426 protein-coding genes, 9 tRNA genes, 3 other RNA genes, 9 pseudogenes and 2 riboswitches (2 of these 449 running past the window's edge) are annotated in these 461,373 nt (G+C 54.7%); of the genes and pseudogenes, 181 read left to right on the top strand and 266 right to left on the bottom strand.

Annotated features, from left to right (window positions below):
- The 5 genes in view from cobB to lolC are tightly spaced (at most 54 nt apart) and all read right to left on the bottom strand, a layout consistent with a single transcriptional unit that may run on beyond the window.
- A protein-coding gene (gene cobB, locus HV340_RS08540; RefSeq protein ID WP_014169599.1) for a Sir2 family NAD+-dependent deacetylase crosses the window boundary here: on the bottom strand, positions 1–724 show its 5' portion. The gene continues 98 nt to the left of window position 1, outside the view; the window shows 724 of its 822 coding nt (coding positions 1–724); it begins with the start codon at positions 722–724; the stop codon falls past the left edge of the window.
- A 14-nt stretch (positions 725–738) separates the two neighbouring features.
- On the bottom strand, positions 739–1,650 hold the full coding sequence (gene nagK, locus HV340_RS08535; RefSeq protein ID WP_025204444.1) for an N-acetylglucosamine kinase: 912 nt from the start codon (positions 1,648–1,650) through the stop codon (positions 739–741).
- 54 nt (positions 1,651–1,704) lie between these two features.
- A complete protein-coding gene (lolE, locus tag HV340_RS08530) occupies positions 1,705–2,949 on the bottom strand; it encodes a lipoprotein-releasing ABC transporter permease subunit LolE (protein WP_014169597.1) in 1,245 nt (414 codons plus the stop codon).
- The gene (lolD, locus tag HV340_RS08525; RefSeq protein WP_025204445.1) at positions 2,949–3,650 is read right to left on the bottom strand and encodes a lipoprotein-releasing ABC transporter ATP-binding protein LolD; all 702 of its coding nucleotides are present in this window, start codon (positions 3,648–3,650) and stop codon (positions 2,949–2,951) included. The genes lolE and lolD overlap by 1 nt, the downstream gene beginning before the upstream one ends.
- Positions 3,643–4,842, bottom strand: coding sequence for a lipoprotein-releasing ABC transporter permease subunit LolC (lolC, locus tag HV340_RS08520; RefSeq protein ID WP_025204446.1), 1,200 nt, complete (start codon positions 4,840–4,842; stop codon positions 3,643–3,645). Before lolC ends, lolD begins: the two co-directional genes overlap by 8 nt.
- A 256-nt stretch (positions 4,843–5,098) precedes the next feature.
- Here lolC and HV340_RS08515 point away from each other — a divergent pair, with 256 nt between their 5' ends.
- The 3 genes from HV340_RS08515 to HV340_RS08505 all read left to right on the top strand — a co-directional run bounded on the left by HV340_RS08515 (position 5,099) and on the right by HV340_RS08505 (position 10,883).
- Positions 5,099–6,172 carry an acyltransferase family protein gene (locus tag HV340_RS08515; RefSeq protein WP_063925085.1) on the top strand — a complete coding sequence of 358 codons (1,074 nt, stop codon included), beginning with the start codon at positions 5,099–5,101 and terminating at the stop codon, positions 6,170–6,172.
- 148 nt (positions 6,173–6,320) lie between these two features.
- Complete coding sequence (mfd, locus tag HV340_RS08510; protein ID WP_025204447.1) at positions 6,321–9,767, top strand: transcription-repair coupling factor; 3,447 nt, start codon at positions 6,321–6,323, stop codon at positions 9,765–9,767.
- 150 nt (positions 9,768–9,917) lie between these two features.
- A complete protein-coding gene (locus HV340_RS08505; RefSeq protein WP_063925086.1) occupies positions 9,918–10,883 on the top strand; it encodes a L,D-transpeptidase family protein in 966 nt (321 codons plus the stop codon).
- A gap of 79 nt (positions 10,884–10,962) precedes the next feature.
- Here the strand turns inward: HV340_RS08505 and bhsA are convergent, their stop codons facing one another.
- Positions 10,963–11,220, bottom strand: coding sequence for a multiple stress resistance protein BhsA (gene bhsA, locus HV340_RS08500; protein ID WP_013097102.1), 258 nt, complete (start codon positions 11,218–11,220; stop codon positions 10,963–10,965).
- Positions 11,221–11,464: 244 nt separating this feature from the next.
- On the opposite strand from bhsA, the gene comR reads away from it, so the two are divergent.
- Entirely contained in the window at positions 11,465–12,100 is a 636-nt protein-coding gene (comR, locus tag HV340_RS08495; RefSeq protein WP_014169591.1) for a TetR family copper-responsive transcriptional repressor ComR, read from the top strand.
- Positions 12,101–12,160: 60 nt separating this feature from the next.
- On the opposite strand, the gene HV340_RS08490 is transcribed toward comR, so the two are convergent.
- From HV340_RS08490 to hinT, 8 genes are all read right to left on the bottom strand, one after another.
- Complete coding sequence (locus tag HV340_RS08490) at positions 12,161–12,700, bottom strand: glycine zipper 2TM domain-containing protein (RefSeq protein WP_008500779.1); 540 nt, start codon at positions 12,698–12,700, stop codon at positions 12,161–12,163.
- A 192-nt stretch (positions 12,701–12,892) separates the two neighbouring features.
- Positions 12,893–14,197 (bottom strand): NAD(P)/FAD-dependent oxidoreductase, encoded by a 1,305-nt coding sequence (locus HV340_RS08485; RefSeq protein WP_025204449.1) that lies wholly within the window; start codon positions 14,195–14,197, stop codon positions 12,893–12,895.
- Positions 14,198–14,435: 238 nt separating this feature from the next.
- The gene (ycfP, locus tag HV340_RS08480; protein ID WP_013097106.1) at positions 14,436–14,978 is read right to left on the bottom strand and encodes an alpha/beta hydrolase YcfP; all 543 of its coding nucleotides are present in this window, start codon (positions 14,976–14,978) and stop codon (positions 14,436–14,438) included.
- Between the two features lie 34 nt (positions 14,979–15,012).
- A complete protein-coding gene (gene nagZ / locus HV340_RS08475) occupies positions 15,013–16,038 on the bottom strand; it encodes a beta-N-acetylhexosaminidase (RefSeq protein ID WP_020884661.1) in 1,026 nt (341 codons plus the stop codon).
- Positions 16,039–16,049: 11 nt separating this feature from the next.
- Complete coding sequence (thiK, locus tag HV340_RS08470) at positions 16,050–16,874, bottom strand: thiamine kinase (RefSeq protein ID WP_063925087.1); 825 nt, start codon at positions 16,872–16,874, stop codon at positions 16,050–16,052.
- A complete protein-coding gene (gene lpoB / locus HV340_RS08465; protein WP_014169586.1) occupies positions 16,855–17,502 on the bottom strand; it encodes a penicillin-binding protein activator LpoB in 648 nt (215 codons plus the stop codon). The genes thiK and lpoB overlap by 20 nt, the downstream gene beginning before the upstream one ends.
- 10 nt (positions 17,503–17,512) lie before the next feature.
- Positions 17,513–17,887 carry a YcfL family protein gene (locus HV340_RS08460; RefSeq protein ID WP_014169585.1) on the bottom strand — a complete coding sequence of 125 codons (375 nt, stop codon included), beginning with the start codon at positions 17,885–17,887 and terminating at the stop codon, positions 17,513–17,515.
- A gap of 1 nt (position 17,888) precedes the next feature.
- Complete coding sequence (gene hinT, locus HV340_RS08455) at positions 17,889–18,248, bottom strand: purine nucleoside phosphoramidase (RefSeq protein WP_006809243.1); 360 nt, start codon at positions 18,246–18,248, stop codon at positions 17,889–17,891.
- Positions 18,249–18,598: 350 nt separating this feature from the next.
- Between hinT and fhuE the strand changes: the two genes are divergently transcribed.
- Positions 18,599–20,788: a ferric-rhodotorulic acid/ferric-coprogen receptor FhuE gene (gene fhuE / locus HV340_RS08450; protein ID WP_181216438.1), complete on the top strand. Its 2,190-nt coding sequence runs from the start codon at positions 18,599–18,601 to the stop codon at positions 20,786–20,788.
- Positions 20,789–20,845: 57 nt separating this feature from the next.
- On the opposite strand, the gene ptsG is transcribed toward fhuE, so the two are convergent.
- The 14 genes from ptsG to yceD form a co-directional block, all read right to left on the bottom strand.
- Positions 20,846–22,279 (bottom strand): PTS glucose transporter subunit IIBC, encoded by a 1,434-nt coding sequence (ptsG, locus tag HV340_RS08445; RefSeq protein WP_014169582.1) that lies wholly within the window; start codon positions 22,277–22,279, stop codon positions 20,846–20,848.
- Between the two features lie 297 nt (positions 22,280–22,576).
- A complete protein-coding gene (locus HV340_RS08440; RefSeq protein WP_181216437.1) occupies positions 22,577–23,371 on the bottom strand; it encodes a metal-dependent hydrolase in 795 nt (264 codons plus the stop codon).
- A 10-nt stretch (positions 23,372–23,381) separates the two neighbouring features.
- Positions 23,382–24,386 carry a DNA polymerase III subunit delta' gene (gene holB / locus HV340_RS08435; RefSeq protein ID WP_047744340.1) on the bottom strand — a complete coding sequence of 335 codons (1,005 nt, stop codon included), beginning with the start codon at positions 24,384–24,386 and terminating at the stop codon, positions 23,382–23,384.
- Positions 24,383–25,024 carry a dTMP kinase gene (gene tmk, locus HV340_RS08430; protein WP_014169579.1) on the bottom strand — a complete coding sequence of 214 codons (642 nt, stop codon included), beginning with the start codon at positions 25,022–25,024 and terminating at the stop codon, positions 24,383–24,385. Before tmk ends, holB begins: the two co-directional genes overlap by 4 nt.
- Entirely contained in the window at positions 25,014–26,036 is a 1,023-nt protein-coding gene (gene yceG, locus HV340_RS08425) for a cell division protein YceG (protein WP_014169578.1), read from the bottom strand. The genes tmk and yceG overlap by 11 nt, the downstream gene beginning before the upstream one ends.
- Positions 26,037–26,038: 2 nt before the next feature.
- Positions 26,039–26,848: an aminodeoxychorismate lyase gene (pabC, locus tag HV340_RS08420; RefSeq protein WP_181216436.1), complete on the bottom strand. Its 810-nt coding sequence runs from the start codon at positions 26,846–26,848 to the stop codon at positions 26,039–26,041.
- 121 nt (positions 26,849–26,969) lie between these two features.
- On the bottom strand, positions 26,970–28,211 hold the full coding sequence (gene fabF / locus HV340_RS08415) for a beta-ketoacyl-ACP synthase II (RefSeq protein WP_014169576.1): 1,242 nt from the start codon (positions 28,209–28,211) through the stop codon (positions 26,970–26,972).
- An 89-nt stretch (positions 28,212–28,300) separates the two neighbouring features.
- On the bottom strand, positions 28,301–28,537 hold the full coding sequence (acpP, locus tag HV340_RS08410) for an acyl carrier protein (RefSeq protein WP_003857954.1): 237 nt from the start codon (positions 28,535–28,537) through the stop codon (positions 28,301–28,303).
- Positions 28,538–28,691: 154 nt separating this feature from the next.
- On the bottom strand, positions 28,692–29,426 hold the full coding sequence (fabG, locus tag HV340_RS08405; protein ID WP_014169575.1) for a 3-oxoacyl-ACP reductase FabG: 735 nt from the start codon (positions 29,424–29,426) through the stop codon (positions 28,692–28,694).
- A gap of 12 nt (positions 29,427–29,438) precedes the next feature.
- Entirely contained in the window at positions 29,439–30,368 is a 930-nt protein-coding gene (gene fabD, locus HV340_RS08400) for an ACP S-malonyltransferase (protein WP_181216435.1), read from the bottom strand.
- Positions 30,369–30,383: 15 nt separating this feature from the next.
- Complete coding sequence (locus HV340_RS08395; protein WP_014169572.1) at positions 30,384–31,337, bottom strand: beta-ketoacyl-ACP synthase III; 954 nt, start codon at positions 31,335–31,337, stop codon at positions 30,384–30,386.
- A gap of 6 nt (positions 31,338–31,343) precedes the next feature.
- Complete coding sequence (gene plsX, locus HV340_RS08390) at positions 31,344–32,378, bottom strand: phosphate acyltransferase PlsX (protein ID WP_014169571.1); 1,035 nt, start codon at positions 32,376–32,378, stop codon at positions 31,344–31,346.
- A gap of 80 nt (positions 32,379–32,458) precedes the next feature.
- Positions 32,459–32,632 (bottom strand): 50S ribosomal protein L32, encoded by a 174-nt coding sequence (rpmF, locus tag HV340_RS08385; protein ID WP_003857964.1) that lies wholly within the window; start codon positions 32,630–32,632, stop codon positions 32,459–32,461.
- A 16-nt stretch (positions 32,633–32,648) separates the two neighbouring features.
- Entirely contained in the window at positions 32,649–33,170 is a 522-nt protein-coding gene (gene yceD / locus HV340_RS08380) for a 23S rRNA accumulation protein YceD (RefSeq protein ID WP_014169570.1), read from the bottom strand.
- A 140-nt stretch (positions 33,171–33,310) separates the two neighbouring features.
- Between yceD and HV340_RS08375 the strand changes: the two genes are divergently transcribed.
- Positions 33,311–33,895: a nucleoside triphosphate pyrophosphatase gene (locus HV340_RS08375; protein WP_032677877.1), complete on the top strand. Its 585-nt coding sequence runs from the start codon at positions 33,311–33,313 to the stop codon at positions 33,893–33,895.
- A 63-nt stretch (positions 33,896–33,958) separates the two neighbouring features.
- On the opposite strand, the gene rluC is transcribed toward HV340_RS08375, so the two are convergent.
- Complete coding sequence (rluC, locus tag HV340_RS08370; protein WP_014169568.1) at positions 33,959–34,906, bottom strand: 23S rRNA pseudouridine(955/2504/2580) synthase RluC; 948 nt, start codon at positions 34,904–34,906, stop codon at positions 33,959–33,961.
- 572 nt (positions 34,907–35,478) lie between these two features.
- On the opposite strand from rluC, the gene rne reads away from it, so the two are divergent.
- On the top strand, positions 35,479–38,589 hold the full coding sequence (gene rne, locus HV340_RS08365) for a ribonuclease E (RefSeq protein ID WP_032681255.1): 3,111 nt from the start codon (positions 35,479–35,481) through the stop codon (positions 38,587–38,589).
- A 40-nt stretch (positions 38,590–38,629) separates the two neighbouring features.
- On the opposite strand, the gene HV340_RS08360 is transcribed toward rne, so the two are convergent.
- The gene (locus HV340_RS08360; protein WP_063925091.1) at positions 38,630–39,565 is read right to left on the bottom strand and encodes a LysR family transcriptional regulator; all 936 of its coding nucleotides are present in this window, start codon (positions 39,563–39,565) and stop codon (positions 38,630–38,632) included.
- Positions 39,566–39,674: 109 nt separating this feature from the next.
- Here HV340_RS08360 and HV340_RS08355 point away from each other — a divergent pair, with 109 nt between their 5' ends.
- Entirely contained in the window at positions 39,675–40,889 is a 1,215-nt protein-coding gene (locus HV340_RS08355; protein WP_063925092.1) for an MFS transporter, read from the top strand.
- 75 nt (positions 40,890–40,964) lie between these two features.
- On the opposite strand, the gene flgL is transcribed toward HV340_RS08355, so the two are convergent.
- The 11 genes from flgL to flgB form a co-directional block, all read right to left on the bottom strand.
- Positions 40,965–41,918 carry a flagellar hook-associated protein FlgL gene (flgL, locus tag HV340_RS08350; RefSeq protein ID WP_063925093.1) on the bottom strand — a complete coding sequence of 318 codons (954 nt, stop codon included), beginning with the start codon at positions 41,916–41,918 and terminating at the stop codon, positions 40,965–40,967.
- A 14-nt stretch (positions 41,919–41,932) separates the two neighbouring features.
- Positions 41,933–43,576, bottom strand: a complete 1,644-nt coding sequence (flgK, locus tag HV340_RS08345) for a flagellar hook-associated protein FlgK (protein WP_059305444.1) — start codon at positions 43,574–43,576, stop codon at positions 41,933–41,935.
- A 75-nt stretch (positions 43,577–43,651) separates the two neighbouring features.
- Positions 43,652–44,605, bottom strand: a complete 954-nt coding sequence (gene flgJ / locus HV340_RS08340; RefSeq protein WP_014169562.1) for a flagellar assembly peptidoglycan hydrolase FlgJ — start codon at positions 44,603–44,605, stop codon at positions 43,652–43,654.
- Positions 44,605–45,702 (bottom strand): flagellar basal body P-ring protein FlgI, encoded by a 1,098-nt coding sequence (locus tag HV340_RS08335; protein ID WP_014169561.1) that lies wholly within the window; start codon positions 45,700–45,702, stop codon positions 44,605–44,607. Before HV340_RS08335 ends, flgJ begins: the two co-directional genes overlap by 1 nt.
- A 12-nt stretch (positions 45,703–45,714) precedes the next feature.
- On the bottom strand, positions 45,715–46,413 hold the full coding sequence (flgH, locus tag HV340_RS08330; protein ID WP_023311139.1) for a flagellar basal body L-ring protein FlgH: 699 nt from the start codon (positions 46,411–46,413) through the stop codon (positions 45,715–45,717).
- A gap of 57 nt (positions 46,414–46,470) precedes the next feature.
- Positions 46,471–47,253 carry a flagellar basal-body rod protein FlgG gene (flgG, locus tag HV340_RS08325; RefSeq protein WP_008500810.1) on the bottom strand — a complete coding sequence of 261 codons (783 nt, stop codon included), beginning with the start codon at positions 47,251–47,253 and terminating at the stop codon, positions 46,471–46,473.
- Between the two features lie 11 nt (positions 47,254–47,264).
- Positions 47,265–48,020 carry a flagellar basal body rod protein FlgF gene (locus HV340_RS08320; protein WP_014169559.1) on the bottom strand — a complete coding sequence of 252 codons (756 nt, stop codon included), beginning with the start codon at positions 48,018–48,020 and terminating at the stop codon, positions 47,265–47,267.
- 20 nt (positions 48,021–48,040) lie between these two features.
- On the bottom strand, positions 48,041–49,249 hold the full coding sequence (gene flgE, locus HV340_RS08315) for a flagellar hook protein FlgE (RefSeq protein WP_014169558.1): 1,209 nt from the start codon (positions 49,247–49,249) through the stop codon (positions 48,041–48,043).
- 26 nt (positions 49,250–49,275) lie between these two features.
- Positions 49,276–49,986, bottom strand: a complete 711-nt coding sequence (gene flgD, locus HV340_RS08310; protein ID WP_020884678.1) for a flagellar hook assembly protein FlgD — start codon at positions 49,984–49,986, stop codon at positions 49,276–49,278.
- An 11-nt stretch (positions 49,987–49,997) separates the two neighbouring features.
- Positions 49,998–50,402 carry a flagellar basal body rod protein FlgC gene (gene flgC, locus HV340_RS08305; protein WP_013097138.1) on the bottom strand — a complete coding sequence of 135 codons (405 nt, stop codon included), beginning with the start codon at positions 50,400–50,402 and terminating at the stop codon, positions 49,998–50,000.
- Positions 50,403–50,405: 3 nt separating this feature from the next.
- Positions 50,406–50,822 carry a flagellar basal body rod protein FlgB gene (gene flgB, locus HV340_RS08300; protein WP_014169556.1) on the bottom strand — a complete coding sequence of 139 codons (417 nt, stop codon included), beginning with the start codon at positions 50,820–50,822 and terminating at the stop codon, positions 50,406–50,408.
- A gap of 157 nt (positions 50,823–50,979) precedes the next feature.
- On the opposite strand from flgB, the gene flgA reads away from it, so the two are divergent.
- The 3 genes from flgA to flgN all read left to right on the top strand — a co-directional run bounded on the left by flgA (position 50,980) and on the right by flgN (position 52,456).
- Entirely contained in the window at positions 50,980–51,639 is a 660-nt protein-coding gene (gene flgA / locus HV340_RS08295; protein WP_032677870.1) for a flagellar basal body P-ring formation chaperone FlgA, read from the top strand.
- Positions 51,640–51,732: 93 nt separating this feature from the next.
- Entirely contained in the window at positions 51,733–52,026 is a 294-nt protein-coding gene (gene flgM, locus HV340_RS08290) for a flagellar biosynthesis anti-sigma factor FlgM (protein WP_014169554.1), read from the top strand.
- A 4-nt stretch (positions 52,027–52,030) separates the two neighbouring features.
- Entirely contained in the window at positions 52,031–52,456 is a 426-nt protein-coding gene (gene flgN, locus HV340_RS08285) for a flagella biosynthesis chaperone FlgN (protein ID WP_025204463.1), read from the top strand.
- A gap of 59 nt (positions 52,457–52,515) precedes the next feature.
- Here the strand turns inward: flgN and murJ are convergent, their stop codons facing one another.
- The 4 genes from murJ to rimJ all read right to left on the bottom strand — a co-directional run bounded on the left by murJ (position 52,516) and on the right by rimJ (position 56,413).
- Positions 52,516–54,051 (bottom strand): murein biosynthesis integral membrane protein MurJ, encoded by a 1,536-nt coding sequence (gene murJ / locus HV340_RS08280; protein WP_020884681.1) that lies wholly within the window; start codon positions 54,049–54,051, stop codon positions 52,516–52,518.
- A gap of 191 nt (positions 54,052–54,242) precedes the next feature.
- On the bottom strand, positions 54,243–55,166 hold the full coding sequence (locus HV340_RS08275) for a Gfo/Idh/MocA family oxidoreductase (RefSeq protein WP_181216434.1): 924 nt from the start codon (positions 55,164–55,166) through the stop codon (positions 54,243–54,245).
- Positions 55,167–55,168: 2 nt separating this feature from the next.
- Positions 55,169–55,819, bottom strand: coding sequence for a YceH family protein (locus HV340_RS08270; RefSeq protein WP_020884684.1), 651 nt, complete (start codon positions 55,817–55,819; stop codon positions 55,169–55,171).
- Positions 55,820–55,828: 9 nt separating this feature from the next.
- Complete coding sequence (gene rimJ / locus HV340_RS08265; protein WP_013097146.1) at positions 55,829–56,413, bottom strand: ribosomal protein S5-alanine N-acetyltransferase; 585 nt, start codon at positions 56,411–56,413, stop codon at positions 55,829–55,831.
- Positions 56,414–56,649: 236 nt separating this feature from the next.
- On the opposite strand from rimJ, the gene mdtH reads away from it, so the two are divergent.
- From mdtH to HV340_RS08220, 9 genes are all read left to right on the top strand, one after another.
- Positions 56,650–57,858, top strand: a complete 1,209-nt coding sequence (gene mdtH, locus HV340_RS08260; protein WP_014169547.1) for a multidrug efflux MFS transporter MdtH — start codon at positions 56,650–56,652, stop codon at positions 57,856–57,858.
- 124 nt (positions 57,859–57,982) lie between these two features.
- Entirely contained in the window at positions 57,983–58,543 is a 561-nt protein-coding gene (locus HV340_RS08255; RefSeq protein WP_020884685.1) for a lipoprotein, read from the top strand.
- Between the two features lie 126 nt (positions 58,544–58,669).
- Positions 58,670–59,716 carry a dihydroorotase gene (gene pyrC / locus HV340_RS08250; RefSeq protein ID WP_020884686.1) on the top strand — a complete coding sequence of 349 codons (1,047 nt, stop codon included), beginning with the start codon at positions 58,670–58,672 and terminating at the stop codon, positions 59,714–59,716.
- Between the two features lie 74 nt (positions 59,717–59,790).
- A complete protein-coding gene (dinI, locus tag HV340_RS08245; RefSeq protein WP_020884687.1) occupies positions 59,791–60,036 on the top strand; it encodes a DNA damage-inducible protein I in 246 nt (81 codons plus the stop codon).
- A gap of 272 nt (positions 60,037–60,308) precedes the next feature.
- On the top strand, positions 60,309–60,563 hold the full coding sequence (gene bssS / locus HV340_RS08240; protein WP_008500827.1) for a biofilm formation regulator BssS: 255 nt from the start codon (positions 60,309–60,311) through the stop codon (positions 60,561–60,563).
- A gap of 116 nt (positions 60,564–60,679) precedes the next feature.
- On the top strand, positions 60,680–61,798 hold the full coding sequence (gene solA, locus HV340_RS08235) for an N-methyl-L-tryptophan oxidase (RefSeq protein ID WP_181216433.1): 1,119 nt from the start codon (positions 60,680–60,682) through the stop codon (positions 61,796–61,798).
- 59 nt (positions 61,799–61,857) lie between these two features.
- Positions 61,858–61,971: a DUF2770 family protein gene (locus tag HV340_RS08230; protein WP_032670549.1), complete on the top strand. Its 114-nt coding sequence runs from the start codon at positions 61,858–61,860 to the stop codon at positions 61,969–61,971.
- 228 nt (positions 61,972–62,199) lie between these two features.
- A complete protein-coding gene (locus tag HV340_RS08225) occupies positions 62,200–62,766 on the top strand; it encodes a cytochrome b (RefSeq protein WP_032670551.1) in 567 nt (188 codons plus the stop codon).
- Between the two features lies 1 nt (position 62,767).
- A complete protein-coding gene (locus HV340_RS08220) occupies positions 62,768–63,346 on the top strand; it encodes a YceI family protein (RefSeq protein WP_181216432.1) in 579 nt (192 codons plus the stop codon).
- 41 nt (positions 63,347–63,387) lie between these two features.
- Here HV340_RS08220 and HV340_RS08215 read toward each other — a convergent pair whose 3' ends face one another.
- Positions 63,388–64,437: a rhodanese-related sulfurtransferase gene (locus HV340_RS08215; RefSeq protein ID WP_181216431.1), complete on the bottom strand. Its 1,050-nt coding sequence runs from the start codon at positions 64,435–64,437 to the stop codon at positions 63,388–63,390.
- Positions 64,438–64,659: 222 nt separating this feature from the next.
- On the opposite strand from HV340_RS08215, the gene HV340_RS08210 reads away from it, so the two are divergent.
- The 3 genes from HV340_RS08210 to HV340_RS08200 all read left to right on the top strand — a co-directional run bounded on the left by HV340_RS08210 (position 64,660) and on the right by HV340_RS08200 (position 67,416).
- Positions 64,660–65,586 (top strand): Kdo(2)-lipid IV(A) acyltransferase, encoded by a 927-nt coding sequence (locus HV340_RS08210; protein WP_014169534.1) that lies wholly within the window; start codon positions 64,660–64,662, stop codon positions 65,584–65,586.
- A 141-nt stretch (positions 65,587–65,727) separates the two neighbouring features.
- Positions 65,728–66,957 carry a multidrug efflux MFS transporter MdtG gene (mdtG, locus tag HV340_RS08205; protein WP_181216430.1) on the top strand — a complete coding sequence of 410 codons (1,230 nt, stop codon included), beginning with the start codon at positions 65,728–65,730 and terminating at the stop codon, positions 66,955–66,957.
- Between the two features lie 84 nt (positions 66,958–67,041).
- On the top strand, positions 67,042–67,416 hold the full coding sequence (locus HV340_RS08200) for a MysB family protein (RefSeq protein ID WP_020884694.1): 375 nt from the start codon (positions 67,042–67,044) through the stop codon (positions 67,414–67,416).
- A 6-nt stretch (positions 67,417–67,422) separates the two neighbouring features.
- Here HV340_RS08200 and HV340_RS08195 read toward each other — a convergent pair whose 3' ends face one another.
- The 3 genes from HV340_RS08195 to mdoG form a co-directional block, all read right to left on the bottom strand.
- On the bottom strand, positions 67,423–67,650 hold the full coding sequence (locus HV340_RS08195) for a YceK/YidQ family lipoprotein (protein WP_020884695.1): 228 nt from the start codon (positions 67,648–67,650) through the stop codon (positions 67,423–67,425).
- Positions 67,651–67,731: 81 nt separating this feature from the next.
- The gene (mdoH, locus tag HV340_RS08190) at positions 67,732–70,260 is read right to left on the bottom strand and encodes a glucans biosynthesis glucosyltransferase MdoH (protein ID WP_181216429.1); all 2,529 of its coding nucleotides are present in this window, start codon (positions 70,258–70,260) and stop codon (positions 67,732–67,734) included.
- The gene (gene mdoG / locus HV340_RS08185) at positions 70,253–71,806 is read right to left on the bottom strand and encodes a glucans biosynthesis protein MdoG (protein ID WP_181216428.1); all 1,554 of its coding nucleotides are present in this window, start codon (positions 71,804–71,806) and stop codon (positions 70,253–70,255) included. The genes mdoH and mdoG overlap by 8 nt, the downstream gene beginning before the upstream one ends.
- A gap of 255 nt (positions 71,807–72,061) precedes the next feature.
- On the opposite strand from mdoG, the gene mdoC reads away from it, so the two are divergent.
- The gene (gene mdoC, locus HV340_RS08180) at positions 72,062–73,201 is read left to right on the top strand and encodes a glucans biosynthesis protein MdoC (protein ID WP_014169528.1); all 1,140 of its coding nucleotides are present in this window, start codon (positions 72,062–72,064) and stop codon (positions 73,199–73,201) included.
- A gap of 34 nt (positions 73,202–73,235) precedes the next feature.
- Here mdoC and ymdB read toward each other — a convergent pair whose 3' ends face one another.
- The 5 genes from ymdB to csgB form a co-directional block, all read right to left on the bottom strand.
- Positions 73,236–73,778 (bottom strand): O-acetyl-ADP-ribose deacetylase, encoded by a 543-nt coding sequence (ymdB, locus tag HV340_RS08175; protein ID WP_014169527.1) that lies wholly within the window; start codon positions 73,776–73,778, stop codon positions 73,236–73,238.
- Between the two features lie 106 nt (positions 73,779–73,884).
- Positions 73,885–74,205 (bottom strand): hypothetical protein, encoded by a 321-nt coding sequence (locus HV340_RS08170; protein ID WP_014169526.1) that lies wholly within the window; start codon positions 74,203–74,205, stop codon positions 73,885–73,887.
- 159 nt (positions 74,206–74,364) lie between these two features.
- Positions 74,365–74,697 (bottom strand): curli assembly chaperone CsgC, encoded by a 333-nt coding sequence (csgC, locus tag HV340_RS08165; protein WP_014169525.1) that lies wholly within the window; start codon positions 74,695–74,697, stop codon positions 74,365–74,367.
- A gap of 59 nt (positions 74,698–74,756) precedes the next feature.
- Positions 74,757–75,212, bottom strand: coding sequence for a curli major subunit CsgA (csgA, locus tag HV340_RS08160; protein WP_014169524.1), 456 nt, complete (start codon positions 75,210–75,212; stop codon positions 74,757–74,759).
- Positions 75,213–75,253: 41 nt separating this feature from the next.
- Positions 75,254–75,709: a curli minor subunit CsgB gene (gene csgB, locus HV340_RS08155; RefSeq protein WP_020884698.1), complete on the bottom strand. Its 456-nt coding sequence runs from the start codon at positions 75,707–75,709 to the stop codon at positions 75,254–75,256.
- Positions 75,710–76,475: 766 nt separating this feature from the next.
- Between csgB and csgD the strand changes: the two genes are divergently transcribed.
- The 4 genes from csgD to csgG are packed head-to-tail and all read left to right on the top strand — an operon-like array spanning position 76,476 to position 78,817.
- Entirely contained in the window at positions 76,476–77,126 is a 651-nt protein-coding gene (gene csgD / locus HV340_RS08150; RefSeq protein ID WP_020884699.1) for a biofilm master transcriptional regulator CsgD, read from the top strand.
- A gap of 4 nt (positions 77,127–77,130) precedes the next feature.
- Positions 77,131–77,520: a curli production assembly/transport protein CsgE gene (gene csgE, locus HV340_RS08145; RefSeq protein WP_181216427.1), complete on the top strand. Its 390-nt coding sequence runs from the start codon at positions 77,131–77,133 to the stop codon at positions 77,518–77,520.
- 23 nt (positions 77,521–77,543) lie between these two features.
- Entirely contained in the window at positions 77,544–77,957 is a 414-nt protein-coding gene (gene csgF / locus HV340_RS08140; protein WP_020884701.1) for a curli production assembly/transport protein CsgF, read from the top strand.
- 26 nt (positions 77,958–77,983) lie between these two features.
- Entirely contained in the window at positions 77,984–78,817 is an 834-nt protein-coding gene (csgG, locus tag HV340_RS08135) for a curli production assembly/transport protein CsgG (protein WP_181216426.1), read from the top strand.
- Positions 78,818–78,860: 43 nt separating this feature from the next.
- Here csgG and HV340_RS08130 read toward each other — a convergent pair whose 3' ends face one another.
- From HV340_RS08130 to ghrA, 4 genes are all read right to left on the bottom strand, one after another.
- Positions 78,861–79,343 (bottom strand): DUF1097 domain-containing protein, encoded by a 483-nt coding sequence (locus HV340_RS08130; protein ID WP_074176885.1) that lies wholly within the window; start codon positions 79,341–79,343, stop codon positions 78,861–78,863.
- A 96-nt stretch (positions 79,344–79,439) separates the two neighbouring features.
- Positions 79,440–79,994 carry a molecular chaperone gene (locus HV340_RS08125; protein ID WP_020884703.1) on the bottom strand — a complete coding sequence of 185 codons (555 nt, stop codon included), beginning with the start codon at positions 79,992–79,994 and terminating at the stop codon, positions 79,440–79,442.
- 20 nt (positions 79,995–80,014) lie between these two features.
- Complete coding sequence (locus tag HV340_RS08120; protein WP_063925095.1) at positions 80,015–80,752, bottom strand: phosphatase; 738 nt, start codon at positions 80,750–80,752, stop codon at positions 80,015–80,017.
- 84 nt (positions 80,753–80,836) lie between these two features.
- Positions 80,837–81,775: a glyoxylate/hydroxypyruvate reductase GhrA gene (ghrA, locus tag HV340_RS08115; protein WP_063925096.1), complete on the bottom strand. Its 939-nt coding sequence runs from the start codon at positions 81,773–81,775 to the stop codon at positions 80,837–80,839.
- Between the two features lie 232 nt (positions 81,776–82,007).
- On the opposite strand from ghrA, the gene HV340_RS08110 reads away from it, so the two are divergent.
- Both HV340_RS08110 and HV340_RS08105 read left to right on the top strand, forming a co-directional pair.
- Positions 82,008–82,095 (top strand) — tRNA-Ser (locus HV340_RS08110).
- A 44-nt stretch (positions 82,096–82,139) separates the two neighbouring features.
- Positions 82,140–82,277: non-coding RNA, RtT sRNA (locus HV340_RS08105), on the top strand.
- Positions 82,278–82,578: 301 nt separating this feature from the next.
- Here HV340_RS08105 and HV340_RS08100 read toward each other — a convergent pair.
- A complete protein-coding gene (locus HV340_RS08100) occupies positions 82,579–83,484 on the bottom strand; it encodes a LysR family transcriptional regulator (RefSeq protein WP_014169514.1) in 906 nt (301 codons plus the stop codon).
- Positions 83,485–83,593: 109 nt separating this feature from the next.
- On the opposite strand from HV340_RS08100, the gene HV340_RS08095 reads away from it, so the two are divergent.
- From HV340_RS08095 to HV340_RS08075, 5 genes are all read left to right on the top strand, one after another.
- Positions 83,594–84,454, top strand: a complete 861-nt coding sequence (locus tag HV340_RS08095) for a pirin family protein (protein ID WP_063925097.1) — start codon at positions 83,594–83,596, stop codon at positions 84,452–84,454.
- A 20-nt stretch (positions 84,455–84,474) separates the two neighbouring features.
- Complete coding sequence (locus HV340_RS08090; protein WP_040017121.1) at positions 84,475–85,152, top strand: isochorismatase family protein; 678 nt, start codon at positions 84,475–84,477, stop codon at positions 85,150–85,152.
- A 147-nt stretch (positions 85,153–85,299) separates the two neighbouring features.
- A tRNA-Ser gene (locus tag HV340_RS08085) sits at positions 85,300–85,387 on the top strand.
- Between the two features lie 44 nt (positions 85,388–85,431).
- A non-coding RNA gene (locus tag HV340_RS08080) (RtT sRNA) lies at positions 85,432–85,569 on the top strand.
- Positions 85,570–85,614: 45 nt separating this feature from the next.
- Positions 85,615–85,752: non-coding RNA, RtT sRNA (locus HV340_RS08075), on the top strand.
- A gap of 116 nt (positions 85,753–85,868) precedes the next feature.
- Here the strand turns inward: HV340_RS08075 and phoH are convergent.
- The 4 genes from phoH to efeU all read right to left on the bottom strand — a co-directional run bounded on the left by phoH (position 85,869) and on the right by efeU (position 90,449).
- Positions 85,869–86,657, bottom strand: coding sequence for a phosphate starvation-inducible protein PhoH (phoH, locus tag HV340_RS08070; RefSeq protein ID WP_024908976.1), 789 nt, complete (start codon positions 86,655–86,657; stop codon positions 85,869–85,871).
- A 499-nt stretch (positions 86,658–87,156) separates the two neighbouring features.
- Positions 87,157–88,440 carry an iron uptake transporter deferrochelatase/peroxidase subunit gene (gene efeB, locus HV340_RS08065; protein WP_063925098.1) on the bottom strand — a complete coding sequence of 428 codons (1,284 nt, stop codon included), beginning with the start codon at positions 88,438–88,440 and terminating at the stop codon, positions 87,157–87,159.
- A gap of 5 nt (positions 88,441–88,445) precedes the next feature.
- A complete protein-coding gene (gene efeO, locus HV340_RS08060) occupies positions 88,446–89,573 on the bottom strand; it encodes an iron uptake system protein EfeO (RefSeq protein ID WP_181216425.1) in 1,128 nt (375 codons plus the stop codon).
- A 42-nt stretch (positions 89,574–89,615) separates the two neighbouring features.
- The gene (gene efeU / locus HV340_RS08055; protein WP_104440236.1) at positions 89,616–90,449 is read right to left on the bottom strand and encodes an iron uptake transporter permease EfeU; all 834 of its coding nucleotides are present in this window, start codon (positions 90,447–90,449) and stop codon (positions 89,616–89,618) included.
- Positions 90,450–90,700: 251 nt separating this feature from the next.
- Between efeU and HV340_RS08050 the strand changes: the two genes are divergently transcribed.
- Positions 90,701–91,885: a nucleoside transporter C-terminal domain-containing protein gene (locus HV340_RS08050; protein ID WP_014169507.1), complete on the top strand. Its 1,185-nt coding sequence runs from the start codon at positions 90,701–90,703 to the stop codon at positions 91,883–91,885.
- 32 nt (positions 91,886–91,917) lie between these two features.
- On the opposite strand, the gene HV340_RS08045 is transcribed toward HV340_RS08050, so the two are convergent.
- Together HV340_RS08045 and putP are read right to left on the bottom strand one after the other, a co-directional pair.
- Complete coding sequence (locus HV340_RS08045; RefSeq protein ID WP_014169506.1) at positions 91,918–92,337, bottom strand: DUF3574 domain-containing protein; 420 nt, start codon at positions 92,335–92,337, stop codon at positions 91,918–91,920.
- 115 nt (positions 92,338–92,452) lie between these two features.
- Positions 92,453–93,961, bottom strand: a complete 1,509-nt coding sequence (gene putP, locus HV340_RS08040; RefSeq protein WP_020884712.1) for a sodium/proline symporter PutP — start codon at positions 93,959–93,961, stop codon at positions 92,453–92,455.
- A gap of 423 nt (positions 93,962–94,384) precedes the next feature.
- Here putP and putA point away from each other — a divergent pair, with 423 nt between their 5' ends.
- Positions 94,385–98,347 carry a trifunctional transcriptional regulator/proline dehydrogenase/L-glutamate gamma-semialdehyde dehydrogenase gene (gene putA, locus HV340_RS08035; protein ID WP_040017118.1) on the top strand — a complete coding sequence of 1,321 codons (3,963 nt, stop codon included), beginning with the start codon at positions 94,385–94,387 and terminating at the stop codon, positions 98,345–98,347.
- A gap of 101 nt (positions 98,348–98,448) precedes the next feature.
- Complete coding sequence (locus tag HV340_RS08030) at positions 98,449–98,844, top strand: lysozyme inhibitor LprI family protein (RefSeq protein WP_020884714.1); 396 nt, start codon at positions 98,449–98,451, stop codon at positions 98,842–98,844.
- Here the strand turns inward: HV340_RS08030 and rutR are convergent.
- Positions 98,841–99,479, bottom strand: coding sequence for an HTH-type transcriptional regulator RutR (gene rutR, locus HV340_RS08025; protein WP_020884715.1), 639 nt, complete (start codon positions 99,477–99,479; stop codon positions 98,841–98,843). The genes HV340_RS08030 and rutR overlap by 4 nt on opposite strands.
- Before the next feature lie 243 nt (positions 99,480–99,722).
- On the opposite strand from rutR, the gene rutA reads away from it, so the two are divergent.
- From rutA to rutG, 7 genes are read left to right on the top strand one after another with little or no spacing between them, the layout of a single operon-like run.
- Positions 99,723–100,814 carry a pyrimidine utilization protein A gene (gene rutA, locus HV340_RS08020; RefSeq protein WP_025204484.1) on the top strand — a complete coding sequence of 364 codons (1,092 nt, stop codon included), beginning with the start codon at positions 99,723–99,725 and terminating at the stop codon, positions 100,812–100,814.
- Positions 100,814–101,503, top strand: a complete 690-nt coding sequence (gene rutB / locus HV340_RS08015) for a pyrimidine utilization protein B (RefSeq protein ID WP_020884717.1) — start codon at positions 100,814–100,816, stop codon at positions 101,501–101,503. The genes rutA and rutB overlap by 1 nt, the downstream gene beginning before the upstream one ends.
- Before the next feature lie 11 nt (positions 101,504–101,514).
- Positions 101,515–101,901, top strand: a complete 387-nt coding sequence (gene rutC, locus HV340_RS08010; protein ID WP_020884718.1) for a pyrimidine utilization protein C — start codon at positions 101,515–101,517, stop codon at positions 101,899–101,901.
- A gap of 7 nt (positions 101,902–101,908) precedes the next feature.
- Complete coding sequence (gene rutD / locus HV340_RS08005) at positions 101,909–102,709, top strand: pyrimidine utilization protein D (protein ID WP_063925103.1); 801 nt, start codon at positions 101,909–101,911, stop codon at positions 102,707–102,709.
- 9 nt (positions 102,710–102,718) lie between these two features.
- On the top strand, positions 102,719–103,309 hold the full coding sequence (locus HV340_RS08000) for a malonic semialdehyde reductase (protein ID WP_025204485.1): 591 nt from the start codon (positions 102,719–102,721) through the stop codon (positions 103,307–103,309).
- A 9-nt stretch (positions 103,310–103,318) separates the two neighbouring features.
- Complete coding sequence (rutF, locus tag HV340_RS07995; protein WP_063925104.1) at positions 103,319–103,813, top strand: NADH-dependent FMN reductase RutF; 495 nt, start codon at positions 103,319–103,321, stop codon at positions 103,811–103,813.
- A gap of 21 nt (positions 103,814–103,834) precedes the next feature.
- Entirely contained in the window at positions 103,835–105,163 is a 1,329-nt protein-coding gene (rutG, locus tag HV340_RS07990) for a pyrimidine utilization transport protein G (protein ID WP_181216424.1), read from the top strand.
- Here rutG and HV340_RS07985 read toward each other — a convergent pair.
- On the bottom strand, positions 105,151–106,074 hold the full coding sequence (locus HV340_RS07985; protein ID WP_041162529.1) for a DMT family transporter: 924 nt from the start codon (positions 106,072–106,074) through the stop codon (positions 105,151–105,153). The two genes, rutG and HV340_RS07985, sit on opposite strands and share 13 nt — an antisense overlap.
- 117 nt (positions 106,075–106,191) lie before the next feature.
- The gene (locus tag HV340_RS07980; protein WP_001273664.1) at positions 106,192–106,362 is read right to left on the bottom strand and encodes a general stress protein; all 171 of its coding nucleotides are present in this window, start codon (positions 106,360–106,362) and stop codon (positions 106,192–106,194) included.
- A gap of 391 nt (positions 106,363–106,753) precedes the next feature.
- Here HV340_RS07980 and wrbA point away from each other — a divergent pair, with 391 nt between their 5' ends.
- Positions 106,754–107,350: an NAD(P)H:quinone oxidoreductase gene (gene wrbA / locus HV340_RS07975; RefSeq protein ID WP_014169491.1), complete on the top strand. Its 597-nt coding sequence runs from the start codon at positions 106,754–106,756 to the stop codon at positions 107,348–107,350.
- A gap of 18 nt (positions 107,351–107,368) precedes the next feature.
- Complete coding sequence (locus HV340_RS07970; protein WP_014169490.1) at positions 107,369–107,596, top strand: YccJ family protein; 228 nt, start codon at positions 107,369–107,371, stop codon at positions 107,594–107,596.
- Positions 107,597–107,628: 32 nt separating this feature from the next.
- On the opposite strand, the gene agp is transcribed toward HV340_RS07970, so the two are convergent.
- Together agp and HV340_RS07960 are read right to left on the bottom strand one after the other, a co-directional pair.
- Positions 107,629–108,870 carry a bifunctional glucose-1-phosphatase/inositol phosphatase gene (agp, locus tag HV340_RS07965; RefSeq protein WP_047366235.1) on the bottom strand — a complete coding sequence of 414 codons (1,242 nt, stop codon included), beginning with the start codon at positions 108,868–108,870 and terminating at the stop codon, positions 107,629–107,631.
- A gap of 86 nt (positions 108,871–108,956) precedes the next feature.
- On the bottom strand, positions 108,957–109,316 hold the full coding sequence (locus HV340_RS07960; RefSeq protein ID WP_014169488.1) for a helix-turn-helix domain-containing protein: 360 nt from the start codon (positions 109,314–109,316) through the stop codon (positions 108,957–108,959).
- Between the two features lie 100 nt (positions 109,317–109,416).
- Here HV340_RS07960 and HV340_RS07955 point away from each other — a divergent pair, with 100 nt between their 5' ends.
- Positions 109,417–110,166, top strand: a complete 750-nt coding sequence (locus HV340_RS07955) for an SDR family oxidoreductase (RefSeq protein WP_181216423.1) — start codon at positions 109,417–109,419, stop codon at positions 110,164–110,166.
- 1 nt (position 110,167) lies between these two features.
- Here HV340_RS07955 and HV340_RS07950 read toward each other — a convergent pair whose 3' ends face one another.
- Entirely contained in the window at positions 110,168–110,671 is a 504-nt protein-coding gene (locus HV340_RS07950; RefSeq protein WP_025204489.1) for a DedA family protein, read from the bottom strand.
- 290 nt (positions 110,672–110,961) lie between these two features.
- Positions 110,962–111,131: riboswitch (M-box (ykoK) riboswitch) on the top strand.
- A gap of 60 nt (positions 111,132–111,191) precedes the next feature.
- On the opposite strand from HV340_RS07950, the gene HV340_RS07945 reads away from it, so the two are divergent.
- A complete protein-coding gene (locus tag HV340_RS07945) occupies positions 111,192–112,193 on the top strand; it encodes a magnesium transporter (RefSeq protein ID WP_020884727.1) in 1,002 nt (333 codons plus the stop codon).
- Positions 112,194–112,234: 41 nt separating this feature from the next.
- Here the strand turns inward: HV340_RS07945 and HV340_RS07940 are convergent, their stop codons facing one another.
- Complete coding sequence (locus HV340_RS07940; RefSeq protein WP_041162527.1) at positions 112,235–113,311, bottom strand: LacI family DNA-binding transcriptional regulator; 1,077 nt, start codon at positions 113,309–113,311, stop codon at positions 112,235–112,237.
- Positions 113,312–113,580: 269 nt separating this feature from the next.
- On the opposite strand from HV340_RS07940, the gene HV340_RS07935 reads away from it, so the two are divergent.
- Positions 113,581–114,846 (top strand): maltoporin, encoded by a 1,266-nt coding sequence (locus tag HV340_RS07935; RefSeq protein WP_032681282.1) that lies wholly within the window; start codon positions 113,581–113,583, stop codon positions 114,844–114,846.
- A gap of 104 nt (positions 114,847–114,950) precedes the next feature.
- Here the strand turns inward: HV340_RS07935 and HV340_RS07930 are convergent, their stop codons facing one another.
- The 6 genes from HV340_RS07930 to HV340_RS07905 all read right to left on the bottom strand — a co-directional run bounded on the left by HV340_RS07930 (position 114,951) and on the right by HV340_RS07905 (position 122,025).
- Positions 114,951–115,193 carry a glucose PTS transporter subunit EIIB gene (locus HV340_RS07930; protein ID WP_181216422.1) on the bottom strand — a complete coding sequence of 81 codons (243 nt, stop codon included), beginning with the start codon at positions 115,191–115,193 and terminating at the stop codon, positions 114,951–114,953.
- A gap of 99 nt (positions 115,194–115,292) precedes the next feature.
- On the bottom strand, positions 115,293–117,350 hold the full coding sequence (locus HV340_RS07925) for a beta-galactosidase (protein ID WP_063925107.1): 2,058 nt from the start codon (positions 117,348–117,350) through the stop codon (positions 115,293–115,295).
- Between the two features lie 30 nt (positions 117,351–117,380).
- Positions 117,381–118,583 (bottom strand): arabinogalactan endo-beta-1,4-galactanase, encoded by a 1,203-nt coding sequence (locus tag HV340_RS07920; RefSeq protein WP_181216421.1) that lies wholly within the window; start codon positions 118,581–118,583, stop codon positions 117,381–117,383.
- 2 nt (positions 118,584–118,585) lie between these two features.
- Positions 118,586–119,437, bottom strand: coding sequence for a sugar ABC transporter permease (locus HV340_RS07915; protein ID WP_014169479.1), 852 nt, complete (start codon positions 119,435–119,437; stop codon positions 118,586–118,588).
- Positions 119,438–119,448: 11 nt separating this feature from the next.
- The gene (locus HV340_RS07910; RefSeq protein WP_020884733.1) at positions 119,449–120,753 is read right to left on the bottom strand and encodes a sugar ABC transporter permease; all 1,305 of its coding nucleotides are present in this window, start codon (positions 120,751–120,753) and stop codon (positions 119,449–119,451) included.
- A 57-nt stretch (positions 120,754–120,810) separates the two neighbouring features.
- Positions 120,811–122,025 (bottom strand): extracellular solute-binding protein, encoded by a 1,215-nt coding sequence (locus HV340_RS07905; RefSeq protein WP_181216420.1) that lies wholly within the window; start codon positions 122,023–122,025, stop codon positions 120,811–120,813.
- A gap of 321 nt (positions 122,026–122,346) precedes the next feature.
- Here HV340_RS07905 and HV340_RS07900 point away from each other — a divergent pair, with 321 nt between their 5' ends.
- Entirely contained in the window at positions 122,347–123,462 is a 1,116-nt protein-coding gene (locus HV340_RS07900) for an ABC transporter ATP-binding protein (protein WP_020884735.1), read from the top strand.
- On the opposite strand, the gene hpxK is transcribed toward HV340_RS07900, so the two are convergent.
- From hpxK to hpxU, 7 genes are all read right to left on the bottom strand, one after another.
- Positions 123,459–124,700 (bottom strand): allantoate amidohydrolase, encoded by a 1,242-nt coding sequence (hpxK, locus tag HV340_RS07895; RefSeq protein WP_181216419.1) that lies wholly within the window; start codon positions 124,698–124,700, stop codon positions 123,459–123,461. The genes HV340_RS07900 and hpxK overlap by 4 nt on opposite strands.
- Positions 124,697–125,938 (bottom strand): alanine--glyoxylate aminotransferase family protein, encoded by a 1,242-nt coding sequence (locus HV340_RS07890; RefSeq protein WP_014169474.1) that lies wholly within the window; start codon positions 125,936–125,938, stop codon positions 124,697–124,699. The genes hpxK and HV340_RS07890 overlap by 4 nt, the downstream gene beginning before the upstream one ends.
- Positions 125,939–125,952: 14 nt before the next feature.
- A complete protein-coding gene (locus HV340_RS07885; RefSeq protein WP_032677837.1) occupies positions 125,953–126,690 on the bottom strand; it encodes an amino acid ABC transporter ATP-binding protein in 738 nt (245 codons plus the stop codon).
- Positions 126,671–127,327: an amino acid ABC transporter permease gene (locus HV340_RS07880; RefSeq protein ID WP_025204495.1), complete on the bottom strand. Its 657-nt coding sequence runs from the start codon at positions 127,325–127,327 to the stop codon at positions 126,671–126,673. The genes HV340_RS07885 and HV340_RS07880 overlap by 20 nt, the downstream gene beginning before the upstream one ends.
- Positions 127,327–127,992 (bottom strand): amino acid ABC transporter permease, encoded by a 666-nt coding sequence (locus HV340_RS07875; protein WP_014169471.1) that lies wholly within the window; start codon positions 127,990–127,992, stop codon positions 127,327–127,329. Before HV340_RS07875 ends, HV340_RS07880 begins: the two co-directional genes overlap by 1 nt.
- A gap of 4 nt (positions 127,993–127,996) precedes the next feature.
- Positions 127,997–128,779, bottom strand: a complete 783-nt coding sequence (locus HV340_RS07870) for a transporter substrate-binding domain-containing protein (protein ID WP_020884739.1) — start codon at positions 128,777–128,779, stop codon at positions 127,997–127,999.
- 192 nt (positions 128,780–128,971) lie between these two features.
- Positions 128,972–129,811 carry a MurR/RpiR family transcriptional regulator HpxU gene (gene hpxU / locus HV340_RS07865; protein WP_020884740.1) on the bottom strand — a complete coding sequence of 280 codons (840 nt, stop codon included), beginning with the start codon at positions 129,809–129,811 and terminating at the stop codon, positions 128,972–128,974.
- Positions 129,812–129,964: 153 nt separating this feature from the next.
- Between hpxU and hpxW the strand changes: the two genes are divergently transcribed.
- From hpxW to hpxZ, 4 genes are read left to right on the top strand one after another with little or no spacing between them, the layout of a single operon-like run.
- A complete protein-coding gene (gene hpxW / locus HV340_RS07860) occupies positions 129,965–131,548 on the top strand; it encodes an oxamate amidohydrolase (protein WP_063925112.1) in 1,584 nt (527 codons plus the stop codon).
- A gap of 10 nt (positions 131,549–131,558) precedes the next feature.
- Positions 131,559–131,747, top strand: coding sequence for an oxalurate catabolism protein HpxX (hpxX, locus tag HV340_RS07855; protein ID WP_063925113.1), 189 nt, complete (start codon positions 131,559–131,561; stop codon positions 131,745–131,747).
- Positions 131,744–133,141: an AtzE family amidohydrolase gene (locus HV340_RS07850; RefSeq protein ID WP_050736610.1), complete on the top strand. Its 1,398-nt coding sequence runs from the start codon at positions 131,744–131,746 to the stop codon at positions 133,139–133,141. Before hpxX ends, HV340_RS07850 begins: the two co-directional genes overlap by 4 nt.
- The gene (hpxZ, locus tag HV340_RS07845; RefSeq protein WP_032677834.1) at positions 133,138–133,524 is read left to right on the top strand and encodes an oxalurate catabolism protein HpxZ; all 387 of its coding nucleotides are present in this window, start codon (positions 133,138–133,140) and stop codon (positions 133,522–133,524) included. Before HV340_RS07850 ends, hpxZ begins: the two co-directional genes overlap by 4 nt.
- 90 nt (positions 133,525–133,614) lie before the next feature.
- Here the strand turns inward: hpxZ and puuE are convergent, their stop codons facing one another.
- From puuE to HV340_RS07830, 3 genes and pseudogenes are all read right to left on the bottom strand, one after another.
- Positions 133,615–134,547 carry an allantoinase PuuE gene (puuE, locus tag HV340_RS07840; RefSeq protein WP_181216418.1) on the bottom strand — a complete coding sequence of 311 codons (933 nt, stop codon included), beginning with the start codon at positions 134,545–134,547 and terminating at the stop codon, positions 133,615–133,617.
- A gap of 15 nt (positions 134,548–134,562) precedes the next feature.
- Positions 134,563–135,305 (bottom strand): annotated as a pseudogene (locus HV340_RS07835) (aspartate/glutamate racemase family protein); the annotation flags it as partial.
- Entirely contained in the window at positions 135,305–136,021 is a 717-nt protein-coding gene (locus HV340_RS07830) for a GntR family transcriptional regulator (protein ID WP_020884746.1), read from the bottom strand. The gene HV340_RS07830 and the pseudogene HV340_RS07835, both read right to left, overlap by 1 nt.
- Positions 136,022–136,165: 144 nt before the next feature.
- Between HV340_RS07830 and HV340_RS07825 the strand changes: the two genes are divergently transcribed.
- A complete protein-coding gene (locus HV340_RS07825; protein ID WP_163387433.1) occupies positions 136,166–137,662 on the top strand; it encodes an NCS1 family nucleobase:cation symporter-1 in 1,497 nt (498 codons plus the stop codon).
- A gap of 99 nt (positions 137,663–137,761) precedes the next feature.
- Positions 137,762–139,081 (top strand): guanine deaminase, encoded by a 1,320-nt coding sequence (gene guaD / locus HV340_RS07820; RefSeq protein WP_063925114.1) that lies wholly within the window; start codon positions 137,762–137,764, stop codon positions 139,079–139,081.
- Here guaD and uraH read toward each other — a convergent pair.
- Both uraH and uraD read right to left on the bottom strand, forming a co-directional pair.
- Entirely contained in the window at positions 139,061–139,384 is a 324-nt protein-coding gene (uraH, locus tag HV340_RS07815) for a hydroxyisourate hydrolase (protein WP_014169459.1), read from the bottom strand. The two genes, guaD and uraH, sit on opposite strands and share 21 nt — an antisense overlap.
- The gene (uraD, locus tag HV340_RS07810; RefSeq protein WP_063925115.1) at positions 139,381–139,881 is read right to left on the bottom strand and encodes a 2-oxo-4-hydroxy-4-carboxy-5-ureidoimidazoline decarboxylase; all 501 of its coding nucleotides are present in this window, start codon (positions 139,879–139,881) and stop codon (positions 139,381–139,383) included. The genes uraH and uraD overlap by 4 nt, the downstream gene beginning before the upstream one ends.
- Positions 139,882–140,123: 242 nt before the next feature.
- Between uraD and hpxO the strand changes: the two genes are divergently transcribed.
- The 3 genes from hpxO to HV340_RS07795 are packed head-to-tail and all read left to right on the top strand — an operon-like array spanning position 140,124 to position 143,293.
- A complete protein-coding gene (hpxO, locus tag HV340_RS07805; RefSeq protein ID WP_063925116.1) occupies positions 140,124–141,278 on the top strand; it encodes an FAD-dependent urate hydroxylase HpxO in 1,155 nt (384 codons plus the stop codon).
- A gap of 17 nt (positions 141,279–141,295) precedes the next feature.
- Complete coding sequence (hpxD, locus tag HV340_RS07800) at positions 141,296–142,330, top strand: molybdenum cofactor-independent xanthine hydroxylase subunit HpxD (protein WP_032677828.1); 1,035 nt, start codon at positions 141,296–141,298, stop codon at positions 142,328–142,330.
- A 12-nt stretch (positions 142,331–142,342) separates the two neighbouring features.
- A complete protein-coding gene (locus HV340_RS07795; protein WP_181216417.1) occupies positions 142,343–143,293 on the top strand; it encodes a PDR/VanB family oxidoreductase in 951 nt (316 codons plus the stop codon).
- A gap of 262 nt (positions 143,294–143,555) precedes the next feature.
- Here the strand turns inward: HV340_RS07795 and HV340_RS07790 are convergent, their stop codons facing one another.
- The 12 genes and pseudogenes from HV340_RS07790 to tssB form a co-directional block, all read right to left on the bottom strand.
- Positions 143,556–144,947: a VasL domain-containing protein gene (locus tag HV340_RS07790; protein ID WP_063925118.1), complete on the bottom strand. Its 1,392-nt coding sequence runs from the start codon at positions 144,945–144,947 to the stop codon at positions 143,556–143,558.
- An 87-nt stretch (positions 144,948–145,034) separates the two neighbouring features.
- On the bottom strand, positions 145,035–145,379 hold the full coding sequence (locus tag HV340_RS07785) for a hypothetical protein (protein ID WP_226876144.1): 345 nt from the start codon (positions 145,377–145,379) through the stop codon (positions 145,035–145,037).
- A gap of 89 nt (positions 145,380–145,468) precedes the next feature.
- Entirely contained in the window at positions 145,469–145,918 is a 450-nt protein-coding gene (gene tssE / locus HV340_RS07780) for a type VI secretion system baseplate subunit TssE (RefSeq protein ID WP_020884756.1), read from the bottom strand.
- A 398-nt stretch (positions 145,919–146,316) separates the two neighbouring features.
- On the bottom strand, positions 146,317–146,451 hold the full coding sequence (locus HV340_RS24595) for a hypothetical protein (RefSeq protein WP_260454391.1): 135 nt from the start codon (positions 146,449–146,451) through the stop codon (positions 146,317–146,319).
- Positions 146,452–146,639: 188 nt separating this feature from the next.
- Positions 146,640–147,851 (bottom strand): annotated as a pseudogene (gene vgrG, locus HV340_RS07775) (type VI secretion system tip protein VgrG); the annotation flags it as partial.
- On the bottom strand, positions 147,848–148,978 hold the full coding sequence (locus HV340_RS07770; RefSeq protein ID WP_059306080.1) for an Imm72 family immunity protein: 1,131 nt from the start codon (positions 148,976–148,978) through the stop codon (positions 147,848–147,850). The pseudogene vgrG and the gene HV340_RS07770, both read right to left, overlap by 4 nt.
- A complete protein-coding gene (locus HV340_RS07765; protein WP_063925958.1) occupies positions 148,975–150,519 on the bottom strand; it encodes a hypothetical protein in 1,545 nt (514 codons plus the stop codon). Before HV340_RS07765 ends, HV340_RS07770 begins: the two co-directional genes overlap by 4 nt.
- Positions 150,516–151,055 (bottom strand): DUF2345 domain-containing protein, encoded by a 540-nt coding sequence (locus HV340_RS24430; RefSeq protein WP_345944387.1) that lies wholly within the window; start codon positions 151,053–151,055, stop codon positions 150,516–150,518. The genes HV340_RS07765 and HV340_RS24430 overlap by 4 nt, the downstream gene beginning before the upstream one ends.
- Positions 151,055–151,777: pseudogene (locus tag HV340_RS24625) on the bottom strand (type VI secretion system ImpA family N-terminal domain-containing protein); the annotation flags it as partial. The pseudogene HV340_RS24625 and the gene HV340_RS24430, both read right to left, overlap by 1 nt.
- Before the next feature lie 399 nt (positions 151,778–152,176).
- A complete protein-coding gene (gene tssK, locus HV340_RS07750; RefSeq protein WP_181216416.1) occupies positions 152,177–155,776 on the bottom strand; it encodes a type VI secretion system baseplate subunit TssK in 3,600 nt (1,199 codons plus the stop codon).
- A gap of 13 nt (positions 155,777–155,789) precedes the next feature.
- Positions 155,790–157,337, bottom strand: a complete 1,548-nt coding sequence (gene tssC, locus HV340_RS07745; RefSeq protein ID WP_063925131.1) for a type VI secretion system contractile sheath large subunit — start codon at positions 157,335–157,337, stop codon at positions 155,790–155,792.
- Between the two features lie 33 nt (positions 157,338–157,370).
- Positions 157,371–157,871, bottom strand: a complete 501-nt coding sequence (gene tssB / locus HV340_RS07740; RefSeq protein WP_025204527.1) for a type VI secretion system contractile sheath small subunit — start codon at positions 157,869–157,871, stop codon at positions 157,371–157,373.
- 727 nt (positions 157,872–158,598) lie between these two features.
- Here tssB and HV340_RS07735 point away from each other — a divergent pair.
- Positions 158,599–158,850 carry a DUF4942 domain-containing protein gene (locus HV340_RS07735; RefSeq protein ID WP_311382247.1) on the top strand — a complete coding sequence of 84 codons (252 nt, stop codon included), beginning with the start codon at positions 158,599–158,601 and terminating at the stop codon, positions 158,848–158,850.
- Positions 158,851–158,959: 109 nt separating this feature from the next.
- Here the strand turns inward: HV340_RS07735 and HV340_RS07730 are convergent.
- The 3 genes from HV340_RS07730 to HV340_RS07720 all read right to left on the bottom strand — a co-directional run bounded on the left by HV340_RS07730 (position 158,960) and on the right by HV340_RS07720 (position 161,042).
- Positions 158,960–159,047: transfer RNA gene (locus HV340_RS07730), tRNA-Ser, on the bottom strand.
- A 134-nt stretch (positions 159,048–159,181) separates the two neighbouring features.
- Positions 159,182–159,269, bottom strand: a tRNA-Ser gene (locus HV340_RS07725).
- A gap of 144 nt (positions 159,270–159,413) precedes the next feature.
- The gene (locus HV340_RS07720; RefSeq protein ID WP_040017086.1) at positions 159,414–161,042 is read right to left on the bottom strand and encodes an ABC transporter substrate-binding protein; all 1,629 of its coding nucleotides are present in this window, start codon (positions 161,040–161,042) and stop codon (positions 159,414–159,416) included.
- 269 nt (positions 161,043–161,311) lie between these two features.
- Between HV340_RS07720 and yccA the strand changes: the two genes are divergently transcribed.
- Both yccA and tusE read left to right on the top strand, forming a co-directional pair.
- Entirely contained in the window at positions 161,312–161,971 is a 660-nt protein-coding gene (gene yccA, locus HV340_RS07715) for an FtsH protease modulator YccA (RefSeq protein ID WP_014169445.1), read from the top strand.
- 88 nt (positions 161,972–162,059) lie between these two features.
- A complete protein-coding gene (tusE, locus tag HV340_RS07710; RefSeq protein ID WP_020884782.1) occupies positions 162,060–162,389 on the top strand; it encodes a sulfurtransferase TusE in 330 nt (109 codons plus the stop codon).
- Here tusE and yccX read toward each other — a convergent pair.
- The 3 genes from yccX to HV340_RS07695 are packed head-to-tail and all read right to left on the bottom strand — an operon-like array spanning position 162,386 to position 164,035.
- A complete protein-coding gene (gene yccX / locus HV340_RS07705; RefSeq protein ID WP_020884783.1) occupies positions 162,386–162,667 on the bottom strand; it encodes an acylphosphatase in 282 nt (93 codons plus the stop codon). The genes tusE and yccX overlap by 4 nt on opposite strands.
- Before the next feature lie 11 nt (positions 162,668–162,678).
- Positions 162,679–163,467, bottom strand: coding sequence for an AraC family transcriptional regulator (locus HV340_RS07700; RefSeq protein ID WP_078775024.1), 789 nt, complete (start codon positions 163,465–163,467; stop codon positions 162,679–162,681).
- Between the two features lie 10 nt (positions 163,468–163,477).
- The gene (locus HV340_RS07695; RefSeq protein WP_059306083.1) at positions 163,478–164,035 is read right to left on the bottom strand and encodes a kinase inhibitor; all 558 of its coding nucleotides are present in this window, start codon (positions 164,033–164,035) and stop codon (positions 163,478–163,480) included.
- 175 nt (positions 164,036–164,210) lie between these two features.
- Here HV340_RS07695 and rlmI point away from each other — a divergent pair, with 175 nt between their 5' ends.
- Together rlmI and hspQ are read left to right on the top strand one after the other, a co-directional pair.
- Entirely contained in the window at positions 164,211–165,401 is a 1,191-nt protein-coding gene (gene rlmI, locus HV340_RS07690) for a 23S rRNA (cytosine(1962)-C(5))-methyltransferase RlmI (protein WP_181216415.1), read from the top strand.
- Positions 165,402–165,461: 60 nt separating this feature from the next.
- Entirely contained in the window at positions 165,462–165,779 is a 318-nt protein-coding gene (gene hspQ, locus HV340_RS07685) for a heat shock protein HspQ (RefSeq protein WP_013097248.1), read from the top strand.
- Positions 165,780–165,813: 34 nt separating this feature from the next.
- Here hspQ and HV340_RS07680 read toward each other — a convergent pair whose 3' ends face one another.
- The gene (locus tag HV340_RS07680; RefSeq protein WP_181216414.1) at positions 165,814–166,230 is read right to left on the bottom strand and encodes a CoA-binding protein; all 417 of its coding nucleotides are present in this window, start codon (positions 166,228–166,230) and stop codon (positions 165,814–165,816) included.
- A 172-nt stretch (positions 166,231–166,402) separates the two neighbouring features.
- Here HV340_RS07680 and HV340_RS07675 point away from each other — a divergent pair, with 172 nt between their 5' ends.
- Entirely contained in the window at positions 166,403–167,065 is a 663-nt protein-coding gene (locus HV340_RS07675; protein WP_032679662.1) for a DUF2057 family protein, read from the top strand.
- Between the two features lie 80 nt (positions 167,066–167,145).
- Positions 167,146–167,604: a methylglyoxal synthase gene (mgsA, locus tag HV340_RS07670; RefSeq protein ID WP_020884788.1), complete on the top strand. Its 459-nt coding sequence runs from the start codon at positions 167,146–167,148 to the stop codon at positions 167,602–167,604.
- 59 nt (positions 167,605–167,663) lie between these two features.
- Here the strand turns inward: mgsA and helD are convergent, their stop codons facing one another.
- The gene (gene helD / locus HV340_RS07665) at positions 167,664–169,718 is read right to left on the bottom strand and encodes a DNA helicase IV (protein WP_063925134.1); all 2,055 of its coding nucleotides are present in this window, start codon (positions 169,716–169,718) and stop codon (positions 167,664–167,666) included.
- Positions 169,719–169,841: 123 nt separating this feature from the next.
- Here helD and HV340_RS07660 point away from each other — a divergent pair, with 123 nt between their 5' ends.
- Together HV340_RS07660 and yccS are read left to right on the top strand one after the other, a co-directional pair.
- The gene (locus HV340_RS07660) at positions 169,842–170,288 is read left to right on the top strand and encodes a YccF domain-containing protein (protein WP_014169434.1); all 447 of its coding nucleotides are present in this window, start codon (positions 169,842–169,844) and stop codon (positions 170,286–170,288) included.
- A 19-nt stretch (positions 170,289–170,307) separates the two neighbouring features.
- On the top strand, positions 170,308–172,470 hold the full coding sequence (yccS, locus tag HV340_RS07655; RefSeq protein WP_063925135.1) for a YccS family putative transporter: 2,163 nt from the start codon (positions 170,308–170,310) through the stop codon (positions 172,468–172,470).
- Here yccS and HV340_RS07650 read toward each other — a convergent pair.
- Entirely contained in the window at positions 172,427–173,053 is a 627-nt protein-coding gene (locus HV340_RS07650) for a TfoX/Sxy family DNA transformation protein (RefSeq protein WP_181216413.1), read from the bottom strand. The genes yccS and HV340_RS07650 overlap by 44 nt on opposite strands.
- A 217-nt stretch (positions 173,054–173,270) precedes the next feature.
- Here HV340_RS07650 and sulA point away from each other — a divergent pair, with 217 nt between their 5' ends.
- The gene (gene sulA, locus HV340_RS07645; RefSeq protein ID WP_032677816.1) at positions 173,271–173,780 is read left to right on the top strand and encodes an SOS-induced cell division inhibitor SulA; all 510 of its coding nucleotides are present in this window, start codon (positions 173,271–173,273) and stop codon (positions 173,778–173,780) included.
- A gap of 354 nt (positions 173,781–174,134) precedes the next feature.
- Positions 174,135–175,190 carry a porin OmpA gene (ompA, locus tag HV340_RS07640; RefSeq protein ID WP_020884794.1) on the top strand — a complete coding sequence of 352 codons (1,056 nt, stop codon included), beginning with the start codon at positions 174,135–174,137 and terminating at the stop codon, positions 175,188–175,190.
- A gap of 69 nt (positions 175,191–175,259) precedes the next feature.
- Here the strand turns inward: ompA and matP are convergent, their stop codons facing one another.
- Positions 175,260–175,712, bottom strand: a complete 453-nt coding sequence (gene matP / locus HV340_RS07635; RefSeq protein ID WP_014169429.1) for a macrodomain Ter protein MatP — start codon at positions 175,710–175,712, stop codon at positions 175,260–175,262.
- 186 nt (positions 175,713–175,898) lie between these two features.
- Between matP and HV340_RS07630 the strand changes: the two genes are divergently transcribed.
- The gene (locus tag HV340_RS07630) at positions 175,899–177,659 is read left to right on the top strand and encodes a Lon protease family protein (RefSeq protein ID WP_063925136.1); all 1,761 of its coding nucleotides are present in this window, start codon (positions 175,899–175,901) and stop codon (positions 177,657–177,659) included.
- A 68-nt stretch (positions 177,660–177,727) separates the two neighbouring features.
- Complete coding sequence (gene fabA / locus HV340_RS07625; RefSeq protein ID WP_014169427.1) at positions 177,728–178,246, top strand: bifunctional 3-hydroxydecanoyl-ACP dehydratase/trans-2-decenoyl-ACP isomerase; 519 nt, start codon at positions 177,728–177,730, stop codon at positions 178,244–178,246.
- Between the two features lie 72 nt (positions 178,247–178,318).
- Here fabA and rmf read toward each other — a convergent pair whose 3' ends face one another.
- From rmf to rlmKL, 6 genes are all read right to left on the bottom strand, one after another.
- A complete protein-coding gene (gene rmf, locus HV340_RS07620; protein WP_013097261.1) occupies positions 178,319–178,486 on the bottom strand; it encodes a ribosome modulation factor in 168 nt (55 codons plus the stop codon).
- Between the two features lie 256 nt (positions 178,487–178,742).
- Positions 178,743–179,309 carry a membrane integrity-associated transporter subunit PqiC gene (pqiC, locus tag HV340_RS07615; protein WP_025204538.1) on the bottom strand — a complete coding sequence of 189 codons (567 nt, stop codon included), beginning with the start codon at positions 179,307–179,309 and terminating at the stop codon, positions 178,743–178,745.
- The gene (pqiB, locus tag HV340_RS07610; protein ID WP_020884796.1) at positions 179,306–180,946 is read right to left on the bottom strand and encodes an intermembrane transport protein PqiB; all 1,641 of its coding nucleotides are present in this window, start codon (positions 180,944–180,946) and stop codon (positions 179,306–179,308) included. The genes pqiC and pqiB overlap by 4 nt, the downstream gene beginning before the upstream one ends.
- A 4-nt stretch (positions 180,947–180,950) precedes the next feature.
- On the bottom strand, positions 180,951–182,204 hold the full coding sequence (gene pqiA, locus HV340_RS07605) for a membrane integrity-associated transporter subunit PqiA (protein WP_063925137.1): 1,254 nt from the start codon (positions 182,202–182,204) through the stop codon (positions 180,951–180,953).
- Positions 182,205–182,217: 13 nt separating this feature from the next.
- Positions 182,218–184,125, bottom strand: coding sequence for an ABC transporter ATP-binding protein (locus HV340_RS07600; protein ID WP_063925138.1), 1,908 nt, complete (start codon positions 184,123–184,125; stop codon positions 182,218–182,220).
- Between the two features lie 12 nt (positions 184,126–184,137).
- A complete protein-coding gene (rlmKL, locus tag HV340_RS07595) occupies positions 184,138–186,246 on the bottom strand; it encodes a bifunctional 23S rRNA (guanine(2069)-N(7))-methyltransferase RlmK/23S rRNA (guanine(2445)-N(2))-methyltransferase RlmL (protein ID WP_032677814.1) in 2,109 nt (702 codons plus the stop codon).
- A 98-nt stretch (positions 186,247–186,344) separates the two neighbouring features.
- Between rlmKL and HV340_RS07590 the strand changes: the two genes are divergently transcribed.
- Complete coding sequence (locus HV340_RS07590; RefSeq protein ID WP_025204540.1) at positions 186,345–187,454, top strand: YcbX family protein; 1,110 nt, start codon at positions 186,345–186,347, stop codon at positions 187,452–187,454.
- Here the strand turns inward: HV340_RS07590 and zapC are convergent.
- Together zapC and pyrD are read right to left on the bottom strand one after the other, a co-directional pair.
- Positions 187,451–187,993, bottom strand: a complete 543-nt coding sequence (gene zapC / locus HV340_RS07585) for a cell division protein ZapC (protein ID WP_014169420.1) — start codon at positions 187,991–187,993, stop codon at positions 187,451–187,453. The genes HV340_RS07590 and zapC overlap by 4 nt on opposite strands.
- A gap of 165 nt (positions 187,994–188,158) precedes the next feature.
- Complete coding sequence (gene pyrD / locus HV340_RS07580) at positions 188,159–189,169, bottom strand: quinone-dependent dihydroorotate dehydrogenase (protein WP_020884800.1); 1,011 nt, start codon at positions 189,167–189,169, stop codon at positions 188,159–188,161.
- Positions 189,170–189,417: 248 nt separating this feature from the next.
- Between pyrD and ssuE the strand changes: the two genes are divergently transcribed.
- The 5 genes from ssuE to ssuB are packed head-to-tail and all read left to right on the top strand — an operon-like array spanning position 189,418 to position 193,658.
- Complete coding sequence (gene ssuE, locus HV340_RS07575) at positions 189,418–189,993, top strand: NADPH-dependent FMN reductase (RefSeq protein WP_032681324.1); 576 nt, start codon at positions 189,418–189,420, stop codon at positions 189,991–189,993.
- Positions 189,986–190,948, top strand: coding sequence for a sulfonate ABC transporter substrate-binding protein (locus HV340_RS07570; RefSeq protein ID WP_020884802.1), 963 nt, complete (start codon positions 189,986–189,988; stop codon positions 190,946–190,948). Before ssuE ends, HV340_RS07570 begins: the two co-directional genes overlap by 8 nt.
- Entirely contained in the window at positions 190,945–192,090 is a 1,146-nt protein-coding gene (ssuD, locus tag HV340_RS07565) for an FMNH2-dependent alkanesulfonate monooxygenase (RefSeq protein ID WP_113656735.1), read from the top strand. The genes HV340_RS07570 and ssuD overlap by 4 nt, the downstream gene beginning before the upstream one ends.
- 9 nt (positions 192,091–192,099) lie before the next feature.
- Positions 192,100–192,891 (top strand): aliphatic sulfonate ABC transporter permease SsuC, encoded by a 792-nt coding sequence (gene ssuC, locus HV340_RS07560; protein WP_044866350.1) that lies wholly within the window; start codon positions 192,100–192,102, stop codon positions 192,889–192,891.
- Entirely contained in the window at positions 192,888–193,658 is a 771-nt protein-coding gene (gene ssuB / locus HV340_RS07555; RefSeq protein WP_181216412.1) for an aliphatic sulfonates ABC transporter ATP-binding protein, read from the top strand. Before ssuC ends, ssuB begins: the two co-directional genes overlap by 4 nt.
- 43 nt (positions 193,659–193,701) lie before the next feature.
- Here ssuB and pepN read toward each other — a convergent pair whose 3' ends face one another.
- The 5 genes and pseudogenes from pepN to HV340_RS07535 all read right to left on the bottom strand — a co-directional run bounded on the left by pepN (position 193,702) and on the right by HV340_RS07535 (position 198,825).
- On the bottom strand, positions 193,702–196,314 hold the full coding sequence (gene pepN / locus HV340_RS07550; protein WP_181216411.1) for an aminopeptidase N: 2,613 nt from the start codon (positions 196,312–196,314) through the stop codon (positions 193,702–193,704).
- A gap of 268 nt (positions 196,315–196,582) precedes the next feature.
- Positions 196,583–196,971 (bottom strand): annotated as a pseudogene (locus HV340_RS24330) (S24 family peptidase).
- A gap of 207 nt (positions 196,972–197,178) precedes the next feature.
- Positions 197,179–197,901, bottom strand: a pseudogene (locus HV340_RS24620) (ORF6N domain-containing protein).
- A gap of 68 nt (positions 197,902–197,969) precedes the next feature.
- A pseudogene (locus HV340_RS07540) lies at positions 197,970–198,535 on the bottom strand (P22AR C-terminal domain-containing protein).
- Between the two features lie 123 nt (positions 198,536–198,658).
- A pseudogene (locus tag HV340_RS07535) lies at positions 198,659–198,825 on the bottom strand (Arc family DNA binding domain-containing protein).
- Between the two features lie 125 nt (positions 198,826–198,950).
- Between HV340_RS07535 and HV340_RS07530 the strand changes: the two are divergent.
- On the top strand, positions 198,951–199,382 hold the full coding sequence (locus tag HV340_RS07530; protein ID WP_181216410.1) for an Arc family DNA-binding protein: 432 nt from the start codon (positions 198,951–198,953) through the stop codon (positions 199,380–199,382).
- Between the two features lie 242 nt (positions 199,383–199,624).
- Positions 199,625–200,662, top strand: a complete 1,038-nt coding sequence (locus tag HV340_RS07525) for an acyltransferase (protein ID WP_181216409.1) — start codon at positions 199,625–199,627, stop codon at positions 200,660–200,662.
- A 39-nt stretch (positions 200,663–200,701) separates the two neighbouring features.
- On the opposite strand, the gene HV340_RS07520 is transcribed toward HV340_RS07525, so the two are convergent.
- The gene (locus HV340_RS07520) at positions 200,702–201,472 is read right to left on the bottom strand and encodes a hypothetical protein (RefSeq protein ID WP_181216408.1); all 771 of its coding nucleotides are present in this window, start codon (positions 201,470–201,472) and stop codon (positions 200,702–200,704) included.
- A gap of 433 nt (positions 201,473–201,905) precedes the next feature.
- Between HV340_RS07520 and HV340_RS07515 the strand changes: the two are divergent.
- From HV340_RS07515 to aspC, 5 genes and pseudogenes are all read left to right on the top strand, one after another.
- Positions 201,906–202,889 (top strand): annotated as a pseudogene (locus tag HV340_RS07515) (site-specific integrase); the annotation flags it as partial.
- Positions 202,890–203,073: 184 nt separating this feature from the next.
- Positions 203,074–204,276 carry a nicotinate phosphoribosyltransferase gene (pncB, locus tag HV340_RS07510; RefSeq protein WP_020884806.1) on the top strand — a complete coding sequence of 401 codons (1,203 nt, stop codon included), beginning with the start codon at positions 203,074–203,076 and terminating at the stop codon, positions 204,274–204,276.
- A 169-nt stretch (positions 204,277–204,445) separates the two neighbouring features.
- Entirely contained in the window at positions 204,446–205,846 is a 1,401-nt protein-coding gene (gene asnS, locus HV340_RS07505; protein ID WP_032677806.1) for an asparagine--tRNA ligase, read from the top strand.
- Between the two features lie 605 nt (positions 205,847–206,451).
- Entirely contained in the window at positions 206,452–207,558 is a 1,107-nt protein-coding gene (locus tag HV340_RS07500) for a porin (RefSeq protein ID WP_050736580.1), read from the top strand.
- A 185-nt stretch (positions 207,559–207,743) separates the two neighbouring features.
- Positions 207,744–208,934: an aspartate transaminase gene (aspC, locus tag HV340_RS07495; protein WP_020884809.1), complete on the top strand. Its 1,191-nt coding sequence runs from the start codon at positions 207,744–207,746 to the stop codon at positions 208,932–208,934.
- A 50-nt stretch (positions 208,935–208,984) separates the two neighbouring features.
- On the opposite strand, the gene HV340_RS07490 is transcribed toward aspC, so the two are convergent.
- The 7 genes from HV340_RS07490 to cmoM form a co-directional block, all read right to left on the bottom strand.
- Complete coding sequence (locus HV340_RS07490) at positions 208,985–209,632, bottom strand: MBL fold metallo-hydrolase (RefSeq protein ID WP_020884810.1); 648 nt, start codon at positions 209,630–209,632, stop codon at positions 208,985–208,987.
- A 20-nt stretch (positions 209,633–209,652) separates the two neighbouring features.
- A complete protein-coding gene (locus HV340_RS07485; protein ID WP_014169403.1) occupies positions 209,653–210,204 on the bottom strand; it encodes a YcbK family protein in 552 nt (183 codons plus the stop codon).
- A gap of 176 nt (positions 210,205–210,380) precedes the next feature.
- Entirely contained in the window at positions 210,381–212,204 is a 1,824-nt protein-coding gene (gene ldtD / locus HV340_RS07480) for a L,D-transpeptidase (protein WP_014169402.1), read from the bottom strand.
- A gap of 177 nt (positions 212,205–212,381) precedes the next feature.
- Positions 212,382–216,833: a chromosome partition protein MukB gene (gene mukB / locus HV340_RS07475; RefSeq protein ID WP_126547673.1), complete on the bottom strand. Its 4,452-nt coding sequence runs from the start codon at positions 216,831–216,833 to the stop codon at positions 212,382–212,384.
- Positions 216,833–217,537 carry a chromosome partition protein MukE gene (gene mukE / locus HV340_RS07470; RefSeq protein ID WP_014169400.1) on the bottom strand — a complete coding sequence of 235 codons (705 nt, stop codon included), beginning with the start codon at positions 217,535–217,537 and terminating at the stop codon, positions 216,833–216,835. The genes mukB and mukE overlap by 1 nt, the downstream gene beginning before the upstream one ends.
- Complete coding sequence (mukF, locus tag HV340_RS07465) at positions 217,518–218,840, bottom strand: chromosome partition protein MukF (RefSeq protein WP_014169399.1); 1,323 nt, start codon at positions 218,838–218,840, stop codon at positions 217,518–217,520. The genes mukE and mukF overlap by 20 nt, the downstream gene beginning before the upstream one ends.
- Before the next feature lie 3 nt (positions 218,841–218,843).
- Entirely contained in the window at positions 218,844–219,623 is a 780-nt protein-coding gene (cmoM, locus tag HV340_RS07460; protein WP_032677804.1) for a tRNA uridine 5-oxyacetic acid(34) methyltransferase CmoM, read from the bottom strand.
- 124 nt (positions 219,624–219,747) lie between these two features.
- Here cmoM and elyC point away from each other — a divergent pair, with 124 nt between their 5' ends.
- Positions 219,748–220,527, top strand: coding sequence for an envelope biogenesis factor ElyC (gene elyC / locus HV340_RS07455; protein ID WP_059306074.1), 780 nt, complete (start codon positions 219,748–219,750; stop codon positions 220,525–220,527).
- Here the strand turns inward: elyC and HV340_RS07450 are convergent.
- The 13 genes from HV340_RS07450 to HV340_RS07390 form a co-directional block, all read right to left on the bottom strand.
- On the bottom strand, positions 220,504–221,397 hold the full coding sequence (locus HV340_RS07450) for a YcbJ family phosphotransferase (protein ID WP_014169395.1): 894 nt from the start codon (positions 221,395–221,397) through the stop codon (positions 220,504–220,506). The genes elyC and HV340_RS07450 overlap by 24 nt on opposite strands.
- Positions 221,398–221,538: 141 nt before the next feature.
- A complete protein-coding gene (gene kdsB / locus HV340_RS07445) occupies positions 221,539–222,285 on the bottom strand; it encodes a 3-deoxy-manno-octulosonate cytidylyltransferase (RefSeq protein WP_014169394.1) in 747 nt (248 codons plus the stop codon).
- Positions 222,282–222,464 carry a protein YcaR gene (gene ycaR, locus HV340_RS07440; protein ID WP_006174474.1) on the bottom strand — a complete coding sequence of 61 codons (183 nt, stop codon included), beginning with the start codon at positions 222,462–222,464 and terminating at the stop codon, positions 222,282–222,284. Before ycaR ends, kdsB begins: the two co-directional genes overlap by 4 nt.
- 45 nt (positions 222,465–222,509) lie before the next feature.
- Positions 222,510–223,739, bottom strand: a complete 1,230-nt coding sequence (locus HV340_RS07435; RefSeq protein WP_181216407.1) for a winged helix-turn-helix domain-containing protein — start codon at positions 223,737–223,739, stop codon at positions 222,510–222,512.
- A gap of 44 nt (positions 223,740–223,783) precedes the next feature.
- Positions 223,784–224,761, bottom strand: coding sequence for a tetraacyldisaccharide 4'-kinase (lpxK, locus tag HV340_RS07430; RefSeq protein ID WP_181216406.1), 978 nt, complete (start codon positions 224,759–224,761; stop codon positions 223,784–223,786).
- A complete protein-coding gene (gene msbA, locus HV340_RS07425; protein WP_020884816.1) occupies positions 224,758–226,506 on the bottom strand; it encodes a lipid A ABC transporter ATP-binding protein/permease MsbA in 1,749 nt (582 codons plus the stop codon). Before msbA ends, lpxK begins: the two co-directional genes overlap by 4 nt.
- Positions 226,507–226,542: 36 nt before the next feature.
- Complete coding sequence (locus HV340_RS07420) at positions 226,543–228,807, bottom strand: ComEC family protein (RefSeq protein ID WP_181216405.1); 2,265 nt, start codon at positions 228,805–228,807, stop codon at positions 226,543–226,545.
- 215 nt (positions 228,808–229,022) lie between these two features.
- Entirely contained in the window at positions 229,023–229,310 is a 288-nt protein-coding gene (ihfB, locus tag HV340_RS07415; protein ID WP_008499965.1) for an integration host factor subunit beta, read from the bottom strand.
- Positions 229,311–229,481: 171 nt separating this feature from the next.
- Positions 229,482–231,155, bottom strand: coding sequence for a 30S ribosomal protein S1 (rpsA, locus tag HV340_RS07410; protein ID WP_063925193.1), 1,674 nt, complete (start codon positions 231,153–231,155; stop codon positions 229,482–229,484).
- Between the two features lie 110 nt (positions 231,156–231,265).
- Positions 231,266–231,949 carry a (d)CMP kinase gene (cmk, locus tag HV340_RS07405; protein ID WP_014169386.1) on the bottom strand — a complete coding sequence of 228 codons (684 nt, stop codon included), beginning with the start codon at positions 231,947–231,949 and terminating at the stop codon, positions 231,266–231,268.
- A gap of 253 nt (positions 231,950–232,202) precedes the next feature.
- On the bottom strand, positions 232,203–233,486 hold the full coding sequence (gene aroA / locus HV340_RS07400) for a 3-phosphoshikimate 1-carboxyvinyltransferase (protein WP_063925194.1): 1,284 nt from the start codon (positions 233,484–233,486) through the stop codon (positions 232,203–232,205).
- 69 nt (positions 233,487–233,555) lie between these two features.
- A complete protein-coding gene (gene serC / locus HV340_RS07395; protein WP_025204554.1) occupies positions 233,556–234,644 on the bottom strand; it encodes a 3-phosphoserine/phosphohydroxythreonine transaminase in 1,089 nt (362 codons plus the stop codon).
- A 162-nt stretch (positions 234,645–234,806) separates the two neighbouring features.
- Positions 234,807–235,499, bottom strand: coding sequence for a DUF421 domain-containing protein (locus HV340_RS07390; RefSeq protein ID WP_063925195.1), 693 nt, complete (start codon positions 235,497–235,499; stop codon positions 234,807–234,809).
- A gap of 127 nt (positions 235,500–235,626) precedes the next feature.
- On the opposite strand from HV340_RS07390, the gene ycaO reads away from it, so the two are divergent.
- From ycaO to pflA, 4 genes are all read left to right on the top strand, one after another.
- The gene (ycaO, locus tag HV340_RS07385; protein WP_181216404.1) at positions 235,627–237,387 is read left to right on the top strand and encodes a 30S ribosomal protein S12 methylthiotransferase accessory factor YcaO; all 1,761 of its coding nucleotides are present in this window, start codon (positions 235,627–235,629) and stop codon (positions 237,385–237,387) included.
- Positions 237,388–237,793: 406 nt separating this feature from the next.
- Positions 237,794–238,651, top strand: a complete 858-nt coding sequence (gene focA, locus HV340_RS07380; RefSeq protein WP_025204555.1) for a formate transporter FocA — start codon at positions 237,794–237,796, stop codon at positions 238,649–238,651.
- Positions 238,652–238,702: 51 nt separating this feature from the next.
- A complete protein-coding gene (gene pflB, locus HV340_RS07375; RefSeq protein ID WP_014169380.1) occupies positions 238,703–240,985 on the top strand; it encodes a formate C-acetyltransferase in 2,283 nt (760 codons plus the stop codon).
- Positions 240,986–241,189: 204 nt separating this feature from the next.
- On the top strand, positions 241,190–241,930 hold the full coding sequence (pflA, locus tag HV340_RS07370) for a pyruvate formate lyase 1-activating protein (RefSeq protein WP_020884823.1): 741 nt from the start codon (positions 241,190–241,192) through the stop codon (positions 241,928–241,930).
- Positions 241,931–241,964: 34 nt separating this feature from the next.
- On the opposite strand, the gene HV340_RS07365 is transcribed toward pflA, so the two are convergent.
- From HV340_RS07365 to lrp, 10 genes are all read right to left on the bottom strand, one after another.
- Positions 241,965–242,486 carry an anti-virulence regulator CigR family protein gene (locus HV340_RS07365; protein WP_020884824.1) on the bottom strand — a complete coding sequence of 174 codons (522 nt, stop codon included), beginning with the start codon at positions 242,484–242,486 and terminating at the stop codon, positions 241,965–241,967.
- Between the two features lie 123 nt (positions 242,487–242,609).
- Positions 242,610–243,758, bottom strand: coding sequence for an MFS transporter (locus HV340_RS07360; protein ID WP_063925197.1), 1,149 nt, complete (start codon positions 243,756–243,758; stop codon positions 242,610–242,612).
- A gap of 274 nt (positions 243,759–244,032) precedes the next feature.
- Entirely contained in the window at positions 244,033–244,896 is an 864-nt protein-coding gene (locus HV340_RS07355; protein WP_014169375.1) for a dimethyl sulfoxide reductase anchor subunit family protein, read from the bottom strand.
- 1 nt (position 244,897) lies between these two features.
- Entirely contained in the window at positions 244,898–245,515 is a 618-nt protein-coding gene (locus HV340_RS07350; protein ID WP_014169373.1) for a DMSO/selenate family reductase complex B subunit, read from the bottom strand.
- Between the two features lie 10 nt (positions 245,516–245,525).
- The gene (dmsA, locus tag HV340_RS07345; protein ID WP_040017048.1) at positions 245,526–247,967 is read right to left on the bottom strand and encodes a dimethylsulfoxide reductase subunit A; all 2,442 of its coding nucleotides are present in this window, start codon (positions 247,965–247,967) and stop codon (positions 245,526–245,528) included.
- Positions 247,968–248,178: 211 nt separating this feature from the next.
- Complete coding sequence (serS, locus tag HV340_RS07340) at positions 248,179–249,471, bottom strand: serine--tRNA ligase (protein WP_008499983.1); 1,293 nt, start codon at positions 249,469–249,471, stop codon at positions 248,179–248,181.
- 92 nt (positions 249,472–249,563) lie between these two features.
- A complete protein-coding gene (rarA, locus tag HV340_RS07335) occupies positions 249,564–250,907 on the bottom strand; it encodes a replication-associated recombination protein RarA (protein ID WP_020884828.1) in 1,344 nt (447 codons plus the stop codon).
- Between the two features lie 9 nt (positions 250,908–250,916).
- Positions 250,917–251,531, bottom strand: a complete 615-nt coding sequence (gene lolA / locus HV340_RS07330; protein ID WP_014169368.1) for an outer membrane lipoprotein chaperone LolA — start codon at positions 251,529–251,531, stop codon at positions 250,917–250,919.
- Between the two features lie 127 nt (positions 251,532–251,658).
- Positions 251,659–255,522: a DNA translocase FtsK gene (gene ftsK, locus HV340_RS07325; protein WP_181216403.1), complete on the bottom strand. Its 3,864-nt coding sequence runs from the start codon at positions 255,520–255,522 to the stop codon at positions 251,659–251,661.
- 135 nt (positions 255,523–255,657) lie between these two features.
- Entirely contained in the window at positions 255,658–256,152 is a 495-nt protein-coding gene (gene lrp / locus HV340_RS07320) for a leucine-responsive transcriptional regulator Lrp (RefSeq protein WP_000228469.1), read from the bottom strand.
- Positions 256,153–256,696: 544 nt separating this feature from the next.
- On the opposite strand from lrp, the gene trxB reads away from it, so the two are divergent.
- The 5 genes from trxB to infA all read left to right on the top strand — a co-directional run bounded on the left by trxB (position 256,697) and on the right by infA (position 262,521).
- Positions 256,697–257,665 carry a thioredoxin-disulfide reductase gene (gene trxB / locus HV340_RS07315; protein WP_181216402.1) on the top strand — a complete coding sequence of 323 codons (969 nt, stop codon included), beginning with the start codon at positions 256,697–256,699 and terminating at the stop codon, positions 257,663–257,665.
- A 114-nt stretch (positions 257,666–257,779) separates the two neighbouring features.
- A complete protein-coding gene (gene cydD, locus HV340_RS07310; RefSeq protein WP_181216401.1) occupies positions 257,780–259,546 on the top strand; it encodes a cysteine/glutathione ABC transporter permease/ATP-binding protein CydD in 1,767 nt (588 codons plus the stop codon).
- The gene (gene cydC, locus HV340_RS07305; RefSeq protein WP_181216400.1) at positions 259,546–261,267 is read left to right on the top strand and encodes a cysteine/glutathione ABC transporter ATP-binding protein/permease CydC; all 1,722 of its coding nucleotides are present in this window, start codon (positions 259,546–259,548) and stop codon (positions 261,265–261,267) included. The genes cydD and cydC overlap by 1 nt, the downstream gene beginning before the upstream one ends.
- Before the next feature lie 46 nt (positions 261,268–261,313).
- On the top strand, positions 261,314–262,018 hold the full coding sequence (gene aat, locus HV340_RS07300; protein ID WP_014169362.1) for a leucyl/phenylalanyl-tRNA--protein transferase: 705 nt from the start codon (positions 261,314–261,316) through the stop codon (positions 262,016–262,018).
- A 284-nt stretch (positions 262,019–262,302) separates the two neighbouring features.
- A complete protein-coding gene (gene infA, locus HV340_RS07295) occupies positions 262,303–262,521 on the top strand; it encodes a translation initiation factor IF-1 (protein ID WP_002211347.1) in 219 nt (72 codons plus the stop codon).
- A 70-nt stretch (positions 262,522–262,591) separates the two neighbouring features.
- Here infA and HV340_RS07290 read toward each other — a convergent pair whose 3' ends face one another.
- The 3 genes from HV340_RS07290 to clpS form a co-directional block, all read right to left on the bottom strand.
- The gene (locus HV340_RS07290) at positions 262,592–263,038 is read right to left on the bottom strand and encodes a hypothetical protein (RefSeq protein WP_047955297.1); all 447 of its coding nucleotides are present in this window, start codon (positions 263,036–263,038) and stop codon (positions 262,592–262,594) included.
- A gap of 375 nt (positions 263,039–263,413) precedes the next feature.
- Complete coding sequence (gene clpA / locus HV340_RS07285; protein WP_020884836.1) at positions 263,414–265,693, bottom strand: ATP-dependent Clp protease ATP-binding subunit ClpA; 2,280 nt, start codon at positions 265,691–265,693, stop codon at positions 263,414–263,416.
- Positions 265,694–265,721: 28 nt separating this feature from the next.
- Positions 265,722–266,042, bottom strand: a complete 321-nt coding sequence (gene clpS / locus HV340_RS07280) for an ATP-dependent Clp protease adapter ClpS (protein WP_006174393.1) — start codon at positions 266,040–266,042, stop codon at positions 265,722–265,724.
- A 267-nt stretch (positions 266,043–266,309) separates the two neighbouring features.
- On the opposite strand from clpS, the gene cspD reads away from it, so the two are divergent.
- The gene (cspD, locus tag HV340_RS07275; RefSeq protein WP_008499993.1) at positions 266,310–266,531 is read left to right on the top strand and encodes a cold shock-like protein CspD; all 222 of its coding nucleotides are present in this window, start codon (positions 266,310–266,312) and stop codon (positions 266,529–266,531) included.
- Between the two features lie 70 nt (positions 266,532–266,601).
- On the opposite strand, the gene macB is transcribed toward cspD, so the two are convergent.
- Both macB and macA read right to left on the bottom strand, forming a co-directional pair.
- Positions 266,602–268,542, bottom strand: a complete 1,941-nt coding sequence (gene macB, locus HV340_RS07270; RefSeq protein ID WP_020884837.1) for a macrolide ABC transporter ATP-binding protein/permease MacB — start codon at positions 268,540–268,542, stop codon at positions 266,602–266,604.
- Positions 268,539–269,654: a macrolide transporter subunit MacA gene (macA, locus tag HV340_RS07265; RefSeq protein WP_020884838.1), complete on the bottom strand. Its 1,116-nt coding sequence runs from the start codon at positions 269,652–269,654 to the stop codon at positions 268,539–268,541. The genes macB and macA overlap by 4 nt, the downstream gene beginning before the upstream one ends.
- Before the next feature lie 159 nt (positions 269,655–269,813).
- Here macA and HV340_RS07260 point away from each other — a divergent pair, with 159 nt between their 5' ends.
- Positions 269,814–270,770 (top strand): VirK/YbjX family protein, encoded by a 957-nt coding sequence (locus HV340_RS07260; RefSeq protein ID WP_181216399.1) that lies wholly within the window; start codon positions 269,814–269,816, stop codon positions 270,768–270,770.
- Here HV340_RS07260 and HV340_RS07255 read toward each other — a convergent pair.
- Positions 270,767–272,425, bottom strand: coding sequence for an ATP-dependent endonuclease (locus tag HV340_RS07255; protein WP_014169354.1), 1,659 nt, complete (start codon positions 272,423–272,425; stop codon positions 270,767–270,769). The genes HV340_RS07260 and HV340_RS07255 overlap by 4 nt on opposite strands.
- A 289-nt stretch (positions 272,426–272,714) precedes the next feature.
- On the opposite strand from HV340_RS07255, the gene aqpZ reads away from it, so the two are divergent.
- The 4 genes from aqpZ (at position 272,715) to hcr (ending at position 277,252) form a co-directional block, all read left to right on the top strand.
- Positions 272,715–273,410 carry an aquaporin Z gene (gene aqpZ / locus HV340_RS07250; protein WP_025204573.1) on the top strand — a complete coding sequence of 232 codons (696 nt, stop codon included), beginning with the start codon at positions 272,715–272,717 and terminating at the stop codon, positions 273,408–273,410.
- A gap of 166 nt (positions 273,411–273,576) precedes the next feature.
- The gene (locus tag HV340_RS07245) at positions 273,577–274,476 is read left to right on the top strand and encodes a lysine exporter LysO family protein (protein WP_020884841.1); all 900 of its coding nucleotides are present in this window, start codon (positions 273,577–273,579) and stop codon (positions 274,474–274,476) included.
- 144 nt (positions 274,477–274,620) lie between these two features.
- Complete coding sequence (gene hcp / locus HV340_RS07240) at positions 274,621–276,273, top strand: hydroxylamine reductase (RefSeq protein ID WP_032677785.1); 1,653 nt, start codon at positions 274,621–274,623, stop codon at positions 276,271–276,273.
- Between the two features lie 10 nt (positions 276,274–276,283).
- Positions 276,284–277,252, top strand: a complete 969-nt coding sequence (gene hcr, locus HV340_RS07235; RefSeq protein ID WP_181216398.1) for an NADH oxidoreductase — start codon at positions 276,284–276,286, stop codon at positions 277,250–277,252.
- A gap of 58 nt (positions 277,253–277,310) precedes the next feature.
- On the opposite strand, the gene HV340_RS07230 is transcribed toward hcr, so the two are convergent.
- Positions 277,311–277,745: a DoxX family protein gene (locus HV340_RS07230; protein ID WP_032677784.1), complete on the bottom strand. Its 435-nt coding sequence runs from the start codon at positions 277,743–277,745 to the stop codon at positions 277,311–277,313.
- Positions 277,746–277,896: 151 nt separating this feature from the next.
- Here HV340_RS07230 and poxB point away from each other — a divergent pair, with 151 nt between their 5' ends.
- From poxB to HV340_RS07210, 4 genes are all read left to right on the top strand, one after another.
- Complete coding sequence (gene poxB / locus HV340_RS07225; protein ID WP_014169348.1) at positions 277,897–279,615, top strand: ubiquinone-dependent pyruvate dehydrogenase; 1,719 nt, start codon at positions 277,897–277,899, stop codon at positions 279,613–279,615.
- 38 nt (positions 279,616–279,653) lie between these two features.
- A complete protein-coding gene (ltaE, locus tag HV340_RS07220) occupies positions 279,654–280,655 on the top strand; it encodes a low-specificity L-threonine aldolase (RefSeq protein ID WP_181216397.1) in 1,002 nt (333 codons plus the stop codon).
- Between the two features lie 10 nt (positions 280,656–280,665).
- Positions 280,666–282,105: an SDR family oxidoreductase gene (locus tag HV340_RS07215; RefSeq protein ID WP_181216396.1), complete on the top strand. Its 1,440-nt coding sequence runs from the start codon at positions 280,666–280,668 to the stop codon at positions 282,103–282,105.
- A gap of 89 nt (positions 282,106–282,194) precedes the next feature.
- Positions 282,195–283,208 carry an NAD(P)-dependent oxidoreductase gene (locus HV340_RS07210; protein WP_020884845.1) on the top strand — a complete coding sequence of 338 codons (1,014 nt, stop codon included), beginning with the start codon at positions 282,195–282,197 and terminating at the stop codon, positions 283,206–283,208.
- Positions 283,209–283,270: 62 nt separating this feature from the next.
- Here the strand turns inward: HV340_RS07210 and HV340_RS07205 are convergent, their stop codons facing one another.
- From HV340_RS07205 to gspC, 15 genes are all read right to left on the bottom strand, one after another.
- Positions 283,271–285,100, bottom strand: a complete 1,830-nt coding sequence (locus HV340_RS07205; RefSeq protein WP_181216395.1) for a chitinase — start codon at positions 285,098–285,100, stop codon at positions 283,271–283,273.
- A gap of 144 nt (positions 285,101–285,244) precedes the next feature.
- Positions 285,245–285,685 carry a type III secretion system invasion protein IagB gene (gene iagB, locus HV340_RS07200; protein ID WP_014169343.1) on the bottom strand — a complete coding sequence of 147 codons (441 nt, stop codon included), beginning with the start codon at positions 285,683–285,685 and terminating at the stop codon, positions 285,245–285,247.
- A 137-nt stretch (positions 285,686–285,822) separates the two neighbouring features.
- Positions 285,823–288,516, bottom strand: coding sequence for a glycosyl hydrolase family 18 protein (locus HV340_RS07195; RefSeq protein WP_181216394.1), 2,694 nt, complete (start codon positions 288,514–288,516; stop codon positions 285,823–285,825).
- Positions 288,517–288,776: 260 nt separating this feature from the next.
- On the bottom strand, positions 288,777–289,574 hold the full coding sequence (locus HV340_RS07190; RefSeq protein ID WP_181216393.1) for an A24 family peptidase: 798 nt from the start codon (positions 289,572–289,574) through the stop codon (positions 288,777–288,779).
- Positions 289,571–290,056: a type II secretion system protein GspM gene (gene gspM / locus HV340_RS07185; protein ID WP_108648526.1), complete on the bottom strand. Its 486-nt coding sequence runs from the start codon at positions 290,054–290,056 to the stop codon at positions 289,571–289,573. Before gspM ends, HV340_RS07190 begins: the two co-directional genes overlap by 4 nt.
- On the bottom strand, positions 290,053–291,186 hold the full coding sequence (gene gspL, locus HV340_RS07180) for a type II secretion system protein GspL (RefSeq protein WP_181216392.1): 1,134 nt from the start codon (positions 291,184–291,186) through the stop codon (positions 290,053–290,055). The genes gspM and gspL overlap by 4 nt, the downstream gene beginning before the upstream one ends.
- A 15-nt stretch (positions 291,187–291,201) precedes the next feature.
- Positions 291,202–292,212, bottom strand: a complete 1,011-nt coding sequence (gene gspK, locus HV340_RS07175) for a type II secretion system minor pseudopilin GspK (RefSeq protein ID WP_181216391.1) — start codon at positions 292,210–292,212, stop codon at positions 291,202–291,204.
- Positions 292,209–292,832, bottom strand: coding sequence for a type II secretion system minor pseudopilin GspJ (gene gspJ / locus HV340_RS07170; RefSeq protein ID WP_047355708.1), 624 nt, complete (start codon positions 292,830–292,832; stop codon positions 292,209–292,211). Before gspJ ends, gspK begins: the two co-directional genes overlap by 4 nt.
- On the bottom strand, positions 292,829–293,209 hold the full coding sequence (gspI, locus tag HV340_RS07165) for a type II secretion system minor pseudopilin GspI (RefSeq protein ID WP_044868487.1): 381 nt from the start codon (positions 293,207–293,209) through the stop codon (positions 292,829–292,831). The genes gspJ and gspI overlap by 4 nt, the downstream gene beginning before the upstream one ends.
- On the bottom strand, positions 293,202–293,687 hold the full coding sequence (gene gspH / locus HV340_RS07160) for a type II secretion system minor pseudopilin GspH (RefSeq protein WP_014169335.1): 486 nt from the start codon (positions 293,685–293,687) through the stop codon (positions 293,202–293,204). Before gspH ends, gspI begins: the two co-directional genes overlap by 8 nt.
- On the bottom strand, positions 293,687–294,136 hold the full coding sequence (gspG, locus tag HV340_RS07155; RefSeq protein WP_014169334.1) for a type II secretion system major pseudopilin GspG: 450 nt from the start codon (positions 294,134–294,136) through the stop codon (positions 293,687–293,689). Before gspG ends, gspH begins: the two co-directional genes overlap by 1 nt.
- 3 nt (positions 294,137–294,139) lie before the next feature.
- Complete coding sequence (gspF, locus tag HV340_RS07150; protein ID WP_181216390.1) at positions 294,140–295,348, bottom strand: type II secretion system inner membrane protein GspF; 1,209 nt, start codon at positions 295,346–295,348, stop codon at positions 294,140–294,142.
- Entirely contained in the window at positions 295,348–296,826 is a 1,479-nt protein-coding gene (gene gspE / locus HV340_RS07145) for a type II secretion system ATPase GspE (protein WP_014169332.1), read from the bottom strand. Before gspE ends, gspF begins: the two co-directional genes overlap by 1 nt.
- Before the next feature lie 14 nt (positions 296,827–296,840).
- Complete coding sequence (gene gspD, locus HV340_RS07140) at positions 296,841–298,757, bottom strand: type II secretion system secretin GspD (protein WP_032677771.1); 1,917 nt, start codon at positions 298,755–298,757, stop codon at positions 296,841–296,843.
- Positions 298,758–298,770: 13 nt separating this feature from the next.
- Positions 298,771–299,502, bottom strand: coding sequence for a type II secretion system protein GspC (gene gspC, locus HV340_RS07135; protein ID WP_181216545.1), 732 nt, complete (start codon positions 299,500–299,502; stop codon positions 298,771–298,773).
- A 300-nt stretch (positions 299,503–299,802) separates the two neighbouring features.
- Between gspC and HV340_RS07130 the strand changes: the two genes are divergently transcribed.
- Positions 299,803–301,365, top strand: coding sequence for an ExeA family protein (locus tag HV340_RS07130; protein WP_104440268.1), 1,563 nt, complete (start codon positions 299,803–299,805; stop codon positions 301,363–301,365).
- Positions 301,365–301,961: a hypothetical protein gene (locus tag HV340_RS07125; RefSeq protein WP_059306517.1), complete on the top strand. Its 597-nt coding sequence runs from the start codon at positions 301,365–301,367 to the stop codon at positions 301,959–301,961. The genes HV340_RS07130 and HV340_RS07125 overlap by 1 nt, the downstream gene beginning before the upstream one ends.
- Here HV340_RS07125 and HV340_RS07120 read toward each other — a convergent pair whose 3' ends face one another.
- The 3 genes from HV340_RS07120 to HV340_RS07110 all read right to left on the bottom strand — a co-directional run bounded on the left by HV340_RS07120 (position 301,962) and on the right by HV340_RS07110 (position 304,004).
- A complete protein-coding gene (locus HV340_RS07120) occupies positions 301,962–302,585 on the bottom strand; it encodes a helix-turn-helix domain-containing protein (RefSeq protein ID WP_020884862.1) in 624 nt (207 codons plus the stop codon).
- Positions 302,586–302,853: 268 nt separating this feature from the next.
- Positions 302,854–303,684, bottom strand: coding sequence for an N-acetylmuramoyl-L-alanine amidase (locus tag HV340_RS07115; protein WP_020884863.1), 831 nt, complete (start codon positions 303,682–303,684; stop codon positions 302,854–302,856).
- A complete protein-coding gene (locus HV340_RS07110; RefSeq protein WP_006174327.1) occupies positions 303,681–304,004 on the bottom strand; it encodes a heavy metal-binding domain-containing protein in 324 nt (107 codons plus the stop codon). Before HV340_RS07110 ends, HV340_RS07115 begins: the two co-directional genes overlap by 4 nt.
- A gap of 97 nt (positions 304,005–304,101) precedes the next feature.
- Between HV340_RS07110 and HV340_RS07105 the strand changes: the two genes are divergently transcribed.
- The 6 genes from HV340_RS07105 (at position 304,102) to artJ (ending at position 308,627) form a co-directional block, all read left to right on the top strand.
- Positions 304,102–304,620 carry a lipoprotein gene (locus tag HV340_RS07105; protein WP_014169325.1) on the top strand — a complete coding sequence of 173 codons (519 nt, stop codon included), beginning with the start codon at positions 304,102–304,104 and terminating at the stop codon, positions 304,618–304,620.
- A 226-nt stretch (positions 304,621–304,846) separates the two neighbouring features.
- Positions 304,847–305,575, top strand: coding sequence for an arginine ABC transporter ATP-binding protein ArtP (gene artP, locus HV340_RS07100; RefSeq protein WP_014169324.1), 729 nt, complete (start codon positions 304,847–304,849; stop codon positions 305,573–305,575).
- Between the two features lie 20 nt (positions 305,576–305,595).
- Complete coding sequence (artI, locus tag HV340_RS07095) at positions 305,596–306,327, top strand: arginine ABC transporter substrate-binding protein ArtI (RefSeq protein ID WP_020884864.1); 732 nt, start codon at positions 305,596–305,598, stop codon at positions 306,325–306,327.
- A 6-nt stretch (positions 306,328–306,333) separates the two neighbouring features.
- On the top strand, positions 306,334–307,050 hold the full coding sequence (artQ, locus tag HV340_RS07090; RefSeq protein WP_014169322.1) for an arginine ABC transporter permease ArtQ: 717 nt from the start codon (positions 306,334–306,336) through the stop codon (positions 307,048–307,050).
- Complete coding sequence (gene artM / locus HV340_RS07085) at positions 307,050–307,718, top strand: arginine ABC transporter permease ArtM (protein WP_025204592.1); 669 nt, start codon at positions 307,050–307,052, stop codon at positions 307,716–307,718. Before artQ ends, artM begins: the two co-directional genes overlap by 1 nt.
- 177 nt (positions 307,719–307,895) lie before the next feature.
- The gene (artJ, locus tag HV340_RS07080; protein WP_020884865.1) at positions 307,896–308,627 is read left to right on the top strand and encodes an arginine ABC transporter substrate-binding protein ArtJ; all 732 of its coding nucleotides are present in this window, start codon (positions 307,896–307,898) and stop codon (positions 308,625–308,627) included.
- A gap of 62 nt (positions 308,628–308,689) precedes the next feature.
- Here the strand turns inward: artJ and HV340_RS07075 are convergent, their stop codons facing one another.
- From HV340_RS07075 to nfsA, 11 genes are all read right to left on the bottom strand, one after another.
- Positions 308,690–310,156, bottom strand: a complete 1,467-nt coding sequence (locus tag HV340_RS07075; RefSeq protein ID WP_020884866.1) for an ATP-binding protein — start codon at positions 310,154–310,156, stop codon at positions 308,690–308,692.
- Positions 310,143–310,847, bottom strand: a complete 705-nt coding sequence (locus HV340_RS07070) for a response regulator transcription factor (RefSeq protein ID WP_181216389.1) — start codon at positions 310,845–310,847, stop codon at positions 310,143–310,145. Before HV340_RS07070 ends, HV340_RS07075 begins: the two co-directional genes overlap by 14 nt.
- A 71-nt stretch (positions 310,848–310,918) precedes the next feature.
- Complete coding sequence (gene rlmC / locus HV340_RS07065) at positions 310,919–312,046, bottom strand: 23S rRNA (uracil(747)-C(5))-methyltransferase RlmC (protein WP_181216388.1); 1,128 nt, start codon at positions 312,044–312,046, stop codon at positions 310,919–310,921.
- 40 nt (positions 312,047–312,086) lie between these two features.
- Positions 312,087–312,560 (bottom strand): YbjO family protein, encoded by a 474-nt coding sequence (locus HV340_RS07060; RefSeq protein WP_014169315.1) that lies wholly within the window; start codon positions 312,558–312,560, stop codon positions 312,087–312,089.
- A gap of 65 nt (positions 312,561–312,625) precedes the next feature.
- The gene (gene potI, locus HV340_RS07055; protein WP_020884869.1) at positions 312,626–313,471 is read right to left on the bottom strand and encodes a putrescine ABC transporter permease PotI; all 846 of its coding nucleotides are present in this window, start codon (positions 313,469–313,471) and stop codon (positions 312,626–312,628) included.
- Positions 313,468–314,421, bottom strand: coding sequence for a putrescine ABC transporter permease PotH (potH, locus tag HV340_RS07050; RefSeq protein ID WP_014169313.1), 954 nt, complete (start codon positions 314,419–314,421; stop codon positions 313,468–313,470). Before potH ends, potI begins: the two co-directional genes overlap by 4 nt.
- A 10-nt stretch (positions 314,422–314,431) precedes the next feature.
- Complete coding sequence (potG, locus tag HV340_RS07045) at positions 314,432–315,565, bottom strand: putrescine ABC transporter ATP-binding subunit PotG (RefSeq protein ID WP_041162516.1); 1,134 nt, start codon at positions 315,563–315,565, stop codon at positions 314,432–314,434.
- A 143-nt stretch (positions 315,566–315,708) separates the two neighbouring features.
- Positions 315,709–316,821, bottom strand: a complete 1,113-nt coding sequence (gene potF, locus HV340_RS07040; protein WP_014169310.1) for a spermidine/putrescine ABC transporter substrate-binding protein PotF — start codon at positions 316,819–316,821, stop codon at positions 315,709–315,711.
- A gap of 351 nt (positions 316,822–317,172) precedes the next feature.
- Positions 317,173–317,649, bottom strand: a complete 477-nt coding sequence (locus tag HV340_RS07035; RefSeq protein ID WP_014169308.1) for a YbjN domain-containing protein — start codon at positions 317,647–317,649, stop codon at positions 317,173–317,175.
- 63 nt (positions 317,650–317,712) lie between these two features.
- Positions 317,713–318,615, bottom strand: coding sequence for a 30S ribosomal protein S6--L-glutamate ligase (gene rimK / locus HV340_RS07030; RefSeq protein WP_020884872.1), 903 nt, complete (start codon positions 318,613–318,615; stop codon positions 317,713–317,715).
- A 69-nt stretch (positions 318,616–318,684) separates the two neighbouring features.
- Positions 318,685–319,407, bottom strand: coding sequence for a nitroreductase NfsA (gene nfsA / locus HV340_RS07025; protein ID WP_025204598.1), 723 nt, complete (start codon positions 319,405–319,407; stop codon positions 318,685–318,687).
- Between the two features lie 182 nt (positions 319,408–319,589).
- Here nfsA and HV340_RS07020 point away from each other — a divergent pair, with 182 nt between their 5' ends.
- Complete coding sequence (locus tag HV340_RS07020; protein WP_014169305.1) at positions 319,590–319,859, top strand: GrxA family glutaredoxin; 270 nt, start codon at positions 319,590–319,592, stop codon at positions 319,857–319,859.
- A gap of 30 nt (positions 319,860–319,889) precedes the next feature.
- Here the strand turns inward: HV340_RS07020 and HV340_RS07015 are convergent, their stop codons facing one another.
- Positions 319,890–320,264, bottom strand: a complete 375-nt coding sequence (locus HV340_RS07015) for an inner membrane protein YbjM (RefSeq protein ID WP_020884874.1) — start codon at positions 320,262–320,264, stop codon at positions 319,890–319,892.
- A 273-nt stretch (positions 320,265–320,537) separates the two neighbouring features.
- On the opposite strand from HV340_RS07015, the gene HV340_RS07010 reads away from it, so the two are divergent.
- The 5 genes from HV340_RS07010 (at position 320,538) to HV340_RS06990 (ending at position 325,456) form a co-directional block, all read left to right on the top strand.
- Positions 320,538–322,223 (top strand): aspartate:alanine antiporter, encoded by a 1,686-nt coding sequence (locus tag HV340_RS07010; RefSeq protein ID WP_014169303.1) that lies wholly within the window; start codon positions 320,538–320,540, stop codon positions 322,221–322,223.
- Between the two features lie 248 nt (positions 322,224–322,471).
- Positions 322,472–322,792, top strand: coding sequence for a metalloregulator ArsR/SmtB family transcription factor (locus HV340_RS07005; protein WP_032677759.1), 321 nt, complete (start codon positions 322,472–322,474; stop codon positions 322,790–322,792).
- A gap of 36 nt (positions 322,793–322,828) precedes the next feature.
- Positions 322,829–324,118 (top strand): arsenic transporter, encoded by a 1,290-nt coding sequence (locus tag HV340_RS07000; protein WP_063925221.1) that lies wholly within the window; start codon positions 322,829–322,831, stop codon positions 324,116–324,118.
- Positions 324,119–324,130: 12 nt separating this feature from the next.
- The gene (gene arsC, locus HV340_RS06995; RefSeq protein WP_063925222.1) at positions 324,131–324,562 is read left to right on the top strand and encodes a glutaredoxin-dependent arsenate reductase; all 432 of its coding nucleotides are present in this window, start codon (positions 324,131–324,133) and stop codon (positions 324,560–324,562) included.
- 117 nt (positions 324,563–324,679) lie between these two features.
- Positions 324,680–325,456, top strand: a complete 777-nt coding sequence (locus HV340_RS06990; RefSeq protein ID WP_063925223.1) for an SDR family oxidoreductase — start codon at positions 324,680–324,682, stop codon at positions 325,454–325,456.
- On the opposite strand, the gene HV340_RS06985 is transcribed toward HV340_RS06990, so the two are convergent.
- Positions 325,453–326,004: a TetR family transcriptional regulator gene (locus HV340_RS06985; RefSeq protein ID WP_063925224.1), complete on the bottom strand. Its 552-nt coding sequence runs from the start codon at positions 326,002–326,004 to the stop codon at positions 325,453–325,455. The genes HV340_RS06990 and HV340_RS06985 overlap by 4 nt on opposite strands.
- Positions 326,005–326,086: 82 nt before the next feature.
- Here HV340_RS06985 and HV340_RS06980 point away from each other — a divergent pair, with 82 nt between their 5' ends.
- On the top strand, positions 326,087–327,301 hold the full coding sequence (locus tag HV340_RS06980; RefSeq protein ID WP_032677755.1) for an MFS transporter: 1,215 nt from the start codon (positions 326,087–326,089) through the stop codon (positions 327,299–327,301).
- Complete coding sequence (locus HV340_RS06975) at positions 327,291–328,103, top strand: Cof-type HAD-IIB family hydrolase (RefSeq protein ID WP_059305488.1); 813 nt, start codon at positions 327,291–327,293, stop codon at positions 328,101–328,103. The genes HV340_RS06980 and HV340_RS06975 overlap by 11 nt, the downstream gene beginning before the upstream one ends.
- 40 nt (positions 328,104–328,143) lie before the next feature.
- Here HV340_RS06975 and HV340_RS06970 read toward each other — a convergent pair whose 3' ends face one another.
- Positions 328,144–329,376, bottom strand: a complete 1,233-nt coding sequence (locus tag HV340_RS06970) for an MFS transporter (RefSeq protein WP_014169295.1) — start codon at positions 329,374–329,376, stop codon at positions 328,144–328,146.
- Positions 329,377–329,544: 168 nt separating this feature from the next.
- On the opposite strand from HV340_RS06970, the gene HV340_RS06965 reads away from it, so the two are divergent.
- The 3 genes from HV340_RS06965 (at position 329,545) to deoR (ending at position 331,715) form a co-directional block, all read left to right on the top strand.
- On the top strand, positions 329,545–330,273 hold the full coding sequence (locus HV340_RS06965; protein WP_014169294.1) for a phosphatase PAP2 family protein: 729 nt from the start codon (positions 329,545–329,547) through the stop codon (positions 330,271–330,273).
- A gap of 7 nt (positions 330,274–330,280) precedes the next feature.
- Positions 330,281–330,889 (top strand): undecaprenyl-diphosphate phosphatase, encoded by a 609-nt coding sequence (gene ybjG / locus HV340_RS06960; RefSeq protein WP_040017009.1) that lies wholly within the window; start codon positions 330,281–330,283, stop codon positions 330,887–330,889.
- Positions 330,890–330,956: 67 nt separating this feature from the next.
- Positions 330,957–331,715, top strand: a complete 759-nt coding sequence (gene deoR, locus HV340_RS06955; protein ID WP_063925226.1) for a DNA-binding transcriptional repressor DeoR — start codon at positions 330,957–330,959, stop codon at positions 331,713–331,715.
- A gap of 52 nt (positions 331,716–331,767) precedes the next feature.
- Here deoR and dacC read toward each other — a convergent pair whose 3' ends face one another.
- Positions 331,768–332,973 (bottom strand): serine-type D-Ala-D-Ala carboxypeptidase, encoded by a 1,206-nt coding sequence (dacC, locus tag HV340_RS06950; protein WP_020884884.1) that lies wholly within the window; start codon positions 332,971–332,973, stop codon positions 331,768–331,770.
- 256 nt (positions 332,974–333,229) lie between these two features.
- Here dacC and HV340_RS06945 point away from each other — a divergent pair, with 256 nt between their 5' ends.
- A complete protein-coding gene (locus tag HV340_RS06945) occupies positions 333,230–333,856 on the top strand; it encodes a glutathione S-transferase family protein (protein WP_063925227.1) in 627 nt (208 codons plus the stop codon).
- On the opposite strand, the gene HV340_RS06940 is transcribed toward HV340_RS06945, so the two are convergent.
- Positions 333,857–334,975, bottom strand: a complete 1,119-nt coding sequence (locus HV340_RS06940; RefSeq protein ID WP_014169289.1) for a PQQ-dependent sugar dehydrogenase — start codon at positions 334,973–334,975, stop codon at positions 333,857–333,859.
- Between the two features lie 106 nt (positions 334,976–335,081).
- A complete protein-coding gene (gene bssR / locus HV340_RS06935) occupies positions 335,082–335,465 on the bottom strand; it encodes a biofilm formation regulator BssR (RefSeq protein ID WP_020884887.1) in 384 nt (127 codons plus the stop codon).
- Between the two features lie 216 nt (positions 335,466–335,681).
- Here bssR and rimO point away from each other — a divergent pair, with 216 nt between their 5' ends.
- Complete coding sequence (gene rimO, locus HV340_RS06930) at positions 335,682–337,007, top strand: 30S ribosomal protein S12 methylthiotransferase RimO (protein ID WP_014169287.1); 1,326 nt, start codon at positions 335,682–335,684, stop codon at positions 337,005–337,007.
- Between the two features lie 50 nt (positions 337,008–337,057).
- Here rimO and gsiD read toward each other — a convergent pair whose 3' ends face one another.
- Genes gsiD through iaaA form a run of 5 tightly spaced genes read right to left on the bottom strand, consistent with a single transcriptional unit; the run spans position 337,058 to position 343,320 of the window.
- Positions 337,058–337,969 carry a glutathione ABC transporter permease GsiD gene (gene gsiD, locus HV340_RS06925; RefSeq protein ID WP_020884888.1) on the bottom strand — a complete coding sequence of 304 codons (912 nt, stop codon included), beginning with the start codon at positions 337,967–337,969 and terminating at the stop codon, positions 337,058–337,060.
- 1 nt (position 337,970) lies between these two features.
- Complete coding sequence (gene gsiC, locus HV340_RS06920; protein WP_020884889.1) at positions 337,971–338,891, bottom strand: glutathione ABC transporter permease GsiC; 921 nt, start codon at positions 338,889–338,891, stop codon at positions 337,971–337,973.
- A gap of 45 nt (positions 338,892–338,936) precedes the next feature.
- On the bottom strand, positions 338,937–340,475 hold the full coding sequence (gsiB, locus tag HV340_RS06915; RefSeq protein WP_014169284.1) for a glutathione ABC transporter substrate-binding protein GsiB: 1,539 nt from the start codon (positions 340,473–340,475) through the stop codon (positions 338,937–338,939).
- 23 nt (positions 340,476–340,498) lie between these two features.
- Positions 340,499–342,370 carry a glutathione ABC transporter ATP-binding protein GsiA gene (gene gsiA, locus HV340_RS06910; protein ID WP_014169283.1) on the bottom strand — a complete coding sequence of 624 codons (1,872 nt, stop codon included), beginning with the start codon at positions 342,368–342,370 and terminating at the stop codon, positions 340,499–340,501.
- A gap of 11 nt (positions 342,371–342,381) precedes the next feature.
- A complete protein-coding gene (gene iaaA / locus HV340_RS06905; RefSeq protein WP_032679658.1) occupies positions 342,382–343,320 on the bottom strand; it encodes a beta-aspartyl-peptidase in 939 nt (312 codons plus the stop codon).
- Between the two features lie 188 nt (positions 343,321–343,508).
- Here iaaA and moeA point away from each other — a divergent pair, with 188 nt between their 5' ends.
- On the top strand, positions 343,509–344,741 hold the full coding sequence (moeA, locus tag HV340_RS06900; protein ID WP_181216387.1) for a molybdopterin molybdotransferase MoeA: 1,233 nt from the start codon (positions 343,509–343,511) through the stop codon (positions 344,739–344,741).
- A 1-nt stretch (position 344,742) separates the two neighbouring features.
- A complete protein-coding gene (moeB, locus tag HV340_RS06895) occupies positions 344,743–345,495 on the top strand; it encodes a molybdopterin-synthase adenylyltransferase MoeB (protein WP_181216386.1) in 753 nt (250 codons plus the stop codon).
- Between the two features lie 40 nt (positions 345,496–345,535).
- On the opposite strand, the gene fsa is transcribed toward moeB, so the two are convergent.
- Positions 345,536–346,198 carry a fructose-6-phosphate aldolase gene (fsa, locus tag HV340_RS06890; protein WP_020884894.1) on the bottom strand — a complete coding sequence of 221 codons (663 nt, stop codon included), beginning with the start codon at positions 346,196–346,198 and terminating at the stop codon, positions 345,536–345,538.
- Positions 346,199–346,326: 128 nt separating this feature from the next.
- Here fsa and HV340_RS06885 point away from each other — a divergent pair, with 128 nt between their 5' ends.
- The 4 genes from HV340_RS06885 (at position 346,327) to HV340_RS06870 (ending at position 352,046) form a co-directional block, all read left to right on the top strand.
- Positions 346,327–347,226 carry a glycyl-radical enzyme activating protein gene (locus HV340_RS06885; RefSeq protein ID WP_063925231.1) on the top strand — a complete coding sequence of 300 codons (900 nt, stop codon included), beginning with the start codon at positions 346,327–346,329 and terminating at the stop codon, positions 347,224–347,226.
- Positions 347,227–347,230: 4 nt separating this feature from the next.
- Positions 347,231–349,663, top strand: a complete 2,433-nt coding sequence (locus tag HV340_RS06880; protein WP_063925232.1) for a formate C-acetyltransferase/glycerol dehydratase family glycyl radical enzyme — start codon at positions 347,231–347,233, stop codon at positions 349,661–349,663.
- A 161-nt stretch (positions 349,664–349,824) separates the two neighbouring features.
- Entirely contained in the window at positions 349,825–350,640 is an 816-nt protein-coding gene (locus tag HV340_RS06875) for a Cof-type HAD-IIB family hydrolase (protein ID WP_025204614.1), read from the top strand.
- 149 nt (positions 350,641–350,789) lie between these two features.
- Positions 350,790–352,046: a DUF1479 domain-containing protein gene (locus tag HV340_RS06870; RefSeq protein WP_014169275.1), complete on the top strand. Its 1,257-nt coding sequence runs from the start codon at positions 350,790–350,792 to the stop codon at positions 352,044–352,046.
- Here HV340_RS06870 and HV340_RS06865 read toward each other — a convergent pair.
- On the bottom strand, positions 352,043–353,116 hold the full coding sequence (locus tag HV340_RS06865; protein ID WP_047366374.1) for a LacI family DNA-binding transcriptional regulator: 1,074 nt from the start codon (positions 353,114–353,116) through the stop codon (positions 352,043–352,045). The genes HV340_RS06870 and HV340_RS06865 overlap by 4 nt on opposite strands.
- 287 nt (positions 353,117–353,403) lie before the next feature.
- Here HV340_RS06865 and HV340_RS06860 point away from each other — a divergent pair, with 287 nt between their 5' ends.
- Both HV340_RS06860 and HV340_RS06855 read left to right on the top strand, forming a co-directional pair.
- Complete coding sequence (locus HV340_RS06860; RefSeq protein ID WP_020884899.1) at positions 353,404–354,705, top strand: MFS transporter; 1,302 nt, start codon at positions 353,404–353,406, stop codon at positions 354,703–354,705.
- A gap of 17 nt (positions 354,706–354,722) precedes the next feature.
- Positions 354,723–357,086 carry a glycoside hydrolase family 31 protein gene (locus HV340_RS06855; RefSeq protein WP_063925233.1) on the top strand — a complete coding sequence of 788 codons (2,364 nt, stop codon included), beginning with the start codon at positions 354,723–354,725 and terminating at the stop codon, positions 357,084–357,086.
- A 78-nt stretch (positions 357,087–357,164) separates the two neighbouring features.
- On the opposite strand, the gene HV340_RS06850 is transcribed toward HV340_RS06855, so the two are convergent.
- A complete protein-coding gene (locus HV340_RS06850) occupies positions 357,165–358,760 on the bottom strand; it encodes an ABC-F family ATPase (protein ID WP_047357146.1) in 1,596 nt (531 codons plus the stop codon).
- Positions 358,761–358,794: 34 nt separating this feature from the next.
- On the opposite strand from HV340_RS06850, the gene HV340_RS06845 reads away from it, so the two are divergent.
- The 4 genes from HV340_RS06845 (at position 358,795) to HV340_RS06830 (ending at position 362,500) form a co-directional block, all read left to right on the top strand.
- On the top strand, positions 358,795–360,282 hold the full coding sequence (locus tag HV340_RS06845) for a recombinase family protein (RefSeq protein WP_033145010.1): 1,488 nt from the start codon (positions 358,795–358,797) through the stop codon (positions 360,280–360,282).
- A 518-nt stretch (positions 360,283–360,800) separates the two neighbouring features.
- Positions 360,801–361,562, top strand: coding sequence for a lysozyme inhibitor LprI family protein (locus HV340_RS06840; protein ID WP_172421297.1), 762 nt, complete (start codon positions 360,801–360,803; stop codon positions 361,560–361,562).
- Positions 361,552–361,920, top strand: a complete 369-nt coding sequence (locus HV340_RS06835) for a hypothetical protein (RefSeq protein ID WP_029464058.1) — start codon at positions 361,552–361,554, stop codon at positions 361,918–361,920. Before HV340_RS06840 ends, HV340_RS06835 begins: the two co-directional genes overlap by 11 nt.
- Positions 361,904–362,500, top strand: a complete 597-nt coding sequence (locus tag HV340_RS06830; protein ID WP_016537359.1) for a hypothetical protein — start codon at positions 361,904–361,906, stop codon at positions 362,498–362,500. The genes HV340_RS06835 and HV340_RS06830 overlap by 17 nt, the downstream gene beginning before the upstream one ends.
- A 157-nt stretch (positions 362,501–362,657) precedes the next feature.
- Here HV340_RS06830 and HV340_RS06825 read toward each other — a convergent pair whose 3' ends face one another.
- From HV340_RS06825 to HV340_RS06805, 5 genes are all read right to left on the bottom strand, one after another.
- Positions 362,658–363,347, bottom strand: coding sequence for a VIT family protein (locus tag HV340_RS06825; RefSeq protein ID WP_000549951.1), 690 nt, complete (start codon positions 363,345–363,347; stop codon positions 362,658–362,660).
- A gap of 134 nt (positions 363,348–363,481) precedes the next feature.
- Positions 363,482–364,063 carry a cytochrome b/b6 domain-containing protein gene (locus tag HV340_RS06820; RefSeq protein ID WP_181216385.1) on the bottom strand — a complete coding sequence of 194 codons (582 nt, stop codon included), beginning with the start codon at positions 364,061–364,063 and terminating at the stop codon, positions 363,482–363,484.
- Between the two features lie 126 nt (positions 364,064–364,189).
- Positions 364,190–365,310 (bottom strand): IS3-like element ISSen4 family transposase gene (locus tag HV340_RS06815; RefSeq protein WP_085950818.1). Its coding sequence is split into 2 segments (ribosomal slippage): positions 364,190–365,052 and positions 365,052–365,310, totalling 1,122 coding nucleotides; the frame shifts between segments, so codons are not numbered across the junction.
- A gap of 371 nt (positions 365,311–365,681) precedes the next feature.
- On the bottom strand, positions 365,682–366,056 hold the full coding sequence (locus HV340_RS06810) for a cytochrome b562 (RefSeq protein ID WP_013096889.1): 375 nt from the start codon (positions 366,054–366,056) through the stop codon (positions 365,682–365,684).
- Between the two features lie 117 nt (positions 366,057–366,173).
- Positions 366,174–367,112: a cation diffusion facilitator family transporter gene (locus HV340_RS06805; RefSeq protein WP_033145009.1), complete on the bottom strand. Its 939-nt coding sequence runs from the start codon at positions 367,110–367,112 to the stop codon at positions 366,174–366,176.
- A gap of 240 nt (positions 367,113–367,352) precedes the next feature.
- Here HV340_RS06805 and HV340_RS24410 point away from each other — a divergent pair.
- Positions 367,353–367,457 (top strand): annotated as a pseudogene (locus HV340_RS24410) (reverse transcriptase); the annotation flags it as partial.
- A 351-nt stretch (positions 367,458–367,808) separates the two neighbouring features.
- Positions 367,809–368,423 (top strand): recombinase family protein, encoded by a 615-nt coding sequence (locus HV340_RS06800; protein ID WP_032730990.1) that lies wholly within the window; start codon positions 367,809–367,811, stop codon positions 368,421–368,423.
- Positions 368,424–368,621: 198 nt separating this feature from the next.
- Here the strand turns inward: HV340_RS06800 and HV340_RS06795 are convergent, their stop codons facing one another.
- Together HV340_RS06795 and HV340_RS06790 are read right to left on the bottom strand one after the other, a co-directional pair.
- Positions 368,622–369,602: an IS5-like element IS5 family transposase gene (locus tag HV340_RS06795; RefSeq protein ID WP_059346264.1), complete on the bottom strand. Its 981-nt coding sequence runs from the start codon at positions 369,600–369,602 to the stop codon at positions 368,622–368,624.
- Positions 369,603–370,294: 692 nt separating this feature from the next.
- A complete protein-coding gene (locus tag HV340_RS06790; protein ID WP_057057595.1) occupies positions 370,295–371,017 on the bottom strand; it encodes an inovirus-type Gp2 protein in 723 nt (240 codons plus the stop codon).
- A gap of 666 nt (positions 371,018–371,683) precedes the next feature.
- On the opposite strand from HV340_RS06790, the gene ldtB reads away from it, so the two are divergent.
- A complete protein-coding gene (gene ldtB / locus HV340_RS06785) occupies positions 371,684–372,604 on the top strand; it encodes a L,D-transpeptidase (protein WP_025204618.1) in 921 nt (306 codons plus the stop codon).
- 70 nt (positions 372,605–372,674) lie between these two features.
- Here ldtB and HV340_RS06780 read toward each other — a convergent pair whose 3' ends face one another.
- The 9 genes from HV340_RS06780 to mntR form a co-directional block, all read right to left on the bottom strand.
- A complete protein-coding gene (locus tag HV340_RS06780) occupies positions 372,675–373,391 on the bottom strand; it encodes a GntR family transcriptional regulator (protein WP_014169269.1) in 717 nt (238 codons plus the stop codon).
- Between the two features lie 15 nt (positions 373,392–373,406).
- Entirely contained in the window at positions 373,407–374,729 is a 1,323-nt protein-coding gene (locus tag HV340_RS06775) for a PTS transporter subunit EIIC (protein ID WP_032677738.1), read from the bottom strand.
- A gap of 51 nt (positions 374,730–374,780) precedes the next feature.
- The gene (locus tag HV340_RS06770) at positions 374,781–376,157 is read right to left on the bottom strand and encodes a glycoside hydrolase family 1 protein (protein WP_063925234.1); all 1,377 of its coding nucleotides are present in this window, start codon (positions 376,155–376,157) and stop codon (positions 374,781–374,783) included.
- Between the two features lie 146 nt (positions 376,158–376,303).
- Positions 376,304–377,344, bottom strand: a complete 1,041-nt coding sequence (locus HV340_RS06765; protein ID WP_014169266.1) for an aldo/keto reductase — start codon at positions 377,342–377,344, stop codon at positions 376,304–376,306.
- A gap of 106 nt (positions 377,345–377,450) precedes the next feature.
- Positions 377,451–378,971: an efflux transporter outer membrane subunit gene (locus HV340_RS06760; RefSeq protein WP_063925235.1), complete on the bottom strand. Its 1,521-nt coding sequence runs from the start codon at positions 378,969–378,971 to the stop codon at positions 377,451–377,453.
- Positions 378,971–380,542: a DHA2 family efflux MFS transporter permease subunit gene (locus HV340_RS06755; protein ID WP_047357135.1), complete on the bottom strand. Its 1,572-nt coding sequence runs from the start codon at positions 380,540–380,542 to the stop codon at positions 378,971–378,973. Before HV340_RS06755 ends, HV340_RS06760 begins: the two co-directional genes overlap by 1 nt.
- Complete coding sequence (locus HV340_RS06750; RefSeq protein WP_020884906.1) at positions 380,539–381,633, bottom strand: HlyD family secretion protein; 1,095 nt, start codon at positions 381,631–381,633, stop codon at positions 380,539–380,541. Before HV340_RS06750 ends, HV340_RS06755 begins: the two co-directional genes overlap by 4 nt.
- 101 nt (positions 381,634–381,734) lie before the next feature.
- On the bottom strand, positions 381,735–382,844 hold the full coding sequence (locus HV340_RS06745; protein ID WP_040016987.1) for an anion transporter: 1,110 nt from the start codon (positions 382,842–382,844) through the stop codon (positions 381,735–381,737).
- Complete coding sequence (gene mntR, locus HV340_RS06740) at positions 382,841–383,314, bottom strand: manganese-binding transcriptional regulator MntR (protein WP_014169260.1); 474 nt, start codon at positions 383,312–383,314, stop codon at positions 382,841–382,843. The genes HV340_RS06745 and mntR overlap by 4 nt, the downstream gene beginning before the upstream one ends.
- A gap of 183 nt (positions 383,315–383,497) precedes the next feature.
- Between mntR and mntS the strand changes: the two genes are divergently transcribed.
- A complete protein-coding gene (gene mntS / locus HV340_RS06735) occupies positions 383,498–383,629 on the top strand; it encodes a manganase accumulation protein MntS (protein WP_020884908.1) in 132 nt (43 codons plus the stop codon).
- A gap of 283 nt (positions 383,630–383,912) precedes the next feature.
- On the top strand, positions 383,913–385,496 hold the full coding sequence (locus HV340_RS06730; protein WP_025204621.1) for a phosphoethanolamine transferase: 1,584 nt from the start codon (positions 383,913–383,915) through the stop codon (positions 385,494–385,496).
- 96 nt (positions 385,497–385,592) lie between these two features.
- Here the strand turns inward: HV340_RS06730 and ompX are convergent, their stop codons facing one another.
- Complete coding sequence (gene ompX, locus HV340_RS06725; protein WP_020884910.1) at positions 385,593–386,111, bottom strand: outer membrane protein OmpX; 519 nt, start codon at positions 386,109–386,111, stop codon at positions 385,593–385,595.
- Between the two features lie 354 nt (positions 386,112–386,465).
- Between ompX and rhtA the strand changes: the two genes are divergently transcribed.
- From rhtA to ybiO, 6 genes are all read left to right on the top strand, one after another.
- On the top strand, positions 386,466–387,353 hold the full coding sequence (rhtA, locus tag HV340_RS06720) for a threonine/homoserine exporter RhtA (RefSeq protein WP_020884911.1): 888 nt from the start codon (positions 386,466–386,468) through the stop codon (positions 387,351–387,353).
- 299 nt (positions 387,354–387,652) lie between these two features.
- Complete coding sequence (gene dps, locus HV340_RS06715) at positions 387,653–388,156, top strand: DNA starvation/stationary phase protection protein Dps (protein ID WP_010428924.1); 504 nt, start codon at positions 387,653–387,655, stop codon at positions 388,154–388,156.
- 362 nt (positions 388,157–388,518) lie between these two features.
- Positions 388,519–389,262 carry a glutamine ABC transporter substrate-binding protein GlnH gene (glnH, locus tag HV340_RS06710; RefSeq protein WP_014883108.1) on the top strand — a complete coding sequence of 248 codons (744 nt, stop codon included), beginning with the start codon at positions 388,519–388,521 and terminating at the stop codon, positions 389,260–389,262.
- Positions 389,263–389,346: 84 nt separating this feature from the next.
- Positions 389,347–390,006: a glutamine ABC transporter permease GlnP gene (glnP, locus tag HV340_RS06705; protein ID WP_014169254.1), complete on the top strand. Its 660-nt coding sequence runs from the start codon at positions 389,347–389,349 to the stop codon at positions 390,004–390,006.
- Positions 390,003–390,725, top strand: a complete 723-nt coding sequence (gene glnQ / locus HV340_RS06700) for a glutamine ABC transporter ATP-binding protein GlnQ (protein ID WP_014169252.1) — start codon at positions 390,003–390,005, stop codon at positions 390,723–390,725. Before glnP ends, glnQ begins: the two co-directional genes overlap by 4 nt.
- Before the next feature lie 131 nt (positions 390,726–390,856).
- Positions 390,857–393,067 (top strand): mechanosensitive channel protein, encoded by a 2,211-nt coding sequence (gene ybiO, locus HV340_RS06695; RefSeq protein WP_063925236.1) that lies wholly within the window; start codon positions 390,857–390,859, stop codon positions 393,065–393,067.
- A gap of 46 nt (positions 393,068–393,113) precedes the next feature.
- On the opposite strand, the gene rlmF is transcribed toward ybiO, so the two are convergent.
- On the bottom strand, positions 393,114–394,025 hold the full coding sequence (rlmF, locus tag HV340_RS06690; protein ID WP_044866819.1) for a 23S rRNA (adenine(1618)-N(6))-methyltransferase RlmF: 912 nt from the start codon (positions 394,023–394,025) through the stop codon (positions 393,114–393,116).
- Positions 394,026–394,268: 243 nt separating this feature from the next.
- On the opposite strand from rlmF, the gene mcbA reads away from it, so the two are divergent.
- From mcbA to ybiJ, 3 genes are all read left to right on the top strand, one after another.
- A complete protein-coding gene (mcbA, locus tag HV340_RS06685; RefSeq protein ID WP_032677729.1) occupies positions 394,269–394,535 on the top strand; it encodes a DUF1471 family periplasmic protein McbA in 267 nt (88 codons plus the stop codon).
- A 117-nt stretch (positions 394,536–394,652) separates the two neighbouring features.
- Positions 394,653–394,919 (top strand): DksA/TraR family C4-type zinc finger protein, encoded by a 267-nt coding sequence (locus HV340_RS06680; RefSeq protein WP_014169247.1) that lies wholly within the window; start codon positions 394,653–394,655, stop codon positions 394,917–394,919.
- Positions 394,920–395,204: 285 nt separating this feature from the next.
- Positions 395,205–395,465 (top strand): DUF1471 family protein YbiJ, encoded by a 261-nt coding sequence (gene ybiJ, locus HV340_RS06675; RefSeq protein WP_020884917.1) that lies wholly within the window; start codon positions 395,205–395,207, stop codon positions 395,463–395,465.
- A 115-nt stretch (positions 395,466–395,580) separates the two neighbouring features.
- Here the strand turns inward: ybiJ and ybiB are convergent, their stop codons facing one another.
- Positions 395,581–396,543 carry a DNA-binding protein YbiB gene (ybiB, locus tag HV340_RS06670; RefSeq protein WP_040016981.1) on the bottom strand — a complete coding sequence of 321 codons (963 nt, stop codon included), beginning with the start codon at positions 396,541–396,543 and terminating at the stop codon, positions 395,581–395,583.
- A 256-nt stretch (positions 396,544–396,799) separates the two neighbouring features.
- On the opposite strand from ybiB, the gene HV340_RS06665 reads away from it, so the two are divergent.
- From HV340_RS06665 to HV340_RS06645, 5 genes are all read left to right on the top strand, one after another.
- On the top strand, positions 396,800–397,336 hold the full coding sequence (locus HV340_RS06665; RefSeq protein ID WP_063925238.1) for a fimbrial protein: 537 nt from the start codon (positions 396,800–396,802) through the stop codon (positions 397,334–397,336).
- A gap of 68 nt (positions 397,337–397,404) precedes the next feature.
- The gene (locus HV340_RS06660) at positions 397,405–398,079 is read left to right on the top strand and encodes a molecular chaperone (RefSeq protein WP_059305587.1); all 675 of its coding nucleotides are present in this window, start codon (positions 397,405–397,407) and stop codon (positions 398,077–398,079) included.
- A gap of 26 nt (positions 398,080–398,105) precedes the next feature.
- Complete coding sequence (locus HV340_RS06655; RefSeq protein ID WP_181216384.1) at positions 398,106–400,649, top strand: fimbria/pilus outer membrane usher protein; 2,544 nt, start codon at positions 398,106–398,108, stop codon at positions 400,647–400,649.
- Positions 400,650–400,671: 22 nt separating this feature from the next.
- Positions 400,672–401,661, top strand: a complete 990-nt coding sequence (locus HV340_RS06650; RefSeq protein WP_063925239.1) for a fimbrial protein — start codon at positions 400,672–400,674, stop codon at positions 401,659–401,661.
- Positions 401,662–401,666: 5 nt separating this feature from the next.
- A complete protein-coding gene (locus HV340_RS06645; protein ID WP_025204629.1) occupies positions 401,667–402,170 on the top strand; it encodes a fimbrial protein in 504 nt (167 codons plus the stop codon).
- On the opposite strand, the gene dinG is transcribed toward HV340_RS06645, so the two are convergent.
- Together dinG and rhlE are read right to left on the bottom strand one after the other, a co-directional pair.
- Positions 402,157–404,334, bottom strand: a complete 2,178-nt coding sequence (gene dinG, locus HV340_RS06640; protein ID WP_181216383.1) for an ATP-dependent DNA helicase DinG — start codon at positions 404,332–404,334, stop codon at positions 402,157–402,159. The two genes, HV340_RS06645 and dinG, sit on opposite strands and share 14 nt — an antisense overlap.
- Positions 404,335–404,430: 96 nt before the next feature.
- The gene (rhlE, locus tag HV340_RS06635) at positions 404,431–405,819 is read right to left on the bottom strand and encodes an ATP-dependent RNA helicase RhlE (protein ID WP_020884924.1); all 1,389 of its coding nucleotides are present in this window, start codon (positions 405,817–405,819) and stop codon (positions 404,431–404,433) included.
- Positions 405,820–406,056: 237 nt separating this feature from the next.
- On the opposite strand from rhlE, the gene cecR reads away from it, so the two are divergent.
- From cecR to HV340_RS06610, 5 genes are read left to right on the top strand one after another with little or no spacing between them, the layout of a single operon-like run.
- Positions 406,057–406,734 (top strand): transcriptional regulator CecR, encoded by a 678-nt coding sequence (cecR, locus tag HV340_RS06630; protein WP_014169235.1) that lies wholly within the window; start codon positions 406,057–406,059, stop codon positions 406,732–406,734.
- Positions 406,731–407,726, top strand: a complete 996-nt coding sequence (gene hlyD / locus HV340_RS06625; protein ID WP_059305588.1) for a secretion protein HlyD — start codon at positions 406,731–406,733, stop codon at positions 407,724–407,726. The genes cecR and hlyD overlap by 4 nt, the downstream gene beginning before the upstream one ends.
- Positions 407,719–409,458, top strand: a complete 1,740-nt coding sequence (locus HV340_RS06620; RefSeq protein WP_063925240.1) for an ATP-binding cassette domain-containing protein — start codon at positions 407,719–407,721, stop codon at positions 409,456–409,458. Before hlyD ends, HV340_RS06620 begins: the two co-directional genes overlap by 8 nt.
- The gene (locus tag HV340_RS06615; protein ID WP_020884927.1) at positions 409,448–410,581 is read left to right on the top strand and encodes an ABC transporter permease; all 1,134 of its coding nucleotides are present in this window, start codon (positions 409,448–409,450) and stop codon (positions 410,579–410,581) included. The genes HV340_RS06620 and HV340_RS06615 overlap by 11 nt, the downstream gene beginning before the upstream one ends.
- A gap of 9 nt (positions 410,582–410,590) precedes the next feature.
- A complete protein-coding gene (locus HV340_RS06610) occupies positions 410,591–411,697 on the top strand; it encodes an ABC transporter permease (protein ID WP_014169231.1) in 1,107 nt (368 codons plus the stop codon).
- Here the strand turns inward: HV340_RS06610 and HV340_RS06605 are convergent.
- Positions 411,659–412,069, bottom strand: coding sequence for a YbhQ family protein (locus HV340_RS06605; RefSeq protein WP_014169230.1), 411 nt, complete (start codon positions 412,067–412,069; stop codon positions 411,659–411,661). The two genes, HV340_RS06610 and HV340_RS06605, sit on opposite strands and share 39 nt — an antisense overlap.
- Positions 412,070–412,202: 133 nt before the next feature.
- Between HV340_RS06605 and HV340_RS06600 the strand changes: the two genes are divergently transcribed.
- From HV340_RS06600 to HV340_RS06590, 3 genes are read left to right on the top strand one after another with little or no spacing between them, the layout of a single operon-like run.
- Positions 412,203–412,964 (top strand): endonuclease/exonuclease/phosphatase family protein, encoded by a 762-nt coding sequence (locus tag HV340_RS06600; RefSeq protein ID WP_014169229.1) that lies wholly within the window; start codon positions 412,203–412,205, stop codon positions 412,962–412,964.
- A complete protein-coding gene (gene clsB, locus HV340_RS06595; RefSeq protein ID WP_014169228.1) occupies positions 412,961–414,202 on the top strand; it encodes a cardiolipin synthase ClsB in 1,242 nt (413 codons plus the stop codon). The genes HV340_RS06600 and clsB overlap by 4 nt, the downstream gene beginning before the upstream one ends.
- The gene (locus tag HV340_RS06590; RefSeq protein ID WP_014169227.1) at positions 414,202–415,164 is read left to right on the top strand and encodes a YbhN family protein; all 963 of its coding nucleotides are present in this window, start codon (positions 414,202–414,204) and stop codon (positions 415,162–415,164) included. The genes clsB and HV340_RS06590 overlap by 1 nt, the downstream gene beginning before the upstream one ends.
- A 58-nt stretch (positions 415,165–415,222) precedes the next feature.
- Here HV340_RS06590 and HV340_RS06585 read toward each other — a convergent pair whose 3' ends face one another.
- The 6 genes from HV340_RS06585 to moaA all read right to left on the bottom strand — a co-directional run bounded on the left by HV340_RS06585 (position 415,223) and on the right by moaA (position 418,696).
- Positions 415,223–415,930 (bottom strand): Bax inhibitor-1/YccA family protein, encoded by a 708-nt coding sequence (locus HV340_RS06585; protein WP_014169226.1) that lies wholly within the window; start codon positions 415,928–415,930, stop codon positions 415,223–415,225.
- Positions 415,931–415,988: 58 nt separating this feature from the next.
- A complete protein-coding gene (gene moaE, locus HV340_RS06580; protein WP_014169225.1) occupies positions 415,989–416,441 on the bottom strand; it encodes a molybdopterin synthase catalytic subunit MoaE in 453 nt (150 codons plus the stop codon).
- A gap of 1 nt (position 416,442) precedes the next feature.
- Positions 416,443–416,688 carry a molybdopterin synthase sulfur carrier subunit gene (gene moaD, locus HV340_RS06575; RefSeq protein ID WP_020884929.1) on the bottom strand — a complete coding sequence of 82 codons (246 nt, stop codon included), beginning with the start codon at positions 416,686–416,688 and terminating at the stop codon, positions 416,443–416,445.
- On the bottom strand, positions 416,681–417,166 hold the full coding sequence (gene moaC / locus HV340_RS06570) for a cyclic pyranopterin monophosphate synthase MoaC (protein WP_008501142.1): 486 nt from the start codon (positions 417,164–417,166) through the stop codon (positions 416,681–416,683). Before moaC ends, moaD begins: the two co-directional genes overlap by 8 nt.
- 3 nt (positions 417,167–417,169) lie before the next feature.
- A complete protein-coding gene (moaB, locus tag HV340_RS06565) occupies positions 417,170–417,682 on the bottom strand; it encodes a molybdenum cofactor biosynthesis protein B (protein WP_020884931.1) in 513 nt (170 codons plus the stop codon).
- A 24-nt stretch (positions 417,683–417,706) separates the two neighbouring features.
- Positions 417,707–418,696 carry a GTP 3',8-cyclase MoaA gene (moaA, locus tag HV340_RS06560; protein WP_063925241.1) on the bottom strand — a complete coding sequence of 330 codons (990 nt, stop codon included), beginning with the start codon at positions 418,694–418,696 and terminating at the stop codon, positions 417,707–417,709.
- Positions 418,684–418,818, bottom strand: a riboswitch (molybdenum cofactor riboswitch). (Overlaps the previous gene by 13 nt.)
- A 226-nt stretch (positions 418,819–419,044) precedes the next feature.
- Between moaA and yvcK the strand changes: the two genes are divergently transcribed.
- Entirely contained in the window at positions 419,045–419,953 is a 909-nt protein-coding gene (yvcK, locus tag HV340_RS06555; protein WP_020884933.1) for a uridine diphosphate-N-acetylglucosamine-binding protein YvcK, read from the top strand.
- 86 nt (positions 419,954–420,039) lie between these two features.
- Here the strand turns inward: yvcK and uvrB are convergent, their stop codons facing one another.
- Entirely contained in the window at positions 420,040–422,055 is a 2,016-nt protein-coding gene (gene uvrB / locus HV340_RS06550; protein ID WP_063925242.1) for an excinuclease ABC subunit UvrB, read from the bottom strand.
- A 752-nt stretch (positions 422,056–422,807) separates the two neighbouring features.
- Here uvrB and HV340_RS06545 point away from each other — a divergent pair.
- Positions 422,808–423,530: an ATP-binding cassette domain-containing protein gene (locus HV340_RS06545; protein ID WP_014169219.1), complete on the top strand. Its 723-nt coding sequence runs from the start codon at positions 422,808–422,810 to the stop codon at positions 423,528–423,530.
- Here HV340_RS06545 and bioD read toward each other — a convergent pair.
- The 4 genes from bioD to bioB are packed head-to-tail and all read right to left on the bottom strand — an operon-like array spanning position 423,493 to position 427,120.
- Entirely contained in the window at positions 423,493–424,194 is a 702-nt protein-coding gene (bioD, locus tag HV340_RS06540) for a dethiobiotin synthase (RefSeq protein WP_063925243.1), read from the bottom strand. The two genes, HV340_RS06545 and bioD, sit on opposite strands and share 38 nt — an antisense overlap.
- On the bottom strand, positions 424,187–424,942 hold the full coding sequence (gene bioC, locus HV340_RS06535; RefSeq protein ID WP_063925244.1) for a malonyl-ACP O-methyltransferase BioC: 756 nt from the start codon (positions 424,940–424,942) through the stop codon (positions 424,187–424,189). Before bioC ends, bioD begins: the two co-directional genes overlap by 8 nt.
- Positions 424,926–426,083, bottom strand: coding sequence for an 8-amino-7-oxononanoate synthase (bioF, locus tag HV340_RS06530; protein WP_181216382.1), 1,158 nt, complete (start codon positions 426,081–426,083; stop codon positions 424,926–424,928). The genes bioC and bioF overlap by 17 nt, the downstream gene beginning before the upstream one ends.
- Positions 426,080–427,120, bottom strand: a complete 1,041-nt coding sequence (gene bioB / locus HV340_RS06525; RefSeq protein ID WP_181216381.1) for a biotin synthase BioB — start codon at positions 427,118–427,120, stop codon at positions 426,080–426,082. The genes bioF and bioB overlap by 4 nt, the downstream gene beginning before the upstream one ends.
- Positions 427,121–427,188: 68 nt before the next feature.
- Between bioB and bioA the strand changes: the two genes are divergently transcribed.
- Together bioA and HV340_RS06515 are read left to right on the top strand one after the other, a co-directional pair.
- A complete protein-coding gene (gene bioA / locus HV340_RS06520; RefSeq protein WP_063925245.1) occupies positions 427,189–428,496 on the top strand; it encodes an adenosylmethionine--8-amino-7-oxononanoate transaminase in 1,308 nt (435 codons plus the stop codon).
- A 72-nt stretch (positions 428,497–428,568) separates the two neighbouring features.
- Positions 428,569–429,045, top strand: a complete 477-nt coding sequence (locus HV340_RS06515) for a kinase inhibitor (RefSeq protein ID WP_014169213.1) — start codon at positions 428,569–428,571, stop codon at positions 429,043–429,045.
- 42 nt (positions 429,046–429,087) lie between these two features.
- Here HV340_RS06515 and hutH read toward each other — a convergent pair whose 3' ends face one another.
- The 5 genes from hutH to hutI all read right to left on the bottom strand — a co-directional run bounded on the left by hutH (position 429,088) and on the right by hutI (position 435,342).
- Positions 429,088–430,608, bottom strand: coding sequence for a histidine ammonia-lyase (hutH, locus tag HV340_RS06510; RefSeq protein WP_020884939.1), 1,521 nt, complete (start codon positions 430,606–430,608; stop codon positions 429,088–429,090).
- Positions 430,608–432,293 carry a urocanate hydratase gene (gene hutU, locus HV340_RS06505; protein WP_063925246.1) on the bottom strand — a complete coding sequence of 562 codons (1,686 nt, stop codon included), beginning with the start codon at positions 432,291–432,293 and terminating at the stop codon, positions 430,608–430,610. Before hutU ends, hutH begins: the two co-directional genes overlap by 1 nt.
- A 136-nt stretch (positions 432,294–432,429) precedes the next feature.
- A complete protein-coding gene (locus HV340_RS06500; protein WP_063925247.1) occupies positions 432,430–433,164 on the bottom strand; it encodes a histidine utilization repressor in 735 nt (244 codons plus the stop codon).
- Positions 433,165–433,183: 19 nt separating this feature from the next.
- Positions 433,184–434,122, bottom strand: coding sequence for a formimidoylglutamase (gene hutG / locus HV340_RS06495; protein WP_063925248.1), 939 nt, complete (start codon positions 434,120–434,122; stop codon positions 433,184–433,186).
- The gene (gene hutI, locus HV340_RS06490) at positions 434,119–435,342 is read right to left on the bottom strand and encodes an imidazolonepropionase (protein ID WP_181216380.1); all 1,224 of its coding nucleotides are present in this window, start codon (positions 435,340–435,342) and stop codon (positions 434,119–434,121) included. Before hutI ends, hutG begins: the two co-directional genes overlap by 4 nt.
- Positions 435,343–435,566: 224 nt before the next feature.
- On the opposite strand from hutI, the gene HV340_RS06485 reads away from it, so the two are divergent.
- Complete coding sequence (locus HV340_RS06485; RefSeq protein ID WP_014169207.1) at positions 435,567–436,850, top strand: putative acyl-CoA thioester hydrolase; 1,284 nt, start codon at positions 435,567–435,569, stop codon at positions 436,848–436,850.
- Between the two features lie 91 nt (positions 436,851–436,941).
- Here HV340_RS06485 and pgl read toward each other — a convergent pair whose 3' ends face one another.
- The gene (pgl, locus tag HV340_RS06480; RefSeq protein WP_049021857.1) at positions 436,942–437,937 is read right to left on the bottom strand and encodes a 6-phosphogluconolactonase; all 996 of its coding nucleotides are present in this window, start codon (positions 437,935–437,937) and stop codon (positions 436,942–436,944) included.
- 140 nt (positions 437,938–438,077) lie between these two features.
- On the opposite strand from pgl, the gene HV340_RS06475 reads away from it, so the two are divergent.
- Positions 438,078–438,896: a pyridoxal phosphatase gene (locus tag HV340_RS06475; protein ID WP_025204641.1), complete on the top strand. Its 819-nt coding sequence runs from the start codon at positions 438,078–438,080 to the stop codon at positions 438,894–438,896.
- Here HV340_RS06475 and modC read toward each other — a convergent pair whose 3' ends face one another.
- The 4 genes from modC to HV340_RS06455 form a co-directional block, all read right to left on the bottom strand.
- Positions 438,897–439,955: a molybdenum ABC transporter ATP-binding protein ModC gene (modC, locus tag HV340_RS06470; RefSeq protein WP_040016958.1), complete on the bottom strand. Its 1,059-nt coding sequence runs from the start codon at positions 439,953–439,955 to the stop codon at positions 438,897–438,899.
- 2 nt (positions 439,956–439,957) lie between these two features.
- The gene (gene modB, locus HV340_RS06465) at positions 439,958–440,647 is read right to left on the bottom strand and encodes a molybdate ABC transporter permease subunit (protein WP_014169203.1); all 690 of its coding nucleotides are present in this window, start codon (positions 440,645–440,647) and stop codon (positions 439,958–439,960) included.
- The gene (modA, locus tag HV340_RS06460) at positions 440,647–441,420 is read right to left on the bottom strand and encodes a molybdate ABC transporter substrate-binding protein (protein WP_063925289.1); all 774 of its coding nucleotides are present in this window, start codon (positions 441,418–441,420) and stop codon (positions 440,647–440,649) included. The genes modB and modA overlap by 1 nt, the downstream gene beginning before the upstream one ends.
- A gap of 179 nt (positions 441,421–441,599) precedes the next feature.
- On the bottom strand, positions 441,600–441,749 hold the full coding sequence (locus HV340_RS06455; RefSeq protein WP_020884948.1) for an AcrZ family multidrug efflux pump-associated protein: 150 nt from the start codon (positions 441,747–441,749) through the stop codon (positions 441,600–441,602).
- A gap of 127 nt (positions 441,750–441,876) precedes the next feature.
- Between HV340_RS06455 and modE the strand changes: the two genes are divergently transcribed.
- The 7 genes from modE (at position 441,877) to gpmA (ending at position 449,627) form a co-directional block, all read left to right on the top strand.
- Entirely contained in the window at positions 441,877–442,665 is a 789-nt protein-coding gene (gene modE / locus HV340_RS06450; RefSeq protein ID WP_025204643.1) for a molybdenum-dependent transcriptional regulator, read from the top strand.
- A gap of 67 nt (positions 442,666–442,732) precedes the next feature.
- Complete coding sequence (gene modF / locus HV340_RS06445) at positions 442,733–444,205, top strand: molybdate ABC transporter ATP-binding protein ModF (protein ID WP_032677710.1); 1,473 nt, start codon at positions 442,733–442,735, stop codon at positions 444,203–444,205.
- Positions 444,206–444,406: 201 nt separating this feature from the next.
- On the top strand, positions 444,407–445,423 hold the full coding sequence (gene galE, locus HV340_RS06440; protein WP_020884951.1) for a UDP-glucose 4-epimerase GalE: 1,017 nt from the start codon (positions 444,407–444,409) through the stop codon (positions 445,421–445,423).
- A gap of 9 nt (positions 445,424–445,432) precedes the next feature.
- On the top strand, positions 445,433–446,479 hold the full coding sequence (galT, locus tag HV340_RS06435; RefSeq protein ID WP_020884952.1) for a galactose-1-phosphate uridylyltransferase: 1,047 nt from the start codon (positions 445,433–445,435) through the stop codon (positions 446,477–446,479).
- 3 nt (positions 446,480–446,482) lie between these two features.
- Positions 446,483–447,631, top strand: coding sequence for a galactokinase (gene galK, locus HV340_RS06430; RefSeq protein WP_025204645.1), 1,149 nt, complete (start codon positions 446,483–446,485; stop codon positions 447,629–447,631).
- On the top strand, positions 447,625–448,668 hold the full coding sequence (gene galM / locus HV340_RS06425) for a galactose-1-epimerase (protein WP_032677707.1): 1,044 nt from the start codon (positions 447,625–447,627) through the stop codon (positions 448,666–448,668). The genes galK and galM overlap by 7 nt, the downstream gene beginning before the upstream one ends.
- Before the next feature lie 206 nt (positions 448,669–448,874).
- Complete coding sequence (gene gpmA, locus HV340_RS06420) at positions 448,875–449,627, top strand: 2,3-diphosphoglycerate-dependent phosphoglycerate mutase (protein WP_020884954.1); 753 nt, start codon at positions 448,875–448,877, stop codon at positions 449,625–449,627.
- A 61-nt stretch (positions 449,628–449,688) separates the two neighbouring features.
- Here gpmA and aroG read toward each other — a convergent pair whose 3' ends face one another.
- Entirely contained in the window at positions 449,689–450,741 is a 1,053-nt protein-coding gene (gene aroG, locus HV340_RS06415; protein ID WP_014169194.1) for a 3-deoxy-7-phosphoheptulonate synthase AroG, read from the bottom strand.
- Positions 450,742–451,045: 304 nt separating this feature from the next.
- On the opposite strand from aroG, the gene HV340_RS06410 reads away from it, so the two are divergent.
- Positions 451,046–451,426, top strand: coding sequence for a YbgS-like family protein (locus tag HV340_RS06410; protein WP_025204646.1), 381 nt, complete (start codon positions 451,046–451,048; stop codon positions 451,424–451,426).
- Between the two features lie 106 nt (positions 451,427–451,532).
- Positions 451,533–452,471, top strand: coding sequence for a CDF family zinc transporter ZitB (gene zitB / locus HV340_RS06405; RefSeq protein WP_059305883.1), 939 nt, complete (start codon positions 451,533–451,535; stop codon positions 452,469–452,471).
- On the opposite strand, the gene pnuC is transcribed toward zitB, so the two are convergent.
- The 16 genes from pnuC to cydX all read right to left on the bottom strand — a co-directional run.
- The gene (gene pnuC / locus HV340_RS06400) at positions 452,468–453,187 is read right to left on the bottom strand and encodes a nicotinamide riboside transporter PnuC (RefSeq protein WP_020884957.1); all 720 of its coding nucleotides are present in this window, start codon (positions 453,185–453,187) and stop codon (positions 452,468–452,470) included. The genes zitB and pnuC overlap by 4 nt on opposite strands.
- A gap of 22 nt (positions 453,188–453,209) precedes the next feature.
- Entirely contained in the window at positions 453,210–454,253 is a 1,044-nt protein-coding gene (gene nadA, locus HV340_RS06395; RefSeq protein ID WP_050737376.1) for a quinolinate synthase NadA, read from the bottom strand.
- A gap of 235 nt (positions 454,254–454,488) precedes the next feature.
- Positions 454,489–454,564 (bottom strand) — tRNA-Lys (locus tag HV340_RS06390).
- 31 nt (positions 454,565–454,595) lie between these two features.
- Positions 454,596–454,671: transfer RNA gene (locus HV340_RS06385), tRNA-Lys, on the bottom strand.
- Positions 454,672–454,810: 139 nt separating this feature from the next.
- Positions 454,811–454,886 (bottom strand) — tRNA-Lys (locus tag HV340_RS06380).
- A 4-nt stretch (positions 454,887–454,890) separates the two neighbouring features.
- Positions 454,891–454,966 (bottom strand) — tRNA-Val (locus HV340_RS06375).
- A gap of 27 nt (positions 454,967–454,993) precedes the next feature.
- Positions 454,994–455,069, bottom strand: a tRNA-Lys gene (locus HV340_RS06370).
- Between the two features lie 161 nt (positions 455,070–455,230).
- Positions 455,231–456,025: a cell division protein CpoB gene (cpoB, locus tag HV340_RS06365; protein ID WP_040016950.1), complete on the bottom strand. Its 795-nt coding sequence runs from the start codon at positions 456,023–456,025 to the stop codon at positions 455,231–455,233.
- Between the two features lie 9 nt (positions 456,026–456,034).
- Positions 456,035–456,556, bottom strand: coding sequence for a peptidoglycan-associated lipoprotein Pal (gene pal, locus HV340_RS06360; RefSeq protein WP_003858578.1), 522 nt, complete (start codon positions 456,554–456,556; stop codon positions 456,035–456,037).
- 35 nt (positions 456,557–456,591) lie between these two features.
- Entirely contained in the window at positions 456,592–457,884 is a 1,293-nt protein-coding gene (gene tolB, locus HV340_RS06355; protein WP_025204648.1) for a Tol-Pal system beta propeller repeat protein TolB, read from the bottom strand.
- A gap of 130 nt (positions 457,885–458,014) precedes the next feature.
- The gene (gene tolA / locus HV340_RS06350) at positions 458,015–459,304 is read right to left on the bottom strand and encodes a cell envelope integrity protein TolA (protein ID WP_047955237.1); all 1,290 of its coding nucleotides are present in this window, start codon (positions 459,302–459,304) and stop codon (positions 458,015–458,017) included.
- Between the two features lie 28 nt (positions 459,305–459,332).
- Positions 459,333–459,761: a colicin uptake protein TolR gene (tolR, locus tag HV340_RS06345; RefSeq protein ID WP_014169185.1), complete on the bottom strand. Its 429-nt coding sequence runs from the start codon at positions 459,759–459,761 to the stop codon at positions 459,333–459,335.
- A 3-nt stretch (positions 459,762–459,764) separates the two neighbouring features.
- Positions 459,765–460,457 (bottom strand): Tol-Pal system protein TolQ, encoded by a 693-nt coding sequence (tolQ, locus tag HV340_RS06340; RefSeq protein ID WP_014169184.1) that lies wholly within the window; start codon positions 460,455–460,457, stop codon positions 459,765–459,767.
- The gene (gene ybgC / locus HV340_RS06335; protein ID WP_014169183.1) at positions 460,454–460,858 is read right to left on the bottom strand and encodes a tol-pal system-associated acyl-CoA thioesterase; all 405 of its coding nucleotides are present in this window, start codon (positions 460,856–460,858) and stop codon (positions 460,454–460,456) included. The genes tolQ and ybgC overlap by 4 nt, the downstream gene beginning before the upstream one ends.
- 148 nt (positions 460,859–461,006) lie before the next feature.
- On the bottom strand, positions 461,007–461,297 hold the full coding sequence (gene ybgE / locus HV340_RS06330; protein ID WP_020884961.1) for a cyd operon protein YbgE: 291 nt from the start codon (positions 461,295–461,297) through the stop codon (positions 461,007–461,009).
- Positions 461,297–461,373 carry the 3' portion of a cytochrome bd-I oxidase subunit CydX gene (gene cydX, locus HV340_RS06325; RefSeq protein ID WP_014169181.1) on the bottom strand. 37 nt of this gene lie beyond the right edge of the window, so only the last 77 of its 114 coding nucleotides appear in the window; its start codon lies beyond the right edge, outside the window; it ends in the stop codon at positions 461,297–461,299. Before cydX ends, ybgE begins: the two co-directional genes overlap by 1 nt.

The following is a 461,373-nucleotide window of genomic DNA, read 5'->3' as shown; positions in this document are numbered from 1 at the left end:
CAAGATTCAGCTCAACCGTATGCGCACCGTGCAGCCGCGCTTCGTGAACAAAGCCGGCCGCCGGATAGACATGGCCAGACGTGCCAATGGCGATAAAGACATCCGCCATGGCCAGCGCGCTGTAGATGTCATCCATACCAAGCGGCATTTCACCAAACCAGACCACATGCGGACGCAGGCGCGACGGAAACTGGCAGCAGTGGCACTTATCTTCAGGCAGCACGTCCTCTTTCCAGTCCAGCACCTGACCGCTCCAGGCGCAGCGAACTTTCAGCAGTTCACCGTGCATATGGATGATGTTTTTGTTACCGGCCCGTTCATGCAGATTGTCGATATTCTGCGTAACCAGCAAAAAACGATCGCCAAGCGCCTCTTCCAGCTTCGCCAGCGCCAGATGCGCCGGGTTAGGCACAACCTCTGGCTGCTGCAGCTGACGACGGCGGGCGTTATAAAACGCCTGCACAAGATCCGGATCGCGGGCAAAGCCTTCCGGCGTCGCCACATCCTCAACACGGTGCTCTTCCCATAACCCGTCCGCAGCGCGGAAAGTGCGAATACCTGACTCTGCGGAGATCCCCGCCCCAGTCAGCACCACCACTCTGGGTTTATCCATCGCTTCTGGCATCATTCTGTCTCTGAAAAAGATCCGCTGGCGCAAGCGCTCACGTAAGCGGCGTTTATTTTTGCGAAAACGGCTGAGTCGACCTAAGCGACGCGACAGCATAAAAACCTCGTAAACTAATCGGTGAGATGAAGGAATGCGGCTCCGCGCATTCCTCCTGCGTCCCCGTGTCGCGCACGTTCAATACGCGGCACGCGGGCAACCGGCAATAAATGTCGGGGCAAACGCCCGGACAGCTGTTCCGTTAACGCGCTAAAGTTTGAAAGCCCTCCCCCAATCACCAGCAGATCCGGGTCGACGATGGTGAGAATATTTCCCAGACACACCGCCAGCAGATCCAGATAGCGCTCAACGTGCTCTCGCGCCTGCGCATCCCCCTGCTCCCACAAGGTAATGATTTGAGGGGCTTCAAGTTTCTGATGATAGAAGTGTTCGTAAAGCCATGCAAACCCACGTCCGGAGAGGTAGTTCTCAATACAGCCATGCTGACCGCAACCGCAGCGGGTCAGCGGGAAGTCGCGCCCGACGACCGCCAGGGCATCAACCGGCAGTCGGATATGGCCGAACTCTCCCGTAATGTAACTGCGCCCGGTAATCGGCTTACCGTTGATGACGATCCCTCCCCCTACGCCCGTGCCGAGGATCAGCCCCATCACCAGCGGATAGCGCTGAAACTCATCGTCCCAGGCTTCGGAGAGCGCAAAACAGTTGGCATCATTATCTAAACGCACGTCGCGTTCAAGCAGAGCGGAGAGATCGGCGCGCAGCGGTTTACCGCTGGCAGCAGGAACGTTGGCCGCATACAGCGTACCATCGTCAGTTTCGGGCATTCCCGGAATACCAATGCCGACGCTGCCTTTCACGCCAAAGCGTGAATCAGCTTGCGCCACCAGTGCGGCAATGGCAGTTAAAAATTCATCGTAGCTTTCGCGTGGCGTGGGAACGCGGGTTTCCCACTGCAGTTTGAGGTTTTTATCAAACACGCCCAGCGCAATTTTGGTGCCGCCAATATCAAATCCATAATACATCATGCATTCCTCTTTTTGATTTGGCGGCCTGACGACCGCTAAATCATGACGTAATTACTGGCCACTTAGTACCCTCGCCGGATCAATTCGGCTTGCGCGACGCGCCGGATACCAGCTTGCCAGCAGACTCAGTAAAAGTGCCGTTACCAGCACATAAAAAACGTCCAGCCAGTGCAATTCAGACGGCAGGAAGTCAATAAAATAGATATCACCCGACAGGAACTGGTGGCCAATAAGCGCCTCAATGCCATTGATAATTGGCGTCAGCTGCAGAGAAACCACCACGCCAATCACCACGCCGCAGAGGCTCCCGAACAGCCCAGCCAGCAGACCGTACCAGACAAAGATGGCGCGAATAAGACCGTCTTTTGCCCCCAGGGTACGCAGGACGGCGATGTCGCCGCTCTTGTCTTTGACCGCCATCACCAGCGTCGAAACGATATTAAAGCACGCGACCCCAATCACCAGCACCATCGCCAGATACATAATGGCGCGGATCATCTGGATATCACGGTACATATAACCGTAAGTGCCAATCCAGCTTTTGATGTAGACATAGTTATTGGTCACGCTACCGGCATCACGCACCAGCTTATTGGCGTTGAAGACGTCGTTGACCTTAATGGCAATACCCGTCACGCTGTCGGCCATGTCGAGATACTGGCGCGCATCTTCCATCGGCACCATCGCAAAGCTGTGATCGAGCTGGCCGCTTAACTGAAGAATACCGGTGACGTGCAGACGTACGCGTTTAGGCTGCTGCAGCTTGTGGTCGGCACTGGCGTTCGGGATCATGATAGAGACCCAATCGCCCTGCTTAACCTTCAGGGCCTCGGCAACGCCTTTGCCCATAATAATTTGCTGTTCACCGGCCTTAAAGTTTGCCCACGCGCCGTTTTGAACATATTTCGGCAACGCGCTGAGGCGCTCTTCCTGCACCGGGTTCACCCCTTTTACCTGAATGGCGCGCAGGTTAACGCCGCTCTCGACCAGCCCGGTAAAGTTAATGTAAGGCGCGGCCGCCACGATGCCTGGCACTTTTTCGATTTTGCTCAGGGCATCGCTCCAGTGCGTCCACGGCTGATTCACCGGTTCGATTTCACCGTGCGGGACCACCGCCAGGATGCGGTTATTCAGTTCACGCTCAAAGCCGTTCATGGCGCTAAGGCCCACGATCAGCACCGCCACTCCCAGCGCAATACCGATGGTGGAGATCACCGAGATCAGTGACACCATGCCGCCGCGACGACGTCCGCGGCTAAAACGCAACCCTATGAGTAACGATAACGGTGAAGCCATTACTCCGCCCCCATCAGGGTCAGTTCTGGGTTCAGATGACCGTCGCGCATCTCAAGCTGACGTCCCATCCGTTTTGCCAGCTGGAGATCGTGGGTTACCACCAGAAACGCGGTTCCCTGCGAGGCATTCAACTCCCCCAGCAGCTGGAAAATACTGTCCGCGTTGCGGGCGTCCAGGTTACCCGTTGGCTCATCCGCCAGTACCAGACGCGGATTGTTGACCAGCGCACGCGCAATGGCCACACGCTGGCGTTCACCGCCGGAAAGTTCAGAAGGACGATGGTTACCGCGATGCCCAAGCCCAACCGCTTTCAGCATATCGCTGGCGCGGGTAGTAATTTCTGCGGGTTTCTTTTTACCAATCAGCAGCGGCATCGCCACGTTTTCCAGCGCCGTGAAATCCGGCAGCAGGTGGTGGAACTGGTAGATAAAGCCCAGCTCGCGGTTACGCAGCTCCGCTTTTGCCGCAGATGACATTTTGCTCATCGGCTGGCCGGAGAAAATCACGTCACCGCTGGTGGGTGTATCCAGCCCACCGAGCAGGTGTAATAACGTACTTTTGCCGGAGCCGGAACTGCCCACAATCGCCATCATCTCACCTTCGCCCACGCTGAAGCTCACATTGTGCAATACGTCAGTCTGCACAGTGCCTTCCTGATAGCGTTTGGACAGGTTGTCGCATTGCAACAGGATCTTATTCATAACGTAAAGCCTCAGCGGGTTGAGTGGCGGCAGCGCGCCAGGAAGGATAAAGCGTAGAAAGCAGCGCAATGGCCATCGCAGCCAGCGCAATTCCAATCACCTGTAACGGTTCGATAGCCACGGGCAGCGCCGCACCATCAAGCAGAGCGCCGATGATCGGCATTAAATTGTTAAGCTGGCTGGCGAGCAGCGCCCCCAGCACCGCACCGAGTAGCGCACCGATAATCCCGGCACTGGCACCCTGCACCATAAATACCGCCATGATCTGGCGCGGCGTTAGCCCCTGAGTCTGCAGAATGGCGACCTCACCCTGCTTTTCCATCACCATCAACCCCAGTGAGGTGATGATGTTGAAGGCCGCGACCGCCACGATCAGGCTCAGCAGCAGCCCCATCATATTTTTTTCCATCCGCACGGCCTGGAACAGCTCGCCCTTGCGTTCACGCCAGTCCTGCCATTTGGTCCCTTCCGGCAACGTTTGCTGGCTGAGGGTATCCACTTTTAGCGGGGCGTCGAGCCACAGGCGCCAGCCGGTGATATTCCCCGCCGGATAGCGCATCAGACGTGACGCGTCCTGAATATTCACCAGCATCTGATAACCATCGACTTCGCTGTTGGCGGCAAACGTGCCAACCACCGTGAACAAGCGCTGGCTTGGCAAACGTCCCATCGGCGTAAACTGACTGGCCGACGGTACCATTACGCGCAGCTGGTCGCCACGGTTGACGCCAAGCTGCCCGGCCAGTTGCTCGCCGAGGATCACGTTATATTTGCCAGCTTCCAGGTCGGTCTGCTTCACGTTCACGAGGAATGGCGTCAGTGGGTCGTTTTGCGCCGGGTCAATGCCCAGCATCACGCCGACCGCCACGCTACGGGCGCTTTGCAGCACCACATCGCCCGTGGTTAACGGCGCAACGCGCGTGACACCCTGTAACTTCGCCGCGCTTTCCGGGAGCTGTTGTGGGTTAACGGAACCGTTGGTTGAGGAGAGGATAGCCTGCGGCATCAGCCCCAGGATGTTGTTTTGCAGCTCGCGCTCAAAGCCGTTCATGACGGAAAGAACCGTCACCAGAGCCATTACGCCAAGCGTAATGCCAATAGTCGAAAGCCAGGAGACAAAACGACCGAAGCGGTCCGCGGCGCGCCCACGCATGTAACGTAAGCCTATGAAGAGTGCGACAGGTTGGTACATGAAATCCGTCTGTTTGCTGATAGCAGACCCACGAGTATATAAGCGAATCCCTTAAGCGTAAATGACTGAAACCGTAAGCTTTGGTAATCATTTTTCTGAAAAATTCAGATAAATCAGGGTACTACTCTCTGAAACCTCACTGTACAGCCTCCACCTTTTCCGAAAAACCTCCTGATACAGACTGTTACCCGTTACATCACGGTTTTGTTTAACAACAATTGTTCGTTCGTTTATGGCAAAAAGGTAGTCGCGAACAATGAAGCAAAAAGCATTATGGATTAACCAGATAAAAGGGCTGTGTATTTGCCTGGTGGTTATCTACCATTCAGTCATCACCTTTTATCCCCATCTCAATGGGTTACAACATCCGTTATCCGGTCTTCTCGCCAAATGTTGGGTCTATTTTAATCTCTATCTTGCTCCCTTCCGCATGCCGGTGTTTTTCTTCATTTCCGGCTATCTGATTCGACGTTACATTGATGAGGTGGACTGGCGTACCAGTCTCGATAAACGGATCTGGAGCATTGTCTGGGTTCTGGCGCTGTGGGGCGTTCTGCAATGGCAGGCGCTGAGCCACCTCAACGCCTGGCTTGCTCCCGAGCGTGAACTGGCCACTTCCTCCAATGCGGCCTATGCCGATTCCCTTTCCGGGTTTGTGAAGGGAATGCTCACCGCCAGCACCAGTCTCTGGTATCTGTATGCCCTTGTGGTCTATTTCACGCTGTGTAAACTGCTGAGCCGCTGGAAGCTGCCGGTACTGGGGCTGCTGGCACTGGCGAGCGCCGCGATAAACTTCCTGCCGCTGCCGTGGTGGGGAATGAACAGCGTGGTGCGCAACATGATCTACTACAGCCTCGGCGCGTGGTATGGCGCTGAGCTGATGGCGTGGATGAAAGGGTTCAATCTGCGTCGCGCCTGGCTGGCGTTAGCCGCGTTCGCTGCCATTTCTGTGGTGCTGTGGTTTGCTAACGTCCCGCTGCTGCTCTCCCTGCTGTCGATTGTGTTGATCATGAAGCTTTTCTACAGCATTGAGCAACGTTATGCCGTCCATCCTAATAATCTGCTTAACGTGATCGGTTCTAATACCATCGCGATTTATACCACCCATCGCATCCTGATTGAGGCCTTTAGCCTGTTCCTGATTGGTGAGATGAATGCCGCATACTGGCCGGTCTGGGCGGAGCTGACGTTGATTCTGGTCTACCCGTTTGCCAGCCTGTTGCTCTGCACCGTTGCCGGGCTTGGGGTGCGTAAGGTCTCCACCGCACTGTTTGGTGATGTGTTCTTCTCCCCGCCTTCCACGCTTTCTCCGTCATCGGCCAGCCGCTGATGCGCTTTTCGCCCCCTTTTGGGGGCGAATTTCCTCCCTGTGCGGTTCCGGTTTGATTATGTAAAACGATCGAGGATAATAAAGACATTGCGTATCAGTGATATGCCCCAATACTGTTGGTATATCCCCAAGAGACTCTGACATAGCCATGCCTGAACACTATCGATATTCCTTGCCTGTCAAAGCGGGCGATCAGCGCCAACTGGGCGAACTTACTGGCGCGGCGTGCGCCACGCTGGTGGCAGAAATCGCTGAGCGGCACCCGGGTCCGGTGGTACTGGTTGCCCCGGATATGCAAAATGCCCTGCGTCTGCATGATGAAATCCGCCAGTTCACTGACAATCTGGTGTTCAGTCTGGCCGACTGGGAAACGCTGCCGTATGACAGTTTCTCGCCGCACCAGGAGATCATCTCCTCTCGTCTGTCGACCCTGTATCAGTTACCGACGATGCAGCGCGGCGTGCTGATCGTCCCCGTAAACACCCTGATGCAGCGCGTCTGTCCGCACAGCTATCTTCATGGCCATGCGCTGGTGATGAAAAAAGGCCAGCGCCTGTCCCGGGACGCCCTGCGCGCGCAGCTCGACAGCGCCGGTTATCGCCATGTCGATCAGGTGATGGAGCACGGGGAATATGCCACGCGTGGTGCACTGCTCGATCTTTACCCGATGGGCAGCGACCAGCCGTATCGTCTGGATTTCTTCGATGATGAAATTGACAGCCTGCGCGTATTCGACGCCGACACGCAGCGCACGCTGGAAGAAGTGGACTCCATCAATTTACTGCCCGCACATGAGTTCCCGACAGACAAAACCGCAATTGAGCTGTTCCGCAGCCAGTGGCGCGACAGATTCGACGTCAAACGCGATGCCGAACATATCTACCAGCAGGTCAGCAAAGGGACGCTGCCGGCGGGTATTGAATACTGGCAGCCGCTGTTCTTTAACGAGCCTCTGCCCGCGCTGTTCAGCTATTTCCCGGCCAATACGCTGATTGTTAACACCGGTGATATCGACGCCAGCGCCAGCCGTTTTGAGAGCGAAACTCGCGCCCGCTTTGAAAACCGGGGCGTGGACCCGATGCGTCCGCTGTTGCCACCGGAGGTGCTGTGGCTGCGCACCGACGAGCTGAACGCCGAGCTGAAACGCTGGCCGCGTATGCAGCTAAAAACCGATTCGCTCGCCGACAAGGCCGCCAATACCAACCTCGCCTTCCGCACGCTACCGGATTTATCCGTTCAGGCGCAGCAGAAGTCGCCGCTGGATAATCTGCGCAAGTTCCTCGAGTCCTTTACCGGGCCGGTCGTGTTCTCCGTTGAAAGCGAAGGCCGCCGGGAAGCGCTGGGTGAACTGCTGGGGCGGATCAAAATCGCGCCGAAACGTATTTTGCGCCTGAGTGAAGCCACCGGTAATGGCCGTTATCTGATGATTGGCTCCGCCGAGCACGGGTTTGTGGATACCCTCAACAATCTGGCGCTGATTTGCGAAAGCGACCTGCTGGGGGAACGCGTGGCGCGCCGCCGTCAGGACAGCCGTCGCACCATTAATCCGGACACGTTGATCCGTAACCTCGCCGAACTGCACCCCGGCCAGCCGATTGTTCACCTCGAGCACGGGGTGGGCCGTTATCAGGGCATGACGACGCTGGAAGCCGGTGGCATCAAGGGCGAATACCTGATGCTGACCTACGCCAATGACGCCAAACTCTATGTGCCGGTCTCCTCCCTGCATCTCATCAGCCGCTATGCCGGCGGTGCAGAAGATCATGCGCCATTACATAAACTGGGCGGCGACGCCTGGGCGCGCGCGCGGCAGAAAGCCGCGGAAAAAGTGCGTGATGTGGCGGCAGAACTGCTGGATATCTACGCCCAACGCGCGGCCAAAGAAGGCTTTGCCTTCAGGCATGATAAACAACAGTACCAGATGTTCTGCGATAGCTTCCCGTTTGAAACCACGCCGGATCAGGCCCAGGCCATTAATGCTGTGCTGAGCGACATGTGCCAGCCGCTGGCGATGGACAGGCTGGTTTGCGGCGATGTCGGCTTCGGCAAAACCGAAGTGGCGATGCGCGCCGCCTTCCTCGCGGTAGAAAACAACAAACAGGTCGCGGTGCTGGTGCCTACCACCCTGCTCGCCCAACAGCATTTTGACAACTTCCGCGACCGTTTCGCCAACTGGCCGGTTCGTATTGAGATGCTGTCGCGTTTTCGCAGTACCAAAGAGCAGACGCAGATTCTGGAACAGGCCAGCGAGGGTAAGATCGATATTCTGATCGGCACCCACAAGCTGCTGCAGAGTGATGTGAAGTGGAAAGATCTGGGGCTATTGATCGTCGATGAAGAACACCGCTTCGGGGTCCGTCATAAAGAGCGTATTAAAGCGATGCGTGCCGACGTCGATATCCTCACCCTGACCGCCACACCGATTCCGCGAACGCTGAATATGGCGATGAGCGGCATGCGCGACCTGTCGATTATCGCCACGCCGCCGGCACGTCGTCTGGCGGTAAAAACCTTTGTTCGTGAGTACGACAACCTGGTCGTCCGCGAGGCTATTCTGCGTGAAGTACTGCGCGGGGGTCAGGTCTATTATCTCTATAACGACGTGGAAAATATCCAGAAAGCGGCGGACAGGCTGGCCGAACTGGTGCCGGAAGCGCGCATCGCTATCGGTCACGGTCAAATGCGCGAGCGCGAGCTGGAGCGGGTGATGAACGATTTCCACCACCAGCGCTTTAACGTCCTGGTGTGTACCACCATCATTGAGACCGGGATCGATATTCCGACGGCCAATACCATCATTATTGAGCGCGCAGATCACTTTGGACTGGCGCAGCTTCACCAGCTGCGTGGCCGCGTTGGCCGCTCACACCATCAGGCCTACGCCTGGCTGCTGACCCCGCATCCGAAAGCGATGACCACCGATGCACAAAAACGTCTGGAGGCTATCGCGTCGCTGGAAGATCTGGGCGCGGGCTTCGCGCTGGCGACACACGACCTTGAGATCCGCGGTGCAGGTGAACTTCTGGGCGAAGACCAGAGCGGCTCGATGGAAACCATCGGCTTCTCGCTCTATATGGAGCTGCTGGAAAATGCGGTCGATGCCCTGAAGGCCGGACGTGAGCCATCGCTGGAAGATCTGACCAGCCAGCAAACTGAGGTGGAACTGCGCATGCCTTCCCTGCTACCGGATGATTTTATTCCGGATGTCAACACACGTCTGTCGTTCTACAAACGTATCGCCAGTGCGAAAAATGAGAACGAACTGGATGAAATTAAGGTAGAGCTGATCGATCGCTTTGGCCTGTTGCCGGATGCCGCGAGAAACCTGCTGGATATTGCGAGGCTGCGCCAGCAGGCACAGAAGCTGGGCATTCGTAAGCTCGAAGGCAATGAAAAAGGTGGCGTGATTGAATTTGCCGAGAAGAATCACGTTAATCCGATGTGGCTAATCGGTCTGCTCCAGAAACAGCCGCAGCATTTCCGTCTGGATGGTCCAACGCGTCTGAAATTTACGCAGGAGCTGACGGATCGTAAAAACCGGATGGAGTGGGTTCGTCACTTTATGCGTCAGCTGGAAGAGAACGCTGTTGCATAATTCCCCCTTCCCCCCGTTGGCGCAATGCTTACGGGGGGACAATTTACAAACTCTTTGCACTTCACCTGGATTTCCCGACATACCCATTCGCCATAATTATCGTTAACGCCTTATAAAACAATAACCTTATTATTTATATGGATTATGGTGATGATGACCTCTTCGCGTTTTACCCGCTGGATAACCGTGTTTGCGCTGGCAGCAACGGTCGCTGTTGCGCTTCCTGCACGCGCAAATACCTGGCCTCTTCCCCCTGCTGGCAGCAAGCTCGTGGGCGAAAACCGTTTTCATGTGGTTGAAAATAATGGGGGATCGCTCGAAGCGATTGCCAAAAAATATAACGTAGGCTTTCTGGCTCTGCTGCAGGCTAACCCTGGCGTCGACCCCTATGTGCCACGTGCTGGCAGCGTCCTGACCATCCCGTTGCAGACCATTCTCCCGGATGTCGCGCGCGAAGGGATCGTGATAAACCTTGCCGAGCTGCGTCTTTACTATTACCCACCGGGTAAAAATGAAGTCACCGTTTATCCAATCGGTATTGGCCAGTTGGGCGGCGACACGCTGACCCCAACAATGGTCACCACCGTATCGGATAAACGTGCCAACCCAACCTGGACGCCAACGGCTAATATTCGTGCTCGCTATAAAGCACAGGGGATTGATTTGCCGGCTGTGGTGCCAGCGGGTCCGGAGAATCCGATGGGTCACCACGCGATCCGTCTTGCGGCCTATGGTGGAGTTTACCTTCTGCATGGAACAAATGCGGATTTCGGTATCGGGATGCGCGTCAGTTCCGGCTGTATTCGTCTGCGCGATGATGATATCAAGACGCTCTATAGCGTGATCACGCCTGGTACCCGAGTGAATATTATTAATACGCCCATTAAGGTTTCTGAGGAGCCGGGTGGCGTAAGACTGGTTGAAATTCACCAGCCGTTATCGAAAAACATTGGCGACGATCCGCAGACACTGCCAATTAATCTGAATGCCGCGATGGTGAGCTTTAAAACGAATGCCCGCACGGATGGCATCGTGATGGAGCGTGCGATGGAGGCGCGTTCCGGGATGCCCACCGATGTCACCCGGCATCAGGATGTCACCCAGCAGTCGATGTGATCCCCAATAAAAAAAGCCCTGCTGAGCAGGGCTTTTTTTCAGTGGCATCGCAGTGGCATAAATGAGGGTTTAGCCAGGCTTATTTGTAGATAACAGCGGTGCCGTGCAGGGTGTTAGGACCGGTCACTGAGGTGATGCGGAAAGATTTTGCACCCATCTCGTCAGCTTTCTGCGCCAGCTGATCTTCCAGTGAGCCCAGGTTAGTCCCAGCAGAAGCAGAGATAGTCCCGACTTTATGCTGGTCAGCAGGGGTTGATTGCACTTCAACAGCAGCGAAGCTTGCGAAAGAAAGTGAACTCAGAACAGCAGCAGCGATGAGGGTTTTTACGTTTTTCATGATTTTTACCTTTGGGCAGATGATTTGGAGGTCGTTAGCTATTTAGTTAACGATCGATAGGTAAATCATAAATGTGATCCAGCTCACGCGTCAACATATTTTTATAACGAACATTAATTAAATTTTAAATTCTTTATTTTTCATACCCATATGATTAATTTATTTTTCTCTCATCAGTGCTGGTGGTCACCCGCGATTATTTTTATAATGATTATTCAACAAACAAACAGAGGACCAACGGCAAATGACAACCGACGTGACGAGTTGCGCGAAGAAAAGCCGTGGCCGACCAAAAGTGTTCGACAGGGATGCAGCGCTTGATAAGGCCATGACTCTCTTCTGGCAACATGGGTATGAAGCGACCTCGCTTTCCGATCTGGTGGAAGCTACCGGTGCCAAAGCACCCACGCTGTATGCTGAATTCACCAATAAAGAGGGGCTGTTCAGGGCAGTGCTGGACAGATACATTTCGCGCTTTGCGGCGAAACACGAAGCCCAGCTGTTTTGTGAAGAGAAAAGCGTCGAACAGGCGCTACGGGACTATTTCACCACCGTCGCGACCTGCTTCACCAGTAAAGATACCCCTGCGGGCTGCTTTATGATTAACACCTCTGCCACCCTTGCGGCCTCCTCAAAAGAGATTGCCAACACGGTGAAATCGCGCCATGCCATGCAGGAAGAGACGCTAAGCGCGTTCCTGTCTCAGCGCCAACAACGAGGTGAAATTCCTGCGCATTGCAATCCACAGATGCTGGCGCAATACCTGAACTGTATTTTGCAGGGTATGTCGATAAGCGCCCGTGAAGGGGCTACGCTGGAAAAACTGCAAACCATTACCGCGACCACGCTGAAACTGTGGCCTGAACTGCTTAAAATCTGACGTAAAAAAAAAGCTCCTCAGCCTGAGCGCTTGAGGAGCTAAGTTCAGAGAACATCTTTTTTACACTTTGTTATTCAGTACCAGCTGGCCGTTTCCATCCAGCGGAATTTGAGTGCCCGGGTCTTTATCCATGCGGATCTTGCCCTGCTGATCGCCAATTTTGTACGTCACGTCGTAACCCAGCATTTTCTCCGACTTGTCATAGACGGTTTTGCAGCGCTGCTGAGTCGTCGTGTACGTGTCGTTATCCTGCATAGCGCCCTGCACCTGGTTACCGGCATAGCCGCCGCCCAGCGCGCCGACCACGGTCGCCACATCTTTACCACGACCACCACCAAACTGATGGCCAATCACACCACCGGCAACCGCACCCAGTACTGAACCGGCGATACGGTTTTCATCCTGTACCGGACGGCGATGGGTCACGGAGACGTTGCGGCACTCCTGACGAGGCGTTTTCACGGTTTCTTTAATGGGGGTAGCAGACACGACCTGTGCGTATTGTGGGCCGCGATCCAGTACGTTGAGACTGGCAACGGCAGCCACACCTAACGCAGCAGCGACGCCAATCCCTATACCCGCCAACATTGATTTATTCACGGGACTTCCTCCTTTGTTGCTATTGGTAACAATTTTGCAATGCAGGTCGCGCTTCGCCAATAAGACAAAGGATCAAAAAGTGGACGTGGAGGAGAGATATATCGTGTTTAGGAGAACTCTTAAGCACTCAATGTACGTTGAGCAGCATGATATGCTAAAAATTCCCTCCGGAGGCCCCGGAGGGAGAGAATATTAGTGCAGCTTCAGGCGTGGTCGAATAACGCGGTTGATTCGTCCCACCAGCATCATCAGCCCGGTTTTGAAGTAACCGTGCAGGGCAATCTGGTGCATACGATAGAGCGAGATATAGACAAAGCGTGCAATACGTCCTTCCACCATCATAGAGCCGCGCATCAGGTTACCCATCAGGCTGCCGACGGTAGAGAAGTTCGAGAGCGATACCAGAGAACCATGGTCTTTATAGACATAGGCTTTCATCGGCTTACCTTTGTACTGCGCCAGAATATTGTGCAGTACCAGGCTTGCCATCTGGTGCGCTGCCTGAGCACGCGGAGGCACAAAACCGCCCTCCGGACGCGCGCAGGAAGCACAGTCGCCGATGGCGAAAATGTCCGGATCGCGTGTGGTTTGCAGGGTCGGCTCGGTCACCAGCTGGTTAATACGGTTCGTTTCCAGCCCGCCAATCTCTTTCATAAAATCAGGCGCTTTGATGCCAGCAGCCCAGACCATCAGGTCTGCTTTGATGTACTCGCCATCTTTGGTATGCAGGCCGCCGTCGTCAGCGCTGGTCACCATGGTTTGGGTCAGAACCCGCACGCCCAGCTTGGTCAGTTCATTATGCGCCGCACCGGAAATGCGCGGAGGCAGCGCCGGCAGGATACGTTCACCCGCTTCAACCAGCGTCACGTTCAGCGCGTCATTGGTTAAGCCTTTATAACCGTAGCTGTGCAGCTGTTTCACCGCGTTGTGCAGCTCAGCAGAAAGCTCGACGCCCGTCGCCCCCCCACCAACAATCGCGATATTAACCTTCCCGTTCGCACCCATATTGCTGGTGTACTTCAGGAACAGGTTCAGCATTTCCTGGTGGAAACGACGTGCCTGATGTGGGTTATCGAGGAAGATACAGTGCTCTTTTACACCTGGTGTGTTGAAGTCATTGGAGGTACTGCCCAGCGCCATGACCAGCGTGTCATACGGCAGTTTGCGCTCAGGAACCAGCAGTTCCCCTTTTTCATCGCGCAGCTCTGCCAGGGTAATGGTTTTGCTCTCACGATTGATATCCACCACGGAGCCCAGCTGGAACTGGAAATGGTGATTGCGCGCATGTGCCAGATAGCTCAGCGCGTCCACGCCCTCATCCAGTGAACCGGTCGCCACTTCGTGCAACAGCGGTTTCCACAGATGGCTATGGTTACGATCCACCAGTGTAATTTTGGCTTTTTTGCCGCGACCGAGCTTCTTGCCTAACTGTGTAGCCAGCTCCAGCCCGCCAGCACCACCGCCGACAATCACTATCTTTTTCAATGGCGTAGTCAACGTGACCCCCTCAAATTATTAACCAATTGTTAATTAAAAGTTATAAAAATAACCCTTAATTAACAACAGGTTACAGCACTGAAACCATTCAGGTGCATTGAGAATACCACGTCAGGCGCATTGGTCATACCAAAATTGATATGCATCAAGTTTTGATGGCTTAAAAGTAGACAATTCTGGACAAAAAGAAAGCCCGGCGCGCTTTCGCGGCCGGGCCTGGCAGGTCGTACGCAGTGGATTAGCCCAGGGTTTTGAAGGCTTTGATCCGCTGCAAATGCGGGGAGATGTTCTTGAATTTGTGGGTCTGTTCTTCATCCCAGACAATTTCATAGTAATGATGCAGCAGCTCAGCCGCACGGTGGCTGTTAAGGGCTTCATCATTACGCGACAGGATCACCAGACAACGGTCGCGGTTTTTCTCCCGAAAATTACTGACGCACTTGGTGGCAATATCGACATACTCTTCAGGGCGGTCAATTTTACCTTCCATGTTCTCATTCGGGAAAAGATTAGGATTGAACACCACCTGGCGGATATCGCACAAGAATCCAATTCGCTCTGCCCAGTAGCCACCTAATCCCACGCCACAAATCAGCGGACGGTCATCGATGTTGAGCTGCAACATCTTGTCCACCTCTTTGAGCAGGTGCTGCATATCATGCTTTGGATGGCGTGTGCTGTAACTGATCAGCCGGACATCCGGATCGATAAACTGCAGCTGCAGGACCTTCTCATGATTACCAGGACTGTTTGAGTCAAAACCGTGTAAATAGATGATCATTGTCTTCTCACCACGCTACGCCTTCCGGGAGGATTTACAGGCTGGCTTTATGTGCCTGCCAGCGTTCATTCAGGGCTTCAAGCTGCGCGTTGACCGTCTTCCAGCGCGCCGAGTCCATCAGCTCCTGACGGCTAAATGAACCTTTATGATACAATTGTGTAACACGCTGTGCATTGATCGGCGACAGGTTATCCAGCACGCTGACGGCACCTTTACGATTATTGCAGACGAGGATCATATCGCAACCTGCGTCCAGCGACGCCTGACCGCGCTCCGCGTAGCTGCCCATAATCGCCGCCCCTTCCATCGATAAATCGTCAGAGAAAATCACGCCATTAAACCCCAGTTCCTGACGCAAAACGGTTTTAAGCCAGTGCGCGGACCCGCTTGCAGGACGCGGGTCGACGTCGCTGTAAATCACGTGCGCTGGCATGATGGCGTCCAGCTTGTTATCGGTGATCAGGGAGCGGAACACCGACATATCTTTGGCACGAATATCAGCTTCCGGACGCGGATCGCGCGGCGTCTCTTTGTGCGAGTCGGCGGTCACCGCACCGTGCCCCGGGAAATGTTTCCCGGTGGTTTTCATTCCCGCGTCGTGCATACCGTCAATGAAACAGCTCGCTATCGCCAGCGCAATACGCGGATCTTCATGGTATGAGCGTTCGCCAATGGCGGCGCTGATATGCCCCACGTCCAGAACCGGCGCAAAACTGATGTCGATATCCATGGCAATCATCTCGCTGGCCATCAGCCAGCCGGCCTCTTGCGCCAGTTTGCCCCCCTCTTCCGTGCCCAGTAATGCCGCAAAAGATTGGGCGGCAGGCAGGCGAGTAAAGCCTTCGCGGAAACGCTGTACGCGTCCGCCTTCCTGATCGACGGCCACCACCAGATGATTGCGCGATGCAGCACGGATTTGGCGCACCAGTTCTCGCAGCTGCGCCGGATCGTGATAGTTGCGGGTGAACAGGATCAAGCCTCCCACCAGCGGGTGCGCCAGTATTTCACGCTCCTCCGCATCCAGTTCAAACCCTTCTACATCCAACATGACTGGACCCACACCAACCTCTCTTATCCTTTAGTTTGTAACTGACGCCAGGCATCATCTGCCAGCGCAATAAATTGTTTGTCTCGGGATTGCTGAAAGCGCATTTCAAACCAGCCAGCCATCAGCATGACGACCCACGGTCGCCAGCGCCTCACCTGACGCCTCAGGGCGTCGGCATTCATGTGCGCTATCCGGGCGTAGTCGGTGATGAGCCGCTGCCGCGCAGTATCATCTTCCGACCAGACGGCCGCCAGCTCCAGCGCCACGTCTCCGTCACCGGCATACTCCCAGTCGATAAGCCTCGCACCGAGGGACGTATGAACAATATTTCCGGCATGAACATCCATATGCAGCGGCGAGAGCCGAAGCGGCTGCGGTTCGCCCGTTTTACGCAGCCGTTTTAGCTGTGCCAGCCAGAATGGGGTTCGCCTGTCGGCTGAAGCCTGCTGCCAGTATTGATCAAGCAACGGCAGCAGCGTCACCCGCCACCCCAGACGCGGTTGCCGATGCAGATGACAGAGCATAGCTGCAAGCACTGCCGTTTCCGGTAGCGTGTTGCCGATCTCCCCTGCCAGATACTCCACGGCCATCCAGCCCTGGCGGTAAAAACGGGGCCTTGGCACCAGATCCGCCGGAAGGCGTTTCAGTGCCCGAAACTGACGGCGGAAATGGGATGCAGACGCTGAGGGATCGTGATTCTGCCGCAATACCAGACGTTGCTCGCCCTGCTCTATAATGCAACTCGCGCCGCCAAGCCCGGAAGGGGCCTGCGGCGCGATAAGGCGATACTGTGGAAAATAACGCGTCAGGATCTCTTCACGCGTACAGTCAGAGTTGCGTAACGGCACCTTTACCTGACCAGATAATCTCACCTGTCTGAACCAGCATCAGCTGCATCTGCAGGGCTGGCGTATTTACGTTACCGGTGGCACTGGAGTAAAGCACATACTGCGCACCGACGTTACGGGCAATCCCAATCGCCTTGCTGCGTGAACCGAGGCTGTCCTGCGGTGACAGGCCCAACTGCTGCTTGGCTACCGCGAGCTGCTGTGCCGAGACCAGCGTAAACTTACCGTTATTGGCCAGGGCATTGCGCAGGGTTTCTGTCGCTTCGCCCGCGTTCAGCGAACCGTTGGTACGGTTATTCACGCTATCAACCAGCAATACGCTGCCCGCGGTCACACCCTGAGCCTGTAGCATTTTGCCGACCATCGGTTGCATCGCACCGTTCCAGTCATAATGACGAACGCGCGGCGCAGGCTGCGATGTCTGATCCGGATGTTCAATTGGACCAGGCTGCGACGGAATAGACGGCACAGTCGGTACGGTTGGCGGCGGCTGCGTGGGCTGTGTCGGCTGCTCGGTACCCGGTTTGGCCTCTTCCACAGGCGCAGGCTCTTCAGTTCGGGTCACACACCCTGCGAGGAACAGAGCGAAAGCAGTCACGAGCGCATAACGGCTCAAATTTTTAATCAAGGTTCACCCCTTACAGATAAAGATAAAGTCTCACCTTATGTGCACCCAGATAGTTGGCGCTGCCATAGAGCGTTACCGACGATCTTGCCGGAATAGTGACGCTGCGCGGCGCTTCCAGCGGATGCATTTCAAGACCTCGTACGTCATACCAGAAAAAACGGTAGTGCACCGTCACTGGTTCTTGTCTTTCATTAAAGAGCGTAGAGGAAGCAGAAGAGTTGATTTCACTGATCGACAACGCAGGTTGTTGCGCCGTGATGCCCGCAGCAAGTACGGAGGATTCCATCACCAGCGTCTGTTCATCGCTGACGGGGATCGCCGGACGCGTGCTGCACCCTACGATCAACATCGTCATTACCAGCGCTGCAATACGCCCTTTAAGCATGTCAAAGACCTTTATGTGCCAGCATCGGCCCCAGAGGACGTCCACCCAGCAGATGCATGTGAATATGATAAACTTCCTGACCACCGTGGCGATTACAGTTCATGATGAGACGGTAACCGTCTTCAGCAATCCCTTCCTGCTCAGCAATTTTTGCGGCCACTGTCAGCATACGACCTAACGCTACTTCATGCTCGGTTTTTACGTCGTTTACGGTCGGAATCAGAATATTAGGAATAATAAGGATATGTGTCGGAGCCTGAGGAGAAATGTCCCGGAAAGCCGTCACCAGCTCATCCTGATAAACGATATCCGAAGGGATTTCGCGGCGGATAATTTTACTAAAAATCGTTTCTTCAGCCATGACCTTTTCCTTTTTTGTTTAATCTGGCGTAGTGCGCCGCCATTAACACATTCTCAGTATTACTGTGTGACACAACACAAGAGTATGAGCGAGATTCTCCTGTCCTTTCAACCTTCTCCACCGATTTCTTTCCTGAATGTCCTCCAGCTGCCTGGAGAGTGAGCGCTGACGCGTCGCGATCGCCTGAAACATTATTTCAGTTCCTTTTGACACATCTGTTTACACCGTTAATCTCAATGCGTATATTTCGCATTTGCATTTTCATGCGCATTTTCAACATAGAAAACGACATCAGCCCGCACACGCGGGACTGATGCAGACCACCTTCACCATTCATTAAGGGTTTGATGATGTCTTTCATTACTCATACCAGGGATGGGCAACGCCAGCCTGTCGCAACACCTTCGTTGCTGGCAGCCTGTATTGCTATGGCATTGATGCCAACCGTCAGTTTTGCCGCCTCCACGACCGAAGATACGGTAGTTGTGGAGGGTGGCTTTGATAACGCACAGGATCCCTCCAGCGGACAGGATCAGGACTACAGCGTAAAAACCACCACCACCGGGACCAAACTGTTACTTGTTCCCCGCGATATCCCCCAGTCCGTCAGCGTGATTAGCCAGCAGCGCATGGCAGATCAGAACCTGCAGTCAGTCGGCCAGGTGTTAACCAACACCACCGGCGTAACGGCCCAGGTGCAGGACAGCGACCGCACCGTATTTTACTCGCGCGGATTCTTCGTCAGTAACTATGCGTTCGATGACCTGCCGACCTCCATCAGCGAAGTATGGAACTTCGGCGACACCGCCGCCGACACCGCCATTTATGACCGTATAGAGGTGGTTCGCGGCGCTACTGGGCTGATGTCCGGCACCGGTAACCCATCCGCCTACGTCAATATGGTACGCAAGCACGCAGACAGTAACGTATTCAAAGGGAACGTCTCCGCCAGCTACGGCAGCTGGGACAAGCAGCGCTATGTGCTGGATTTACAGGCCCCGCTGGTAGAATCCGGCAAGGTGCGCGGTCGTCTGATCACCGGTTACCAGGACAACGACAGCGCTGTGGATAACTACCACTACCGTAAAAAATTCCTCTATGGCGTGGTGGATGCCGACGTCACCGACAGCACGACCCTCTCCGTAGGCTATGAATACCAGGAAAGTCACACCGCCGATCCCACCTGGGGCGGGCTGCCAACCTGGTATAGCGATGGAAGCAAAACCCATTACGACCGCAGCCAGACCGTTGCGCCTGACTGGGCTTACTCGGATAAAGACAACACCCGTATCTTTGCCAACCTGACCCAACGTTTTGACAACGGCTGGGAAGCGCACATCAACGGCATGCATGCGGAAACCCATTTCGACAGCAAACTGATGTATATGTCCGGCTATCCGGATAAAGAGACCGGGGCGGGCATGGTCGGCTACGGCGGCTGGAACCGCGGTGAACGTAAGCAGGATGCCATCGACGCCTTCCTGCGTGGCGATTTCAGCCTTTTTGGTCGTCAGCATGAGATGATGTTTGGCGGGAGCTTCAGCCGCCAGCGTAACCATTACGATAACAGCATGCCGGATGCGTTATACGGTATGGTGGATGTGGGTAATTTTAAAAACTGGAATGGCACTATCGCCGACCCGCAGTGGACACCGTGGAAGCTCTATAGCCAGGACGACATTCGCCAGTCATCGGCGTATACCTCGGCCCGATTCTCGCTGGCCGACCCGCTGCACCTGATCCTTGGCGCGCGTTACACCAACTATAACATTCGTTACAACCCGGCAGGCTCCCCGGATACCCGTCTGGAAAGTTCCAAAGATGACGTAACGCCTTATGCAGGACTGGTTTATGACATCAATGAAGACTGGTCGACCTATGTCAGCTACACCTCTATTTTCCAGCCACAGGACAAGCGTGACGCGAGCGGTCGTTACCTCGACCCTACGACCGGTAAGAGCTACGAAGCGGGGGTGAAAGCGGACTGGTTCAACACCCGCCTGACCACCTCACTGGCCGTTTTTCGTATTGAACAGGATAACGTGGCGAGCAATACCTACACCTATATGCCGAGCGGTGAATCTATTTATGAATCACTGGATGGCGTGGTCAGCAAAGGGATTGAATTTGAGCTAAACGGTGCACTGACCGACAACTGGCAGTTAACCTTCGGGGCGACACGGTTTATTGCAGAAGATAAGCGCGGGAATGCCATCAGTTCCGATCAGCCACGCACGACCATGAAGCTGTTTACCCGTTATCAATTGCCTATGCTGCCAGAACTGGCGGTGGGCGGCGGGGTGAACTGGCAGAATAAAGTGTGGACGGATGTGGAGGGTGGCCCGGTAGGCCAGTCACGTGCAGAACAGGGCAGCTATGCGCTGGTGAATCTCTTCAGCCGTTATCAGGTCACCAGGGACCTGGCCTTGCAGGCCAACGTTAACAACCTGTTTGATAAAAAATACTACGACTACGTCGGGTCATACGTTGTCTATGGCGCGCCGCTGAACGTCTCCGTCAGCGCCAATTACTCTTTTTAAGTTTCTACCCATAAAAAAGGCAGCCATTCGGCTGCCTTAGTCTCCCCAGGTCACAGCTTAGCTGTTGCGGATGTACTCATCCATTTCGGTTTTCAGGTTATCGGATTTAGTCCCGAAGATTGCCTGAACGCCCGAACCAGCAACAACAACCCCTGCTGCACCCAGTTTTTTCAGACCCGGCTGGTCTACTTTCGCGACGTCGGCAACGCTAACACGCAGACGAGTAATGCACGCGTCCAGGTTAGTGATGTTTTCTTTCCCGCCGAATGCGGCAACCAGAGCCGGAGCCATTTCGCTTGTCGCGGTGGCTTTGCTGTCTTCTGACGCATCTTCACGACCTGGTGTTTTCAGGTCCAGTGCTTTGATCAGCACGCGGAAGATGGTGTAGTAAACAACGGCATAGCACGCACCAACGATTGGGAACAGCCACAGTTTGCTGCTGTTACCGGACAGAACGATGAAGTCGATCAGGCCGTGAGAGAAGGACGTACCGTCACGCATACCCAGCAGGATACAGATTGGGAACGCCAGACCCGCCAAAACCGCGTGAATGATGTACAGGATCGGCGCAACGAACATGAAGGAGAACTCGATCGGCTCGGTGATACCGGTCAGGAACGAGGTCAACGCTGCGGAGATCATGATACCGCCCACTTTTGCACGGTTCTCTGGTTTAGCAGAGTGCCAGATAGCAATTGCCGCTGCCGGCAGACCGTACATTTTGAACAGGAAGCCACCAGACAGTTTACCTGCAGTTGGGTCACCCGCCATGTAACGTGGGATATCACCGTGGAATACCTGACCTGCAGCGTTGGTGAATTCACCAATCTGCATCTGGAATGGAACGTTCCAGATGTGGTGCAGACCAAATGGTACCAGGCAACGCTCGATGAAGCCGTAGATACCAAACGCCACAACCGGGTTCTGATAAGCAGCCCACTGAGAGAAGGTCTGGATAGCGGAACCGATTGGTGGCCAGATGAAGGACAGGATCACGCCAGTGAAAATCGCTGCCAGACCAGAAATAATCGGAACAAAACGCTTGCCCGCGAAGAAGCCCAGATACTCAGGCAGCTTGATGCGATAGAAGCGGTTGAACATGTACGCTGCAATCGCACCGGAGATGATACCGCCCAGAACACCGGTGTCTGCCAGGTGTTTCGCAGCGATCTCTTCTGCCGGTAAATGCAGAACCAGTGGCGCAACCACTGCCATGGTTTTCACCATGATGCCGTAGGCAACAACTGCAGCCAGCGCAGAAACGCCGTCGTTATTGGTGAAGCCCAGCGCCACACCGATAGCGAAGATCAGAGGCATGTTAGCAAAGACGGAACCGCCTGCTTCGGCCATCACGTGGGAAACTACGGCTGGCAGCCAGCTGAAGTTAGCAGAACCGACACCCAGCAGGATACCTGCGATAGGCAGTACGGATACTGGCAGCATCAGCGATTTACCGACCTTTTGCAGGTTAGCAAATGCATTCTTAAACATAATTGAGAGTGCTCCTGAGTATTTGTGCTTTTTTTACGCTTTCACGCATTGGCCCGGGGGGAGTACCGTGCCGTGGACAGGACATCTAAGCGCCCTTTATTTATTACACAGAGTAAAATAATTCCCTCTGAGTTTGTTTGACGGCTATCACGTTTCAGCTTAAGACGGTCGAAAAACTTTCAGTTATTTACAAAAAGCGTTTCTGGATGTGTCTAAATATACCTTCACCGCCCCAAATGAGGCGGTGAACTTTACTCGTTTTATGTATTAATTACGAGCCTAAAAAAAACAGGCGTATCAAACAGATTGCAGGCGGGCGGGGTCGATATGGAACAGCGTAGAGAAGTTGTCCGTCGTGACGCGGGCCAGCTCTTCAATGCTGACGCCTTTAAGCACGGCCATGTACTCGGCTACGTCTCTCGTCATGGCTGGCTGATTTTCTTTACCGCGATGCGGCACCGGTGCCAGATACGGAGAGTCTGTTTCCACGAGGATGCGATCGAGCGGAACATAGCGCGCAGCTTCGCGGAGTTGCTCAGCGTTACGGAACGTCACGATCCCCGAAAACGAGATATAAAACCCTAAATCAAGCAGTTTACCCGCTGTTTCTCTGTCTTCTGTGAAACAGTGTAGTACGCCACCGCAATCCGTCACCTTTTCTTCCTTCAGGATCGCCAGCGTATCGGCGCGCGCATCACGGGTATGGACAATCACCGGCTTGTTGAGCTCGCGACCAATGCGAATATGATGGCGGAAGGACGCTTGCTGGCGCGGTTTCGTTTCCGGCGTGTAGTAGTAATCCAGCCCGGTTTCCCCCATCGCCACGACGCCCTCTTCCGTGGCCAGCCGGCGCAGTTCCTCAACGTCATACTCTTCATCCTGATTGAGCGGATGCACGCCACAGGAGAAAACAACGTTCTCGCGCTCGCCCACCAGCTCACGCATGCCGCGATACCCCGGTAACGTTGTCGCCACGGCAAGGCAAAACTTCACATCACGGGCAGCGGCTTTGGCCAGCACGTCGTCCACGTTTTTATGCAGGGATTGATAATCCAGGCCATCAAGATGGCAGTGTGAGTCGACTAAAAACATAATGTCTCTCTCAGAGATGGGAAACAGGCGGTGTCACGCCTGGTTGCAGGTAATGTTCGATACGCAGCAACTGGTCGGTCAGTAAAAGCTCGCGATTAAGACCGGTCACTGTTAAAAGCTGTTCACGACTCTGACAGATATCGTGAAGGATAGCGTGTAATGATGCGCCTGACAGGCTGTTCGCCAGCGTGTTAACCAGCGGCCAGACGTCCGGGTTGGTCAGTAGCGTTGCCCCTTGCTGGAGTTTGAGCGCATCCAGAAGTAAGGAAGCCAGCCAGTGCAGACGTTCCGCGGCCTGCTCGCCGTTAAGCACAGGCAATAAACTTAGCCAGTCGCGGCTGGTGATGGAAGACTCAACGGCCCGGCAGAGCGCGTCTCGCTGTGACCAGACCTCTGGCTGCAGTAATGCCAGCGCCGCCGCGGGCGCACCGCTGCTCAGGCGCAACGCAGAGAGCGCCCCTTCCTGTGACGTTGTCACTTCTCGTTCAAGCCAGCTCAACGCCCATGATTCCTGAGGCACCGCGAGGTGATGAAGACGACAACGGCTGCGCAGCGTTGCCAGCAAACGCCCCGGGTCACGACAGGAGAGAAGGAACCACGTTTTCTCCGGCGGTTCTTCCAGCGTTTTAAGCAGCGCATTCGCCGCCGCCTCGGTAAGCTGTGCTGCGTCTTTGAGCCAGACGACTTTTGCGCCGCTGAGCCGCGCATGTTCGTACAATTTTTCACTGACTTCACGCACGGCATCAATACCGAGCGCGCTTTTGCCCTTCTCAGGCTCGAGCGTGTAATAGTCAGGGTGCGTGCCCGCCTGCATTAACTGGCAGCCACGGCATTTACCACAGCTTTTGTGCCCTTCCGGCTGCTGACACATCAGGAAGCGGGTGATGGCGTAAATCAATGCATCATCCCCCATTCCCGGCAGTGCCTGAATCAGTAACGCATGATGCCCCCGACCAGCCTGATAGCTTTCGATCAGCTTTTCAAAATGCGGGCGCAACCATGGGTACCATTTCATGCCTGTTGCTCCTGTAGCCACTGCGTAACCGTCTTCTGAATAGCGCGGGTGACCTCTTCCAGGGATTGCGTCGCATCAATGGTGCGAATACTGCCATCCTGATCCGCCAGTTCCAGATAGCGCGCGCGGGTACGGTTAAAGAAATCAAGGGACTCCTGCTCAATGCGGTCCAGCTCACCGCGAGCACGGGCGCGCTTGAGACCCACTTCCGGCGTCACATCCAGATAGAGCGTCAGGTCAGGGCGAAAATCACCCAGCACCGCATCGCGCAGCGTGGCCAGCATCGTCTGGTCAATACCACGCCCACCGCCCTGATAAGCCTGGGTCGACAGGTCATGACGATCGCCAATTACCCACTTGCCATTAGCCAGGGCCGGTTTAATGACCGTCTCCACCAGCTGCACGCGCGCCGCGTAGAACATCAGTACTTCGGCTTTATCTGTGATGACCTCGTCACCTACGGATTTGATATCCAGCACCAGGCTTCGCAGCTTTTCGGCCAGTTGCGTACCGCCGGGCTCGCGGGTAAATACCATGTCCGCAACGCCAAGCGATTTGAGCGTATCCACCACCACGTTGCGGGCCGTGGTTTTACCCGCCCCTTCGAGTCCCTCAATGACAATGTATTTACTGCGCATTTTTTTCCTTAAGTGCCTTCAGATAGTCCTGAACGGAGCGATTATGGCTGGCAAGGTTGGTGTTAAAGGTATGCCCCCCTTTTCCATCAGCCACAAAATAGAGATACGGTGTTTTAGCAGGATGCGCAGCCGCACGCAGGGAAGCCTCGCTCGGCGTGGCAATCGGGCCCGGCGGCAGACCGCTAATCACGTAGGTATTATACGCCGTTGGCGTCTCCAGATCTTTTCTTGAAATCTTACCGGTATAACTCTCGCCCATTCCGTAGATGACGGTGGGGTCCGTTTGCAGACGCATGCCGATACGCAGGCGGTTAATGAAGACCGATGCCACCTGATCGCGTTCGGCGGCGACGGCCGTCTCTTTCTCAATAATTGAGGCCATCGTGACAAACTGGTTTTGATCTTTGTATGGCAGACCGTCCATGCGCCCTTCCCAGGCGGAATCGACGGCTGCAACCATCTTTTTATGCGCCCGCTTAAGGATAGCCACATCGGTCGTGCCTGCGGTGTACATCCAGGTGTCTGGCCAGAACCAGCCTTCCACCCACTCAGGGTGTTCAAATTTCAGTACCTCGGCCACCGTCTGATAGCGGTCATCTTTCAGAGTATGCTTAATGTACGGAGCATCGCGCAGCTGTTCGAGATAATCGCTCAGGCGCATCCCCTCAACAAAACGCAGCGGGAACTGCGCTTCTTTACCGCTTTCCAGCAGCTGAAGCATCTCTTTGACGGTCATCCCCGGCGTAAAGCGATAGGTACCGGCTTTGAAATGAGACAGTTCAGGCTCGATACGTAACAGCCACTGAAACACGCGCGGACGGTTAATGATCTTGTCGCCATAAAGCTGTTCGCCAAGCGCCAGGCGGCCCGTCCCCGCTTTCAGGGTAAAAATCGTCTCGTCTTTAATCAGGATCTTACTGTTCGCCAGCTGACGAACTTTCCACACTCCCGCTCCGCCGGCAACACCCAGCGCAACGATAAGGAGGAGGACAAAGCGCAACATTTTCTTCATGACTATCGGGTTTGCTCACATATCGGGGCTAAAAACTGAAACAGCTCGCGCGAGGACAAGCTGTATTGACCATACGCGCGGACGGGTACAACCGGCATCAGCGCATTACAGATGATAATTTCATCAGCCTGGTGCAGCGCCTCTTCTCTCGCGCTCACTTCGACAACGCGAAAGCCAGAGTGTGCCAGCTGCTGCAAACAAAACTGACGCATAATCCCGTTGACGCCGGCCTGCTCGAGCGACGGCGTATAAACATCGCTCCCCTGCCGCCAGAGTAAATTAGCCGCACAGCATTCCGTAATAAACCCTTCGCTGTCAAGAACCAGCGCCTCATCAGCGTCCGTCTGTTCAAGATGAGTGCGAATCAGTACCTGTTCAAGGCGGTTGAGGTGTTTTATACCGGCAAGCATGGGGTTTCGCCCCAGACGTACCGGGCTGAGCGTCAGCGTAACGCCCTCTTCACGCCAGCGCAGATAATGAGCAGGACAGGCAGACACCGAAAGGATCCGCGTTGGGTGCTGGCAAGCTGTACCGCTGTATCCCCGGCCACCGCTGCCGCGGCTGATAATCACCTTCAAAACACCGCTTTGCTTCCCGGCAGCCAGATGGCACATCTCCTGACGCAATGTGTCCCAGTGCGTGAAGGGGATCATCAAGGCTTCACAACCCTGCTGAAGACGACGAAGGTGCGCCTCGAGCAGGCAGACATTGCCGTCGAGAATGCGCGCTGTCGTAAAGCAGCCATCACCAAACTGAGTTGCCCTGTCACTAGCAGGCAGCGTGTTTTGCTCAAGGCCATTGATTAAAAACATGGTGGCTCCTTATGCGTGGGCATTTAGTCTGGCAGGATGCCATGCAGCCGACAAGAAGATTAGGCTTAATAAAAAAGGCCCGACAAGCGGACCTTTTTTAATCGCCATGATGCAGTCAGGCTCAGATCTTTTTGAAGATCAGTGAACCGTTAGTACCACCAAAGCCGAAGGAGTTACACAAAGTGTACTCCATACCACTTACCTGACGCGCTTCGTGAGGAACGAAGTCCAGGTCACAACCTTCATCCGGATTATCCAGGTTGATGGTTGGCGGAACAGCCTGATCGCGCAGCGCAAGGATAGAGTAGATAGACTCTACTGCACCCGCCGCACCCAACAGGTGACCGGTCATGGATTTCGTGGAGCTCACCAGCACGCGGCTGGCGTATTCGCCGAAGATAGACTTAACAGCCTGAGCTTCTGCTTTATCGCCTGCAGGCGTAGAAGTACCGTGCGCGTTAACGTAACCGATGTGCTCCGGGGTAAGACCCGCGTCGCGAATCGCGTTGGCCATTGCCTGCGCGGCACCCGCACCATTTTCTGGTGGTGACGTCATATGGTATGCATCGCTGCTCATCCCGAATCCGACAACTTCAGCATAAATCTTCGCGCCACGTTTTTTAGCATGTTCGTACTCTTCAAGTACGATCATACCCGCACCGTCACCCAGCACAAAACCATCACGGTCTTTGTCCCACGGACGGCTTGCCGCCTGCGGGTTATCGTTGCGGGTAGACAGCGCACGCGCTGCACCAAAGCCACCCACTCCCAGCGGAGTACTGGCTTTTTCCGCACCGCCCGCAACCATAGCATCTGCATCGCCGTACGCAATCATGCGCGCGGCCTGGCCGATGTTATGCACGCCAGAGGTACATGCGGTAGCGATAGAAATGCTTGGCCCACGCAGGCCGAACATGATGGTCAGATGACCTGCCACCATATTAACAATCGTGGACGGAACGAAGAACGGGCTGATTTTACGCGGGCCGCCATTCATCAGAGATGTATGGTTTTCCTCGATCAGACCCAGACCGCCAATCCCGGAACCGATAGCGGCACCGATACGGGTTGCGTTCTCTTCCGTAATTTCAAGGCCAGAATCCTGCATGGCCTGAACGCCAGCGACAATTCCATATTGAATGAAGGCATCCATCTTGCGCTGTTCTTTGCGCGAGATGATCTCTTCACAGTTAAAATCCTTTACTAAGCCAGCAAATTTCGTTGCATAGGCGCTAGTATCGAAATGGTCGATTAGGCTGATGCCGCTCTGACCGGCAAGGAGAGCTTTCCAGGTGGACTCTACGGTATTGCCGACAGGAGACAACATGCCAAGTCCGGTCACAACTACACGACGCTTAGACACGTTTGTCCTCCAGGGAGGGATAAAAAAGGGATTCGTGGGACAAAAAAGATAAAACTCAGGCGGTCGAATGACCGCCTGGAGATGTTCACTTACGCCTGGTGACCGTTGATGTAATCAATGGCAGCCTGAACGGTGGTGATCTTCTCAGCTTCTTCGTCCGGAATCTCAGTATCAAACTCTTCTTCCAGAGCCATTACCAGCTCAACGGTGTCAAGAGAATCTGCGCCCAGGTCTTCAACGAAGGAAGCGGAGTTCACAACTTCTTCCTGCTTAACGCCCAGCTGTTCGCCGATAATTTTCTTAACGCGTTCTTCGATAGTGCTCATACTCTTAAATTTCCTATCAAAACTCGCTTTCGCGATGGTTTTCGTAGTGTATAAAATGTTGAAAAATTTGCAACTAAATCCCGGCAGTTCTTACCACGATTTTACGTTATTTTGAGGCCATTCGCCCTAATAACGCAAATATTTTTCATCGTGATTAAACCATGTACATCCCGCCGTTGACGTGGAGGGTCTCACCAGTGATGTAACCCGCTTCGTCAGAGGCTAAAAATGCAACCGCGCTGGCAATTTCTTTAGGGTCGCCTAAGCGGCCCGCTGGAACAGCTGCCAGCGTACCCGCACGCTGCTCATCAGTTAGCGCACGCGTCATGTCCGTTTCAATAAAGCCCGGAGCAACAACGTTTACAGTAATACCGCGGGACGCAACTTCACGTGCCAGCGACTTACTGAAACCGATCAGACCTGCTTTCGCCGCAGCGTAGTTAGCCTGACCAGCATTTCCCATGGTACCAACCACAGAACCGACAGTGATAATACGACCATGACGCTTTTTCATCATAGCGCGCATTACCGCTTTTGACAGACGGAATACAGATGACAGGTTGGTTTCGATGATATCGTTCCACTCGTCGTCTTTCATTCGCATTAACAGGTTATCACGAGTGATCCCGGCATTATTTACCAGAATATCCACTTCGCCAAATTCTGCGCGAATATTTTCCAGAACAGATTCGATAGATGCAGGTTCGGTCACATTCAGAACCAGACCTTTACCGTTCGCACCCAGATACTCGCTGATGGCCTTAGCGCCATTCTCGCTGGTTGCTGTACCAATCACTTTCGCGCCGCGCGCAACCAGTGTTTCAGCAATTGCACGCCCGATACCGCGGCTTGCGCCAGTGACCAGGGCAATTTTTCCTTCAAAACTCATGGTATTCCTCTTTTATTGCGAGAGTGCCGCTGACATCGCGTCCGGCTCGTTAATTGCCGAAACAGTCAGGGTGTCAACAATACGTTTTGTCAGACCGGTGAGGACTTTACCTGGGCCGACTTCATACAGATGCTCAACGCCCTGAGAGGCCATAAACTCAACGGTTTTGGTCCACTGTACCGGACTGTAGAGCTGGCGAACCAGCGCATCACGGATAGCGTCCGGCGAGGTTTCGCATTTCACATCGACGTTGTTCACAACGGAAATTGTCGGTGTGTTAAAAGTAATTTTTTCAAGCTCAACGGCCAGTTTATCGGCAGCAGGTTTCATCAGTGCGCAGTGGGACGGTACGCTGACGGGCAGCGGCAGAGCGCGTTTCGCCCCTGCAGCTTTACAGGCTGCACCAGCACGTTCAACCGCGTCTTTATGACCGGCGATAACCACCTGGCCTGGCGAGTTGAAGTTAACGGGAGACACCACCTGACCTTCAGCGGATTCTTCACACGCTTTTGCAATCGCAGCATCATCGAGGCCGATGATAGCAGACATGCCACCGGTGCCTTCAGGTACTGCTTCCTGCATGAACTTACCGCGCAGTTCAACCAGACGCACCGCGTCAGCAAACGCGATAACACCGGCACACACCAGCGCAGAGTATTCACCCAGGCTATGGCCCGCGAGCAGCGCTGGCGCTTTACCGCCCTGCTGCTGCCAGACACGCCACAGCGCAACGGATGCCGTCAACAGCGCTGGCTGAGTCTGCCAGGTTTTGTTCAGCTCTTCGGCTGGTCCCTGTTGGGTCAGCGCCCACAAATCATAACCCAGCGCAGCGGAAGCTTCACGGAAAGTCTCTTCGATAACCGGATACTTTGCTGCCATTTCAGACAACATCCCAACGGCCTGAGAACCCTGGCCCGGGAACACAAAAGCAAATTGCGTCATTATTTAATCCTTATACTAGAAACGAACCAGCGCGGAACCCCAGGTGAACCCGCCACCAAAGGCTTCAAGCAAGACCAACTGGCCCCGTTTGATTCGTCCGTCACGTACCGCTTCATCAAATGCGCACGGTACTGACGCCGCAGAGGTATTGCCGTGACGATCCAGCGTCACCACAACGTTATCCATCGACATGCCCAGCTTTTTAGCGGTCGCGCTGATGATACGCAGGTTTGCCTGATGTGGCACCAGCCAGTCGAGTGCGGAGCGGTCAAGGTTATTCGCTTCCAGCGTTTCATCGACAATGTGCGCAAGCTCAGTCACCGCCACCTTGAACACCTCATTACCCGCCATCGTCAGGTAAATAGCGTTATCCGGATTAACGCGATCGGCGTTAGGCAGGGTCAGTAATTCGCCATAGCTGCCATCGGCATGCAGATGCGTAGAGATGATGCCCGGCTCTTCGGACTGACCGAGCAGTACCGCGCCCGCACCATCACCAAAAATAATGATCGTCCCACGATCGGTTGGATCGCAGGTACGTGCCAGCACGTCAGCACCGATGACCAGCGCATATTTCACGGCACCGGATTTAACATACTGATCGGCAACGCTCAGCGCATAGGTGAACCCAGCGCACGCTGCGGCAACATCAAATGCCGGGCAGCCTTTAATGCCGAGCATGTTTTGCACCTGGCACGCTGCGCTTGGGAAGGCATGCGTGGCAGAGGTCGTGGCAACCACGATCAAGCCAATCTGATCTTTATCAATGCCCGCCATTTCGATAGCACGCTGCGCGGCTTCGTAACCCATGGTCGAAACGGTTTCGTCTGGCGCGGCAATACGACGTTCACGGATACCTGTGCGCGTGACAATCCACTCGTCAGACGTATCTACCATTTTTTCAAGATCGGCGTTGGTACGCACGTGTTTTGGCAGGTAGCTGCCGGTACCTAAAATCTTCGTATACATGTACGCTCAGTCACTTTTAGCTAATACAGATTCCAGGCGAGCGGCAATCCGCTGAGGGACTTGTCGCTGCACCGCCTGCACTGCCTGTTCAATGGCGACAGTAAATGCTCGCTGATTGGCGGCACCATGACTCTTAATCACAATGCCGCGCAATCCTAACAGACAGGCGCCATTATACTGGTCGGGGTTGAGGTGACTGAATCGCCGCGTCAGGCTTTTTTGTAACCAACGCTTTAATAAAATCAACCACCAGGCGCTTTTTTTGCCTTCTCCCTGCGATTTAAGCAGTGAAAGAAACATTCGCACGACCCCTTCCATGGTCTTCAACGTTACGTTCCCGGTGAAGCCATCACACACCAGAACATCCGTTTTCCCCGTCAGCAACTCATTGGCTTCGAGATAACCAATATAGTTGATGGAGGGAACCTGTTTGAGCAATTCGGCAGCTTCGCGAATACTGTCCAGGCCTTTGGTCTCTTCTTCACCGATGTTCAATAACGCAACACGGGGATTGTTTATCCCGACCACTTCTTCTGCCAGCACCGACCCCATCACGGCAAACTGAGCCAGCATTGTACTATCACAATCGACGTTAGCACCCAAATCGAGCACCACGGTCTTGCCCTTCTGCTGATGCGGTAATACCGTCACCAGCGCCGGACGCTCAATACCTTCAATAGGTTTGAGCAACAATTTCGACAGCCCCATCAGCGCGCCGGTATTTCCCGCACTGACGCAAGCCTCCGCGCGTCCTTCCTTCACCAGCTCCAGCGCCATTCGCATAGAACTGCCCCGGCTATTGCGAATCGCCTGCGATGGACGTGCATCACTGGCAATAACTGACTGCGCAGGAATAATCTGCAGACGCGAACGTTGTTCGAAGTCAGCTTTTGCAAGTAATGGCGTGATTGTGTCGGGATTGCCGACTAAAAGAAGTGTGAGTTGCGAATTAGAATTCAGTGCCTGCAAAGCTGCAGGCACTGTCACGGAAGGGCCAAAATCCCCTCCCATGACATCTAACGCCAGGGTTAGACGTGTCAAGGTATCGTCACAGCCTGGTTCGGTAAATTCCCCGTTTGCACGGGGAAATCCTCACTAAGCCTAATCACGCTGACGCGTGATTACTTAGTGATAACCTTGCGGCCGCGGTAGAAACCGTCAGCGGTGATGTGGTGACGCAGGTGTTTCTCACCAGAAGTCTTGTCTACAGACAGGCTGGTAACTGCAGTCAGCGCGTCATGGGAACGACGCATGCCACGTTTGGAACGGGTTGGTTTATTCTGTTGTACGGCCATGGACCTTACTCCTCAATTACTTACGCTTTAAGCTGGCTAATACGGCAAATGGGTTTGGTTTTTGCGCTTCATCAGGCAGTTCCCCAAAGACCATGTCCGCCTCGGACACTTCACAGTGTTCAGATTCATGCACCGGAACGACTGGCAAGGAGAGGATGATTTCATCTTCAACCAGAGCCAGAAGATCGATTTCACCGAATTCATTAACTTCAATCGGTTCATACGCTTCCGGGAGTGCTTCAGCCTGTTCGTCAGAACGGACCGGACTGAAACAATACGTTGTGTGAACATGCTGTACAAACGGTTTCCCGCAACGCTGACATTCGAGGGTTACCGTCACCTTTGCATCACCGGTTAAAACGGCGAGACGCTGGTTATCGATAGCGAACGACATGGAGCATTCTACATCACTGTCCACACTGACTACGGATTCGGCGACACGCTCAGCCTGATCGGAAGTATAAATACCTTCGTAATCGAGGCGTTTTTGAGCCGTGCGAACCGGATCAAGAGTCAGGGGTAATTTTACCTTTTGCATAGGGCGCGCATATTAACTTTGTAACGTCATATAGTCAAAGAAAAAGGCAACCACAGCTGCCTTTTGCCAATTATTCGCACACATTGCGGCCTGTAGTTTAAAATGGCTGGCATCGATACGCTATATCTGGTGATAAAAATATGCCAAATCTCGTTCTTGCCTCCACCTCACCCTACCGCCGAATGTTGCTGGAAAAGCTCGGGATCCCGTTTGAATGCGCGGCGCCGGAAGTTGACGAGACGCCGCAGCCGGGCGAATCACCGCGTCACCTGGTCACCCGTCTTGCGAAGGAGAAAGCGCAATCACTTGCCGCACGCTACCCTTCGCATTTGATTATAGGCTCCGATCAGGTTTGTGTGCTGGACGGTGTTATCACCGGAAAGCCGCACACTGAAGCGAATGCCTGTCAGCAGCTTATGCAAGCGCGGGGCAATATCGTCACCTTTTATACGGGTCTGGCACTCTACAACTCCGCCTCGGGTCACCTGCAAACCGAATGCGAACCTTTCGACGTCCATTTTCGCCATCTTAGTGAGCAGGAAATCGCCGACTATGTGCGTCGGGAGCGACCGCTCAATTGCGCCGGAAGCTTCAAAAGTGAAGGTCTGGGGATTGCCCTGTTCGACAAGCTGGACGGACGTGACCCAAACACGCTGGTTGGGTTGCCGTTGATAGCATTGTGCCAGATGCTCAGACGCGAGGAGTGTAATCCGCTGAAGATGTGAGTATTACGATTGATGCATCACTCACCGGCCTGAGAGACCTCAGGTCGGTAAGTGCCAGCCAAATCAGCCGCGCAGCACCTTCAGGCAGCGTTTTAACTGCTCATCAAGGGGGGCTTCAATGCGAATTGTTTCGCCGGTATTCGGGTGAGTGAACGTCAGTGCCGCCGCATGCAGGAACAGGCGTGACAACCCGGTGCCCGCCAGTTGCTTATCAAACTCCCTGTCGCCATAGCGGTCATCAAATGCGATCGGATGACCGGCATACTGCGTATGTACGCGGATCTGGTGGGTACGGCCGGTTACCGGGCTGCAGCGCACCAGCGTGGCGAACGCATAGCGCTCTTCCACTTTGAAACGCGTCTCAGACGGCTTCCCTTCCTGATTCACACGTACAATGCGCTCACCGCTTTGCAAAATATTCTTCAGCAAAGGTGCCTGCACTGCCTTAACGTGGGACTGCCAGTGGCCGCGAACCAGCGCCAGATAATCCTTCTGCATCCCTTTTTCACGCAGCTGCTCATGCAGGGAACGCAGGGCAGAACGTTTTTTTGCGACCAGCAACACGCCGGAGGTATCGCGATCGAGACGGTGAACCAGTTCAAGGAAACGGGCTTCAGGGCGCAGCGCACGCAGGCCTTCAATCACGCCAAAGCTGAGACCACTCCCGCCATGGACAGCGGTACCTGACGGTTTATTCAGCACCAGGATATGATCATCCTCATAAAGGATAACGTCACTCAGGGCGGCCACTTTCTGCAACCTGGGTGAAACGACCTCTTCTTCGCGTTCCGCAACACGGACCGGCGGGATACGCACTTCATCACCGGCTTCGAGTTTGTACTCAGGCTTCACGCGTTTTTTGTTAACCCGCACTTCACCCTTGCGCAGGATGCGGTAAATCATGCTCTTTGGCACGCCTTTGAGTTGGGTGCGCAAAAAGTTATCGATACGTTGCCCCGCGTCGTCTTCCGCGATGGCAACCATTTTTACGGCTGGAGTCTCTGTTTTCATGGTTGGCGATTCTAAATATCGTCAGCCATTAGCGCCACTCATTTTTCTATGCTTATATTTACTTTTATCCGGCCTGTCCCCTGTTTCACGCAATCGATTTGGTGGTTATTAAACCAATCACCACCTTGAAGTGAAGAAACTGTGAGTAACCGGGTGATAATTGGTAAAAGTCATCTTGCTATAACCCGGCGAGCAGTGGAATAATGAACTCGTTTTCCGTGTTAAATCCTGGTTAAGTAAGGATCTCGACGGAATGACCAATTTTGTCTGACCGATCATCCACGCAGCAATGGCGTAAGACGTATTGATCTTTCAGGCAGTTAGCGGGCTGCGGGTTGCAGTACTTCCCGGTATAAGGATTGTTCTCTGGAGAGTTCTACCCAGGCAATTCCCCTGATAATTGCGCTGTGTTTCCGTATGAAATACAGGCAACCGACACTCTGCGCCTCTTAAGCGAGCGACAACCGTGAGGTTGGCGACGTGAATAGACACGAGGCCATCGGTTCATACCCCGGAAAGCGTCACCTTGCCCGCAGCTTTGTCGTCAATGTAAGAATAACGAGTAAGTTACGATGAAAAGAATGTTAATCAACGCAACTCAGCAAGAAGAGTTGCGTGTCGCCCTTGTGGATGGGCAGCGCCTGTACGATCTGGATATCGAAAGTCCTGGACACGAACAGAAAAAAGCGAACATTTACAAAGGTAAAATCACCCGCATTGAACCAAGCCTTGAAGCTGCATTTGTCGATTACGGTGCTGAGCGTCACGGTTTCCTCCCTCTGAAAGAAATCGCCCGCGAATATTTCCCTGCAAACTATAACTCCCATGGCCGCCCAAACATCAAAGATGTGCTGCGTGAAGGTCAGGAAGTCATTGTTCAGATTGATAAAGAAGAGCGTGGCAACAAAGGTGCCGCACTGACCACCTTTATCAGTCTTGCGGGAAGTTACCTGGTTCTGATGCCAAACAACCCGCGCGCCGGTGGTATCTCTCGCCGCATCGAAGGTGATGACCGTACCGAGCTGAAAGAAGCGCTGGCAAGTCTTGAGCTGCCTGACGGCATGGGGCTTATCGTGCGTACCGCAGGCGTCGGCAAATCTGCCGAAGCGCTGCAGTGGGACTTAAGCTTCCGTCTGAAGCACTGGGAAGCAATCCAGAAAGCGGCAGAAAGCCGCGCAGCGCCGTTCCTGATTCACCAGGAAAGCAACGTGATTGTGCGTGCCTTCCGTGACTACCTGCGTCAGGACATCGGTGAGATTCTGATCGATAACCCGAAAGTGCTTGAGCTGGCGCGCCAGCACATTGCTGCGCTGGGTCGTCCGGATTTCACCAGCAAAATCAAACTGTACACCGGTGAAATCCCGCTGTTCAGCCACTATCAGATCGAATCGCAGATTGAATCCGCTTTCCAGCGAGAAGTGCGTCTGCCATCCGGTGGTTCTATCGTTATTGATACGACCGAAGCGCTGACCGCCATCGACATCAACTCCGCACGTGCTACGCGCGGCGGTGATATCGAAGAGACCGCCTTCAACACCAACCTTGAAGCCGCTGATGAAATCGCCCGCCAGCTCCGCCTGCGTGACCTGGGTGGTCTGATTGTTATCGACTTTATCGACATGACCCCTGTTCGCCATCAGCGTGCGGTTGAAAACCGTCTGCGCGAAGCGGTACGTCAGGATCGTGCTCGTATCCAGATTAGCCATATCTCACGCTTCGGCTTGCTGGAGATGTCCCGTCAGCGTCTGAGCCCTTCACTCGGTGAATCCAGCCATCACGTCTGTCCGCGCTGCTCCGGTACCGGTACCGTTCGTGATAACGAATCTCTGTCCCTCTCTATTCTGCGTCTGATTGAAGAAGAAGCGCTGAAAGAGAACACCAAAGAGGTTCATGCCATTGTTCCCGTGCCAATTGCGTCCTACCTGCTGAACGAAAAACGTGCGGCCGTCAGCGCAATTGAATCACGCCAGGGCGATGTTCGCTGCATCATCGTGCCTAACGATCAGATGGAAACTCCGCACTACCACGTGCTGCGTGTCCGTAAGGGTGAAGAGACCAGCACGCTCAGCTATCTGCTGCCTAAGCTGCATGAAGAAGAGATGGCGCTGCCTTCCGATGAAGAACCTGCCGAGCGCAAACTGCCAGAGCAGCCAGCCTTAGCGACCTTCATCATGCCTGAAGCTCCGCCAGAAACGGCACTGGAAAAACCCGTGACCAAACCGGTTGCGCAAAAACCAGAAGCCGTTGCGGTCAAAGCCCAGCCAGAACAACCGGGTCTGCTGAGCCGCCTCTTCGGTGCGCTGAAGAAGATGTTTGCAGGCGAAGAAGTCCAGCAGCCTGAGCAACCGAAAGAAGCACCGAAAGAAGCGAAACCTGAACGTCAGCAGGACCGTCGTAAACGTCAGAACAACCGCCGTGACCGTAACGATCGTAATGACCGTAACGAACGCCGTGACAACCGTTCGGACAATAATGAGGGTCGTGAGCAACGCGAAGACAACCGTCGCAACCGTCGCGAGAAGCAACCACAGAATGTTGAAGATCGTGAAATTCGCCAGCAGGCGGGCGATGAGTCTGAGAAGAGCAAACAGCGCGACGAGCAGCAGCCACGCCGTGAGCGTAGCCGTCGTCGTAACGACGAGAAGCGCCAGGCGCAGCAGGAAGTCAAAAACCTGAACCGCGAAGAGCCTGTTGAACAACAGGAAAGCGAGCAGGAAGAACGTACTCAGGTTATGCCGCGTCGTAAGCAGCGCCAGCTTTCACAGAAAGTGCGTGTAGGCGCCCTGCCGGTGGAAGAGACCGTCATCGTCCCTGCAGAAGCAAGTGACACTGCACCGGGCACCCAACTGGCGAAAGTGGATCTGCCGGCCGTCGTCGAAAACAACGCTGAGCAAGACGATAACGGTGAAGGCCGTGATAACGCGGGTATGCCACGTCGTTCACGCCGCTCTCCGCGTCACCTGCGCGTCAGCGGTCAACGTCGTCGTCGTTATCGCGACGAGCGTTATCCGACACAGTCGCCAATGCCATTAACCGTGGCGTGCGCGTCTCCTGAAATGGCTTCCGGTAAAGTCTGGATCCGCTACCCGGTTGCTCGTCAGGAGCAGGTTGTGGAAGAACAGGCTGTCACCGAAGAGGTGATTGCCCCGGTAGCCGCAACTGAAGAAGCGGTAAATGAAGCCGCTATCGTGGTTGAGCCACAGGCCGTTGAGTCAGAAGCGCCTCATGCAGTAGACGTTGAAACCACGCACCCTGAAGTGATTGCCGCGCCGGTTGACGCCGCACCGCAGCTTATTGCTGAAGAAGACACCGTGGTCGCTGAAGACGTTGTTGCTGAGGTTCAGCCAGCAGCAGCGGTAGAAGAGACCCCGGACGTGGTTGTTGAAACCGTGACTGAAGACGTGGTTCAGGACGTTGAAATTGACGTCGAACCGGTGCGTGAAGCCGCGAAAGCAGAAGAGCCAGAAGTGAAAGCCGAGCCGGTAATCACAGCGCCGGCCCCTGCTCACGTTGCGACAGCCCCGATGACTCGCGCACCAGCGCCGGAATATGTGCCGGAAGCGCCGCGTCACAGTGACTGGGTCCGCCCTGCGTTCAACTTTGACGGTAAAGGCTCTGCCGGTGGCCACAGTGCAACGCATCAGGCGACGGCACCGGCTACCCGTCCGCAGTCTGTTGAGTAACGACACATAGCGTAAAAAGCCGACCTTCGGGTCGGCTTTTTTATTGCTCGCGTGCCGGCTTTCTCATACCCGCAATGTCCGGCATTACCCTCTTCATCATCTCCAGAAAACGGCGTAAACGCGCCGGATAATAACGCGACCACGGATAAACCAGATGAACCGGGAGCGCGGCGGGCTGCCACTGTGGAAGCAAATGCACTAAGCGCCCTTCCTGGATATCCTCCTTGACCGTCCAGCTTGAAACCATCGCCACCCCTAACCCTGTCAGGGCGGTATTGCGCGCAACATGCAGGCTATCCGCGCTTAGCCGTGGCGCAATGGAGATGCGTTTTACCTGCGCAAGATCATCCCACAACTCCACATGTCGCTGATAGAACGTGCTGATGGCAATCCAGGGCAGCGCCTGCAGATCCTCCGGTGTGTGAACCGGCGCAAACTGGTCCAGCAGCGCAGGCGAAGCCACCACACAGCGTGGCACTTCCGCCAGCAGCACGGAGACGGTTGCCGGATCCACCTCTGCGCCAACTCGAATAGCACAATCCAGATTGTCGCTCAGAAAATCCACCGACTTATCGTTGAGCATCCACTCCACCGACAGCTGAGGATAACGCTGCAAAAACTCCGTTAACGGCCTCAGAAGCTGATCCTGCCCAAAGGCGTGCGGTGCACGTACCCGTAACACCCCGACCGGCTCGTCCTCTGTCTGACCGATTTCATCTTCCAGTGCCAGCCAGCTATCAATGACCCGCCGGGCATGTTGATAGCAGCGCTCGCCGTCATCGGTAAGTTTTGTTGCATGGGTGGTTCGCAATAAAAGCCGTACCCCCAGCAGCGTTTCCAGAGACTGAAGACGGCGGCTCACCGTGGCCTGGCTCGTCGCAAGCAGTCTTGCCGCCCCGGATAGCGATCCGCTTTCCACAATACGAACAAATGTGCGCATGAGTTCAACCCTGTCTATACGCTCAACTCGCTTCATCATTTTCCCTGCTATACGCCAAACGTATAAGCGTTTTACCACCAGGCCCTCTACCGTCGCAAGGCGTAGTGATAAAAAATAGCGGCACATTATGAGTGAGGAACGTCTTATGAACACAACAACTGCTCCCCATGCCGCCAGTCGCTGGGTGATTTTTATGCTGGCTCTGGGGGCTGGCTTTAGCGTCGCATCCATTTACTACGCGCAACCGCTGCTGCCGCTGATAGGCGCCGACCTTCATCTTAGTATTGAAGGGATGGGGCTGGTCCCGACGCTGACCCAGGCAGGCTACGCGCTCGGTATTCTTTTTCTGTTGCCACTTGGCGATCGTCACGACCGCAGGACGTTAATCCTGATAAAAAGCGCCGCCCTGGCACTGTTTCTGCTGGGCTGCAGCCTGACCGGGCAGCAGCACTCACTGCTGCTGGCAAGCCTGCTGATTGGCATGGCCGCGACCATGGCACAAGATATCGTTCCCGCAGCGGCTATCCTCGCCCCCGAAGGGAAACAGGGAAAAACCGTGGGAACCGTGATGACAGGGTTGCTGATGGGTATCTTGCTGTCGCGAACCGTCAGCGGTGTGGTGGGCGAAGCTTTTGGCTGGCGCGTCATGTATCAGTTGGCCGCTGTAAGCATCGCATTTATTGGGGCGGTGATGTGGCGGGTACTCCCGCGTTTTGCCATTCACTCCACGCTGAGTTATCCCGCCCTGATGCGCTCAATGGAACATCTGTGGCGTCGTTATTCGGCTCTGCGTCGTGCAGCACTGGCACAGGGTTTTCTGTCGATTGCCTTTAGCGCCTTCTGGTCAACGCTGGCGGTCATGCTGCTGGAGCGCTATCACCTGGGGAGCGCCGTCGCGGGTGGTTATGGTATTGCCGGGGCCGCGGGGGCCTTAGCCGCCCCGCTGGCGGGAGGTCTGGCGGACAAGCTGGGCGCCGGAAAAGTCACGCAGCTTGGCGCGGCACTGGTTACCGTCTCGTTTGCCCTGATGTTCCTGATGCCCGCGCTGGGTCTTCATGGACAACTGATTCTGATTGCTGTCTCAGCCATCGGGTTTGATCTGGGGCTGCAGTCCAGTCTGGTGGCGCACCAGAATCTGGTCTATAGCCTTGAGCCTCAGGCCAGGGGGCGTCTTAACGCCCTGCTCTTTACGGTGGTCTTTATCGGCATGGCGCTGGGTTCGGCTGCGGGGAGTAAAATCTACACGCTGGCTGGCTGGACGGGCGTGGTTGCCCTGGCAACGGTATGCGGTGTCATTGCGCTGGCAATACGTCTGATTGAAAGTGCACGCGTCGCCTCCGCACCGGCAGAAATCGCGTAAAAAAAATGCCCAATCCACACGGATTGGGCAGTAAAACATGCCCAGTTTCAAGACATGTTCCAAGAGGTCAAGATGTTATCTGTTCAGCTGGAACAGGGACATGCCCTGCATATCGCTAAACGCTTTATAAGATGCCTGCAGCGCGGCCTGCTGCATGGTGTAAGAGGAGATCGCTGCGTTCCAGTCCACATCAATCAGGTCGCTCATCTGCTGAGTTTGTCCAAGCGCGCGGTTATCGCCAAGTTCATCAAGCTTGTCCAGTTCAGTCAATTTGGTTCCCAGGTCGGCACGTACTGTCAAAACATTATCCAGCGAATTGCTTAGACCTCGATTCGCTTTATTGACACTATCCGTAAGTGCATCAACCTTCGTTGTATCACCCTCGGTAGGCGTATTAAGTGCTGTAATAGCATTATCCAGTATTTTAAACAGATTGGTTTCAGGTGTGCTGCCATCAGGTTCTGGCTTAGCATTGCTGGTAAAAGTATCAAAGACTTCAGTCCCTGTATGGCTAATCTGCATGTTACGTGCAGAATCAACCTGCTGAGAGATCGGTACTGCGCCGCCATTGTAATCACCATTGGTTAGATCAAATGGCACATTGTCAGTTTTGTAACCGGCAAAAATATAACGTCCATTGCCGTCAGTGCTATTTGCAAGATTCATCAGCTGATCGCGAATCCCTTTTAAATCTGTTGCCACTGACGCGCGGTCGGTATCACTTAATGAGCCATTACCTGCATAAACAATCTTCTCTTGTGCAGCCTGAATAGCCGTGGTGACCTGTCCAAGTACATTCTCTTCAAGAGAAACTTTCTGCGTAGCAAAAGTGCGCGCCAGAGCATACTGGCTGTTCTGTGACTGTGCCTGAGAAAGTACAATCGCCTGAGAAGCGGCAATAGGATCGTCTGAAGGCCGATTTACACGTTTCCCCGTGGACATCTGTTCACCAAATCCTAACCAGCGACTCTGGGAGTCCGTGATCCCTCGCATATTTTGCTCATACATCATCTGGGTGCTAATACGCATTGTTTACCTCGTCTTTAGCGAATATTAATTAACGCATCAAAGAGCGTATTGGCCGTTTGCAATACCTGGGCGTTTGCAAGGTAATACTGTTGATAACGCTGCAGGTTGCCATACTCCTCGTCGAGGTTTACCCCAGAAATGGACTGCTGCTGGTTACTGAGTTGTGTGACAACATTATTTTTGGTCGCACTACTCGTTTTCAATGATGCAGTGGTGCTACCCACAGTACTGACCAGTGAGGCATAGGCATCGTTGAAGGTCTTATTCCCGCCAACCACTTTGCTGTTTTGTAACTCGACCAGAGCCTTGCCGTTACGATTATCACTTTCACCACCGTTAGCCTCTGAAGCCATGGCAAGTTTAGACTCATCTGAAATCGCCACGCTCATATTCACGATAGCATTCGCCACTGGCTTAACAATAAAGCTGTCTTTGTTAGTAGCCGTTCCGCTTACGTTAATAGTCAAACCGTCAAAGGACATTTTGCCGTTTGTATCTGGCGCCGCTGTAAAAGATGTTTTGTCAGAAAGTCGGGTAACCGTCCAGTCAGTGCCGTTATATTCTACTTTGTAGTCTGTAGCTTGCACTTGAGAGCTGTCTGCAATGCTGGCAGAAATAGAGGCACCCGGAACGCTGTTTTTGCTATTACTTACCACCGCCGGAGAGCCGATGTTAAACAGCGCACCACCAGCATTACCTTCAGCGTCAAAGCCTGCCTCATGCTGAGTATTCATTGCATCGGCAAATGCCAGTGCGAGTTGGTTCAGCGTATTACGCGCTTTATCAAGGTCTTCAGAGCGAAACGTCAATAAACCGCCCAATGAACCTGTGTTGAGCAGTTTCTCAGGAATTTCAACATTACCCGCGACCTCATCCACATATGCAACGGTAGTGCGCGTTGGATCTGCGCTGGATTTCACAGCCGCCAGCTGATTGGCTTTGCTACCCTGAACAAGACTGTAGCCATTACCAAATGAGACGTTATAGGTGCCACCGTCCTGGACGGAAACTTCTACACCTACGATCTTATTAAGCTCGCTAACCAACTGGTCACGCTGGTCGAGCAGATTATTTGGCGATGCCCCTGCGCCCACACCGGTCAAACGGGAAATCTGATCGTTGAGGTTAGCTATTTGCTTCGCATAGTTATTGATCTGATCAACATTGGTCGCAATCGCGGTATTCACCTGAGAATCCTGATCGCGAAGATACTGATCGTTGGTTTTAAACTGATTGACCAGGCCATCCGCTTTGCCCAGCACCGTCTGGCGCGCAGCCGGATCTTCCGCGTTGCTCACCAGCGTCTGCAGACTTTTGAAGAAGTCCTGCAGCGTGGTAGAGAGCGAGTTGGTGGTATCCGAGAGCACATCGTCGATTTTTGACATCTGCTGATAGCGCGTAGTCAGGCCGCTGCTCTGGGTCTGCGCGGCGCGCAGCTGGTTGGTAATGAATGCATCATACTCACGCTGGACACCGGAGACATAAACCCCGTTACCTACCCAGCCACCGCCGGTCAGCGTGCTGTTCGACGCGCCCAGCACTGTCGTCTGGCGGGTATAACCTGCCACGTTATAGCTTGAAATATTATTACTGACGGTATTGAGTGCCGACTGCGCAGCACTGAGGCCACTCATGGCACTGTTAATCAAACTGGACATGGGGGTTCCTTTTATACGTTCAGACACGAGTCCTGATGAAGGTTATCGGCAGCCTCCACCGGGACTTGAGAACTTTCAGAACAGATTTTCGATATCTGTGCTATAGGCTTTACTGACCTTCTCGCCCATCGATTTCAGCTGCTGAATCATGCTGGTGAGCTTACGCGCATAGTTCGGATCGGTGGCGTAGCCCGCGTTCTGCAGTGCCTGAGCGCCCTGCTCCGCGGTTGCCGCCTGTGTAACGGCGGTGTAACGCGGATTTCGGCTCAACAGGCCCACATAGTCGGATAAGGCTTCCAGATAGGAGCTATAGACGCGGAATTTGGCTTTAACCTTCACCGCCGCACCGTTTTCATATTCAGTGGTGGTGATCTCGGTGGTCGGCCCCTTCCAGCTCGACGTGGCCTTCACGCCGAAGATGTTAAAGCTCGGATCGCCGTTTTCTTTACGGATCTGCCGCTGACCCCAGCCGGACTCCAGCGCCGCCTGCGCGAGGATCAGGTGGTGAGGCACGCCGCTCTGTTCACTGGCAAGACGTGCCGGCAGCGAGAGCTGCGCCAGGAAGTCTTTGCTGTCGCCAGAAAGTGGCTCATCGCTGGTACTCGTGGCCTTCGGTACGGCTTTGCGCACCATCTGCGTCAGGGCCTGATTCTGATAACTGGTCACCGTTTGCAGGTCGAACTTCATCGGCACCTGCTGTGGCTTATCATCCGGCTGGATGCCCTGCGCGGCTTCGGTCTGTTTGACAATCATATCAGCCAGACCGAGTCCTTTCCCGGCGGTCATCTGCTGCGCAATCTGCTGGTCATACATGCTGGTGTAAAGACGGGTTGAATCACTGCTGAACATCCCGTCTTTCGGCAGGGTTTCACGCATGCTTTTCAGCATCATCTGTACAAACATCCCTTCCACCTGGCGGGCGACCGGGCGGATATTCGCCGCCGGGTCCTTACCTGCTTTGGTTTTCAGTTCGTTGAGCGACTGGGCATCCCAGGCAGCACCGGTCAACAGCTTGCTATCGGTCAGCATCAGATGATTTCCAGTTTGGCGCGCAGACAGCCCGCGCTTTGCATGGATTGCAGAATCGACATCAGATCCATCGGCGTCGCCCCCAGGGCATTCAGGGCCCGAACCACGCTATTGAGGTTCGCGCTGGAGCGTACGCTCTGCAGCGATCCACCGCTCTGGCGCAAATCAATCTGCGTTTGTGGCGTCACCACGGTCTGGCCACCCCCGAACGGGGTATCAGGCTGACTGACGTTGGCGGAGCGGTTGACCGTCACGGAGAGGTTACCCTGCGCCACGGCACAGCTGTCGAGCGACACTTCGCGGTTCATTACGACCGAACCGGTGCGCGAGTTGATAATCACTTTGGCATCCTGAACCGGAACATTCACTTCCATATTCTGGATATCAGCCAGCATACGGACCTGGTTGCTGCTGCCGGTAGAGGTGCGGATCTGCACGGTACGGGCATCCAGTGCCGTGGCGCTGCCGTAGCCGCGGCTACGGTTGATGGTGTCGGCAATCTGCTGCGCCATCGTGAAGTCTTCATTATTCAGCTGCAGGTTAATGGTGTTGCCTGCGCCAAACTGGGTCGGCAGTTCACGCTCAATGATCGCACCATTGGTGATACGCCCGCCGTTCAGCTGGTTCACCTGCACACTGCTGCCGCCCGCAGACGCGCCGGCACCGCCGACCAGAATGTTCCCCTGCGCCAGCGCATAAACCTGGCTGTCGACCCCTTTCAGCGGAGTCATCAGCAGCGTGCCGCCACGCAGGCTTTTGGCGTTACCCATTGACGAGACCACGACATCAATCGTCTGACCCTGGCGCGCGAACGCCGGGTAGGAGGCGGTGACCATGACCGCGGCCACGTTTTTCAGCTGCATGTTGGTTCCCGCCGGGACGGTAATACCGAGCTGGGAAAGCATGTTGTTCAAACTTTGAGTCGTGAATGGCGTCTGGGTGGTCTGGTCGCCCGTTCCGTCCAGACCCACCACCAGGCCATAGCCAATCAGCGAGTTTTCGCGCACGCCCTGAACGCTGGTGAGATCGCGAATACGGTCAGCCTGGGCAAACGTTGCCACCAGCGCCAGCGCCACGGCGAAGATCGATTTAAACATGGGTCACCTCGCTTACATCGGCGATAAGTTAAGGAAGAAACGCTGCAGCCAACCCATATTTTGCGCTTCATTGATGTAGCCGTTACCGACGTACTCGATGCGCGCATCCGCCACCTGGGTGGACGGAACGGTGTTGGTGCCGCTGATGGTGCGAGGATTAACCACGCCCGAGAAACGAATGAACTCAGTGCCCTGATTGATGGCGATCTGTTTTTCACCCACAACGTGTAAATTGCCGTTAACCAGGACCTGGTCAACCGTCACCGTCAGCGTGCCGCTAAAGGTATTGCTGGCATTCGCGCCACCTTTACCGTTAAAGGTATTGCCGCCAGAGGCCTCGACATCAGCACGCGCATTGCCGAACAGGCCCTGCAGATAGCGTGGAACGGTATCGAAACCGAAATTGGTTTTGCCATCGCGGCTGGCATTCGCCGACGAGCTCTTGCTCGCGCTGACGTTTTCCTGCAGCACAATGGTCAACGTATCGCCGACATTACGCGGGCGGCGATCTTCAAACAGCGGTTGATAGCCATAATTGATTGGCTGCGCGGTCTGGAAAATGGAGCCGTTCACCACTGGCGCCGGGCCAGGAACGGGTTGGGCGGTAGTCGCACCCTGCACTAAAGGTTTAGACGGGATCAAGGCACACCCGCTGAGGGTGACAGCCAGAACAGTCAGTATCGGATAACGAAACGCCGCGTTTTTTTGCATTGCCTTCATCTTCGAAAACAGGGAGCCGGCGCGGCGTTGACCGCACCGGGCTACACCTTAGAGTTGCGTTAGTTTCTGCAGCATCTGGTCGGTCGTCGACACTGCTTTACTGTTAATTTCATACGCGCGCTGGACCTGGATCATATTCACCAGCTCTTCCGCAACGTTCACGTTCGAGGTTTCCACATAACCCTGATACAACAGACCCGCACCGTTGAGGCCCGGGGTGCTTTCATTTGGCGTACCGGAGGATTGCGTTTCGGTGTAGAGGTTCTCACCAATGCTTTCCAGACCGGTGTCGTTCATGAAGGTGGTTAGGTTCAGCTGTCCAACCTGAACAGGTGCGGCCTGCCCCTGCTGCGTCACACTCACCACGCCGTCACGCCCGATAGTAATACTCAGGGCATTCGCCGGGATGGTAATCGCAGGCTGAACCTGGAAACCACCCGCCGTCACCAGCTGACCATTCTGATCGACCTGGAACGATCCGTCGCGGGTATAGGCAGAAGTACCGTCAGGCAACTGCACCTGGAAGAACCCCTGGCCTTTGATTGCCACGTCTTTGCTGTTGTTGGTCTGAGACAGGTTGCCCTGGCTATGCAGACGCTCGGTGGCTACCGGACGAACACCGGTACCAATCTGCAGGCCGGATGGCAGCGTCGTTTGTTCAGAAGACTGCGCTCCCGGCTGGCGGATGGTTTGATAAAGCAAATCTTCGAAAACGGCACGCTGACGCTTGAAACCATTGGTGCTGACGTTTGCCAGGTTGTTGGCAATCACATCCATGTTGGTTTGCTGCGCGTCCAGGCCAGTTTTCGCGATCCATAAAGAACTGATCATAAGGAGTCCTGTTAACTCATAGCCAGAAGTTGGTTAGCCTTGCCCGCGTTCTCATCAACGCTGCTGATAATCTTCATCTGCATTTCAAAACGACGGGCACTGGCGATCATGTCGGTCATCGCTTCGACCGGCTTGACGTTACTGCCTTCCAGAACGCCGGACATCACGCGGATGCTCGGATCGGCCTGTAACGTGGCCCCCCGAGTGGCCTGGGTCGCCTGGGTCAGACGGAACATCCCGTCATCGCCACGCTGCACCTCTTTGCCTTCCGCCTTCACCAGCTTCAGACGCCCTACGGGCGCAACGGTATTGGCCGGATCGCCCGGGTTCAATGCCGAAATGGTCCCGTCGGCCGCGATAGTCAGCTCAGACCCTTCCGGCACCGTCAGCGGACCCGCTTCACCCATTACCGGATGACCCTGAATCGTCAGCTGGCCCGTGGCACTCACCTGGATGTTACCGTTACGGGTATATCCTTCACCGCCGTCAGCGGTCTGCACCGCCAGCCAGCCGTCCTGTTGCAGGGCAACGTCCAGCGGGCGTGAGGTGTAATCCATCTGCCCTGGCGTCATATCCGCACCCGGCGTAGAGGCCGTGACCAGCGTACGCGTCGGCAGGGAGAGCCCTTCCACCGGGACCGCACGCAGCGCATTAAGCTGCGCACGAAAGCCCGGTGTAGAGGCGTTTGCCAGGTTGCTGGCAGTAACAGCCTGCTGATTGAGCGTCTGGCTTGCCGCGCCCATCGCGGTATATATTGCGTGATCCATTGCGCTTTCCTGTCAGCCGCTTAACGCAGGTTAACCAGCGTGTTGAGGATCTGATCCTGGGTTTTGATGGTCTGCGCGTTCGACTGATAGTTACGTTGCGCGACGATCATGTTCACCAGCTCTTTACTCAGATCCACGTTAGACGCTTCCAGCGCACCGTTGGTCAGCGTACCGAAGTTACCGGAGCCCGCGGTACCCAGCAGCGCCACGCCAGAAGACTGGGTGGCAGACCAGACGTTATCGCCTTCAGACTTCAGACCTTCGTTGTTAGCGAAGTTAGCCAGCACGATCTGGCCCAGGGCCTGGGTCTGTTCGTTGGAGTAGTTACCCACCACGGTGCCGTCGTCGTTGATCTGGTAGCTCACCAGGTCACCCGGTTTGTAACCGTTCTGGTTGGTTGCCACGATGTTATTGGCGCCGGTGTTCTGCTGCATGGAATTGGCGAAGCTCATCGCAAACGTGGCTGGCGTTGCACCTGGAACGGTGCCGGTAGTGATATTGATGCTGCCGCCGCCGGTCAGTACGCCGCTGGTGTTGAAGGTCAGCGTGGTCGCCAGGGATGGCGTGCTTCCTGCAACGCTGCCGTCCTGGGCATAGACTTTCCAGGAGTTTGCCGGAGTCGCGTCTTTAACGTAAAACAGGTTCATGTTGTGCGCATTACCCTGGCTGTCAAAGACCGTCACCGTCCCTTTTTTGTTGTAGCTGTCAGGGTTGGTCGGATCAAAGGCCGTGGTTGGCGCGGTGTCAGTGGAGTTCAGGTTGATCTGCTGGGACGCGGTGGTGGTGGATTTCGCCGCCATCAAGGTCGTTGGGATATTGATCGCCTGCGGGTTAGCGCCGGTCTGAACCGTTGGCGGGGTACCCGCAACAGGATAACCGGTTAATTGCAGACCCTGCATGTTCACCAGGTTACGGTTTTCGTCCAGTTTGAACTGACCGTTACGGCTGTAGAACACAGAGCCGTTGGAATCGACCATACGGAAGAAACCGTTCTGGCTGATGGCAACGTCCAGACCACGACCAGTGTTGGTCGTCGTACCGTCGGTAAAGTCCTGAGTGATGCCCGCAACTTTCACGCCCAGACCCACTTTGGAACCGGCAAACATATCTGCAAATGAGGCAGAACCGGATTTAAAACCATAGGTCGCGGAGTTGGCGATGTTGTTGCCAATGACATCCAGGTTGGTGGCCGCAGCATTCAGGCCGCTGACCGCTTGAGAAAAGGCCATGACTTACTCCTGATAAGTGTTAAGGCTTAGATAATCTGCCGAACTTCGTCGAGCGTGGTGGTACCCGAGGTACCCAAATCCAGTTTGTTACCGCCGGCGCCTTTAATCACGCCCTGAACCAGCGCGAACTGCAGCGGCTGCGCCACCAGTTGGGTGGTTCCGTTGCTGGCGCTGATCGCCACTTTGTAAGAACCGTTTGGTGCTTTCGTGCCGTCGGTCAGGCTGCCGTCCCAGGTAAAGGTGTGTACGCCTGCCTTCAGCTCACCAATGTCAATGGTGCGTACCACTGCCCCGCTCGCATCGCTGATCGTCGCAGTCACTTTGTCAGCCGGCTGCTGCAGCTCAACGCCAAACGGCGTGGTGGTCGTGGTTGACGTCCCCTCGGTAGTGCTGGTGCCAGCAAGGATCGTGGTCCCCGGGATCATCACCCCATGACCAATCAGATTCGCAGCCTGCAGAGACTGGCTGTTGTCAATCTGACCGGAAACGGAGCCAAGGGTGGTGTTGAGTTTTTCAATGCCGCTGACGGTACTGATCTGTGCCAGTTGCGTGGTCAGCTCGTTGTTCTGCATCGGATTGGTGGGATCCTGGTTCTTCAGCTGCGCCACCAGCAGCGTCAGAAAGCTGCTCTGCAGATCGGACGCGTTACTGCCCGTCAGGGCGTTGGAACCCGTCGAACTTTTGGCGCCATTAACACCTGAGTTCGTGGGATCATTCACATTTACGGCGATGGACATGCATGTCTCCTTTACTGGCCGAGAGTGAGTGTTTTGAGCATCATGCTCTTCACGGTATTAAGCACTTCGACGTTTGCCTGGTAACTGCGTGACGCCGACATGGAGTTCACCATCTCACCCACCACATCCACGTTAGGCATTTTTACGTAACCGTTCGCATCCGCCAGCGGGTTGCCAGGCTCATACACCAGCTTGTCCGGTGCCTGGCTCTCAACCACATCAGAGACTTTCACACCGCCGGTGGCCGCGCCTGGCGCCGCATCGACCTGAAAGACGACCTGTTTCGCACGATAAGGCTGACCGTCTGGTCCGGTCACGCTGTCGGCGTTCGCCAGGTTACTGGCGGCTACGTTCAGACGTTTGGACTGCGCGGTAAGCGCCGAGCCGGCGATATCAAAAATATTCAGCAAGGCCATTTATCAGTTGCCCCCCTGCAGGACGTTCATCATGCCTTTGATTTGTCCGCCGAGAACGGTCAGGCCTGTCTGGTATTTCAGGCTGTTATCGGCAAACTGTGTACGTTCCCGGTCCATGTCCACGGTGTTACCGTCGAGTGAAGGCTGGTCGGGAATGCGATAAAGCAAATCGGTCGTTGGTGCGGTCATCGTCTGAGCGGGAATATGGCGTGAGGAGGTCAGCGCGAGCGCGACACCGCTCCCTTCTGCGCGTCCACGCTCCATCACTTTTTTAAGCTCACTGGAAAAATCAATATCGCGCGCCTGATACCCTGGCGTATCGGCGTTAGCGATATTGGCGGCTAAAATTTCCTGCCGCTGGGCACGTAAATTGAGCGCTTCCTGCTGAAAACGTAACGCGGCGTCGAGTTTATCGAGCATGTCTCCTCCGCTGATGGCAAAATTTCAGTTCACAGCTTAAATCTCAACCCATCCGCCTTATCGACGGAATAAGCGCAAAATGCGTCGCTATTTATTGCGTTGATGAAAAACCACTGCAGGTAGAATTCACTCAATTCTGGAAACGGTGGAACTTGCGATGCAAACGTTAAAACGTGGCCTGATGGCAACTTTCTTGCTTTTTAGCCCCCTGGTGCAGGCGGATGGTTTACAGGATCAGCTAAACACCTTTTTTGCCCAGAAGCTGGCGGGCTTTAGCGATGAAGTTGTCGTCACGGTACGCACGCCACCAAATCTGTATCCCTCCTGTGAGCAGCCGTCATTTACCGTGACCGGCACCACCAGACTGTGGGGGAACGTGAACGTGCTGGCACGCTGCGCCAACGAAAAACGGTATTTACAGGTTGCAGTCCAGGCGACAGGCAATTATGTTGTCGCCGCTGTCCCCATTGCCCGGGGTACCGCACTGCAGGCCAACAGCGTGACGTTGAAGCGCGGCCGTCTGGATCAGCTGCCGCCACGGACAATGCTTGAAATTAACCAGGCGCAGGACGCCGTCAGCCTGCGTGATGTCGCACCGGGCCAGCCGATACAGCTGTCGATGCTGCGCCAGGCGTGGCGCGTCAAGGCGGGTCAACAGGTGTTGGTGGTGGCCAATGGAGATGGCTTCAGTATCAACAGTGAAGGGAAAGCGTTAAACAATGCCGCGGTAGCGCAAAATGCCCGCGTCAGAATGTCTTCAGGGCAGGTGGTTAGCGGAACCGTCGATTCTGATGGGAATATTCTGATTAACCTATAATCTTTTTAAAGATTTCGCTGCAGCTGCCGATAAATATTCAACTAATGATGATGTCAGGCGCCAACGCCGCGAACCCTCGATGAGGACAACACTATGAGCATTGATCGTACATCAGCCCTGAAGCCGGTAAGCGCTGTACAACCTCGCGAAACGAATGACGCTACGCCGCAGAAAACGCGTCTGGAAAAACCGTCAACGTCTAACAGCACCAGCGTAACCCTGAGCGATGCCCAGGCAAAACTGATGCAGCCAGGCGGCAACGATATCAACATGGAACGCGTTGAAGCGCTGAAAACGGCTATTCGTAACGGCGAGCTGAAAATGGACACCAGCAAAATTGCTGACGCCCTGATTCAGGAAGCGCAGAGTTTCTTACAGAGTAACTAACCGTATGAGTCGACTGTCAGAAATACTGGATCAAATGACGGTTGTCCTGAACGACCTGAAAACGGTAATGGACGCTGAGCAACAGCACCTCTCTTCCGGTCACATCAACGGCAGCGCGTTGCAGCGTATTACTGAAGACAAAAGCTCGCTTCTGGCGACGCTGGATTACCTTGAGCAGCAACGTCGCGCTGAGCAGGATCCTAAGCGCAGTGCTAACGACGATATCGTTGAGCGCTGGCAGACTATTACAGAAAAAACCCAGCACCTTCGCGATCTCAACCAGCATAACGGCTGGCTGCTTGAAGGTCAGATAGAGCGTAATCAGCAAGCGCTTGAGGTGTTAAAACCGCATAAAGAAACCGGGCTGTACGGTGCGGATGGGCAGACAGCGACGGCACGTATTACGGGCGGGAAAAAGATTTCGATTTGAAGCATAAGCGACAAATCAAGCAGTGGGGAGCACCATAAGGTGAACTCCCCTTTTGGCGTTTATGCCGTACGGCGGGCAAACTCTTTCACTTTGAAGCCCAACACGGCGAGGGTGGCAAAGTAAGCCACAACCCCAACACCCACCACGGCCATCAGTCGCAGCAGACGATAAGGCATGGTGCCGAGCGACCACTCCGGCATCACGTGCATCATGCCGAGCAACGCCGCTGCCATCACCAGCACCGCGATAACCAGTCGCACAAGGAAACTCGCCCAGCCCGGCTGCGGCGTGAAGATATCCTGCTTACGCAGCTGCCAGTACAACAGCCCGGCATTCAGACAGGCCGCCAGACCAATAGACAGAGCCAGCCCCGCGTGCTTCAGCGGGCCAATAAACGCCAGGTTCATCAACTGGGTCATCACCAGCGTCACCAGGGCAATCTTCACCGGCGTTTTAATGTTCTGACGGGAGTAGAACCCTGGTGCCAGCACTTTAACAACAATCAGCCCCATCAATCCCACCGAGTACGCCACCAGCGCCTGCTGAGTCATGGACGCATCATGGGCTGAAAATTTACCGTACTGGAACAGCGAGACGGTCAGCGGTTTCGCGAGGATCCCCAGCGCCACCGCGCTTGGCAGTGCCAGCAGGAAACAGAGGCGTAAGCCCCAGTCCATCAGGCGGCAATACTCATCATGGTTGCCGCTGGCAAAGCTTTTAGAGAGCGACGGCAGCAGAATCGTCCCCAGCGCGACGCCCAGTACGCCAGAAGGAAACTCCATCAGACGGTCAGCATAGTACATCCAGGAGACCGAACCGGACACCAGGAAAGAGGCAAAGATGGTATTGATGATAAGTGAGATCTGGCTGACAGAAACCCCGAGGATTGCAGGTCCCATCTGCTTCATGACGCGCATTGCGCCAGCATCACGGAAATTAATGCGCGGCAGAACCAGCATGCCAATTTTCTTCAGATGCGGCAGCTGATATGCCAGCTGCAGGACGCCGCCCACGGTCACCGCCCAGGCCAGCGCCAGTACCGGCGGGTTGAAATGCGGTGCGGCAAACAGGGCAAAGCCAATCATGCTGACATTCAAAAACGTCGGCGCAAACGCCGGAACGGAGAAGCGGTTCCAGGTATTGAGGATTGCCCCCACCAGCGAGGCCAGTGAGATCAGCAGAATATAAGGAAAGGTAATGCGCAGCAGCTGGGTGGTAAGCGCAAATTTATCAGCGGTGTCGGCAAACCCCGGCGCGGTCACCATAATCACCCAGGGCGCAGCCAGCATCCCCAGGACTGTCACAATAGCCAGCGCCAGCGTCAGCAGCCCGGAGACGTAGGCGACAAACACCCGCGTAGCATCTTCGCCCTGCTTGCTTTTATATTCCGCCAGAATTGGAACGAAGGCCTGCGAGAAAGCCCCCTCAGCAAAAATACGGCGCAATAAATTCGGCAGTTTGAACGCGACGAAAAAGGCGTCCGTTGCCATCCCAGCACCAAAAACCCTTGCCACAATGGCATCGCGCGCAAAACCCAGTACGCGAGAAAACATGGTCATCGAGCTGACGGCTGCCAGCGATTTTAATAAGTTCATTAATGTGAATTTCCACAACCATACGGCAAAACGCCTGCAGAGCAGGCGTAATGAATGCCCGACGGCGTTGCGCTTGCGCAGGCCTTCGGATTTGCAGGCCGGGTAGGCGAAAAGCCTCCCGGCGAAACCAACAATCGGCGCTTAGTCTACCCGGATTTAAGGGAATTACTATCGGCAGATGTTACAGAGGGTTATTCACTCATGGCCTCTCGCCAGAGCCGTTCCACGATGCGTTGCGCCATGATGGCCTGTTCACCGGCGGTTTCCGGAACCGTCTGATTTTGCACGCAGCTAATGAAGTGACGGGCGCATCCCGCGAAGCCGCGTTGCTCCAGAGTGCTCTGCCAGCCAGGCGCCGGAAGCGTGACCACACCGTTGCCCTTCTCTTCACGCCACTCCCGCATGTCGGTGATGTCATACAGCGCACCGTCAGTGACGGCCTGGACAAACTCCTGCTGACTGCCCGCACGACGATGCATGCTGGTGGTCACCTGCAGATGTTCCAGCGCAAAGTGGTGCTCGGCGTAGACCATCTCGCCCAGATCGTTGGTCATCAGGGTCCCGCTTTTCAGCTGAGCCTGGCCGTTTGTCAGCCAGAGCGCCGTGTCCACCACGTGCAGATAATCATCGAGAAGCGTAAAGCGCAGATCGCTTGGCCCGACGCTGTCGGTACGGTGTTTATCCATCCTCAGGGAGGCCAGCGCGCCCGGCTGTGACTTCAGCTGCTGATAAAGCGGAGCGAAGCGGCGGTTAAAGCCCACCATCAGCGTCAGGTTCTTGCGTGCCGCCAGCTCTATCAGTCGCTCGGCATCCTGAACGTTCTCCGCCAGGGGCTTATCCACACAGACGTGAACACCGGCATTCAGCAGTTCGCTGACCACCTGATAGTGTGTTGCCGTTGAGGTATGCACAAATACCGCATCGCACTCGCGGGCAAGATCAGACAGCGAAGCGGCGTAAGGTATCCGCCAGGTTGCGCAGATGCGTTCAGCCTTCTCGCGGGTAGGTGACCACGCGCCCTGAAGCGTCCAGTCCGTTGCCGCGCCTAATACCGGTAACCAGGCTTTTTGCGCAATACCGCCAAGCCCCACCACGCCTACACGTAATTTTTTCACTGTTAATCTCCCAAATGTGCCAGCAGTGCGTCCAGGCGCTGTTTCAGCCCAGCGACCTCCTCTTCCAGCGCGTCCACGCGCGCCGTCAGGCTGCCGCTGACAACAGTGGACTCTTGTTCCGTTGCCAGCGTCGCGGTATCCACTTCGCCACTGAAGAGATGCATATAGCGGCTCTCACGCTTGCCCGGTTCGCGTGCCAGACGCACCACGTAAGGGCCATCCTCACGGGTTGCAAGCCCTTCCAGGGTTTGTTCCACTTCCTGCATATCCGCAAACTCATGCATACGGGAAGCCCGCGTGCGCAGCTCGCCGGGAGTCTGTGCCCCGCGCAGTAAAAGAGTCGTGATCACCGCCACTTCCGCGGCGCTTAACTTCAGGTCGCCGAATTCGGAATTACAAAAACGTTGTTCGTACTTGGTGACGCGGTTTCCGAAGCCGCTGACGGTGCGCAGATAATGGCGTTTCACCAGTTCATCCAGCACATCCTGAACGTCATGCTCGCTGAGGTTCATTACCGGCTCGCGGTTGGTCTTTTGGTTGCAGGCCATCATGACGGCGTTGACAGAGAGCGGATATTGCTCCGGCGTCGTGACCTGTTTTTCCAGCAGGCATCCGACGACGCGCGCTTCTGCACCGCTTAACTGATATTTCATCTCTTCTCCTTAGCGACCCGCTGTCCAGTCCCGGGTGGTTAATGCCGTGAGGACATGGTCGCGCCATTCTCCATCTATCAGCAGATAGTCTTTGGCGTAACCCTCTTTCTCAAACCCTAAACGCGCCAGCAAATTACCGCTGCGCTGATTATGCGGCATATAGTTCGCCATAATACGATGGATATGTTGCGTGCGTTGCATATAACGGATCGCCACCGTTAATGCTTCATACATCAGCCCCTGCCCCTGCCATTTCTGACCGATGGAGTAGCCGAGGTAGCAGGCGTGAAACGATCCGCGCACGACGTTTGAAAAGTTGGCGATGCCGATGATCTCTTTTTCTTCAGGATCCAGCAGCGCAAAATAAAACGCACTTCCCTGCTTATGAAATTCCGCAATCATACTGAGGCGCGCCTGCCAGCCGGATGGGTAACAATGGCTCTCATCCCGAACGGGTTCCCAGGGTTTTAAAAACTGGCGATTCTCGGCGTAATAATCCGCCAGACGCCAGGCATCACGCTCATGCACCAGACGAACGACCAGCCTGTCCGTTGTCAGACGCACTTTTGGCACATTACTGCGATAGCCAAACATCGATACCACTCCTTCCCGTCACTTCTGCTGACCCATTAGCTTTACTATACCTGTGCCTGCGCCGTCTGTGAAAACAGTGACATACCATTTTGACCTCTTTTCACATTTTTCGATGAGAACTCTCTATCAAAGCGCTCTTTTGATAAAAAAATATTGTCACGCCCAGGGGTGGGAAAACGCGCAGTAACCCCGCAGAATGTTAGCGTGCTCACCATCCTGTTTTCCCTGGAGGGAAAATGTCCCGCGTATCACAGGCGAGGAGCCTGGGTAAATATTTCCTGCTAGTCGATAACATGCTGGTCGTGCTCGGCTTTTTTGTCGTGTTTCCTCTTATCTCGATCCGCTTTGTCGATCAGATGGGCTGGGCGGCGCTGATGGTTGGCATCGCGTTGGGTTTACGCCAGTTTGTCCAGCAAGGCCTTGGGGTGTTTGGCGGCGCCATTGCTGACCGCTTCGGCGCGAAACCGATGATTGTGACCGGTATGCTGCTGCGTGCGGCAGGCTTTGCCACGATGGCGGTTGCCCATGAGCCCTGGCTTCTGTGGTTCTCCTGCTTTCTCTCCGGGATCGGCGGAACCCTGTTTGACCCGCCGCGTACCGCGCTGGTGGTGAAGTTAATTCGCCCGCAGCACCGCGGACGTTTCTTCTCGATTTTGATGATGCAGGACAGCGCGGGCGCGGTAATTGGCGCGCTTCTGGGGAGCTGGTTGCTGCAGTACGATTTCCGTCTGGTCTGCGCGGCTGGCGCGGTGCTCTTTATTCTGTGCGCCCTCTTTAATGGCCTGTATCTGCCAGCATGGAAATTGTCGACGGTGAAAGCGCCGGTACGCGAAGGGCTGGGCCGCGTCCTGCACGACAAACGTTTTGTCACCTACGTATTGACCCTGACGGGTTACTACATGCTTGCCGTGCAGGTGATGCTGATGCTGCCTATCATGGTCAATGATATTGCGGGAACCCCGGCCGCCGTGAAATGGATGTACGCCATCGAAGCCGCGCTTTCGCTGACGCTGCTCTATCCGATTGCCCGCTGGAGCGAACGGCGTTTTCGCCTGGAGCATCGTCTGATGGCCGGGCTGTTTTTAATGACGCTGAGCATGATGCCCATCGGTCTGGTGAATTCTCTCCAGCAGCTGTTTACGCTGATTTGCACCTTCTATATCGGCTCTATCATCGCCGAGCCGGCTCGTGAGACGCTGAGCGCCTCGCTTGCAGATGCGCGTGCCCGCGGCAGCTATATGGGGTTCAGCCGACTCGGTCTGGCCTTTGGTGGGGCTTTGGGTTACGCCGGCGGCGGCTGGCTGTTTGATGCAGGCAAAGCGCTGAATCAACCGGAACTGCCGTGGATGATGCTCGGCGCGGTGGGCTTTATGACGCTGCTGGCCCTCTGGTGGCAGTTCAGCCAGAAGCGCAGCGCAAGCGGCATGCTCGAACCGGGCGCGTAGCCCTTCCCTCTGGCGGGAGGTCGCTCCCGCCTCACTTCTCAGTTTTTTCTGCTGGTTTCTGCCATTTCACACTGACATACTGACGTAACAGGACAGAAGCGCCGATTTTTCGTTGAGGAACACTATGAAGAAAATTGTCATTGCCGCTGCATTCATTGTCAGCGGTCTGCTGGTGGGCTGTAACCAGCTTACGCAATACACCGTCAGTGAACAGGAAATTAATCAGGCGCTGGAAAAACATAACAACTTTTCAAAAGACATCGGCGTGCCCGGGCTTGCCGATGCGCATATCGTCCTCAGTAACCTGACCAGCCAGATAGGACGTGAAGAGCCAAACAAAGTAACGCTGAACGGGGATGCAAACCTCGATATGACCTCCCTCTTCGGCAACCAGAAAGCCAATATCAAGCTGAAGCTGAAAGCGCTGCCGGTCTTTAACAAAGAGAAAGGGGCTATTTACCTGCAGGAGATGGAAGTTGTCGATGCGGAAGTCACGCCGGACAAGATGAAATCTGTGCTGCAAACCCTGATGCCTTATCTGAATCAGTCTCTGCGTAACTATTTTAATCAGCAGCCAGCCTATGTCTTAAGTGAAGACAAGAGCAAGGGTGAAGCGCTTGCGAAAAAGTATGCTAAAGGGATAGAGGTGAAACCGGGAGAAATCATTATTCCCTTCACTGATTAACCCGTAGGGCGCCGAGGCGCCCTTTTTTTTACGGAAAAGTGTGCAAACGAAAACGTTTCCGCTTATGATTTGTGTCCGGCAAAAACAGCCATCCGAATGACTGATTCCTGACAAGCCGGAGCTTCCATGACTGCACAACCCCAGGTTCTTAAAATCCGCCGCCCTGACGACTGGCATATCCATCTGCGCGATGGCGATATGCTCAAAACCGTCGTGCCTTATACCAGCGAAATTTATGGCCGCGCGATTGTCATGCCTAACCTGGTGCCACCAGTCACCACCGTCGATGCCGCAATGGCGTATCGCCAGCGCATTCTGGATGCCGTCCCGGCGGGCCATGATTTCACCCCGCTGATGACCTGCTACCTGACCGATTCCCTGGATCCAAACGAAGTGGAACGCGGGTTTAACGAAGGCGTATTCACCGCTGCGAAACTTTACCCGGCCAATGCCACCACCAACTCCAGCCACGGCGTTACCAGCATTGATGCCATCATGCCGGTACTGGAGCGCATGCAGAAACTGGGTATGCCGCTGCTGGTTCACGGTGAAGTCACGCATGCCGAGATCGACATCTTTGACCGTGAAGCCCGTTTTATCGACTCCGTGATGGAGCCCCTGCGTCAGCGCCTTCCCGCGCTCAAAGTGGTCTTCGAGCACATCACCACCAAAGATGCCGCTGAGTATGTCCGCGACGGTAACGAGCTTATCGCCGCCACCATCACGCCACAGCATTTGATGTTTAACCGTAACCACATGCTGGTTGGCGGTGTACGTCCGCATCTGTACTGCCTGCCGATCCTCAAGCGTAACATTCACCAGCAGGCGCTGCGCGAACTGGTTGCCAGCGGTTTCTCCCGCGCGTTTCTGGGCACGGATTCCGCACCTCATGCGCGTCATCGCAAAGAAGCAAGCTGCGGCTGTGCGGGCTGCTTTAATGCCCCAACCGCTCTCGCCAGCTATGCAACCGTGTTTGAAGAGATGAATGCCCTGCCGCATTTCGAGGCGTTCTGCTCACTCAATGGCCCCCGTTTTTATGGGTTGCCGGTCAATGAGACCTTCATTGAGCTGGAACGTAAAGAGAGCCAGGTTGAGGAAGCCATTCCACTGACCGATGACACGCTGATCCCATTCCTGGCAGGTGAAACCGTTCGCTGGACGGTAAAACGCTAAAAAATCAGTGCCCCTTGTTGTCAAACCGATAATATACCTGTATAAATAAACAGTATATTACACAGGGGGCATTTATGCGTATTGAAGTCACCATAGCCAAAACTACTGTTCTGCCTGCCGGCGCGCTTGATGCGCTTGCAGGCGAATTATCCCGTCGTATTAACAACACCTTTCCCGAAAACGACGGTGCCGTAACGGTGCGTTATGCGGCCGCAAACAACCTCTCCGTCATTGGCGGCGCGAAAGAAGATAAAGCGCGTATCACCGAAATCCTGCAGGAAACGTGGGAAAGCGCCGACGACTGGTTCATCACAGATTAACCCTGCTCCCTCATTGTGTTTTTTTGCCGGGTCGCCCCGGCTTTTTTTCGCCTGAAAATCCAGAAAGTTCAAATTAATTCGGCAACTTCTTTAAAAATCGTGAACAACATGGTGTTTTATTGTTCGAACAATCCTAAAAAGCAGAAAAATGTGTTGCTAGCTGTTTATTTTTCCCTTAGGAACCCTTATTACTTGTATACTGAAGTTGCTTCAGAAAAACATGCATTGAACCTCGAAGTCGTTGTCTTCTAACACGCATTATGGGGGTTATAATGGAAAAGAATAGCGAAGTCATCCAGACCCACCCACTCGTTGGCTGGGATATCAGTACCGTAGACAGCTACGATGCACTGATGCTGCGTTTGCACTACCAGACCCCAAATCAGCTGAACCGTGAAGAAGCGGAAGTTGGACAGACGCTGTGGCTTACGACAGACGTCGCCCGTCAGTTTATTTCTATTTTGGAAGCAGGCATCGCAAAAATAGAATCTGGCGACTACCAGGAAAATGAGTATAAACGGCATTAGCGTTTAGCCCACTTTTCACTCTACAGGCACCCTCGGGGTGCCTTATTTATTTCTCCCTTGTATAAGCCCCCGATGTTAATTACTCTGCTAACAAAGCGTTAGTTTAAGAGATGCCCATGAAATATGATCTGATTATTATTGGTAGCGGCTCCGTTGGTTCTGCCGCCGGATATTATGCCACCCAGGCTGGCCTCAAGGTTCTGATGATAGATGCCCATCTTCCCCCTCATTCAGAGGGAAGCCATCATGGCGATACTCGCCTCATTCGTCACGCCTATGGTGAAGGCGAGCGCTATGTCCCTCTGGTACTTCGCGCGCAAGCGCTCTGGGACGAACTGGCTAAACAGACTGAGGAGCGCATTTTCGAACGCACGGGCATCATTAACCTTGGTCCTGCCCGCTCTGATTTTCTCGCCAACGTCGAACACAGCGCGAAGACATTTAACCTGGACGTTGAGAAGCTCGACGCGGCGGGGATCATGTCACGCTGGCCGGAAATCACCGTCCCGGACGATTATGTTGGTCTCTTTGAAGCCCATTCCGGCGTGCTGCATTGCGAAACAGCAATAAAAACCTGGATAGCGCTGGCCGCGAAAGCAGGCTGCGCCCAGCTTTTCAATTGTCCGGTCGAGGCCATTAAGCATGACGCTGACGGCGTCACGGTGACAACCCTGGACGGAGAGTACACGGCCTCCCGATTGCTCATCAGTGCAGGTACCTGGGTAACCCGTCTGCTGCCAGACCTGCCCGTACAGCCGGTGCGCAAGGTCTTCTCCTGGTTCCAGTCTGATGGCCGTTACAGTACGCAGAATAAATTCCCGGCGTTCACCGGCGAGTTACCCAACGGCGATCAGTTCTACGGCTTCCCTTCGGATAAAGACGCGCTCAAAATCGGGAAACACAATGGGGGACAAATTATCTCCTCTCCTGAAGAACGTAAACCGTTTGGCGCCTACTCACAGGATGGCTCTGAAGCCTTCTCGTTCCTGCGAAATATTCTGCCGGGCGTCGGTGGCTTACTCTATGGCGCGGCATGCACCTACGACAACACGCCGGACGAAGACTTTATTATCGATACGCTGCCCGGGCATGAGAACACATTGCTCATCACCGGTCTGAGCGGTCACGGCTTTAAGTTCGCGTCGGTTCTGGGTGAAATTGCCGCGCAGTTTGCCCAGGGTATTACACCGCAGTTTGATCTGAAGCCCTTCTCTCTTTCACGTTTTAACGGATAATCCACCACGGGCTTCGGACGTTCCGGAGCCCCTCTTCTTGTAACGGTTTGCGGGGCGCTATGCGCAAAGTTGTGGGTTTTCTCATCAATAATATTCGTGAGCATTTGATGCTCTATATCTTATTGTGGGCGCTGCTGGCCATCATTGATTTTATTTACATTGTATTTTACTGAAAGCCTGCCTGACATTTATTGACATTACTTTATATTTGCTTAAGTTAGAACAATTCCTCAATTAGCCCTTTGTTAAGTCTTGCACGAAGACATTGAATTACCTTTGCGGATCATTTTCAAAACCGCTGAAATAAATAAAATAAAAATCAATATCGACTTATTTCAGTTGCAATATCATTCCTTCCCGTTCATTTTTACTGCTCTGTTTATTTGATAATGGTAATCCTGATGCAATTGCGTAACACCTCCCGGCGCTATGGAATAATATCCATAAGCTTGCACTGGATATTTGCTATTGCGGTCTATGCCATGTTCGGACTTGGCCTCTGGATGGTGACGCTCAGCTATTACGATGGCTGGTATCACCAGGCCCCGGAGCTGCATAAGAGCATCGGCGTGCTGCTGATGATGGGGCTGGTTATTCGCGTGATCTGGCGACACATTTCACCGCCGCCTGCCGCGCCAAAGACCCACAGTAAATTTACCCGTATCAGCGCTGTTGCCGCGCATATTACGCTTTATGCGCTGCTCTTCGCTCTTCTGATCAGCGGCTATCTCATTTCGACAGCAGAGGGTAAACCGATAAGCGTTTTTGGCATTTTTGATGTCCCGGCAACGCTTGCCGATGCGGGATCACAGGCCGATATTGCCGGGGTGATTCACCTCTGGCTGGCATGGAGCGTGGTTATCCTGTCCGTGCTGCACGGGCTTGCCGCCCTTAAACATCATTTCATCGATAAAGACGATACGCTAAAGCGCATGCTTGGCCGCTCGTCAGTTGACTCTGGAGCTTAAAATGAAAAAACACCTGCTGGGTATCGCACTGGGTTCTCTGTTATTTACCACCGGCTCAGCCGTTGCTGCTGACTATAAAATTGATAAAGAGGGCCAACATGCTTTCGTCAATTTCCGTATTCAGCATCTCGGGTATAGCTGGCTGTATGGCACCTTTAATGATTTTGACGGCACATTCAGCTTTGACGAAAAAAATCCTGCCGCCGATAAAGTCAACGTGACCATTAGTACCAACAGCGTCGACACCAATCATGCAGAACGCGATAAACATTTGCGCAGTGCGGAATTCCTGAACGTGTCTAAATTCCCGCAGGCCACCTTCACCTCCACGGAAGTGAAAAAAGATGGCGATAAGCTGGATATTACCGGCAACCTGACGCTCAACGGCGTGACAAAACCGGTTACGCTGAATGCAAAATTAATGGGCCAGGGTGACGATCCGTGGGGGGGTAAACGTGCCGGATTTGAAGCCGCAGGTAAAATTCACCTGAAAGACTTTAATATTACTACCGATTTGGGCCCGGCTTCTCAGTATGTCGAACTGATTATTTCCGTTGAAGGCGTTCAGCAGAAGTCTTAATAACGACGCCCGGCAGGCTTTCACACTGCCGGGCATCAGCCTTATTCAGGGTCGAGAATACCCAGTTTGGTGTTCAGACGGCCACGGGATTTATTAAAAATCTTGTTACCGTTTTCCCGTCCTGCACGACGACGGCGCTGTTCCTCTTCCGGCAGCATACTCTCTTCACTGCACAGTTCGCTGCAGCATCCGTTAAATTTCTCGGCGCAGGCCGGACACTGAATAAACAGCAAATGACATCCGTCATTTTTGCAGTTGGTATGGGTATCACACGGCGTACCGCACTGGTGACAGTGGGCAATCACATCCTCTGAAATACGCTCGCCCATTCGTTCGTCAAAGACAAAGTTCTTACCGATAAAACGCACCGGTAAACCCTGCTCACGGGCACGGCGGGCGTACTCAATAATGCCGCCTTCAATGTGCCAGACCTTATTAAACCCGTTGTGCTTCATCCAGGCGCTGGCCTTCTCACAGCGGATCCCACCGGTGCAGTACATCACGATCTTTTTATCTTTATGTTCCTGCATCATCTCAACCGCTTTTGGCAGTTGCTCGCGGAAGGTATCAGCCGGAATTTCCATCGCGTTTTCGAAATGCCCCACTTCGTACTCATAATGGTTACGCATATCGATGAACACCGCATCCGGATCGTCCAGCATCGCATTCACTTCCGCCGCTTTCAGGTATTCCCCGACATCAGCGGCGTTAAACGCCGGATCGTCAATACCGTCCGCGACAATGCGTTCACGCACTTTCATGCGCAGTACCCAGAATGATTTACCGTCATCATCCAGGGCAATGTTCAGGCGTACACCGTTGAGAGCCGGATCGAACCCGTAAAGCAGGTCGCGGAAGGCGTTTACTTTGCTTTCCGGTACGCTGATCTGGGCATTGATGCCTTCACGGGCAAGATAGACGCGCCCGAAAACATTCAGCGTCGTGAAGGCCTGATAAAGCGCATCGCGGGTCGCTTGTGGATCGTTGATGGTGAAGTATTTGTAGAATGAGATTGTCGTGCGCGGTTCGGTTTCAGCCAACATACGCGCCTTTAACATCTCATTCGAAACGCGGTTGTGTAACACTGGCATGGTGTACAAGTCCTGCAATCGTTAGAGAGAATGAAAAATCGGTCGGCATCATATAGCAAACAATGACAATTTACATCCACACAATTTACGCTACATTTCACACACCCTAGTTAGTCAGACTTAACAATTGCTGCATTCGTACACGTTTCGAAGACAGACATTTTGGCTACGCCTCAAAAAATGAGACAATAGCTAAACAGGACGTTAGAACACAGGAAAGACATGACCCAGTTACCGAAATTTACTGTCGCCCTTTTGCATCCCCGCTATTGGTTGACCTGGCTTGGCATTGGTTTTTTATGGCTGATGGTCCAACTCCCTTACCCTGTGATTTTCCGTGTGGGCAAATGTGTGGGCCGTATTGGTCAAAAATTCATGAAACGCCGCGCCAGGATTGCCTACCGCAACCTTGAGCTGTGCTTCCCGCAGATGAGCGAGGCGGAACGTCATGAGATGGTTACCAGGAATTTCGAATCCGTTGGCATGGGGCTAATGGAAACCGGTATGGCATGGTTCTGGCCAGACAAACGGATGGCCCGCTGGAGTGAAGTCACCGGGACAGGTATGGAGCCTGTGCATACGCTTCAGGCCAATAAGACAGGCGTACTGCTGATTGGCGTGCATTTTCTGACGCTGGAGATCGGTGCGCGTATGTTTGGCATGCAGGCACCCGGTATTGGTGTTTATCGCCCCAACGATAACCCGGTGATCGATTTAATCCAGACCAATGGTCGTATGCGCTCCAACAAAAGTATGATCGACCGTAAAGACCTGAAGGGGATGATCCGCGCGCTGAAATCAGGTGAAGTGATCTGGTATGCCCCTGACCACGATTATGGCCCGCAATCCAGCGTATTTGTCCCGTTCTTCGCCGTTGAAGAGGCGGCCACAACCACCGGTACCTGGATGCTGGCGAAAATGTCCAAAGCCGCGATCGTCCCGTTTGTCCCGCGTCGCAAGCCGGATGGCTCAGGCTACGAGTTAATGATGCTCGAGCCGGAACTCGCACCGCCGCTGGACGATGCGGAAACGACCGCTCGCTGGATGAACAGAGTGGTTGAGAAATGCATCATGCTCGCGCCGGAGCAGTATATGTGGCTCCATCGTCGCTTCAAAACGCGGCCAGAGGGTATGCCGTCGCGCTATTAATTTTCCGTGCGGCCATCAGGGCCGCACGCTCATTTAGCTTTAAAAGCGCCTCCGCATTGCAGCGATCATAACCCAGGCGCATACTTAGCAGGCTTATTACTTCAGGCCTATGGTGCTCTGCACCTCATTATGCGGATTGTTATGTCACCCTCAGATGCCCCCATAAACTGGAAGCGTAACCTCACGGTTGCGTGGCTTGGTTGTTTTCTCACCGGTGCGGCGTTTAGCCTGGTGATGCCCTTCCTGCCGCTTTACGTTGAACAACTTGGCGTCACCGGTCACAGTGCGCTCAATATGTGGTCCGGCCTGGTCTTCAGTATCACCTTTCTCTTTTCCGCGATTGCTTCGCCCTTCTGGGGTGGCCTTGCCGATCGCAAAGGACGAAAGATCATGCTGCTGCGTTCAGCACTAGGGATGGCCATCATCATGGCGCTGATGGGCCTTGCGCAGAACGTCTGGCAATTTCTGATTTTGCGCGCGTTACTGGGCCTGCTGGGGGGCTTTATTCCTAACGCAAATGCGCTCATCGCCACCCAAATTCCGCGACACAAAAGCGGCTGGGCGCTCGGTACGCTCTCCACCGGTGGCGTGAGCGGCGCATTGCTGGGACCGCTGGCAGGCGGGCTGCTGGCGGATAACTACGGCCTGCGTCCGGTCTTTTTCATTACTGCCAGCGTCCTTTTTCTCTGCTTTATCGTCACGCTGCTTTGTATCCGTGAACGTTTCACCCCGATCCCCCGAAAAGAGATGCTCCACGCACGGGATGTGCTGACCTCGCTTAAAAATCCCAGGCTGGTGCTAAGCCTGTTCGTCACGACCCTGATTATTCAGGTAGCAACCGGGTCGATTGCCCCTATTCTGACGCTCTACGTTCGCGATCTGGCCGGTGACGTCAGTAATATTGCGTTTATCAGCGGGCTTATCGCGTCGGTGCCCGGCGTGGCGGCGCTGCTCAGCGCCCCGAGGCTGGGAAAACTGGGGGACCGCGTGGGCCCGGAAAAAATCCTGATATGCGCCCTGGTGATTTCCGTTCTGCTCCTTATTCCGATGTCGATGGTACAAGCACCGTGGCAGCTTGGCCTGCTGCGTTTCTTACTGGGAGCGGCAGACGGCGCGTTACTGCCTGCGGTTCAGACCCTGCTGGTGTACAACTCAACGAACCAGATAGCCGGCCGCATTTTTAGCTATAACCAGTCATTTCGCGATATCGGCAACGTCACCGGACCGCTTGTCGGAGCCGGGATTTCCGCCAGTTTTGGTTTCCGCGCCGTGTTTATCGTCACCGCGGGCGTGGTGTTGTTTAATGCGGTTTATTCGTGGTTCAGTTTATCGAGGGCTTTACGACCGGTCGTTAATAAGACGAACGCGTGACAGCTTATTTTTGCATTCATACTTGCAGAACCCGATATTCAGCTATTCTTTCCCTGAAACCTTCAGGAAAACAGGGAGACACCAATGACCATGTACGCCACACTGGAAGAAGCTATTGATGCCGCTCGTGAAGAGTTCCTCGCCGATAATCCTGGCGTTGAGGAAGAAAATGCTGACGTGCAACAACTTAATATCCAGAAATACGTTCTGCAGGACGGGGATATTATGTGGCAGGCCGAATTCTTTGCTGATGATGGCGAGGAAGGAGAATGTTTGCCGGTCCTGAGCGGAGAAGGTGCGCAGGCCGTCTTTGATGGCGACTATGACGAAATCGAACTACGGCAGGAATGGCTTGAAGAAAACACCCTGCACGAGTGGGATGAGGGCGAATTTCAGCTCGAGCCGCCGCTGGATACGGAAGAAGGACAGACCGCAGCCGATGAGTGGGATGAGCGTTAATTTCCCCTATTCATAAGGGCCGTGCTGAGCGTCGATTGGCAGCAATAGCGTATCGAATACCAGTGAAAACGGTAAATCGAGCACGGTGAGATAGCGCCACGCTGAGTCACGTACATCCCATTTTACCCCGGGGTAGTACTGATTACCGTGGCCTTGTCCTGGAATGGTGCGGCTGATGATGCTGCCACAGCCGCTGAGTAAACACGCCATCATCACGGCGAGGATTATTTTCATCAATGACCTCTAAAAAAATACCGGCTTTTCAGCCGGTATTTTTATTTGCCGGGTAGCGTAACGCCGCCGGGCACAGAAGGCTTACTTCGCCTTCAGCGCGAGTGGATTAATTTTAATCTCTTTATAGTGGCTGACCCACGAAGAGTATTTTTCCGGCGCAGACCACACACGGTAGTGAAGGCGTGCCATCGTAACCGGATCGCTCAACAGCACCAGACGACGGTCGCGGTTGAGTTTTTCCGGCGTATCGTTCAGCGCCTGCTCAACGTGACGATCGCGGGCAATCTCCAGTACCTGGCTTGCACGGTGACGCGCTGTCGCCATGGCCGTCGCCAGAGCGTTAAATGACGGGTTAAACACCGCGTGCATAAAACCATCTTCCAACGAACGTTTGCGGTTCTGCTCAAGATACGTGTCGGTATCCACCAGCACCTGTGGCGGCGAATACTCTTCCGGGATCAGGAACAGTTTCCAGCGTTTGGTACGCAGCCCCACCGTTGAGCGGCTCGAAATCACTGACACAAACGGTGACAGGATCAGCGAGAAGACAATCGGTGCCAGCCAGAACAGGAAGCGCAGATCCAGCCAGGCCATACCTGCCGCCCATACCAGACCCAGCAGCAGCTGCGAGCCATGACGCATGAAGGCTTCCCCCCACGGCGTGGAGTCATCATCACGCTGCGGTGAATTCCAGACCACTTCCCAGCCGAGGAACGCGCTGACCACAAACACGGTATGGAACAGCATACGCACCGGCGCCAGCAGCACGGAGAACAGCACTTCCAGCAGAAGCGAGAGCGTCACGCGGCAGAAACCACCGTACTCTTTCGAGCCTTTGCACCAGATCAGAATGATACTGAGCAGCTTAGGCAGGAACAGCAGTACCATGGTGGAGGCAAACAGCGCAATCGCCAGCTCCGGACGCCACTGCGGCCACACCGGGAACAGCTGGCGCGGTTGCAGGAAGTATTGCGGTTCCGTCAGAGCATGCACCACCTGTAGCGCAGTAGAGAGCGCAAGGAACATAAACCACAGCGGTGCGGAGAGATAAGACATTACGCCAGTCAGGAACACAGCACGGTGAACCGGGTGCATCCCTTTAACAAGGAACAGGCGGAAGTTCATCAGGTTACCGTGACACCAGCGGCGGTCACGCTTGAGCTCATCCAGCAGGTTCGGTGGCAGCTCTTCGTAAGATCCCGGCAGGTCGTAAGCAATCCAGACGCCCCAGCCAGCACGACGCATCAACGCCGCTTCCACGAAGTCGTGCGACAGAATAGACCCCGCAAACGAACCTTCACCCGGCAGCGGAGCCAGCGCACAGTGCTCAATGAACGGCTTCACGCGGATAATGGCGTTGTGACCCCAGTAGTGAGACTCACCCAGTTGCCAGAAGTGCAGACCAGCGGTAAAGAGCGGCCCGTAGACGCGGGTTGCAAACTGCTGGCAGCGCGCATAAAGCGTGTCCATACCGGACGCTTTTGGCGAAGACTGGATAATCCCCGCGTTCGGGTTGGCTTCCATCAGACGCACCAGACCGCTCAGGCAGTCGCCGCTCATTACGGAGTCAGCATCGAGCACGACCATGTAGCTGTACTGATTCCCCCAGCGACGGCAGAAGTCATCGATGTTTCCGCTTTTACGCTTTACGCGACGACGACGACGGCGGTAGAAGATCTGGCCTTCACCCTGCACTTCCGCGATCAGTTCCATCCAGGCTTTTTGCTCGGCAACGCAGATGTCCGGGTTGTAGCTGTCACTCAGGATATAGACGTCAAAATGCGCCGCGTTACCGGTTGCCTTTACGGACTCCCAGGTCGCACGCAGACCCGCAAATACGCGGTCAACGTCTTCGTTACAGATAGGCATGATCAGCGCCGTACGGTGCTCAGGATTAAGGGGTTCATCCCCGACCGTTGAGGCTGAAATGCTGTATTTGTCCCGCCCCATCAGCAACTGCAGGAAGCCCATCAGCGCGGTCCAGAAACCGGCTGACACCCAGCAGAAGAGAACGGCAAACAGCAGAAGAATGCCGCTCTGCAGGATATACGGCAGCAGCTGCATGAAGGAGACCCAGATATCCTGGCCCATCATGTCTGCAGGGTTGATAAGTGCCCAGCCCTGGTAAGGCAGAATGGTTTTCATGTACCAGGTAGCGACCACGGTCTGCGCCAGCGTCAGTAACAGCAGAATGTAACGACGAATGGTCCCCACGGTACGCCATTTCTGTTCGGAGGCCTGCTCTTTTTTCGTCAGGCGCGACAGATAGCGCGGCGTAACATCACGCCCACGCAGACGATCCCAGAAGCGGCCAACCGGGTTGGTGCGCCATGGATCAGGGAACATTGAGGAACGCGTGGCTTTCGGCATTGCCTGAAGCTGATCGCGTCCTTCGTCGTCTTTAATCAACTGCCCTTCTGCCAGCGAGTCTGGCCATGCCTGCTCCAGACGCGCCTTTACTGACCCCAGCGGCGTATCATCGTCACGTGAAAACGGACGGTGTTCGCCATCCAGCGCGGTATGCACCGCGCGGATGTCGCTTTTAGGCAGCGCCGCTTTTTCAATGTCCGTCAGCGGCATGGCATCAATATATTCAGATGTATTATTCATTGGCAGGTAGCTGATAGCTCCAGGTTTCACTCAGCGGCTGATCGTTACTGACCAGCGCAGCACGCATTTCAGTGGTCTGTTTCGGATCTTTCACTTTCACGCGCAGCGTCAGACGCCAGCCTTTCGTTACCGGGTTATAGCGTACGGTGTTCTCAACGATTTCACCGTTATCACCGATGCTGGCCTGAGCCGCAACGGCAGTATCCGGGGACAGTTTTTTCATATCCTGGCCCGCGAAGTCCACAACAAAGGCCACGGTGCCATCAGGCTGACGGATCAGGTTAGACTGCTTCACATCACCCGTAGAACGGCGAGTCTGCATGACGTATGCGTTATCCGGCGCATGCAGTTTGTCTTCGTCGCGGCTAAAGGTAATGGTGTATTTGAAGTTCATCTCTTTACCGGCTTCCGGCAGCTGATCCGGCGTCCAGTAAGCAACGATATTATCGTTGGTTTCGTCATTGGTTGGAATTTCAACCAGTTCAACCTTACCTTTACCCCAGTCACCTTTCGGCGTGACCCAGGCGCTTGGGCGCAGGTCATAGCGGTCATCCAGATCTTCAAATCGGGAGAACTGACGGCCACGCTGCAGGAGGCCGAAACCTTGCGGGTTTTCCATCGCAAAACTGTTGACAGCCAGATGTTTCGGGTTATTCAGCGGACGCCAGATCCACTCACCATTACCTGCATGAATAGAAAGACCGTTGGAATCGTGCAGTTCCGGGCGGAAGTTCGTCGCCGGTGACGGCTGATTCGGCCCAAACAGGAACATACTGGTCAGCGGTGCAACGCCCAGTTTGCCGACTTTATCGCGCAGGTAAACTTTGGACTGCACGTCAACGACCGTGTCACGGCCAGGCATAATCACAAAGCGATAAGCACCGGTCGCACGCGGGGAATCCAGCAGTGCATAAATAGTCAGGCGTTTGTCGGTAGGTTTTGGACGTTCAATCCAGAACTCGCGGAAACGCGGGAACTCTTCACCTGATGGCAGCGCGGTATCAATGGCGAGGCCACGCGCAGAAAGCCCGTACACCTGCCCTGCCCCGATCACGCGGAAGTAGCTGGCACCGAGCATGCTGACGATTTCGTCGTTTTTATCTTTGCTGTTGATCGGGTAAAGCACCTTGAAGCCAGCGAAGCCCAGGTCTTTAACCGTATCTTTATCGTGCTGAACATTGCCAAAATTGAAGTAATCCGGGCTGTACTTGATTTTACGTACCGCGGTCGCCGTCACTTCATTAATGGCAACAGGCGTGTCGAAGTACATTCCCTGATGATAAAACTCAAGCTTGAACGGGGTTTTAATGTTGTTCCAGTACGCTTTGTCATGGTTGAACTGGATCTGCTGATAGTCCGCATACTTCATGTCGCGGAAAACGGAGGGCAAGTTACTTTTTGGCGCTTCGTAGCTCTTGCCTGCCATCGATTTTGCCTGTTTTGCGACATCGTCGATGTTAAAGGCCAGTGCCGATGAGGTATACAGAGATAACACCACTGCAGCACCCAACCAACGCATTTTCATCATCTGTGGTTTATGTTTCATAATAAGTAAGCACTTCCCCCTTTGTGTGCTTATATCGATCCGATCCATTTTAATGGAAACTCAGGCAATCCGACAACATTATCACTGCTTTGTTCAGCTCGCTGGCTCATGGATTAAGCAAATGAAAGAACCCGCTTTTCACTTTGCGTGCTTATCCTGGAGACAGGGTGTCGGTCTTGGTGTAGGGTTGGCTTCGAATGTAACCATTATGAGTCTTAGGGATAAGGCGAAAAGTCTGAGAATGCACAAAGTTATATGAGCTCAACACCTGTAGAACGTGAATATTTCCTCGACTCGATCCGGGCATGGCTGATGCTGTTGGGGATCCCCTTTCACATTTCATTGATTTACTCCAGCCACACCTGGCATGTGAATAGCCAGATGCCCTCATGGTGGCTCACGCTGTTTAATGACTTTATCCATGCCTTCCGTATGCAGGTGTTTTTTGTCATATCCGGCTATTTCTCCTACATGCTGTTCTTACGCTACCCGGTAAAACGCTGGTGGAAAGTGCGCGTGGAACGTGTGGGCATTCCGATGTTGACCGCCATTCCCCTGCTGACATTGCCGCAGTTTATTATGTTGCAGTACGTCAAAGGCAAGGCGGAGAACTGGCCAAATCTGACGCTGTATGAAAAGTACAATACCCTGGTCTGGGAACTGGTGTCTCACCTGTGGTTCCTGCTGGTCCTGGTGGTGCTCACCACGGTCAGCCTGGTCATTTTCAGCCGCCTGCGCCATCGCCTGAGTACCCAGGCCGATACCTTCTTCGCCAATATTACGCTGGGTAAACTGTCTCTGCTCTTTTTGCTGCTGGGTATCGCCTATGCGGCCGTGAGACGCACGCTATTTATCGTGTATCCGCCGATACTGAGTGACGGGCTGTTCAATTTCGTCGTGATGCAGTCGCTGTTTTACATCCCCTTCTTTTTAGCCGGTGCGCTGGCATTTATTCATCCCAAACTTAAATCGCTGTTTACCACCCCGTCGCCATGGTGCGCCCTGGGTGCCGCTATCGCGTTTGCGGCCTATCTGTTAAATCAGCGCTATGGCAGCGGCGATGGCTGGATGTATGAAACAGAAAGCGTGATCACCATGCTGCTGGGCCTGTGGATGGTGAATGTGGTCTTCGCGCTGGGACACCGCTTGCTGAACTTTAAGTCCAGCCGCGTGACCTACTTCGTCAATGCTTCACTGTTTATTTACCTGGTGCACCACCCGCTGACGCTGTTCTTCGGCGCTTATATCACGCCACATATTGCGTCCAACACGCTGGGTTTCTTTACCGGACTGGTCTTTGTGATTGGGATTGCCATCGTGCTTTATGAAATCCATCTGCGGATCCCGCTCCTGCGTTTCCTCTTTTCAGGAAAACCACAGGCTAAAGCCTCATAAACAAACGCGGCGCACTCAGTGCGCCGCGTTTGTTTTAGCTCTCTACGTCCTGTCCACGCTGCGTGAGAAGCCGCTGATAAAGGTGCGTGGTTTCTTCGTCGAAACAGACAAAAATCACCTTCTCAGGCATCGGCTTGAGGGAGAGGTATCGGTAAACGGTCTCTACCGCGATCGTGGCAGCGGCAGGTTTTGGATATCCGTATACCCCAGTGCTGATAGCCGGAAAAGCCATCGTCTTATAGCCGTTATCCGCTGCCAGGCGCAGGCAGTTGCGGTACGCCTCCTCCAGAATACTCGCCTCATGCCGATCGCCGCCATGCCATACAGGCCCCACTGCGTGAATCACCGCTTTGGCAGGAAGATCTCCCGCGAGGGTAATCACCGCATGACCCGGAGGACATTCACCCTGCTGCTGACGCACAGCTTTACAGGCCTCAAGGAGCTGCGGTCCTGCAGCCCGGTGGATTGCGCCGTCAACACCGCCCCCACCCATCAGTGATGGATTGGCCGCATTAACGATCACGTCGACGTGCATCGTCGTAATATCGCCATGAATGACTTCAATTTGCGGTTTCATACGTACCCTCTGCTACCCGCCTTTTTCTTAAGTGTATCGCAGAGGAGGTATGGATAAAAAACTATCGGGGAAAAACCTCTTCCGCCGGGGAGCGGAAGAGCGAGAATTAACGATACTGAATTTGAACAACCGCGAGCGTTTTTTCGGGATTAAGGTACTTCATGCTGAGAGTTGCGAGGCTGGAATCGTTGACCTGACCGTTAAGTACATCTTCATAGCTGACCCTGCGCGTTTGCATCCGATTATTATCCGGACATGTCATTGCAAACGCGTCATGATGCGGTGTGACCACGCAGGGGTCTGCGACAATAGCGCCGCGAAAATGAATCACACCACCGTCGACAATCGTGGCTGAAAAAGCGGGAGTAATAAATGCAGAGAGGATCAAACCTAAACCATAAACCCGTCGGGCTAAATATTTGGTCACTATATGTACTCCTCAATGAAAGTCGTCCTTGAGGGGTAAACGCGCTCCGCTAGGGCAAACGAAGCATCACGTTATGGAACAGCACTGCACAGTTCCTGATAACAGCATAGCTCAACCGCGCACGCCCGCCATATCCACAACGTCTTGATTTCATAATCATTAGAGCGCACTTCCCGCCGGGGACCATTGCTGTGATAAATGAAGCGATTTCCCGTCAGAGACGGTGACAGTAATGTTCACCTTGTCTCCGGAATCTATATTTAAACTCAGCCGCATTAAATCAATCGTCTGATTAGCGGGAATAAAAAGTGTGTTTTGTTGCCGTGAAGAACTTTGCCCCCCCTGCCCCTGTCGCAAAGAGACAATCTGCACCTGACATTCACACGGTTCCGTCAGAATAACCTGCGGAATAATGGTGGTCATATTTCCCTGTTGCGATGTTTTAAACGTGATCTGACTGGAAAGCGCCGCGAGGAGAATTAAGGTATTCATGATGAACTCCCGAAAAAAAACAGGGCAAATGCCCTGTTTTTTGTAGCACAGACTGGAAATTAATACTGATGTGCAGTCGCGTGGTTGCCAAAACCAACCTGCTGAACAGTCACAGTGGATCCGGATGCGGTTTGATCAACAGCAGCACCGTTGCCACCACCGTACTGGCTAACGTTCATCACCGAGTGGTTACCATTCCACTGGTCAAGCGTTGCGCTGTTACCGAAACCATTCTGAGTCAGACTAATTGAGCTGTCATCAGAGCCCTGACCAACGTCAGCACCGTTACCGCCGCCACTCTGATTAATGGTCAGTGTGGAATTTCTCGCACTGGTTTGCAAAGCGAGAGCCGAGTTACCGCCACCGTACTGGTAAATGCTCAGCGTTGAATTTGGACCACTGTCATGACCACCGTGGCCATGCCCGTTACCCCAACCGCCTTGATTAATACTACCGGCCATAGCACTACCAGAAACTACGATTGCTGCAATTGCTGCCACTTTGATAAATTTCATGGTAAACCCCCATCGGATTGATTAAAGTCGCCGCTAAATAACTAACGCTGAATAACGCGAATCGCCATTTGCGACTGTCTCTGCACTACAACTGCGGTTTTCTGCGTACCGTACTGCGTAATATTTGCTCTATTACCCGACCCTTTTTGGATAATTTTCGCACTATTACCATATCCATCTTGCGTAATACCTGCATCATTCGCGCTACCGCTCTGATCGATCCAGGCAATATTATAAGTCCCTGATTGATCAACTCTCGCTCTGTTGCCTGCTCCATCCTGAGAAACAATGGACAATAATTTTGACCCGTCCTGGCGAACCTGAGCATCATTTAACATGCCCTGCTGACCAATAATGGCTGCCTGATTTAATGATGAACGACTTAATTCATTAACCGTGAAGTTATATTCAGCGTTAGCCAAATCTGAATCAGCCGCGATTACAAATCCAGGCGCACCCAGTAATGTAAACATCATAAATAACGATGTATTTTTCATGTTGTCACCCTGGACCTGGCTATTTGATAACGCCATAACCTTGTTACTGTGACTTCGTGTTAGAACGACTCGTAATTTGTTAACGCGTCGTTACGGTGATGAGTATGTCTGCCGAAACATTTTAAATATCTCACCCGCGTGGCTTATTTTTATTTATCACGTCACCTCAAAGTAGTAATTCCATGCAAAAAAACGTTATAGACCGGGGTTCTTATTTTTCTATTAAGCCTTTCTTAATAATCGATTGTGCAGCGGGACGAGAGGGGTAAAGCCCCCATGCAACGGACGCTAAACGAAACGCCAGGAGGACATTTTACACAACACGTGACACGAGACCTGTTTTCTTAAGACGCAGCATCGTTCATTCCAGGACTTAGAAAATCTCTGTGACTCATACCTCTTTACGGGAAGAAATAAATAATTAATATTAATAAAAATCAAACAATTATAAATATTTGTATGATTTTTAAAATCTGTGCAGGGTTATTTACATGTACAACTTTCTTATCATTCCACAACATTTAAAAGAGTCCATTTTCACAAATTAATATTGATTTTTACATCCTGTTACACGTTTAACACTTGCTTTAAAGTTAGTAATAGCTAGATTGAAATCAGATGTACGAAATTTGTTTTATATTTACCTCCTGCTGGAGGTTATGGTTTTTTTCTTCACACAGCAGTGCAACATCTGTCAGTACTTCTGGGGTCCTCTTTTTTATCTGGAGGACCGCTGTCAGGTGTCATAAAAAAGTGGGGTTTCATCATGTATAATGAAGTCCAAAGTTTACATGGTCATACGTTACTGTTGATCACAAAACCTTCGTTGCAAGCGACCGCTTTATTACAACATTTAAAGCAATCGCTGTCTCTGCACGGGAAATTACATAATATTCAACGTTCTTTTGATGATATTGCACCTGGCAGTATCATTCTGATTGATATGATGGAAGCGGATAAAAAGCTTATCCATTACTGGCAAGATAATTTAAGCAGGAAAAACAATAATATCCGCGTGTTATTATTGAATACCCCTGATGAGTATCCCTTCAGAGATATTGAAAGCTGGCCGCATATCAATGGTGTGTTCTATATCACGGAAGAAGAAGATCGGCTGGTCGAAGGTCTGCAAGGTATATTGCGCGGCGAGTGTTATTTTTCGCAAAAACTTGCCAGCTACCTCATCACGCACTCCGGAAATTACCGCTATAACAGTTCAGAGTCAGCGCTGCTAACGCACCGTGAGAAAGAGATCCTGAACAAATTGCGCATTGGTGCTTCAAATATTGAAATCGCCCGTTCGTTATTTATCAGCGAAAATACGGTAAAGACGCACCTTTATAATCTTTTCAAGAAGATAGCTGTTAAGAACCGAACTCAGGCTGTTTCATGGGCAAACGATAACCTCAGGCGTTAATCAAATGAAACGCACGTTGAGTTGGATCGCCGCAGCGAGTTTTATGCTCGCTGCCGGGAACGTACGGGCCGTCGAGGTCGAAGTTCCTGGATTGTTAACAGACCACACTGTCTCCTCGGTCGGGCACAATTTTTATCGTGCATTCAGTGACAAATGGGACAGTACATTTACTGGAAATATAACAATCAACGAGCGGCCCAGTGCACGATGGGGAAGTTGGATAACAATAACGGCTAATCAGGACGTTATTTATCAAACATTTTTATTCCCCACGAAAATAGACCTCGATAAAAACGTAGCCTTAGCACTGGCTCAATCAGAAGATGCTATTAATCGCCTGCAAATTGATAAAGCGCTATTAAGCACCAGCGATTTAGCAAAAGACGAATTCTAGCGAACCTATATCCGGAGGCTGTCATGCGTATTGCATATGCAGTTGTTTCGATAATGCTAATAACCCCTATAAGCTGGGCCGGAAATATGACGTTCCAGTTCCGTAACCCTAACTTTGGCGGTAATCCCAATAATGGGGCGTTTCTGTTGAACGAAGCCCAGGCGCAAAACTCCTATAAGGATCCCAGCTTTAAGGATTTTAGCGTCGATACCCCATCGGCACTGGACAACTTCACGCAGGCTATCCAGTCGCAGATTTTGGGAGGGTTGCTGACCAACATTAATACCGGCAAACCCGGCCGAATGGTGACCAACGACTTCATTGTCGACATCGCCAACAAGGACGGACAACTCCAGTTGAACGTTACCGATCGAAAAACCGGGAAAACCTCCACCATTCAGGTTTCCGGTCTACAAAGTGATTCAACGAACTTTTAAACAACAACGAAATAAGGACAACGATCATGCATCGCTTCCTGATATTTGTTGCAGTGTGCTTATTGAGCGGTTGTTTAACTGCTCCACCTAAAGAAGCTGCAAAACCAACATTAATGCCTCGGGCTCAAAGTTATCGTGATTTAACACATTTACCTGCGCCGACCGGTAAAATATTTGTCTCGGTTTATAACATTCAGGATGAAACGGGACAATTTAAACCTTATCCGGCAAGTAACTTTTCTACGGCAGTGCCACAGAGCGCCACCGCCATGCTGGTGACCGCCCTGAAGGATTCGCACTGGTTTATTCCTCTGGAACGTCAGGGTCTGCAGAACCTGTTAAATGAACGGAAAATTATTCGCGCTGCTCAGGAAAATGGCACCGTCGCGAATAATAACCGCATGCCGCTGGAATCACTGGCCGCGGCGAACGTCATGATCGAGGGATCGATTATTGGTTATGAAAGCAACGTTAAATCAGGTGGTGTGGGCGCGCGTTACTTTGGTATCGGTGCTGATACGCAATATCAGCTCGACCAAATCGCCGTAAACCTGCGTGTCGTCAACGTCAGCACGGGCGAAGTGCTCTCTTCGGTAACGACCAGCAAAACCATTCTTTCTTATGAAGTGCAGGCCGGGGTTTTCCGCTTCATCGATTACCAGCGTTTGCTGGAGGGTGAAATCGGGTATACCTCTAACGAACCGGTCATGATGTGTCTGATGTCAGCCATAGAAACCGGGGTAATCTTCCTGATTAATGATGGTATCGATCGTGGATTGTGGGACCTGCAGAACAAAGCAGAGGCGCAAAACCCGATACTGGTTAAATACCGCGATATGTCGGTGCCTCCGGAATCCTGACAGGAAGCGCATAAAAAAGGCGAGATCATCATCTCGCCTTTTTTTATTCGCTTACCGCAGTGATGTTTTGCGCTTTATCCCGTCTGGCGGCCAGCCAGAGGCCGCTGTTCTTCATGGCATAGCCAAACACCAACCCCAGCATTAGCGAGGGAAGCACCAGTGCCCAGTCCCCCTGCCCTGCAAACGTCGCGCATGCGCCCATAAAGGTACCGGGTACAAACGACAGCAGCATATGCTTTGCCTGGATACACATCAAAAACGCGACTACGCCGGTCATGATATAGCCCAGGATCTCCAGATGCGGGGCCAGCGCGCTGCCCTTCATAATCACGAGTGCCCAGATAACACCGCTCATCAGGGTACAGCCAGAGATAAAAAGCCCTTTTACGCCGCCCTGCGGGCAGGCAAAGTAGGCCGTACAGCCCAGAAACCCGGCCCAGCTGAGCAACCCGAGAGAGACCGCCACCCATCCCCATAGTCCGGAGAGAATGCCTGTCGTGAATGCGATACACAGTAATATGTTCATGGCGCGCATCTTAGCAGAAGCGCGCCATGGAAATGAGATCAGATGCACATTCCGTGCAAGATGAAATGTATGGTTGCAGAATTTATGTGATCTAAATCACTCTTCATCCTCTTCTTCCAGCTCATCCCACATTGCCGCAATGGCGTCGCGGGTCAGCGGAGCCAGCGTTCTCCAGAACGGCGAGGTCGCATGTGCTTCAACTTTGCCGAGGAAAGTACCGCACCACGGCAGCAGATACGCTTCGAAGAGCGTTTCGATAGCCTCGTTCTCATCATCAGCGGCGTGATCTTCAATCCAGGATGCAGCCAGCAGCAACGTTCCGATATGGTCCGCAGGGGTATCCGTCAGCGGCATTCCGCGTTCAGAGAGAAACGCGCGCACTTCCGCTTCCGTCGCCCCTTCCTGCCAGGCTGAACGGTACGGCGAAACGCGGCATTCGTCGCCAATAAACAGTGCGTTGTAATCCGTTGAAATCTGCTGCATATCGCAACTTTTTTGCAGACGCTCCAGCAACTCATCCTGTTCCAGCGGCCAGTTTTGCGCCAGTTTCCCTTCACGAATCAGGGTAAAGAGTGGAACCAGCAGCGGGTCTTGCGGCTGACGATAGAACAGCGTACCCAGCACGCGGCAAAGGATGGAAAACTCATTCATTTTTTTATTCCATTACACAATTAAAGATCGGCAAATTCATCAATCGGATCCATTCCGCGTGACTCGAGGAAATCAAGCATGCGGCGTGGGGTAACGTTAAGGATCCTGTCTTCCGGGAAATCCACGTCATTCAGTATTTTCAGGCATTCACTAAAATCACCCAGCGTAAACGCGGTATGGGAATCGGAACCCAGCGCCACCATGCCACCGGCATCCCGCACTGCAGCTGCCACGGCGCGACAGTTTGCTTCACTGCCCTTACGCGAGTGAACAAAAGAAGAGTTATTGATCTCCAGCGCCACGTGGTGTTTCGCTGCCGCCTGGGCAACAGCCTCGATATCAATCGGGTATTTAGGATTACCCGGATGAGAAATAATGTGCACGTTGCCGCTGGCTATAGCAGCAATCATCGCTCGGGTGTTCGTCTCTTTATCCTGCGGCGCGAAAACCGGCTCGTGGAAACCGGCAAGGATCAGATCCAGAGAGGTCAGCATCGGTCCGGTGCAGTCGATTTCACCGTCTGTATTTTTAATGTTTGCCTCGATGCCGCGCAGTATCCCAATACCGTCCACCAGACGTGGCCAGATCCGCATATTCACAAAATGCCAGTAGTGCGGCGCATCTGCCATGTCCGGGCCGTGATCGGTAATCGCAAAAAGCGTAATGCCCTTGCGTTTCGCTTGCGCGATATAATCATGGAGGTTGCTATACGCGTGGGTACTGGCGACGGTGTGCATATGCAGGTCAACGGGATACATCTTTCTCTCCTCTGCGGTTTTTCCAAAGGATAGCAGTTATCTGCAGCGAATATTAGCAAAAACCCGGCTAACGCCGGGTTTCACTCAGTAGCCGCGCTGTCTGTCGACCTGTCCGGTTACCCGATGGCCCTGCTCCATCTCACTGATGGTGTGGGTAATATAGGCCACAGCTTCCGCCGGACGCGTGACCGCTGCAATGTGCGGCGTCATCGCCACACGCGGATGTGCCCACAGCGGGCTTTCGGCCGGTAACGGCTCGCGGCTGTACACATCCAGCATCGCCCCTTTCAGTTTTCCGCTGTTCAGCGCCTGCAGCAGATCGGACTCAACAAGGTGTACCCCGCGCGCCAGGTTCATTACGTAACTCTGGTCAGCCAGTTGATTAAGCAGTGCACCATTGATAATCCCCACCGTTTCGGCCGTATTTGGCAGCAGGTTGATGAGCACGCGCGTACCGTTCAGGAACGCAGGAAGCTCATCAGCGCCGGCAAAACTTTCTACGCCCGGATAATCCTTGCGGCTACGGCTCCAGCAGCGCAGTGGGAAGCCCCACGGGGCAAGTGCTTCAGCGACTTTTGAGCCGAGCACGCCAGCCCCGAGGATACCAATGGTAAAATCTTCGCGCTGATAATCCGGCAGCGGCTCCCAGTGGGATTGCTGTTTTAGTGCCTGATAGTCGTCGAAGCGGCGGAACCAGTGCAGCACCTGGCTGACGGCATACTCCTGCATTTGCTGGCCCATGCCGGTATCTTCCAGACGGAAAAGAGGGATCTCTTCCGGCAGCATTTCAGGGTGTGCTTTCAGTTTGCTCAGAATCGAATCCACGCCGGCGCCCAGTGCAAAAACGGCCTTCAGTTTACGGCCCTGGAGCATTTCTACCGGCGGATGCCAGACCAGCGCGTAGTCAGCATGTTCGTTATCACCACGTTTCCACTCCCGCACGCGCGCCCCGGGCAACGCCGCCGAAAGTGCCTTAATCCAGTAAGCAGTATCAAAAGTGGGGTGATAGAAGATTATATCCATAGTCATTCCTGCCTTTTATTGCGCTGTTTTGTGTTCATTTTCAACTGGATTGCCAGCATAACAAATTTTTCCCGCCACCGCGTTGTTGATAAAAAAGGCGCTTTCAGCACATTTAAAAGCCATGTTGACTGAAGTTTGTCTAAATGCGCTGATTTACTGAAAAAGTGAGTTGACGCCAGTTCGGCTTTTCCTTACATTAGCGCCCGTCCCGGCAACAACGGGATGACAATATGGTGAGGTGTCCGAGTGGCTGAAGGAGCACGCCTGGAAAGTGTGTATACGGCAACGTATCGGGGGTTCGAATCCCCCCCTCACCGCCATATTTAAGATAAGAGCTCGTACGAAAGTACGGGCTTTTTTCTTTTATATTCCCCGGACAGGGGGGATGAGAATCCCCGACCGGGGTTCGACAACTGGCGACAGCCAGTTGGACAGACTGAGCGCGCAGCGAACAGGCTGCCCGCAGGGCGAGCGACGCGAGTCAATCCCCCCCTCACCGCCATATTCAAGATAAGAGCTCGTACGAAAGCACGGGCTTTTTTCTTTTATATCCCCCGGACAGGGGGGATGAGAATCACCGACCGGGGGTCGACAACGGGCGACAGCCAGTTGGACAGACTGAGCCCGCAGCGAACAGGCTGCCCGCAGGGCGAGCGACGCGAGTCAATCCCCCCTCACCGCCATATTCAAGATGAGAGCGCGTACGAAAGTACGGGCTTTTTTCTTTTATATCCTCCGCCCGCGCAGCATGAGACCTTGTGTGGTGTAAGATCCTCACCCTCGCTCCAGGGGAGAGGGAAAGATTAATCTTCCACCATCCGCGCATACTCTTCGGTAAGAAAATCCACCAGTGCCCTGACAGACGGGAGTAACCCGCGTCTCGAAGGATACACAGCATGAATCACCTCACGTCGTGGCTCCCAGGCATCCAGTACGCGAATGAGGTCCCCTGACGCAAGCTGATCTTTCACCATCAATATGGGCAACTGCACCACGCCGATACCCGCTATAGCCGCTTCACGCAGCGCCAGCATATCGGTAGTGATCAGGCGAGGATGGTAATGGATTTCCGCCTTCGCCCCTTCGGGTCCACTCAGTTCCCATTTATGGATGTGTTTACCCTCGTTCGTGCTTAATCCAGGCCAGGCACTGAGTTCAGAGGGCACCAACGGTTTACCCATCCGCTGTATCAACGCCGGTCCGGCGACCAGACAATGTCCCCGGTCAGCCAGTACCCTTAACACCAGATCGCTGTCATCGAACGGACGCGGGCGCACACGGATCGCGACATCAATCCCCTCCCCCACCAGGTCTACCCGCCGGTTGGTTGCCTCAAGCTGCAGCGCGATCCCTGGATAGCGCGCCATAAATCTCGCCAGCATCGGGCCAACATGGACATGCAACAATGTTATCGGGCAGGTGATCCTGACAATACCGCGCGGCTCAGCCTGTAACGCGGCCACCGCCTCCTCAGCAGCTTCTGCTTCCACCATCATCGCTTTACAGTGCTGATAGAAGGTCTGGCCAACTTCTGTCACCGTAAACTGCCGCGTTGTGCGATGTATTAACCGCACGCCAAGCCGCTCTTCCAGCTGAGCTATCCGGCGGCTTAGCCGGGACTTCGGCAAATCGAGCGCACGCCCCGCGGCAGCAAAACCACCGTAGTCGACCACCTTCACAAACCAGACGAAGTCATTGAGATCCTGCATAAATCCTCATCGTTCTATTTTCAGAACAGTGAATGCCATTTTCACTATCTACCGGGATATTAACGCTAAATATAAGCTAATTACATCAACAACGCTTCAGGAGTTCATCATGAAAAACGTAACAGGCGTGTATACCGCTCCCCGTCAACACTGGGTTGGTGATGGTTTCCCGGTACGTTCAATGTTTTCTTACCAGACACACGGCGAGCCGCTCAGCCCGTTCTTGCTGCTGGACTACGCCGGGCCATACACCTTCCCGGCGGATGGGGCAAAGCGCGGCGTCGGCGAGCATCCGCACCGGGGTTTCGAAACGGTCACCCTCGTCTATTCCGGCGAAGTTGAACATCGCGATTCCACCGGCAGAGGCGGCGTAATAGGCCCCGGGGACGTGCAATGGATGACGGCGGGCGCTGGCATTTTGCACGAGGAGTTCCACTCCAGCGCGTTCGCGCAGAAAGGCGGTGAACTGAAAATGATGCAGCTGTGGGTCAACCTGCCTGCCAAAGACAAAATGGCGACGCCGGGCTACCAGAGCATCACTAAGGCGGATATCCCTGTGATCACGCTGCCGGATAACAGCGGCTCGCTGCGGGTTATCGCAGGTCGCTACGAGGATGTTGCAGGCCCCGCGCACACCTTTTCGCCGCTAAACGTCTGGGACATCGCGCTCAATCAGGGTAGCCATCTCACGCTCAGTCAGCCGGAGGGATGGAGCACGGCGCTGGTTGTGATGGAAGGCACCATTACAGTGAACGGAACAACCCAGGCAGGCGAGGCACAGCTGGTTGTATTAAGCCAGCAAGGCGACACACTCCATCTGGAAGCGAGCCTCGATGCCAAAGTCCTGCTGATGGCCGGCGAACCGCTGAATGAACCCATCGTGGGCTATGGGCCGTTTGTGATGAACAGTAAAACCGAAATCGCGGAAGCCATTCGTGATTTCAACTCCGGCCGCTTCGGCCAGATCTGATGGTAATAAAGGAGAAGAAGATGTCTGCACCTGCAAATTTTAACGGCTCACGCCCGGTTATTGATGTAAACGATGCGGTGATGTTGCTTATCGATCACCAGAGCGGACTTTTCCAGACCGTGGGGGATATGCCAATGCCAGAGTTGCGCGCACGTGCTGCGGCGCTGGCAAAAATCGCTACCCTGGCGAAGATCCCGGTGATCACCACCGCTTCTGTTCCACAGGGACCGAATGGCCCCCTTATCCCGGAGATCCACGCTAATGCGCCACATGCGCAATACGTTCCACGTAAAGGTGAGATCAACGCCTGGGATAACCCGGAGTTTGTGGCTGCGGTGAAAGCCACCGGGCGCAAAACGTTGATCATCGCCGGCACCATCACCAGCGTCTGCATGGCGTTTCCCTCTATTAGCGCAGTCGCGGAGGGTTATAAAGTGTTTGCGGTTATTGATGCCTCCGGCACCTACAGCAAAATGGCTCAGGAGATTACTCTGGCGCGCGTGGTCCAGGCCGGGGTGGTACCAATGGATACCGCGGCGGTTGCCTCTGAGATCCAGCGGACATGGAACCGGGAAGATGCAGCCGAGTGGGCTGAAGTGTATACCCATATCTTCCCTGCCTATCAGCTGCTGATCGAAAGCTATACCAGAGCACAAGAGGTGGTCAAAAACAGCGAAGTGCTCGATTCACAGCGTTAATCACCGGCTCCACGGTCAAAAAGACGTGGAGCTGATTATTGCTTAACCGAACAAGCACTAAAGCAGAAAATCTGCTTGACCGTTTTAGCGCAACTCCCTATAGTAGCGCCCCGTTGCCCCCCAAGCGGTCAGGCAGCAAAACAATATGGTGAGGTGTCCGAGTGGCTGAAGGAGCACGCCTGGAAAGTGTGTATACGGCAACGTATCGGGGGTTCGAATCCCCCCCTCACCGCCATATTTAAGATAAGAGCTCGTACGAAAGTACGGGCTTTTTTCTTTTATATCCTCCGGACAGGGGGGATGAGAATCCCCGACCGGGGTTCGACAACTGGCGACAGCCAGTTGGACAGACTGAGAGCGCAGCGAACAGGCTGCCCGCAGGGCGAGCGACGCGAGTCAACCCCCCCCTCACCGCCATATTCAAGATAAGAGCTCGTACGAAAGTACGGGCTTTTTTCTTTTATATTCCCCGGACAGGGGGGGATGAGAATCCCCGACCGGGGTTCGACAACTGGCGACAGCCAGTTGGACAGACTGAGCGCGCAGCGAACAGGCTGCCCGCAGGGCGAGCGAAGCGAGTCAATCCCCCCCTCACCGCCATATTCAAGATGAGAGCTCGTACGAAAGTACGGGCTTTTTTCTTTTATATTCCCCGGACAGGACGCCCGCACAAAAAACAAAGCCCGGTTTCCCGGGCCTTGAACACAACGGCTAACTCAATAGTACGCTTGCAGCGTGCGCTGGCAGAGCGCTGAACGCACGCAGTCTTCTTTCGTGAAGCGTACCACCCCAATCATCTCATCTTCCTCAAAACGTGACATGGCGTCGCTCAGTCCGGACTTCACGCCCGACGGCAGATCGCACTGGGTAATATCACCATTGACGATGACCGTCACGTTTTCCCCGAGGCGCGTTAAAAACATCTTCATTTGCGCTGCGGTCACGTTCTGAGCCTCGTCAAGAATGACGACCGCATTTTCAAATGTACGTCCGCGCATATAAGCGAACGGCGCGATTTCCACCTTGCCAATCTCTGGTCGCAGACAGTACTGCATAAAGGATGCTCCCAGACGTTTCACCAGCACGTCATAGACGGGCCTGAAGTAAGGGGCAAACTTCTCTGAAATATCTCCGGGCAAGAAGCCAAGATCTTCATCAGCCTGCAGTACCGGACGGGTGACAATAATTCTCTCCACGTCTTTATGGATCAGCGCCTCTGCCGCTTTGGCTGCACTGATCCACGTTTTCCCGCATCCGGCTTCGCCGGTTGCAAAGATGAGCTGTTTACTCTCGATAGCATTCAGGTAGTGCGCCTGAGCCTCATTGCGCGCCACAATTGGAGAATTATCACGGCTGTCTCGGGCCATGCCAATTGCTTCTACGCCACTCATCTGCACAAGCGAGGTGACCGATTCTTCTTCACGCTGTTTATGGCTACGTGAATCCCGTCTCAGCACACGTTTTGCTTCGCGACGAGCTTTGATCACTGCTTTTTGTCTTCCCATGGATAGCACCTTGAGTTGTTGGTATTCATCACACGTGCCAGTTTCAGCACGATTATGCGCACGAACATCAGAGGGTTGGCTTCCTTGTAAGCCATTGCTTGCTTTACCGGATGACGCAACAGAACGGCTACGCGCACCATTCTGCACGTCGGTCGAAAGAGATTCTTGAGTCGAGGGGGATAATTTTGTGGTGAGGAAATCGCTGCCGGAGTCTGAGCCTCCGCGCCGGGTGCTGCGGGTGTTGTGTTTACCATGTCCAGTACAGGACGCAACCATTCGCGATCTCCATAGTGATTCAGCATCACTGCCGGGAACTACCGCTGTCTTATCTTAAGTACATCAGGAGTTATCATAAATGCAACATTTATTTTACCTGAACGTAACTTTAAGACTGTCCCTACAGTGGAAATCAGTCTCATACAGGAATATTACAGAAATATAACAGCAGGACAGGCATATGAAAAAATAATGTCCCCGCGAATTATCGCAGGGACAATTATCAGGCTTCAATCAACCCTTGAGCGAGATAGGCGTTGCGATCGCGTGCGCCAGGCAGGGCAAAGAAATAACCGCCGCCGATGGGTTTAATGTACTCTTCCAGCGCTTCCCCGTTTAAGCGTTTCTGTACGGTCAGGAAGCCCTTCTCCAGGTCGTGCTGATAGCAGACAAACAGCAGCCCCATATCGAGCTGGCCGGCGTTGGTTACGCCAAGTGAATAGCTATATCCCCGACGCATCATCAGGCTGGATTGTGTCTCTTTGGTACGCGGATTGGCCAGGCGGATATGGCTGTCCAGCGCGATGACATCGCCATTCGGATCGCTGGCGTAGTCAGGCACATCATGCTCGTTCTTCATCCCGAGCGGAGCGCCACTCTGTTTATCGCGGCCAAAAATCGTCTGCTGCTCTTTGAGCGGCGTACGGTCCCAGAACTCCACGTGGAACTGAATAATCCGCACCGCCTGATAGCTTCCCCCCACAGCCCATGCCGGCTCGCCCTGATCGGCCGTCACCCAGACCACCTCTTTCATGAGCGGGTCATTACGGCTGTCCGGGTTGGCCGTGCCGTCTTTAAAGCCCAGCAGGTTAACCGGCGTCTCTTTCCCTTTGCTGCGGGCGGCATGGTCAGAGATAAACCCTTCCCGCTTCCAGCGAACGCTCAGCAGGTCCGGCGTGTGCTTGATGATGTCGCGCAGCGCGTGGATCACCGTATCCTGGGTGTTGGCGCAAATCTGCAGGAGCAGATCGCCGTGGCAGAGAGCAGCATCCAGAGAATCATTCGGGAAACGCGTCATTTTCTGCAGTGCTTTTGGCTTCTGTTTTGCCAGCCCGTAGCGCGCATCAAACAGCGACTCACCGAGCGAAACGGTTATCGTCAGGTTATCCGGAGCGATAAATGCCCCGAGGATACCGGAATCCATCGGCGGCAGACGCGGGTTAGGCGTGTCCGGCGCCGGACCACCGGCGGTGAGAAACGCGATGCGCCTCGTCAGCAGGCGGAACAAACGCTCAAGATCGGCTTTATCGCTTGCCAGCGAATCAAAAGCCACCAGCATCATGGAGGCCTGCTGTGGTGTCAAAATGCCCGACTGATGCTCACCATAAAAAGGCTGCGTCTCCATGCGTGCATTGGGTGACAGCGTGCCGGGAGCACTTTGCGGTTTCGCCGCATGCGCCACCGGGCACCCTCCGGCCAGAGCAAGGGCGCCCCCCAGCGCCCCTACTCCTTTTAACAATCGACGACGTGAAGGTTCCACCACGTCGTGTTCATTCTGCTTGTTCATCGTGCTTAATCCAGACCCAGTACGCCACGCAGCAGGGAGAGATCTTCCGCCAGTGTGGTAATCGGGCCTTTCAACGCGTTACGGTCGGCATCGGTCAGTTTATCGTAGGTTTCAAACCCGTCTTTGGTACGGTACTTCGCCAGAATGGTGTCGACTTTTTTGAAGTTGGCATCCACTTTCGCCAGCAGTTCGCTGTTATCTTTCTGCAGCTGAGGACGCAGCAGATCGACAATTTTCTGCGCGCCATCGACGTTCGCCTGGAAGTCCCACAGGTCGGTGTGGCTGTAACGGTCTTCTTCACCGCTGATTTTACTTGCCGCCACTTCTTCAATCAGACCCGCGGCACCGCCCACCACTTTTGATGGCGGGAAGGCCAGCTCCCCGATGCGTTTTTGCAGCTCAAGTACGTCACTGTTCAGCTGATCGGCATATTTATCCATCCCTTTGAGAGTGTTATCGCCAAACAGGGCTTTCTCCAGACGGTGGAAGCCGGTAAATTTCGGGTCGGCGGCTTTCTGCTCAAAATCATCTTCACGGGCATCAATACTGCCATCCAGATCAGAGAACAACTCGGCAATCGGCTCAATCCGCTCGTAATGCTGGCGGGTTGGCGCATACAGGGATTTCGCTTTCGCGATATCGCCCGCTTTTACTGCATCGGTGAAGGCTTTGGTACCGGTAGCCAGGTCCGCCGTCTCTTTGATGACATACGCTTTATAAGCAGTAATCGCATCACCCAGGCTCAACAGAGCCGTGCCTTTTGCGGCATCGGCCGTGGCGTCGCCCTTCACGATAAGCTTGCCTTTAGGGTTCGTCAGCAGCCCGCAGGTCATCTCATATTCACCCGGTTGCAGGTTGGCGGTCATCTTCTGACTAAAGCCCGGCGCGATATTTTCACGCTCTTCCACCACCATGACGCCTTTCAGGATTTCCCACTCCAGTGCCTTCTGGCTGTGGTTCTGAATAATAAACTGGGTTTTGCCGCTGTTGACCGTGATGGTCATTGGCTCGCACTGCTTATCATTGACCGAAACCTTGACCTGCGGAACATCCGCGCCCCAGGCGGAAAATGCTGAAGCGAACAGCGCGGCAATGCCTGCGCATAACGCACTACGACGGAACTGAATTGCCATGACTCTTCCCTTTAAAAGTATGTTGTAACTAATGCAGACAGATTACGGCGCAACGCGCGACGTCTGAGTGCCGGTGCGCGGCGGCATGGCAAACAGCACCAGCGCCGGAACCAAATAGATAAAGTACATCGCCACTTCGCTGACGCTCGGCGTTTCCTGGTAACCAAAAATACCTTCGAGCAAGGTACCGGTCAGGGAGTGCGTTGAGAGCACGTTACTGAGGTCGAACGCCACTGCCTGGAAGTGATTCCACAGGCCCGCTTCGTGGAAAGCGCGGATCGCTCCCGCCGCCAGCCCAGCGGCTACCAGCAGAATAAACAGGCTGGTCCATTTAAAGAATGCACCCAGGTTAAGGCGAATGCCGCCCCAGTAGAGCAGGAATCCCAGCACCACCGCAGTGGCCAGACCCAGCATCGCACCCAGCGGTGGCCAGATCCCCACATCCTGCTGAAATGCCGCCAGCAGGAAGAAAACCGACTCCAGCCCTTCCCGCGCCACGGCGAAAAAGACCATCATGATCAGCGCCCAGCCGTGGTTATTGCCCTTTTGCAGGGCGTTATCCACCGCTTGCTCCAGCTGCACCTTCACGTTGCGGGACACTTTACGCATCCAGAACACCATCCAGGTAAGGATTACCACGGCAATAACGGCCACGATCCCTTCAAACAACTCTTGCTCTTTCTGGGGAAACTCACCGGTGGTTTCATTGATAAGAATGCCAAGGCCCAGACAGAGTGCTGCGGCGAGGAATACCCCAATCCACATGACACCGATCCAGCGTCCACGCTGGGTTCGCTTCAGATAACTGGCGATGAGGCTGACGATGAGGGCCGCTTCGAGACCTTCACGTAACATAATGAGAAATGGAACAAACATGCCGACACCTTAAATGTTTATCGCGGTCAACTGATGCAAAGAAAGGTAAATTCTTGTGATAGTGATTATCATTACGCCAGCAAGAAAAACAAGCGAAATGTGTGTTGTTTTGATGACGAGTTGTAAACACCCAGCCTGGTAATAATTGCTGGCGTTATCGTTAAGTTTATAAGTTATAGCGAAAATGCCCATTTACGGTTAATCAGGGCTGTGGCTAAATATCTGCCTCAAAAACCAACTGAAAATTAACCATGTTTAACATTATCCATTTCCTGCTGGCGCTGGTGATTATTCTTGCGCTTGCCTGGCTGGTGAGTTTCGACCGCCGAAAAATTCGCATTCGTTTTGTTTTACAGCTGATTGTCATTGAAATAGCCCTGGCGTTCTTTTTCCTGCATGCCGAAAGCGGGCTGTTCATTATTAAATATGTCTCGGGATTCTTTGAGTCACTGCTGAAATTCGCGGCTGAAGGCACCAATTTCGTCTTTGGCGGGATGGGTGAAAAAGGACTGGCGTTCATTTTCCTCGGCGTACTCTGCCCGATTATTTTTATCTCCGCACTGATTGGTATTCTTCAGCACTGGCGAATTCTGCCGATTTTTATTCGGGTGATCGGGACACTGCTGTCAAAACTGAATGGCATGGGTAAGCTGGAATCGTTCAACGCGGTGAGCTCGCTGATCCTCGGACAGTCTGAAAACTTTATTGCCTACAAGGGTGTACTGGGCGACCTCTCCTCTCGTCGTCTCTTCACCATGGCGGCCACGGCCATGTCGACGGTATCTCTGTCGATTGTCGGTGCCTATATGACCATGCTCGACGCCAAATTTGTCGTTGCCGCACTCATCCTGAACATGTTCAGCACCTTTATTATTCTCTCCATTATCAACCCGGCGCGCCCGGAAGCAGAGCCGGACATCAAGCTTGAAAAGCTGCACGAGTCCCAGAGCTTCTTCGAAATGCTTGGCGAGTATATTCTGGCCGGTTTTAAAGTGGCGATGATTATTCTGGCGATGCTGATTGGCTTTATTGCCCTTATTAGCGCCGTTAACGCCCTCTTCTCCAGCGTATTTGGTATGAGCTTCCAGCAGATCCTGGGCTATGTATTTTACCCGCTGGCATGGCTGGTTGGTATTCCGCTGAGCGACGCGTTGAATGCCGGCAGTATTATGGCAACCAAGCTGGTCGCAAATGAATTTGTGGCAATGATTGAGCTGCAAAAAATTGCGCATCAGATGTCACCACGCGGACTGGGCATTTTGTCCGTTTTCCTGGTGTCGTTCGCTAACTTTGCCTCTATCGGCATTGTGGCCGGGGCGATCAAAGGCCTGAACGAGCAACAGGGGAACGTGGTATCGCGTTTTGGCTTACGTCTGGTGTATGGCGCGACGCTGGTCAGTTTACTGTCCGCCAGCTTTGCAGGACTGGTGCTGTAAGCGATAACGGCGGGTTCTCCCGCCGTTTTTCATTAAAACTGCACGCACACCGGCTGATCGACTCGCATCACCGACTCCTGCGCGAAGCGTGATTTATAAATACCGCGCAACGCTTCAATATTCTTCTCGCTCTGCGCATCTTTACCGTGGATCAGCATAAGCGCCTTGCTCGGTTCACGCGCCACTTTCCCGTCGTTACCCAGCCACTGCCCGCGCGCATCAAAGACCGTCAGGCCATCGCGAAAACGCGGCGTCACGTCCTGGTCAACGAACTGCTGCCACTCGCCGGTGGTGATTTGCGCGCCTGCGGGACGGTTTAGCCCGAAATAGAGCGTGGTTTGCTGCATCTGGTTATCCGCTTTGCAGGTCTCCATCGCCGCGTGTTGCGACGGCACACTGCAGCCCGCCAGCATCAATAATGCCGCTGCCATTACCCCTGTTTTGATTGTCATGCTTCGCTATCCTCATTGTTATAAGCACAGCGATATCATCGTAAATTGCGGATTTTGGCAAGAAAAAAGCCGGGTAGCGCGCGCGCTTACCCGGCCTGTCTATCAGCGAAAAAAATTACTCAGCCTGCAGCTTTGACGGAGGTGCAGTGTGATAGTGTGCGTCTGCTTCAGCAAAACGTTTCTGCATTGAGGCAGAAGGCGCTTTACCCAGCAGGCTGAACACCACAATGCCGATACTGCCGAAGATGAAGCCCGGGATAATTTCGTACAGACCGAGCCAGGCGAACTGCTTCCAGACGATAACGGTAAGCGCACCGATAATCATCCCCGCCAGCGCGCCGTTGCGGGTCATGCGCGACCACAGCACCGAGAAGAGCACCACCGGACCAAACGCCGCACCAAAGCCCGCCCACGCGTAGCTCACCAGGCCCAGCACGCGGTTCTCAGGGTTTGCCGCCAGCGCAATGGCAATTAAGGCCACCACCAGCACCATGAAACGCCCCACCCATACCAGCTCTTTCTGGCTCGCATCTTTACGCAGGAACGCTTTGTAGAGGTCTTCGGTGATTGCACTTGAGCAGACCAGCAGCTGGCAGCTCAGGGTGGACATCACGGCCGCCAGGATCGCGGAGAGCAGAATACCGGCAATCCACGGGTTGAACAGAATGCCCGCCAGTTCGATGAACACACGCTCGGCATTCTGGTTTACTGCCCCTGCCTGCGCCGGGTTATTGTTGAAGTAAGCGATGCCGAAGAAGCCAACCGCACAGGCACCCGCCAGGCAGAGGATCATCCACGTCATACTGATACGACGGGCATGAACAATCGTGTGGTGAGAGTCAGCGGCCATGAAGCGCGCCAGAATGTGCGGCTGACCGAAGTAGCCCAGACCCCAGCCCATCAGAGAAACGATGGCGACAAAGTTCAGCCCTTTCAGCATGTCGACGTTTTCAATGCTCTTCTGCTTAATCACTTCCAGCGAATCAGCAAAGCCGCCGACGGTGAAGATGACAATGACTGGCGTCAGGATCAGAGCGAAGATCATCAGGCTCGCCTGCACGGTGTCAGTCCAGCTTACGGCCAGGAAACCGCCCACGAAGGTATAGAGAATGGTTGCCGCAGCACCGGCCCACAGCGCCGTTTCATAGCTCATGCCGAAGGTGCTTTCGAACAGGCGCGCACCGGCCACAATGCCAGAGGCACAATAGATGGTGAAGAACACGAGGATAACCAGCGCAGAGATAATACGCAGCACGCGGCTGTTATCTTCAAAGCGTCCGGTGAAGTAATCCGGCAGGGTCAACGCATTGTTGTTGGCTTCGGTATGCACGCGCAGACGGCCCGCAACCAGCTTCCAGTTGATCCATGCCCCGACGGTCAGGCCAATGGCGATCCAGCTTTCAGAAATACCGGAGATGAAAATCGCCCCCGGCAGACCCATCAGCAGCCAGCCGCTCATGTCGGACGCGCCCGCAGAGAGTGCGGTGACCATCGGCCCTAAGCTACGCCCGCCCAGAATGTAGTCGTCAAAGTTCTTTGTTGAACGCCATGCCAAAAACCCTATCAGGATCATGCCAAATATATAAACGAGAAATGTCACCAGCATCGGTGTGCTAATTGCCATTCAAATTCTCCAAAATGTCGAGCGACAACCGTCCGGGTTGCCTTGTTATGTCATCACCGGAACGTAGTGATGTGTGTATGTGTTTCTGTTGGCCGCGCGTATCCTGCCGTAAGCAGTGCTCGCACACAAACGATTTAACACTGCATTTACATCAAATTCATCCCTGGTTTTATACGTCTTTCGTATAGGTTGCACTCGCTCACGCTTTTACGGGTTGCACCTTTTAAAAGTGTTAAGTCCCGCATAAAAACAGGCCTCTCATCCAGAAGCCAGCACTTTTTTCCAGCTAACCATCTCTTAACAATCCATTCATTTCCTGGGTTGCAAACCAGGTCACATTTAACACGGTTGCACAAAGTTGCAACATGGTGGATATTTCACGCTATCGATAGCACACGACGACAGAACAACAGGAGCTTTGGCATGGGTATGACCACCATGGGGGTTAAGCTGGATGACGCAACCCGCGAACGGATTAAGACCGCAGCAACCCGCATTGACCGCACGCCGCACTGGCTAATCAAGCAGGCGATTTTTAACTACCTCGAAAGACTCGAAAGCGATGAGGGGCTGCCAGAGCTGCCCGCGCTGCTGGCGGGTGCAGCCAATGAAAGTGATGAGGTTTCCGCCGCTGCTGACGAAAACCATCAGCCGTTCCTTGAATTCGCCGAGCAGATCCTGCCTCAGTCCGTCAGCCGCGCCGCCATTACCGGTGCTTACCGTCGTGCCGAAACCGACGCCGTACCGATGCTGCTGGAGCAGGCCCGTCTGCCAGAAGCCATTGCCTCTCAGGCGCACAGCCTGGCGTATCAACTTGCCGACAAATTGCGTAACCAGAAAAATGCCACCGGCCGCGCCGGAATGGTACAGGGTCTGCTGCAGGAGTTTTCCCTCTCCTCTCAGGAGGGCGTAGCGCTGATGTGTCTGGCGGAAGCGCTGTTGCGTATTCCTGACAAAGCCACCCGTGACGCACTGATCCGCGACAAAATCAGCAACGGTAACTGGCAGTCACACATTGGCCGCAGCCCGTCGCTGTTCGTCAACGCGGCGACCTGGGGCCTGCTGTTTACCGGCCGACTGGTCTCGACCCATAATGAAGCCAACCTCTCCCGCTCCCTGAACCGCATCATCGGCAAGAGCGGTGAACCGCTGATCCGAAAAGGCGTGGATATGGCGATGCGCCTGATGGGCGAGCAGTTTGTTACCGGCGAAACCATCGCGGAAGCGCTGGCCAACGCCCGTAAGCTCGAAGATAAAGGTTTCCGCTACTCTTACGACATGCTGGGTGAAGCGGCGCTGACCGCCGCCGACGCGCAGGCTTATATGGTCTCTTACCAGCAGGCGATTCACGCCATTGGTAAAGCGTCAAACGGTCGCGGTATTTATGAAGGCCCGGGGATCTCCATCAAGCTCTCGGCCCTGCATCCGCGCTACAGCCGTGCGCAGTACGACCGGGTGATGGAAGAGCTCTATCCGCGCCTGAAATCCCTGACCCTGCTGGCGCGCCAGTACGACATCGGTATCAACATCGATGCCGAAGAGGCCGACCGCCTGGAGATCTCCCTCGATCTGCTGGAAAAACTGTGCTTCGAGCCGGAGCTGGCAGGCTGGAACGGAATTGGTTTCGTTATCCAGGCGTATCAGAAACGTTGTCCGTTCGTGATTGATTACCTGATTGACCTGGCAAGCCGCAGCCGCCGTCGCCTGATGATCCGCCTGGTGAAAGGCGCCTACTGGGACAGCGAAATTAAACGCGCCCAGATGGAAGGTCTGGAAGGCTATCCGGTCTATACCCGCAAGGTTTACACCGATGTCTCATACCTCGCCTGCGCAAAAAAACTGCTCGGCGTGCCGAACCTGATTTACCCGCAGTTTGCCACCCATAACGCCCACACCCTGGCGGCCATCTACAGCCTGGCCGGACAGAACTACTATCCGGGTCAGTATGAGTTCCAGTGCCTGCACGGCATGGGTGAACCGCTGTACGAGCAGGTCACCGGTAAAGTGGCGGATGGCAAACTGAACCGTCCGTGCCGTATTTATGCCCCGGTGGGCACCCATGAAACCCTGCTGGCGTACCTGGTGCGTCGTCTGCTGGAGAACGGGGCGAACACCTCCTTCGTTAACCGTATCGCCGATACCACCCTGCCACTTGACGAGCTGGTTGCCGATCCGGTGCAGGCGGTTGAGAAGATGGCTGCCCAGGAAGGTCAGATTGGCCTGCCGCATCCGAAGATCCCGCTGCCGCGTGAACTGTACGGCAAAGGTCGCGTGAACTCCGCGGGCCTGGACCTGGCGAACGAACACCGTCTGGCCTCCCTCTCCTCCGCCCTGCTCAACAGCGCGCTGCAGAAATGGCAGGCCAAACCGATTCTGGAGCAGCCCGTCGCTGATGGCGAAATGCAGCCCGTGATTAACCCGGCGGAGCCAAAAGATATCGTCGGCTACGTGCGGGAAGCAACCGAAGCAGAAGTGGATCAGGCGCTGGACAGCGCGGTGAATAACGCGCCAATCTGGTTCGCGACACCGCCGCAAGAGCGTGGCGCCATTCTGGAACGTGCTGCGGTGCTGATGGAAGACCAGATGCAGTCGCTCATCGGGATCCTGGTGCGCGAAGCAGGTAAAACCTTCAGCAACGCCATTGCCGAAGTTCGTGAAGCGGTCGACTTCCTGCACTACTACGCAGGCCAGGTTCGTGATGATTTCGATAACGAAACCCACCGTCCTCTCGGTCCGGTGGTGTGTATCAGTCCGTGGAACTTCCCGCTGGCGATCTTCACCGGCCAGATTGCCGCCGCACTTGCCGCAGGCAACAGCGTGCTGGCAAAACCGGCGGAGCAGACCCCGCTGATTGCCGCTCAGGGTATTAACATTCTGCTGGAAGCAGGCGTGCCTGCGGGTGTCATACAGCTGTTGCCGGGCCGCGGTGAAACGGTCGGGGCGAAACTGACCGCCGATAACCGTGTGCGCGGCGTGATGTTTACCGGCTCGACTGAAGTGGCCTCCCTGCTGCAGCGCAACATCGCCACCCGTCTTGATGCGCAGGGGCGTCCAACGCCGCTCATCGCTGAAACCGGCGGCATGAACGCCATGATCGTCGACTCCTCCGCGCTCACCGAGCAGGTGGTGGTCGATGTTCTCGCCTCTGCCTTCGACAGCGCGGGCCAGCGCTGTTCCGCCCTGCGCGTGCTGTGTCTGCAGGATGACGTGGCAGACCACACGCTGAAGATGCTGCGCGGCGCGATGGCCGAATGCCGCATGGGTAACCCGGGCCGTCTCACGACCGATATCGGGCCGGTTATCGACGCGGAAGCCAAAGCAAATATCGAAAACCACATTCAGACCATGCGCGCCAAAGGCCGTCCGGTCTTCCAGGCCGTGCGTGAAAACAGCGAGGATGCCCGCGAGTGGCAGACCGGCACCTTTGTGCCGCCAACGCTGATTGAACTGGCCAGCTTCGACGAGCTGAAAAAAGAGGTCTTTGGCCCGGTATTGCACGTGGTGCGCTACAACCGTAACAACCTCAACGAGCTGATTGAACAGATTAACGCCTCCGGCTATGGCCTGACCCTCGGCGTGCATACCCGCATCGATGAGACCATCGCTCAGGTGACCGGCAGCGCTAAAGTAGGCAACCTGTACGTCAACCGTAACATGGTCGGCGCGGTGGTGGGCGTACAGCCGTTCGGCGGTGAAGGTCTGTCAGGTACCGGTCCAAAAGCCGGTGGTCCACTCTACCTGTACCGTCTGCTGGCAAACCGTCCGGACAATGCGCTCGGCGTGACGCTGGCACGTCAGGATGCCGAACGTCCGGTGGACGCGCAGCTGAAGGCCGTGCTGACACAGCCGCTGGAGGCGCTCATCACGTGGGCAGAAACACGCCCGGAACTGCGCGCTGTCGCACAGCAGTATGGCGAACTGGCGCAGGCGGGTACCCAGCGCCTGCTGCCGGGGCCAACCGGTGAGCGCAACACCTGGACGCTGATGCCGCGCGAGCGTGTGCTGTGCGTGGCGGACAACGAGCAGGATGCGCTGGTTCAGCTGGCCGCCGCTGCTGCAACCGGTTGTGAAGTGCTGTGGCCGGAAGATGCACTGCATCGTGACCTGGCGAAACAGCTGCCGAAAGCGGTCTCTGCCCGCATTCATTTTGCGAAGCCCGATGCCTTGCTGACTCAGCCGTTTGATGCCGTTATCTATCACGGTGATTCCGACCAGCTGCGCGAACTGTGCGAGCAGGTGGCGGCCCGCAGCGGTGCGATTGTTTCGGTGCAGGGCTTTGCCCGCGGCGAAACCAACCTGCTGCTGGAACGTCTGTACGTTGAGCGCTCGCTCAGCGTGAACACCGCGGCGGCGGGCGGTAACGCGAGCCTGATGACAATCGGTTAATCGTGTAAAATATCCCCGGTGGCACTACGCTTACCGGGGTGACAAAAAAACCCAGGGCCGGATAAGCACAGCGCATCCGGCTTTTTTACATGGAGGGGATGATGAAAAGATATCTGATCGCGGGGGCTGCATTGCTGCTGAGCGCGAACGCGCTGGCAGAAGAGTGCGCAAATGCGACCACCCAGCTTGAAATGAACACCTGTACGGCGCAGCAGTACCAGGCAGCCGATAAAAAACTGAATCAGACGTATCAGGCTGCCATCAAACGCGCAGAAGCCCCACAGCGTGAGCTTCTGAAAAAGGCACAGCAGGCGTGGATTGCCCTGCGCGATGCCGACTGCAACTTTATCGGGTCGGGTACTGAGGGAGGCAGCGTCCAGCCGATGATCATCAGCCAGTGCCTGAACGAAAAAACCGTTGAGCGTGAAGCGTTTCTTGCCTCACTGATGCAGTGTGAAGAGGGCGATTTAAGCTGCCCTCTTCCGCCGGGAAACTAACGCACGCGGATCCCTTCAATGATCATCTGCTGAACGTTTTCCAGCGTGCTGTGGAAAAACGCCTCATCCTGGAGCGTTTTACCGGTCACCGCTTCAACCTGGGCCGCAAAGTCAGCGTAATGCTGAGTGGAGGCCCAAATCATAAAGATCAGATGATGTGGGTCAACTGGAGCCAGCTTCCCGCCCGCCACCCATCCGGCAATAATGGCCGATTTCTCGTCAACCAGCTGTTTTAAATCCCCGGTCAGCTCCGCCTGCAACAGCGGTGCGCCCTGCAGCATCTCCAGGCAGAACAGCCGTGACGCCTGCGGATAATCACGCGACACCTCCAGCTTCAGGCGAATGTACTCCCTGATCGCCACCAGCGGGGCAAGCTCTTCGCGAAACGCCTTGAGCGGCGCCAGCCAGATATCGAGGATCTGTTGCATCACCGCAATATAAAGCGCCTCTTTCGACGGATAGTAGTAGAGCAGATTCGTTTTCGACACCCCGGCCTGTTCTGCCACCTGCTCAAGACGCGTGCCATGAATACCAAACTGCGAAAAGGTCTCCAGCGCCGCACCGAGGATGGCCTGCTTCTTCGCACTGACTGCCTGCGAACGTTTACCGGGTGTTTTCACTGCACCTTGTGTCATTCCCGCTCTCCATATTTTGCGTTGCCATCAGCATAGCAAAACCCCTCACCGACCACGACACTCTGCACTCCGATCGCGCATGAATGCCTGTTTTCTGTGCAATGTTTTTGACCATTTAGTCCACATTTGCATACCTCAATTAACCAACCATTGATTAACACATTAATAACAAAGCCATTTTCAAAACTGGCATTGCCTTTGCAAAACCCTTTTTACCTGCAACGTCGTAAAGAGAGGTTCGTGATGAAAATTGGCGTATTTGTACCTATCGGCAACAACGGCTGGCTAATCTCGACCACCGCCCCGCAATACATGCCTACTTTTGAGCTGAATAAAGCTATCGTGCAGAAGGCGGAGCACTACCATTTCGATTTTGCGCTTTCGATGATCAAGCTGCGGGGTTTCGGCGGCAAAACCGAATTCTGGGATCACAACCTGGAGTCCTTCACCCTGATGGCCGGGCTGGCAGCCGTCACCTCACGCATTCAGATCTACGCGACGGCCGCCACCCTCACCCTGCCGCCGGCGATCGTTGCCAGAATGGCCTCCACCATCGACTCCATCTCCGGTGGTCGCTTTGGCGTTAACCTGGTTACGGGCTGGCAAAAACCTGAGTATGAGCAGATGGGGATCTGGCCGGGCGACGAGTATTTCTCCCGCCGCTATGACTACCTGACCGAGTATGTGCAGGTGCTGCGCGATCTCTGGGGCACCGGCAAAAGCGACTTCAAAGGTGATTACTTCACCATGAACGACTGCCGCGTTAGCCCGCAGCCTTCCGCCCCGATGAAAGTGATCTGCGCCGGGCAGAGCGACGCAGGAATGGAATTCTCCGCTAAATACGCCGACTTCAACTTCTGCTTTGGCAAAGGCGTGAATACCCCAGCCGCCTTCGCCCCGACCGCGGCACGCATGAAAGAGGCCGCGGACAAAACCGGTCGCGATGTGGGTTCCTATGTCCTGTTTATGGTCATTGCCGACGAAACCGACGACGCCGCCCGCGCGAAATGGGAACGGTATAAGGCGGGCGCGGACGATGAAGCGCTGAGCTGGCTCACCGAACAGAGCCAGAAAGATACCCGTTCCGGCTCGGACACCAACGTCCGTCAGATGGCCGACCCGACCTCAGCGGTCAACATCAACATGGGCACGCTGGTCGGTTCCTATGCCAGCGTCGCCAGAATGCTCGATGAAGTGGCCGCCGTGCCCGGTGCGGAAGGCGTGCTGCTGACCTTCGATGAGTTCCTGACCGGTGTGGAAACATTCGGCGAGCGCATTCAGCCGCTGATGCAGTGCCGCGCCCACATTCCTGCTATCACAAAGGAGGTCGCGTAATGACCACGCTTGCAGCACGTCCGGAAGCCATCACCTTTGCGCCGCACCAAAGTGCCCTGATTGTGGTGGATATGCAAAACGCCTATGCCAGCCAGGGCGGCTATCTGGATCTGGCGGGATTTGACGTCTCCGCCACCCGACCGGTGATTGAGAACATTAAAACCGCAGTCAACGCAGCCCGCGCGGCAGGCATGCTGATCGTCTGGTTCCAGAACGGCTGGGACGATCAATATGTGGAGGCCGGTGGCCCGGGATCTCCCAATTTCCATAAATCGAACGCCCTGAAAACCATGCGCAAACGGCCCGAACTGCAGGGCACACTGCTGGCGAAAGGCAGCTGGGATTACCAGCTGGTGGATGAGCTGGTGCCAGAGGCAGGCGATATCGTGCTGCCCAAACCGCGCTACAGCGGCTTTTTTAACACCCCGCTCGACAGCCTGCTGCGCAGCCGGGGGATCCGTCATCTGGTCTTTACCGGCATCGCTACCAACGTCTGCGTGGAGTCCACCCTGCGCGACGGCTTCTTCCTGGAATATTTTGGCGTGGTGCTGGAAGACGCCACCCATCAGGCCGGGCCGGCGTTTGCGCAGCAAGCGGCCCTGTTCAACATCGAAACCTTTTTTGGCTGGGTCAGCAACGTCGCGGATTTTTGCGACGCCCTGAATCCACCGTTAGCCCGTATTGCCTGAGGAACAAGACCATGCCGAAATCCGTGATTATTCCGCCAGGAACCAGTACCCCGATTGCCCCGTTCGTGCCCGGCACGCTGGCCGATGGTGTGGTGTATGTATCCGGCACGCTGCCGTTTGATCAGCACAATAACGTGGTCTACCCCAACGACCCAAAGGCGCAAACCCGCCACGTGCTGGAGACGATCAAAAAAGTGATCGAAACAGCGGGTGGTACAATGGAGGATGTGACGTTCAACAGTATCTTTATCACCGACTGGAAAAACTACGCCGCGATTAACGACATTTACGCCGAGTTCTTTCCCGGTGATAAACCGGCCCGGTTCTGCATTCAGTGTGGGCTGGTGAAGCCAGATGCGCTGGTTGAAATCGCGACCGTTGCACACATCGCAAAGTGAGGCGGCCATGAAGCTCTCTGTCTCACCTCCCCCTTACGACGGCGCGCCCACGGTTGTCCTGATTGCCGGGCTTGGCGGGGGCGGCAGCTACTGGCTACCGCAGCTTGCCGTCCTGGAGCAAGAGTACCAGGTGGTGTGCTACGACCAGCGCGGGACGGGCAATAATCCCGACGTGCTGCCGGAAGCCTACAGCCTGGCGATGATGGCCGACGAGCTAGCCCGGGTGCTGAATGCCGCCGGGATCGTTCGTTACTGCGTCGTGGGTCATGCGCTGGGGGCGCTGATCGGCCTGCAGCTGGCGCTCGACCACCCCGATGCCCTCAGCGCGCTGGTGTGCGTGAACGGCTGGCTCACTCTGAATGCTCATACCCGACGCTGTTTCCAGATCCGCGAACGCCTGCTTCATGCAGGCGGCGCACAGGCGTGGGTAGAGGCGCAGCCGCTGTTTCTTTACCCGGCCGACTGGATGGCCGCCCGCGCGCCGCGCCTGGAGGCCGAAGAGGCCCTGGCACTGGCCCACTTCCAGGGCAAAAACAACCTGCTGCACAGGCTGAATGCCCTGAAGAAAGCGGACTTCAGTCGCCACGCCTCACGCATTCACTGCCCGGTACACCTCATCTGCTCCGCCGACGATCTGCTCATCCCTGCGGTCTGTTCCACTGAGCTACAGGCGGCCATCCCCGGCAGCCACAAGGTGGTGATGCGTCAGGGCGGGCACGCCTGCAACGTCACCGAGCCAGAAACCTTTAATACGCTGCTGCTGAACGGGCTTGCCAGCCTGCTGCACAGCCCTGAACCCGCTTTATAAGGAGCCCTGATGAGCGAAGCGATTACCCCTGGCGCGCTGGCATCACTGTTTACCGGCGCACGCACCCATAACGGCTGGCAGGCGATCCCCGTCAGCGACGAGACGCTGCGCGAGATCTACGACCTGATGAAATGGGGTCCCACGTCCGCCAACTGCTCGCCAGCGCGGATTGTGTTTGTACGAAGCGCAGAGGGAAAAGAAAAACTGCGTCCGGCGCTTTCCAGCGGCAACCTGGAGAAAACCCTTACCGCCCCGGTCACGGCGATTGTCGCCTGGGATAGTGAATTTTATGAACGCCTGCCCGCCCTGTTCCCCCACGGGGATGCGCGGAGCTGGTTTACCTCAAGCCCGGCGCTTGCCGAAGAGACCGCCTTTCGCAACAGCGCGATGCAGGCGGCTTACCTGATTTTCGCCTGTCGGGCGCTGGGGCTCGATACGGGCCCGATGTCAGGCTTTGATCGCCAAAAAGTCGACGACGCGTTTTTCACCGGCACGTCGCTGAAAAGTAATCTGCTTATCAATATTGGCTATGGCGATACCAGCAAACTCTACGGCCGTTTGCCGCGTCTGGCCTTTGAAGACGCATGCGCACTGGCATAAGGAGCCACCATGAAGACACCCGATAAACAAACCTTCCGTGATGCCATGGCCTGCGTCGGTGCGGCGGTCAATATCATCACCACCGACGGTCCTGCCGGGATGGCGGGTTTCACCGCCAGCGCGGTGTGCAGCGTAACGGATTCGCCGCCCACGCTGCTGGTATGCCTGAACCGTGGCGCATCCGTCTGGCCGACCTTCAGTGAAAACCGCACCCTGTGCGTCAATACCCTGAGCGCCGGACAAGAGCCGCTATCAAACCTGTTTGGGGGGAAAACCCCGATGGACGAGCGCTTCGCCGCCGCGCGCTGGGAGACCGGCGAAACGGGTTGCCCGCGTCTGGAGGAGGCGCTGGCCTCGTTTGACTGCCGTATCAGCCAGGTGGTGAGCGTGGGCACGCACGACATCCTGTTTTGCGACATCGTTTCGATTATTCGCCACCCCGCGCCGCAAGGGCTGGTGTGGTTTGACCGCGGCTATCACGCGCTTATGCGACCCGCCTGTTAACCCTCCTTAAGGAGTCAGCTCATGGCAATGTTCGGTTTTCCCCACTGGCAGTTGAAATCGACCTCTACGGAACCTGGCGTGGTCGCGCCGGATGAAAGGCTCCCGCTCGGGCCAACCTTAGTGATGGGGGTTCAGCACGCGGTCGCGATGTTCGGCGCAACGGTGCTGATGCCCATGCTGATGGGGCTTGATCCCAATCTGTCCATTCTGATGTCGGGTATCGGTACCCTGCTGTTCTTTTTCATCACCGGCGGGCGCGTGCCCAGCTATCTTGGTTCCAGCGCTGCGTTTGTCGGCGTGGTCATCGCCACCACCGGCTTTAACGGTCAGGGCATCAACCCGAATCTGAGCGTCGCGCTCGGCGGCATTATCGCCTGCGGGCTGGTCTACACGCTGATTGGCCTGGTGGTCATGAAAGTCGGGACGCGCTGGATAGAGCGGATGATGCCTCCCGTCGTCACCGGGGCTGTGGTGATGGCAATTGGTCTGAACCTTGCGCCAATAGCCGTCAGAAGCGTCTCCGGTTCGCCCTTTGAAAGCTGGATGGCGGTGATCACGGTACTCTGCATTGGCCTGGTGGCGGTGTTTACGCGGGGGATGATCCAGCGACTGTTGATCCTGGTGGGGTTAATCGTTGCCTGTCTGGTGTACGCCCTGCTGGCAAACGTCTTCGGTCTGGGCAAGCCGGTTGATTTTACACTGTTGCATAACGCCGCCTGGTTCGGCCTGCCGCAGGTGACGTCTCCGGTCTTTAACACGCAGGCGATGATGTTAATCGCGCCGGTTGCGGTGATCCTGGTGGCAGAAAACTTAGGCCATCTGAAAGCCGTTGCGGGTATGACCGGGCGCAGCATGGACCCTTACATGGGCCGCGCCTTTGTCGGCGACGGTCTGGCTACCATGCTCTCCGGCTCGGTCGGCGGTAGCGGTGTAACGACCTACGCTGAAAATATTGGTGTGATGGCAGTGACCAAAGTTTACTCCACCCTGGTCTTCTTGGCGGCAGCGGTGATGGCGATGCTCCTCGGCTTCTCACCGAAATTCGGCGCGCTGATCCACACCATTCCCGCGCCGGTGATTGGTGGGGCATCGATTGTGGTATTTGGTCTGATTGCCGTTGCCGGGGCACGCATCTGGGTGCAGCATCGTGTCGATCTGAGCCAGAACAGCAACCTGATTATGGTGGCGGTCACGCTGGTGCTGGGGGCGGGAGATTTTGCCCTGACGCTGGGCGGCTTCACCCTTGGTGGGATTGGCACCGCAACCTTTGGCGCAATCCTGCTTAACGCCCTGCTGAGCCGCCGGGAAGCGGCCGCACCGCAGGGCGACGTGGTACATCAGGACTCTTGATTTATCGCAGCGCTGTCACGCTCTGGCAGCGCTTTTTTCTTCCGTTTCAGCTTCAGCTCACTCACCAGCACGCCGGCGACAATAAACGCCGCACCCACCAGCGCCAGCAGCGGTAAACGCTCTCCCGCGATACGCCCGAAAATGCCCGCCCATACCGGTTCACCGGTATAGATAACCGTCGCACGCGTCGGGGAAACGCTGCGCTGCGCCCAGTTCATGGTGACCTGGATAATGGCGCTAAAGATGCCCAGCCCCAGCGCCACCACAACCAGCCCGGTGGACATCGGCGGAACAGACTCCCCTGCCGGCACCATGGTGGCAAAAGCCACCAGCGACGCGGTCGCCAGCTGAACCACGGTGACGCGCTTGACGTCCACTTTGCCAGCCCAGGCGCTGATCAGAATAATTTCCGCTGCAATCGCGATAGCGCCCACCAGCGTAATGATTTCGCCCGGCCCCAGCGCCAGCAGGTTGTTTTCCGGCCCGGCAAGCAAGATAAGGCCAATAAACGCCAGTACGATCCCCGTGCAGGACATCAGACCCGGTATTCTCCCCAGACAGAGCCATTGCAGTAACGGCACCAGCGGCACATACATGGCGGTGATAAACGCCGATTTGCTGCTGGTGATGGTCTGTAATCCCCACGTCTGCAGACTGTAGCCCATGGCAATCGCAACCCCTATGGCCACCCCGGCCTTCAGTTCTTTAAGCGTCAGCCCGCGCAAGGTTTTAAGCGAGAGTAATCCCACGGCAATCGCCGCCGTCGCAAAGCGCAGGCCGACAAAAAAGAACGGACCGCTCAGCGTAACCGCATACTGGACGGCAAGAAAGGTTCCGCCCCAGAACATGGTGATCAGAATGAGAAGGGCTTCCTGAGGTTTGACGGAGAATGTGAAACGGGAGAGAGACATGCGGCACCAGCAAATAAGCATCAATCCTCTAGTGTGCGATGCCTTTGGTTACAGTTCAATGTTGCAGAAATAAAAAACCGCCGGGAGATCCCGGCGGCAGGGTATCAGCCCGGCGTATTACTTATTGCTGCCATGACTGTTTTTGCCCCCTTTTTTGCCAGCTTCTGATGCGCGCTGAGGGTCATTTTTGAAATTCCCCCCGCTAGACTGGCCACCTTTACGACCTGCTTCTGATGCTCTTTCACGGTCTTCAGCGAAATTACCTGAACCACCACGATGGTTTGCCATCTCTAACCTCCAGAGTGTGAAACATTAGACATCATATTGCATTCAGTAAAAGAGGATTCTTTCACCGCGCGGCTGAAGGACAGTGCCTTTATCTGTGCCGCGTGAAATTAAGCTTAGTGGAATGCGGCTATCCGGCAAGTCAGAGGTAATATTCTGCAACATGATCTCAGCCATTCGGGTGAGATTACGCGACGGCCATTTATAAGCCTTTCTTATCATTTTAAAAATCCGCAGCGGGAAAGTTGTTTCATTTTGCTACAAAGCGCTTTTGTATCCATATTGTTATAAATCAAAGAAATGCCGTTCATTTTTGCAGTCTGGCTGTGATGACATATCTTTAAATGAACGCAGCGATCCGCTGTCAGAAAACACAAACGAGGAGTGATGCAAAATGGCAAAAGTTCTGGTGCTCTATTATTCCATGTATGGACACATTGAAACCATGGCTCACGCGGTAGCAGAAGGTGCAAACAGAGTGGACGGCGTAGAAGTTGTGGTGAAACGCGTACCGGAAACGATGCAGGCTGAGGCGTTCGCCAAAGCCGGGGGGAAAACACAAAATGCCCCGGTTGCCACCCCGCAGGAACTGGCTGATTACGATGCCATTATTTTCGGCACCCCTACCCGATTTGGCAATATGTCAGGCCAGATGCGGACCTTCCTCGATCAAACCGGAGGACTTTGGGCATCCGGAGCGTTATACGGCAAACTCGCCAGCGTCTTCAGCTCCACCGGGACCGGCGGCGGTCAGGAGCAGACGATTACGTCAACCTGGACTACCCTTGCTCATCATGGGATGGTGATTGTGCCGATTGGCTACGGCGCGCAGGAACTGTTTGATATTTCCCAGGTTCGTGGCGGGACACCGTACGGCGCCACCACCATTGCCGGTGGCGATGGCTCCCGACAGCCGAGCAACGAAGAGCTCACTATCGCCCGCTATCAGGGTGAGTATGTCGCAGGCCTCGCCAAAAAACTGAACGGCTAACTCAACAGGAGGACAAGTATGCCAACTCAAGAATCCAAAGCCCACCGCGTGGGTGAATGGGCAAGTTTACGCAACACCTCTCCGGAGATCGCCGAAGCCATTTTTGAAGTCGCGAACTATGACGAGAAGCTGGCAGAGCAGATTTGGGAAGAAGGCAGCGATGAAGTGCTGGAACGTGCCTTCGGGAAAACGGACAAAGACGCGCTCTTCTGGGGTGAGCAAACCATCGAACGTAAAAACGTCTGAACGTTTCCCCCCGCCTGAGCGGGGGGTTTTACCTATTTCGCCGCGTTATTCATCACCACATTGAATTTATCGATTGGGCAAAAACCGTTCGCATCAACCGGACACCCCTTCAGCTCCAGCGTCACACGCTGTGCCGGCGCATCCAGTGACAATACGCTGGCGTTACGCAGCTGGTCGGCGCTCTGATAGACATACTCAATCTTCATAAGCTCCTGGTTGGCGTTTTTATCATGCCAGCGCTGGAAAACAATTTTCCCGCCAATTGGCGTCCGCTCGTGCTGGTCATGCAGCTGGTACGGTTTGAAATCCAGCGCCGTAAGCAGCGACGCGATATTGGAATCATGCCCCACCAGCAGGGTGATTTTCGGCGCTTTCGCCTGCCCGGTGACGAGAGCCTGGTCGATATACTTCACCAGCGGTTTGGCCACGTTTTGCGCCACCTCGGTGGAGGTAAACAGCGAGTCCTGATAGCCATTTTTCAGCTGCGACAACACGCGCCACTGTTGATCGGTTTTAATTTCACCCCAGGCAACCTGGTCTGCCGGGAAGCCTTCGTAATACTGCAGCGTGAAGGCATCCACCAGCGAGTTACCGACTTTTAACGGCCCCGATACGCCAGGTTCTTTTTCATAGTCGGCGCTGAAGGTATCTTTCGCCTCTGCCAGCGAGCACACGTTCTTCTCTTTACAGGACGGTGAATCGGCGTAATTCGTCATCTGCTCCAGCAGCTTGTAGCTCTCGCCAAGCTGCATTTTCTGCCGCTCAGTCTCCATCGCCTTCAGCGCTTTTTCACGGAATGCAGGTGAGTTATCCGTAATCACCGGGTTAAAGGTCGGATCCATGGTGCCCATTTTTTCCTGATGATGCACAGGCACATCGCACCCCGGGAAGGCGCCGGTGATAAAGAACTGCGCGGTGGCGACAGTGCGCTGCAGGCTGTTGGCATAGGCATATACGCTATCCGCGGCCGGGCACTCGCCGGTTTTCACCATCCCCTGCTGTGCCAGCCACTCACGCATATAGTGGCCCATATAGACTTCAAGCACGCCACCTTTGGTGGTGAGCTGACCGCCTGGCACCTCCCATTCTGGCCACTGCTTCGGTGTGGATTGCTCGAGCACGCTGCCATTATTGGCGAGCGGCGCGCGCAAATTATGGCGACTCATGATTAAAACTTGTTCCAGCTGATACCCTTCCGGCGTCTCTTGCGCCTGCACGCCAGATGTCACTGCAATGGAACCGGCGATTGCCAGCGCGAGTAGTGCTTTTCTCATCCCTAATTCCTCACTCGTTTTAAAATGTCGCAGTGAGTGTGACAGATTCGTGACAATTTTCCGGGAAGCGTTTCGCAAACTGAGGATTACTTTTCAAGGCGATCGCCGTATTCGCTCATCCAGTCGGCCAGCGGGGAGAGCGCGCTCTGGAGGGTTAACCCCAGCGCGGTTATCTGATACTCCACCCGCGGTGGGATCTCCGGGTAGATAGTGCGCGACACCAGCCCGCGCTGCTCAAACAGGCGCAACTGCTTCGTGAGCTCTTTTTGCGTGATGGGGGCGGCGGCGCGCAGCAGATCGCCAAACCGGACCGGTGCATTGAGCATAATCAGGCGATAGAGCACCGGGATGGCCCACTTACCGGAAATCAGGTTTACAAACTGCGTCATCGGGCAGAGATAAACCTCAGATTTTTTTTCACAGGGTATATTGAGTGATTCCGCCATAGCACACCTCTTGCCTCATTAGTATCCAAATGGTACCTGGTTTCCTTTCGATACTAACGTTTCTATAGTGCTTTCTCCAGAGTCATTTCAGGAGAAGCACATGGGTCGTTTAGCAGGTAAATATACGCTGATTACCGGCGGCACTTCCGGTATTGGTCTCGCTACCGCGCAGGAATTTATTGCCGAAGGGGCGCACGTTGCTGTCACCGGACGTAACCCGGATACCCTTGCCGAAGCACAACGCATTCTGGGCGATAATGCCTGGGTTATTCCGACCGATGCGGGTGACATCGCCGCGCAAAAAGCGCTGGCGGACACGCTCGCCTCTCGCTGGTCGCATCTTGATGCCGTGTTTATTAACGCCGGCGATGTGACGCACGGGCTGCTTGAAGAGTGGCAGGAAGACGCCTGGGATCGCCTGATGGGCATCAACCTTAAAGGACCGTTCTTTTTGATTCAGGCCCTGCTGCCGCTGCTCAATAATCCCTCCTCTGTGATCCTGTGCGGATCCGTGAGCGCCCGCATCGGGCTGCCTGCCAGCAGCGTTTATGCCGCCAGCAAGGCGGGATTACTGTCGCTGGCACGCACGCTGTCAGGGGAGCTGTTGCCGCGCGGTATTCGCGTCAACGGCCTGAGCCCGGGTCCGGTGGAAACACCGGCATTTAATAAAACGGGGTTAAGCGAGGAAGCGCTCAAGGCGATGCTGGGGGATATCACCAAACTTGTGCCGCTGGGCAGAATGGGCACGCCGACGGAGCTGGCGAAAGCCGCACTCTATCTTGCCTCTGACGAATCGCGCTATATGGTGGGAACGGAACTGCTGGTCGACGGCGTAATGGGAAACCTGTAGGTCAAAAGGCGCTGATGCCGGTGACGATGCCGACATACAGCGCCGCCCATACGACGGCTGAAATCAGGCTTACCGCGTAAACCTTCGCCGCGTTCAGTCTGAGCATGCCCGCTGCCAGCGGGACGATATAGCGCAGCACCGCCAGGAAACGCGCGGTAAAGAGCACCAGCACGCCGTTTTTCTGCAGCTGATGTTGTACCCGCAAAAATTTCTCGGCGTGCCGGGAGGTGAAGCGCGTGACCAGCCGCGTGTGGCCCATCAACTGGCCGATATGATAATTCAATACCGACCCTGTTGCGGCACCCGCCGCGACAGCCAGCCACGTCAGTCCCGGATGCAGGCTGGTCTGGCTGACGGTGATCCCTGCCAGCAGCATCACCGAGGCCGGCGGAAGCACGGAGGAAACCAGTACCGTAGACTTGCTCAGCGCGATGACGAAAAGCAGCGCGAACAGATGCGTCGGATAGAGCGCAAAATGATTCAGCAGATTGTCAAACCACGTCATATTCCACCCCGCAGCGTTCGTGATGCTGACCATTAGAAACGAACAACCTTAAATGGGGTATCAACCGCTCAGACCTCCAGCAGGAAGGCATTAACGACACGCGAAAATGTCAGCGCCATTTAGAAACACAGAGGTGTGGAATTATACTCTCTTGAGCAATAACCACCGTCATTGATGAATAATCGATGTCATTAATACGCGGGATTAAATTATTGTTCTAAACGTTTCTTAAACGTCTTTTAAATTCCACAGCGCGATGTTTAAAGTGGCGTATTATCCCTCTCGTTTTACAACGATCTCGTTATGGCGAGGCTCCTGTACAAATACACGTTATCGCTCTGGTGGGTTCGAGAGAACCGGCACAGGGTAAAACAGGCACTGTCGAATCAAGGCTTTGTCAGTATAACTTCCCTTACGGGATACGGTGTACAGTGCTGAACCCAGGACGTGGGGATCTCCTCTTCGACATGCCCTGTCTTGCTCGCCCCTGAGAGATTTTATTATTCAAAGGGAATTCACTATGTCTTACGCTATTCACAATCAAAACCTGGCATTCAATGACAGCGCAATCGCGCAATATATGAATACCGATTTTATCGTCCTCGATATTTCATTATGCGTGGCGCTGGCACGCGAGCAATTTTTCGAAAAATTAAAAGACGATGATATTCCATCGCATATTTTCCTCGAAGATAACGGTCGGCTGGCGGGCATGGTTGCGGTGCGCAAACTGCTGCAGACCGCCGATACGGTACAACCGGTGAAAACGCTGATGATTTCTCAGTTTCTGCAGGTCAAACCGGAAGACGAGCGTGCCGATGTCGCCGGGCTGCTGGCCCACGGCGAGGCGGATGTCGTGCCGGTGGTCACGCACGGTAAAGTGGTCGGCTGCCTGACCGAACGCGAAATCGCCCATCTGCTGGAAGATGATGTCACCGAAGATGCCCAGCTCCAGGGAGCAACGCTGCCGCTGGAAAAGCCGTATCTGGAAACCAGCCCCTTCAGCCTGTGGAAAAAACGCTCCGTCTGGCTGCTGCTGCTGTTTGTCGCTGAAGCCTATACCAGCTCGGTTATTCAGCACTTCGAAGAAGCGCTGGAATCCGCCATTGCCCTGGCCTTTTTTATTCCGCTGCTGATAGGGACCGGTGGGAACAGCGGGACGCAGATTACCTCCACGCTGGTGCGTGCAATGGCGCTGGGTGAAGTGCGTCTGCGCGACGTTGGCCGTGTGTTACGAAAGGAGATGACCACCTCGCTGATGATTGCCGCCACGCTTGGTCTTGCCGGGTGTGTTCGCGCCTGGATGATGGGTATCGGGCTGGAAATTACCCTTATTGTCAGCCTGACGCTGGTCTGTATTACGCTGTGGAGTGCGATTGTCTCGTCAGTTATTCCGATGGTACTGAAGCGCTGCGGCATTGACCCGGCCGTCGTTTCCGCGCCCTTTATCGCGACGCTTATCGACGGAACCGGTCTGATTATCTACTTCAAGATTGCGCAGTACACGCTGGGGCTGGAATAAGAGTGCAGCACCTCACCCACCGGGTTGAGGTGCTCACCGTTTTACATATCGCCAAGCTGATGTGCGATATCACGAAGCTGTTGCGCCAGCGCCTGCAGGTTTTTGCCCTTCTCACCTTTCGGCCCGGTCGACTGCCGCACCACCAGCCGGGCAGGCAGAATGGATGACATGCGCACGGCATTGTCTTCGCCACTGTCAAGAATGCGGCGCACCGCCTCTTTCCCCTGCAGATCCAGGTCCAGCGATACCGTGGTCAATGCCGGATAGAAGAATGAGCTTTCGTAGGTGTCATCGTAGCCAATCACCGATTTTTCACCCGGAATGGAAATCTGATGCTGATGGAAAGCACTTAATACCCCCAGCGCCATCTGGTCGTTGGCCACCAGCACGGCAGAAAATTGCGGCGTCTCGCGCAGCATCTGCAACGCACCCGCGTAACCGCTCTGCGCATCCCAGTTCCCGCGGATCACCGAGGCCGGCTCCAGACCGTAACCGTTCAGGGTTTCAATCCAGCTTTTCAGCCTGAGCTGCGCCGAGACAGAAGACGCTGGCCCCGCCAGCAACGCGATTTCCCGGTGCCCCAGTTCGTAGAGATATTTGACGCTGGCACGGGTGCCATCTGCCGGGTTAAACGAAACGTTAAACACGGAACTGTAAGGGTCAACGTCGAGGAACAGACAGACGATATCGTCGTTGTCCGTCGCGATTTTCTGCGCCTGCTCTGCTTCCAGCGGGACATTGATGATCACCTTACTGACGAGCTGAGATTTCAGTTCATTGATCGAATCCTGGATGCTGTGGTTGACGTTCTCATCAATCATGGAGATCAACACCTGATACCCTTCCACATTTGCATAGCGTTTTACCGCCGCGGCGACCTGTGACGGCGCATGCAAAGCCAGCGAAATCGTCACCAGTCCGACGGTCTGGGTCTGCTTTCCGACCAGCTGCTGTGCCAGGCGGTTCGGGACATACCGCAATAACTCTATGGATTTCTCCACCTTGTGACGCGTGGCTTCGGATACATTGGCAGATTTATTCAGTACCCTGGACACGGTCTGATAGGAGACGCCCGCATGGCGTGCGACGTCCTCTAACGTTGCGCTTTTCGACTTCATGGTCCGGTTCCTTATGTTGTTATGAGCTGATTGTATCAGGGGCGATATAAAAAAACGCCCACTGGGCACTTTTGGCTGCCATAACACCATCAAAAAGTATTACGTTCACAATACTACATTTCTTGTCACACCTCATGAATCGTAACAAAATTGGCTATTTTATTTGCACTTAATCACAGATTAACGATCACGCAATTGCCAGAAAAAAGGTTTAGGCATTTTATGACAGCGGATTTGTGAACGTATTACAAAACAATAAGAGGGTAACAATGAACACGACGATCCGCTCTGTATCTGTTGCGTTGGCTGCCGCGTTAGCGTCTCCTTCGCTGTTTGCAGCGTCTTCAGTACCAATTGATTTTCATGGGTATCTTCGCTCCGGTGTGGGCGTCTCACGGGATGGTGGGATGGAGGAGTGGCAAAAAAATAAAATTGGCCGTCTGGGTAACGAGGCCGATACCTACGGCGAGCTGGAGCTGGGCTCAGAGGTGTACAAAAAGAACGATGTCAGCTTCTACCTCGACAGCATGGTGAGCATGGTCTCTGACGGCTCTAACGACAATGAAACCACCTTCGGCGACGATGCGCAGTTCGGGTTGCGTCAGCTGAATCTGCAGATCAAGGGGCTGATCCCCGGCGATCCGAACGCGGTGATCTGGGGCGGTAAGCGCTATTACCAGCGCCATGACCTGCACATCATTGACACCAAATACTGGAACATCTCAGGCGCGGGTGCCGGTATCGAAAACTACACCCTCGGACCGGGTGCGGTGTCCGTGGCCTGGATCCGTGGCGATGCCAACGACGTGGACTACCGCGTGGACGGCGATAGCGACGTCAATATCAACTACATCGACCTTCGCTATGCGGGCTGGAAGCCGTGGGCGGGTGCATGGACAGAAGTGGGCATTGATTACGCCATGCCAAACCCCACCAATAAGCAGAAAGAGTATGGTGGGCTGTATGAGGCCGACAACGGCGTCATGGTCACCGGTGAGATCAGCCAGGACATGTTAGGCGGCTACAACAAGCTGGTGCTGCAGTATGCGAACAAAGGCCTGGCGCAGAACATGGTGTCCCAGGGCGGCGGCTGGTATGACATGTGGAACTACGTGAACGACGCCAGCGGCTACCGTGTGATTAACACCGGCTTAATTCCGATTACGGACAAGCTCTCCTTCAACCACGTGCTGACCTGGGGCTCGGCGGATGACACCACGCAATTCACCGATAAATCGCGCCTTGTCTCGCTGGTGGGTCGCGCGCAGTACCAGTTCACCGAATACGTGCGTCTGATTGGTGAAGTGGGCGGTTTCTACCAGAAAGATACTTACACCGACGGCTCCAGCTACAAGCAGAGCGGAGAGAAGTACACCCTCGCACTCGGACTGGCGGATGGGCCTGATTTTATGTCGCGTCCGGAACTGCGCGTCTTCGCCTCTTACCTGAATGACTCCGAGAAAGGACAATCCTTCGAAGACGGCACCGCAAATAATACCTGGAATTTTGGCGTGCAGGTGGAAGCCTGGTGGTAATGTTTATTTCCTGATATGCGTTAATCGTTATTGTATCTCCAACAACTGGCAGTCTATTCTCCTCGTTTGGGATAGCCATTATTTTGGCTATCCCTTTTTTAATGTTAATGATTAAAATGCGCATCTAATAATTGCCGCAAGGTATCAGACTGCCGGCCAAATATCGCATGCACCTGCTGGCCAATAATAATTACGCCCAGCGCCCCCTCCTGTTGTAACGCCTGCGTATCCACCTTATTTAAATCTTTTGCCGTGACGCGCAGACGGGTAATGCAGGCTTCAACATGTTCGATATTATCGTCGCCGCCAAATGCAGGAATTAAACGCTGAGTTATTTCACTGTCCATAATACGCCTCTCTGTTATGCAGATAAAAAAATGCCTGCTTATAGAGCAGGCGCCTTCAGATTGATTAGCCAGGGTTGTACGACGCGACGCCCTCAGCGACTACGCTTTACGCCTGAGTACCCGACAATCCCACGGCAGCAGAGCGGTATCACCCGTGGCGGCGGCATCGGTCATGCAGTCGGTATACCCCTGCGGCAGCGTAATGAGCTGCTGCTGGGCGGTGTAGTTCTGCACAAACACCCACGTGGTTTCGCCGTCCGTGCGGGCCGTTGCCACCACACCCGGTGGGAAATCGCATTCCATGGCCCGCGGCAGCGCCAGTTCGTCAATAATCCCGGCGAAGAAATCACGCTGGAACGGCAGATCGTTGCGCGACGCCACATGCCACGCTTTCCCCTTACCGAAACGGTTCACCGTCACGGCAGGCCGACCGGCGTAGAAATCATCCCGGTAGGTCGCCAGCGGCTGAGCGTTTTCGACATGGATCAGTTCGCACAGATGACGAACCTGATACGGCCCCTGCAGGCCAGCCGCATTACCCGCCAGCCCCTGTACCAGATTACGTTCTCCCTCACCGAGACAGTCGATCTCTTCTGCCCAGATGCCGAGCAGTTTACGCAGCGGCCCCGGGAACCCGCCGAGATGACAAAGATCGCTTTCATCCACGATGCCGCTCCAGTAGGTGGTCACCAGATGGCCGCCCCCGGCGACAAACGCTTCTGCGCGTTCGGCGAAGCCTTCCCGCACCATATAAAGCATCGGCGCAATCACCAGCGCGTACTGGCTGAGATCGCCGTCGGCATCAATCACATCCACCGCGATGCCTTTTTCCCAGAACGGACGGTAGTGTTCGTTAACGGTTTTTTCGTACTCCATCCCCATGTTGCGCGGCCCTTCGGCATCGTCCAGCGCCCAGCGATTTTGCTGGTCGAAGATAATCGCTACCCGTGCCTGCGTGCGACACCCGACCACCCCCGGCAGGCGCTCAAGCATTTCGCCCAGACGCGTCACTTCGCGCCCGACACGCGTATCAAGATGTCCCACGTGGTCGATAACCGCCCCGTGGAATTTCTCCACCGAACCGCGGCTTTTACGCCACTGGAAGTACTGTACGGCATCGGCCCCGTGTGCCACCGCCTGCATTGACGAGAGAATATGCATCCCCGGTTTTTTCAGCTTGCTGGTCGGCTGCCAGTTGGTGGTGCTCGGCGTGGACTCCATCAGCACAAAAGGTTTGCCGCCTTTCAGGCTGCGCATCATGTCGTGGTACATGGCGGTGTAGCAGGCGAGCAGGGTTTCGTCTTTCTCCTTGTGCCACATTGGGTAGCTGTCCCAGGAGATAAAGTCGATCGCTTTCGCAAGCTGCCAGTAGTCGTAATCGTAGAAATACTCCATGAAATTGGTCGTCACCGGCAACGCTGCGTTGACGGCTTTTAGCGGCGCAACCTCATGGCGGCAGAAATCTGTTACCTGCGCCGTATTAAAGCGGCGCCAGTCGAGGTTCAGACCGTGAATGGACACCTCGCCCTGCGGCGCAGGGGACTCAATCTGCGACCAGTCGCTATAGGTGTGGCTCCAGAAGGTGCTCCACCATGCCTGGTTCAGCGCATCCAGGGTTTTGTAGCGCGCTTTCAGCCAGTCACGAAAGCGCTCCTGGCACAGATCGCAGTGGCACTCACCACCGTACTCATTGGAGATATGCCAGCCCAGCACCGCCGGGTGCTGTGAATAACGCTCAGCCAGTAAGGTATTCATTTTGAATGTCTTCTCACGGTACACCGGGGAAGACATACAGTGGTTATGACGTCCACCGTGCAGCGCAGGCACGCGGTTACGCCCTACGCGCAGCACCTGCGGGTATTTTTGCGACATCCATGCCGGCCGCGCACCGCTCGGCGTGGCGAGGAAAATATGGATCCCCGCTGAATATAATTTATCAATGACGTTATCCAGCCAGACAAAATCATATTCCCCTTCACGCGGTTCGAGCTTCGCCCAGCTAAATATGCCCACCGACATGACATTACATTTCGCCTGCTGCATCATGGCAATATCTTTTTCAATAATACCGGGGTAATTCTCCCATTGCTCCGGGTTATAGTCGGCGCCATGCAATAACGCAGCGACCTTCGAACTTAAAGGCGCAAATTTATTCATATTAAAAACGTCCTGAAGTGAAACAGAATACTATTTAAATACCGTTATCGACGGCAGCACTTTGCCATGACAATCAAACAACGCCTGGTTTTCGCGGGCATTTCCCTCTTTCCAGTCATCATGGATATATTTCATGCCGGTTTTGGTGGCCCATGTGGTTCCCGGTACGGCAATCCAGATCGGCTCCCAGTAAAACAGGCCCTTACCGCGACGATCGGGAACGTCAATCACGGCCTGCATTAAATCGTGGATATAATCGTACTGACCCTGCACGGTGCCGGGATAGCCACCGTCCTTCTCTTCTTTGGCCTGGAAACTGTTTTCTGCGTTATCGCAGTTCTCCAGCGTATAGCCATAGGCCGCTTCCACCACAATGACGTCTTTGTTATAGCGTTTGCTGATGTCATCCATATTGGCTTTCAGCGCGCCGATCGGGCCATTCCAGTAGGTGTACATCGACAGGCCGATAATATCGAACGGCACATCGCGCTTCGTTATCTCATCAAACCACCAGCGGAAGGTGTCATTTTTAGTGCCTTCGGCCAGGTGCAGCATAATTTTCACCTGCTCGCCGTCGGTCAGGTTCTCTTTCATCCCGCTGATTGCGGCGTTGAGTAACCCGGCTACGCGGTCAAACTCGCCGCCACCCTGCCCCCAGCTTTTGCCTTCCGGCCAGAGCAGCCCGCCATTGATTTCATTACCAATCTGGACCATGTCCGGCAGCACGCCCTCTTTTTTAAAGCGGGCAATGGTGTCGCGCGTATAGTCATGGATTGCCGTTTTAAGCTGCGGGTAATCCATCTTCTCCCAGGCTTTAGGTTTGAACTGTTTGCCCGGGTCGGTCCAGAAATCGCTGTAGTGGAAATCGAGCAGGAGTTTTATGCCCTGGGCCTTCACGCGCTTCGCCAGCGCCAGCGTGTTTTCCAGATTGTTACTGCCGCCCCCGTAGGTATTTCCGTTGGCATCCTGCGGATCCACCCACAAACGCAGGCGCACATAGTTCACGCCGTTGGCTTTCAGAATGGCAATCGCGTCCTGCTGCTGGCCATTCTGGTTATAAAATGTTGCGCCATGCTGTTCAGCCTCGAGCAGCGTCGAGATGTCGGCCCCCTTAATAAAGTCTGCCGGCATGGCGTTAAAAGGACGCGTTTTTACCCCGTCCGCGGCGAACGCACTCGCGGCAAGACCGCAAGAAAGACAAACAGCAAGCAAAGCGGGTTTGAGTCTTTTCATGGTTATCCCTTAGTACTCCCGGAGGTCAGACCGGAGACGAAGTATTTTTGTAAGGCCAGATAGAGGATCGCGACCGGCACCGCAATCAGCACCGCGCCTGCCGCGTAGGTGGTGTAACTGGCACCCATTTTTTGCGCCACCAGGTTATAAAGCCCGATGGGTAAGGTGTATTTGTCCGGGGTGCGCAAAATGGTGCTGGAGAGAATGAAATCCCCCAGCGGCCCGGTGAAGGAGAACAGCGCCACCACCGCCACAATGGGTTTGGAAAGCGGCATGATGATCTCGATGAAGATGCGGAAGTTACTGGCTCCGTCCATGCGCGCGGACTCATCCAGATCCTTAGGAATGGCGTCCAGGTAGCCCTTCATCAGATAGGTGTTCATTGGGATCATGCCGCCAACGTAAATCAGCACCAGCGCCAGATGGCTGTTGATTAAGCCCAACAGCTGCGAGAGCACGAAGATGGCAATCAGCGCCGAGAACTGCGGGATCATCTGCAGCAGCAGGAAGAGCATCAGTCCGTTCTGCCGCCCCTTAAAGCGAAAACGCGAGAAGGCATAGGCGGTAAAGCTAACGCTGATTAAGGTCAACACCATGGTCAGGAAGCTGATTTTCATCGAGTTCCAGTACCACGTCATGTAGTTCACCTGACCATTAAACAGGTCGGCATAATGCTGGAACGACAGGTTCTGTGGAATAACAGAGGAGCTTAACAGGCTGTTGCCCGCGTTGAGTGAGGCGCCCACCGTCCACACCAGCGGGTAAATGATGATGACCGACACCAGCACAATAACCAGCCAGGAGAGTGAAAGGCGGACCCATTTCTCACGTTTAATACTTTGTGATTTAGCCATTGTTACGTCCCTTACGCCATGTCGTCATTTTTGAAAGATTTGGTGGCGCGGAACTGCCATAGCGCCAGGCCGACGACAAAAACAGACAGCAGGATGGTGATGGTCGCCGCAATGGCATATTGCGAAGATGACATCGTCAGTTTGTAGATCCACGACACCAGAATGTCGGTGCCGCCCGCATTCGACCCCACCACCGCCGGTCCGCCGTTATTGAACAGATAGATGATGTTGAAATTATTGAAGTTGAAGGTGTATTGCGTAATCAGGATCGGCGCTATGGCGTAGAGCACCAGCGGCAGCGTAATGGTCCGCAACCGGGTCCAGCTGCTGGCGCCGTCCATGGTAGCCGCTTCATACAGGTCATCAGGAATGGCCTGCAGCACGCCGGTGGTCATGGCGAAAACAAACGGGAAACCAAGCCAGGTTTGCATCATGATCAGCGCCGTTTTGGTCCAGAACGGATCGGTCATCCAGGCTTTAGGCGCAATCCCAAAGAAGGCCAGAATGGCGTTGTTAATCACCCCGAACGAGTCATTAAACATCCCGGCGAAAACCAGGATGGTGACAAAGCCCGGCACCGCCCACGGCAAAATAAAGATGGTGCGGATCAGCGGCTTAAAGCGTAAATCTTTCTGGTTCACCAGAATCGCCAGCAGTACGCCCACCGTACACTGCAGCGTGGTAGCGAGCAGCGTCCAGACCACCGTCCACTGCAGCACGTCGAAGAAGGTGGAGCGCCAGATAGAGAGCGTAAAGATATTGATGAAGTTCTTAAACCCGACCCAGTCAACCAGCTTAGCCGGCGGCGTGTGGTAGAGGTTGTAGTTGGTAAAGGCGATGGCAAACCCGAACAAAATGGGAAACACCACCACAAACACCAGCAGGATAAAGCCCGGGGTGATCATCAGATACGGGAAGCCGTCGCTCAATAGCATCTGATACTGTTTACGCACGCTGTTAAGCTGCAACCCTTCGTCACGTTTCAGGCCATTGACCCACGCGTCACGCATCGACAGGTAATACACCATCACGCCGAACGCAGCGATTAACACGCTGATGATCCCCTCCGCCAGCAGGAAGATGGAGTTGTCGCGCGGCACCTCCTCACCCAGCGTCACCAGTCCCCACAGCCCTTCGCGCAGAAAATCAGCAAATACGCCGATAAAACTGGCAAGCAGCACCAGGAAGATGACCCCTTTCAGCCACTGACGGTGGTAAAACTGACCGAAGCCGGGAATGACCGCCAGCAGCAGGCTGGTCCAGGCGTGACGCCCGGCCACGCGCGGTTTGGCAAAATGTTCCGGGATGATACTCACAAACAACTCCTTTCAAAAAACGGGAGAGACACCCTCCCGTTCTGCGACGTCAGAAAACTACTGGTTGCTGGCCTGCATGGCTTCGATTTGCATCTGAACCTGTTTTTCTGCGCTGTCGAGCGCGGCTTTCGGATCCTGTTTACCGGTCAGGCTCAGCTCGAGGGCCGCGTTCGCCGGAGCCCAGACTTCACCCATTTCCGGAATGCCCGGCATCGCTGTCGCCCGTGCGGCCTGCACGGCAACCGCGCTGGCTTTCTCGTCGTTCTTAATGAGCGGATCGTCAATCATTGCGGTCAGCGGCGGAATTTCACGCGTCGCGATATAGCGCGTTTTGACGTACTGCGGCTGGTTGATAAATTCGATAAATTTCTGCGCCATGGCTTTGTCTTTGCTCCAGGTAGAGACGACATAGCCCTTCACGCCCAGGAATGAACTCATTGGCTTACCGTCCGGCAGCGTCGGCAGCGGCGCAACGCCGTAGTTAATGCCCGCCGCTTCATACGGCTGGAACGCCCACGGACCGTTGATGACGGCTGCCGCTTTTTTCTCGGTAAACAGAGAATCGATCGCGTTCAGACCGTTATCGCCAATGATCCCCGCCGGGAATACGTCATCGGCATAGAATTTTTTCAGGTAGGTGACCGCGTCTACCGCGCCCGGCTTGTTCAGGCCCACGTCGCTGGCGTTATAACCGCCTTTATCATTTTTACCGAAGATGTACCCGCCCATCGGGGAGATGGCCCCCCAGCTGTAGTAAATCTGGTCGAACTTGGCGAGCAGGCCGTACTGGTTTTTGGCGCGCTGCTGTTTAGAAAAGTCATACCAGTCCTGAAGTGAGTTGAGCGGCTTCGCGATCAGGTCTTTGTTGTAAATCAGCACCAGCGTCTCAACCGCTTTCGGCACACCGTAAAGGGTGTTATCCATTTTGAAGGCATTAATGGACGCCGGCGTGTACTGTGCGGTCTGCTTCGCCTCCAGATTCAGGGGGGTCAACAGCCCTTGCACAACCGCGCCGCCCAGTTGATCATTGGGAATGACCAGCACGTCCGGGCCAATTCCTGCCGGGCCGTCGAGGCGCAGTTTTTCCAGCTGCTGCGCGTAGGGCATCTCCTGCAGGTTAACCTTAACGTCGTACTGCTTTTCGAAATCGGCGACCGCGTCTTTAATGCCGGACGACTTTTTGATGTCTTCCCAGACGTTAAGCTGCGTGGTGGCATAAGCCTGCACCGCGAGCGTAGAGAGGATCAGAGCAGCCAGTATGTTCTTTTTCATTATCAACCTCATGTGAAGGTATAACAATTTTATGGTTGTTATTGCATTTCACCGCCATACACCTTCGCCAGAAAACCGACTAACACTGGCGTACAACGTATAACATCAAATGCCTTTGGTTTGGTATACGCTACCCTTCGCATCATGATAACTCTACAAAAAACTGTAAGTTGTGTGATCGTCATAACATTAATGGAATATCAGTATAGGGTGCGTGAATACTGGAAGTTATAGTCAGAGCAGACAAATTGCACCGTCCAGCCATGTAGCAAATAATTGTTATACGTAATACATACGCGGCGGTTTACTCGGGGAATACAGATGTCGAACATACAATTGAGGAATGTCACCAAACGCTTTGGCGACACCGTAACCTTGCACAACGTGAATCTTGAGATTGAAGACGGTGAGTTTGCCGTCTTTGTCGGTCCTTCCGGCTGCGGTAAATCGACAATGCTGCGCATGATTGCCGGACTGGAGGACATTAGCGAAGGGGAAGTGTTAATTGGTGACGAGGTGATGAACGACGTTGCCCCCTCCCACCGCGGCGTGGCGATGGTGTTTCAGTCCTATGCGCTCTACCCACATATGACGGTGGCCGAAAACATGGGCTACGGCCTGAAGGTCAATAAGGTGCCGAAAGATCAGATCCGCCATCAGGTCGAGATGGTGGCCAAAACGCTGCAGCTTTCCCACCTTCTGGATCGCAAACCTAAGCAGCTTTCCGGCGGCCAGCGCCAGCGTGTGGCTATTGGCCGCGCCATCGTGCGTAATCCGCGGGTCTTTATGTTCGACGAACCGCTCTCCAACCTGGATGCCGAGCTGCGCGTGGAGATGCGTCTGCATCTTGCCCGTCTGCACCAGGAACTGAAAACCACCATGGTGTATGTCACCCACGACCAGATAGAAGCGATGACCCTGGCTGATAAAATTGTGGTGATGAACTACGGAAAGGTTGAGCAGATGGGCGCGCCGATGGAACTCTACTACAAACCGGCGAACAAGTTCGTGGCCGGGTTTATCGGCTCGCCGAAGATGAATTTCCTGCCGGCAACGGTAGAGGCCTGGCAACCGGGTGAGCTGACGGTGAGATTATCCCAGCAGAAGACACTCACACTGGCCCTGACCACCACACCGTTGAACGCAGGCAGCCCGGTGACGCTGGGCATCCGTCCGGAACATTTAACCACCGATCTCCGCCACGGCACGCGGCTGACGTTTAACTGTGAAGTGGTTGAGCGTCTGGGCAATAACACCTACCTCTTTGGTCAGTGCTACGGCCACGACAATGTGAAGATTTTGCTGCCGGGCGATGTGAAATTCGCACCGTGGCAGCAAATTGATGTGGCTTTTGACGATCGCCACTGCATGGTGTTTGACGAGCAGGATGTGCGGGTGAGTGCCGACATCGATGAAGCGGTACGCTCAGTCGCTTAACCCGCCAGACGCGTTACCGCACGCGTAAAGGCATCAATCGCCAGCGCGACATCCTCAGCCATCACCGATTCCGCCGGATGGTGGCTGACGCCTCCCTTACACCGCACAAACAACATCCCTACCGGCCAGCGCTCCGCCAGGGCGATGGTGTCATGACCGGCACCGCTCGGCAGCGATAATGTCTTCCCCTGCACCGATTCTACAGCCTCCGCCAGCAGCGCCTGCAGACGTGTATCGCATGGCGTGGCGGCGATTCGGTAAAATTCGTCGGCTGCAAAATGTATTCCGCGACGGGCCGCTATTGCCTGCGCCTGCGTCAGCAGTGCAGTAAGCAGAAGGTCAAGCGGCGCATCCTGCGGGCCGCGAATATCTAACGAGAGCGCGACCTCGCCGGGGATGACGTTTACCGCACCAGGCAGACAGCGCAACTCACCCACCGTGGCCACCAGGTTGCCGCCGTGCTGACGGGTGGTGTTTTCAATCAGCACCATCCATTCGGCGGCGGCGGCCAGCGCGTCCTTACGATGCGCCATCGGCACGGTCCCGGCGTGGCCGGCCTCACCGGTGAAGCGGCAGTTCAGACGACGCGCGCCGTTAATGGCTTCAACCACGCCCAGCGCCAGACCGGCCTGTTCCAGACACGGTCCTTGTTCAATATGCAGTTCCAGACAGGCGCTGAAATCATCCGGGCGTCGCGCGGCCATCGCGACACGGCTGGGATCTAACCCTGCCTGTACCATCGCCTGCGCCACGCTGATACCTCTGGCATCGCACGTGTCGAGCCAGCCCACAGGCCAGGTGCCCGTCAGCGCGCGGCTGCCCAACAGCGTGATACCAAAGCGGGTACCCTCTTCATCGCAAAAGCCGACAATCTCAACGGCCTGCGCCAGCCGTTTTCCCTGCTGATGCAGGCTGTCAACGACTTCAATGGCCGTCAGCACCCCCAGCATCCCGTCGTAGCGCCCGGCATTGCGCACGGTATCCAGATGCGAGCCAAGCAACACCGCCGGTGCGCCCTCCTGCTCGCCTTCATAACGTCCGCAGATATTCCCCACGCTGTCCTGCCAGACGGTCATGCCCGCCTGGTTCATCCACTGCCCGACCAGCTGGTTAGCCTGCAGATGCTGGGCAGAGAGATACACGCGGGTAAGAGAATCCTGGGTTTCGCTGATGGCGGCCAGCGCATCGGCGCGGGCCATCACACGTTCTGCCGCCTGCTGGCGTGTCGCGTGATTCATAGCGCCGTCTCAGTGCGGTAATGATCCCACGCAGCCTGCATCGCAGCACCCTGCGTAGTGGAAAACTTCAGGTAGTTCAGTACCGACTCCAGCGCACTCAGGGTGGTCATCACGCAGTCTTTACGCGCGTTATAGCCCATGGTGCCAATACGCCACACTTTGCCGTGCAGCGGACCAAACGAAGTACCGATTTCAATGCCGAAATCCTCCAGCATCAGTTTACGCACCTGGTCACCGTTTACGCCCTGAGGGATAAGCACGCCCAGCACGTTGTTCATCTTGTGCCTGAGGTCGCCGAAGGTCTCGAGTCCCATCGCCTGAATACCTTTCAGCAGCGCATCCCCGTGCAGCTTGTGGCGGGCGATACCGTTATCCAGCCCTTCCTGCAGAATCAGGCGGGCACATTCGCGGGCGCCAAACAGCGCGGTGGTCGCTTCGGTGTGGTGGTTCAGACGCTCGGGTCCCCAGTAATCCATCACCATGCCGAGGTCGAAATAGTTGGAGTAAATCATCTCCTCGTCGCCGTCGCGATGGGCATCGGTACGGATCCCCTCTTCGATGCATTTGCGGCGACGGATTGCCTCTTCCATCCGTGGGCTCAGGGTAACAGGCGAGGTGCCGGAGGGACCGCCAAGACATTTCTGCATCCCCGCCGAGACCGCATCCAGCCCCCAGGCATCGGTCTCCAGGGCGTTGCCGCCGAGCGACGCGGTAGCATCGGTATAAAACAGGACATCGTAACGACGGCAGATTGCCCCGAGTTCCGCAAGCGGCTGCAGCATGGTGGTGGACGTATCCCCCTGCACGGTTAACAGCAGGCGCGGACGCACGCGTTTAATGGCATCTTCCACCCGATCCGGTGTGAACACCTCGCCCCACGGTACCTCGATGGTGTGGACCTCTGCGCGGCAGCGGCGGGCAATTTCGCACAGCAGATGGCCGAAGCGACCAAAAACGGGCACCAGCACTTTGTCCCCCGGACGAATGGCCGATACCAGAATCGCTTCAATCCCCGCGCGGGAGGTGCCGTCCACCAGCATCGTCCAGCGGTTTTCCGTGCGGAACACGCCGCGGTAGAGAGCCATGACGTCGTTCATGTAGTGGGTCATCGCCGGATCGTACTGGCCGATAAGCTGGCTCGACATGGCACGCAGCACGCGCGGATCGGCGTTGATCGGCCCCGGCCCCATCAGCAGACGTTGTGGCGGATTGATTTGCGGAAATTGAGCGATATCCATTTTTAAGTCCTTAGTTAATTGAGGCCGCGCACGGAGGAGATAAACTGTTTAAGCTCAGTGGTCTGTGGGTTAGCGAACAGCGTTTTGCTGTCGCCCTGCTCCCAGACGCGCCCCTGATGCATAAACACCACGCGGTCGCCCACTTCGCGGGCAAAATTCATTTCATGGGTCACCAGGATCAGCGTCATCCCCTCAGCGGCCAGTTGTTCCAGCACCTTGAGCACTTCGCCCACCAGTTCCGGGTCGAGCGCGGAAGTTATCTCGTCACAGAGTAAAACTTTAGGCGACATCGCCAGAGCACGGGCAATCGCCACGCGCTGCTGCTGGCCGCCGGAGAGGCTTGACGGGTAGTAATCCAGACGGTCACCCAGCCCGACTTTCTCCAGCATGCGCTGCGCCAGTGCCTGACATTCTGCTGCGCTTTTCTTCAGCACCCGACGTGGCGCGAGCATCACGTTTTCCATCGCCGTCATGTGCGGGAAAAGGTTGAAGTTCTGAAATACCATGCCGACCGAGCGGCTGATTTCACGCGCCTGGGAATCCCGGTCGGTAATGGTCATGCCGCCGAGCTTGATGCTGCCGTCCTGATACCCTTCGAGGCCGTTAATGCAGCGCAACAGCGTGCTTTTACCCGAACCGCTGCGCCCGATAATTGAAATAACCTGGCCCATGTCGATGTCCAGATCCACGCCCTTGAGCACGTGGTTATCGCCGTAGTACTTCTGCACCTGATTAATGGTGATGAGAGGCATTGAATTTAGTCTCCAGATAACGGCTGTAGCGCGACAGCGGATAACACAGAATGAAGTAGCCGAGCGCCACCAGCGCAAAGACTTTAAACGGCTGATAGGTCACGTTGGTCAGCATCGTCCCGGCCTTGGTCAGCTCGATAAAACCGATAATGGATGCCAGCGCGGTCCCCTTAATCACCTGCACGGCGAACCCCACCGTTGGGGCGATGGCGATGCGTAACGCCTGGGGAGCCACCACGCGAAACAGCGTCTGGCCGAAGGTCAGCCCCAGACAGCGCGACGCCTCCCACTGCCCTTTCGGCAGCGCACGAATACTGCCAAACCAGATATCAAGCAAAAAGGCGCTGGTGTAGAACGTCAGGGCCAGCGACGCAGCGGTCCACGGCGAAACATCGATACCCAACAGCGCCACGCCGAAGAAGGCCAGGAACAGTTGCATCAGCAGCGGCGTGCCCTGAAACAGTTCGATATAGCCGCGGATAAGACGTTTTACCGTACGCCCACCCGTGAGGCGCAACAGCAACAGCGGCAGCGTTACCGCCGCCCCGCCGACAAACGCCACCAGCGATAGCAGCACCGTCCAGCGTCCGGCGAGCAGCAGATTGCGAATAATGTCCCAGTCGGTAAAGGTGGTCATCATGCCTGTACCCCCAGCCACTTCCGTCCTGCCGCCATCATTAGCTGGCGCAGGGTAATTGACAGCACCAGGTAAATTCCGGTGGTCACCAGATAGACCTCAAAGCTCAGGAACGTTCTTGACTGAATCAGGTTGGCGGCAAAAGTCAGCTCTTCATAGGAGACCTGCGACACCACCGACGAACCGAGCATAACGATAATGCACTGGCTGACCAGCGCCGGATAAATACGCTGCAGTGCCGGTGGCAGCACCACGCGTATAAACGTTTGCAGGCGGGTAAGCCCCAGCACGCGGCCGGCCTCCCACTGTCCTTTGGGCGTAACCTGAATACCAGCACGGACAATCTCCGTGCTGTACGCACCCAGGTTGACGACCATTGCCAGCAGCGCCGCTTCGCCCGCCGTCATCTTCAGCCCCAGATTCGGCAGACCGAACACAATGAAAAACAGCTGCACGACAAAGGGCGTGTTGCGGATAATCTCCACGTAGCCGCCCCAGATCCTGCTGAACCACGTCGTCCGGCCGCTGCGAATCGCCGCCCCGAAAATACCGATCGCCAGCCCGCCGAGGGTTGCCATCACCGTCAGTTGAATGGTGACCCATAGCCCTGCCAGCAGCGCCGGCCAGTACGGCCAGAGCGCAGAGAAATGGAGTTGCTCTGTCATCGCCTTACACGCCCAGGCTTGCCGGCAACGGCGCTTTCAGCCACTGCTCAGAGAGGCTATTCAGGGTGCCGTCTTTAATTCCCTGCTCAATCACCGCATCAACTTTCGCTTTCAGCGCCGGTTCGTTTTTCTTCAGCCCGATAAAGCACGGCGAGTCCTTCAGCATAAAGCTCGGAACCGGGGCTTTGGCGGCGTTCTGGCGGGAAATCGCCGCCACGACCAGATTGCCTGTCGCCACGTACTGGACCTGACCGGACAGGTAAGCCGACAGCGTGGTGTTATTGTCTTCGTAGCGTTTGACGTCTGCATCTTTCGGCGCAAGGCTGGTCAGCACCATGTCCTCCACCGCGCCGCGCGTCACGCCAATGGTTTTTCCACTCAGTTGAGCAGCATCTTTCAGCTCAGCCCCTTTCGGGCCGAACACGCCGAGGAAGAACGGCGCATAGGCACGGCTAAAATCAATCACCTTTTCACGCTCGGCGTTTTTACCGAGGCTTGAGATCACCAGGTCCACCTTATCGGTTTGCAGATACGGCACGCGGTTGGCACTGGTCACCGGCACCAGCTGCAGCTTGAGCTTCATCTGTTTTGCCAGATAGCGCGCCATGTCAATGTCGTAGCCCTGCGGCTGGAGATCGGTCCCGACCGAACCAAACGGAGGAAAATCCTGCGGGACGGCGATACGAAGAGTGCCGCGTTTCTCAATATCCTGAAGCTGGTCAGCTTTTGCTGGCAGGTTTGCAAACAGACAGACGGCCCCGGTCAGTGCAATCAATAACTTTTTCATGGTGCTTCCCCGTAACGTTAACATGAAACAAAAGATTCTTTGAATTGGATTTTGCAACTAATGTGCCAGATGAAGCGAAACGGGAAATTTTCTCTGAAGGCCTGATATAACGAGAGCGGGGCGGAAAAGGCCTCCCTTTTCCGCCCCGCTTTTCTGCACTATTTTAATGCAAAGCACCAGCCTGATGCCCCATTATCGCTGTTCCAGTTCGTCCAGCTGCTGATACAGGGAGGCGATATCGTGGATCCGGGGACGGCCTTTATCGAGGATTTCATGCAGGAAGGCGTTAGCCAGCAGGTTGATCAGACTGTTGACCGACGAGTAGCTGTCGTACGCCGAGACGCTGTCCAGCGGGGCGCAGAGCTGCCAGCTGGTCAGCGGAAACAGGCTGTGCGCCTGCGGCTCACACATCAGCAGAACCGGAATACCGCTGTGCTGAAGCTGCTGCAACAGCGGCCGAACGATCCGCGGGCGACGGCGAAATGCCATCATAATCACCAGATCGTCGGGCGTGAGATCGACCAGTTCCTCGCTCAGGCTCTGCCCCGGCTGCGGCAGCAGCAGCACCTGCCCGCGCGCCTGCAACAGCTGCTGGCGCAGGTGCAGCGCCGCCGGATAGGCGTTGCGCATCCCGATAATCACAATCCGCCGCGCCTTCACCATTGAGGCCATGGCCTCGGCAAACTGCTGAGCATCCAGAGCGTTGACCCACTGGGTGAGGTTTGCCATCTCCTGCTTATAATGCCGCGCCAGCAGAGTGTTGCCCTGCACCGCATCGCGGTTATCGGTCAGCGGCATGCCGCTCTGGCGCAGCGTGCGCAGTTCGTCGCGCATCTCTTTATACTTCTCATAGCCCAGACGCTTAAACAGACGGCTCACCGTGGCTTTCGACACCCCGCTCAGCTGCGCCAGCTCGGCGCTGTTATAACTAATGAGGTCGTCGAAATGATCAAAAATAAAATCAGCCACCCGTTGCTCCTGCGGTGACAACGACGCGTATTGCGCTTTCAGACGTTCATCAAGCTGTTCCATAAAGCCTCTGTAACTTTTGTTTCACCTCACTATACCTTTCATTAAGCATGCCAGCTTCTTAAAACGTTATGTTACGACTGACGTGAAACTTTTCATTCATAACTGGAACAGCTTTTGCAGCACCTTGTGACTTTTGGGTTATGAGGACTCTCCATGCAAAGTAATGTCTCCGTACACGGAATGGCCGTGGCGCCCCACCATCTTGCCAGCCAGAGCGCCCTGGCCATTCTGCGCGAAGGCGGTAGCGCGATTGAGGCAATGGTCGCCGCCGCCGCAACCATTGCCGTGGTTTACCCGCACATGAACGGTCTCGGTGGGGACGGTTTCTGGCTTATCGTGCCGCCTGACGGCGAACCGGTCGCCATTGACGCCAGCGGCGCAGCTGGCTCACTGGCGACGCTAGCCGCCTATGACGATGTCTCTCAGATCCCCCATCGCGGGCCTCGTGCGGCGCTGACCGTGGCGGGAACGGTGAGCGGCTGGGACGAAGCACTGAAGGTTTCGCGCACGCTGACGGGCACCGCTCTTCCCCTGAATCGCCTGCTGGCAGACGCCATTGACTATGCCCGAAACGGCACGCCGGTGACCGCGTCTCAGGCCGCCGCCACGGCCAGTAAGCTGGATGAACTGAAGGACCTGCCCGGCTTCGCGGAGACCTGGCTGACGGACGGCAAACCGCCGCAGGTCGGCAGCCGGTTTTATCAACCGGCGCTGGCCTCCACGCTCTCGCTCCTCGCAAAAGACGGTCTGGACAGTTTTTATCGCGGCCCGCTGGCGGAGCGTCTGGCCCGGGGCATGGCAACGCTGGGGCTGCCCATCACCCTGGCTGACCTAAACGCGCATGTCGCCCGGCGCACCACGCCGCTGAAATTACAGCATCAGCAAGGCGAAGTGTGGAACCTTGCGCCGCCAACGCAGGGGCTGGTGTCGCTGGCGATCCTCGGGATAACCGACCGCCTGTCCATGGCCGATGCTGACGAAGCGACCACCGTTCACCGCATTGTGGAGGCCACCAAACTGGCGTTTGGTCTGCGCGATGCCCATATCACCGACCCGCGCGAGCTGAAAACCGATATCCAGAGTCTGCTGGATCCTGCCGCACTGGCCACCCTCGCCGACCAGGTCGATGATAACCAGGCCGCACCGTGGGGCTGCGGCAAAGGCCCTGGTGATACGGTCTGGATGGGGGTGATGGATAACAGCGGTCTTGCCGTGTCGTTTATCCAGAGCATTTATCACGAGTTCGGCAGCGGCGTGGTCCTGCCTGATACCGGCATCGTCTGGCAAAACCGGGGAGCCTCATTCAGCCTCAATCCCCGTCACCTGCTGGCGCTTGCGCCAGGAAAACAACCGTTCCACACCCTGAACCCGGCAGCCGCGCGTCTGCATGACGGACGCGTCATGGTCTACGGCTCGATGGGCGGTGACGGCCAGCCGCAAACTCAGGCCACCCTGTTTACCCGCTATGTGGTGCAGGGGGTACCGCTGCAGGAGAGCATCGCCCGCCCGCGCTGGTTACTGGGGCGCACCTGGGGACAGACGTCCGACACCCTGAAGGTGGAAGGCCGCTTTACGCCGCAGACCGTCGCGCGCTTGCAGGCGCTGGGCCACGACGTGGAGTGCTTCCCGGCATTCAGCGAAGCCATGGGCCACGCGGGTGCGATTGTTCGCCATCCTAACGGGCTGTTTGAAGGGGCATTTGACCCGCGCAGCAACGGCGCCGCCGCCGGATTTTAAGGAGAGACTGATGAATACCACACAACCTGACTGGCATGCCTATCTGACGCAAATGGAGTCCGTGCTGGGCGTTGAGCTGGATGACGCCCGCCGGGCAGAACTCCATGTGCAGTTCTGCCGTATCGCGGCGATGGCCGGCCCGCTGATGGCACTGCCGCTTGATGACCATCTGGAGATCGCAGGAGTATACAAAGCATGACGCTACACGAGATGAGTATCAGTGAGATCCAGCAGGCGCTGAGTGCAGGCGACCTGAGCGCTCATGACATCGCCCGCCAGACGCTGGAAGCCATTACGCGCATCAATCCCCATATCAACGCCTGGACCACCGTCACGGAAGAACGCATGCTGGCCGAAGCCGAGAATATCGACACCCTGCGTCGGGAGAAACGCCCTCTGCCGCCGCTGGCAGGTATTCCCTACGCGGTGAAAAACCTGTTCGACGTCGCCGGGCATACGACCCTTGCCGGTGCAGAGCTGTTCAGCCAGCGCCCCCCCGCCACCGCTGACAGCTTTGCGGTACGCCAGCTGCGCAGTGCCGGAGGCTTATTGTCGGGGATGGTCAACATGGATGCCTACGCCTACGGCTTTACGACGGAAAACAGTTACTACGGCGCAACGCGTAACCCGCACGATGTGACGCGCATTGCCGGAGGATCGTCCGGCGGTTCTGCCGCCGCGGTCGCTGCCGGACTGGTTCATTTTTCGCTCGGTACCGACACCAACGGGTCGATTCGCGTACCGGCCTCCCTGTGCGGAATATACGGTCTTAAGCCCACTTTTGGTCGTCTGTCACGCGCCGGCAGCCATCCGTTTGTCGCCAGTCTGGATCACATCGGGCCGTTTGCCCGTCGCGTGAGCGATCTGGCGTCGGTGTACGATGCACTGCAGGGTCGGGATACCAGCGACGGATTTCAGGCGGAGAGCTCCCGGGAGCAGACCCGGCCCCTGCTCGACCGCGGTCTGGATGGTTTGCGCTGCGCGGTGCTCGGCGGCTATTTCAGTACCTGGTGCGACAGCGACATGCGAGACGCCGTGGCGCGGGTGGCAAAAGCTCTCGACGTGCAGGAAACGCTGCAATTCCCCGATGCCGAGCTGGCCCGCTCCGCAGCGTTTATCATCAGCGCCTCGGAAGGCGGAAATCAGTACCTGCCCGCGCTTCGCCGCGAGCCCGGGCGTTTTGAACCCCATTCGCGCGAACGGCTTCTGGCCGGCGCGATGATCCCTTCTGCCTGGTATATTCAGGCCCAGCGTTTTCGCACGCAGGCCCGACAGGCGTTTAAAGCGTTGTTTGCGCAGGCCGACGTGCTGATCGCCCCGGCCACGCCGCGCAGTGCAACGCAAATTGGCGAAGAGATCATGGAGATCAACGGCCAACCTTTACCGGTTCGCGCCAGCATGGGCATGCTGACGCAGCCGATTTCGTTTTTAGGTTTACCCGTTACCACCGTCCCGCTGCGCACCGCTCAGGGCGCACCTGTTGGCCTGCAGTTGATCGCCGCGCCGTTTAACGAGCAAGCCTGCCTGCGTGTGGCGCGGGTGCTGGAAGCAAGCGGAATAACCGATGCCCGGCCAGCGGAGATGGCACCATGATAAATCACGATGACATTAACCTTCCGTGGGTCGTTGCAGAAGTGACCGCAGCCTTTTACCGCTATGAAGATGCGCTGGTAAGCAACAACATTCCGGTGCTGGATGAGCTGTTCTGGCACGACAAAAACACGGTGCGTCTCGGTGCGGGCGAAAACCTGTACGGCATTGAGGAAATCCGCGCCTTTCGGGCGGCGCGCCCGTCCGCGGGCCTGCAAAGGACGTTGCGCCATACGGTAATCACCACCTTCGGAGAGGATTACGCCGTGTGTAGCACCGAATTCACCCGCGAAGGAACGGAGCGGATTGGCCGCCAGCAGCAGACATGGGTACGCTTCCCGTACGGCTGGCGGATTGTGGCGGCGCAGGTGAGCGTAATGGCGTAATGTTAATAACCCTGCCCGGTAGCGCTTTTCCCATCAGATAAGCAGCAGGCCGGGACAGGCGTCACCGCCCCCCGGCGCACTGCTGGACCGTTATTGTTGAAACGGGTGCACCTCACGCCAGTGATCGGCTATCTGCTGGCGGGTACAGACCCATACCCGATCGTGCTGCGCAAGGTAATCGAGGAACCGCTGGAGTGCACGAAAACGCCCCGGACGCCCCAGCAGACGGCAATGCATGCCGATGGACATCATCTTCGGCGCACGTTCCCCTTCTTCGTACAACACGTCAAAGCTGTCTTTCAGGTAGGTATAAAACTGCTCGGCGGTGTTGAACCCCTGCGCGGTCGCGAAGCGCATGTCGTTGGCATCCAGCGTATACGGCACAATAAGGTGGGGTTTGCGCGTGCCGTCGCTGCACGTCACTTGCGTCCAGAACGGTAAATCATCGCCATAGTAGTCGCTGTCATAGTCAAAGCCCCCATGCTCCACTACCAGCTGGCGGGTGTTTGGGCTGTCACGCCCGGTGTACCAGCCGGCAGGCGGTTTGCCAAACAGGTCAGTCAGGACATGCACCGCCTTGTGCAGGTGCTCGCGTTCCTGGTTGATATCCATACTTTGATAGTGGATCCAGCGCCAGCCGTGGCTAACCACGTCGTAATCAGCTGCTTTGATGGCGTCGACGATATCGGGATGTCGCGCCAGCGCCATTGCCACGCCAAAGACCGTCAGCGGCAGGCCACGCTTGCAGAATTCGTTATGGATCCGCCAGAACCCGGCGCGGCTGCCGTATTCATAGAGAGAGTCCATCGACATGTGTCTGTCCGGATAACTGGCCGCACCGATGATGTCCGAGAGGAATTGTTCTGAGCCGGCATCACCGTGCAGCACGTGGTTTTCCGCCCCTTCTTCATAATTGAGTACAAACTGCACGGCGATGCGCGCCTGGTTCGGCCACTGCGCGTGCGGCGGCTTGCCTCCATAGCCGCGTAAGTCCCGCGGATAATCCTCGTTAAAAAGCGCCATTATCACCCCCTCAATTAAAATGGATTCAGTGCCTGAAAGTGTCCGCTCAACGCTTTTTTCTCCGGGAAAGCCAGGTCCCCGTGCTTGCTGGTTGACAGCCCCAGCGCCACCAGCGACTCGACCATTTTCACCGCCGCGCTGACGCCGTCGATCACCGGCACGTGCAGCTCGCGCGTCAGCTCTTGCGCCAGCGTCGCCATTCCACCGCAGCCGAGCACAATCGCGCCGCAGCCATCTTCTTTCAGCGCCTGGATGCAGCGCGCGCGCACCTTCTCCTGAGCCAGGCCGCTACCGTCTTCCAGTGCCAGCACCGGCAGATCGATGGCATGCAGGGCTGCACAGTGGTCCTGGAAACCATACTGGTGCAAAAGATGACGGGCGATAATCCGCGTGCGCGGCAGCGTGGTCACAACAGAAAAGCGTGTTGCCACCAGCGTGGCCATATGCATCGCAGCTTCTGCGATACCGATGACCGGCCCCTGCGCCAGCTCGCGCGCCGCCAGCAGGCCGGGGTCACCAAAGCAGGCAATCACGTGTCCATCCACACCCTGTTGCCGTCCGCGTTTTATCTGTTCGAGAACGCCCACGGCGGCGATGGCCTCATCAAAATGACCTTCTATCGAGGGCACACCTGCGCTCGGGCAGACGGCGAGGATCTCCGTTCCCGGTGCTGCTACCGCGCGGGCTGCGGCGCCGATGGTTTCCGTCATCGCGAGGCTGGTGTTGGGGTTAATCACTTGTATACAAACAGACGACATTACGACTCCTTGTGGCTGGCGAACAGCCGGGCAAAATCAGGCAGGCACTCACCGGCCCGTTCGAAACAGAGGCTGGCGACAATATGTTCAAAATGGTGCATTAAGGCCTCACTCAGGGGCTGGAGCGCCTTCTGACGCAAGAGTTCCACCAGTTGCTCGTGGTCATTGCAGCGGCAGCCCTGACGCCACGGCGCGCCCCAGGCTGCGATCACCAGCGACGACCGCTGGCTCAGTCCGGTCACCATCTCTGTCAGCACCTGATTTCCTGAAATGGCCTGAAGCTGAATATGGAAATTGGCGGAGTGGCGGATTGCGGCGGGACCGTCATACGCCTCGTGCGCCTGCTGCTCCTGGCGAATAATCCCTTCCAGTGCAGCCAGATGCGGCGGCTGACAGTGGGCCAGCACGTCCGGCAGGTTAGCCACCTCAAGCAGAGCGCGCGTGCGGAAGATCTGCTGCGCCTCTTCTACCGTCGGGCTGGCCACGTGTGCACCACGTTTGGGCGTTAAGGTGACCATTTGCACAGCGGCGAGTCGTTGCAGCACCTTGCGAATACCGGTGCGGCTCACGCCGAAGACCTCAGCCAGCGCCTCTTCAGGCAATTTACTTCCCGGGAGCAACTGATGTTCGACTATCGCGGTCATCAGCGCCTGAAAGATGGATTCATCTTTGTCATGCAGGTCTGGCGCGGTCTGCAGGCTGTTTATGTTGTTCATTCACCACTCCGATTTTTACTTTTCGCTATCGAATCGTATACATAAAAATAAAATATTGCATACAAGATTTATTATTTTGGCCTGGATCCTGCAACACCGTCTGCACTCCCACTTAACGGGTTTTCATTCACAGGAGCAGGTTTCATGCCAAACAGACAAAACGCGCAGCACGGTACGGCCGCTGATTCCGGTGCGGTTTACAGCCCACGGCTTTGCAATGAGGATCTGGCACCGACGCGTGACCAGAACTGGAGCTGGTACAACATCTTTTCTTTCTGGATGTCGGACGTCCACAGCATGGGGGGTTATGTTGTTGCCGCGAGCTTCTTTACGCTCGGGCTGGCAAGCTGGCAGGTTTTGCTCTGCCTGCTGATAGGGATTTGCATTGTGCAGTTGTGCGCCAACCTGGTGGCGAAACCGAGCCAGATGGCAGGCGTACCCTACGCGGTGATTTGCCGTCAGGCATTTGGCGTTTTCGGGGCCAATATTCCGGCGGTGATCCGCGGGCTGATTGCTTTCGCGTGGTACGGTATTCAGACCTACCTGGCCGCCAACGCGCTGATGCTGGTGGCGCTTAAGTTCTGGCCTTCACTCGCGACGCTCACCACCGGTTCGTTCCTGGGCCTGTCGCATCTTGGCTGGATCTGTTTCGCTATCATGTGGGTGCTGCAGGCGATGGTCTTCTGGCACGGCATGAGCGCCATTAAGCGCTTTATTGATATCGCCGGTCCGGCGGTCTACGTGGTGATGCTGGCGCTGGCGGGATGGATTGTATACAAGACCGGTTTTGACGGCATCTCCTTTACCCTCGCCAGTAAATCCCTGAGCGCCGGTGAGCAGACCTGGCAGATGATCACCGCCACGGCGCTGGTGGTCTCTTACTTCTCCGGCCCGTTGCTCAATTTTGGTGACTTCTCCCGCTACGGTAAAAGCATGGGGGAGATCCGCCGCGGTAACCGCTGGGGCCTGCCGTTTAACTTCCTGCTGTTCTCCATCGTTACCGTGGTGATTGTGTCGGGTACGCAATCGCTGTTTGGCCGCATGATCACTGACCCGATTGAAACCGTCAGCCGTGTGGGCAACGATCTGGCCGTGGCCATTGGCTTGCTGACCATGATCACCGCCACCATCGGGATCAACATCGTGGCGAACTTCGTCTCCCCGGCGTTTGATTTCTCTAACTGTTCACCGCAAAAAATCAGCTTCCGTACCGGGGGGATGATCGCCGCCGTCGGCTCTATCCTGTTAACCCCGTGGAACCTGTTTAACTCGCCGGAGCTTATCCACTACACTCTGGACGTGCTCGGGGCGTTTATTGGCCCGCTGTTCGGGATTCTGATTGCCGATTTTTACCTGATTAAGCGCGGCAAGGTCTCCGTAGACGATCTGTTTGATGACACGCCAAAAGGCAAATACTGGTATCGCAACGGTTTCAACCCGAAAGCCATCGGCGCGCTGGTGCCATCCGTTGCCGTTGGACTGGTGATAAGCTTTATTCCCTCCCTGCATGAAGTGGCAAACTTTAGCTGGTTTATCGGCGTCTTCCTGGGCGGGGTCATCTACCGCTGGCTGGCGCGGGAAGAGCGTGAAGCGGCAGGCGCCTCGTCGTTCAGCCCCCGCGTGGCGACGCAAAAAGAGTGACCCTTCCTCCGGGCCGCAGTTCCTCTGCGGCCTTTTTCATTCTGGCACCGTTTTTGCTCAGTCTCATCACCCCGCTACGCAAACACTAAGGCAGGAATCATGATGGACTACCAGACTGCGATCCGCGGTGCATTTTTTGATATTGCCCGGGTCTGCGACAGTGCAGACGTTATCGCCCAACAGGCGCGATACCTTGAAGACGGGCTGCTGTTCATCCATGACGGCAAAATTCTGGCGCAGATGGCCTGGCAGGAGGGCGAGCAGTATCTTGATCCCTATAAAGGGTACACCGACCTGCGCGGCAAACTGCTGCTCCCGGGTTTTGTCGATACCCACGTCCATTACCCGCAGACGGAGATAATTGGCGCTTTTGGTGAGCAACTGCTGGAGTGGCTGACCACCTACACGTTCCCGGTAGAAAGCCAGTTTGCCGATGAGGCCTATGCGAAAGAGATTGCGGCGTTTTTCATCAACCAACTGGTCAGCCACGGCACCACCACCGCGCTGGTGTTTTGTACGCTGCATCCTGAATCGGTCGAGGCGCTGTTCACCGAGGCCCTGCGCCTTAACATGCGCCTTATCGCCGGGAAGGTGATGATGGACCGCCACACGCCTGACTACCTGAGTGAAACCGCGAAAGAGAGCTACCGGCAGACGCGCGAGTTGATCCAGCGCTGGCACCACCGTGGACGGTTGGGCTACGCCATTACGCCACGCTTTGCCCCGACCTCCTCACCGGAACTGCTGGCCGCGGTCAGCCTGCTCAGAGAGGAGTTTCCCGACACGTGGATGCAGACCCATCTGAGCGAAAACCCAAATGAAGTGGCCTGGGTGAGCGATCTGTGGCCGGAACATGAACGTTATTTGGATGTGTATCATCATTACGGGCTGACCGGCGAACGCAGCGTGTTTGCCCATGGGATCCACCTCCATGAGAGCGAGTGGCGCTGTCTGCACGATACCGGCTCGGCGGTGGCGTTTTGCCCCACCTCGAACCTGTTTCTTGGCAGCGGACTGTTCCGCTTACCCGCCTGCTGGCAACACCAGGTGCGTATGGGCATTGGCACCGATGTGGGTGCCGGAACCACCTTCAGCATGCTGCGCACCCTCGGGGAGGCGTACAAGGTGGGTCAGCTGCAGAGCTACCGCCTGCGCGCCAGCGAAGCGTTTTATCACGCCACGCTGGGCGGCGCTCACGCCCTGAGGCTGGACGATAAGATTGGCAATTTCGCCCCCGGCAAAGAGGCCGATTTTATCGTCATCGACCCGGCCGTTACGCCGCTACAGCGCCTGCGTAACCGGCGCTGTCAGGACATTTATGAGCAGCTGTTTGTGCTGATGACCCTGGGCGACGAGCGCAATATTAGCGAGACCTGGGTCAACGGTGTGCAGGTGTGGTCAACTGCCGCGGTAGGTTGACCACCCGCCCGGCGCAATCACAAACGGCAGGTGGAAGTGCTCGTCTGCCGTTTCTCCCGTCACAAAATCGATCTGCGCGCAGGGGTAAAGCGTGTCGCGGCCGGTTTCGGTGAACCAAGCCCCTATCTCGGCCACCAGCCGGTAACGTCCTGCAGGCAGGAAAGGGATAAACGCGGTGATGCGCCCCTGGGCGTTAGTGAAAGCAGTGGCCAATACGACGCCGTCCTGCTCAAGATAAACCCTTACGCCCTGCGCAGGTTTTCCCGTCGAAATATCAAGAATATGTGTGCTTAACGTACTCATTCGTCAATGACTCCTTCCAGCCGAAGCAGCGTAATTTCCCGCAGCTGTTCCAGTGCGGCCTGTACCTCCTGCGCATCGCTGTTTTCCAGCCGGGCGTTGAGGGCGCGTAAAATCTCCTCACCGCTACGGCCTTTCGCGCGGATCAAAAACACGCGTCCAAAACGGGCCTCGTAGCGAGCGTTCCCTTCCTGCAGTGCCTGTGCCAGCTGCCTGTCGCGGTTGTCGACGGCACCCTGCTCCTGGCGCGAAAGCACCGCCTCCGCCCGGGCTCCCGTCGGTTTCTCACCAATTCGCGGGTGCGCATTCAGGGCCTGCGTAAGCGCCGTTTCATCCCAGGTTTGCGCCAGTGTCAGGGCGGCGTCGAACAGTGCTTTGCGGTGTAAATAGGGCCGCCCCTGCACCAGCGCATTGGCCCAGTCGGGCAACGCCACGCAGGGCTGCAACCGCGCGAGCGCCTCTTCGTGGCTCAGTTGATTAAAAGTTTGCAGTGCAATCATACTCACTCCCGTCATATCGTCGTTTTATCGCTTTGCACAAACTACGCCACTCTTGCCACCCCCCATGAAACAGTCGATTCCGGATCGCACAACAGGAAATTATTGATTCATAAAAAGGCATTCTCACCGCGTTTGCGCACCTTAGCAGTGCAAAACCACCCCATACAACGCGCTTTTCGCCACTCTGCAGCCTGGTACGCAAATTGCTCTTCCCTTTTTATACCCTGCAAAAGGAGAGAAGCATGAGAGCAATCGTTATTGGCGCGGGCATTGGCGGCCTGAGCGCCGCTGTAGCGCTGAAGAAGGCGGGAATCGACTGTACCGTGTTTGAGGCCGTGAAAGAGATGAAGCCCGTCGGTGCGGCCATCTCCATCTGGCCCAATGGGGTGAAATGCATGCAGCACCTCGGGATGGGCGACATCATCGAGACCTACGGCGGCCCTATGCGCTTTATGGCCTATAAGGATCACCGGCGAGGCGATACCCTCACCCGCTTTAGCCTTGCCCCGCTGGTCGAGCGCACGGGCGGTCGCCCCTGCCCCGTGTCGCGTACGGAACTGCAGCGCGAAATGCTGAACTTCTGGGGGCACGAGAACGTTCAGTTCGGCAAACGCGTTGAAAGCGTCCATGAGGACGCGGCTGGCGTCACCGTCACCTTCACCGACGGTACTACCGCGACGGGGGATTTCCTGATTGCCGCCGATGGCAGTCACTCCGCGGTTCGCCCGTATGTGCTGGGCTATACGCCTGAGCGCCGCTACGCCGGTTACGTCAACTGGAACGGGCTGGTGAAGATTGATGAAGAGATTGCCCCTGCGCACCAGTGGACCACCTTCGTCGGCGAGGGCAAGCGCGTTTCGCTGATGCCCGTCGCCGGCGGACGCTTCTATTTCTTTTTTGATGTTCCGCTCCCCCTCGGGCTGGCGGAAGATCGCACTACCCTTCGCGCCGATCTCACGGGCTACTTCCGCGGCTGGGCGCCACCGGTGCAGAAGCTCATCGCCGCGCTGGATCCCGAGACCACCAACCGTATCGAAATCCACGACATTGAACCGTTCGACACCCTGGTGCGCGGCAACGTGGCGCTTCTTGGCGATGCCGCGCACAGCACCACGCCGGATATCGGCCAGGGCGGATGCGCGGCGATGGAGGACGCCGTGGTGCTGGGTAACTGCCTGCGCGAGAACCACAACATCGCACTGGCGTTGCGGCAGTACGAAGCGCTGCGCTGTGACCGGGTCCGCGACCTGGTGCTTAAGGCCCGTAAACGCTGTGATATCACGCATGGTAAAGACATGGCATTGACCCGGGCCTGGTACCAGGAGCTCAAAGAAGAGACCGGAGAGCGCATCATTAACGGTCTGTGCGACACCATTCAAGCCGGGCCTTTAGGCTGAACGCGAGAGGGACAACCATGAAAATACAACCGACTCCACCCGCCCATTGTACGTTTGAGCCAGAGGACTGGCTGCGTCTGGCAAAATGCTGGCACCCGGTTGCTCGCGCCTGCGACATCGGCGCGGCACCGGTCAAAGCCACCCTGCTCGACGAACAACTGGTTATCTACCGCGTCAAAGACCAGGTTGTGGTCGCCCGGGACGTTTGCCCGCACCGCGGCGTACCGCTAACGCTGGGCTTTCACGATGAACACGGGATTATCTGCCCTTATCATGGCTTACGCTTTGGTGAAGATGGACGCTGCAACCGCATTCCGTCCAGCCCTGACCAGCCGGTTCCCGCGAAGCTTAACCTGATTAACTATGCCGTGGAGGAGCGCTTTGGGTTGATCTGGACCTGCCTGGCGTTTGATCCGGATAACCCAATGCCGCTGCCCACCATGCCGCACTGGGATAACGACGGATTTCAGCAGATCAACTGCCCGGCGTTTGAAGTGAATGGCTTCGCCGGCCGTCAGGTGGAAGGGTTTCTGGACGTGGCGCATTTTGCCTGGATCCACACTGACACCTTTGCTGACCCCAATAATCCGCTGGTTCCCCATTATCAGCCCCAGGAGACGCCGTTTGGCTTTGTTGCCGATTACTGGAGCTCGGTGAGCAACTACCCCGCCAGCTCCGATGTCCAGGCGCCGGAAGGCTTCCAGTGGCTGCGTCATTTTGAAATGCATTTACCGTTTACCGCCACGCTGACGATCCATTTCCCGGGGGAAGCCAGGCTGGTGATCATGAACGCCGCCTCACCCGTCTCTTCACGGGTAACCCGCATGTTCGCCCCTATCGCGCGCAACTTTGACCTGCATATTCCGGTAGAGGAAGTGCACGCCTTCAATTTGCGTATTTTTGAAGAAGACCGCCTGATGGTTGAGACGCAGCGCCCGGAAAGCCTGCCGCTGGATCTGACTCTGGAAGCCCATATCCCTGCGGATAAAAGCTCGATTGCCTACCGCCGGGGGCTGAAAAAGATGGGCTTCGGCGAGTTTTTCCTGGTGTGACGGAGGAACGTGATGAGCGAAATGTTAAGCGTTATTGCCGACGGTCTCTGGCGTGAGGGGGATAAGAGTCTCGCCGTCAGGCTGGTGTCAGAATGCGGTGAAGCCCTGCCAGGCTGGCAGCCCGGGGCGCACATTGACGTGCATCTGCCCTGCGGGCTGGTTCGCCAGTATTCGCTGACCGGGGCAAGCGACAGCGAGAGCTATCTTATTTGCGTAGGACGTGAAGCCGCCTCGCGCGGCGGGTCACGCTATGTTCACGAGACGCTACGTCCGGGGCAGAAACTGCTTATCTCCTCACCGCGCAATCTGTTTGCGCTGCACAAGGCTGAACGCTTCTTGCTGCTGGCGGCAGGGATAGGCATAACGCCCTTGTATGCGATGGCCCGGCTGCTGGAGGCTTCCGGCACCCCGTTTACGCTGCACTATTACGTTAAAGAGCATGGCAACGCGGCGTTTGCACGTGAACTCATGCAATTTAAACACGGCGAGTGTGTCATCCATACCATCAGCCCGCGCACTGCGCTGGCAGAGCACATGCCCACGCCAGCGCCCGGTTTCCACGCCTGGGTCTGCGGGCCGGCAGGCTTTATGGAGAAAGTGTATCAGGTCGCCCTCACGAGAGGCTGGGCTGAGAGCAATCTTCACAGCGAAGCATTCCAGCCCGTTATGCCCGCCGACTGTAATGAAACGGGCGAGATTTTTACAGTCAAGCTGGCATCAACCGGCGAGCGCTGGCCAGTGCCGGCGGACAAAACTATCGCGCAGGTGCTGCTGGAAAACGGCGTGGCGGTACCCCTCTCCTGTGAAATGGGGATTTGCGGCGCCTGTCTGACGCCGGTTATCGACGGCGTAGTGGATCACCGGGATAGCGTGCAGTCGGAGGCGGAGAAAAGCGCGGCAGACCAGCAGGTGGCGCTGTGCTGCTCGCGAAGCCATTCAAGGGAACTGGTGGTTGAGTTGTAGAACGAAAAAACCCTGCGATATTGCTATCGCAGGGTTTTCGGATTTGGCGGGATCCACGGATAGTCAAAACAAACGGCATACCGGGTTTCGGAGAAAAAGCATGTCCATAATCACCGATATCACCTCAAAAAAAGCAAACCGGACGATAAAACGATCCCTCATGGCAGCATAACTGGCCTGACACTTCATCATCTTAAAACGGGGAAATATCCGCGAAGCTTCCCGTCATAATGACGAGTTTTAAAGTATCTTAACGATGGATTTACTCTGATGCATTCCGTTTTATTTCAGCATATCGGGCTGCCAGTTGTTTCAGATGCATCTCCAACTGAGATCTCGCAGCTGCAGGTAAAGGTACACCAGGAGGATTTTCTGACAAGATACGCAGTTGCTCTTCAGCCGGTATGGACTGGTTAAAAGACTGCCGGACGGAAAATACAACCGACTTCAGTTCACTGACCGTCATGTATTTGCCTTTCTGCTCATCAAGCCCGTTCAGCCGGTCACTCAATTTTTGTAGCGTTGACATCCCCTTATACCAGACATTGAGCTGTTCTACCGGTAATGCGGCAGCATTAAGGTGTTGCTGCCACTGTTGTGTCAGGGGTTTTGCTTGCTCCGGCCACAGCACCTGAGCCTGTTCTGTAAGTTTTCGGCTGTAAGTAATACTCCAGTCAGGAGGCAATTTATCCAGTCGGGCAAGCTGCTGCTGTGTTTGTTCTATCATTGTTTGTGATGACGGAGATTGCTGACGCAACATATCCAGTTTTTCAGGCGCGAGAGGTGCAGGTAACGGAGCCAGTGAGGCAGCAAGCTGAGTCTGTAGCGGGTCTGGCCGGTGAAGAAATTGCCAGCTCCACACTGCGCCCGTACTTATTATCAGCATGGTACACATTCCGGCAGCGAAGGATTTCCACTTTTTTACCTGAGTGGGCATTGCCGTCAGTACTTCCACATTAGCGTGGTGTTCTGGCTGTGCAACGAATACCCACTTCACTGGGCTGTCTGGCGCAGGGGTCTCTTCAGAGAGACTACCGGTATGAGAGCCTGTTGATATTACTGCACCATTCTTTACGGTGGCAGGCAGGACAATACCAGACTGAATATTCGACCCGGTACTGGTTGTATCGTTGCTGTTTTCCAGCCGGACAGCGCTGTTGTGCATCAGGGAACGCAACGTATCGAGCTGGCTCAGATGCTTAAGCTCCAGACGTTGAAGCACCTCCCCCAGACTGCCAAGCAGTTGCTCAGCCCGATACAGTTGTCTGAGGTCGCTGTAATTGAGCGGGAGCGAGCGCATCCGTTGCTGAAGACGCTGGTTCAGACTGCTGAGGATTTCCATGCGGGCATGTACCGGCTGCGGCCACAGTGTGCCCCACTGATGGCTTATCAGCGCATCCAGTATCGCCAGGCCTTCATTGAGGCCGAATAAGCCGGCCAGCTGCGTCCGTGCCAGCGTGTACCAGGCCGCCGTCTGTAACTCCACACCGTTTTGCTCAAACAGTGAAAGGCAGAGTTTTTCGACATAATGCCAGTTCACATCCGGACGGGCCGGATGTGTCAGTTTACTCAGTTCATCACGCAGGGTGGCATAATCCGCTAGCGTGCGCGGATCGCCACCGGTTTTGATTTTTCGTGGATTGATGTCATTCATGGCTGAATATCCAAATGAAGGTTGCGGTGCTGTACTTCCTGTTTATGCAGCTTCACCACAAGTCTGCTGGTACTGCCAGGTTAACAGCTATGGAAGAAGCGCTAAAATCAGACAAAAAGAAGTACTTTGATCAAAAGGTTGTACTGTGCGCAGCAACATCCCCGGGGGATTAAAGGTCCAGTCACTGAAATGACCTGCCCGTATGAACAGGCGCCCCAGAGAGATCACGCAGCCTTCTGCATGAAGGGTCACTTCCATGCATCCGGTCACGCCCTGGCCGTACAAAAATACTGGTGTCAATTTCACAGACTGGTCATCTACACACAGAAAGATATCGGTAATCTCAAGAGCCCCGTACTCCACCAGCAGATCCGTAACGGATGTATTCAGCGTCCCCTCGTTCAATCCGGTACCTTCCAGCCACGCGTCCATTTGCTCCTGAAGCTGCGCATTCGCTGGCAAACTCTGCAATATCGGCCTGACTCTTACTGGGTGTTGGAACTGGTGAACGCTGCCTGGCCTTACATACGAATTGCGGTATCGAGATACTGCTGTTGCTTCAGGTGCCTCAGCATCACGCGTCCTTCGGGCATAAACTCGGTGCCGTAACGTACGAGGCCAATGCCCTTAAGCTCAGCATCAATGGCATAACGCAACTCTCCTGGCACGTGCTGTTCGAGTAAAGTTACATTGAGGGACTGCAAACGGGGTTCATACTTGAGCAGGACACCGGCCAGCGTATCGATCAGCTCGTGGGCTGTACCCGGCATGCCTTGCAGAATTTTGGTCATGTCCGGCAAACCATAATCTGGTAAATGGGATATGGTCCCGGCTCGGGCGTTCAAAATACGCTGGATGTTATCCAGTACAGATAAAATGACCTGGTCTTCTTCGTTTACAACTTCAAGGGGAAGATCCCCTGTAAAGTTGCCGGTAAGAATTTCATATAAAGATGGCGTTTTTTGATTCATAATATAGCAAATTATTTTAAATGATAGAGGTTTAGGTTCTAAGGGATGTAAATTACCTTATGTTTCTTTTAAGGATTTTTTTGCAAAAATAATTATTGAACAACCGGATAATGAGGAACAAAACATCAATATTACTCGAAGTGGATTTGTTCCATACCAAGAATAAAACATAAAGATAATAACCAGACCAAAGATTACTGAAGAGTGCTTTGGTTTTATAAATGTTGTTAGAAATGTAATGGGTATGATAATGTATCTCATATAGAAGATTACAAATCCGAATCCTACCCCCTACTCCTTGGTCTAAAGTAAGTTATGTACCATTCGTAACCCAAATGATGCACTGCCAGAACGGTAATACATCCAAGGAAGGTTATTATTAGTTTTACTAAATTTTTTTATTTTTTGGATTCAGGTAAAGTCCAGCCTGAAAACCCGCTATCAGAAGGGTAAAGAAAATCAATGCCTGACCATTCAGGTGCAACTAAATCAGAGAACTGATATTCCCAAAAATGCCAAGCTGAACTTTTCATTTTTTCCAGTTTTGTCATAGACAACGAAAAATGATTGATTTGAAAAAAGACGTAATACTCGCCCTACGCCGCCAAAAGGCTTGTAGTCAGGAATATAAGTAATAGCATAGCAAGAGTTGTCCTCATTCCATATTTTTTCACTGTCTGTTGCTTTCATATAAGTCAGGATCTTAATGAACAGAAGATTCTTCCCGGTCGAAGTCCGGCTTTACCCGGTAGCGACCCTGCTCATCCAGGTGCGCGTAGATATCATTTTTCTCCCGGCTCTCGACGCGGGCCGGAAGTGTGCCGTGGATTTCAGGGCGCGGGATTTCAGTTGGGCGGAAACAGTAGCGTTCGGTATAAGGCATCCCCCAGACCGACACATGCAGACGGGAATCCCTGGCGCCCCGGAAGGTCACGAGCGTGAGGAGCACGCCTTCCTTCAGGGCAGCAATGACATCGCCCTGCGGCTCCAGCACCTGCCCGGGAGTGAGGTGTGCCGCATTGCTGAACAGGTGAATACAGGCAGTCCTGTTCAGCTCACGCTCATGGTGGAGTCGGGCGTAGAATGCGCCGGATTCGGTCTCCGGCTCCGGGCTGGTGTCATCACCTGCGTCACGATAAGGCGCTGCGTAGCGGTAATGCTTTCCGGTGGTGACCGCGTCGTTACGCACGCTGACCGTCGCATCCATCGGTGTGGAGGCTGTCCGGTAGTTATAATCCCGCGTGGCGACCGTGCCGGTGGCAAGGGTGTGCCAGGTTCGTACATCCCAGACCGACTCTGCCGCACCGTCAAACAGACCCGACGGCTCGCTGTAGGGCAGGCGCACATCAAACTGGTAGTTGAGCTGGCTGTCGGCCAGTATGTACGTATCCAGACCGCGCACGTCGTCCATCACCGTACGCCAGTAAATCCCCACTTCAGACAGAATGCGCCGGATAAACTCAAGGTCCGTTTCCCGCCACTGGGTGATAATTTCACGCGGCGGGTAGGTGCGCTCCAGGCGGAATTCAAAATCGGGTCCCTCCAGCCCGTGTTTGCGCAGTACCTGCTCCACCACCTCAGGAACTGACTGGTTCTGATATACCGCACACTGCCGGGTGTATCCCAGGAGCGCCAGGCGGGAACTGAGCGTAAGACGGTAGTGGGACTGATCCTTTGAAGTGGAAAGCCATTCCAGGCGGGTGATAATGCCGTGGACATTTTTACCGCTCCGCATCCGGAAAGAGGCATATTTCATCAGGACCTGTTCAGGGGAAATGTTCCTCTGCGAAGTGGTGAACTCGATATCCCACTTAAACGGCTCGCTCAGCGCTTCCCTGCCGCGAAAGCGCAGAACATCCGGCTTCACCGAACTGTCATTGATATCCAGAAAATATCGGGTCTGTCCGTCGAAAAACGCTAACCAGATATTCAACTATCCTTTATATAAACACTCCCCTCATCATCCCGGTGTAAAAGGCTCCATAACGCAGGAAGATGAATTTCAGCCGCATATATATTGCTCTGATATTTGGTTGCTTCTGGCATCAACTGCCCGGCCTGAACATCAACAAACTGCTGATGTCCTCCGGCTATGGTCGCCCAGAGGCCTGAATGCGGACAAAGCTCCCCGCTCGGGCAGGTAATGCGTTTGCCTGGCGCATCATCCAGAAAGTATTCTGATTCATCAGGGATAATTCCGTCACAGTAGCGGGTATCTTCCCAGACCAGACGCCAGTGAACGTCCCGGTAACGGATTGGGTCGTCAGGGATAACCATTTCTGTATCACTTTCAATTAATACGTCGTAATACACCTGGCGGGGAGCATTCATTCCACGAATAAAATAATTATACGGCCCGAGATTATTAAATCCGCTGATGCCGTCTTTAATAATCAATAGCTTATGGTTGTAATGAATCTTTACCGGTTCCCAGATGCCGTCGCAGGGCACCATGTCATCGGTTTTAATAATAATATCACTGCGCTCCGGAACAGGAGACAAGTTTTTCGGGAAAGCCGGATACGCTAACTTATTAAAATTATATTCATAATTATCTAATTCTAATAAATATGCAGCATCGAAAAAGTTGCATACATTATCATGTGGTGGATATATTAGATAGTCACCATGTATTTTTGCTGCAATCTTCAGCTTATTGAGCTTTTCTATATCTGGTGGGTAAGGTTCCTGCTGAGAGCCTCGTTCATGACAGAGAGGGTAAAAAAAGCTGTCGATCAATCCAACCGCTCGCTCAAGCTGCTCAAATTCACCAGTTTTTAACTGCCATACTTGCCGATTACCCACAGCCAATTCTGCAAGTCCTTCGTCATAGAGACGTAGCGCATCATAGGCCCAGATAATATTCTTTGGATGAAAACCATATGTTTTTTCTTCCGGCCAGGTCTTTAACGCTTCTTCATATTTCTGCACAAAATAGGCCCAGGCATCCCGTTTGCGCTGCCAAAGGGTATAGCTGCTCAGTCGCTGTAACAACCAGAACAGTTTGCGGCGCACTTGTTCATCCGTCATTGGATACTTTGTTTTTTCAATGGTTATCATTGTTCACTCCCTGTGGTTGTCTGCCGTTCAAAACGGGCTGCATTCAGTATCGTCCGATCTGTCACTTTGCTGCGCAGTTCATCATCATGCAATTCACGCGTGGTCGTGGCATATGGAGGCTCTATCCCTTCTGGTTTACTGTAGCCATGCACGCCGTTAACATCCTGCCAATTTGTGGGATAAAACTCAGCCTTTACGCCATTAATTTCAACACTGGCAGCCTGTCCGATAGCTTTGACCTGTTCCCCAATACGGTTAACCTCTTGTTTAAGCATCTCATCCAGATTAATAATCACCTGTTCGCCACCACCTTTCAGATATTGAGCTGGAATTGCACTACCGAACTGTTCAGCTATTTTCCCATGCCAGGCGTTGCTACCCGGCATACGAGTTGCCAGGTCTTCCGGCAGATGCAGCACCACCAGAAAACCGTTGCCGTTCCACTCATCCAGTACCGCCGATAACTGGCGCCATTCTTCAGCACTGCCCGGCACTTTTTGATACCCCCAGAATCCACCAGCAGCCCACGAACCATTAGGAGCCAAATCTGTGGGATTACCAAAGGCACGAAAAATAGTGCTTCCCGCCATATCACGGGCGCTTTTAGCCGTGATGTCACCACTAAATGAAGCGATGGATGTAAATACTGGCTTATTACCAAAAGCAGGACTTTTCCCTTTACTTCTTATCAAATCTGGATACCCGGCTTTAGAGTATTTTCGACGCAATGTCGTTTTATACAATTCCTCCGCATGAACACTCGGATACCGCGTCCCTTGCTTCAGCGCTTCCCGCAGCGGACGTTCAATCAAATACGCCTCAGCCTCACGCCGGACCTCAGCGCGTCCTGTTCCCGTTGCTATCGTATGTATTTCACCTTTATACACCAGCGCCTGTAACACTCGCAGTTTCGCATCCAGCTCTTTCAGCGCCTGCGGGATCATTCTCGATGCCAGCTGTTGCAGTGCCGTAAAACCATCCCGTACCCGGAGTAAGTCCGCCTGCCATTTCTCCGGCAACATCCGCCCGACGCGGGCTTTCAGGATTTGATTGATGGCTGTGATCATCGTGTTGCAAAAATCACTCATCTTTTCAATCAACTCTGCCTGATACTCAACGACATTCTGCTTATTCAGCCACTTCACCGCATCACCTTCGCCGATACGGTTCAGAAACTTAATCACAGCGCCAAGGGTTTCCACATTCTCTGCCGCTTTTGTTGTCACACGCAGGGCCAGACGTCCGACGCCTTTTATCACGCCACCAATTACCGGGATTAGCGCAAACAGCAGGATCACCAGAAATACCCATTCAGTCACGCTTTCCCGTTTCTTCGGTTCTTTCGCCAGTCCTATCGAAACAGCAATCAGATCGCGTACTGCCGTTACATCGCCGACCAGCGGGATCATGCCGATCACCGCATCAACGATGATCTGCCCGATGGTCTGTTTTTCATTAAATGCCCCCTGAAGCGTACCCCAGATCCACTGTCCAGTTTCCAGGCTGGTTTCCTTAAACCAAGCAACGCTCACCCCACTCATTCCACACCTCCGCTGTGTTTCGCTATCAGTGAGTCAATGTCTGCCTCGCTGAGAGATGTCCCAACAAACGACTGATTATCGATCTTATTTTTACGTAAATAATTCCGGATATCCGGCCCGAACTCCACCTGCACACTCCCCGGCGGGACGTCTTCCAGATGCAGATATCCCGCACCGTCAAGGTTACCTTCCCGGACAGAGCCATCAGCAAGAGTCACTTTGAAAGACGCGCCCACTACCGGGACATCGTCGTGATACAGATACTGCATCAGCACACTGGCAGTGGATTTAACCGGGTCGGCAAGCCAGGGCATTTCCGGCTGTTGTGACGCAGCTCCCGCCGCCATCGTCCTTTTAACTTTGCGCATATACGACGCCGTCGTACCATACTCGACCTTCCCGGCCTCAAGTCGCAGATAGCTTCCGCCGCCGATCAGCGTGATACGTTTTTTTCCGGCCAGGGAGATGTCATTCGCCGAGCTCAGCGTCAGCTTCTTCTCAGCGAACAACCGCAGGCTGGCGTTTTGCGCCTGCACCTCCACTGGTCGAGTAAATCGCGGCCAGATTTCACGGCTGACAGCTGCGGAGAATCAGAATGGGCAGGTTCACGCCCGTGCTCATGCGTACTGCTGTTCTGGGGGACCAGCGCTTCCATACCACCCGAACGTGCCAGACGGTTTTCAAGAGCGGTACAAAGGCCTGCAAAAGACGGTTTCTCGGCTTCCGGCCAGTCAGCCAGTGTTGATTCAAGCAGGCTGATGACGCCAGCCGTCAGACCGGCATCATTGCTGTCCACCTCGGGCCATAACAGCAGTGCATCAATTACTTTTGCACTGTTCAGCCACTCCAGCGCAGCTTTACGGGCTACGGGACGCCGGGGATGGCATGCCTGCCCGTAGCGGGTCAGCATCGCGACAAGCAGCAGTAAGCCTTCGGATAACCCTTTTTCACCGTCGCGGCTGAGTCGGGCCAGCACGTACCAGGTCACGACACGAATGTCTTTGGCGCATTCGCAAAGACACTTCTGGGCCAGCTCACACAATAACGCTGAATCGGTACCTGAAAGCTTGTTGATCTCCTCACGCATCAGCTGAAAATTATCATCATATGCGGGATCGTCCCCGGTTTCTGCCCCGGAGGTGAACGGGTGCAGCCAGTTATCCCAGAGCGACAGGGCATCATTTGCCCGCGAGATGAGGCGCTGCCTTTCTTCCTGCCTGGTGGCGCAGGCGGTTAACAGTTCTTCCGGTGAGCTCATTCTTTTTCCCGTTTGTTTGTTCTTTCATAAACCTCACGACCGCTTCCAGAGAAGCGTCGTCCTTACCATTGACGATTTGCGGTAGCTTCCATTTCAGCAGCATACTTTTCTCCTCCCCCTGAGTGGGTTTGGCCTTCCAGTAGCTTCACCAGTGGGCTTTTCTGACATGGGGACGAAGGCGCCGATGGGGCGCGGAGGCGCTGTCCCCTCGTGTACCTGGTGCTGGATTATGCTTCTGCCAGTCGCTGAGCCATGCGCGACACTGCCGAAAGGTCATAAACTGGCATGGGGATGAGGATTCAGTTTCGTGCCATCGGTTCACTTTGCTGCAAATACCCTGAGACCAGCCTTCAACCTGTTTTGCGAAAGCCAGTGCCGGGTAAATTTTCCCGCCCATCATTACTGGCGCTCTTCTCCGCCAGCTGCGACGCTAAAGATAGTGTCGGGCAGCGTGAATCCCTGAAGTTTCAGCAATGCCAGGGGACCTGTACCGAGCTCGCTACGCATCACAAACTTCAGAGGGTTGCCATCGGCGGTGATCCACACCAGTTGTGTACGGCTGGCGTCAAGCGGAGTGATGAGAGCCTTGTCCAGCAGGCGAATGAAACCCCAGTTGCCCTGGTTACTGGCATACAGCTGCATGCCGCTGTTCACACTACGCCAGCTGAGCGACACGCCAGGATAGTAAGTGTTTCCAGGCCAGGTGAAGCTTTGCCAGCTTTCCATCTGATTGAAGTAATCCAGGTTCTGCTCATCGAGGGTAAGCTGCACTCTGGCAACATCCCGTGAAGGACGCGCCATCAGTTCGAAGTGAACACCCGCATCGCCCTGAGAAAACACGATATCTGACAGTTCCGCCAGCTGATTAATCGCCCGGAGGAAATCCGGGCTGACAACCATCCCCTGACTTGCGGAAAGGTCAACGACCCAGCGATTTCCCTCCTGATGGAGGATCCCGCCAAGATTCGTTTTCAGGAAGGTCGTGATTCGACCCGAGTCGCTACGCAGGAACTGAGCCAGCAACGGCAACGAGACATCGCTGCCGGTGGCTTTAAACGGATAGCGCCCCGCAAAGGCCTTATTCCACTGTTCGACAATGGTCGACTGCCAGCGGGCATTGAGGCTTCCCGCAGCCGGGGCAAGTACCTGCCGCCAGGCCAGATCAAGCGGTTGCACAAATAACGACTGGCCAAATCCATTCCACTCCTGCCCCAGACTCGCCGCAACCAGACTGCCATAGTCGCGGGTATCGGTCAGATCGATGGCTTTGCCCTGGAATACTGTCTGGGCCAGCATCTGCGACATGGCCTGCGGATCCGGGGCGCTGGTAACCTGCTGGAGTTTCAGGCGTACCTGCGTGACGCGGGCAAGCCAGGACTGGAAACTGAGGTTACCGTTGGCACCGGTGCCCTCTTTACCTTCCATCAGCCCCATCAGCGGTCCAAACACCTCATCGAGCGGCCCTTTTGGGCCCTGTGCCTGTTCAATAAACTGTCTGCCATTTTTTTTCTGACCGATCAGCTTTTTCGCCGAATCGACAATCGAATCGGCCAGTGCCTCGCCCTTTTGCCCTGTTTTGCCCTGCCAGGCCAGCGTGTTCATCAGTGCCACCAGCGGCGACTGACGGACATCGCCGATCAGGTTGAGCTGGGCAATCGCCTCAGAAAGTGACGTGGCTTCCTGCCACTGAATGCTGTTGACCATGTTCAGCCAGGCATTGCCAAAATCGGTAAAATAGCGTTCAGTCAGGCGGGCCTTCAGCACCTCCGGGGAGATATCGCTCCCTGTCTGGTGCGTCTTATCCGTCAGTACCCAGTCAATTTCATCACGGCGTGTCTTGACGACCTCGTTAATCGAATCCTGAACCTGCTCTTCCCAGGCCTGACGCGTAAACATACCGGGGACGACTTCGTCAGTGCTGAATACCGTTGAGGCATCGGTGTCGCCTGTCATATCGGCAAGCGTTAAATCAGGCCAGTTGCTGGCCACGCGCTTAAGCATGTCCTGATACAAGCCAGATTCAGCGTTACGCTGACCTACCTGCTTAAGCAGGATCTGACGGATCGTGCTGATTAATTCAGTGTCAGGCTTAATTTTCCATTCCGGATGAGCCGGGAGGTTTTGCGCATAAAAGCCCAGCAGTTTCGGTGCGAGGTCCTGCCATGTGCCATCCGGCACATTCTGACGCTTCGGCCAGGCTTTCAGCACGTTTTTTGCCAGCCAGCTCGCGTCCGCTTTATCCGGACGGGCCAGCATCAGATAACTTTTGAGCACGTCATAGGTGTGCTGTGTGCCCTGCGTACGGGCATCACTGGCAGGAGGCAGTTGCACAAAAGCATTCAGCTGCTGCCTGAGATAATCTGCGGTGGCATCCCTCATCAGCTGTGCGTTGTTTTTCGCATACAGCGGCCAGAGTGCGGCCAGCGTGTCGCTGTCCTGATTAAGACCAAATCGGGTATACCATGGAGCGCCGGTCGCCTCACGGTGTTGCAGACGGGCAATGGCTTGCTGGAGTACGAGCTGGTTGTGCAGGCGTTCTGCCAGGGGTTTTGCGGTATCCGCTGCCTGCATCGCCGTTTCTTGTGCCTGATAAATCTGGGTACGGTTAACGATCAGGGACAGCAGTGTACCGGCCCCCCACAGAACAATCAGGGAAAGCAGAATTAACCGCAGCATCTTCAGCCAGTCGAAGCCCAGCTTTCTGCCGCTGACGGCATCACAGTCATCAATGACGGCTTTCCAGGTCGGTGTGTCGAGGCGTGTATTTGGTACCGTTCCGGCAACGGCCAGTTCGGGGCTGAACATGACACCACGTAAACGCCAGGCCGCAGATCCCTGCATCAGCCCGCTGAGTAAAACAGCCAGACTGGCTTTCAATTCGTGTTGAAGACGGGAAGATAACTGAAGCAGGCCGTTATGTGCCGGATTATTCAGTATCTGTGTTATACCGGCTTTTTGCAGGCGCTGAGACAGCGTAGTCAATGCCTTATCCGCCTCTTTTACAGTGCCTTCTGGTCCGAATATCACCCCTTTCGCAGCCGTTTCCGCGTCCTGCTGAGCACCTTTGATTTTGTCAGTCAGCCACAGCGGAGGAAACGCATTGGCCGGTTCCTCGTGGTCATAACCCGGAATGGCGTCAAGATCATGGTTCAGGGAAAAGGTCAGCATACTGCCTGCCAGACGTGCAAGCTCCGCCCACACCTGTTCAGGTGGCCGGGAAGGAAAACGTTCGTATTCTGTCAGCACTCTGGCGTGAGAATTCAGTGCATTCAGCAACCAGAAAAGGGAAACATCGGCGACGGCAAAGTCGGCGAGCCTTTCGTTGCTTTCACGACGCATCGTCATCAGGCGCTGGCGTCGGGAGCGTAACTGACGATTGAGTAGCACCAGACGTTCGCGAAGGACAGGGCTTGCCGCAAAAGACGCAACGGGCGGAATAAAGGACGGATCCAGTCGCCATGCATTTTGTCCATCACGGATCAGTCTGGCCACCGGGCACACTTTCCAGGAATCATTGCTTTCATGGGCAAACCGGATGGTGAAATTATACCGGGCAACGGCTATGGATTCTTCTTCGGACCCGAAGGCATCCTGCAACGTCACCCATTCCTCGCGATAGCGGAGCGGGCGGTCTGCGGTAACACCTTCCTGTTCTACGTTGGCAATACCCGGCTGCATGTGAGGCAGTGCGATGACAACGGTTACGGAATCGAGACCTGCCAGCTGGCTGGCATTTAACTCCCGTGGACGTGGAGGCAGATCGCTCCTTTGAGCATCAATCAGCGATCCATCGTCCAGCCAGAGGCGTAGCAGCGTAATCTGGATCAGACCAGACGAAAGAAGGCTGTCATTAAACTCAATCTTTTCTACCCCCCAGGGGAATGGGGATGCTAGCGCTGATGCACCGGCACTGCGAAAAGACTCCCATTCAGCCTGCTGCTGGAACTGTTGAGGGGACAGTAAAGCCCCCTCGTTCCACAGTGGACGATATATTTTCATCCCTGCTCCTGCCCTATGCTTTGGCTTTCGGCATCTGGGATACCAGTGACAGATTGACGTCCATCCCTTCTACCTGGAAGTGCGGCACGGCGTACAGCTTCACGCGGAAGAAGCCCGGGTTATCTTCGATATCTTCCACCACCACTTTCGCATCGCGCAGTGGGTGGGACGCCTGCAGCTCATCGCCGGGATCGGTCATTTCCGTCACCAGACCGCGAACCCAGGTGTTCAGCTCCAGCTCCAGAAGACGACGATCCTTAGTGGTGCCGATGTTTTCGCGCTGAATGAGCTTCAGGTAGTGCGCAATACGCGACAGCAGGAAGATGTAAGGCAGACGGGCGTTGATGCGGCTGTTGGCAGTAGCATCAGCGGTGTCATACGTGGCCGGCTTCTGCGTGGAGTTCGCCGAGAAGAAACAGCTGTAATCGCGATTCTTGTAGTAGGAAAGTGGAATGAAGCCCAGATTCGCGAACTCAAATTCGCGGGTTTCCGGGATCATCACTTCAGACGGGATTTTTACCTGATTGCCGGTACCGAGGTCGTACAGATGAATAGGCAGGTCCTGAACGGCGCCACCGGCCTGCGGGCCACGAATTTGTACACACCAGCCGTTGTTAATGAAGCTGCGTACCATGTTGGATGCAAAGGCAAACGAGGCGTTGGTCCACAGGTATTTGTCATGATCCGGACCTTTCACTTCTTCGACGTAGTTGAAGCTACGCACAGGTACGGTATCCGGACCATAAGGCAGGCGCCCCAGTACACGCGGCATGACCAGACCGATATAGCGGGAATCATCCGTCTCGCGGAAGGATTTCCACTTGATGTACTCAGCGCGGTCAAAGTAATTACCGATATCTTTAATGGCCGCCACGTCCTCCATGTTGTCTTTCAGGAAGAATTTCGGGCCGGCAGAACCGATAAACGGCATATGTGCAGCAGCAGACACTTTAGAGATGTTGCGCAGCAGGGCTACATCCTGCGCAGACGCATCAAATTCGTAAGCGGAAATCAGCGCAGCAATCGGCTCGCCACCGGGGGTATCATACTCATCAATATATGAATGTTTATACAGCCCGCTTTGGACGATTTCCGGGCAGTCTTCAAAGTCCTGACGCAGGTCTTCTTTAGACATATCCAGTAGTTCAACTTTCACGTTCTGGCGAAAATCGGTTTTGTCGACAAGAGATTTCACACCGCGCCACAGACTTTCTACCGCCTGAAAGTCTTCATGATGCATAACAGCATCAAGCTGACGGCTGATCTGGTAATCCAGTTCCGCGATATGGTGGTCAATCAGGTTTTTATCGAGTTTCTCAACTTTTGAGCCCGCTTTTGTCAGACATTCCAGGAACACCTTCATGCCGGCAGTTAAACGTTCGTCTGCTGTTGCATCCGACATCGCCTGTGCATCCTGCCAGATATCAAGCGCACTTAGCTCAGAGACAGGGTTAAGATTGATTTTTTCAAACAGGGACGCATATACCCCGCCTGCTGCAGGACGTTCAAGCACTACACTCTCGTTACCCGCGGCATTCTCATTTTTTACAGACATCAACATATTCCTTATTAATCCGTTAAAAGCATATGGCCGTTATGGCTGTTTCGGAGCCAGGGCTGAGAGTTCGGCTCTGAGTTCTGCACTTAATGCAGGATCGAGAAGAATTTTTTCCAGCTCTTTTCGGAAAGCCTGGTTATCAAGCAGGTTTGCTTTTAAATCGCGAAGCAAATTGCGCATGGAGAGCATGGCCTTCAGCTGAGGTATTTGCCGCGAAACCTGCTCCGGAGAGAAATCATTAATACTCTGGAATGTCAGATTGATGTTGTCTTCACTGCCATCACCAGCAAGCGTGTTTTTAACGGTAATATTTACGATTGGGGAATATTCGGAAAGTACAGAGTCAAAGTTGTTTTTATTCAGATTAACTTTTTTGCGCTCCGATAGTGGTGCAGTCTCCTGACCATTACTGAAGTCTCCCGCCACCAGTAATTTCAGGGGGAGCTCAGTTTTCTTGCTCGCTCCGCCCGTATGCAAATCAAGCTTTAAATTAATACGTGCCTTGGGTATTTCGGACTGAAAAGAAGAGTTAGACATGGCTATCCCTGTTTTATGGAGTTATAAAAACGGTCAATGCCAGTGAGAAATTAATAAGAAAGGCAAACCCAGCCAGAACAACTTCCAGGCTCACGTCATCGGACGAAAATCAAAACCCCGGAATTAAAAGCGGGCACATTCCATTCACCAGCATATCGACATTGTGTTTTTGAGTATTTGTCTGAAATGAAAAAATTTCGGATAAGACCCAATGGCCGGAGTGTAGGAACGTTCACCACCCGATCGGAAATCAAAAAATGTAACAAAATGTTTCCCATAGAAATTCTGACAGCCAAAGATCATCTTTCTGATTTATAAGAATTTTCTTGCATACCCCTTTAACCCTTATGAAATAAGGGTGTACAGTAAGTGATCAATTTAATTTAGGGACAACTTTGTATAAAATCTCATCAATCACATGAAATATCTGATTTTGTACTTTTATCAAAAAATGAAAGGCAGAACGTGCCTGCCTGTGTGAAAAATTGGCGATATTTACTGGCCTTCACCATTTTTATTATTTATTTAAATGGGTCTTATTATTTTCATCAGAAAAACAAATATCGCAGGGGATTTTTGCATGCCTCGACCCAGTACTCATGATATGTACATCTCAGGTATCGTTCGAGGAGTGGGTACGACCTTGAACAACAACCTGTTCTGTGTAGTTTGAAAAATTCTGAAGGGTGTCGATCGTTCCGTAAGTTATATGCATAAGGGCGTACCTGTGAGGCTGATTCCCTTAGATCGTGTGGCTACATCCGATAACCATGAAAATGTAACCAGACGACTGAATGCTCTCATTGATGAAAACAGGCATTGCAATCGTTATGAAGATGAGATGTTTGCTATTAACTATTTTGAGAAGGGAACGACTCACGTCATTAAACGACCAGATCGGGTGGATAACCCCAATGACATCATCGCTGGCATTATCCTGGAACACCAGGAGCAAGATGTAACAGATGCCGGTTACTAATCCGTCCGATGGATTCTTAGCCCCACCGACACAAGCCAGACGGCAATGGCATACTGAAAACCGACAAAAACAAAAAACCCAGGTCGCATAACGACCTGGGTTTCAAATTTGGCGGAAGCGTAGAGATTCGAACTCTAGAACCCTTTCGGGTCGCCGGTTTTCAAGACCGGTGCCTTCAACCGCTCGGCCACGCTTCCAAAGTGAGGCGCACTATAAACATCTATTAGCGCCTTGTAAAGCAGGAATTTTTCTATTTTTTTTCTGCGGGTGCTATCCATGCCCCTTAAAAGCAAAAAGCCCCGCGATATGACTATCGCAGGGCTTTTATGTCTGGCGGAAGCGCAGAGATTCGAACTCTGGAACCCTTTCGGGTCGCCGGTTTTCAAGACCGGTGCCTTCAACCGCTCGGCCACACTTCCTAAGTGAGGCGAACTATAAACACCTCTCCGCATGCTGTAAAGAGTGACCGCATTCGTTCGCTTTAAAAATAGCCAAAACGCGTTTAATCGGTTGAATAGACAACGTATCGGCCATTTTATCAGCACAAAATTCAGCGTTCATACTCAGTGTTTTTTGATATACATGTCCCTGGTGAAATAGTACCCCAGCTTGTCCGGCGTGAATCCTCCCACCCACGGTTTGACCAGGTGCGTGCGGACATAGTGATAAACCGGAATGGCAGGCACATCGCGCGCCAGCAAATCTTCCGCCTGCTGATAGAACTTACCGCGCTCTGCCGGTGTTTTGGCTTTCGCGGCGTTCACCAGCGCCTGGTCATACTCCGGATTGCTGTACTGGCTGGTGTTTTCGCTGTCACCGGTACGGAAGTTGTTCAGGAAAGTGGCAGCATCGTCGTAATCGGCAATCCAGGCGTAGCGCACTGCGTCAAAGTCGTGGGTATGCATCGTATCGAGCATCGTTTTCCACTCCTGATTTTGCAGCTTCGCCTCCACCCCGAGGTTTTTCTTCCACATAGAGCTGGCGGCAATCGCGATGCGCTGGTGCGATTCAGAGGTGTTATAGAGCAGGTTAAAACGCAGCGGATGGCTGGCGTTAAAGCCGGCTTCGGCCAGCAGCTTTTTCGCTTCTTCGATACGTTTATCCATCGGCCAGTTGGCATAGTCCGGGTTCTGGAGCGTCACACCGCCAATATCTGGCTGGCTGATAAGCCACGCCGGACGCTGCCCCTGCCCTAATACCTTCCCGGCAATGATCTCTTTATCCAGCGCCATGTTCAGCGCCTTACGTACACGCGCGTCGTTGAACGGCGGCCGGGTGGTGTTGAATTCATAGTAATAGGTGGCAAGCTGCGGGGAGACATCCAGCTGGCTACCCAGGGTTTTCTTGAGCTGGGCAAACTGGTTGATCGGCACCGTATAAACAATATCGATTTCACCTGCTTTAAAACGGTTTACATCCGAGGCCTCGGAGGTGATCGGCAGATAGGTCACCTTATTGATAACGGTATGTGCGTTATCCCAGTAGCGCGCGTTACGCTCCGCCACGATGCGCTCGTTAACCACCCACTGCGACAGTTTATACGCTCCGCTGGTGACGATATGCTCCGGTTTGGTCCACTTATCACCAAACCGACCAATCAGCACCTTATCCACCGGCACCAGCGACGGGTGGGCCAGCATGGCAAGGAATGCGGCATTAGGTTGAGTCAGCGTGACCTCAAGCGTAGTATCGTTAATGGCTTTTACACCCAGCGTATCCGGTGCTTTTTTCCCCTGAGCGATATCAGCGGCGTTAACAATATGCATGTTGCCCGGATAGCTGGCATACGGTGAGGCAGTTTTGGGGTCTGTCAGACGCTGCCAGCTCCAGACCACATCCTGCGCGGTAATCGCGGTGCCGTCACTCCATGTGATGCCTGGACGCAGATGAAAAGTCCAGACGGTGTTGTCTTTGTTCTCCCATTTTTCTGCCAGCCGTGGCTGTATTTCGCCAGTCGGAGAAACGCTAACCAGCCCTTCGAAGATATCGCTGATAATATTGAATTCGACATCGCTTTCGACTTTATGCGGGTCGAGTGAGGCCGGTTCATTACCGTTGTTTCTGACCAGTTCCTGTTTATCGGCCAGCTGTGTTCCTGCTGGCACGTTAGCCGCCCAGGTCGCCGTGCTGGCGCACAGGATCCCTGCCGTTAACAAAGAGAGTGTAAAGCGCGTGCGTGCTTGTGGTTTCATTTCCTTCGCCTTATTGTCTGTTTTTTGACGATCCGGAAATAACACTTAGCGCTCAACGTGTAATAACGCAATATTTTTCAGTAACCTATAAGAGCTTGATCTGAATAAATGAAGCAAACCGTTGTTCATTCTGCTGAAAAGGTTTTCTGAAGAATAAACAACCAGCAGTAACGCTAACGTCCTGAGTAAAGATGGGTAAAACCACTTTGAGACTGGCGCGCCGTTTCCTATTCTTTCCGCTAATTACATCTGTCATAAGAGAGTGACTCATGGATCGTATAATTACTTCTTCACGCGACCGCACATCGCTACTCAGTACCCACAAGGTGCTGCGCAATACCTATTTCATGCTCAGCCTGACGCTGGCATTCTCGGCGATGACCGCAACGGCCAGCACCGTGCTGATGCTGCCGTCACCGGGTCTGATCCTGACGCTGGTGGGGATGTATGGTCTGATGTTCCTGACCTACAAAACTGCTGATAAACCGGTGGGTATTCTGTCCGCGTTCGCCTTTACGGGTTTCCTGGGCTATATCCTGGGGCCCATCCTTAACGCCTATCTGTCCGCCGGTATGGGCGACGTGATTGGCATGGCGCTGGGCGGTACCGCGCTGGTGTTCTTCTGCTGTTCGGCCTACGTGCTGACCACCCGTAAGGATATGTCCTTCCTCGGCGGTATGCTGATGGCCGGTATCGTGGTGGTGCTGGTAGGTATGGTGGCAAACATCTTCCTGCAGCTGCCAGCCCTGCACCTGGCGATCAGCGCCGTGTTTATTCTGATTTCATCTGGCGCAATCCTGTATGAAACCAGCAACATCATTCACGGCGGTGAGACGAACTACATCCGCGCCACCGTGAGCCTGTATGTATCGCTGTACAACATCTTTGTCAGCCTGTTGAGCATCCTGGGCTTCGCCAGCCGCGATTAATCAACAATGCTGTGAACCAGAGCCCCGCTTATGCGGGGCTTTGTTTTTTGGTACACTGCTGCGGTTTTTGACTGACGCGTGAATGACTATGTTGAGTTTTGAAGGTAAAGAGATTGAAACTGATAACGACGGTTATCTGAAAGAGAGCAGCCAGTGGAGCGAGCCGCTGGCGGAAAAAATCGCCGAAAACGAAGGTATCGCCCTCTCCCCGGAACACTGGGAAGTGGTGCGTTTTGTGCGCGAATTCTATCTCGAATTCAACACCTCCCCGGCGATCCGCATGCTGGTCAAGGCGATGGCCAATAAATTCGGTGAAGAGAAAGGCAACAGCCGTTACCTGTATCGCCTGTTCCCGAAAGGCCCGGCAAAACAGGCCACCAAAATCGCCGGCCTGCCAAAACCGGTGAAATGCATTTAGTAGCGAATACCGAAGTTAACGTATTCCCGGCCGGGTTGATGGGGTTCGGTTAAAACCTTATCAACCCGCGCGCTGCGCGGCCCACCAGCTTTCAGCCATGCCACCAGCTTTTCAACCTGCTCCGCATCACCACAGGCAACGACCTCAACGCTGCCATCATCCCTGTTTCGCGCGTATCCCGTGAGCCCCAGCTGCATAGCTTCGCGCTGCGTGCTGTAACGGAATCCGACGCCCTGAACCATGCCGTGTACCCAGGCAATTGTGCAGATTTTTGACATTTTTCTACTCCTTAACGTAGCGTTTTCGGCAAACAGCCATAATGTTGCCGGAAACGGGCAGTAAAACGAGAGCTGGAAAGATAACCACATTGTAATGCGATTTCGCCAATAGGTAACCGGGTTGACTGTAAGTGTGACAGCGCAACGGCCATCCTCACCTCCTCAACAATCTGGCGAAAACTCTGCGACTCTTCGCGTAACCGTCTGCGTAGCGTCGGCACGCTTAATGCCAGGCGGCTGGCAACATCCTGTGCAGTCCAGGCCCTGGCAGGCGACAGCATGATGAACTGCCGCACCTGCTCGGACAGGTGGCTATTACGCTCTATAAGCAACGGCCCTGCGACGCCGTCATGTAGCAATGCCAGCAAAAGGCCGAAAGCCTGATGCTTTTGTAACGCCTCCGGTAAATCCTGACGCACGGCATGCAGCAGGTTACCCCACATAAATGCCAGCCCCTCACTCAGGGGAGCACAGAGGGAATGTAATTCTGTGCGCGGCCAGGATTTCAGGTAATGCGTTTTAAACTCCGCCAGAAGCTCCGGTGACAACATCAATAAGTCAGAACGAAAGAGACCATTCGCGGGTTGATTTATGATCTCCAGCGGCGTATTGGCGGGAATAATGATCAGCGACGCTTTCGTCGCCACCAGGCGGTTATCGTCCTGAACAATCACTTTACTGCCGTGAGTGATATGGCAAATGGCAGGAAGAAAGAGTTTAACCTGGTGCAGGTGATGCATTTTACTGGCGCTCACTTCACCAGCCGTCAAATGTTTATGTTGAAACTGGACTCCCTGCACCATGCCATCCTTATCTGCTGTAGGTAACGGTTAAGCTGGCCTTCGCCAGGACGTGACTGTTAAGCATAAAACCCACCAGCGCGCCGCTGGCATTCCTGTCGACAGGCAATTTATCCACATCCAGCGCCCAGACGGTAAACTGATAACGGTGCGGCTTATCCCCTTTGGGCGGACATGCGCCGCCGAAACCAGAATAACCGAAATCATTACGCCCCTGCACAACCCCGGCCGGTAATGTCTCACCCTTCGGGTTTCCGGCATCGGCGGGAAGCGCCAGCGTCTGGAGGGGAATATTGACCACCGTCCAGTGCCACCATCCACTTCCGGTAGGGGCATCAGGGTCAAATACCGTGACTGCAAAACTTTTCGTCCCGACAGGCGGATTTTTCCACGCCAGTTGTGGAGAGTGATTCCCACCGTGACACCCAAACCCGTCAAACACCTGCTGTTGCGACAACGGGCGTTCACTGGCCAGATCCTGACTGCTGATGGTGAAAGACGATGCCGCTAAAACATGAAAACTGACCACCGCCAGGGTGGTTACTGCTATCGCAAGGCGCTTTCTCATTTGTGTTTCCCTTTGCTGTACCGGAAACCCTACTGTAAAGCCCACTGCAGTGCAGCACTGTGCCTAAGCGATTTGATTTTGTGCCGAAACGCTCAAAGGCATCCGCAGATGATTGCGACTTGCTGAATGTGCTACTCTACGCGCCATTTCCCTGGAATCGACAGAATAGCAAATTATGAGTGTACGTTTAGTGTTAGCCAAAGGGCGCGAGAAGTCATTATTGCGCCGCCATCCCTGGGTCTTTTCCGGTGCAGTAGCCCGTATGGAAGGCAAAGCCAGCCTCGGAGAGACCATCGATATCGTTGACCATCAGGGGAAATGGTTAGCGCGAGGCGCATATTCGCCAGCGTCCCAAATCCGCGCTCGCGTCTGGACCTTTGATAAAGATGAAACGATCGATATTGATTTCTTCGTTCGTCGTTTACAGCAGGCGCAGCAGTGGCGTGAGTGGCTGGCAAAGCGTGACGGTCTGGACAGCTACCGTGTGATTGCCGGTGAGTCTGACGGTCTGCCTGGCGTGACGATCGACCGCTTCGGTAACTTCCTGGTACTGCAACTGTTAAGCGCAGGGGCTGAATATCAACGTGCTGCGCTGATCAGCGCGTTGCAATCGGTTTTCCCGGAATGCGCCATTTATGACCGCAGCGATGTGGCAGTGCGCAAAAAAGAGGGCATGGAGCTGACGCAAGGTCCGGTCACTGGTGAACTGCCGCCTGCCCTGTTGCCAATCGAAGAGCACGGTATGAAGCTGCTGGTGGATATCCAGGGCGGCCATAAAACGGGTTACTACCTGGACCAGCGTGACAGCCGCCTGGCCACTCGCCAGTATGTTGCCGACAAACGCGTGCTGAACTGCTTCTCCTATACCGGCGGTTTCGCCGTCTCGGCGCTGATGGGCGGCTGTGCCCAGGTTGTCAGCGTTGATACCTCTCAGGAAGCGCTGGACGTGACGAAACAAAACGTCGAGCTGAACAAGCTGGATCTGAGCAAAGCCGAGTTTGTTCGCGATGACGTCTTCAAGCTGCTGCGTAAGTATCGCGATCAGGGCGAGAAATTCGACGTCATCGTGATGGATCCACCGAAGTTTGTGGAGAACAAAAGTCAGCTGATGGGTGCCTGCCGCGGCTATAAGGATATCAACATGCTGGCCATCCAGCTGCTGAACCCGGGTGGAGTGCTTCTCACCTTCTCCTGCTCCGGACTGATGACCACAGATTTATTTCAGAAAATCATCGCTGATGCCGCAATAGATGCTGGTCGTGATGTACAATTTATAGAACAGTTCCGTCAGGCAGCCGATCACCCGGTGATCGCTACCTACCCGGAAGGGCTGTATCTGAAAGGGTTTGCCTGTCGCGTCATGTAACTTGAAAAGAGAAATATTGCCCGCACATAACGTGTAAGTAGTGTTTCCCGGGAGGTGACTATGATTGCCAGCAAATTCGGTATCGGCCAGCAGGTCCGCCACACTTTGCTAGGGTATTTGGGTGTGGTCGTGGATATCGACCCGGAGTATTCCCTTGATGAACCGTCAGCGGATGAGCTGGCGGTTAACGCAGAGCTTCGCGCCGCGCCCTGGTATCATGTGGTGATGGAGGGGGATGATGGACAACCCGTTCACACCTACCTTGCTGAAGCGCAGCTGAGTAGCGAACTGCAGGATGAGCATCCAGAGCAACCCACGATGGATGAACTTGCTCAGACTATCCGCAAACAGTTACAGGCCCCGCGCCTGCGGAACTAAGCGTGTAAAAAAAGCCCGATAAACGGGCTTTTTTTTATGACTTCGCCAGCCCCAGACGGGGAATCTCAATCGCCGGACATCGGTCCATTACCACCGTCAGACCGGCTTCTCGCGCCAGCACCGCCGCCTGCTCGTTAATGACACCCAACTGCATCCACAGCGTTTTCGCGCCGATGGCGATGGCCTCTTGTGCCACTCCCCACGCCGCCTCGGAATTGCGGAAAACATCCACCATGTCGACTTTTTCAGGTACCTCCTTCAGCGTGGCGTATCCCTGCTGACCGAGTAAGGTTTTACCGGCCACTTTCGGCGACACAGGGATGACGTGATAGCCCTGATCGAGAAGGTACTTCATCACCCGGTAGCTTGGGCGATCCGGTTTATCGCTTGCCCCTACCAGTGCAATCGTGCGCGTCGATGTCAGAATCTCGGCAATTTCGTTCTCTTTCATGGTTTTCCTCCAGGCTTTTTTATGAGTGTACGTCAAAGCGCACATCTCAACCATGCATCCCATGCAGATGCATGAGGGCAAAACGGCAGAATATGTCTATATGTTAGTAAACGTGATTATCGAAATATTTGGATACATTACCGCGGCCGAGTCATTTCAACAGGAGCCCTCTATGAAAACCGGCATTGCCACTGCTGTGATTGCGTTAGTGATGCCAGTTTGCGTCTTTGCGACCACGCTACGGCTTACAACGGATATTGATCTGCTGGTGCTGGACGGAAAAAAAGTGTCCAGTTCCTTGTTGCGCGGTGCGGACAGCATCGAACTTGATAATGGGCCACACCAGCTGGTATTGCGGGTAGAAAAAACCATCGGCCTCGCTAATCATGAACAACGCATGTATATCTCTGCGCCGCTGATTGTCAGCTTTAATACCCAGCGGGTCAGTCAGGTGAACATTACCCTCCCGCGTCTTGAAACCGAAAAAGAGTCGGCGGCCTTTGACGCCTCTCCGCGCCTTGAACTGCTGGACGGGGATTCAATGCCGATTCCGGTAAAACTCGATATTCTGGCGTTAACCTCGTCCCCGAAAGGCACCGATTACGAGGCCGCGACCGAAATCTATAACAAGGCGGGCAAACGCGCTTCCCTTCCACAGTTTGCCACCAGGATGGCCGACGACAGTACGCTGCTGTCCGGTGTCTCAGAGCTGGATGTTATTCCGCCACAGTCCCAGACGCTGACGGAACAGCGTCTTAAATTCTGGTTCCAGCAGGCCGATCCTGAGACCCGGGCCCGTTTTTTACAGTGGGTAAAGCAACAACCTTCATCATAAGCCACATTTTTTTCGCCTTTCTCTTGCAGCGTCAGGCGGTTCCCGTCATCGTGTAGTCAGTTAACCTGATGGATAAGATTATGGAACTGACAACACGCACGCTACCGGAACGCAAACACATTGCTCTGGTTGCGCACGATCACTGTAAACAAATGCTGCTTAACTGGGTTCGCCGCCATCAGCCATTGCTGGAAAAGCATGCTCTCTCAGCGACCGGGACAACCGGTAACCTGATCCACCGCGAAACGGGTCTGGAGGTCAATGCCATGCTGAGCGGCCCGATGGGCGGCGACCAGCAGGTCGGCGCTCAGATCTCTGAAGGGAAAATTGATGTACTGATTTTCTTCTGGGATCCGCTGAATGCGGTTCCGCACGACCCGGATGTCAAAGCCCTGCTGCGTCTGGCAACGGTATGGAATATTCCGGTGGCGACGAACCTGTCGACGGCAGATTTCATCATTGAATCACCACACTTCAACTCACCGGTTGAGATCCTGATCCCGGATTATCAGCGCTATCTTTCCGAAAGACTGAAGTAGTTTTTTGCCCGGTGGCGACATGCTTACCGGGCCTGCAATATTACCGCTCCGCTATCCCGTTAAGGCTTCCTCACCACTGGCACATCAATACTCTTCAGAATATCGACAAACACCGACGGCTCCTCTTTGTTGAACAGCAGCCACACGCGATGACGCGCGCGGGTCATCGCCACGTACAGCAAACGCCGCTCTTCGGCGTCCGGAAAATCTTCCGGGACCGGCAGTAATGCCTGTTCCATTACCGACTCTCGTGCCGGAGCCGGGAAACCATCGCTCCCCTCTTTAAGCCCCATCACTATCACATAGTCGGCCTGCTGTCCTTTGCTGGCGTGGATGGTCATAAAATCGAGCTGCAGCTTCGGCCAGCGGGTCGCGGCTTTTTCCAGCGCCGCAGGCTTAAGATGGTGATAGCGTGCCAGCACCAGAATACGTTCATCCGGCTTCGCATAGCCGCTCAGTTTGTCCAGCAGCGGCTCCAGCTGATCGTCCGCCAGCAGGGTAACGGCTTTTTTGTCCCCGGCCCGGAGGCTATTTAGCGGTTTTGCCAGCTGATGCGGGTTCTGCTGGATAAAGCGGTTAGCAACTTCACCAATCCGGGAATTAAAGCGGTAGGTGGTATCCAGATCGCTGCGATCGCCTTCGCCAAAATAGTGATGGAATGCAGTCGTCAGGGAGAGCTGTGCCCCGCTGAAGCGATAGATAGCCTGCCAGTCATCGCCCACCGCAAACAGCGAGGTATGTTTATTTTGCGCCCTTAACGCCGAGAGCAGCGCGGCACGTTGCGGCGAGATATCCTGGAATTCATCCACCAGGATATGCTTCCACGGGCTGACAAAACGGCCCTTCTCAAGAATGATAATGGCCTGATGGATCAAACCGGAGAAATCGACGGCATTTTCCTCTTTCAGCGCGGTTTTCCAGGCTTTCAGCATCGGGGCCATCAGCTTAACCCGCTTCGAAAACAGGGCGCGGATCGTCTCCGGCGCGCTTTCAATCATCTCGGCTTGCGATCCGCCGTGCATCCGCATCAGGCTAACCCAGCGGTCGAGGCGAGAGCCCAGGCGACGAGCCAGTTTTTCATCCTGCCAGAAATTGCCTTCCGGTACGTCCCAGTTGAGTTCTTCTTCCAGCCACTGACGCCACCCTTTAGCCTGCGCCTTTTTCTCACTGCACTGCTGACGCCACGTTTTAATGAACAACGCCTGACGCGCCTGCGTGTCGTTTTCCAGCTTGCTGATGGCAGGCACTTTTTTACTGCCCTGCTGAATGATATGCAGCGCCAGGGCATGGAAGGTTCTGGCGGTAATATCCCGGGTATGCAGGCGTTCCTGTATGCGTTCGTCCATCTCCTCGGCTGCCTTACGGCCAAACGCCAGCAACAGTATCTGGTCGGCAACAGCCTCACCCGTTGTCAGTAGCCAACCCGCACGGGCCACCAGCACCGACGTTTTGCCGCTTCCGGCACCCGCCAGCACCAGCAGGGAGTGCTCGCCGTTAACCACGGCGCGCGCCTGTGCAGGGTTAAGCGGTGAAGATTCAACCGTGCTGAAAAAGTCGGCATAACGGGTCAGCATGGCATCTGTCCACGCCTGGTTGTGCGCCAGCCGGCTCTTGTCTGTATCGCCAAGCCAGGCCTGACACTGACGCCAGGCGTCACGGCAATTGTCGAACTCGTCAAGACGCGTCACGGATAACGGCAGTGCCGCCAGCGCCTGCCTGATCTTTTGCTGCAACCCGGCCGTCTGCTGGCAGGTGAGCCACGTTTGTTGCTCGTTACTTTGTGCAATATCGTTCAGTACCTGCTGCAGTACCTGAGCGGCAATCACGCTCATATCCTGGCTCCACTGCTGCCAGAGCATATTCAGGTGATGATGGAAGCGCTGGGTCTCAGCCCACTCGGTACCGTGAAGGCGCACGACTTTATCGTCAGGCAGGACAAACTCCAGTTCGCCCCAGACCAACCCGCGTTTACAGTGGATAGCCAGCAGTTGATTAAACGGAATGAGGTATTCGTGGCGTTCTCCGGAGACTTTCACTCCGGCATTAAGGAGGACAACCCTGTCGTAGGGGTGTTGCGCCAGGCGTTTGCCTAATGATGTTGCTTTCAGTTCCATGTCCAGCCGAATCCACGAAGAGATAATTTACCTGACAGTTTAACTGCCAGTTTTAAGGTGCTCCAGCCTAAAAAAACGTTACAATCACTGGGCGTTAATCATATCGAAAGGAACTGAGGGTTTATGCGTACTGTTCTGAATGTTTTGAATTTTGTGTTAGGCGGTTTTGCCACCACTCTTGCCTGGCTTTTTGCCACGCTGGTGAGCATCGTCCTTATTTTTACGCTCCCCCTGACCCGCTCCTGCTGGGAAATCACCAAACTCTCTTTCATCCCGTACGGGAATGAAGCCGTCCACATTGACGAACTGAACCCGGAGAGCAAAAACGCACTGCTGAACACGGGAGGCACGGTCCTCAATATTCTGTGGCTGGTTTTCTTCGGCTGGTGGCTGTGTGTGATGCATATCTTTGCCGGTATTGCCCAGTGCATATCCATTATTGGTATTCCGGTGGGGATCGCGAACTTTAAGATTGCCGCCATCGCGCTTTGGCCAGTCGGGCGCAGGGTCGTTCCGGTAGAAGTGGCACAGGCAGCACGTGAAGCAAACGCGCGTCGTCGTTTTCAGTAAATAAGGACTGGCCGTGCTTATGCTAAGCCCACTGCTTCGCCGTTATACCTGGAACAGCATCTGGCTTTATAACGTCAGAATATTTATCGCACTTTGCGGCACGGTTGCCCTGCCGTGGTGGCTGAATGACGTAAAACTCACCATCCCGCTCACGCTGGGAGTGGTTGCGGGGGCGCTGGCGGATCTGGACGATCGCCTTGCCGGGCGCCTGCGTAATCTTGTAATTACGCTGGTCTGTTTTTTTATCGCGTCAGCCTCCGTGGAGCTGCTCTTCCCCTGGCCCTGGCTGTTTGCCATTGGCCTTACGCTCTCTACCAGCGGGTTTATTTTGCTTGGCGGCCTTGGGCAGCGCTATGCCACTATCGCCTTTGGTGCCCTGCTGATCGCCATTTACACCATGCTGGGTGTTTCCCTTTACGATCAATGGTACCAGCAACCCATATTGCTGTTGCTGGGGGCCATCTGGTATAACCTGCTGACGTTAACCGGGCATCTTATTTTTCCGGTTCGCCCTCTTCAGGACAACCTTGCCCGCAGCTTTGAGCAACTGGCCCACTATCTTGAGCTAAAATCCCGGCTCTTCGATCCGGATATCGAGGAGGAGAGCCAGTCTCCGCTCTACGATTTGGCTCTGGCCAACGTTCAACTGGTCGCCACACTTAACCAGACGAAAGCCTCACTGCTTACCCGTCTGCGGGGCGATCGCGGTCAGCGCGGAACGCGAAGAACCTTGCACTACTATTTCGCGGCGCAGGATATACATGAGCGTGCCAGCTCCTCGCACGTTCAGTATGCTGCCCTGCGCGAGAAGTTCCGCTACAGCGACGTGATGTTCCGCTTCCAGCGCCTGCTGTCGATGCAGTCTCAGGCATGCCAGCAGCTGGCACGCTCCATTTTGCTGCGTACGCCCTATCAACATGATCCGCGCTTCGAACGCGTATTTAGCCATCTTGATGCGGCGCTCGATCGCGTTCAGGCCAGTGGAACGTCGCCGGAACATATTAAAGCACTGGGATTTTTGCTGAATAACCTGCGGGCGATAGATGCTCAGCTGGCTACCATTGAATCCGAGCAGGCGATGGCGCTCCCCGATAAAGATGTGGAGAATCAGCTTGCTGATGACAGCGTGCATAGCTTCAGCGATATGTGGCTGCGACTGAGCCGCAACTTTACGCCAGAATCTGCACTGTTTCGCCATGCGGTGAGGATGTCACTGGTGCTGTGCGTGGGTTATGCCATCATTCAGATAACCGGGTTACATCACGGTTACTGGATCCTGCTGACCAGCCTGTTTGTTTGCCAGCCAAACTATAACGCCACCCGCCACCGCCTTGCGCTACGTATTATTGGTACGCTGGTGGGCGTCGCTATTGGGCTGCCGGTGCTCTATTTCGTGCCCTCTGTCGAAGGCCAGCTGATCCTGATCGTGATCACCGGTGTGTTGTTCTTCGCCTTTCGTAATGTGCAGTATGCGCATGCCACAATGTTCATCACGCTGCTGGTGCTACTCTGCTTTAACCTGCTGGGTGAAGGATTTGAAGTGGCCCTGCCCCGCGTGATAGATACGCTGATTGGCTGCGCTATCGCCTGGGCGGCGGTCAGTTTTATCTGGCCGGACTGGCGGTTCCGTAATTTACCGCGTGTGGTAGACAGGGCGATGAACGCGAACTGTCGATACCTTGATGCCATCCTTGAGCAGTATCATCAGGGTCGCGATAACCGTCTGGCTTATCGTATCGCACGCCGCGATGCGCATAACTGTGATGCTGAACTGGCTTCGGTGGTCTCTAACATGTCCACGGAGCCTCGCGCCACGGCAGAAATTCGGGAAACGGCTTTCCGCCTGCTCTGTCTGAACCATACCTTCACCAGCTATATTTCGACGCTGGGTGCCCACCGTGAGAAATTGACTCACCCGGCCATCCTCGCCCTGCTGGATGATGCCGTATGCTATGTCGATGACGCGCTTCATCACCGACCAGCCGATGAGCCTCGCGTCCAACACGCGCTGGATGAACTGGCTCAGCGTATTACGCATATTGACCCGGGAAGCGACAGCAAAGCACCGCTGGTTCTTCAGCAGATTGGCCTCCTTATCGCTCTGCTGCCAGAAATTTGCCGACTGCAACTGCAGATCGCTACCTGGAGGAGTGATTCTCCTGTGGCTCAGGCAGCGCATTAAACCACTCCGTTAACTCCCGGCGAATTCCCGCCGGGAGTGCCGCTTCATGAAGTCCGGCGATGGCCCCTTCCAGTGCGAAGAGCACTTTAATGCTGAGCGCTTTATTCTTCGCCCGCATCTTCAGCCAGCTCGCACGGGCCCCCAGCTCCCGCAGCGTCTCTTCATCAGTAATTCCGGCTTCAAAGAGCAGCACTTCAAGCTGAAAGGTGAGATTGGGCAAGTCCTTGAGGCGGTTTCGCCGATCACGCTGCGAACGCTCTTTTCGTGCCGCATTGAGCGCGAACGAGGAGAGCTGAAGCAGCCGTTCTCTGTCCTGCCACAGTCCGTCATCGACACGATAATAATTGAGCAGCACCGGGCGACCCCGTTTCATCAGGGTTAAGAATGATAAGGCATTTTTTACACAGTATTTTGCACTTTCCTCACAGGCCCGGAGATACAGCTCCCCGTCGGAGACCATAGCGAAGACGGCATCATCTACGGCCAGGGTATACCCACCGAACAGCGCACGATGGTGGATTTCACCTAAGGGTGAAAGGTATTCCTGGGATTTATAAATCCGTTCATAAGATATCTTTTTCATGACATTTCCCTTCAAAATCATAAAGTAACAACGAAATTTCTTACTAGCGGATCCGTTAGCAGGAAAATAGGCAACTTATCGTCGTTGAGCAAGATGATTTTTCCAGGCGCATCAATAATGAATGAAATTTGCGAGTCGCTTTCCGAAAATGAGGTTGATCTTTATGCATACAGGGGTTACTGTATATCCATACAGTAACTACAGGGCTGGAATGAATATGTACACTTCAGGCTATGCAAATCGCTCAACCTCTCTCTCTTCTTCCGCTGGCAATGTCACGCAGAATTCCACCGGGCGTGTTTCGACAGGGCTTATCAGTGAAGTGGTTTATCGTGAAGACCAGCCCCTGCTCACTCAACTTCTGCTGTTGCCGTTATTACAACAGCTTGGTCAGCAGTCGCGCTGGCAGCTTTGGCTGACGCCTCAACAAAAACTGAGCCGTGAATGGGTGCAGTCCGCGGGCCTGCCGCTGACAAAGGTCATGCAAATTAACCAACTCTCTCCCTGCGATACTGTGGAATCGATGATCCGGGCGTTACGTACGGGGAATTATAGCGTGGTGATTGGATGGTTATCAGACGAATTGACCGATGAGGAACATTTTCGACTGACGGAAGCGGCTGAAGAAGGTAGTGCGATCGGGTTGATCATGCGTCCGGTTCGACCAGATTCTTATCGCAGAGGACAACTTTCTGGCCTAAAAATTCACTCAAATTTGTATCATTGAGGAAAATTAAGATTATTCCTGGAATTTTTTTTGACCACAAGATGCGATTTTAGTTCCAGGCGCCAAAACTGCGGCAAGGCTTGTCTGGTGCGGTTCTCCTTAATTTTATTGCACAAAACTCGTTCGAAAAATGTTAAATAATCGGTATACGGAACTTTTTTTTTCATATGCCTGACGGACTTCACACTTGTAAGTTTTCAGCTACGTTGTAGACTTTACATCGCCAGGGGTGCTCGGCCTAAGCCGAAGATATCGGTAGATTTATATTTGACCACGCCCCCCGGTGAAGGATTTAACCGTGAATCTCTATTGAGACCTTCATGGCGAATTTTGGATGATAACGAGGCGCAAAAAATGAAAAAGACAGCTATCGCGATTGCAGTGGCACTGGCTGGCTTCGCTACCGTAGCGCAGGCCGCTCCGAAAGATAATACCTGGTATGCAGGTGGTAAACTGGGCTGGTCTCAGTTCCATGACACCGGCTGGTACAACAGCAGCCTGAACAACGATGGCCCTACTCACGAGAGCCAGCTTGGTGCAGGTGCGTTCGGTGGCTATCAGGTTAACCCGTATGTTGGTTTTGAAATGGGTTACGACTGGTTAGGTCGTATGCCATACAAAGGCGACAACGTAAACGGCGCTTTTAAAGCTCAGGGCGTACAGCTGACCGCTAAACTGGGTTACCCAGTAACTGACGATCTGGACGTGTACACTCGTCTGGGCGGCATGGTATGGCGCGCTGACTCCAGCAACAGCATCGCTGGCGACGACCATGACACCGGTGTTTCCCCAGTATTCGCTGGTGGCGTTGAGTGGGCTATGACCCGTGATATCGCTACCCGTCTGGAATACCAGTGGGTTAACAACATCGGCGACGGCAACACCGTTGGTGTTCGTCCGGACAACGGCATGCTGAGCGTAGGTGTTTCCTACCGTTTCGGCCAGCAGGAAGATGCAGCGCCAATCGTTGCTCCAGCGCCGGCTCCAGCTCCAGAAGTACAGACCAAGCACTTCACTCTGAAGTCTGACGTTCTGTTCAACTTCAACAAAGCTACCCTGAAACCAGAAGGTCAGCAGGCACTGGATCAGCTGTACACCCAGCTGAGCAACCTGGATCCTAAAGACGGTTCTGTAGTGGTTCTGGGCTTCACCGACCGTATCGGTTCTGACGCTTACAACCAGAAACTGTCTGAGAAACGTGCTCAGTCTGTTGTTGATTACCTGATCTCTAAAGGTATCCCAGCTAACAAGATCTCCCCACGTGGTATGGGCGAAGCTAACCCAGTTACTGGCAACACCTGTGACAACGTTAAAGCTCGCGCTGCACTGATCGACTGCCTGGCTCCAGATCGTCGCGTAGAGATCGAAGTTAAAGGCATCAAAGACGTTGTAACTCAGCCAGCGGCATAAGTTATCGTCTTATAAAAAAACCCCGCACTGCGGGGTTTTTTATTATCTGAATCTGAAGAAAACAAAAATCTATTTCTTACCCAACAGAGCCTGAAGATCATTCTTCAGCGTCGACATCTGGTTGGCGTACTTCTCTTTATGCTCGGCATCTTCAATCAACTGCACTATCGTTTCTGACAGCGTTTTCCCACGCCGTTGCGCAAGCCCTGCCAGACGTTGCCAGACCATAAACTCAAGGTCGATGGATTTTTTGCGAGTGTGCTGATGCTCCGCATTAAAATGCCGTTTGCGACGCGCACGAATAGTTTGCTTCATCCGGTTTAACAACGCAGGATTAATGTGTTTCTCAATCCAGCCGTTAACTTGTACCGGTTCATTTTCGAGGGTCAGCAAAATATCCACGGCTTCTTGCGCTGCGCTGGCTTCGATGTAGCAGGTGATCAGCTCCCCTTCACGGTGCTTTTTGACCAGGTACTTCCATTTCCAGCCGCTTTCGAGATTTTCCAGTTGTTGATATTTCATTGCGATCTCAGTGTTACCACGTAACTCTGTTCAGAATATCAGTTTTTTGGCAATCTGCTGAAAAGAAATCATATCCTGTGAGTGAATGCAGCCAATCACCCTGCCGAAATACCCAATCCTGCTTGGGTAGAGCCCCCCGCTTACGGTATACTCCACGCTTTTACATCTAACTAAAAAACATCAACTTTGACCATTACGAAACTTGCATGGCGTGACCTCGTTCCGGATACCGAGAGCTATCAGGAACTGTTTGCACGACCCGATCTCGCAAAAGAACACGAATTCATCCTTAGTGATACGCAACCCCGTTTGCATTATGCGCTGGAGCAGGTGTTAAGCCCCTGGGCAACATCACCCTTCATGATGCTCAAGGCCCCGGAAGAAGCGGAATATCTGACGCTTCTGGGTGATGCCATGCGCCAGTTGCGACCGCAAGCGAACGCCGTCTTTGGCGGCCAATATCGTATCGCGGGACATGATGTCACATTCGAACCGGCAGAGCAGCCCGACGACCGCTTTGCTGCCAGGGGTGAAGTGATTACCGCTAACTGGGTCGAGGCTGAACAACTCTTTGGTTGTCTGCGCCAGTTTAACGGTGAGCTCTCGCTGCAACCTGGGCTGGTGCACCGCGCGAATGGCGGCGTACTGATCATCTCGTTGCGCACCCTCCTCTCACAACCTCTGCTGTGGATGCGCCTGAAAACGGTGGTTAGCCAGCAGCGGTTTGACTGGGTTGGCTACGACGAGTCTCGTCCCCTGCCCGTCTCAGTTCCTTCAATGCCGCTGTCGCTGACCGTGGTGCTGACGGGTGATCGTGAATCGCTGGCTGACTTCCAGGAGATGGAGCCCGAACTGGCTGATCAAGCGGTCTACAGCGAATACGAAGATAACATCCAGATTACCGATGCCGATGATATGGCACAGTGGTGCCAGTGGGTGTTGAGCGTTGCGGAACGTTTCGCACTGCCAACGCCGGCGGCCGACGCCTGGCCTGGTTTGATCCGCGAAGCGGTTCGCTACACCGGTGACCAGGAGACGCTGCCGCTCTGCCCGCTCTGGATAGGCAAGCAACTACGTGAAGTGGGTGTCGTCAGCGGTAACGGCGCATTCACCGGTGAGCAGCTTACCCAGATGCTGGCGCAGCGTGAGTGGCGTGAAGGCTATCTTGCTGACCGTATGCAGGATGAAATTCTGCTGGAACAAATTCTGGTTGAGACCGAAGGCGAACGTATCGGGCAGATCAATGCCCTGTCGGTGATTGAATTCCCCGGCCACCCGCGCGCTTTCGGGGAGCCTTCCCGTATCAGCTGCGTTGTGCATGTCGGTGACGGTGAGTTCACTGATATCGAACGCAAAGCCGAGTTGGGCGGCAACATTCACGCTAAAGGCATGATGATCATGCAGGCGTTCCTGATGTCAGAGCTGCAGCTTGAGCAGCAAATCCCCTTCTCCGCCTCGCTGACGTTTGAGCAATCATACAGTGAAGTCGATGGTGATAGCGCCTCTATGGCGGAGCTGTGCGCCTTAATCAGCGCCCTGGCAGAAGTGCCAGTTAATCAGAACATCGCGATCACCGGCTCGGTCGATCAGTTTGGTCGTGCGCAGCCAGTGGGTGGTCTGAACGAAAAGATTGAAGGCTTCTTCTCGATTTGTCAGCAGCGTGGGTTAAACGGCAAACAGGGGGTGATTATTCCTGCCCCTAACGCCCGCCATTTGAGCCTCAGCCAGGACATTCTTGATGCCGTGGAACAGGAACAATTCACCATCTGGGCCATCGAAGGCATTGATGATGCACTACCCTTACTGACAAACCTGGTATGGGACGGCGAAGGGCAAACAACCCTGATGCAGACTATCCAGGAGCGCATTGCTCAGGCGACGCAGCAGGATGCTCGTCATCGTTATCCCTGGCCGTTACGCTGGTTAGGCTGGTTTAGTTCAAACTGATCGGACTTGTTCAGCGTACACGTGTTAGCTATCCTGCGTCCTTCACTAAAATAAGGCTTACTGAGAACATGGTAGATAAACGCGAATCCTATACAAAAGAAGACCTTCTTGCCTCTGGTCGCGGTGAACTGTTTGGCGCTAACGGCCCACAGTTACCGGCCCCGAACATGCTGATGATGGACCGTGTCGTGAAAATGACCGAAACCGGCGGCAACTTCGATAAGGGTTACGTAGAAGCAGAACTCGATATCAACCCGGACCTGTGGTTCTTCGGTTGCCACTTTATTGGCGATCCGGTAATGCCTGGCTGTCTGGGTCTGGATGCAATGTGGCAGCTGGTTGGCTTCTATCTGGGCTGGCTGGGTGGTGAAGGTAAAGGCCGTGCGCTGGGTGTGGGCGAAGTGAAATTCACCGGACAGGTTCTGCCTACTGCGAAGAAAGTGACCTATCGTATTCACTTCAAACGCATCGTTAACCGCCGCCTGATTATGGGCCTGGCAGATGGCGAAGTGCTGGTAGACGGTCGTCAGATTTATACCGCAAACGACCTGAAAGTGGGTCTGTTCCAGGACACTTCCGCGTTCTGATTTCGCGTTGAGCGACCCCATAAAGGCGAAACCTCCGCAGTGCGGAGGTTTCTTTTTTTGAAAGAGACGTTATCAGGCTATGAGTGCCCTGTCGCCGATGGCTTCTCGCCAGCCTCCAAGCCATTGTGACCTTTGATTTATCGTCTGATAAGGACACATTTCTTTAGATCGTCCAGCGATGCCGGCCTGATAACCACGTTGATGAGCCCGTTCCAGGCGATCTCGTTTCTGTCTCTTCATGCCTCGTTTCCCTCATTCTTTTGTCTGGTGGAAAGAAAACAGTGTCTGCACAAACTTGCGCAGGCACAGATAACGAATACCCCGAATTAGTCGCAGCGTCAATGTTCAAAATTCATACGGGTGTCATATTTGTGAGCTACCTGGAAGATCATTTGTACAAAAATTGTGACCCGGCACAAGTAACGGTCTGAAGTGAAACTGAAAAAAAACCGCAATCAGCAACAGGCCGATTGCGGTTTTTACCGATGAATTTTACTTATGGCAGCCGGGAAATCTCCCTGGCGATGCTGGCCGACTCTTGCGCCCACCCCTGGGCCAGCACTTTCACCATTTCATCGTAGCCATCTTTCTGCTGTTTCAGCTCAAGATGGAAAGGACGCTTAATCATCTGGCCCTGATGGTTCAGCAACCACTCTCCGCTAATCACCACCGCACCGTCATAACGGCCATGGAAACCCGTAACCGTGACGTTCAGCGTATCCTGGTCGTTACCCAGCGGCTGCGACGCGACAACCCAACCCGGAAGCTGGCTGCCCAGATTGGCCACCAGCGTATTGCGCAGCTGCTGATCCAGCGGGCTGGCCCACAGGTTGTTTGTCGCAATCACGTATTTTACGTCGCTGGTCTGGTAGACCACGCCGTTGCCTGCCAGATAATCCGGCACGGCAACCTGCTCAACCCACAGCAGACGGTTTCCCTGACTGGCGGTACTTTGTACCCCGTTTTGCGCGGCAAGAGGCAACTGATAGTAGCTCTTGTTCTCCACGCCTGAACTGCACGCCGTTAACAGCAGAGCGCCAACCATTAATAGCCATTTATTCATTCTTTTGCCCTCTTAGGCTCAGGATCCTTTTTATCTTTCGCTTCGAACACCAGCGCGTTGCTCTTCTCATTGAGCGTTTTCAGAACCGGCTGCAGTTCACGCAAGACCTGATCAAGACGTTGCATATCTGCCACCATCTTGTTGTACGCCGCCGAGCCAGGCTGGAAGCCCTGCATACTGCGGTTAAGCTCACGCAGCGTTTTCTGCATATCCTGTGGCAGCTGCTGCATGCTCTGGCTTGCGGTAATCTTGTTGATGTTATCCAGCGTGGTTTGCAGGCGACGCATCGTTGCCTGACTTTCGCTGAGCGAACTGGTCGCGGCTTCAATCATCGGATTCAGTGGCAGATTGTTAATCTTATCCAGTGTCTCCATCAGACGCTGCTGGATCTGTGCCAGGCCGCTGCTCACCGTCGGGATGATCTTATAACCACCGAACTCCCGGATACCGGTAATCGGTGGGGCTTTTGGATAGAAGTCCATATCCACATACAGCGCACCGGTCACCAGGTTGCCCGTCTTCAGCGACCCACGCAGACCCCGGTTCATCAGTTCGGTAATATGCGTACCAATATCCTGATTCTCGCCAATCTGGTTGAGCAGACGTTCCGGCTCAATGCGAATCAGCACCGGAATGCGGTAATCGTCATCCAGTACCTGCTGCAGACCCGGTACAAAGAACGGAACTTGCCCCACCGTACCCAGGCGAATGCCGCGGAATTCGACAGGCGCGCCCGGCTGAAGGCCACGGACGGAATCTTTAAAGAACATCAGGAAGTCGATGTGATCGGTATAGAGTGCGTCCTGAATGCTGCGTTGATCGTCAAAGAGCCTGAACGCCGTTTTCTCTGCAACCGGCTGTCCCAAATCTTGCCCTTCCGGCACATCAAAGCTTACACCGCCACCAAACAGCGTGGTCAGGGAGCCCATCTCCACGCGCATTCCCGCTGACGTTAGATCAACCGCGATCCCGCTGTCCTTCCAGAAACGGACGTTGCTGGTGACCAGCCGATCGTTTGGCGCGTTGATGAACAGCTGATAGCTGATGGTGCGCTTTTGCGGATCAAAGGTACTTGTTTCAACCGATCCCACGCGATAACCGCGGAACAGCACGGGATCGCCCGCCGTTAACTGGCCCGCTTTTTTACTGTCCAGGATCACGCGGATGCCTTTCGCATCTGGCGGCGCAAGCGGTGGCGAGTCAAGAAGCTGGTATTGCGCCGGCTGGCTTCCTTTTTTACCCGGCTGCAGTTCAATGTAGGCACCGGAGAGCAGCGTACCTAAGCCGCTGATCCCTTCACGTCCTACCTGCGGCTTGACCACCCAGAAAGCTGAATCACCGTGCAGCAGTTTTTCCATGCCCGCGTTCAGGCGTGCCTTGATTTCCACATGGGTTAAATCGTCGGTCAGGGTTGCGCTTTCAACCACGCCCACATCGACGCTACGGCTTTTGATGGTCGTTTTACCGCCCTCAATCCCCTCGGCATTGGTGGTGATGAGCGTCACTTCCGGTCCCTGATGGCTGTAATGATAAAACAGGATCCATGCACCGATCAGCGCGGTCACGATGGGGAAAATCCACACCGGCGACCAGTTTTTGACCTTCTGCACTTTCGCCTCTCCACTCTTATTTTCCATGCTCTTACTGTTCCTCATGGCTTGATTCAGGCTCACGATCCCACGATAAACGAGGGTCGAAGGTCATGGCCGCGAACATGGTCATAATAACGACCAGCGCAAACATTAATGCCCCCATCGCGGGATAAATACTCATCAATCCGCCCATCCGCACCAGTGCAGAGAGAACGGCAATAACAAACACATCAATCATTGACCAGCGTCCAACAAACTCGACGACTTCATAAATCAGGTGCATGCGTTCGCTGTCGCGTTTGCCATGGCCTTTCGCATCCCAGCAGAGCCAGGCAATAGCGATCATTTTTAACGTGGGTACCATAATACTGGCAATAAAGATCACCCCCGCAACGGGATAGGAGCCTTCACCCCACAGCAGTATTACCCCGGCAAGGATTGTCGAGGGCATTTTGTCACCGAGCAAATCGGTGATCATAATCGGCAGGATATTGGCCGGCAGGTACAACATGACGGAAGTCACCAGCAGCGCCATTGTCCACTGCAGGCTATTTTTACGTCGCACGTATCCTTTTGTTTCGCAGCGCGGGCACACATCCAGATCGGCTGGCAGCACAGCGGTGCAGCATGGGCAAGAACGAAGCCCCTGACGAATGCCTGGCACCCCCACCTTTACCGTCTGCACCAGCGTCGGTGCCGGCGCGATATCGTCCCACGCCCAACGTCTGTCCACACACTGGAAGGCGCGCAGTTGCAGAACGCAGTACAGACACCAGGGAACAAAACTGCTGCCGATACCCACATCGCCATACGCCATCAGTTTGACGAAACTGACCAGGATTCCCGCCAGAAAGATTTCGGCCATACCCCAGCTTTTTAACTGGAACAGGATACGCGCGAGCCAGATTTTAAGCGCGAGGGGCATCGCAACGCGGTTCACCAGCAACAGAATGACGACCAGACAAAAAGCCGGGACGATCTGTACGAACAGGAGGAAAAAGGTGCCGAGGCTGGCATAGTCTTCCGAGAACATAACCCCCGGAATTTCAAGCAAATCGACCTGGCTGGTCATCCCTCCCACCTTCATATAAATGAAGGGGAAGAGATTGGAAAGCAGCAGCATGAACAACGCCGCCAGCGCATAAGCAGTGGGACGCTGCCTTGGTGCGTCCCACTCGGTTGTCAACGTCGTACCGCAACGGGGACACAGGGCTTTATGTCCGTGACCAAGCTCTGGCAACGCCACGAGCATATCGCATTGAGAGCATAATATATGCCTGTCGGCATGGTGCTGGTCACACATATTGTATCCCTGTTTATGCGCCGTTCTTCAGAGACTCAAGGTACTCCCAGCGCTCAAATGCTTCTTCCAGGGCTTTTTCAGCCGCGGACAGTTCTGCCAGTACTTTTTGAGTATAGTCATGCGATTGGGTAAAGAATGACGCATCAGCGACCTGCGCCTGCAGATCTTCAAGTGCGGCTTCCAGCTCTTCAAGACGCTGAGGGAGTCCTTCCAGTTCGCGCTGCAGGTTATAGCTTAGTTTAACCGAGGTTTTCTTGACAGTTTCTGCTTTTGTTACAGCAGGTTCGGAACTGGTTCTGGATTTAGCCTGTTTTAGCGCCTGAGACTGCGACTGCTGTCCTCTCGCATCGTGATAGCCGCCCACATACTGTCCAATTCGCCCTTCACCTTCGAAGATCCAGCACTCGGTCACAGTGTTATCGACGAACTGACGGTCGTGGCTTACCAGCATCACGGTTCCCTGATAGCCGTCGATCAGCTCTTCCAGCAGTTCGAGCGTTTCCACGTCCAGGTCGTTTGTTGGTTCATCGAGGATCAGCAGGTTACTTGGCTTCAGGAACAGACGTGCCAGCAGCAGACGATTTCGCTCACCGCCTGACAACGCGCGTACCGGCGTCAGCGCACGTTTCGGATGGAACAGGAAGTCCTGCAGGTAGCCCAGCACATGGCGCGGCTTACCGTTAACCATCACCTCTTGTTTACCTTCCGCCAGGTTATCCATCACCGTTCTGTCCGGATCCAGCTCCGCACGGTGCTGGTCGAAGTAAGCCACTTCGAGCTTAGTACCGCAGTGAATGCGGCCGCTGTCAGGCTTCAGCTGATCCAGCATCAGCTTCAACAGCGTGGTTTTACCGCAGCCATTCGGCCCGATCAGCGCGATTTTATCCCCACGCTGGACCTGTGCGGAGAAGTCTTTCACCAGCACTTTGTCATCAACCTGATAGTTGACGTTTTCCATTTCAAAGACAATTTTGCCGGAACGGGAGGCCTCTTCAACCTGCATTCTGGCGCTGCCCATCACTTCGCGGCGCTCGCTGCGTTCACGACGCATCGCTTTCAGCGCGCGAACGCGGCCTTCGTTACGGGTACGGCGGGCTTTGATGCCCTGACGGATCCAGACCTCTTCCTGCGCCAGCTTGCGGTCGAATTCAGCGTTCTGCAACTCTTCCACACGCAGGTTTTCTTCTTTCTCCAGCAGATAGGTATCGTAATCGCCAGGGTAGGTCACCAGCTTGCCGCGATCGAGATCGACAATACGCGTGGCCATATTGCGGATAAACGAACGGTCGTGGGAGATGAAGATAATGGTTCCGTTGAAGGTTTTGAGGAACCCTTCCAGCCAGTCTATCGCTTCGATATCCAGGTGGTTCGTCGGTTCATCCAGCAGCAGCACTTTCGGCCCGCTGACCAGCGCGCGGCCAAGCGCAGCCTTACGCAGCCAGCCGCCAGAAAGCGCCGACAGCTCCATGTCCGGTTCCAGTCCGAGCTGCGCCAGCACTTCATTGATGCGGTTTTCGAGCTGCCACAGACCGTGGTGATCGAGCATCTCCTGCACTTTCGCCAGTTCGTTAAGATTCTTGTCGCTCGGGTCGGTCATCACCAGGTGTGAAATCTCGTGATAACGCTTCAGGTATTCAGCCTGCTCAGAGATACCTTCGGCAACAAAGTCGTAAACGCTGCCGGTCACGTGACGCGGCGGATCCTGCTGCAGGCGAGAGACAATAAGATCCTGCTCGTAAACAATACGCCCGTCGTCCAGACCCTGTTCGCGGTTGAGGATTTTCATCAGCGTGGATTTACCCGCGCCATTACGGCCGACCAGACAGACGCGCTCGTTGTCCTCGATGTGCAGTTCTGCATTGTCGAGAAGCGGCGAGTCGCTGAAAGAGAGCCACGCGCCGTGCATACTAATTAAAGACATGTATTATTCCTTTCAGACCGCGGAGATCAACCAGCAGTTATGGATCTGACGATTACGGGCAAAGTCCTGGGACAGCGTTTTTTGGCTAATTTCTTGTGCTTTCAGTCCCAGAGCAGCCAGCCCCTCATGATCCATGCGGAAGCCGCGTTTGTTATTCGAGAACATAATGGTACCGCCCTTACGCAGCAGGCGTTTCAGGTCGGTCATCAGGCGCAGGTGATCGCGTTGAACGTCAAAGCTATCTTCCATACGCTTGGAGTTAGAGAACGTTGGGGGATCGATGAAGATCAGATCAAATTGTTCGTCCGTTTCGCGTAGCCAGCCCAGCACGTCAGCCTGCATCAGACGATGCTGACGCCCGGTGAGACCGTTCAGGCGCAGGTTACGTTCCGCCCATTCCAGGTAAGTACGGGACATATCCACCGTGGTGGTACTGCGCGCACCGCCAAGGCCAGCATGCACGCTGGCGCTGCCGGTATAGGAGAACAGGTTCAGGAAGTCTTTACCCTTGCTCATCTGGCCCAGCATGCGGCGGGCGATACGGTGGTCAAGGAACAGACCGGTATCCAGATAATCGGTCAGGTTAACCCACAGGCGCGCGTTGTATTCGCCCACCTCGATAAAGTCACCCTTCTCACCCATTTTCTGATACTGATTTTTTCCTTTCTGACGCTCACGGGTTTTCAGCACCAGTTTGTTAGGCGCAATGCCCAGCACCGAAATCGTTGCCGCAATCACGTCCAGCATACGCTGACGCGCTTTTTGTGCATCAATCGTTTTTGGCGGCGCATATTCCTGCACCACAACCCAGTCAGCGTAACGGTCAACCGCCACGTTGTACTCCGGCAGATCGGCATCATACAGGCGATAACATTCGATACCTTCCTGTTTCGCCCATTTTTCGAATTTCTTCAGATTCTTACGCAGGCGGTTAGCGTAATCTTCCGCCACACCCGATGGTTTACTGTCCGCCGCTTTCTCGGCCAGATGGTAGTTTTTCTGCACGCAGTCCAGCGGACCGTTTTTCGCCTTAAACTGGCGTTCGGCACGCAGTTGCAGACAGCTCAGCAGTTCTGGCGAGGCGCTAAACAGCGACAGGTTCCAGCCGCCAAAGTCATTTTTCATATTACGGCCCAGCAGGCTGTGCAGGGCAATCAGCGCCGGTTCGCTATCAAGACGCTCGCCGTAAGGAGGGTTGCTGATAACGGTACCGTATGGGCCTTTTGGCAGCGGATTGGTCAGGTTCGCCACGTCTTTCACTTCGAAGGTGACCAGCTCGCCGATACCGGCACGGCGGGCGTTGCTGCGCGCACGCTCAATGACGCGTGAGTCGCTGTCAGAGCCGTAGAAATGGGAGGTGTACTCCGCCAGACCTTTACGTGCACGGGTCTGCGCTTCGTCTTTGACCTCTTTCCACAGCGCCTCATCGTGCTGCGCCCAGCCGCCGAAGCCCCAATGGCCGCGGTGCAGGCCCGGTGCGCGGTCGGTGGCCAGCATAGCGGCCTCAATCAGCAGCGTACCGGAGCCACACATCGGGTCGAGCAGCGGTGTGCCTGGCTGCCAGCCGGAACGCATCACGATGGCGGCGGCGAGAGTCTCTTTGATGGGCGCCATACCGGTACGATCGCGATAACCACGCAGGTGCAGACCCGCGCCGCTCAGATCCAGAGAGATACTGGCGGTGTCGCCGTTGAGCCAGACGTTGATCCGCAGATCGGGATTTTCACGATCGACGTTTGGGCGTTCCTTATTTTTACGCGTGAAGCAGTCCACAATGGCGTCTTTAACGCGCAGGGCACCGTACTGGCTGTTGCGGATCTCATCGTTCACGCCATTAAAGTGCACGGCAAAGGTGGCATTCGGGGAGAAGATCTCTGTCCAGTCGATCATCTGTACGCCGGTATAGAGGTCAAGGTCGCTGTAAACCTTGCACTCTTTCATCGGCAGCATGATGCGTGATGCCAGACGGCTCCACATCAGGCTCTGGTAAATAAGCCGTGTGTCGCCCTCAAAATGGACACCACCCTGAACCACCTGGCACTCTTGCGCACCCAGGGTTTCCAGTTCAGTTTTTAACAGCTCTTCCAGCCCACGGGCCGTACTGGCAAACAGAGAATTCATATCGTCACTTTTACTCTTAGAAAATTGTCGCGCATTATAGCTAATATGGCGTGTATGTCATAAAGTTGAAGGCTTATTTTCATTCGAGGGGCTGTGCAGTGGCGACGTTATCCAGGCTTTTTATTCATCCGGTGAAATCCATGCGCGGGATCGGCGTTTCACACGCGCTGGCCGACATGAGCGGATTTGCCTTCGATCGTATCTTTATGGTCACCGAACCTGACGGTACGTTCATTACCGCACGCCAGTTCCCACAAATGGTTCGCTTTACCCCTTCCCCGCTTTATGACGGTTTGCATCTCACCGCGCCGGATGGCTCCAGCGTGGTGATCCGCTTTGCTGATTTTGCGCCTGTCGAAGCGCCAACGGAAGTGTGGGGCAATCATTTTACCGCGCGCATCGCCCCGGATGACATTAACCGCTGGCTGAGCGGCTTCTTCTCCCGGGATGTGCAGCTGCGCTGGGTCGGCCCGGCGCTGACGCGGCGCGTTAAGCGCCACGAGGCGGTCCCGCTCTCATTCGCGGACGGCTTCCCCTTCCTGTTGACTAACGACGCCTCCCTGCGCGACCTGCAGCGTCGCTGTAAAGCCAGCGTTCAGATGGAGCAGTTTCGTCCCAACCTGGTTGTTACAGGCGCTGACGCCTGGGAAGAGGATACCTGGAAGGTGATCCGTATCGGCAGCGTGGTATTTGATGTCGTGAAGCCTTGCAGCCGCTGTATCTTTACCACCGTCAGTCCCGAAAAAGGCCAGAAACACCCTTCCGGCGAGCCGTTAAAAACCCTGCAGTCATTCCGCACAGCGCAGGACAATGGCGATGTGGATTTCGGCCAGAACCTCATTCCGCGCTCAAGCGGCGTCATCCGCGTGGGTGACGAAGTCGAAATTCTCGCCCGTGGGCCCGCAAGAGTGTACGGCGCAGGTCAGGAAGAAGAGTTCGTCGACGTTGAGACGCCAGCCAGCTCGCCCGTAGACATTCACTGGCAGGGCACCGTTATCCGCGGCAACAATCAGCAGGTTTTACTTGAACAGCTGGAACAAGCGGGGATCCGCGTACCTTACTCCTGCCGGGCAGGCATCTGTGGGTGCTGTCGAATCAAGCTGGTCGAAGGGGAAGTCAGCGCGCTGAAAAAATCCGCGATTGGCGATGATGGTACAATTCTGTGCTGCAGCTGTATTCCGAAAACGTCGGTACAGCTGGAAGCTTAAACGGCCTGCTCGAGGCTGAAAGCGTCTACGCGTTGCTGCGGTTTCAGCCTGTCATTCATTACCTTAATGGCATCCCCCAGTTGCATCGTCCGCCCGGCAATGGTCACACCGGGCTGGGCCAGCAGACAGAGTGCGGCATTTTCGCCAGGCTCAACCACCAGCAGGCTCACCTCTTCAGCGGTATCGCTCAGGTTTACGCTCGCCGCATCGCCGGTGGCGGGGGACCAGTTCATGCTATGCGGTAAAAAATGCCAGCTTTTCGGCATTTGCGGTTTCAGGAATCGAATAGCCACTAACGCGTTTAATACCAGTTCGGCACGCTGCTCTTTAGAAAGCACCAGGTCGCGGCATTTTTCTTCAAAGGAGAAATAAAGCGCAGCGTCGTCAACACAAAAGCCTGACGGGGAGAAGGCGTCCGGGGTTAACATTCGGCGAGCAAAACGGGAACGAAACAACATACCATTGGCTAAATCGAGCATCATGCGATCATGCTCGTCACAAAAATACCAGCGCCAGTTATCGTCAGGTTTAATTCGCATGTTTCTCTCCCGTCCCCAAACTTCCTGTACTAAAAATGTCCTGTTTGCCGCTTCGTTTATAACACCATTAATAAAAGACTATAATGACTAAATAAGCAACAATGACGGAATATAAAACAACCAGGGCTGGAAATAAAGCCCTGGTTGTCTGATAAAGAGAAAAGATTAGATATGAGTAACGATTTCTTTAATCAGCTGCGGTCCTTTAAAAATAAAACCGGAATAGATTTGCACCAGTGAGGCACCCGCCGCCATCTTCTCGCGAGCCGCAATCACGGAGTCGATACCACCGACGCCAATAATCGGCAGTCGTCCTTTTAATTCTGCTGACAGGGCACGAATAATTTCTGTGCTTTTTAATTGTACCGGACGTCCACTTAACCCACCCGCTTCGTCACAGTTTTTCATTCCCTGAACGAGCGAGCGATCGAGTGTGGTATTGGTCGCAATCACCCCGTCAATATTATGGCGAACTAAACTGTCGGCAACCTGGATCAATTCTTCAGCAGAAAGATCCGGTGCGATCTTAACCGCGACCGGAACATATTTATGGTGGATCGCCTGGAGCTCATTTTGTTTATTTTTAATGGCACTCAGAAGATCGTCCAGTGCTTCGCCATATTGTAAAGAGCGCAGACCCGGGGTATTTGGTGAGGAAATATTCACCGCAATATACCCCGCGTAGGCATAGACTTTTTCCATACAAATCAGATAGTCATCTTTACCCTGCTCTACCGGCGTGTCTTTATTTTTGCCAATATTGATGCCTAATACACCATCAAAATGGGCTTTTTTTACGTTCTCAACAAGGTGATCAACGCCGAGGTTATTAAAGCCCATGCGGTTGATCAGCCCTTCGGCTTCGACCAGGCGGAACAGACGCGGCTTATCATTACCTGGCTGCGGACGAGGCGTGACGGTACCGATTTCGATGGAGCCAAAGCCCATCGCGCCCAGGGCATCAATGCACTCACCATTTTTATCCAGACCCGCCGCGAGACCCAGCGGATTTTTAAAGGTCAGGCCCATGCATTGCACAGGTTTTTCCGGCACGTTTTGACGCACCAGTGCGGCCAGCGGCGTTCCGGTAATACGACGTAACTGCTGGAATGTAAATTCATGAGCGCGCTCAGGATCGAGCTGGAAAAGGGCTTTACGAACGAAGGGGTAGTACATGAACTCTCCTGGATTCCCGGTGTGCAAACCGGGAGGGGATTATGTGCGATCCGGCCCGGAAAGGGAATTGACCTGTGGCAAAAAAAACACCGTTATACGCAATCGTTTACCTGCCGCTCCGTTCTTATGCGCTTTTTCGCATTTTAATTGCAGATAAATCATTTAGTGGAATAACCGGGCAGTGTCACACTCCTGAAAATTGTTATGAATGTTAGATAAAAGCAAACAATTAGTTATAAGGAGCATGCATGCGCGTCATAACCCTGGCCGGAAGTCCACGATTCCCCTCTCGCTCCAGCGCACTGCTGGAATATGCCCGTGAAAAGCTCAATGCTCTGGATGTGGAAGTATGCCACTGGAATCTGCATAACTTCGACCCCGAGGATCTGCTCTACGCCCGTTTTGACAGTCCGGCGCTGCAAACGCTGACTGAACAGCTTAAAGGGGCTGATGGCTTAATCGTGGCGACGCCTATCTATAAAGCTTCGTTTTCCGGGGCCCTGAAAACCCTGCTCGATCTGCTGCCAGAACGTGCGCTGGACGGCAAAGTGGTCCTGCCACTGGCAACGGGCGGCACGGTGGCCCATTTACTGGCGGTGGATTATGCCCTCAAGCCGGTACTGAATGCGCTAAAAGCGCAGGAGATCCTCCACGGTGTCTTTGCCGACGACTCGCAGGTTATCGATTATCAACACAAACCTCACTTCACGCCGAATCTGCAAACCCGTCTCGACAGCGCCCTGGAAACCTTCTGGCATGCCCTGCACCGCAGAGATATCCACGCCCCGGCGTTTAACCCGTCACAGGGAGTCGCCCATGTTTAAAAGATTAACCCGTCTCGGACTGGCCGGGCTGTTGGCGCTCACGTCGCTGGCCCACGCGGCAGAGACGGCGCCTGAACATTTACGCATCGGCTATCAGAAAGGCAGCGTCAGTATGGTGCTGGCTAAAAGCCATCAGCTTCTGGAAAAACGCTTCCCGAAGACCACATTCTCCTGGATTGAGTTCCCTGCTGGCCCGCAAATGCTGGAAGCTCTGAATGTCGGAAGCATCGACCTCGGCAGCACCGGGGATATTCCGCCAATATTCGCGCAGGCGGCGGGGGCCGATCTGGTTTATGTCGGCGTTGAGCCGGCCAAGCCGAAGGCTGAGGTCATTCTGGTCCCTGAAAATAGCACCATTAAGACGGTCGCCGATCTCAAAGGCCACAAGGTTGCATTCCAGAAAGGCTCTAGCTCGCATAACCTGCTGCTGCGGGCCCTGCAGGAGGCCGGGCTTAAATTCACCGACATTCAACCCGTTTATTTGACGCCGGCTGATGCTCGCGCCGCTTTCCAGCAGGGCAATGTCGACGCATGGGCTATCTGGGATCCCTACTACTCCGCAGCTTTACTGCAGGGTGGCGTGCGGGTATTAAAAGATGGCACCACGCTGAAACAAACCGGCTCGTTCTACCTCGCCGCGCGCCCGTATGCGGAAAAGAATGGCGCTTTTATTCAGGATGTTCTCAACACCTTTACTCAGGCGGATGCGCTAACGCAAAGCCAACGTCAGGAGAGCATTACCCTGCTGGCGAAAACCATGGGCTTACCTGAGCCGGTGATCGCGAGCTATCTCGATCACCGTCCACAGACCACCATTACCCCGGTGGACGCACACGTCGCTGCGCTGCAGCAGCAAACCGCAGATCTCTTCTATCAAAATCGCCTTGTTCCAAAACAGGTGAATATTCGCGAACGCATCTGGCAACCCGCAGGCAAAGAAGGAACCAAATCATGAGTCTGAATCTTTTCTGGTTTTTACCCACCCACGGTGATGGACACTATCTTGGCACAGAAGAGGGTTCACGCCCGGTTGACCACGGCTATCTGCAGCAGATTGCGCAGGCAGCCGACCGAATCGGTTTTACTGGCGTACTGATCCCCACCGGACGCTCGTGCGAGGATGCGTGGCTGGTAGCCGCATCGATGATCCCCGTGACCCAACGCCTGAAGTTCCTCGTGGCACTGCGCCCGAGCGTGGTCTCCCCGACCGTCGCGGCGCGCCAGGCGGCAACGCTCGACAGGCTCTCTAACGGCCGGGCCCTGTTTAACCTGGTCACCGGAAGCGATCCGCAGGAGCTGGCGGGTGACGGCGTGTTCCTCGATCACACCGAACGCTATGAAGCGTCCGCCGAGTTCACCCACGTCTGGCGACGTCTGCTGGAGGGGGAAACCGTCACCTTCGAAGGTAAACATATTCACGTTCGCGACGCCAGGCTCTACTTCCCGCCGGTGCAGCAGCCGCGCCCTCCTCTTTACTTCGGCGGCTCATCAGATGTGGCGCAGGATCTGGCGGCTGAACAGGTTGATCTCTACCTCACCTGGGGTGAGCCGCCCGAGCTGGTCAAAGAGAAAATTGCCCAGGTGCGCGCCAAAGCGGCAGCGCATGGTCGCAAGGTGCGCTTTGGTATTCGCCTGCATGTGATTGTGCGTGAAACCAATGAAGAAGCCTGGCAGGCGGCCGACCGGCTGATCGCGCATCTCGATGATGAGACTATCGCTAAAGCTCAGGCGGCGTTTGCGAAAACCGACTCCGTCGGCCAGCACAGAATGGCGTCATTGCACAACGGTAAGCGCGAGAATCTGGAGATCAGCCCGAACCTGTGGGCGGGCGTCGGCCTGGTGCGCGGCGGTGCGGGTACCGCGCTGGTCGGCGACGGTCCAACTGTGGCTGCGCGGATCAATGAATACGCAGACCTGGGTATCGACAGTTTTATCCTCTCCGGTTATCCGCACCTGGAAGAGGCCTACAAAGTGGGCGAGCTGTTATTCCCGCATCTGGATGTCGCCATCCCGGACGTACCGCAGCCCCGCCAGCTCCAGCTTCAGGGCGAAGCCGTGGCTAACGAGTTTATCCCGCGAAGAGCCGCACAAAGCTAAGGAGTTGCCATGTCTGCCCCCTCACAAAAATGGTTGCTACGTGCCGCCCCATGGTTTTTACCCGTTGGCATTGTGCTTGTCTGGCAACTCGCGTCCTCTGCCGGCTGGCTGTCGAGCCGTATTCTGCCCTCTCCGGAGGGCGTAATAGAGGCATTCTGGTCGCTGAGCGTCAGCGGCGAACTCTGGCAGCATCTGGCCATCAGCTCATGGCGCGCGGTAATTGGTTTTTCGATTGGCGGAAGCATCGGCCTGGTACTGGGTCTGATCAGCGGGCTTTCTCGCTGGGGCGAGCGGCTGCTCGATACCTCCATTCAGATGCTGCGTAATGTGCCGCATCTGGCGCTGATCCCGCTGGTCATTTTATGGTTTGGTATTGATGAGAGCGCCAAAATTTTTCTCGTCGCGCTGGGTACGCTGTTCCCGATTTACATTAATACCTGGCATGGGATCCGCAACATCGATCGCGGACTGGTCGAAATGGCACGCAGTTACGGCCTGTCCGGTTTTGCCCTCTTTATGCATGTGATCCTGCCGGGCGCCCTGCCCTCCATAATGGTCGGCGTGCGCTTTGCGCTCGGCCTGATGTGGCTGACGCTGATTGTGGCAGAGACCATCTCTGCAAACTCAGGGATTGGCTATCTGGCGATGAACGCCCGCGAATTTCTGCAAACGGACGTGGTGGTGGTGGCCATTATCCTCTATGCCCTGCTCGGCAAACTTGCCGACGTCAGCGCCCAGTGGCTGGAACGCAGCTGGCTGCGCTGGAATCCAGCCTATATTTCACAGGAGGCTAAAGCATGAATACTGCCCGACTGACTCAGGGTACACCGCTGCTCCTTAACGGTGTCACGAAGCGCTATGGCGAAAACACGATTCTCAACACGCTGGATCTGCATATTCCTGCCGGACAATTTGTCGCCATTGTGGGCCGCAGTGGTGGCGGCAAGAGTACGCTGTTACGCCTTTTAGCCGGGCTGGAATGCCCCAACGGCGGCGAAATTCTGGCAGGCGCGACACCGCTGGCCACTATTCAGGATGATACCCGCATGATGTTTCAGGACGCGCGCCTGCTGCCCTGGAAAACGGTGATTGATAATGTCGGACTGGGCCTCAACGGCAACTGGCGGGATGAAGCCCGCCAGGCGTTGGCCGCCGTAGGGCTGGAAAACCGTGCGGATGAATGGCCTGCTGCGCTCTCCGGCGGGCAGAAGCAGCGCGTGGCGCTGGCGCGGGCGCTGATACATCGTCCGGGCTTGCTGCTGCTGGATGAGCCACTCGGCGCGCTCGACGCCCTGACGCGAATCGAAATGCAGGACCTGATTGCCTCACTCTGGCAAAAGCATGGCTTTACGGTACTTCTGGTGACGCACGATGTGAGCGAAGCCGTCGCGATGGCAGACCGCGTGCTGCTAATAGAAGAAGGGAAAATCGGTCTTGATGTCACGGTCGATATTGCGCGTCCGCGCCGCTTAGGGTCGGCAAGACTGGCAGAGCTGGAGGCGGAAGTGCTGAATCGGGTGATGAAGCGCGGGGTCAGCGAGCGAGCGTTAATGACGGCTCACGGCTGACATCCTCCCTCTCCCACCGGGAGAGGGAGGATGGGTCTTTCGATCAGGCCAGTGCCTTAGCGATCTTCTCGTACAGATCGCCAGACAGGTTTTCCAGCCCTTTCAGCTGCTCAAGCGCAGCACGCATTTTCGCCTGGCGCTGTGCATCATAGCGTTTCAGACGGATCAGCGGCTCAATCAGGCGTGACGCCACCTGTGGGTTACGGCTGTTCAGCTCGGTCAACATTTCCACCATAAACTGATAACCGCTGCCATCTTCCGCATGGAACGCCGCCGGGTTGCTGCTGGCAAACGCGCCAATCAGGGAACGCACGCGGTTTGGGTTGCTCATGGTGAAGGAGCGATGCTTCAGCAGAGTGCGTACATTGCTGAGGGCATCGGCCGCCGGGCTGGTGGCCTGCAGGATGAACCACTTGTCCATCACCAGACCATCCTGATGCCACTTGTCATCGTACTCCTGCATCAGCGCATCACGGCATGGCAGTTCGGCGGCAACACTCGCAGCCAGGGCTGCCAGCGCGTCGGTCATGTTGTCTGCTTCGTGATATTGCTTGCTCACCAGCGTGTTTGCAAGCTCGCGCTCACCAAAGGCCAGATAACGCAGGCAGGTGTTACGCAGGGAACGTTTACCGATGTCAGCATGTTCCACACGATAAGCGTCAAGCTTATTGGCGTTGTAGATTGCAAGGAATTCGTCTGCAAGCTCGTTCGCCAGCGTACGGGTCAGCGCTTCACGCACCGCCACAATGGCAATCGGATCGATGATGTCGAACAGTTCGGCGATTTCGCCTGCGGATGGCAACGTCAGAATTTCAGCCGCCAGCGCCGGGTCAATCTTCTCATCCAGCAGGACTGCGCGGAATGCGTCCGCAACGTGAACCGGCAGCGACAGCGGCTGGCCCTGCTGATGACGATTAACGTTCAGCTTGATGTAGGTCGCCAGCAGGCTTTGCGCCGCATCCCAGCGTGAGAAGTCATTGCGCGCATGGCGCATCAGGAACGTCAGTTGCTGGTCGCTCCACTTATATTCCAGTTTCACGGGCGCAGAGAATTCACACAGCAGCGCGGGAACCGGCTGGAAATAGACGTTATCAAAGATAAAGGTCTGTTCCGCCTGGGTCACGTTCAGAACGTGGTGGACCGGATGGCCGCCCTTCTGCAGCGGGATCACGTTACCCTCGTTGTCATACAGTTCAATACTGAACGGAATGTGCAGCGGGTGTTTCTCTTCCTGCTCTGCCGTTGGCGGCGTGCGCTGACTGATGGTCAGGGTGTACTGCTCGGTTTCCGGGTTGTAGTCGTCTTTGACGGTGACAATCGGCGTCCCGGCCTGGCTGTACCAGCGGCGGAAATGGGAAAGATCGACATTAGACGCATCCTCCATCGCCTGCACAAAATCGTCGCAGGTGGCTGCGCTGCCGTCATGACGCTCGAAGTAGAGCTGCATCCCTTTCTGGAAGTTCTCTTCACCCAGCAGGGTATGGATCATGCGGATAATTTCCGCCCCTTTTTCGTACACCGTCAGGGTGTAGAAGTTATTCATCTCGATGACTTTATCGGGACGGATAGGGTGTGCCATTGGGCTGGCATCTTCCGCAAACTGCAGGCCACGCATGGTGCGCACGTTGTTAATGCGGTTCACCGCACGGGAACCCAGATCGGAACTGAACTCCTGGTCACGGAAGACGGTCAGGCCCTCTTTCAGGCTCAGCTGGAACCAGTCACGGCAGGTGACGCGGTTTCCGGTCCAGTTATGGAAATACTCGTGTCCGATGACGCGTTCAATATCCAGGTAATCTTTATCGGTCGCGGTATCGGTACGTGCCAGCACGTATTTGGAGTTAAAGACGTTAAGACCTTTATTCTCCATCGCGCCCATGTTGAAGAAGTCGACAGCAACGATCATATAGATGTCGAGGTCATACTCGAGGCCAAAGCGCTCTTCATCCCACTTCATGGAGTTGATAAGCGAGGTCATCGCCCATGGCGCGCGGTCCAGGTTGCCGCGGTCGACGAACAACTCCAGCGCGACGTCGCGGCCTGAACGGGTTTTGAACGTATCACGCAGCACGTCGAAATCACCCGCCACCAGCGCAAACAGGTAACACGGTTTCGGGAATGGATCTTGCCACTGTACCCAGTGGCGACCGTTTTCCAGCTCGCCTTCACCTACGCGGTTGCCGTTGGAAAGCAGGAACGGATAGAGGGTTTTATCGGCGATGATTTTCGTTGTAAAGCGTGCCAGCACGTCCGGGCGGTCAAGATACCAGGTAATGTGGCGGAAACCTTCGGCCTCACACTGGGTGCACAGGGCCACGCCAGACTGGTAAAGCCCTTCCAGCGCCGTGTTGGCAGCCGGGCTGATTTCATTCACGATGCGCAGCGTAAAGCGTTCCGGCAGGTTGTCGATAACCAGCTGGTTGCCTTCTATTTTATAGTCAGACCATGCTTGATCATTGATCTGCACGGAGACCAGCGTCAGGTCTTCACCATCCAGACGCAGCGGCACAGCCGTCGCGCTCTGGCGCGTGAGCTGGCTTACCGCCGTGACAACGGTTTTAGTGGCATCCAGGTCAAAAGTCAGATCGATATCGCTAATCAGGTAATCCGGCGCACGGTAGTCGTGGCGGTATTTGGCTTGTGGCTGTTGTGTCATAGAAAACCTTATGCATCGTTTGTCGAATAACGAATCCAGTCTATTCCTGTTGTGTAAAACGCGCTATGCAGAATGTTCATCTTTTCAGGTACAAACACCTTTTTCGCTACATTTGTATAATATGAACCCATAAATTTTAATATCGACAAAGACCGTCCAAGAGCGCACTACATAACAGATGATTAGGCCAGTCGAAAACATCAGTCGTCTAAGTTCACCTTAGAGCGAGTGCTGTTTTATGTCCCATCCATGTCCCATCCATGCCCCATTACATCACTGGGCAGTCGTCGAACTCCCCAGAGCGAGCATCATTGATGATGTAGGTGATCACCCCAAACACTGGTCGTGAAGAGTCACTGGTTTCATCCTTAGATGGCAGCGACTCTCTCCTTCCATTTTCAGCGTTCTCCAGATAAGGCTGAGGATACGTCCTGTAACGCCTGATTTTAAATTCCCATCAATTGCACACACAAGAAGTGATCCGTCTTTCAGCGTCAATGATGAGTCCACGATAAGCATCGCACCTTTCAGTATCCCAGCACGAAGGTATGTAGTGCCGGCTACCATCATGTACGTGGCAGAAGGATGAGCGATAAAACGCTGGTCAAGTGATATACGCTCTTCTACGTAGTCTGCTGCTGGCGATGGAAACCCCATGATGCACCTCCGATAGTTACTGTATATACATACATCATTATCTATCATCTCTTTCGATCAAGTAGGCTTTCCCCCGAGTTAAGGTAAGTAACAGAGGAGGCTTGAAATTTAGTTGTGAAAAACCCGCCGAAGCGGGTTTAAATTTGGCTGTGGTTAGAATAGTTTTCGAAGATCTACACCGTACACTGCAAGCCAGGCCGCGCGAGGCTAGGACTTTACGCTACCGAAGCGAGGATCTTCAACATCATGCGGGGTGGCGTCATTCTCCCGGCACCATTTGCGAAGTGGCTGCCATTTGAATTTCTGCCCCAGCTTCTTTTCTACCGGAATAATGGCGGCATAGTTCTTACCTTCTCCGACACGCTCTGCCAGTTTGTTTTTGGCTCTCACCGCTGCTGATGAAGTAGCCATAGCGGTAACTTCTCGTTTTTCAGAGATCCAAAGCTTCTCTTTTACTGCTCGGTCACGCTGCTCTGTTATGATGCGGTTTTTCTTTACCTTTGACAGCAGATCTTCCAGTGCTGCTTCATAGGTAAGTGGAATGCCAGCAGAGGCGACTGGACGAAAATACGAGTCCTCCAGACGTTTGAAGAAAGACTAGGCCTCGTCAGTGTCGACAATTTTGGAGATACGGGCCGCTCCCTTCTCTGTCCACAGCGTTAGGGATCTAGCATTTTTACCAACAGAGTGTCCGTCAGTTACTCTGTTCTTGAACTCACGCAATTCAGAACCTGACTGAAGATAGTAATGCTGACCATCTTCGAACCGGTCAAGGTTTCGCGAAAGGTTATTCCTGATATTAGCTTCATCAGTGCCATAACCAGATGCCAAAGTCTCTGTGGTTACTACACGGACTCCAGTCCATTCAATCACTGGCAGCGGCTGGGGATCGACATTTCGCTCTTGAAGTGCTAAATTTAATGAAGTCATTAGTTGGATCCTTCTGACATGTTTCAATGGAAGCTGGCAGCTCGTAACTGTCGGCTTTTCTGTTTGCATCACTGCAACATTTCCTGACGCAGGTGTGGTAATACCCTGCTCCAGTTATCATCCCTCCATGGCTGAAATTCTATATGTGCTGTTTCGCGCTTGAGGATTTCACGAGCTTTATTAAGTGTCCTTGGGTATTCCTGAGCGATTGAGTAAAAACGCCCAGCTTCGCGGTGCTCAGCTACTCGCAATAGTGGGTATATCTTACGACACGCCTCATTCATGACAGCCCCGGCACGCCATAACCAAGCCAAATCACATAGCTCCTGATCGGTAAGTTGCTTAGCGATCGGTGAGTACTGAACCTCACGATCCAGAATATCCAGTACCCAGCGGCGGAATTCTTGAGCCTTTGGCGTTCGGGCAAACATCGTGATGAGGTGGGCTCCACGGAGTGAAAAAATGCGAGAATCCTGCATTCCACGAGGGTGGTCAACTTGACCACCCCTGTCATTTTATCTGTAAACTCATCAGCATGACGGGTGTAGATACGCTGCACTGCCTTGTCGTCAGCGTAAGAAAGAGCTTGCCCCACCTCAGATGCTGTTAGCCAAATTTGCCCCGCCATCTCCATGTAGGAGAAGTTGGTATTGTGGAAAGTTAATTCGTTGTTCTGTACACTAATCATGTCGATCATCCTCGGTGGTTTGTTCGATAAGAGGCCCTGACTATCGCAAGTAGTTAGGGCTTCGTCGTTTTAAGCCTGCGCACTTTTATCACCAATAAGTCCGTACACCTTCCCCAGTTGATAAATCAGCTCTGTATTGAACCAGCGGCATTCTTCCTCTCCATTTTTTCAATGGCGCGTTTTACGTCCTCTGGGAATCTCCCCTTGCGCTGATACATGTCTTTTGCCTTTTCCACTTACCCTCCTTAAAATCGCCCCACCGTGAGGCACGCAATAAGTGTCACACCGTGCGTCATTGCTGTCAACCCCACCGTGGGGCATAATTTACATATTGTGAATTTTTGCAGGTGAAAAACAGAACATGAGCAGAGAAGATCCGCAGTTACGAATCAGACTTCCTATTGGACTGAAAGAGAAAATTGAAGTCTCTGCCAAAGAAAACAACCGGTCAATGAATGCCGAAATTGTGCAAAGACTGGAGAGGACATACCTTACTGAACTTGCAGATGATGAGGTTCTATCAGCTCAGGATGTAATCAAAATTGTCGCAAGTGCAAAAGATGAATTATCTGACATTATATTTAAGCGCACATTCTCAGAAATCAATAAGAAGGCCAGGATGGGACACAAGGGATTTCATATACCCCTTGGTGATCTCGAGCTCGAAGAATTGAGCAAAGACGATTTTTATTACGTTCTTAAGCGTACCTTTGATCGACTGACCGAGTTAGGATTCACTGTTCCTGAAAAATCCTTAGACAATGTTGGTTTTCTGATAGAGATATCAGATTAAGTGTCTTTCTTAAAGGCTTGCTGATTGTCAAAGGGCATCTTCTGAAGTGATTAAAGCGCCTGTAGGTGCTGTAAGATAGGGTCAAGGATATAGAAATTACACGTCAGGTAATTTGAATAGATATGATGATGTGGCTGTAGCACAAAATGAAAAAACATTCTAGGCGGCCCTTTACTTTAGGTGGCATCTATCAAGTGAAAGATGTTATTATTTAAAAATCATAAACATTAACGGTATACATTGTGGGAAAGATATATTCTATTCAGTACTTGCGAGGGATTGCATGCTTGCTGGTTGTATTGCTTCATATAAAATCTCTCATGCCGGTAGAGTATCGATCCTTGTTCTCTAATGGCGGGATTGGTGTTGATATATTCTTCATAATTAGTGGGTTTATTATTTATTACGCCACCAGCAATCCTGGCGAGGCTAAAGGGAATGTATATTTTACAAAGCGAATACTTAGAATTTATCCGCTATTTTTTGTTGTTTGGCTGATTACATCAATTCTGAATTATGGAGCCGAGCCTTTTTCAGAGGTTATAAGGGCATTGTTTTTTATACATAACGATTACAAAGTTGGCGCTCCAGGGTTTGGCTTTAACATGATTGGGCCAGCATGGACATTGACTTTTGAGGTTATCTTTTATCTTCTTTTCATGGTTTCATGTTTAATAAGTCATAAATATAGAGGCTTATTATGCATCATCATGCTTATTGCCATACCTGCTGGCCTTCAACTTTATTTCAATGGATCTTTTTCTCTTAGCAGTTATGCTACAGCTAATCCTCCCTCTGACAACCCTGCATTCGGATTAATACGTGTTCTTGGATGTCCAATTTATTTTGAGTTCGCTATTGGAATTCTCTTATCAATGCTGATGAAAAAGGTTCATGTGCGTGTTAATTCCTCATCCTTAATGATTGTATCTTTCTCAGGGTTTGTTATTTCCATAATCCTGATTATGTCTTTTAGCATAAGTGAAACTCAAAAATTCATTCTCGCACTATCCTCTTTCATATTTGTTCTTCTCATAGATTTTAGTCATGCAAAAGAAATAAGAATTCTTTCTTTCCTTGGAGACATCTCATACGCAATGTATCTTTGTCATTGGATGATTATAAAAACCTATATTACCTTCTACCCGAAGGAATGGAATCCTGATAACTCAATAGTAAAAGTAACTACTGTTATTATATTGACTGTAGCATTATCTTATATATTACATCGACTCATCGAGAAGCCCGGAATAAAACTAGCGAGAAAGATTTTAAACTAAAAAAAGCCCCTTGCGGGGCTTTTCTTTCTATAAAAGAACTCACCACGCCCCAGCTATTTTTTTAACCGTAATCACTCTATTTCCGTGAGATGAACCAGTGAAAATCTTATCACTTGTTCCTACCGCTAGTCCTATTTCGCCGGATTTTAATGTAATTTGACCTGCGGTATCGTTTGTTATCACAATATGGAAATACATTCCGTCTCTGGATGGCTGAGCGATACCGTTGATATCGGTATTGTCGGATACTGAAGCAATTGTGTACGTAAGTCCATGCTGAGGTGTCCATGTGTTAGCTACATTTGGCCACCCATTGCCTATGGTGCTTATTGATACTGCGTTTGTAGAAGGTGGATCCTCGTAACCACCCTCAATAAAGTAAACCCGGTTCCTTTTATCATACGATACCTTAATTAGTTTATTATTGTTTACACCAAAACCTACATAATGAATGCCACCAATATGATTGGCACTACTAATGACAATACCTGCGGCCGGGGAGTCAGAAGTCACTGCTAGATAAAAATGACTTTCCGTCCCAACTTCATCAACAAAGAATCGCCTTGTTGCGCTGCCAAACACCCGGTATACCGTTCCGTTTTCAGGAACCAAATTTGATATTCCTGTGGTAGTGAACTGTCCATGGTTACTTGTAAGAGGATATTGCGGGGTCATCTGCCCTAATATTGTTGCTGCTCTTGTAAATGAACCTGCTGCCTGCCGCCCTTCCGGAAGCATAGACAGGTTAAGTATAGTTCCGTGCCTAATACCCTCAGTGCTACGAACAGGAGCTGCTGCGCTCCATGTCACAAAGTCCTTAGTTGTTACGTAATAATACTCACCAAGAATGTTGAATGCATCAGCATATCAGTACCATTGCTGCAATCGCTTGGAGTTGGTTAAGCATGGACCCTCTACGTCAATACCACCATAGTCAAGGTCTGAAATTTGTACATATCCACCAACCACAGTATTAGAACGCCATATCTCGATATGCTTATTATATTCGTTCTTTATAGCAATAATGTATCAACCCTGTAGATCCTGATGGAGTTGTGGGTCAAGACGTTGAACGCTGATATCCTGAAGGCGCAACTGGGGTGGATCGAATGTTAAATTATCTAAATTATTGCATTTGCAGCCTATTGCTGCAGCCCATATAACCGATACTCCATAAATATCAGGCGCATTTGGTTTTATCCCTACATTGACAACTAACCAAACATCTCCATTAGTATCTACCAAAAACATGCTGCCGCGCATCGGAGAAAACAACCTCGTTTCGTCTGTCACGACAGAGGATTTGCTGTGTGTCAGAAAAGAGTTATTGACCGGTTTTCATGTGATGAAGAAGGATCACCGTCAACAGGTGAAAGGAAGAAAGTCATCCACGGTCAACAATTACATGATGCCCATGGCTGAGATTTTCCAGTTCGGTGCTGATAATGGCTACACAAAAGAAAACCCGTTTAGCGGAATTAACCGTCTCAAGAGGGCAAAGGGAGAACCAGACCCGCTGTCTACAGATGAGTTTATCCGGTTTATGCGGGCGTGTGGTCACCAGCAGATGCAAAATCTCTGGTCGCTGGCAGTCTATACCGGCATGAGGCACGGGGAATTGTGCGGGCTGGCATGGGAGGATATAGATCTGCACGCGGGAACCATTACAGTGAAACGTAACCTGACTCAAACGGATGAGTTCACCCTGCCAAAAACAGACGCTGGAACTGACAGGGTTATCTATCTTATTCAGCCAGCTATCGACGCACTGAAGATCCAGGCGCATCTTACTCAACTTGGCCGGCAGTACGAAATAGAGGTGAAGTTGCGTGAGTATGGCCAGGCAGTTATGCATCCATGCACATTCGTTTTCAGCCCACAATGCATCAAACGGGGTCCGCGAAGAGGTTACCACTACGCGGTCAATTCAATTAACAAAATCTGGGCGCCAATTATAAAACGCGCTGGCATACGCTACCGAAACGCTTACCAGTAAAGACATACTTACGCTTGCTGGTCATTGTCCGCCGGGGCGAACCCAAACTTCATAGCTACGCAGATGGGTCACACAGATGCACAGATGCACAGATGCACAGATGCACAGATGGTTTATAAGGTTTACGGAAAGTGGATGTCGGAGAAAAGTGCAGAGCAGGTTTCTATTTTGAACCAGGCTTTATCACATTTTGCCCCACCCATGCCCCAGACCATTACACAGGTTCGCTAAAAACAATAAATATCAGATGATTAGCAGTGTTATTGCTACATTTGTATAACACGGGGCACAAAATGCCCTCGACCATAAAGAGCGCTTATGTTGTGATCGGGGTTCAATAAATCACTAAACAAGGTATACTCCGGAGTTGTTTATTGTACTAAACGCTCCTGTGAGAGGATGCTACTGCGCACCTATGACTCAATTCGCTTCTCCTGTTCTGCATACATTGCTGGATACCGACGCGTATAAACTGCATATGCAGCAAGCCGTTTTCCACCATTACTATGACGTCCATGTCGCGGCGGAATTCCGCTGCCGTGGTGACGACTTGCTCGGTATCTACGCAGACTCCATTCGTGAACAGGTCGATGCTATGCAGCATCTGACGCTGCAGGACGACGAATATCAGTGGCTCTCTGGCCTGCCCTTCTTTAAAGCTGACTACCTGAACTGGCTGCGCGACTTCCGCTATAAGCCGGAGCAGGTGACCGTGGTCAATGATAACGGCAAGCTGGATATTCGTCTTGAAGGCCCGTGGCGTGAAGTGATCATGTGGGAAGTTCCGCTTCTCGCGGTGATCAGTGAACTGGCCCACCGCTACCGTTCGCCGGAAACCGGCGTTGAGCAGGCAGTCGCGTCGCTGGAAAATAAACTGGCCGCATTCTCAACGCTGACCGAAGGGCTGGATATGTCCCGCTTCCGCCTGATGGATTTTGGCACGCGTCGCCGTTTCTCTCGCGAAGTGCAGCAGGCTATTGTGAAGCGTCTGCAGCAGGAGCCGTGGTTCGTGGGCACCAGCAACTACGATCTGGCACGTCGTCTGGATCTGACCCCAATGGGTACCCAGGCGCATGAGTGGTTCCAGGCGCATCAGCAGATAAGCCCGGACCTGGCAAACAGCCAGCGTGCCGCACTGGCCGCGTGGCTGGAAGAATATCCCAATCAACTGGGCATCGCGCTTACCGACTGTATTACGATGGACGCGTTCCTGCGTGATTTTGGCCCTGAATTTGCCGAACGTTATCAGGGATTACGCCATGATTCCGGGGATCCGGTTGAATGGGGTGAAAAGGCCATTGCCCATTACGAAAAACTGGGCATTGACCCAATGACCAAGGTGCTGGTCTTCTCTGATAACCTCGATCTGGCAAAAGCGGTCGATCTCTATCGTCATTTCACCTCCAGAATTAACCTGAGCTTTGGGATTGGTACCCGTCTGACCTGCGACATCCCTCAGGTAAAACCTCTGAACATCGTGATAAAACTGGTGGAATGTAACGGTAAGCCGGTAGCGAAGCTCTCCGATAGCCCCGGTAAAACCATCTGCCATGACAAAGCCTTTGTGCGCGCATTACGCAAAGCATTCGATCTGCCGCAGATCAAAAAAGCCAGTTAACTGCTTTCGGGAGCCTTTCAGGCTCCCCTCTCCTCAATTTATTTCTTAATTCTTCTCTTTTGACTGCGAAATCTGCTTGTCTGATGGCGGATGCCAGGTAACATAGATATCCCCCCTAGTAAGGGTGGACAAGGGTTTATTTTTTCCGACTATTAACAGAGAGAATATTATGAGCGTTGTGCCTGTAGCCGACGTACTCCAGGGCCGTGTCGCCGTTGACCAAGAAGTCACCGTGCGCGGATGGGTGCGTACTCGCCGAGATTCTAAAGCTGGCATCTCCTTCCTTGCCGTCTATGACGGTTCCTGCTTTGATCCTGTACAGGCCGTCATTAATAATTCTCTGCCCAATTACAATGATGACGTTCTGCGCCTGACAACGGGTTGTTCCGTTATCGTAACCGGTGTTGTTGTGGCATCACCTGGTCAGGGTCAGAGTTTCGAAATTCAGGCCTCAGCCATTGAAGTCACTGGCTGGGTTGAAGATCCCGACACCTACCCAATGGCGGCAAAACGTCACAGCATCGAATACCTGCGTGAAGTGGCGCACCTGCGTCCACGCACCAACCTGATTGGTGCGGTTGCCCGTGTGCGTCATACGCTGGCGCAGGCGCTGCATCGTTTCTTCGACGAGCAGGGTTATTTCTGGGTGTCTACCCCACTGATCACCGCGTCCGATACGGAAGGCGCGGGTGAAATGTTCCGCGTCTCTACGCTGGACATGGAAAACCTGCCGCGTACGCCAGAAGGTAAAGTGGACTATGACAAAGACTTCTTCGGTAAAGAGGCCTTCCTGACGGTTTCTGGTCAGCTCAACGGTGAAACTTATGCCTGCGCGCTGTCCAAAATCTACACCTTTGGTCCAACCTTCCGTGCAGAAAACTCCAACACCAGCCGTCACCTGGCGGAATTCTGGATGCTGGAGCCTGAAGTGGCGTTTGCAGATCTGGATGATGTCGCGGGTCTGGCAGAAGCGATGCTGAAATATGTCTTCAAAGCGGTGCTGGAAGAGCGTCCTGATGACATGAAATTCTTCGCAGAGCGTGTCGACAGCGATGCAGTCGCACGTCTGGAGCGTTTCGTCTCAGCAGATTTCGCGCAGGTGGACTACACCGACGCGGTGGCCATCCTCGAGAAATGCGGTGAGAAGTTTGAGAACCCGGTTTACTGGGGCGTTGACCTGGCGTCTGAGCACGAGCGTTACCTGGCCGAGAAGCACTTCAAAGCACCGGTTGTGGTGAAAAACTACCCGAAAGACATTAAGGCCTTCTATATGCGCCTTAACGAAGACGGTAAAACCGTTGCGGCGATGGACGTCCTGGCACCGGGCATTGGTGAAATCATCGGTGGTTCTCAGCGTGAAGAGCGTCTTGACGTACTGGACGCACGCATGGAAGAGATGGGCCTTAATCCTGCGGATTACAGCTGGTATCGCGATTTACGCCGTTACGGTACCGTCCCGCATGCCGGTTTTGGTCTGGGCTTTGAGCGTCTCATCGCCTATGTCACCGGTGTTCAGAACGTCCGTGACGTTATTCCATTCCCACGCACACCGCGTAACGCCAGCTTCTAATCGACTGAATAACAAATGGCCAGCAATTGCTGGCCATTATTTTATTCTGCATTGTCAGTTTTCGTCAGCGCAAAGTCAGCATTTTTAAACCACAACCCCGTTACAACCACTACCTGTTACGTTTTGTTTCCACGAAACATCTACGCACAAAAAATAAACCCTATTCTTATTGCGCTTATTGCAATCTGAAGCAATAGCACAAAATTCAACCAGTTTTACAGCCATCCAGAAGTCTTTTTCGGGTCATAAGAAAAAATGAGCCGTTTGGCTTCTGTTTATAGGAATTGCCTTTATCTAAATTAATTATAAGCTTTTCATATAGATATCAAAGTATCTGCCGTTTAATTCGCCAGTGGACGCTGAAATTTGAGGTGGTTCACAAAGTTCCGAAAAATACACATTTAGTTACACATGATTTCTTTTTGTAACTTAATCTTGAGAATTGTAGCACTTTCAGGCTAGCGAAACGGTTCTATGAATGGAAAGATGCCTGTCAGATACATAAAGACACCTAACTCTCATCAATAGTTCCGGAAATATTTATTGACAGAATTTATTGACGGCAGTGGCGAGTGTCATAAAAAAACCAATGAGGGTAATAAATAATGATGAAGCGCAATATTCTGGCAGTGGTAATCCCTGCCCTGCTGGTAGCCGGTGCAGCTAACGCTGCAGAAATCTATAACAAGAACGGCAACAAACTGGACTTCTACGGGAAAGTTAACGCCGAGCACGATTTCGTGACCTCTGGCGATAACACGAATAACAACGACGCTACCTACGCGCAGATCGGTTTCAAAGGTGAAACTCAGATCAACGACCAACTGACCGGTTATGGCCAGTGGGAATACCGTTTCATGGCTAACCAGGCTGAGAACACTGCTCAGGCTAACAAAAACCGTCTGGCTTTCGCGGGCCTGAAAGCGGGTGACGCTGGCAGCATCGACTATGGTCGTAACTACGGTATCGTTTATGACGTTGAGTCATACACCGATATGGCGCCGTCCTTCTCAGGTATGACCTGGGGCGGTAACTACGTTGATAACTTTATGACCAGCCGTGGCACTGGCCTGCTGACCTACCGTAACAGCGATTTCTTCGGTCTGGTTGACGGTCTGAGCATGGGCGTACAGTACCAGGGTAAAAACGACCGTGCTGACGTTAAAACCTCTAACGGTGACGGCGTAGGTTACTCCCTGGGTTACGACTTCGGCGAAGGCTTCGGTGCAATCGCATCTTACAGCAACGCTAACCGTACTCTGAACCAGAAGGCTGATGGTCAGGGTGACAAAGCTGAAGCATGGGGTGTTGGTCTGAAATACGACGCTAACAACCTGTACCTGGCAACCACCTATGCAGAAACCCGTAACACCACCCGTACCGGTTCTAGCGGTGATGCTGGTTTTGCTAACAAAACTCAGAACTTCGAAGTGGTTGCTCAGTACCAGTTCGACTTCGGCCTGCGTCCAGCCATCTCCTACGTGCAGACCAAAGGTAAAGACCTGGCTGCCGTCGGCGGCTTCAGCGGTGGCGATGCAGACCTGGCTAAATTCATCCAGGTGGGTACCACTTACTACTTCAACAAAAACTTCAACGTGTGGGCTGACTACTATATCAACCTGCTGGACAAAGACACCGACTACGCGAAAGCGGTTGGCGGTCTGAACGGCAACGACGATATGGCAGCTGTGGGTGTGACCTACCAGTTCTAATCAGTACACCACTTTGTTATATGCTTAATGAACAGGGCTTCGGCCCTGTTTTTTTTATGTCTGATAGCAAAAAATGGCGACTTTTGAAAAGCCGCACGCTTTTTGTCGCAAACGGTTGGCATTTTGTAAATCTACCGTTAACCTGATAGCGGATTTCACTTCTGTAATCACAATGGAACTTCGTCATGTTTGAGAACATTACCGCCGCTCCTGCCGACCCTATTTTGGGCCTGGCCGATCTGTTTCGTGCCGACGACCGCCCTGGTAAAATCAACCTGGGTATTGGTGTATATAAAGATGAAACCGGCAAAACCCCGGTGCTGACCAGCGTTAAAAAAGCTGAGCAGTATCTGCTGGAAAATGAAACCACCAAAAATTACCTCGGTATTGATGGTATCCCTGAATTTGGTCGTTGCACTCAGGAACTGCTGTTCGGCAAAGGCAGTGCAATTGTGAGCGACAAGCGTGCGCGTACAGCACAGACTCCTGGCGGTACCGGCGCGCTGCGCGTCGCGGCGGATTTCCTTGCGAAAAACACCTCTGTTAAGCGTGTCTGGGTGAGCAACCCAAGCTGGCCAAACCACAAGAGCGTATTCAACTCTGCAGGCCTGGAAGTACGCGAATATGCTTACTACGACGCGGCTAACCACTCTCTGGACTTCGACGGTCTGCTGGCCAGCCTGAACGAGGCTCAGGCGGGTGATGTGGTGCTGTTCCACGGCTGCTGCCACAACCCAACCGGTATTGATCCAACGCTTGAACAGTGGGAACAGCTGGCGAAGCTCTCCGTAGAAAAAGGCTGGCTGCCGCTGTTTGACTTTGCATACCAGGGCTTCGCCCGTGGTCTGGAAGAAGATGCGGAAGGCCTGCGCGCTTTTGCTGCCGTGCATCAGGAACTGATCGTGGCAAGCTCTTACTCCAAGAACTTCGGTCTGTACAATGAGCGTGTCGGTGCCTGTACGCTGGTTGCGGCGAACACTGAAACCGTTGATCGTGCATTCAGCCAGATGAAATCCGTGATCCGCGCTAACTACTCTAACCCGCCTGCACACGGTGCCTCTGTCGTTGCGACTATCCTGAGCAACGATGCACTGCGTGCTATCTGGGAACAAGAGCTGAACGATATGCGTCAGCGTATTCAGCGCATGCGTCTGCTGTTTGTGAACACCCTTGCGGAGAAAGGCGCTGACCGTGACTTCAGCTTTATTATTAAGCAGAACGGTATGTTCTCTTTCAGCGGCCTGACCAAAGAACAGGTTCTGCGTCTGCGTGAAGAGTTTGGCGTCTACGCCGTGGCGTCTGGCCGCGTCAACGTTGCAGGCATGACCCCAGACAATATGGCGCCGCTGTGCGAAGCCATCGTCGCCGTGCTGTAAATTGCCCCCATAAAAAAAGCCTGCGTAATGCAGGCTTTTTTTTATTCTGGTTACCAGACAGGCATTTCGTCCTGAAGGAACGGGTTATGGAGTCGTTCATAACCCAGCGTCGACATCGGACCGTGTCCAGGGATAAACGTCACATCATCGCCCAGCGGCAACAACTTCTGTTTAATCGACTGAATCAGCTGTCCGTGGTCGCCACGTGGAAAATCGCTGCGTCCTACGCCACCTTTGAAAATCACATCGCCGGAAATCAGCAGACGGGACTGGTCATCAAAGAAGACAATATGGCCTGGCGTATGCCCAGGACAATGCAACACCTGTAAAGTCACATTCCCTACGTTAACGCGCTCTCCTTCATTTAGCCAGCGATCGGGCGTCAGGGGCAGACACTCATCAAGGCCAAACATGCGGCTCTGGGCTGGTAAACCCTGCAGCCAGAACTCATCTTCTTTTTCCGGACCGATCACAGGCACACCGAAGTGCTGTGCCAGCTCCGCCGCCGCACCAACATGATCAAGATGACCATGCGTCAGTAAAATCTGCATCAGCGTGACACCGCTATCAGCGACTTCCTGCTTGATTTTCTCAGCGTCACCGCCGGGATCGACAAGCGCGGCCAGTTTGGTTTGCTCACACCAGATTAATGAACAATTCTGGGAGAATGCAGTAACCGGAATAATACGATAGTTCATACTGCTCCTGTGTTTCGTTATTACCAGTGCCGGACCGGACCGGTATCAATATGCACAAAGTTGCTACTTGGGTAATATCCTACACCACCTGCGCGCATAGATAACGCAGCTTTGCGAATATTGGCTAACGAAACGCCTTCAATATGGAAATCCATTGCCTGTCCCTTCGTGTGATAGCTTTTTTTCGCTACCCCACGGCTGTGGGCGCGCAGTTCATTATTGGTATCAACAGAGCGATAACCAGAAATAAGCTGCACTGGCTTGCTGGTACCCAGCAGGCCCTGAAGGCGGAATAACTGATCAAACAGTCCTGGGTCGATGGCTTTTATTTTATTCGCGCGGAAATCACGGAAAAAATGGTTAAGTCTTGCTAATTCATCCTGAATATAGCCTCTGCCATCGAAGAACTCCGCTTTTAACGACTCACCGGTGTGGAGATTGTTGAGCGTTAAAACTCGCGGACGAGGTGTCGAGAGGGTGGCAAATGCTGGCGTCGGCAAGATGGCCGCTGCGCCGAGCGCAACACCACCTAACGCCAGCAGTTTGCGGCGATTAGCGTCAAATTTGTCCATGATAATCAGGTCTACAGGTCAATGTTTATCGTAAATATGCTTAGCGCACGAAGGGCACCTTAACTGGCAAAGCCGACTACGTCAAGGCACCCAACCCCAGTAAATACGCGGCCTCCAGCCATATAGCCCCGTATTCACCATTACTTACGACAACCTATTTTCCCGAACTGCTTCATTTACCTGATTAATTGTTCAGCTTTTGGCAAAATTTGTGCGCCGGATCGCGCCGTGAGATCATAATTGTAAATATCTGTACGATACTGCGTCCGCCCGTCCTCACCCACAAACGCCGTCAGATAATAAAGATTGACCGGAATATTATGGCGAATATTAACGTAACGCGTATCCCCCTGCTTCAGGGCGTCAGAGATGCGCGTATCGTTCCAGCCTGCATCCTGCAACAGCATATTAGCCAGCTCCGAGGCTTTATTGACACGCACACAGCCTGAACTCAGCGCGCGGGTATCTTTCTGGAACAGATTGTGGTTCGGCGTATCGTGCAGATAGATAGCATCTGAACTCGGCATATTGAACTTGTAGCGTCCGAGCGAGTTATGTGCACCGGGTGCCTGCTGGAACCGGAATGGCAGATTAGACGCGGTAATGGTTGACCAGTCGACCATATAGGGGTCTATCGCCTCTTTGCTGTTCCAGCCGCGCATCACCGTATAGCCATGGCGTTCCAGGTAACCCGGATCGTTCCAGACCTTGGGCAGAATGTCTTTACGCGCCAGCGTCGGCGGTACGTTCCACGGCGGGTTAACCACCACGTTGTTCAGCGCACTGCTCATCATCGGCGTTTTGCGATCGGGACGTCCCACAATCACGCGTGACGCCAGCACTTCACTGCCGTTCTGGTAATAGACCAGCGAATACGCCGGAATATTCACCATGATGCCGGTAGAGAGGGTCCCTGGCAGCAAGCGTAAACGCTGGATATTGAGCGCCAGCACCCCTGCCCGCTGCGCAGGTGAGACGTTCAGCCAGTCGCGCGTTGACTGGCCAATCACGCCATCAGCACCCAGCCCCTGAGCAGCCTGAAACTGCTTAACCGCTGCAACCAGCTCCCGATCGTAGGCCGCGGGCTTATCACTCAGAACGGCGGCTTTTTTCTCTTTCACCGGGGCTGACGGGCTGACAACGACGCTTTGCGCATCGTCACCCGGCAGGGCAATTTTAGGCCCGCTATCCAGAATACCGGAGCGTTTGAGGATCTCACGCAGGGCAGGCACATCGCTGCTCCACTGTCCAGGACGCAGCGTCGCGGTACCACGCATCTGCGGCCACGGACGTGAATCCCCGACCAGTTCCAGAAGCGACTGATGCATGGTCGCGTATTGCGGATGTGCCGGCGCGAGGCTCGCAATAAAGCGCGGCAGATCGCCACTATCCAGCGCCAGTTGCCACTGGTTAATTACCGACAGTGCCGGAGTCGCCAGCTTGTAAGGCTTATCGCTGTACAACCAACGGTTACCATTGACCGGAATACCGGCCACAAACTGGAGATACCCCATCATGGCATCGGAAAGCACCACGTCCCGCGCCTGCCCGGTGACAGCAGGATCGGTTAAGAGCTCAACCCATTTTGTGAACTGCGGCTGGAACCCTGCAATGGCGACTTCTGCCAGCTGTTGCTGGAACGCGCGCACCGCATCACGGTTTTCCCACATGGGTTTCATGTCACGCGCCGCATAGAGCAGCGTGAGCTGGCTGGTATAGACAGGCGTGTAGCCTGCTGGCAGCCCAGACAGCAGCTGCTGGCGAAGCGATTCCGCGTCGATGCCTTCTGGCAACGGCTTAATACCGGCCATGATGGCCGTCGCAGGAGACTGCTCCAGCGGTTGAGACAGCGACGTTGGCTGTGTGCCAGTCGTTGCTGTGCTGTCAGTCGGCACAATTTCAGGCTCGTCGGCCTGAGCGGTTAACAGTGGAGCAAACGTCACTGCCAGGCATAAACTTAGCGCAGACAGCTGACGACCACATTTTTTCTTTAGCAACATCCCTTGCCCCCTGTTTTCACGACATGCCCATCACGTTGGGGCTTTCTTTTATTATAGGGTGACGGCAAACCTGTTGCCTTACCTTATGTAAAGAAGTTTAAAGATAACGCAGCCTTAAACACAAGTTAAGCGAAAAAAAAAGCGGCGCTGGTGCGCCGCTCACGGTTAGAAAACGCCTCAGGACGCGTCTGCCGTTGTTTCCGGTAAGGATTCTGGCGGCTGTGGGGCAAAACCGCGTAACCCGACCACGTGAACGTGTTCGGTATTCTGGAATACCTTACGCACCAGTTTATACGTGGTGCCTTTCTCAGGACTGATGTTCTCCGGCGCAGCGATAATGAGCTGCATATCAAGACGCTCACAGAGTTCAAACAGCGTGGCAATTGAGCGGGCGTCAAGACGCGCCGCTTCATCCAGGAACAGCAGTCGACATGGGGAGATATCTTTGCCGCGCAGACGACGTGCTTCATCTTCCCAGCTCTGGACCACCATCACCAGAATCGACATCCCGGTACCGATAGCTTCACCGGTAGAGAGTGCACCGGACTCCGCACGGAGCCAGCCGTCTGAACCACGGTTAACCTCCACTTCCATTTCCAGGTAGTTACGGTAATCCAGGAGCTCTTCACCAATGGTTTGCGGCGTGCGTTGCCCCATGTCAATCTGCGGATTTAGGCGCTGATACAGTTTCGCCAGCGCTTCGGAGAAGGTCAGACGGTTGCTGTTGAACAGATCCTGATGCTGTTCGTGCTGTTCAGACAACACTTCCAGCAGCGTCGAGTGCGCTTCACGCACGTTCACATTCAGACGCACGCTGTTCACCTGACCAAACGATACGCTCTGCAAGCCCTGGTTCAGCTGGCGAATTCGGTTCTGCTCGCGCTGGATGGTTTTACGGATGATATTCGCCACGCTGCGGGAACTGATAGCCAGCTTCTGCTCGCGGGAGGTCAACTCTTCCGTCAGGCGGCCCAGTTCGATTTCCATCTGCTCAATGGCTTCGACCGGATCGTCGGTACGAATGATGTCCTGACGAATACGCTCACGCAGGTGCTGATAAACGGCCACGAAGAACTGGATCTTACGCTCAGGGCGTTTCGGATCTTCGGACATACGCAGCACATCGCGCAGGTGTTCGTTATCCGCCACCGCCAGACGCAAGGCACCCAGCGCCTTATCCGACATAGAGCGCAGTTCATCCGCAGAGAGATAGGCCAGCTCGCGACGATGCAGACGGCGTTCAACGTTATTGTCTTTCACCATCCGCATGACGGCGCACCAGCCCGCCTTCGCGGTCACGACCTGCTCACGCATTTCGTGATAATCACGCTCCAGCTTGCGCAGGCGACGAGTCAGGTTATCCATTTCCGCTTCACAGAAGGTCAGCGCTTTTTCCAGCTGATTACGACGTGCGCGGTTATTACTGAGCTGCGCATGCAGTTCATCACGACGGATACGCGCCCGCTCTTCTGCTCCGCTGTCAGCACGGACGCCAATGTCCTGTAACTCTTTCTGAAGATCGTTTAACAGCTCTTTCTTGGTGTCGAAGGAGCTTTTCAGCGAGGCCAGGACCTGATTGTACTGGTTCAGCTGTGCCGAGTGGCTACGCATCGCGTCACGGGCGCGAGTACGTTCCGCTTCAGCCTGTTCAAGGCGCTGACGCAGCTTCTCATTGAGATCGCTGTTACCGCTCAGCATCTCCGCGGAATCGGAGTAGCCGAAGTGAGCCCGGCGCTGCACCACTTCCGTCAGGGCAAACGCCTGCTGGCGCGCTTCGCGCTGCACCTGCTGCGACCAGGCGTAATCTTCTTTTAACTGCTCGAACTGCTCCGGATCGCTCTGCAACACGGAGACCATTGGTTCGAGCTTCGCCAGCTGATTACCGTACTGCTGAACAAAACGTGCCGCTTCCTGAGCTTCATCCAGACGTTCCTGAATCTCATCCACGCGGTCAGCCAGCGTGTCATCTGCCAGCAGATTCAGGCGAGGCAGGATGCGGTTAAGGGCCGCAACGCCCTCTTTCGCCTGTTCGAACTGAACGCGGCTTTGCTGGTTGTCATTTTCATGGTTTGAGATCGCACGCTCAAGCTCGCCACGACGGGTGTTGAGCTTGCGAATTTCGGCTTCCGGGTCAGCTTCAAACGCCACGCCCAGATGGCTGCCGATAAAGCGGCTGAACGCCTGATGAAGACGCTGGGTTTTCTGCACGTCAAACGACAGGGTCGCAAAACGTTCAGACAGCGTCTCACGCTCGGCGTGCAGACTTTCAATCCGGTTTTCACGCGCTGCGCGACCAAACAGCGGAAGCTCAGGGAAGCGAGAATAACGCCACTGACGATCGGCGATTTTGACGACAACCGCTTTTTCCAGCTCATCGACGCTGAATACGCTGTCATCGAACGACTGCGGGTCCCCTTCGATTAAATAGAGGTCTTCCGGGCAATCTTCCAGCCCTGCCAGCTGGTCAGCAATCAGCGACAGATCCGGGACCACAATCGCGTTACGTGATGGGCCATACAGGGCTGAGAAGTACGGCGCATCGTCCAGACCGACATCGTCATAGATTTCGGACAACAGCACGCCGCCAAAACGTTCAGCCAGGGCGTTCAGACGCGAATCTTCCGAACCACCAGGCTGGCTTAAACGCTCAATCTCTTCATCGATCTCGCGTTTACGGGCGCCGACTTCATCGCGCTCAACAATCGCCTCGCGCTCGCGCTCCAGCAGCTGTTGCAGATATTCGGTCACGTCCTGGCTGGACTCAAACTGTTCGCCGCACTGTTCACTGAGCTGGTTCAGGCTGCTTTGGGCAGCCAGCCAGACTGGTGCACGCTGCAGCAGCACCTTAGAACGGGACTGCAGCTGCTCCATCTCCTGGCGCAGCGTCATGCGCTGTTCACTGGCGTTGGATACGGAATCGGAAAGCGCAGCAATACGCGCTTCGAGCTCCCGATGCAGAGCTTCAAGATCGTCGAAATCGTAATTTTTGCCCTGGCGCTTACAGAACTCCGCCAGCATACGCTCGGCTTCCTGCTGTTCGCGAAGACGCTGTTCCAGTTCGTTCAGGCGCATACGCAGCGGCTGAACCTGCTCGGCCAGATGGCGCTGGTTCACACCGTCGCGCAGCAGTTCACGGGCAACTTCCCACGCTTCGTTACGCGCAAGCGGTCCGTTAATTGCCACAACCAGCTGGTACGCTTGCTCAAACTGACTGTGCGCCGTTTGCGCGACGCTCATCTTCTGTTCAAGCGAGAGCAGTTTCTCGGTCGCTTCCTGCTCTTTGGCCTGGAAGGTATCCAGCCACTGGTCAGCGCTTTCCGGGGTGAGGTCAGGCAGATGACACAGCTCTTTTGCACGCTGTAACGCCTGAAGTGCCTGGGTATACTGAATTGCACGCGTCTGCTGCACGTCCAGCGCCTGCTGGTAATCGGCCAGCTGATTTTTCAGCTCATCCACTTCCAGCTCGGCGGCCTCGGCACGTGCTTCGTTCTCTTCCTGCATGCCGGCAGCTTCCGCCACCACTTCATTTTGCTCTTCGAGACGAATTTGCAGCTCATCGAGATCCGCTTCATAGCGCTCGATCTTCTCCTGCTGACGCAGGGCGGTCTGCACCAGGTTCAGGTGATCGCTGGCAGCCTGGTAATCGGCTTCCAGATCGCCTTCGGCGCCGTTGTGCTCGCCCAGTTCACGCGCCATTTCGACGTGCTTATACTGCTCAGCCACCAGCTGTTTACGGGAGGTAAATAGCTCGCGGCGGTACTCTAACGCCTGATCGAGATGGACACGACGTTCATTGGCGTGACGCATATAGTCCGCCGCCACGTAGTTGGTGGCCTCGCTAATCAGGTGCTTAAACAGGTCACGGTCAGACTGCGTCACGCGAATGGCTTCGAGCGTCATGCGGTTTTCACGCAGCGCGGCTTCCATATCCTGGAAGGCCTTACGCACGCCGCTGTTTTCCGGCAACAGGTAGTCGCGCAGGGAGCGGGTAATGGCGCTGGAGATACCACCGTACAGCGATGCTTCGATCAAACGGTAGTATTTGCTACGGTCAGACGCGCTGCGCAGACGACGCGCCACAACGCCCAGATCGAACATCAGGGAGTGGTAATCCGTAATGGAGTTGAACTGCTTGAACTGCACGCCTTCGATGGCTTCGAGCTTATCTTTCAGCTCCTGCAGCGTCAGCACGCGCGCCTGGCGCTCATTCAGGGTTTCCGTCAGCAGCGCTGTGGGCTGCATGGAGGTTGGTAGACCCTGGATGGCAAACGGTTTAATGTCCACTTTACGGTCACGGCCTGCGACCTGCTGCAGACGTACCCCCACCACCACACGCTGATGTCGGGAGTTAATCACGTCCAGAACCGAATAACAGACGCCTGCTTTGAGCTTACCATGCAGGCCTTTATCGCGAGAGCCGCTGGTCGCCCCCGCTTCGGTGGTGTTACGGAAATGGAGCAGCGTCAGATCGGGGATCAGTGCCGTAACAAACGCCGCCATGGTGGTGGATTTACCCGCACCGTTACCACCGGAGAGCGTCGTAACCAGCTCATCCAGATCGAACGTCCGGGCAAAGAAGCCGTTCCAGTTAATCAGCGTTAGTGAGCGAAATTTACCGCGTTCAATCATTACTCTTCCTCCCCGCTATCCGGCAGATTCTCTTCATGCTCATCATCGAGCTGCAAATGGTTTTCCACCGGCATCGCTTCACCGTCGCGGATCATGCGAAGCTGCGCTTCACGCGCATCGTCGCCCGCACGCACATCGGCGCCGAAGCGGAAGACAGATTCCGTGATGCGGAATTTGCTGCTGTCATGGCCCATAAACCAGACCATGCCCAGACGACGCAGACGGTTAAGGGAAGAGCGAACTTTTTCCTGCAATTTCTGGCGGTCAAGATCCGAGCCGGTGGAGCGGTTGTTCACCAGCTTAAGCAGCTTGCTCTCATCCGCCAGCGCCAGCAGCTCGTCGTAAAGCTCCTGCTGGGTGAAGATGCCTTCATTTGCCAGACGCTCCGGGCTGAGATAGAGGTAGCAAAGAATTTTGCCGACCATCATATCCAGCTCAGAGAGCACGGAACGCGGAATCAGGGTTGTGGAACGTGGACGCAGGTAGAAAAACCCTTCCGGTGCGCGGATAAGCTCCACGTTATAGCGGGCGTAAAACTCTTCCAGGTACTCCTGGAAGTCCATCAAAAAGGCGTGATTGTCCAGCTCGTCTAAGCCAATGTGACGACCGGCACGCAGTTGGCTGTCCAGCGCCGGAAACAACGGATTCGCCAGCGCCTGTGCCAGCTTAACTGGCATCACTTGTTCAATATTTGTCAATGACATGCGCCTGTACCTTGGCTCCGTAATCGTTAATCGGCTGCCACTTCGGCGGCAGCCCGGTGAAATCTGCTTGCGCGACGCCCAGACGCACGGCCTGGTCTACCACGATGCGGGCGATGTCGAAGTGGCGCGCGCGAGGATATTGCGCCAGATAGTCGCGCACCACGAGCCCAAGATCCAGCGGCACTTGTCTGGTTTTGTAGACAGCGAGCTGTTCTTCGATCATCGCCGCAAGTTGCTCACGAATTTCGTTGAACTCTTCATATTCCAGATCCGGTGGCAGTTCACCGGTCACTTCTTCATCGCGCAGGGCCATCTCTTCGTCGCGCATATCCAGCAGACGATCGGCACTGGCGTAAGTCAGCGCCCATGGCGCATCGAAATAGGTCTGTACCGACTGGCGCAGACGCTGAGCAAAGACGCGGTTTTTATCCATATCGATCGCGGTACGGATAAATTTATGCACGTGACGGTCATAACCGATCCACAGGTCAATCGACTGCTGACCCCAGCTAATAATACGATCGAGTTTGCTCTGCAGATCGAACACCAGACGGTCAATAAAATGCAGATCGTCATGGGCCATGGTCGCATCCTGGATGCGCAGCAGGTTCGCCTGAAGCTTATCCCCTGCGGCTTCCAGCGTATCCTGCAGTTCACGCAGCGTACCCGAGGTTTCCGACAGCAACATTTCACAGCTGGAGATGGCCGCACGCCAGTCTTTATTCAGCAACTGCGCGATATCGTCTTTTACCTGTTGCTGCTGTTCATCCATCAGACGCTGGGTCAGATCGATGCTGTCGAAAATCTCTGCCACCGAATATTTCAGCGGCGCATAGACGTTACGGTGCCAGTGGAATTCGTCACCGTTTTCATCCGCTGCATCGGCGGCGCGCTTAAGTTCACCCGCCACAATCGAGAGCTGCATGGAAAGACGCAGCGTGGAAAATTCACGCTGGCGGATGTAGTAATCGGTGATGCCGATACCCAGTGGCGTCAGACGATAGATGGCGTTTCCTTCCGCCTGCTCGCTGGTAAAGCGGTTCAGCAGACGTTGACGCACCATATCGTTGATTGCGTTGTTGGCACGCACGCTAATGGTTTCGCTGGTTTGCTCAAACGCATCACTGACATGGCGGAACGCATCCACCAGTTCACCCTCGCTCATTTCGCCATCCAGCCGTTCGCCGTTCAGCGTGGCAACCGCCAGCAGGAAGGAGAGTCTGTCTACCGGCAGCGAGATGGAGAAATCGTTTTTCCTGGCCCAGGCAACCAGTTCGGGGACTGTCTGGGAAAATTCACTCATAGGTTATCCTTGCATCTGCGGCTTGTGCGCGGTGACGTGAATATAGCGGCCAAGACTGACAAAAGGTTCCTGACGGCAATACCGCGTTTCTAATTCTGTTAAGGTGTCAAAACAGTCACGCTGTTTGTGTTTTTCACGCAGATAATCATGAAACACCCTGACGCCCGTTTTCCCGGTTATCTGCCAGCCAATCTCTTCCAGCCAGCCATACACCTGCTGCGGATCGCGCGGATAATCCGGGGAAAGCGTGCGTTTTTTCTTTTTTGGCATCCCGACCTGAACATAGTCGAAGTTACCCGCAACCATGTTGTGCATCAGGAAGCCGTTAGCATTGTAGAACATCAGTGACAGCGTACCGCCCGGGCGCAACATCGACCACAGGGTGCGTAACACGCTTTGCGGATCGGCAACCCACTCCAGCACTGCATGAAACAATATCAGATCAACCTGGGTTTCCAAATGCTGTGCGATGTCCTGAGCGGCGCATTGTATAAAATGCATGTTGTCGCTCACACCTTTCTCTTCTGCGGCACGCGTCGCACGCGCGATCATCTCAGCAGAAAGATCGCAAAGCGTTACGTGATGACCGCGCTGGGCCATTTTGATAGCCGTCTGCCCTTCACCGCCGCCAGCGTCCAGCACGCGCAACGTTTGCCCCTCAAACGAGGCCAGGATGTTGTCCAGATCCTGCCAGAGGATCGTCTGACGCAACTGCCCTTTCGTGGTGCCATAAATGTTGCGCGAAAACTTTTCCGCGATGTCATCAAAATTGCGATCCCGCATTGGGAGAGTTCCACTCGCTAACTGCAAAACCGCTATTTTGTCACACCCGCGCGGAGAATGAACCTCTCTGGTGTAATATCACGAGTAATCACCTGCTATATGGTTAAAAAAGGAACCAAAAAGGATGCTTTTTACCCTGAAGAAATACATTGGGGGGATGATGCTTCCCCTTCCACTGCTGCTTATCATCATTGCGCTGGGGCTGGCGCTGGTGTGGTTTAGTCGCTTTCAGAAAAGTGGCAAAACGCTTATTACCGTCGGCTGGCTGGTTCTGCTGCTGCTGAGTCTGCAGCCGGTTGCGGATAGCCTGTTACGCCCTGTCGAAAACAGGTACCCGACATGGCAGGGTCATCAGAAGGTGAAGTATATCGTGGTGCTGGGTGGGGGGTACACCTGGGATCCGAACTGGGCCCCCAGTTCAAACCTGATTAACAACAGCCTGCCTCGACTGAACGAAGGTATTCGCCTGTGGCTGGCGAATCCGGGATCGAAAATGATCTTTACCGGTGCGGCGGCAAAAACAAACCCGGTCAGCACGGCCGAAGCCGGAGCCAGAGTGGCTGAATCGCTAGGTGTACCGCGTTCCGCTATCATCACGCTGGACAGCCCAAAAGACACCGAAGAAGAAGCTGCCGCCGTGAAGCAGGCGATTGGCGATGCCCCGTTCCTGCTGGTTACGTCCGCCTCGCACCTGCCGCGGGCGATGATTTTCTTCGAAAGAGTTGGCCTGCATCCCCTCCCCGCGCCGGCTAACCAGATGGCCATCGACGCGCCGCTTAACCCGTGGGAACGGGCGATCCCGTCCCCGGTATGGCTGATGCACAGCGATCGTGTCGGTTACGAAACACTTGGACGCCTCTGGCAATGGCTAAAAGGCGCGTCAGGCGAGCCAGGGCAGGAGTGATTTCGTGGCGAGATCGAAGTTGGCGCGATTAAAACGGCCAGTATTGACCAGTTGCGCCACTTCATCCCAGAGCAGATAGAGCCAGCGGCGCCAGAGAAACGCTTCTGCAACCGGCGCGCGCTGGAGATAATGCCAGAGTAACCCCTCTGCGGCCCCGCTGTCGCTGAGCCTGAACAACTCGTACTCGCGCGGTGCCCAGAGCATGATTCCCGGCCCTACCATTGCCAGAAGCTGGTCGCTGCGAGGGTCTTTCAGCATGCTGCGCAGGGTAAAATTGCCGTGAACTAGCACGCAGTTGTCGTTAAAGCCGTCAAACAGCGCGGGCAAACACTCCCGGGTGCGGAACAAAATACGTTTGTCCTGCATGGTCAAACCGGTGTTATTAAACTGGTTAAGGGTGCCCCACAACACTTCGACCCGCTGGCGGTACCACAGTGGCCACAGGTTTTCCTGGGTGCTGTCTACCGGCCCGACGAGCCCACCGCTGTCTTGTCTGTGCCAGCCCAGTAGCGCCTCGACAATCTGATCTTTCAGCTGTTCCCAGCGTTCCGGTGAACGAGCAGGCGCTTCCACAGGCACGCCACGTAACCGCTCAATCAGCAGGACATCGGGGCCGGGGTGTTCTTCATGCGTCATCACGCCATACACCGTCGGCATGCGGACGGTCCCTTGTCGCGCAAGCATCGACATTTTCCAGGCCAACTGCCTGGCAACGCCCGGCGAGGTAAAACTTCGGGCCATCAGCGGCATTGGGTTTCCCTGGCTGTCATATAACGACCAGAGTGCGGTATCTGCTTTTTCGTTCACACACTCAACCCTGCTTAACTTCTCACCCAGCAGATGGCTCAGTTCAGCACGCAGCTGTTCCATATGAGATTACCCCCATTAAGACTACTGCTTTTATAATGAGCGCGCGGACAGAAGATGTCACCCGACAGAGATCAATTATGGAAAAGAAAGGGAAAATAACCGGGAGAGAACATCCCCCCGTAAGGAGGGATGCGGGCGCTATTAACGCAATTCGGCGCGGACGCGCTCAAGATCTTCCGGGGTGTCAACACCCGTACCTGGCACTTCCTGCGCAACGGCAACGTGGATTTTTTCCCCGTACCAGAGCACGCGGAGCTGCTCCAGCATTTCGATATGCTCCAGCGGGCTGGGTGCCCAGGTGACATAACGACGAATAAAGCCAGCGCGGTAGCCGTAGATCCCCAGATGACGCAGGAATGAATCACCAATGGTCTCTTTTGAAACCGCAAAACGATCACGATCCCAGGGAATAGTGGCGCGAGAGAAGTAGAGCGCATAGCCCTCGGCATCCATCACCACTTTCACCGCGTTCGGATTAAACGCCTCTTCAGCGTGGAGCACAGGAACCGCGAGTGTAGCCATACCGACCTGGCGCTGCGCCAGGTTTTCCGCCACCTGGCGAATAATGACCGCCGGGATCATCGGCTCGTCGCCCTGTACGTTAACGATGACCGTATCATCACTAAAACCGCATTTCTCAACCACTTCTGCCAGGCGCTCTGTGCCGGACTGGTGATCGGCGCGGGTCATGCACACTTCTCCGCCAGCCGCCTCAACCGCACGGGCAACGTCCGGATGGTCGGTTGCCACGATAACGCGCTCAGCACCGGACTCACGCGCACGTTCAAGGACATGCACAATCATCGGTTTGCCGTTGATATCCACCAGCGGTTTACCCGGCAGACGGGTTGATGCATAACGCGCAGGAATAATGACAACAAAACTCATGGTTTGCTCTCTTCTGCCACCAGGGAGCGGGCTTCGTTTTCCAGCAATACCGGAATACCGTCGCGCAGCGGGAATGCCAGACTGTCCAGCTTGCAAATCAGCTCTTGTTTGTCCTGGCTGTAATAAAGTTTGCCGTTGCACACCGGACAGGCAATAATTTCAAGTAAACGGTGATCCATAGTTCCTCCGTATGGGTAATCGCTAAAGCTTAACACATTCCTTTTTCAGGGAGTGTCTGTTTCCCAGCCACGTCGACAGGTGCTAAACAACCCGTCAGGCACCCGACCCAGCGCCACGTCGTGGGCCCCCTGCCAGCATGCGAATTCGCTAATGGCGGAGGTTAATCCTTTTTCCAGCGCCGCTGTGGTCTTGATCCCCTCTTCAAGATAGAGAGCGATAATCTCCAGCGTGCCGGTTTTGCGGTGCATTTTGGCGTCCATTCGACCGACCAGTTGCCCTTTGTGCAGCAGAGGCAACACAAAGTAGCCGTACTGACGCTTTGGCGCGGGGGTGTAACACTCAAGCCGATAGCTGAAATTAAACAGCTGTTCGGCCCGTTTTCTGTCCCACACGACCGGATCGAAAGGCGATAACACCGCGCTGTGGGTTGCCTGAAGCTTACTGTCCAGAGCCTGGGGTAAGAGCGGGAGGAGATCCGAATGCAGCCACATGTCCCCGAGGGTTTCTACCGTGACGGGGATAACACGATGTTCACGCTGCCACATTTCCAGCAGCGGTTTCAGGGCCGGCTGGCGAAGGCGATAGTAATCCGCCAGCCACTGCTGCCGGAAAATGCCCAGACTGCGGGCGCTGTTCTCCAGCATGATAGCTTCCGCTGCCTCCTGGGTGAGTAAGTCACGCTCATCGTCCCAGTGGGGCATCACGCGGTGCGTCAGGTCATACACGCGCTGAAAATTACGCCGTTCAATCACCATGACTTTGCCGGACGTAAACAGTCCTTCAAGGTGGCGTTTGTGCGGCTTCCACTCCCACCAGCCGCTGGTCCCTTTTCTCGGATGTTCAAAATCGGCGGAACGTACAGGGCCGTTTTGCTGAATATGCTCGATAAGCTGTGCTATTTCAGTCGCGTGCTCCTGCATCCATTCCTGGCGGTATTTCCAGCCCATCTTTTCGGGGGCCAGCATGCGATGGCGAACCAGGGCAAAATCGCTGCGCGGCAGGAAACAGGCCTCGTGCGCCCAGTACTCCATTAAGTCCCCCTTACTGAGCGCGTCATCCAGCCATTGAGGAGGATAATTCCCCAGTCGACTAAACAGCACAAGGTAAGGGCTACGGGCCACGATATTAATGGTGTCAATTTGAAGGAGCGACATGCGCTGAACGGTAGAGAGAATATCGGCGGGCTGCGCGCGGCGGCGGGGCTTTTTGAGCAGCCCCTGTGCGGCAAGGTGCAAATGACGTGCGGCTGAAAGCGAGAGTTGCGGTAAAGACATGCGTTTTCCTGTCAGTCAAAGCGCCACCAGAACCGCGTAAGCCATTACTGCACTAACGCAATCAGTTCCTTGAGCAATTGTTCCGGTTGCTCACCGCTGAGTTCAGCGTCAACCGGCAGATACCACCAGTTCTCCTTCGCAAAGGCACGGCATTTCACCGCATCTTTTTCAGTCATGATTAGCGTCTGCCCCGGCGCAGTCAGGGCCGCGACCTGATCTGGCACCAGCGCCTGATGATCGGCCAGCGGAACGCGTTTTTCAAGCCGGGCGCCACACTGTTCCAGCGTCGCGAAGAAACGCGGAGGATGACCGATACCCGCCATGGCCACCAGCGCGGGTAACAAGGAGACAGCACGGCGCTCTCCGTTCAACAGATTCACCGCCATTCCCGGCCTGAGATGCATAGGGATCTCACGCGGTTTGGCCTCTCCACCGTTAACAATCACCGCATCAACGGACCTGAGACGCGAAGCACGTTCGCGCATTGGTCCGGCGGGTAGCCACCAGCCGTTACCGAACCGGCGAACCCCGTCAATGACCACAATCTCTTTATCACGCGCCAGCGCGTAATGCTGCAGACCATCGTCAGTAATAATAATGTCTACCGTGTGTTCGGCAAGAAGTGCCTGAACGGCATCACTGCGTACCGGGGAAACCGCAACAGGTGCACCTGTACGCTGGTATATCAATACTGGCTCATCACCCGCTTCAGCGGTCGTAGTTTCCGCCGTCAGCAACAGGGGATACTGCGCCGCTTTTCCGCCATACCCACGCGATACCACGCCTGGGCGTATACCGCGTTTTTGCAGTTGCTCCACCAGCCAGATCACCACCGGTGTTTTACCGTTGCCGCCAGCCGTCAGGTTACCCACCACGACAACCGGCACCGGCGCGCGCCATGCTCGCTTTAACCCCAGGCGGTAAAGCAGACGAATGAGGCCGCTCACCAGGCCATAAAGCCAGGAAAGCGGCAGAAGTAGCAGCCACAGCGGTGATTCACCGGACCAGATGCGTGCAATCATTCGCCGAATTGCATCTTATGCAGTTGGGCGTAAACGCCGCGGTGCGCCAGCAAATCAGAGTGGCTTCCGCGTTCGACAATCACGCCATCTTCAACAACAACGATTTCGTCAGCCTGCTCGATAGTCGACAGACGGTGCGCAATCACCAGCGACGTACGGTTCTTTTGCAGCTCATCCAGCGCAGACTGAATGGCACGTTCAGATTCCGTATCCAGCGCAGAGGTTGCTTCATCCAGAATCAGAATCGGGCTATCACGCAACAGCGCACGAGCAATGGCGATACGCTGGCGCTGGCCACCGGAGAGCAGTACACCGTTCTCACCGATAATGGTATCCAGACCGTTATCCATCTTGTTGATAAAGTCCATCGCATAGGCCATACGAGCCGCCTTTTCAATCTCCGCACGGCTGTACTCTTCTGTACGCGCATAGGCAATGTTGTTTGCCACAGTATCGTTGAAGAGATGCACATTCTGGGAGACCAGCGCCACCTGGTTACGCAGCGACTGCAGGGTATACTCCCGCAGGTCATGGCCATCCAACAGGATTTCACCCTCGTCGATATCATAGAAACGGGTGATCAGGCTGGCGATGGTGGATTTACCTGAGCCAGAGCGGCCTACCAGCGCAACGGTTTTACCCGCGGGAATGGACAGGTTGATATTACGCAAAGCCGGCGTTTCGCGGCCAGGATAGGTGAAAGTCACATTGCGGAATTCAACATCGCCGTGGGCGCGTTCAATCTCGCGTTTACCTTCATCTTTCTCCTGTTCGGTATCCAGAATGCTGAACAGGGTCTGGCAGGCAGCCATCCCGCGCTGGAACTGAGCGTTGACGTTCGTCAGTGATTTCAGCGGACGCATCAGGGCAATCATCGATGAGAAGACCACGGTGATGGTACCTGCCGTCAGCGTCTCCATCACGCTCGGGAAGCTGGCCGCATACAGAACAAAGGCCAGCGCCAGAGAAGCGATCAGCTGGATGATAGGGTCAGAAATTGAAGAGGCCGAAACCATTTTCATCCCCTGCAGACGCATTTTGTTGCTGACTTTATCAAAGCGTTTGGTTTCGACTTCCTGCCCGCCGAAAATCAACACCTCTTTATGCCCTTTCAGCATCTGCTCAGCGCTGGTCGTAACCTGGCCCATCGTGTTCTGCATATTCTTACTGATGTTGCGAAAACGCTTTGAAACGACGCGAATAGCAATAGAGACAACCGGTGCCAGCACGATAAGGATCAGTGACAGCTGCCAGCTGTAATAGAACATCATGATGAACAGACCGATAATCGATGCACCTTCACGTACCACGGTAATCAGCGCGTTGGACGACGATGATGCCACCTGCTCGGAGTCGTAGGTAATACGTGAGAGCAAGGTACCGGTAGACTGCTTATCAAAGAACGCTACTGGCATGCCCATCATGTGGCCAAACAGCCGACGGCGCATGGTCATAACGACTTTCCCGGAAACCCAGGAGATACAGTAGCTCGAAATGTAGCTGGTGATACCGCGTAAGATCATCAGTCCAATAACCACCAGTGGCATCCATATCAGCACTGAGCGATCTGTTTTACCAAAACCGTCATCCAGTAACGGTTTGAGAAGCGATAACATAAACGTATCGCTGGCTGCGTTGAGAACTAACGCTACACCCGCCACGATCAAGCCTGCTTTAAAAGGTGCAATCATCGGCCAGAGTCGGCGGAAGGTTTGCCACGTGGAGAGATCTTTGTCGTTATGCATTCAAAAAACCAGCATCTGTTGAAATAGCCGCATATTCTACCCGTTATCTCCGGGCGCGCCAAACCACTGATGATACCAACGCGGTAAATATTCATCACGTACGCGCTGTATTTGCCATCGATGTTGCGAGAATGTCACCGATATTTGTCCAGAATGGGGGGTATCGTGCCAGATATAGCCCTCTTTTCGATAACGTCTGATAACTTTTGCCGACGGAAAATGCCATGCGTTATAGCGGGCCGCAGAATCGAGCGCGATCCTCCCCTCTACCCGCTGCACCAGTGGCAATGATGAAGACGTATTGCTGCCATGATGGGGTACCTGTATTACAGTGGACGTCAGATGACGCCAGTAATGGCTAAGCATAGTCTGTTCCGCTTGCGATTCAATATCCCCCGTAAGCAACGCACTCTGCTCACCATCGTCGATTTTTACCACACAGGAGCGATTGTTCCCCCTTTCGGAATAACCCTCAGGTGGCCAGTGGACGGTGAAGGTTAACCCCTCCCATATCCATCTCTGCCCGCGAAAACAAGGCCGATGCTCCCCCCGGCCTAACGGGCTTCTTATCCATAACGTGGGCCATGTTTTTTGCAGCGTCGCCAGGCCTCCCGCATGGTCGAGATGCTCATGACTGAGAATGACGCCTTCTGGTTGCAAATGGTGCCAGCGTAGCCACGGAATGATTAACTGCCGGGCGCTATCACCACCCGGCCAGGCGAGCCCGGTATCATAAAGAAGGGCTTTACCGTGGCGTTCAATGACCATTGCCAGTCCCTGCCCCACATCCAGCATATGCAGTGTCCAGCCCTCACTTCTCACCGTTCGCCAGAGCGGAAATGCCAGTAAGACACTCCCTGCCAGACACACTGCAGGAACGGATTTCCAGGCATGAAAGCGCCAGCCGATAATGGCAAGCCAGGGCAATAACGTCAGGTATTGCCATCGTTCATCTACATTCTGCCAGCCATCCGGCAGGCGCATCAGCATCCAGAGCAACCCCCCCAGGGATTTATCGGCTGCAAACCAGAGGGCACTTTCCAGCGCCGTCAGCGGCAACAGATGAAGCAACATTCCGGACAGGATCAGCGGTACGCAGACAAAAGTGACCAGGGGGACGGCAAAGAGATTAGCCACCAGGGAAGAGAGGCTAAGCCCATGAAAAATCAGCACCTGTAATGGCATGAGCAGAAGCAACATGCCGGTTTGCAGATAGAGCAGATTCAGCAAAGGCTGTAACCAGCGAACCCGGTGCCCGCGAGGAAGAGGCAGCCACTGAAACCAGAAAATCAGCGCGGCGACGGCAAAAGCTGAAAGGGCCAGACTTTGAGAAAGCACGGCTAAGGGATCGTTTATCAGGATTGCCGCGATACAGCAACACCACACCTGCCAGGGAGACCACTGACGGGCGCCAATGCGCAATGCCGCCAGCACGGCAAGTGCGATAACCGTTCGCAATGCGGGCGGTTGCAGCCCGGTAAGCCAGGCGTAGAAAGCGGCAAAGAGCAACCCGGCCAGGAGAGGAATCTGCCAGTGGATCCAGTGGCCCGGCATCAAAAACTGAAGCCCACGCGCAAGTAACCAGACGATGGATGCGGCCAGCGCAATATGCAGACCCGAAATTGCCATCAGGTGCAACGTGCCGGTGTCGCGCATCAGATCTTTAATTTCCCGGGGCACCTCCAGACGTTCTCCCATCCCCAGCCCAAGCATAACCGCGCCCCAGTGAAAAGCAGAAAGTCGCTGTTGCAGTGAGATCAGGTACTGAGCACGCAAGCTGCAGTTTTCATCGACGATTTTCGCCTGCGTGAAACGTCCGCTGAGCGTCTGGTGTCGGGCAAAGGCGCTTCGCTGGGGATCATATCCCCCGTCGTTTAGCTCGCCATGCACAGGCCGGAGCCTGAGCGTCATGGCCCAGCGCTGACCGGCACACACCTTTTGCGGCAGGTAATTGCCATACAGCGTCACGCCCGTGGATGCCCACCAGCGTTGACCATCGACCCGCAGAATGTTGCCCTGATGCATTGTTGCACCATCGGTGGCCGTGATTTCTATCTCTGCCTGCACTGCTCCCGTCGTTAAATGTTGCATTGGCCAGACGCTTTCCTGCGCAGCAAGAAGACCCCAGGCACAAAATAACACTATAATCCCCATATACTTCAGGACGTTGTGTCGCTGGGCGGCCAGCGCTATCCCACCGGCTATCATTACCCACACGGTATGACGTTCAGGCAGGACGGGTAACCAGAGTAACGGCATGATCGCCAGAATGGCGCAAAGACTTATCGCGGGAATGCCCATTACTACCTCCCTGTTTGAGGGTGACAGTATGGAAGCAGGCAGGGTGAGTCGTCAGCCAGAAGAAACGCGGTTTACAGCGGGCGCTGAAGCATTTTTATCCGTTTGCAGAAAACAAAAGGAAAATTGCGCGGCATCTTCAGAATAAAAGCGACAGGCACAAAAAAAGCACCCGCAGGTGCTTTCTTTCGAACCCAGTTTAGCGCTGATGGCTAAACTCAGTTGCCGTAAATGTTGGCGCGATCGCGCAGTTCTTTACCCGGCTTAAAGTGTGGAACGTACTTACCTTCCAGTTCGACTTTATCGCCAGTTTTCGGGTTACGCCCGGTACGTGGAGCACGATAGTGCAGAGAAAAACTACCGAAACCGCGGATTTCAATGCGCTCGCCCTGGGCAAGAGTGGAGGCCATATGCTCCAGCATCTCTTTTACGGCATCCTCCACTGCTTTCGCAGGGATATGCGGTTGCTGACTGGCAAGTCTTTCAATCAATTCTGACTTGGTCATGATTCCTCCGGTTCCTTTCAAACCAATTAGCTGAACAGCTCATTAAACAAGGGCGGCCGTAGCCGCCCTTTGTTATTGATTACAGGACGAATCCTCTAATCTGTCAAGTTTGCTCCTCATCCTTCTCGCTGTAAATGCGTTACAGCTCAAAATGATGCGGACAACCTGATATTACTCGCCTTTAGCTGCTTTGAAAGCTTCAGCCATTGCGTTGTTAGAGAAGTTTGCATCTTCCTGTTTGTTAACAGTTGCGATTGCATCTTTCTCATCAGCTTCGTCTTTAGCACGAACAGACAGGCTGATTGCACGGTTCTTACGGTCAACACCGGTGAACTTAGCTTCAACGTCGTCACCAATGTTCAGAACCAGAGTGGCATCTTCAACGCGGTCACGTGAAGCTTCAGAAGCGCGCAGGTAACCTTCAACGCCGTCAGCCAGTTCTACGGTTGCGCCTTTAGCGTCAACTGCAGTGACTTTACCGTTTACGATTGCGCCTTTCTTGTTCAGTGCAACCCAGTTGTTGAACGGATCTTCTGCGAGCTGTTTAACGCCCAGGGAGATACGTTCACGCTCTGCGTCAACCTGCAGAACAACTGCAGCGATTTCGTCGCCTTTTTTGTATTCACGAACTGCTTCTTCGCCTGCAACGTTCCAGGAGATGTCAGACAGGTGAACCAGGCCATCGATGCCGCCGTCCAGGCCGATGAAGATACCGAAGTCAGTGATAGACTTGATTTTACCTTCAACACGGTCACCCTTGTTGTGGGTTTCCGCGAACTGCTGCCATGGGTTGTTTTTGCACTGTTTCAGGCCCAGGGAGATACGACGACGTTCTTCGTCGATATCCAGAACCATAACTTCCACTACATCACCAACGTTAACAACTTTGGATGGGTGGATGTTTTTGTTGGTCCAGTCCATTTCGGAAACGTGCACCAGGCCTTCAACGCCTTCTTCGATTTCAACGAAGCAGCCGTAGTCAGTCAGGTTGGTAACGCGACCAGTCAGTTTAGTACCTTCTGGGTAACGCTTAGCGATAGCTACCCATGGATCTTCGCCCAGCTGTTTCAGGCCGAGGGATACACGAGTACGCTCGCGGTCGAACTTCAGCACTTTAACAGTGATTTCGTCGCCCACGTTCACGATTTCGCTTGGGTGCTTAACGCGTTTCCACGCCATGTCGGTGATGTGCAGCAGGCCATCAACGCCGCCCAGGTCAACGAATGCGCCGTAGTCAGTGAGGTTCTTAACGATACCTTTGACTTCCATGCCTTCCTGCAGGTTTTCCAGCAGCTGATCGCGTTCTGCGCTGTTTTCGGATTCGATAACGGCACGACGGGATACAACAACGTTGTTACGCTTCTGGTCCAGCTTGATTACTTTGAACTCAAGCTCTTTGCCTTCGAGGTGCAGGGTGTCACGGACTGGACGAACGTCTACCAGAGAACCTGGCAGGAACGCACGAATACCATTCAGCTCAACAGTGAAGCCACCTTTAACTTTGCCGTTGATAACACCGACCACAGTTTCAGCTTCTTCGTAAGCTTTTTCCAGCGTGATCCAAGCTTCGTGACGTTTAGCTTTTTCACGGGAAAGCAGGGTTTCGCCGAAGCCGTCTTCTACTGCATCCAGAGCAACGTCAACTTCGTCACCAACCTGGATTTCCAGCTCGCCCTGGGCGTTTTTGAACTGCTCTGCCGGAATGGCGGACTCAGATTTCAGACCGGCGTCAACCAGTACTACGTCTTTGTCGATAGCAACAACAACACCACGAACGATGGAACCCGGACGGGTTTCGATTGTTTTTAAGGATTCTTCAAATAGTTGAGCAAAAGATTCAGTCATGTTTAATCTTCAGGTTAATATAACGTCCACCTGGCTCCGTGCCGGATGGGGTTGTTTCACATACCCGCCGTCAATCCATTGCAGCGGGGGTACTGCTAAATCGGTCGCAATTACGCGAGTGCCAGTTTTTGGCGCGCATATTGTAGCGCTTTTTCAATCACTTGCTCAATAGTTAAACTGGTTGAATCCAGAACTAATGCATCTTCTGCAGGAACAAGTGGGGCGACGGCGCGGTTACGATCGCGGTCATCGCGCTCTTTTATCTCGGACAAAAGGCGATCAAAGTTAACACTAAACCCCTTTTCCTGCAACTGAAGCATGCGGCGTTGAGCCCGTTCTTCCGAGGAGGCGTCGAGGAAAATTTTCACTGGCGCATCAGGGAAGACAACGGTTCCCATGTCACGCCCGTCAGCGATCAGGCCAGGCAGTTCGCGGAAGGCGCGTTGACGGCGCAGCAGTGCTTCACGCACGCGCGGGAAAGCGGCAACCTGTGACGCGGCATTCGCCACGTCCTGAGTCCGAATTTCACCGCTGACATCTTCACCTTCGAGAATCACTTCCAGATTTCCGTTGGTAGAGATAAAGCGAACATCAAGATGGGTAGCCAGCGGAACCAGCGCGTCTTCGGAGGCCACATCAACATGGTGATGCAGCGCCGCAAGCGCTAACACGCGGTAAATAGCACCAGAGTCCAGCAGATGCCATTGCAATGCTTCCGCCATTGCCTTGCACAAGGTGCCCTTTCCTGCACCGCTTGGGCCATCAATGGTTATGACCGGGGCAATTGCCGTCATCTTTATCTCCTTAAACAGGCATACCGTTAACGTAAACGCCGCGCATTATACGCGCCTATGCCCACAATCGTTAACGTTGTGTGCAAAAACGCGAATTACAGGTATTTAGATGAAGAATTATTGCGCAATGATACTTCTACATCGTTCGCGTTGCTTGCAGGCGGCAGGCGCACATCTTCAGAAGTGTAGATCATCACGTCAATGAGTGGGAACGGTGTAAGCGCGCCAGCACAGAGGCTGGCGCGAAGGCAAATCAGGCAGGGGTACTGATACGCGCCAATTGCTCGAAGTAGTCCGGGAAGGTTTTCGCCGTACATTTCGGGTCGAGAATGGTCACCGGCGTATCGGAGAGCGCCACCAGCGAGAAGCACATTGCCATGCGGTGATCGTTATAGGTGCCGATTTCCGCAAACTGCAGTTTTGCCGGGGGCGTGACGCGGATGTAGTCTTCGCCCTCCTCCACTTCGGCGCCCACTTTACGCAGTTCGGTCGCCATCGCGAACAGACGGTCAGTCTCTTTTACGCGCCAGTTGTAAATGTTACGCAGCGTCGTGGTGCCTTTTGCGAAGAGCGCCGCCGTGGCAACGGTCATCGCCGCATCCGGGATATGGTTCATGTCCATATCGATAGCGTTCAGCTCGCCATGGGTGCAGGAGATGAAATCATCGCCCCAGGTAATCGTGGCGCCCATTTTTTCCAGCACGTCAGCAAAACGGATATCGCCCTGAACGCTGTTACGGCCAATGCCGGTCACTTTCACCGTACCGCCCTTAATCGCCCCTGCCGCCAGGAAATAGGAGGCAGACGAAGCATCACCTTCCACAAGGTAATGACCCGGAGACTGGTACTGCTGCGCACCGCGAACCACAAATTGCTGATAAGCGCGGTTTTCCACCTCAACCCCGAAGGTTTTCATCAGGTGCAGCGTAATATCAATGTACGGTTTAGAGACCAGGTCGCCTTTGATGGTGATGACCGTATCCTGTGATGCCAGCGGCGCAGTCATCAGCAGAGCCGTCAGGAACTGGCTGGAGACGCTGCCATCCACCTCGACGTTACCGCCATTGAAACCACCGCGCAGACGCAGAGGCGGGAAATTTTCCTGCTCCAGATACTCAATCTGCGCGCCGCCCTGACGAAGGGCATCCACCAGATGGCCAATAGGACGCTCTTTCATGCGCGGCTCACCGGTCAGCACAATATTGTTGCTGCCCAGGCACAGGGCCGCCGCCAGCGGGCGCATCGCCGTCCCCGCATTACCCAGAAACAGTTCACGCTCTTCAGCCGAGCGTAACGCGCCGCCGTTGCCGGTCACTTCACAGCGGGTGCGGTCGTCAGACAGCGTGTAATGAACTCCCAACGCTTTCAGCGCATTGAGCATATGGCGCACGTCATCGCTGTCCAGCAGGTTTGTGAGGACAGTGGTGCCGTTTGCCAGAGCTGCCAGCAGCAGAGCGCGGTTCGAGACACTTTTTGAACCAGGCAGATTAATGGTGCCATCTACCCGCGCGATAGGTTGTAACGTCAGGGATTCCATGAAACTTAACTCTCAACTCAACATAATAAAAACCCCGCAGCAGGGCTACGGGGGTGAAAAACAGCGTAATTAACCGTGGCGACGTTCGAAGTCGATCATGAAATCGGTCAGGGTTTTAACCCCTTCCAGCGGCATCGCGTTATAGATAGAGGCACGCATACCGCCTACAACACGGTGGCCTTTCAGCGCATGCAGGCCTGCAGCGAAGGACGCTTCAAGGAAGACTTTATCCAGGTTGCTGTCCGCCAGCTGGAACGGCACATTCATACGAGAACGGTTAGCTTTCGCGACATCGTTACGGTAGAAATCGCTCTTATCGATCACGCCATACAGCAGGTCGGCTTTCTGCTGATTGATTTTGTCCATCTGCGCCACGCCGCCGTTTTGCTTGAGCCATTTAAAGACCAGGCCAGAGAGGTACCAGGCAAACGTAGGGGGGGTGTTGAACATGGAGTCGTTATCGTTGAGGACCGTATAATCCAGAATAGACGGGCAAGACTGATGGGCTTTACCCAGCAAATCTTCGCGCACGATGACGATCGTCAAACCCGCCGGGCCGATATTTTTCTGCGCACCCGCATAGATAACACCGTAGCGGCTGACGTCAATTGGCGCGGACAAAATGGTAGAGGAGAAATCGGCTGCAACCACCACGTCTTTACCGAAGTTCGGGGTCTCGTCGATGGCAATCCCGTCGATGGTTTCATTTGGGCAATAGTGCAGGTACGCAGCGTTATCAGAGAGCTGCCATTCGCTCATCGGCTTCACTGCACGCAGGCCATCAACGGTAATTTTGGCGTCGATAACATTTGGCGAGCAGTACTTTTTGGCTTCTTTGACCGCACTTGCCGCCCAGTAACCCGCATCAACGTAGTCTGCCGTGGTTTTGTCGCCGAGGATATTCAGCGGGACGCCAGCAAACTGACCGCGGCCACCGCCGTGGCAGAACAAAACTTTGTAGTTTGAGGGAATGTTCAGCAGATCGCGAAAATCCTTTTCTGCCTCTTCCGCCACCTGAATAAACTCTTTACCACGGTGGCTGATTTCCATCACCGACGTACCCAGACCGTTCCAGTCACAAAGTTCCTGTTGAGCCTGTTTAAGCACGTCTGCCGGCAACATCGCCGGACCTGAACTGAAATTAAAGACTTGAGCCATTTCCCCTCACCACGCTAAAAGCAATAAGTTATAACTGTGGATATCGGTTTTATCATTCAGTGACACGCGCCGCAATGTCTAAAACTTATGACCGGTGAAATGTGTCCCGCGTCACACAATACAATCTGCCATCTCACTGCGGCAAAACCGACAATATGGCTGTCAGGTAAGGCGTTTGGCCCGGCTAACCTTCGTCCATTCCGGATTTGTACAGCGGGGACATAATTGATGATTGCCCGGCTGCATCGCCACAACATGGCTACATCTTATACAGGCATATTCGCCTGACTCAGGCACGGTGGTGAAACGCTCAATAAGCATATCCGGCAGAATACAGAGCCCCGGCTTCACCTCGTCGTCAGCATAGTAATAGACGCTGATTTGTCCGTTCGTTTCCATGATTGCCAGCCGTACCTGCCCGAGTTGTTCAACGCTATTCAGACGCAGTTCCATAAAAAACTCGAACTCGGTCATGTTGGCACTCTGTACATTTTCCCAGGCCAGCCGCCCGTTCTCGACAATAACCACCGGCTTCCCTTCGAGAAGATCTTCCAGCTTTTCACTTTTCGACATCAGCCACATGACAAGCCGGTAAAGTAGCGCCAGTGAGACAAAAACGATAAAGACCGGCACCATCGGCACATCGTCGTAAAAGGCGACATCCCCCGCCGCTGAACCCAGCGTCAGAATAATCAGCACCTCAAAGAGGGACATCTGCCGGACGCCACGCCGCCCGGTGATTTTGAGAAACAGAAAGACCAATACAAAGGTATACAGGCTGCGCAGGGCCACTTCGCCCAAAAATTCGGGAGGAACTTTATCAAACGCCATCCGCTGGAGATCAAATGCTTTCATTTTTCTATGCCTTAACAGTAAGTTACTGTCTGTAAGCATAGTCGAGTCTTTTATTTTCGCCGAAGATAGCACCTGTCACGCAAAACCCGTATCATTGCGCGCTTTACGTACGATAAAAGTGAACGCCATGACTCAAACGTTTATCCCCGGCAAAGACGCCGCTCTGGAAGATTCCATCGCTCGCTTCCAGCAGAAACTGACCGACCTGGGCTTTAATATCGAAGAAGCCTCCTGGCTCAACCCGGTGCCTCATGTCTGGTCCGTGCATATTCGCGATAAAGAGTGTGCCCTGTGCTTTACCAATGGTAAAGGCGCGACAAAAAAAGCGGCACTGGCCTCTGCGCTGGGTGAGTATTTTGAACGTCTGTCGACCAACTATTTCTTCGCCGATTTCTGGCTGGGTGAAACCATCGCCAACGGCCCGTTCGTGCACTATCCGAACGAAAAATGGTTCCCGCTGCCTGAAGACGACGCGCTGCCGGAAGGCATTCTCGACGCGCGTCTGCGTGCGTTCTACGATCCGGAAAACGAACTGACCGCCAGCATGCTGATCGATCTGCAGTCCGGCAATGAGGATCGTGGTATCTGCGCCCTGCCGTTCACGCGTCAGTCTGATGAACAGACCGTCTATATCCCGATGAACATCATTGGCAACCTGTACGTGTCCAACGGTATGTCTGCCGGTAATACCCGTAATGAAGCGCGCGTACAGGGGCTGTCTGAAGTCTTCGAACGCCACATTAAAAACCGCATCATTGCCGAATCCATCAGCCTGCCTGAAATTCCGGCTGACGTGCTGGCGCGCTACCCGGGCGTGGTGGAATCCATCGCCAGGCTGGAAGCGGAAGGTTTCCCAATCTTTGCCTATGACGGCTCACTGGGCGGTAAATACCCGGTTATCTGTGTGGTGCTGTTTAACCCTGAAAACGGAACCTGCTTCGCCTCTTTCGGCGCGCACCCTGACTTTGGCGTGGCGCTGGAGCGTACCGTCACCGAGTTACTGCAGGGCCGTGGCCTGAAAGATCTGGACGTGTTTACGCCACCGACCTTTGACGACGAAGAAGTGGCCGAGCACACCAACCTTGAAACCCACTTCATCGACTCCAGCGGTTTGATCTCCTGGGATCTGTTTAAGCAGGACGCGGACTATCCGTTCGTCGACTGGAGCTTTGCAGGTACCACCGAAGAAGAGTTCGCCACGCTGATGGCTATCTTTAAGGCGGAAGATAAAGAAGTCTACATCGCTGACTACGAACACCTTGGCGTGTACGCCTGCCGCATTCTGGTGCCGGGCATGTCCGACATCTATCCGGCAGAAGATCTGTGGCTGGCGAACAACAGCATGGGCGCGCACCTGCGTGAAACCCTGCTGGCCTTGCCGGGCAGCGAATGGGAAAAAGAAGATTACCTGAACCTGATCGCGCAACTGGACGAAGAAGGCCATGATGACTTCACCCGCGTACGCGAGCTGCTGGGTCTGGCGACCGGTAAAGATAACGGCTGGTATACCCTGCGTATCGGTGAGCTGAAAGCAATGCTGGCACTGGCTGGTGGCGATCTGGATCAGGCTCTGGCCTGGACCGAGTGGACTATGGAGTTTAACCAGTCTGTCTTCTCTGCCGAGCGCACTAACTACTATCGCTGCCTGCAAACCCTGCTGCTTCTCGCGCAGGAAGAAGATCGTCAGCCGCTGCAATACCTGAATGCGTTTGTTCGCATGTACGGTGCTGACGCCGTTGAAGCCGCCAGCGCAGCACTGAGCGGTGAAGCGCCGTTCTACGGTCTTCAGGCTGTGGATAGCGATCTGAAAGCCTTCCCGGCACATCAGTCTCTGCTGAAAGCGTATGAAAAATTGCAGAAGGCGAAATCCGCTTACTGGTCAAAATAAGCGCATATAACATTATCAGCTGTAGGCGTATTCAATCGTCTGGGCTATATTACGGGGCAATTTCATTGCCCCGTTTTTTATTTTTTTCGGCAATGACTGTTGATTGTAATAATAAAGTTAAATATGGGTAAATATAATAATATTTACCTGGGCTTTACTGTTACTTTTTATGGTAATTACTCCATATTAATTAACTGTTGCAGAGGTGGCCGAAAGAAATAATTCAACTCTTTTCATAACTTTTAAAATTTATTTTTATACGGATAATCAAATACTTACTCCGCTTTTGCTGTAAATCCATACACATTGCGGGCCTATAAGCCAGGCGAGATATGATCTATATCAATTTCTCTTCTATAATGCTTTGTTAGTATCTCGTCGCCGACTTAATAAAGAGAGAGTTAGTGTGAAAGCTGACAACCCTTTTGATCTTTTACTCCCAGCTGCTATGGCCAAAGTTGCCGAAGAAGCGGGTGTCTATAAAGCAACGAAACACCCGATGAAGACGTTCTATCTGGCGATCACGGCTGGTGTGTTCATCTCTATCGCGTTTGTCTTCTACATCACTGCCACCACCGGTACTGCCGCGATGCCTTTCGGCATGGCGAAACTGATTGGCGGTATTTGCTTCTCACTGGGACTGATTCTTTGCGTCATCTGCGGCGCCGACCTCTTCACTTCTACAGTGTTGATTGTCGTGGCAAAAGCCAGCGGAAGAATTACCTGGGGTCAACTGGCGCGCAACTGGCTTAATGTCTATGTTGGCAACCTGATTGGCTGTCTGCTCTTTGTTCTGTTGATGTGGCTCTCTGGCGAGTATATGACCGCCAACGGTGGCTGGGGACTCAACGTCCTGCAGACCGCAGACCACAAAATGCACCACACATTTATCGAAGCCGTTGCTCTCGGCATCCTCGCTAACCTGATGGTCTGCCTGGCTGTCTGGATGAGCTACTCGGGTCGTAGCCTGATGGATAAAGCCATGATTATGGTTCTGCCGGTTGCGATGTTTGTTGCCAGCGGCTTCGAGCACAGTATTGCGAACATGTTTATGATCCCAATGGGAATTGTAATCCGCAACTTTGCAAGCCCGGAGTTCTGGACTGCTGTTGGTTCAACCCCGGAAAGTTTCTCTCACCTGACTATTATGAATTTCATTACTGATAACCTGATCCCTGTCACTATCGGGAACATTATCGGTGGGGGTCTGTTAGTTGGGTTGACATACTGGGTCATTTACCTGCGTGGCGACGACCATCATTGATGGTTATCTCAGGCAGTAAATAAAAAATCCACTTAAGAAGGTAGGTGTTACATGTCCGAGCTTAATGAAAAGTTAGCCACAGCCTGGGAAGGTTTTGCGAAAGGTGACTGGCAGAATGAAGTAAACGTACGTGACTTCATTCAGAAAAACTATACCCCGTATGAAGGTGACGAATCCTTCCTGGCTGGTGCAACTGACGCGACCACCAAGCTGTGGGACAGCGTAATGGAAGGCGTAAAACTGGAAAACCGCACTCACGCGCCAGTTGATTTTGACACCTCCGTTGCTTCTACCATCACTTCTCACGATGCTGGCTACATTAACAAAGCCCTTGAGAAAATCGTTGGTCTGCAGACTGAAGCACCACTGAAACGTGCGATCATCCCGTTCGGTGGTATCAAAATGGTTGAAGGTTCCTGCAAAGCGTATAACCGCGAGCTGGACCCAATGCTGAAAAAAATCTTCACCGAATACCGCAAAACTCACAACCAGGGTGTATTCGATGTTTACACCAAAGACATTCTGAACTGCCGTAAATCTGGCGTTCTGACTGGTCTGCCAGATGCCTATGGCCGTGGCCGTATCATCGGTGACTACCGTCGCGTTGCGCTGTACGGTATCGACTTCCTGATGAAAGACAAATACGCGCAGTTTGTTTCCCTGCAGTCTGATCTGGAAAACGGTGTAAACCTGGAAGCGACTATCCGTCTGCGTGAAGAAATCGCTGAACAGCATCGCGCGCTGGGTCAGATCAAAGAAATGGCGGCTAAATATGGCTGCGATATCTCTGGTCCTGCAACCAACGCTCAGGAAGCTATCCAGTGGACCTACTTCGGCTACCTGGCTGCAGTTAAGTCTCAGAACGGTGCAGCAATGTCCTTCGGTCGTGTATCCACCTTCCTGGATGCTTACATCGAACGTGATATGAAAGCGGGCAAAATCACCGAGCAAGACGCTCAGGAAATGATTGACCACCTGGTCATGAAACTGCGTATGGTTCGCTTCCTGCGTACCCCTGAATACGATGAGCTGTTCTCTGGTGACCCAATCTGGGCAACGGAATCTATCGGTGGTATGGGTGTTGATGGCCGTACTCTGGTTACCAAAAACAGCTTCCGCTTCCTGAACACCCTGTACACCATGGGTCCTTCTCCGGAGCCGAACATCACCGTTCTGTGGTCTGAAAAACTGCCTCTGAACTTCAAGAAATTCGCCGCTAAAGTGTCCATCGACACCTCTTCTCTGCAGTACGAGAACGATGACCTGATGCGTCCGGACTTCAACAACGATGACTACGCTATCGCATGCTGCGTAAGCCCAATGGTTGTTGGTAAACAAATGCAGTTCTTCGGTGCGCGTGCAAACCTGGCGAAAACCATGCTGTACGCAATCAACGGCGGCGTTGATGAAAAACTGAAAATGCAGGTTGGTCCTAAGTCTGAACCAATCAAAGGCGACGTTCTGAACTTCGATGAAGTCATGGAGCGTATGGATCACTTCATGGACTGGCTGGCTAAACAGTACGTCACTGCCCTGAACGTTATCCACTACATGCACGACAAGTACAGCTACGAAGCCTCTCTGATGGCGCTGCACGACCGTGACGTTATCCGCACCATGGCGTGTGGTATCGCAGGTCTGTCCGTTGCGGCTGACTCCCTGTCTGCAATCAAATATGCGAAAGTTAAACCAATTCGTGACGAAGACGGTCTGGCTGTTGACTTCGAAATCGAAGGCGAATATCCGCAGTTTGGTAACAACGACTCTCGCGTTGATGACATGGCGGTTGACCTGGTTGAACGTTTCATGAAGAAAATTCAGAAACTGACCACTTACCGTAACGCTATCCCGACTCAGTCTGTTCTGACCATCACGTCTAACGTTGTGTATGGTAAGAAAACCGGTAACACCCCAGACGGTCGTCGCGCAGGTGCGCCATTCGGCCCAGGTGCTAACCCAATGCACGGTCGTGACCAGAAAGGTGCTGTTGCCTCTCTGACCTCCGTTGCTAAACTGCCGTTTGCTTACGCGAAAGATGGTATCTCTTACACCTTCTCTATCGTGCCAAATGCGCTGGGTAAAGACGACGAAGTACGTAAAACTAACCTCGCGGGTCTGATGGATGGTTACTTCCACCACGAAGCGTCCATTGAAGGTGGTCAGCACCTGAACGTGAACGTAATGAACCGTGAAATGCTGCTTGATGCGATGGAACACCCTGAGAAATATCCTCAGCTGACCATCCGTGTATCCGGCTACGCAGTACGTTTTAACTCCCTGACGAAAGAACAGCAGCAGGACGTTATCACCCGTACTTTCACTCAGTCCATGTAAGTGGAATTGACTGAAATCACGCGTTAAAAGGCGTACAATAAAGGCTCCACATACGTGGGGCCTTTTTAACACTCTCTCCATCACAGTCTCTTTTGTCCGCTATCTATACTCTATGGATAACAGCCAAAACAGACTTAAACACAGCCGGTTTTGAGCTGTGCATACACAGGCCCCGGACGGGCCGATGCTGGAGATATCACCGCAATGTCAATTATTGGTCGCATTCACTCCTTTGAATCCTGTGGCACTGTCGATGGCCCGGGTATCCGCTTTATCACCTTTTTCCAGGGCTGCCTGATGCGCTGCCTGTACTGCCATAACCGTGACACCTGGGATACGCACGGCGGCAAAGAAGTGACCGTCGAAGAACTGATGAAAGAGGTGGTGACCTATCGTCACTTTATGAACGCATCCGGCGGCGGCGTAACCGCTTCCGGCGGTGAAGCCATTCTGCAAGCCGAATTTGTGCGCGACTGGTTCCGCGCCTGTCGCAAAGAAGGCATTCATACCTGTCTCGATACAAACGGTTTTGTCCGCCGCTACGATCCGGTCATTGATGAACTGCTCGACGTCACCGACCTGGTGATGCTCGATCTCAAACAGATGAACGATGAGATCCACCAGAATCTGGTGGGTGTTTCCAACCACCGTACCCTGGAGTTCGCCAAATACATCTCCGGGAAAGGCATCAAAACCTGGATCCGCTATGTTGTTGTACCTGGCTGGTCAGATGATGACGATTCCGCGCATCGGCTGGGAGAATTTACCCGCGATATGGGCAACGTTGAGAAAATTGAGCTTCTGCCCTACCACGAACTGGGTAAACACAAGTGGGTCGCCATGGGCGAAGAATATAAACTCGATGGCGTTAAGCCGCCGAAGAAAGAGACGATGGAACGCGTGAAAGGTATTCTTGAACAGTACGGCCACAAGGTAATGTATTAAGAAAAGGCCCGCTGAGAACCGGGCCTTTTTTATATTATCTGAAGACGCCATTAATAATGGTGGTCACAACCGCAGTACTCAGCGCAATTAAGACCAGATCGTCACCGACGACACGCCATTCATAGCCAGGATAGGAAGGAAGCTGGCCCAGCATAGAAGCCGGCACGGTTTTCTTCGCAATGCCCGGAGGGAGTGGTTTACCGCGTGCAAGGTTTTTCGCAATACCCGGAGGCAGTGACTCATAACCTGTTAAGCCGTAATTGAGTGCCAGGTGACGGGCATGATCGAAGCTCACACGGGCGTCGACATCGTCACTGACGCTTTTATTCGATTTACCTGGATTTTCCTGTCCGTTATTTTGTTTATTACCGTGGGTACCGGAATTTCCGTTGCCATGACTACCGGAATTGCCGTGACTGCCGCCATTACCTTGTCCGCCACTGTTCCCGTGACCACTGCCATTCCCGTTACCCGGGTTAGCCATGACCGGAGCTGCAGCAAACGTTAAAGACAACACTACTGCCAGAGCGGTAGTGGTAAAACGACGAGTAGACATGATTGTTGCCTTTTAGTGATATAACTCACCTGAATTATCGCCTGGTGCAATAAACAAACAATACGTAAAAGTCTTATATGTGATGGGGACAAAAAAGCCAGTCATCGACTGGCTTTTTATTAATCAGGCATGCGCCACAGGCGTCGGGTGTTCTCCCACTTTGCGCAGCAGCATTAAGAGATAAATAAACGATACGCTGGCGATCATAATAAACAGCAAATTGTCGGAGTAATTCTGCATCAGCATCGCGGTAAAGGTCGGTCCCAGCAGGCTGCCGATGGTATAGCTCAGTAACAACGCCTGGTTCATTGCCACTAACTGGTGGTGTTCAACTTTCTCACAGGCCCAGGCCATCGCGACCGGATAGAGCGTAAAACCTGCGGCACCCAGAATAAACAGCGCAGGCGCCATCGCCGCATTGCTGAGCATGGCGAGACAACCCATGATCACCACAAAAACCTGAACACGCAGCACCAACAGGCGACCAAAGCGATCGGCCAGGCGTCCAATCGGCCACTGACCGACAATCCCCGCACTCACCATCACCGCCATCCAGAAACCGATCCCGGAATCGCTGACGCCCTGATGGTTCAGATAAAGCGGCATCAGGCCATACAGTGAACCAAGCACAATTCCGGAGATAATACAGCCGTTAACGCCAAGGCGCGCCTGACGCAGTCTCAGCATTGGCCAGACGTGGGTTGCTTCCTGGTGTTCGCTATTCTGGTTCACAATGCGCGTAAAGAGCAGCGGCAGGATTGCTGCCAGCACCATTCCCGTCACCCACGGCAGAACGCTCATCAGGTCGGTTGGCAGTTTGCTCACCATCAGTTGACCAAGCACGGTACCGATGTAATAAACCATCATATAGGCTGCCAGCAGGCGTCCGCGGTTACGTGACGTGCCGCTGCACATCAGCGCGCTTTCAACCACCACCCAAATCATCGCGCAACCCACTCCGGCGATAAAGCGCCATACCATCCAGCTCCAGAAGCCGACCATCAGGCCCAGCCCGGCACATCCGACAGCGAAGAGCAGCGAGGCCAGATAATAGCTGCGGTTAAAACCAAAGCGTTTAATCAGGCTTCCTGTAACCAGCGTACCCAGCAGGGTACCGGTAAAAAAGGACGAGCTGACCATACCCACCTGCCAGGTCGGTAAGTTTTCATGGGCGAGCCACAGCGGGACGAGCGTATTTAACACTGCGATCGCCAGGGTCAGCAGAAGCAGGCCACAGAGCAATAAAAGCACTGGCCGGGTATAGATGGTCATGGATTAAAAACCGTGAGGAAGTTCAGATTTCGTGCGCATCATGCCACTGGCAAAAACAAAGTCAATCCACTGGTTTCACCGCCACGCACGATATGTTCCCTGTCGATTTAAAAAACTTATCCTGCTAATGCAACGCCTGCTATAGATATTAATTATGTATCTGTTTTTATTTATTAATGCCCGAAGTGAAAACAAAACGTCAGTTGAAAAATTTCATGATTAAAATAAAAAAAGCCGGGCGCTCCGTCCCGGCTTTATCTCACCCACTGCAACGTTAACTGGCGACGGCCATACCTACGGTCATATGCAAACCATAGAACACACCGCGGCCGATCAGTTCACCTGCGAGGACCAACACAAAAGCCAGTGACAGGAGCGGCAGCGCGGGTTGATACCCCTTAAGCTGAGGCACAATCCAGCACACCAGTGCCGCCACCAGCAGTACCACGCGCCAGGCCATCAGCGAGCCGTATGCCGGCACCAGGGCAGATGCCTGCTGAACAGAGCTGTGAATGGTTGCCAGCTCCGCGCCCTGCATCAGGGTGACGACTGCGCTCACCACCAGCGCCAGCAGTGAAACGACTGGCAGCAAACGCATCGCCCAACCGTCAACACCCGCGACGCGCAGCAGCATGAAGCCAAGAAGCGGCCCACCAATAAACAGCGTCAGGAAGAAGCTCATCGGCGTCCAGATGCTGTACCAGGTCGGCACGGTGTCGATGGTGTTATAGACCCGCACCATCATCCACACAAACACCACGCCCAGCACCATCGTGACAATCAGCCACACGCTGCGCAGCCCTGCCGGCAATTTCTTCAATGCTGCCAGCAGCCAACCCAGCCCACCCACAGCAAAGAAGATCGCCCCGCTGGCGATTTCATTACTGAGTGACGACGCGCCCACCCGGTTCAGGGAGTTGAACGCGCGCATTGGTGAGCCGAGGTGCAGCGTAGAGGCAATAAAGCCAATTCCCATCAGCACCCACAGGCCAAACATACTCAACACTAAACGTTGTTGTTGCTCAGCAGTGAGATTTCCTTTCAGCAGCGCCAGCGCGAGGACAATAAAACCGCCCGCCACACACTGCCCAAAGACCGTGAAGATCATCAGCGGCCATTCATGCCATCCACTTCCCATCTCACACCTCCTTCGGGTTTGCCAGGTAGCCGGTGGTATCCCCTGTCGGGCGGCTGTTGGCGTTAGGTTTAATCACGATGCTCGGCTTCGTGAAATGCGCGGACGGCAGCGGCGCGACGGCCGCCAGCTGACCATGTTTTTTACGCAGTTCGTCGATGGGACCGAAATCCAGCGCACGCAGCGGGCAGGACTCCACGCAGATCGGCTTTTTGCCGTCTGCCACACGAGTGTGGCAGCCGTCGCACTTGGTCATATGCCCTTTGGCGGCGTTGTACTGCGGGGCACCGTACGGACAGGCCATGTGGCAGTAGCGACAGCCGATGCAGACATCTTCATCCACCACCACGAACCCGTCGTCACGCTTGTGCATCGCTCCGCTCGGGCAGACCTTGGTGCAGGCCGGGTCTTCGCAGTGGTTGCAGGCAATCGACAGGTAGTAGGCAAACACGTTCTGGTGCCAGACACCGTTGTCTTCCTGCCAGTCACCGCCCGCGTATTCATAAATACGGCGGAAGCTGACGTCCGGGGTTAAATCTTTGTAATCCTTGCAGGCGAGCTCGCAGGTTTTGCACCCGGTGCAGCGGCTGGAATCAATAAAAAATCCATACTGGGTTGTCATCGGTTACTCCTTACACCTTTTCAACCTGAACAAGGTTCGTGTGGGACGGGTTGCCCTTCGCCAGTGGCGACGGACGCTGCGTGGTCAGTACGTTAATACTGCCTGCCTGGTCGATGCGATTCGCATCCGGGCTATACCAGGCCCCTTCCCCCAGCGCGACAACGCCAGGCATCATGCGCGGAGTCACCTTGGCTTCAATGTGTACCTCACCGCGACCGTTAAAGATGCGCACGCGGTCGCCATTGCTGATCCCACGGGCTTTGGCATCCATCGGGTTAATCCACATCTCCTGACGGCAGGCAGCTTTCAGTACGTCGACGTTGCCATAGGTGGAGTGAACACGCGCTTTGTAGTGGAAGCCGGTCAACTGCAGCGGGAATTTCGCGGTCAGCGGATCGTTGTAGTTTTCAAAGCCCGGCGTGTAGATCGGCAGCGGATCGATAACATCCCCTTCCGGTAACTCCCAGGTAGAGGCAATTTTTGCCAGCTCTTCTGAATAAATTTCAATTTTGCCCGATGGCGTGGTCAGCGGATTGGCCTGCGGATCGTCACGGAAAGCTTTGTACGCCACGTGGTGGCCTTCCGGATCACGCTGTTTGTACATCCCCTGCTCACGGAAGGTATCGAAATCCGGAAGGTCAGGGATCGCTTTGCGGGAGAGTTCATGCAGATGGCGCATCCACCCTTCCTGCGTGCGCCCCTCGGTAAATTGCTGCTCAACGCCAAGACGTTTCGCCAGCTCAGAGGTCATCTCATAGATGGTTTTGCACTCAAAGCGAGGTTTAATGGCCTGATCGGTAAAGATGACGTAGGACATGTTGCCGCAGGAGGCATCCAGCGCGAAATCCATCTGCTCAGAGGCCGTGCAGTCCGGGAGAATAATATCGGCATATTTTGCCGAAGATGTCATGTGGCAGTCGATCACCACAATCATCTCGCACTTCTTGTCATCCTGCAGGATTTCATGGGTGCGGTTAATTTCAGAGTGCTGGTTGATGAGACAGTTTCCGGCGTAGTTCCAGATCATCTTGATCGGGACATCCAGTTTGTCCTTACCCCGCACGCCGTCACGCAGCGCAGTCATTTCCGGGCCGCGTTCAATGGCATCAGTCCACATAAACATGGAGATACTGGTCTGAACCGGGTTTTCCAGCGTCGGCATACGTTCAAACGGCACTTCATAGGAGCCTTCACGCGCACCCGTGTTACCGCCATGAATGCCCACGTTACCCGTGAGAATGGCGAGCATCGAAATGGCACGGGTGGCAATTTCACCGTTCGCATGACGCTGTGGACCCCAGCCCTGACTAATATAGGCCGGTTTAGCCGAGCCAATCTCTCGTGCCAGTTGAACAATACGGTCTACCGGAATTCCCGTGATGGTGGACGCCCATTCAGGCGTTTTGGCAATACCGTCGCTGCCCTGACCGAGAATATAGGCCTTATAGTGGCCATTAGCCGGCGCGCTGGCTGGCAATGTTTTCTCGTCATAACCGACGCAGTATTTATCGAGGAACGGCTGATCGACCAGATTTTCAGTGATCATCACCCACGCCAGCGCGGAGACCAGCGCAGCATCGGTGCCAGGACGAATCGGGATCCACTCATCTTCACGCCCTGCTCCGGTGTCGGTATAGCGCGGGTCGATAATAATCATGCGGGCATTCGATTTGGCGCGCGCCTGTTCGAGGTAGTACGTTACCCCGCCACCGCTCATGCGCGTTTCACCCGGGTTGTTGCCGAACAGCACCACCAGCTTACTGTTTTCGATATCAGACGGGCTGTTACCGTCTGCCCAGCCACCGTAGGTGTAGTTCAGACCGGCGGCAATCTGCGCCGAAGAGTAGTCGCCATAATGGTTCAGATAACCGCCGCAGCAGTTCATCAGACGGGCCACCAGCGTTTTCCCCGGTGGCCAGGAGCGGGTCAGCGTGCCGCCGAGCGTCCCGGTGCCATAGTTCAGATAGATGGATTCGTTGCCGTAGTCTTTGATCAGACGCTGCATGTTCGTCGCGATAATGTCGTAGGCTTCATCCCAGCTAATGCGCTCGAACTTCCCTTCTCCACGCTTGCCAACGCGTTTCATCGGGTACTTCAGGCGGTCCGGGTTATAAACGCGACGACGCATTGAACGGCCGCGCAGGCAGGCGCGGACCTGATGTAACCCCTCGTAGTTATCGTCTCCGGTATTATCGGTTTCGACATATTTAATCTCACCATCCACCACATGCATACGCAGTGGACAACGGCTACCGCAGTTTACGGTACAGGCACTCCACACCACTTTTTCCGGGGTGGTCGGGGACAGTGCATCCGCCGCCGACACCAGACGAGAAAAAGGGAGCGTAAAGGCGCTGCTGGCAACGGCCAGACCACCAATTGCCGTGGTTTTCATCAACCCACGGCGAGTGACCTCGGCAGCCATTAACGCTTCAGGCGCTTTGATTTTCATAGAGACTCACTTTGGTTGCTCACAAAGAAAAGAGAGGCGGCATAAGCCGCTATATAGTTTTATATATAACGAATAACTTCGTTATTGGTTTTTTATGCTGACTTTCATTCGGAGGATTATTACTACTTTGGAGGGAGGGGTTATTGCGTCGTATCAATTCTAAGGTATAAAAAAAGCGCCCTGAGGCGCTTTTTTGTTTCACGTCAAATCATTAACCGATGTACTGCTGGCCTTTCATGTACGGACGCAGCACTTCAGGGATCTCAATACGACCGTCCGCCTGCTGATAGTTTTCCAGCACGGCAACCAGTGTACGACCGACAGCCAGACCAGAACCGTTCAGGGTATGCACCAGACGGGTTTTCTTGTCAGACTTGCTGCGGCAACGTGCCTGCATACGACGCGCCTGGAAATCCCAGACGTTAGAGCAGGAGGAGATTTCACGGTAGGTATTCTGCGCAGGAACCCAGACTTCCAGGTCGAAGGTTTTGCAGGCACCAAAGCCCATATCACCGGTGCACAGCGCCATACGACGGTACGGCAGACCCAGCAGCTCCAGCACTTTCTCAGCGTGGCCGGTCATCTCTTCCAGCGCGTCCATCGACTCTTCCGGGCGGACAATCTGCACCATCTCTACTTTGTCGAACTGGTGCATACGGATCAGACCACGGGTGTCGCGACCGTAAGAACCCGCTTCAGAACGGAAGCACGGAGAGTGTGCTGTCAGTTTGATTGGCAGGTCGTCTTCGTCGATGATCTCATCACGCACGAGGTTAGTCAGCGGCACTTCCGCAGTTGGGATCAGCGCGTAGTTGCTGCTGTCAGCTTCCTCGTCCAGCGGACGGGTGTGGAACAGATCGCCGGCAAATTTTGGCAGCTGGCCAGTACCGTACAGCGTATCGTGGTTAACCAGATACGGGACGTAGGTTTCGCTGTAGCCGTGCTGCTCGGTGTGCAGATCCAGCATAAACTGCGCCAGAGCGCGATGCAGATGAGCAATCTGGCCTTTCATCACAACGAAGCGAGAACCGGTCAGCTTAACTGCGGCCGCAAAGTCCAGGCCGGCATGCATTTCGCCCAGGGTCACATGATCGCGAACCTCGAAGTCGAACTCGCGAGGCGTGCCCCAGCGTTTCACTTCAACGTTGTCGTTTTCATCTTTACCGACAGGTACGCTATCGTCAGGAATGTTCGGGATCGCCAGCGCGATATCACGGATCTCGGCCTGAAGCACGTCCAGCTCCGCTTTCGCCTGATCCAGCTCTTCACCCAGTTTGTTCACTTCCAGGCGTAATGGCTCAATGTCTTCCCCGCGCGCTTTCGCCTGGCCGATGGATTTCGATCGAGAATTACGCTCTGCCTGCAGATTTTCAGTTTGTACCTGCAGAACTTTACGACGCTCTTCAAGAGCGCGCAGCTTATCTACATCCAGCTTAAAGCCCCGGCGTGCCAGTTTTTCAGCGACTGCGTCTGGCTCATTACGCAGCAGATTGGGATCGAGCATGCTTATCCTGTGCTTATCGAATTAAAATAGGAAAATGTGACCACAGCCTGCGGCCACAGGGATACATTGCCAACATTACCGCAACGATCGCACTAACGGTAGCGTTTTATAGGGCTATTTTGATCCTGTCCGGCGAGCCAGGCGAGCTTTTCGCCAATCTTGCCTTCAAGACCTCTGTTTGTGGGGTGATAATAGCGGGTTTGTGCCATCTCCTGCGGGAAATATTCCTCCCCGGCGGCGTAGGCATTGGGTTCGTCGTGGGCGTAGCGGTATTCCTGCCCATACCCCATCTCTTTCATCAGTTTGGTCGGCGCATTGCGCAGATGAACCGGCACGTCATAATCCGGGCGTTCACGAGCGTCGGACATGGCCGCTTTAAAGGCGGTATAGAGAGCGTTACTTTTCGGTGCGCAGGCCAGATAAACAACCGCCTGAGCGATAGCACGCTCGCCTTCAGCAGGCCCGACGCGGGTAAAGCAGTCCCAGGCCGAAATAGCCACCTGCATGGCGCGCGGGTCGGCATTCCCGACATCTTCAGAGGCAATCGCCAGGCAGCGACGGGCCACATACAGCGGATCGCCACCGGCGGTGATAATACGGGCATACCAGTAAAGCGCCGCATCGGGCGCGCTGCCGCGCACGGACTTATGCAGTGCCGAAATCAGATCGTAAAACCGATCGCCTTTATTGTCGAAACGCGCGCTGCGCTCCCCGGCGATCTCGGTGAGCAACGCCGGTTTCAGTACCCGCTTGCCGGACGCATCCACTTCGGCCATATCGGCCATCATTTCCAGCGTATTGAGTGCCCGGCGGGCGTCGCCGTTAACCAGCTCAGCGATCGCCCGGCGCGTGTCGTCAGGCAGAACGATATCCTGCCCGCCGTAGCCGCGCGCGTTATCGTTCATCGCCTGCGTGAGAACCTGTTCAATATCCTCCACGGTCAGGGATTTGAGCAGGTAAACACGTGCACGGGAAAGCAGTGCGGAATTGAGTTCAAACGACGGGTTTTCGGTGGTGGCACCGATGAAGAAAATGGTGCCGTCTTCAATGTGCGGCAGGAAAGCATCCTGCTGGCTTTTATTGAAACGGTGAACTTCGTCGACAAAGAGAATGGTACGTCGCCCGGCATTGCGGTTCTGCCGCGCACGTTCAATCGCCTCGCGGATCTCCTTCACGCCGGACGTGACCGCCGAGATGCGCTCGACATCCGCGTTAGCATAGCGGGCGATAACTTCCGCGAGCGTGGTTTTGCCTGTACCGGGTGGACCCCAGAGGATCATGGAGTGCAGATGCCCGGCCTCAATGGCACGCGGCAAGGGTTTCCCCGCAGCCAGCAGGTGTTGCTGGCCGATGTACTGCGCTAAATTTTCTGGCCGCATACGCGCGGCCAGAGGTTGAAACGCATTCTCAGAAAAATCGAGCGACAGATTGCTCACTCATGCCTCTTACTTGTTGCGCTGATCGTCCACCGTTACGCCCTGCGGCGGGGTAAAGGTGAATTTAGACGCGTCAACCGCGCCGTTTTGCTGGGTCTTGAGCTGGTAGCTGCTACGCTGGTCGTCCTGCTCAACCGCACCAAACTGATTGATGGTTCCGTTGGTGCTCACGTTGATGGTGAACTGTTTAAGGTTGCCATTGCTGCCTTTCGGCGTCAGAACAAACTCATCACCATTCTGTTTGATATTGTACTGCTGCCAGTCGCTGGACTGGTTACGCGCAATCAGCATGAAAGGCGTATTGCTGGTCGCGTCTTTCAGCCAGGTCGCGGTAGCCTGCTCGACAAACGGGTTGTAGAACCACAGGGTCTTACCGTCAGAAACCAGGATGCTCTCATCCGGCTGAGTCATATGCCAGTTAAACAGATTCGGGCGTTTTACCCACAAATCCCCCTGACCTTCCTGCACCGCATTGCCACTGCCGTCAGTCACTTTTTGCGTGAAGCTGGCGTGGAAACTGCTCACTTTATCCAGTCGGCTTTTAAGGTCGCTGGCTGCATCAGCCCAGACGCTGCTGGCGACAAAACTGGTGAGTAATGCACAGGCGATTGCGATTTTTTTCATTGTTATTCCTTAAAATACGTCATCCCGATATGGGGTTCTGCCCTCTATTGTGTACCTGCCCGAAGGCAGGCGACAGAAGAAAATGCTTAATTTTGGCTGATTTACCCTTCTTTGCAATCACTGAAGGTTAATCAAACGGCGGCGGTGCCAGCACCTCACGGTTACCGTTGTGCCCCTGCTCGCTCACAATGCCCTGCGCTTCCATCTGCTCGATGATGCGCGCTGCGCGGTTGTAGCCGATGCGGAACTGACGCTGCACACCCGAGATAGAAGCTTTACGTTTTTCGGTGACGAAGTTAACCGCCTGGTCGAATAACGGATCCAGCTCCTCGCCGCCGTCCAGGCCACCACCCCCGCCTTCGCTTTCGCTATCGGAGGTAATGCCATCAACATATTGCGGACGACCGCGCGCTTTCCAGTCCTGCACCACGGCGTGAACTTCCTGGTCGCGAACAAATGCGCCGTGAACACGCACCGGAGAGGTAGAGTTCGGGCCAGAGTAAAGCATGTCCCCCATACCCAGCAGCGACTCCGCGCCACCCTGGTCGAGAATAGTACGCGAGTCAATTTTGCTCGATACGGTAAACGCGATACGGGTTGGAATGTTCGCTTTGATCAGACCCGTAATGACGTCCACAGACGGACGCTGCGTCGCCAGAACCAGGTGGATGCCGGCCGCACGCGCTTTTTGCGCCAGACGTGCAATCAGCTCTTCCACTTTTTTACCGACGGTCATCATCAGGTCAGCGAATTCATCCACCAGCACGACGATGTAAGGCAGTTTTTCCAGCACCGGATGTTGGGCATCCATGCTGTCGCCCGGTTTCCAGTAAGGGTCCGGAATCGGGCGGCCCATCCGTGCCGCTTCGGCGATTTTCTCGTTATAACCGGCAAGGTTACGCACGCCCAGCGCAGACATCAGCTTGTAGCGACGCTCCATCTCATTCACGCTCCAGCGCAGGGCATTGGCCGCGTCTTTCATGTCGGTAACCACTTCTGTCAGCAGATGCGGGATACCTTCATAGACCGACAGTTCCAGCATTTTCGGGTCGATCATGATGAAACGGACATCTTCCGGCTGCGCTTTATAGAGCATGCTGAGGATCATGGCGTTCACACCGACGGATTTACCGGAGCCGGTGGTACCTGCCACCAGCAGGTGAGGCATTTTTGCCAGATCGGCCACCACCGGCTCGCCCGCAATATCTTTACCCAGAACCACGCTCAGCGGTGACGGGTTATCGCGGAACTTCGCGTTATCCAGGACTTCGCGCAGGTAAACGGTCTGACGTTTCTTATTCGGCAGTTCAAGACCGACGTAAGGTTTACCCGGAATAACCTCTACAACACGCACCGCCACGGTCGACAGAGACCGCGCCAGGTCACGGGAAAGGTTAGAAATACGCGCGGCTTTTACGCCTGGTGCCAGATTAAGTTCGAAGCGAGTGATCACCGGCCCTGGGGAGTAGTTGACCACATCAGCCTTGATACGGAAGTCCGCCAGACGCGCTTCCACCAGACGAGCCATCTGCTCAAGAGCAAAGGTATCGACCGGCTCGACTTCAGCCGGCGGTGGAGTTAACAGATCCAGCGACGGCAGAGGCGTGCTTGGACGCTGCAACGGACGGCTGTCGCCGTTACGCATCAGCAGCGGGTGAATGAGACTCTCCTGCGGCTGTGCCTGAGGCTGCTGGAACTGCGGCGGCTGTAGTGGCTGCTGCGGCTGTGCATACGCTTGCGGTGCCGGTTGCTGCGGTTGCGCGTAAGCCTGCGGCGCCGGTTGCTGCGGCTGTGCATACGCTTGCGGTGCCGGTTGTTGCGGCTGTGCATACGCCTGCGGTGCCGGTTGTTGCGGCTGTGCATACGCCTGCGGTGCCGGTTGTTGCGGCTGTGCATACGCCTGCGGTGCCGGTTGTTGCGGCTGTGCATACGCTTGCGGTGCTGGCGCAGTCTGCGGACGCGTCGGTTCAGCGTCCGGCATCACGCTCGGCGTGAACAGCGGCTCGCTCGGGCCATCATCAACCAGATCTTTCATTGGCGAGAATTCAAAATCCGACAGCGAGAACGGATTCGCTCCGGCAGGCTGCTCACCGGCATAACGCTGCTGCTGCGTGGCCGCGAACTGGCGCGCTAATTCCGCCTCAGCCGCGTCATCTTCGTCTTGTGGATGATGCGCTTCATGCTGGTATTCTTCGCCATAGCGCTGATGCTGCTGGGCGGCGAACTGGCGCGCCAGTTCATCCTGATGCATTTCATCAACGTCATCTTCATACTCATTCTCGCGCGCTTTTTCCTCAGCCATACGCTGAGAAGGCAGCTTAATACCGTAGGAGGCCAGCTCACGCCGCGTTGGCACGCGAACACGGTTTGGGCGAGGTAACTGCGGGCCAATGCCCTCTTTCACCTGTGGACGTGGCGCACCGCCTGTGGCGAGGCTAAAGACCGGGGCAGCCGCGGCGGCTGCCGCTGTAGCCTGCTTCACGCTTTCAGCAACAGGTGCAACGGCAGGCGTTGGATCAACCGGAGGAACCGAAACAGAAGGTGCTTTGGTTACAGGCTCCTGCACCGGTTCAGGCACAGGCTGATACCAGGCCGCCAGCTGTTCACGCTCGCGGGCACGACGCTCTTCGACCTCTTCAAAATAGTACAATGGCGGACGAGACGGTTTCGCCTCTTCCACCACGTCAGGCTCTGGCTGAGGCGCTACGTATGGCTGTTCAGGTTCAACCGGCTCCGGCACGTACTCCTGATGAGGCTGTGCGGCAGGCTGCGCGTACTGCGGATATCCCTGAGGCTCATATGCCGGCTCCGGCTGATAAGGCTGCTGCCAGGCTTCCTGCTGGACAGGAATATAGCTCTCTGGCTCTGGCGCAATAACCGGCTCAGGCGTATGAGCGCCAGGGGCGGTTTGCCACTCCACCTGAGGTTGCTGAATGGCGGATTCGGGTGGTGGAACCGGTGCTGAAGGCATCACCGCATCGGCTGGAGCGGCATACGCCTGTGAAGCCGTAGTGGCGGCGGCCGCTGCAGCGACCGGCTCGGTCACGGAGTGGCCATTTAACAGCGGGTCGTATTCATCAAACGCCCCCGGCGTGGCACGGTTGCCGGAGAAGAGCACATCGTTTGGATCGACAGCCGCACCGGCTGCACGATATTCAACCTGATCGTCTTCATCCATGCGTTTGCCGGAGAAGAGCGCCGCATCGGTTTTACGGCCTAGCGGGTTGGCAAATTTCTCGGCAACACGCTGACGACGCGCCAGCGCGCCGCGCATAATGCGGGCACGACGAGATTCGCGACGCTGAACGGGAGCATCGTCTTCCTCTTCGTACTCATCTTCATATTCATCTTCGTCAACCCACGTATCGTCGCGACGGGTACGGTTGCTGGCGAAGGTCAGGAGGGTGAGGATAAAGCTGCCGATCTTCTCAGCGATGCTCACCCACGACCAGCCGGTGAACAGCGTCAGTCCTGCCGCCCAGATGCAGAGCAACGCAAGCGTGCCACCGCTGCTGTGAAGCATGGGCTGTAGCGCAGAACTCAACAGGCTGCCGATCACCCCGCCAGAGGCGAAATACCAGATATCATCGGCGTTGATAGCCGCCAGCCCACACGAGGTGAGGATCAGCGCCAGTGCGCCAATCAGGCGCAGCGACACCGCGAAATAGTCGATATAGTCATCGTTTTGACGATGGCGCCAGGCAAACCAGCATCCGCCAATGATAATGACGGGAAGGGTGTAGGCCATCACCCCGAAAATGAAGAAGAGCGTATCTGCAAGCCAGGCGCCGGGAACACCGCCTAAGTTATGGATAGGCTCATGCCAGGCGGTTTGTGACCAGCTGGGATCTGAGGGGTTGAAACTGAGTAAGGCTGCCATCAGCCAGACGGCAAAAAGGGCAATAACAATCAGCAAAGCCTCGAGGAGACGACGTCCGCTGCTTAGCTTCGATAATGTGACTTCTTTGTCTTCAGTGTATTCCTGGCTCAAGAAAGGCTCTCCAGGTATCAGGCATATCCTGCCTGTTTGCTAAAACGGACAACAGCGCCGGGTATCCCCGGCACTGTTGCTGTATGGATTAACAGGAGTGTAATCAAACTACACTGATTTTGCACCTGTTCCGTGTTAGCGCGTCTTAATAACCAGACGATTGCTCTGTTTGACTTCTTCCATCACCACATAGGTACGGGTGTCATTCACGCCCGGCAGACGCAGCAGGGTTTCACCCAGCAGCTTACGGTAGGCGGACATATCAGGCACACGGGTTTTCAACAGGTAGTCGAAATCACCGGATACCAGATGACACTCTTGAATTTCTTCAAGTTTTTGTACAGCGGCGTTAAATTGCTCAAACACATCCGGCGCACCACGATTCAGAGTAATCTCAACAAATACCAGAAGTGAGGCATCCAGATAATGCGGGTTCAACAGAGCCGTATAGCCCTGAATGAAACCCTGTCTTTCCAGTCGGCGCACACGCTCAAGGCACGGCGTCGGGGAAAGTCCCACACGTTTTGAAAGCTCGACGTTGGAAATACGCCCATCCTTTTGCAATTCATTAAGAATGTTACGATCGATACGGTCGAGATCTTTGCCAGGGCGCTTCTTGCTATCTACCATTATTATTGTCTCTCTGTATTCCTTCCCTACTCCTGCCTGGACCCTGTGCACATCACTGTTCAGAGCCTGTACCCGTTAGTCATCACATCGCCTGGTTATGTATTAGACGCGATGCGGATTCGGGTTCTGTTGGTAAGAAGACCGTTGCCCGAAGGCAGTCACCGATATCACGTATGGCGTCTGTCCACGCCATGCGTAGATTTCACTGACCCGGTAAAAATGGCATTTACGTGCATGCCTATGCGGCATGCGGTTAACGCGGTTTTTTTTCTTCCTTGAATGTTTTCGCAAAAGCGCAGGGGATTGTCAAAGCAAAACATCGATTTTTAGTACAACATGCCGGATATTCATTACGGCAGGGTATTAATCCTCATTTTATTGCCGTACAAACGAGCGAATTTCGGCGCAAAGCGTGATGTTATAGCGCTTAATTCATCGTCGCTGGCTATTGCACATATCGATATCAAAATTGCTGCGCTCTTTTTTTACGGCAACAAATTCCCTACAATCCAGCCAAATGTCTGCCAACAACAATGGGGATCTCATGGGCACGGCCAAACACAGTAAGCTGCTAATTCTTGGTTCTGGACCTGCGGGATATACCGCGGCGGTCTATGCTGCACGCGCTAACCTGCAACCGGTTCTGATTACCGGCATGGAAAAAGGCGGTCAGCTGACCACCACCACGGAAGTGGAAAACTGGCCAGGCGACCCGAACGACCTGACCGGGCCGCTGCTGATGGAGCGTATGCACGAGCATGCGACGAAATTCGAAACCGAAATTCTGTTCGATCATATCAACAAGATTGACCTGCAGAACCGTCCGTTCCGTCTGACGGGCGACAGCGGCGAGTACACCTGTGATGCGCTGATCATCGCGACCGGCGCTTCTGCCCGTTACCTCGGTCTGCCGTCTGAAGAAGCATTCAAAGGCCGTGGCGTCTCCGCCTGCGCAACCTGCGATGGTTTCTTCTATCGCAACCAGAAAGTGGCGGTTATCGGTGGCGGCAACACTGCCGTGGAAGAAGCCCTTTATCTGGCGAACATCGCCTCTGAAGTGCACCTGATCCACCGTCGTGACACCTTCCGCGCAGAGAAGATCCTGATCAAACGTCTGATGGATAAAGTGGCGAGTGGCAATATCGTGCTGCACACCAACCGTACCCTGGAAGAAGTCACGGGCGATCAGATGGGCGTTGCCGGTCTGCGTATTCGTGATACCCAGAACACCGATAACGTCGAAACGCTGGAAGTGGCGGGTCTGTTTGTGGCGATCGGTCACAGCCCGAACACCGCGATTTTCGAGGGGCAACTGGAGCTGGAAAACGGCTACATCAAAGTGCAGTCCGGTATTCACGGCAACGCGACCCAGACCAGCATTCCTGGCGTATTCGCTGCTGGCGATGTGATGGACCATATCTACCGTCAGGCGATCACCTCTGCTGGCACCGGCTGTATGGCCGCGCTGGACGCGGAACGCTACCTCGACGGGCTGGCGGAACAAGGTAAATAATCTTTACAAGTCAGTAACAAACGTAAATAAAGGCGGCGATAAGTCGCCTTTATTGTCTCTCCGTTGTAACATTGCGCTGCCCAACTTCTAATAACGTCACCTGCTAAGTACGCAATGGAAAAAACCCGTCAACAAGAGTTAACACGCTGGCTGAAACAGCAAAGCGTTCTTTCCCGCCGCTGGCTAACAATCTCCCGTTTTCTGGGGTTTGTCAGTGGTCTGTTGATTGTTGCCCAGGCATGGCTGCTGGCCCGCATTCTTAATCACATGATCATGGAGAACATTCCGCGCGAAGCGCTCCTGTTGCCCTTTATCGTCCTGATCCTGATTTTTGTTCTTCGTGCCTGGGTGGTCTGGCTGCGTGAGCGCGTGGGTTTTCACGCCGGACAGCATATCCGCTATGAGATCCGCCGTCAGGTGCTTGACCGCCTTCAGGAGGCCGGTCCGGCGTGGATCCAGGGTAAACCCGCGGGAAGCTGGGCGACGCTGATCCTTGAGCAGATTGACGATATGCATGACTACTATGCGCGCTATCTGCCACAGATGGCGCTAGCCGTCTTCGTTCCGTTGCTGATTGTCATCGCCATTTTCCCGGTCAACTGGATGGCAGCGCTGATCCTGCTGGGCACAGCCCCGCTGATCCCGCTGTTTATGGCGCTGGTGGGCATGGGTGCCGCGGACGCTAACCGACGTAACTTTCTGGCTCTGGGTCGCTTAAGCGGCCATTTCCTTGACCGTCTGCGCGGCATGGAAACGTTGCGCATTTTTGGCCGCGGTGAAGCGGAAACTGAAAATATCCGCCTCGTATCGCAGGATTTCCGTCAGCGCACCATGGAAGTGTTACGTCTGGCGTTCCTCTCCTCCGGCGTACTCGAATTCTTTACCTCGCTGTCGATTGCACTTGTGGCGGTCTACTTTGGCTTCTCGTATCTCGGCGCGCTGGATTTTGGCCACTACGGCACGGCTGTGACCCTTTCAGCCGGTTTCCTTGCGCTGATACTGGCCCCCGAATTTTTCCAGCCGCTTCGCGATCTGGGCACCTTCTATCATGCAAAAGCGCAGGCCGTGGGCGCGGCTGACAGCCTGAAGACGTTTATGGAAACGCCACTGGCGCATCCGGAACGCGGTGACGTGACCCTGAACGCCAAAGAGCCGGTTACCCTTGAAGCGCGTGATTTCTCCATTCTGTCGCCTGAAGGCAACGTGCTGGCAGGCCCGCTTAACTTTACCCTTCCGGCCGGAAAACGTGTGGTGCTCGTAGGCATCAGCGGTTCAGGGAAAAGCTCTCTGCTCAATGCGCTATCGGGTTTTATGGCCTACACCGGATCGCTGCGGATCAACCAAACTGAACTGCGCGATCTCGATCCGCTTGCCTGGCGTAAACAGCTTAGCTGGGTGGGACAAAACCCTCAGCTTCCTGCCGCCACGCTGCGAGACAATGTGCTGCTGGCTCGCCCGGATGCGCGTGACGATGAACTGCAATCCGTTCTCGACCGCGCCTGGGTCAGCGAGTTTCTGCCGCAGCTTCCGCAGGGTGTCGATACCGTTGTCGGTGACCAGTCTGCCGGCCTGTCAGTCGGTCAGGCCCAGCGTGTGGCGGTTGCCCGCGCGCTGCTTAACCCATGCCAGCTCATGCTGCTCGACGAGCCAGCAGCGAGCCTTGACGCACACAGTGAGCAACGCGTCATGGATGCCCTGAATGCGGCCTCGCGGCAGCAGAGCACCCTGATGGTCACCCATCAGCTGGAAGGTATTGCTGACTGGGATCAGATCTGGGTTATGGAAAATGGTCATATTGTTGAGCAAGGCGATTACGCCTCTCTCGTTGCCGCGCAGGGCCCGTTTGCCACCCTGCTGGCAAACCGTCAGGAGGATATCTGATGCGTGCTCTGCTTCCCTATCTTGCGCTCTATAAACGCCATAAATGGATGCTGCTGCTGGGCATTGTGCTGGCGATTGTTACCCTGCTTGCCAGCATCGGTCTGCTTACGCTCTCCGGCTGGTTCTTGTCCGCTTCGGCCGTCGCGGGGTTCGCGGGTTTATACAGCTTTAACTATATGCTTCCGGCGGCAGGCGTTCGCGGCACCGCAATCACGCGTACTGCTGGACGTTATTTTGAGCGTCTGGTCAGCCACGATGCCACTTTCCGCGTGCTACAGCACCTGCGCATTTACACCTTCAGCAAACTGCTACCCCTCTCCCCTGCCGGGCTGGCACGTTTTCGTCAGGGTGAGTTACTCAACCGTGTCGTAGCCGATGTCGACACGCTGGATCACCTTTACCTGCGCGTGATCTCACCCATCGTGGGGGCGTTTGTGGTGATTGTGGTGGTCACGCTGGGGTTGTCGGTTCTGGACGTTCCCGTTGCGCTCACGCTGGGTGGCATCATGCTGCTGACGCTGATTATCCTGCCACCGCTGTTTTATCGTGCAGGTAAATCCACTGGCGAGAACCTGACGCGACTGCGAGGGGACTACCGACAACAGCTGACATCCTGGCTGCAGGGACAGGCGGAACTGACCATTTTTGGTGCCAGCTCGCGTTATCGCAGTCAAATGGAAAGCACTGAGCTGAACTGGCATGAAGCTCAGCGCCGCCAGTCGGAGCTGACGGCATTCTCCCAGGCGCTGATGATGTTAATCGGCGGCGTGGCGGTCATCGCCATGCTGTGGATGGCTTCAGGTGGCGTAGGCGGGAATACCCAGCCCGGCCCTCTGATTGCTCTCTTCGTTTTCTGCGCCCTGGCCGCGTTTGAAGCGCTGGCCCCGGTGACGGGCGCCTTCCAGCATCTTGGGCAGGTCATCGCTTCTGCCCTGCGCATCACCCAGATTGCCGAGCAGGAGCCGGAAGTTACGTTCAGCGGCGCTCAGACCGCCGTGCCGACCCAGGTTGCGCTGACCCTGGATAACGTCACCTTTGCCTATGAAAAACAGGCGCAGAACGCGCTGGAAGGGATCACGCTGTCTGTTAAAGCAGGCCAGCGGATTGCGCTCCTCGGTCGTACCGGTTGCGGTAAATCCACCCTTCTTCAGTTGCTGACCCGCGCCTGGGATCCGCAGCACGGTCAGATTCGGTTTAACGATACGCCGCTGACCGACTTTAGCGAACAGGCGCTGCGCAAGACCGTGAGCGTGGTTCCGCAGCGAGTGCACCTCTTCAGCGCAACGCTGCGTGATAACCTGCTGCTCGCGGCACCTCAGGCCTCCGACGATGATCTGCGCGCCATGCTGGAGCAGGTTGGGCTGCAAAAACTGCTTGAGAACGACGGGCTGAACGGCTGGCTCGGGGAAGGCGGTCGTCAGCTCTCCGGCGGCGAGTTGCGCCGTCTGGCGATTGCACGCGCGTTGTTGCACGATGCGCCGCTGATGCTGCTTGATGAACCCACCGAAGGGCTGGACGCAACAACCGAGAGCCAAATCCTTGATTTACTGGCCCATGTTATGACCGGAAAAACCGTGCTGATGGTCACCCACCGCCTGCGCGGGCTGGCGAGTTTTGATCAGATAATTGTGATGGACAACGGACATATTATTGAGCAAGGTAGTCACACAGAACTGTTGGCGAAACAGGGTCGCTACTACCAGTTTAAACAGCGTCTGTAGACTATATTTGTACCGATCCTAACTCGCGTATTGGAGTTCTGCTGTCATGCGCCTGGTCCAGCTTTCTCGTCATAACATCGCGTTCCCTTCGCCGGAGGGAGCGCTGCGTGAACCTAATGGGCTGCTGGCCCTTGGCGGCGACCTCAGTCCTGCGCGGCTTTTGATGGCTTACCAGCGCGGCATTTTCCCGTGGTTTTCACCCGGCGACCCGATTTTATGGTGGTCGCCCGATCCCCGTGCCGTGCTGTGGCCGGCGCAGTTTCACCTGAGCCGCAGCATGAAGCGTTTCCATGCGAAATCACCCTACCGCGTCACCCTGAATCATGCCTTCGGTCAGGTCATTGAAGGCTGTGCCGAAGACCGTCATGAAGGAACCTGGATCACCCGCGATATCATTACCGCCTATCACCAGCTGCATGAGCTGGGTTTCGCGCACTCCATTGAAGTCTGGCAAGACGGTGAACTCGTCGGCGGGATGTATGGCGTTGCGCAGGGGACGCTGTTTTGCGGCGAATCGATGTTCTCCCGTGCCGTGAATGCCTCGAAAACCGCGCTGCTGATCTTCTGCCAGGAGTTTGCCCAGCGCGGCGGAAAACTGATGGATTGTCAGGTCCTCAATGAGCATACTGCCTCGCTCGGCGCGGTTGAAATCCCCCGCCGCCACTACATAGAACATCTGGACGTTTGCCGTCAGGAGAAGCTGCCGCGAGACTTCTGGGTACCAAGAACGCTCTTTATGCCCAATGCCTAAATGTTTTCCGCATATTTTTTGTGAGGGTGTTATAATTATGCCGCAGAGTAGGTTCTGCCTGTTGCCTCGCCGCCGTTTGGGTCCTCCGCTTCAGATAACGTCCTGACGTTTATCCTGTTGTATCCCCTTTACGAATGCGCTTTCCGTTCGGTTGTACCGTGACGCTTGGGCAATGCGCCGAAACTATTTTGCTGCGTTTTAAACGCGCAATTCTTTACTTAATTGATGAATTTCGGCATTATCTTGCCGGTTCAAAACTTGGTAGTGATACCCCAGAGGATTAGATGGCCAAAGAAGACAATATTGAAATGCAGGGTACCGTACTTGATACGTTGCCTAACACCATGTTTCGCGTAGAGCTGGAAAACGGTCACGTGGTAACTGCGCACATCTCCGGTAAAATGCGCAAAAACTATATCCGCATTTTAACGGGCGACAAAGTGACTGTTGAACTGACCCCGTACGACCTGAGCAAAGGCCGCATTGTCTTCCGTAGTCGCTAATTGTTTTCGCCTGTAATGGCAGATGAATATATAAAGGTCGGGTTAACCCCGGCCTTTTTTATTTAACGGCTTAATGCCGGGCAGGAAGATGTATTGTCATGCGGGGCTGCGCCGGCGTGATTAAATCCCCGGCCATGGAATGCGCCATCTCATGCAGCAATCCCGTCAGGTGCGGCAGCATATCCCGATCAAAATGGGACACCAGCAGCACGTGGTTTACTGCCCGGCAGTAGTCGCACTTTGTTTCGGTATCTTCCAGAAGCCACGCTTTTTGTCGCGGTGGTTCAGCGTCCTCCTCAAATTCCACTATCTGAAAATCACGCATTGATTCTGTGAGTCCGGTTTTGACTTCTTCCAGATACGCGCCTAAACAGCGGCACACGGGCTGCGTTTGCGGGTGGGCGTTGCAGTCCAGCAGAATTTCGGTGAGCAGCATGCACCGCCCGGCCAGGGTCGGGAGATCGGGGTTGAGGGAGAGTTCGCTGTAGAGCTGGGAGAAAGAGTTTTCTGTATTCATTGGGTAATACCTTCACACACGTTGAGTTACCACCGCAGGAAACGCCAGATTCGCTGGCGGCGGACGAAAAGGAATTGGCGTACCAGTGTGTGTGCTACTGGCGCTTCAAAAGAAGCTTCCGATTCGCCCGCCAGATGCAGAATTATACCCTTTTCCTTAGGGCGAACGAAGCCTGCAGCAATGGTGCTGCTCACACACTTTCAGGACGCCAATCCTGACACCTGATTTTGCAGGTGCGCCGCCATTCTAGGACTGTGAATTTATACAGCAATGAGTGAGATGAAAATATGGAAAGCGCCTCGCAAAGTTTCGGTGCGGGCAGGCATAAAAAAACCGGGCAGTGAGTTGCCCGGTTTTTAAGACTAATGCTGGAAATTAGTGAGCCGCTTCCGGCTTGTGCTTCTGTGCACTCTGGAAATCGTACGTCAGCTCATTCTTCTCCTGGTCCAGCGCGACCGTCACCTGACCGCCGTCTACCAGCAAGCCAAACAGCAGCTCGTTCGCCAGCGGTTTCTTCAGGTTGTCCTGAATCACACGCGCCATTGGACGGGCCCCCATCGCACGGTCGTAGCCTTTTTCAGCCAGCCAGTTGCGGGCCTCCTGGCTCACTTCCAGCGACACGCCTTTCTGATCCAGCTGAACCTGCAGTTCGACGATGAACTTATCCACTACCTGATGGATTACCTCGGTAGAGAGGTGATCGAACCAGATAATGTTGTCCAGACGGTTACGGAACTCCGGCGTAAAGATCTTCTTGATCTCTTCCATCGCATCGGTGCTGTTATCCTGATGGATAAGGCCGATAGATTTGCGCTCCGTTTCACGTACACCGGCGTTGGTGGTCATTACCAGCACTACGTTGCGGAAGTCCGCCTTGCGCCCGTTGTTATCGGTCAGCGTCCCGTTGTCCATCACCTGCAGCAGGATGTTGAACACGTCCGGGTGCGCTTTCTCGATTTCATCGAGCAGCAGTACCGCGTGCGGATGCTTGATCACCGCGTCGGTTAACAGACCGCCCTGGTCAAAGCCCACATAGCCCGGAGGCGCACCAATCAAACGGCTGACGGTGTGACGCTCCATGTACTCGGACATATCAAAACGCAGCAGCTCAATGCCCAGCGCTTTGGAGAGCTGAACCGTGACCTCGGTTTTCCCCACACCGGTCGGACCGGCGAACAGGAAGGAACCGACAGGCTTATGTTCATGCCCCAGTCCGGCACGGGCCATCTTGATGGCTTCGGTTAACGCCTCAATGGCTTTATCCTGCCCAAAGACCAGCATTTTCAGGCGATTGCCAAGGGTGCGCAGCGTGTCACGGTCGCTCTGAGAAACGCTCTTCTCAGGGATACGCGCGATACGGGCCACCACGGTCTCGATATCCGCCACGTTAACGGTTTTCTTACGCTTGCTGGCTGGCATCAGACGCGCACGCGCCCCTGCCTCATCAATCACGTCAATGGCCTTATCCGGCAGATGACGATCGTTGATGTATTTCACCGCCAGCTCCACCGCCGCACGCACCGCTTTGGCGGTATAACGCACATCGTGGTGCGCTTCGTACTTCGGTTTCAGACCGTTGATGATCTGCACGGTTTCTTCAACAGAGGGTTCAGTCACATCGATTTTCTGGAAGCGACGCGCCAGGGCACGATCTTTCTCAAAGATGTTGCTGAACTCCTGATACGTTGTGGAACCAATCACGCGGATCTTACCGCTGGAGAGCAGCGGTTTGATCAGGTTAGCGGCATCCACCTGGCCACCCGAGGCCGCACCGGCACCGATGATGGTGTGGATCTCATCGATAAACAGAATGCTGTTGGTGTCCTGCTCGAGCTGTTTCAAAAGCGCCTTAAAGCGTTTTTCAAAATCGCCGCGGTATTTAGTGCCCGCCAGCAGCGAGCCAATATCCAGCGAGTAGATGGTGCAATCGGCAATCACTTCCGGTACGTCGCCCTGCACAATACGCCAGGCAAGCCCCTCGGCAATCGCGGTTTTACCGACGCCGGATTCACCCACCAGCAGCGGGTTGTTCTTGCGGCGACGGCACAATACCTGGATCGCGCGCTCCAGCTCTTTATCGCGACCAATCAGCGGATCGATACCGCCAACGCGAGCAAGCTGGTTGAGATTGGTGGTGAAGTTTTCCATACGATCCTCCCCGCCTGCTTGCTCTTCATTGTTATTGACCTGATTGCTGGAATCCGATGCCTGGTTCGGCTCGTCTTTACGCGTTCCGTGAGAGATAAAGTTAACCACGTCGAGTCGGCTGACTTCATGTTTGCGCAGCAGGTAGGCAGCCTGTGACTCCTGCTCGCTGAAGATGGCGACCAGCACATTTGCGCCCGTCACTTCGCTACGCCCGGAAGACTGGACGTGGAAGACCGCACGCTGCAACACGCGCTGGAAGCTGAGCGTCGGCTGCGTGTCGCGCTCTTCTTCACTGGCTGGCAGCACCGGTGTGGTTTGTTCGATGAAGGCTTCGAGTTCCTGACGTAGCGCCACCAGATCCACGGAGCAGGCTTCCAGCGCTTCGCGGGCAGATGGGTTGCTAAGCAGTGCGAGCAGTAAATGCTCGACGGTCATAAACTCATGTCGGTGCTCACGCGCTCTGGCGAAAGCCATATTTAAACTGAGTTCCAGTTCTTGATTGAGCATAGGCACCTCCCCCAAATTTTATGCCTTATCAGGCCTTTTCCAGCGTACACAGCAACGGATGCTCGTTCTCCCTCGCATAATCGTTCACCATCGCGACTTTGGTCTCCGCCACTTCGGCGGTAAAGATGCCGCAGATAGCTTTGCCACGATAATGAACGGTAAGCATCAGTTGCGTTGCACGTTCTACATCATAAGAAAAGAACTTTTGTAGCACGTCAATAACAAATTCCATCGGCGTGTAATCATCGTTCATTAACATAACTTTATACATAGATGGCGGTTTTAGCGCGTCACGCACTTTATCTTCCGCCAGCTGGTCAAAATCCAGCCAGTCGTTGGTCTTACCCATTTTGCATAACCACTTTGAATCTACCTCAGATGTTAGATAACAATCATCTATTACTGTCATCCGCGATGTCTGTCACAAACTGTTGCAATAGCGTTAACTGCTTCAAACTTTGGTTGATTATTGTCCCATCTCAAGCGCCAAACGCTTGACGACTTCTTTCGTTTCTCTAAATTGTACAAGCGTGAGATGGCGAGGTTTTGAACAGCCCCCACTCCACCACCGGTTCATTCCATCTTAACTTATAAGATTTACGAAGGATGTCGAAGCATGGAAATGGGTACTGTTAAGTGGTTCAACAACGCCAAAGGGTTTGGCTTCATCTGCCCCGAAGGCGGCGGCGAGGATATCTTCGCTCACTATTCCACCATTCAGATGGATGGTTACAGAACGCTCAAAGCCGGGCAGTCCGTCCGGTTCGATGTACACCAGGGACCAAAAGGCAATCATGCAAGCCTGATCGTACCCATTGAAGCAGAAACGGTCGCATAGCTCTCTGTTTTATTGTGTACATCCCGCCGTCAAAATGCCAGCCCGATCGGCTGGCATTTTTATTTTCAGCCTATTCGCGAGCCAACGCATCCACAGGATCCAGACGCGCCGCATTGCGGGCAGGCAGCCAGCCAAACAAAATGCCGGTAAAAGTCGAACACAAAAATGCGGTAAGAATGGCCACCGGCGAGAAACCAATCTCCCAGCCGGGTAAAAAAAGCTGCAGAGCAAACGCGATCATCATCGACAGCGCAATGCCCATCGCGCCGCCCACCAGACACACCAGCACCGCTTCAATCAAAAATTGCTGCAGCACATCGCTGGCTCTGGCACCGACTGCCATGCGGATGCCAATCTCCCGGGTACGTTCCGTGACCGATACCAGCATGATATTCATCACCCCGATACCGCCGACCACCAGTGAGATCACCGCCACCAGCGTCAGGAACAGCTGAAGAGTACGTGTGGTCTTTTCCGCCGTTTTCAAGAGACCGTCCATGTTCCAGGTGAAGAAATCTTTCTTCCCGTGACGCAACGTCAGCAGCCGTTCCAGCTGTTGCTCGGCCTGCGCGCTGTCGTAGCCCTCCTTCACGCGAACGGTGATGGAGTTCAGCCAGGACTGCCCCATAATCCGCCCGGAGATGGTGGTATAGGGCAGCCAGACGCGCAGGATTTTGCTGCTGCCAAACATTGACTGTTTCTCTTCCGCCACGCCAATCACCGTCGCAGGCATGTTTCCGACCAGGATAACCTCGCCCACCACGTTGGTTTTATTGGGGAAGAGCTGCCGGCGCGAGTTGGCATCAAGCACCACCACCTGCGCCCGGCCCGCTAACTGCTCGGCATTGAAGGTGGCACCTTCGCTGAAGGTCATGCCATAGACGTTAAAGTAATCGCCGCTGACGCCGTTGGCGCTGGCAGCAACGTCAACATTGCCTACCCGCAGACGGAGGTTTTGCGAGACCGCCGGCGTGGCCGAATTCACCCACGGCTGCTTCTGGATAGCCGCCAGATCGTCATACTTCAGCGCCTGCTGATACTGCGGCTCGTCATCGCCAAAATCTTTGCCGGGATAGACATCAATGGTGTTGGTCCCGATGGCCCGAATATCCGCCAGCACCAGCTGTTTGGCCGCGTCGCCCACGACCACAATCGATACCACCGAGGCGATACCAATGATGATACCCAGCATGGTCAACAGGGTGCGCATTTTATTGGCGGCCATCGCCAGCCAGGCCATGGTCAGCGCCTCACGAAACCCGCTGGAAAATTGTCCCCAGCCGGTTGACGCCGGCAGGACTTCTTTCGGCGCCGCCGCCCGGGCGTGTCGCGCCGGCGGGTTGCTGACCAGCTCTCCGTCGCGGATCTCAATGATGCGCTCGGCCTGTGCAGCCACCTGCGGATCGTGGGTAACGATGATGACCGTATGCCCCTGATCGCGAAGCTGGTGAAGGATCGCCATCACCTCTTCACCCGAATGGCTGTCGAGCGCCCCGGTCGGTTCATCTGCGAGGATCACCTGACCGCCGTTCATTAGCGCGCGTGCGATACTGACACGCTGCTGCTGGCCGCCGGAGAGCTGCGAGGGCTGGTACTCCACCCGCTCCGCCAGCCCCAGACGCGTCAGCAGCATCTGGGCGCGCTCAAGGCGTTTTTTCCGCTCGACGCCGGCATAGACCGCCGGCACTTCGACGTTCTGCGCCGCCGTCAGGTGAGAGAGCAGATGATAACGCTGGAAGATAAAACCGAAATGTTCCCGCCGCAGTTTTGCCAGCGCGTCACCGTCCAGCGTGGAAACATCCATTCCGGCCACCCGATAGGTGCCGCTGGTGGGTCTGTCCAGACAGCCGAGAATATTCATCAGCGTCGATTTACCGGAGCCGGACGCACCGACAATCGCCACCATCTCGCCCGCTTCGACGCGCAGGGTGATCCCCTTCAGCACCTCAACCGGGCCATCGCCCGACGGATAGCTGCGACGAATGTCATTCAGCTCAAGCAACGCCGTCATTTAGCGGCTCCGGGCAGGCTTTCGCTGGTAACAACCTCCTCACCCTCTTCCAGCCCTTTGACCACCACCACGTCGGTGTCATTACGTGCACCAATGACCACTTCTCGCTCACGCGTTTCGCCGTTGCGCAGCACTTTCACTTTATAGCGGCTCTCGCCGGTGGATTCACCCAGCGCAGAGAGAGGAATGGTGAGCACATTTTTCACGCCGGTAAGCTGAATGTGCACCTGTGCGGTCATGTCCAGACGCAACACGCCCTGCGGGTTAGGTACCTCGAAGCGCGCATAGTAGAAGATGGCATCGTTCACTTTTTCCGGCGTCGGCAGAATGTCTTTTAGCGCGCCTTCATAGCGCGTCTGAGGATCGCCGAGGACGGTAAACCAGGCTTTCTGCCCCGGCTTCAGATGAATAACATCCGCCTCTGAGACCTGGGCTTTCACCAGCATGGTGCTCATGTCCGCCAGGGTCAGAATGTTGGGCGCCTGCTGCGCCGCAATCACCGTTTGCCCCTGCAGCGTGGTAATTTGAGTCACTTCCCCGGCCATGGGCGCCACAATCTGCGTATAGTCGAGGTTGGTTTTGGCCGTATCCAGCGAGGCCTGGTTGCGCTTGATCTGCGCATCGATAGTCCCGATCTGCGCCTGCTTAACCGCCAGCTCGGTGGCAGCCGTGTCTAAATCTTGTTTCGAGATGGCCTGCGTTTTGGCCAGCGCCTGCTGACGCGTTAACGTTACCTGGGCCAGGTTGCGCTCAGCCTGCGCCTGTGCACGCTGGGCACGCAGTTCCATGAGCGTGGCTTCCACCTCACGGATCTGGTTTTGCGCCTGCTCAGGATCGATAACGCCCAGCAGCTGGCCTTTTTTCACCTTGTCGCCAATCTCAACCGACAGCGTTTTCAACTGACCGCTTACCTGTGCACCCACGTCAACCTTGCGCAGGGCATCCAGTTTTCCCGTCGCCAGCACGTTTTGCTGCAGCTCGCCCGGACGGACAATCAGTGTTTGATACTGTGGTACAGGGGCATTCAGGATCTGCCATAGCCAGAACCCTCCCCCGATAACAATTACCGCCAGCAGCAGAAACCACGTTCTGCGTTTTCCCTTGAGGTTCATAAATATTCCAAATAAATGTTCTGGCAATTATAAACGTTGATTCTATCTAAACGACTCCTCAACGAAACCCCCGCGCACCGAAATCGCCTCAATTTGTTGATGAGTTATTGAAATTTCGCCTGCTGAAATAGAACCCTTCCTTCAGAAGCAGGATCTAACATGTCTTCCATCGTCGATACACTTATTTCTCATCAGCACCAGCCTAAATCCGGCTGGCAGCTCTTCAATAATCTGGCCTTCGGGAAGATCACTCCGGGGCTGGCATGGCAAAACCCCGCTTATCGACGTAAGTTCATGCTCCGTTCGCTGATGACACCGTTCAGCACCACGCGTCTGCTGTCAGAGCTGGCAAAGCAGCCGCGCCTGATGCAAATGTTGCAGGTGCAACCGGGGCTGCCGTGCCGCCTGCACCGCCCGTGGTTAACGGTGGACATGGATCGCCGACAGGCGCTGGAATCGCTGACCTGGCACTACCGGACCATGACGCGCCAGCTTCCGGCAACGCTGGTCAAGGGTTACCTTTCACCGCAGGGGGCAACCCTGCTGACCCTGACCGGAAAAGACGAACAGCAGTTTACTGTGCGCCTGTGCGCCGACGCCTTCATGGATAAAGAGGGTGAAGCCACCCTCGTCTTTTGTAACCATCAGAATACCGTGCTGGCGGAAATGACCTTCACGCTGTGCCCGTTTGAAGGAAAAACAACGCTGTTCATCGGCGGCCTGCAGGGGGCAAAAGCACATGTTTCACATGAACTGATCCAGGGAGCGACCAAAGCGTGTCACGGCCTGTTCCCGAAACGCCTGCTGGTTGAAACGGCAATGACGCTTGGCGCAGCTTTCCCGGTTGAGCATATTGTCGCGGTGAGTAACGCCACGCATATCTACCGCAGCTGGCGTTACCGCAAGAAAAAAGAGGGAAAACTGCTGGCCGATTATGACAGCTTCTGGCTCTCCCTCGGTGGGCAAAAACAGGATAACGGCCACTTCATGCTGCCGCTCGCCATGCCCCGTAAGCCGATGGAAGAGATTGCGAGCAAAAAGCGCGCTGAGTACCGCCGCCGCTATGCGCTACTGGACAGCCTGACGCAACACGTCACGCAGGCGACCCGCACTTAATCCGCTTTCCCGCGTGCCAGCCACAGCACGCGGGAGAACATCTTGCGCAGCAGCGTCGGCACGGACTCCACGCCACGTCTCCCCGCTTCCGTCGCCACCTCAATCGCTAAATCAGGTTTTGAAGAGCGGTGGATGGCTTTGGCAATCACGCGCCGCATGTTCATTGGCACATCCACCGGCACCATCGCAATCCGGTGGAACACGTCGTCGAACCCCTGACGGTACATAAAGTGCTCCATGTCCATGGCCGGCAGCATGGTTAAGTGGTCGCGCTCTTCTTCGCGCTCATTATTCAGCAGGCCACGCACGGTCGCGGCATATTTTTTTCCCGCCTCGTCACCATCCACCAGCACATGCCATTCAATGCCCATCCGCCGGGCGAATTTGATCAGCGGCTTGATCCCCGACTGGGCAAATTCGATGACCTTGATACCTTCGGCATCAAAATGGTGGCCGCACTGACGCGCCAGTTCGTTGATAACCCAGGTTTCCGTTTCTCCCTCAACCAGCAGCCAGCAGCGGGCGAACAGCGACGACGCACGATTAAAGCGGATGTGGAACGAGATACGGCGCCCCTCTTCCGCGTTCATCCCGCCGGGCCCGAGGCGATAGGCGGTGACGCGGGAAGACTCACGTACCAGACGGCAGACGTGCTCAACCGGGGTCAGGGACAATAACTCGCCGGAATTGGTGGTGGTCACGCGCTGTAGCGGCAGCAGATTCAACAGGTGCCACGCCACCGAGAGCATGATCGGGTGCAGGCGCGTTTCCGGGTCTTCCACCAGCAGCAGCGGGCGGGCGTCACGGTCGAGACGAACGGTGCCCTTGGCCTGCAAGAGCGTCGAAAACAGCCCCAGCAAAATCACCCGATGGGTACGGCCACCGGGCCTGTCGATCATCCGGTTAATGATATCGAGGTAACGCCAGCTGCGTTGTTCATCGTGAGAGCGGCGGCGCATCAGACGATGACGCGACTCCGACGTCCCCTGCTCGGAAAAATAGTGTTCCAGCAGTTGTACCATTGCCGACAACCCCTGGCGGATTTGACCATCGGTCAGATTTTGCGGACGCGCCACCAGCTCTCGCGCCAGGAAATCCAGCTCGCGGGCGGTCACTTCCACTTCCGGCATATTCGGTACGGTGCCGTTGCGGATCCGCCGCATAAAACGCGCATCACGCAGGCGCAACACCGGCATCAGGCGAATCAGGTGGCGAGCCAGGTCGTCGATGTCATCCAGCGGAATAGGGTTGGCTTTCTCATCGAGGAAATCACGCAGGGTTAATACGCCCTCGTTTTCTGCCATCTCACCTTCCAGCCGGTAGAAAATTCGGTGGAAACCGTCGTCGCACGGGACCCAGCAGGGTGATAACGGCCGGAAGCGACGCACGCGGTGACGCCCCGGCTCGGATTCGCGGAACGTCAGAATAATGTGCAGGTGTTTTTCGCGGCCATTCACATCGCCGGGAGGAAACCAGAAATCATCATGGGCAAAATGATACAGATCGTCTTCGGGCGAAAGCAGCAGCGTCAGCGCATCCAGCAGGCTGGACTTACCCCACGCGTTCTCACCGATCAGGACGTTGTTCTGCTCAAGCTGCAGCGACAGGCGGTTAATACCGCGGAACCCAACAATTTCCACACGTTCGAGAAGCATAAATCCCCCGCGAGATGATCACTTTTTCCTTTAAGTTATCAGCAGTATAGCGGCAGGAACTTTGACACGACAGCACAACCTTCGTGCTGCAGAGAATTGGTCTATGCTCTATTTACCGTCGATTTGAACAAGGAATGACATCACGTTGCCATAAATCAAATTAACCGAATTAATTTTAGTGGCGAAGGGATGTTTTTGTTTTTAAAATAATGGCTCTTTGAGTCGTCATCCCTTTTTTGACGATATCCCGCACGCAGGAACGCGTGTGAAGTTTATTATTGAGGTGGTTATGTTTAGAAAATTAGCAGCAGAATGCTTTGGTACATTCTGGCTGGTGTTTGGTGGCTGCGGTAGCGCCGTTCTGGCAGCAGCATTTCCGGAATTAGGTATTGGTTTTGTCGGCGTTGCGCTGGCATTCGGTTTAACCGTATTAACCATGGCGTTCGCCGTGGGTCATATTTCCGGTGGTCATTTTAACCCGGCGGTGACATTAGGTTTATGGGCGGGCGGTCGTTTCCCTGCTAAAGAAGTCATTGGTTATATTGTGGCCCAGGTTGTTGGCGGGATTATTGCTGCAGCGGTTCTGTACGTTATTGCCAGCGGTAAAGCCGGCTTTGACGCCGCCGCAAGCGGCTTCGCCTCAAACGGTTTCGGCGAACACTCCCCTGGCGGTTACTCCATGCTCTCTGCCATCGTGATTGAAATTGTGCTGACCGCAGGCTTCCTGCTGGTGATCCACGGCGCAACCGACAAACACGCCCCGGCGGGCTTCGCGCCTATTGCCATTGGTCTGGCGCTGACGCTTATCCACCTGATCTCTATTCCGGTCACCAACACCTCCGTAAACCCGGCGCGCAGTACTGCCGTCGCTATTTTCCAGGGCGGCTGGGCGCTTGAGCAGCTGTGGCTGTTCTGGGTAATGCCAATCATCGGCGGTATTCTGGGCGGCGTGCTGTATCGCACCCTGCTGGAAAAACGCGATTAATTGCGTGTGCAGTCGGGTAGCACTTACGCTTACCCGACCTGCATGACAACACTCAGGCCGGGTCAGGCGTTGCTGCCACCCGGCTTTTTTGTTGCTCCTTTACCTGACAACGTTTATTGGGTAGTGTCTCTGGCGCTTAACAGATACTCACAAGGACCCGTTGTTCATGTTTTCAGGACTCCTCATCATTCTGCTGCCTCTGATTGTGGGCTACCTTATCCCGCTGCATCGCGAATCCGCGTTACGGCTTATTAACCGTTTTCTGAGCTGGATTGTCTACGTCATTCTTTTCTTTATGGGGATAAGCCTGGCGTTTCTGGATAATCTGGCCACCAATCTGCTGGCGATCCTGCATTATTCTGTCGTCACCTGCGCCGTTATTTTGCTGTGCAATATTGCCGCACTTTTCTGGCTTGAGCGCACTATTCCGTGGAAAAATCACCACCATCAGGAAAAACTGCCGTCACGAATTGCAATGGCGCTGGAATCTTTAAAATTATGCGGCGTCGTGGTGCTGGGTTTTGTTCTTGGGCTGAGCGGATGGAATTTTTTACAGCACGCGACGGAAGCCAGTGAATATACCCTCATTTTCCTGCTGTTCCTTATCGGTATTCAGCTGCGAAATAATGGCATGACGTTGAAACAGATTGTCCTTAATCGCCGTGGAATGATCGTCGCGGTTATCGTCGTCATTAGCTCACTGGTGGCGGGCGTGATTAACGCTTTTATTCTCGGTCTGCCGTTAAAAACCGGTCTGGCAATGGCCTCCGGATTTGGCTGGTATTCCCTTTCCGGTATTCTGTTGACCGAATCGTTCGGTCCGGTCATCGGGAGCGCCGCCTTCTTTAACGACCTGGCGCGGGAATTAATTGCCATTATGCTGATCCCGGGCCTGGTGCGCCGCAGTCGCTCGACCGCACTGGGGCTGTGTGGCGCCACGTCGATGGACTTTACCCTGCCGGTCCTGCAGCGTTCAGGTGGGCTGGAGATGGTGCCTGCCGCCATTGTGCATGGCTTTATTTTGAGCCTGCTGGTTCCCGTTCTGATGGCGTTTTTCTCCGCCTGATACTCCTCTGGCGGTAGGCTTTCTGCCGCCAAAATTGCGCTAAATCAATCTCCCTCTATTTTGTAGAAGAAAGCCCTTTTCACCGTTCAGTCACAGGCATAATCTCAAACATGTATATCAAATATAACTTTAACAGGTGTGATTATGTTTTGTGTGCAATGTGAACAAACCATCCGTACCCCGGCAGGCAATGGCTGCTCTTATGCGCAAGGTATGTGCGGCAAAACCGCAGAAACATCAGACCTGCAGGATCTGCTGATTGCCGCCCTGCAAGGCCTTTCCGCATGGGCATTCAAGGCCCGCGAATATGGCATTATTGACCACTATGTAGACAGTTTCGCCCCCCGCGCCTTTTTCTCCACGCTGACTAACGTTAACTTTGATTCCCCGCGCATCGTCGGCTATGCCCGCGAAGCGATTGCGTTGCGTGAAGCACTCAAAGCGCAGTGCCTGAGCGCCGATGCCAACGCACGGGTAGAAAACCCAATGGCAGACCTGCAGCTGGTGAGCGACGACCTGGGCGAGTTGCAGCGTCAGGCAGCAGAATTCACCCCCAACAAAGATAAAGCGGCGATTGGCGAGAACATTCTCGGCCTGCGTCTGCTCTGCCTGTACGGCCTGAAAGGGGCCGCGGCCTATATGGAACACGCGCACGTTCTGGGCCAGTACGATAACGCTATCTATGCTCAGTACCACAAAATCATGGCGTGGTTGGGTACCTGGCCTGCCGAGATGAATCCGCTGCTCGAATGTTCAATGGAAATCGGTCAGATGAACTTCAACGTGATGCGTATTCTGGATGCCGGTGAAACCCGCACCTACGGCCACCCGACGCCGACGCAGGTTAACGTTAAAGCGACCGAAGGCAAGTGCATCCTGATCTCCGGCCATGACCTGAAAGACCTCTATAACCTGCTGAAGCAGACCGAAGGCACGGGCGTTAACGTCTATACCCACGGCGAAATGCTGCCCGCACACGGCTACCCGGAACTGCGTAAATTTAAACACCTGGTCGGGAACTACGGCAGCGGCTGGCAGAACCAGCAGGTTGAGTTCGCCCGTTTCCCGGGCCCCATCGTGATGACCTCTAACTGCATCATCGACCCCACCGTTGGCGCGTATGACGACCGCATCTGGACCCGCAGCATCGTTGGCTGGCCGGGTGTGAGCCACCTGGAAGGGGATGATTTCGGCCCGGTCATCGCCCAGGCGCAGCAGATGGGTGGCTTCCCGTACAGCGAAATCGAACATCTGATCACCGTCGGCTTTGGTCGCGAAACCCTGCTCGGTGCCGCGGATTCACTGATTGACCTCGTGAGCCGTGAAAAACTGCGCCATATCTTCCTGATTGGCGGCTGTGACGGTGCGCGCGGTGAGCGTAACTACTTCACCGATTTCGCCACCAGCGTACCGGAAGATTGCCTGATCCTGACGCTGGCGTGCGGTAAATACCGTTTCAACAAGCTGGACTTCGGCAACATCGAAGGTTTGCCACGCCTGGTCGATGCGGGTCAGTGTAACGATGCCTACTCTGCCATCATTCTGGCCGTCACGCTGGCGGAAAAACTGGGCTGCGGCGTCAACGATCTGCCGCTGTCGCTGGTGCTCTCCTGGTTTGAACAGAAAGCGATTGTCATCCTGCTGACCTTGCTCTCTCTCGGTGTGACCAACATTGTGACCGGCCCCACCGCACCCGGCTTCCTGACACCGGATCTACTTGCCGTGCTGAACGAGAAGTTTGGTCTGCGTTCCGTGACCACCGTAGAAGAAGATATGCAGCAGCTGCTGAGCGCGTAAGGAGTTATTCATGACCATGCCAACCTCACAATGTCCGTGGCGGATGCAGGTTCATCACATCCATCAGGAGACGCCGGATGTGTGGACGCTGTCCCTGCTGTGCCATGACTACTATCCGTACCGTGCAGGTCAGTATGCGCTGGTCAGTGTCCGCAACTCAGCGGACACGCTGCGCGCCTACACGATCTCCTCAACGCCGGGCGTGAGCGAGTACATCACGCTCACTATCCGCCGTATCGATGATGGCGCAGGCTCGCAGTGGCTGACCCGGGACGTGAAGCGCGGGGATTACCTCTGGCTGTCCGACGCACACGGGGATTTCACCTGTGACGATAAAGCGGAAGATAAATTCCTGCTGCTGGCCGCCGGGTGCGGCGTCACGTCGATCATGTCAATGCGTCGCTGGCTGGCGAAAAACCGTCCGCAGGCTGATGTTCAGGTGATCTTCAGCGTGCGCTCGCCGGAAGATGTGATCTTTGCCGAAGAGTGGCGTAACTATCCGGTGACGCTGGTGGCGGAACATAACGCAACCCACGGTTTTGTCGCCGGTCGTCTGAGCCGCGAACTGCTGCAAAGCGTCCCGGATCTCGCGGATCGTACCGTGATGATCTGTGGGCCGGCGCCGTATATGGATATCGTTGAGCAGGACGTGAAAGCGCTGGGCGTGACCCGCTTCTTCAAAGAGCAGTTCTTCACCCCGGTCGCGGAAGCGGCAACCAGCGGAATTACGTTCACCAGACTGCAGCCTGCTCAGACCTTCTTTGGCCGGGTCGGCACCACGCTACTGGACGCGCTGGAAAGCAACAACGTGCCGGTGGTGGCAGCATGTCGTGCTGGTGTATGTGGCTGCTGCAAGACCAAAGTGGTCTCCGGTGAGTACACAGTGACGAGCACCATGACCCTGACCGAGGCAGAAATCGCCGACGGATACGTGCTGGCGTGCTCGTGTCATCCACAGGGCGATCTTGTGCTGGCGTAATCAGCCAACGCGCGAATGACGGGGGGTAAGCGCTAGCGTTTACCCCCGGTTAGTACGCCTACCGCCAGACCGGCGCTTTCCCCAACGCAAAACGCCCAGCGCCTAAACATGCTACCGCCAGCGCACCGATAAAGAAGTACACCAGGCTCTCAATCGCCCAGGCACCTACCGCGTCCAGCGCAAAGGTTTCCCCCGTCCCGACCATCAGCCACGCCACAATCATGGTAAACGCCAGCACCAGTGCCGCCGGGCGCGTAAAAAGCCCCACGATAATCAGGACAGGCGCCACCACTTCGCCAATAAGCACGCCGTAGGCGATAAACCCCGGTAAGCCTTTTTCCACCAGCATGCCGCTGATGAACCCCACGCCACCCAATAACTTGTGTAAACCGTGAAAAAGCATCAGCCCACCGACGGCAAGTCGTAACAAGAGTTTGCCGGCATCGTCGCACGATAGCTTTTCATTAACAGCAATTAACAATGATTTAACCATTTGAAATGATTCCTGTTTTCATCTGTGTGATGACCAGATTATGCCGAATCATTGCGGGTGAAAAGCACCTTTTAATAAGGGGGAAAGCGCGGCAATACAGTGACTTTCTTCTAAGCTTGTAAGCGATATCACTTAAAGGAGATGGACACCCATGAAACAAACCGTGGCAGCATACATAGCAAAAACCCTCGAACAGGCAGGCGTAAAGCGCATCTGGGGCGTAACCGGCGACTCCCTGAACGGGCTGAGCGATAGCCTCAATAAGATGAAGACCATTGAATGGATGCCAACCCGTCATGAAGAGGTTGCCGCTTTCGCGGCTGGTGCGGAAGCGCAGGTGACGGGTGAACTGGCCGTCTGCGCCGGATCGTGCGGACCGGGCAACCTTCACTTGATCAACGGCCTGTTTGACTGCCACCGTAATCACGTACCGGTCCTGGCGATTGCTGCCCACATCCCTTCTTCCGAAATCGGCAGCGGCTATTTTCAGGAGACGCATCCTCAGGAGCTGTTCCGTGAATGCAGCCACTATTGCGAATTAGTTTCCTCACCAGAACAAATCCCTCAGGTTCTGGCCATTGCAATGCGCAAAGCCGTGCTTAACCGCGGTGTTTCGGTGGTCGTTATTCCCGGTGACGTGGCGCTGAAGGCCGCGCCTGAAGGTGCCAGTTCGCACTGGTATCACGCCCCACAGCCTGTCATCACACCGGCTGAAGAAGAGCTCAAAAAGCTCGCGCAGCTGCTGCGTTACTCCAGCAATATCGCCCTGATGTGCGGCAGTGGCTGTGCGGGCGCGCACAAAGAGCTGGTGGAATTTGCCGGCAAGTTAAAATCCCCGATTGTTCACGCCCTGCGCGGCAAAGAGCACGTCGAATATGACAATCCGTATGACGTGGGCATGACCGGACTGATCGGTTTTTCCAGCGGTTTCCACACCATGATGAACGCCGACACGCTGATCCTGCTCGGCACCCAGTTCCCGTACCGCGCGTTTTACCCGACGGATGCCAAAATCATTCAGATTGATATTAACCCGGGCAGTATTGGTGCCCACAGTAAAGTCGATATGGCGCTGGTAGGGGATATCAAATCCACCCTCGCCGCCCTGCTGCCGCTGGTGGAAGAAAAAACCGACCGGAAGTTCCTCGACAAAGCCCTCAGTGATTACCGCGATGCACGCAAAGGACTGGACGATCTTGCCAAACCGAGCGACAAAGCCATTCATCCCCAGTATCTGGCGCAGCAAATTAGCCATTTCGCGGACGACGACGCCATCTTTACCTGCGACGTGGGCACCCCGACCGTCTGGGCGGCACGCTATCTGAAGATGAACGGCAAACGCCGTCTGCTGGGGTCGTTCAACCACGGTTCGATGGCCAACGCCATGCCGCAGGCGCTGGGGGCCAAGGCCACCGCACCAGAGCGTCAGGTGGTGGCGATGTGCGGCGACGGCGGGTTCAGCATGCTGATGGGCGATTTCCTGTCGGTTGTGCAGATGAAGCTCCCGCTGAAAATCGTGGTCTTTAACAACAGCGTGCTGGGCTTTGTGGCGATGGAGATGAAGGCAGGTGGCTATCTGACGGACGGCACCGAGCTACACGACACCAACTTCGCGCGCATCGCTGAAGCCTGCGGCATCACGGGTATTCGCGTAGAGAAAGCCTCAGAAGTCGATGAAGCCCTGCAGCGCGCCTTCTCCATCGACGGTCCGGTACTGGTGGATGTGGTGGTGGCGAAAGAAGAGCTGGCGATCCCACCGCAAATTAAACTCGAGCAGGCCAAAGGATTCAGCCTCTATATGCTGCGCGCCATCATCAGCGGACGCGGTGATGAGGTAATCGAACTGGCAAAAACCAACTGGCTCAGGTAAAACATTTCACATAACCTCTTAAATTAAAGGGATGTGAAATGATTGATTTACGCAGTGATACCGTTACCCGTCCGGGTCGCGCCATGCTCGAAGAGATGATGGCCGCCCCGGTCGGGGACGACGTTTACGGTGACGATCCGACGGTGAATGCGCTGCAGTGTTATGCCGCCGAGCTAAGCGGTAAAGAGGCTGCCCTGTTTCTGCCATCCGGCACCCAGGCCAACCTGGTGGCGTTGCTCAGCCACTGCGAACGCGGTGAAGAGTATATTGCCGGTCAGGGCGCGCACAATTACCTGTACGAAGCAGGCGGTGCGGCGGTACTGGGCAGCATTCAGCCTCAGCCGATTGATGCCGCCCCGGACGGCACCCTGCCGCTCGACAAGGTCGCGGCGAAAATCAAAGTCGATGATGTGCATTTCGCCCGCACCAGGCTGCTCAGTCTGGAAAACACCCACAACGGCAAAGTGCTGCCGCGCGAGTACCTGAAAGCAGCGTGGGAATTCACCCGCGAGCGCAAACTCGGGCTGCACGTGGACGGCGCGCGCATCTTTAACGCCGTGGTGGAGTATGGCTGCGAGCTGAAAGACATCACGCAGTATTGCGATTCGTTCACTATTTGCCTGTCTAAAGGGCTGGGGACGCCCGTTGGCTCGCTGCTGGTGGGCAATGCGGACTACATCAAACGCGCGGTCCGCTGGCGTAAGATGACCGGCGGCGGGATGCGCCAGGCCGGTATTCTGGCGGCAGCCGGACTGTACGCCCTGAAAAACAACGTGGCCCGCCTGAAAGACGATCATGAAAACGCCGCGTGGATGGCCGCACAGCTACGCGAGATTGGTGCAGACGTTATGCGCCACGATACCAACATGCTGTTCATTCGCGTGGGCGAAGAGCACGCTGCCGCGCTGGGTGAGTTTATGAAAGCCCGTGGCGTGTTGATCAACGCCTCGCCGGTGGTACGCCTGGTTATGCACTTAGACGTTAATCGTCAGCAGCTGGCAGACGTGGTGAAACACTGGCAGGCGTTTTTACAGCGCTAAGGAGCAGAGCGTGCCGCAACGTATTCTGGTACTCGGTGCCAGTGGGTATATCGGTCAGCATCTCACCACTGCGTTAAGTCAGCAGGGACACCAGGTGCTGGCCGTGGCACGCAACACGGAGCGTCTGCAAAAACTGCACCTGCCCGGGGTGACCTGTCACAACGTCGATCTCAACTGGCCCACGACGCTGCCGGCGTTACTGGAAGGGGTCGACACGCTTTACTACCTTGTTCACAGCATGGGCGAAGGGGGCGATTTTATCGCCCACGAGCGTCAGGTGGCGATGAACGTCCGCGACGCGCTGTTGCGCACACCGGTGAAGCAGGTGATTTTTTTAAGCTCGCTGCAGGCGCCTGCTAACGAGCAGTCCGATCATCTTCGCGCCCGTCAGCTCACGGCTGAAACCCTGCGCGGCGCCAATATTCCCGTCACCGAACTGCGGGCGGGGATCATCGTCGGGGCTGGCTCCGCCGCGTTCGAAGTGATGCGCGACATGGTGTACAACCTGCCGGTGCTTACCCCGCCGCGCTGGGTGAGATCGCGGACCACGCCGATTGCGCTGGAAAATTTACGCCATTATCTGGTGGCCCTGCTGGACCATCCGGCTGAGCAACACCGCGTGCTTGAGGCTGCCGGCCCGGAAGTGCTGAGCTACCAGCAACAGTTCGAACATTTTATGCGCGTCAGCGGCCGCCGACGCTGGCTGATCCCCATTCCCTTCCCTACCCGCTGGATCTCGGTGTGGTTTTTAAACGTCATTACGTCCGTGCCACCGACGACCGCAAAAGCGCTGATCCAGGGGCTAAAACACGATCTGCTGGCCGACGATCGTGCGTTGCGTGCGCTGATCCCCCAGACGCTGATCCGTTTCGATGATGCGGTACGCAATACGCTCAAGGTAGAGGAACAGCTGATGAACTCCAGCGACTGGGGCTACGACGCCCAGGCGTTTGCCCGCTGGCGGCCTGAATACGGTTACTTTCCTAAACAGGCGGGCTGCACGGTGAACACCCCGGCAACTCTGGCAGACCTGTGGGAGGTGGTGAATCAGATTGGCGGCAAAGAACGCTATTTCTTCGGCAATATCCTCTGGCAAACCCGTGGCGCACTGGATCTGCTGGTAGGACACAGGCTGGCGAAAGGCCGTCCTGCGCACCCGTATCTTGCGGTAGGCGATACGGTTGACAGCTGGAAGGTAATTATCGTCGAGCCCGAAAAACAGCTGGCGTTGCTGTTTGGCATGAAAGCGCCCGGTCTGGGACGGTTGTGCTTTACGCTAAAAGACAAAGGCGACCATCGTGAACTGGACGTTCGTGCCTGGTGGCACCCGCACGGTATGCCGGGGCTTTTCTACTGGTTGTTAATGATCCCCGCTCACCTGTTTATCTTTCGCGGAATGGCGAAACGTATCGCGCAGCTGGCAGAACAAAAGACGAAAATAACTCAATAAAACTCTTATTCTTTCACCTTTCCCATTGCAACCCGCCGTAATTCACGAAAGAATGCGCACGAAATTCTTTTTCAACACAGTGGATTGATATGAAGGTACTGGTTACCGGGGCGACCAGCGGCTTAGGCCGAAATGCGGTCGAGTTTCTGCGCAACAAAGGCATCAGCGTCAGGGCCACCGGTCGCAACGAAGCGATGGGTAAACTGCTGCAAAAAATGGGCGCAGAGTTTGTCCATGCCGACCTGACGGAGCTGGTCTCCTCTCAGGCCAAGGTGATGCTGGCCGGTATCGATACGCTGTGGCACTGCTCCAGTTTTACCTCTCCGTGGGGCACCCAGGAAGCTTTTGACCTCGCCAACGTGCGTGCCACCCGTCGTCTGGGTGAATGGGCCGTGGCCTGGGGCGTGCGTAACTTTATTCATATCTCCTCCCCGTCTCTCTATTTCGACTATCACCATCACCGCGACGTGCAGGAAGATTTTCGCCCGGCGCGCTTTGCCTGTGAGTTTGCCCGCAGTAAAGCGGCCAGCGAAGAGGTGATCGATCTGCTGGCGCAGTCGAACCCGCACACCCGTTTTACCGTATTGCGTCCTCAGAGCCTGTTCGGCCCGCATGACAAAGTGTTTATCCCGCGTCTGGCGCAGATGATGCACCACTACGGCAGCGTGCTGCTGCCCCGCGGTGGCGATGCGATGGTGGATATGACGTACTACGAAAATGCGGTCCACGCCATGTGGCTGGCAAGCCAGCCGGACTGCGATACCCTGATTTCCGGTCGCGCGTACAATATCACCAACGGTGAGCCCTGCACGCTGCGCAGTATCGTGCAAAGGTTGATTGACGAGTTGCAAATCGACTGCCGTATTCGTTCCGTGCCCTACCCGATGCTGGATATGATTGCCCGCAGTATGGAGCGTCTTGGGAGTAAATCGGCGAAAGAGCCTGCGTTGACGCACTACGGTGTGTCAAAGCTCAACTTTGATTTTACGCTGGATATCACCCGCGCAGAAAACGAACTGGGGTATAAGCCGATTGTCTCCCTGGATGAAGGGATTGTGCGTACTGCCGCCTGGTTGCGTGACCACGGTAAATTGCATCGCTAGTTGAGCGCGTTCATCTCAGAGAACAGAGACGAAAACGGCAACCCGAAGGTTGCCGTTTTGTTTTACAGCGCCGTCCAGGCGTCTGACCACGCCAGACCCGCGCCTGGCTCGTAGTACGCCGGGGCATTGTTACACCAGCCGCTGTACGGGAACGGTTTGCACTGGAACAGTTTACCGTGGTTATTCACGATATCGCCTGCCTTGTACTTGCTGTTCGCGCTCCACGCGGCGTAAGCACCTGAGGTACCGTCGTTTTCAGACGGCGTCGTGGCTTTCGCTTTAACGTTCAGCAGATAGGAAGTGGTGCTGCTCAGCTCGCCATCGCTCACGGTCAGGCTGACTTCATACTGTTGAGCCGTCGCAGACTCGGGCGCGGTAAAGGTCACCACCGCCTTGTCTTCACCGGTGACCGTCTGGCCATCCTGTGAACGCCAGGTGTAGGTCAGCGTGTTGCCGTCCTGGTCAGTGGATCCTTCTGCGCTCAGGGATACCTGCGCGCCCGCTTCCACCGCACCGATTGGGCCCGCAATCTGCGCGACCGGGGCGTGGTTCACCACGGTCGGTTCTGCCGGCGTTTCGTCCGGAACCGGTGCCGGTGCCGGGGTTTCATCTTCCGATGGCGTCGGTGCCGGAGTGACCGGATGCTCGTCCGGCGTCACGGCGGAACCGTCATCGTTGATGATGTTGACGTTATAGAATTTCTTCACGCAGTTCGTGTAGTCACCCTCTTTAAAGGCGCTGAACGGCGTCTGATAACCGACCAGCTGGCAGGAATACGTTTTACCGTCTGGCGTATCGGCACTCCATCCCCAGTCCTGCTCCCAGTAAATCTTCAGCGCACCGGAGCCGCCTTCATCGAACTGCTTCATGTTGGCACAGCCGAGCACTTCATTTGCCGGGACAGGCACTTTCAGGTACTTCGCAAACTCTTTGTAGTACTTGATACGGTTTTCAGACTGGGCAATCTCAGTCGGGCCGCCACACTCTACGCCACCGTTAATGATCTGGGTGGTCACGCCGAAGCCCGGAACCAGGCCGTTGGCTTTGTCATGATCGTTTGGCTGCCAGGTGCCGTCGATAACCTGCAGCATGCTCGGTTTCGGCGGCTGCGGGTAGGCGAAGAAGAAGATGGCGCTTGCCAGGTTCAGCCAGGTGTCAGCCACCAGCTCCGGCTTGTCGAGCAGCGTGCGGACAGTGCCGAACATCGCTTCAGAGAACGGACCGTAGTTGTAGTTATAAGACAGCTGTTTAGCCCCACGGCCAAAGTAACTCACGAAATCGCCGTCTTTGTCTTTGCCGCACGGCCAGGTTTGTCCCTGCCAGATATCAGGATTACATTCGCCGTTGTAACCGCCTTTCTGCCCTTCGGTCCAGCCCATTTCGCGAACGTGAACCAGCGCCTGACGCCATTCGGCTTCCGGACGCCAGCTTTCGTGACCGCCGGTTTCCTGTGCGAAGTGGGCAAACATGGTGGCCAGCTCTTTACGGCAGATGGCGTCGCTGTCACGGCCGTCGTTGTAGGTCTTACACAGCGCCGGGAATTTGCCCACCGCTTTGAGGAAGTTACTGTAGGTGTAGGACTGTGCTCGCATCGGGAAAAGGTATTCCCAGTCGCTGGCCTTCACAATGCCTTCAACGCGTTTGACGTTATCCGGGTTCGCTGCACGGCCTGGCTCAATCAGCTCAACCTGGGCATTATCCAGCGTACGAATGGTGTCTTTAACCGACGCCATCAGTGGAAAGTTAGTCAGTTCCTGTTCTTTCTTCGCCAGATCGCTGGCTTTCAGGGTGAACGGCTCGCTGGTGGTTGCCTGCAGCGTCGCAGCCTGTGCCATGAAAGGCGTAATGCATGCACCCGCAACGAGCACGCTCAGTAAGGTCCTTTTGGTCATTTCAACTCATCCTATATATAGCAACAAGGGTTAATGCAATCACGGTTTATGTATTATTCCCTTAATAAATAAACCAAAGAGTGCGGTAATTTTTCATTTTCTGAAGCGCACCTCTGGGTACGCTTCAAAAAACAAAAAGCAGAATTAATAAGAGGAACGAGGTTTTATCTCCTGATATTTCGCCCAGACCTTGCGGGCATAATTCATACGCTTTGAATAATTCTCTTTTTTCACTCCCGCGTTATAAGCCCCGACGGCTTCCCAGTTATAGCCATATACGTTGATCATCGTCGACAGTATTGACGCGCCCACCATAATGGAGGTGCAGGGCTCGGTCACAAGCCGGTTCTCGTCAATGCCCTGGCGCTGCAGTTCGCTGAAATGCGTGCTGTTAATCTGCATTAATCCCACATCCCGCGAGCCATCCTGATTCCACCCCACGGCATTCGGATTCATACCGGATTCCACCTGCGCAATGGCATATAATAAATACGGATCGACATGATAATAATGCGCCGCTTTATCCCAGCAATTTGCTGTCGCACTCTGACTTAAAATAAGCAATAACAATAAAAAGCGTTTCATCTCATTACCTGTTTATTTACTGACGATCCTTCTCCTTGCGCACGCTGTCTTATTCCGGAAGGGGTTGACCACACCCGAAACGGGGTGTGGTCAACGATTGCAGGTGATATCAAACCCGCAACCTCAGGCTAAGAAGGTTATTTGCAGTCTGCTGACGCGCCTTCTTTCACCCATACATCGCTGTTACCTGGTTTATCGCCACGGGTCCACCATTTCGCACGGTAGACATACCCCTGGTAGGTGGTCGTATCGCCACCGTTGTAAACCACATCTGAACGCCAGTTCATCTTCACCTGGCTGACCAGCTCCCACGCATCCGCGTCAAAGCCGGGTTTATTGCCCTGTGTCCAGTACTTCGCTTTCCACACCAGGTTGTCGGCGCTCACGGTGTCACCACTGTTGTAGATTTTGCTCGCACTCCAGGCCGGGTACTGGCTGGCACTGGCATCAACAGGTGCATCACAGCTGCCGGTGGCAGAGCCTTCATCAGAAGGTGGCGTGACCTCATCGGCTGGTGGTGTCACCTCGTCAGATGGCGGCGTGACCTCATCGGCTGCTTTTGGCGTGACAATAACCTGCACGTTCGATTGAACGCTGGTTTTACCGTCGCTGACCACCACGCTCAGGGTGTAGGTGGAATCGGAAGCGACAGCCGGTGCGGTGATATTCACGTTCGCGGTGTCAGTTCCGGTTGCGTTCATGTCCGCCGGCACGCTCCAGGCATAGGTCAGCGCGTCACCATCCGGATCGGCAGCCTGCGCATGCAGGGCATAGGTTTCACCCGCCTGCAGCGTGATGCTTTCCATCGGGTTGACCACCGGTGCCTGGTTCGCTTTAGGTGCTTTGTTCACGACCTGAACATCAATGGCATTCGTCAGGCCTTTCGCATCTTTCACCGTCAGGCGGAAGGAGAGCGTCTGGTTCTGAGTCACTGCCGCCGCGCCGAAGGAGGCTTTGGCTTTCGTGCTGTTGGTAAGGGTCACGGCTGGACCGGAAATCTGGGTCCACTTATAGGTAATGGCGTCGCCGTCCGGATCGCCAGACGCAGAGCCATCGAGGGTGACGGTAACAGGCCCGGTCACGGTCTGATCGGCAGCCGCAGCGATCGGCGCATGGTTGGTGACAACGGGATCAACCGGCGTTGAACCGCCGCCCAACAGGCTTTCGTTCATCGCATTGAGGATGTCGCCATTGTCCGAGTCGATGGACCAGGAGAACAGACCGCCCAGGTTTTTCGCCAGCACATACTTACCTTTTGCCGTGGTAGAACGCGCGTCTTCATAGGTAATCAGATCGCCGGTGGCTTTATTGAACAGATACGGCGCTTCTGCCGCGGCATCGTATTTGTATTCCCAGCCTGGCTTGCCTTTGTACTCGTTCGCAATCTGACGGTAGTCAACCACGCCCGGTTCCCAGGTGCCTTTGACCGCGCCCGTTGCCGTACCGGTGAACGGATTATCGCCGGTGTAGCCATGAACGCCGGTCCAGCCGCGACCGTACATGCCCGCCCCCACAACAATCTTGCCCGGCTGCACGCCCTGCTCCAGCAGCGCGTTCACGCCGTTTTCAGTGGTGTAGTTGGTGTCCGGTTTCCACTCCGCGCCATGCAGCGCCGCCTGGTGGCCGAGATCAGTGTTGCTCCAGCCGCCGTAGAAGTCGTAGCTCATCAGGAAGATGTGGTCGAGATACTGCTGCGCCGTGGTGTAATCCACGTCTTCAATTTTGTCTTTACCGGAACCAATGGCGGTGGTCAGTTCGTACGTACGGCCCGTTTCTGCTGACAGCTCGTTCAGCATCGCACGCAGATCGTGCATCACCGCGGTATAGGTAGCTTTGTCCTGAGCAGGGTTGCCAAGATTTTCCGACACACCACCACCCCCTGGGAATTCCCAGTCAATATCGACCCCGTCGAAGAATTTCCAGGTTTTCAGGAACTCTTTCACGGAAGAGACGAAGCGCGCACGGATCGCTGAATCATGCATCTGGAAGAACGGATCGGACATCGTCCAGCCGCCAATGGAAGGCAGCACTTTCAGATCCGGATGGGCTTTTTTCAGCGCCATCAACTGACCAAAGTTACCTTTGTAGGGGTCGTCCCAGTTGGTCACGCCGACCTGCGGTTTTTGCAATGCCGCCCACGGATCGTGAATGGCCACGGTGTAATCCTGACGGCCCGCACAGGCGCGCTGCAGCGCGGCGAAGCTGTTGCCGTTCTCAACCGTTTTTAACCCGTCGTTGATGCCATCACCACCACAGATCGGAATGAAACCGTACAAAATGTGGTTCAGGTTCGCCGCAGGGATTTTATCCACCGGGAACTCACGCCCATAGACGCCCCACTCAGGGAAATAGGCACCCACCACTTGGTCCGTATGTTGAGAGAAAGTTTTGTTATTTTCCTTCAGGGTGGTGTTCAGCGGCAGCAGATGGCTCCCGTCCGTGTCCGCCACGATGATCAGTTTGCTGGCACTTTTAGAACACCCGCTGGCGTTACAGAGTTCAACCTGCTCCTGATAGCGTCCGCCCTTTTTCACTTTGAAGGTGGCTGACCCGGAGGCGCTTGCGGCGCCACTCCACACGGCCTGACCATCCAGAAGCACTTTCGCCGAGGTTGGCGCATCGCCGCTCCAGACGTTCCACTCAACTTTCACATCCGCGCCATCATGGACTTTCACAAGGCTGTTATAGTCTTGCGCTGCCTGGTCAACTTCAACAATCGCAAACTTATCATTGCCACTGCTGAGGGTTGGCGTACCTGGCGCCGCCGCGAAGGCAGAGCTGGACGCCGCTGCAACGAAAAGCGCCAGATATTTAGGCTTCATAAATTTCATTTTTATTTCCTGATAAATTTATTTGTAAACGTTAATGACCCATGTCTTCCTTTAAAACATGGAATAGTTTTTTACAGACTTTGAATTTCAACTTAAGCAATAATCGTTAACCGCTATTTCTGTGGCGCGCTGTATTCCTCCATTAAAAGATACAAGCTCGAATTCTGTGAAGCTTATGTCTTTAACGATACGCTGAATAAATACTGTATTCCTTTCATTCCCCAATCGAAAAAATCACTAAAAAAACTTGACCGGTGTATTCAGAATGTGGAACAGGCAACCTGATAAACAAAAACCGTCATGCCGGCAAAAGCTAAATAAGGCCCGAAAGAAATAATGCGGTTATTTTTATTCGCATGTGTTGTCGCGAAATATCCGACAATACCGCTTAACGCGGCAATCAATTCCAGGGTGGGCAGTGCCTGCCAGCCGCACCAGGCGCCTAACGCCGCCAGAAGTTTAAAATCGCCATAGCCTAATCCTTCTCGTCCGGTAAGCAGACGAAATGCCCAGTAGAGAGACCAGAGCGAAAGGTAGCCAGCCACCGCCCCCACCAGCGCATCCTTAAGCGGCAGCGTGTGGTCAACGAGGTGTAACAACAGTCCTGCCCACAGCAACGGCTGGGTCAGACAGTCAGGGAGCAACTGATGCTGCCAGTCAATCATCGCCAGCGGCAGCAGAAACGCGGCCAGCAACCACAGTGAGAACAACGCCGGTTCGCCCGGAATGCACAAGGCGGTGAGGCCCAAAAAGAGCGCGGTGACGAGTTCGAGCATCAATAAGCGCAGCGGGATGGCCGTACCGCACTGCCTGCAGCGCCCGCGCAATACTAGCCAGCTGACCAGCGGGATATTCTCCCAGGCCGCAAGATCATGCTGGCACACCGGGCAGTGAGAGGCCGGAAACAGCAAGTTGCCCGCGCCTTCCTCCTCCATCACCATGCCCGGCACGCGCTCGGCGACAACCCCCAGAAAACTGCCCACCATGCTGCCCAGGATCGCACTCATCACCGGGAACCCCACCGGGTAGATTTCCCGCATCAGCGCAACGGTGTTCATGCGGTTTTGCGCCAGGTGAGCTGCACTTCTGCTTTCACATCACTGAGGTGATCGACCGGCGTAAGGTTCATTTTTTGCAGCCTGACGCCGGAGGTCTGGTTGATTTCCCGCAGCCAGTTTTTTAATTCATACACATTTACGCGGTTCACCACGAACGATAAGGTTTGCCCGTCCTGACGCACCTCCGTCAGGGAAAGGTTAATTTCATGAGCGCTGTTCTCCACCACCGTGCGCGGGTTATCCGTTTTAATGATCATCACCGGAAGGTGGTGTTTATCTATTTCTCTGCGCATCCAGTTCAGCGTCTCTTTTTGTCGGGTCAGCGTTGATTTGCTATTTTGAATCATATTATCCAGTGGCATCATGCCCGCGTAATAAACAGCCGCGGCCAGGAGGGCAACGGCACCGGTTTTTATAATATATTTCTCCCGGATGCTGTATTGTTGATAACGCGACGTAAGCTTCGTGATTCGCTCTTTCATTTATATTTCCCTGCGATCATGGCGGTATAAGGTGCAGTGGTCGAAACAGGCTGTAGGGTGAAATCAAAATGCTCCCCTGTTTTCTCCACAAACGACTGCAGCGCGGCCTGGCTTTGCGCACTGACGCTCAGGGTCAGCGCATTTTGTTGCGCATCGTACTCAAGCAGGGAGATCTCAAGTGCGGGTACGGCCTGCCTGGCTTGCTCAAGATCATCCAGCTGCAGGAATATCCCTTTGTGCTGCTTTTTCATGTTTTGACCAAAGTGGTATTTGATATTGGTCTGCTGGCGCATGCTGGGAAAATGGTGCTGATAAACCTGAACGATCTCCTGCTGAACCCGATTTTCCTGCTGTACCAGCATCCAGGCCATCGCGATCCGCGGGCCCAGCAACAGCCCGAGAGACAGCAGGCCCGCCGCCGCCATCGCGATTTTTATTCCTTTAGACGCGCTGCCTTTCCCTGCCTTCGGGCTGAATTCACCGTGCAGGAGGGTGACCCGACAGGATTGCCACTGGGGCTGGATCAACACCAGCGGATGCTGCCACGGGTGCAGAAGATCCACCCCGACACCGGCTGGCGGTTCGCCGTAACAGCACACGTCACCGTCTGGGTTTTTTTGCATCAGCAGCGGCAGCAGGCTGGCCTCCATTTCGCTGGCGACATGGGGCGACAGGCGCAGCCAGTAGCGGTCATCCAGGGCAACCAGCGTGCTTCCTCCTGCCGTCACCGGCAGCAGCCAGGCATCCGGCAGCACCTGAATCACCTTCAAACCGGCCTCCTGGCAACGGGCTAACCACCCGCGCATAAGATCGGTATCAATCGCCACCGCGTCAACGTCGGCCCCCTTTTTGTGAAGCACCGTCCAGTGAAGGTTGTCCACCTCACCAATGAGCGTCTCCTCCGCCAGCCACGAGAACGCCGCCGTCTGAGAGGCAACTTTTTTCGGCAACGTAAAATGGCGGAAGATCATGTTGCCCGCGGGCAACAGTAAACAGACCCGGGCCGCGAGAGGATGGTCTGCCAGCGCGTCAAGGCGCTCCACAACGTCAACCTGCTGGCTGCCGGAAGCACACCACATTATTTTCCCGCCCTCACGGCTGTCGGGACGAACAAAAAGTACCTGTTTCATAGCCATCTGCTTTTCTTATTCAATCATTCGGTAACGACGTTGCCACGTCACGATCTCACCGGCTTCGTTATTGACCTGAAGCTGGCTTACCACGCGAAGCGTTAGCGCATCGGTGTTGCCGGTATAGTTAACGCGGAAGTACCGGCTTTGGGTGGAGAGTTGTCCGGCCACCTGCGGAAGGTCGTCTTTCACCTGCGGGAAGGCCTGCTCCAGCACGTTGCTGAAGGTTTCCATATTTTCCCAGCCGGTTTCAGGTCGCGATTCAATCAGGCGAACGGCATCGTCTTGCGTTATTTTTCCGGGGAACATGGCGGCCAGTAAGGCGGCCTGTTCCGGTTTCAGGGTGTTCACATCCACCTTGCTGGCGGTATCCGGTAAGGCACACAGCAGCGTGCTCACCTTCCGGTATGCCGTTGCCGGAAATGCCGGCAGCAGCGTGATCTCAGCGATCGTGCGCATCATCTGGTTTGCGGGCTGCCGGGGGGGCACCACGCCTGCCCAGGCATCGCTCTCCGCCCCCTCGCTGGCCGTGGTGGTATCGCCATCCAGATAGTCCACCAGCTGCGAGTAAACCTCGTGCGCCGTGGACTGGCTGAGGCCACTCCCGGTCAGGAGTTGCTCAACAATCTGCTCTTTCCGCGGTTTTTCCGGCACCGCGGGCGCATTTTGCCCCTGCGCGATGTCATCGGCCGCCAGCAGATTATTCACGTTGAAGCAGTCCTGGGCGTCTTCCACCTGGCTGACCACCGTGTAATCGTCACCCCGGGTCTCCAGCGGCTGGTGCCAGTCACCCTGCAGGGTAAGGGCTTTACTCTCACCGCTGGCGTCGCTCTGCAGACGATCTTTAACCACCTTCTCCTGAGCCTGCATGGCCCAGCGCAGCTGCTGCTGACTCACCTGGTAATGGGTTTTCTGCAGATTGCGGCAGAACTGCTGGCTGATTCTGGCAGCCAGCGCCGACATCATGACCAGCAGGATCAGTACCACCAGCAGCGCGACGCCTTTCTGTTTACGTAAAGCCTTCATGATGTCGCTTCCGCTGCAGGTGGCGCGGCAGGTGCGTCTGCGGGCGCTGGCGCGGCGGCCTCGGGGATATCGCCCGGCGTTGTAAACACCCAGCGCCAGGTTTCCCCGTTTTCCATCGTCAGCGTCAGCTCGACGCCATCCGGCAGATGTGCCGGGTCGTTCCAGCTTTTTTGCCAGCCCTGACGGTAAAAACGCCACTGCAGGGATTTCACCTCGCCGACAATCGGCACCGCATCGGGTCTGGCACCCGCCGGGCTGTCAATCACCGGCCAGACATCCCGGTACAGTCGCCCCTCTTCCAGCCGCCAGCGCACGCGCTCCAGCTGTACGGTTCCGCTCACGCCGTTCAGCGTGGTCAGCTCAAGGCCGTCATCCCCCTGACGAAATGTATCCGGCTCGTTGCGCGGCGCACGCGCCTGAAGCTGATAGAAATCGCGTTCCATCAGGCTCCAGGCACGCTGAAGCTGATTGAGCTTTGCCGCGCTGGCCTCCGTCGCCGAACTGGTGCGCATCGCCCCGTCGAGGATTTGCCAGGCCAGGGTGCTGATCACCGCAAAAATGGTCAGCGCAATCATGATCTCCAGCAGGGTAAATCCCCGCTGGCGTCGGATTTTCTTCACGGTTCCTCTCCCGGCGCGATAACCTGCAGTGAAATAACCGGCTGGCTTTCATCGCCTTCTGCATAGACGCGGATGGCATTCGCCCAGCCGTTAGACGCGGTTTTTACGCGCTGCTTTCGCCAGGCCCAGCTGCGCCCGCCCATGACCTCTGCCCCCTGCGCTTCAGCGTCAGGAAAATCACGTCTGTTGAGCTGCGCCTCCGCCAGTTGATTTTCGGCGACCCAGCTGGCCTGCAATGTATCGGCCAGCCCGTGGGTGAAACGCACGTTCAGGGAGACCGAGTTCATCAGCGCCAGTGCGGCGGTGGAGAAGATGACCAGCGCGACCATCACCTCCAGCAGAGTCATCCCCTTTTGCTTTCTCTTGCCGTTAGCCATCGTTTTCTACCGTTACAGGGGCCGCGCCTTGCGACACCACGCGGAAATGGTGCGCGTTGTCGCGGCTTTGCAGCGCCAGCGTAAAGCGGCTGATTTCACCGTCCGGCAGAAATAACACCTGCGGTTCGGATGTCACCGTGGCGGCGAGACGCTGCGGCGTGAGCGAGACGTGCATCTCCGGCGGAAAATCACCCCGGGTCGTTATCCGCCCCGCGGATAACGACACCCAGTGACGTTCACCGTTTTTATCCTCGAGCGTCACCAGCCGATATTTATCCGCGGTCATAACCAACCCCACGATATTTCCGTCCATCACTGCCCGGTCTGAACCATAATCAACGAGGGCTTTTAATTGCTGACCAAATATATCCGCACCGCTGCGTGAGGGTATTGTTGAAACCACCATCATGGCGCAACTGGCAAATATCACCAGCGCCAGAATAATTTCCAGCAACGTAAAGCCGCGTTGACGTTTCATTATTTCTCTTTCTTATCCAGAGACCAGTTTGTAATATCATCGGCGGTATTGGCTTCGCCATCCGGACCGGCGGAGAAAACGTCTACGGCACCGTGTTCACCCGGGCTGACCAGAATATAATCCCCGCCCCACGGGTCCTGCGGCAGGCGGCGGATATAACCGTCCGCACGGTAGCCGTTGGGAATGGGCGCAATCTCTGGCTTCGTGACCAGCGCCTGCAAGCCCTGTTCGGTGGTGGGATAGCGGTGATTATCCAGCTTATACATATCCAGCGAGCCTTCGAGCGCGACGATATCGCTGGTCGCTTTTTGGGTATCCGCTTTTTCTTTATTGCCCATTAAATTGGGTACCACCATACTCGCGAGTACGCCGAGAATAACAATAACCACCATTAATTCGAGCAAGGTGAAGCCCGCCTGGCGAGCCAGGTGTTTACGTTTTATAGCCATGATTTAACCTACCATATTATTAAGTTGCAGAAGCGGTTGTAATATTGACAGGACGATGAATAAAACAATCGTCGCCATAGATACCACCAGTGCCGGTTCAAATACCGACAGCGTTAACGTAATACGATGCTGTAATGCCGATTCCTGGTTTTCCGCCGCGCGGTCCATTAAATGGCCTAATTCCCCACTCTCTTCCCCGGAGGCAATCATATACAGCATGGTCGGCGGGAATAATTTCGCCTGCTCCAGAGCCGCATAAAGCGATGCCCCCTGGCGCACGGTATCCGCCGCCTGCTCCAGCACCTGCCGGGCATACCGGTTTTCGATCCCGTCCATCGCGATATACATCCCCTCCAGCAACGGCACGCTACTGGCCTGCAGAATGCTCAGGGTACGGATATAGCGGGCGCTGTTGATGGCGCAGACCAGCTTTTTGACGGGCGAACCATTCACCAGCCAGTTGTGCCAGCGAAAACGATTTTTAGCGTTTCGAAGCCAGGCCTTAAAACCCATCATCCCGCCAGCCAGGCTGCCGACGATATAGAGGCCGTAAACCTGCAGGAAATCACTCACCGCGATCAGCGTGCGGGTGGTGATCGGCAGCTGCTGTTTCATATGGGTGAACTGCTCAATCACCTGGGGCACAACCGCCACCAGCAGAATGCCGATCACCGCGATGGCCACCACGGTCAGGGTGATCGGGTAGACCATCGCCTGCGTCAGTTTGCTTTTCATCTTCTGACGCTGCTCGTTGTACTCGGCCAGCTTTTCCAGCACGTCGCCCAGATGGCCGGTCTTTTCACCGGCCATTACCAACGTGCAGTAGAGCTTGTCGAAGCTGCGCGGAAACTGGCTGAAAGCGTCAAACAGCGTATGCCCTTCCACTACCTTCTCGCGGATGTCCACCACCATCGCCGCGAGCTTTTTGTCCTCCGTCTGTTTCGCGATTGCCTTCAGCGCGCTCTCCAGCGGCAGCGCAGCGTTGACAAGCGTCGACAGCTGACGGGTAAACATCGACAGCACCGGCGTGGAGAGTTTTGCCCCGGCGTTCGCATTACCGGCAGCCGCAACCTCACGGGTTTCGTTGATACTGACGGGCATCAGCTTTTGCTCGCGCAACATCTGGCGAACCTGCTTTTGCCCCTCAGCCTGCAACGTGCCACGCCGGGTTTTGCCCGCGGTATCCCTCGCCGTCCAGGCGTAGAAGGCCATTACGCATCTCCTCCGCGCTCGGCGGTGACGCGCATCACCTCTTCCAGCGAAGTGACGCCGCCGATCACCTTCAGCAGCCCGTTCTCACGCAGGCTGTAGGCCTGCTTAAAGAGCTCGGTTTCGATGGCCATTTCGTCTTTATCTTCATGAATGGCGCGGCGCAGGGTGCTGTCGACCACCAGAAATTCATGAATACCGGCGCGCCCCTGATAGCCGCTCTGGCGGCAGTGTTCGCACCCCACCGCGCGATAGATCGCGTGTGGCGGCTGGTCCATAAAGCTGAACAGCGCCTTTTCATTGTCATCCAGCGGACTGGTGGTACGGCAGTGCGGACACAGCCGACGCACCAGACGCTGGGCAATGACCCCCAGTAACGATGAACCGATTAAAAATGACTCCAGCCCCATATCCCGCAGGCGGGTTATCGCCCCGGCGGCGCTGTTGGTGTGCAGCGTAGACATGACCAGGTGACCGGTGAGCGACGCCTGCACCGCAATTTGTGCCGTCTCGGCGTCACGGATTTCGCCGATCATCACCACGTCCGGGTCCTGGCGCAGAATCGCGCGCAGCCCGCGGGCAAAGGTCATGTCCACGCGCGGGTTAACCTGCGTCTGCCCCACCCCTTCCAGCTCGTATTCAATAGGATCTTCTACGGTCAGGATGTTGCGCTCATGGCCGTTCAGCGCCGAAAGAATCGCGTACAGGGTGGTACTTTTACCGGAACCCGTTGGCCCGGTGACCAGGATAATGCCGTGCGGGCGGTCAATCAGCCCTTGTAACTTCTCCCGTTCTTCATCAATCAGCCCAAGCTTGTTGATATCAGGCTTGAGATTGCTTTTATCGAGCAGACGCATGACCACGCGTTCACCATACTGGGACGGAATGGTCGATACGCGCACGTCGACCGCCTTACGGCCAATGCGCAGGGAAATACGGCCATCCTGCGGCAGACGTTTCTCCGCGATATCCAGCCGGGACATCACCTTGATACGCGAAACCAGCAGCGGCGCGAGCTTACGCGCGGGCTGCAACACCGGACGCAGCACGCCGTCGACGCGAAAGCGAATGCTCAGCGTACGCTCGAAGGTTTCAATATGAATATCCGACGCGCCCTCTTTTACCGCCTCGCCGAGAATGGCGTTGATCAGGCGGATCACCGGCGAGTTTTCATCGTTATCGAGCAGATCTTCGTTATCCGGGATCTCCTCGGTTAACGCCATCAGATCGATATCGGCGTCCATATCGTCCACCAGTTGCTGGGACACCCCGCTGCTCTGCTGCCAGATCCTGGCCAGCATTTCATCGAAGGCTTCCGCCGTCAGGGTGACCGGGACAAACGCGCGTCCCAGCACCCGACGCACTTCCAGCAGCGCGAGTGCCGGGGTGTCATCACGGATATAGACCGCATCGTGATAAAATAAAACGCCGTTATCTTTTGCGTAGCCGCTGCTACACAGGGTTTTGCTCAGTTCGTCCACGTGATACCTCCGCCTTACTCTTTAAACGGATTGCGGGACGCGCTGGTTTTCACCGTTGCAGCACTCGCAGCAGGGAACGCGGGTAACACGGCGTTATCCGCCGGTTCAATGATCCCGAGCTTTTTCTCCTCAACGCGCTGCTGCTGGCGGGCGCGGATCTGGTCATATTTCTCTTTCGACGCCGCGCTGTAGTTGTCGTCGTCACGCAGCACGGTGGTATGAATAAAGACCATCAGGTTGCGTTTGGACGCGTCCTGCGAGGTGTAGCGGAAAAGCTGCCCGACCAGCGGAATATCCCCCAGCAGCGGCACTTTGGACACCGACTGCTTAGTGACATTCTCCATCAGGCCACCGAGCACCACCGTTTGCCCGCTGTGCACCATCACTTCGTTATTGATGGTTCGGGTATTAAAGGTTGGGCCAAGGCTGGCGTCTTCCGTTGCGCTGTTGTCGACGCTTGAGACTTCCTGCTCAATCTTCAGGTGGATCATGTCGCCGTCGTTGATTTGCGGCACAATTTTCAGTTTGGTCCCCACCGTCTTGCGCTCTACGGAGTTAAAGACATTATCGCCACTGGTGGTCTGCGAACCGGAAAGCACCGGCACGTCCTGACCGACATTGAATGACGCCTCTTTGTTATCCAGCGTGACCACGCTTGGCGTGGAAAGAATGTCGTTTTTGCCGTCGGTTGAGAGCGCGGTCATCAGCGCACCGAAATCACCGTTAAAGAAGCCGGTCGCCAGGCCAGTAAAGCTGGCGCCCTTGATGGTGCCATTTTTTATCTGACTAATGGGCAGGCCGGTGGAGCCGAACTGGACACCACCGTGCTTGCCGGTCCACTGCACGCCGAGATCCAGACCGTTGCCGTCCTGCACTTCAGCAATGATGGCTTCCACCAGCACCTGCGGACGGCGGATGTCGAGCTTATCGATCACCTTCTCCAGGGAGTTCATCACGTTAGGCTGCGCGGTGATCACCAGCGAGTTGGTTGACTCGTCGGCGGTAATATTCAGATCGGTTGCCGCGGTGGCAGTTTTCGCCTTCGCGGTGCCGGCTTTGTCTTTCAGCTGTTCGCCAATACCGGTGAGCACCGGAACCACTTTGGTGGCGCTGGCGTACTTGAGATAGAAGACGCGGGTATTCCCCTCGTTGTTCTGCTCGCGATCTAACTCATGGATCAGGCTGCGGGTACGCGTGCGCGCATCCTCCGAACCGCTGATCACCAGGCTGTTGGTTTCGTCATCTGCCACCACTTTGGTGGCCAACTGCGGCGCGTTCTGCCCTTTCTGCTCTTCGTTGTTGAGATTATTCAACATGTCGGAGAGCGCTTTGGCGGAAGCAAAGCGCAGGGGGACGATTTCGCGACGCTGAACACCGTCTTTATCCACGCGCTGGACCAGATCCACCAGCCGGTTCACCACGGACGCTTTACCGGTTAACAGCAGCACGTTGGAAGGCTCGAAGTGCACCACGTTGCCGATGCCGGTAGCATCGTTCAGTTGACGCAACAGCGGCGCGAGTTCACGCACCGGCACGTTTTCCATGCGCACGACACGGGTAATAATCTCATCGCCTTTGCCCGGGTTTGTGCTGTCTGCCAGCGGCGCACCGGCGGTGCGGGCCACGCTTGAGCGCACCACTTTAACCATGCCGTTATCCATCGGGATCACCGAGAGACCGTAGAGATCCAGCACGCTCAGGAAGAACTGGTAATACTCATCCTCCGTCAGCACGTTGTAGGTTCTGACAGATACGGAGCCCTGAACCGACGGGTCGACGAGAATGGTTTTGTTAAGGTTGCGGCCTACCGTATCGATAAACTCGCGGATATCGGTATTTTTAAAACTCGCGCTAAAGTTGGCTGCGAGCAGCGAACCCGAATATAACGACAATGCGGTCAGCGCCACGCACGCCCATGGAAATTTCTTCATGTCTGTACACTTATTAATTGTTAAGAACATTGACCCGAATATTTTCAAGGTGAGCGTGACGTCTGACGACAACCTCCGCTTCTTTCATTTTTGACCATTCAGCAATAATATTTTTTGCCTTGACTTCATCGGTCATATCGACAGCATTCACTTCGACTGCCACATCCCCTTTTTTCAGTCCTGAATGGCTATAAAAGGAAGAGGCATTCCGGGGATTAATGGCATAGCCTTCCAGTTGGCCTTTTTCGACAACCGGTTTTAATACCAGATAATCATTCAGATGCAGTGTGTCTGCGCCTGCATCTTTTGTCGATTTGGTTACCGGGCCGCTATCAACGCCACCCTTGAAATAATCCGGTTTCTTTAAGGCCAGCGTCTGCGTGATGCCTTCATAATTCACGACGACACTGTCTTTGTTAATTTCCTGAATAAAGGCATCGTTAAACCCGGTCAGCGGCTCCCCTTCGCGGTAGCTCTTCTGGCCCGCGGGCGTTTTAATAACAACGAAGGAAAGCCAGGGGTCATCACTGCGCACAATGCCTTCTATTTCCGCCGCCAGCGGGGCTTTTAGCGCAGCCGGCCCAATGTCCTGACGTGCTGCAGCCGTGAAAAGCGTGAATGTTTTCTCTTCGCGGCGGTTTTTCAGCGGCTGCGCATCAGAGTTAGCCAACCTATTCGTAACCTTTTTATAATCTTTAAACGTGAAATACCCTTGCTGGCCGCTAAAAATTAACAGCGCCAACATCATGCAAGGGGTTATCCACCGTGACAGAAATGAGAACCTCATTTTTCATCTGGCCTTTAACAAAGCGAAAATAAGCAGCATCACGCTGCGACAAAACGTGTGAAGAGAGTAATGAGACGCGGTGAATACGACCATCGACTTCGCCACCAACTTTAATAAAGAAAATTATTGACCGTCTAAAATCGAGGTGTTAGGACATTTCTGCCGGATATTTTTACCCAGTTGAAAAATTGATCGCCCCGTCTCCTTACCGTAATTTCACGACCTGTTGCTATTCCTAATCAGAGACGGTAAGTCGTTATGTATCAGAGCCACTTTACTTTTAAAACCCCGCCCTTCAGGAAGGTCACCCGCTTATCCGGGGATTTTCTGGTGCCTTATCATCAGGACGTCTTTAACCTGCTGAAAGAGAAAACCCAACAGGCGGGAATATGCGGGCTCTTTAGCGATGATACCTCGCTGTTGGGCCAGTTCAGCGATGCGCTGAAAAACAGCGACAACCGCGTTCTTGCCATCAACGCGTTTCCAAAACTGAGCGCCAGTAGCCTGCTGTACAAGCTCAGCCCGGACACGAAAGCAATCACCAGCCGTATTCAGGCGGTCGATACCGTGCTGCAGCAGTGGCAGGCCGGGAAAACGCAGGCCACCGTGCTGGTCATTTCCCATACTGAAGCCATGAAAGAGACCTGCCGGACGGTGCTGGGGATGTTGCTCACCCGTGCGCAGGAGCTGGGGTTTCATTTATCGGTGGTGCTGACGGGCGCGGAAAATCAGGCGGCGCTGCTACAGCAATCTGATCTGCGTGAATATGTGCATACCCACCACACCTTGCGCCCCCTGACATGCCGTGAATATCTCAGCTACGTGCAGGCGCAGTGCGAAGAGCACGGAGGCGAAAGCTCGCCGTTATCCCCGGCGCGCGTGCGTAAGATGCACGCAATGACAAAAGGGAAAATCAGTGAACTGAATGCGCTGGCGCACCTGTCGATGCTCGCGGCCTGGACCGAACGCGCAAGCCAGGTCAGTCCGCGACATTTACGCCTGGCGGCCGCGGAGGTGCTGCCCGCGAAAAAACAGGGTAAGCGTCTGGCAACGGTTTCACTGTTTGCCTCTGTGCTGTTCGCGGCTTGCGGCTGGTATTTCACCGCCTCAATGACTGCTCGCCTCCCGGTTTCTCTGCCGGTCCCGATAAGCTGGAAACACCCAGCCGCCCCCCTTCAGGCCCCCGTCGTGCCGGTTATCGACAAGGAAATAGTCAATCAGGCGGACGCGATGCATCAGCTTTATCTGATGTGGGGGTATGACGCCTCGGCGGACGATGCGCTGTGTCAAAACGCGGTGAAGGTAAACCTGATGTGTAAGCAGGGAAATGCCTCTCCGGATGCGCTGGCAGGCGAAGGTTATCCGTGGGTGAGCGAGCTCAAAACCGGCAATCATCTTAACTATGCGGTAGTTGCCCGCGTCGGAGAAACCTCGATGGACCTGCTGATGAATAACCGGACCTGGCAGGTCAGTCGCAGCTGGTTTAACCGGCATGCAACCGGAAACTATACGCAACTGCACCGCCTGACGCCGGAAGGTAAAGACGCCATCAGCACAACCAGTGACGGCAAAGAGATGACCTGGCTTGATCAGCAACTGAGCCAGGCCCTTTCTCAGCCTGAAACCCACGCTCAGCGCTGGACTGCGGAGATGATGAAACGCACTCGCGCGTTCCAGCAAAAAATGCATCTGCATGTGGACGGTATTCCCGGCGAAGAGACATTGATGCAGTTAATGCGGGAAACCAACACCACGCCGAGCGTATTGATCCAGGCTTCGCATGCGATACCGGATGCGAAAATGCAGGAGAAGCATTCCTGATGTCTACTATCAGCCTTGCGGCTCAGCGCAGTTACACTACCGGGGAAGCGGTCTGGTTTTCATATCGCCTTCCCGGACTGAGAAACGTTTTTGCCCACATCGTTTTAGGACTCCTGGGTCTGTGCGCCATGCTGATGGCCGGGTTGTACGCGCATGTATATTGGGATCTGCGCCACCCTGCACCCGCCCCCATCAACGCGAGCAGCGCCAGACCGGAAACACAGCTTTCAGATATGCATTATGTGTATGTGAGCAAACCCTTCCCGCATCCGCACCCTAAACCTGCGCCGGTGCATGAGGATATGCCTGCCCTGCAGGATCTGCCGATTAACGGCGATGATACCGACTGGCAGCAGGCGCCTGAAGGAGCGGCTCAGCATGATACCGCGCGGGATACGTTACCCAGAACCGGGGCGCACACCGACGCTTCTGCACGGGCTGGCAGCGACAGTTCCTCATTAACAGAATTGTTTAAGCAGGCGTTAAAAGAACAAGAGCAGGATTATTCGCAAGGCAAAATTCCCGCGCCGCCGGTTGACGAAACGCAGGATATTTCCCGGTCCCCTTTACGTCATAAAGGAGACCGGCTGGAGTAATTAATATTTTTCAGGCAAGGATGTCAGGTTAAGGAGTCGCCCCTTTTCCACCACAATATACTGACCTTTTTTCAGGTCGGAGAGAATTTTAATAATGGTACTGCGTGCCAGGTTGGTGTATTCCTGAATATAGTCATATATATTGATATCACGCTGATGCTGAACAATCAGTTCATTAATCTCGTATAAAAATTCGCGCACTACCGAATAGGCGCTGCGGGCAACCAGCACATCGTCACGCTTGCTCAGCATACAAATATACCAGGAGAGCACTTTCGTCAGTTCCGGCCACAGATTGTTTTCAGTCATTAGCTGGGCGAAGTCCTCTTTTTTTATCGAGCGCACGACGGTATTTGACCGAATGAGGCCATACATGTGCGTGGCGCTGTAAAACATAGAACAAAGCCCAAATATACACGGCCCCTGAACGGTGAACATGCACAGTTCATCAGATTCGCGGCGGAACTCAACGTCGCCACTGACGATAATATGAATATACTGTGAATCACTGGTAGATATTTTCTGCCACTTTTTTAACGTCTTCTCTTCAAATCCTGACGTTGCAGAAATAATTGCGTTGACTTCGTTTTGCGGACGTAATTTTTTACCGTAGATGCTTAACATTATTATACCCAATTTAAGATGTGAAATATAAAACTCAGGATTAAGACGTAAGGCCTCAACCCAGGAATATTTTCCTGATGAAACACTCAAGGAGAAAATAAAAGTAGAAATTGTTTACGTTAATTTGCTGCTTTACTTAGCAAGCTATGTGTCCATCTTAAATCCGGATAATTTTAAGTCAATTAACTAAAAATGAATTGAGTTTGTACTTAAGATTAATCTTACTTAAATTACGCGAAAAATACTCACGAGGGGGTATCCCGCAGGATCACCCCTGTCCGTACTTTTCCAGAAGCGCTTCAGCGATGGCCAGCGTTTCACGGTCAGCCACACCATTCCACAGCTGTGGACGGAAGTGCATTTGAAACGCGGTAATCACTCTTTTCTGCTGCTGGGCTGTGGCAGCCTCCGGCACTTCATAGCCATACCGCGCTAACAGATCGAGCAGCAGTGCGCTGTCCACTTCCTGATAGCGTGGCTGCCCATTGAGATAAAAGTTGACGCGGTCCGGATCGGGCCAGGCACCCATTCCCTGCTGCGCCAGTTCGCGCCAGGGGAACAGCGGGCCGGGATCGTCTTTACGCTGGGGGGCAATATCAGAGTGCGCGACGACGTTCTGCGGCTTAATGTCGTAGCGGGCGATAATGTCTTTGGCGAGCGGGATCAGAGCAGCAATTTGCGCCGGCTCGAACGGGGTGAAGTGTTTTACTCCCGCCGTTTTTTGCCAGCCCCGGTTTTCCAGCTCAATCCCCACGGAGGTGTCATTAATACGGTTGGTGCCGCGCCAGAAGCTGATGCCGGCATGCCATGCCAGTTCGCTCTCCGGTACCAGTTGCCAGATACGCGGTTTGCCCTCAGGGGCAGGCGGTTTGGCGGGGATCAGGTAGTGAGAGCTGACATTCTTGTCGGTTAACGTCGCCAGCGAGCTGTCAAAGTCATCGGCGGTGTAGTGGATCACCAGCACCTTTATACGCGGGTAAGCCGCCTGGGCCTGATGGCGGGTATCCAGCTCATAGGCACCTTTATCAATAATGCCTTTTTCCGTGGCGCACCCTGCCAGCAACAGCGCCAGCAGGAGTGTGGCAAGCGAGCGCTTCATCGACGGGTTTTCACCGCCGTACCGCTTACGCTCACCATCAGCATGCTGGCATCTTTACCGACCGTTTCGTAGTCAATATCGATGCCTACCACGGCATCTGCACCCAGCGCCTTGGCCTGTTCGCCAAGCTCTTTAAACGCAATTTCGCGGGCTTTGCGCAGCTCTTTCTCATACGCGCCAGAACGTCCCCCCACGATATCGCGAATGCCGGCAAAGAAGTCCCGGAAAATGTTCGCGCCCAGTATGGCTTCGCCGGTGACCACGCCGCAGTACTCGGTAATAGGTTGCCCTTCCAGGGTAGGCGTTGTTGAAAACTGCATACTTTCTCTCCTTCTTTAGCGTTCAATGCCTTAGGTACAGCATTATCGGTTCGTTACGCTATGATTGAAAGGATAGTTAATAAATAAGGAAATCAACATGCGCTATTCAGCTTTAACACTTTTCGTGCCCTGCGCGCTGGTGCTCAGCGCCTGCACCACCACGGTCACGCCAGCCTTTAAGGATATTGGTACCCGCAGCGGCCCATGCATTGAGGGCGGCCCGGATACCGTGGCGCAACAGTTCTATGATTACCGCATACAGCACCGCAGCAATGATATTACCGCCCTGCGACCGTATCTGAGTGACGGCCTGGCGAAACTGCTGAGCGACGCCACCCGCGATCCGCAGCATAACGCGCTGCTTAAATCCGATCCGTTCTCCAGCCGCGCCACGCTGCCTGACAGCGCCGAGGTCACCAGTGCTTCAACGATCCCAAACACCGATGCGCGAAACATTCCCCTGCGCGTCAAACTGACCCAGGGAACCCAGACCTGGCAGGATGAAGTGCTGATGATCCGTGAAGGTCAGTGCTGGGCGGTGGACGACGTAAGGTACGTCGGTGGCAGCGTTCACGCCCCGGCAGGCACGCTCCGCCAGTCGATTGAAAACCGCTAAGCCTCCCGTTTAAAAAGCGTTAACCCCGTAAAATGTGCGGCATTTCATGCGGAATGCCGACATTTATACTCGCCGACATTGCCGTTCGCTATTTTGTGCTATGTTTAGAGGGTATTGCGGGTTATATTTAACTTTTAACGCAGAAATATTGCATAACTATTCTGTCAACGGTACTATCTGCGGCCTCAATTGCTATAGATTGCCTGGATGAGTAAAGACTGCCCCGATGAGTATTAAACTAAACGGCATTAACTGCTTCTACGGCGCACACCAGGCGCTGTTTGACATCACGCTGGACTGCCCGGAAGGCGAAACGCTGGTTTTGCTTGGCCCAAGCGGTGCAGGTAAAAGCTCCCTTCTGCGTGTCCTTAATCTGCTTGAAATGCCCCGTTCGGGTACGCTGGCTATCGCCGGTAACCATTTTGATTTCGCGAAAACACCGTCTGATAAAGCGATTCGTGAACTGCGTCAAAACGTTGGCATGGTCTTCCAGCAATACAATCTCTGGCCGCATCTGACCGTACTGCAAAACCTGATCGAAGCCCCGTGCCGCGTGCTGGGCTTAAGCAAAGATCAGGCGATCGCGCGTGCGGATAAGCTGCTGGAGCGTCTGCGCCTCAAGCCTTACAGCGACCGCTATCCGCTGCACCTGTCCGGTGGTCAGCAGCAACGTGTGGCGATTGCCCGTGCGCTGATGATGGAGCCTGCGGTACTGCTGTTTGATGAACCGACCGCGGCGCTGGATCCCGAAATTACCGCCCAGATCGTGAGCATCATTCGCGAGCTGGCGGAAACCCATATTACTCAGGTCATCGTAACCCATGAAGTGGAAGTGGCGCGCAAAACGGCCAGCCGCGTGGTCTACATGGAAAACGGGTATATCGTTGAGCAAGGTGATGCGAGCTGCTTCTCAAACCCGCAAACCGATGCGTTCAAAAACTATTTATCTCATTGATTGTGTCAGGGGAAATGATAATGAAAAAAGTATTACTTGCCGCGCTGCTCGCCAGCGTCACCCTTTCCGCTACCGCAGCCCAGACGATTCGTTTCGCGACTGAAGCGTCTTATCCTCCGTTTGAATCCATTGATGCGAACAATAAAATTGTCGGCTTTGACGTGGATCTGGCAAACGCCCTGTGTAAAGAGATCGACGCAACCTGTACCTTCAGCAACCAGGCCTTCGACAGCCTGATCCCAAGCCTGAAGTTCCGCCGTATCGACGCCGTTATGGCCGGAATGGATATCACCCCTGAGCGCGAAAAACAGGTTCTCTTCACCACCCCTTACTACGACAACTCTGCCCTGTTTATTGGTCAGAAAGGCAAATTCACGTCGGTTGATCAGCTGAAAGGCAAGAAAGTGGGCGTGCAGAACGGCACCACGCACCAGAAATTCATCATGGATAAACACCCGGAAATCACCACCGTTCCGTATGACAGCTACCAGAATGCGAAGCTGGATCTGCAGAACGGCCGTATTGATGGCGTGTTCGGCGACACCGCCGTGGTGACCGAATGGCTGAAAGCCAACGATAAACTGGCACCAGTGGGCGATAAAGTGACCGACAAGGATTACTTCGGCACGGGTCTGGGTATTGCCGTTCGTCAGGGCAACACTGAGCTGCAGCAGAAATTCAACGCTGCGCTGGAAAAAGTGAAGAAAGACGGCACCTACGAAACCATCTACAAAAAATGGTTCCAGAAGTAATTCCTGATGAATGAAATTTTTCCTTTAGCAAGCGCCGCCGGGATGACCGTCGGCCTTGCCGTTTGCGCACTGATTATCGGCCTTGTGCTGGCGATGATCTTTGCGGTATGGGAATCAGCAAAATGGTTCCCTGTCGCATGGGCCGGCTCAGCGCTGGTCACCGTGCTGCGCGGGCTGCCTGAAATTCTGGTGGTCCTGTTTATCTATTTTGGCTCCTCGCAGCTGCTGTTAACGCTGTCGGACGGCTTCACCCTCAATCTGGGTGTGGTGCAGATCCCGGTGCAGATGCAGATTGAGAACTTTGACGTCAGCCCGTTCCTGTGCGGCGTGATTGCCCTCTCTCTGCTCTATTCCGCGTATGCTTCGCAAACCCTGCGCGGTGCGCTGAAAGCGGTTCCGCAGGGACAGTGGGAGTCTGGCCAGGCGTTAGGCTTGTCGAAATCGGCGATCTTCTTCCGTCTGGTGATGCCGCAGATGTGGCGTCATGCGCTGCCCGGGCTGGGTAACCAGTGGCTGGTGCTGCTGAAAGATACCGCGCTGGTAAGCCTGATCAGCGTGAACGATTTAATGCTGCAAACCAAAAGTATCGCGACCCGTACCCAGGAGCCGTTTACCTGGTACATCGTGGCGGCGGCTATCTACCTGGTGATCACGCTGGTGAGTCAGTACATCCTCAAGCGCATTGATCTGCGTGCGACGCGCTTTGAACGGAGACCAGGCTGATGCTTGACTATTTTCCGGAGCTGATGAAAGGGCTGCACACCAGCCTGACGCTGACCGTCGCATCGATCATCGTGGCGCTCATCCTGGCGTTGATCTTTACCATCGTCCTGACGCTAAAAACGCCGGTGCTGGTATGGATTGTGCGAGCCTACATTACCTTGTTCACCGGTACACCGCTGCTGGTGCAGATCTTCCTGATTTACTACGGCCCGGGTCAGTTCCCGTCGCTGCAGGAGTATCCGGTTATCTGGCACCTGCTTTCTGAGCCATGGCTGTGCGCCCTGATTGCCCTTTCGCTGAACAGTGCGGCCTATACCACGCAGCTGTTCTACGGGGCTATCCGTGCCATCCCGGAAGGGCAATGGCAGTCCTGTGGTGCGCTGGGCATGAGCAAGAAAGACACGCTGGCTATTTTGCTGCCGTACGCGTTTAAACGTGCGCTCTCCTCCTACTCCAACGAAGTGGTGCTGGTTTTCAAGAGTACGTCTCTGGCCTACACCATCACGCTGATGGAAGTCATGGGCCACGGGCAGCTGCTCTACGGACGCACCTATGACGTCATGGTGTTCGGTGCCGCGGGCGTGGTCTATCTTGTGGTGAACGGTTTGTTGACGCTGATGATGCGCCTTATTGAGCGTAAAGCGCTGGCGTTTGAGCGCCGTAATTAATCACCGATTTGCATAAATTTTATTGACGAAGACGGGCAAGTATAATGACTGCCCGTCTTTTTTTATGGATTAAATAATATTTAATCATTTTTATTGAATATAAATTCACTAAATGGCATTGTATTTCCATGCCGCAGACACGGCGCATAAGACAGACTGACAGACGGGAGCATTACAATGAAAAAGTTAGTTCTGGCCGCTTTACTGGCCACTTTCGCCGCTGGCGCATCAGCTGCAGATAAAATCAACTTCGGCGTTTCGGCCACCTATCCGCCGTTTGAGTCGCTGGATGCCAGCAACCAGATTGTCGGTTTTGATATCGACCTCGCCAAAGCCCTGTGCAAACAGATGCAGGCCGACTGCACGTTCACTAACCATGCGTTTGACAGCCTGATCCCGTCGCTGAAATTCAAAAAATACGACGCGGTGATCTCCGGGATGGACATCACCCCAGAGCGTAGCAAGCAGGTCACCTTCACCGACCCGTACTACGCCAACTCGGCGGTGGTCATTGCGAAGAAAGGGGCTTACACATCCTTTGACCAGCTGAAAGGCAAACGCATTGGGATGGAAAACGGCACCACGCACCAGAAATACCTGCAGGACAAACATCCTGAAGTGAAAACCGTGGCCTATGACAGCTACCAGAATGCCATTATCGACCTGAAAAATGGCCGTATTGATGGTGTCTTCGGTGACACTGCGGTGGTGAACGAGTGGCTGAAAACCAACCCACAGCTGGGCACCGCGACCGAAAAAGTGACCGATCCACAGTACTTCGGTACGGGCCTGGGCATTGCGGTGCGTCCGGATAACAAAGCCCTGCTGGAAAAACTGAATGGCGCGCTGAAAGCAATTAAAGCTGACGGCACGTACAAGAAAATCAGCGATCAGTGGTTCCCGCAATAACAGCTTTTGTCGGGTAGCCTGGCCTACGGGGGTGGTCTGTAGGCCGGGCAAACCCGGCAATTTCACAGTGGAACAAAGAAGCGAAAGCGAGCCCCGTTCGTGGACTCCATCAGCCTGATCCCCCCGCCGTGCAGTTCCAGCATGCGTTTCACAATCAACAGCCCCAACCCGCCACGGTTTTCCCGTGATGCCTGCGGATTTAACGCCGAAGGACGCTCAAACAGATCGTTGCGAAGAGAAGCATCAACGCCGGTTCCATTATCAGCCACCTCAACCTGTAGCTGCGCGTTCTCCTGCCAGACCGCCAGACGAACCTCTCCACCGGTCGGCGTATGCCGCATCGCGTTATCCAGCAGGTTAGTCACCACCCGCTCAATCATCGAGACATCGGCATTCACCAGCGGCAACGGGCCCGGTACATCAATGCGCAGGTTCACCTCCCGCGTGCGGGCCGTGAGTTCAAATTTCTGCGCCACGTCTGAAATCAGCTCACCCATGGCAAAACGCTCGCGCTGCGGTTTGATGCCGCCGTGCTCAAGACGCGCCAGTTCAAACAGCTGCTGCGAAAGATGACGCACTTTCTGACCCTGGCGCAGCGCCGTGGCGAGATACTGCTGGTGTTCCTGTGGCGTCAGCGTCGCGGATTTCAGCGATAACGTTTCGAGATAGCCCAGCAAGGAGGTGAGCGGCGTGCGTAAATCATGCGAAATATTGGCGATAAACTCCCGACGCTGGCGATCGCTGTCGGCCAGTTGATCCCACTGCAGGGTGATTTTACGGGCCAGCTCGATAAACGTATTGCGCAGCGTGGCCACTTCATCCTTTACCGTGGTTTCAGTAGGCTGCGCCGCCAGCTGCTTAATGGCGCTAATGCTGTCCTGCTCCAGCCCGGCCACTTCCTGCGTGAGACGTTTGACCGGACGCGTTACCCAGTACCAGACCAGTAACCCCGCCAGCAAACCAAACAGCGCGACCCACATCAATGACCACAGGACGGTGCTCCAGAGCGCCTGATGCCAGGCCATCTCCGCCAGCGCGTTTGACTCTTCGCCCTGCAGAATAATGTACAGATAGCCTTTCAGTTCTCCGTCCTGACGCAACGGCGTTGCGCTGAAAACCTTTTTGTTCTGGCTTCGCGGGTCATCGCCCAGTACCGGCCGCGCGGCATCACTGAGGAAAGTCTGCACCGGCCCGAGGTCGATTTTTTGCCGCTGGATATGCCCCGGTGGCGCGGCGTCAGCCAGCAGTTCGCCATCAGGCGAGACAACGTACAGTTCGACGCTTGGATTGAAGGTCATCAGCCGGTCAAAGAGCGGTTTCAGCGCGTGGCGGTCAACCCTGCCCTGCGCATCCAGAATCGGTTCCCGCTGGACAATCTGCTGCGCCAGACCACCGGACAGCCGCTGCACCATTGCATTACCGTACTGCGTGGTGCTGTAAAGTTGCACCGCGCAGGCGATGGTCGCACAGAGCGTCAGCAGCAGAATAAACAGCAGCGTCAGACGCTGGCTCAGGCTAAAGCGGCGCATCGTTTGGCTCCGCAAATTTGTAGCCTTTGCCCCAGACGGTGCGAATGATCTCCGGCTCGGCGGCGTCCTTCTCAATCTTGATGCGCAGGCGGTTAATGTGGGTGTTGACGGTGTGTTCGTAACCTTCGTGCTGATAGCCCCAGACCTGTTCCAGCAGCGCCAGACGCGAGAAAACTTCACCGGGATGACGGGCAAAGAAGTACAGCAGTTCAAACTCGCGCGGGGTGAGATCCACCACCTGTCCGTGCAAAAGCACGCTGCGCGCCAGCGGGTCGAGCATCAGGCCGTGAGCCTGAATATTCCCGGCACTTTGCGCCTGCCCCATCGCCTGCTGGCGCCGGAACAGCGCCTTGATACGCGCGATCAGCTCCTGTACCGAAAACGGCTTGGCCAGATAATCGTCCGCCCCGGTTTCCAGCCCGGTAATGCGGTCGGTTTCGCTGCTGCGGGCGCTGATAATGATCACCGGCAGGTAGCGGGTCATCTGGCGAATGCGACGGCAAATCTCCAGACCGTCGACGTTGGGGAGCATTAAATCGAGGATCACCGCGTCCCACGGCTGCTTTTCGAGGCGCTGTAAGGCATTGCCCCCGTCGGGCTCGTGGGTGATGGCGTAGCCTTCATCTTCTAAGTTGAGGCGCAGAAGCGCCGCGATATCGTGGTCATCTTCCACCAGCAGGATCTGCTTCATGGGTAAGCCTTCTTCAATTCTGATGAGATAAGCTTACCTGATTTCACAGGCGGACAGAGTTCACATTTTGTTTAAGATTTAACGAGTAGCGTCAGGACTTCATAATGCGCGGTATGCGGGAACATATCGAACAGCTGGACGCGTTCAATGCGGTAGCCCGGCAGCGTCGCGATATCTTTAGCCATCGTCTGCGCGTTGCAGCTGGAGTAGACGATGTAGTCCGGTGCCATCTGGCTCAGATAGTCGCACAGCGCTTTCCCGATGCCCCGGCGCGGCGGGTTCACCAGCACCAGTTCAGGCACATTGTCCTGCCCCGTCGCGAACTGCGTGGAGTCCAGCGCCTGGAAGTGCAGCCGGGTCAACCCAAGCTCTGCGGCAGACTGTCTGGCACAGGCAATCGCTTCGGCGGAGATCTCAATCCCGGTAAGCTGCATGTCTGGCGTGGCGCAGTGCAGACCGAAGCCGCCCACCCCGCAGAACAGATCCCACATATGATGGATATTTAACGCCCGCACCCAGTCACGGGCGGTGGCATAAAGCGCACTCGCGACGGTCGGGTTGGTCTGGAAGAAGCTTTGCGGACGGATCCACAGCGGTACATTGTTGAACGTTTCTGCCAGCGCATGCTGTTCGGTGAAGAAGATCTCCCGCTCCCCTTCCATGATAGCCATATGCACCGGCTGAATATTCGCGGTGATAACGGTTAACTGCGGAAGCTGTTGCTGAAGCCATGGCAACGCCGCGCGAAGCTGCTCCACCTTGGCTTCTGAGCGCAGAACAAAGCGCAGCATCATGCTGCCGTCTACCTGGCTTTCGGTAAGAAGAAGGTATTTCAGCTCGCCGCGCTTGCGGGCAACGTTATAGGGCGTTAATCCGGCACGGGCAATAAACGGTTTGAGCGCAGCAAAGACCGGCGCAAAGGAGGCAGGATAAAGCGGACAGTCGGTTAAATCTTCAGGCGTACCATCGCGATGCAACATGCCCAGCAGCGGTTTTTCAACGCTGCCGCTCGCCACCATTTTGGCTTTATTACGAAAGCCCTGCTCCGGCCCGCTGACAGGTGCGCACCATTCCCCCACGGCATGGTCTGCCAGCAGGTGTTGCAGGTCGGCCATTTTGGCGGTGAGTTGCTGAGAAACCGGCTGTTCTATCCACTGACAGGAGCGGCAGCGACCGGCGTCATAGAGTGCGCACTGCATATCAAAACCTTAAGAATCACGAGGGCTGCGATTATACACATTATTGCAGCTGGAAGAACCGCCGACTGGAAGCAGGCACGAACAGGAAGAACAGCACCAGCATATCCGGGAGTTTTTGCAAAAACAGCGCGTGCAAAATCTCGCGTTTTGATCCACCCGCAATGCTGAACAGTTCCGGATAGCCATACCCCAGCGAGGCGGCCCACAGATAGCTCGCCGCCGTAATTTGCGTCAGCAAATAGACCCAGCGTGCCCAGTTGCGTCCTCTGACCAGCGAAAATGCGCAGTAAATCTCGATAAACACCAGTACCAGGCTGCTCAAAAAGACCAGCGTCAGGTTCCACGTCTGTACGCTGCGGTGAATGAATTCAGCCATACCGCGCACACCCAGGGTGTTAAGGATCATCAGCACATCAAGACAGCGGATCATAATAATAGCGAGCGCCGCCACCTGCACCAGTGCAGGAACGTTTGGACGAGCGTGCGTAAGACGTGATTTTTTTAATAATCCCAATGTTTTACTTCCCTGAAAAACAGTGCCGCGTCATGCGCGGCACATCACTGGAAATTTTAAATCCTTCAGCCGCGTCTTGCACGCTGGATATCACGCACACGTTGTTTTTCCGCGCGCGCCATCAAATACCAGGCGATAAATCCGACAATTCCGACCACCCCGAGGATAATCGAGGCCAGGGCGTTAATCTCCGGATTGACCCCCATGCGTACGCTGGAGAAGACCAGCATAGGCAGCGTCGTCGCGCCCGGTCCTGAGACAAAGCTGGCGATAACCAGGTCGTCGAGCGACAGCGTAAACGCCAGCAGCCAGCCGGAGATCACCGCCGGCATAATCATCGGCAGCGTGATGATGAAGAAGACCTTCAGCGGCGTCGCTCCGAGATCCATCGCCGCCTCTTCAATGGAGCGGTCCAGCTCGCGCAAACGCGAAGAGATAACCACCGCCACGTACGCGGTACAGAAGGTGACGTGTGCCAGCCAGATGGTGAGCATGCCGCGATCTGCCGGCCAGCCAATGGCATGCGCCAGGGCGACGAACAGCAGCAGCAGCGCCAGACCGGTGATAACGTCTGGCATAACCAGCGGCGCGGTGATCATAAAGGCAAAGCCGTTTGACCCCCGAAAACGCCCGAAGCGCACCATGACCAGCGCGGCAATGGTCCCCAGCACGGAGGCCATCGTGGCCGCCAGCGCGGCGATGGTCAGGCTCAGCCCCACCGCGCTCATCATCGCGTCATCATGGAACAATTCGCCGTACCAGCGCGTCGACCAGCCGGCCCATACCGTTACCAGTTTGGAGCTGTTGAACGAGTAGATCACCAGCATCAACATGGGTGCATACAGGAAAGTAAAGCCAATCACCAGGATGGCAATTCGCCACGGGGAGCGCACTACCGGTAAGTTGTTCATCCGTGGTCTCCCATCTGTTTCTGCTGATGTTTGTGGAACCACATGATCGGTACGATCAGCAGGAGCAACATCACGATCGCCACCGCAGACGCCACAGGCCAGTCGCGGTTATTAAAGAATTCCTGCCACAGCACGCGCCCAATCATGATGCTGTCCGGGCCACCGAGCAGTTCCGGGATCACAAACTCCCCTACCGCCGGGATAAAGACCAGCATCGACCCGGCAATAATGCCGCCCCGGGTCAACGGAACGATAACGCTGAAGAAGGTTTTAAGCGGACGGGCACCAAGGTCAAGCGATGCTTCCACCAGCGAATAATCGATACGCGTCAGCGCCGTATAAATTGGCAGCACCATAAACGGCAGATAGGCGTAAACAATCCCGATATAGACCGCGAGATTGGTATGCAGGATCGTCAGGGGCTGATCGATAACCCCAAGCCACATCAGGAAGTTATTCAGCACGCCGTTGTTTTTCAGGATCCCCATCCACGCGTAGACGCGGATCAGGAACGAGGTCCATGACGGCAGGATCACCAGCAACAGCAGAATGTTGCGCGTCGACGATTTACTGTGCGCCACTGCCCATGCCAGCGGGTAACCCAGCAGCAGACAGCAGATCGTCGAGATCGCCGCCACCTGCAACGACTGCAGATAAGCTTCGAAATAGAGCGGATCTTCCGTCAACTGCAGGAAATTGCCGAGGTTAAGGGTCAGCGTCAGCTGTCCGTCAGCCCAGTCCAGCAGGTTGGTATAGGGCGGGATCGCCCGCGCCATTTCCGCCAGGCTTATCTTAAAAACAATCAGGAACGGCAGCAGGAACAGCAGGATCAGCCACACGTAAGGCATGGCAATCACCAGCTTGCGTCCGTGGTTCATCTGCATGCGCGCCAGCCAGTGCGCAAAGCCACCCGGTTTTTCAACGCGGGCTGGAGGTTCTAAGGTACTCATTGTCCGCTCCTTATACCGTCAGCACTACACAACTGTCCGCATCCCAGCACAGGCGCACTTCGTCGCCCCAGGTCGGCTGTCCCTTGCGATAACGATGTTCGTTCTGCAGCTGGGCGCTGAGCATCTGCCCGCTTTTCAGACGCACATGGTAGATGGAGAGGTCACCCAGGTAAGCAATGTGCACCACTTCCCCGACGGCGAAGTTAAAGCCATCGGCAGGCGGATCTTCGCACAGCATGATCTTCTCCGGGCGGAGCGCGACATACACCGGCACGTTATCCACCACCGAGCTATCCGGATCGACCTTAAGCGGATGCTGCAGCCCCGGCGACTCAATCACCAGACCGTCTTCCTCGCGCGATTTCAGCAGCCCTTCGAAAACATTGACCGACCCGATGAACTCCGCGCTGTAGCGGGTGGTCGGATGCTCATAAATCTCTTCCGGCTCGCCAATCTGTACGAACTTACCGCGGTTCATGATCGCAATACGCCCGGCCATGGTCATCGCCTCTTCCTGGTCGTGGGTAACCATCACGCAGGTCACCCCCACGCGCTCAAGGATATCCACCACTTCCAGCTGCATACGGTCACGCAGTTTTTTATCCAGGGCACCCATCGGCTCATCGAGCAGCAGCAGCTTAGGACGTTTCGCCAGGCTTCTGGCCAGCGCCACGCGTTGACGCTGGCCACCAGAGAGCTGATGCGGTTTACGCTTCGCGAACTCCTGCATGTGCACCAGGCTGAGCATCTCTGCCACGCGGGCGGTGATTTCGGCTTTCGGCAGTTTGTCCTGCTTAAGACCAAAGGCGATATTCTGCTCCACCGTCATATGGGGGAAGAGCGCGTAAGACTGGAACATCATGTTTATCGGGCGCTGATACGGCGGCACGCGGGAGAGATCGACACCATCCAGCATGATTTGCCCGGCGGTAGGCTGTTCAAAACCGGCCAGCATACGCAGCAGGGTCGATTTACCGCAGCCAGATGCGCCCAGAAGGGCAAAAATTTCACCTTTGTAGATAGTCAGGCTGACGTCGTCCACGGCATGCTGACCATCGAAAGATTTGGTGAGGTTACGAATTTCAAGAAGCGGGGTCAGCGCTTTACGGACTTTCGCCTGCGGGCGGGGGATCGCGTCATTCAAGGGGTGCTCTCCGGCAGAAATCAAAACTGGTGCAAACGCACCATCAGGGTGCGCATCGTCGGGCGGCGCTCACGCCAGCCCGACCGACGGGTTTAGCAGGCCCGGTGAGCGTTTTCGCCACCGGGCAACCGTACCGGACGCCGTTATTTACCGCTTTTCACTTTGGTCCACGCACGGGTACGTACGCGGTCAATTTTTGGATCCTGAACTTTCAGGGTGAACAGCTTGGCAAACACATCCGCCGGCGGATAGATAGCCGGATTATTGCGGATCTCTTCGCTGACCAGCGGCACAGAGGCCTTATTGCCGTTAGCGTAGTAGACGTGATCGCTGATATGCGCGATGACTTCCGGACGCATCAGGTAGTTAAGGAACTGGTAAGCTTCGTCTTTATTTTTCGCGTCAGCCGGCATGGCGAAGACATCGAAGAACGCCAGCGCGCCCTCTTTCGGAATGAAGTAGGAAACATTTACGCCGTTTTTGGCTTCTTTGGCGCGGTTAGCCGCCTGCCATACGTCCCCTGCCCAGCCAATCGCCACGCAGATATCACCGTTTGCCAGATCGTTGATGTACTGCGAGGAGTGGAAGTAACGAATGTTCGGACGCAGCTTCAGCAGCAGATCGGTTGCCGGGCCGGTGTAATCATCGGCCTTGCTGCTGTTAGGATCTTTGCCCAGGTAGTTCAGCACGGTGGCGAAAATCTCTTCTGGCGCATCCAGGAAAGAGACGCCGCAGCTTTTCAGCTTCTCAAGGTTTTCCGGCTTCAGTACCACGTCCCAGCTGTCGAGTTTGACATCTTTACCCAGCACCGCTTTGACTTTATCGACGTTATAGCCAATACCGGTGGTCGCCCACAGATACGGCATCGCGTATTTGTTGTCCGGGTCATGCTTGGCGACCAGCTTAAGCACTTCCGGATCGAGGTTTTTCCAGTTCGGTAATTTGCTCTTATCGAGCGGCTGGAAAACACCTGCCGTCAGCTGACGCTCAAGGAAGCTTGCGGAAGGTACCACCAGGTCAAAACCGGTACTGCCCGCCATCAGTTTCCCTTCCAGCACTTCGTTGGAATCGAAAACGTCATAGACCACTTTAATGCCGGTCTCTTTTTCGAAATTAGCGACGGTATCCGGCGCGATATAGTCAGACCAGTTATAAACGTGCAGCGTTTTTTGTTCCGCAGCGAGCGTGCCGGCAGAGACGGCCATCAGAGCACCCGCAACCAGACCCGATAACCATTTTTTATTCAAGGCGATCATATCGTTATTCCTTCTTAAAGCTCGTTAACAAACGAACTAAAACTGTGCAATCTGAAGATATGCAATAATCATGCATAGTTTGTCGCTCTGCACGAAATAAAAAGAAACCTCTTTACCCGGCAGGATCCGCTCGCTTTTTTAAGCATCGCAAGAATAACTGTAGCCCGTGTCTCCGGCTATAGCCCAGACGAAAAAACGCCTTTTATCAATTTTTTATGCAGGTTATGTCTACGTGATAAGCCGAAATGGCGTTTGGGGAGGTGAAAAATTCTTTAAAGAAAGGTTAAAAGCAGCAGAAAAAATGGCGTTATGCAGCCGCTATGGCAGCGACTGCGCAAAAGTCAGACAGGCTTAGTGAAGAAAATTGGGAGATGCATCATTATTCTCTGCATCATCTTCCGCGCTATACAGCAAATGGTGCGCATTGGCTTCCATCATTACCATCGAAATTTGCTCTTCACTCAAGCGCATAAACCAGGAGAACTGCTTGAAAGAGAGGCCGGCACCGGAGAATAAAGACTGGCAAACGACCAGTTTTGGCAGATTATCATCCTGTATATCGAGAAATGCTTTCACCGTCAAAGAACTGGCGTTGATGGCCGACAGGTCAGAGGCCAGTGCCAGCAGCGCAGACGGTTTCACTTCGGCCAGCGCAGAGAAGAGGATCACGTCGTTAATGAGATCGATTTTGGCATCGAAAATACCATCGAAATTTTGCATATGAGGCAAATGCAGCGCCTGGCAGGAATCACATTCAAAGAAAGTGATACCGGCATCATCGAGCCATTGACGTAACGTATCCAGTGTTGGAACGACCTGTAAATCCATCGCTGTGCAGCCTCTTTAATAAAAACTTCGCATAGAGTACGCAAAAAGTGCGCTGTAATCCATTTAACCGCCCGTTTTCAGACAGTAGCCCGGCGTTGCGTGGCGCTCGACCCATGAGATCATTTTACCCGCAATATCGACCCCGGTGGTTTTTTCCACCCCTTCCAGTCCCGGTGAGGCATTCACCTCCATCACCAACGGCCCGCGCGTCGCCCGCAGTAAATCAACACCCGCCACATCCAGCCCCAGCGTTTGCGCCGCCTTCACGGCAATCTCACGCTCGCGATCGCTGATATCCGCGACTCTCGCCACGCCGCCACGGTGCAGATTAGAGCGGAAGTCGCCCTCTTTTGCCTGGCGTTCGATGGCCGCAACCACCTCGTTACCGACAACAAAACAGCGAATGTCGCGTCCTTTGGCTTCTTCAATGTACTCCTGCACCAGAATATGGGCATTCAGCCCACGAAAGGCGTCAATCACGCTTTCCGCCGCCTGCCGCGTTTCGGCCAGCACCACACCAATGCCCTGAGTGCCTTCCACCAGCTTGATCACTAGCGGCGCGCCACCCACCATATCGATTAAATCGCTGGTGTCGTCCGGTGAATGCGCAATGCCGGTAACCGGAAGATCGATTCCCTGCCGGGCAAGCAGTTGCAGCGAACGGAGCTTATCGCGGGCACGAGATATCGCAACGGATTCATTGAGCGGATAGCTGCCCAGCATCTCAAACTGGCGCAACGCGGCCGTGCCGTAATAGGTTATCTGGGAGCCGATGCGGGGGATAACCGCATCAAAATGCGGGAGCTTGCGGCCTTTGTAATGAATCGATGAGGCAGCAGGATCAATGTTCATATAGCAGGACATCGGATCGAGGATCTCAACCTGATGCCCCCGTTTTGCCGCCGCTTCTCGCAGGCGTTTACATGAATAGAGCGTTCCATCCCGGGACAAAATGGCAATTTTCACCCTGCACCTCTCTAAAGACATGGAAAAAGCCTGCGTATCATACACGCAGGCAGGCGCAGGATGAATGGGCTATCGTGTCGCCCAGCCCTGTTTGTGCAGATAGTCGAGAATAAACGGGCGATTCTCTTTAATGATGGTGCGACGAATGTGGTCACTCCAGGTATCGCGACGGTTATTGCTGTCGCGCGTCATGTAGTAGTGCGCCAGCTCTTCATCGTATTGCGCCAGCACATCCTGATCGACAGGCTGGTAGTGGTTTTCATGCACCAGCATCGCCGCAGGCAGGCGCGGCTTGAGATCCGGGTTATCCGCAGGCCAGCCAAGGCACAGGCCAAACAGGGGCAGAACATGTTTTGGCAGCTTCAGCAGTTCGGTAACGCTTTCGATATTGTTACGCAGCCCGCCGATGTACACGCCGCCCAGCCCCAGCGATTCCGCCGCCGTGAAGGCGTTTTGCGCCATCAGTGCGGTGTCCACCACACCCAGCAGCAGCTGCTCGGCAAGGCCAAGCTCGGCTTGCGGGCAGATCTGCAGGTGACGGTTAAAATCGGCGCAGAACACCCAGAACTCGGCTGCCTGTGCCACATGCTTTTGTCCACCGGTGAGGGTCACCAGTTGTTCACGCATTGCCGGGTCGGTAATACGAATAATGGAGCTGCACTGCAGGAAGCTGGAGCTGGATGTCGCCCTTGCACTGTCAATAATGGCTTCACGCTGCGCCGGCGTTATCGGCTCGTCGGTGAAGTGGCGAATTGAACGATGGGAACGTAGCAGGTCTATGGTTGGCGTCATCTTGTCTCTCTTTGTCTTGCGTGAATCATATCGCAGCCAGTATAGGCAATGATGCGCGCGATGTAATTGGCGAAACATAGCTGAGAGGTATTATAACGACAGGCGAAACCTTCTTTAATGACGGCAGGTTATCGGGCACTATAGACCCATTCGCCGTCAGGCTTGTTTTCGAGGAGAGAGAAATGTTTGCAGTAATTTTTGGTCGTCCAGGGTGCCCTTACTGTGTGCGCGCGAAAGAGCTGGCTGAGAAACTGACCGAAGAGCGTGATGATTTTAACTTCCGTTATGTTGATATCCACGCGGAAGGGATCAGCAAAGCCGATCTGGAAAAAACCGTGGGTAAACCGGTTGAAACCGTACCGCAGATTTTCCTCGATCAGAAACACATCGGCGGTTGCACAGACTTTGAAGCATACGCTAAAGAACATCTGGGCCTGTTTGCCGCTCAGTAATGCTAAGACGCCCTCACCCTGAGGGCGTTTTTATTTGTGCTGTCTGCGCCGGGCCAACATGCTATGAACAAACAAAAAGCATAGCGCTCCCAGTGCGCACCAGAAGACGCCACTCAGCAACCACGCCAGCTCCTGCCAGAAACTTCGCGTTGAAATATACAGTGACCGCATCAGCAGCAGACACAGCGGCGCTGCAAGTATTGCGCCCAGTAACGGTTTCACCACTTCCCCCCGGCGGGAGAGAAAACTGGCAGCAGCCCCTGGCAGTGTGAAAAAGAGCAGCCCCAGCTCCGGATGACCCGACGCCCTGAACGCCCCCTTCACATTAAAAGCGAGGGACATGCAAACGACAATGAACAGCAAAAAGCAGCTGATCACCCCCGCCCAGTTTCGTTTAATGTTCAAACTATCCTCCTGACTTATCTCTATCAAATACACTTTCGTCGGGTAGACGCCCAGTCAGATAAAGCAATGCGGCAATCCTTGCCAAAGTACACACAGGGTGAAGCGATAATAGGTGGCTGTCAGTAGCTAATACGATTAAACTAACCGCCAGCTAATGTTTTAGGGAATAAAGCTGGAAACAGGGAGCGTTAAAGCCTTTCCCTGACCCAGAAAACAGTAGCCCAAAAAGTCCTTTCATTCAACAACTTACTGGTAAACAAGAAGTTAGCCTCCGTGAATATAAACGTCGCAGACTTGTTAAATGGGAATTACATCCTGTTATTATTTGTGGTACTGGCGCTGGGCCTTTGCCTGGGTAAATTGCGCCTTGGTTCGGTTCAACTTGGTAATTCCATTGGCGTTTTAGTCGTCTCACTATTATTAGGCCAGCAGCATTTCAGCATTAACACGGACGCGCTCAACTTAGGTTTTATGCTGTTTATTTTTTGTGTTGGTGTGGAAGCCGGGCCCAACTTTTTTTCTATTTTCTTCCGCGACGGCAAAAATTATCTGATGCTGGCGCTGGTCATGGTCGGCAGCGCGCTGCTGATCGCCTTAGGGCTGGGTAAACTGTTTGGCTGGGATATCGGGCTAACGGCCGGTATGCTCGCCGGCTCGATGACCTCCACGCCAGTGCTGGTGGGTGCAGGCGATACCCTGCGCCACTCCGGCATGGCCGGTGCGCAACTCTCTACCGCGCTCGACCACCTGAGCCTGGGCTATGCCCTGACCTATCTGATTGGTCTGGTGAGCCTGATTGTGGGCGCCCGCTACCTGCCAAAACTGCAGCACCAGGATTTGCAGACCAGCGCTCAGCAAATTGCCCGCGAACGCGGTCTGGACACCGACAGCAAGCGTAAAGTCTATCTGCCCGTGATTCGCGCCTACCGCGTTGGGCCCGAGCTGGTTGCATGGGCGGACGGGAAAAACCTCCGCGAGCTGGGGATTTACCGCCAGACAGGCTGCTATATCGAACGTATTCGCCGTAACGGCATTCTGGCAAACCCGGACGGCGACGCCGTGCTGCAGATGGGCGATGACATTGCCCTGGTCGGTTACCCGGATGCCCACGCCCGCCTCGACCCGAGCTTCCGCAACGGTAAAGAGGTGTTTGACCGCGATCTGCTCGACATGCGTATCGTCACCGAAGAGATTGTGGTGAAAAACCATAACGCCGTCGGCCGTCGTCTGGCGCAGCTGAAGCTGACCGATCATGGTTGCTTCCTCAACCGCGTGATCCGCAGCCAGATCGAGATGCCAATTGACGACAACGTCGTGCTGAACAAAGGCGACGTTCTGCAGGTCAGCGGCGATGCGCGACGCGTGAAAACCGTTGCAGACCGCATCGGCTTTATCTCTATTCACAGCCAGGTCACCGACCTGCTGGCCTTCTGCGCCTTCTTTATCGTTGGCCTGATGATTGGGATGATCACCTTCCAGTTCAGCAACTTTAGCTTTGGCATCGGTAACGCTGCCGGGCTGCTGTTCGCCGGCATCATGCTGGGCTTCCTGCGAGCGAACCACCCGACCTTCGGCTACATTCCGCAGGGGGCGCTCAATATGGTGAAAGAGTTTGGTCTGATGGTCTTTATGGCGGGTGTCGGCTTAAGCGCCGGTAGCGGCATTGGCCACAGCCTGGGGGCTGTTGGCTGGCAGATGTTGGTTTCCGGACTTATTGTCAGCCTGGTACCGGTCGTGATTTGCTTCCTGTTCGGTGCTTATGTGCTTCGCATGAACCGCGCCCTGCTCTTCGGGGCAATGATGGGGGCCCGTACCTGCGCCCCGGCAATGGAAATTATCAGTGATACCGCACGCAGCAATATTCCTGCGCTGGGCTATGCGGGCACCTACGCTATCGCTAACGTACTGCTTACGCTGGCGGGTACGCTGATCATCATCATCTGGCCTGGACTCGGATAACTCTTAAGTTCTGCGCACGACGAAAAAATTTTCGTTACGCGCAGAACTTTTTTATCAGGGGGCAGTCATAACTATTGCCACTGCTTTTCTTTGATGTCCCCAATTTGTGGAGCCCATCAACCCCGCCGTTTTGGTTCAAGGTTGATGGGTTTTTTGTTGCCTGAAATTCCCCTCGTCAACATTCCGCCTTCCCTCTTCCCACCCAAACATATATGCTTAACCATATATAACCAACCGCAGGAAAGCCGATGCTACATCCGGTCCAACTTTTCAAAGCCCTCTCCGACGAGACCCGCCTGTCCATCGTCATGCTGCTGCGCGAAGCCGGGGAACTGTGCGTCTGCGATCTCTGTTCCGCCACGGCTGAATCACAGCCCAAGGTATCGCGCCATATGGCTCTGCTGCGTGAATCCGGGCTGGTGAGCGATCGCCGGGAGGGGAAATGGGTTTATTACCGTTTGTCCCCCACTATGCCGGCATGGGCTGCCACCGTGATTGACAACAGCTGGAACTGCTTGCGGGAAGAGACCCGCACAAAGCTGAAAAACCGTCTTCCGGGCGCGTGTTAAAACACATTCATAAAAACAGATATAACGGAGTTCACGATGTTTCTGGCTGGGGCAATTTTTCTGTTTACACTGGTGCTGGTCATCTGGCAGCCCAGAGGGTTAAGTATCGGCTGGAGCGCCACGATGGGTGCTGTACTGGCGCTGGTCAGCGGCGTGATCCACATTAACGATATTCCGGTGGTGTGGAATATTGTCTGGAACGCGACGGCCACGTTTATCGCCGTCATCATCATCAGCCTGCTGCTTGATGAGTCCGGATTTTTCGAGTGGGCGGCGCTGCATGTGGCCCGCTGGGGTAATGGCAACGGCCGGTTACTGTTTACGTATATCGTTCTGCTGGGTGCGGCCGTTGCGGCGCTTTTTGCCAACGACGGCGCGGCGCTTATCCTCACGCCCATCGTTATCGCCATGCTGCTCGCCCTCGGGTTCAGCAAGCAGGCCACGCTGGCGTTTGTCATGGCGGCTGGATTTATCGCCGACACTGCCAGCCTGCCGTTGATCGTTTCGAACCTGGTCAATATCGTATCGGCAGACTTCTTCTCGCTGGGGTTCAGCGAATACGCCTCGGTGATGATCCCCGTGGATCTCGCCGCGATTGCGGCCACGCTGGTGATGCTGCATCTGTTCTTTCGAAAGGACATTCCGCCGGTATACGACCTGTCAAAACTCCGCGAGCCTTCCCGCGCGATTAACGATCTTCCAACCTTCAGAACGGGCTGGGTTGTTCTGTTACTGCTCCTTGTCGGGTTCTTTGTACTTGAACCGCTCGGTATTCCGGTCAGTGCTATCGCGACAGCAGGCGCGTTGATTTTGTTTGCCGTTGCAAAGCGCGGGCATGCCATTAATACGGGAAAAGTGCTTCGTGGCGCACCGTGGCAGATCGTTATCTTCTCGCTGGGGATGTACCTGGTGGTGTATGGACTGCGCAATGCCGGGCTGACGGAGTATCTGTCAGGGGTACTCAATCTCCTCGCCGGGCATGGCCTGTGGGCCACCACGCTCGGTACCGGGTTCATCACGGCGTTCCTGTCATCCATAATGAACAATATGCCGACCGTCCTGATTGGGGCACTCTCTGTCGATGGCAGCACGGCATCGGGTGTGATTAAGGACGCGATGATTTATGCCAACGTGATTGGCTGCGACCTGGGTCCGAAGATCACGCCTATCGGCAGCCTGGCCACCCTGCTCTGGCTCCATGTCCTGGCACAGAAAAACATGACGATCACCTGGGGCTATTATTTCCGGACAGGCATCATCATGACGTTGCCGGTTCTGTTTGTGACGCTCGCCGCGCTGGCGTTACGTCTCTCCTTCACACTGTAATGAGTAACGGATATGAGCCATATCACCATTTACCACAATCCAGCCTGCGGCACCTCGCGCAACACGCTGGAGATGATCCGCAACAGCGGCACTGAACCCGAAATTATTCTGTACCTCGAGAACCCACCGTCTCGTGATGAACTGATCAGACTGATTGCTGAGATGGGGATTTCCGTGCGGGATTTGCTGCGCAAAAATGTCGAACCTTATGAACAGCTGGGCCTCGCCGGGGACCGGTTTACCGACGACCAGCTTATCGATTCTATGCTGCAGCATCCGATCCTGATTAACCGTCCGATCGTAGTGACGCCGTTGGGCACTCGCCTGTGCCGCCCTTCCGAAGTCGTACTCGATATCCTGCCTGATGCACAGAAAGGGGCGTTTACGAAAGAAGATGGCGAAGCGGTGGTGGACGCCAGCGGAAAAAAAATCTCCGGCAGCTAATCCGCTGATAGTGATGCCGTAAGTCTTGTCAGCCACATCCCCTGCCCCGTGGCGGAGTTGCATCCGTCGTCACCCGACCCATAATTTGATGGACCGGTCTGGTGAGGGGATGCAGGTATGAGTCTCAAAAATAAAACCGCCGTTATCTTTGGTGGCAGCGGCGCTATTGGCAGCGCCGCTGCGTACGCGCTCGCCCGTGAAGGGGCGACGGTCTACCTCGCGGCACGCGATCAGGCCAGGCTGGAGCATGTCGCTAACCGCATTCACGCCGCTGGCGGGTCAGCCCGGCTGTTTGTTTTCGATGCTCTCAATGCCGACGCGACGCTCCCGGACGTTGCCGGGATTGATATCGTCGTGAATGCCACGGGCTTTATGCACGACCAGGGTAAACGCCTCGACGCATTAACGCTCAGTGAATTCAGACAGGGGTTCGACCCTTTTCTGGCCGCCTATTTCAACATCGCCAAAGCTGTCGCACCCCGTATGGGCGGTGAGCGTGCCGGAACGCTTATCACCGTCGTTGCGCCGGCTGCAAATATGGCGATGCCGGGACATCTCGGGCATATCGTCGGCTGTGCGGGGACGGAAGCGTTAACCCGTGCGCTCGCGGCGGAGCTGGGGGCAAAGAATATTCGTGTCCTGTGCGTGCGTTCGCATGCGATAGCCGACGCGGTTCAGGCCGGTTCCGGTGTGGGTGACCTGTTCGCCATCAAGGCGCAGGCGATGGGCATCACCGTGGAGCAGTTTCTGGAGGGCGCGGCACAGAGCACGATGCTGAATCGCCTGCCGACGCTGGAGCAGGTGGCAGATAGCATCGCGTTTCTGGCGTCAGATGCAGCCGGTGCCATCACGGGAACAACGGTAAACATGACGGCCGGCGCGACCACAATCTAACGTCCGCTCTCGCCCGCTATCCTGCCGACCATCGCCCGGATCTCCTCCCGGGTGAGCGGGGCTCTGTCGGTCACAAAGTGCAGCGTCATCCCTTCGATAAAGGCATCCAGCGCGCGGGTGGTCAACGGGTCGAACCACTGCTCAAGCGTGGTCTGGCTCATCTTCATCCAGTCCTGCATTACCGTTTTGAGCGCCGCACTGCGGTGCATAAAGGCATAGAGCTGGTACATCAGCGCCATATTCTGCGGCGTCGTGACCTGCGAACTGTGGATCAGCGTGGTGATGGATTCGCACGCCATTTCTGGCCCGGTCACGCCGGCGAAGAAATCCCGATACTGCTGCGACATCTGCCGGGTAAACCACGTAAAGGCCTCTTCCAGCAGCGACTCCATACCGTCAAAATAGTAGGTCATCGACCCCAGCGGCACGCCCGCGCAGGTGGCGATTTTCCGGTGCGTCACGGCATGAATACCGTGCTCTGCAATGGTGTCCAGGGTCGCCTGCAGGATCTTCTCCCGGCGTTGAGGATCGTTCGGTGCTCTGCTCATAAATTCCCCACGTGGTTTGTGTACAAATGTACACAAACTTGCTAGTGTTGTCGCTATTGTTGTACTTCCGGTGCTGACTTCAATGACTCTGACCTCCCCCCGTAGAACCCTGCAGCTGCGCATGTGGGCGCTGTTTATGTTCTTCTTTATTCCCGGTCTGCTGATGGCCTCATGGGCCACGCGTACCCCGGCCATTCGCGATATTTTATCCGTCTCAACGGCCGAGATGGGCATCGTGCTATTTGGCCTGTCGATAGGCTCTATGAGCGGTATTCTGTGCTCCGCGTGGCTTGTCAAACGCTTCGGTACACGGGCGGTCATCCGCACCACCATGTGCTGTGCCGTGTTCGGGATGCTGGTGCTGAGCGTGGCGCTGTGGCTTGCCTCGCCGGTGCTGTTTGCCCTTGGGCTGACGGTGTTTGGCGGCAGCTTCGGTGCCGCTGAAGTGGCCATTAACGTTGAAGGGGCATCGGTTGAACGTGAGATGAATAAAACCGTACTGCCGATGATGCATGGCTTTTACAGCCTTGGCACGCTGGCCGGTGCGGGTGTGGGGATGGCGCTGACGGCCTCGGGCGTCGCCGCGAACCTGCATATTCTGCTGGCCGCACTGGTATGTATTATCCCCATTCTGACCGGTATCCGGGCGATCCCTGACGGCACCGGCAAGAACACCTCTGACGAACACGCCACCGCGGAAAAAGGGCTGCCGTTTTACCGCGACATTCAGCTGATGCTGATCGGCGTGGTGGTGCTGGCGATGGCCTTTGCGGAAGGGTCCGCTAACGACTGGCTGCCGCTGCTGATGGTTGACGGCCACGGTTTTAGTCCAACCTCCGGTTCCCTGATCTACGCCGGTTTCACCCTCGGGATGACCGTTGGGCGCTTTACCGGTGGCTGGTTTATTGACCGCTACAGCCGCGTGGCGGTGGTGCGTGCCAGCGCCCTGCTGGGCGGGCTGGGGATTGCGATGATCATCTTTGTGGACGTGGACTGGATTGCCGGCGTGTCGGTGATCCTCTGGGGTCTGGGGGCATCGCTTGGCTTCCCGCTCACCATTTCAGCCGCCAGCGACACTGGCCCGGATGCACCGACCCGCGTCAGCGTGGTGGCGACCACGGGCTACCTCGCCTTCCTGGTGGGGCCACCGTTGCTTGGCTTCCTCGGTGAGCACTACGGGCTGCGCAGCGCCATGCTGGTGGTGTTAGGGTTAGTGATCATCGCAGCGCTGGTAGCGCGCGCGGTAGCGAAGCCGGAAACGGAACAAACGACACTGGAGAAGGGATATGAGCGTTAAACTGATCGCCGTCGACATGGATGGCACGTTTCTGAGCGATGCCAAGACCTATAACCGCCCGCGTTTTCTGGCGCAATATGCACGAATGAAAGCGCAAGGCATTCGCTTTGCGGTTGCCAGCGGCAACCAGTACTACCAGCTGATTTCCTTTTTCCCGGAGATTGCCCAGGAAATTGCGTTTGTCGCGGAAAATGGCGGCTGGGTGGTCAGCGCCGGGGAAGATGTCTTCAACGGTGAACTGTCGAAGACGCACTTCGACACCGTTGCCGCCGTGTTAAACGATGTGCCGGGCATTGAGATTATCGCCTGCGGAAAAAGCAGCGCCTATACGCTGAAGCACTATGACGACGGCTTTAAGGATATCGCGGCAAAGTACTACCACCGTCTCGAAATGGTGAGTGATTTCGGCAACCTGAACGATATTTTCTTCAAATTCGGGCTTAACGTCTCTGACGACGACATCCCGCGTATTCAGGCGATGCTGCACGAAAAGCTGAACGACATTATGGTGCCCGTCACGACCGGCCACGGCAGTATCGACCTCATCATCCCCGGGGTGCATAAAGCCAACGGTCTGCGAATACTGCAAAAGCGCTGGGGCATTAATGACAGCGAAGTGGTGGCTTTTGGCGATAGCGGGAACGACGTAGAAATGTTGCGCCAGTCAGGGTTCAGCTTTGCGATGGCAAACGCCAGGCCGCATATTAAAGCGGTGGCGCGCTTTGAAGCCCCGCACAATAACGACGAAGGCGTGCTGGATGTAATTGATAAGGTGTTGAACGGCGAAGCGCCGTTTTATTAACGCCACCATGGCCCTCTCCCGCCGGGAGAGGGAAAACAGCTTACGGCTGTAAAGCATTCCCGACGCGTTTATCCTTCAGGAACACCACGATAAGCCCAACCCACAGCACGCCGTTAGCCAGATTAAACAGGCTGAACAGACCGTTGCCGCCAAATGCGTAGGCGTGTTTGCTCACCTCGATTCCAACGGTGAAAATCAGCATTTGCAACATGCCCATCGCCGCTGACACCGTGCCTTTGCTCATCTCGCTGGCAAACAGGGTCAGGCGTACCAGTCCGGCATTCGCCACACCGATACCGAACGCGTAAACGCTTAATCCTGCGGTCATCCACAAATACGCATGGGACGACACCACTGTCGCGACCGCCGCCAGAACCAGCCCGGCAGCAATGGGCCAGCCGCCCATAATGATCAAGGCACGCACCGTACGGCGGGATGTGAGACGCGCCAGCACCAGGTTACCGATAATCAGCGCGCCAAAAATCGGCACCTGCAGCAGGCCATACTCATAGCTGCTGAGCTGCTCGCCGCTGATGATAATGACCGGCGACTGGGCAATCCACGCCAGCAGAGGCAGGCTAACAAACCCCGTCGCCAGCGCGCCCGCCACAAAGCGGCCGTTCTTCAGCACTTCTTTGTAATCCCGGCCCAGCTCTTTTAGCGACAGTTTCTCACCCAGACGGGTAGCGGTTTCCGGCATCGCGCGGTGCAGGCCAAAGAAAGCGACGGCGGCCAGCACGGCAAACAGCACGAACATCCCTTCCCACGGCGCAACGTGTACCCAGGCAGCGCCCACCAGCGGCCCCAGCAGGGGCGCGATCAGCGCCACGTTCGCCATCAGCGCGGTAATCTTGATACACACCGCTTCCTCAAACGATTCCTGGATGGCGGCATACCCGACGGCACCGATAAAGCAGAGGCTCACCCCCTGCAGGAAGCGCAGCAGGGTAAATTGCTCAATATTTTGCGCCAGCAGCGTGGCGAGGCAGGTCACGATAAACCACACCACGCCCGTCAGCATCACCGGACGACGGCCAATACGATCCGACAGCGGCCCTAACAGCCACTGCAAAAACATGCCGCCAGCCAGATAGGCAGTCATGGAGGTCGGTACCCATTCGATCCCTGCGTTGTACTGTTCGACAACGGCCAGCATGCCGGGCTGGATCATATCGTTGCCGATGTAAGTAGAGAATTCGTAGAGCACCAGACATAAGGGGAAAAGCAACGCCTGACGACCCAGACGTGAACCAGAAGAAGAACGGTTTAACATGCAATCTCTTTATCGTGACAAAATCGCGACGAGTGTAATGAAATGCCCTGGCCCGAGATAGTGATTTATCCAGAAGAAACAGAAATAAAGCACATATCGTCTTTGTTTAAGGTTTCCTTAAGTTGACAGATTTATGATAGCCCCATTTCTCGTCAACGACTCCGGATTATGGCACCCACTTCCAGCCGTTCAGAATTGTCTAACTTACAGACAAATAAGACAAAACGACTTTACCGTCTACCACCCCGCTTTTATGGTTATCAGCTTTTAATACTGATAGCCCTTGCCGTGCTGTTTACCTGGCTATCCCGCGATGAAACGCTCGACAGATGGATCACCGGTTTATGGTATGACGCGGCTGCACACCGTTTTCCACTGCAGCAAGACCACCTGCTGGACCTGCTGAACCATCGACTGGCGAAGTACATCGCCATCGCCGCAGGTGCTGTTGCGCTCATTTATGGCGCGTTCAGGCGCAATGCGAGACTGGTCACGGCCGCGCTGCTGATGGGGCTTGGCGCGCTGGTGGTTGGCGTACTGAAAAGCATAAGCCATCACAGCTGCCCGTGGGATCTGGTGGAGTATGGCGGTAAGGCCGTTTCTTATCCGCTGTTCAGTGCCGCTCCCGCTGACAGCGGTCCGGGGCGCTGTTTCCCCGGCGGTCATGCCTCCAGCGGCTTTATGGTGATGGGACTGTTCTTTGCCTTCTGGCGCGAGCGTCCGCGTCTTGCCTGGTGCTTCGTCGTGCTGGGCGTCGTTTTAGGTCTGGCGATGGGTTACGGCCAGGTCATGCGCGGGGCGCATTTTTTCTCTCACAACCTGTGGGCTGGGTGGTGGGTCTGGTTTTCCCAGTTGGTGGTCTACGGTCTGGTCTCCACCTGGTTTGCAAAAGAGTGACAACGCTATGTTAGAGAATTTGAATTACCAGCTGTTTTATCTCATCAACGCCACTCCGGCCTCGCCAGAGTGGATGATTGATTTCGCCACCTTCCTGGCAAAAGATCTGATCAGTATCGTGCCGGTGCTGGCGGCGATCCTCTGGCTGTGGGGGCCGAGAAGCCAGGTGAAGGCGCAGCGTCAGCTGGTAATTAAGATGGCGATGGCCCTCGGGATCAGCGTGCTGGTCAGCTACATTCTGGGCCTGACGTTCCCGCACGACCGCCCCTTTGTCGACCACGCGGGGTATACCTTCCTGCACCATGCCCCGGATGACTCGTTCCCAAGCGATCACGGGACGGTTATCTTTACCTTCGCGCTGGCCTTCCTGTTCTGGCATCGTCTGTGGTCGGGTGTGGTGCTGATGGTGGTGGCAGGGGCTATCGCCTGGTCTCGCGTTTATCTCGGCGTCCACTGGCCGATGGATATGGTGGGGGGGTTGCTGGTCGGTCTCATCGGCTGCGTCAGCGCAGCGATCCTGTGGAATCTCTTCGGTGAAGCGCTCTACCGCGGCCTGTCTTATCTGTATCGCACCCTTTTTGCTATCCCGATCCGCAAAGGCTGGATACGTGACTAACCCCAGTCTGACAGGTTACACTTGAACCCCCGCCCTGCGGGGGTTCACTTTTTTATCCCGAGGAACTATGGAAACACGTCGCGATGACCGCATTGCTCAGCTGATACAGGCGCTGAAGCGCAGTGATAAGCTTCATCTTAAGGAAGCCGCCAGTCTCCTCGGGGTCTCTGAGATGACCATTCGCCGGGATCTGAACAGCGAGAGCGCGCCTGTTGTGCTGCTGGGCGGGTACATTGTGCTTGAACCGCGTAGCGCCAGCCATTATCTAATCAGCGACCAAAAGACGCGCCTGGTGGAAGAGAAACGCAAAGCCGCCCGGCTTGCGGCCTCGCTGGTACAGCCGCATCAGACGCTGTTTTTTGACTGCGGCACCACCACGCCGTGGATAATCGAAGCGATCGACAGCAGCATCCCGTTTACGGCGGTGTGTTACTCGCTAAATACCTTTCTGGCACTGCAGGAGAAACCCGAGTGCCGGGTGATCCTCTGTGGCGGTGAGTTTCACGCCAGCAATGCCATCTTTAAGCCGCTGAATCTGCAGGATACGCTCAGCAACGTATGTCCGGATATCGCGTTTTATTCCGCAGCGGGGGTCACTATCCGTCAGGGAGCAACCTGCTTTAACCTGGAAGAGTTGCCGGTCAAGCACTGGGCATTAAGCGCCGCGCAGTACCATGTGCTGGTGGTCGATCACAGCAAGTTTGGCAAGGTTCGTCCGGCAAGAATGGGTGAGCTGTCGCGCTTTGACGCCATCGTCAGCGATTGCCGTCCGGATGAAGAGACCGTGGCCTACGCGAAAGCGCAGCAGGTGAAGTTGATGTACTGAGTCAGGTGCAGAGGTCATGCCGGGTGGCGCGATGCCACCCGACAATGGAGGCTTAACTGAACCAGCTGCCAAACCATCCGTGGAATTTCATCATGACGAAGTCCCACATCCGGCTAAAGAAACCGCCCTCTTCTACCGCTTCCATCACAATCAGCGGACGCTGTTCAATCGATTTGCCATTCAGCTGGAAATCAATCGTCCCGACCACCTGGCCTTTTTTCAGCGGCGCGGTGAGCTGGCTGTCGGTCAGGGTGTAGCTGGCTTTCAGGTTTTTCAGCTGACCACGGGGAATGGTCACCGACCCGCCTTCACCCGCCCCCAGGTTCACTTCACTCTTGTCACCAAACCAGACGCGCTGGCTGATGAACGTGGCATCCGGTTTAATGGGCGTGACGGTTTCATAGAAGCGGAAACCCCAGGTCAGCAATTTTTCTGATTCATTAAAACGAATGCGGTCGGTTTTGGTGCCCAGCACGACCGAGATCAGGCGCATATCGCCCTGAGTTGCGGAAGCGACCAGGTTATAACCCGCGCCGGCCGTGGTGCCGGTCTTCATACCGTCGACGTTGACGTTGCTGCTCCACAGCAGACGGTTACGGTTCGGCTGGCGGATTTTGTTGAAGGTAAACTCTTTCTCTTTGTGGATGGCATATTCATCCGGCACGTCGTGGATCAACGCTTTGCCTAACAGCGCCATGTCGCGCGCGGTACTGAACTGACCCGGCGCATCCAGGCCGTGCACGGTTTTAAAGGTGGTATTGGTCAGGCCCAGTTTTTGCGCGTAGCCATTCATCAGGCCAATAAAGGAGTCCTGGCTGCCCGCAACGTAATCGGCCAGCGCAATACAGGCATCGTTACCGGACTGGATAATGACCCCTTTATTCAAATCAGACACTGACACCTGATCGCCGGGTTTGAGGAACATCACCGATGACCCACGCAGCGCCGGGTTGCCGGTCGCCCAGGCGTCCTTCCCGATGGTGACCATATCGTCAAGCTTGATTTTACCCGCTTTCAGCGCCTGACCCACCACATAGCTGGTCATGATTTTCGTCAGGCTTGCCGGGTCAAGTTTCTCATCCGCATTGCCTTCCGCCAGCACTTTACCACTGGAATAATCCATCAGGATCCAGGCGCGCGCATCCACAGGCGGCGCTTCGGGCGCAGCCTGTTCCGCTGCGTAGAGAGTTGGTACAAACAGGAAAAGGAGCGCAGAGCCTGCCGCCAGGCTGCGCAGAGAAGTCATTTTTCGCGTCATAAATGCCACCCGAGTGTCCATTCAAAAATTACGTCACATCACCGTGTCGCAAGAAGCGATGAGTAATAGCGCACTAAAACGGTTAAAGAAACCTAACCAAGGTAAAGTTATTAAAGTTTATGCAATAACATTCAGATACGCTTTGATTCAGGCGATTTTTTTGTCTTCTGTTGCGTAATTGTTAGGTTTATCTCACCATGGCAAATCGCTGGCGTTGATTCACATCTCAGGTTATTTGACTATTTCGGGAGTTTCTATGATTACGCTGTGGGGCAGGAACAATTCAACCAACGTTAAGAAAGTCCTCTGGACGCTGGAGGAGCTGGATTTACCATTTAAGCAGGTGATGGCAGGTTTGCAGTTTGGGGTAAATAAAGATGCCGACTATCTGGCCATGAACCCAAACGGTCTGGTGCCCTTGCTGCGCGACGAAGAGACCGATGTGACGCTGTGGGAGTCCAACACCATCGTGCGTTACCTCGCGGCACAGTATGGTCAGGGCCGCCTGTGGGTGGACAGTCCGGCCCAACGCGCTCAGAGTGAAAAGTGGATGGACTGGGCAAACCAGACGCTCTCCCCCGCACACCGTGTGATCCTGATGGGGCTTGTCAGAACCCCCGAAGCTGACCGCGACTATCCTGCCATTCATGCAGCCCAGGACACCTGTGAAAACCTGTTTGCGATGATGGACGACGAACTGGCGAAGCATCCGTGGTTCTCAGGCGAACGCTTCGGCGTAGGCGATATTGCCGTTGCGCCCTTCATCTGGAACCTGACTAATATTGACGTTACCTGGACGCCGCGCCCGCATCTTGAGCGCTGGCTGAAGCAACTGAGCGAGCGCCCGACATACCGTCACGTGGTGATGATTCCGGTGACCTGATTACGATCCGGACGGGCTGACTTTCAACAGTTGCCCGTCCGTCTCATCGGTCAGGACATACAGATACCCATCCGGCCCCACCCGCACATCGCGAATGCGCTGGTCTCTGTCACCTAAAATTCGCCCCTTCTCGGTGACCGTGTTACCCTCCACGCTCAGCACGATAACGTCTTTCTCCTTCAGCGCCCCGACAAACAGCGTGTTTTTCCACTGCGGGAATACGTCACTGTTGTAAAACGCCATCCCGCTCACGGCGGGGGACACTTTCCAGACAAACAGCGGCTTTTCCGTTCCCTCGACGTGCTCGCCCTGGGCTTCCGGGATCTTCAGGCCGCTGTAGTTGATACCGTGCGTCGCCAGCGGCCAGCCGTAGTTTTTGCCTTTCTCCGGGATATTGATTTCATCCCCGCCGCGCGGGCCGTGCTCGTTAAGCCATAGCGTGTCGCTCCAGGGGTTCATCGCCATCCCCTGCGGGTTACGAATGCCGTAAGACCAGATTTCGGGCCGTGCGCCGGGAGTGTTCACAAACGGATTATCGGCAGGCACTTTGCCGTCCTCCGTCAGGCGCACAACTTTGCCCTGCAGTTTATCCAGATCCTGCGCCGTCGGACGCTGGTTGTTCTCACCCAGACCAATAAACAGATGGCCTTTACCGTCGAAGACCAGTCGACCACCGAAATGGTTACCGGTGGACAGTTTCGGCATCTGACGGAAGACCACCTGGAAACCTTCAATTCGGGAGAGATCATCGCTTAAGCGGCCATAGCCAACCGCCGTTCCCGCTTTGCCGTCATTCCCCGCCTCGGCATAGCTCAGCCAGACGCGGCGCGATTTTTCAAAATCCGGGGCGAGTGCCACGTCCAGCAACCCGCCCTGGCCGTTTGCCCAGACCTTGGGTACGCCGACGATCGGGTCGGAAAGCCCTTTTCCGGCCTGCCAGTGCTTTAACTGGCCTCCCTTAAGGGTCACCAGCAGCCCTTTATTGTCCGGCAGGAACGCCATCGACCAGGGATGATCGAGCCGGTTTTGCACAACGTCGACTTTTACCGCGTCAGGGGCGGCGAGGAGAGAAATCGGGAAAAATAACGCAGGCAGGAAAATCAGCGAAGATCGATGCATAACGCGCTCCTTTATCGGTTTATGGCATAAAGGTTAGCCACTGGGTCCGGGCACGTTATCACTTTTACAAAAGCTTAATCAGAAGGGGGAGTTGCCTCCCCCGGTGTCAGTGTTGTTCAAGCGTCTCGTGCTTGTTCAGACACATGATGCATAGAGAGAGCGTGGTCAGGCAGTTTTCAAGCTTCTCCGCGTTAACAGCGATAAAATTCGGGCAGTCGTGGCGTCCGTTCATCAAACATACCCCTGCAATGGAGAGCACCTCGGCGGCGCGGCGCAGCGCAACGAGTTCGCTTTCGGCGTATTCCGCTTTCAGGACGGGTGCTTTTTCACGCATGAAGTTGCAAAGTTCAAAGAGATTATCACGCAGATGTTCGCTTTCGCTGACTGACATATACCCTTTTGCCTTCCTCAACTGCAGGTACGCGGCAAGGTCGATTCGGGCATTGATCAGCTTGTTAAGCAGATCGCGTTTCAGTCTGTCAACGGACATGCTCTTTCCTCCTCTGTCAGCCATTGTGCACATTCAGAATAAGGTTATTTTTTGTACAGTTTAATGCCTGAGATCAATAATTCTTAACTGATTAACATTATTTACAATGTTACAACCTTCTCGTCGGTCATCCGCCTCGCAAAGAGTGTATAAATCCCCCGCGGAACGCTGTAAAATCCCGCCCTGATAACTCCATAATTGATGAATTTTTAACCTATGAGCAATGTTACGCACCAGCCTAAAATCGGCTTCGTCTCCCTGGGCTGCCCAAAAAACCTGGTGGATTCTGAACGCATCCTGACCGAACTGCGCACCGAGGGCTATGACGTGGTGCCAAGCTACGACAACGCCGACATGGTGATCGTTAACACCTGCGGGTTTATCGACAGCGCGGTTCAGGAGTCACTGGAAGCCATCGGTGAAGCCCTGACGGAAAACGGCAAAGTGATTGTGACCGGCTGTCTGGGCGCGAAAGTGGACCAGATCCGCGAAGTGCACCCGAAAGTGCTGGAGATCACCGGCCCGCACAGCTACGAGCAGGTACTGGAGCATGTTCATCACTACGTCCCTAAACCTAAGCACAATCCGTTCCTGAGCCTGGTGCCAGAACAGGGCGTGAAGCTGACCCCGCGTCACTATGCGTACCTGAAAATTTCCGAAGGCTGCAACCATCGCTGCACCTTCTGCATTATCCCGTCCATGCGTGGCGATTTGGTCAGCCGTCCGATTGGTGAAGTGCTGGCAGAAGCCAAACGTCTGGCAGACGCAGGCGTTAAAGAGCTGCTGGTCATTTCCCAGGATACCTCGGCTTATGGCGTCGACGTGAAGCATCGCTCTGGTTTCCACAACGGCGAGCCGGTGAAAACCAGCATGGTTGGCCTGTGCGAACAGCTTGCCAAACTGGGTATCTGGACACGTCTGCATTACGTCTACCCGTATCCGCACGTTGACGATGTCATCCCGCTGATGGCAGAAGGGAAAATTCTTCCGTATCTGGATATCCCGCTGCAACACGCCAGCCCGCGCATTCTGAAGCTGATGAAGCGTCCTGGCTCCGTCGATCGCCAGCTGGCACGCATCAAACAGTGGCGTGAAATCTGCCCGGACCTGACCCTGCGTTCCACCTTCATCGTGGGCTTCCCGGGCGAAACCGAAGAAGATTTCCAGATGCTGCTCGACTTCCTGAAAGAAGCACGTCTGGACCGCGTAGGCTGCTTCAAATACAGCCCGGTCGAAGGCGCGACCGCCAACGAACTGGCGGATCAGGTTCCGGAAGAGGTGAAAGAAGAGCGCTGGAACCGCTTCATGCAGCTGCAACAGCAGATCTCTGCTGAACGTCTGCAGGAAAAAGTGGGCCGCGAAATTCTGGTCATCATCGATGAAGTGGACGAAGAAGGCGCAATTGGCCGCAGCATGGCGGACGCCCCTGAAATCGACGGCGCGGTCTACCTGAACGGCGAAACCAGCGTTAAGCCGGGCGATATTGTCCGTGTGAAAGTTGAAAACGCCGACGAGTATGATTTGTGGGGAAGCCGGGTTTAATGGCGTTTACCCTTCCCTTCACCCTCTCCCGCCGGGAGAGGGTTTCCATCCTACCCCTTAATCCTCGGATCCAGCGCGTCGCGTAACCCATCGCCCAGCAGGTTAAACGCCAGCACGGTCAGGAAAATGGCCAGGCTCGGGAAGATGGCCACGTGCGGTGCAATGACCATGTCCGCTCTTGCTTCATTCAGCATCGCGCCCCACTCCGGTGTAGGCGGTTGCGCACCCAGTCCCAGAAACGACAGGCTGGCCGCCGAGATAATCGACACGCCGATACGCATGGTAAAATAGACCACGATAGACGACACCGTCCCCGGCAGAATATGGCTGAACAGGATAGTGGCATCGCTGGCCCCCATGCTGCGCGCAGACTCAATAAAGGTTTGCTGTTTGAGCACCAGCGTGTTGCCTCGTACCAGACGCGCAAACGCCGGTATTGAGAAGACCGCAACCGCAATAATGACGTTAGCCATACCGCTGCCCATTATCGCCACCACCGCAATCGCCAGCAGAATGCCCGGGAAGGCAAACAACACGTCGCAGATACGCATGATAATGCGGTCCCACCAGCCTTCGTAATATCCGGCGACCAGACCCAGCACGGTGCCGATTGCCGCGCCAATCAGTACCGCAAAAACCCCGGCGGCGAGAGAGATCTGCGCCCCCACCAGCACGCGGCTGAAGATGTCGCGCCCAAGCGAGTCCACGCCGAACCAGTGCAGCATCGACGGTCCGTCATTGAGACGGTCGTAATCAAAATAGTTTTCCGCATCAAACGGTGCTACCCACGGCGCAATGACCGCCACCACAATCAGCAGCAGGACAAACAGCCCCGCCGTCATGGCGACCGGCTGACGGCGAAAACGCCGCCAGAATTCAGACCAGGGCGTGCGGATATGGTCCGGCTTTAGCCCCGGCATAGCGTTTAACATGGCCTGACGACGCCAGTTCAACAATCGCATTTTACTTATACCTGATGGCCGGGTTAATGGCGGCGTAGAGCACATCCACCACTAAGTTGATAAGAATAAATTCCAGTGAGAAAAGCAGGACTTCGGCCTGAATAACCGGGTAATCACGCATTTCGACTGAATCCACCAAAAGACGTCCCAGCCCCGGCCAGTTAAAGACCTTCTCTACCACAATCGAGCCACCCAGCAGAAAACCAAACTGGAGCCCCATCATCGTCACCACCGGGATCATCGCGTTACGAAAGCCGTGTTTGAGGATGACCCATTTCTCGCTGACCCCTTTCGCCCGGGCGGTGCGAATATAATCTTCGCTCAGCACGTCAACGAACGAGGCGCGGGTAAAGCGGGCCATCACGGCCGCGACGGCCGCGCCCAGCGTCATCGAGGGCAGAATGTAGTGTTTCCAGGTGTCGGCCCCGACCGTCGGCAGCCAGCCCAGCTCCACGGAGAATATCTGCATCAGCAGCATCCCCAGTGCAAATGCCGGGAAGGAAATGCCCGTGACGGCCAGAGCCATACCGAGCTTATCCGGCCAGCGGTTGCGCCAGACGGCAGCGACAATTCCTGCGCCAAGACCAAACAGCACCGCCCAGCTCATGCTGGCAATGGTTAACCAGAACGTGGGCATAAAGCGGCTGGCAATCTCTTCCGACACCGGACGACGTGACACCATAGAAGTGCCAAAGTCACCCTGCAGAACGTTGCCAATATAGTGGAGAAACTGCATATACAAAGGCTGGTCGAGGCCCAGTTGTTTTCGCACCAGCGCGATAACCGTTGCATCCGCATCTGACCCTGCAACCAGACGTGCCGGATCGCCCGGCAGCATATGAACAAACAAAAACACCAGCACCGCCACAATCAGCAGCGTCGGGATAAGCCCCAACAGGCGTTTACAAACATAATTCAGCATGCCTTTCCCTCTCATCCCACAGGCGGTGGCCTGCGGGCATGAGTATTATTTTAAATCTGCTTCATCAAAGCTAAAGCCCGTATCCGGCATGATGTAGAACCCGGTCAGCGCTTTGTTATGCGCGGAAACCAGTTTTTCCACCACCAGCGGTACCCACGGTGACTCTTTCCAGATGATATCCTGCGCCTCTTTATACAGGCGCGCTTTCTCTTCCGGTTTGGTCGTTTTCAGGGCATCCGCCAGGTCTTTATCCACCTTCGGGTTGCTGTAGAAGGCCGTATTGAACAGGGTCGGCGGCCAGTTCTGTGAGGCGAACAGCGGCGACAGCGCCCAGTCCGCTTCACCGGTAGAGGCCGACCAGCCGGTGTAGAACATCCGTACGCCGCTCTCTTTCTGCCCTTTCCCTTCCACCTCAGCCGCACGCTGACCGGCATCCATCGCGGTGACCTGTGCCTTGATACCTACCTGCGCCAGCTGCTGCTGGGTAAATTGCAGCACCTTCTGAGCGGTACTGTGATTATGCGACGACCAGAGCGTGGTGCTAAAGCCGTTCGGGAAGCCCGCCTCTTTTAACAGCTCACGCGCTTTGGCCGGATCGTAAGGCCACGGTTGATAGTTTTGCGAATAGGCGATCGCCGGAGGCAGCACGCCGGTAGCCGGCGTGGCATAGCCAGCAAAGGCGACTTTTACCAGCGCCTGGCGGTTAATGGCGTAGTTGATGGCCTCTCGCACCTTTGGATTATCAAACGGCTTTTGCGTCACGTTCATGCTGATATAGCGCTGCATAATGGACGGGCTGGCGACCAGCTCCAGCTTGCTGTTTTTCTGCAGAATGGCGGCTTGCTCATAGGGGATCGGGAACGCGAACTGCGCCTCGCCGGTCTGCAGCATCGCCGCGCGGGTGTTGTTGTCCACCACCGGACGCCAGGTAATGGTGTCCAGCTTCGGCAGGCCCGGCTGCCAGTAACCCGCAAACTTCTTAACCTTCACAAAGTCGGTCTGGTTCCAGGTGAGCAGCTCGTAGGGGCCGGTCCCCACCGGATGGAACCCGATCTCTTTGCCGTATTTTTTCAGCGCGGCAGGCGAAATCATCGCCGTGGCCGGATGCGCCAGAATATTGATAAACGCCGAGAACGGCTCTTTCAGGGTGATCTTCACCGTCGTCGGGTCGACCACCTCGGTGCTGGCGATGTTTTTATACAGGTTGTAGCGCTTGAGGCTATTTTCCGGGTTGCTGGCGCGATCGAGGTTTATCTTCACCGCCTCCGCGTTGAAATCTGTACCGTCCTGGAACTTCACACCGGTTCTGAGCTTAAGGGTATACACCAGCCCGTCGCTGGAAACGGTATACCCTTCCGCCAGCACATTTTTAAGTTTCATCTCGCTATCCAGGCCAAACAGCCCTTGATAGAACGATTTCGCCACCGCCTGGGAGAGCGTATCGTTGGCATCATACGGATCCAGCGTGGTGAAATTGGAACCGACGGCGACCACCACATCTTTGGCAGCGAACGCCGGCGCGGCGGCCAGGGCTGCCGTCACGCTCGCGGCGAGTAACCATCTGCGCGCTACAAATTTAACCATTGTGTTCTCCTGCCTGTTTTAAGTTATAACCGCGAGAATGCATTGTCCTGACGCGGGGGGGCCACAAAATGCCCCGGGCCAACCTCGCGCAGCGCCACGCGCTCCACCGCCTCGCCCCGTTTACGAATATTGCTCGGCATTTCGTCCTGCAGCAGCACACGCTGGCCGTGGCGATGCTCAGGGTCGGCAACCGGCACCGCGGCGATAAGCTTGCGTGTGTAAGGGTGTTGTGGATTTTCAAATACCGCCCTGCGCGGTCCTATCTCCACAATTTGCCCCATAAACATCACCGCGACACGGTGGCTGATACGCTCAACCACCGCCATGTCGTGGGAGATAAAGAGGAAGGCAATCCCCATATCCCGCTGCAGGTCGAGCAGTAAATTAATGATTTGCGCCCGGATAGAGACATCCAGCGCCGAGACGGATTCATCTGCAATCACCACTTTCGGGTTAAGTGCCAGCGCGCGGGCAATGCAAATACGCTGCCGCTGACCGCCCGAAAACTCGTGCGGATAACGCCAGGCATGTTCCGGCTTCAGTCCCACGCGCTCAAGCAGCCAGGCCACCCGACGCTGCGCGGCTTCACCGTCGAGCAGGTTATGCACCCGCAGCGGCTCCATAAGCGAATACCCCACCGTGTGGCGCGGGTCGAGGGAGGCATACGGATCCTGGAAAATAAACTGGATATCTCGCCTCACCGCCTGCAGTTTGCTGTCCGGAAGGGTATCAATGCGTTCCCCGTTAAAGGTTATGCTGCCCTCCTGGGACTCCACCAGCCTGAGCAGCGCCCGCCCGGTGGTGGATTTTCCGCAGCCTGACTCTCCCACCAGCGCCAGCGTTTCGCCTGGCCATAAATCAAAACTGACGTTTTCAACCGCATGCACCTCGCGCTTCACGCGGTTAAACATTCCGCTGCGCAGGGGAAAACGGGTCACCAGATCGCGCACTTCCAGAATCGGCTTTCCGGGTACCACGGTATCCTGCTCGATTTCATCTTCCTGCTGGCCTGCCGCTTCGAGAGAAATCAACGGGAACCGGCGCGGTAAATCGCTGCCGTTCATCGCCCCCAACCGCGGAACCGCCGCCAGCAGCGCTTTGGTGTAAGGATGAACCGGCGCATGGAAAATCTGCTCAACCGTGCCGGTTTCCACGGCGTTGCCCTTGTGCATGACCAGCACGCGATCGGCAATATCGGCGACCACGCCCATATCGTGGGTGATGAAAATCACCCCCATCTCCATCTCCTGCTGCAGCACTTTGATAAGCTGCAGAATTTGCGCCTGAATAGTCACATCCAGTGCCGTCGTGGGTTCGTCGGCAATCAGCACCGCAGGACGGCAGGAGAGCGCCATCGCAATCATGACGCGCTGACGCATACCGCCAGAAAGCTGATGCGGGTAGCGCCCCAGAATGGCCTGCGCTTCCGGTATGCGTACCAGGTCAAGCATGCGTTTCGCTTCACGAAGCGCCTCATCACCACTCAACCCCTGATGCAGGCGGATGGACTCGGCAATCTGTTCCCCGACCGGAAAGACCGGGTTCAGCGAGGTCATCGGCTCCTGGAAGATCATCGCAATATCGGCCCCGCGCACGCTCTGCATCTGCGAGGCGCTCAGCTCATTTAAATCAATGACCTGGTGGTTACGCCGGCGCAGCAGCATTTTTTCGCAGCTGACCTGTCCGCCGGTCTGTTCCAGCAGACGCATCAGCGCCAGTGCGGTGACCGATTTCCCTGAACCGGACTCGCCCACAATCGCCAGCGTTTCGCCGCGGTTGAGCGAGAACGATAAATTCTGTACTGCGGGGATGAACTGCCGCTCTTCCTGAAACGCAATATTCAGTTGATGGACAGCCAGCACTTCACGGTTGTCCAGCTCTTCACTGTGCGGCACGCTTTGCCCCCTTATTCACGATAGATCCCCGTACTGGGTTCATCACCGGCATAACCCCACGCGCGGTACATACCTTCGCTGTTAAACGGCAATGCCACGTTGCCCTCACGATCCACCGCAATTAACCCACCGATACCCCCCAGCGCGGGCAGTTTCTCCATCACCACGCGCTCACAGGCTTCGGCCAGGCTTAACCCGCCGTAATCCATCAGCGCGGTGATGTCATACGCCGCGAGGGCGCGAATAAACACTTCACCGGTTCCGGTGCACGACACTGCCGCCGTGGCGTTATTGGCATAGCACCCTGCCCCCGGCAATGGACTGTCACCGACCCGGCCCGGCAGTTTGTTGGTCATTCCGCCGGTCGACGTGGCCGCAGCCAGATTCCCGGCTTTATCAAGAGCCACCGCCCCTACCGTGCCCATTTTGCTGCGCTCATCGAGCGGCGCGGTATGGTCAAGCTGCGTCACGTTTGCCGAGCGCGCCTCAAGCAGCTGTTGATAACGCTCCGGCGTTGAAAACAGATCGGGAGAAACTGGCGTCATGCCATGTTCCGCGGCAAACGTCTCCGCCCCGGCCCCGGTCAGAAGAACATGCGGGCTCGCCTCCATCACCAGACGCGCGGCCAGCACCGGATTACGCAGATGACTCACCCCCGCGACGGCGCCCGCTTTAAGGGTGACACCGTCCATGACGCAGGCATCCAGCTCGTGCGTTTCATCGCGGGTAAAGACCGAACCAATGCCCGCGTTAAACAACGGGCACTCTTCCAGCAGACGTACCGCCTCGGTAACCACATCCAGCGCGCTCTCGCCCGCCTCCAGCATCCGCTGGCCCGTTTCCACAATGGCATACAGCGCATCAATATAACGTTTTTCCTGCTCGGGACTGAGCAGGGCACGGGTGATTGCCCCGGCGCCACCATGAATTGCGATTACCGCATTAACCATTCCCATCACCCGTTAGCCTGATTTGCGGCTTTTTCTATAAATATCATTATCGTCGCTGAAACTTCAGATGATTTTTGAATATAGAAAGACGCAACTGTGATGTAAAGCGTACACCCATCGGGTCATACAGTTAGTGGCACTTTTCTGCCATAATGGACGCTTTCGTCGTTACTCCGCAGGAGCCCACCATGGATTTTACCGCCGGACTGATGCCGCTTGAGGCGGCACTCACGCAGATGCTTGACCGAATTTCCCCCCTGCACGACCACGAGACGCTGCCACTGGTGCGCTGTTTTGGTCGTATTGCCGCGCGCGATATCATCTCTCCGCTTAACGTGCCTGGGTTCGATAACTCCGCAATGGACGGCTACGCGGTACGCCTGGCGGATATCCGGACGGATACGGCGCTGCCTGTGGCGGGTAAAGCATTTGCCGGTCAGCCGTTTAACGGTGAGTGGCCTGCGGGTACCTGCATACGCATCATGACCGGTGCCCCCGTACCGCCAGGCTGCGAAGCGGTGGTGATGCAGGAAGAGACCGAACAAACGGAAGCGGGCGTCCGCTTCACCGCGAGTGTTAAAGCGGGACAGAATATCCGTCGTACCGGTGAAGACATCACGCGTGGCGCAACGGTATTTGCCGCCGGGCAGAAACTGACGGTGGGCGAACTGCCGGTGCTGGCCTCGCTCGGCATCGCAGAAATTGACGTTATCCGCAAGGTACGCGTGGCGGTCTTTTCCACCGGCGATGAACTCCAGCTTCCGGGCCAGCCACTGCAGGACGGCCAGATTTACGACACTAACCGCCTCGCGGTACACCTGATGCTTGAACAGCTGGGGTGTGAGGTCATTAACCTTGGCATCATTCCGGATGATCCGGAGAAACTGCGCGCCGCGTTTATTGAAGCGGACCAGTCTGCGGACGTGGTAATTAGCTCCGGCGGCGTTTCCGTAGGTGAAGCGGATTACACCAAAACCATTCTTGAAGAGCTGGGGGAGATCGGCTTCTGGAAACTGGCCATCAAGCCGGGCAAACCGTTCGCGTTTGGTCAGCTGAAACACAGCTGGTTCTGCGGCCTGCCGGGTAACCCGGTTTCCGCCGCCCTGACCTTCTACCAGCTGGTCATTCCGCTGCTGGCAAAACTGTCTGGTAACCAGGCCCACCCGCTGCCGGTTCGCCAGCGCGTACGTGCGGCGACGCGCCTGAAGAAATCACCGGGCCGTCTTGATTTCCAGCGCGGTATTCTGACGCGCAACGCTGAAGGCGAGCTGGAAGTTAGCACCACCGGACACCAGGGCTCACACATCTTCAGCTCGTTCAGCCAGGGCAACTGTTTTATCGTTCTCGAGCGTGAACGCGGCAGCGTGGAGCCGGGTGAATGGGTTGAGGTGGAAAGCTTTAACCACCTCTTCGGAGGCTAACATGACGGCTGAACTCAGCGACCAGGAGATGATGCGCTATAACCGCCAGATTGTTCTGCGCGGTTTTGATTTCGACGGTCAGGAAGCGCTTAAGGCAGCACGGGTGCTGGTCGTGGGGCTGGGGGGGCTGGGCTGCGCTGCGGCCCAGTACCTGGCCGCGGCGGGGGTGGGCAATATGACGCTGCTGGATTTTGATACCGTGTCGGTGTCGAACCTTCAGCGCCAGACGCTGCACAGCGACACGACCCTCGGCCAGCCAAAAGTGGAATCGGCCCGTGCGGCGCTGGCGCGCATCAATCCTAACGTGAAGTTCACCCTGATTGACGCCCTGCTGGATGATGAGGCGCTGTCGGCACAGATAGCACAACACGATCTGGTGCTGGACTGCACCGATAACGTCACCATTCGCAATCAGCTGAATGCAGGATGTTTTGCCCACAAAACGCCGCTGGTCTCCGGTGCCGCCATTCGCATGGAAGGCCAAATCAGCGTCTTTACCTACGCCGGAGGCGAACCCTGCTATCGCTGCCTGAGCCGTCTGTTTGGCGAGAACGCCCTCACCTGCGTGGAGGCGGGCGTCATGGCTCCGTTAGTCGGCGTTATAGGTTCGTTGCAGGCTATGGAAGCGATCAAAGTGCTGGCGCATTACGGGGCGCCTGCCGCGGGGAAAATCGTGATGTATGACGCGATGACCTGCCAGTTCCGCGAGATGAAACTGATGCGCAACCCCGGCTGCGAGGTCTGCGGACGCTAAATGGTTGCCGGGTAAGCGTTAGCATAACCCGGCAACCGTATCAGAGCGTCGTTCTGCCAAACGCCCCTTGCCAGTCCTGCTCAAACTTCACTATTGCCGCATCCACCGCAGGCGAAGTAATAAACTGCTGAGCAACATCCAGCGGCAGGGTGATGGATTCACAACCTGCCAGCAGGCAGTCCAGTGCCTGACGCGGCGTTTTGAAGCTCGCGGCCAGCACTTTTGACTGCGGGGCATGCAGCGTCAGAAGCTGCTGCAGTTCAACCACCGTCTGGATCCCGTCCCCGCCCTGCGCGTCCACGCGGTTAACGTAAGGGGCAACATACTCAGCGCCCGCCAGCGCGGACAGCATCCCTTGTGCTGCACCGTACACCGCCGTACCCAGCGTCGGGATCCCTTCCGCTTTCAGCATTTTGATCGCCGCCAGACCTTCCGCCGTTACCGGCACTTTAACCACCAGGTCGTTGATAATGGTGCGCAGTTTACGCGCCTCTTCCACCATCCCTTCAGCGGTAGTCGCCATGACCTGCGCGAACAGGCGACCTTTCCCACCGAGCGCATCCTGCAGCGCCGGTAGCAGCGCCTCGAGTGGCGTTTTCCCTGCCGCCACGATACTGGGGTTCGTGGTCACGCCCGCCAGCGGGAAGATACGCGCCAGCCGTTTCACTGCCGCGACGTCGGAAGTATCGAGATAAAGTTCCATGATGTAACCCTCAAATTTAGCCTGCACTTACCCTATCACGACAAAACCTGCTCAGGAGTTGACCTGCATCAAGATAACTTTCATTCGAAAGTAATTTAATCTTCATATGCAAGATAAGAGGCGAAAACATGATCTTCAATATTCAGCGTTACTCTACCCACGATGGCCCCGGTATTCGTACCGTGGTGTTCCTGAAAGGCTGCTCGCTGGGCTGTCGCTGGTGCCAGAATCCGGAAAGCCGCTCCCGCCACCGGGATGTGCTCTTTGACGCACGGCTGTGCCTGGAAGGCTGCGACCTGTGCCAGAAAGCGGCGCCGGGCATTATCGATCGTGCGCTGAATGGGCTGGTTATCCACCGTGAAAAGCTTAACGAAGAGACTCTCGACGCCCTCACCGACTGCTGCCCGACGCAGGCGCTCACCGTCTGTGGTGAAGAAAAGCAGGTTGAAGAGATTATGTCCACCGTACTGCGCGACAAACCGTTCTATGACCGCAGCGGCGGCGGGATAACCCTGTCCGGCGGTGAACCGTTTATGAATCCCGATCTGGCTCATGCCCTGTTTAAAGCCAGCCATGAGCAAGGCATACATACCGCCGTGGAAACCTGTCTCCACGTGCCATGGCATTATATTGCACCCTCATTACCGTATGTCGATCTGTTCCTGGCGGACCTGAAACACGTTGATGGCAGGACGTTCAAACAGTGGACCGACGGTTCCGCCAAACGGATCCTTGATAACCTGAAACGCCTGGCCGCCGCCGGGAAACAGGTCACCCTCCGCGTACCGCTGATTCAGGGCTTCAACGCCGATGAAGCGTCGATTACCGCCATCACTAACTTTGCCGCAGACGAACTCAACGTCCGCGAGATCCATTTTCTGCCGTACCACACGCTGGGCATGAACAAATATACCCTGCTCGGCCAACCCTACTCTGCCCCTGATAAACCGCTGGATGATCCTGCGCTTCTGGACTTCGCACAGCAGTACGCCTGCCAGAAAGGGTTAACCGCGACCTTACGAGGATAAACTTATGACGACCCTGAATCTCAGCACCCTTAGCGAGCGCATAAAAGCACACAAAACGGCCCTCGTGCATATCGTGAAGCCGCCGGTCTGTACCGAGCGCGCCCTGCATTACACCGAGATGTACCAGCAGCATATGGACAAGCCGATCCCGGTGCGTCGCGCGCTGGCGCTGGCGCATCACCTCGCGCAGCGCACCATCTGGATAAAACACGATGAGCTCATCATCGGTAACCAGGCCAGTGAAGTCCGCGCCGCGCCAATTTTCCCGGAATACACCGTCTCGTGGATTGAAAAAGAGATTGACGATCTGGCGGACCGTCCGGGCGCAGGCTTTGCGGTGAGCGAAGAAAACAAGCGCGTATTGCATGAGATCTGCCCATGGTGGCGCGGCCAGACGGTGCAGGATCGCTGCTACGGCATGTTCACCGACGAGCAAAAAGGGCTGCTGGAAACCGGCATTATCAAAGCGGAAGGTAACATGACCTCCGGCGACGCACACCTGGCGGTTAACTTCCCGCTGCTGCTGGAGAAAGGCCTCGATGGTCTGCGCGACAAAGTGGCCGAGCGTCGTTCGCGTATCAACCTGACGGTGCTCGACGACCTTTACGGGGAACAGTTCCTGAAAGCGATCGATATTGTGCTGGAAGCGGTCAGCCTGCACATCGAACGTTTCGCCGCGCTGGCGCGTGAAATGGCGGCAACCGAATCCCGTGTAAGCCGTCGCGACGAGCTGCTGGCGATGGCAGAAAACTGTGATGTGATTGCCCATCAGCCGCCAACAACCTTCTGGCAGGCGCTGCAGCTGTGCTACTTCATCCAGCTTATTCTGCAGATTGAGTCCAACGGCCACTCCGTCTCGTTTGCCCGCATGGACCAGTACCTCTATCCGTACTACCGCCGCGACGTGGAGCTGAACCAGAGCCTCGACCGCGAACATGCCATCGAGCTGCTGCACAGCTGCTGGCTGAAGCTGCTGGAAGTGAACAAAATCCGCTCCGGTTCGCACTCCAAAGCCTCAGCGGGTAGCCCGCTGTATCAGAACGTCACCATTGGTGGACAGACGCTGATCAACGGTGAGCCTATGGACGCGGTCAACCCGCTCAGCTACGCGATTCTGGAATCCTGCGGTCGTCTGCGCTCCACGCAGCCAAACCTGAGCGTGCGTTATCATGCGGGCATGAGCAATGACTTCCTCGACGCCTGCGTGCAGGTGATCCGCTGCGGCTTTGGTATGCCCGCGTTCAACAACGATGAGATTGTCATTCCGGAATTCATCAAGCTCGGCGTCGAAAAAGAGGATGCCTATGACTATGCCGCGATTGGCTGCATCGAAACCGCAGTGGGTGGCAAATGGGGTTATCGCTGCACCGGCATGAGCTTTATCAACTTCGCCCGCGTGATGCTGGCAGCGCTGGAAGGCGGCCGCGATGCCACCAGCGGTAAGGTATTCCTGCCACAGGAGAAAGCACTCTCTGCCGGTAACTTCGATAACTTCGAAGAGGTGATGGCAGCGTGGGATACCCAGATCCGCTACTACACCCGCAAATCTATCGAGATTGAGTATGTGGTAGACACGATGCTGGAAGAGAACGTCCCCGATATTCTCTGCTCAGCGCTGGTGGATGACTGCATAGAACGCGCGAAAAGCATCAAACAAGGCGGCGCGAAGTATGACTGGGTGTCAGGCCTGCAGGTGGGTATTGCTAACCTGGGCAACAGCCTGGCCGCGGTGAAAAAACTGGTCTTCGAACAGGGTACGATAGGTCAGCAACAGCTGGCCGCCGCTCTGGCCGATGATTTCGACGGGCTGACCCACGAGCAGCTGCGTCAGCGGCTGATCAACGGCGCGCCAAAATACGGTAACGATGACGACAGCGTGGATATGCTGCTGACCCGTGCCTACGAAACCTATATCGCCGAGCTGAAGCAGTACCATAACCCGCGCTATGGCCGTGGTCCGATTGGCGGTAACTACTATGCCGGCACGTCATCTATCTCCGCGAACGTGCCGTTTGGCGCGGCAACGATGGCAACCCCGGATGGACGTAAGGCGCATACTCCGCTGGCAGAAGGAGCCAGCCCGGCCTCCGGTACTGACCACCTCGGCCCGACGGCGGTAATTGGCTCTGTCGGCAAACTGCCAACCGAAGCGATCCTCGGCGGGGTACTGTTAAACCAGAAGCTCAATCCGTCGACGCTGGAAAATGACAGTGACCGTCAGAAACTGATGGTGCTTCTGCGTACCTTCTTTGAAGTGCACAAGGGCTGGCATATTCAGTACAACATCGTTTCGCGTGAAACGCTGCTGGAAGCGAAGAAACACCCGGACCAGTATCGTGACCTGGTGGTGCGCGTCGCAGGGTACTCCGCGTTCTTTACCGCCCTGTCGCCGGATGCGCAGGACGATATTATTGCGCGTACCGAGCACACGCTTTAACTCTCTTCAGACTTATGCCCTCTCCCATCAAGGAGAGGGAACCTGTCTTTAAGCGGCAATTTCGGTTGCCGCTTTGCTTTGACTTTCGAATGAAATTAAATTTGTGCTCTCCGTCACCTTGTTATTAGAATGTTTCAAACGCAGTGACTCAGGAGCACAGTATGACCGTAAAAGTTATCGTCACCGATATGGACGGAACTTTCCTTGATGATGCCAAGCAGTACGACCGCGACCGCTTTCAGGCACAGTTTGAGCAGCTTAAAGCCCGTGATATTGAATTTGTTGTCGCCAGCGGCAACCAGTATTACCAGCTCATCTCCTTCTTCCCGGAACTGAAAGATCAGATCTCCTTCGTGGCGGAAAATGGCGCGCTGGTGTTCGATCACGGTGAGCAGATTTTTCACGGTGAACTGACCCGCCATGAGTCGCAAATTGTCATTGGCGAGTTGCTGAAAGACAACGCGCTCAACTTTGTGGCCTGTGGGCTGGAGAGCGCCTACGTCAGCGAACGGGCGCCGGACGCGTTTGTGGCGCTCATGTCAAAGCACTACCACCGCTTAAAACGCATCCGTGATTACCGCGAAATTGACGACGTGCTGTTCAAATTCTCCCTGAATCTGCCGGACAGCGATATCCCGAATCTTGTCGACAAACTGCACGTCTCCCTCGACGGGATTATGAAACCCGTCACCAGCGGTTTTGGGTTTGTCGATTTAATTATCCCGGGCCTGCACAAAGCCAACGGCATTAGCCGTCTGCTGAAGCGCTGGAAAATCTCCCCACAGGCGTGCGTGGCCATCGGCGACAGCGGCAACGATGCGGAAATGCTGAAGCTGGTGAAATACAATTTTGCCATGGGCAACGCGGCGCAGAGCATCAAAACGATCTGCCGCTACAGCACGGATGACAACAACCATCAGGGCGCACTGAATGTGATTCAGGCCGTGCTTGACGACCACTCCCCGTTCGACGCGTAATCTCTCTCTTGCCGGAGCACTGCTCCGGCACCTCACTCTTTTTCCATCCTGTGGCACACGTCAAATATTTAAACTTGCATTAACTAATTTTTAACTTAAAGTATCACTTGTAGATATTTTTACTTTCGAATGAAAGATGCGAGGCAGTTATGACGTTTACCAGTGAAAGTTTGCCTGCGGACCATAAAGCAGCGATTCGTCAGTTGAAGCGTGAACTACGTGCGCAGATCGGAGACGTTCAGGCGGTATTCGACACGCTCAGCGATAAAATCGCGACCCGCGTGGCGGAAATTAATGCCCTGAAGAACAAAGGTGAAACCGTCTGGCCGGTTATCCCGTTTGCGGATGTGAAAAACGGGACGATCACCCAGGCACAGCGTGACGCGGTCAAACGCCGTGGCTGCGCGGTGATTAAAGGTCACTTCCCTCGTGAGCAGGCGCTGGCGTGGGATCAATCGATGCTCGACTACCTCGATCTCAACCGGTTTGATGAGGTCTATAAAGGTCCGGGCGATAACTTCTTTGGTACCTTAACCGCCTCACGTCCGGAAATTTACCCTATCTACTGGTCGCAGGCGCAAATGCAGGCCCGCCAGAGTGAAGAGATGGCGCAGGTACAGTCGTTCCTGAACCGTTTATGGACCTTCGAGAGTAATGGCAAGCAGTGGTTCGATCCGGACGTCAGCGTCATTTATCCGGACCGTATTCGTCGTCGCCCACCGGGTACCACCTCTAAAGGGCTGGGCGCGCATACCGATTCCGGCGCGCTGGAGCGCTGGCTGCTGCCGGCCTATCAGCAGGTCTTTGCCCGCGTTTTTGACGGCAACGTGGATAAATACGATCCGTGGAACGCCGCACACCGTACCGAAGTGGAAGAGTACACCGTGGATAACACCACAAAATGTTCTGTATTCCGCACCTTCCAGGGCTGGACGGCGCTGTCAGATATGATCCCGGGTCAGGGGCTACTGCATGTGGTGCCTATTCCGGAAGCGATGGCTTACATTCTGCTGCGTCCGCTGCTGGATGATGTCCCGGAAGATGAACTCTGCGGCGTCGCGCCGGGACGTGTCCTGCCGGTCTCCGAGAAATGGCATCCGCTGTTAATCGAAGCGCTGAGCAGCATTCCTGCACTGGAAGCAGGCGATTCCGTGTGGTGGCACTGTGACGTCATCCACTCCGTTGCACCGGTGGAAAATCAGCAAGGCTGGGGCAACGTGATGTATATCCCTGCCGCCCCGATGTGCGAGAAAAACCTCGCCTATGCGAAAAAAGTGAAAGCAGCGCTGGAAACCGGTGCATCGCCGGGCGATTTCCCGCGCGAAGATTATGAAAAAAACTGGCAGGACCGCTTTACCGTGAACGATCTGAATATTCACGGCAAGCGTGCACTGGGTATGGCTTAACTGTCGTATAACCCTTCCCGCTCCACGGCGGTGCGTCGTTTCCCCTGACGTATCCGCCGGACAGATCCCCGCACGGCCAGCGTGCCGTTAAGCAATAACGTTCCCACCGGCGCATCCGGGCGCATCAGCCGTTGCTGAAGCATATGCACCGCTTCGGTTCCCAGTTCATCGCGCGGTACGTGCACCGCCGTGAGCGGAACATCCTGAATGGCCGCCAGATTAAACCCGTCAATGCTCATCACCGAGATATCCTGCGGCACGCGCAAGCCCTGTTTTTGCAGCGCACTGATGGTGCCCGCCGCCATAAAATCGCCGCCGACCAAAAATGCGGTGGGCAGATCCTTACCCTGCATTTGACGGAGCCAGGAGGTGACCAGCTCTTCCGTTTCACGCGCGCTGAAGCTCGGAGCCACCAGCAGATCGCGTTTATCGTTGAATTTCAGGTTGTGAGACTGCCACGCATCGCGGATCCCGGCCAGACGCAGTTCCATGGTGTAACGCCGCAGGCAGAGGACATTCATCACCTCACGGTGTCCCATTTCAAACAGATAGTCCGCGGCCCGCTCACCTATCGCGCGGTGGTCCGGTGCCACTGCAGGCAGGCGCATATGCCGGTCGCGGCAGTTAATCAGCATGCAGGGTTTACCCACATCCACCGCCAGATCGTGGATATGCGGATCGTCGATACCGAGAAGAATAGCGGCCTGTGTCTCCGGCTCGTTCATCCGTGCCAGAAAAAGCTGTGCGTCGCTGTCATTTTCTTCCAGCGCGCAATAACGCAGACGGACATCGTGGGAAGCAAGGCCTTTACTCACGCTCTGAATCACGCGGTAGTAAAAGATGTCGGACCGCTCGTCAAAGGCGCGCTGTGGCGCAAAAACCACCAGGCTGTTGAGCAGCAGACGCCCCGCCGCCAGACCGTCCATCACCCCCAGCTCCCGCGCACAAGCCAGTACTCTGGCGCGCGCTTTTTCACTGGTGTTCGCTTTTCCTGCCAGCACCCGCGACACGGTGCTGATGGAGAGCTGTGTGCGGGCGGCAATTTCGGTGATTTTTAGCCTTTTGTCCATTTTGTGATCTGGCTCCATTTGCGAAATGAAAAAATTTTCATAGCGTACTCATCAGGCAGTAACTGGCATGAAAAGCATCATGCCAGATGATTTATGTCATTGATGAGAAATTTTGCACAAAATCCACTATTGCCCGCTCATTTTCTCCCTTAAGGTGAATTTGTCACACCACTTCCATACTAGTTGTATAGCAACTTCGAAATTAAAACGGATAGAAATCAAAGCCATAAAAATCTGTGTGACACCTGAACCTCCGTCCCCTTACCGTCCGTCTTGTGGAGAGTAAAATGAGTCAGGACATCAATAACACCGTTGCGACAAGCAAAACCCGTCGCGTCATTAAGAACCTGCGCTGGTATGTGCTGGTGCTGTTCTTACTGGGCGTCACCGTTAACTACATCACCCGAAACTCGCTGGGTATTCTCGCCCCTGAGTTGAAAGAGAGCCTTGGGATCACTACCGAGCAATACTCCTGGATCGTCGGGGCATTTCAGATTGCCTACACCATTTTCCAGCCTCTGTGCGGCTGGTTGATCGACGTGATTGGTCTGAAGATTGGCTTTATGGTTTGCGCCGGGATCTGGGCGCTGATGTGTATTTTCCACGCCGGGGCGGGCAGCTGGCTGCACCTGGCTATTCTGCGCTTCTTTATGGGTGCTTCTGAAGCGGCCGCCACGCCGGCGAATGCGAAAACCATTGGCGAGTGGTTCCCGAAATCGGAACGTCCTGTCGCGGCCGGTTGGGCGGGCGTAGGGTTCTCCATTGGCGCGATGCTGGCACCGCCCATCATCTATTTCGCGCACGCCTCGTTTGGCTGGCAGGGCGCATTTATGTTTACCGGCGTGCTGGCGCTGCTGTGGGTGATCCTCTGGTGGGCTTTTTACCACAACCCGGAACAGCATCCGAACCTGAGCAAGGACGAGCTGGCGTTTATCAAGCAGGATAACGAACCGCCTGCGGTAAAACTGCCCTTCCTCACCGCGCTGAAAAATGTCTCCAAAAATAAGCGCTTCTACGGTATCGCCCTTCCGGCGTTTATGGCCGAACCGGCCTGGGCCGTGCTGAGCTTCTGGGTTCCGCTGTATCTCGCCAAAGAGCACGGCATGGATTTGAAGCAGATTGCGATGTTTGCCTGGCTGCCGTTCCTTGCCGCGGACCTCGGCAGCGTGGCAAGCGGCTACCTCACCCGTCTGTATGCCCGACTGTTCGGCTGCAGCCGTGTGAACTCGGTGGTGGCCAGCTCCGTCACCGGCGCATTCCTGATGATCTCCCTGGCGGTCGTGGCCATTACCCGCGACCCGTATATCACCATCGTGCTGATCTCCATCGGCGGTTTCGGGCATCAGATCATCTCCTGCATGCTCAGCGCCCTGGTCGTGGAGTCATTTGATAAAGGTCAGATGGCGACCGTTAACGGCATGCGCGGCTCGGCGGCCTGGATCGCCAGCTTCCTGTTCTCCCTGTTAATTGGGGTGACCGCCGACAAAATCGGCTTTAACCCGCTCTTTATTGCCATGGGGTTCTTTGACCTGATTGGCGCTGTTTTCCTGGTGGCATTTATTGCTGAACGTCGCGCCAAGCGCGCCTGATAGTGGATGTATTGCATATGAAAACCCTGAAAAACTGGACCGTTGATAAGCAGTCGGCAAATCATCTGGAACTGCTGGTCGATAACCAGCACCGTCTGTGCCTGTATGTGCTGGAAGAAAATCTGTTCCGCGTGCTGATTAAACGCAAAGGTGAGCTGACGCTGGATCGCACCTGGAGCATCGCCCCGCAGCAAGATGTGCCGTGGGAAGGTCGCCGCCGCGACGATCTGAGTGGTTTCACCTGCCCCGCCTGGACGCTAACGCAGCGGGACGACGTGCTGACGGTTGCCACCGAACAATTGCGTGTGACCGTGCATCAGCCGCTGTGGCTGGAGTGGCACTACCGCAATGAGGCGGGTGAGTGGCAGCCGCTGGTGAACGACCGTCCGACCAGTGCCTATCTGCTGAACGCCCATGGCGACGGTGCAGCGCACTACCTGAGCCGCCGCAAGGATGAACACTTCTACGGTCTGGGTGAGAAAACCGGCGATCTGCAACGTAACGGTAAACGTTACGAGATGCGCAACCTCGATGCAATGGGCTACAACGCGGCCAGCACCGATCCTCTGTACAAACATATTCCGTTCACCCTCACCCGTCGCGATGACGTGAGCTACGGTCTCTTCTACGACAACCTGAGCAGCTGCTGGCTGGATCTGGGCAACGAGATTGACAACTATCACACCGCCTATCGTCGCTGGCAGGCGGAAGCGGGCGACATCGATTACTACCTGTTCACGGGAAAACGGGCGCTGGACGTGACCAAAGCCTTCGTGCGTCTGACCGGGAAAACGCTCTTCGGGCCGAAATGGAGCCTGGGTTACAGCGGTTCGACCATGCATTACACCGACGCGCCGGATGCGCAGAACCAGCTGATGAACTTTATTCGTCTGTGCGAAGAACATGCTATTCCCTGCGACTCGTTCCAGCTCTCTTCGGGCTATACCTCGATCAACGGCAAGCGCTACGTCTTTAACTGGAACCACGACAAGGTGCCGCAGCCGAAGGTGATGACCCAGGCCTTCCACGACGCAGGGTTAAAGCTGGCGGCCAACATCAAGCCATGCCTGCTGCAGGATCACCCGCGCTATAACGACGTGGCGGAAAACGGGTTGTTCATCCGCGATTCGGAAACCGACGCGCCAGAACGCTCCAGCTTCTGGGATGACGAAGGTTCTCACCTCGATTTTACCAACCCACAGACGGTGAAATGGTGGCAGGAAGGGGTAACCACGCAGCTGCTTGAGATGGGGATCGACGCCACCTGGAACGACAACAACGAATATGAAGTGTGGGATGGCGAAGCCCGCTGCCACGGCTTTGGCAAGGAAATCGCGATCAAGCACATTCGCCCGGTGATGCCGCTGCTGATGATGCGTGCCTCGCTGGAAGCGCAGCAGCGTTTTGCCCCGGAAAAACGTCCGTATCTCATTTCCCGCTCCGGCTGCGCGGGCATGCAGCGTTACGTCCAGACCTGGAGCGGCGATAACCGTACCAGCTGGGACACCCTGCGCTATAACACCCGCATGGGTCTGGGAATGAGCCTGTCCGGGCTGTTTAATGTGGGTCATGATGTCGGTGGTTTCTCCGGCGACAAACCCGACGCGGAACTGTTCGTACGCTGGGTGCAAAACGGCGTGATGCATCCGCGCTTTACTATTCACTCATGGAATGATGACCACACCGTTAACGAGCCGTGGATGTATCCGGGCGTGACGCCGGCTATTCGTGGTGCCATTGAATTACGCTATCGTCTGCTGCCGTACCTTTATACCCTGCTCTGGCAAGCGCATACCGACGACGAACCGATGCTACGCCCGACCTTCCTCGACCACGAACACGATGCGCAGACGTTTGAGGAGAACGATGATTTCCTGCTGGGTCGCGACCTGCTGGTGGCAAGCGTGGTGGAGGCCGGGCAGCGCGAGCGATGCGTCTGGCTGCCGGATAACGAAACGGGCTGGTACGATTTTTACACCCACGAGTGGTTCGCTGGCGGGCAGTGGATCGTACGTGATGCGCCGCTGGAGAAATTGCCGCTGCTGGTACGTGCCGGTGCGGGTCTGCCGCTCAGCGAACGCATTGCGCATGTCAGCGCGGAAAAAGACACTACCCGTGAGCTGAAACTGTTCCCGGTGAAAGGCGTCGGTTCAACCGCGGGCCTGCTGTTTGAAGACGATGGTGAAAGCTGGGGCTATCAGAACGGCAATGCGCTGTGGGTGGAATGGGACATGGCATGCGACGGTGCCACCATCAACCTGAAGGTCAGTGCGCGGGGAGATTATCGTCCGGCGTGGAAAGCGCTGAAGATATCGTTACCGGCCGGGGAAAAACGCACGCTGCTGGTGAATGGTATTGAAGGGAATGAATGGGTGGTCTAGTACGGCCTGATGCCCGCTCCCACAGGGAGAGGGCATCAAACACAGGCCCGGTAGGCGTAGCGCCACCGGGCTTTTTTTTTAACCCTCGATACCTTTACTGCGCAGGTAATCTTCGTAGTTACCGGTGAAGTCCACCACGCGCTCAGGCGTAATTTCGATCACGCGGGTCGCCAGCGAGCTGACGAATTCACGGTCGTGAGAGACGAAGATCAGGGTCCCCTGATACATCTCCAGCGCCATGTTCAGCGATTCGATAGATTCCATATCCAGGTGGTTAGTCGGTTCATCCATCACCAGGATATTAGGTTTTTCCATCATCAGCTTACCGAATAGCATGCGCCCTTTTTCACCACCGGACAGCACTTTAGCAGGCTTCTTGATGTCGTCCTGGCTGAACAGCAGACGACCCAGAATGCTGCGCACTGCCTGCTCGTCGTCGCCTTCCTGCTTCCACTGGCTCATCCAGTCGAAGACGGTCAGGTCGTTTTCGAACTCGTATTCATGGTCCTGTGCGTAATAACCAATCTGCGCGTTTTCAGACCACTTCACGGTACCGTTATCCGGCTGCAGTTCGCCGACCAGGGTTTTCAGCAGGGTGGATTTACCCACGCCGTTGGCACCCAGAATGGCGATCTTCTCGCCCACTTCCAGCAGCAGGTTAAAGTTTTTAAACAGCGGACCGTTTTCAAAACCTTTAGCCAGGGCTTCAACTTCCAGCGCATTACGGAACAGTTTCTTGTCCTGCTCGAAGCGGATGAATGGGTTCTGACGGCTGGACGCTTTCACTTCATCAAGCTTGATCTTGTCAATCTGACGCGCACGAGAGGTCGCCTGGCGAGATTTAGAGGCGTTCGCGCTGAAGCGGCTGACGAAAGACTGCAGATCAGCAATCTGGGCTTTCTTCTTGGCGTTATCCGCCAGCAGACGTTCACGCGCCTGCGTGGCTGCCGTCATGTACTCGTCGTAGTTGCCCGGATAAACGCGCAGCTCGCCGTAGTCCAGGTCCGCCATGTGTGTACACACCATGTTCAGGAAGTGACGGTCGTGCGAGATGATGATCATGGTGCTGTCGCGATCGTTCAGCGTCTGCTCCAGCCAGCGGATGGTGTCGATGTCCAGGTTGTTCGTTGGTTCGTCGAGCAGCAGGATATCCGGATTAGAGAACAGCGCCTGCGCCAGCAGAACACGCAGTTTCCAGCCTGGCGCAACTTCGCTCATCGGGCCGTAATGTTGTTCTACCGGAATACCCACACCCAGCAGCAGCTCGCCCGCACGCGCTTCCGCAGAGTAGCCATCCATTTCGCCGTACAGCACTTCGAGATCGGCCACTTTGTAGCCATCTTCTTCGCTCATCTCCGCCAGCGCGTATATGCGATCGCGCTCCTGCTTCACTTCCCACAGCTCCGCGTGTCCCATGATAACGGTGTCAAGGACGGTGAACTCTTCAAAGGCGAACTGATCCTGACGCAGCTTACCGATGCGCTCGTTTGGATCGAGCGAAACGTTGCCCAGCGTCGGCTCTAAATCACCGCCGAGGATTTTCATAAAAGTAGATTTACCGCTACCGTTGGCGCCAATCAGGCCGTAACGGTTGCCGCCGCCAAATTTGACGGAAATGTTTTCGAACAGCGGCTTACTGCCAAACTGCATAGTAATATTGTTGCAAAGAAGCAAAATTGATACTCTCTTGTAAGTTACTGAGGTACTTATGAAACAAAACGGAAAAGCATACTCTTACATAAGGTTCTCATCAAAGAAGCAAGAACAAGGTGACTCCGTAAGACGTCAAACTGAGCTTGCAGAACAGTACGCACACGTGCATGGCTTGATTCTATCAGATAAGAACTTTCAAGACCTCGGAATCTCAGCATTCAAAGAGGGAAACAGGCCTTCGCTGGGCGACATGCTCGAAGCAATCGAGAAAGGACAGATTGAACCCGGTTCAACCATCATCATCGAGTCGTTAGATCGTCTGAGCCGCAGAGGTATTGACGTGACTCAACAGATAATTAAGTCGATTCTGCAACACAACGTCTTTATCGCTTCACTGGTTGATGGTTTATTACTTAATCGTGAATCCGTCAATGACCTCGTGAGTGTCATCAGGATAGCTCTGGCTGCGGACCTTGCCCATAAAGAATCTGAAAAAAAATCGCAGCGCCTGCGTGAAACGAAAAGTCAGCAGCGACAACGAGCGCTAAGCGGTGAGGTTATCAATAAAATCCTGCCTTTCTGGTTAAAACGGAAAGAAGGTAAATTTGTTTTTAGTGACAAAGTTGATACGGTCAGGAGAATCATTCAGTTACGACGTGAAGGGTTTGGAACAAATAAAATCGCTAAAGTGTTAAATGACGAAGGTCACAAACCATTACGTTCTGCTGGCTGGAATCATACAACAGTTGGAAAAACAATAAATTCGGTTGCACTTTACGGTGCATATCAAACATCAGAGACAACTAAAGATCGCAAAATCATTCTGCTTGATATCATAGAGGATTATTATCCTGCTGTTATCAGTAAAGAAGAATTCATGCTCTTACAGTCTGATCATAAACAAAACAAACCGGGATATAAATCTGAACATAATGCCTTCGCCGGAATATTAAAGCACGAATGCGGCGGCTCACTTGTCAGAAAATTTCACATCGCTTCCGGAAAAACATATCAATACCATGTTTGCGCTAATGCAAGAGATGGAAAATGTAACACAACCAAGAATTTCAAAAATATAGAAATAGCACTTTACAGGATAATGAAAAAACTTAAACTTGAGAAAAACACCAATTTTGACGGGGCATTACCGTTAGAACAGGAAACAATAAAAAAGAGGATTCAGGAACTAAATGATATGCTTCTTACTGCGGCCAAGATCCCGAAAAGTGTAATGGAAACGATAAATAACCTTGAAGATAAACTACAAGAAGTTGAAGAAAAAATAAAACAACAGAATAGTATGATTATCTCTGAGCGGGCGTTTGACTTGAAACTATTACAGGATATCAAAGAGCCACAAGAACTGAATATGATGCTTAAACGAATCATCGAAAATATCATTGTCTATAACATAGGAAAAAAGTGGAGAATAAAGGTTCAGTACAAAAACAAACACGTTCAGAGTTTCCTTTGGGATGGCGAAAACATTACTTTCATTACCGATACTAAAGAAATATTAGATCTCGTTAACTCCTGGGGCTAAAATGAGCGTCTATCCATCGCTATATAGCCATGAATCGCTCTGTATCTTGTCAGAGCGATTAAAGCAGACTTCAGGCATCGTTCAATATAAAACCCCCGTAAAACTTGATACAGAGCGTTGTAGAGCAAGGGTTCAAAATTACATCGTATTCATTATGTCTACGAACTGTACAATTGCACCACTTCTTATCGAAACACCTCTATGGTTGCAGGAAAGCCCGCACAAAGTAGATTGTTATGTCTTTCAATCGCAGTATTCAAGACTAACCGCTGCCCGCCGCCCGACGTTAACACCAAGCATATGAACCATTTTAAAACCCTTTAAAAACAATACCCTTCGCATCTTCCCCCTCTTCTCCCCATGTTAATCGATCGTTTTTACAGATCAATTATACGATATTGATAGATTTCATAGATCAATGTAAGATCATGATTCTTCGGTTAGTGTTTCTCGTAAACAAGACTCACGGAATGAATACTCTGTCCACGATGGAGTGCGAAAGAAAGAAGGTATCCAGAATGACAATTCTTATTAAAACGTTAAAAATCATGGCGTCAGGTGTTGTTTTCGTTTCAGGTTTAACCACCGCCTCCAGTACCGTGTATTTCTTGCCAGAGGCAAAATCAATGGGTGTCGCCAGCAGCGACAAAAACGCACTGATGTTTCTCGGGATGGACAGGGATGTAAATCTGAAGGGAATATGCTTCGCGATGACAAAGCAATCATCATCAATCGTTCCGCTGGTAGATATCACTGCTACAACTGATAACGGCAGATTCACGATGCACGGGTTACGCCCTAATGTCAGTGATTCTAAAGAAGTCACTTGTTCCTTCGGGTCCGAAGCTGGTGATTTCTTGACTGCCATTTCGAAGTCAACAACCGTTAACGTGAAGCTGGACTTCAATGGCGAGATCCGCAATTACAGTTTCGACACTACAGAGTTCGGAAAGGTATTGACTGCGAATGGGCAAGCCGTGGGGGAAAAAGCAGCTAAAGACTACGCTCAGGGAGTACGTGCACCCGTTTTCTATAGCAGCGGTAGCGAAGCTCCCAAAAACAATGCAGTAACCTCAAACGTCGATACACACAGTTATAAAGCAAGCGATGAGAAACTTAATTCGGTCTGGAAAAGCCTTAGCCCTGAAACCCGAAAACGATTGCTTCCTTCTCAAAGAGAATGGATAAAGCACAAATCCGGCTGCAATAATGAACAGAAATGTCTTACCGACATGACGAACAATCGCATTCGTGAACTGGAGTCTGAATATGGAAAATAATGCACTGACTTTGGTTTTAAAAAACGATTGGGTAGCATCGTCTTCTGGTAATACCTATACCGGAAAATACACAGTTGGACGGTTTCACCTGACAGATGCGTTCATCGTTGTGTATATGAAGCTGATACATGGAATTGAAATACCCGATTTATGGGTCAGTAGCAGTTTCACTAACATACCAGATACCGATACCCGTAGGGTTATGTATATGGAAGGCTGCGATATGTTATCGAAAGAAACAATGAACGAAATTCGTAATACGGTGAAGTCCCCAACAGACAATATGAAAATACACCGCAATGGCAATCATGTTACCAAAATAGAATTCATGGAAGAACGAAATGAAATCACCCTATGAACGTTATATTAAAATAGCAGTCATAACCGTCGCAATAGCCTACGGCATCAATCTCCTTTACGGGCTGACGCCCCCCCCATATCAGCCTAAAACCCCCGAAGTGAAGGCCAAGGTAAATGCTGATACCGTAACTCAGCAACAACCTGAGCAACCATCCAAACCATCGATAATCGATATACTTCCGCGAATGTATACAACAGGGGAAGTTTATGCGCGGTTTGAACAACATGAATTCAGGGCAACAAATGACTTCAAAAAATGTCAGTTAATGGTAACAGGAAAAATAACTGGTATCGGTACTGTTACTTTCAGAAAAAATCCTGTAGTAACATTGGGTATTCCCGGTTCAGATGAAGGCCTGAAGTTCATATTTGAAGATACGAATTACAATAACGATAAAGTTGCTGCATTGAATATTGGGGATCTGATTATAATCGCCGGGAAGAATGCACGACCTGGAACCTTTGGTGGTATCTTTCTTGATGACTCGAAGATAATGACTGATATGATTTCAAAGAAGAAACGACAAATTTTGGTTGTCAATGGTGGCGTTTACGACCGGGAAATTTGCCAGAAGTAGCGTTGTCCTTGCCCTTGAAATGGAGGGGGAGAATCCCCTCCATCACCCCTTCAACAGGTATTGGCGCAAGCAGGAATCGAGTTTGAAGGGAGCTGCATTGCAAATTGTTTTGCGAAGCATCGCCAGTAAGATGGTACTCGAATTGTGCTTCATAACATTAAAGCAGGGCCTGCCCTGCAAAATGACCAATCCCCATAGACAAAAGCATAGCCATGGTACTCCAGAACGTAATTCTTATGATCGCCCTGACAGGAGAGGCTTTACTCAAAACCGAAGATATATAGCCAAGGACCGCCAGTGAAAAAAGGGTGGAAAGGATTATCAACAAAAAAGCCAGTTTCAGAGGGGAGAGCCATGCCACGATTAAGGGTAACACCGCACCAGCGGAAAAACTCAGGGCAGAAAAGACAGCTGCCTGTAGGGGCTGTGCAGAATTTATATCCGTCAACCCCAGTTCTTCACGGGCATGAGCATCCAGGGCATCTTTGACCATAAGTTGCTCCGCAACCTGCCGGGCAAGCTCTGGCTCCAGTCCACGTTGCATATAAAGTGAAGTCAGTTCCCGCACCTCTCCCTGATAATCAGTTTCCAGCTCCCTTTTTTCCTGGGCAAGTGCTGCGTTTTCGGTATCCGCCTGAGATGAGACGGAAACATATTCCCCTGTAGCCATTGACATAGCTCCGGCAACCAGTCCTGCAACACCTGCAAGTAAAACACCGGAAGGACTGCTATTTGCAGATGCAACCCCAAGAACAAGGCTCGCTGTCGAAACAATTCCGTCATTTGCCCCCAGTACAGCTGCCCTCAGCCATCCCACTTTTTCGATACTATGTCGTTCAAGATGCATATATTTTTTCCTTCAAATACGCATACTCATCGGAATTACGGATAAATAGAAAATGCATTGACGGATAAATGCGCGGTTATAGTCTGTTTTAGCCAACCATTACAGGGCATCTTATCCATCATAAACCTACAGCACTATTCGGTAACGGGATTTTTCCTTTGGCTACGAACGGTGAGGAAGATATGCAGCAACCCCATCGCACCATGTGCCCAGAAATAGGTTTCAATAAATACAGTCAGAAACTTATGCACCTGCAGGACGGTTTCTGTCAGCACAGGTGACGTGCCAAGAGCAGTATTGAGAGCAAACCAGAATCCACCACATAATGCAACGCCCAATAGTGCAAGTACACCAAGCCCCTGAACCAGAGCAGCAATCCCACCAGCATGAGCTTCAGGAAGACGGAATGATATCAGCATTTTGATATCTTCAACCACACCTCGAAAATCAAGGACCACCCAGGCAAAATAGTAACGAAATCCTCGTTGTGTCAGCATCCATGCAAGCATGACAAACCCAAGGACAATCAGTGATAACCCAGTGATAACATGGAACCATGTTACGAACCCAGTGAGAGTATAGTCACTAAGCGCATCGCTTTCGGTAAGGTTTGAATTAATAATCTGCAATAAAATCAATACAGCTACGATGATATGCAGCACACGTAGAAATGGTGTGTTTTTGTGAGGAAGAGCATTACGTAAATTTTCGTTCATAATTTAGCCACTTTTTTAAGGTTGGTTGACCACTCAATATTATGCCTTTTTATTAATGATAACCTTAACTTCTCAAAACCAAGATGCACTCAGTAATTGACCTGCCCCCACGATTAGATACAACACTCAGTTAGTAACGTCGGAATCTTCATTCTCAGAATGACCCTTTCTCCAGCCCGCTGCAAATTCAGACGGTGTCTGATAATTCAGCGTGGAGTGCGGGCGGCATTCGTTATAATCCTGCCGCCAGTCATTAATAATTTTCCTGGCATGAACGATATCGCTGAACCAGTGCTCATTCAAACATTCATCGCGAAATCGTCCGTTAAAGCTCTCAATAAATCCGTTCTGCGTTGGCTTGCCCGGCTGGATTAAGCGCAACTCAACACCATGCTCAAAGGCCCATTGATCCAGTGCACGGCAAGTGAACTCCGGCCCCTGGTCAGTTCTTATCGTCGCCGGATAGCCTCGAAACAGTGCAATGCTGTCCAGAATACGCGTGACCTGAACGCCTGAAATCCCAAAGGCAACAGTGACCGTCAGGCATTCCTTTGTGAAATCATCGACGCAGGTAAGACACTTGATCCTGCGACCGGTGGAAAGTGCGTCCATGACGAAATCCATCGACCAGGTCAGATTGGGCGCCGCCGGACGGAGCAGCGGCAGACGTTCTGTTGCCAGCCCTTTACGACGTCTTCTGCGTTTTACGCCCAGGCCACTGAGGTGATAAAGCCGGTACACGCGCTTATGATTAACATGAAGCCCTTCACGGCGCAGCAACTGCCAAATACGACGGTAGCCAAAACGCCTGCGCTCTAGTGCCAGCTCAGTGATGCGCCCTGATAAATGCGCATCAGCAGCCGGACGGTGAGCCTCATAGCGGCAGGTCGACAGGGATAAACCTGTAAGCCTGCAGGCACGACGTTGCGACAGACCGGTCGCATCACACATCAACATCACGGCTTCCCGCTTCTGGTCTGTCGTCAGTACTTTCGCCCAAGAGCCACCTGAAGCGCCTCTTTATCCAGCATGGCTTCGGCAAGCAGCTTCTTGAGTCTGGTGTTCTCTTCCTCAAGCGACTTCAGGCGCTTAACTTCAGGCACCTCCATACCGCCATACTTCTTACGCCAGGTGTAAAACGTGGCATCGGAAATGGCATGCTTGCGGCAGAGTTCACGGGCGGGTACCCCAGCTTCGGCTTCGCGGAGAATACTGATGATCTGTTCGTCGGAAAAACGCTTCTTCATGGGGATGTCCTCATGTGGCTTATGAAGACATTACTAACATCGGGGTGTACTAATCAACGGGGAGCAGGTCATCATGACCAACAAACAAAACACAGACTGACGCGTGACCACCAAATATAATTTGGCCCCCTGAATCCACCCCGCGCAACACCAATAGGTACTTAACTTATGTTGAGGCAACAAACTAAAATATGTAGCATTGATAATGCATGTTTGTTACCCCAACATTTTTATATGTATTTTGCAGATAAGATAACGTTGTGAAATTTCCTCACCAGTGCATAGCTATCTGCTTGATTACAGGCACGTGTATCATGTCAGTTCAGGGATATCTTTCCAGCATATCTACCTTCACCGAATAATTCCCGGTCTCAGTCAACACCTAGTTTATTGTGGTATTTTCTCATCAGACTGCCTAGTTTCTGTGCTGCAATTTTCCCGGCGTCAAGACCTTCCTTCTCAGCGGTACTTTCAACGGCAGTTACCTCATCAATTAGAAGTGACATGCCTGCAACATACGTTTCCCTGTCATACCCTTCTACAGGGCTGTTCAGGATGGACTCTGCTGTTGCTTTCAGTTCCCGCATATCTTTCCTGAAGGATGTAACGTCCTCCTCCTTAAGTGCTGCGCGGTAGCTTTTATTCATCATCTTCATGGCATGTTCAACACCGTCAGAACCAGCCATTACACAGGGGGATAAAAGAAGGGTGGCTCCTATCACAACAGTACGCATAATTTTTCTCATAATAGCCTCCATATTGTTTACTCTCGTTTTCACAGTCAGAAGGGGTAATATTGCGCAAAAAAATAATCCCTTCCCAATCTTCTCAAAAAACAGCAGCATTCATATTATTTTTCAGGATTATTTGCCCCCGCAACCAGGACTATTATCACCTTTAAAATAAGGGTCAACATGTGTCATAACATTTAAAACATGATGATTATCTAAAACTGATTTCCTGGCCAAAACAGCAATGTCATGTCCTACTTTCACTGATAAATCACCATCAATTTCCAGATGAACATCAACCACAACAAGGTCCCCCATTTTTCTGGTCTTGAGGTCATGGATGCCTTCGACCCCAGGCGTGGACAATAATGTTGTTTTTATACTATTTTCAGTTTCAATATCCACGGCCCTGTCCATCAAGTCATGAAGCGAATCTGACATAAATGAATATCCCATTCTGGTCACAACCAGTCCCACAACCAGTGCAGCTACCGGATCAAGCAATTTAAACCCTGATAAACTACCAATAATACCAATAGCCACCACCAAAGATGAGGCGGCATCAGAGCGGGCATGCCAGGCATTGGCAACCAGCATAGTGGATTTTACTCGGGTTGCTACTGCCAGCATATAGCGAAAAAGAAGCTCTTTGATAACCAGTGCGGCTAAGGCCACCCACAGAGCAACAATATGTACCTGAGGAATATCATCTGGTTGTTGCATTTTATTTGCTGCTGACCATAACATCCCGATGCCAACAATGAATAAAATTGTCCCCAGAATTAATGATGCACCATTTTCATAACGATGATGCCCGTAGTGATGGTCATCATCGGGATTTTTTTTACTTTTATGATTAGCAATAAGCACCACAAAGTCTGAAACTAAATCAGACAGAGAATGGATACCATCCGCAATAAGCCCCTGAGATCCGGAAAATACGCCAGTAATCACTTGCCCGGATGTCAGAAAACAATTAACAAGCACACTAACCCATGTGCTTTTACGGGCCGCGAGGAAACGCTCATGAGAACTAATATCAATATCATCCGTAAGTTTGTTTACCTGCACCTGAAACTCCTAATAACAGCATCTACAGTTAATACTAAGCAGCCAATACTACCCGGCCAAGTTCAGTTTTGGTATATGAAATTTTGAGGTACTGTGGTGAAAATATAAAAATGGTGAGATTTATTCCTGTAAAGACCGCGCCATGGTGGCGATAACATCTATTTATCATAACGCCTGAACATTAATTTATTCTGAACAGAAGAGAGAAGAAAAGTTGACAGTTATCACAACTATACACTTACGCCCAGTGTGGATGGGTTCAACAAACTAAAATTGCAAACCCGATTAACTGAGGAATTGAGCGCTCTCGAAGAGGAGTTGCTTTCGGGTAGCTGTCAACCATTGCAAAATGGTAAACAACATCCTTTGGGTCCCCAACTGTGTGGCCACTGTAGTGACTGTGGTGGGTGATAGAACTGGTCACATTGATGCCAGACTTTTTCGTGCCGCATGTATGGCACACTGAATTTGATTAAGACCTGCTGAAATGAAACCGGAGTGCTTCAGCTACAGAAACTGACCAAATCGTATACCCCAAGCAAGATCTGAATACCATCCGAACAATATCTCTTTTAGGTATACCTGATAAAGACCATGACACAAAGTATCAATAGGGTTTAAATTTAACTCTATTGACAGCAAAATAACGTAATGTATCATATGGATATTGGATTGATATTTCAAAGAGAATACATAATGAATGTCCGTATCTACTGCCGTGCATCTACGGAAGGCCAACATGCTGATCGTGCATTAGTTAGCCTGCGCGAATTTGCGCAAAGCAAAAACTGGTCGGTTGCCGGAGAATACGTTGAGAATGCAAGTGGTGCGAAGCTTGATCGTGTTGAACTCATGCATCTACTGGTGGAAGCACAACCCGGTGATCTGCTTCTTATTGAAGCAATTGACCGTCTCAGTCGTCTTCAACATGAAGAATGGGCTGAACTCAAAGCTACGTTGAATAGTAAAGGGCTGGTAATCGTATCAATGGACTTACCGACCAGTTGGCAGATGGTTGAAATGTCCGGTAATGACCTTACCAGTGGCATTCTTCGGGCAGTCAACTCCATGCTAATCGATATCCTCGCAACAATGGCACGACAGGATTATGAAACTCGGCGTAAACGTCAGGCACAGGGGATCGAGAGAGCAAAACAGGCAGGTTTGTATACGGGGAAAGAAAAAGATATGGAAGCCCGTGAGACTGTTCGCGAAATGCTGGCGCAGAACGTTAAACCAGCCCACATAATGAAAGCTGCTGATATCAGTCGTGCAACGTTCTACCGGATCAAAAAGGAATTGGTAAGCTAGTTCAAATAAGTGTATTGGCTTTGACTCGCACTGACAGTTTCCGCAGACAGAGGGAAGGTGCGAATAAGCGGGGAAATTCTTCTCGGCTGACTCAGTCATTTCATTTCTTCATGTTTGAGCCGATTTTTTCTCCCGTAAATGCCTTGAATCAGCCTATTTAGACCGTTTCTTCGCCATTTAAGGTGTTATCCCCAGTTTTTAGTGAGATCTCTCCCACTGACGTATCATTTGGTCCGCCCGAAACAGGTTGGCCAGCGTGAATAACATCGCCAGTTGGTTATCGTTTTTCAGCAACCCCTTGTATCTGGCTTTCACGAAGCCGAACTGTCGCTTGATGATGCGAAATGGGTGCTCCACCTTGGCCCGGATGCTGGCTTTCATGTATTCGATGTTGATGGCCGTTTTGTTCTTGCGTGGATGCTGTTTCAAGGTTCTTACCTTGCCGGGGCGCTCGGCGATCAGCCAGTCCACATCCACCTCGGCCAGCTCCTCGCGCTGTGGCGCCCCTTGGTAGCCGGCATCGGCTGAGACAAATTGCTCCTCTCCATGCAGCAGATTACCCAGCTGATTGAGGTCATGCTCGTTGGCCGCGGTGGTGACTAGGCTGTGGGTCAGGCCACTCTTGGCATCGACACCAATGTGGGCCTTCATGCCAAAGTGCCACTGATTGCCTTTCTTGGTCTGATGCATCTCCGGATCGCGTTGCTGCTCTTTGTTCTTGGTCGAGCTGGGTGCCTCAATGATGGTGGCATCGACCAAGGTGCCTTGAGTCATCATGACGCCTGCTTCGGCCAGCCAGCGATTGATGGTCTTGAACAATTGGCGGGCCAGTTGATGCTGCTCCAGCAGGTTGCGGAAATTCATGATGGTGGTGCGGTCCGGCAAGGCGCTATCCAGGGATAACCGGGCAAACAGACGCATGGAGGCGATTTCGTACAGAGCATCTTCCATCGCGCCATCGCTCAGGTTGTACCAATGCTGCATGCAGTGAATGCGTAGCATGGTTTCCAGCGGATAAGGTCGCCGGCCATTACCAGCCTTGGGGTAAAACGGCTCGATGACTTCCACCATGTTTTGCCATGGCAGAATCTGCTCCATGCGGGACAAGAAAATCTCTTTTCTGGTCTGACGGCGCTTACTGCTGAATTCACTGTCGGCGAAGGTAAGTTGATGACTCATGATGAACCCTGTTCCATGGCTCCAGATGACAAACATGATCTCATATCAGGGACTTGTTCGCACCTTCCTTAAGGTAGTAATACCCGCTACACCATCAAAGTATTGTCATATTTTGATCGCACAGATGGTTGTTCAACTTACGCTTCTGGCAAGGGGCGGAATGTCAAATTGCCTCCGGCTCTGCGGCAAAGCTGTGTCAGGCCAAATCTGATCTAATACTTTTTTCTCGATCCCGACCGGACAATAATCATCGAACAAAACATTCTGCGGGCTGTGAATACATTAAACACTCACTACGTTCGTGTACTTGCTTCAAATGCTGAAGTGATGTCCTGAATTACGAGCGAAGCGAGTTTCGTCAAGCGAAGCGAAGACGGATAGCCAAACTGGTTAAAAAGTATACGGATATGTCTACTTTTCTCTATATATAAAATATAAAAATATAATAGTAGACATTAGACACTCACTACGTTCGTGTCCCTCGCTTCGCTCGGAATTTTGAAGAAATGTATGAATCTATAAGCAAAGCAACTATCGTTGAACTATCATGCAATTGACCGAAGCTAAAGTTAATCAGGTTCAAATCATGCCTTAAAACGCTCTGAGCGAAGCTGTAAGCGTTTTTTATGATATGGGTAATGCGATTGCATACCTTGGAAAGAAAAACGCTCTACGGGCTTCCAGTGCGACATTTACGAATTCAGTGCTTTACCACTCAATTTCGATGTTGAATACAAGCGCGTTCCCTTCCCTGTCTGCGACTTCCCGCGTTCTTTTGCCAGGTAAGAAAGCCAGAATACCGGACCTTCGAGTGTCGAAGGATCATCACGATGAATGACGTAGTGATCGGGATAGTCTTTAGTGGCTTTAGACAAGTTCACAAGTGTTGCTTTCCCACCTGTCAGTTTCATCCAGATTTCCGTAATAATACCAGCGATCCCTCTTTCTGGCGTTCCAAACCACCTTACCGAACGATGTGGAAGTGCAATCCAGCAATGGTAATGGGGTTGTGAAGCCTTTTCCTGTTCGCAAACCCAACCGTAAGCAAAATCGATGATAGGTTCTGATAAACCGTTGTTTCCAGACTCCAGGCGGTCACGTAATCGTTTGAACAGGTTGCGTATGTATTTGTTACCTGCTTCAACAGAAGTGAACTCAGGGAGGTGGAGATCAAAACGGGTCAGGAACACTCGACTGTAGAGCTTCAGGATTGCTTTCAGTTCGTTAACTATCGGCATAAGTATATCATGACGAACACCAGATCCGATTCTTGTGTTAACCCGGTATTCGTGACCATCATAAACAAAGGAGTTGCCATTAATGGTTTTGTAACGTCCGTGTTCATGGTAGATGGTACGAAAACTTGTTGTCGATAAAATCGACGATTGAAACTGCATTTCAGATTGTTGCATCATTGTTAAATTAGCCTTTTTGTATTCAGAAAGAGATCACACCTCCTACATAGTTACTACCTAAAACCACGGTAAAATGAGGGCATTTGCGATAGCGCAAAGCCGCCTTATATCTGACGTTGGGGATGTTTTGGAGGAGAGAAATACTACGGAACAAAGTTTACGAATGTATTTATTCAACCTCCCACCATAACAGAAAGAAAAAAAAATGCAATTTAAAATTTATCCGGGCTGAACAGTGGGTCCGATTTGCTGGTTGACCTTATGATATTCTTGGGTTGAGTGGTTAAAACCACCAGGCCAGTATAAGGATATTGACCCAAATGAAACCAAAATTTTAAACAACGAAGACTGACCAATGTACGCAAGCAGGATGAAAGAAACTTCTCTCCGCATCTCTTAATTTCCCCCTTTGAAACTATATGGTGACGTTGCTGGTAACTAACACGGGGAGATTCCTGCGAAAAGTGTGATAAACACGGCATTATGCCACAATTCCGAATTGAGATCCCGCGTTGCGGCAATCCGCTAAACTTTAACAAAATCGAAAAAAATGTGATTTCGTACACATCTGAATTCCCTGTTAGCGGGAATGCACATATAATGCGCTCCCATCAAGATTCAGACTTATCAACTCATCGCCGGAATGGCTTAGATACCTCGCACAACATGAACATGAAATTAACAACGCTTTTTGCGGCGGCGTTAGCCGTAGTAGGTTTTTGCAAAACCGCTTCTGCGGTGACTTATCCGCTGCCGACAGACGGTAGCCGTCTGGTTGGTCAAAACCAGGTGGTCACGGTGCCTGAAGGTAACGCTCAGCCACTGGAATATTTCGCGGCGCAGTACCAGTTGGGCCTGTCTAACATGCTGGAAGCGAATCCGGGTGTTGACCCGTATCTGCCTAAAGCCGGTACCGTGCTGAACATTCCTCAGCAGCTGATCCTGCCGGATACCGTCCATGAAGGTATCGTCATCAACAGCGCGGAAATGCGTCTGTATTACTACCCGAAAGGCACCAACACGGTTATCGTGCTGCCAATCGGTATCGGCCAGCTGGGTAAAGACACCCCAATGAACTGGACGACCAAAGTTGAGCGTAAGAAAGCAGGTCCAACCTGGACGCCAACCGCCAAAATGCACGCAGAGTACATCGCTGCGGGTGAACCCCTGCCAGCCGTTGTACCGGCAGGCCCGGATAACCCAATGGGTCTGTACGCGCTGTACATTGGCCGTCTGTACGCGATTCACGGGACCAACGCCAACTTCGGTATCGGCCTGCGCGTAAGCCACGGCTGCGTACGTCTGCGTAACGAAGACATCAAATTCCTGTTCGAAAACGTGCCGGTCGGTACCCGCGTCCAGTTCATCAACGAACCGGTTAAAGCGACGTCTGAGCCGGATGGCAGCCGTTACATTGAAGTACATAACCCGCTGTCCACCAGCGAAGACCAGATCAACAACAACGAAATCGTTCCGGTTACGCTGAACAGCGCGGTGCAGTCCGTGACCTCTCAGCCGGATGTAGAGACAGCGATTGTTGACCAGGCCGTTCAGAACCGTTCTGGTATGCCAGTGCGTCTGAACTGACCCTCTGCCCGGTGGCGCTTTGCTGACCGGGTCTGAGAATAAAAAAGCGGGCTCTGATGCCCGCTTTTTTTTATCCGTTATTGACGATAACTATCCCACCGTGGTCGTAACGGTAGTGACAGTGGGCATACTCAAGCGGTGTGCCATCCTCCAGATAGATAACCTGCTCCACCTCCAGCACCGGATCGGTCTGCTCGCAGATAAGGTGTTGCATATCCAGCGCGTTCGGTTTTAGCGCCCGCACCACCCGGTACGACCCCATAATTTTCAGCCCCAGCGTCTCCTGCACGTAGCGGAACACGGAGCCTTCAAGATGGCTTTTATTCAGACCGGGCACCAGATTAAGCGGCATAACGGTGGAGTCCAGCGACATCGGCTCACCGTTGAGCAGACGCAGACGAACAAAGTCATAGACAGGCGCATCGGCGTTAATCATCAGCGAGGCCTGCTCCTTCTCGTTCGGAAAGCGCAGCTCGAAATGGACCACGACGCTGGAAACGGTGCCCAGATGCTCCCAGGTTTTTGTTGCGCCGAAGTAGTCGCTGCCGGAAAGATCCCACTGCGAGAGTTGCAGGAAATTTTTGCGGATAAACGTCCCCTGCCCCTGACGGGTATAGATCAGCCCTTCCACAATTAACTGGCGTATGGCCTGCTGTATGGTCATCCGGCTGGTGCTGAACTCCGCCGCCAGGGCAAACTGGTCCGGGAGCGGTTCGTTGGCGGCGTATTGCTGGCTAATAATGCGTTTCTTAATTTCCCGCGCTATGGTGATGTACTTCGCCGCCATCGTCCTTCCTTTTTGTTAGTTTTCTGTCCCGCTGTTTTTTAATGCCACTCTCTCGGCAATTTTGAGGAAAGGCAGGTAGAAGAATACACCAAATACAATGATTGCCAACTGCACGACCACGGCGCGCCAGTCCCCTGCCGTTGCCAGCCAGGCGCTCAGAATGGGCGGAGTTGTCCACGGGATCATAACCACACAGCGCGACATTAACCCCAGGGTAGTACAGAACCACGCAAACCAGATACCTATGGCAGGTAGCAGCACAAAGGGGATCATCAGCGGCAGGTTGAACACAATCGGCAGGCCAAAAATGACCGGCTCGTTGATGTTAAACAGACCCGGCGCCAGCGACAAACGGGCCACCTGTTTCGCCGATTTTTGCCGTGAGAAGACGAAAATGGCAATCAACAGTGAAATCGTGCTGCCGGTGCCCCCCACCATACCAAAGGTCGGTACAAAGATATTATTGATGATATGTGGGACAGGCTGACCGTTGGCAAAGGCCAGCATATTCTCGTTGGTGTTGATCAGCAGAAACGGCTCCAGCACCACGCTGTTAACCACCGACTGATGGATCCCAAGCGTGAACAGGAAGTTACCAAAGCTATAGATAAAAATCGTGCCCGGCAGGCTGGTGTTGATCAGGCGCAGCGGCTGCTGAATAAAAGTGGTGATCAGGTGGATGAGATCCGTGTGCAAGACGTTCGCCAGAAGCGCGGCCAGTATGGCAAACAGGGAAAGCGTCAGGATCGTCGGGATCAGCGCGGTAAACGATTTGCTGACCGCAGGCGGTACATTTTCACCTAAAGAAATGTGCAGCGCTTTCAGACGAGAAATGGCGATAAACAGTTCCGTTGAGAGCAGACCAATCAGCACCCCGGCAAAAATGCCGGTTGAGCCAATATTGGAGAACGTCAGCACCTGCGTGACGTTCACCGTGGCGTCGCTGCCGACGGGCGTGAGCTGTAAGCGCATCGGCATCATAATGATAAAACTGCTGATGGCGATAACCACTGCCGAGACCGGGTTGTCGAAGTCTTTGTTGCGTGCCAGCGACCAGGCAATCATCGGTGCCAGCAACAGCGCGGCGATATTCAGCGTACCGTTAATAATAGCCTCGCCCCACACCTTAAAATGCGCCAGCGTGTCGCCTTCAAAAATCCATGGGAATACCACGTTATTCACCAGCACCGCCAGACCGGCAAGGATGAAAATGGGCATGACCGTGGCGAAGGCATCGCGCAGGGAACGCAGGTGCACCTGGTTTGCCAGGCGCGCCGAGAACTCAACAAATCTGTCGACAAAAGACTGCATATGCGGTGTTATTTTTGTTTCAGACATAGCGGATATTTCCCTTCAATCAGTCACAAAAACGGCCCGGCAGCGTACGGCTTACATCTCGCGTCCGTTGGTATGGATAACCTGTTTCAACCATGCGTAGCTCTTCTTCGGTACGCGCTTTAAGTCTTTCAGGTCGTAGTTTTCACGGTTCACATAGACCACGCCGTAACGCTTACGCATGTCTCCCTGTGAACTCAGAATGTCGATTAAGCCCCAGCCGAGGTAACCGATCACCTCTGCGCCATCCTCAAACATGGCTTGTTTCATCGCCTCGATATGCGCCCGGTGGTAGTCAATACGGTAGGTATCTTCAATCGGATTCACACCGTCCCAGGACTCGATCACCCCAATACCGTTTTCAATCGGGAATACCGGCATACGCCAGTCGTTGTAATAGCGGGTGATGATGGTGCGAAAGCCCAGCGGATCAATCTGCCAGTTCCATTCGGTCGCTTTCAGGTACGGGTTATTTTTATCACCGTGCAGAAGGTAATCGTTGACCGGCGTTCCTTCGGGGATCGCATCGCTGTCGAGGGTTTTACTGGCGTAGTAGCTGAAGGCCATATAGTCGTTTTTGGTACGCGCCAGCAGCGCAAGATCCTCAGCGCGGTAGATATCCGCAAAACCTTGTTGTTCCACGACGGCCATCACCGCCGGGCTGTAACCCTGGCCGGCAAAGACACGCAGCAGGTTCTGGTTGAGGAATTCGTCATACTGCTGGGCGCAGAAGATATCACGCGGTTTACAGGTCGCCGGATAGACCAGCTGGTGCGCCAGCATACCGCCCATCAGCTGGCCCGGACGGGTCTGGTGCAGGTATTCGGTCAGGGTCATATGCGCGACCATGGTGTGGTGCTGCAGTTCATACAGCTCGCGCAGGGTTTTCTCGCCTTTCATATAGCCCGAGATCCGGAAGGCTTCCGGCATGTGGAAGATGTTCTGCTCGTTAAACGTCAGCCAGTACTTCACCCGGTCGCCGTAACAGTCGATCATCTTTTTGCCGTAGCGGATAAACGCGTCCATCACACGGCGATCGTTAAAACCGTTGTACTCCTGCGCCAGCGCCAGCGGCATATCGAAGTGGTAGAGGCAGATCATCGGCTCAATGCCGCGGGCAATTAAATCGTTAATAAAGCGGTCATAAAAGGCGATACCTTCGTCGTTGAAGTCACCGTCGCCCTGTGGACATACGCGGCTCCAGGCGATCTGAAAGCGGTAGCAGTTCATGCCCAGATCCTGCATCAGGTCGAAATCTTCCCGATAGCGGTGGTAGGAATCGGTCGCGACTTTCCAGTCAGAAACGTTCTCCCCGGCTTCGCGAATGTCATAAACCGACATTCCCTTTCCTCCCTCATTCCAGGCTCCCTCCGTCTGCATACTGGATACGGAATTGCCCCATAAAAAATTGGCTGGCAGAAATTGATTCATGATCGCTCCCTATATGACTAGTCATTTAAAATTTCATGACTAGTCATATAGGCGAAGACGAAAAATCAATCAAAGAGGAGGATCGTTTTTTGTGAGCAAGGCGGGAAAAAAACCCGGTCAGCGAAGCGAGACCGGGAGAAGGACGGTTATTGTTGTGCGAGCTGATGACGACGATATTCACCCTGCCGCTCCAGCATCCAGCCCGGGTATTCGCGCGGCAGCGCGCTGACGGCATCAAGCTGTTTAAGCTCGTCTTCGCTTAAACGGATCCCGGTGGCGGCAATGTTGTCGTCCAGCTGGTCGACACGTTTGGCACCAATAATGACGCTGGTTACGGCCTTCTGATGCAGCAACCACGCCAGCGCAATTTGCGCCACAGAGACACCCTTGCGCTCGGCCAGGGTGCGCATCACATCCACACAATCGAAAGCACGCTCTTTATTCACCGGCGGGAAGTCAAATTCCAGGCGGCGACCGCCGGATTCACTCTGCCCGTCACGGCCATATTTTCCGCTAAGCAGACCGCCTGCCAGTGGGCTCCAGACCATCAACCCGACGCCTTCACTCTGCATCATCGGTATCAGTTCACGCTCAAGATCGCGCCCGGCGATGGTGTAATACGCCTGCAGTGAAGCAAAACGCGCCAGTCCAAGGCGTTCGGAAATGCCCAGCGCTTTGGCAATCTGCCACGCCGCCCAGTTAGAGACGCCGATATAACGCACGTGCCCATGCTGTACCAGGTTATCCAGCGCGTAGAGCATCTCTTCGACAGGGGTTGCCGGGTCAAAACCGTGGAGCTGATACAGATCGATATGATCGAGCTGCAGACGGCGCAGGCTCTCTTTGACGCTACTGATGATGTGATAGCGCGAACTGCCGCGGGAGTTCACCCCGGCCGTGCCCGTTTCGCCAAACACTTTGGTGGCAACCACCACATTTTCGCGCGGAATTTTCAGGTTCTTCAGCGCCTGGCCGGTGATCTCCTCCGAGCGCCCTTCCGAATACACATCCGCGGTATCGATGAAATTAATTCCGGCATCCAGTGCACGGCCCACCAGCTGCTCGGCTTCACTTTGCTGCAGCTGACCAATCTTGCCCCACATGCCGCCTTCTCCGCCAAAGGTCATGGTGCCAAGGCACAGTTCAGACACAAACAGACCGGTATTGCCCAGTTTTTGATAACGCATAAGATAATCCTCGCATGTCGTTCGATGGGTACCCGATAGTTATACCCGCCCCATAGCCATCGCGAATGTGGTGTTCCTGTCCGTTTCTTGCCCAATCCTCTGAATCTTATCCGCGCGGAGCCTCACCAAAGACCTTGTAATCCGGTAATTGCACCTGCTGATACGGCTCCCAGCCGCCGCCCAGCGCTTTGTAGAGCGCCACCAGATCGAGAGCGCTCTGCACCTGCGCCTGCGCGCGTTGCTGCTGCGCCTGCGCCAGCTGCCGCTGGGCATCCAGCACGTCAATAAAGCTGGCGATCCCCTGCCGGTAGCTGTCGCTCGCCAAATCGAACGCGTTTTGCAACGCATCGATGGTTTTGGCAAGGCCGGCTTCACGCTGCTGATCGGTGCGGTAACTCACCAGCGCATTCTCCACGTCCCCGAGCGCGGTGAGCACTGTCTGGCGGTAGTCGAGCACTGCCGCGCCCTGCTGCGCACGCGCCACCTTCACGCTCGAGACCAGTCTTCCGCCCTGGAAAATCGGTATCGAGACCTGCGGGCCGAAGCTGTAGAAGTGGCTGCTCCAGTCCGTCAGCCAGTTGGTTTCGCTGTTTCGCAGACCAAACTGCCCGGAGAGGGTAAAGCTCGGGAACAGCTGCGCCACGGAAACGCCGATTTGCGCCGTGGCGGCGTGTAGATTGGCTTCCGCCTCGCGCACGTCAGGACGACGACGGGCCAGCGTGGAGGGGATACCCGTTTGTACAATATCCGGCAGGGCGGGCATCGGCTGCGCCGACTGCAGCTCCGCATCCAGCGCCCCCGGCGGCTTGCCGAGTAAAATCGCGAGGCCATTCATTGCCTGCCGTGCCTGGGCCTGATACTGAGGAAGCTGCGCTTCGAGGTTCCCCAACTGGGCACGCGCATTTTCAACGTCCATCTGCGGTGACAGCCCGCCCCGCTGGCGGCTTTCGGTGAGTTCCAGGGTTTGTTGCGCACTCTTAATCTGGGTGTTCAGCGTGGCAATGATGCTCTGCGCCCCCCGCAGCTGCAGCCATGCGCGCGCCACTTCCGCCTCCAGCGACACCAGCGCGTCGTTACGCTGCTCTATCGCCGCTTTCTGCTGCGCTTCGGCAGCCTCTACCTGTCGGCGCACCTTGCCCCACAGGTCGATTTCCCACTGCGCATCGAAGCTCCCCTGGTAAAGATTGATCGGCTGCGTCAGCGGTCCTAGCGCGCCCCTGAGTTCAGGATCCACGTTATCAAGCTGGTCGTACACGCCGTGGGATTTCAGCTCTCCCTCCAGCCCAAGCTGCTGGCGCGTGGCCTGCAGATTACCGTTTACGGAAGGGTAAAACGCCCCACCCGCCTGGTTAATCTGTTCGCGCGCCCCGGCAATACGCAACACCGTCTGCTGCAGGGATAAATTTCCCGCGATCGCGCGCTCTATCAGGCTGTCCAGCTGCGGTGAACCGAAGGTTTTCCACCAGCGTGGGTTGGTTGCCATCGAGGCCGTTTTTGACTTCACGCCGCTGTCACCCGGATCGTTCCAGTGTGTCGGGGTCTGCGACGCCGGCGGCTGGTAATCCGGCCCCACGGCGCAGCCTGCCAGCAGCATGATCATCAGGGGGGTTAAACGTCTGTGTATCATCAATGTGCTCCTGCACTCCCCTCGCTCTTAACCGGCGAGAGCAACAAACAAAACGGAATCAGTAACATGGCTACCACGCTCAGAATGGTGAACACGTCGATATACGCCAGGAAGCGCGACTGCTCGATCATGGTCTGGTACATGCGCCCGGTGGCGATACCGGTAGGGTCCCCGACCTGAGTGGTGAAGTTCTGGATCGCCTGTGCGCTTTCGCGTATCGCCAGCTGGAACTGTTCATTAAACGGTGACGCGTGATAGGCCAGATGCGCGCTGTGCGCCTGGGAACGTTCGGTAATGGCCGCCGTAGAAAGCGAGATGCCAATTGAGCCCGCCACGTTGCGGAACATGGTGAACAGCGCCGCCGCATCGGCGTTCAGCCGCCTCGGTATCGAAATAAAAGCAATGGTGGTGAGAGGAACAAACAGGAACCCAAGCCCTATCGACTGGGCGCTGCGGAACAACACCAGCGTTTCGAAATCGATATCCGGGGTCAGCGTACGTGACCAGAAGAACGACACCGCCAGGCAGGTAAAACCGAAAGCGATAATCCAGCGCGTCTGCACCACCGGCATCAGCTTCAGCACCAGCGGGATAGTCAATACGATCAACACGGCGCCCGGCGAAAGCACCAGCCCCGACCAGGTGGCGGTGTAGCCCAGATCCTGCTGTGCAAGCTGCGGAATCACCACCGAACTGCCGTACAGAATCATCGCCATGCCCGCCATCAGCAGGCTGGAGATGGCGAAGTTGCGATCTTTCATGCAGTGCAGATCTACCACCGGTTTTTTGGCATACATCAGCCAGTAAATCGCTCCAATAATGCCGATGAGCGTCAGCACGGCGAAGGTGCGAATAAAGTTCGAATAAAACCAGTCCTCATCTTCTCCCCGGTCGAGCATCACCTGCAGGCAGCCCAGCCCCAGCGCGATCAGGCCGATCCCCGTCCAGTCGATAGACAGCTTCTCTTTCGATTTGCTTTCCCATGGCGGGTCTTCCAGCAGCTGGTAGATCGCCAGCACCGTTACAATCCCCACCGGAATGTTGATGAAGAAAACCCAGCGCCAGGAGTAGTTATCGGTGATCCAGCCGCCCAGCGTCGGGCCAAGTACCGGCGCAACGATGATGGCGATTGACGACAGACCAAACGCTTTACCCCGGTCCTCGGGTTTAAAGTAGTCGAGCAGCACCGACTGCTGCGTGGGCTGCAGCCCCCCGCCGAAAAAGCCCTGCATTACGCGAAAGAGAATGATTTGCCATAGCTCGGTGGCGATCCCGCACAGGAACGAACAGACGGTGAACATCACGATGCAGATGAGGAAGAACTGCTTGCGGCCAAAAACCCGGCTCAGGAAAGCCGATATCGGCAGCACTATGCCGTTTGCCACCAGGTAGCTGGTCAATACCCAGGTGGATTCGTCGTAGCTGGACGAGAGCGACCCGGCCACATGCGGGAGTGCCACGTTAACGATAGTGGTGTCGAGGATTTCCATAAACACCGCCAGCGTGACCACAATCGCCACCGCCCACGGATTACTGGCAGGTCGCCAGTTGTCGTGGCTGTGATCCGTCATTCCACTGTCACCTTCGGTGCAACCGACAGTCCAAGCGGCAGCGGTTTGTTGGGATCCAGCCCTTTATCAATCACGATCTTCACCGGCACGCGCTGAACGATTTTGACAAAGTTACCGGTAGCGTTTTCCGACGGGAAGGCGGAGAAGCGCGAGCCGCTGCCCTGTTGAATACTGTCGACATGGCCTTCGAGCGCCATATCCGGCCAGGCATCTACGGACACCTCGACCTTATCGCCCGGCTTCATGCGTTCGAGTTGCGACTCTTTAAAGTTCGCCACCACCCACACATTCGGAGAGACCAGTGAAAACAGCGCGGTACCCGCCTGCACCAGGGTGCCGGGCTGGACGTTGCGTTTAGTGACAAAACCGTCAAACGGGGCGCGGACTTCGGTGTAAGAGAGGTTCAGCGTCGCGGTTTCCAGCTGCGCTTTGGCCTGATCGACCTGGCGCTGACGCGCTTCCACATTGGTCTCCTGCTGGCGGATCTGCAGCTGTACCTGCTCCGCCACTTCAAGCTGCGCCTGCGCACTTGCCAGGCCCGCCTGGGCACTGCGCAGCTGGGCATTGGCGGTATCAATACTTTGCTGGGTGGTCGCTCGCGGGTCAACGCCTCGCTGGCGGCGATACTCCGCCTGCGCATTGGCCAGATCGGCCTGCGCTTTAATCACCTGCGCTTTAGCTTCATCACGCTGAGCGGGATACTGGACTTTTGACAGCGCCAGCTGCGCCTGAGCCTGATGCAGCTGGGCGATCGCCAGCCCAAGCTGGGCCTGCGCCTGATCGCGCTGGGCGGTGGTATCACGCGGATCGATAACCACCAGCAGGTCACCCTTTTTCACCCGCTGGTTATCGCGCACGCGCAGCTCGGTGACATAGCCTGCCGTTTTCGGGGCAATCGTCACCACATCACCGTCGGTAAAGGCGTCGTCAGTGGTCTCTTCGTTACGGGTTAAAAACCACCAGACCAGCGCCACGATAACCATCACCACCACGACAATGCCAAGGATGATTAACGGTTTTTTGCCCGGGCGCTTACGCTGTTTAGTGTTGTTTTCCTGCTCGTCAGCAGGCAGGTTTTGATCTTCAGCCATAGGTCAGCAACAGTCCTGTCAGTGAGCGGCATCACACTATGCCGTTCACTAAAGCTAGGACGTTGCTATACGTTTGCCAGGAAAAACTGACAAATTGCGCACTATATGAGAAGGAAAATTCCGAAACCGATCGCCGCGGCCCAAATCAGCATCGGGATCGACCAGACATGGAAACGCCACCAGATACGACGATCGTTAGCCATACGCAGGGCAATCAGGTTAGCAAGCGAACCGGGCAGCAGCCCAAACCCGCCGATATTCACCGCCCACGCCAGCAGCGTGTCAGGGGGAACGTAGTTGAGGAGTAAAATGGTGGAAGGCACGTTGCTGATGAACTGTGACAGACCAATCGCCGTGAGCCACAATCCCGGCTGCGACAGGCCACTGACGCTGTGCAAAACGTGTTGCAGTACCGGAAGCTGGATAAGCAGATGCACATCAATAAACATCACCATAAAGACCAGCAGTAACGTCCAGTCCACGCTGACCAGCACGCGCCGCGCCAGGAATAAAAAACCGGCGGCGACGAGCAGTACGCCCGCCAGTTCATACTTCAGTTCCAGCGCGAACAGGAAAACGATGTACAGCGCCAGACAACTCCACACCAGACGCGGCTGCCACTGCGGGCCCGTGGTACCGCTGTGGTACTGCAGTTTTTTAACCGGGAACGCGAACCAGCAGACCGCCAGCAGCGACACCATCATCACCAGCGCCAGCGGAGCCATCTGCCAGGTAAAAGCGGCAAACGACAGCCCGGAGCGTCCCCACAGGAGAATATTTTGTGGGTTGCCAATAGGGGTCAGAAGCGAACCGGCGTTAACGGCCAGCGCCTCGAAGATGATCAGCCGGCTAACCGGGATCTCGCAGAGCTTACGCAACGTGAGCGTGAGTGGCACGATGATAAACAGCGCCACGTCGTTGGTCAGAAACGTCGACAGCACCGCAGCAGAGAACACCATAAACAGCGCCAGACGGCGTTCAGTGGCAAAGCGGCGCACCATTTTACGTCCCAGGACGTCAAAATAGCCGCTCAACTCTACCCCTTTGGTAAGCATCATCAGGCCACTGAGGGTAATGATGGTGCGCCAGTCAATCACCGCAGGCCAGGTGTGTGGCGCAAACGGCACAAAGATGCTCAGTACTGCGCCAATGATGAATAAGAGATGGAAGAAACGATCGCGTGCCAGGGCCTGCAGTCCGGGGATGTTCATTCAGCGGAGGGACCATATTTAAGGGTAAATTCGCGAAACTTAACCAGCGTCTCTTCGCTGACGTGGTGTTCCATTCCTTCCGCGTCCCGGCGGGCAATTTCCGGGCTTACGCCCAGCACCAGTAAGAAGTTTTCGACGAGCTGGTGGCGCTCGCGACTCTCCTGGGCGAGTTTCTCCCCTTCCGGCGTCAGAAAGACGCCGCGCCAGGGGATCATTTCAATCAGGCCCACGGAGGCCAGACGTTTTAACATTTTTGCCACTGTCGGTTGGGAAACGCCCAGCCGTGCAGCCATATCCACCTGGCGCGCCTCCCCGACCTCGCGAATCAAATCGGAAATCAGTTCAACATAGTCATCAATCAGCTCACGACGGTGCGCTTCACGTACCTGGCGAAAACCTTCGACATGTTCTTCAACATTCACCAGTTGCGTCGTTTTTCTGATTGTTGGCTTACCTGCGCGACGGTTCATTGTACTTCCTCAGTGGGGTGACGCTTCCAGCGCCCGGTATCGAGAGCGCACATTGTAAACCATCCCTCTACAAGCACAAAAAATTAACGAAATAGCCATAGCTATACAATATAGCCTGTGCTATATCTGTATGTAATGCAGTCACCCTTCACGGATCGAAGGGATCAAAAATCAGGAGGTCTCATGAACGAATTCAAGAGGTGTATGAACGTGTTTACCCACTCCCCCTTTAAAGTACGCCTGATGCTGTTGAACATGCTGTGCGATATGTTTAACAACAAACCCCCGCATCAGGACGACAAACCTTCCCACTAAGCGGCGTTGCGGTACGCCGCTTCATTTTTCCGTCACAAACCCTCTGTACACTGGCTTTTAGCCGCCCTATTCCCGATCTTTTTTACGGATTTGCAATCCCCTTCGCAAAACATCTGCTTAGCAACTGTTGCTATTATTTAGCGCTCGCACTATCTTCTTGCAGCCCTGCACAATTTGCGGCTCGCTGAAGCGGACCCTCATTCCCTCTCCACGCACTGTCAGGCAGGTTATGACCCTTGACGCCAGGGTGAGCACATGGCGTTTTTATCCATGATAGTGACCTATGAATTTAACCCTGATAGACACCGTTGTTACCCGTAGCCGGGCCTTAAGCCCGTGGACGGGATTTTACTTTTTGCAGTCATTACTGATTAACTTTGCGCTTGGCTATCCCTTTAGCCTGCTCTATGCCGTGGCCTTTACCTGCATATTGCATGTGCTGTGGCGAACGGCTCCGCGCGCGCAAAAAACGTTAGTCGGAATCTGTTCCCTGGTCGCTGCACTCTATTTCCCGTTTGGTCAGGCTTACGGCTCGCCGAACTTTAATACCCTGCTGGCGCTGCACTCGACCAATATGGAAGAGTCGACAGAGATCCTGACGATCTTCCCCTGGTACAGCTACGTGGTCGGCCTCTTTATCTTTGCCCTTGGCGTGATAGCCGTTCGCCGTAAAGCGGAAGAGAAAAAAACGTGGGGAAAAATTGAGCACCTGTGCCTGGCGTTCAGCGTGGTGGCATTCTTTGTCGCACCAGTACAAAACCTGGCCTGGGGTGGGGTGTTCAAGCTGAAGGATACCGGCTATCCGGTGTTCCGATTTGTGAAAGACGTCGTCGTTAACAATAAAGAGGTGCTCGACGAACAGGCACGTATGGCTGAGCTTTCAAATATGAAAGACACCTGGAACGTGCTGGCCGTGAAGCCCAAATATCACACCTATGTGGTGGTGATTGGTGAAAGTGCACGTCGCGACGCCATGGGAGCCTTTGGCGGACACTGGGACAACACGCCGTTCGCCAGTTCGGTCAAAGGCACCCTGTTTACCGATTATGTTGCGGCCAGCGGCTCAACGCAGAAATCTCTCGGCCTGACGCTGAACCGGGTGGTCGATGATAAACCCCAGTTTCAGGATAACTTTGTTACCCTGGCGAACCGCGCAGGTTTCCAGACCTGGTGGTTCTCCAATCAGGGGCAAATTGGCGAATACGATACGGCCATTGCCAGTATCGCCAGACGCGCCGACGAAGTGCAGTTCCTGAAGAACGGTGATTTTGAAGCGGACAAGAACACGAAAGATGAAGCGTTGCTGAAAATGACGGCGCAGGTCTTTGCCTCTCCGCGTACCCAGCCGCAGCTGATTGTTCTGCACCTGATGGGGTCTCACCCGCAGGCCTGCGATCGGACCGGCGGTAAATACGCAGAGTTTGTGCAGTCCAAAGAGACCTCATGCTATCTCTACACCATGACGCAAACCGACGACCTGCTCAGCAAGCTGTACGATCAGTTGCGCAATACGGGTGACAGTTTCTCGATGGTCTACTTCTCGGATCACGGGCTGGCGTTTAAAGAGCGCGGTAAAGAGGTGCAGTATCTGGCGCACGACGATAAGTTCCAGCAGAACTTCCAGGTACCGTTTATGGTTGTGTCGAGTGATGATAAAACGCATCGCATTATTAAAGCGCGGCGTTCGGCCAATGATTTCCTGACCTTCTTCTCGCAGTGGACGGGGATTTCGGCACAGCAGATAAAAAATGCGTACCCGTTTGTCTCTAACAAGAAGGCTCCCCCAGTTTACATTACCAACTTCAAGTTACAGAAAGTTGACTATAACCATCTGGGAACCGATATCTTCGATATTAAGAGTAAATAATCCGGGCAATCTGCTACCCTCTCATGCAAGGCGAGGGATTAACGTAAAAAAAAATCCGCCACATTGGGCGGATTTTTTACTGGCTCACCGAAGTGATTAGAAGCGGTAACCTACGCCCGCGATCCAGGTGCCAACGTCAACGTTGCGGATACGGCTCTGCTCATAAGAGAAGTCCAGAGCGACGTCCTGGATTGGGTTGAACTGCAGACCCGCGCCATAGGAGAAGCCGTAGTCGCTGTTGCTTGCAGTGCGGTTCAGACCCTGGTTTTCGGTCTGCTGGAATTTACCGTAGCCAACACCTACAACACCGTAGATGCTTGCCCAGTCGTTCAGACGGTAAGCTGGACCAGCGGTGATGCCGTAGTACTGGCCTTTGTTGTATGCGCCGTTTTCAGAACGATCTTTCTCGGTGTAGGTGAAAGAACCGATCACGCCCAGTGGGTTGTTATCCTGCTCGTAACGATACTTCAGGTTGAAACCGTTAGCTTTGTTCATCACGCCCTGCATATCGCTCTGAGCGTAACCACCGGTTACAGTAGAAGTAGCAGCTACAGCGGTACCTGCGGAAACAGCCAGTACAGCGGCCAGTGCTGAAAGACATGCAATTTTTTTCATAACCACCTCAAATGTGCTTCAAGTAAGTCCGTAAGTTTTAAATATATCAAAAAAATTTGCGAAACTCTTTGTGATTCGTGATGTCTAACTGAACCTTTCCTGTAACAGAACGTTTCCAGCGTCAGCTATCTCATTCAAATCACATACAATTTTCGCTATAAAACGCTCATACTGCGCGCCTGCGCCGTTACATTCATCCAGATTATTCCTAATCTGACAGGCGATAAATCCACCAGCGCTTAACCATTTTACGGAATTTACACGTTTTTTTTTCAACGGTCTCTCAACCGTTGCAGCTTATTTCCTTTACACTGCAACCTTTACTTCATTTGACATAAGTTGACAGGAGAAAGGATGCCTGGGTTATCCCGCTCGTCGTCGGTCTGGTTGCCGGTTGTCGTCATACTCATCGCCATGTTGTCCATTCAAAGCGGTGCCTCGCTGGCCAAATCCCTCTTTCCGCTGGTCGGTGCGCCTGGGGTCACGGCCCTGCGTATTGCCCTCGGAACCGCGATCCTGGTGGTGATTTTCAAACCCTGGCGTTTACGCTTTAAAAAAGAACAACGCTTACCGCTGCTTTTTTACGGGCTGTCCCTGGGAGCGATGAACTACATGTTCTATCTCTCCATCCAGACAATTCCGCTGGGGATTGCCGTGGCACTGGAGTTTACTGGCCCGCTGGCGGTAGCGCTTTTCTCGTCCCGTCGTCCCGTTGACTTTATCTGGGTAATTTTAGCCGTTCTTGGCCTGTGGTTCCTGCTGCCGCTGGGCCAGAGCGTTTCAGAGATCGATCTCACGGGCGCGGCGCTGGCTCTGGGGGCGGGTGCTTGCTGGGCTATCTATATAGTGACCGGACAGCGCGCCGGGGAAGAGCATGGCCCGGCGACGGTGGCAATCGGTTCATTGATTGCCGCTATCATCTTTGTGCCGGTGGGTATGGCTCAGGCCACCGAGTCCATCTGGCAATGGTCAGTCATGCCCATCGGGCTGGCGGTCGCCATTCTTTCCACAGCACTCCCCTACTCTTTAGAGATGATAGCCCTTACGCGCCTGCCGACGCGCATTTTCGGCACGCTGATGAGCATGGAGCCCGCGCTCGCCGCCCTGTCAGGGATGGTCTTCCTCGGGGAAACCCTGACCTTCACCCAGACGCTGGCCCTGTGTTCGATTATCGCCGCCTCAATGGGCTCAACGCTGACGATGCGCCCGGAACCTAAAGTTGAGAAAATTGACCTCAATTAGCGCTCTATATTCTGCGTGGCTTTATAGCCATGCAGAATAAAGGCCAGTTTCCCGTTTAAAATATTTTTTTACATACTTTGCACTCTTCGTGAAATATTTCCCCGCTGTCGATAACGTTTTCCTGAATTAGGATTGATCTGCATCAATTTTAAATAATCCCTTTAATTTCATATCATTACAAACACAACGTCCTTCTCGCTATTAAACTGATAGGCAGAGCCTCCCCGCAGGGAAAAAATCCGGTGCTATACTTAATCCCGCAATTACCTGGGACACAAACATCAAGAGGATATGAGATTATGAGTACCGCTAAACTGGTGAAAACGAAAGCGTCTAATCTGCTTTATACCCGTAACGATGTATCGGATAGCGACAAAAAAGCGACCATTGAGTTGCTGAATCGCCAGGTGATCCAGTTCATCGATCTTTCGCTGATCACCAAACAGGCCCACTGGAATATGCGCGGTGCAAACTTTATTGCCGTTCATGAAATGCTGGATGGCTTCCGCACAGCACTGGTTACCCACCTCGATACCATGGCCGAACGTGCCGTACAGTTAGGCGGTGTGGCACTGGGTACCACGCAGGTGATTAACAGCAAGACGCCACTGAAAAGTTATCCGCTGGATATCCATACCGTTCAGGATCACCTGAAAGAGCTGGCAGACCGCTACGCGATAGTGGCTAATGATGTGCGTAAAGCTATCGGTGAAGCGAAAGACGAAGATACTGCGGATATCTTCACCGCCGCTTCCCGCGACCTGGACCAGTTCCTGTGGTTCATTGAGTCCAACATCGAATAATTCATAAGAATTTCCTATACAACCCTCGCCCTCCGGTGAGGGTTTTGCACATCTATGGTGCACGCTTTTGGCCTGAGACGCTGCAAAAGTGAAGAAATTGTAATAATCACCTCACACAACCGTTAACGGAAGATTGTTTTTTCGTCAGAATTTACGCTAAATAACGCTTCGTCTGTTGAGCCAAATGACGCGCACCAAAACGGTGCTCCACTTTGGTGCAATAAAAGTTCATTGCCCCGTTTTCTGTGCAATGCATGACATCATCCCCTTTGTAAAACAACAGCTTGTAAAGTTGGCACGATTTTTTCATTGTGCCACTCGTTCTCGCAGGGGATCGCCCCGTGGATATAAAAGGAAATGCTATGAAGTCTGTATTAAAAGTTTCACTGGCTGCACTTACCCTGGCTTTTGCGGTCTCTTCCCAGGCTGCCGACAAACTGGTTGTGGCGACCGACACGGCGTTCGTTCCGTTTGAATTCAAACAGGGTGATAAGTACGTTGGCTTTGATGTTGATCTGTGGGCTGCTATCGCAAAAGAACTCAAACTGGATTACACCCTGAAGCCAATGGACTTCAGCGGCATCATCCCGGCACTGCAAACGAAAAACGTTGATCTGGCCCTGGCCGGTATCACCATTACTGAAGAACGTAAAAAAGCGATCGACTTCTCTGACGGCTACTACAAAAGCGGCCTGCTGGTGATGGTGAAAGCCGATAATAACGATGTAAAAAGCGTGAAAGACCTCGACGGTAAAGTCGTCGCGGTGAAAGGCGGTACCGGTTCTGTTGATTACGCGAAGGCAAACATCAAAACCAAAGATCTGCGTCAGTTCCCGAACATCGATAACGCCTACATGGAGCTGGGTACCAACCGTGCTGACGCGGTGTTGCACGATACCCCTAACATCCTGTACTTCATCAAAACGGCGGGCAACGGCAAGTTCAAAGCCGTCGGTGATTCTCTGGAAGCCCAGCAGTACGGTATTGCGTTCCCGAAAGGCAGCGACGACCTGCGTACGAAAGTTAACGGCGCGCTGAAAACCCTGAAAGAGAACGGCACCTACAACGAAATCTACAAAAAATGGTTCGGTACCGAGCCTAAATAATAATTCTTAAAAATGACGTTCACTCGGGGGCGACCTTTCGCCCCTGCTATTTTAGAAACACGGTAACAGTAACAGGAAACTATCATGCAGTTTGACTGGAGCGCCATCTGGCCTGCCATTCCTATCTTGCTTGAAGGCGCTAAAATGACCCTGTGGATTTCGGTCCTCGGTCTGGTTGGTGGGTTGATTATCGGTCTTGTCGCCGGTTTCGCCCGCACCTACGGCGGCTGGATTGCAAACCACATCGCACTGGTTTTCATCGAAGTGATCCGCGGCACCCCAATTGTCGTTCAGGTCATGTTCATCTACTTCGCCCTGCCAATGGCTTTCACCGACCTGCGCATTGACCCGTTCAGCGCCGCTGTCGTGACCATTATGATCAACTCAGGTGCCTATATCGCGGAAATTACCCGTGGTGCGGTCCTGTCGATTCATAAAGGTTTCAGTGAAGCGGGTCTGGCGTTAGGCCTTTCTCGTCGCGAAACGATCCGCCACGTCATTCTGCCGTTGGCCCTGCGCCGCATGCTGCCACCGCTGGGGAACCAGTGGATCATCAGTATTAAGGATACGTCGCTGTTCATCGTTATCGGCGTTGCTGAGCTGACCCGTCAGGGCCAGGAGATCATTGCGGGCAACTTCCGTGCGCTGGAAATCTGGAGTGCGGTAGCCGTTGTCTACCTGATCATCACTCTGGTTCTGAGTTTCGTTCTGCGTCGTCTTGAAAGAAGGATGAAAATCCTGTGATTGAATTTAAAAACGTTTCCAAGCACTTTGGCCCAACCCAGGTGCTGCACAATATCGATCTGAACATCAAACAGGGTGAAGTGGTGGTAATTATCGGGCCATCCGGTTCCGGTAAATCGACCCTGCTGCGCTGCATCAACAAGCTGGAAGAGATCACCAGCGGCGATCTGATTGTCGATGGCCTGAAGGTGAATGACCCGAAAGTCGACGACCGTCTGATTCGTCAGGAAGCCGGCATGGTGTTCCAGCAGTTCTACCTGTTCCCGCACCTGACGGCGCTGGAAAACGTAATGTTTGGTCCACTGCGCGTACGTGGCGCCAGCAAAGCGGCGGCGGAAACGCTGGCAAAAGATCTGCTGGCTAAAGTCGGCCTCGCGGAACGTGCTCATCACTACCCTTCTGAGTTGTCCGGTGGACAGCAGCAGCGTGTGGCCATCGCCCGCGCACTGGCGGTAAAACCGAAGATGATGCTGTTTGATGAGCCAACCTCGGCGCTTGACCCGGAACTGCGTCACGAAGTGCTTAAAGTCATGCAGGATCTGGCTGAAGAAGGGATGACGATGGTCATCGTGACCCACGAAATCGGCTTTGCTGAGAAAGTGGCTTCCCGCCTGATCTTTATTGATAAGGGCCGTATCGCTGAAGACGGTAACCCACAAGCGCTGATCGCCAATCCACCGAGCCAGCGCCTGCAGGAGTTCCTGCAGCACGTCTCCTGATAGCGCTTCAGTTACGCCATTCTGAGCCGGGCATGCCCGGCTTTTTTACGCCAGATTGTTCCCAAAAATCCTCCCGCGCGCCTCGCCCTCTATACTTATCTTTTTGTTCATTATTTTCACCGGAGGATGCCGTGCCGTGGATCTTGCTGTTGCTTAGCCTGTTTTGTGCGCCATCGTTCGCCGTTTCCATCCCCGGCGTCACCACCGGCACGACCGCCACACAGCAAACGACACCGCCCCCAGAGCCGGATGTTGAACAGAAAAAAGCCGCCTACAGTGCCCTTGCCGATGTGCTTGAAAACGATACCTCCCGGCAGGAGTTAATCGGACAGTTGCGAAAAGTCGCCGCCACGTCGCCGCAGGAGCCGGTGCCGACAATTACCCCTCCGCAAGTGGAAGAACAAAAAACGGTGCTGGAAAATGTCACCGACGTGAGCCGTCACTATGGAAGCGAGCTCTCCTCGCGCTTTGCCCAGCTCTATCGCAACCTGATTGGTTCGCCCCATAAACCGTTTAATCCCCATACGTTTACGACAGCCGCCACGCAGTTTTTGATGCTGGCGGGCGCTGTATTTCTGTTTTACTGGCTGGTACGCCTGTGCGCATGGCCGCTCTACCGTAAGATGGGGCAATGGGGGCGCAAGAAGAACCAGCAGAAAAGCAGCTGGTTACACCTGCCGCTGATGATAGCGTCGGCGTTTATCATCGATTTACTGCTGCTGGCGCTGACGCTGTTTATGGGCCAGGTCCTGGCCGACAGGCTTAACGCCGGCAATAAAACCATCGCTTTCCAGCAGGCGCTCTTCCTTAACGCCTTTGCGCTGATCGAGTTCTTTAAGGCGCTGCTGCGTTTGATATTTTGCCCGCACGTACCGGATCTTCGCCCCTTCTCAATTCGGGATGAGAGCGCCAGATACTGGGCGCTGCGCCTCAGCGTGCTCAGTGGATTGATTGGTTACGGTCTGCTGGTTGCCGTGCCGATCATCTCCAATCAGGTCAACGTGCAGTTTGGCGCCCTGGCGAATGTGCTGATTATGATCTGCATTACTGTCTGGGCGTTGTACCTTATCTTCCATAACAAAAAGACCATTACCCAAAGCTTGCTGCATCTGGCCGATCGTTCCCTGTCGTTTTTCAGTCTCTTTATCCGCGCCTTCGCGCTAGTGTGGCACTGGCTGGCGAGCGCCTACTTTATCGTGTTGTGCTTCTTCTCACTGTTCGACCCGGGCAACAGCCTGAAATTTATGATGGGGGCGACGTTCAAGAGCCTGGCCATCATTGGCATTGCGGCATTTGTCTCTGGCCTGCTGTCGCGCTGGCTATCGAAAACCTTCACCCTCTCGCCACAGGTGCAGCGCAGTTATCCGGAACTGCAAAAAAGGGTCAACGGCTGGATCTCGGTATCACTGAAAGTGACGCGCATTCTCACCGTCTGCGTGGCGATTATGCTGTTGCTTAACGCATGGGGATTGTTTGACTTCTGGAACTGGCTGCACAACGGCGCGGGCGAAAAGACCGTCGATATTTTAATTCGCATCGCGCTGATCCTCTTCTTCTCTGCGGTTGGCTGGACGTTGCTGGCGAGCCTTATCGAGAACCGTCTGGTCTCCGACATTCACGGCCGCCCCCTGCCCAGCGCCCGTGCCCGCACCCTGCTGACGCTGTTTCGCAATGCGCTGGCGGTTATTATCAGCACCATCACCATCATGATTGTGCTCTCGGAAATCGGCGTGAACATCGCGCCGCTGCTGGCAGGTGCCGGCGCGCTGGGGCTGGCTATCTCCTTTGGTTCGCAAACCCTGGTGAAGGATATAATCACCGGTGTCTTTATCCAGTTTGAGAACGGGATGAACACCGGGGATCTGGTCACGATTGGGCCGTTAACCGGCACGGTAGAGCGCATGTCCATTCGCTCCGTCGGCGTGCGCCAGGACACCGGGGCGTACCACATAATTCCCTGGTCATCGATAACCACCTTCGCTAACTTTGTCCGAGGCATTGGCTCGGTAGTGGCCAACTACGACGTTGACCGTCATGAAGATGCAGATAAAGCGAAACAGGCGCTACGGGACGCCGTGGAAGAGATGATGGCGATGGAGGATATTCGCGGGCTGGTGATTGGAGAGCCGTCGTTTGCCGGTATTGTCGGCCTGACGAACACGGCATTTACCCTGCGCGTGTCGTTCACCACGCAGCCACTGAAACAGTGGACGGTGCGCTTTGCGCTCGACAGTATGGTGAAAAAACACTTTGACCTGGCCGCGGTGCGGATGCCGGTGCAGACCTATCAGGTATTACCCTCACCGGCGTCCCCCACACCGCCACAGGAGCCCACCTTATAGCGTGGGGGTCGGGTAACGGCGTCGCCTTACCCGGCCTGCCTGCGGGTTATTTACTGCGCTTGTTAGCGTCCATAAATGACCAGGCGATAAAGCGGCTCTGCTTCTGGCCTTGCGCCATCTCTTTTTTCACCACGTTAACGGCACCCACGTCGGTCAGTGCACGGTAGAGGGGTGGCAGGTTATCCCCACGGGATACCAGCGTCGTGAACCATTTAACCTGACGGCCAAATACTTTACTTTCCTCAATCATTCGCAGGATGAATGCCACTTCTCCCCCCTCGCACCACAGTTCCTGTTGCTGCCCCCCAAAGTTCAGCGCGGCATCTTCCGCCTGACCGAGATTGCGGCGTTTGCGCTCGCTGCCCGCACGGGCGGTGGCCGCGGAGTCATGGAACGGTGGGTTACACAGGGTGGCATCGTAGCTTTCGTTCTTGTGGATAATCCCGTTGAAGATCGATGCGGCATCTTTCTGCCGACGCAAGCGGACAGACCGGCTTAACCCAGGGTTGGCGTTGATAATCGCCTGTGCGCTGGAAAACGCCTCATTACCGATTTCACTGCCGGTAAAGCGCCAGTGATATTCATGAACGCCAATCAACGGATAAATCAGGTTCGCCCCGGTACCGATATCAAGCACGGATGCTTGCTCAGGGATGACACCGTTGCGATCGCCAGCGAGAAGATCGGCAAGATGGTGGAGATAATCGGCCCGCCCCGGCACGGGTGGGCAGAGAAAGCCTTCCGGAATATCCCAGTGCGCCACACCGTAATAGTGTGCCAGCAGGGCTTTATTGAGCATTTTAACCGCCTGCGGATCGGCAAAGTTGACCGAAGGTTCACCGGCAGGTGTCTGCACAATGTAGTCCTGCAGCGAAGGACAGCTCTGACACAACGCATTCATGTCATAGCGGTTACGATGGCGATTTCGTGGGTGCAATCCCGGCTTTTGGGAAGTCATGGCTTTCTCCTTTAAACAGCGGCGTAAGATACCCTTTGCAGGCTCAACGGTAAATATTTCTCTGCGACGCTCAAAAACCCGTCATAAATCAAACACCTTTATGTCTATGATCTGTCAGTAAAACGTCAGTTTATATCGTTCAAAAAATAAGCAGATCATCATCAAATTTTTGCGCTAAATCACACTCGCCAGGCTTCTAAACTTAAAGGGAATCACCTGTTGTTTCCTCATGAGGATGTGATTATGAAAAAATACCTGACCCTTGTTGTTCTCGCGGGTGCACTGGCTACCGCGTCATTCTCTGCCATGGCGGTACAGTCATTGACCGACAATACAGATACCAGCCAGCTCAAGCCTGCGGGCACCGTCTCGGTAAGCCGCGCAAGTAACCTTGACGATCTCCAGAATAAACTCGCCGAAAAAGCCCGCCAGGAAGGGGCTAAAGGTTTCGTGGTTAACGCCGCGGGCGGGGATAACCATATGTATGGCACGGCGACCATTTATAAATAAGGTCTCTTTCTATAAACAAACTGCATCTGCCTGACAGATGCAGTTCCTCTCTGCCTTGACTGCACGTTTTTTCACCCCATAGTAAAAACAGGGCTTAACAGATCCCAGGAGTAAACCATGGCTTCCGGTTGGGCGAATGATGACGCCGTTAACGAACAAATCAACAGTACAATTGAAGATGCGGTTGCGCGCGCTCGCGGTGAAATTCCGCGCGGTGAAAGTCTCTATGAATGTGAAGAGTGCGGAGAAGTGATCCCGGAAGCGCGGCGCAAAGCCATACCGGGTGTACGGTTATGCATCGCCTGCCAGCAGGAGAAAGATTCGAAAAATAGCGCACACTCAGGATATAATCGCAGAGGATCGAAAGACAGCCAGCTACGTTGACTTTCCTTTACCGAAGTTAACGGCGCAAGCGGTTACCTTTACGCTCACGGTTTTTTGCGAACCGCGTAGCAAAATGTGCCCTTCTCGTCGCTTCTGTAAAGCGCAGCTACAAGAAGTGTAAAGTCGTCCTCTGAATTTATTAATATTCAATAAGTTATTTGTCATTCAATTTTTTTGAGCAACCACGTCAATTCTCTTCGATTTTCTCTCGCATAAAAAAACGTGATACTTATCACATCGACGGAACATCGTCCCCTTAACAGAATCACCTGCGAGAGATTAATTATGAAAACCATCAAATATGCTGTTGCTGCTGTTGCCCTGTCCGCTCTGTCTTTCGGCGCTTTTGCTGCAGAACCTGTTTCTCCATCTCAGGCGCAGAGCATGAACAAACTCGGTGTGGTAAGTGCTGAAGGCGCGACCACTCTGGACGGTCTGGAAGCGAAACTGGCTGAGAAAGCTGCTGCTGCCGGTGCAAGCGGATACACCATCACCTCCGCGAACACCAATAACAAACTGAGCGGTACTGCGGTTATCTATAAGTAATTGACTGAATGCTCCACCCTCGCCATACCCTCTGGTGAGCTGCTCCAACCCTCATTGACCCTGTTGTTGTTACCCTTGCTTGCCCGTCCGCCACTGGACGGGCTTTTTTTTGGGCTTAAAACGTCTCCCCGACGCGTTCCATCCCTGCCTCTACGGATTCAACTTCACCGGTCGCCAGCAAGCAACAGGCCATCTGCAACTTGATCGCGTGCGGTACCGGAACCTTTCCGGCCAGGCACTGCTCAATCCAGTGGGCGGTGGTATGCGGATCTTTTGCGTCAGGCAGGATCGCGTCGGAACGCTCTTCCCCTCGCTCGAGAATGGCGCGCGTGCCAGCGGAATCAATCAGCATCATCTGTGGGCAGCGCTGCGGGTTAGCATACACCTCGCCTTCCGTGCCGTGCATCAACAAGGCCCTGCCGCCTATGTCTTCAAAGAATTTCCCCACGCGCGTCACGTACTCCGGGTGAGAGACGCTGGAAAGACGCAGCGCCGCGTCTTCGCCAAACGGCGTAGCCAGTTTCGCCAGCGTATGCGCGCTGTTACGCACGCCCATGCGCCAGCGCATATCAAGCTGCTTCTCCAGCGGGGGGCAGAGTGCTCCGACAGGGATATAAACCGGCTGATGGCCATCAAGCTTCGCCTGTGCCTGGCCGGCATGCCGTGTGGGTTCGATACCCAGCATGCCGAAAATCGTTTCGGTCAGCACGCGGGTTGGATCTTCGCTTACGCCATGCACCACCACCGGGAAGCCCAGCTTGTGCAATAAAATAGCGAGCAGCGGCGTCAGGTTGGCCTGCTTGCGTGCCCCGTTATAGCTCGGGATCACAATCGGCATCGGTTTTGCCACTGGCGCATTTAAGCGCAGGGTCTGCGCCTGCATTGCTTCGTAGAAGCCACGCATCTCCGCTTCGCCTTCTCCTTTGATACGCAGCGCTATCAGGATACCGCCCATTTCAAGGTCGGGTACGTCACCGTTGAGCATATGCGTATAGAGCGCACGAGCGGTTTCATGGTCCAGATCGCGGGCATGATTTTTCCCTCGTCCTACCTCTTTGATAATTTTGCGATAATCCACGACATCTCTCCTGACAGCTTCATCTTGTTAACAATATAGCCCTGAAGAACGTCTGGCCGTTAGTGTTTTTGAACCGGATCATCCTGCTGTTTTTATGACGAAAAAAGAAACTCAAGCACTATTTCAATTATTTGTGATTGCCGTTGAAGATTCTTACCCCACCCGTTTCTGATTAAATAACCAACGGAAAATCATTTAAGGTCAACGGTGAAAACGTCCAGGCAACGTTCTCACCAGAAACATACCAGGATTTGTTATGAACAAGGTTGCTATAAGTTTATTTATCGCCGCAACGGCAGGATGTTCTGCATCCGCATTTGCGGCAACAAACGGTGAAGGTCAGATTAACTTCACCGGTGAAATTATTGATTCTGCTTGTCAGGTAGTGAACGGGTTAAGTAATCCATTAAATGTTCAGTTAGGCAAAGTGTCTAAAACGGTATTTACCGGGGCTGGATCTACCAGCACATTAACGAAGTTTGATATTCAATTAAAGAATTGTCCGGAGACCGTGACTTCCGCCGCCATTAACTTCGGTGGCACGCCGGATCCGGATAACAACACTACGCTTGCATTAACGCCGGATGTAGATGCTGCAACAGGTGTCGCTATTCAGCTGGTGGACGCGTCTGAGCAACCAGTGAGTTTGTATACGCCCTCTCAGCAATATCCGTTAGCCTCCGGTACGGCGGTCAATAACCTGGAGTTTGGAGCCCGTTATATTCAGACCCAGGCCGCAATCACCGCAGGCCTGGCAAATGCCGTGTCGACCTTCACCGTTATTTATAACTGATATTATCCATCCTGAGATATTAGCTCTGTTCTGAGAGTTAATATCTCTTCTTTTATTGAGATACCTTTATGCGCCACGGTTATTTACTGAGTGCTCTTTTACTGGTAGCCGCCACTTCCCATGCCGGTGTCGTTATTAATGGCACACGCCTGGTCTATCAGGGCGACAAAAAGGAGTCGTCTCTGGGTCTTTCAAACCCAGATGCCACGGATTATCTGGTACAGTCCTGGGTTGATTCTGGCGGTAAAAACCCGGCTAAAGCCCCCTTCCTGATCACCCCACCGCTGTTTCGTCTCGATGCAAAAGAGGATAACGTCCTGCGTGTCGTGCGTACCGGCGGAAATTTGCCCGAGGATCGTGAGTCTCTCTACTGGCTTAATATCAAAGCTATTCCCTCGTCAAAGCACGTCGAAGGGGTAAATACCCTGCAGATTGCCATTAATACACGCATTAAATTGTTGTATCGCCCGTCAGCAATAACTGGCAAACCCGAGGCTGTGGCGGACAAGCTTCAGTGGCATCGTGAAGGTCACGACCTGGTTGTGAATAACCCGACGCCTTTCTATATGAATTTCCAGACGGTGATGCTTAACGGCCATAAAGTGGATAAAGCCACCTGGGCAGTCCCCAAAACGGAAACGCACTTTGCCTTACCCGATAATGCCAGCGGGTCGACCGTCACCTACTCCGTTATTACTGATTACGGCAGCATCAGTCAGACCTGGTCGGCATCCGTTCATTAACACCCACTCAGGCTATTAATATCATCATGTACAGCCATAAAAAGCCGTTCATCCATCGCCTTTCTTCAATGCTGGTCATTTTATGTGGCCTGGCACTGGCGATCTTTGCGCAGCAGGTTATGGCTGATGATTATTTCAACCCGGCATTACTGGATATTGATAATCCTCAACAGGGGAAAACCGACCTGTCTGTTTATGAAAAAGGACCGGGACAAGCCCCCGGGAAATATCAGGTCAATATTTTCATCAACAATAATAAAATTGATACCCGTGATGTCACGTTCAAATTAATAAAAGACGCTCAGGGCAATCATTCTCTTCAACCCTGCTTTAGCCTGGATGAGCTAAAAAACCTTGGGATCAAAACCCGGCAGTATCCCGCGCTGATGGCTAAAGGCCAGTGCGCCGATATAAACGCCATTCCCGCGGCATCCGCAACGTTTCAGGTTCGTCATCAGCAACTGTTGCTCAGTATTCCACAAACGGCGCTGGGCCAGGTCCCGCGCGGGTATATCGACCCGAAAACGTTCGACGAAGGGATCACCGCAGGTCTGCTGAACTACAGCGCCACCGCCAGCCAGAGCCATGCCCGTGTACAGGGAGAGCAGGATAACAGCAGCCAGTACGTTAACCTGCGCCCGGGCCTCAATGTGGGCGCCTGGCGCATACGCAATTATTCCACGTGGAATCGCAGCACAACGGGCAACGAGGAAGAGCACAGGTTCTCCTCCGTCTACACCTATGCTCAACGCGATATCGTGGCGATGAAAAGCGATATGACCGTCGGGCAAAGCACCTCCCCGTCGGACGTTTTCGACAGCGTGCCCTATACCGGGGTTGAGCTGAAATCCGATACCGACATGCTCCCGGACAGTGAAAAAGGCTATGCGCCGATTATTCGCGGCACTGCCCACAGCAATGCGCTGGTGATGGTTCGTCAGAACGGTTACGTCATTTATCAGAACACGGTTGCACCCGGTGCGTTTGAAATTAACGATCTCTATCCCACCGGCAGCAGCGGCGATCTGCAGGTCACCGTGAAAGAGACCGACGGCAGCGAAAGTCACTTTGTCGTGCCTTACGCCTCGGTCCCGGTCCTGCAGCGTGAAAAGAATCTCCGCTACAGCGTGACCGCCGGGCGTTACCGGTCTTACGACAAGGACGTCGAACAAACCCCGTTTGCCGAGGGCAGCGCCATCTACGGCATGCCATTGGGTTTCACCGCCTACGGTGGTGCGCAGCAGAGTCGCCATTATCAGTCCCGGGCGCTGGGCGTCGGGAAAAACCTGGGCGATTTGGGTGCTTTCTCCCTTGATGTCACCCGCGCCAAAGCGCTGCTGAAAAAGCAGCAGGCCAGCAAAGGCCGCTCCTGGCGCGTTCGCTACAGCAAAGATTTTGTCGCCTCGGGCACTCACTTCTCCCTGGCGGGCTATCGCTACAACAGCAAAGGGTTTTACACCCTGGAAGACACGATGGAGTCTTACACCCGTTCAGACAACGGGTCTGCGCCGCAGCAGCGACATGCCCGAACGGAAGCCACCGTCGACCAGACGCTGCCCGCGGGCTGGGGCTCTGTCACCCTGAGCCTGGTCAAAGAGACCTACTGGAGCCAGAGCCAGGATATGACCTCCATGAGCGTCAGCTACAACAACAGCTGGCACGGCGTCAGCTACAGCCTGAGCTACAGCATGAACAAAAACACCCAGGACAGCGATACGAACGGTGAGGATGTGATGAACGACAACCAGTTCTCGTTAAACGTCTCCGTTCCACTGGATCGCTGGATGCATAACACCTGGGCCACCTACAACCTCAACAACACCAAAGACGGTACGACGCAGAACATCGGCCTTAACGGTACCGCGCTGAAGGGAGACAACCTGAACTGGAATATTCAGGAGGGGCTGAGCAGCACCGGTAGCGGAAACTCCACCAGCATGAACGCCGATTATAAAGCGACCTATGGCGAAGTGAGCGGCGGGGTAAGCCAGGATAAATACCAGCAAACCGTAAACGTCGGGCTGCAGGGTGGCGCGATCGTGCACGCCAACGGGATAACCCTGAGCCAGCCGCTCGGAGAGACCATTGCGCTGGTGAAAGCACCGGGAACACACGGTACCCATATCGCCAATCAGACGGGCGTTGAGACCGACTTCCGCGGCTATACCGTCGTGCCGTTTGTTACCCCTTATCGCCACAATACCATTGCGCTGGATACCGAAACCCTGCCCGACGAGGCCGACGTGACGCACGCGGCGTACGTTGTTACCCCGACGCGCGGGGCCGTGGTGCGCGCCAGCTTTAATACCCGCGTGGGCAGCCGCGTCCTGATGACGCTGACGCACAACGGTAAACCGCTGCCCTTCGGTGCGACGGTAACAACGGAGGATAAGGACAGCGAATTTATTGTCGGCAATGACGGCCAGACCTATCTCTCCGGCCTGCCAAAGCAAGGGCATCTCGCCGTCACCTGGGGACAGGATGCGAGCGAGCACTGCGAGGCCGACTACGTCCTTACGGATGTGACAAAGAAAACCAACATCCTTAACGCTGCTGCGCAGTGCCACTGATTCACCGTTCAGGCAAACCATTATGCAAATGATTAAACAGTGCTTTTTCTTCCTGGTCCTGGGAACCGCCGCGTTATTTATGCCACATGCTAACGCGCTCTGTACCTCATCCGACCTGCCAAAACAGATTAATGTGGCCTCCGTATCCGTCTCAAGCACGTTGCCGGTAGGTGCCACCATTCCGGGCACCGAGCAGACCGTTCACGTGGCGGGCAACTGCTATAACCCTTCTGACTTCGGGCTTCCGATTGTTGCGTGCTATTACGGCGCAGGTCTGGAGATCCCCGGTCTTTCTGGGGTGTATGAATCAGGGCTGGAAGGAATTGGCGTAGCGCTGATGAATGACAAAGGCCAGCGAATTACCGGTGCCGGGGGAATTTACTGTAATTCAAGCGGCACGCCGCTGGGCTATGTCTCCAACGACATTTCTGAGGCCTTTAACTTTAATGTCACGCTGGAACTGGTGAAAACGAGCAATACGGTCAAATCAGGTTCGCTTTCTCAGGCGGAGTCTAAATTTGGTGTCGGGGTTTATCAGCATGAAGGCATCAGCGATCCTAATACGATTTCCTATGCGGGCAATGTGAATCTCGAAACGGTTACCTGCTCTGTCCTGCCTAAAAATCTCACCGTGAACCTGGGCGATTTTCCCGTCAGTGATTTTATCAGTATCGGGTTGCTATCCAGCCCTGCACAAAACTTTGACGTCACGATTAATTGCGACAGCACCGTCCAGCCTGAGCTAAAGGTGACCAGCGCAAACGGCTACGAAACGGCATTCGAAGGGGTGATCAAATTGACTCAGCAGAACGGCATGGCAACCGGCGTGGGCGTGAGAATGCTCTTTGATGACCATCTCGCCACCTTTGACACCTATGTCAGCACCCGAAGCCAGGCCATCGCCAACGAAACCCTGCGAATACCGTTCGAGGTTCGTTACGAACAAATCAGCAACGTGGTGACACCGGGGCCGGCCAATACCGTGGCGACTATCACTCTGGCTTATAAGTGACCAACATGAAAAAGACACTTGCGATCCTGATTCTCGGCTTGATTGCCCGGGCACAGGCGGACGATATTCAGATCCAGATGACAGGCAATATTTACGCCAACACCTGCATTATTGACAGCGCCAGCCGCAACCTGACGGTGGATTTAGGCCAGGCGGTATCAGGGGATTTTAAAAATGTGGGCGATACCGGCGCGTGGAAAGACTTTACGCTCTCGGTCTCGCATTGCCCTCCCACACTTGCGCTGGCGACCGCCTTTTTCTATGGTCAGGCCGACAGTACGCACCCGACAAAATTCGCCAATATCGGCAGTGCGAAAGGGTTGGCTCTGGAACTGGCAGACCGCCAGGACAATATACTCATTGCCCCGCAGGCAGCCTTTAACGTTCCGGTTAACTCAGCGGACCACACGGCAACGTTTCCTCTGGCTGCCCGCTATTATGCAAGCGCATTGCCCGTCACCGCCGGAACGTTTAACAGTGTGGTCCAGGTGACTTTTACTTACCAGTAGGCCCGCGCCCCTTCGTACGGATGCTTTTACGCCGTCCGGCGGCAGGTTTTGCCGGACGTTTTTTAACATCGGGCACGTCTGGCTGTTCAATCGGGAAAACAGGCAGAGCGTTGAGTAACCGCTGGCCGTAATTTTTGGTGAGCAGACGTTTGTCATAAATCACCACCTCTCCCCAGCAGCTGTGGCTACGGATCAGACGCCCCACCTGCTGAATCAGATTAAACGACGCCGCAGGTAAGCTTTGGACCTCGAACGGATAGCGATTGAGGCTTTTGAGCCATTCACCTTCGGTGATGACGACCGGGCTGTCGATGGGCGGGAAGGCGATTTTATGGATATGCACCTGCGTCAGGTAATCCCCCTTCAGATCCAGCCCCTCCGCGAATGACTGCAGCCCGATCAGCACGCTACGTTCCCCGTTATCAATGCGTTTGCGGTGCAGCTCTACCAGCCGGTAGCGGGGCTGATCGCCCTGCACCAGCAACAGCAATCGCAGGTCGGTAACGTGCTCCAGAAAACGCTGCATCGCCCTTCCACTGGCAAACAGGACCAGCATGCCGGGATATTTTTCACTCTCCAGCTGCTCGCGGAAATACGCTGCCATTTCGGCAATGTGCTGTTCTTCGTTGTCGATAAGCGGCTCATACTTCATGCGCGGAATGACCAGCTTGCCCTGTTCACAGTGGTTAAACGGCGAATCCAGCGCCACAAAACGGTCGCCGGCTTTCTCTTTCAGCCCGCTCATCTCTTGTAAACGGGAGAAACTGTTCAGGGAACGTAACGTCGCGGAAGTCACTACCACGTGCGGCACGCTGCGCCAGATAAGCTTTTCCAGCTGATCGGCAACACGAATCCCCACGCAGTGGAAAAACAGGTGCGCCTGCCCGTCTTTCACGTCACGGGTTGCCCATTTGGTGACCGGCGCACCGGACGCCTGCGCCATCGAGGCCAGACGCCAGAGCTTGCTCTGGGCTTCGAACATGCCCAACGCACGGTTCATCTGCAGCAGAATGCGGTGCAAACGCACCACGTCGTGGGTACCGGTTTTCTCACTGAGATCGTTTAAGAACATCTCCGCCAGCCCGCGCAGCTTTTCAAGGTGCTTCGCCAGCTGCTGGCAGATCTCCATCACCTCGTCGGGCAGCTCTCCCATCGCAAAGCGGTGCTCTGCTTCCTGGGTCGCCGGGAGATAAAGATTGAGAATGTTATTCAGGGAAGCAATAAGGCTGTAGACCGCTTCGCAATGTTCGCTCAGCCGCTCGGGCACCGCCAGCGGCGGCGTGGTTTTCGGGCGGAACTGCTCCATGCAGGTCGCCACCAGCTTGCAGAACAGATCCAGCTGCAGGCGGAACGACGGCGCGGTGATTTCGGCGCTCATCTCCAGCGCATCCCGCGCCACATCCGGCAAATGGTGGCCTTCATCGAGCACCAGCAGCAGGTTTTTGGGCTCCGGCAGGACGGCCTCACTCTCCAGCGCGGCCATGACCAGCGCGTGGTTAGCGACAACCACCTCCGCTTCCTGAATCTCCCGCCGTGCGACAAAGAACGGGCACTCGCGGTAGTAGTGGCAATTGCGGTTAAGGCAACTGGCTTTATCGGTGCTGAGCCTGCGCCACAAATCATCGCTGATGGCATGGCTGGTGTGATCGCGAAGGCCGTCCCACTTGTAGCTGTCGAGCTCGGTTTTTAGCTTCGCGCACTGCTCCTGTTCCGCTTTGTTGTTCGGCGTCAGTTCATCATCCAGGAAGGCCAGCAGATCCTGCTGAGAGGGCTCACTGCTGGCGAGAGCCGCGAGATTGCGCGGACACACATAACGCCCACGGCCAAAGGCGGCTGTAAATCGCAGTTCAGGGATGATTTTGCGCAGCAGCGGCAGGTCTTTACTGAAGATTTGATCCTGCAGGGCCACGTTAGCGGTGCTGACCACCAGCGTTTTTTGCTCTTCCCGCGCAATGGCAATGCCCGGGATTAAATACGAAAGGGTTTTCCCGACACCCGTCGGGGCTTCAATCGCCAGATGTCGTCCGTCGTCCCCGGAGAGCGTTTTTGCCACATCAGCAATCATCTGCCGCTGAGGCGCTCGGGGGATAAAATCGGGGATCTGCTGTTGTAGCGCCTTATACCAGGCGCCAATTTGCGCTTTGAGCGCCGCGGTTAAAGCCATCGGAGGACCTGAAATACTGTATAAACAGCCACTATTGTGGCACTTTCTTTCCGCTGCCGCAAAAGAAAAGCCCGGCTTTACGACCGGGCTTCCAGATTACTGCGGGTTAGCAGGTTTACGCGGGCGGCGTCGGCGCTGCCCTTCCCCTGCCGGTTTCCCCTCGCCGCTACGCCATGGGCTTTCACCGCCTGGCTTAGCCTCTGTATTACGACGCGGAGGTTTGCCCGCGGCTTTCGGTGCACCGCCTTCAGAACGACGCGGCTGCTGACTGCGCCCCCCGCCCCCCTGACCACGACCACCGCCGCCGCCCTGACGGCCATTCTGAATAGGCTCCGCCTTGATGGACGGGTCCACGTCATAGCCCGGGGTTTCGATACGCGGGATCTCTTTTCTCAGAAGACGTTCGATATCACGCAGCAGTTTGTGTTCATCCACACACACCAGCGAGAGCGCTTCACCGGTTGCCGCCGCACGACCGGTACGACCGATACGGTGAACATAGTCTTCCGGTACGTTTGGCAGCTCGTAGTTGACGACGTGCGGCAGCTCTTCAATATCCAGACCGCGGGCAGCAATGTCGGTGGCAACCAGGACGCGAATGTCACCGGATTTAAATTCAGCCAGCGCGCGGGTACGTGCCCCCTGGCTTTTGTTACCGTGGATCGCCGCGCTGCGGATACCGTCTTTATTCAGCTGTTCCGCCAGATGGTTAGCGCCGTGCTTGGTACGGGTAAAGACCAGCACCTGCTGCCAGTTGCCCTGACCAATCATATGGGAGAGCAGTTCCCGCTTACGCTTTTTATCAACGAAGTGCACGTGCTGGGTAATTTGCTCAGAGGCGGTGTTGCGGCGCGCCACTTCCACTTCCAGCGGGTTATGCAGCAGTTTTTCCGCCAGCGCCTTGATCTCATCAGAGAAGGTGGCAGAGAACAGCAGGTTCTGACGACGCGGTGGCAGCTTAGCCAGCACGCGACGAATGTCGTGGATAAAGCCCATATCCAGCATGCGGTCAGCTTCGTCCAGCACCAGGATTTCGATGCTATCAAGCTTCAGGGCATTCTGGTGCTCAAGATCCAGCAGACGACCCGGCGTTGCCACCAGCACGTCCACGCCACCGCGCAGCTTCATCATCTGCGGGTTAATGCTTACTCCACCGAAAACCACCAGCGAGCGAATGTTGAGATAGCGGCTGTACTCACGCACGTTCTCACCAATCTGGGCCGCCAGCTCACGCGTTGGGGTGAGGATCAGGGCACGCACCGGACGACGTCCTTTGGCGTGCGGCTGATTTTTTACCAGCAGCTCTAACAGCGGCAGGGTAAAACCCGCAGTCTTACCGGTACCGGTCTGGGCGCTGGCCATCAGGTCGCGGCCCTGCAGAACGGCCGGAATAGCCTGCTGCTGGATTGGGGTTGGCTCGACGTAGCCCTGCTCTGCGATAGCGCGCAAAATTTCAGGGTTCAGGCCAAGGGAATCAAAAGACATAAAAACTCCGAACCGCCCCGACCATCACAGGTGTAGTTTTCAGGGAGATATAACGAATAGGGAAGGACAAAAACCACAATGTCGTGAAGCAGCGGAGTGTAGCAGGTTTTGTGACGTGGCGCATAAAATATCCCGCGGCGCTGCGTTGACGAAAGATTTCCCGCCGTGTGGTCACTGGACAAAATGGGCAACCGGGCATAATGTTAATCAATCGATTGATTAATTTTTAAAACCGCCATGAATACGACCCCAACGACATCGAAAGGTGAACAGGCCAAAAATCAGCTTATTGCCGCCGCGCTGGCGCAGTTTGGCGAATATGGTCTGCATGCCACCACGCGGGACATCGCGGCGCAGGCCGGGCAAAACATTGCGGCCATTACCTACTATTTTGGCTCAAAAGAGGATTTGTACCTCGCCTGTGCCCAGTGGATCGCCGACTTTATCGGTAACCATTTTCGGCCACACGTTGAAGAGGCCAGCGGGCTATTGAGCCAGCCGTCGCCGGATCGCGCCGCCATCAGGCAGCTGATTATCAGCGCCTGCGACAATATGATTCGCCTGCTGACCCACGACGAGACGCTGAGCCTGAGTAAGTTCATCTCCCGTGAGCAGCTCTCCCCTACGGCGGCTTACCAGCGAGTGCACGATCAGGTGATTGCCCCTATGCATACGCACCTGACCCGGCTGATCGCGGCCTATACCGGACGAGACGCCGACGATACCGAGACTATTTTGCATACCCACGCCCTGCTGGGTGAAATTCTCGCCTTCCGTCTTGGGCGCGAAACGATCCTGTTACGCACCGGCTGGACACAATTTGATGAGGATAAAGCCGCGCAGATTAGCCAGGTCATCACCTGTCATCTCGATCTGATCCTGCAAGGCTTAACGCAAAGGAGCCTGAAGTCATGAAAAAACCTGTCGCCATCATTCTGGTGGTCGTTGTTCTGCTTGCCGCAGGTATCGGCGGCTGGCTGTGGTATCAAAGTCACCAGGACAGAGGCCTGACGCTGTACGGTAACGTCGATATTCGCACCGTGAATATGAGTTTCCGCGTCGGGGGGCGCCTGGCCTCCCTCACCGTTGATGAAGGCGATACCATCAAAACCGGTCAGATGCTGGGGATGCTCGACAAGGCCCCGTACGAGAACGCGCTGATGCAGGCGAAAGCAGGCGTTTCCGTGGCGCAGGCGCAATATGACCTGATGCTGGCCGGCTACCGTGACGAAGAGATTGCTCAGGCCGCCGCCGCGGTCAAACAGGCGCAGGCCGCCTATGACTACGCGCAAAACTTCTATGCCCGTCAGCAGGGGCTGTGGAAAAGCCGCACCATTTCTGCCAACGACCTGGAAAACGCCCGCTCCTCCCGCGACCAGGCCCAGGCGACGCTGAAATCCGCCCAGGATAAATTAAGCCAGTACCACACCGGTAACCGCCCGCAGGACATCGCGCAGGCAAAAGCCAGCCTGGAACAGGCGCAGGCGCAGCTGGCGCAGGCGGAACTGGATCTGCACGACACCACGCTCATTGCCCCGTCTGACGGCACGCTGATGACCCGCGCCGTGGAGCCGGGCAGCATGTTAAGCGCGGGGAGCACCGTCCTGACGCTTTCTCTGACGCGTCCGGTATGGGTGCGCGCCTACATTGATGAGCCTAACCTCGGCCAGATGCAGCCGGGCCGCGAGCTGCTGCTCTACACCGACGGTCGGCCGGATAAACCGTATCGTGGCAAAGTTGGCTTTGTGTCACCGACGGCTGAATTCACCCCCAAAACGGTTGAAACGCCGGATCTGCGTACCGACCTGGTTTATCGCCTGCGCATCATCGTGACCGATGCCGACGACGCGCTGCGTCAGGGCATGCCTGTCACCGTAAAAGTCAGCGACGGGGAACGACATGAATGACGCGGTTATTCAGCTCAACAATCTGGTCAAACGCTTCGCGGGAATGGAAAAACCTGCCGTCGCCCCGCTGAACTGTACCATTCAGAAAGGCTATGTGACCGGGCTGGTTGGCCCGGACGGCGCAGGCAAAACGACGCTGATGCGGATGCTGGCGGGTTTGTTAAAGCCCGATGAAGGAACCGCCAGCGTGCTCGGACTCGACCCGATTAAAGACGATGGCGCGCTCCATGCCATGCTGGGCTATATGCCGCAGAAGTTTGGTCTGTATGAAGACCTGACGGTGATGGAAAACCTCAATCTGTATGCTGACCTGCGCAGCGTCACTGGCGAAACCCGTCAGAAGACCTTTGCCCGTTTGCTGGAATTTACCTCACTTGGCCCCTTCACCGACCGGCTGGCGGGCAAGCTCTCCGGCGGGATGAAACAGAAGCTGGGGCTGGCCTGTACGCTGGTGGGCGAGCCGAAGGTTCTCTTGCTCGATGAACCCGGCGTGGGCGTCGACCCGATTTCGCGCCGCGAGCTGTGGCAGATGGTGCATGAGTTAGCCGGCGATGGGATGCTGATCCTCTGGAGCACCTCGTACCTTGATGAAGCGGAACAGTGCCGTGACGTTCTGCTGATGAACGAAGGTGAGCTGCTTTATCAGGGAGAGCCGACCACGCTGACGCAGAGCATGGCTGGTCGCAGCTTCCTGTTGCACAGCGCCCAGGCCTCCAACCGTCAGCTGCTGCAGCGGGTGCTAAAGCTACCTCAGGTCAGCGATGGAATGATTCAGGGCCGTTCGGTGCGCGTGATCCTCACGAAAGAGGCGACCGCGGACGATATACGCCGTGCTCCGGGAATGCCTGAAATTGAGATAGATGAGACCGCGCCACGCTTTGAAGATGCGTTTATCGATCTGCTCGGCGGCGCAGGGACATCAGAATCCCCCCTCGCCGCGATCCTGCACACGGTTGAAGGCACGCCGGGTGAAACGGTGATTGAAGCCAAATCCCTCACCAAAAAGTTTGGGGATTTCGCCGCCACCGATAACGTCAATTTCGCGGTGAAACGCGGTGAGATTTTTGGCCTGCTCGGGCCAAACGGCGCCGGGAAATCGACCACTTTTAAGATGATGTGCGGCCTGCTGGTACCGACCTCGGGGAAAGCGCTGGTGCTCGACATGGACCTGAAGGTCAGCTCCGGCAAGGCGCGTCAGCATCTGGGCTATATGGCGCAAAAATTCTCGCTGTATGGCAACCTGACGGTCGAGCAGAACCTGCGCTTTTTCTCCGGCGTGTACGGCCTGCGGGGCCGCGCGCAGAACGAGAAAATCCACCGCATGAGCGAGGCCTTTGGCCTGACGGGCATTGCTTCCCATGCCACCGACGAACTGCCGCTCGGTTTCAAGCAGCGGCTGGCGCTGGCCTGCTCATTAATGCATGAGCCCGATATCCTGTTTCTCGATGAGCCGACCTCCGGCGTTGACCCCCTCACCCGCCGCGAGTTCTGGCTGCATATTAACAGCATGGTGGAGAAAGGGGTCACGGTCATGGTAACCACCCACTTTATGGATGAGGCGGAATACTGCGACCGCATCGGGCTGGTGTATCGCGGCAAGCTGATTGCCCACGGTACGCCGGACGACCTGAAAGAACAGGCCGCCGATGACGAGGTGCCGGACCCGACCATGGAACAGGCGTTTATTACCCTCATCCACGACTGGGATAAGGAGAATGCCCATGCGCAATAACGCCATTTCGTGGCGCAGGGTGCGTGCGTTGTGTATCAAAGAGACGCGCCAGATCGTGCGTGACCCCAGCAGCTGGCTGATCGCTGTGGTGATCCCCCTGCTGCTGCTCTTTATCTTTGGCTACGGGATCAACCTTGACTCCAGCAAACTGCGGGTCGGGATTTTGCTGGAGCAGCAGAGCGAAGAGGCGCTTGATTTCACCCACACCATGACCGGCTCCCCTTACATTGACGCCACCATCAGCGACAACCGGCAGGCGCTAATCCAGATGATGCAGGCCGGGAAGATACGCGGGCTGGTGGTGATCCCGGTGGATTTTGCCGCCAATATGGCGCGCACCGATGCCAGTGCGCCGGTGCAGGTGATCACCGACGGCAGCGAGCCAAACACCGCGAACTTTGTACAAGGCTATGTGGAGGGTATCTGGCAGCTGTGGCAAATGCAGCGCGCCGAAGATCGCGGGGAAACCTTCGAACCGCTGATCGACGTGCAGACGCGCTACTGGTTTAACCCTGCGGCCATTAGCCAGCATTTTATTATCCCGGGTGCGGTGACCATCATCATGACGGTTATTGGCGCCATTTTGACCTCGCTGGTGATTGCCCGCGAGTGGGAACGCGGCACCATGGAGGCGCTGCTGTCTACCGAGGTCACACGGGTTGAACTGCTGCTCTGTAAGCTTATCCCCTACTACTTCCTCGGCATGCTGGCGATGCTGCTCTGCATGCTGGTCTCGGTGTTTATCCTCGGCGTGCCGTACCGCGGATCGCTGGTGGTGCTGTTCTTTATCACCAGTCTGTTTTTACTGAGCACCCTCGGGATGGGGCTGCTTATCTCCACCATCACCCGTAATCAGTTCAACGCCGCGCAGGTGGCCCTGAACGCCGCCTTTTTACCGTCGATTATGCTGTCCGGGTTTATTTTCCAGATAGACAGCATGCCCGCCGTGATCCGTGCCGTGACCTACATTATTCCGGCGCGCTACTTCGTGAGTACGCTGCAAAGCCTGTTCCTGGCGGGGAATATTCCGGTGGTGTTGATCATCAACACGCTGTTTTTGCTGGCATCGGCGACGATGTTTATTGGGCTGACGTGGATAAAGACCAAACGGCGTCTGGATTAAGGAGCGAACATGTTTCACCGTTTATGGACATTGATACGCAAAGAGCTGCAGTCGCTGCTGCGCGAGCCGCAGACGCGCGCCATTCTGGTATTACCGGTGTTGCTTCAGGTGTTGCTCTTCCCGTTTGCCGCCACGCTGGAGGTGACTAACGCCACCATTGCTATCTACAACGAAGATAATGGCAAACATTCCGTCGAATTGACGCAGCGTTTCGCCCGGGCGAAGGCTTTTACCCACATCCTGCTGCTGAAAAGCCCGCAGGAGATCCAGCCCACCATCGATACGCAAAAAGCGTTATTGCTGGTGCGTTTTCCGGCCGATTTTTCCCGCAACCTGGATACCTTCCAGACGGCACCAATGCAGTTAATCCTCGACGGGCGCAACTCCAACAGCGCCCAGATTGCAGCCAACTATCTTCAGCAGGTGGTGAAAGATTACCAACAGGAGTTGATGGACGGGAAACCGAAACCTAACAACAGCGAGCTGGTGGTGCGCAACTGGTATAACCCGAATCTGGATTACAAATGGTTCGTGGTGCCATCGCTGATTGCCATGATCACCACTATCGGAGTGATGATCGTAACGTCGCTCTCCGTCGCCCGTGAGCGCGAACAGGGGACGCTCGATCAGCTGCTGGTTTCCCCGCTCGCAACATGGCAAATTTTCGTCGGCAAAGCGGTTCCGGCGCTGATTGTCGCGACCTTCCAGGCCACCATCGTGCTGGGCGTGGGAATATGGGCCTACCAGATCCCGTTCGCCGGTTCGCTGGCGCTGTTCTACTTCACCATGGTGATTTACGGGCTGTCGCTGGTCGGGTTTGGACTGCTGATTTCCGCGCTCTGCTCTACCCAGCAGCAGGCATTTATTGGCGTGTTCGTCTTTATGATGCCGGCGATTTTGCTTTCGGGCTACGTCTCGCCCGTCGAGAACATGCCGGTATGGTTACAGGATTTGACGTGGATAAACCCGATTCGGCACTTCACGGATATCACCAAGCAGATCTATCTGAAGGATGCGAGTCTGGACATTGTCTGGGGAAGTTTGTGGCCGCTACTGATTATAGCGGCCACGACGGGCTCAGTGGCGTACGTGATGTTTAGACGAAACATCGCGTAGCTTTTTCTCTTTGGTCAGTAACGAGACCACGGCAGGCCCTGCGAGGATTGCCAGACCGGCCAGGGCCAGCAGCAGGTTGTTTTGCAGCACACGCGACAGCAACCAAAGCACAATCATCGCCGCACCAAAGTACCAGGTGGTGGTGAGCTCTTCGAGCACATCACCCACCTCACGCCAGCGTGCTTCGTGGTGGCGCTGTAAAAACAGCATCGACAGTACGGTGACGCCATAGAGGACGCATAGCCCTAAGCCGACCCGCACCAGCGTGCCGCTCATCCAGCCCATCACCAGTACGGCCACGACCAGTAAATGCAACATTATCTGCCAGCAACTCAGGCCAGTTGCGACACGAACGCGTTGTTGCCACTTCATGGCTTCTCTCCTGAAGGATTTTTCTCTGCTTAATCAGACTACCGCACTTTACGGAAAATTCCGTAACACCGCATCTTTTTGTGACGCCTACTACACTTTATTTTCATCGGGATAGTCACCCTGGAAGGAACGTATGACCAAAAAAATGCAGCATTTCTCGCTTAAAGTGCTGACGATAAACATTCATAAAGGCTTCACAGCATTTAACCGCCGCTTCATTTTACCGGAGCTGCGCGACGCGGTACGCACCGTCAGCGCGGACATTGTCTGCCTTCAGGAAGTCATGGGCGCGCACGAAGTGCATCCGCTTCACTTTGAAAACTGGCCGGACACCCCGCACTACGAATTCCTGGCCGACACCATGTGGAGTGATTACGCCTACGGGCGCAACGCGGTGTACCCGGAAGGGCATCACGGTAATGCGGTGCTGTCACGTTTTCCCATCGAACATTACGAAAACCGCGACGTCTCTGTGGGTGAAAGTGAAAAACGCGGGCTGCTTTACTGCCGTATCGCCCCGCCGGATCTGGCGTTCCCGGTGCACGTGGGCTGTGTTCATCTGGGCCTGCGCGAAGCCCATCGCCAGGCTCAGCTAAAAATGCTGGCCGAATGGACCAATGCCCTGCCCGAAGGTGAACCCGTGGTCGTGGCCGGTGATTTCAACGACTGGCGGCAGCGGGCTAACCATCCGTTGAAGGTTGATGCCGGACTTGAGGAGATTTTCACCCGTGCAAACGGCAGGCCTGCACGCACCTTTCCGGTACGGTTCCCGTTTTTGCGACTCGACAGAATCTACGTGAAAAACGCCCATGCCAGCAGCCCGACCGCACTGGCGTTACTTAACTGGCGACATCTTTCCGACCATGCGCCGCTCAGCGCGGAGATCCACTTATGAAATGTTCATGGCAGGAAGGCAACCGGATCACGCTGCTGGTCAACGGGGATGAATATTACCCCGCGGTGTTTGACGCGATTGACCACGCAAAGCAGAAAGTGATCCTTGAAACGTTTATCTGGTTCGAAGACGACGTCGGTAAGCAGTTGCACAGCGTGCTGCTGCGTGCTGCCCTGCGTGGCGTCAAAATCGAAGTGCTGCTGGATGGCTATGGCTCACCGGACCTCAGTGATGCGTTCGTCAATGAGCTCACTTCAGCAGGCGTCGTGTTCCGTTATTACGATCCTGGCCCTCGCCTTTTCGGCATGCGTACCAATCTTTTCCGCCGGATGCACCGCAAAATTGTGGTGGTGGATGAGACGGTAGCGTTTGTTGGCGGCATTAACTACTCCGCTGAACATATGTCCGATTACGGCCCGGAAGCCAAGCAGGATTACGCGATTCGCATTGAAGGACCGGTGGTGCAGGATATCCTGCTCTTTGAGCTGGAAAACCTGCCCGGTAAAGAGGCTGCCCGGCGCTGGTGGCAGCGCCGCCATCATCGCCCGGAAGAGAACCGTCACCCCGGTGAAGCGCAGGCGCTGTTTGTCTGGCGGGATAACGGTGAGCACCGGGACGACATTGAGCGGCATTACCTGAAGATGCTGGCGAATGCGAAGCGCGAAGTGATTATCGCCAACGCCTACTTTTTCCCGGGCTATCGCCTGCTGCATGCCATGCGCAATGCGGCCCGACGCGGCGTGCGCGTGAAGCTCATCGTTCAGGGCGAGCCGGACATGCAGATTGTCAAAATCGGTGCCCGGTTGCTGTACAACTATCTGGTGAAAGGTGGCGTACAAATTTACGAATATCGCCGCCGGCCGCTGCACGGCAAAGTAGCCCTGATGGACGATCACTGGGCCACCGTGGGCTCCAGCAATCTCGATCCGCTCAGTTTGTCACTGAATCTTGAAGCTAACCTGATCATCCACGATCGCCAGTTCAACCAGACTCTCAGGGATAACCTGCAGGCGTTGATCGTGAACGACTGCGTGCGCGTGGACGAATCCATGGTGCCCAAACGCACCTGGTGGAATCTGGGCATTAGCGTGGTGGTGTTCCACTTTCTGCGTCATTTCCCGGCGATGGTGGGCTGGCTGCCGGCGCACACGCCAAAACTTGCGCTGGTGGATCCGCCTGTCCAGCCCGAAATGGAAACCCAGGACCGCGTTGAAGCGGAAGATGGAGGGAAAACCTGATGTCGAAATCACATCCACGCTGGCGGCTGGCTAAAAAGATCCTCACCTGGCTGTTTTTCATCGCCGTCGCGGTTCTGCTGGTGGTTTACGCCCAGAAAGTTGACTGGGAAGAGGTGTGGAAAGTTATCCGCAACTACAACCGGCTGGTGCTGCTGGGCGCGGTGGGGCTGGTGATTGTAAGCTACCTCATGTACGGCTGCTATGACCTGCTGGGCCGCGCCTACTGCGGCCATAAGCTCGCGAAGCGCCAGGTCATGCTGGTGTCGTTTATCTGCTACGCCTTTAACCTGACATTGAGTACCTGGGTGGGCGGGATCGGCATGCGCTATCGCCTTTACTCGCGCCTCGGCCTGCCGGGCGGGACCATTACGCGCATTTTTTCCCTCAGCATCACCACCAACTGGCTGGGTTACATTCTGCTCGGCGGGGTGATTTTCACCATCGGCGTGGTGCAATTGCCTGCGCACTGGTACATCGATGAAACCACGCTGCGGATTTTAGGCTTTGCATTACTGCTCATCATTGCGCTCTATCTTTGGGCCTGCGCCTTTGCCAAACGCCGACACATGACCATCAAGGGACAAAAACTGGTACTGCCTTCGTGGAAATTCGCGGTCCTGCAGATGGCCGTGTCCAGCGCCAACTGGATGGCGATGGGGGCGATTATCTGGATGCTCATTGGTGAAGATGTGAATTACTTCTTTGTGCTGGGTGTGCTGCTGGTCAGCAGCATTGCCGGTGTGATCGTGCATATTCCGGCGGGGATTGGGGTTCTGGAGGCGGTATTTATCGCCCTGCTCGCCGGAGAGCATGTTTCACAGGGTACGATTATTGCCGCCCTGCTGGCCTACCGTATGCTCTATTACTTCCTGCCGCTGGCGCTGGCAACGGTGTGTTATCTGGTGCTGGAGAGTCGGGCGAAGAAACTGCGGGCGAAGAATGAGAAAGCGTTAGCGAAGTGAGGTCTGGCGAGGGAACTTACCCGGCCTGCGCAACGCAGGTCGGGTAAGGGAAATACCCTTAACGACGGTTGCCTAAAATACGCAGCAACATCAGGAACAGGTTGATGAAGTCCAGATACAGCGTCAGGGCGCCCAGAATCGCGTATTTGCGCAGGTTTGAGCTGTCGCGTACGTCAATCTGTTCGCCAATATTTTTCAGCTTCTGAGTGTCGTAGGCCGTCAAACCGACGAAGATCACCACCCCGATATAGGTCACCGCCCACATCAGCGCTTCACTCTTCAGCCACAGGTTTACCAGCGACGCCAGCACAATCCCAATCAGCCCCATAAACAGCATGCTGCCGAAACCGCTCAGGTCACGCTTCGTGGTGTAGCCGTAGAGGCTCATCGCACCAAACATCCCGCCAGCGACCACAAACGTGCTGGCGATGGAGGAATAGGTATACACGATGAAGATGCTGGAGAGCGTCAGCCCCGTCAGTGCCGAATAGAGCATAAACAGCGTGGTCGCCATTCCGGCGCTCAGCTTCTGCACCAGGCCGGAGAGAACAAAGACCAGCGCCAGTTGCGCGATGATCAGCCCAAAGAAGGTGATTTTGCTTGAGAAGATAAACATCATCAGCTCAGGCGTGTTGGCTGCATACCATGCGATAAAAGCGGTCAGCAGTAAACCGACCGTCATCCAGCCATAAACCTGAGCCATATACGTCTGCAGCCCGGTACGGGTCTGCTGTACTATTGAATCGGAACGCGGAAATCGGTCCATGATTCACTCCTGATTAAGTAGACACACACGTTAAGACTAACACATCCACGCAAACCGACTACCAACGACTGGCGGCTTCTTTGTCGCTGTCACGCGACTCAACCCACCTGTCGCCTTCCGGCGTCGCTTCACGTTTCCAGAATGGCGCTTTGGTTTTGAGGTAATCCATAATGAACTCCCCTGCGGCAAACGCGCTACTACGATGGGCACTGGTCACGCCGACAAAAACGATTTCCTCGCCAGGCCACATTTCACCAATACGGTGGATAACCGTCACTCGCCCGAGCGGCCAGCGGCCACGCGCCTGTTCAACGATCTCCGCGAGGGATTTCTCCGTCATGCCCGGGTAGTGTTCCAGCGTCAGCGCCTTTACGCTGTCGCCGAGATTATGGTTACGCACTTTACCGGTGAAGGTGACAACCGCACCGTCTTCGTCACGCTCTGCCAGCCAGTCATATTCTGTACCAACGCTGAAACGATCATGACCTACCAGAATTCGGGTTTCAGCCATCTTAGCCCCCTGTCACCGGCGGGAAGAAGGCCACTTCATCCCCGGCCGTCAGCGGATGGGTCAGCTCCACCAGCGTCTGGTTAACCGCGGCCAGCAGCTTGCCTTCATCCAGCGCCAGCGCCCAGCGGTCGCTTTGCGCGGCAAGATGCGCACGCAGGTCGGCAACGGTGTCAAACGGGGCATCAAGCGTCAGGCTGTCGGTGCCCACCAGCTCGCGGACCTGAGCAAAAAAGAGCACCTTAATCATGGCTGTCCACCTTAAAATCACCGGATTTGCCACCGCTTTTCGCCAGCAAACGAACCGGGCCAATCACCATATCTTTCTGCACCGCTTTGCACATGTCATAGATAGTTAACGCGGCGACAGAGGCCGCCGTCAAGGCTTCCATCTCAACCCCGGTTTTCCCCGTTAAGCGGCAGAGCGACTCGATGCGCACGCGGTTGTGCTCCGGCTGCGCCTGCAGGTTAACTTCCACCTTGCTCAGCATCAGCGGGTGGCAGAGCGGAATTAAGTCCCAGGTGCGTTTCGCAGCCTGGATCCCGGCGATGCGGGCGGTGGCAAAGACGTCGCCTTTGTGATGGCTGCCGTCAATAATCATCGCCAGGGTCTCTGGCAACATGGTCACGAAGGCTTCAGCACGCGCTTCACGCACCGTTTCGGCTTTGGCGGAGACATCCACCATATGTGCTTCGCCAGCGGCGTTAATGTGGGTCAGTTGCGACATAACTTATTTCTTTAAATGGGGATGGAAATTACACGGACGAGTACGGGCATCCAGCTGCGGCGCAATAATATTTTCCCACGCGGTGCGACACGCTTTTGTCGAGCCGGGCATGGCAAAAATCAACGTGCCGTTCGCCACACCGGCCACCGCACGCGACTGCAGCGTGGAGGTGCCAATCTCTTCAAACGAGAGCATGCGGAACACTTCACCAAAGCCTTCCACTTCCCGGTCAAACAGCGGGACGAGCGCCTCGGGAGCCTGGTCGCCTGTGGTAAAACCGGTGCCACCGGTGATCAGCACCACCTGCACCTCATCGCTGGCAATCCACTGAGAGACCCGGGCACGAATGGCATAACGGTTCTCTTTCACGATCGCCTTATCAACAATACTGTGCCCGGCATCATGTGCCGCATCGCGCAGCCAGTGGCCGGAGGTGTCATCCTCTTCACCGCGGCGGTCGGAAACGGTAAGAATAGCAATGCGTGTCGGGATAAATTCCGCGCTAACCTGACTCATCTTCTGGTTCCTTCTTAAGCCTGATTACCCGCCAATGTAGGACAGGTTCTGAGTAATGCCGGTGTTGCCCTGATGCAGGAAGTGGGTCTGTTTTTTGTGCGTCAGAGCTTCAGAAATCCGCGCTTCAAGCGCGGCCTGTTGGGCGTCGTCCGCCAGCAGATCGCGAAGGTCGACACCGCCATCCCCGAACAGGCACAGATGCAGCTTACCAACGGAGGAGACGCGAAGACGGTTACAGCTGGCACAGAAGTCTTTCTCATACGGCATGATAAGCCCGATTTCCCCTTCGTAATCCGGGTGACAAAAGACCTGCGCCGGGCCGTCGCTGCGCTGACGGATCTGGTGGATCCAGCCGCGTTTCAGCAGCTCATCACGCAACACCATCCCGGAGATGTGATGCCGACGGAACAGCTCACTGCCCTCGCCGGTTTCCATCAGCTCGATAAAACGCAACTGGATGGGGCGGGATTTGATCCACGCCAGGAAGGTATCAAGCTGGTGATGGTTGACGTCACGCATCAGCACCGTATTGACTTTGACCTTCTGGAACCCGGCACTGAACGCCGCGTCAATTCCATCCATCACCTGGCGGAATTTATCCTGGCCGGTAATGGCATGAAACTGGCGGGCATCAAGGCTGTCCACGCTGACGTTGATGGCGGTTAAGCCCGCGTCGCGCCAGGCCGCAACGTCGCGAGCCATACGGTACCCGTTGGTGGTGACCGCAATCTGACGGATACGATCGTTCTCACGCACCGCAGCAATGATATCGGGGAAATCACGACGCAGAGAGGGTTCCCCTCCGGTCAGGCGGACCTTTTCCGTGCCGAGCTCAGAGAATGCGCGCGTGACGCGGCGCACTTCGTCCACGGAGAGAAAGCCGTTATTGGTGACGCTGCCCGGTTTGTAGCCATCGGGCAGACAGTAGGTGCAACGGAAGTTGCACACATCGGTAATCGACAGACGTAAGTAAAAAAACTTACGCGCGAATGCATCAGTAAGTTGTGAAGCCATGTACACCTTTCCAGAGACGGGAGGCACAGTCATTTCTTTCTGTACCCTGGTGGCATATTCGCCACGGCCAGGACGCCATATCTTTCGACACAGGCGCCAGGGCTCGAGTGTATGTTTTCAAATTTGAAAACGTGGTTATGGCGATAGTAGCGCGGAAATCTTCCCTTCGCCATTATCACTTAACGCTATATAACCATATACATAACGACATAATCGTGTATTTTCGCTACAGAATACCTAAAAACAGCATATTCACATTGATATACGTCATTTTGCACCGGGTGAGGCATCGTCTTTTAGGGGTAGTTAGGGTAGTGTTACGCAGATCGAACGTGATAAGGAATGTGTATGCGCAATCGCACTTTTGCGGATCTTGACCGTGTTGTCGCTCTTGGCGGAGGCCATGGTCTGGGGCGAGTGATGTCTTCTCTGTCTTCACTTGGCTCAAGGCTGACAGGGATAGTGACAACCACGGATAATGGCGGCTCCACCGGGCGTATTCGACGCGCGGAAGGGGGTATCGCCTGGGGCGATATGCGTAATTGTCTGAACCAGTTAATTACCGAGCCGAGCGTCGCTTCGGCGATGTTTGAGTACCGTTTTGGCGGTAACGGCGAACTTTCCGGGCATAACCTTGGAAATTTGATGCTTAAAGCGTTGGATCACCTGTCAGTGCGCCCGCTGGAAGCCATCAATTTGATCCGAAACCTGCTCAAGGTTGACGCGTTCCTGATCCCAATGTCCGAACAACCGGTCGATTTAATGGCAATCGATGCGGAAGGGCACGAGGTTTATGGCGAAGTGAACATCGACCAGCTTACCGTGCCGCCAAAAGAGCTGATGACCTACCCAAGCGTGCCCGCCACGCGTGAAGCCATTGAGGCCATCGGCGAAGCGGATTTGATTTTGATTGGGCCGGGCAGTTTTTACACCAGCCTGATGCCCATTTTACTGGTCAAAGAGCTGGCACAGGCCCTGCGCAGAACGCCCGCCCCCATGGTTTACATCGGCAATTTAGGCCGTGAGCTGAGCCCGGCGGCGGCCAGCCTGTCGCTGGCGGACAAACTGAATCTGATGGAGCAGTACGTCGGGAAGAAAATCATCGATGGCGTAGTGGTCGGCCCGAAAGTTGATGTATCAGGGATTGGCGATCGCGTGGTGGTGCAGGAGCCGCTGGAAGCAAGCGATATCAAATATCGCCACGACCGTCACCTGCTGCGTGAAGCGCTGGAGAAAGCGATTCAGGACCTGGGATAGAGATTATGCCTTCACCCGACCACTCTCCCACGGGAGAGAGCAACCACTAAAAAAATGACAGCCTGCGGCTGTCATTTTGCTTTTACCTAGGAGGCGGCGATAAACAGATCGCGCAGCTGATGCAGCTGGTCGCGGATTTGCGCGGCCTCTTCGAATTCGAGGTTCTGCGCATGCCGCATCATCTGTCCTTCCAGTTCGTGGATTTTCTGCTGCAGCGCTTTTGGCGTCAGCTCGACGGTATCCGGCTCAACCACTGAACGCGCTTTCCCGCGCCCTTTCGCTTTGGTCTTCGCAATGTTCTGACCCAGCGCCAGAATATCCACCACTTTCTTGTTCAGGCCCTGCGGCGTAATGCCGTGCTCTTCGTTGTAACGCTGCTGTTTCTCACGACGACGCTCCGTTTCGCCAATTGCTTTCGCCATTGACGGGGTAATTTTATCGCCGTAAAGGATCGCTTTACCGTTAACGTTACGCGCGGCACGGCCAATGGTCTGGATCAGAGAGCGTTCAGAACGCAGGAAACCCTCTTTGTCGGCATCCAGAATCGCCACCAGCGAGACTTCTGGCATATCCAGGCCTTCTCGCAGCAGGTTGATACCCACCAGCACGTCAAACTCGCCCAGACGCAGGTCGCGGATGATCTCCATACGCTCGACGGTATCGATATCCGAGTGCAGATAACGCACCCGCTCACCGTGCTCCTCAAGATACTCGGTGAGATCTTCCGCCATACGCTTGGTCAACGTCGTTACCAGCACGCGCTCATTGATGGCCGCGCGGATACGGATTTCTGACAGCAGATCGTCAACCTGAGTGGCGACTGGACGCACCTCGATAATCGGATCCAGCAGCCCGGTCGGACGCACCACCTGGTCAACCACCTCATCGCCCGATTTTTCGAGCTCGTAGTTGCCCGGCGTAGCCGAGACGTAGATGGTTTGCGGTGCCAGCGCCTCAAATTCTTCAAACTTCATGGGACGGTTATCCAGCGCCGATGGCAGACGGAAACCATACTCCACCAGCGTCTCTTTACGCGCCCGGTCACCGCGATACATCCCGCCAATTTGCGGGATAGTCACGTGAGATTCGTCGATCACCAGCAGACCGTCTGCCGGCAGATAATCAAACAGCGTCGGCGGTGGCTCGCCCGGACCACGCCCGGAGAGGAAACGTGAGTAGTTTTCGATACCGGAGCAGTAGCCCAGCTCGTTCATCATCTCCAGGTCAAACTGGGTGCGCTGGCTCAGGCGTTGCTCTTCCAGCAGCTTATTATTCGCCAGAAGCACCTTACGGCGGTCTGCCAGCTCAACTTTGATCTCTTCCATCGCCTGCACGATACGCTCGCGTGGCGTCACGTAGTGCGTTTTCGGGTAGATGGTATAGCGCTGAACGACCGACTCGACGTGGCCGGTCAGCGGGTCAAACAGCGACAGGCGTTCAACCTCTTCGTCAAACAGCTCAACGCGCAGGGCGATATCGTCCGACTCTGCCGGGAAGATATCAATCACCTCGCCGCGCACACGGAAGGTACCGCGCTGGAACGCCTGATCGTTACGGGTGTACTGCAGCTCTGTCAGACGGCGTAAAATAGCGCGCTGATCGATGATCATCCCCTGGGTCAGGTGCAGCATCATCTTGAGATAGAGATCCGGATCGCCCAGACCGTAGATAGCCGACACTGACGCCACCACCACCACATCGCGACGCTCAAGGAGCGCCTTCGTCGCCGACAGACGCATCTGCTCAATGTGTTCGTTCACCGAGGCATCTTTCTCAATGAAGGTGTCAGAGCTCGGGACATACGCTTCAGGCTGGTAGTAATCGTAGTAGGAGACAAAATATTCCACGGCGTTATCCGGGAAGAACTCTTTCATCTCACCGTAAAGCTGAGCGGCCAGGGTTTTGTTTGGGGCCAGCACCATCGTGGGGCGCTGCAGATCGGCGATAACGTTGGCAATGGTAAACGTTTTGCCCGAACCGGTTACCCCCAGCAGCGTCTGGTGCGCCAGCCCATCTTCCAGCCCCTCTTCGAGACGTCGGATCGCCTCAGGCTGATCGCCGGAAGGACGGAATGCAGAATTCAATTTGAACGGTTTACTCATGGGCGACAACCTGATGACGTTATAAGCGGCAGGTGAGTAATTTTACTCGTTGCTGCCAGGAATGCCAGTAAAAAACACTGGATGAAAAACCAGTAGCATGTCAGGATATTTAGAGTACCGGCAGGGTGATTAGCGCGATAGCGGTCAAAATTTGGACCGTGACAACATAAAACACCAGTCAGGACGGGTTATCCCCAGAACTTTTTCTTTTTTAACATTTGTCAAGCCAGGTAATGATAGTTTTATGGCAACAGGTGACACTTTCATTACGGCAATTGCTTTTATCTAACCAATTAAATATTAAGCGATATTTTCTAAAGCCGCGTTTCGCGCCAATTTGGTCGTAACCCGCGTCTTCTCTCGCTTATCGCGTGTTTTCTAACTCTAATGCACATGGTTATCCACAGGAATAGTGGATAACTGCTTCCAGCCCGTGCAGACCGCCGCTCAGCAAATTCCCGACTTTTCCCACGAAACGGCAGCAAAAATTTTTTATAGCTATTTTTTGCTGATAAACAGTTGTGTCATTCATAACCAACCAATGCGATCTTGCTCACATTTCCACCATTTTAACCCTGCACCACAACTCATCACGTCCGGCACTGCAGATGTGCAAAGGGGGGTAATCACACACCGCTTACCCAGGATAAATTCCTAAAAAAGCCTCTTTTTTAATCAATTAAGGGTTTCTGGCAGGAGTTTTGCACATCCCACAATGAGCCTCATCCACACAGATTTTTAAGGAGAGAAAGATGTTGAGTCTGCGTGCAGTTAACCAGTTTTACGGAAGCCAACATACGCTATGGAACGTGGATTTAGATTTTCCCAAAGGCATGTGTACAGGCGTTGTTGGCCTGCCGGGGATGGGCAAAACGACCCTGATGAATTGCATCGCCGGGAAAGTGCCTGTCGACAGTGGCACCATCATCTGGCACGAAGCCGGTGCACCGCCGCGAGATTTGCTTAGCCAGACGCCAGAACCCTTCGCTGGCCCGGGAATAGGCTATGTCCCGCAGGACAGGCGGATTTTCTCCCAGTTAACCATTGATGAAAATCTGCATATCGCCATGCGCGCGACAGGGAAACCAGACCCTGAAGCGAAAAGTGACGTTTACGACCTCTTTCCGGAACTCTATGCGCTGCGACAAACCCGGGCCAACACGCTTTCGCCAGACGACCAGTATCAGCTGGCGCTGGCCAATGCGTTGGTCATCCGTCCGCGGATGCTGATTCTGGATGAGCCGATGCATGGCGCGGGCCACAGTTTCGCCCAGAAGCTGAGCCAGCTGCTGGTGCGGTTAAACCGGGAACTGGGAATGACGGTGTTGTTAGCTGAGCAGCAGCTGTCGTTTATCCGCCGGGTCGCGGAGCGCTTTTGCATGCTGTATCGCGGGCGTAACGTGGCCCAGGGCCACGTTAACGAGCTGGACGACGAGCTTATCGCCCACTGGATGTCGCTGGAGGCAAGACGCTGAGATCGAGGTAATGCCCGGTTTCAGCGCACCCGGCCGTGTCAGCCAGCCACGGGATCTCCCCAAGAAACGGCGCAGGAAGCACCCGCTTCAGCGTTGCCAGATACTCCTGATGTCGCCTGCCCGGCGCAACCACGTCGTTGGCTATCCAGCCGGCCAGGCGCAGCCCGGCCTGCTGAACGGCCTGGGCGGTCAGCATCGCATGGTTGATACAGCCGAGTTTGACCCCTACCACCAGGATTACCGGCAGCTGCTCGATTTGCACCCAGTCAGCAAAGGTCTGGTCCGCCGAAAGTGGCGTAAACCAGCCACCGGCGCCCTCCACCAGCACCCAGTCAGCCTGGCGTTCAAGGGCGCGTAACCCGGCAGAAAGCACGGCAAAATCAATCGGGCGACCTTCATCGGCACTGATAATATGCGGCGAGGTGGGCTCGGCAAAGGTGTATGGATTCACCGCTGAATAGGCAAGTTCAAGCGTGCTGTTGCGCTGGAGCGCCAGCGCGTCGGTATTGCGTAACCCGTGCGCGGTCATCTCGCTGCCGGAGGCGACAGGCTTATATCCGGCGGTGATTTTTCCCTGCATGCGCGCCGCCTGCAGCAGCGCTGAGCTGGCAACCGTCTTGCCCACTTCGGTATCTGTTCCGGTGACAAAATAACGTTCAGTCACGTTCAATAATCCCATGAAAAAGTTGATATGAGAGCGGGAACTGCCCCCGCTGCTGCGGCCACGCCAGCTCCAGACGCTGTAACTGGCCGCGGGTGAGAGGTTTCTTTTCACGCCCCGCATGCAGATGGGTCGCGCCAATGCCCTTCAGGGAGCGCATGGCGCTGAAGGCATCGTCGAAATTCAGCGTAATGGTCTGCTCAGCACAGCGATAGCGCCATCCCGCCAGCGCTTGGATGACCTGCTCGTGCGGCAAAAAACGGTTAGCGTGAGGTTGTTCATCCACCGCTTTCCACGCCTGATTGAGCTCCGGTAAAGAGCTTTCCAGCAGCGTGGTGAAGGCCACGCATCCGCCCGGGCGTGCCACGCGATAAAGCTCGTTTAATGCCTGCGGGAGACTACTGCACCACTGTACCGCCAGATGGCTCCAGACCAGATCAAACCGCGCATCCGGCAGCGGAATGGACTCAATATCGGCAACCAGATAGTGGTGCGCGGCCTGCTGCTGACGGGCCTCCTCGAGCATATCGGGCGACAGATCGATAGCCGTCACCTCGCTGCCGGCCGCACGCCAGTGTCGGCTATTGGCACCCGGCCCACACCCGGCGTCCAGCACCTGAGAGAACCGGGTCTCGTTGAGTAAAGCAAGCAGCCCCTGTGCGCTCTGACGCTGGAGTTCATCGTGCTGCGAATAGCTGCGCGCGGCCCGGCCAAATGCCGCCGCGATCGCCTGTTTATTCACGGGTGTCATGCAGCGCCTCCAGAAGTGCCTCGATATCCTCTGCTTCGTGCGCCGCCGTGAGCGTCAGACGCAGCCGGGCAGTGCCTGGCGGTACGGTTGGTGGACGAATAGCCGTCACCCATATCCCCCGCTCGCGAAGCGTCTGCGCCAGCGTGAGAGCCAGACCGTTTTCCCCCACCATCACCGGCTGGATTGCGCTCTGCGAATCGGTGCTCTGGAACGGGAGATGGCGTAACCCCTGGCGAAAACGCCGAATATGTTCCGCCAGACGCGCCCGTCGTTCCGCACCTTCAGCGCTGCGGATCACCGCCAGTGATGCAGACAGCGCCACGGCCTGTGCGGGTGGCATACTGGTGCTGTAAATGAGATGACGGGCGAACTGCAGCAGATAGTCGGCGACAGACTCGCTGCACAACACGGCCGCCCCGCTCACGCCAAAACCTTTCCCGAAAGTCACCACCAGCAGTTCCGGCTTCACGTTTTGCTGATGGACGCTACCGCGCCCTTCCTCACCCATCACGCCAATACCATGGGCATCATCAACCAGCAGCCAGGCGTTTTGTCGCTGCGCCGTCTCATGCAGCGGACGCAGCGGTGCGCTGTCGCCGTCCATGCTGAACATCCCTTCTGTGACCACCAGCTGCTGTCCGGTGCAGGGCTTATCGAGCAGGCCAGCAAGCTGAGCCGCATCGTTATGGGCAAAGCGGCGGAGCTGCGCAGGGCTTAAACTTGCCGCTTCCAGCAGCGAGGCGTGACTTAAGCGGTCGGCAACAATGCGGTCGTCCTTGCCCATTAGCGCGGTGATGACCGCCTGGTTGGCGGCAAAACCTGAAATGAACAGCAACGCACGCGGATACCCCAGCCAGTCGGCAAGGGCCTCCTCCAGCGCCTGATGCGCCGTGGTGTAGCCGCTGACATGCCCCGAACCGCCGCTGCCGACGCCAAACCGCTCCGCCCCCTGTTGCCAGGCGCGGACGATCGCCGGGTGCTGGCTCAGCCCGAGATAATCATTGCTGGAGAAATTGCAAAACTGCCGGCCCTCGCGGGTGAGAAAACGGCCTGCGCCGTTTTCTACCACGTTGCGAACGCGAAAGGCATCTGCCGCCCGCCGTTCTTCAAGCGCGGAATGGATACGTGCCTGCCAGGTCATACGGTTGCCGCGTTGTAGAACTGGTCAGTATCGGCGTTGAAAATCTGCTGCTCCAGCTGCTGCTGTTGCTCGTTATCCCCCGTCAGGACGTCGGTCTGATGTGGGTTCAGCCCCAGCTTGCGGAACAACTGGACGTCTTTGTCCTCTTCCGGGTTCGGGGTGGTCAGCAGTTTGCAGCCGTAGAAGATGGAGTTGGCCCCGGCCATAAAGCACATCGCCTGCGTCTGCTCGCTCATCTGCTCACGACCCGCCGAGAGGCGCACGTAGGAGGTCGGCATCATGATACGCGCCACCGCAATGGTGCGGATAAAATCAAATGCATCCACGTCTTCGTTATCCGCCAGTGGCGTACCTTTAACTTTCACCAGCATGTTGATCGGCACGCTTTCCGGCGGCGTGGGCAGGTTCGCCAGCTGCAGCAGAAGACCCGCACGGTCTTTCACCGTTTCGCCCAGCCCCACAATCCCGCCTGAACAGACTTTGATGCCGGCGTCACGCACTTTATCCAGCGTATCGAGACGCTCCTGATAGGTCCGCGTGGTGATGATATTGCCGTAAAATTCAGGGGAGGTGTCGAGGTTGTGGTTGTAGTAATCCAGCCCTGCCGCGGAAAGGCGTTGCGCCTGCTCTTCGTTCAGCGTGCCAAGGGTCATGCAGGCTTCCAGCCCCATCTCTTTCACCCCTTTCACCATCTGCTCCAGATACGGCATGTCGCGATCGTGCGGGTTTTTCCATGCCGCGCCCATACAGAATCGGGTTGAGCCTGCATTTTTCGCCTTACGGGCAGAGTCGAGCACCTGCTCCACTTCCATCAGACGTTCAGATTCAAGCCCGGTTTTGTAGCGCGCACTCTGCGGGCAGTATTTGCAATCTTCTGGGCATGCGCCAGTCTTGATCGACAGCAGCGTACTGACCTGCACATGGCGTGGTTCGAAGTGCTGACGATGCACCTGTTGGGCTTCAAACATCAGCTCAAGGAAAGGTTTATTGAATAATTCAGTAACTTGCGACATCGTCCAGCGTGCGTGGTGAGCCATGGGGCTTCTCCAAAGGGTTTTGTTAATTTTCAGATCGGTTTATACTCGTAAACCTAAAACTTTTCAAAATGGTTTACAAGTCGATTATGACCCAGGACGATCTCGCCTTCGACAAGCAGCATATCTGGCACCCTTACACTTCCACTACCCGCCCCCTACCCGTTTACCCGGTCGCCTCGGCTCACGGGTGCGAACTGACCCTGAGCAGCGGTGAGTCGCTTGTGGACGGCATGTCATCCTGGTGGGCGGCTATTCACGGGTATAACCACCCGCGCCTGAATGCGGCGATGAAAGCGCAGATTGACCAGATGTCGCACGTGATGTTTGGCGGTATCACCCATCAGCCTGCGGTTGACCTGTGCCGGCGTCTGGTCGCGATGACCCCGGCCCCGCTGGAGTGCGTTTTCCTTGCAGATTCCGGTTCTGTTGCCGTGGAAGTGGCGATGAAAATGGCGCTGCAGTACTGGCACGCCAGAGGTGAGACCCGCCAGCGGTTCCTCACCTTCCGCAACGGCTATCACGGCGACACGTTCGGCGCGATGTCGGTGTGCGATCCGGATAACTCCATGCACAGCCTGTGGAAGGGCTATCTGCCAGAGAACCTCTTTGCCCCGGCACCGCAAAGCCGTTTTGACGGGGAGTGGGATGAAATGGACATGGTCGGTTTTGCGCGGCTGATGGCTGCCCACCGCCATGAGATTGCCGCCGTTATTCTTGAGCCGGTTGTGCAGGGTGCAGGCGGGATGCGGATGTACCACCCGGCATGGCTGACGCGCATTCGTAAGATGTGCGATCGCGAGGGCATTCTGCTGATTGCCGATGAGATCGCCACCGGCTTTGGCCGCACCGGCAAGCTGTTCGCCTGCGAGCATGCGGGGATCGCACCGGATATTCTGTGTCTGGGTAAAGCGCTGACCGGCGGCACCATGACGTTGTCCGCCACGCTGACAACGCGCCACATTGCCGACACCATCAGCGACGGCGACGCGGGCTGCTTTATGCACGGCCCGACGTTTATGGGCAACCCACTGGCCTGCGCGGTGGCGAGCGAAAGCCTGGCCATTCTCGAGAGCGGCGAGTGGCAAACGCAGGTCGCGACGATTGAAGCGCAGCTTCGCCAGGAGCTGAGCGCAGCGTCCGCGGCTGAATTCGTGGCGGATGTGCGCGTGCTGGGTGCCATCGGCGTGATTGAGACCACCCATCCGGTTAACATGGCGGCGCTGCAGCGTTTCTTCGTGGAACGGGGGGTGTGGGTGCGTCCTTTCGGCAAGCTTATCTATCTGATGCCACCTTATGTTATCTCGCCGGCTCAGCTACGTCAGTTAACGGCTGCGGTAGTTGACGCTGTTAACATTCCCGCACATTTTGCGATTTAACCCTGAGCGTTAACGTCGGTACTCTGTTTATGCATTACACTTTTTGCATAATCGGGTACCGAGGTAAATCGTATGAAAATCATCAGTAAAGATCTGCGCGACGGGGAAAAACTGCCTGAACGCCACGTTTTTAACGGCATGGGTTATCAGGGGGATAATATCTCTCCGCATCTGGCGTGGGACGATGTTCCGGCGGGAACCAAAAGCTTTGTTGTCACCTGCTATGACCCGGATGCCCCTACAGGCTCAGGGTGGTGGCACTGGATAGTGGCGAACCTGCCTGCGGATACGCGCGTTCTGCCGCAAGGTTCCGGCTCTGACCTGGTGGCGCTGCCTGAAGGCGCTATCCAGACCCGAACCGATTTTGGCAAAGCGGGTTACGGTGGCGCCGCGCCGCCAAAAGGGGAAACGCACCGCTATATCTTCACGGTTCACGCGCTGGATGTGGACAAGATTGAGGTGGATGAGGGCGCGAGTGGCGCAATGGTCGGCTTTAACGTCCATTTTCATTCGCTGGGTAGCGCATCGATCACGGCAATGTATTCGTAAAAAAACCGGTGGCCTGAACGTGTCCGGGCCACCGGGCAAATCTTAGAGCACCGAAGGCAGTAAGCCCACCAGGCTTCCCTTCTCCAGCAGCGCGATCGCTTTATCAATATCCGGCGCAAAGAAACGGTCATCATCGTAATGCGCGACCTGTTCACGCAGCAGATGACGCGCCTGTTCCAGCAGCGGGCTGGATGTCAGACCTTCACGCAGATCAACGCCCTGACATGCGGCCAGCCATTCCACCGCCAGCACGCCGCGGGTGTTGGCGGCCATCTCCCACAGACGACGTCCGGCGGCCGGGGCCATAGAAACATGATCCTCCTGGTTCGCTGACGTTGGCAGACTGTCCACGCTGTGCGGATGCGACAGGGCCTTGTTCTCGCTCGCCAGCGCCGCGGCCGTCACCTGGGCAATCATAAATCCGGAGTTGACCCCACCGTTGCGGACCAGGAACGGCGGCAGCTGGGACATATGTTTATCCATCATCAGCGCGATGCGACGTTCGGATAAGGCCCCCACTTCCGCAATCGCCAGCGCGATATTATCCGCCACCATCGCCACAGGCTCGGCGTGGAAATTCCCCCCGGAGACCACTTCGTTTTCCTGAGCGAACACCAGCGGGTTATCAGACACCGCATTCGCCTCCACCAGCAGCACTTCTGCCGCGTGGCGCAACTGCGTCAGACAGGCTCCCATCACCTGGGGCTGACAGCGAAGCGAATACGGATCCTGTACCTTGTCACAGTTATGGTGAGAGTCTGCAATTTCGCTGGTCTCGGTCAGCAGGTGACGGTACATCGCCGCGGCGTCAATCTGCCCGCGCTGGCCGCGCACCTCGTGGATACGGGCGTCAAACGGACGACGTGAGCCAAGCACCGCCTCGGTGGTCAGCGCACCGCACACGACCGCGGAGGCGAAAAGATCTTCGGCTTCAAACAGACCACGCAACGCAAACGCCGTCGAGGCCTGGGTCCCGTTAAGCAGCGCCAGCCCCTCTTTCGCCGCCAGCGTTATCGGGGTTAATCCGGCTTTTTTCAGCGCCTCTTTCGCGGGGAGCCACTCGCCCTTCCAGCGAGCCTGACCTTCACCGAGCAGCAGCAGCGACATATGGGCCAGCGGCGCAAGATCGCCGGATGCACCGACGGAACCTTTTGCCGGGATCCACGGATAGACTTCCGCATTCACCAGCGCCATCAGCGCCTCGATCACGCTGAGGCGAATTCCGGAGAACCCACGTGCCAGACTGTTGATTTTGAGCACCATCATCAGGCGGACAATGTCATCATCCAGCGGTTGACCGACACCCGCCGCATGCGAAAGCACCAGCGAGCGCTGTAAATTTTCCAGATCGTGCGTGGCGATACGCGTCTGCGCCAGCAGACCAAATCCGGTGTTGATGCCGTAGGCGGTACGTCCTTCGGCAATAATGGCTTCAACGCAGGCAACGCTGTCGTTAATCGCGGCGTGGGCGCTTTCATCAAGTGAGAGCGTAACCGGTTGACGCCAGACGTTACGCAGCTGTTTGAGCGTCAGTGAGCCGGGAGTGAGGGTTAAGGCGTTCATTAATGCTTTCCTTGTGTGGCAGGGATCATCGGCAGGTTCAGGCCCTGCTCTTTGGCACATTCAATCGCAATATCGTAACCGGCATCCGCGTGGCGCATTACGCCGGTTGCTGGGTCGTTATGCAGCACGCGAGCGATACGCGCTGCCGCTTCATCCGTACCATCACACACGATGACCATTCCCGAGTGCTGGGAGAAGCCCATTCCTACGCCACCACCGTGATGCAGCGACACCCAGGTCGCCCCGCTGGCGGTATTCAGTAAGGCATTCAGCAGTGGCCAGTCGGAAACGGCATCGGAGCCGTCGCGCATGGCTTCGGTTTCACGGTTCGGGCTGGCAACAGAGCCCGAGTCGAGATGGTCGCGTCCGATAACAATCGGCGCGGAGACTTCACCGCTGCGCACCATTTCGTTAAAGGCCAGACCCAGTTTTTGTCGCCACTCCAGCCCGACCCAGCAGATCCGCGCCGGCAAGCCCTGGAAGTTAATGCGCTCGCGAGCCATATCCAGCCAGTGATGCAGATGTTCGTCGTCGGCGACGATCTCCTTCACTTTGGCGTCGGTTTTGTAGATATCTTCCGGGTCGCCGGACAGGGCCACCCAGCGGAACGGACCAATACCGCGACAGAACAGCGGACGAATATAGGCAGGCACAAACCCCGGGAAGTCGAAGGCGTTACTCACGCCCATCTCTTTCGCCATCTGGCGAATATTGTTGCCGTAATCAAATGTCGGAATGCCCATCTGGCTAAAGGCCAGCATGGCGTTCACGTGCTCCGCCATGGAACGTTTAGCGGCGAGCACCGTGCCTTCCGGGTCACTTTCGGCGTTTTGCTGGTACGCTTCCCACGTCCAGCCCGATGGCAGGTAGCCGTGAAGGGGGTCGTGCGCGCTGGTCTGGTCGGTGACGAGATCAGGGCGAACGCCACGGGCCACCAGTTCAGGGAGAATGTCAGCCGCGTTGCCGCAGAGCGCAATCGACATCGCTTTGCCTTCTGACGTGTATTTTTTGATGCGTGCCAGCGCGTCATCCAGGTTTTCAGCCTGTTCATCGACGTAACGGGTACGCAGACGGAAATCAATGCGGCTCTGCTGACATTCGATGTTCAGGGAGCAGGCTCCGGCAAGGGTCGCGGCCAGCGGCTGTGCGCCCCCCATTCCCCCCAGACCGGCGGTCAGTACCCAGCGACCTTTTAGCGAACCGTTATAGTGCTGACGACCGGCTTCCACGAAGGTTTCGTAGGTGCCCTGCACAATCCCCTGACTGCCGATGTAGATCCAGCTACCCGCTGTCATCTGGCCATACATCGCCAGCCCTTTGGCGTCCAGCTCGTTAAAGTGTTCCCAGGTCGCCCAGTGCGGGACAAGGTTAGAGTTGGCGATCAGCACGCGCGGTGCATTCTTGTGGGTTTTGAACACGCCGACCGGTTTGCCGGATTGCACCAGCAGGGTTTCGTCATGTTCCAGATGAGTCAGGGATTCAACAATCGCGTCATAGCACTCCCAGTTGCGCGCGGCGCGGCCTATGCCGCCATACACCACCAGCTCGTGGGGGTTCTCCGCGACCTCAGGATCGAGGTTATTCATCAACATGCGCAGCGGGGCTTCGGTGAGCCAGCTTTTGGCGGTAAGTGTGGTGCCGCGCGCGGCGCGGACATCCTGCTGGCGGTATTTACCTGACGACATTGTGTGCTCCTCATACGGGACAGATGATGTATTCAGATATACTTGTATAGACAAGCACACACAAGGTCGGATTTAACAAAAAAGATACAATTTTGTTATATTGCGTTAGCTATCACGCTTTTAAAACGTATGACCCTTACGACATGAAATGGCCCTGCAACCGGTATCGATTTCCCGGGAACAGCAGTCTGGCATGCGACACAATATGCGACGAAGACCAGGTACGGCGACGAATGAGCAGGCAAGGATCGTGCTCTTTGATCCGCAACAGTTCGCACTCCTGCGGCGTAGCGCGAACCGCTTCCACGATGTGCTCCCCTTCCGTCAGCGGCGCGATGAGCGAAAGATAGGCATGCGGCGTGGTCTGGGTGTAATCCTGATCCAGGTACTCGGGCACCCGACCGGCGTTCACGCAGCGATCTTCAATCTGCACCGGGATGTCGTTTTCATAATGCACCATCACGGAATGAAAGATGCGGCTTCCCTCTTTGACATTCAGCTCCACGGCCTGCTCGGCGCTGGCCTGTGTCTCTTCGAGCACCAGCACTTCACAGTGGTGCTGATGGTTTCGCGAGGCTATCTCATCGGCAATACTTCTGATCTCAAACAGTGCCGATTGCCCTTTCGGCTCCGCGACGAAGGTCCCGACCCCCTGCAGACGCACCAGAAGGCCCTCATCGGTCAGCTCGCGCAGCGCCCGGTTGATGGTCATTCGGCTAAAACCAAACTGTGCGACCAGTTCGGCCTCGGACGGAATGCGATCGTGCGGCCGCCAGACGCCGGTTGCGATCTTTTCGCTGATGGCCAGCTTCACCTTTTCGTAGAAAGGCGCGGGAGGGCTGGACTGCGACAGCGGTGAGCGTGAAAACATTCTGACTCCTTAAACGTTGTTATGCCCACCAGTGAGCAATTTGCCAGGCCAGACGGGCGGCAAGCTTTGCCCCCTGTCCGTCCCGATCGTACTGCGGGTTAAATTCTACCAGATCGGCAGCCTGCAGTTTTCCACTGCGGCAGATATGTTCAATCACCGACAGAAGATCCAGCGCGGGTACCCCTAACGCCGCGGGCGCTGAGACGGCTGGCATTTCGCCAGCAGGCAAAACATCGAGGTCAATGGTGAGGTAAACGCGGTCGGCCTGGGCCAGAACCTTGTCCAGAGCCGATAACGCATCTCGCCTGAAATGAAGGTCTTCCACCAGCGTGACGTTTAGTCGCTCAGCTTCATCCCACAGCGCCTGCGTGTTCGCCGCCCGGCTGACGCCCAGGCAGGCATACTGAAAATCGCGCGCCTGTTCCACACAGTAGTGTGCCAGCTGACGAAAAGGCGTGCCGGAGGTCGCGTGGTCCGCCTTGCGCAGGTCAAGGTGTGCATCCAGGTTTATCACCACCACGCGCGCGTTCGGGAAAGCATCCAGAACCCCGCGGCCATGCGCCCAGGCGGTCTCGTGTCCCCCGCCAAAAACCAGCGTACGCATGCCGGACTGCTGGCAGGCCTGCACGGCATCGCTTAACGCCCGCTGAGCCGCTTCCAGGTTATCGCCCTCGACATATACCGACCCCATATCCACCAGCCGGTCATGTCCATGATGACTTGCCATGTTCGCCAGCGCTTTGCGAAGCACCTCCGGGGCCTGTACGGCGCCGGGCCTGCCCTGATTGCGTTTTACCCCTTCATCACATTCAAACCCTATCAAAGCGATGCCGGATGACTGAGGGGTAAATACCGGCATCTGTCGTAGGGTCTGAAAAATACGTTTTGCATTGCTGGCCTCGGCGCTGTCGTCGCGCCCCTGCCAGACGGTCTCGGCAACCGGCCGCCAGAGTCTCATACGCTCTCCCCACGGAAAATACGTTGATACAACGGATTGCGTCCCGGCTCGTAGACCATTTCGACCGGGTGATGTGCATCCCAGACGACAAAGTCAGCCACGAATCCAGCCTGCAGCTGCCCGTGCGTGGCCCCGCGTCCCAGCGCCTGGGCAGCATGTCGCGTCACGCCAGCCCAGGCCTCTTCAGGCGTCAGGCCAAACTGCACGCAGGCCATATTCATCGCGAGATGAATACTCGCGAACGGGCTGGTGCCGGGGTTATAGTCGGTGGCGACAGCCATGGGAACGCCCTCTTTTCTGAGTTTTTCAACCGGCGGACGCTGGTGCTCCTGAAGAAAATAGAACGCCCCCGGCAGTAATACCGCAACCGTGCCGTTGTGCGCCATCGCCTGAACACCGTCATCGTCGAGATATTCAATATGATCGGCGGAAAGCCCCTTAAAGCGGCTGACCAGCGCCGCGCCGCCAAGATTTGAAAGCTGTTCCACGTGTCCTTTGACCGGAATCCCCAGGGCAGTGGCAGCGCGGAAAAGCCGCTCGGTTTGCGCTGGCGTGAAGCCGACATTTTCGCAAAACACATCCACGGCTTCGAATAAGCCTTTTTGCCACAGCGTGGGCATCATCTGCTCGCACACCCTGGTGAGATACGCGTCCGCGTCGTGGCGGTATTCCGCCGGAACCGCATGCGCAGCCAGAAGCGTTGGGCTGATCTCTACCGGATTGTTCTGGCCCAGCTGGCGGGCGACCTGCAGCATCTTCTCTTCCGCTTCGGCGTTGAGACCATATCCCGACTTGATTTCAACCGTGGTCACCCCTTCATCGATCAGCCGCTGCAGACGCTGTTGCGCCAGCCTGAGCAGGGTCTCGGGCGAACTGCTCCGCGTCGCCGTCACGGTCGCGTTAATCCCGCCGCCCTGCGCGCTGATGGTTTGATAAGAGACGCCGTTCAGACGCTGCTCCCACTCTGCCGCACGATCGCCACCGAACACCAGGTGGGTATGGCAGTCAATCAGCCCGGGGGTGACCAGACGACCGTGCAGATCGACACAGTGACGGTGGCCGGAAGGGATGTCAGATTCGGGAATGACGGCCAGAATCGTCTGGCCGCGCACCACCAGGGCGTGCTGCGCTTTCAGGCCATAAGGCGTGCTGTCGTCCGGGATCATTGTCGCCAGTCGCGCATTGCGCCATATTACATCGTCGGGATGAAGCTGCTGCATGGGCATTCCACTTGTCATGGGTTGTATAGACATTTATTTTCATCTGCCCCCTGCTGTCAACCGCTCTGGCGGAAAATGTTATTTATTTGTGATGACTTTCCCGCCTCCCGCGGGTAAAAAATGCATCTTTTACCCTTTTTATCTTCCCGTTTCGCTCAACTTAGTATAAAAAAGCAGGCTATTTCGTCTATCCCGTTAAGACTTGCATACCCAGGAGCTTTACCTTGAACATTTCCAGGATTTCCCGTCTGGCGTTAGCGCTCGCCTTTGGCGTGACATTATCCGCATGCAGTTCTACCCCACCGGACCAGCAGCCTTCTGAGCAGGTTGCACCGGGTACCGCCTCTCGCCCGATTTTGTCCGCTGATGAAGCGAAGAACTTTGACCGTGCACACTACTTCTCGGCGATGGACCCTAACGCTGCGCCGTGGACACCGTCTTCTATTAACCTGCCGAAACAACCTGACTTCGTTGTCGGTCCGGCAGGTACGCAGGGCGTGACGCACACGACGATTCAGGCTGCGGTTGACGCGGCTATCACCAAACACAGCGCCTCTCGCCAGTACATCGCGATCCTGCCTGGGGAATATGAAGGCACCGTTTACGTTCCGGCAGCACCGGGCAGCATCACCCTTTACGGGACGGGCGAGAAAGCGGTCGACGTGAAAATTGGTCTGGCGATTGATTCTGAAATCGACAGCAACACCTGGCGTCGCCTGGTCAACCCGGCGGGTAAATACATGCCAGGCAAACCGGCGTGGTACATGTTTGACAACTGCCAGAGCAAGCGTGCAGCTACCATCGGCGTGATGTGTTCGGCGGTCGTCTGGTCTCAGAATAATGGCCTGCAGCTGCAGAATCTGACCATTCAGAATACCCTGGGCGATAGCGTGGATGCCGGTAACCACCAGGCCGTTGCACTGCGTAGCGATGGCGATAAAGTGCAGATCAACAACGTGAATATTCTCGGCCGTCAGAACACCTTCTTCGTGACGAACAGCGGTGTTCAGAACACGCTGCAGAATAACCGTCTGACCCGTACGCTGGTCACTAACAGCTACGTTGAAGGTGACGTGGATCTGGTCTCCGGTCGCGGCGCGGTGGTGTTTGAGAACACCGATTTCCGCGTGGTGAATTCACGCACTCAGCAGGAAGGTTATGTGTTTGCCCCGGCCACGCAATCCAACCTGTTCTACGGCTTCCTGGCCGTTAACAGCCGCTTTAACGCGTCCGGTGACGGCGTCGCGCAGCTGGGCCGCTCGCTGGATGTGGACTCTGCCACCAACGGTCAGGTTGTTATTCGTGACAGCGTGATCAACGAAGGTTTCAACATGGCTAAGCCATGGGCCGATGCCGCTATCTCCAAACGTCCTTTCTCCGGCAATACCGGTAGCGTGGATGATAAAGGTAACGTGCAGCGCAACCTGAATGACGCTAACTTCAACCGCATGTGGGAATACAACAACCGCGGTCTGGGTAGCAAAGTAGTTGCTGAGCCTAAGCAATAAAAGAATGCGTTGATGTCTTTTGCTGTACTCGCCCGGCGCCCACCGGGCATAAAAAAACCTCGCATTTGCGAGGTTTTTTGTTTTAAGCCTTTTAGTGTGCGTTTACCACCACCCACATTGGCCCCTGGCCGACGGCGTAACGCCCTTTCTCTTCCAGCAGCCCCTGCGCACCTTTGATTTCGTACAGCGCGATGTGGTGGGATTTTTGCCCCGCCGCAATCAGGTATTTACCGCTGTGATCGATATTAAACCCGCGTGGCTGGGTTTCGGTAGGCTGGAAACCTTCAATCGCCAGCACGCTACCGTCTTCAGAAACGCTGAATACCGTAATCAGGCTGGAGGTACGGTCGCAGGCATACAGATGACGCCCATCCGGTGTGATGTGAATATCAGCCGCCCAGCGGGTGTCAGAGAAGTCAGACGGCATCATATCCAGCGTCTGCACGCACTCAATCTTGCCGTTAGGATCTTTCAGTTCCCATACGTCCACAGAACTGTTCAGCTCGTTCACCACATAGGCGTACTGCTGGTTCGGGTGGAACACCAGATGGCGCGGGCCCGCGCCCTCAACGGTGGTCACTTCTGCAGGATTCTGCGCCACCAGGTGACCGTCATCGCTCAGGGTAAACAGGCAGATACGATCCTGTTTCAGCGCAGGGACCCACAGCGTACGGTTATCCGGAGAAATATTCGCCGAGTGGCAACCTTCCAGCCCTTCAACCACATCCACGGTTTCAACCGGTAGGCCCGCTTCCAGGCGCGTTACGCTGACACAGCCCGCATTGTAAGAGCCGCTGAAGATGAAGTTGCCTTTGCGATCGGTGGAGATATGCGTTGGGCTGCCCGGTAAAGGTGCTTCCGCAGTGTAAGTCAGCGCGCCGTCGTCCGGCGAGATGCGGTAGGCCAGCACGCGAAACTCCGGGCGCACACCCACGTACAAGAAACGTTTATCCGGGCTGATAACCATCGGCTGCACCTGACCTGGCACATCAACAACCTGAACCAGCGTGAGGGTACCCTCGGTATTTAAACGCCAGACGTGGATCTGCTGGCTTTCAGGACTGGCGGTATAAACGGTTTGTTTCATGAATATTCACTCCTCACTGCGCATGAAAGTAGTTAACTTTTGACGGTGAATGCTGAATTGTCATCGGGAATTTTGAAGCCTTTGCCTCTCGGTGTACCATCCCTTCAGAACGTAAATTCAATATTAACCCGGAAAAACAAATGACCTCGCGTGTAATAGCTCTGGATTTAGACGGTACCTTACTTACTCCGCAGAAAACCCTTCTCCCCTCTTCCCTTGAAGCACTCAAACGCGCGCAGGAAGTGGGATATCAACTCCTTATCGTAACGGGTCGACATCACGTTGCCATTCATCCTTTTTATCAGGCACTGGCGTTAGATACACCTGCAATTTGTTGTAATGGCACTTATTTGTATGATTATCAGGCAAAAAAGGTTTTAGAATCCGATCCGCTGCCCGTGCCTCAGGCGCTGCAATTGATTGATCTGCTTGATGAGCATGCCATTCACGGCCTGATGTATGTGGATAACGCAATGGTGTATGAACGTCCGACAGGCCACGTGATCCGCACCAGCAACTGGGCATTGTCTCTGCCTGAAGCGCAGCGTCCGGTCTTTACCCAAGTTTCCTCCCTGCGACAGGCGGCTCAGGATGTCGATGCTATCTGGAAATTTGCGCTGACGGATGAAGATACCACCAAACTGAATGCCTTCGCGACGCACGTTGAACAAACGCTGGGTCTGGAGTGCGAGTGGTCCTGGCACGACCAGGTCGATATCGCCCGCAAAGGCAACAGCAAAGGCAAACGTCTGACACAGTTCGTGGAGTCTCAGGGCGGGTCAATGCAGGATGTGATTGCCTTTGGCGATAACTACAACGACATCAGCATGCTGGAGGCCGCCGGTACAGGCGTGGCAATGGGCAACGCCGACGATGCGGTAAAAGCGCGTGCTAACGTCGTGATTGGTGATAACACCACCGACAGCATCGCGCAGTATATTTATACCCACCTGCTGTAATCAGGTGGTGATGGAGACGCTCTTGATTTGCGCGTAAAGCCACAGGCCAGGCTTGATCCCTAACTCATCTCTGGCCCACGGACTGATGCGCGCCCAGAGCGTCTTGCTGCCCACCTCGAGTTTTACCTCAACCTGTCCGTTATCATCAAAACACTCCGCTACTTTCGCGCGCAGGATATTGCGAATACTGGTCTGCAGCGGCGCTTGCAGCACCAGAGAGACATCTGAAGCCTGAATACGTATACGCAACGCAGACTGCAGCGGTTTGTCGATTTTGTTGACCCACAAATGCTGGTCGCCCAGCGCCAGTGCGGTCATCGCATAATGCGGGTGATGTTCCAGCACGCTCACCTTAAGGATGCTGCTCTGCTGCTCCTTCGGTAACCACGGGTGCATCACGCTGCTGCCCCACACCTCTTCCAGATGACCGAATGCCTTAACGCTGCCCTCTTCCAGTACCAGCACTTTATCGGCCAGATGCAGGATCTCATCCAGCGAATGGCTGACGTAGAGCATCGGGATATTGATTTCACGCGCCAGTCGCTGAAGATAGGGCAGCAGTTCACGTTTTCGCGGAATATCCAGCGAGGCCAGCGGTTCGTCGAGCAACAGCAGTTCTGGCGCGGTGAGCAACGCGCGGCCTATCGCCACGCGCTGTTTTTCGCCACCAGAAAGCGATGAAGGGAGCCGGTCCAGCAGTGACTCAATGCCCAGCAGCGCCACCAGCTTATCAAATTGCGCGGCCATGCTTTTGGCCATGCCGTAGCGAAGATTACCGCGCACGCTGTAATGCGGAAATAATCGCGCATCCTGAAAAACATAACCAATTCGCCGCTTATCCGGTGCCAGGTAAATTTTGTTCTCAACATCGTTTAAGACGCGATCGTTGAGCACAATCCGTCCGGACTGCGGCCGCGTCAGTCCGCTGATGGCATTGATCAATGAGGTTTTCCCTGCACCTGATACGCCAAAGATAGCGGTAATGCCGCTCGCAGGCAGCGTTTCGTTAAGGGTCAGGGTATGATTTCCCAGCGTCTGGGTGAACTGAAGTTCGAGCATGACTATTTCCCCATCCGCTCGCGACTGAGTCGCGCCAGCCATTCCGAAACCAGCAGCGAGACCAGCGCCAGCACAATTGAGATAATGCACAGCCGCGCCGCGGCACCTTCTCCACCCGGCGTCTGAATCAGGGTGTACATTGCTGACGGGATCGTTCGCGTCTCACCGGGGATATTCGACACAAAGGTAATCGTGGCACCAAACTCACCCAGCGAGCGGGCGAACGCCAGTACCGTGCCGACAATAATGCCCGGCAGCGTAAGCGGGAGCGTGATGGTGAAAAAGACGCGCCAGCGCCCGGCACCCAGCGTACGGGCAGCCTGTTCCAGTTTGATATCAACCCCTTCCAGCGCCAGGCGAATGGCCCTCACCATCAGCGGGAATGACATCACCGCCGCCGCCAGTACCGCCCCTCGCCAGCTAAACGCAAACGTCAGCCCAAACCAGTCATATAACCATTCGCCAATAAAACCGCGCCGCCCCATCGACACCAGCAGCAGGTAGCCAACCACCACCGGTGGCAACACGAGGGGAAGATGAAGAACGCTATCCAGCAGGGCTTTGCCGGGAAACTTACAGCGAACCAGTAACCAGGCAAAGAAGATCCCAAAGGGCAAACTCAGCGCAACCGCCAGGGAAGAGACTTTCAGGCTCAGCAGGACAGCCTGCCATTCGGGATCGGTCAATATCATTAGTGAGTCGTAAATCCGTAACGTTTAAAGATTGCGGACGCTTCGGGTCCCTTCAGGTATTCGCTGAAGGCCGTCACGGTCGCATTTTTATGTCCATCAACAATCGCAACAGGATATTCCACTTTCTTGTGGGAGTCTTCCGGGAACGTACCAACCACTTTCACCCCTTTACTGGCGACGGCGTCCGACCCGTAGACTATCCCCAGCGGCGCTTCATTACGTTCAACCAGCGCCAGAGCACCGCGCACATCTTCAGCCGGAGCCAGTGTGGGCGATAACGTCTCCCAGGCACCCAGTTTTTGCAATGCTTCTTTGGCGTAGATCCCCGCTGGTACATGCTCCGGATCGCCAACGGCCAGGCGTCCTCCGTTCAGCAACCGGGTCCAGGGGGTCTCGTTGTTGATAGTGATTTCGCCTTGCTGACTGGCTTTCGGCGCCACCACGACAAGGCTATTCCCCAGCAATGTTTCGCGGGTAGTCGCATCAATCGATTTCTTTTCAGCCGCGTAATCCATCCACTTCTGGTCTGCAGAGATGAACAGATCGGCCGGTGCTCCCGCTTCAATCTGACGTGCCAGCGTCGATGAAGAAGCAAAAGAGGAGACCACCTCGACGTTCTTCTCTTTTTTATACGCTGTCGCAATATCCTGCATCGCGTTGGTCAACGACGCCGCCGCAAAGACGGTAATTTTACCCTCGTCAGCCAGCGCGTGTCCGCTCAGCGAAAGTGTCAGCGTTGCCCCTGCGAAAAGGCGTACCCATGTACGTGCCATTTGTAGCTCCTGTGAGTATCGTTATATACACACTAATATAACGATAACTCCGGGGAGATCCCAGCGTTAAATCGTACCGCTCAAGGGGTACAGCAAGCTGATGCTTTAAATAATATCGGCGAGAAAGGGAAATACTTGAGAGCAAAACGCCCGGGCAAGCCGGGCGTTTCGGGGGGAAATTAATGCTGCTTTTTAGCCTGGTCTCTGTGACCAATGTTCGAAAATACGTTGAACACTTCACCCAGGCCGTAGATGGCACCGAGGATAACGGCCATCACTACTGGTACCATGATCACGGCGAATACCAGACTTTTCAACAATTCCAACATGGTTTTCTCCAGATATTGTGAATGGCTTATTCTACCCTGAAAAGTGAGAAAAACATCCCCTTTTGTGCGGTGCCCTTTGCGACCTTCGCCATTTGGGTCACAATGCACTTTTTGCTAGGACAGTGTTATGCAGGCCGAAATTCTCCTCACTCTACGACTACAGCAGAAGCTTTTCGCCGATCCGCGACGTATCGCCCTGCTTAAACAAATAGAACAAACCGGTTCAATAAGCCAGGGGGCTAAGAACGCTGGCATTAGCTATAAAAGCGCCTGGGATGCCATCAACGACATGAACACCCTGAGCGAGCAAACGCTGGTTGACCGGGCCACGGGCGGCAAAGGCGGTGGAGGTGCGATCCTGACACGTTACGGCCAGCGCCTGGTTCAGCTGTATGATCTGCTGGCGCAGATCCAGCAAAAAGCATTTGATGTGTTAAGTGACGACGATAATCTCCCGCTGGACAGCCTGCTGGCTGCCATTTCCCGCTTTTCGCTGCAAACCAGCGCCCGTAACCAGTGGTTTGGTACGGTGATGGCGGGCGATAACGCCCAGGTGCAGCGTCATATTGAGATCCTGCTTGCCGATGGAACAACCCGTCTGAAAGCCGCGATTACCGCACAAAGCGCAGATCGACTGGCGCTGAATGAAGGTAAAGAGGTGCTGGTGTTACTGAAAGCGCCGTGGGTGAATATCACTGCCGATGCCGAAAAAGCAAAAGCCGCTGATAACCAGCTACGCGGTGCCATCCGCCACGTTGAACGCGGTGAAGAGCAGTGTGAAGTACTGATGACCCTGCCGGACGGGCAAGAACTCTGCGCAACCCTTCCCCTCAGCGATGCCGCAGAATTAGAAGAAGGTGCTGTGGTGACCGCATATTTCAACGCCGACCGGGTGATTATCGCCACATTGTGCTGAGCACATTGACAAGCGTGTCGACAGTGAGTATCCCTGACATCTGTTGCTGCAAAAAATGGGATAAGTCATGTCATCATTGCATATTTCGCAAGGCACGTTTCGTCTTAGTGACACCCGAACGCTGACGATTTCTGATTTAACAATACGCGCCGGTGAAAGCTGGGCGTTTGTCGGTACAAACGGAAGCGGGAAATCAGCGCTGGCCCGTGCGCTGAGCGGAGAGCTCGCGCACCTTAAAGGGGAATACCAGTGTAACTTTACGCGCCTGACGCGCCTGTCATTCGAGCAACTACAAAAGCTGGTGAGCGATGAATGGCAGCGCAATAACACCGATTTACTCAGCCCGGGCGAAGAAGATACGGGCCGCACGACGGCAGACATTATTCAGGATGAGGTCAACAATCCTGCCCGTTGTGCGTATCTGGCAGAACAGTTTGGCATCACCTCCCTGCTGAACCGGCGCTTTAAATACCTCTCGACCGGTGAGACCCGGAAAACGCTGCTGTGTCAGGCGCTGATGAGCGAGCCGGAACTGTTGATTCTGGATGAACCGTTCGACGGTCTCGACGTGCAGTCCCGCGCACAGCTGGCCACCCTGCTCGGCTCGCTTAACCAGCAGGGCTATACGCTGGTACTGGTGCTTAACCGTTTTGATGAAATTCCTGAGTTTATTCAGAACGCCGGCGTGCTCGCTGACTGCAACCTGACTGAAACCGGCGAAAAATCGGCGTTACTTAAGCAGGCGTTAATTGCCCAGCTGGCGCACAGTGAAAACCTGGACGGCATCACGCTGCCGGAACCGGACGCACCTTCTGCCCGCCACGCGTTAGATCCCCACCAGCCGCGCATCGTGCTGCGTGATGGCGTGGTAGCGTATGACGATCGGCCGATCCTTAATCATCTCAGCTGGACGGTCAACCCGGGTGAACACTGGCAAATTGTCGGCCCCAACGGCGCGGGAAAATCAACGCTGCTGAGCCTGATCACCGGCGATCACCCTCAGGGCTACAGTAACGATCTCACCCTGTTTGGCCGCCGCCGCGGAAGCGGTGAAACGATCTGGGATATCAAAAAGCATATCGGCTATGTCAGCAGCAGCCTGCATCTGGATTACCGGGTCAGCACCACGGTGCGCAATGTGATCCTGTCCGGGTATTTTGATTCCATCGGCATTTATCAGGCGGTCTCGGACAAACAGCATAAGCTGGCCCAGCAGTGGCTGGATATTCTGGGGATGGATAACCGGGTCGCTGACGCGCCGTTTCATAGCCTTTCGTGGGGACAGCAGCGTCTGGCGCTGATCGTTCGCGCGCTGGTGAAACACCCGACCCTTCTGATCCTCGACGAACCGCTACAGGGGCTGGACCCATTAAACCGCCAGCTGATCCGCCGTTTTGTGGATGTCCTGATTAGCGAAGGCGAAACGCAGCTGCTGTTCGTTTCCCATCATGCCGAAGATGCCCCGTCCTGCATTACGCACCGCCTCGAGTTTGTGCCCGACGGTGAACGCTATCAGTACCTGCTGAGCAAAATCGATTAACCCGGAGGGCTCTGCCCCTCCGTTTTTTCGGATAACCTGCACAAAGACTTCCCTATCCCTTTGATCTACAATGTCGCATTGCCGCCAAAAAACGGATTTTAAAAGCAGTGTAAACGATTCCACTATTTTATCCCATGTCACACTTTTCGCGTCTCTGTTATGCTATGGTTATTACATACCATAAGCCCAATGGAGCGAAATATGCGAGTTCTGGTAACAGGTGGTAGCGGTTACATTGGTAGTCATACCTGCGTGCAGCTGCTGCAAAACGGTCATGATGTCATCATCCTCGACAACCTGTGCAATAGTAAGCGCAGCGTGCTGCCTGTGATTGAACGTCTTGGCGGTAAACAACCAACCTTCGTGGAAGGCGACATCCGCAATGAAGCGTTGATGACCGAGATCCTTCACGACCATGCCATTGAGACGGTGATCCATTTCGCCGGCCTGAAAGCGGTGGGTGAATCCGTCGCGAAACCGCTGGAGTATTACGACAACAACGTCAACGGTACCCTGCGTTTGATCTCCGCCATGCGCGCAGCGAACGTCAAAAACTTTATCTTCAGCTCTTCCGCAACCGTCTACGGCGATCAGCCAAAAATCCCTTACGTTGAAAGCTTCCCGACCGGTACGCCGCAAAGCCCGTATGGCAAAAGCAAACTGATGGTGGAGCAGATCCTCACCGATCTGCAAAAAGCACAGCCTGAATGGAGCATCGCCTTGCTGCGCTACTTCAACCCGGTTGGCGCCCATCCGTCAGGCGATATGGGTGAAGATCCACAGGGCATCCCGAATAACCTGATGCCGTACATCGCCCAGGTGGCCGTTGGCCGCCGTGAGTCACTGGCTATTTTCGGTAATGATTATCCAACCGAAGACGGTACCGGTGTGCGTGATTATATCCACGTCATGGATCTGGCCGACGGCCACGTGGCGGCAATGCAGCAGCTGGCCGATAAGCCAGGCGTGCATATTTACAATCTCGGCGCCGGGATCGGCAGCAGCGTGCTGGACGTCGTGAATGCCTTCAGTAAGGCCTGCGGTAAGCCTGTGAACTATCACTTCGCACCGCGCCGTGAAGGCGACCTCCCGGCTTACTGGGCCGATGCCTCCAAAGCCGATAAAGAGCTTAACTGGCGTGTCACCCGCACGCTTGATGAAATGGCACAGGATACCTGGCACTGGCAGTCTCGCCATCCACAAGGTTATCCGGACTAAGGATCCGTCATGACTTCGTTCAATCCCGTCGATCATCCGCATCGTCGTTTTAACCCGCTAAGCGGGCAATGGATTTTGGTTTCTCCGCATCGCGCCAAGCGTCCCTGGCAGGGGGCGCAAGAGACGCCTGCAAAACAGACGCTTCCCCAGCACGACCCGGACTGCTTCCTGTGTCCGGGCAACACGCGTGTGACGGGCGATAAAAACCCGGACTACAAAGGCACCTTCGTTTTCACCAACGATTTTGCCGCCCTGATGACCGACACGCCCGACGCGCCGGATAGCCAGGACCCGCTGATGCGCTGTGAAAGCGCACGCGGCACCAGCCGTGTTATCTGTTTCTCGCCCGACCACAGCAAAACGCTGCCGGAGCTGAGTGTTGACGCGCTGAAAGAGGTCGTCAGCACCTGGCAGACGCAAACTGCTGAACTGGGTCAGACCTACCCGTGGGTACAAGTGTTCGAAAACAAAGGCGCGGCAATGGGCTGCTCTAACCCGCACCCGCACGGTCAGATCTGGGCCAACAGTTTCCTGCCAAACGAAGCCGAGCGTGAAGACCGTCTGCAAAAAGCCTATTTCGCGGAAAACGGATCGCCGATGCTGGTGGATTACACCCGTCGTGAACTGGCTGATGGCAGCCGAACGGTGGTGGAAACCGAGCATTGGCTGGCCGTCGTACCTTACTGGGCAGCATGGCCATTTGAGACGCTGCTTCTGCCAAAAGCACAGGTTATGCGCATCACCGATCTGAGCGACGCACAGCGCGATGACCTCGCCCTGGCACTGAAGAAACTGACCAGCCGTTATGACAACCTGTTCCAGTGCTCCTTCCCCTACTCAATGGGCTGGCATGGCGCTCCGTTTAACGGTGAAGAGAATCAACACTGGCAGTTGCATGCCCATTTCTATCCGCCGCTGCTGCGCTCTGCGACGGTACGTAAATTCATGGTGGGCTATGAAATGCTGGCAGAAACCCAGCGTGACCTGACGGCAGAACAGGCTGCAGAACGCCTGCGGGCTGTGAGTGACGTCCATTATCGCGAATCAGGAGTCTAAAAAATGAGTCTGAAAGATAAAACACAATCCCTGTTTGCTGAAAAATTTGGCTACCCTGCCACCCATGTCATTCAGGCGCCTGGCCGCGTGAACCTGATTGGTGAACATACCGACTATAACGATGGTTTCGTTCTGCCGTGCGCCATTGATTACCAGACGGTCATTAGCTGCGCTAAGCGCGATGATCGCAAAGTCCGCGTTATTGCAGCGGATTACAACAATGAGACGGATGAGTTTTCCCTCGATGCACCCATCGTTACCCACGACAGCCAGCAATGGTCTAACTACGTGCGCGGCGTGGTAAAACACCTGCAGAAACGTAATAAAAACGTGGGCGGCGCTGATCTGGTCATCAGCGGAAACGTGCCTCAGGGCGCCGGGTTAAGCTCGTCCGCGTCGCTGGAAGTCGCCGTGGGTACCGTCTTCCAGCAGCTTTATCATCTGCCACTGGACGGGGCACAAATCGCCCTGAATGGTCAGGAAGCGGAAAACCAGTTTGTGGGCTGTAACTGCGGCATCATGGACCAGCTGATCTCTGCGCTGGGTAAAAAAGAGCATGCCTTGCTTATCGACTGCCGCTCTCTGGGCACCAAAGCCGTTCCCTTGCCAAAAGGCGCAGCTGTGGTAATTATTAACAGCAACTTTAAACGCACGCTGGTGGGCAGCGAGTACAACACCCGCCGCGAGCAGTGTGAAACCGGCGCACGCTTCTTCCAGCAACCTGCGCTGCGTGACGTTTCGCTCAACGAGTTCAATAAAGTGGCGCACGAACTGGATCCGGTAGTGGCGAAACGCGTTCGTCATGTGCTGACGGAAAATGCCCGTACCGTTGAAGCGGCGTCCGCGCTGGCGAAAGGTGACCTGAAACGTATGGGTGAACTGATGGCAGAATCTCACGCCTCCATGCGCGATGATTTTGAAATCACCGTTCCGCAAATCGATACCCTGGTGGACATCGTCAAAGCCACGATTGGCGATAAAGGCGGCGTGCGCATGACCGGCGGCGGCTTCGGAGGCTGCATTGTTGCCCTGATGCCGGAAGAGCTCGTCCCTGCCGTCCAGCAGGCGGTGGAAAAACAGTACGAAGCGAAAACAGGTATTAAAGAAACTTTCTACGTGTGTAAAGCATCACAAGGAGCAGGACAGTGCTAAACGAAACGCCAACCCTTGCCCCGGATGGCCTGCCGTATCGCCTGTTAACCCTGCGCAACAGCGCAGGAATGGTGGTTACGTTAATGGACTGGGGTGCCACTTTGCTATCCGCTCGCGTACCAATGCCTGATGGCAGCGTACGTGAAACCCTGCTTGGCTGCGCGTCGCCTGAGCAGTATGTCAATCAGTCCGCCTATCTTGGCGCGTCTGTCGGCCGTTATGCTAACCGCATCGCGAAAAGCGCTTTCGAACTTGATGGCGAGCGTTACTCGTTGCTTTCCAGTCAGGGCGAAAACCAGTTACACGGTGGACCTGAAGGGTTCGATAAGCGCCGCTGGAAAATCGTTCAGCAAAACGACCGCGAAGTGCTGTTCTCACTGGACTCGCGTGACGGTGACCAGGGATTCCCCGGTAACCTCACCGCGTTCGCGCATTTCACGCTAGCTGACGATAACCGTATCGCCATTGAATATCGCGCGAAAGTTGATAAGCCGTGCCCGGTCAATCTGACCAACCACGCTTATTTCAATCTGGACGGCAACCAGTGCGACGTGCGTAATCACACGCTCCAGATCCTGGCCGATGCCTATCTGCCGGTGGATGAAATGGGGATCCCGTATCAGGGACTCAAGGCCGTCAGCGGTACCAGCTTTGATTTCCGCAGCGGAAAAACCATCGCACAGGATTTCCTGAGCGATGACGATCAGCGCAAGGTGAAAGGCTATGACCACGCGTTCCTGCTGCAGGCGAAAGGCGATGTGACTCAGCCTGCCGCACAGGTCTGGTCTGCGGATGAAAAACTGCAGATGACGGTCTACACCACGGCCCCTGCCCTGCAATTCTATTCAGGCAACTACCTTGGCGGTACGACGGCACGCGAACATGAAGAGTACAGCGACTGGCAAGGTCTGGCGCTGGAAAGCGAGTTCCTGCCGGACAGCCCGAACCATCCAGAATGGCCACAGCCGGACTGTGTGCTGCGCCCGGGTGAAGAGTACGTTAGCGTGACAGAATATCATTTCATCCCGCATTCATAATTCCCAGCCCTCCTTGCGGAGGGCTTTTTCTCTCCGTCTTGCTGAAAATAGCGCCGATCGCAGACAAAATCATAACCCTGGATTCACAAGCATCTTACACTCAGAGACTATTTTCGCTATGGTTAGGGTTAAGCGTTGCTGCTGGCACTGTCACGGCAATATAATGAGAATTGTTATCATTCAATAAAGCTTATGAGGAGTACGATATGGCTGTAACTAAGCTGGTCCTGGTGCGTCATGGCGAAAGCCAGTGGAACAACGAAAACCGCTTTACCGGTTGGTACGACGTTGATCTGTCAGAAAAAGGCGTAAGCGAAGCAAAAGCAGCAGGTAAACTGCTGAAGGCTGAAGGCTTCAGCTTTGATTTTGCTTACACCTCTGTGCTGAAACGTGCCATCCATACACTGTGGAACGTTCTGGACGAACTGGATCAGGCCTGGCTGCCGGTTGAGAAATCCTGGAAACTGAACGAGCGTCACTACGGTGCGCTGCAGGGTCTGAACAAAGCGGAAACCGCTGAAAAATACGGTGACGAGCAGGTTAAACAGTGGCGTCGCGGCTTCGCGGTAACCCCCCCAGAGCTGACCAAAGATGACGAGCGCTACCCGGGCCACGACCCGCGTTACGCGAAACTGACGGATGCTGAGCTGCCAACGACCGAGAGCCTGGCGCTGACCATCGACCGCGTTGTGCCTTACTGGAACGAAACCATTCTGCCACGCCTGAAAAGCGGCGAGCGCGTGATCATCGCAGCTCACGGTAACTCCCTGCGTGCGCTGGTGAAATACCTGGACAACATGGGTGAAGACGAGATCCTCGAACTGAACATCCCAACTGGCGTTCCGCTGGTGTATGAGTTCGACGAAAACTTCAAACCAATCAAACATTACTATCTGGGCAACGCTGATGAGATCGCTGCAAAAGCCGCGGCTGTAGCGAACCAGGGTAAAGCGAAATAATTTTCGCTGGACATAAAAAAAGCGTGGAGCAATCCACGCTTTTTTATTTGGCTCCTGAAACTCAGCCGCGACGCGCTTTTACCGCATTCGCCAGCTGACGCAGAAGGGCATCCGTATCGTCCCAGCCGATGCAGGCGTCCGTGACGCTTTTACCGTAGACCAGCGGCTCGCTGCCTTCCAGATTCTGGTTACCTTCCACCAGATGGCTTTCGATCATCACGCCAATAATCGCGTTCTCACCGCCGGCAATCTGCTGACAAACATCGGCGCCGACTTCCATCTGCTTTTTAAACTGCTTGCTGGAGTTGGCATGGCTGAAGTCGATCATCACCTGTTGTGGCAGACCCGCTTTTTCCAGCCCGACCTTCACGTCTGCCACATGTTTTGCGCTGTAGTTCGGCTCTTTACCGCCACGCAGAATAATATGACAGTCACCGTTACCGCTGGTATTTACAATGGCGGAGTGACCCCATTTGGTGACGGACAGGAAGCAGTGCGGTGCCCCGGCGGCATTGATGGCGTCAATTGCCACCTTAATGGTGCCATCGGTACCGTTTTTAAAACCAACCGGACACGAGAGACCTGACGCCAGTTCGCGGTGAACCTGAGATTCTGTAGTACGCGCACCGATTGCGCCCCAGCTCATCAGATCCGCCAGATATTGCGGCGTAATCATGTCGAGGAACTCACCGGCAGCAGGCAAACCGCTGTCGTTGATCTCCAGCAGCAGTTTGCGCGCAATACGCAGACCGTCGTTGATCTGGAAACTGTTATCCATATGCGGGTCGTTAATCAGCCCTTTCCAGCCAACGGTCGTACGCGGCTTTTCAAAGTAAACACGCATGACAATTTCCAGCTCGCCTTGCAGTTCTTCGCGAAGCTGGAGCAATCTTGCTGCGTACTCTTTGGCCGCAGCAGGATCGTGAATTGAGCAAGGGCCAATCACCACCAGAAGACGATCGTCATTACCTTTCAGGATCTTATGGATCGCTTTACGAGCATGAGACACCGTGTTTGCGGCATTTTCAGTGGCGGGGAATTTCTCAAGGAGTGCTACAGGAGGTAATAACTCATTGATCTCTTTAATACGTAAATCGTCGTTCTGATAATTCATTTTCTTTCCAGCTCTGCCATATCTTTAGTAATGAAAGCAATCCTTTCAATCTAACTTGCCGACCAGAAAGTGTAAACACGGTTTTACACTTCACGCAGATAATTCCTGGAATTCACCTAAAAATCGCCACAAAATAGCGAAAAACGAGATCTAACCTAAGCTTTTTAACTGTAACAACCACTTTTGTTTGATTAAACGCGATTCCATACTGACGTAAGTCCGTATGACGGAATCTTTCGCCTCTGAAAAAGATGCACTGTTGGAAAATGTTATCCAGCGTAACGACAAGAACAGGAGCACCAAGATGAAAATGACGAAACTGGCAACCCTCTTCCTCACAGCCTCCCTCACCCTGGCAAGCGGCAGCGTCCTTGCCGCTGAGACGGGCTCAACAGATAACAACGGTGACGCGAATGCCGCGGCGGCGGCGGGACAGGTCGCCCCTGATGCAAAACAGAATATCGCCCCGAATAATGTCGATAACAGCCAGATCAATACCGGGAACACTAATACCGGAGGCACGATGTTGCATCCGGACAGTAGCGGCTCTGGCACCATGAATCATGACACGATGAGTACCGATGAGATGCATAAGAACACCATGTGCAAAGACGGTAAGTGTCCGAATTCGAATGACAAAGTGGGCGACGATGCCAATACCAAAACGGATGGCACAACCCAATAATCCGTGACGGATGTAAACGTAAAAGGAGAGCTCTGGCTCTCCTTTCTTTTTGGAGTAAGCCATTAAAAACGCTACACTAAAAACAATAACAAAAAGGAAAGCTGATATGGCGCACACGCATTCACACACCCCATCTCCTGGCGATGACAACGCTAAACGCCTTATGCTGGCCTTCGGCGTCACGGCAACGTTTATGGTTATCGAGGTCATTGGTGGCCTGGTTTCCGGCTCTCTGGCGCTTCTGGCGGATGCCGGACATATGCTTACCGATGCCGCCGCCCTGCTCTTTGCCCTGTTGGCCGTGCAGTTTGCCCGCCGTCCGCCTAACGCGCGTCATACCTTTGGCTGGCTGCGACTGACCACTCTGGCGGCGTTTGTTAACGCTATTGCTCTGGTGGTTATCACCCTTCTTATCGTCTGGGAAGCCATACAGCGCTTTCGTCACCCACATCCGGTCGCCGGAGCGACAATGATGGTTATCGCCGTAGCAGGTCTGCTGGCGAATCTTCTGGCGTTCTGGATTTTGCATCGCGGCAGCGGAGAAAAGAACCTCAACGTGCGCGCTGCGGCTCTGCATGTCATGGGCGATTTACTGGGTTCCGTCGGTGCTATTGTGGCCGCGCTGGTGATCCTTTATACCGGCTGGACGCCCGTCGACCCGATTCTGTCCGTGCTGGTATCGTGTCTGGTATTGCGCAGTGCCTGGCGGCTGCTGAAGGAGAGCGTGAATGAACTGCTTGAAGGGGCGCCGGCATCCGTGGACATTGCCGAGCTTAAACGCAACCTGCGTCGTTCCGTGCCCGAGGTGCGCAATGTGCATCATGTTCACGTCTGGCTGGTGGGTGAGAAACCCGTCATGACATTGCACGTCCAGGTGATCCCTACCCATGACCATGATGGCCTGCTTGAGCGCATCCAGCACTTTCTCGAACATCACTATGAGATTGGCCACGCCACCATCCAGATGGAGTACCAACCCTGTAACGGCCCGGACTGCCACCTGAACGAGGCGCAGTCCGGCCATTCACATCATCACCATCATTAGTTCGAAAGCGCGCGAGAGCCTCGCTCACGCGCGCTGTTAATCCACATCCGGCTCCCGTTCAGGGCAATGAAGGTCAGCAGCAGATACTCCAGCGACATCGCATAGACGCCCTGAAGTGCAAAAATAACCACGCTAATGACGTTAATGACGACCCAGAGCAGCCAGTTCTCAACGTATTTACGGGTCATCAGGATCATCGCCGCAATCGACAGCACCATCATGCAGGAGTCCCAGAACGGGAAAGCATCCGGCTGGAGTGATGGCATAGCGACATTCAGCCCGAGGCCAGACATGACCGACACCGCGACACGGGTCAGGAATGCAAACACCGGGTTGATATAGACGGTCATTAAACCAATGGCAACAACGCAGGCGACAAACCAGGCGATGGCTTTCGGTAAGGGCAGCCAGCGGATTTGCAGCTCTGCCTCCTGCTGGCTGTTCTGCCGCGACCACGCGTACCAACCGTAAATGTTCGCCGCAAAGAAGAACAACTGCAAAAGCAGGCTGGCGTACAGCTGGATCTGGAAGAAGATAATCGCAAAGAGCGTAACGTTAATTAACCCGAACGCGTAGTTGCTGATCTTCTCCAGGCTTGCCAGCCAGATACACAATAACCCAGCCAGCGTACCCACGGCCTCAATCCATGACAGGTCATAGCCACCTGCACCAATCGGTATATGAACCAGAATGTTCTGTGTGCTAAAAAAATCCATCTTTTCCCCAGGGCGTATTGAATTAAGTACGTAGTGTAGCCGCAAAATCCAGCATGCGGTTAAGCGGAATTAACGCACCTTCACGCAGAGCAGCATCCACATGGATTTCATGCGTTGCTCCGCCTTTCTCCAGCCCCTCAGCGATAGCTTTCAGGCCGTTCATCGCCATCCACGGGCAGTGCGCGCAGCTACGACACGTCGCCCCCTCGCCCGCCGTTGGTGCTTCAAGCAGCTCTTTCTCAGGCACGGCCTGCTGCATCTTATAGAAGATACCGCGGTCAGTTGCCACGATGAGCTGCTTATGCGGCAGCGTCCTGGCGGCATTGATAAGCTGGCTTGTGGATCCCACGGCATCCGCCATGTCGACAATGGACTGCGGTGATTCCGGATGAACAAGGATCGCAGCGTGCGGGTAAAGCGCCTTCATCCGAGAGAGCGCCTGCGTCTTAAATTCATCATGAACAATACAGGCACCCTGCCAGCAAAGCACGTCAGCGCCGGTCTGCTTCTGCACGTAATGACCGAGATGGCGGTCAGGTGCCCAGATGATTTTCTCGCCCAGGCTGTCCAGATGTTCAATCAGTTCAACGGCGATGCTTGACGTCACGACCCAGTCTGCCCGCGCTTTCACTGCGGCAGAGGTATTGGCATAGACCACCACGGTACGGTCCGGATGGGCATCGCAGAAGGCCGAGAACGCATCAATCGGACAGCCGAGGTCGAGTGAACACTCCGCATGTAGCGTTGGCATCAGAATGGTTTTTTCAGGGCTGAGAATCTTTGCGGTTTCACCCATAAAGCGAACGCCTGCGACCAGTAACGTGGAAGCAGGATGTCTGGCACCAAAGCGTGCCATCTCCAGAGAGTCAGAGATGCAGCCCCCGGTCTCTTCCGCCAGTTGCTGGATTTCCGGGTCGGTGTAGTAATGTGCAACCATCACTGCATCTCGCTCTTTGAGAAGACGTTTGATCTTCTCACGGTAAAACTGCTTCTCATCCTGACTCAGCGGGACAGGCTTTGGCGGGAAGGGATAGATTGCGGCTTCTGGATCAAACATCACGCTCATTATGGCTTCTCGTTTTACTGGCTTAACATTATTGCCTTTCTTTTGCATGACATAGCAAAACGGACGGCAAATGTGTTTTGTATACTAAACAAGATAGCGAATTTGCGAGAAAAAGTCACCGGAAATAGGTGTGCGTAGCACGCAGCGGGTGGCGACTTCGCCGGAGCCGACCTGCAAGGTCAAAATATGCGGAATACAGATAGCAAAAAAGCGCCTTTAGGGCGCTTTTTTACATTGGTGGGTCGTGCAGGATTCGAACCTGCGACCAATTGATTAAAAGTCAACTGCTCTACCAACTGAGCTAACGACCCCTTGCGGGATGTACTGCAACTCTATTCAGGCTGGTGGGTCGTGCAGGATTCGAACCTGCGACCAATTGATTAAAAGTCAACTGCTCTACCAACTGAGCTAACGACCCGCTTGGGTGTTGCCTGAATTTTTACTCATACCAATAACCTGGTGGGTCGTGCAGGATGACTCGGCTTCGCCTCGCCCTACGGGCTGTTGCTGTTGCAACGTTATCCTTCACGTTTAACATCTGAGTAAGACATTAAAATTGGTGGGTCGTGCAGGATTCGAACCTGCGACCAATTGATTAAAAGTCAACTGCTCTACCAACTGAGCTAACGACCCGGAGTGGTGGGTGATGACGGGCTCGAACCGCCGACCCCCTCCGTGTAAAGGAGATGCTCTACCAACTGAGCTAATCACCCACTCTGTACTACCGGAACTGCTTTAAGTGGTGGGTCGTGCAGGATTCGAACCTGCGACCAATTGATTAAAAGTCAACTGCTCTACCAACTGAGCTAACGACCCACTTTTACGCTGTTTTCACGTTGTTTGATATCCCGTGGCAACGGCGGCATATATTACTGATTTAAGAATTCAGCGCAACAAAAATTTCGATGAAGATCACTTAACTGCTTACGAATCATGCTGCACGACCAGAAATAACGCGATTTCTGGTCATGCGATAATCATCCCATCGAATTCAGACGTTTTTGCGCCTGCTTCGCACCTTCGGTGCCAGGGAATTTAGCAACCACCTGCTGATAAACCGCTTTCGCTTTCGCAGTGTCACCTTTGTCCTGCATGATGACGCCGACTTTAAACATCGCATCAGGCGCTTTTGGCGATTTCGGGTAATTTTTCACCACTGAGGCAAAATAAAACGCCGCATCGTCCTTTTTACCCTTGTTGTAATTCAGCTGACCCAGCCAATAATTTGCATTGGGCAGATAAGTGGAATCAGGGTATTTCTTCACAAAGTTCTGAAACGCAGCGATAGCGTCATCCTGACGAGATTGATCCTGTACCAGGGCAATGGCCGCGTTGTAGTCCGTATTCGCGTCACCGCTCTGAACAGGCGCTCCCGTCGAGGCCGAAGCATCTGCCGCAGGAGCAGGGGTCGACGTCGCCGCACCGCTCTGATCGCCTGCTGCTGGCTGCGCAGCTGCGCCACCGCTGCTGAGACTATCCATCTGCAGCAAGATTTGCTTCTGACGTTCCACAACCTGGTTAAGCTGATACTGGCTTTCCTGAATCTGACCACGGAGAGAGTCAATATCGTTTTGGTTGTCGGAAAGTTGTTGCTGGAGTTGGGTTAAAAGCTGACTGTGAGCGTTAGAAATACGCTCGAGTTGAGTGACCCGGTCTTCTACCGAGCCTGAGCCGACACTACTGATTGGTGCCTGAGCAAAAGCGGCCCAGGGGGCCGCTATTCCAACCAGTAACGACAGACTCAACAGATGATGTCTGAAGTTACTGCTCATGCAATTCTCTTAGTAAACCAGTACGGCACGACGGTTTTTGGAGTAAGCCGCTTCGTCGTGACCCAGTACTGCAGGTTTTTCTTTACCGTAAGAAACGATGGAGATCTGGTCAGCAGAAACGCCTTTACCCTGCAGGTACATTTTAACGGCGTTAGCACGACGTTCACCCAGGGAGATGTTGTACTCTGGAGTACCACGTTCGTCCGCGTGACCTTCTACGGTGACTTTGTAAGACGGGTTGCTACGCAGGAAGTTAGCGTGAGCATCCAGCATCGCAGCGAAGTCAGAACGGATGTCGTATTTATCCAGATCGAAGTAAACGATGTTGTTCTGCTGCAGCTGCTGCATCTGAAGACGCGCTTGCTCTTCAGAAGACATGTTGCCATTGCCATTCGCGTCCATACCGGTACCGGCACCCATCATGCCTTCGCCGCTCTGGTCATTGCTTGCATTCTTGTTAGAAGAACACGCTGCGATTGCCATTACAGGCAGAGCGATCATCAGCCCCTTCAGCACTTTGTTCAGTTGCATTTCTATGATTCCTTTAGTAATCAATTAATTATTATTTACAGATACGGCGACCAGGCAGGTGATTTTACCTGTCCATCAGTTGCCGGAATACGCGCTTTGAAACGCCCATCTGTAGAAACCAGATTCAGCACAGATCCCATCCCCTGAGAAGAGCTGTAGATTACCATAGTGCCGTTAGGTGCCAGACTTGGCGTTTCATCCAGGAACGTTGACGACAGAACTTGAACGCCACCCGCTACCAGATCTTGTTTGGCAATGTGCTGCTGCCCACCGTTGGAGCTGACCATTACCATAAATTTACCGTCGCTGCTCACATCTGCGTTTTGGTTCTGCGAACCTTCCCAGGTAATACGCTGTGGAGCACCGCCGTTGACGTTCACTTTATAGATTTGTGGACGACCTGCCTGGTCAGACGTAAATGCCAGGTTCTGGCTGTCCGGGAACCAGGACGGTTCGGTGTTGTTGCTGCGACCATCGGTCACCTGGCGAATTTGACCTGAGCCAATGTCCATCACGTACAGGTTCAGGCTACCGGTTTTAGAGAGCGCAAACGCCAGTTTGGTACCGTCCGGAGAGAACGAAGGCGCACCGTTGTGACGAGGGAACGATGCAACCTGGCGAACAGCACCGTTAGCCAGCGTCTGGATAACCAGCGCTGAACGACCGCTTTCGAAGGTAACATAAGCCAGTTTAGAACCGTCCGGAGACCAGGCTGGAGACATCAGCGGCTGAGAAGAACGTTTCACCAGGAACTGATTGTAACCATCGTAGTCAGATACGCGCAGCTCATACGGGAACTGACCGCCATTGGTCTGTACCACATAAGCAATACGGGTACGGAACGCACCTTTAATGCCGGTCAGTTTTTCAAATACCGCATCGCTGGCAGCGTGTGCCGCGTAGCGCAGGTACTGTTTAGTGACCTTGTAAGAGTTCTGTGCCAGAACGGTACCCGGTGCACCGCCGGTATCAACCAGTTGCCATGCAACGTTGTAAGAGCCGTCCGGGTTAGGTGTAACCTGACCAACAACGACAGCATCGATACCGAGTGCAGACCATGCGGCAGGCTGTACTTCCTGCGCGCTGCCCGGCTGCTGAGGCAGACGAGAACGATCTAATGGGTTGAATTTACCGCTGTTACGCAGGTCAGCCGCAACGATACCACCGGCATCTTCAGGCGCAGCGCCAGGACCGGCCCACTGGAACGGAACAACACCGATTGGGCGTGCCGAATCCACCCCCTGGGTGATCTCGATACGTACTTCTGCGTGCAGTACTGCTGCCCACAGCATTAAAAAACCAAATGCTACACGTAATGCCTGCTTCATCATATCTCCCTTATCCGGGTAACCTTACCCACGATAATTTAGCAGAATGTTAACAAACCCAAATAGACAAAACTACTAAACACTCGTTAGGACAATAGACTGTTTTTCATACTTCCGTAAGGACAGTCGATTACAGTTTAAAGTCCAGTTTGGCATCTTTTATCCGTTCATAAACAGCCTCACTAGGCGGTTTAGGAATGTTCGCCGACCTTGCAGCGGCCAATGCTGCCTGACAAAGCGCAGGATCGCCCCCTTCAGAGGTCACGCTTTTCAACCTACCGTCTGGCGCAAGGTTGATATGCAGTACACATTGTTTGCCCTGATAGATGCTTGCATCAAACAGGCGGTTCTGAATCGCAACCTGGATTTGCTTAGCATAAGCGCTGATATCAGCACCCGTCGTCCCACCATTGGCACCAGAAGTACCACTGTCTTTAGAGGGCTGACCACTGCCTTTCGCACCACCGCCCGCTTTCGGCGCATTCTTACCAGAACTCAGGTCGCCCAGGAGATCGTCAACGCCAGCGGCATCCGCGGCTTTCTCAGCGGCGGCCGCTTTTTTGGCGGCGGCTTTCTCTGCAGCTGCTTTCTTATCGGCAGCGGCTTTTTCTGCTGCAGCTTTTTTGTCAGCAGCTGCTTTCTCGGCGGCGGCTTTCTTCTCTGCTGCGGCTTTTTCAGCAGCGGCCGCTTTTTCTGCTGCAGCCTTCTCGGCAGCAGCCGCTTTCTTCGCAGCATCGGCAGCAGCTTTCTTCTCTGCTTCCTGAGCGGCTTTCTTCGCGGCTTCCGCTTCAGCTTTTTTCTGAGCATCAGCAGCAGCTTTTTTTGCCGCTTCCGCTTCAGCTTTCTTCTGAGCATCAGCAGCGGCTTTCTTCGCCGCTTCGGCTTCAGCTTTCTTCTGAGCATCGGCTGCGGCTTTCTTCGCCGCTTCCGCCGCTAATTTTGCCTGAGCATCAGCTTGTGCTTTCGCGTCCGCCGCGGCTTTGGCTGCCGCCTCTTCCGCCTGCTTCTGCTGTTCCTGAGCTTTCTTCGCGGCCTCTTCAGCTTGCTTCTGCTGTTCCGCCTGCTCTTTCGCCGCTTCCTGCGCCTGCAAACGTTCTTTCTCAAGCTGCTTCAGTCGCTCCTGCTCAGCGGCCTGCTTTTCACGCAGTTCTTCCGCTTGCTGTTGCGCCTGTTTTTCACGCTGCTCTTCAGCCCGTTTTGCACTCGCCTTCTGCTGTTGCTCGCGGTTATAGTTCTGCACTACCGCACCGGGATCCACCATGACGGCGTCAATGGAAGAGCCTCCACCGCCGCCCGATGATGCATCAATGTGCTCGTCGAACGAACTCCAGATCAGCACTGCAAAAAGAATAACGTGCAGCACTGCGGAGACGATTATCGCTCGCTTAAGCTTGTCGTTCTGTTCGGTTGCCTTTGACACTATCGGTTCCCAAAAACTACGCAGATGATCAAATAGGCTGAGTCATTAAGCCAACTGACTTAACGCCCGCGCTATGTAGCAAGTTCAGCGCTTTAATAATTTCATCGTATGGTACGTCTTTCGCGCCACCGATTAAGAAGACCGTTTTCGGATTTGACTCCAGGCGTCGCTGCGCTTCAGCAATAACCTGCTCAGGTGGCAGTTGATCCATACGATCTTTTTCTACCACTACGCTGTATTGCCCTACACCGGAAACCTCAATGATGACCGGAGGATCGTCATTGGTGCTTACCGCCTGTGATTCTGTCGCATCCGGCAGATCAACCTCCACGCTCTGGGTAATGATGGGTGCTGTCGCCATGAAGATCAGCAGCAGTACCAACAGAACGTCCAGCAGTGGAACGATATTGATTTCGGACTTGAGCTCGCGACGATTTCGTCCACGCGATCTGGCCATGGTTTACCCCTTGTTACTCTCGGTACTGGTAAACGCCTGACGGTGCAGAATCGCGGTGAACTCTTCCATAAAGTTGTCGTAGTTCAGTTCCAGTTTATTCACGCGCTGGTTCAGACGGTTGTAAGCCATAACCGCCGGGATCGCCGCAAACAGACCGATAGCGGTCGCAATCAGTGCTTCTGCAATACCCGGGGCTACCATCTGCAACGTCGCCTGCTTCACCGCCCCCAGGGCGATAAAGGCGTGCATAATCCCCCAGACCGTACCAAACAGACCGATATACGGGCTGATGGAACCAACGGTCCCCAGGAAAGGAATATGCGTTTCAAGGTTTTCCAGCTCGCGATTCATGGAGATACGCATCGCACGCGAGGCACCTTCCACAACCGCTTCGGGCGCGTGGCTGTTTGCGCGATGCAAACGAGCAAACTCTTTGAATCCGCTATAGAAAATCTGTTCGGAGCCTACGAGGTTATCACGGCGTCCCTGGCTTTCCTGATACAGACGAGAAAGCTCAATACCCGACCAGAACTTATCTTCAAACGCTTCTGCTTCACGGCCAGCCGCATTGAGGATACGCGTTCTCTGGATGATGATGGCCCAGGATGCGATTGAAAAACCAATCAAAATCAACATGATAAGTTTAACCAGAAGGCTTGCCTTCAGGAACAAATCAAGGATATTCATGTCAGTCACTGCTTAAACTCCGCGACAATAGACTTAGGAAGCGCACGAGGCTTCATTATGGTTGGATCAACACAGACGATCAGGACTTCAGCTGAGTTCAGTACCGTATTTTCTGCATTGACTATCCGCTGCGTGAAAACCATTGAGGTTCCGCGCATTGATGTAATTTCAGTTTGGACTTCGAGCATATCGTCGAGTCTGGCAGGCGCAAAATACTCAAGCGTCATCTTGCGAACCACGAAGGCAACTCGCTCAGCCAACAGCTCCTGTTGACTAAAGTGATGATGGCGCAGCATCTCTGTGCGTGCCCGTTCATAAAAAGCAACGTAGCTGGCGTGGTAAACCACACCCCCGGCATCGGTATCTTCGTAATAGACACGAACCGGCCATCGAAACAGCGTTGTATTCACTTTACATCCCGGTAATGCAACAAAAGTTAGAGCTTTTAAACTTCGCTACTATACGCGCGGGAAAGATGGTTTGGAATGGGAGAAAGTAAACGGAGAGTAAATTTTTATGGGCCAGGGTAAGCCCATATCATTAACGGACATTTCTTATTCAGAAGAAGAAGAAAATCAAGCCAGCGAGAAGCACCAGATCGGCGATAAGTGGACAGAAAATCCCCTGCCAGTGCAGCGCTTTCGGACGAAAGCCTACGCCGTGGATCACACCTGCGCACACCGCCCACATAATGAGGAAGCCGTGCCAGATCTCAAGCTCGCTGGTCTTCGCTGCAAAGCGCGAAGGGTCCCAGAAGATACAACCTGCCAGCAGTAATGCCATCACTAAAGAAAGCGCCCTTAACGGGCGCTTATCCATTACCGCGTAAAGCGTCGCGATAATGTTCATTAGTGTTTGTCTTCACCTGCTTTAGACGCTTCGACGTGCTCAAGCGCCAGGGCAGTAATGACACCAAATGCACAGG

Origin of the sequence: Enterobacter sp. RHBSTW-00975, from assembly GCF_013615235.1 — a bacterium.
Lineage (GTDB): Bacteria > Pseudomonadota > Gammaproteobacteria > Enterobacterales > Enterobacteriaceae > Enterobacter > Enterobacter ludwigii.
The sequence above is the reverse complement of the archived record's forward strand: the minus strand, read 5'-3'. Positions and strand labels throughout refer to the sequence as shown.

Excerpts from the sequence above, each read along its gene's own strand:
- nagK (WP_025204444.1), bottom strand. The coding sequence starts at position 1,650 with ATGTATTATGGATTTGATATTGGCGGCACCAAAATTGCGCTGGGCGTG.
- lolE (WP_014169597.1), bottom strand. The coding sequence starts at position 2,949 with ATGGCTTCACCGTTATCGTTACTCATAGGGTTGCGTTTTAGCCGCGGA.
- lolD (WP_025204445.1), bottom strand. The coding sequence starts at position 3,650 with ATGAATAAGATCCTGTTGCAATGCGACAACCTGTCCAAACGCTATCAG.
- lolC (WP_025204446.1), bottom strand. The coding sequence starts at position 4,842 with ATGTACCAACCTGTCGCACTCTTCATAGGCTTACGTTACATGCGTGGG.
- HV340_RS08515 (WP_063925085.1), top strand. The coding sequence starts at position 5,099 with ATGAAGCAAAAAGCATTATGGATTAACCAGATAAAAGGGCTGTGTATT.
- mfd (WP_025204447.1), top strand. The coding sequence starts at position 6,321 with ATGCCTGAACACTATCGATATTCCTTGCCTGTCAAAGCGGGCGATCAG.
- HV340_RS08505 (WP_063925086.1), top strand. The coding sequence starts at position 9,918 with ATGATGACCTCTTCGCGTTTTACCCGCTGGATAACCGTGTTTGCGCTG.
- bhsA (WP_013097102.1), bottom strand. The coding sequence starts at position 11,220 with ATGAAAAACGTAAAAACCCTCATCGCTGCTGCTGTTCTGAGTTCACTT.
- comR (WP_014169591.1), top strand. The coding sequence starts at position 11,465 with ATGACAACCGACGTGACGAGTTGCGCGAAGAAAAGCCGTGGCCGACCA.
- ycfP (WP_013097106.1), bottom strand. The coding sequence starts at position 14,978 with ATGATCATCTATTTACACGGTTTTGACTCAAACAGTCCTGGTAATCAT.
- HV340_RS08460 (WP_014169585.1), bottom strand. The coding sequence starts at position 17,887 with ATGCTTAAAGGGCGTATTGCAGCGCTGGTAATGACGATGTTGATCGTA.
- hinT (WP_006809243.1), bottom strand. The coding sequence starts at position 18,248 with ATGGCTGAAGAAACGATTTTTAGTAAAATTATCCGCCGCGAAATCCCT.
- fhuE (WP_181216438.1), top strand. The coding sequence starts at position 18,599 with ATGTCTTTCATTACTCATACCAGGGATGGGCAACGCCAGCCTGTCGCA.
- ptsG (WP_014169582.1), bottom strand. The coding sequence starts at position 22,279 with ATGTTTAAGAATGCATTTGCTAACCTGCAAAAGGTCGGTAAATCGCTG.
- HV340_RS08440 (WP_181216437.1), bottom strand. The coding sequence starts at position 23,371 with ATGTTTTTAGTCGACTCACACTGCCATCTTGATGGCCTGGATTATCAA.
- holB (WP_047744340.1), bottom strand. The coding sequence starts at position 24,386 with ATGAAATGGTACCCATGGTTGCGCCCGCATTTTGAAAAGCTGATCGAA.
- tmk (WP_014169579.1), bottom strand. The coding sequence starts at position 25,024 with ATGCGCAGTAAATACATTGTCATTGAGGGACTCGAAGGGGCGGGTAAA.
- yceG (WP_014169578.1), bottom strand. The coding sequence starts at position 26,036 with ATGAAGAAAATGTTGCGCTTTGTCCTCCTCCTTATCGTTGCGCTGGGT.
- pabC (WP_181216436.1), bottom strand. The coding sequence starts at position 26,848 with ATGTTTTTAATCAATGGCCTTGAGCAAAACACGCTGCCTGCTAGTGAC.
- acpP (WP_003857954.1), bottom strand. The coding sequence starts at position 28,537 with ATGAGCACTATCGAAGAACGCGTTAAGAAAATTATCGGCGAACAGCTG.
- fabG (WP_014169575.1), bottom strand. The coding sequence starts at position 29,426 with ATGAGTTTTGAAGGAAAAATTGCCCTGGTCACTGGCGCAAGCCGCGGT.
- fabD (WP_181216435.1), bottom strand. The coding sequence starts at position 30,368 with ATGACGCAATTTGCTTTTGTGTTCCCGGGCCAGGGTTCTCAGGCCGTT.
- HV340_RS08395 (WP_014169572.1), bottom strand. The coding sequence starts at position 31,337 with ATGTATACGAAGATTTTAGGTACCGGCAGCTACCTGCCAAAACACGTG.
- rpmF (WP_003857964.1), bottom strand. The coding sequence starts at position 32,632 with ATGGCCGTACAACAGAATAAACCAACCCGTTCCAAACGTGGCATGCGT.
- yceD (WP_014169570.1), bottom strand. The coding sequence starts at position 33,170 with ATGCAAAAGGTAAAATTACCCCTGACTCTTGATCCGGTTCGCACGGCT.
- HV340_RS08375 (WP_032677877.1), top strand. The coding sequence starts at position 33,311 with ATGCCAAATCTCGTTCTTGCCTCCACCTCACCCTACCGCCGAATGTTG.
- rluC (WP_014169568.1), bottom strand. The coding sequence starts at position 34,906 with ATGAAAACAGAGACTCCAGCCGTAAAAATGGTTGCCATCGCGGAAGAC.
- rne (WP_032681255.1), top strand. The coding sequence starts at position 35,479 with ATGAAAAGAATGTTAATCAACGCAACTCAGCAAGAAGAGTTGCGTGTC.
- HV340_RS08360 (WP_063925091.1), bottom strand. The coding sequence starts at position 39,565 with ATGAAGCGAGTTGAGCGTATAGACAGGGTTGAACTCATGCGCACATTT.
- HV340_RS08355 (WP_063925092.1), top strand. The coding sequence starts at position 39,675 with ATGAACACAACAACTGCTCCCCATGCCGCCAGTCGCTGGGTGATTTTT.
- flgL (WP_063925093.1), bottom strand. The coding sequence starts at position 41,918 with ATGCGTATTAGCACCCAGATGATGTATGAGCAAAATATGCGAGGGATC.
- flgK (WP_059305444.1), bottom strand. The coding sequence starts at position 43,576 with ATGTCCAGTTTGATTAACAGTGCCATGAGTGGCCTCAGTGCTGCGCAG.
- flgJ (WP_014169562.1), bottom strand. The coding sequence starts at position 44,605 with ATGCTGACCGATAGCAAGCTGTTGACCGGTGCTGCCTGGGATGCCCAG.
- HV340_RS08335 (WP_014169561.1), bottom strand. The coding sequence starts at position 45,702 with ATGTTTAAATCGATCTTCGCCGTGGCGCTGGCGCTGGTGGCAACGTTT.
- flgH (WP_023311139.1), bottom strand. The coding sequence starts at position 46,413 with ATGCAAAAAAACGCGGCGTTTCGTTATCCGATACTGACTGTTCTGGCT.
- flgG (WP_008500810.1), bottom strand. The coding sequence starts at position 47,253 with ATGATCAGTTCTTTATGGATCGCGAAAACTGGCCTGGACGCGCAGCAA.
- HV340_RS08320 (WP_014169559.1), bottom strand. The coding sequence starts at position 48,020 with ATGGATCACGCAATATATACCGCGATGGGCGCGGCAAGCCAGACGCTC.
- flgE (WP_014169558.1), bottom strand. The coding sequence starts at position 49,249 with ATGGCCTTTTCTCAAGCGGTCAGCGGCCTGAATGCTGCGGCCACCAAC.
- flgD (WP_020884678.1), bottom strand. The coding sequence starts at position 49,986 with ATGTCCATCGCCGTAAATGTGAATGATCCCACGAACTCAGGTGTTAAT.
- flgC (WP_013097138.1), bottom strand. The coding sequence starts at position 50,402 with ATGGCCTTGCTGAATATTTTTGATATCGCCGGCTCGGCGCTTACCGCG.
- flgB (WP_014169556.1), bottom strand. The coding sequence starts at position 50,822 with ATGCTCGATAAACTCGACGCCGCGTTACGTTTTCAGCAGGAAGCGCTC.
- flgA (WP_032677870.1), top strand. The coding sequence starts at position 50,980 with ATGCAAACGTTAAAACGTGGCCTGATGGCAACTTTCTTGCTTTTTAGC.
- flgM (WP_014169554.1), top strand. The coding sequence starts at position 51,733 with ATGAGCATTGATCGTACATCAGCCCTGAAGCCGGTAAGCGCTGTACAA.
- flgN (WP_025204463.1), top strand. The coding sequence starts at position 52,031 with ATGAGTCGACTGTCAGAAATACTGGATCAAATGACGGTTGTCCTGAAC.
- murJ (WP_020884681.1), bottom strand. The coding sequence starts at position 54,051 with ATGAACTTATTAAAATCGCTGGCAGCCGTCAGCTCGATGACCATGTTT.
- HV340_RS08270 (WP_020884684.1), bottom strand. The coding sequence starts at position 55,819 with ATGAAATATCAGTTAAGCGGTGCAGAAGCGCGCGTCGTCGGATGCCTG.
- rimJ (WP_013097146.1), bottom strand. The coding sequence starts at position 56,413 with ATGTTTGGCTATCGCAGTAATGTGCCAAAAGTGCGTCTGACAACGGAC.
- mdtH (WP_014169547.1), top strand. The coding sequence starts at position 56,650 with ATGTCCCGCGTATCACAGGCGAGGAGCCTGGGTAAATATTTCCTGCTA.
- HV340_RS08255 (WP_020884685.1), top strand. The coding sequence starts at position 57,983 with ATGAAGAAAATTGTCATTGCCGCTGCATTCATTGTCAGCGGTCTGCTG.
- pyrC (WP_020884686.1), top strand. The coding sequence starts at position 58,670 with ATGACTGCACAACCCCAGGTTCTTAAAATCCGCCGCCCTGACGACTGG.
- dinI (WP_020884687.1), top strand. The coding sequence starts at position 59,791 with ATGCGTATTGAAGTCACCATAGCCAAAACTACTGTTCTGCCTGCCGGC.
- bssS (WP_008500827.1), top strand. The coding sequence starts at position 60,309 with ATGGAAAAGAATAGCGAAGTCATCCAGACCCACCCACTCGTTGGCTGG.
- solA (WP_181216433.1), top strand. The coding sequence starts at position 60,680 with ATGAAATATGATCTGATTATTATTGGTAGCGGCTCCGTTGGTTCTGCC.
- HV340_RS08230 (WP_032670549.1), top strand. The coding sequence starts at position 61,858 with ATGCGCAAAGTTGTGGGTTTTCTCATCAATAATATTCGTGAGCATTTG.
- HV340_RS08225 (WP_032670551.1), top strand. The coding sequence starts at position 62,200 with ATGCAATTGCGTAACACCTCCCGGCGCTATGGAATAATATCCATAAGC.
- HV340_RS08220 (WP_181216432.1), top strand. The coding sequence starts at position 62,768 with ATGAAAAAACACCTGCTGGGTATCGCACTGGGTTCTCTGTTATTTACC.
- HV340_RS08215 (WP_181216431.1), bottom strand. The coding sequence starts at position 64,437 with ATGCCAGTGTTACACAACCGCGTTTCGAATGAGATGTTAAAGGCGCGT.
- HV340_RS08210 (WP_014169534.1), top strand. The coding sequence starts at position 64,660 with ATGACCCAGTTACCGAAATTTACTGTCGCCCTTTTGCATCCCCGCTAT.
- mdtG (WP_181216430.1), top strand. The coding sequence starts at position 65,728 with ATGTCACCCTCAGATGCCCCCATAAACTGGAAGCGTAACCTCACGGTT.
- HV340_RS08200 (WP_020884694.1), top strand. The coding sequence starts at position 67,042 with ATGACCATGTACGCCACACTGGAAGAAGCTATTGATGCCGCTCGTGAA.
- HV340_RS08195 (WP_020884695.1), bottom strand. The coding sequence starts at position 67,650 with ATGAAAATAATCCTCGCCGTGATGATGGCGTGTTTACTCAGCGGCTGT.
- mdoH (WP_181216429.1), bottom strand. The coding sequence starts at position 70,260 with ATGAATAATACATCTGAATATATTGATGCCATGCCGCTGACGGACATT.
- mdoG (WP_181216428.1), bottom strand. The coding sequence starts at position 71,806 with ATGAAACATAAACCACAGATGATGAAAATGCGTTGGTTGGGTGCTGCA.
- mdoC (WP_014169528.1), top strand. The coding sequence starts at position 72,062 with ATGAGCTCAACACCTGTAGAACGTGAATATTTCCTCGACTCGATCCGG.
- ymdB (WP_014169527.1), bottom strand. The coding sequence starts at position 73,778 with ATGAAACCGCAAATTGAAGTCATTCATGGCGATATTACGACGATGCAC.
- csgC (WP_014169525.1), bottom strand. The coding sequence starts at position 74,697 with ATGAATACCTTAATTCTCCTCGCGGCGCTTTCCAGTCAGATCACGTTT.
- csgA (WP_014169524.1), bottom strand. The coding sequence starts at position 75,212 with ATGAAATTTATCAAAGTGGCAGCAATTGCAGCAATCGTAGTTTCTGGT.
- csgB (WP_020884698.1), bottom strand. The coding sequence starts at position 75,709 with ATGAAAAATACATCGTTATTTATGATGTTTACATTACTGGGTGCGCCT.
- csgD (WP_020884699.1), top strand. The coding sequence starts at position 76,476 with ATGTATAATGAAGTCCAAAGTTTACATGGTCATACGTTACTGTTGATC.
- csgE (WP_181216427.1), top strand. The coding sequence starts at position 77,131 with ATGAAACGCACGTTGAGTTGGATCGCCGCAGCGAGTTTTATGCTCGCT.
- csgF (WP_020884701.1), top strand. The coding sequence starts at position 77,544 with ATGCGTATTGCATATGCAGTTGTTTCGATAATGCTAATAACCCCTATA.
- csgG (WP_181216426.1), top strand. The coding sequence starts at position 77,984 with ATGCATCGCTTCCTGATATTTGTTGCAGTGTGCTTATTGAGCGGTTGT.
- HV340_RS08130 (WP_074176885.1), bottom strand. The coding sequence starts at position 79,343 with ATGAACATATTACTGTGTATCGCATTCACGACAGGCATTCTCTCCGGA.
- HV340_RS08125 (WP_020884703.1), bottom strand. The coding sequence starts at position 79,994 with ATGAATGAGTTTTCCATCCTTTGCCGCGTGCTGGGTACGCTGTTCTAT.
- HV340_RS08120 (WP_063925095.1), bottom strand. The coding sequence starts at position 80,752 with ATGTATCCCGTTGACCTGCATATGCACACCGTCGCCAGTACCCACGCG.
- ghrA (WP_063925096.1), bottom strand. The coding sequence starts at position 81,775 with ATGGATATAATCTTCTATCACCCCACTTTTGATACTGCTTACTGGATT.
- HV340_RS08100 (WP_014169514.1), bottom strand. The coding sequence starts at position 83,484 with ATGCAGGATCTCAATGACTTCGTCTGGTTTGTGAAGGTGGTCGACTAC.
- HV340_RS08095 (WP_063925097.1), top strand. The coding sequence starts at position 83,594 with ATGAAAAACGTAACAGGCGTGTATACCGCTCCCCGTCAACACTGGGTT.
- HV340_RS08090 (WP_040017121.1), top strand. The coding sequence starts at position 84,475 with ATGTCTGCACCTGCAAATTTTAACGGCTCACGCCCGGTTATTGATGTA.
- phoH (WP_024908976.1), bottom strand. The coding sequence starts at position 86,657 with ATGGGAAGACAAAAAGCAGTGATCAAAGCTCGTCGCGAAGCAAAACGT.
- efeB (WP_063925098.1), bottom strand. The coding sequence starts at position 88,440 with ATGAACAAGCAGAATGAACACGACGTGGTGGAACCTTCACGTCGTCGA.
- efeO (WP_181216425.1), bottom strand. The coding sequence starts at position 89,573 with ATGGCAATTCAGTTCCGTCGTAGTGCGTTATGCGCAGGCATTGCCGCG.
- efeU (WP_104440236.1), bottom strand. The coding sequence starts at position 90,449 with ATGTTTGTTCCATTTCTCATTATGTTACGTGAAGGTCTCGAAGCGGCC.
- HV340_RS08050 (WP_014169507.1), top strand. The coding sequence starts at position 90,701 with ATGTTTAACATTATCCATTTCCTGCTGGCGCTGGTGATTATTCTTGCG.
- HV340_RS08045 (WP_014169506.1), bottom strand. The coding sequence starts at position 92,337 with ATGACAATCAAAACAGGGGTAATGGCAGCGGCATTATTGATGCTGGCG.
- putP (WP_020884712.1), bottom strand. The coding sequence starts at position 93,961 with ATGGCAATTAGCACACCGATGCTGGTGACATTTCTCGTTTATATATTT.
- putA (WP_040017118.1), top strand. The coding sequence starts at position 94,385 with ATGGGTATGACCACCATGGGGGTTAAGCTGGATGACGCAACCCGCGAA.
- HV340_RS08030 (WP_020884714.1), top strand. The coding sequence starts at position 98,449 with ATGAAAAGATATCTGATCGCGGGGGCTGCATTGCTGCTGAGCGCGAAC.
- rutR (WP_020884715.1), bottom strand. The coding sequence starts at position 99,479 with ATGACACAAGGTGCAGTGAAAACACCCGGTAAACGTTCGCAGGCAGTC.
- rutA (WP_025204484.1), top strand. The coding sequence starts at position 99,723 with ATGAAAATTGGCGTATTTGTACCTATCGGCAACAACGGCTGGCTAATC.
- rutB (WP_020884717.1), top strand. The coding sequence starts at position 100,814 with ATGACCACGCTTGCAGCACGTCCGGAAGCCATCACCTTTGCGCCGCAC.
- rutC (WP_020884718.1), top strand. The coding sequence starts at position 101,515 with ATGCCGAAATCCGTGATTATTCCGCCAGGAACCAGTACCCCGATTGCC.
- rutD (WP_063925103.1), top strand. The coding sequence starts at position 101,909 with ATGAAGCTCTCTGTCTCACCTCCCCCTTACGACGGCGCGCCCACGGTT.
- HV340_RS08000 (WP_025204485.1), top strand. The coding sequence starts at position 102,719 with ATGAGCGAAGCGATTACCCCTGGCGCGCTGGCATCACTGTTTACCGGC.
- rutF (WP_063925104.1), top strand. The coding sequence starts at position 103,319 with ATGAAGACACCCGATAAACAAACCTTCCGTGATGCCATGGCCTGCGTC.
- rutG (WP_181216424.1), top strand. The coding sequence starts at position 103,835 with ATGGCAATGTTCGGTTTTCCCCACTGGCAGTTGAAATCGACCTCTACG.
- HV340_RS07985 (WP_041162529.1), bottom strand. The coding sequence starts at position 106,074 with ATGTCTCTCTCCCGTTTCACATTCTCCGTCAAACCTCAGGAAGCCCTT.
- HV340_RS07980 (WP_001273664.1), bottom strand. The coding sequence starts at position 106,362 with ATGGCAAACCATCGTGGTGGTTCAGGTAATTTCGCTGAAGACCGTGAA.
- wrbA (WP_014169491.1), top strand. The coding sequence starts at position 106,754 with ATGGCAAAAGTTCTGGTGCTCTATTATTCCATGTATGGACACATTGAA.
- HV340_RS07970 (WP_014169490.1), top strand. The coding sequence starts at position 107,369 with ATGCCAACTCAAGAATCCAAAGCCCACCGCGTGGGTGAATGGGCAAGT.
- agp (WP_047366235.1), bottom strand. The coding sequence starts at position 108,870 with ATGAGAAAAGCACTACTCGCGCTGGCAATCGCCGGTTCCATTGCAGTG.
- HV340_RS07960 (WP_014169488.1), bottom strand. The coding sequence starts at position 109,316 with ATGGCGGAATCACTCAATATACCCTGTGAAAAAAAATCTGAGGTTTAT.
- HV340_RS07955 (WP_181216423.1), top strand. The coding sequence starts at position 109,417 with ATGGGTCGTTTAGCAGGTAAATATACGCTGATTACCGGCGGCACTTCC.
- HV340_RS07950 (WP_025204489.1), bottom strand. The coding sequence starts at position 110,671 with ATGACGTGGTTTGACAATCTGCTGAATCATTTTGCGCTCTATCCGACG.
- HV340_RS07945 (WP_020884727.1), top strand. The coding sequence starts at position 111,192 with ATGTCTTACGCTATTCACAATCAAAACCTGGCATTCAATGACAGCGCA.
- HV340_RS07940 (WP_041162527.1), bottom strand. The coding sequence starts at position 113,311 with ATGAAGTCGAAAAGCGCAACGTTAGAGGACGTCGCACGCCATGCGGGC.
- HV340_RS07935 (WP_032681282.1), top strand. The coding sequence starts at position 113,581 with ATGAACACGACGATCCGCTCTGTATCTGTTGCGTTGGCTGCCGCGTTA.
- HV340_RS07930 (WP_181216422.1), bottom strand. The coding sequence starts at position 115,193 with ATGGACAGTGAAATAACTCAGCGTTTAATTCCTGCATTTGGCGGCGAC.
- HV340_RS07925 (WP_063925107.1), bottom strand. The coding sequence starts at position 117,350 with ATGAATAAATTTGCGCCTTTAAGTTCGAAGGTCGCTGCGTTATTGCAT.
- HV340_RS07920 (WP_181216421.1), bottom strand. The coding sequence starts at position 118,583 with ATGAAAAGACTCAAACCCGCTTTGCTTGCTGTTTGTCTTTCTTGCGGT.
- HV340_RS07915 (WP_014169479.1), bottom strand. The coding sequence starts at position 119,437 with ATGGCTAAATCACAAAGTATTAAACGTGAGAAATGGGTCCGCCTTTCA.
- HV340_RS07905 (WP_181216420.1), bottom strand. The coding sequence starts at position 122,025 with ATGAAAAAGAACATACTGGCTGCTCTGATCCTCTCTACGCTCGCGGTG.
- HV340_RS07900 (WP_020884735.1), top strand. The coding sequence starts at position 122,347 with ATGTCGAACATACAATTGAGGAATGTCACCAAACGCTTTGGCGACACC.
- hpxK (WP_181216419.1), bottom strand. The coding sequence starts at position 124,700 with ATGAATCACGCGACACGCCAGCAGGCGGCAGAACGTGTGATGGCCCGC.
- HV340_RS07890 (WP_014169474.1), bottom strand. The coding sequence starts at position 125,938 with ATGGATATCGCTCAATTTCCGCAAATCAATCCGCCACAACGTCTGCTG.
- HV340_RS07885 (WP_032677837.1), bottom strand. The coding sequence starts at position 126,690 with ATGCCTCTCATCACCATTAATCAGGTGCAGAAGTACTACGGCGATAAC.
- HV340_RS07880 (WP_025204495.1), bottom strand. The coding sequence starts at position 127,327 with ATGACCACCTTTACCGACTGGGACATTATTCGCAATCTGCTGCTCGCC.
- HV340_RS07875 (WP_014169471.1), bottom strand. The coding sequence starts at position 127,992 with ATGACAGAGCAACTCCATTTCTCTGCGCTCTGGCCGTACTGGCCGGCG.
- HV340_RS07870 (WP_020884739.1), bottom strand. The coding sequence starts at position 128,779 with ATGAAAAAGTTATTGATTGCACTGACCGGGGCCGTCTGTCTGTTTGCA.
- hpxU (WP_020884740.1), bottom strand. The coding sequence starts at position 129,811 with ATGGAACAGCTTGATGAACGTCTGAAAGCGCAATACGCGTCGTTGTCA.
- hpxW (WP_063925112.1), top strand. The coding sequence starts at position 129,965 with ATGCAAAGTAATGTCTCCGTACACGGAATGGCCGTGGCGCCCCACCAT.
- hpxX (WP_063925113.1), top strand. The coding sequence starts at position 131,559 with ATGAATACCACACAACCTGACTGGCATGCCTATCTGACGCAAATGGAG.
- HV340_RS07850 (WP_050736610.1), top strand. The coding sequence starts at position 131,744 with ATGACGCTACACGAGATGAGTATCAGTGAGATCCAGCAGGCGCTGAGT.
- hpxZ (WP_032677834.1), top strand. The coding sequence starts at position 133,138 with ATGATAAATCACGATGACATTAACCTTCCGTGGGTCGTTGCAGAAGTG.
- puuE (WP_181216418.1), bottom strand. The coding sequence starts at position 134,547 with ATGGCGCTTTTTAACGAGGATTATCCGCGGGACTTACGCGGCTATGGA.
- HV340_RS07830 (WP_020884746.1), bottom strand. The coding sequence starts at position 136,021 with ATGAACAACATAAACAGCCTGCAGACCGCGCCAGACCTGCATGACAAA.
- HV340_RS07825 (WP_163387433.1), top strand. The coding sequence starts at position 136,166 with ATGCCAAACAGACAAAACGCGCAGCACGGTACGGCCGCTGATTCCGGT.
- guaD (WP_063925114.1), top strand. The coding sequence starts at position 137,762 with ATGATGGACTACCAGACTGCGATCCGCGGTGCATTTTTTGATATTGCC.
- uraH (WP_014169459.1), bottom strand. The coding sequence starts at position 139,384 with ATGAGTACGTTAAGCACACATATTCTTGATATTTCGACGGGAAAACCT.
- uraD (WP_063925115.1), bottom strand. The coding sequence starts at position 139,881 with ATGATTGCACTGCAAACTTTTAATCAACTGAGCCACGAAGAGGCGCTC.
- hpxO (WP_063925116.1), top strand. The coding sequence starts at position 140,124 with ATGAGAGCAATCGTTATTGGCGCGGGCATTGGCGGCCTGAGCGCCGCT.
- hpxD (WP_032677828.1), top strand. The coding sequence starts at position 141,296 with ATGAAAATACAACCGACTCCACCCGCCCATTGTACGTTTGAGCCAGAG.
- HV340_RS07795 (WP_181216417.1), top strand. The coding sequence starts at position 142,343 with ATGAGCGAAATGTTAAGCGTTATTGCCGACGGTCTCTGGCGTGAGGGG.
- HV340_RS07790 (WP_063925118.1), bottom strand. The coding sequence starts at position 144,947 with ATGAATGACATCAATCCACGAAAAATCAAAACCGGTGGCGATCCGCGC.
- HV340_RS07785 (WP_226876144.1), bottom strand. The coding sequence starts at position 145,379 with ATGGACGCGTGGCTGGAAGGTACCGGATTGAACGAGGGGACGCTGAAT.
- tssE (WP_020884756.1), bottom strand. The coding sequence starts at position 145,918 with ATGAATCAAAAAACGCCATCTTTATATGAAATTCTTACCGGCAACTTT.
- HV340_RS24595 (WP_260454391.1), bottom strand. The coding sequence starts at position 146,451 with ATGAAAAGTTCAGCTTGGCATTTTTGGGAATATCAGTTCTCTGATTTA.
- HV340_RS07770 (WP_059306080.1), bottom strand. The coding sequence starts at position 148,978 with ATGATAACCATTGAAAAAACAAAGTATCCAATGACGGATGAACAAGTG.
- HV340_RS07765 (WP_063925958.1), bottom strand. The coding sequence starts at position 150,519 with ATGAGTGGGGTGAGCGTTGCTTGGTTTAAGGAAACCAGCCTGGAAACT.
- tssK (WP_181216416.1), bottom strand. The coding sequence starts at position 155,776 with ATGAAAATATATCGTCCACTGTGGAACGAGGGGGCTTTACTGTCCCCT.
- tssC (WP_063925131.1), bottom strand. The coding sequence starts at position 157,337 with ATGTTGATGTCTGTAAAAAATGAGAATGCCGCGGGTAACGAGAGTGTA.
- tssB (WP_025204527.1), bottom strand. The coding sequence starts at position 157,871 with ATGTCTAACTCTTCTTTTCAGTCCGAAATACCCAAGGCACGTATTAAT.
- HV340_RS07720 (WP_040017086.1), bottom strand. The coding sequence starts at position 161,042 with ATGAAACCACAAGCACGCACGCGCTTTACACTCTCTTTGTTAACGGCA.
- yccA (WP_014169445.1), top strand. The coding sequence starts at position 161,312 with ATGGATCGTATAATTACTTCTTCACGCGACCGCACATCGCTACTCAGT.
- tusE (WP_020884782.1), top strand. The coding sequence starts at position 162,060 with ATGTTGAGTTTTGAAGGTAAAGAGATTGAAACTGATAACGACGGTTAT.
- yccX (WP_020884783.1), bottom strand. The coding sequence starts at position 162,667 with ATGTCAAAAATCTGCACAATTGCCTGGGTACACGGCATGGTTCAGGGC.
- HV340_RS07695 (WP_059306083.1), bottom strand. The coding sequence starts at position 164,035 with ATGAGAAAGCGCCTTGCGATAGCAGTAACCACCCTGGCGGTGGTCAGT.
- rlmI (WP_181216415.1), top strand. The coding sequence starts at position 164,211 with ATGAGTGTACGTTTAGTGTTAGCCAAAGGGCGCGAGAAGTCATTATTG.
- hspQ (WP_013097248.1), top strand. The coding sequence starts at position 165,462 with ATGATTGCCAGCAAATTCGGTATCGGCCAGCAGGTCCGCCACACTTTG.
- HV340_RS07680 (WP_181216414.1), bottom strand. The coding sequence starts at position 166,230 with ATGAAAGAGAACGAAATTGCCGAGATTCTGACATCGACGCGCACGATT.
- HV340_RS07675 (WP_032679662.1), top strand. The coding sequence starts at position 166,403 with ATGAAAACCGGCATTGCCACTGCTGTGATTGCGTTAGTGATGCCAGTT.
- mgsA (WP_020884788.1), top strand. The coding sequence starts at position 167,146 with ATGGAACTGACAACACGCACGCTACCGGAACGCAAACACATTGCTCTG.
- helD (WP_063925134.1), bottom strand. The coding sequence starts at position 169,718 with ATGGAACTGAAAGCAACATCATTAGGCAAACGCCTGGCGCAACACCCC.
- HV340_RS07660 (WP_014169434.1), top strand. The coding sequence starts at position 169,842 with ATGCGTACTGTTCTGAATGTTTTGAATTTTGTGTTAGGCGGTTTTGCC.
- yccS (WP_063925135.1), top strand. The coding sequence starts at position 170,308 with ATGCTAAGCCCACTGCTTCGCCGTTATACCTGGAACAGCATCTGGCTT.
- HV340_RS07650 (WP_181216413.1), bottom strand. The coding sequence starts at position 173,053 with ATGAAAAAGATATCTTATGAACGGATTTATAAATCCCAGGAATACCTT.
- sulA (WP_032677816.1), top strand. The coding sequence starts at position 173,271 with ATGTACACTTCAGGCTATGCAAATCGCTCAACCTCTCTCTCTTCTTCC.
- ompA (WP_020884794.1), top strand. The coding sequence starts at position 174,135 with ATGAAAAAGACAGCTATCGCGATTGCAGTGGCACTGGCTGGCTTCGCT.
- matP (WP_014169429.1), bottom strand. The coding sequence starts at position 175,712 with ATGAAATATCAACAACTGGAAAATCTCGAAAGCGGCTGGAAATGGAAG.
- fabA (WP_014169427.1), top strand. The coding sequence starts at position 177,728 with ATGGTAGATAAACGCGAATCCTATACAAAAGAAGACCTTCTTGCCTCT.
- rmf (WP_013097261.1), bottom strand. The coding sequence starts at position 178,486 with ATGAAGAGACAGAAACGAGATCGCCTGGAACGGGCTCATCAACGTGGT.
- pqiC (WP_025204538.1), bottom strand. The coding sequence starts at position 179,309 with ATGAATAAATGGCTATTAATGGTTGGCGCTCTGCTGTTAACGGCGTGC.
- pqiB (WP_020884796.1), bottom strand. The coding sequence starts at position 180,946 with ATGGAAAATAAGAGTGGAGAGGCGAAAGTGCAGAAGGTCAAAAACTGG.
- pqiA (WP_063925137.1), bottom strand. The coding sequence starts at position 182,204 with ATGTGTGACCAGCACCATGCCGACAGGCATATATTATGCTCTCAATGC.
- HV340_RS07600 (WP_063925138.1), bottom strand. The coding sequence starts at position 184,125 with ATGTCTTTAATTAGTATGCACGGCGCGTGGCTCTCTTTCAGCGACTCG.
- rlmKL (WP_032677814.1), bottom strand. The coding sequence starts at position 186,246 with ATGAATTCTCTGTTTGCCAGTACGGCCCGTGGGCTGGAAGAGCTGTTA.
- zapC (WP_014169420.1), bottom strand. The coding sequence starts at position 187,993 with ATGCGAATTAAACCTGACGATAACTGGCGCTGGTATTTTTGTGACGAG.
- pyrD (WP_020884800.1), bottom strand. The coding sequence starts at position 189,169 with ATGTACTACCCCTTCGTTCGTAAAGCCCTTTTCCAGCTCGATCCTGAG.
- ssuE (WP_032681324.1), top strand. The coding sequence starts at position 189,418 with ATGCGCGTCATAACCCTGGCCGGAAGTCCACGATTCCCCTCTCGCTCC.
- HV340_RS07570 (WP_020884802.1), top strand. The coding sequence starts at position 189,986 with ATGTTTAAAAGATTAACCCGTCTCGGACTGGCCGGGCTGTTGGCGCTC.
- ssuD (WP_113656735.1), top strand. The coding sequence starts at position 190,945 with ATGAGTCTGAATCTTTTCTGGTTTTTACCCACCCACGGTGATGGACAC.
- ssuC (WP_044866350.1), top strand. The coding sequence starts at position 192,100 with ATGTCTGCCCCCTCACAAAAATGGTTGCTACGTGCCGCCCCATGGTTT.
- ssuB (WP_181216412.1), top strand. The coding sequence starts at position 192,888 with ATGAATACTGCCCGACTGACTCAGGGTACACCGCTGCTCCTTAACGGT.
- pepN (WP_181216411.1), bottom strand. The coding sequence starts at position 196,314 with ATGACACAACAGCCACAAGCCAAATACCGCCACGACTACCGTGCGCCG.
- HV340_RS07530 (WP_181216410.1), top strand. The coding sequence starts at position 198,951 with ATGAGCAGAGAAGATCCGCAGTTACGAATCAGACTTCCTATTGGACTG.
- pncB (WP_020884806.1), top strand. The coding sequence starts at position 203,074 with ATGACTCAATTCGCTTCTCCTGTTCTGCATACATTGCTGGATACCGAC.
- asnS (WP_032677806.1), top strand. The coding sequence starts at position 204,446 with ATGAGCGTTGTGCCTGTAGCCGACGTACTCCAGGGCCGTGTCGCCGTT.
- HV340_RS07500 (WP_050736580.1), top strand. The coding sequence starts at position 206,452 with ATGATGAAGCGCAATATTCTGGCAGTGGTAATCCCTGCCCTGCTGGTA.
- aspC (WP_020884809.1), top strand. The coding sequence starts at position 207,744 with ATGTTTGAGAACATTACCGCCGCTCCTGCCGACCCTATTTTGGGCCTG.
- HV340_RS07490 (WP_020884810.1), bottom strand. The coding sequence starts at position 209,632 with ATGAACTATCGTATTATTCCGGTTACTGCATTCTCCCAGAATTGTTCA.
- HV340_RS07485 (WP_014169403.1), bottom strand. The coding sequence starts at position 210,204 with ATGGACAAATTTGACGCTAATCGCCGCAAACTGCTGGCGTTAGGTGGT.
- ldtD (WP_014169402.1), bottom strand. The coding sequence starts at position 212,204 with ATGTTGCTAAAGAAAAAATGTGGTCGTCAGCTGTCTGCGCTAAGTTTA.
- mukB (WP_126547673.1), bottom strand. The coding sequence starts at position 216,833 with ATGATTGAACGCGGTAAATTTCGCTCACTAACGCTGATTAACTGGAAC.
- mukE (WP_014169400.1), bottom strand. The coding sequence starts at position 217,537 with ATGTCATTGACAAATATTGAACAAGTGATGCCAGTTAAGCTGGCACAG.
- mukF (WP_014169399.1), bottom strand. The coding sequence starts at position 218,840 with ATGAGTGAATTTTCCCAGACAGTCCCCGAACTGGTTGCCTGGGCCAGG.
- cmoM (WP_032677804.1), bottom strand. The coding sequence starts at position 219,623 with ATGCGGGATCGCAATTTTGATGACATCGCGGAAAAGTTTTCGCGCAAC.
- elyC (WP_059306074.1), top strand. The coding sequence starts at position 219,748 with ATGCTTTTTACCCTGAAGAAATACATTGGGGGGATGATGCTTCCCCTT.
- HV340_RS07450 (WP_014169395.1), bottom strand. The coding sequence starts at position 221,397 with ATGGAACAGCTGCGTGCTGAACTGAGCCATCTGCTGGGTGAGAAGTTA.
- kdsB (WP_014169394.1), bottom strand. The coding sequence starts at position 222,285 with ATGAGTTTTGTTGTCATTATTCCTGCGCGTTATGCATCAACCCGTCTG.
- ycaR (WP_006174474.1), bottom strand. The coding sequence starts at position 222,464 with ATGGATCACCGTTTACTTGAAATTATTGCCTGTCCGGTGTGCAACGGC.
- HV340_RS07435 (WP_181216407.1), bottom strand. The coding sequence starts at position 223,739 with ATGTCTTTACCGCAACTCTCGCTTTCAGCCGCACGTCATTTGCACCTT.
- lpxK (WP_181216406.1), bottom strand. The coding sequence starts at position 224,761 with ATGATTGCACGCATCTGGTCCGGTGAATCACCGCTGTGGCTGCTACTT.
- msbA (WP_020884816.1), bottom strand. The coding sequence starts at position 226,506 with ATGCATAACGACAAAGATCTCTCCACGTGGCAAACCTTCCGCCGACTC.
- HV340_RS07420 (WP_181216405.1), bottom strand. The coding sequence starts at position 228,807 with ATGGGCATTCCCGCGATAAGTCTTTGCGCCATTCTGGCGATCATGCCG.
- ihfB (WP_008499965.1), bottom strand. The coding sequence starts at position 229,310 with ATGACCAAGTCAGAATTGATTGAAAGACTTGCCAGTCAGCAACCGCAT.
- rpsA (WP_063925193.1), bottom strand. The coding sequence starts at position 231,155 with ATGACTGAATCTTTTGCTCAACTATTTGAAGAATCCTTAAAAACAATC.
- cmk (WP_014169386.1), bottom strand. The coding sequence starts at position 231,949 with ATGACGGCAATTGCCCCGGTCATAACCATTGATGGCCCAAGCGGTGCA.
- aroA (WP_063925194.1), bottom strand. The coding sequence starts at position 233,486 with ATGGAATCCCTGACGTTACAACCTATCGCGCGGGTAGATGGCACCATT.
- serC (WP_025204554.1), bottom strand. The coding sequence starts at position 234,644 with ATGGCTCAAGTCTTTAATTTCAGTTCAGGTCCGGCGATGTTGCCGGCA.
- HV340_RS07390 (WP_063925195.1), bottom strand. The coding sequence starts at position 235,499 with ATGAAAGCATTTGATCTCCAGCGGATGGCGTTTGATAAAGTTCCTCCC.
- ycaO (WP_181216404.1), top strand. The coding sequence starts at position 235,627 with ATGACTCAAACGTTTATCCCCGGCAAAGACGCCGCTCTGGAAGATTCC.
- pflB (WP_014169380.1), top strand. The coding sequence starts at position 238,703 with ATGTCCGAGCTTAATGAAAAGTTAGCCACAGCCTGGGAAGGTTTTGCG.
- pflA (WP_020884823.1), top strand. The coding sequence starts at position 241,190 with ATGTCAATTATTGGTCGCATTCACTCCTTTGAATCCTGTGGCACTGTC.
- HV340_RS07365 (WP_020884824.1), bottom strand. The coding sequence starts at position 242,486 with ATGTCTACTCGTCGTTTTACCACTACCGCTCTGGCAGTAGTGTTGTCT.
- HV340_RS07360 (WP_063925197.1), bottom strand. The coding sequence starts at position 243,758 with ATGACCATCTATACCCGGCCAGTGCTTTTATTGCTCTGTGGCCTGCTT.
- HV340_RS07355 (WP_014169375.1), bottom strand. The coding sequence starts at position 244,896 with ATGGGAAGTGGATGGCATGAATGGCCGCTGATGATCTTCACGGTCTTT.
- HV340_RS07350 (WP_014169373.1), bottom strand. The coding sequence starts at position 245,515 with ATGACAACCCAGTATGGATTTTTTATTGATTCCAGCCGCTGCACCGGG.
- dmsA (WP_040017048.1), bottom strand. The coding sequence starts at position 247,967 with ATGAAAATCAAAGCGCCTGAAGCGTTAATGGCTGCCGAGGTCACTCGC.
- serS (WP_008499983.1), bottom strand. The coding sequence starts at position 249,471 with ATGCTCGATCCCAATCTGCTGCGTAATGAGCCAGACGCAGTCGCTGAA.
- lolA (WP_014169368.1), bottom strand. The coding sequence starts at position 251,531 with ATGAAAAAAATCGCAATCGCCTGTGCATTACTCACCAGTTTTGTCGCC.
- lrp (WP_000228469.1), bottom strand. The coding sequence starts at position 256,152 with ATGGTAGATAGCAAGAAGCGCCCTGGCAAAGATCTCGACCGTATCGAT.
- trxB (WP_181216402.1), top strand. The coding sequence starts at position 256,697 with ATGGGCACGGCCAAACACAGTAAGCTGCTAATTCTTGGTTCTGGACCT.
- cydD (WP_181216401.1), top strand. The coding sequence starts at position 257,780 with ATGGAAAAAACCCGTCAACAAGAGTTAACACGCTGGCTGAAACAGCAA.
- cydC (WP_181216400.1), top strand. The coding sequence starts at position 259,546 with ATGCGTGCTCTGCTTCCCTATCTTGCGCTCTATAAACGCCATAAATGG.
- aat (WP_014169362.1), top strand. The coding sequence starts at position 261,314 with ATGCGCCTGGTCCAGCTTTCTCGTCATAACATCGCGTTCCCTTCGCCG.
- infA (WP_002211347.1), top strand. The coding sequence starts at position 262,303 with ATGGCCAAAGAAGACAATATTGAAATGCAGGGTACCGTACTTGATACG.
- HV340_RS07290 (WP_047955297.1), bottom strand. The coding sequence starts at position 263,038 with ATGAATACAGAAAACTCTTTCTCCCAGCTCTACAGCGAACTCTCCCTC.
- clpA (WP_020884836.1), bottom strand. The coding sequence starts at position 265,693 with ATGCTCAATCAAGAACTGGAACTCAGTTTAAATATGGCTTTCGCCAGA.
- clpS (WP_006174393.1), bottom strand. The coding sequence starts at position 266,042 with ATGGGTAAGACCAACGACTGGCTGGATTTTGACCAGCTGGCGGAAGAT.
- cspD (WP_008499993.1), top strand. The coding sequence starts at position 266,310 with ATGGAAATGGGTACTGTTAAGTGGTTCAACAACGCCAAAGGGTTTGGC.
- macB (WP_020884837.1), bottom strand. The coding sequence starts at position 268,542 with ATGACGGCGTTGCTTGAGCTGAATGACATTCGTCGCAGCTATCCGTCG.
- macA (WP_020884838.1), bottom strand. The coding sequence starts at position 269,654 with ATGAACCTCAAGGGAAAACGCAGAACGTGGTTTCTGCTGCTGGCGGTA.
- HV340_RS07260 (WP_181216399.1), top strand. The coding sequence starts at position 269,814 with ATGTCTTCCATCGTCGATACACTTATTTCTCATCAGCACCAGCCTAAA.
- HV340_RS07255 (WP_014169354.1), bottom strand. The coding sequence starts at position 272,425 with ATGCTTCTCGAACGTGTGGAAATTGTTGGGTTCCGCGGTATTAACCGC.
- aqpZ (WP_025204573.1), top strand. The coding sequence starts at position 272,715 with ATGTTTAGAAAATTAGCAGCAGAATGCTTTGGTACATTCTGGCTGGTG.
- HV340_RS07245 (WP_020884841.1), top strand. The coding sequence starts at position 273,577 with ATGTTTTCAGGACTCCTCATCATTCTGCTGCCTCTGATTGTGGGCTAC.
- hcp (WP_032677785.1), top strand. The coding sequence starts at position 274,621 with ATGTTTTGTGTGCAATGTGAACAAACCATCCGTACCCCGGCAGGCAAT.
- hcr (WP_181216398.1), top strand. The coding sequence starts at position 276,284 with ATGACCATGCCAACCTCACAATGTCCGTGGCGGATGCAGGTTCATCAC.
- HV340_RS07230 (WP_032677784.1), bottom strand. The coding sequence starts at position 277,745 with ATGGTTAAATCATTGTTAATTGCTGTTAATGAAAAGCTATCGTGCGAC.
- poxB (WP_014169348.1), top strand. The coding sequence starts at position 277,897 with ATGAAACAAACCGTGGCAGCATACATAGCAAAAACCCTCGAACAGGCA.
- ltaE (WP_181216397.1), top strand. The coding sequence starts at position 279,654 with ATGATTGATTTACGCAGTGATACCGTTACCCGTCCGGGTCGCGCCATG.
- HV340_RS07210 (WP_020884845.1), top strand. The coding sequence starts at position 282,195 with ATGAAGGTACTGGTTACCGGGGCGACCAGCGGCTTAGGCCGAAATGCG.
- HV340_RS07205 (WP_181216395.1), bottom strand. The coding sequence starts at position 285,100 with ATGACCAAAAGGACCTTACTGAGCGTGCTCGTTGCGGGTGCATGCATT.
- iagB (WP_014169343.1), bottom strand. The coding sequence starts at position 285,685 with ATGAAACGCTTTTTATTGTTATTGCTTATTTTAAGTCAGAGTGCGACA.
- HV340_RS07195 (WP_181216394.1), bottom strand. The coding sequence starts at position 288,516 with ATGAAATTTATGAAGCCTAAATATCTGGCGCTTTTCGTTGCAGCGGCG.
- HV340_RS07190 (WP_181216393.1), bottom strand. The coding sequence starts at position 289,574 with ATGAACACCGTTGCGCTGATGCGGGAAATCTACCCGGTGGGGTTCCCG.
- gspM (WP_108648526.1), bottom strand. The coding sequence starts at position 290,056 with ATGAAAGAGCGAATCACGAAGCTTACGTCGCGTTATCAACAATACAGC.
- gspL (WP_181216392.1), bottom strand. The coding sequence starts at position 291,186 with ATGAAACAGGTACTTTTTGTTCGTCCCGACAGCCGTGAGGGCGGGAAA.
- gspK (WP_181216391.1), bottom strand. The coding sequence starts at position 292,212 with ATGAAGGCTTTACGTAAACAGAAAGGCGTCGCGCTGCTGGTGGTACTG.
- gspI (WP_044868487.1), bottom strand. The coding sequence starts at position 293,209 with ATGGCTAACGGCAAGAGAAAGCAAAAGGGGATGACTCTGCTGGAGGTG.
- gspH (WP_014169335.1), bottom strand. The coding sequence starts at position 293,687 with ATGAAACGTCAACGCGGCTTTACGTTGCTGGAAATTATTCTGGCGCTG.
- gspG (WP_014169334.1), bottom strand. The coding sequence starts at position 294,136 with ATGGCTATAAAACGTAAACACCTGGCTCGCCAGGCGGGCTTCACCTTG.
- gspF (WP_181216390.1), bottom strand. The coding sequence starts at position 295,348 with ATGGCCTTCTACGCCTGGACGGCGAGGGATACCGCGGGCAAAACCCGG.
- gspD (WP_032677771.1), bottom strand. The coding sequence starts at position 298,757 with ATGAAGAAATTTCCATGGGCGTGCGTGGCGCTGACCGCATTGTCGTTA.
- gspC (WP_181216545.1), bottom strand. The coding sequence starts at position 299,502 with ATGTTGGCGCTGTTAATTTTTAGCGGCCAGCAAGGGTATTTCACGTTT.
- HV340_RS07130 (WP_104440268.1), top strand. The coding sequence starts at position 299,803 with ATGTATCAGAGCCACTTTACTTTTAAAACCCCGCCCTTCAGGAAGGTC.
- HV340_RS07125 (WP_059306517.1), top strand. The coding sequence starts at position 301,365 with ATGTCTACTATCAGCCTTGCGGCTCAGCGCAGTTACACTACCGGGGAA.
- HV340_RS07120 (WP_020884862.1), bottom strand. The coding sequence starts at position 302,585 with ATGTTAAGCATCTACGGTAAAAAATTACGTCCGCAAAACGAAGTCAAC.
- HV340_RS07115 (WP_020884863.1), bottom strand. The coding sequence starts at position 303,684 with ATGAAGCGCTCGCTTGCCACACTCCTGCTGGCGCTGTTGCTGGCAGGG.
- HV340_RS07110 (WP_006174327.1), bottom strand. The coding sequence starts at position 304,004 with ATGCAGTTTTCAACAACGCCTACCCTGGAAGGGCAACCTATTACCGAG.
- HV340_RS07105 (WP_014169325.1), top strand. The coding sequence starts at position 304,102 with ATGCGCTATTCAGCTTTAACACTTTTCGTGCCCTGCGCGCTGGTGCTC.
- artP (WP_014169324.1), top strand. The coding sequence starts at position 304,847 with ATGAGTATTAAACTAAACGGCATTAACTGCTTCTACGGCGCACACCAG.
- artI (WP_020884864.1), top strand. The coding sequence starts at position 305,596 with ATGAAAAAAGTATTACTTGCCGCGCTGCTCGCCAGCGTCACCCTTTCC.
- artQ (WP_014169322.1), top strand. The coding sequence starts at position 306,334 with ATGAATGAAATTTTTCCTTTAGCAAGCGCCGCCGGGATGACCGTCGGC.
- artM (WP_025204592.1), top strand. The coding sequence starts at position 307,050 with ATGCTTGACTATTTTCCGGAGCTGATGAAAGGGCTGCACACCAGCCTG.
- artJ (WP_020884865.1), top strand. The coding sequence starts at position 307,896 with ATGAAAAAGTTAGTTCTGGCCGCTTTACTGGCCACTTTCGCCGCTGGC.
- HV340_RS07075 (WP_020884866.1), bottom strand. The coding sequence starts at position 310,156 with ATGCGCCGCTTTAGCCTGAGCCAGCGTCTGACGCTGCTGTTTATTCTG.
- HV340_RS07070 (WP_181216389.1), bottom strand. The coding sequence starts at position 310,847 with ATGAAGCAGATCCTGCTGGTGGAAGATGACCACGATATCGCGGCGCTT.
- rlmC (WP_181216388.1), bottom strand. The coding sequence starts at position 312,046 with ATGCAGTGCGCACTCTATGACGCCGGTCGCTGCCGCTCCTGTCAGTGG.
- potI (WP_020884869.1), bottom strand. The coding sequence starts at position 313,471 with ATGAACAACTTACCGGTAGTGCGCTCCCCGTGGCGAATTGCCATCCTG.
- potH (WP_014169313.1), bottom strand. The coding sequence starts at position 314,421 with ATGAGTACCTTAGAACCTCCAGCCCGCGTTGAAAAACCGGGTGGCTTT.
- potF (WP_014169310.1), bottom strand. The coding sequence starts at position 316,821 with ATGATCGCCTTGAATAAAAAATGGTTATCGGGTCTGGTTGCGGGTGCT.
- HV340_RS07035 (WP_014169308.1), bottom strand. The coding sequence starts at position 317,649 with ATGGATTTACAGGTCGTTCCAACACTGGATACGTTACGTCAATGGCTC.
- nfsA (WP_025204598.1), bottom strand. The coding sequence starts at position 319,407 with ATGACGCCAACCATAGACCTGCTACGTTCCCATCGTTCAATTCGCCAC.
- HV340_RS07020 (WP_014169305.1), top strand. The coding sequence starts at position 319,590 with ATGTTTGCAGTAATTTTTGGTCGTCCAGGGTGCCCTTACTGTGTGCGC.
- HV340_RS07005 (WP_032677759.1), top strand. The coding sequence starts at position 322,472 with ATGCTACATCCGGTCCAACTTTTCAAAGCCCTCTCCGACGAGACCCGC.
- HV340_RS07000 (WP_063925221.1), top strand. The coding sequence starts at position 322,829 with ATGTTTCTGGCTGGGGCAATTTTTCTGTTTACACTGGTGCTGGTCATC.
- arsC (WP_063925222.1), top strand. The coding sequence starts at position 324,131 with ATGAGCCATATCACCATTTACCACAATCCAGCCTGCGGCACCTCGCGC.
- HV340_RS06990 (WP_063925223.1), top strand. The coding sequence starts at position 324,680 with ATGAGTCTCAAAAATAAAACCGCCGTTATCTTTGGTGGCAGCGGCGCT.
- HV340_RS06985 (WP_063925224.1), bottom strand. The coding sequence starts at position 326,004 with ATGAGCAGAGCACCGAACGATCCTCAACGCCGGGAGAAGATCCTGCAG.
- HV340_RS06980 (WP_032677755.1), top strand. The coding sequence starts at position 326,087 with ATGACTCTGACCTCCCCCCGTAGAACCCTGCAGCTGCGCATGTGGGCG.
- HV340_RS06975 (WP_059305488.1), top strand. The coding sequence starts at position 327,291 with ATGAGCGTTAAACTGATCGCCGTCGACATGGATGGCACGTTTCTGAGC.
- HV340_RS06970 (WP_014169295.1), bottom strand. The coding sequence starts at position 329,376 with ATGTTAAACCGTTCTTCTTCTGGTTCACGTCTGGGTCGTCAGGCGTTG.
- HV340_RS06965 (WP_014169294.1), top strand. The coding sequence starts at position 329,545 with ATGGCACCCACTTCCAGCCGTTCAGAATTGTCTAACTTACAGACAAAT.
- ybjG (WP_040017009.1), top strand. The coding sequence starts at position 330,281 with ATGTTAGAGAATTTGAATTACCAGCTGTTTTATCTCATCAACGCCACT.
- deoR (WP_063925226.1), top strand. The coding sequence starts at position 330,957 with ATGGAAACACGTCGCGATGACCGCATTGCTCAGCTGATACAGGCGCTG.
- dacC (WP_020884884.1), bottom strand. The coding sequence starts at position 332,973 with ATGACGCGAAAAATGACTTCTCTGCGCAGCCTGGCGGCAGGCTCTGCG.
- HV340_RS06945 (WP_063925227.1), top strand. The coding sequence starts at position 333,230 with ATGATTACGCTGTGGGGCAGGAACAATTCAACCAACGTTAAGAAAGTC.
- HV340_RS06940 (WP_014169289.1), bottom strand. The coding sequence starts at position 334,975 with ATGCATCGATCTTCGCTGATTTTCCTGCCTGCGTTATTTTTCCCGATT.
- bssR (WP_020884887.1), bottom strand. The coding sequence starts at position 335,465 with ATGTCCGTTGACAGACTGAAACGCGATCTGCTTAACAAGCTGATCAAT.
- rimO (WP_014169287.1), top strand. The coding sequence starts at position 335,682 with ATGAGCAATGTTACGCACCAGCCTAAAATCGGCTTCGTCTCCCTGGGC.
- gsiD (WP_020884888.1), bottom strand. The coding sequence starts at position 337,969 with ATGCGATTGTTGAACTGGCGTCGTCAGGCCATGTTAAACGCTATGCCG.
- gsiC (WP_020884889.1), bottom strand. The coding sequence starts at position 338,891 with ATGCTGAATTATGTTTGTAAACGCCTGTTGGGGCTTATCCCGACGCTG.
- gsiB (WP_014169284.1), bottom strand. The coding sequence starts at position 340,475 with ATGGTTAAATTTGTAGCGCGCAGATGGTTACTCGCCGCGAGCGTGACG.
- iaaA (WP_032679658.1), bottom strand. The coding sequence starts at position 343,320 with ATGGTTAATGCGGTAATCGCAATTCATGGTGGCGCCGGGGCAATCACC.
- moeA (WP_181216387.1), top strand. The coding sequence starts at position 343,509 with ATGGATTTTACCGCCGGACTGATGCCGCTTGAGGCGGCACTCACGCAG.
- moeB (WP_181216386.1), top strand. The coding sequence starts at position 344,743 with ATGACGGCTGAACTCAGCGACCAGGAGATGATGCGCTATAACCGCCAG.
- fsa (WP_020884894.1), bottom strand. The coding sequence starts at position 346,198 with ATGGAACTTTATCTCGATACTTCCGACGTCGCGGCAGTGAAACGGCTG.
- HV340_RS06885 (WP_063925231.1), top strand. The coding sequence starts at position 346,327 with ATGATCTTCAATATTCAGCGTTACTCTACCCACGATGGCCCCGGTATT.
- HV340_RS06880 (WP_063925232.1), top strand. The coding sequence starts at position 347,231 with ATGACGACCCTGAATCTCAGCACCCTTAGCGAGCGCATAAAAGCACAC.
- HV340_RS06875 (WP_025204614.1), top strand. The coding sequence starts at position 349,825 with ATGACCGTAAAAGTTATCGTCACCGATATGGACGGAACTTTCCTTGAT.
- HV340_RS06870 (WP_014169275.1), top strand. The coding sequence starts at position 350,790 with ATGACGTTTACCAGTGAAAGTTTGCCTGCGGACCATAAAGCAGCGATT.
- HV340_RS06865 (WP_047366374.1), bottom strand. The coding sequence starts at position 353,116 with ATGGACAAAAGGCTAAAAATCACCGAAATTGCCGCCCGCACACAGCTC.
- HV340_RS06860 (WP_020884899.1), top strand. The coding sequence starts at position 353,404 with ATGAGTCAGGACATCAATAACACCGTTGCGACAAGCAAAACCCGTCGC.
- HV340_RS06855 (WP_063925233.1), top strand. The coding sequence starts at position 354,723 with ATGAAAACCCTGAAAAACTGGACCGTTGATAAGCAGTCGGCAAATCAT.
- HV340_RS06845 (WP_033145010.1), top strand. The coding sequence starts at position 358,795 with ATGAAACAAAACGGAAAAGCATACTCTTACATAAGGTTCTCATCAAAG.
- HV340_RS06840 (WP_172421297.1), top strand. The coding sequence starts at position 360,801 with ATGACAATTCTTATTAAAACGTTAAAAATCATGGCGTCAGGTGTTGTT.
- HV340_RS06835 (WP_029464058.1), top strand. The coding sequence starts at position 361,552 with ATGGAAAATAATGCACTGACTTTGGTTTTAAAAAACGATTGGGTAGCA.
- HV340_RS06830 (WP_016537359.1), top strand. The coding sequence starts at position 361,904 with ATGAAATCACCCTATGAACGTTATATTAAAATAGCAGTCATAACCGTC.
- HV340_RS06825 (WP_000549951.1), bottom strand. The coding sequence starts at position 363,347 with ATGCATCTTGAACGACATAGTATCGAAAAAGTGGGATGGCTGAGGGCA.
- HV340_RS06820 (WP_181216385.1), bottom strand. The coding sequence starts at position 364,063 with ATGAACGAAAATTTACGTAATGCTCTTCCTCACAAAAACACACCATTT.
- HV340_RS06810 (WP_013096889.1), bottom strand. The coding sequence starts at position 366,056 with ATGAGAAAAATTATGCGTACTGTTGTGATAGGAGCCACCCTTCTTTTA.
- HV340_RS06800 (WP_032730990.1), top strand. The coding sequence starts at position 367,809 with ATGAATGTCCGTATCTACTGCCGTGCATCTACGGAAGGCCAACATGCT.
- HV340_RS06795 (WP_059346264.1), bottom strand. The coding sequence starts at position 369,602 with ATGAGTCATCAACTTACCTTCGCCGACAGTGAATTCAGCAGTAAGCGC.
- HV340_RS06790 (WP_057057595.1), bottom strand. The coding sequence starts at position 371,017 with ATGATGCAACAATCTGAAATGCAGTTTCAATCGTCGATTTTATCGACA.
- ldtB (WP_025204618.1), top strand. The coding sequence starts at position 371,684 with ATGAACATGAAATTAACAACGCTTTTTGCGGCGGCGTTAGCCGTAGTA.
- HV340_RS06780 (WP_014169269.1), bottom strand. The coding sequence starts at position 373,391 with ATGGCGGCGAAGTACATCACCATAGCGCGGGAAATTAAGAAACGCATT.
- HV340_RS06775 (WP_032677738.1), bottom strand. The coding sequence starts at position 374,729 with ATGTCTGAAACAAAAATAACACCGCATATGCAGTCTTTTGTCGACAGA.
- HV340_RS06770 (WP_063925234.1), bottom strand. The coding sequence starts at position 376,157 with ATGAATCAATTTCTGCCAGCCAATTTTTTATGGGGCAATTCCGTATCC.
- HV340_RS06765 (WP_014169266.1), bottom strand. The coding sequence starts at position 377,344 with ATGCGTTATCAAAAACTGGGCAATACCGGTCTGTTTGTGTCTGAACTG.
- HV340_RS06760 (WP_063925235.1), bottom strand. The coding sequence starts at position 378,971 with ATGATACACAGACGTTTAACCCCCCTGATGATCATGCTGCTGGCAGGC.
- HV340_RS06755 (WP_047357135.1), bottom strand. The coding sequence starts at position 380,542 with ATGACGGATCACAGCCACGACAACTGGCGACCTGCCAGTAATCCGTGG.
- HV340_RS06750 (WP_020884906.1), bottom strand. The coding sequence starts at position 381,633 with ATGGCTGAAGATCAAAACCTGCCTGCTGACGAGCAGGAAAACAACACT.
- HV340_RS06745 (WP_040016987.1), bottom strand. The coding sequence starts at position 382,844 with ATGAACATCCCCGGACTGCAGGCCCTGGCACGCGATCGTTTCTTCCAT.
- mntR (WP_014169260.1), bottom strand. The coding sequence starts at position 383,314 with ATGAACCGTCGCGCAGGTAAGCCAACAATCAGAAAAACGACGCAACTG.
- mntS (WP_020884908.1), top strand. The coding sequence starts at position 383,498 with ATGAACGAATTCAAGAGGTGTATGAACGTGTTTACCCACTCCCCCTTT.
- HV340_RS06730 (WP_025204621.1), top strand. The coding sequence starts at position 383,913 with ATGAATTTAACCCTGATAGACACCGTTGTTACCCGTAGCCGGGCCTTA.
- ompX (WP_020884910.1), bottom strand. The coding sequence starts at position 386,111 with ATGAAAAAAATTGCATGTCTTTCAGCACTGGCCGCTGTACTGGCTGTT.
- rhtA (WP_020884911.1), top strand. The coding sequence starts at position 386,466 with ATGCCTGGGTTATCCCGCTCGTCGTCGGTCTGGTTGCCGGTTGTCGTC.
- dps (WP_010428924.1), top strand. The coding sequence starts at position 387,653 with ATGAGTACCGCTAAACTGGTGAAAACGAAAGCGTCTAATCTGCTTTAT.
- glnH (WP_014883108.1), top strand. The coding sequence starts at position 388,519 with ATGAAGTCTGTATTAAAAGTTTCACTGGCTGCACTTACCCTGGCTTTT.
- glnP (WP_014169254.1), top strand. The coding sequence starts at position 389,347 with ATGCAGTTTGACTGGAGCGCCATCTGGCCTGCCATTCCTATCTTGCTT.
- rlmF (WP_044866819.1), bottom strand. The coding sequence starts at position 394,025 with ATGACTTCCCAAAAGCCGGGATTGCACCCACGAAATCGCCATCGTAAC.
- mcbA (WP_032677729.1), top strand. The coding sequence starts at position 394,269 with ATGAAAAAATACCTGACCCTTGTTGTTCTCGCGGGTGCACTGGCTACC.
- HV340_RS06680 (WP_014169247.1), top strand. The coding sequence starts at position 394,653 with ATGGCTTCCGGTTGGGCGAATGATGACGCCGTTAACGAACAAATCAAC.
- ybiJ (WP_020884917.1), top strand. The coding sequence starts at position 395,205 with ATGAAAACCATCAAATATGCTGTTGCTGCTGTTGCCCTGTCCGCTCTG.
- HV340_RS06665 (WP_063925238.1), top strand. The coding sequence starts at position 396,800 with ATGAACAAGGTTGCTATAAGTTTATTTATCGCCGCAACGGCAGGATGT.
- HV340_RS06660 (WP_059305587.1), top strand. The coding sequence starts at position 397,405 with ATGCGCCACGGTTATTTACTGAGTGCTCTTTTACTGGTAGCCGCCACT.
- HV340_RS06655 (WP_181216384.1), top strand. The coding sequence starts at position 398,106 with ATGTACAGCCATAAAAAGCCGTTCATCCATCGCCTTTCTTCAATGCTG.
- HV340_RS06650 (WP_063925239.1), top strand. The coding sequence starts at position 400,672 with ATGCAAATGATTAAACAGTGCTTTTTCTTCCTGGTCCTGGGAACCGCC.
- HV340_RS06645 (WP_025204629.1), top strand. The coding sequence starts at position 401,667 with ATGAAAAAGACACTTGCGATCCTGATTCTCGGCTTGATTGCCCGGGCA.
- dinG (WP_181216383.1), bottom strand. The coding sequence starts at position 404,334 with ATGGCTTTAACCGCGGCGCTCAAAGCGCAAATTGGCGCCTGGTATAAG.
- rhlE (WP_020884924.1), bottom strand. The coding sequence starts at position 405,819 with ATGTCTTTTGATTCCCTTGGCCTGAACCCTGAAATTTTGCGCGCTATC.
- cecR (WP_014169235.1), top strand. The coding sequence starts at position 406,057 with ATGAATACGACCCCAACGACATCGAAAGGTGAACAGGCCAAAAATCAG.
- hlyD (WP_059305588.1), top strand. The coding sequence starts at position 406,731 with ATGAAAAAACCTGTCGCCATCATTCTGGTGGTCGTTGTTCTGCTTGCC.
- HV340_RS06620 (WP_063925240.1), top strand. The coding sequence starts at position 407,719 with ATGAATGACGCGGTTATTCAGCTCAACAATCTGGTCAAACGCTTCGCG.
- HV340_RS06615 (WP_020884927.1), top strand. The coding sequence starts at position 409,448 with ATGCGCAATAACGCCATTTCGTGGCGCAGGGTGCGTGCGTTGTGTATC.
- HV340_RS06610 (WP_014169231.1), top strand. The coding sequence starts at position 410,591 with ATGTTTCACCGTTTATGGACATTGATACGCAAAGAGCTGCAGTCGCTG.
- HV340_RS06605 (WP_014169230.1), bottom strand. The coding sequence starts at position 412,069 with ATGAAGTGGCAACAACGCGTTCGTGTCGCAACTGGCCTGAGTTGCTGG.
- HV340_RS06600 (WP_014169229.1), top strand. The coding sequence starts at position 412,203 with ATGACCAAAAAAATGCAGCATTTCTCGCTTAAAGTGCTGACGATAAAC.
- clsB (WP_014169228.1), top strand. The coding sequence starts at position 412,961 with ATGAAATGTTCATGGCAGGAAGGCAACCGGATCACGCTGCTGGTCAAC.
- HV340_RS06590 (WP_014169227.1), top strand. The coding sequence starts at position 414,202 with ATGTCGAAATCACATCCACGCTGGCGGCTGGCTAAAAAGATCCTCACC.
- HV340_RS06585 (WP_014169226.1), bottom strand. The coding sequence starts at position 415,930 with ATGGACCGATTTCCGCGTTCCGATTCAATAGTACAGCAGACCCGTACC.
- moaE (WP_014169225.1), bottom strand. The coding sequence starts at position 416,441 with ATGGCTGAAACCCGAATTCTGGTAGGTCATGATCGTTTCAGCGTTGGT.
- moaD (WP_020884929.1), bottom strand. The coding sequence starts at position 416,688 with ATGATTAAGGTGCTCTTTTTTGCTCAGGTCCGCGAGCTGGTGGGCACC.
- moaC (WP_008501142.1), bottom strand. The coding sequence starts at position 417,166 with ATGTCGCAACTGACCCACATTAACGCCGCTGGCGAAGCACATATGGTG.
- moaB (WP_020884931.1), bottom strand. The coding sequence starts at position 417,682 with ATGAGTCAGGTTAGCGCGGAATTTATCCCGACACGCATTGCTATTCTT.
- moaA (WP_063925241.1), bottom strand. The coding sequence starts at position 418,696 with ATGGCTTCACAACTTACTGATGCATTCGCGCGTAAGTTTTTTTACTTA.
- yvcK (WP_020884933.1), top strand. The coding sequence starts at position 419,045 with ATGCGCAATCGCACTTTTGCGGATCTTGACCGTGTTGTCGCTCTTGGC.
- uvrB (WP_063925242.1), bottom strand. The coding sequence starts at position 422,055 with ATGAGTAAACCGTTCAAATTGAATTCTGCATTCCGTCCTTCCGGCGAT.
- HV340_RS06545 (WP_014169219.1), top strand. The coding sequence starts at position 422,808 with ATGTTGAGTCTGCGTGCAGTTAACCAGTTTTACGGAAGCCAACATACG.
- bioC (WP_063925244.1), bottom strand. The coding sequence starts at position 424,942 with ATGACACCCGTGAATAAACAGGCGATCGCGGCGGCATTTGGCCGGGCC.
- bioF (WP_181216382.1), bottom strand. The coding sequence starts at position 426,083 with ATGACCTGGCAGGCACGTATCCATTCCGCGCTTGAAGAACGGCGGGCG.
- bioB (WP_181216381.1), bottom strand. The coding sequence starts at position 427,120 with ATGGCTCACCACGCACGCTGGACGATGTCGCAAGTTACTGAATTATTC.
- bioA (WP_063925245.1), top strand. The coding sequence starts at position 427,189 with ATGGTTTACAAGTCGATTATGACCCAGGACGATCTCGCCTTCGACAAG.
- HV340_RS06515 (WP_014169213.1), top strand. The coding sequence starts at position 428,569 with ATGAAAATCATCAGTAAAGATCTGCGCGACGGGGAAAAACTGCCTGAA.
- hutH (WP_020884939.1), bottom strand. The coding sequence starts at position 430,608 with ATGAACGCCTTAACCCTCACTCCCGGCTCACTGACGCTCAAACAGCTG.
- hutU (WP_063925246.1), bottom strand. The coding sequence starts at position 432,293 with ATGTCGTCAGGTAAATACCGCCAGCAGGATGTCCGCGCCGCGCGCGGC.
- HV340_RS06500 (WP_063925247.1), bottom strand. The coding sequence starts at position 433,164 with ATGTTTTCACGCTCACCGCTGTCGCAGTCCAGCCCTCCCGCGCCTTTC.
- hutG (WP_063925248.1), bottom strand. The coding sequence starts at position 434,122 with ATGAGACTCTGGCGGCCGGTTGCCGAGACCGTCTGGCAGGGGCGCGAC.
- hutI (WP_181216380.1), bottom strand. The coding sequence starts at position 435,342 with ATGCAGCAGCTTCATCCCGACGATGTAATATGGCGCAATGCGCGACTG.
- pgl (WP_049021857.1), bottom strand. The coding sequence starts at position 437,937 with ATGAAACAAACCGTTTATACCGCCAGTCCTGAAAGCCAGCAGATCCAC.
- HV340_RS06475 (WP_025204641.1), top strand. The coding sequence starts at position 438,078 with ATGACCTCGCGTGTAATAGCTCTGGATTTAGACGGTACCTTACTTACT.
- modC (WP_040016958.1), bottom strand. The coding sequence starts at position 439,955 with ATGCTCGAACTTCAGTTCACCCAGACGCTGGGAAATCATACCCTGACC.
- modB (WP_014169203.1), bottom strand. The coding sequence starts at position 440,647 with ATGATATTGACCGATCCCGAATGGCAGGCTGTCCTGCTGAGCCTGAAA.
- modA (WP_063925289.1), bottom strand. The coding sequence starts at position 441,420 with ATGGCACGTACATGGGTACGCCTTTTCGCAGGGGCAACGCTGACACTT.
- HV340_RS06455 (WP_020884948.1), bottom strand. The coding sequence starts at position 441,749 with ATGTTGGAATTGTTGAAAAGTCTGGTATTCGCCGTGATCATGGTACCA.
- modE (WP_025204643.1), top strand. The coding sequence starts at position 441,877 with ATGCAGGCCGAAATTCTCCTCACTCTACGACTACAGCAGAAGCTTTTC.
- modF (WP_032677710.1), top strand. The coding sequence starts at position 442,733 with ATGTCATCATTGCATATTTCGCAAGGCACGTTTCGTCTTAGTGACACC.
- galE (WP_020884951.1), top strand. The coding sequence starts at position 444,407 with ATGCGAGTTCTGGTAACAGGTGGTAGCGGTTACATTGGTAGTCATACC.
- galT (WP_020884952.1), top strand. The coding sequence starts at position 445,433 with ATGACTTCGTTCAATCCCGTCGATCATCCGCATCGTCGTTTTAACCCG.
- galK (WP_025204645.1), top strand. The coding sequence starts at position 446,483 with ATGAGTCTGAAAGATAAAACACAATCCCTGTTTGCTGAAAAATTTGGC.
- gpmA (WP_020884954.1), top strand. The coding sequence starts at position 448,875 with ATGGCTGTAACTAAGCTGGTCCTGGTGCGTCATGGCGAAAGCCAGTGG.
- aroG (WP_014169194.1), bottom strand. The coding sequence starts at position 450,741 with ATGAATTATCAGAACGACGATTTACGTATTAAAGAGATCAATGAGTTA.
- HV340_RS06410 (WP_025204646.1), top strand. The coding sequence starts at position 451,046 with ATGAAAATGACGAAACTGGCAACCCTCTTCCTCACAGCCTCCCTCACC.
- zitB (WP_059305883.1), top strand. The coding sequence starts at position 451,533 with ATGGCGCACACGCATTCACACACCCCATCTCCTGGCGATGACAACGCT.
- pnuC (WP_020884957.1), bottom strand. The coding sequence starts at position 453,187 with ATGGATTTTTTTAGCACACAGAACATTCTGGTTCATATACCGATTGGT.
- nadA (WP_050737376.1), bottom strand. The coding sequence starts at position 454,253 with ATGAGCGTGATGTTTGATCCAGAAGCCGCAATCTATCCCTTCCCGCCA.
- cpoB (WP_040016950.1), bottom strand. The coding sequence starts at position 456,025 with ATGAGCAGTAACTTCAGACATCATCTGTTGAGTCTGTCGTTACTGGTT.
- pal (WP_003858578.1), bottom strand. The coding sequence starts at position 456,556 with ATGCAACTGAACAAAGTGCTGAAGGGGCTGATGATCGCTCTGCCTGTA.
- tolB (WP_025204648.1), bottom strand. The coding sequence starts at position 457,884 with ATGAAGCAGGCATTACGTGTAGCATTTGGTTTTTTAATGCTGTGGGCA.
- tolR (WP_014169185.1), bottom strand. The coding sequence starts at position 459,761 with ATGGCCAGATCGCGTGGACGAAATCGTCGCGAGCTCAAGTCCGAAATC.
- ybgE (WP_020884961.1), bottom strand. The coding sequence starts at position 461,297 with ATGAACATTATCGCGACGCTTTACGCGGTAATGGATAAGCGCCCGTTA.